Genomic DNA, 461373 nt, shown 5'->3' with positions numbered 1-461373 from the left:
ATTTATTGAAACATCAGGATAAGTACGAAATAAAACCAAAGTTCTACGTCATCAACTTTGACGATCCACGCAAGAGCCATCGTTGCAATCCGCTCAATCCAGATTTTATGACTGACATATCCGATGCTTACGAAGCCGCTTACACGATTATGTTGAACCTCAACAGAAGCTGGATACAAAAACAAGGAGATTTCTTTGTCGAATCTCCAATTATTCTTTTAGCGGCTATCATCTGGTTTTTAAAAATTTACGAGAATGGTAAGTATTGCACCTTTCCACACGCCATTGAATTGCTGAATAAAAAGTATTCGGATGTATTTACCATTTTAACTTCGTATCCTGATTTGGAAAACTATCTTTCACCATTTATGGATGCTTGGCAAGGCGGAGCACAAGACCAGTTGCAGGGACAAATTGCATCGGCTAAAATCCCTTTGTCACGAATGATATCACCGCAGTTGTATTGGGTAATGACAGGCGATGATTTTTCATTGGACATCAACAACCCCAAAGAACCTAAGATACTTTGTGTAGGTAATAACCCCGACAGACAAAATATTTACTCCGCAGCTTTAGGACTCTACAATTCGAGAATTGTCAAACTCATTAATAAGAAAGGGCAGTTAAAGAGTTCGGTTATCATAGACGAATTGCCGACGATATATTTCAGGGGCTTGGACAACCTGATAGCCACTGCCCGTAGTAATAAGGTTGCTGTGTGTTTGGGCTTTCAGGATTTTTCGCAATTAACCCGAGATTATGGCGATAAGGAAAGCAAAGTAATTCAAAATACGGTAGGTAATATTTTCAGCGGTCAGGTGGTTGGCGAAACAGCAAAAAGCCTTTCGGAACGCTTCGGAAAAGTATTGCAGAAACGCCAGAGCATGACCATCAACCGTAACGATAAATCGACCTCTATATCCACACAATTAGACAGCCTTATCCCTGCTTCCAAAATTTCAACGCTTACACAGGGTCTGTTTGTCGGCTCTGTATCTGACAACTTCGATGAGCGCATCGAACAAAAGATATTTCACGCTGAAATTGTTGTAGATAATGAAAAGGTAGCTGCCGAAACCAAAGCGTATCAGAAGATACCGAACATCTTATCTTTTATTGATGAAAATGGAATGGATAATATGAAACGGGATATTGAGCGTAATTACCGTCAGATAAAATCAGACATTGTTCATATTATAAACAGGGAAACGGAGCGGATTAACAATGATCCTGAATTACAGCATTTGCATGAAAAAAAAGAATAGTTTCTTTTATATCCTACACGCTAAAATTTAAATTGAAGTATATTCTATTAATTCATCGCGAACAGCAGATGATACTAATTTCAATATGGTACAGTAATAAATGCCTGAACTAAAGCAAAAATAATTCGAATTATACCATTATCTTTGTAACGTATTTTGATTTTTGTATGTTAAAAAGGATTAACATTTTAATGATTATATGCGTATTTGGGTTATTCTTAATCCCAGCGCAGTCATATGCCTGTAATTCTCATTCCAAAGAAATTGTCACCAGGAATAAATCATATTGTAGTGACAAAAAGCAAGATCATTCAGAAGATCATTGCGAGAAAGACTGCTGTAAATCTAAAGACGCCACAAGCAATGAATGTTCCGGAAATTGTGGGCCTACGTCGTGCCACAGCTCTCCTAATAGTTTTTCTGCAACACCCCAGATTTCTAAATATGTTCAAAATACTTTAATTTTTGAAAGTAAGAAATCTTATCCTCTATACCAGCAACGCGCTTATTCTTCAAGGGAATCTTCCATTTGGCAACCGCCTAAAATAGCTTAAATTAATACTGTATAGCCATAGATGTGCAAAGTCGGTTGATTTACCGCCTATTCACAATACACGTTTTATAAAGCCAGGTCTGGCTTTTATAGAATCCTTATTAATACTTTTTAAGTTTCCAAATGAAATCAATATCAAAAATTTTGATGGCAATCGCCATATTACTATCAACTGAAAACATATTTGCACAAAACAAAATTTCGGGTACGATCAAAGCCAAAGACATAAATCATAGCTTAGCAGGAGTATCGATTTATATTGCCGACCTTAAAACAGGAACATCAACCAACACAGACGGTAATTATGAAATCAGAAATCTCAAACGGGGAATTTATCTTTTAGAAGTAAGCATTATAGGATATCAGTCGATAATCGAAAAAATAACCATTGAAAAAGATACGGTTATGGACTTTCTGTTAAGCCCAGCTGTTACAGAGCTGAACGAATTGATTATTACAGGTGTAGCCCGCTCAACAGAGCTAAAGCTAAGCCCTGTTATTGTTAAAGCGGTGGACGGTCATACCTTGAAACAGAATACTGCCACCAATTTGATAGACGGCTTGCGGAACATACCCGGCGTAAACCAGATAACTACCGGTGCAGGAATTTCAAAGCCGACCATTCGGGGTTTGGGATTTAACAGAGTAATCACATTGAACAATGGTATTCGGCAAGAAGGACAGCAATGGGGCGATGAACACGGTATCGAGATAGACGAGAATGCGGTGGACAGGGTGGAAGTTGTCAAAGGTCCCGGAAGCCTGATGTACGGTTCGGACGGTATTGCGGGAGTACTTAATTTCCTTGCTCCGAAAGCTTTGCCGTTGGGACAGGTAAAAACACAGGTTTCTACCAATTACCAAAGTAATAACAACCTCATAGGCTACTCCGTTTCCAATGCGGGGAATAAAGACGGCTTCCAATGGCTCGGCAGGTTCAGCAACAAATTTGCGGGCAATTATCAGAACGCCTATGACGGTAAAGTGTTTAATTCGGGCTTTAAGGAACTCAACGGCAGCTTGTTTTTGGGAATAAACAAAAGCTGGGGACACTCGCACCTGACCGTAAGCTCTTATAACAACACCCTTAACCTTGTAGAGGGAGAAAGAGATGAATTAGGAAGATTTATCTACGAAAATGCCAATGGTGATGAAATGGTTGCAACGGACGAAGATTTGAAAGGGTATAAAACAGGTTTTCCGCATCAGAAGATAAATCATATTGGAGTAGCTTCAAACAGTTATTTCATATTGGATAAAGGAACACTTAATGCCGACTTCGGTTTTCAAAATAACAAGCGAAGAGAGCACGAAGACCCTTCCGCTCCCGACCAACCGGCTTTGTTCTTTGACTTGAACACGCTGAATTATAATGTGCGATATAATTTTGAAAAGTCAAACGATTGGGAAACTTCGGTCGGTATCGGTGGTATGTGGCAGTCCAATACCAACAAAGGGGAGGAATTTATGATACCTGCCTATTATCTGTTTGATGCAGGTGGATTTGTTTTCACACAGAAAACTTTTTTTGACAGGCTCACTTTAGCCGGAGGCATCAGGTTCGACAACAGGTATATGAACTCCCAAGAACTTTACCTCGATGAAGACGACAATCCTGTTTCCGGTACAAATTCCGATGCGAGCTTGAAATTTACTGCCTTTGATAAGAACTACAATGGCATTTCGGGGAGTTTGGGATTATCGTACAAAGCGGATAAAAATTCCACATTCAAATTCAACGTATCAAGAGGTTTCAGAGCACCGAACAGCACAGAGCTTTCTGCCAACGGAAGACACGAGGGAACATTTCGGTATATCATCGGAAGACCTGATTTAAAATCAGAAATCAGCCATCAGGTGGATGTTGCATATTTCCTTAATTCCAAACATATCACGTTAGAGTTTACCCCATTTGTAAACTTCATTCAAAACTATATCTATTTGGAAAAAATGGCGGCGAATGATGGTTCAGAGATATTTCCTGACCCCACAGACCCGGCTCCTGGGTTTCATTATACTTCAGGAAATGCCACCTTGCTTGGCGGCGAAATTTATCTGGATATACATCCCCATCCGATGGATTGGCTGCATTTGGAAAACTCATTTTCTTATGTTCAGGCTACCCAAAGCAACCAGCCCGAAAGCTCAAAGTATTTGCCGTTTATTCCTGCCCCACGATACAGGGGAGAAATCAAAGCTGAATTAAAGGAGGTTAATCATACGTTTTCTAACGCCTATATCAAATTCGGTCTTGACCGTTTCTTTAAGCAGGATAAATTTTTCAGTGCTTACGGAACGGAAACCGCAACACCAGCTTACACGCTTTTAAGTGCAGGAATTGGGACAAATATAAAGGCATTCAACCGAAGCGACTTTATGTCTTTGTACATCAGTGGCGAAAACCTTGCTGATATAGCTTATCAGAACCATTTAAGTAGGTTGAAGTATGCTTCTGAAAACCCCGTAACCGGGCGTATGGGTGTATTCAATATGGGACGAAATATCAGTGTTAAATTAATAATGAATTTCTGATTCGATATTATTGAGTGAAAGATTTAAAAGAACGCTAGCAGGAAATGTAACTGACACTATAATGCTCATGGAATAAAAGTAAATGGCGGATAAGAGAAACTTATCTGCCATTTATTTCAAAAAAAACGAACCGGTTTGAAAAATACCATTATCTTTGCAATAGTTTTTTTGTTTTTTACATGTTAAAAAGGATAAACATATTAATGATTATATGCTTATTGGGCTTTTTTATAATCCCAATGCAATCCTATGCGTGTAAATCGCATTCCAAAGAAATTGTTATCAAGGAGAAGTCATGTTGCAGTGCCAACAAGCAGCATCATTCAGAAGATCAATGTGAGAAAGACTGCTGTAAGTCTAAGGATGACACGAGCAATGAATGCTCTGGAAATTGTGGACCTACGTCCTGCCACAGCTCTTCTAATAGTTTTTCTGCAACACCCCCATTTTTTAGGAACGCTCAAAATCCTGTTTTTTCTAAAAGTAAAAAATCATACCCTTTATACAAAGAACCCTTTTATTCTACAGGGGAATCTTCCATTTGGCAACCGCCTAAAATAAGTTAAATTAGTACTGTATAGCCATAGGTGTGCGAAATCGGTTGATTTTGCACCTATCCGCAATACATGTTTTATTAAAAGCCAGATCTGGCTTTTGATTATTTACCATTTTTAATACTTAATAAGGTTCCAAATGAAATCAATATCAAAAATATTGATGGTAATCACCGTATTACTATCCGCAGCAAACAGCTTTGCGCAAAACCAGAACGAGCAACATCACAACCATGGTGGAACAGCTCAAGCAAAGAATATTCCATCACAAAATTTATCACAATTACATGCCGTATTTGACAAGTATTTTTCCATAAAAGATGCTTTGGTAAACGCAGATGTAAATATAGCATCTTCAAATGCTACTGAATTAGCCACAGTTATTAAAACAGTGGATATGGGTGAACTTTCTCCCAAAGAGCATACCGTATGGATGAAGGTCATGAAGGAACTGTCTTTAAACACAGAAAACATCTCGAAATCGAAAGACGTCGTAAAGCAACGGAGGGCATTTGCCCTACTTTCTAAGAATGTCAATGAATTGGCAAACGCATCAAAGCAAAAAACAACTATGTACTACCAAAACTGCCCGATGTACAACGATGGCAAAGGTGCAACTTGGTTAAGTAAAAGTACGGATATCAAAAACCCGTATTACGGTTCAAAAATGCTGACCTGCGGTAGTACTATTGAAAAATTAAATTAGTCAGCCATTATGAGATGTCTATTGATTGGGATCGTTACTTCTATTGTAGTCATATTTAGTTCATGCAACAATAACCCTACACTAAAGGTGCAAGACAATACATATACTTCAAAAAGCTCAAATACAAATACCCGTGACCACAATGCCTTTGAAATGGGCGATGTAGTTCCGTCGGAAGAGGTATGCATGGTCAACAATGAATACATGGGCAAAAAGCAATTTGAGGTAAATTTTGAAGGAAAAATATATTACGGATGTTGCCAGATGTGTAAAGAACGTATTCCAAAAGATCCTTCTACACGCGTTGCCATAGATCCATTTTCCAAAAAGCAGATAGATAAAGCGACTGCTATAATAGCAATTACGGGCAACAACGGGGAAGTATCATATTTTGAAAATAATACTACATATACAAATTACATAAATCAATTTTAATTATTAAAAACAGAAATCATGACAATGAAACATTTATTTGTAGGCTTACTAGCCTCATCCTTATTGACCTTGGCAGCATGCAATGGCGCTTCTGAAAAAAAATCAGAAAGCGACGTCCATACTGAAACAACGGTATCCAACGAAAGCAACGCTGCAAGCGACCAGGGAACTTTTTCGGAACTTTTTTCCCATTACCAGCACCTGACTTTTGCTTTGTCTTCCGATAATGATAAAGAAGCCGCAAATGCAGCTAAAGGCATGCTGGAAGCACTCCCCAAGATTAATACCGAGGGCTTTAGTGCAGAACAGAAAAGCACCTTCGATGACATCGCTGCTGATATTCAGGAACATTCGGAGCACATAGGTGATAACATAGGCAATATCGCTCATCAAAGAGAACATTTAGTGATCTTGAGCAAGGATTTTTATGATATAACAAAAGAATTCGGCACCGAAAAGCCCATGTACAAGATTTTTTGCTCGATGTACGATGACAACAAAGGAGCATATTGGTTAAGCGATAGCAAAGAGGTCAAAAACCCTTACTATGGTGAAGATATGCTAACATGTGGTGAAGTTCAGGAAGAACTGAAGTAAAAACGCTGATTAAGATTTGAAATTCAAATATCAGGTACCGGTCGATTTCTGTAGGCTGGTATCTGATATTAAAATGTAAACAATGTATATGTTATGCTTAAAAAAATTATCAAATATTTTTTGGAGAACCGAGTAATAACACTGTTATTACTTGTGGTTGTCCTTATATGGGGGCTGATTACAGCGCCCTTTAATTGGCATCAAAATGCGTTGCCGAGCGATCCTGTGCCGGTCGATGCGATTCCGAACATTGGGGAGAACCAGCAAATTGTTGCGACCGAATGGATGGGGAGGTCTCCCAAAGATATACAGGAGCAGATTACCTATCCACTCACGACCTCCTTACTGGGCATCCCCGGCGTAAAAACAATCCGGAGCAGTTCGATGTTCGGCATGTCCTTCCTCTATGTCATTTTTGAAGAGGATGTTGAGTTTTATTGGAGCCGTTCCCGTATTCTGGAAAAACTGAATTCATTGCCTGCCGGCACATTACCATCCGATGTAACGCCCACGCTCGGGCCGGATGCCACTGCTTTGGGGCAGGTCTTTTGGTATACACTGGAGGGACGCAATCCCGAAACCGGAAAACCTACAGGAGGCTGGGACCCCGATGAGCTGCGCACGATTCAGGATTTCTATGCCAAATATAATTTGGCAGCATCGGAAGGGGTTTCCGAAGTGGCTTCCATCGGAGGTTTCGTAAAAGAATACCAAGTCGATATCAATCCAGATGCGATGCGCGCATACAATGTATCCGTAATGGATATCATGTCGGCTATCCAAAACAGCAACCTGGATATCGGTGCAGAGACGATCGAAATAAACAAAGCGGAATATCTGGTGCGTGGATTGGGCTACCTTAAAAGTGTCCAGGATCTTGAAGATGCCGTAGTGGCTGTGCGCAATAATGTTCCCGTAAAGATAAAAGACGTTGGGTTTGTCAATTTGGGACCCTCCACACGACGCGGTGGATTGGATAAGGAAGGCGTGGAAGCAGTTGGCGGTGTAGTAGTTGCCCGGCATGGAACCAACCCCATGGAAGTCATCAATAATGTCAAGGCGAAGATCAAAGAAATGGAGGCAGGTTTCCCTCAAAAAACATTAGAGGATGGGACTATTTCAAAAGTCACCGTCGTTCCGTTTTATGACCGCTCGGGTTTAATCCAGGAAACCATCGGGACGCTGGAAAATGCTTTAGCACACGAAATCCTGATCTGTATTATCGTTGTGATCGTGCTGGTGATCAACCTGCGAGCATCGATTCTTATATCCAGTATCTTGCCCATTGGCGTACTGGCGACCTTCATAATCATGAAACAAATGGGGGTCGAGGCGAATATCGTTGCCCTTTCGGGAATCGCCATTGCCATTGGGGTCATGGTGGATGTGGGGATTGTCTTTATCGAAAGCATACTACGCCATATGGATGAAGAAAAAGCCAAGGGTGTTGAGAGTCGGGGGAAAGCCTTTGTAAACTTGATTTCCACCGCTGTTGCGGAAGTGTCGGGTGCTTTGTCAACGGCGATGCTCACCACGATCATCAGCTTTTTACCTGTTTTTATGATGGAAGCACAAGAAGGTAAGTTGTTCGGTCCCTTGGCATACACCAAAACCTTTGCTTTGGTTTCAGCCTTTGTGTTAGGCATTATTATCTTGCCAACACTGGCTTATTATATATTTTCAATCCGTATCAATGGGAGTAAAGTTCGCCGGATAGCCAACTACGTTTTGGTAGTTGCCGGTATCGCTCTTTGGATCTATACAGGTGTTTTTGTCGCGTTCGCATTGACTTTGATCGGAGTCAACAACCTGTTTACACCAAGAAGGAAAGGAGAAAAAATTGCCAACTACGTTAATGTAGCTATCACACTTTTTGTAGCGATGTATTACCTGACGGTTGAGTGGCTGCCACTCGGCACGCAGGCAAGCACCACACTTAACTTTGTGTTCGTATTCTTTGCCATTGGTTCCATCCTGGGAATGTTATGGGCATTGGTGATCTATTATGAACAGATTCTTCGATGGTCACTTTCCAACCGGTGGAAATTCATGGCCATCCCTATCATTACTTTATTATTCGGAATGTTAGCATGGATGGGCGTAGAGAAGAGTTTTGGTTTTGTTGCAAATGGCTTCGAAAAGACAGGTTGGAAATCATTTCGGGAGACTGCCTTCTGGCAAAAATCCACCGAAACATTTCCCGGTATCGGGGAGGAATTTATGCCAAGCCTCAATGAAGGTTCTTTCCTTTTGATGCCCACCAGTATGCCGCATACTGGGATTGAACAAAACCTGCAATTGATCAGAACACTTGATAAACGTATTCAAAACATACCGGAAGTCGAACTTATCGTAGGAAAATGGGGCCGTGTGAATTCTGCACTTGATCCGGCTCCTACACAGATGTTTGAAAATACGATCAATTATATCCCGGAATTTTATCTGGATGAAGACGGGCATCGTGAAAGGTTCAAGGTAAACAGTTCCGGAGAATTCGTGTTGAAAGGTGACAAGACCTATGCTGTTTCCGATGGTTTCCGTTCCATACCACGGGACAGTCTGATTGAAGATAAAAGCGGAAAATTTTTCCGCAGATGGCGTCCTGAAATTAAAAAGGCCGACGATATATGGCAAGAGATCGTCAATGTTTCCCATCTGCCCGGATTGACTTCCGCTCCTAAGTTGCAACCGATAGAAGCGAGAATGGTAATGCTTTCTACGGGAATGAGGGCTCCGATGGGGCTAAAGGTTTCGGGTCCGGATCTGGAGTCGATTGAAATCGGTGGCAAGGCCTTGGAAGCAGCCTTAAAGGATGTTCCATCTGTTATGCCATCGACCGTTTTCTACGACAGGGCTGTTGGCGCACCCTATATCGAAATCCATCTGAACCGGGATAGAATGGCCAGATACGGTATTACCGTTGCCGAGCTTCAGGAAGTAATCAGTGCGGCAGTCGGCGGTATGACGTTGACCACTACAGTCGAAGGCCGGGAACGGTTTCCCGTTCGCCTGCGCTACCCACGAGAATTACGGGATGACCCGGATGCGTTGCGAAAAATAATCATTCCGACAGCTACAGGAGCTCAGATTCCATTGGGGGATGTGGTGGATGTTGAATATGCCAAGGGCGCTCAGATGATCCAAAGTGAAAATACCTTTTTGTTGGGTTATGTAATCTTTGATAAAAAAAGTGGCATAGCGGAAGTCGACGTAGTATACGAAGCGGATCAACTCCTAAAGGAAAAAATAGCGTCTGGAGAACTGGATTTACCCAACGGGGTGACGTATAAGTTTGCCGGAAATTATGAACAGCAAGAACGTGCCGCAAAAAGGCTAATGCTTATTATACCACTGAGTTTGTTAGCCATTTTAGTAATTCTCTACTTTCAGTTCCGAACGGTTACAGCATCGTTAATTCATTTTTCCGGTGTTTTTGTAGCTCTTGCAGGAGGTTTTATTTTGTTGTGGCTTTACGGACAGCCTTGGTTTATGGATTTCTCTGTCGGAGGGACAAATATGAGGGATCTGTTCCAGATGCACAGCATCAATCTCAGCATTGCCGTTTGGGTAGGATTTATCGCCCTGTTCGGACTGGCGACGAGTGATGGTGTATTAATGGGAACATACATCCACGATACATTTGAAGCACGGAACCCCAGAACAAAAGATGAAATACGGGAAGCAGTCATATACGCAGGCTTAAAGCGTGTCAGACCGGCAGCGATGACCACTGCTACAGCACTGATCGCCTTACTGCCTGTCCTGACCTCTACCGGTAAAGGTGCGGAAATCATGGTACCAATGGCCATCCCGACTTTCGGCGGCATGCTGATCCAATCCATGACCATGTTTGTGGTTCCAGTATTCCAGTGCTGGTGGAGGGAATCTGCCACTAAAAAAGAAAATAGAAAAAATAATAAAAATATAGCGAATGAAAACGAATAAGATAAATCGGTATATAACCGTGGCTGTATTAACAAGCTTAAGCATTTTTTCGCAAGCTTTAGCCCAAGACTACCCCACCGATTCGCTGTCCTATTATATACAAGTCGCAATCGAAAATAATCCGGGTGTAAAATCACAAAAGTATGCGCATGAGGCATACCTTGAAAAAATTCCGCAAGCCGGAGCATACCAAGACCCCGAATTGTCCATGGAAGCATATACGATGCCTATGGAAATTATAGGAGGGCGTTCTATTGGAAATGTGAGCTTGATGCAAATGTTTCCATGGTTCGGCACGAGAAAAGCAGCTCGCACAGAGGCTACACATATGGCCAATATGCAAGATCAACAGTATCGGGAAGCCATAAATAATCTGATCCTTCAGGTCAGCACACAGTGGTACACGATGCAAAAATTGAACGAGCAACTCAAGAATAATCAGGAAAACCAAGTGTTTCTAAAACAATTGGAACAATTGGCAATACGGAAATTCTCTGCGCCCTCAAGCACCTCACAATCAAGTGTAGCACCCGTCGTAAGCAGTAATACGCCTTCCTCACCAACCAGATCTAGTGCTTCATCGGGTATGGGAGGGATGAGTATGGGAGGAGGCAATTCAGCTCCTGCTACTAATCAGAATATGAGTATGCCGTCCGGTGGTGGCATGGGAGCAATGGAAGGTGGCTCCGGATCGGGTATGTCAGAGGTGCTTCGTATCCAATTGGAAATTGTCGAAATTGAAAATAACATTGAAAGTTTACATGCTCAGATTAAAGCCGAAAAAGCAAAATTCAATGCATTGTTGAATCGGGAAGCAACTGAAAAGGTCATGCTGGGACAAGAGATCCACAAGCTGAATTTTTTATATAGCGAGGAAGAGGCACTAAGGGTTATTGAGGCAAACAACCCCATGCTTGAAATGATTGCCGAAGAAGGCTTGGCATTTAAGGCAAAAGCGGAAATGGATCGGAAAATGAGTTATCCCATGATTGGTATCGGTGTGGAATACATGGTTGTGGGAAGGACGAATAATTCAATGCTGGCCATGGACGGGATGAACGGTAAGGATATGGTCATGCCTATGGTTTCAGTGAGCCTGCCACTCTTCCGTAAAAAATACAATGCCCAGCAAAACGAAAGCAGGCTATGGCGAAAATCAAGCGAAGAGAACTTTAAAAACACCTTCAACACTTTGAAAAGCGAGTTTTACAGTCTCAAAAGCCAACTGGATGATGCTCAGCGTGCCATCGAGCTGTACGAAAAACAAACTACGCTCGCCCAAACGACATATAACCTGATCGTAAAAGAGTTCGTTACAGGCAAAAGTGACTTGACCAACGTTATTCAGGTGCAGCGGCAATTATTGGATTATCAGCTTAGGAAAGCTGAGGCCCTTGCCAACTATAATACGATGGTTGTGTCAATAAAAAAATTATTAGCAGACCATAAATAATGCAATTATTTTGAAATTCTTAGCAATGAATAAACTGAAAAATATTTTTAGAAATAAGGCGGTAACTTACGGGGTTATATTATTGTCCGGACTACTGCTTGGCTGGGCGATATTTGGCGGGAATTCGTCCCATGATCACAGCCATGACCTTGAAATGGAAGTGACCGAGGACGGGGAAACAGTATGGACTTGCTCCATGCACCCCCAGATCAGAATGGATAAACCGGGGAAATGCCCGATATGTGCAATGGATCTAATTCCCTTGAAATCATCCGGGGGAGGTGATGATGTAATTGACGATGACGCCATCCAGATGTCAGAAGAAGCCATAGCATTGGCGAATATCCAGACTTCGATTGTCGGCCACCAAGACGCTGTTAAAGATGTCCAACTGTATGGGACTATTCAGGTGGACGAACGTTTACAACAATCCCAAACATCGCATGTCAATGGCCGTATTGAAAATCTTTACGTAACCTTTACTGGCGAGTCGGTAAGAGAAGGACAACTGATAGCCAAAATCTATTCGCCTGATTTATTGACGGCGCAGCAAGAATTGCTCGAAGCTGCAAAATTGCAGGATATGCAGCCCCTCCTATTGGATGCCGCGAAAGAGAAGCTGAGTTTATGGAAGGTGTCAGAGGATCAGATAAGCAAAATATTGACATCCAACGAAGTTTCACCCTACGTCAATATATATGCGAATACAAGTGGTGTTGTCATAGCAAAAAATGTAAACCCGGGCGATTATATCGGCCAAGGGAGCGTCTTGTACACCATTTCAAACCTTTCCAAGTTATGGGCGGTTTTTGATGCGTATGAAACAGATCTGCCATTTCTAAAGGTGGGAGATCAGCTGGAATATACATTACGGAGTTTGCCCGGAAAAGTCTATAATGGGCGGATTGCCTTTATTAACCCTATCCTTGATGCCAATTCAAGAACGGCAAAAATCAGGGTCGAAGCCGATAACCGGGATCGCAATCTCAAACCTGAAATGTATGCAACAGCAAGGATCACTGCTCCTTTAAAGGGCTACAACGATGAGTTGGTCATTCCCAAGTCGGCGGTTTTATGGACAGGGAAGCGCTCCATAGTTTACGTAAAACAGCCAAATACATCCACGCCTGCTTTTAAACTTCGGGAGATCGTCTTGGGCCCCTCATTGGGCGACCAATATGTTGTTATGTCGGGGCTGGAAAATGGCGAGGAAATCGTGACCAAGGGAGCTTTCACCGTTGATGCAAGTGCCCAGCTGGAAGGTAAAATCAGTATGATGAATAACGATGGCGCAGCATCGGCTGCCGGACATCAGCATGGCGATGCTCAAACCAATGTCAATAAGACCCATGATATGTTGAAAGTATCAGGAAATTGTGAAATGTGCAAAAGCCGGATTGAGAAAGCGGCCAAAAGTGTCAAGGGGGTGATTTCCGCAAACTGGGATGTTAATGCCAAAGTTATCCATTTGGATTTCGATTCAAAAGTAACCTCAAAAAGTGCCATAAGCAAAGCTATTGCTAATGTTGGTCACGATACAGAGCTGGACAAGGCTCCCAAGGCGGTTTATGACGACTTACCGAGTTGCTGTCTCTATGACCGGGGATAATGGTACTTGATTAATATTAGATCATGAAAAAAAACGGAAAACGAACGAAAGCATACAAAGTAATTTTAACAGTTCTGTTAAGTGTGTTTGTGTTAATGCAATTTATAACCCCCCAAAGGAACCTATCCCCGGTTCCTGCGGGCCAGGTTTTTGTTGATTCATTTAAGGTCGATGCAAAAGTTAATGCAATCCTGTCGGTATCATGCTATGACTGCCATAGCAATAATACCCAATACCCTTGGTACACTAATGTTCAGCCTTTGGGTTGGTTCATGGCAGATCATATAACCGAAGGAAAAGAGAAATTGAACTTTGATGATTTGCCAAATTACAGCCCGAGAAGGATAAACTCAAAGTTTAGCCAGATTATTGAGCAAATCGAGAAAGGTAAAATGCCGTTGAGTTCATATACGTGGATGCATGGGGGTGCTCGTCTAAGCATGGAAGATAAGAAGCTGTTAGTTGAATACTTTAACTCGTTGATGGATAATGAATAAGTTTAGAGTGTTAATAGTACAGACGGTTCCTTCGGAAATAGACTCAAAACGTAAATTTTAATAACAGGAAAAGTGGAAAACCAATCTAATATCTTAAAATACAAACATCTCGGAATCTACACTCAAAACGAGAATGTAGTATATATGCATGAAAACTGCCACGTTTGTGCTTCAGAAGGCTTTGAGGCACTTACCCGAATTAGAATATCCACTGCAACGGACTCAATCGTAGCAAGTCTTAATGTAATTTCATCCAATCTTCTATTGACTGATGAAATTGGGTTATCGGACGCCGCAGCAAAAAAACTGAATGTTTCCCCAAATGAAACTTTGTATGTTTCACATTTGGAACCTATTAAATCTTTAAGCCACGTACGGGCAAAAATCTACAATCAGAAACTGGATTACTTGGCGTACAATGAAATCATTACGGATATAGTTCAGGGCAATTATTCCAATATCGACCTCACAGCATTTATCACCGCCTGTGCCGGAAATAGAATGGATCTTGATGAAATCACCTATCTTACAAAAGCCATGATTGCTTCTGGTATGCAATTGCACTGGAACAAGGAGATTGTTGTTGATAAGCATTGCATCGGAGGGTTACCAGGCAATAGAACAACACCGTTGGTAGTTGCCATTGTTACTGCCTTTGGCCTTACAATGCCCAAAACGTCTTCCCGTGCCATTACCTCGCCTGCCGGTACTGCAGATACCATGGAAGTATTTACCAATGTAACGCTTTCCCCTGAAAAAATAAAAGAAGTGGTTCATAAGGAAGGGGGGTGTATCGTTTGGGGTGGAACAGCCCAGTTAAGCCCGGCAGATGATCTGCTGATAAAAATCGAAAAAGCCCTCGATATAGATAGCGAGGGACAGCTAATTGCTTCGGTACTCTCAAAAAAAGCAGCGGCGGGTTCCACGCACGTTGTTATAGATATTCCTGTAGGTGAAACTGCAAAAATGAGAAGTACAAAAATGGCGCAGGAATTACAGGATCATATGGAAGCAATAGGCAAAGAAGTGGGATTGAATGTAAAAGTAATAATTACAGACGGTTCCCAACCTGTGGGGAGGGGAATTGGCCCAGCGCTTGAAGCCATTGATATATTGAAAGTGCTGAAAAATGAAGCCGATGCCCCTAAAGACTTGACAGAAAGATCATTGCTTTTAGCTGGAGAACTATTGGAGCTTTCGGGAAAAGTCGATTCGGGAACCGGATACCAAACAGCGAAGCAAGTGTTAGAATCGGGTAAAGCTTATAAAAAATTTATTTCCATCTGCAAAGCCCAAGGTCGCTTCTCACAACCTGTTTTAGCACACTATAAAAATGAAGTTAGAGCCGAAAAGCCGGGAGTTCTGCAAGTAATTGATAACAGAAAAATTGCAAAACTCGCCAAACTTTCGGGTGCACCTCAATCTAAATCCGCAGGGATTCATTTAAATGTCCGTCTGGGAGAAAATATTGAAAAGGGCCAGCTACTATATACTATTTATGCAGAATCCAAAGGCGAGCTTAATTATGCTTTGGAATATAAAAACCATCACGACAATATTATAACCTTAATTTAAAGAACATACTATGAACACGATATTATTTAGTCTTCCGGGAAATGAAGAACTCACAGCGCTTTTGGCAAAAAAAATGAATGCGGAAATTGGCAATGTGACGTTTCGCAAATTTCCAGACGGAGAAACCTATACCCGTATCTTATCTGATGTTAAAGACAAACGTGTGGTACTAATCTGTACTTTACATGAACCTGATGAAAAATTGTTGCCACTTTACTTTTTAAGCCATACGGCAAAGTCGCTAGGTGCGAAATGTACCTGTTTGGTAGTTCCATACCTCGCATATATGCGACAGGACAAAGTTTTTAATGAGGGTGAAGGAGTAACCTCTGGTTTTTTTGGAAAATTAGTTTCTGGTTTTGCCGATAGCATTATCACAGTTGATCCCCACTTGCATCGAATAAGTTCTTTGGAAGAAGTTTATGACATTCCAAATAAAGTCGTCCGTGCAGCAGATGCTATTTCAGAATGGATAATTGAAAACATCGAAAACCCTGTCCTTATAGGTCCAGATTCTGAAAGCGAGCAATGGGTTTCAGAAGTTGCGAAGAATGCGGGAGCACCATTTACGGTACTGCAAAAGGTGCGTCATGGAGACCGTGAAGTGGAGGTTTCTGTCCCCGAGGTGGGTAGATACAAAGATCATACCCCTGTTTTAGTGGATGACATAATCTCAACTGCACGCACAATGATTGAAACTGTGGAACATTTGAAAATTGCTGGAATGAAACCACCGATATGTATAGGCATACACGCTGTTTTTTCGGGTAATGCCTATCAGGAATTAATGGATACCGGAGTGAACAACATAGTAACCTGTAACACCATTCCACACCCTTCAAATGCTATTGATTTGAGTAATGTATTGGCAAAAGAGGTAAAACAAATAATGGACCAGATATGATTAAGTAGAACTTCAGAAAAAAACATTTTAAAGAAAGTAAATCAGTAAAAGTTATAACAAAAGCAAGAAAAAATGTAATAGCTCACTGTAAATGATTCAATATCTTTATATTAATAAACAGAAAAGAGAAATTCTAACTCTAAACTAAAAATCATGAAACACCTATGGATGATTATTGGATGTATCCTTCCACTATTATTGATTTTTTTAGCTCCCGCATTAGGGCTGAGCTCACAAGTTTCAATGTTTATTTTCATTGTATTCATGTTTGCCTGCCATTTATTAATGCCGATGCTTCATGGCAGTCACGATCACAAGCAACAAAATTCAGAAACTACTAAATCAGAAAAAAAACATGGACACCATTAATGTTAAAAGGTTCGGCCTTGCAACAGGGCTTACTGCAACACTGCTTTATGTTGGTTGTATTTTGGTAATGGCCACCGTGGGTCATAGTGGCACAGTTTCATTTTTCAACGGTATTCTTCATGGTATAGACACAACGTCAATTATCCGGACGGATGTTTCTTTTTGGGAAGTATGTATGGGTATTGTTGAAATTTTTATTATCGGTTGGCTGGTGGGTTCGTGTATTGCAGCTATTTATAATATCAGTTCAAAAACCAAATTGTAGTTATGAAAAAGATCAAAGTAGCCATCAATGGGTATGGCGTAATAGGGAAACGGGTAGCAGATGCTGTCAGCCTTCAGGATGACATGGAATTAATCGGTGTGTGTGATGTTGTTACAGATTGGCGCATCAAAATGGCAGTAAGTAAAAGTTACCTTGTTTACGGTTTTGACCAAGCAGTCAGTAATCAAATGAAGGAAGTCGGGATTCCGGTAGTAGGCAGTTTGGATGATATGTTGCAGGCAGCCGATATTGTAATTGATTGTACACCAAAAAAGATAGCGTCCCAAAACCTTCCAAAATATAGGCTAATGGGTATAAAATTTATTGTACACGGAGGAGAAAAACATGAAACCACGGGGCACTCTTTTAGCGCGGAAAACAATTATGAAACTGCCATCGGACGTGAAAGCACTCGCGTTGTATCTTGCAATACAACTTCTATTGTGCGTACGCTTACGGCATTAAAAAATGCCGGACTGCTAAAGAAAGCAAGAGGCACATTGCTTCGAAGAGCAACCGACCCATGGGAAAGTCATTTAAATGGTATAATGAATACCCTCGTTCCTGAAAAAGATATACCCAGCCACCAGGGGCCGGATGCACAAACGATTGATCCTTCTTTGGATGTAATTACTACCGCTATTAAAGTGCCGCAAACCCTAAGCCACCTTCATTACTGGAATGTGCAGCTTTCCCGGCAGGCGGCAAAAGATGAAGTATTGCAGGCATTCGCCAATTCCACCAGAATAGCTATGATTAATTACAGCGATGGGCTGCCAGCCAACAATACGGTGAAAGAACTGATGCTTGAAATGGGTCGTCCGTATGGCGATATGTATGAAGTAGCTGTATGGAAAGATATGCTGAAAGTACAGGGCGATGAATTGTTTTATGCTTACATAGTGGACAATCAGGCCATCGTAATCCCCGAAACCATAGATGCTATCCGTGCATTGACTGGAATAGAACCTAATGCTGAAAAGTCAATTATAAAGACGAACGCGAGCCTTGGCATAAAGCAAAGTTTTTATTAGTCGGAAAACAAAAGAAATAAGCAATCATATAATTAAAACGGAATAGTATGAAAAAGAAATGGGCTTTGTATCTCGGAAATATTTTAGGCATAAAGGTGTTTATTCATTGGACGTTTGTGATACTTCTGGCTTGGGTATTCCTGATGCACACACAAATGGGTCATGGCTTTTCGGAAGCAATATGGGGAGTAGTTTTTATCCTTGCTTTGTTTGTTTGTGTGATATTTCATGAATTTGGACACGCTCTTACAGCTAAGCGGTACAATATTCAGACTAAAGATGTTACGGTTTACCCTATTGGTGGTGTCGCTACTCTTGAAAGCATGCCGAGAAAACCAAAACAGGAATTGATGGTGGCATTTGCAGGTCCCGCCGTTAATTTCGTTATTGCTGCTGGTCTGTGGATATATATGCAGCTTTCTGCTACGATGCCTGATTGGACTGTGCTAAAAAACGTGGATCACATGCAAACCGAGTCTTTTGTTTTCAATCTCTTTGTAGCAAATATCATTTTGGCAGTATTTAACCTTATACCGGCTTTTCCAATGGACGGTGGCAGGGTATTGCGAGCGCTTCTTGCTTTCAAAATGGATAGATCCAAGGCCACACGAATTGCTGCCGAAGTAGGTCAATTTCTAGCAATTTTGTTAGTTTTCCTGGGCTTTTTCTTTAATTTCTGGCTTGTTTTTATCGGATTGTTTATATACCTAGGAGCCAGTAGCGAAGCTACTTATGAAGCTACACACAGCATACTGGAAGGCTATGATGTTCGAAAAGTGTTGATGACACGGTTTACTACCCTGCTTCCAAACGACAGCCTTGAAAAAGCAGTTCAGATACTGCTCGACGGGAAGGAGCAGGATTTTCTTGTCGCTACAGATGGCAAAGTTCAGGGCGTGCTTTCGCGGAAAGAACTGATACAGGGGTTGTCTGCTTTCGGAAAATCGTCTCCTGTAAGGAACAGCATGCGGACGGACTTCACAATACTTTCACCGGAGATGAGCCTGCAGGACGTTTTCTCAAACATGACAACAAAGGGTTATAAGGTTTATCCAGTACAGGATAAAGGCGTACTGGTTGGCATGGTAGATAAAGAAAATATAAGTGAATTGATTTTGGTGCAACAAGCCTTATCAGGAAAGAAAAGTTAACTAAGCCTATCAATCTGGCTTAAAGAAAAAAAACGAGATATGAATAAATCAATTTATAGCATATTATTTTTCACTCTGTTCCTATTTCCTTTTGCGACATTGAAAGCTCAGGACAATGCAATGTTGATTGAGCAAATAGAAGGCAAAAAGATAACAAGAGAAAGTTTTGACAAAAAGGGAAAACTTACAGGGAAGCAAATATTTACTGCCGGAAAAATGGCCCGAAGGGGCGGGACTTTCTTTATAAACATCAAAACTGAACTTTATGACGAAGCACAGAAGTTAGAGTCAACCTACACGACCAATTATGAGTGCCGTCCCGAAGACGCTGACGTGCTTTTATCGGTCTTTGCAATCAATCCCAAAAAGAGGAAGGTCAGGGTGTCCGTGAAATCCGGGGATTTTAAAAAACTTTATGCTTTAGCGGCTGATGAAATGATACGCAGTATGAGTTTGACGATGTATGTGGAAACAGGCATTCTCAATTTCCTTGGGTCAAAAAACAATGTAGATGTCACCAATCGTGTGATCATTAAAGAAAATAACAACCTGAAGATTACAGAAAAAATTTCCATTAAAGCTTATCTAATGGGCATACAGGTAAGAACAATTAATTATGACGTAACGGAATATTTAACGCTTTCGGGTTTATTGCAGAAGCAGGAATTTAAACAAGCGAACGGTGGTTATTTTACTGTTAGCTATAAATAAAATCAACTTGGAATGGCACATAAAAACAAGAAGCAGTTAAGTTCTTGAGCAAAAGGATTTTGAGAGCAACGGGTTGGTCTAGTTATGCACTTTCCGGAATTGAAACCGATACGGCAACGTCCTTTTCCAAAACAAATAGAAGTTTATGAATTAAGTAAAGTTAAAAAAATGAAAATAAGCGAAAATATTGCAGAGCTATTAGGGAAAAAGGCATCCTTCTATTTGGATCACGTTTGTGAAAAAATAACGAAGGATGAATTACAAACCCCCGGTAAGGATGGTCTTGACCAGGTATTTGGAAATAGCAATAGAAATCCACAAGTACTGCGAAGTCTTTCCCAGTTGTACAAACACGGGAATCTGGGAAGCACAGGCTACTTAAGCATCCTGCCTATCGATCAAGGTATTGAGCATAGTGCCGCTTTTTCGTTCTATAAAAACCGTGACTATTTTGACCCCGAGAATATAATAAAACTAGCCATTGAAGCTGGTTGCAATGCTGTGGCATCTACGTTTGGCGTACTGGGATTGAACGCCCGAAAATATGCCCACAAAATCCCATTTATTGTAAAAATTAATCACAATGAACTGCTTACCTATCCAAATTCCTATGACCAAACACTATTTGGAAAGGTTAAATCGGCTTGGGATATGGGAGCTGTTGCTGTGGGTGCTACCATTTATTTTGGTTCAAAAGAAAGTAACAGACAGCTTAAAGAAATAGCCGAAGCCTTCGAAGAAGCACATAGTTTGGGAATGGCAACCATTTTATGGTGCTATACCCGTAATGATGCTTTTAAAACCGAAACTGAAGATTATCACACGTCTGCAGATTTAACGGGACAAGCCAATCATTTGGGTGTGACCATTCAGGCTGATATAATCAAACAAAAACTTCCGACCAACAATTTTGGATTTAGAGAAATAGGATTTGGAAAGTATGACGATGCTATGTATAAAGCGCTTACCACAGACCATCCTATTGACTTATGCAGATTGCAGGCGGCCAATTGCTATATGGGCAAAATAGGATTGATCAATTCAGGAGGCGGATCCAAAGGTGAGTCTGATTTCGTTGAAGCAGTTATAACGGCCGTAGTCAATAAACGAGCAGGAGGAACTGGATTGATTATGGGAAGAAAGGCATTTCAAAAACCATTCGCTGAAGGGATAGAATTAATCAATGCGGTCCAAAGTGTTTATTTGAACGGTAAAATTACAATAGCGTGAAGTATTTGGTTAAAACATCAGTCCTTTAGGATTTCTAAGCTTATTTTAAAAAATCATTGCCGAGGTCATAACCAATTCATTCAGCATTACCAGTAATGACAATACATATAAAAAAATGAAACACCCAATCAACATAGTGAAGTATTCTGGCGACGTGGTAGCTTTTAATGTAGACAAGCTTATTAATTCCTTAAGGCGTTCCCAAGCAAGTGAAGAATTGATTCAACATATAGTAGCGCAAGTGGAAAACCAATTATATGATGGTATTTCCACCAAAAAAATTTATCAAATGGCGTTCAAGATGCTGAAGGATAAATCAAGGGTTAGTGCTTCAAAGTACAAGCTCAAAAAAGCCTTGATGGAATTGGGGCCATCCGGCTTTCCGTTTGAAAAATTGGTAGGTAAATTGTTGGCCCACGAAGGGTTTGATGCAAAAGTTGGTGTGATTGTAAAAGGTAATTGTGTACAACACGAAGTGGATGTGGTAGCACAAAAGGATAATGATCATTATATGATAGAATGTAAATACCACAGTGACCAGGGACGTTTTTGCAATGTGAAGATTCCCTTATATATCCATTCAAGATTTTTGGATGTAGAAAAACAATGGCTACAATTAAAAGGCCACGAGGCTAAATTTCATAAAGGAGGTTTGTACACCAATACCCGATTTACAAGTGATGCCATACAATATGGAAATTGTGTTGGATTATTATTGACAGGTTGGGATTACCCAAGAGGAAATGGTTTAAAGGATAGAATAGATAAATCCGGGCTACATCCGTTAACCGCTTTAACAACACTCACAAAAGCTGAAAAAACAAAGTTATTGGATGAAGGTATTGTGCTTTGCAAAGAAGTTTACGGAAACCCAGGTTTATTAGAGAAAATAGGGATACCGAAAGCAAGACATAAAAATATTCTCGAAGATTCAGAAGAATTATGCGCCACTCATATATGAAGTCACAAATAAACAATTATTAATTTAAATACAAAAAAGATGAAAATTGGAGAATCGCTTACACACCTTTCTGGTGGTGGACACTATAAAATACCGGACAAATGAAAAACAATAAAATAAATATCCATTTTTTGGGTGCGGCAAGTACCGTAACCGGCTCAAAATATTTAGTGGACACGGGAGATCGTAAAATTCTAATAGACTGCGGTCTTTTTCAAGGGTTGAAAGAATTGCGCCTTAAAAACTGGGAGTATCTGCCTGTAGAAGTTTCAAAAATAGATGTGGTACTGCTTACCCACGGCCATTTAGACCATACAGGTTATCTCCCTCGATTGGTAAAACAAGGGTATAATGGGCCTATCTATGGCACCAATCCAACATTGGATATTGCCAAAATCATACTGAACGACAGTGCAAAAATACAGGAACAGGAAGCCGCGCGTGCCAATAAGGAAGGTTATTCCAAACACAGTCCCGCCGTACCACTTTACGATTTAAAGGATGTAGAAAAAACCATTTCACATTTTAAGGGTGTTCCACAATCACAATGGATTCCATTGTTTGATGGTATCAGAGCCCGATTTAAGTATAATGGACATATTTTGGGTGCTACTTTCATAGAGCTGGATGTACACGGAAAACGCTTTGTTTTTTCGGGCGATATTGGAAGAACAAATGATTTACTATTGTACCCACCCTTGAAACCGAAAAAGGCCGATGTTCTTTTCATAGAATCGACCTATGGAGGAAGGTTTCATCCTGATGAAGTGGAAGCCATTCCACAGATTGAAAAATTAGTCAACGACACCATCAATAGAGGCGGCTGCTTATTTATCCCAAGTTTTTCTGTTGAACGGGCCCAACTGATGATGCTTGTTTTTTGGACATTGCTCAAGGAGAACAAAATACCAAAAGTACAAATGATAATGGACAGCCCAATGGGAGCCAATATATTGGAGCTGTTCCACCGCACAAGGGATTGGCATCGATTAAAAGACAATGAATGTGATGAAATGTGTTCGTATTTTACAGTGGTAAGCAGCTATCGTGAAACTATGGAATTACGAACTGACAATAAACCTAAAATAGTAATTGCAGGTAGTGGAATGATTACAGGTGGAAGAATGCTCAACTATCTCGAAACACAAGCGCAGAACCCCAAGAATACCTTGCTGTTTATAGGTTATCAGGCTGAAGGTACCCGTGGAAGAAAATTATTGGAAGGGGATAAGGAATTAAAAGTATACGGAAAATGGGTGCCTTTTAATATGGAGGTAGCTGAAATTAAAGGACTCTCGGCACATGCAGACCATGCAGAACTTATGGATTGGATGAGCAAATTAAACAATAAACCCGAGCGAATCTTTATTGTACACGGCGAAAAAGAAAGTGCGGAAGCCCTTCAAAAAGGGATAAAGGAAACACATGGATGGGATGCTGAAATCCCAGAACTCTACAGTATTGAAGAAATAGAATAGACTTTTAAACCACACTAAAAGGTTACCTTGTTAAAAATACATTATTCTTCACTATAGCTAATAAATTTAAAAAATCTTAAATCTTTTTTTATGAAAAAATACGTTTGTCCAATGCACCCCCAGATACTCAAAGATGAGCCGGGAAAGTGCCCATTGTGCGGGATGGCTTTAGTTCCTTTTGGGAAAACCGATAATCACGACCACAAACACCATGATCATGGGGAAGACCAGCATTCAGCACACCTACATGATAAACACGAAGGCCATCAGACACATGATTTCCTGAAAAGATTTTGGATCAGTTTAATTATTACTGTTCCTATTCTGGCTCTTTCACATATGATCCAAAACTGGCTTGGGTACAGTTTGGAATTTACCGGAGACAAATACGTGCTGCTCGCCCTTGGGACTTTAATTTACCTGTACGGAGGGATGCCTTTTTTAAAAGGAATGGTGGGGGAAATCAGAGCAAAAGCCATTGGGATGATGACGTTAGTTGCCATCGCTATTTCTGTAGCCTATTTTTATTCCACGGCAGTCGTATTTGGCCTTCAAGGAATGGATTTCTTTTGGGAATTGGCAACGCTGATCGTCATTATGTTGCTTGGTCACTGGTTGGAAATGCGTTCGCAAATGGCAGCCTCCAAGGCATTACAATCCCTTGTGGCTTTGTTGCCAAATGAAGTAACTGTTGAACGAAATGGTGAAGCTCTGAAAATAAAACTGGAAGAACTAAAAAACGGTGAGACCGTTATCATCAGGCCCGGTGAAAAAATCCCGGCTGATGGGGTAATTTCAGGAGGAAATTCATCTGTAAATGAAAGTATGCTGACAGGAGAAAGCGTTCCTGTAAAAAAGCAGGCAGGTGGAAAAGTGATTGCCGGATCTATTAATGGCGATGGCATGCTAAAAATAACCGCAACCGGTGTAGGGAAGGATAGTTATCTCAATAAAGTCATCAATCTTGTACAAGAGGCACAAGAGGCAAAGTCCAATACGCAAAACCTTGCTGATAAGGTAGCAAAGTGGCTCACATTCATCGCCATCGCAGTAGGTGTAGGCACCTTTATTTATTGGTTCAGCAGCAGCGGCGACCTTGCTTTTGCTCTGGAAAGAATGGTCACGGTTATGGTTACAGCCTGTCCGCACGCATTGGGTGTTGCTATACCATTAGTGGTCGCCATTTCGACCACCCTTTCAGCAACAAACGGTCTGCTGATCCGCAATCGAACCGCGTTTGAAACTACACGGAATTTGTCTACCATTATTTTTGATAAAACAGGAACGCTTACCCAAGGCTCTCACGCTGTGGAAAGGGTAATCCCGGTAACCGATGAATATACAGCTGACGACATCATCATGTATGCGGCGGCGGTTCAACAAAATTCCGAGCATCATATTGCCAAAGGCGTGATGACAACCTTGAAAGAAAGGAGCCTTGAATTATGGAACTCAGAAGATTTTCAATACATGCAGGGTATCGGTGTCCAAGGCGTCGTAAATAAGAAAAAAGTTGTGGCTGCCGGTCCCAACTATTTTAAAGCAAATAATTTATCAATGCCTGAAATTCCAACAGAGATCAATCAAGATGCTGAAACCGTGAATTTTGTTTTGATTAACGATAAGGTAATTGGAATAATCACCTTGGCGGACAGTATTCGTCAAGGATCTCAAGAGGCAATTGATGAATTAAGAAAGATGAACATCAAATCTTTCCTGCTCACGGGCGATAATGAACACATAGCCAAAGCGGTTTCCGATAAATTAGGGATGGATGGCTTTATGGCCAATGTTCTGCCCCACCAAAAACAGGAAAAGGTAAAAGAGTATCAGGCAGCCGGAGAAATTGTAGCAATGACCGGAGACGGCGTGAATGATGCGCCCGCTTTAGCACAGGCAGATGTCGGCATAGCAGTGGGTTCCGGAACAGATGTAGCGGCCGAAACTGCGGATATTATCTTAGTAAACAGTGATCCACGGGATGTAATGAAATTAGTGGATTTTGGAAAACGGACATACAAGAAAATGGTTCAAAATCTTATTTGGGCTGTAGGTTACAACGTGGTAGCCATTCCTTTAGCAGCAGGGATATTGTATCCAAATTTCGTACTCAGCCCTGCAATGGGTGCGGTGTTGATGAGCGTTAGTACCATTGTAGTAGCGATCAATGCGAGCCTCTTAAAATTAAAACCGCTAAAATGATGGTGGCAATCAATCCTTGTCGAACAGTAACAACAACAATATGTTATGAGATATAATTTAATACTGCTACTTATGCTTGTTACGATAAACAGTAGCGCTCAATCAACACACTCGTCTCATGAGCAAAAAATGGGTAACCCACAAATAAATGTAAATGAGGGCGAGACGGAACAACAAAAGGCATACACCTGTCCAATGCATCCAGAAATACTCTCCGATAAACCGGGAAACTGTCCCAAATGCGGGATGAAGCTTGTTCCTAAAAAGATGGAGGGTAACGAAAGCCACGGAGAGATGAATATGAACAAGCAAGCCCAAGAAAATGTCCCAATGCTTCCAGAGAAGATAATTGGTGGCGGAAAGGTTGTAAAATACCATCTGTATGTAAAAGACACCATTGTTACCTATGGCGGAAAATCCAAAAGAGCTATCGCAGTTAATGGACAGATACCGATGCCCACATTGACATTTACGGAAGGGGACACGGCAGAGATCATGGTACACAACCTTATGGACGAAGCCACATCCCTGCATTGGCATGGTGTAATGCTGCCCAACAAAGAAGATGGTGTTCCTTGGCTGACCCAAAAGCCCATTGAGCCAAATTCTACCTATACGTATCGCTTTCCGATAATCCAACATGGTACGCATTGGTACCATTCGCATTCCGGCATGCAGGAACAGATAGGTATGTATGGTTCTTTCATAATGAATAAACGTGAGGGTGATCCCACATTCAGGAAAGGTATTGATGATCTGCCTACAGTTCCTTTGATTTTAAGTGAATGGACAAATTTAAATCCAGACAATGTCCACCGGATGCTTCATAATGCCAATGACTGGTTTGCAATTAAGAAAGGGACGACCCAAAGTTATCTGGAAGCTATAAAAGAAGGACATTTTAAAACGAAAGTTACAAACGAGTGGAAACGTATGCTTGCGATGGATGTCAGTGATGTTTATTATGATAAATTTTTGATCAACGGCGCAGATGGGCAGCAACTCTCACAATTTAAGGCGGGAGACAAAGTTCGGTTGAGGATCGCTAATGGTGGTGCTTCATCCTATTTTTGGATCAATTACGCAGGTGGAAAGATTACCGTCGTTGCCAGTGACGGGAATGATGTCGAACCGGTTGAAGTGGATAGGCTGATCGTAGGGGGTTTCGGAAACTTACGATATCATCGTTACCATTCCTGAGCCAAATAATTCCTATGAGTTATTGGTTACCCCTGAGGATCGCACCGAATCTGCATCGATTTATATCGGCGAAGGAAGGAAAGTACCACATCCCCCACTTCCGAAACTTAAATACTTTGAGGGCATGAAGATGATGAACGATATGATGAAAATGAACGGGGACATGAAGGACATGGGGATGAAAATGAGTCTCCAAAAGATGGACATGAATTCGGTAATGTATCCCGAGATCACAGGTGATAAAAATGGTAATAAAGCGATGGGTAAAATGGATATGTACTCCTCAATGGATCACTCAGCCCATGATATGTCAAGTTATGACATCGTTACCTTAAATTACGACATGCTTAAATCACCGTACAATACCGAACTGTCAAAAGATCAACCGGTAAAAGAAGTGACCTTTACGCTCACAGGGAACATGAATAGGTATGTCTGGAGCATGGATAACAAGGTTCTTTCCGAAGTGGATAAGATTCCTGTCAAGAAAGGAGAAATTCTCAGGATTAAACTGTTCAACAACTCCATGATGCGGCATCCAATGCATCTCCACGGATTTGATTTCCGTGTCCTAAATAGTAATGGAATACAGTCCCCGCTAAAGAATGTCATTGACATCATGCCTATGGAGACGAATATCATTGAATTTGCCGCCAATACCGAGGGTGACTGGTTCTTCCATTGTCATATTATGTATCATATGATGGCAGGTATGAACCGGGTTTTTGCAGTAGGTGATTATCAAAACCCAAATCTGCCTAACAAAGAAAAAGCATATAAAAAACTGCAAAAAGAGAGCAATGGATGGCATTTTATGGCTGAGAACGACTTTGCTACAAATGGTAACGACGGGCAGGCAATGCTTCAAAATACACGCTGGAAACTTAGTACCGAATGGAGATTAGGTTATAATAATCGCCATGGATATGAAACTGAAACGCACTTCGGTCGATATATCGGAAAAATGCAGTGGTTTCTGCCTTTCGTAGGCTTCGATTGGAGATATCGGGAATTTGGCAGCCATGAGATCGAAAAGAATATGTTCGGGCAGAAAAACACGAAAAATAAAAGAGCCAAACTAAGTGCAGGTTTCGTTTACACTTTACCTATGCTGGTCGATTTTCAAGCTGAGGTATATTCAGACGGTATTGTCCGCCTCCAATTAGCAAGGGAGGATATCCCTTTGACTGCAAGATTGAGAGGGGCATTTATGGTAAATACAGACAAAGAGTATATGGGTGGTCTAAAATACATTTTGACCAGAAACATTGCCGCTACTACCCATTATGACAGCGATATGGGCTGGGGGTTCGGATTGAATTTGTCCTATTAAGTTTGACTTTCTATGAGGTCGGATTTAGAATCCGACCTCTTTTGATGAATTAAAAATGTTACTTAATGAGCAATTATTACGAGGAAATAATAAAGAAACTAGAAGATGAAATAAAAGAGGTGTCTCTTGAACTGGATGGTTCCATAGCTTTGTATGAAGTTATTATCGAGTTGATATTATCGAGACTTTCCGAAATAAAGGAATATACACTAAAAAATGGCTTTGATAGTATAAATGAAGAGATCCACTTTTTCAAATATCAAAAACCAGTCATTGTTGCAAAACTCATTTACTATAACGCTATCTATAAAATAGAGACAAAAAAACCTAATGATATAAAAGCTATTAGGAAATACATTAATGGTGAGCTAAGGAAACTCAAACGGTATTTTGAGAGTAACCTTGAATTCTATAAATATTACCGAACAGGCAGTTCATTTGTAGATGAAAAGTTATTTGTTCGGGGCAAACACGATATAAAGTTAAGTTTGGACACGGTTTATTTTGAAACCGACCACCGGTTTTCTACATCCCACGATTATAAGGCGGCAAAAATAATTGCCAATGACCTGATTCAAGTTTATCTTGAAGACCAACTTCACAACATAATCTATAAAGATAAATCAATAGACCTACCAACATTAAGTTGGACGGGAAGCAAAGCGGCTTTAACGGAATTGATTTACGGACTGCATTCTCAAGCCGTCTTCAATAATGGGAATACAGATATTATAACCATAGTCAGATTTTTTGAAAACAGTTTTAATGTTGATTTGGGCGATTTTTACCATACATTTTTGGAACTCAAAGCAAGAAAGCTGAACCGAACGAAATTCCTTGACAGCTTACGTGATGCTTTGATTAAAAAAATGGAAGAACAGGACGAAATATAAAATCAAAAGACGATTTTGTCGATCAGAGACTGTAAAATAAACTGTGTCAAGGATAATAAACAGAAGTATTATTTTTGACATAGTAATTATGAGTATTAAGGAAAGCGATTTTGATTTTGAGTCCATGAAGGACCTGGCCCTAGAACAGTTACGTAGTGGTGAATCACTTTATGGCAAGAACGGAGCTTTTGCTCCTTTAATGAAAAAGTTTTTAGAAGCAGCGCTAGAAGCTGAGATTGAGAGCCATCTGGATGAAGCTGAACGCTCTTGTGGTAATCGTCGTAACGGCAAGTCCAGCAAGCAGATTCGCACCTCAGATGGCACTATCGAGATCGATACTCCGCGTGACCGTCGGTCTAACTTCGAACCCCAGCTTATTAAGAAACGTGAGACGATTTTAGCTTTCTTCGATTACCGATAAGATCATTCCCCAGGTCAAGGAGTGGCAATCAAGAAGTCTAGACTCGCTTTATACGATTGTTTGGATGGACGCCATGCACTACAAAGTAAAAGAAGACCATCGGTTTGTTTCGCGGGCAGTATACAATATTCTTGGCATTGATCGAAATGGACATAAGCATCTGTTAGGGATGTATGTTTCGGAGAATGAGGGAGCTAACTTTTGGTTGAGCGTATTGACTGATTTACAAAATCGAGGCGTAGAGGATATCTTAATTGCTTGTATCGATAATTTAAAAGGGTTTTCCGAAGCGATACAGAGTGTTTTTCCCGACACCGAAGTACAGACCTGTGTAGTACATCAAATCCGAAACAGCCTAAAGTATGTAGCCAGTAAGGATCAAAAGGAGTTCATGAACGATCTAAAACCCGTATATAGGGCCGATACGTTGGATCTAGCCGAGCTTCGGATGGATGAACTTCAGGATAAATGGGGTGAAAAGTATCCTGTGGTCATTGAATCCTGGCGACGCAACTGGGATCGTCTGACCACCTATTTCCGATACGATAAATCCATCCGAAAGTTGATATACACGACTAACACGATCGAAGGATTTCATCGCCAAGTGCGTAAGGTCACCAAAACTAAAGGTGCATTCACCTCCGATATAGCGTTATTGAAATTGATTTATTTAGCACATAACAACATTAAGAAGAAATGGACGATGCCACTAGCCAATTGGGGAACAACAGCACAGAAATTAGCAATTTGGTTTCCGGGAAGAATGGTGTTAGATTTGCAATAAGAAAAATGGTTGAATTACCGCCCCGCGGGGCGGTAATTCAACCATTGACACAGTTTATTTTACACTCCCGTCGATCATTATTCGGCGAAGGAGCCAGTCCATTTTCCTCTTTCCCTAACTATCGTTTACAAATGGAAACGGTCCTGAAATTCTTTACCCAGTTTGAATTCATTGGAGGTTTTTAGACTTCTACCAATAATGAGATTATACCGCCGTTGCCATTTGCTCACAAGCTTCTGCGCATTTGTAGCAAGCATCCGCACACTCTTTGCAATGTTGCATATCATGCTTAGCACATTCATCTCCACACGCTCTACAAATCTCCGCACATAGCTTGCAAAGGTGACGGCTATATTGGCTTCCCAAACTCATGAGTTCGGCTGCGGCTCTACATATGGCTGCACATTCCAGATCAAGCTGGATACATCGAGCCATCATTTTTACATTGTCCTCTTGCAAGCAAGAAGCTGCACAATGGTTACAAGCTACAGCACAGGCGTAGCATTCGTCAATACATTTTTGAAATTGTTGATGTGACATAATTTTATTGTTTAAAGTGAGAAATTATTTATCTATTCTTATTAGCTAATAACCAGGTTTGAATCTCCGAGATTTCCTGATCCTGTTTTTCAATAATATTTTTTGCCATTGTCTGCATAGCACTTTCGTGTCCGTAAATAAGTTCCAATTTTGCGTTTCCAATTGCATTTTGATGATGCTGAATCATCAACATGGCAAAATCGTGATCCGTGTCTCCATTAATGATTTGGAGATCTGTCACTCTGCCTGAGCGTTCCATATTTTTCATCTGCTCTGTAACAAATTCGGGAACATTTAGATGCGGTACGTGACCATTGAGAAATGTGGTTAATTCTTGAATCTCAGCCTTCTGGTCTTTAATTATTTTCTGGGCCATCTCCCTCATTTGCGCATCATCGCCGGATTGCAGTTCCTTATTTGCCATGTCGATCGCTCCCTGATGATGCATTCGCATCATCAGAGCAAAAGCATTATCAGGGTCGGGGGGCATTTGCATGGCCATCATCTCATCCATCATGTTGTGCATGATAGTCATCATTTCATTGTCATCGTGATTCTGGATTTTGATTTTGTTGATATCGTCCTTATCGCACGCTTGGATAAATAACAGTATTCCTGCTATTGCCATTATTTTTATCGCTAATTTCATAGATGTATATTATTATTATCAATTTCCTTTTCTCTTTTAATAATGAAATGTTAAAGACTTTTTTTGATAGAACACATAGACAGAACAACATACAATTCAATTTGTTTGATTTTTTGGATTCAAAACGAGCTACAGATAAGATATGTGGGTGTAAGATTATTTCTGTAATGTAGTGGTTTATGCTACTATTTATTCATCAATTTTGAAATGAATCACAGTCCAGAAATAAATTGAACGAACCTGAGATGTTGTGATTAGGAAAATGTATGAATGGGTAAATGTTTTTACAATACTCCCCGTGACATATAAATACTTTTTGTCGGTACTACGCTTTCCATAGCCTTTGGATTTTCTTGCTGCTTTTCGACTTGTTCTGTAGACTTTTCTATTGGTTCCGGAGTGTTAGATAACTGTATTTTCCGCTCAATTGCCGCCAACTCCGTTTTGAGTTCGCTAAGTCGGTTTTCTTTTGTCCACGTACCATTGATTACTTGCTTAAGTATTGGAATGTTTTTTTGGAAATCTGCCATATTCTCCTGTTCTTTTCTGATATAGGTGGGCAGCTTTTCCAATGCTTTAATAAAATTTAGTGAAGCTGTTTCGGGATCTTTTGCCATTACACCATTGTTGAATGTATATTTGATAGTACCCTCACCTTGAATAAAAAAACGGTTTACACGAATATCCACCCCCTCTTTTTGTGACATTTCCGTTTTTACCAAAAGTTGAAAGCCATACAGATTACCGATTTCTTCATAATCCCCACCCGTTCGGGATTTGTCGGCAAGCTGATTGAGCTTTGCACCGATTTGTTTTATATCCGCATTGGTCGACAAAACGTCTAATTTAATAAGGTTGGCAACGGAACCGTCAGTGTTTTTTTGGATACGTCCCTGCAAATTATTCCAATCAAGGCTCATACGGTCATAGCGGGATTGGGCTTTTCCAAGTTCTGCCTCATAATCTTCCAGTTTGTACTTGGCACTTGATTTTGAACGATTGAACGATTGCCTTTCGCTTTCCAATCCGGCAATCTGTTTCTCTATTTTAGCTTTGTCCAAAAGGTCGGTATTGCCCATAAGGATAGCTACATATTCCGAGAAATTCATACCCGACTTTTCATCCATACCACCTTCGTCAATCGTCCGTTTACCAAGATTGTTGGATTTTAATTGGTCAATAAATAGCTGTTTGTTGTGCAGCAGGTTGAACTTATAACTATCCAGCGATTTTTCAACGGCATAGATGATTACATCCACTTTATTGTCGTTAAAATGCTTGGCAATCTCATTGCCTTTGCGGATAGCCCTACCGTCCCTTTGCGCAAGGTCGGACGGTCGCCACGGCGTATCTAAATGGTGTACGGCAACGGCTCTTTTCTGTGCGTTCACACCTGTACCGAGCATACTCGTAGAACCGAAAAGGACACGGATTTTGCCCTCGTTCATTCCTTTGATTAGCTCTTTTCGTTGCTTGTCATTCTTCGCTTCCTGTATAAAGCGGATTTCGTGTGCAGGTATGTCGTGGTCTTCCACGAGCTTACGTTTGATTTCGGAGTAGATATTCCACTGATTTGGCTTGTATGTTCCCAAATCCGAGAAGATGAACTGCGTGCCTTTCTGTGCATTGAATTTATTGTAATATTTAGCAATATTATCTGCACAATGGGAAGCTTTGTTATCGGCGTGGTCTTGGTAATGGGGGCTTACCATTCGCATATCCAAAGACATCTTTCGAGCGTAGTCCGTAGCGATAAGCATTTTTGCTTTTTCTTCTTTTTTAGATAGCGGTTTTCTGCCAAGTAATTCCCCTTTGCCTGATTTGGCAAACTCCATCAGCTTTTCAATAAACTTCTCCTGGTCTGGAGTTGGAGGTATGTTGTAAAATATCTCGTTCTTTTCGGGACGGTCTATTCCAATCATTTCGGCGGTACGGTAATCCGTGATTTCGGAGTAGAATTGAGCGAGTTCCGGCACTTTGATAAAGTAGCGGAAACGCTCTTTTGCCACGATATTATTGGCGACCGAAAACTCATAATCGGTTGTTTTCTTTGCGTAGATTGCCGCCCACGCATCAAACGAGTTAATGCCCTGTTTTGCCAAAGCCCTTGGTCGCAGGTATTTGAACAACAGGTACAATTCGGTCAGTGAATTGCTGATAGTCGTACCCGAAAGGAAAGTTGCCCCCATATCCGCATCGGTACGTTCCTGTATAGTCCGTATAGCAAACAAAAGATTCAGTGCCTTTAGGCTTCCCTGTTGATTGCCCAATCCTGCAACCCTTGAATGCCTTGTGTTGAAAATCAGGTTTTTGAATTGGTGGCTTTCGTCTACAAATAAATGGTCGATACCCATCATCTTGAAGTCCACAATATCATCTTTGCGGTTTTCAATGTCGTGTTGCAGGGTTTTCAGCTTGACTTCGAGGTTTTCTTTCTGTTTCTCTGCTCCGGCGAGCATACCCCGGGTTACTTCATCGCCCTGACTTCGCAAAACGTCAAGATTTTCCTCCACACTGTCCAGTTCGGATTGCAGGATTTCCTTTTGTATTTCGGGCGATTGGGGTATCATTCCGAACTGGTCGTGGGTCAATATCACACAATCCCACTCGTTGTTCTTAATATCTCCGAAAATCCGCAGTCGTTTTTGGGGCGTAAAATCATCAATGCCCGGATAGAGTATTTTAGCGTGCGGATAGGCGGTGCGGTAGGCTTCGGCAATTTCAGGTATATTCGCTTTCAACCCGATAATCATCGGTTTGTGAGCCAGTCCCAAACGCTTCATTTCCTGTGCACCCGTGCACATTATCAACGTCTTTCCGGCACCTACTTCATGGTCGCAGATAGCACCGTTATTGAGCTTTATTATCCAGACAGCATCCTTTTGGCTTGAATACAGGTCTTCAATACCCAATGCTTTTCGGTCCAATTCCGGAAACACCTGATGGGAACCGTCGTAGTGCGGTCGGACAAAACAGTTAAAGGTGTCGTTGTATTGGTCAGTCATCCTTATCTTGAACTCATCGTTTTGGGCGTGGAGCCAATCGTTAAAGGAGGTTCGGATTTCGTCAATCTTGGTATTCGCCATTTGTATGGCTTCCATATCCCGTACCTTGACATTCTTTCCGTCAACCTGTACCGTTTTGGAAATATCGGGTGTGGTATTGACAAGGGCGTGCTTGAGCAGGGCAATCCCGTCATACGTCCGGCTTTGGGCTTTGACCGCATATTTATCCCATATATGGACATTTTTCTGTTTGCAGGTGACGGAAAAATCATCGGCACTGTCCGAATAGTGGATTTTCACATCTGCGTCGAACAGATGCGATGCAAATCGGGCGTAGATGCCAGTGGGTATCCAGCGTTCGCCCAGATTAAAATCGAGTTCCTCAAATTCGATACGTCTTGGTCGGGCTTCTTCCAAAACGGTAAGGCTTTCTTTAGCTTGGGTATCATCGGGATTGCTTTCGAGGTAATCTCTTATTTCGTTGGCTTTCTCCACTACATTGCCCGCAACCCAGCGTTCGAATATTTCATATTCCTTTTGCAATGGATTGTAGTAGATGAGACCGTGTAAGGCTTCTTTCAAAGCATCAGCAGGCATACCGCTGATTTCGGACATAAAGTCCAAATCCACGCTTCCGTATTTGTTCAGCGAAGCCGATAACGCTTCTTCGGGATTGTCCGTTGCAATGGTTGCGGTAGAAAAACTTACAGGACGGCTGAATATATCTGCCTTATGGATTACACCACCAACGACACGCTCCAGATAGGGCATTTCTTTGCCTACACTGTCTGTTTTGATGAGCTTGATATTGTCCGCACTGTTGAGATTTCCGTACCTTTTGACAAAAGCATCGTATAAGCGGTTAAGGTTTTCCCTTTCTTCCTTGTGTTCTGAATGTTTCTCGGCTTCTTTTTGGTAGAGGTCGATATAGGTATCACGAACTTGGATATATGCTTCGGCTCTTGCTTTTTGCAAAGACGGTAACTGCAACGGGTGGAATATTGCCCTTGCATCACTTTTATCCACTTCCTGCAAATAGCCGACCCAACCGTTATCTACGACAAGGCAATCGTTACGGTGAAACTGTTGGAGTTCGTCACTGTACGGAGCAGGTTCGGGAACAGTAGCAGGTACGGTACCGGCTGACTTATCGGCTTGGCCATTACTGTTTGCCTGTGAAAATAAATCGCCGATTGTTTTCTGTTTTGTGCCATTGGTTTGTAAGGTTTTATTGACCGTGCCGTTTGATGCTGGAGATGTATAGGACTGTTGCATCGCTCCGCTAAAGAGGTCGGTTTGCCGACCTCTTGGGGTACGTTTTCTTTTTGTCGTTTGTCTTTTGGCTTGGGTGGTTTTCTTTGGCGGGGTAATAACCGCTACGGTTTCATTTACATTTTCAAACAGGTCGAAAATGCTTAGCTGTTTTAATTCCTGCTGGCTTTCCTGTACAATGGCTGGTGCAGTAAAACGCGGTCGTTCGGGTTGTATGATTTCGGGTTCAGTAGCCGGAGGTGCCGGCGTTGGCGTAATCGGAATTTGTACGATAGGTTCATCGTTGCTTTCGCCTTTGTACAAATCAAAATTCAGGTGCTTTCCAAAATCTTCGGAAAGCATTTGCTTCAAATCTTTGGCAATCCCCGCAACACCGTCTTTATGCGTATAGATAATTGCAGGTTTTCCGTATGGGTCGGTATCTATCTTACGGTCGGTATGTATGACCCTCGTACCGTCACGGAAAAAAGCATTGCTTGAAGTATCGTATTTGGTCTGCCTGCTTTGGCAAAACAGCTCTTCCAATTCGCTCAGAGGTTGTTTTGCCGTATTCTTTTGCAGGATAATCAGGTCGCTTCCGACTTCTGTACCTGCATATTCCGTGAACAGGTTGTTTGGCAATCGGACAACCGACACCAGATGGTTGCTTTTCATTAACGCCCTACGTATCGGCTCATTGTTGGGGCTGTTTAAAATTCCTTGCGAAGTAATAAATACCTGCAAACCACCCTCACGGAGCATATCGTTTCCTTTCAAAAAGAAATAATTGTGTATGCTACGGGCAGCCTGTATTTTTGCGGGGTCTTTGCTTCGGGAAAACGTAAGATCGAACACGGAAGTATCGCCAAACGGAATGTTGCTTGCAACAACATCATAGCTATTTTGTTCCTTTTCGGGGATTTCCTCAAAACCGCTCACACGGATATTGCTTTCGGGATAGAGGTGTTTTAGGATTTTGCCTGTCAGCAAATCTTTTTCATAGGCAGTTACTTTGGTTTGTTGGTTTTCGGAAAAGGATTGTATAAACGAGCCGATACCTGCGGAGGGTTCAAGGAATTTCTGAATATTTACATCGCTTTCCCGCAGGGTTTCGGAAATTGCATCAATTACCTGTGGAGGTGTATAAAAAGCCGTCAGCACGGAGCTTTTCATACTGTCCACGTATCGGCGGTATTGCTTATCGTCTTCGGACTTTTCTTTGAGCAGTTTGTGGAGTTCCAGCGTAATGGGGAATAAATCGTGTTCGGTTTTCCTCCAATGGTTGATATCTATTTCATTTGCTATGGGGTTCAATACGAATTTAAGACCGCCAAATCCGCTGTATTGTTTCATTGACAGTCTTTCACCCACGGTAGCGTTTCGTTGCTCTTTTTCCAATGTAAAGGCAATCCGCAGGGCTTCGATATTGTGCAAGAGATGCTGCCGTTTACTGAAGCCCATTTTCCTCAATCCATATTGCGATGGTTCCGGTTATCTCGGTATAGAGCAGGTCAAACTCATAACCGTAGGCAAAATCATCGGCTAGTTCATATTGGGCGAAAACATTCTCGCAAACAGGGAACATTTTCAGAGCGAACCGCCGCAGTTCCTCGTCTGCCATTAGGGTATCGAACTCATTGCATACTACCTGAAAAACCATATCAAACTTGGAGAAGTGCAAACCCTCAAAGAGTATGTAATTCGCTATCTCATTACATTGCTCAATGGCATTGCCGGAACGGAACGCATCCTCATAGGCATTGGCAGCCCACGAGGAACGCTGGTCAATAAATTTTTGGTTGCTGGCTTTTTCAGGGAAACTACTGTTCAGGAGTTCCTGTAGTCGTAAACGGAAATACGACAGGTCTTTTTGCTGTGTACTCATAATAAAATTTTGTTTAGAATTTTGCGTAAAATCTAAAATTAGAGCAGGGAGCAAGAGCCTTTGAAGAAGTGGCAGGGTTTGGCTTCGGGAGGCAGGATTTGGCAGAACAGTGTTTATTCAGATATCGTTATAGAGTTGTCCACCTCATTGACATATACGTCCGACCCATCAAAATCATCATCATCGTTTTGGGAACTTTGTCTTGTAAAAAGCTCCAGTCTGTCAACTTGCCCAAAAAGCCGAACAATACGCTTTCTGATTTTGTCAGGTTTTTCGGATTGTCTTCCACGGGGAGATATAAGCACCTGTGGAACATCTCTTGCATGTCTTTCAAGAGGTTTTCCCTTTGTGAACAGTAGGACGATTTCTGCATTTGCCCGTGTAATATATCCCATTCCAATAAAAACCCAATCATTGTTCCTGTTCGTTTTTTTTTCTTGCAACGGCTAAGGTATCAGCGAGAAGAAAAGGTCGACTGAAAGTGGCAGAGTTTGGCTTTGAGAGGTAGGGTTTTACCACACATAAGATTATTAAAAGAATTGATTGTTTTTTTACAAACCATATTATATCTAAATTTATTATCGTAATATTGCGATATATAAAAAACAAAGCATGGGACTTACTAAATCAGAAATATTCACGGACGAGCAAAACAGATTAGCTTCTCTATTTAAGGTTCTGGCACACCCTGCAAGGGTTGCCATACTTCAATATATCATTAACCAGAAAGCCTGTATCTGTAATGATCTGGTCGAGGAATTGGGATTGGCACAGGCTACGATTTCTCAGCATTTAAAGGAGTTAAAGAGTATCGGCATCATTCAAGGCACAATCGAGGGTAAATCTGTTTGTTATTGCATCGATAAAAATGTTTGGAAAAAAATCCAAGCAGATTTTAATTCATTCTTTGATCAGGAAGTAAAGGTAAACAAGTGCTGTTAGCCGTGTTTTTTTAATATTTAACATCGCTATATTACGATACAATATTTTAATAAATCATTTCAAAATTCAAAAACAATGAAACTATCAAACATCAAAGAAATCTTACCAACATTGGACAATGTTGAATTTCAATTAGCGGACGGAACATTTGTCCCCAAACATTTCCACGTTACGGAGGTAGGTATTGTTACAAAACATTTTATTGATTGTGGCGGAACGATCAGAAATGAAAAGGTCGTCAACTTCCAGTTGTGGAACGCCAACGATTTTGAACACAGGCTAAAGCCGACCAAACTATTGAACATCATCAAACTGTCCGAAGAAAAATTGGATATTCAAGATGCCGAAATAGAAGTGGAATACCAAAGCGAAACCATTGGCAAATACAATCTGGATTTTAACGGAAACCATTTTGTACTGAAAAACAAACAAACCGCTTGTTTGGCAAGTGATGCCTGCGGTATTCCTGCCGAAAAACAAAAAGTAGAATTATCAGAGCTGAACAGTGCTTGCTGTTCGCCTAATTCGGACTGTTGTTAAACCCTATAAACCAATCGTAATGTACAAGAATTTAGCTGAAACCATAAAGGGAATATCTGATGTTCAGACCGTAAGCGAAGAACGTAAAACCATATTGCAACCCTTGATAGACTTCGTACAACAAAAAGTAAGCAACGGACAGGTAATAAATCTCAATTTCATCTGTACACACAATTCACGAAGAAGCCATTTATCGCAGGTTTGGGCACAGGTGGCAAGTGTATATTACCATATCCCGAATGTATATTGCTATTCGGGCGGTACGGAAGAAACGGCATTATTTCCGAAAGTAGTGGAAACATTGAATGAACAGGGTTTTTCTGCTTTCAAAATTTCGGAAGCGGACAATCCTGTTTATGCTATTAAGTACAGTGAAAATGCTTTGCCGATTATCGGTTTTTCAAAAAAGTACGATAGCCCTTTCAATCCTGTATCGGCATTCACTGCCATTATGACCTGTTCACAGGCAGACGATGGCTGTCCTTTTATTGCAGGTGCAGAAAAGAGAATACCTATCACATTTGAAGACTCGAAGATTTCAGACGGCACAACAGAGCAGACAAAGATATATGCGGAAAGGAGTTTGGAGATAGCAACTGAAATGTTCTATGTTTTTTCAATGATTAAAAAATAACCAATGCAACCAAAACTAAAATTTCTTGACCGTTACCTTACCCTATGGATATTCCTTGCTATGGCATTTGGCGTAGGATTAGGATATTTCTTTCCCAACATTTCTAACGTAACAGACAGCTTGTCCGTAGGAACCATTAATATCCCGCTGGCAATAGGTTTGATACTGATGATGTACCCGCCATTGGCAAAGGTGGATTATACAGTATTGCCCAAAGCGTTTAAGGATAAAAAAGTAATTGGAATATCTTTATTCCTCAATTGGGTAATCGGTACGGTAATGATGTTCGGGTTAGCCGTTCTGTTTTTAAGGAATGAACCCGATTATATGACGGGATTGATTTTGATAGGATTGGCAAGATGTATCGCAATGGTAATTGTATGGAGCGACCTGGCAAAAGCCAACAGGGAATATACGGCACTATTGGTAGCGTTGAACAGTGTCTTTCAGATATTGAGTTACAGTTTTTTGGTTTGGCTTTTTATCAACGTATTGCCGAGTAAATTAGGATTAGCCAATTTCAATGTAAATGTATCAATGAAAGACGTTACCGAAAGCGTGTTGATATACTTGGGTATTCCTTTTTTTACAGGTTTCGTGAGCCGATATGTTCTTATAAAATCAAAAGGCATTGAATGGTACAATAGAAAATACATACCGGCAGTATCACCTATTACACTTTACGCATTATTGTTTACCATTGTACTGATGTTCAGTTTGAAAGGCGACAAGATATTGGAGTTGCCAGTGGACGTGATTAAGATAGCCATACCGCTAATCATCTATTTTGTATTGATGTTTTTCGTGAGCTTTTTTATAAGCAAATCCCTGAATGTTCCTTATGACAGGAACGCGTCCATAGCATTTACAGCCACCGGGAACAATTTTGAATTGGCCATAGCCGTAGCCATTGCGGTTTTTGGTATTCATTCTCCACAGGCATTTGTTGGCGTTATCGGACCATTGGTCGAAGTGCCTGTACTGATACTATTGGTAAGGGCAAGTTTATGGTTGAAGAAGAAACTATACTAAGTTGATGTAAATAACTTAGCGGGATTTTAGAATTGTCAAGAAACTAAAATTAAACCCTCTGAATCCGGAGCGTTTATTGTTTGTTCAAGATGTGAAGCATCCTGCCCACCTCAATATCCATTCGGGAAAATGCAAACCATTTTTTGCCCAGGTCTTTGAGCGAAGCCCCTATATGGTAAAGCTCCGCTTGGTCTATTATCAAAAATCGGTCGTGGGTATCGGAGAAAACCTTAATTTCAATCGGGAGGTATTGGCTGTTGTACCGTTTTATGTCCAATTGTAGCTGATTGCTGATTGCTTTGGTGTAGATTGTTGCGGTTACATTTTGTTTTCGCTTAACCAATATCGTTAGTGCCGTTGAGGAAATCCAACAGATAGTGGGCGAAAAAATAAAGCTGCCCGAAGATTACCACATTGAATACGGTGGGCAATTTGAAGCGGAGGCAGAAGCATCGCAGACCTTGATTGCGACCTCCCTGCTTTCCATTCTGATTATTTTCCTGATACTGTTCCGGGAGTTCAAAACGGTAAAGTTAGCCGCCATCATTTTAATCAACCTGTCTTTGGCATTGATTGGCGGTGTGTTCAGCATCTATTTTACCAGTGGCATTTTGAGCATTCCTGCCATTATCGGTTTTATCACCTTGTTTGGTGTGGCTACCCGTAACGGCATCCTGCTCGTATCGCATTACAATACATTGTGTGATGAGGGGTTGGATTTGTACGATACGGTTATACAAGGCTCAAAGAACAGGTTAAGCCCCATCCTGATGACGGCACTTACCGCAGGGCTGGCATTGATACCGCTTGCTATTGCGGGCGATTTGCCCGGCAACGAGATACAAAGTCCTATGGCAAAAGTGATATTGGGCGGCTTGCTTACTTCTACATTGCTCAACATTTTTATTGTTCCGGCGGTGTACTATTTATCTAACAAAAAAGCAGCTAAAGCATGAACATAAAATTTTTAACGGCAATCTGTATGTGCGTTTTTACCATACAATTGCAGGCACAGTCAGGATTGGAAACCGTCTTGTCTGATGTTGCCAAGAACAATAAAACGCTGCAAACCCAAAGCAAATATTGGGATGAGCAGAAGTTATTGTACCATACGGGCAATACGCTGTACGACCCTGTGGCCAGCTACGATTTTATGCGTGGCTCACCCTATGCCATTGCGGGCAACCAAACGGACATTAACGTCTTGCAGCGTTTCGACTTTCCCACGGTTTACAGTAAAAAGAAAGCATTGGCTGGCGAGCAGAGTAAGCAGGTAGATTTTTCGCTAACAGCCAACAGGCAGGAAATATTATTGGGAGCGAAAAAGATTTGCATTGAACTGATATACCGCAATAAACTTCAGGAAAGAATTATAGAACGGAAAACAAAAACCGAAAAGTTCCTGACCGACTTTCAGACCAAACTGGATAAGGGCGAAGGTAATGTGCTGGACGTGAATAAGGCTAAACTTCAATTGATTGAGATTAATAAAGATTATCAGTTGAACATTTCCGCTATCAACCAACTTCATCAAAAACTGACGGAACTTAACGGCGGTATAGAGATAGTCTTTAACGATACCATATACCCTGAATATAAGCCCGTTCCTGCATTTGAAGAATTGGAAGAAACAATTGAATACAAAGACCCGGTAAGAAAATATTTGACACAACAGACCGTAGTAGCCCAAAAGGATATTGAAGTTACTAAGGCATTGACCCTGCCAAAATTTGAAGTGGGTTTTCATTATCAGGGTATTTTAGGGCAGCAGTTTTACGGTGCAAAAGTAGGCGTGAGCATTCCTTTGTGGGAAAACAAAAATCGGGTGAAGCAAAAGCAGGCTGAATTATCGGTGGCAGAAGTACAGGTAGCACGGCACAAGAACGAACATTATTATCATTTGAAGCAACTGTATGAAAAGTATATCAACCTGCAAAAGACGGTAGCAGAATATGAGAAAGTATTAAGCAGTATCAACAGTATTAAACTATTGGATAAAGCGTTATCATTCGGAGAGATAACCACTATCCAATATTTTTTGGAGGCAAGTTACTTTTATACCGCTACCAATAATTATTTGCAGGCGGAGAAAGAGTACAACGATGCAATAGCCGAACTGTACCAGTATTTGCTATAATTTAATATTGTAGGGTGAATGCAGGCCATTAGCAAAGGCAGATGTATCACTGTTTTAAAACCTTGCGGAATACAACTTTCGCAAGGTTTCAATTAACTAAATTAGAAGCCTGGGCCGAGGCTTCAGGTTAACAAAAACCCAAATTATAAGCGCCTATGCAGACAATGCAATCAGATAACTTGATTTAGACAGGAAGCAACGAGCGTAGTTCGACTTAAATCGTAAATTTGTTTATTGTGCTTAATATAGCAGTTAGTAAGATATGAATACACTCTTTATTAAAAATATGGTATGCGACCGCTGTATTATGGTGGTGCAAAACGAATTGGATAAACTTGGTTTAGATGCTAAAAATGTAAAGCTGGGCGAAGTTACCCTTACCAAAGAAATTACACCTACGGAGAAAGAGGCTTTGGTCAAGACTTTAGAGCCATTGGGGTTTGAAGTAATTGATGATAAAAAAGGCAGGATAATAGAAAAGATAAAGAACATTATCATTGACCTGGTACATCATCAGGATAGTGATGTAAAAACCAACCTTTCCGATGTATTGAGCGATAAACTGCACCACGATTACAATTACTTGTCCAATCTGTTTTCAGAAGTAGAGGGTACAACTATTGAAAAATACTTTATCGCCCAAAAGGTGGAAAAGGTAAAAGAACTGCTGGTGTATGATGAACTGTCGTTAAGTGAGATTGCCATGCGCCTCAACTATTCAAGCGTAGCCTATTTGAGCAACCAGTTCAAGAAAGTAACGGGGCTTACCCCGAGCTATTTCAAACAAGTCCGGGAAGATAAGAGAAAGCCGTTGGATAAAGTATAGGAACGGCTACGCTATTCAGGAACACTGCGGGCAAAGCCCTGACACCGTAAAATTGACTTCACTTATTTTATATCCTTTAGGCAACTTAAATAACGGTTGCACATCCTCTATACAAGTTACCGATTTACATTTTTGACAACTGAAATGCAAGTGGTTATGATTGTGGACTACTTCACAGTTATGGCAACTTGCATATCCTACACCCCCGTCAACGTTTACCACTTTGTGGACTAAATCTTCTTCCATTAACCTATCCAGTACCCTGTAAATCGTCACCCTGTCGCACAGACCATCCAACGCCAACTGGATTTCAGCGTGCGACAATGCCAAATCCGACTTGTGGAGCAGGTTCAAAATCGCTGTTTTGGCGACTGTGTTTCGTACTTGTTTCATTTTTATTATATAATAATTGCAATGTTGTTGCGTTTTCAAAGATAATAATTTATTTTTGCAACAACATTGCATTAATGCGATTGTCGTTTTCTATGAATAAAGTTGTTTTACTTTTTATCCTATTAGTCGCAAACATCCATACCAGCTATGCCCAAAAATGCAACTATACCATATCCGGTCAGGTGGGAAGCTCTGACAAGGGCAGCCCGTTGAGCGGGGTATATATCAACCTGAACAACGGCCAATATGTGGCGGTTTCCGATAGTTCGGGAAATTTTAAGTTTGAAAAACTATGCAAAGGGAACTATCTCATAAAGGCCAGCTATATGGGACATGAGGCGGAGCCGCAAAACATTTCTTTGGAAGCGTCTCGTCACATTGAAATCTTTGTAGAGGAAAACTCCACGATGCTTGACCCGGTGGTCATTACCACCACGGTCAATAAGGCGCAGAATACCGGGCTTCTAAGAGAATTAAGACAGGGGGAACTAAGCAAGAGCAGCGGTCTCCCGCTGGCGGATATGCTTGGCCAGCTTCCCGGGATCAACGTCATGCAGACCGGAACGACCATATCCAAACCTATCTTTCACGGCCTGCACAGCAACAGGTTATTGACCATAAACAACGGTGTGAGGCAGGAGGGGCAGCAATGGGGCAACGAACACGCTCCCGAAATAGACCCCTTCATTGCAGACAATATTGCTGTCATCAAAGGTGTGGATGAACTGAAATACGGTTCGGATGCCATCGGCGGTGTTGTCCTTGTCAACCCCAAACCACTGCGGTACAGCGGATTTTCGGGAGAACTGAATACGGGCTACTTTACCAATAACAATCAGTTTGTGGTATCTGCAATGGCAGAGCAGCAACTCAAAAGCATACCCCAACTAAGTTTCCGTGTACAGGGAACTTTTAAGCAGGGCGGCAATATCCAAACGCCGGACTACATACTGAACAACACCTCCCTGAACGAATACAATTTTTCATTCACGATCGGGTACAAGACCGACAAGTATTCCATTGAAGCCTTTTACAGCCACTTTCAGACCAAGGTAGGCATATTTCAGGGTTCACACATGGGGAACTTGGCAGACTTACAGACTGCGATTGATGCGGACAGACCCAACGACATCTTTTTGGGCTATAAAGGCTTTCAGATTGGCAGACCTTACCAAAGGGTGACACACGATTTGCTAAAGGTAAAATCGGAGATATTTGCCGGAGAGAAAGCCGGGAAACTGAACATACAGATTGCCGCACAATTCAACAACAGGGAAGAATTTGATATAGTCAGGAACAGCGAAATTACAACGCCTCAAATGACTTTGAATGTCAGCACGATTTCCGAAGAAATTTCTTGGGAGCATCCCACATTCAAAAACTTTAACGGAAGTATCGGCATATCCGCTATGCAGCAGGACAATACCTACAAAGGTCGGTATCTCATCCCTGCCTACAATTCCCAAACATACGGTGCATACTGGATTGAAAAATGGAAGAAGAACAAATGGGAGCTTCAGGGCGGTATCAGGTATGATTTTAAGCAAATCAGTACGGTACAATACCCTTACAATAACCAGCCTGTGGAGCATGACTTTGATTTTTCAACAATCGGGGCATCATTCAATACCATCTACCATCTTTCAGACCATATCAGGATAAACGGAATGGTCAGCCTTGCCAATAGGGCTCCCCACGTTAACGAACTGCTCATTGACGGCATACATCAAGGTACTGCCACCTATGAACTTGGGGACGTAAACCTGAAAATAGAGCAGGCTGTAAACACGGTCTTGGGGCTTTCATATAGCAATGAAGAAAAATCGGTAAATATAGACTGGTCTGTATTCTACAATTCCATCAACAACTTTATCTATTTACAGCCCCGCCCGGGAGAGCCTGTATTGACCATTGCAGGTGCATTTCCCAAATTCGTCTATCAACAGGCTGATGCCTATCTCACGGGAACGGATTTATTAATCAATTACAAGCCTGTACAGAAACTGGACATCATAGGAAAGGCATCTTTGCTAAGGGCGTACAATAAAACGATAAACGACTGGCTGATTTCCATGCCATCGGACAGGTTTTCATTGGGGTTCAATTACGAACTGCCCGATATAAGGTCTTTCCAAAAATCCTATATCGGGATGGAAATTCCGCTGGTCTTAAAACAGACAAGAGTACCTGATGAAAACATACACGGCCAGCAGGATTATAAGCTGCCCCCTGATGGTTATCTCCTGACAAATATATCCGCTGGTACAGTGGTCAGTGTCTTGGGCAGGTCACTGAACATCAATCTTGCAGTGAGCAACCTGTTCAATACCCGGTACAGAAACTACCTGAACAGCTTCAGGTATTTTACGGACGAAATGGGCAGAAACATCTCCGTTAGATTAAAGTACGTTTTCTGACAAACACGTTTTTCAACAATTAAATTTATATAACAATGACACAGAAATTCAAACATTTTTCTTCGATTGCCGTAGCGGCAATCGTACTATTCGCAACCTCATGCAGCAAAGACGATGACCCTATCCCCGAAGAAAACGACAACGAGGTAATCACTACGGTACAGCTACGTTTTAAGGAACAGGGAACCACGAACGAACTTCTTTATGCTTGGAAAGATGCTGACGGAGCCGGAGGAAACGCCCCGGTCATAGACCAGATTGCACTGCAACCGGGTAAGTCCTATGATGTCAGCGTATCCTTTCTTGACGAGGTAAATGGTGAAGACATTACCGAAGAAGTAAGTGAGGAAAATATAGACCACCGTATTTATTACGTGCCATCTTCCACATCAAATATACAAATCACAAATTTGGATAAGGATGACAACAACGTTACGTTAGGGCTGGAAAGCGTTTGGACAACCACGACCGCTTCCACTGGTACGGTCAGGGTTGTGCTGCGCCATTATCCACAGGGAGGAAAGATTGAAACGGACTTGATTAATGACCCTAAGTCATCAACTGACGTAGATATTCAATTTAATTCTAAAGTTGAATAAACCCCGCACCAAGAAGAAGACCGGGCATCCGTCAGTATTTTAAGACCACAGCTTTTTAAGCAAACAATAAAGCATTGCGATTATCTTTCGCAATGCTTTGTGGTTTTAAAGACCATCTAAAACTGGCTTTATGGCGATAACCATCTGATGAAGTGGCTCACCTATACAGGATTTCAATAAATCTTACAAATCAAATCCAAAATTTCACAACAGTACCCATAATTATAATAGCCAATTTTGCATTGTAAATTAAAGCAGGCAAATATGGCGACAAACAGAGAAAATATATACATACCGTTGGAGGATGTAGAAAGCGAACACTGTGCATTAATCGTTGAAAAGGGATTGGCACAGGTAAAAGGCGTAGAAACCCATAAAGTAGAGCTGAACAACCGCAGGGCAGCGATTACAGTAGATAGCAATGAAACCGTAGGCGAAGCTGTTAAGGCAATTAAAGATTTAGGTTACGGAGTTCCTACGGTTAAAAGTGCTTTTCCGGTATTGGGCATGACCTGTGCATCCTGTGCGGGCAGTGCCGAAAGCATTGTTAAATACCAACCGGGAGTAGTTAATGCTTCCGTGAACTTTGCAACGGGCAATCTTACCGTGGAATATCTGCCCAATATGACCGATGCCTCCACCCTGCAAAAAGCGGTTCAGGGAGTAGGTTACGACCTATTGATTGAAGACAAAACCAAGCAGCAGGAAACGCTCGAAGCCATCCACGAAAAGAAATTCCGAACCTTGAAAAACAAGACCATTTGGGCAATTATCCTTTCCCTGCCCGTGGTAATCATAGGAATGTTCTTTATGGATATGCCCTATGCAGACCCGATAATGTGGCTCTTTTCCACGCCCGTTGTAATATGGTTGGGCAGGGATTTTTTTGTAAACGCTTGGAAGCAGGCAAAGCACCGTTCCGCCAATATGGATACGCTGGTGGCATTGAGTACAGGTATTGCCTACCTGTTCAGTGTTTTCAATATGCTGTTTGCCGACTTTTGGCATCAACGGGGACTGCATGCTCACGTATATTTTGAAGCGGCTGCCGTTATTATCGCATTCATCCTCTTGGGAAAACTGCTGGAAGAAAGAGCCAAAGGCAACACCTCTTCAGCCATTAAGAAGCTGATGGGCTTGCAGCCAAAAACGGTCATCGTGGTACAGGCGGACGGAACGGAAAAGCAGACCGCTATCGAAGACGTAAGCGCAGGCGATGTGATACTCGTAAAGCCCGGTGAAAAGATTGCGGTAGACGGCATGGTCATATCGGGCAATTCGTATGTGGACGAAAGCATGTTAAGCGGTGAGCCTGTACCTGTATTGAAAAAAGAAAAAGAAAAAGTATTTGCAGGAACGATTAACCAAAAAGGCAGCTTCCGGTTCAGGGCGGTAAAAGTGGGCAAAGAAACCATGCTTGCCCACATCATCAAAATGGTGCAGGATGCACAGGGAAGCAAAGCACCCGTACAGAAACTGGTCGATAGGATTGCGGGCATCTTTGTTCCCACAGTGATAGGTATTGCCATCCTGACATTTACGCTATGGTTGATTTTGGGAGGCGAAAACGGGGTTGTTCAAGGTCTGTTGGCAGCCGTTACGGTATTGGTCATTGCCTGCCCCTGTGCTTTAGGCTTAGCGACACCCACCGCTATTATGGTAGGCGTTGGTAAAGGTGCTGAAAATGGCATTTTGATAAAGGATGCCGAAAGTTTGGAACTGGCCAAAAAAGTAAATGCCATCGTTTTGGACAAAACCGGAACCATCACCGAGGGAAGACCACAGGTAACGGGCATTAAATGGCTGAACAATGAGGACACTGCAAAAGAAATCCTTTTGAGCATCGAAAAGCAATCCGAGCATCCATTGGCAGAAGCCGTAGTGAAGCATCTTGGCGATGTAGCGACCACCTCTTTATCCATGTTCGACAGCATTACGGGCAAAGGCGCAAAAGCAGACCATGACAACGAAACCTATTATGTAGGCAACAAAAAGCTATTGGCAGAAAACAACATTGCCATTGCCGGCGAATTACAAGACCAGGCCGAAGAATGGGGCAAACAGTCTAAAACCGTTATCTGGTTTGCAAACAGCAAAAAGGCTCTTGCTGTAATCGCTATCGCCGATAAGATTAAGGAAACATCGGTGCGGGCTATCCGGGAAATGCAGGAAATGGGCATTGACCTGTATATGCTGACCGGAGATAATGAAGCTACTGCAAAAGCCATTGCGGAGCAGACAGGCATCAAGCATTACAAAGCCGAAGTTTTGCCACAGCACAAAGCCGACTTTGTGAAAGAACTGCAAAGTAAAGGAAAGGTAGTGGCAATGGTGGGCGATGGTATCAACGACAGCACCGCATTGGCAACAGCCGATGTAAGTATCGCAATGGGCAAAGGCAGCGACATCGCAATGGACGTAGCCAAGATGACCATCATTTCGTCCGACCTGACCAAGATACCGCAGGCAATACGCTTGTCCAAACAGACCGTAGCCACCATCAAGCAAAACCTGTTCTGGGCGTTTATCTACAACGTAATCGGCATTCCGGTAGCGGCAGGCATCCTTTACCCTGTTAACGGCTTCCTGCTCAACCCGATGATTGCGGGTGCGGCAATGGCATTGAGCAGCGTGAGCGTGGTCAGTAACAGCCTGCGGTTGAAGTGGAAGAAATAAAACAGTAAATCTCACAAATCAAACAAGAAATTACACAACAATAACTAACTGAATAGTACGGAAATTTGCATTATCAGATAACTCTAAAATTTGTAAACAATGGAAAATAAACAATTTCAATTCAAGACGAACATCAATTGCGGCGGCTGTATCGCATCTGTAAAGCCGCACTTGGACAAGGCAGAGGGCATCTGCCATTGGGAAGTGGACACGGCCAACAAGGACAAAGTACTTACCGTGAAGTCCGAGGGCATTACCGAGCATGAAGTAATATCGACCGTGCAAAAGGCAGGCTTCAAAATAGAACCTTTGGATGCCTAAGCCAGCAACTTTTTGAAATGCCCTTTTTCCGACCGAATTTCCATGAGGTTGGGTTGATGAAAAAGGGCATTTTATCAATTCTGAAAAAAGGCGATAGGTTATTGCGTATATGGCATTATTTTTCCATATAGCAAAAAAAACGTAAAACGATATAAAAAACCAATCTAATTTGTAACTTTGTTGCGTTGAAAAATTATAGAATACATATAGGCATTTTGACATTGTTCTGTTTGGTTTTCTTTATGATGCCAAGTCAGAGCTATGCCTGTTCCAAAAATTCAACAAAGACCGAGCAGTCTTCCTGCTCAAAGGAGAAATCCAAAAAATCAGAACATACAAAAGGTTGCAAGAGCAAATCCTGTAAAAAATGCAAAAGTGACAAATGCGGGGGCGGTTGTTCCCACAGCTCTTGCAGGTGCGGTGCTTCAACCACTTCCCTAAATGTCCCAACCGTAATCGAATTAAAGGCAAAAGATCACTTAGCAGCAGCTAAAAAGCAAAAATTCGCTTTCAAAGAAGCCTATTATTCTTCGGGCTTTTTTTCCATTTGGCTACCGCCTAAAATAAGCTAAATTTATGGCCTGCCAGCCATAGGTATGTCCTGTCAGAAGCCGCTTCGGCTTTTTGCAAATCCCTTATTTGTATCATTTATTTAAAGTTTAAAACAGAAATGGGCTTTCAATACTTCATTTCTAAAAAGTAATTATTATGAAATCATTATCAAAAATAGTGATGGTAATCGCCGTATTACTATCCTCAATGAATGGTTTCGCACAAATCAAAAATGCGAAAACAGAAACCGTAAAGATTTACGGCAATTGTGGTATGTGTAAAACCACCATCGAAAAAGCAGGTAACATAAAAAAGGTAGCCAACGTGGACTGGAACAAAGATACCAAGATGGCTACGCTCACGTATGACAGCGAGAAAACAAATCAGGATGAAATCCTGAAACGTATCGCTTTGGCGGGTTATGATAGTGAGAAGTTCCGTGCGCCGGATGACGTATATGCGAAACTGGCTGAATGCTGCCAGTACGATAGACCTTTGAAGACAATTGCCCAAAACAAAGGGGCGGCAATGGACATGAAAGTCGGACATGGCAATCACAACCACGGTGAAATGGCAGCACCCGCTAACAAGGATGCAGCTCAAAATCAATCACAGCTAAAAGCTGTGTTTGACAACTACTTTTCAGTGAAAGATGCTTTGATAAAAACCGATGCGGCAACTGCATCTGCCAAAGCCGCTGAATTGGCTGCATCCCTTAAAGCAGTCGATATGAACAAGCTTTCGGCAGAGGAACATACGGCTTGGATGAAAGTAATGCAGGACTTGACAGCTAATGCGGAAAGCATTTCAAAATCAAAAGACGTTGCAAAACAAAGAAGTGCTTTTGCGGCACTTTCGGGAAGCATCTACATACTGGCTAAAGTGTCTAAACAGGATACACCAGTTTATTACCAGCACTGTCCTATGTACAATGGAGGTAAGGGGGCCAATTGGCTAAGTAAAGAGAATGCCATTAAAAACCCATATTACGGCTCACAGATGCTTACCTGCGGCAGTACGGTCGAAACCATTAAATAACAGGTCGGAAAGCTATGGAACAGTATAGTGATATGGTGCAGGCTCTTAAAGACCTAAGACAACGTGGGTACAGTATTGATTTTAGTCTGTTGCCGGACTGCCTTTACTGTGCGTCAAAGAGCCTGAAACTAAAACCGGAGGATTTTACGGTTACGGAAACTCATAGGTTTGAAAGCCTCGACAGCAGTCCTGATAACAATGCCGTGATTTATGCCATATCGTCCAATGACGGTAAGAGCAAAGGGGTACTTGTTGATGCCTATGGTACTTATGCTGAAGAAATGACCCATGAGATGGTAAAAAAATTAAATGCAACATAACTTTTAAAATCCCTTGTTATGAAAAAATACACGTGTCCCATGCACCCGCAGGTGCTAAAAGACGAACCGGGCAAATGCCCTCTTTGTGGCATGGCATTGGTTCCCGTTGGCGGTACGTCAGCTTCTCATGAACACACGCCAGAACATGAGCATTCCGGGCATTCTCAACATGGCCATGATGACGAAAACTTTGATAAACATGAGGGGCATAATACAGGCGATTTCCTCACACGTTTTTGGATAAGCCTTGTCATTACAATCCCTATCCTGCTCCTGTCGCACATGATACAGCAATGGTTGGGTTTCTCCCTTGCTTTCAATGGCGATAAATATGTGCTGTTGGCATTGGGTACGGTGATTTATTGCTATGGAGGCTTACCGTTCCTAAAGGGAATGATTGGCGAGGTGAAAGCCAAAGCCATAGGGATGATGACACTTGTTGCCATTGCCATATCCGTAGCCTATGTTTATTCCGTAGCCGTTGTATTTGGCTTGCAGGGTATGGACTTCTTTTGGGAACTGGCAACCCTAATTGACATCATGCTGTTAGGGCATTGGCTGGAAATGCGTTCCCAAATGGCTGCTTCACGGGCATTACAGTCATTGGTGGCTTTGCTGCCCAACGATGTTACCGTGGAACGTGGCGGAGAAGCTGTAAAGATAAAGCTCGAAGACCTGCAAAGCGGTGAAACGGCTATCATAAAACCGGGAGAAAAAATTCCAGCCGATGGATTGGTACTGGAGGGGCTTTCGTATATCAACGAGAGTATGCTTACCGGGGAAAGTGTTCCCGTAAAAAAGGAAAAGGACGGAAAGGTCATCGCAGGCTCTATCAATGGCGATGGTGCGCTGAAAGTTAAGGTAACAGCCGTGGGAAAAGACAGCTACCTGAACAGGGTTATCAATCTTGTGCAGGAAGCGCAGGCTACTAAGTCTAATACACAGAACCTTGCGGACAAAGTTGCCAAATGGCTCACCTTTATTGCCATTGCCGTGGGCATAGGCACATTTGCCTATTGGTATGCAAGCAGTGGAGATATTGCCTTTGCGCTTGAAAGAATGGTGACGGTAATGGTAACGGCCTGCCCGCACGCATTGGGCGTGGCTATCCCGTTGGTGGTCGCCATTTCCACAACGCTTTCGGCGACCAATGGCCTGCTCATCCGCAACCGTACGGCATTTGAAACCACCCGAAAACTTTCCACCGTCATTTTTGATAAGACCGGAACGCTCACCAAAGGTTCCCATGCCGTAGAAAAGGTTATACCGTTAACAGACGAATATAATGCCGATGAGGTTATCCAGTATGCTGCCGCAGTACAGCAAAATTCGGAACACCATATCGCCAAAGGCATTATGGCTACATTGAAAGAAAAGAGCCTTGCCTTATGGAAGTCTGAAAACTTCAGCTATATGCAGGGCATAGGTGTTAAAGGTGTTGTGAACGGGAAAAATGTCGTAGCTGGCGGCCCGAATTATTTCACCGAAAACCACCTTTCCCTGCCGGAAATACCAAGCGAAATCAATCAGGAAGCCGAAACGGTCAACTTTGTCCTCATTGATGACCGGGTAATCGGCATCATTACTTTGGCAGACAGCATCCGTGAGGGGTCGGCACAGGCGATTGAGGAACTCAAAAAAATGGGCATCAAGTCCTTTCTGCTCACCGGGGACAACGACAGGATTGCTGCTGCCGTAGCCGGAAAATTGGGTATGGACGGGTATTTGGCTAATGTGCTTCCGCACAACAAGCAGGAGAAAGTAAAGGAGTTTCAGGCAAAAGGCGAAATCGTAGCAATGACTGGTGATGGTGTAAATGATGCACCTGCACTGGCACAGGCAGATGTGGGCATTGCCGTGGGTTCCGGTACGGACGTGGCTGCCGAAACAGCGGATATCATATTGGTAGACAGCGACCCGAGGGATGTGGTCAAACTGATTGACTTCGGCAAACTTACCTACAAAAAGATGGTACAGAACCTGATATGGGCGGTTGGCTACAACGTGGTGGCAATACCCCTTGCGGCAGGCGTACTCTATCCGAATTTTGTTTTAAGTCCCGCTATGGGTGCTGTGCTGATGAGTGTAAGCACCATTGTAGTGGCTATTAACGCAAGTTTTTTAAAAATCAAAAAATAAATAAAAATGAAAAATCTAACATTATCAATCATTGCTGTTATCATGGCATTTGTAACAGTATCATGCAATCAGGCATCCAACAAAAACGAGCAGTCTTCAAGTGATACTGCTGTTGTATCACAAGAACAGTCAGCTTCCCAACCAAAAGAGGATGATACGGTAGCTGCGCCCGTTGTGAGTGAAACTCCGAGCGGTCAGGAAGCAAAAGCAACAGGAAAAGAAGAAGCAAAAAACTTTTCTATTGCGCCCATAGTTACCGATTATCTGTCCTTAAAGAACGCCCTTGTTTCGGACGATGACAAAGCTGCCGCCAGTTCAGGGAAAAAGCTGTTAGCTACCCTGAATAAAGTGGACATGAAAGCCGTTCCTGCCGATAAGCACAAAAAGTACATGGACATAGCGGACGATGCTAAAGAACACGCAGAACATATCGGGGAAAATGTCGGCAACATCCACCACCAGCGGGAACATTTGGCCTCGCTTGGCGAAGATTTGAAAGACCTGATTGATTTGTTCGGTACATCGCAAACATTGTATCAGGACCATTGCCCGATGTTCAATGATGGTAAGGGTGCTGTTTGGTTCAGCGAAAACAAGGAAATCAAAAACCCTTACTACGGTTCTAAAATGCTGACCTGCGGTAAGGTGGAAAAAACAATTAACAGCAAATAAAATTCAGGGTTATGGAAAATATGCAAAACAGTCACCATGCGGGTCATTCCTCGGAGCATGGCACGCACAATACAAAACATGCTTCGGCCATGTACAAACGCTTTGCGGTGATGGCTGTAGCCATGTTCGCAGTGATGTATTTTATCATGTACGCCATGATTGACGGGTGGCAGAACCTGATACCCAATATCAACAATTTGTACATGACCCTGCTGATGACCTCGGCAATGCTGCTTATCGAATTAGCGATAATGAAAGTAATGTACCCCAACAGGAAGATGAATTGGGCGATAGCCATCATCTCGGTTGCTGTTGGCATCTTTTCATGGTTTGGTATCAGGGAACAAATCAATGTCGGGGACAAGCAGTTTGCAAAGGGTATGATACCCCATCACGCAGCAGCCATATTGATGTCCGAAAAGGCACACCTGACCGACCCGGAACTGATAGAGCTGCAAAAAAATATACTTAAAACCCAAGCGGAAGAAATTGAACTAATGAAGCGCAAGCTAAAAGAGTTTGAAGAAAGTAAATAATAAAATTTAAAAAAACAAGTTTGGACATGAACAAAATAATAATTGGCTTTATTTCCTTATTAACCCTGCTATTCACCGCTTGCGGTCAGGCGGGGTCAAATAAGGATGAAGCGGAACAGCAGCATTCGCAGGCAACTCCGGAAAGCAACGGACATACTACCCAAATAGGTGAATTGGTTCCATCGGATGAAGTCTGCATGGTCAACGATGCCTATATGGGCAAAAGGCAGTTTGACGTAAAATTTGATGGTAAAACCTATTACGGATGTTGCGAAATGTGTAAGGAACGTATTCCAAAAGATGCGACCGTGCGGATGGCGATAGACCCCTATTCCCATAAGCAGGTAGACAAAGCTAATGCGGTGATTGCTGTGACAGGAAATAACGGTGAAGTTTCTTATTTTGAAAACAAGGAGAATTATGCCAAGTATGTGAAAAAACAGTAGACACAAAAAGATGAAGCCACAATAAAATAATTATGACCATAAAGAAGAAAATCATATTGGGGCTGGCTGTCGTCCTGATTGCCATACAGTTCTTTCAGCCCTTACGGAACCAGGCGGTTGAAGTGCCAGCCACCCATATCGAAAGGGTGTACACCGTACCCCAAAATGTAAAGGCTATCCTTGTTCAGTCCTGTTATGACTGCCATAGCAACAATACCCATTATCCGTGGTACAGCCGTATCCAGCCCGGCGCATGGTACATGGCAGAGCATATAAAAAAGGGGAAAGAGGAACTCAACTTTAGCGAATTTGGCGACTATTCTGTCCGCAGGCAGCGAAACAAGTTCAGGGCTATGGCCGGGCAGGTTAAGGACGGGGAAATGCCATTGTCGTCATATACGCTAATTCATCGTAATGCAGTATTGTCACCGGAGGATAAGCAGGTTTTGATAGCGTGGTTTGGCACAATGGAAGACAGCATTAAATAAAATTTTTCAACGAATGAACAGATATAAAAAAATACCCATAAGAATATTGCAAACAGTGCTGATGCTGCTTTGCACGCAAACGCTGTTTGCACAGAGAGTAGTGCATTACGAGCTGTATGTAAAAGATACACTTGTCAACTATGCAGGTAAGCAAAAAAGGGCGATTGCCGTAAACGGGCAAATCCCCATGCCCACCCTTACCTTTACCGAGGGCGACACTGCCGAAATAGTGGTGCACAACCAATTGAAAGAAAGCACATCACTGCACTGGCATGGTGTGTTCCTGCCCAATAAAGAAGACGGTGTGCCCTGGCTTACGCAAAAGCCCATCGCACCGGGTACAACCTACACCTACCGTTTTCCGATTATCCAGCATGGCACGCACTGGTATCATTCGCACTCAGGCTTGCAGGAGCAGATAGGCATGTACGGTAGTTTTATCATGAAAAAAAGAGGCGACGATAAAACCTTTAGAAAAGGAATTGACGATTTGCCGACCGTCCCGATTATATTAAGTGAGTGGACAAATCTTAACCCGGATAACATCAACCGTATGCTACACAATGCAAATGATTGGGCGGCCATTAAGAAAGGTGCTACGCAATCGTACGTTGAAGCTATTAAGGAGGGAAAATTAGGCGTAAAGGTAAAAAATGAGTGGAAACGGATGCTGGCGATGGATGTCAGTGATGTTTACTATGATAAAATCCTAATAAATGGTAGCCATAGCACCGATTTGAAAACAATTGGTGGTAAAAAGCTAAAAGCAGGTGACAAAGTCAGATTACGCGTTTCCAATGGCGGGGCGTCTTCGTATTTCTGGCTAAGATATGCTGGAGGGAAAATTACAGTAGTAGCGAATGATGGAAATGATGTTGAGCCTGTAGAAGTGGATAGATTAATCATTGCAGTTTCTGAAACTTACGATATTGTAGTGACTATCCCTCAAGATGGGTTAGCATATGAGTTTTTAGCAACAACCGAGGACAGAACACAATCAGCAAGCTACTTTATAGGTGATGGGGTCAAACAGCTTATTTCCCCGCTCCCACGATTGAAGTATTTCGAGGGGATGAAGATGATGAACGATATGATGAAAATGAATGGCGATTTGGACGATATGGGCATGAAGATGAGCCTGAACCAAATGGACATGAATGTAGTGATGTATCCCGAAATTACCGGAGATGCAGCAAAGAAATCAGACCACAGCAAGCATGAAGGTATGAACATGGATGACGACCCTAACCGTTACAACGCTAATGCCTTGGGAGACATCAAAACATTAAATTATGCTATGTTGCAATCGCCTTACAACACCTCCCTTCCAAAAGATGCGCCTGTAAAAGAGTTGAAGTTCACACTTACTGGCAACATGAACCGCTATGTATGGAGCATGGATAATAAAATACTTTCGGAAACGGACAAAATACCTGTAAAAAAAGGAGAAATCCTACGGATTACCATTTATAATAATTCGATGATGCGGCATCCTATGCATCTTCACGGATTTGATTTTAGGGTGATAAACGGAAAAGGCGAAAAATCGCCGCTTAAAAATGTGTTGGATATCATGCCTATGGAAACGGATACCATTGAGTTTTTAGCAAATGAGGAAGGTGATTGGTTCTTTCATTGCCATATATTATATCACATGATGGCGGGAATGAACAGGGTGTTTGAAGTTGGAGACTACAATAACCCCTATTTACCTGACAAGGCAAAAGCCTATAAAGAATTGCAAAGAGAAAGTAATATGCCCCATTTTATGGCACAAAACGATTTTGCAACCAATGGTAATGATGGAGAAGCTATGCTAATGAATGCACGCTATCAATTAGGAACAGAATGGCGCTTAGGCTATAATAGTATGCACGGGTATGAAGTAGAAACTCACTTAGGTAGATACATTGGAAAGATGCAATGGTTCATGCCCTTTGTAGGTTTTGATTTTCGTTACCGGAAAATGGGAGAAGATGAGCACGAAAAGAACATATTTGGACAAACCAACAAGAAAGACACCCGCAGGGCGTTCAGTTTAGGGTTTATGTATACGTTACCTATGCTGGTCAATTTCCAGGCAGAAGTATATCACGATGGAATTGTAAGATTGCAGTTAATGCGCGAAGATATTCCAATTTCAAAAAGATTAAGAGGTGGCTTCATGGTAAATACCGACTTAGAATATATGGGGGAGCTTAGGTATATCATCAATAAAAATATAGGTATACGTACCCACTATGATAGTGATATGGGATTTGGTGTAGGGCTTGCATTGACATATTAAAATAAAATACCGGATGGTTGTAAACTGCAAACCGTAAAATTACGGCAAAATACAGTGGGTGATGCGGGGTATAATTCGTTTGGATTAACCTGCATCATACTACAACCCATCAGACAATACAACAGTTCCACCACCAGCATCATACTGGTTATTCTTTCATGTAGTTGCATGGGCTAATACGAGCAGTATTAGCATTTCTATATTAATCAGTATCATATTTATCAAAATGAAACGAATGGATAAATTTTACAATGAAACATATCTTAAATTGGAAACAGAAATCCAAGAACTGGAGATTGAAAACGATAACCCGGTACAACGGACAGAAGCCATTATATACCGGATTGTGGAATGTCTGTCCGAAATTAAAGATTATGTTTTGAAACGAGGATTTACAAATGTTGATGAAGAAATCCGATTTTTTAAATATCAAAAGCCAGTCATTGTTTCAAAATTGATTTATTATAATGCCATTTACAAAATCGAGACGAGGAAGCCCTACGGGGCTAAGCGCATTAGAAAATATCTTAAAAAAGAATTGAAGAAGCTAAAAAGGTTTTTCGACAATAACATTGATTTTTATAAATATTACCGAAGCAACAACTCGTTTCTTGACGAGAAAATGTTTGTTCGGGGCAAGCACGATATAAAACTGTGGCTGGATACCTATTATTTTCAGTCCGACCAATCTTTTTCTACTTCCCACGATTATAAGGTAGCCAAGATAATGGCGAATGATTTGATACAGGTGTATCTCGAAGACCAGCTTTACTGCACCTACAAGCGTTTGTTTATAAAACGCACTGCTATTTCGGGGCTGAACTGGACAGGTAGTAAAGCTGCTTTGACAGAACTCATTTACTCCCTATACTACCAAAGCGTTCTCGATAATGGCAATACGGATATTAGGTTGATAGCGGAATATTTTGAAAATGCCTTTAATATTGATTTGGGAAACTTTTACCATACCTATCTCGAAATACGCAACCGGAAACGAAACCGTACCAAATTCCTTGATGCACTGCGGGATAACCTTATTAAGAAAATGGATGAGCAGGAGGAAAAATAATGACAGCGATAGAAAGAGAAACGGCGGACTTGCAGATCCGCCGTTTCTTTTAAAATTCTTCGCTTCTTGGTTACGAGGGAAGCCTGAATCTATCGTTATGCTTTAAAAGATACTTTAGTTATTTCTTATCTTTTGCTTTCTGAAAATGTTCCCGTTCCATTCTCAATAATTCTTCAAACAGCTTGGTTGCCTGCTCAATTGAAAACTGATGATTATTTTCAATTCTTACTGTACCAACCATAGCACCATTTGTCGGTTCAACCTTTTCGTAAAAATTATTAGTATGGTAAAGAACCTGCCCCACATCAAATTTCTTCAAACCCTCTACGCTTACGCCAAGCGCAATAGCTACTTTTTCCAATCGTTCGTCATCCACGTTCTCGGTTTGTTCCAATTTAGATACAGCTTGCTTGGTCACACCCATACGCTCTGCCAAATCCTTTTGCGTAATACCTACCAATCGCCTTGCACTGCCAATTTTTATACCCATGTGGTTTTTCCCCTCCAAATACACGGTTTCTTTTTCTTTTTCCATTGTTATTTTACGAATGATTTTTTTGGTTTATAAATAATTCCAGTTTCTCCCGCTCACTTTGCAACAACCGTTCGTATAACTCGACTACTTTATCTAACGGATTAATATTCTGCGTACTATTCTCACCATGTTGAACAGTACTATCTTTATAACTGTTGATATTATAAATAGCTCGTTCCACATCAAATTTCTTAATGAGGTCAGGGGTTACGCCTAATGCAAAAGCAAATCGTTCCAACATTTCCGGCTCTAAAACAGCTTCCCGTTCTATGGCAGAAATTTGTGGCTGGCTCATACCCAATTCATTAGCAAGCACTTCTTGCTTAATGCCCAAGTAAATACGGATACGCTGCGCATTTCTGCCCTGATGGTTTTCTTCCAGCGTTTCCAAAACGTGTACTTTGTCTTCCTCTTGCATATTTCATTGTCATTTGATAGCGTAAATATAATAAAAGACAACCAAAAAAGCATAATAGACAACCAAAATTACTTCAAAAAAATCTCCATTTCAACGTTATTTGGAACAAATAACTAATAGTGAGAAGATTGACAAACAATTATAAACAATATTACTTCCTTTCCCCAACGGGAGGGATAAAAAGCGATGTTTTGTTCTTCTCAAAGAAATTCAGCCTCCGCTGCATCATCAAAAGCCCGGATTAGCACGTCCTGCAACCATACTCGGAGCAATTAATCATTTCCCAATAACCATAATTTATAAACCCAATGGCGAATAAACTTATTCGTAATAGGATAACGATTTTTATAGCCTGCCATAACCCGGAACTGGTAACGGGCGGCAGGCACTTCCTAATTCTAATTTGTTTCATGTTGTTTGGTGTCGGCATAGCCCGTCCGCAGTCCCGAGAAGTCGGGACTGCAAACAACCAAAACATCACCGCTTTAAACATCGGCGACCAAATCCCTGATGCTCTTTGGAACACACCTTTGCAGGTGGTGAACCACCCGCAGGACAAAAAAAACATCACCCTTGCCGATTACAAAGGCAAGCTGATAATATTGGATTTTTGGAGTACGTGGTGCGGTACTTGTGTAGCTGCATTGCCAAGACTTCACGAACTGGAAAAGGAGTTTAAAGACGATGTTATCATTTTACCGATGACAGACCAGAAAGCCAACGAAATAAAAGCATTCTTAAAGAAGAATCGAGTACTTTCCCGATTAAACTTGTTTTCAGTTACCGATGACAATACATATAAATTCCATTTCCCTTACACCATGTTGCCGCATGAGGTATGGATTAGCAAATCCGGCGAAGTACAAGCTATTACACACTCATCTGATGTAACAAAGGAAAATATTACTTCGGCATTGAAAGGCAATGCAAATAGCATTGCACAGAAAAAGGACAACCTTACCTATGATGACACACGTCCATTACTGCTTAATAATAATGGTGCTGACGGGGATTTTTTTGTTAGCAGAAGTATTATTACGTTAGCCATAGAAGGCATTCCTCGTTCAAATGCTCTACCAAAAGTGAACGAAAAAGATAGCACCTTTCGGGTACTATCTACCAATGCTGACATCCGCCGTATGTACGAACTTGCATTTAGAGAATTGCTAACAATGCCACCTAACCGGACAAAGCTGGAGTTGAAGGAACCATTTTCCGTTTCGGAGAAAAGGTTTTTACAGGATAAGTATTGCTACGAATGGATTGCCCCATTGTCAGTATTGAAGCACTTTCCCCAAAAAGTACAGGCTGACCTCAATTATCACTTTGGCATAAATGGGCGTATGGAAAAACGTAATACAAAATGCTATACCATTAAGATTATAGGGAAAACGACAATAATCCCCAATAAACCCGAAGACCGCTTACAATACCTTTCGGCTTGGGTAAACAAGACCAATAAAGATATACAGCATATTCCTGTTGTAAATGATTTTACTGACCAAAAAATAGCCATCCCAAAAATAGCACATGCTATTGAGGATGTGGAAGCTGTTAACAGGCAACTTAAACCATTCGGTATTGCCATCGTGGAAGATGAAAGAGTGCTGGATTTTTTTGTCATTTCTGAACTATAAACCAAACTACTCAATGAAACGAACAATTACTTTTTTACTCATACTTTTTTCAGTTACCAATACCATTGCCCAAAACATATCCAACATTCGGGGTAAGGTAGTCAATAATGAAAATGGTCAGCCCGTAGCAGGTGCTACGGTCAAATTGTTGAACCGCAGTCAGAATAACACCGTACAAACTGATGAAGACGGAAATTTTGAATTTACAAATAAAGCATTCCCTTTAGCAGTTAGTGTTAGTTACATTGGATTAGCAGATACGACATTTGTCCTTTCTGCTGCTCCACAAAACCCATTGACGGTGCACCTAAATCCGGCAAGCAATACTTTAAGCGAAGTAGTGGTATCCACGGGTATTCAAAAAATACCCAAAGAAAGAGCCACAGGGTCATTTGACCATATCGACAACGAATTGTTTAATCGTCAAATCTCTACCGATGTATTGAGCAGGTTGGACGGTATTGCCAGTTCAGCAATGTTTGATAACAGACCCGGTGTAGGCAGTAACAATTTGAGCATACGAGGTCTAAGCACTATTTTTTCCAATACGAAACCATTAATCATACTGAATAATTTTCCCTACGAGGGCAATATAAATGATATTAACCCGAACGATGTGGAAGATATTACCATTCTAAAGGATGCAACCGCAGCCTCTATATGGGGCGTAAGAGCCGGAAACGGTGTAATCGTTATAACGACCAAGAAAGCCAAACGGAACCAGCCGCCTGCCATATCGTTTAACAGCAATATGACTCTTATTCAAAAGCCGGATATGATGCAACTGCCTTATATGTCTTCTGCGGATTATATAGGTGTCGAAAAAATGCTTTTTGACAATAACTTTTACGATGCCAATGAGCAGTTAGGCTACGTGCCATTATCCCCCGCAGTGGAATTAATGTATAAAAATAAACACGGGTTACTAACCGATGCCGCATTGCAACAAGGGCTGAACGAATTAGCGCAATACGATATACGTCGGGAATTGAATAAATACGTTTACAGGAAAGGGCTAAACCAGCAATATTCCCTAAACGTGAGTGGGCAGAGCGAAAATGTAAGCTATTATCTTTCTGGTGGCTATGATGACAATACCAGCACCACCGATGAAGGTTATAAACGGTATAATCTACGTTCTGACAATACGTTTCGACTTTCCAAAAAATTGAGTTTGGATGCCGCCTTGTTTTTTACCCATACCTTCACAAACGCAGGAAGACCTACCAATTTTTCTTCGTTACCTTATGCCCGTATTGCGGACGAAAATGGAAACGCTTTACCAATAGACCGATATTATCGGTCAAACTATATTCAGGAAACAAAACAAAATGGATTATTAGATTGGACGTATCGTCCATTGGACGAAATAAACCTCATCAACAATAAACAGAAAACAAACAGCCTGATATTGAATACAGGGCTGAATTATGACATTGGCAAAGGGCTGATTGTAGAAATCAAATACCAATATGAAAACGCACAGGGAGCAGGAAAAGATATACGGAGCATGGCATCCTATTATACCCGTGATAGGATAAATACCTATACACAGGTTGGTACGGATGGAGCGTTATTCCGCCCAATACCTTTGGGCGATATCTTAAATGAATCAACAAACAGCTTCACGTCGCAATCTCTCCGTTTACAACTGAATTACTCCAAAACTTGGGATAAACACCAGCTAACAGGTCTTGCTGGAGCAGAGGCTCGTCAGGCAAACACCACTCTAACACAGTCTACACAATATGGTTATAATCCCCATATTTTGACGACTATCGCAGTTAATTACGATACTGATTATACTTTGTACAGTCCCACAGGTGGAATTGCAAAAATTCCAAATCCATATTTTACATCCGAAACTAACGATAGGTTTATATCCTTTTTTACCAATTGGGCTTATACGTTTGATAACCGCTATAATCTTAACATTAGTGCAAGACAAGATGGCTCAAATCTGTTTGGAGTAAGGAGCAATCAACGGTTTACCCCACTTTGGTCGGTTGGTGGTAGCTGGCATCTGACGAATGAACGGTTTATCAATATTACATGGCTTGACCTGTTGAAGCTAAGGACGACTTTCGGTTATAGCGGTAACCTCAATCGCAATGTTTCGGCTCTGCCCACAATGCGTTATTACAATGGTGGAAATTTAATAAATACGCCTTATGGTATATTAGTTAATCCACCGAACGAAAATCTTCGTTGGGAAAAGAACGGGCAGTTCAATGTAGGGTTTGACTTTGCTGTTTTAAAACAACGTTTAAGCGGTACATTTGAATACTATCACAAGAAAAATACCGACCTTATTGGTTATATGCCTATCGACCAAACCACAGGTGCAATAGGTTCCTTAAGTAGCCGAGGGTTCACTTATCTTGGAAATTCGGCTTCCATGACCGGAAACGGAATAGATATACAATTGCATATTGTCAATATCCGTAAAGCATTTGAATGGCGGACAGACTTGCTGTACAGTACCGTAAAAACTAAAATAACGGAATATCTTGCCGAGACAAGAGACCTCAATAATTATCTTAATAGCGGATTGGTTATTTCGCCCATCATTGGAAAACCCGCCTATTCTATTTTTGCATTTCGATGGGCTGGTCTTGACCCCGAAACAGGCGACCCTATGGGCTACCTTCATGGCGAAGTAAGCAAAGATTATGCAGCCATCCGCAACGAAACCACACCAGAAGAACTGATTTATTATGGCTCCGCCACTCCTACACATTTCGGTGCTTTAAGAAATACGTTCTCATGGAAAGGGTTAAGTCTTTCATTCAATATCAGCTATAAATTAGGGTTCTATTTCAGGAGAAACAGCGTGTACTATAACGCAATATTCAATGGCACAGGTTCGCATTCGGATTTTAGTCTAAGATGGCAAAAGCCGGGTGATGAAGTCACCACACAGATTCCGTCAATGGTCTATCCGAATAATAACAATCGGGATGGCTATTTTTATCCACGTGCCGAAGTGCTGATTTCAAAGGGAGACAATATACGCTTACAGGACATCAACCTTAGTTACCAAATTAAATCATTGGAAAACAAATGGAAACTGAAAAGATTGGAGGTATTGATGTACGCTACCAATTTAGGGACGATATGGAAAGCGGATAAACATAACGTCGACCCGGAATTTGGAGATTTATCACCACTAAGAACTTTTTCATTTGGTTTAAGAGCAGGCTTTTAAAATTTAGAAACTATGAAACGATATATAATAATATTACTGATTACAATAATCACATTTTCAGGATGTGAAAAATATTTGGACGTTAAACCGGATAAATCGCTTGTCGTACCGACCACGGTTGCAGACCTTAGAGCATTATTGTATAACACATCGAGAATGAATAGCTGGTATCCCTCAATTCAGGATGGTGCTACGGATAATCAATTTGTACAAACAGAAAATTTGAATAGATTCACTTCATTAACAGCAAAAAACATCTATACATGGAATGATGATGTATTTAACGATGATGAAACCAACGAATGGTCGATGATGTATGCAGCAATCTACTCATGCAATTTGATTTTGGAGCAGTTGGAGAAAATTGAACCTGTTCCGGTAGAAAAAAACCAAATTGAGGGAGAGGCTTTGTTTTTCCGCTCCTTTGCATTTTACAATGTTGCCCAGCTTTGGGCAAAACCTTATGAGAAAAATACGGCACAAACAGACTTAGGTATTCCACTAAGGTTAAAATCTGATATTGGTGAGAAATCTATAAGGTCATCGGTTGAAGAAACTTATACTAAAATTACCAATGACTTGAACAGGGCTGTTATACTTTTATCCGTCAATAGCCCATATAAAACAACACCAACGAAGCAGGCTGTCTATGGACTGTTAGCCCGCATATACTTATCAATGGAAGACTATGATAAAGCACTATCTTACGCAGACACTTGTTTAAGCTATTCAGATGCTTTACTTGATTACAATACATTAACAATGGGGTCGGCAACCTCATTCCCGATACCTCGCTATAATGAAGAAATAATTTTTCATGCTAACGATTTTGGGCGTATGGTGATGAGCATTACCTATGGAAGAATTGATAGCAACCTATATAAGTCTTATGAATCGAACGATATTAGAAAAACAGCTTTCTTTAGAAACAGAGCGGGCTATTATTCCTTTAGGGGAAATTACGATGGCAATTCAGGAATGTGGTTTGCCGGAATTTCTACCAACGAAATCTATCTGATAAAAGCTGAATGTGAAGCAAGAGCAGGAAATATTACCACAGCTTTACAGACCGTAAACGAACTATTAAAAAATCGCTATAACAGTACATTTATTCCATTCAGTTCGGACAATGATGAAACTGTATTAAGGTTTATCTTGGATGAGCGAAGAAAGGAATTAATATGGCGGGGATTACGGTGGTCGGATTTAAGACGATTGAACAAGGACAGCCGTTTTTCAAAAACGATAACAAGAAATATTGATGGAAAGATTTATACATTAGAGCCAAACAGTCCAAAGTATGTCTTGCCCATACCCAATAGTGTGATACTTAACAACGGTATGCAACAAAACGAGCGGTAACAAGGTTCAGCATAATACCGCAAATAATTATTATTCTATCCTTGTATATATAGACGAAATAACTGTATTCATATCAGGGTGTTCAGTATCTCCAATGAGTGGTTTTGCCTTAATAGCACACAATATATCATTTCCCGTTATACACGGAGGTGCTGTACTACCATTTTCATTAACAAGTGCGAAATTTTCTGGGTTGGAGATGTTACCATCTCCCGTTTCATCTGTATAGGCAAACCATTTTTCTCCAGCAAGACTGGCGTTTTTCATTACCGAAAAGGACATTGTTACAGATGCAATGGTTACCGCTGCCAGTGCAAATAGGTTATTTTTTATTTTTTTCATCATTTTAAAATTTTGAGGTTGAAGAAATGGTCTTTTCCTTTGGATGATTAAATCTAATTAACGAAAGTATTCTCTAAATAGAGTGTGAACATGGGATAATCCTTGTTCACACTCTTTCAAATTATTTACTGAAAAAGCTATTGCAGCTTTCTTTCTCTGTCGTCAATAACAGTACCTAAATTGGGATGTTCTTCACCACCAATCATCACAGGTTGAGCCTTAACCGCACAGATTTCGTCACTTCCTTCAGGACACGTAGGCGGATTAGCGCCATCACTTGGCGTGAGTATATAATTTTCAGGATTGTTGGGATTTCCATCTCCGGTTTCATCAGTGTACTCAAACCATTTTTCTCCTGCAAAACTGGCGTTTTTCATCACGGTAAACGACATGGTTACAGCTGCAATGGCTATTGCTACTACAGCAAATAGGTTCATTTTTAATTTTTTCATCGCTTTAAAATTTTGATGTTAAAAAATACTTTTTTATATGTCTTTTGGCAGACGCGCCCTCGGTAGCTTCGCCTCCGGCGTTGCTACCTCGTAATTTATGCCATAAGTAAAGCCCCAAAATGCTTAGGGAAAGGAAAAAGAGATTAAAGAAAAAATGCTGTGTCCAGTTCATACCACTTATCACCGAACCACACCCGCATGGTAATTTTTCCCATGCACCCATAAGAGCCACAGCGATATATGCTGTAAAAGCGGTCATTAATACGGTAGATAGTATTAGACCTGCTTTGCGATACTTTTCCATTACCAATGCCAGCACTGTTATTAACTCCAATGCCGGGAGCGAGTATATTAGGATATATCCTATGCTATCTGAAAAAGGTTGGCGGAGAATGCCTCCTTTAAACGCTGTAAAGTCTGTTATTTTATCGATGCCTACGGGTATCCAAAGAAGCAGCAAAAGAATAATAACGACATTGAGTGTTATCCGTTTTCTTTTGATTTGGTTTTGATATGTAGCTGCTGTTTCCATTGTCTTTGTATCTTAATGATGGTTATCACCATCCTTTGATACAAAGTTCATCAAAGCCGTAAGCGTGTGAAAGACAAAATCGGTAAATATTGAGCAACTTTGTGTAAGAAATTTTCCGATTTTATCAATTTCGGGGAAATTCCGTTACCTGCGTTTCAGGTATTGCTCTAAAGCAGTACGAAATGGACGTTCATTGGTGTAGCCAACTTCCATATATACGTCTTTTATAGCTTTCCCTTGTTTTTCGATGAGGAACAAGGCGTGAGAAATGCGCAATTCGGTAATAAAATCCTGTACGCTTATGTGGTACTGGCGTTTGAAGATATTGAGCAAAGTACGTTCCGTAACGAAAAAGTATTCTGAAAGGAATTTTATGGTAAGCGCATTATCACAATAATGTTCCTGGATATAGGCTTTGATTTTATAAGCAAGGTCGGCTTTTTGGTCTTCTAACATTGTGTCGTAATGCTCCAGAAGGTAGCTGATATACTTGCGGAGATTGCCATCCAATGCCCCGATATTGGTCTGTGAATAACTGTATATTTTATACAGCCATCGGTGTATCTTCCTGTCCATCCTGCATTGGTACATGGTGTCGTAGGTGCGGTTATCGTGTTTAAAACGATGCAGGACGTTTTGGATATTAGGGTAGTTATGGTGCATGCTTTCTATCCATTCAGGCAAAATACTTACCACGAGACAGATATGCATGCCTTTTTGGGCATAGGCGAAATACCTGCCCGAATCGTAATAGGACATGAGGAAGCTGTTAGGCTGCGTTTTTATAATCGGCTTACGGCTTTCAGTCATATACAACAATGTGCCTTTGAGCATAAAATAAAGGTACAGTTGCCGCTCTTGAATGTCGAAAGGAATATAAACAGGGTTGCTTACATTAAGCTGCACTAAATCTATAAAAAAAGGACTGTTTTTAATTTGCTGGCTCAATAGTTCATAATACGGCAGCGTAAAGCCCTGCCTTTGGACAGCGAAAGGTAATGGGTATTTGCTCCACTCCGGGAGGTCGTTGGGATTGGCTATCCACCTTTTAAATTCGCTTTCTATTTTTAGGATATAAGGTATTTCCATAGGCGGTAATTTATTCTCCTATCGGATGCCTTAATAAATTCCGCCCTCTTACTTCAATTCCACTTTTACGGTAAGGGGTTCCTGTAATCAAACGGATGGAATTTGATATAGGCTATACAAATCTGAACCATTCAAATGAATAAAAAACCCAAGTTGGGTAGAACTTGGGTAAAATTTTTTTTCAAACAATTGAAGCAAGTGGGAAAGAAAGTGTACCGGGGCGTGCCACCGTCTGCATTTAACCACCGCACAGAGGACGACCCAAAAATGCAACCGGGTCGGGCTATCCGCTATATCTTTTGCGGATCTTAAAGGACCACAAAAGGATGTCGCTGCTATCCCTCACACAATATGCCATTTAGTAAACTAATCATCTTACTTGCCTCTGCGCTCATTTTGGAAAAGGCAAACCATTTCCTACCCAAATCCTTTAGTGATGCGCCGATGTGGTATAGTTCCGTACCGTCAATAATGAGGAAACGGTCATGGGCATGGGCAAATGCGTGTACATTGATAGCCGGATATTGACTGTTGTAGCGTTGTAAATCGAGTTGTAATTGATTACTGATATTTTTGGTGTAAATAGTGGCAGATACGGATTGCCCACGCTTTCCGAGTAGCGTTAGCACCGTATCATCCACATAGTTGTCTATAAGGATAATTGACCTTTGTGCGCTCCGTATAATATCGGCGACAAAGGTATAGGCATCAAATATCTGCCCGTCATAGAAAATACCTTTATCACTGTGCAGCTTCCCGCTTTCCAAAGCCTTAAAGATTTCCTCAAATTTGCCGTCCGCTTCAATCTGTTTGAGTTCGATTTTATCCATCCGGGAGAACAATGCGGCATTTCCGATTAACAATCTGCGCATTTCCACAAAGGCATTCATAATCTCGATGCTGACCTTTACAGCTATCTCGCTGCGCAAAACGGCGGACAGCATGGCGACCCCTTGCTCGCCAAAAACATAGGGCAGGTAACGCCTGCCGCCGTAATTTAAACTTGAGGTTCCAATTTGGAACCTCAAGTTTTCAGCTTCTTCTTCTGTTAATTGAAAGCAGAATGATTGGGGAAACCGCTCTATGTTTCTTTTTACGGCTTTGTTAAGGTTTTTTGTTTCGACCTGGTACAACTTGGCAAGGTCGCTGTCCAACATAACCTGTTTGCCCCGTATTGTGTAGATAAGGTTTTCTATTTCCTTTCGGCTTATGATTGCGTTGCTGTTCATCTCTTTTTATATGTGCTGTTGTCAAATTCAAACGATGTTTCATAGGTATCTTTCAGTACGATACGGGCATCAAACTTTTTGCCTGCTTTGCTTTTCATCCCTTTGATAAGGCTGGTCGTTCCTTTGTTTACGAGGTTCTCCACTTCGTTAAGGCTCAACCGTACCCCGCAGATATTGCGGAACAAAAGCCAGTTGCACGCTTCATCGGGACATTTGACCACCTTATCCCTGATGAGCAGTTTATGGGCTTTGCACTTTTGGCAGGTCAGTTCGTGCTGCTTTTCGCCCGCAATGCTGATGCTCAACAGTTCCTGCGTAACGGCCGAGGCGTAGGCTTCCATGGATTGGTGAAAATCCATAGCATCTGCCTCGTTGTTTTCAATCTTCTGCAAAGCCATTTCCCATTCGGCGGTCATAGCTACATCGGCAATTCTTTTGTCCTTTACAGCATCATAAACCTGCAATCCTTTTTCGGTAGGAACAAGGGATTTCTTTTCACGCTTGATATAATCCCGCTTAAAAAGCGTTTCGATTATTGCCGCTCTTGTAGCGGGTGTTCCAATGCCAATGCCTTGCAAGGCTTTACGCTCATCTTCATTCGCTATTTCCTTTCCGGCATTTTCCATTGCCGACAATAGTCCGGCTTCGGTAAACAGCACAGGTGGTTTTGTTTTCTTTTCCAAACAGGAGGCTTCTTTGATTTTCAATTCACCGCCTTTTTTCAGTTCGGGCAAATCCTGTATCGGTTCGGTATCTTCGTCCGAAAATGTTCCTTTGATCGAACGCCAGCCCGCTTCCAAAACTTTACAGCCTTTTAGCATAAAATCGTAGTGTGATACTTCCAATGCTATATCCGTTATTTCTTTAATGCAAGGCTGAGAGATAGCTTCGAGCAGTCGAAAGGCAATCATATCATAAACCTTTGTTTCGTCGGCATTGAGTGCAGACGGCACTTTGTCCGTGATGAGTATTCCGTGGTGGTCTGTTACACGCAGGTCATTCACGACACGTTTATTGAAGCGACCCCATTTTAATTTAGAAATAGCTTGCTTAAAGTTATCATTGTCCTGTAACGCTCTTACAAGATTAGGTATCTCACTCCACATATCTTCGGGTATATATTTGCTTCCGGTACGTGGATAGGTAATAAATTTCTTTTCATAAAGGTTCTGGGCAATATTGAGTGTTTGCTCTGCCGACAGGTTCAGCTTTTTATTGGCTTCTTTTTGCAAGCCTGTGAGATCAAAAAGCAAGGGGGGGTGCTCCGTGGTGTTTTTGTTTTCCACAGATATGACCGTTGCGGTTCCGTGTCTTTGGACCAGTCGTAATGTATCTTCCGCAAGCTTTTGTTCGTTCCATTTGGTTTTTGAGATACTCTTAAAATCAATATCCTCTTTGCGGTGCAATAGCTGAATTTGCCAATACTTTTTAATAGCGAAATTTTTATTTTCCAGATAGCGTTTACAAATCAAAGCCAATGTAGGTGTTTGCACCCTGCCCAGCGAATAAATGCCGTTGCCAGCGGCTATACTCAATGCCTGTGTCGCATTGATGCCGATCAGCCAATCGGCACGGCTTCTGCCTTGTGCAGCCTGAAATAAGCCGTCAAATTCTTTACCGTCTTTCAGGCTGTCAAACCCTTGCTTGATTGCTTTTTCAGTAAGCGAGCTTATCCAAAGCCGCTGAAAGGGCTTACGGCATTTCAGATATTCATAAATGTACCGAAAGATAAGTTCACCCTCACGACCTGCATCGGTAGCTACGATAATACTGTTGCTTTTATGGAATAGCTCCTTGATGACTTTCAGTTGCTTTAATGCTCCAGTATCGACTGTATAACCTTTGTCTTTTTTGACCTTACGAACAGTCAAAATAAACGGATTCGGGAGTATCGGCAAGGAAGCCTTGTCAAATCCCGAAATCCCATAATCTTCGGGCATTCCCAAACCGATAAGGTGTCCGAATGCCCACGTAACGAAATAGCCATTGCCCGTTAGATAACCGTCCTTTTTTTCGGAAACACCCAACAAGCCGGCTATTTCCCTTGCTACGCTTGGTTTTTCTGCGATAATTGTTTTCATACCTAACTAACTTTCCTACCCTTTGATTTTGCAGGTGCATTGGGTTTGTTCTGTTGCTCCTGTTGCTTTTCGTTTTTCGGTCTTTGCTGCCCTTTCTGTAGAGGCTCTTTGATATTCTTGGTCGCTTCGTTGGTCTTGCCCTCGGAATTGACGGCAATCTGCGTTTTATGGGCTTCTGTAGGTTTTATCCGTTCCTTGTATTGGTTGGGAAACTCAAAGTTGGTTTTTCCTGTTTCCTTGTTGAATGTGATATAGCCGTTATAAGTTTGCCCTTTCTTATCGACCAAATTCGGAATGTAAACTGTTTGACCGTCTTTGAACTTGTTGTATTGTTCATCCTCCAGTTCCTTTCCCCTAAAGGTTTTCGGGGCTTCCTGCGACCTGCTTTGCTGATTGTCCTGTTGGCTGTTTTGGGTTTGCCTGTTATTGTTGCTTCGGTCAAACAGAAATTCCACATACCGTTTATCCGCATTGAACTGTACGTTTGCATCAAAGGGAGTACCTTTTGTAGAAATCATTCCCTCAATGAACAGGGGTTTGCCCTCCACTAAGGTTTGTTTTTGTTCGTCATTTAGTTTTATACCTTTAACCTCATCGGGGATTTTGATGAAATCTGTTTTCAAAGCAATCAGCTCATTGGTAAGCCGGTCCACACTAATGATGGACGGCATCAATTCGCCTGTTTTGGAGTTTATCAGATCGACCACACGCCCCATATTGCCTGTTTGACGTAAGTTCTGTTCGTCCTCGTCTGAGAACTTGTGTCCGAAAAACTCAAAGTTTAAGTTGGGTTCACGCCTGATACCGTGTACCGCTGCCACAACGTCCCCCTCCGGGGTGGACTGTAAAGACAAGCGGGCATCTGTACGGACGACCGCACCGCCAAGATTAACGCTTATAGGTACAAGCTCATTGGTCTTGTAACCCCTCAATAGTGGGTCAAGGAGGTTCTTTTTCTCAAGGTATTCCTTGCTTAATCCGAGATTGTTCATTGTTTCCCAATCAATCTGTTCCGGCTGGAAGCGGTACTCGCTTGTTTCCGGGGTTGTCTCTGTTTTTGTCATATCATTTTTATTTTCTTGTTTTTGCTCTTGTTCGGGTTCATTTTTCACTTCATGCTTTTCCATTTTCTTTTTGCCTTCGGCAGTTGGATTGTTTATCTGATTCTGAAATTCTTTTGCTTTCTCTACGGCTTCGTCAGCCGAAACTTTGAAAAGAGCAAATTTGGTAGGGTCTTTTAACTGCCTCCAAAAATTGGAAAGGAAATTGGTCACGAAATCACCGTGTTTATCCACCCGCATGAACTCGCTTTGGTTCTTCTTCGTAGGGTCAACCGTTTCCATTTTTCCGCTTTTGTCAATACTTTTTACATCTTGGATTTTCATTTTTTCTTTATCCAGCACTAAAAGTATATCCGATAACTGTTCGGAAGCAACCTGTTGGTTTTCTGTTTCTTTTTCTTCACTCATAATCTGAAAAGTTTAAAGTTTTATTGCCGAAAGTAAATGAAGCAGTTACTGCATCGCCCGAAGTGGCAGTCAAAGGCAGTATTTGGCACGCATTGGCGTTTTACTTGTTAAAACTCTCCCTGATAAACTGGTGCACATCGGATAGCTTGTAATACAGTTTTCCGCTAATGGTATAGTAAGGTAGTTTACCTATGGAGCGGTAGCGTTGCAGGGAACGGTTACTGATTTTCAACATTTGCAGCAGGTCCTGGTTATCGAGCAGTTCTTCTCCGTCTATGCTATTGCGTTTCTTTTTTAAATCGTCAATATTGTCGCCCAACATATCAAACCTGTCCATGATGCGTTCCATCCACGCTATAAATTCCATTCTGTCAATATTCATAGTCGATAAGTTTTAATGTTCACCATGCAAAATTGGGAAGCGTGGCAGTGTTTATCAGCCAAGCCCTGCCAATTGGTTTGGCTGTTTTTTGAAAATTTTTGCAATTGGGAGAAACCCTTGTTTGGTAGGGCTTAAAAAGAATTTCGAGTATTTAGGAGATGGTTTATACCATCATTTGCCAATTGACATACATTGGCTTATGGTATAAACAAAAAAGCAGTACACAACAATGCACTGCCCTGAACAAAAGACCTGCATTGGGTTAAAGGTCTTTATCCATATATTCTTCCAATGAAGTTTTAAGCTGGTCCAAGAATGCCGTTCGGGAACCGCTTCGGGTTTTCATTCTGTGGAATGCGTGGTGCAGGTCACCGAGCGTAATGCCAAAAAGTATCTGGAACATCAAACTGATTTTTCGGACACCGGTTTTACCGTGCGAAACTGCTGCCGAAGCATACAGGGCATATATCAATTCGACAAGTGCGTTTTTGCTTTCTGTCCAAAAAATATCTTTGGCGTTTTCCGGCTTTTGTAAAATAGCATCGGGATTTTCATCTGGATTGATTTTCGTCAGCAGATAGGTATAAAGCAATTCGTTGGCGATAATCCTTGCGGTCTTGTAATCGTAGAAAGTAGAAAATTCGGGATCAATTTCAAAGACGATACTGTTCAGACCGTCGTGGTAATTTATGTTGCCTCTTTTGAAATAGGTGTCGTCACGGTCCGTACGCCCCGAACGATAGTACCTATAAAAATCTGAATTGCAGATATGCTCAATGTACTCTCTTTTAAGATTGGCTAATTGAGTCGAAAAGTAACTGTAATACATTTTGCCGTTGCTGACCGGACAGGTCGTTTCAATCCGGTAAATTTTATTGTAGTAGATGAGTTTTCCAAGTATTTGGGGTTTGATGGTTCGGAAGAATTTTATTTCTTCCCCATCATTTTGAAAGCCCTTTTTAGCAATATATTTCTTGACCTCAAATAACAGGTCTTGTAGATACAAGGTCATTTCATAAGCCTCATCAATCAACCTTTTGCTCTGTGATAAAATCTTATCTTCCTTATTATGTATCTCTAAAATAATGGTGTGTAAAGAATGCTGCATAGCCCATAATTTTTGTGATCAATACCGAATTTCAAATTCAGTTTATCCCTAATTAATACACAAACATCATTATATTAAGTGATACCTTTACCCAAGTTCACCCCACCTGTGGGAAGATTTTTGCCATAAATCTCACCCAACTGTGGAGATTATTTTATAAATATTCAGTATGAAATGACTTTGAAAAGCCCCTTTAGTAAACGCAAATTTAACGGATATAAAGAGACTTTAAGTCTGATTGCTTTATTATATAACTTTGAACCTTGTTAATCTTTTTATTTGAAAAAATGAGCCAGAAAAATCGCTTTAGTGATTTTGAGGTTTAAATCAAAAATCACCAAATTGTATTGCTCAATCAAATTAAATGATTAAATTTGCAACATCGAATCACAAATTATATGTGAGTTAAACGGTGAGTAGTTCTTTTTAAAGAAAGTCAACATATTGACATATAGATATTTGAGTGTGCGCAGATTCGTCCTGCCACCCCGACTGAAAAGCTCTGACGAAAGTCAGGGCTTTTTTTGTTTTCGGCGGGATGAGAACCGTTGGTTCGATCCGCAGGAGACTCAGGGATTGCGTTTGGGGCGAGAGGGGCTGAGCCAATCCTGCCGCCCAGACTGAAAAGGCCAGAATATAATCTATTCTGGCTTTTTGTTTTTTCGGACATATTTTAAACAAAATTGTTCTTTTCAAAGATAGAATTAAGATAGGGAAGTTTAGCTACAGCTTTTCTATGTATGTTTTTTATCCCACCCTCAATGGACTAAGTATTCGTTTTTCGTAAATATCTGTGACATCATTGCTGTTTTGTTTTAAGATTAATTCACGAAGGCGTACTCCATAGCTATATATTATTATATCATTGTCAGTATTATATTAAAGTAATCTGATATACTTCGTTGTCTTCAAATATTGAATAAAATAGAGATATGCTAAAATGAAGGATTTGTGAGACTTTTTGATAAAAAATAATTTATTACATCTATAAATATTTTGTTGATATTAAAATCAATAGATCTCGTTATACAAATGTAGTTAAAGATGAAATACAACTACTAATAATGAATAAATTGATGAACATTTTGTATATTAGTTTTTTTAGACAATAGCTCCTGCGATTGTAATAAGACCCTAAATTATTATTATAGACAATAACAATGGCAACGTATAATAAATATTCAAGAGGTTCAGAATGGAGAATTTGACATTTGCACATTCATACTGCAGGGAAAAAAAGAACGACCAGTTTACAGGAACAACTCTTGATGAAAAATGGCAAAATTATGTTGAAAATATCAATAGTTTAAAAGAAGAATTTCTGTAATTGGAATAACTGACTATTTCAGTATCGAGAATTACTTTAAGTTTAAACATCTGGTTGCATACGGAGAAATAACGAAGAATTTCGACCTTATTATTCCGAACACTGAATTAAGAGTACTACTAGTGATTGGCTCAGCTACTCGAGTAAATCTTCATTGTCTATTCAACCCAGATATTGATAAAGAAATAGAGGCAAGATTTTTGGTAAAAATTTCAGTTTAACTACTCAGGGAGCAACTACTTCGATACAAAATCTGAATTGGTTCGTTTGGTAAAAGACCATTTAAACAATTAAGCCTTCAAACTTGAAGTAGGTTTTCAGGAATATGTTGACCTACATAGAGAATTTTTACTTAGTAAAGGGTGTACATCCGGAACATATAAATGAGTAACTTGGAGAAGTTAAAAATGTTTACCGATATTTCACAGAAGTGAAAATAAATGTTGAAAAATTCCTGCCAGAGAGAGCGTTCGCTAATAATGTTATGCAATGTTTTCAAGAAGTTACTTCCGACTTTATGGATGATTTCAAATATGAAGTATATTCTATTTAATATTAATAGCAGCAGTTAAATTAACATGAATTTCCGTAGTTTTAGAAAACCCTAATTAATAAACATGAATGATTTTATTGAAGAATATGATTTTAGGTACTTGGACATCAAGTGTGATAAGGTTATAGCATATATTAAAAAATTTGAAAGATATAGTGTAAGGGTTATTGATAATATTGATGACCAAACTTTTTCGGAATGGAAGTATCGATACTACGTCGCCGGGAAGTACATTCTGGCAACCACAACGTTGGTCAATTCGTTCCGGTATGCGAAAAAGCAAAATTTGGGAATTGTACTACCTTATTTAGGATACTATAGTTTGTTTACTTCCGCTCGCGTACTACTTTTGGTCAACCCGAAAAATGAATGGAAAGCGGGGAAGTTGATAAAACATAATCACGCTAAGATTGCGAATCTAGTGTGCGATGAAATTGAAAGGATTGACAAAACTATAGGTGAAAAATACAAGCAGATATTTGCACGTTACAAGGATTACCGCGAGCTGTTCAGTTACAATTTTGCGCTTGGGGGATTCGGTACGGTAGCCTTAGAGTCTATCTTTAATGAGGAGGAATTAATTGAAAATGTTAGCTATATTCTTGAAGTCGCGCAGTTGCAATCCTGCTTGTTTGCGCAAAGATATCAAGCTAAATTCCCGACGTATCATAAGCTTCTCATCGAGTCCTTTGAAAAGGGGATTACCCACCAGATTGGTGATATATCGGCCTTTGATGAGCAAGATGCTTTCCGGATCGGTAAAGAATTTAGAAAACCCAGCTCATTATATCCACTTTCATATGCGGTCTCTGTTGGCGTACTGGAAGACTTTGCTGAAGGCTTAATGCTAGTCGATCAAATGGTAGATGGTCAGTTTGACCCGGACGCAGACTTAGATATTATATTTTCATTTGACTAATATGCTCAATCGTCGATGGTGCGTTGTCAAAGGCAAAATATAATTTCTTCTCTGTCCGGGATATCCTACTACTGTTTTTTAGAGTCATTATTAACAAAGGATATTTGGATCTTGTTGAGATTTCATTTGCTGGAAATTCGCAAATATGGATGATTGATGATAGAAATATAAAATTATATTGGAACGGTAATATAAATAGAAAAAAATAGAATTCAAAGATCAAGGAGAATTAAAACTCTCCTTGATCTTTGAATGAATAATAACTATTCGAGGTCAATACTATGTGGTCTAGCAGCTGAATATCTAAGACTTTTCCAGCTTCAATGATTTTGTTAGTTAATGCGTGATCTGCTAAGCTTGGAGTCATCGTTCCAGAAGGATGATTGTGCGCCACTACAATCCTTGTTGCATTACACAAAAGGGCTAATGACATAATCAATCTCATGTCGACCATTACAGCATCCAGTCCTCCATCTGTAATTTTTCGGTATCCAATAACATCAAGCTTTGTGTTGAAATATAAAGCATAAAGCTTTCTCTAATTTCAAATTCTTCCATATCCCAGATCACACGGAATGTTTTATCCATTAATTTTGAATTGTTGATGTATTTGAAATCATCACAGGATAATTTAGGGTTGCTGTGGTAGCCTACTTTAAGTTCATTAGCGATAAAGTTCTTTTTCATGTTTGTAAATTTTAATGAATTGAAAATTGAATTAACGCTGAATGGCTTACGAGTCTAAGGCTGACTAAGCAAAAGAAAACAGGATAAAAATGACGAAGTGAAGGAGGTTCCATTCCTCAAGAATGGATACCCATTTTTTGAACTGTTTTATTGTGTGAGGTGGGATTTGAAGGATGGGGACATGTCAGCTTACATTGGCGAAGCCGAATTAATTGTGAATCGCTTGTTTCAACAAATCGCAGATAAAGATTTTTGGAATGAAGCTATCTTTTTTAGCAGTAAAGACAAATACCTGAATAAAGCCAGTATAAAATATCTGGAAAACCGCTTGCACGAATTAGCACTGAAAGCTGGCCGTTACTCTATCAATCAAAATACGACTACCCTTTCTGAATTATCCGAAGCCGAGCAAGCTGAGTTGGAAGAATTTCTTTCCCATGCAAAAGTCCTTACAGCTACTTTAGGGCATAAGTTGTTTGAAGCATTGGAAGAAACCATTGAAGACAATGAACTGCAAAACCAGTTATTCTATTGTAAAAATGGAGCCGGAGCCAACAGCAAGGGCAGCCCGTCAACAGAGGGCTTTATTGTATATAAAGACTCTTTATTTATAATTCCGGAGCAGCCTTCTTTAGCTGACGGTATTCGCCTTGAAAGGCAAAAAATGCTGAATGATGGAACTTTGAAAATTGAAGGTGCTTTTTACCAGCTTACTAAAGATTATGTATTTACCTCGCCATCTCGTGCAGCAGCAGCAACACTTGCCAGATCTGCAAGTGGGCCTTTTGGAATGGAAAACAGCAGCAGGAATTCAGTTGAAGTCTTTTGAAGTTTAAAAATTTCATTGACTGAAATGTAAACTGAATGGGATTCAAAATTAGAACCGGAATGGAATAACCTATAGCCAAGCTAAACTTTTTGTATATTAGTTTTGTAAAACAACTGTTAACAGAAAGCTTGTTATAAACCGTATAAAAATCAACTTATGAGCTCCATAATCCTCAATGAACAGAAAATCCTAGATATTGAAAATCAACTTCGCGAAGCGATGCAGAAAAGCGATGTCGGGATTCTGGATCAATTGCTTCATGATGATTTGCTTTTTGTTCTTTCAGACGGTGAAGTCATTACAAAGGAAATGGATCTGGAAACGCACAGATCCGGAAACCTTGTTTTAGAAGAAATCACCTCATCCATCGATTCTATAAAGCAAATTGGTGAAGACGTAGTGGTTACTTTGTCTTCAAATATTAAAGGAAAAATGCTGGAGCAAAATTTTGAAGGTAACCTTCGCTATCTGCGGGTCTGGAAAATGTTTGACGGTCAATTAAAAGTGATAGCCGGAAGTTGTGTTGCGATATAAGGGAAGCTGTTGATAAGATATTGCCAAAAGCTACGTTGAAAAGCTTTCGTTCTTCAATTGAACTTTTATTCTAAAGATTGGTACCCTTCATCGGCAAGTTTGCCAACAATCAAATCGATAAAAGAAAATTTTAAATTTTTAAACTAAGATAATTGACTTATGAGTATGATAGCAAATTTGCTTCGAGTGACCACGTCTGAACTTGAAGCGTATTTGAAAGATAGTTCATTATTAGAAGAAAGCATTTATAATGATGAAGCAGACGCCGAAAATCTGATTGACATTGACAAGTCCTGGGATGGAATTATATTTTTACTAACCGGACAAGGTCTGGCCACTGCGAAACACAATCTGGTAAGAATTTTATTCAGCGGACAAATTATTGACGAAGAGCAGGATTTAGGTTATGGTCCCGCTCATTATTTGACAGCAGAGCAGGTTGCTGAATTAAATGGAGAAATTTCGGCAATTACAATTGCTGATTTAAAACAAAGGTTCAACCCTGAAAGAATGAATGAATTAGAAATTTATCCGATCATTTGGGACGAAGGAGATGATGCTTTTGATTATCTGGCTGATGGATTTTTGACATTACAAAATGTTTTTGCAGACGCTACAAAAAATGAAGAAGCAATCATTACATTTCTAAATTAGACGATAAAAAAGTGCGGGCTTCACCACCTGCTTCGGGTCGACTTATTCCGAAGTTCCGGACATCAGGCTGCGGACTGTTTTGAGACAGGTGAAAATAATCATACCAGAAGTAATCAGATAACACTTAATCTAATGGACTCAAAACAATTATTCAGATTTTTTCATAGTAAATTTTACCTCAGCAACTGGCTTAATGAAGATGGTGATTTAGCCCAAAGTGAGGTAGAGGTAAAATGGCATTATTGCGGGGTTAACGAAGATTTCAGGACTCAATTTGTTAGTCAAACGATAGATGACACCTTTACGGATGATGAAATCTATCTCTGTATTTCTTCCGGTAACAGTTCATTAATGCATAAGTCAGCTGTTGTCGACCAAATCTGGAAGATGCTGCACAAGAAAGAAATCGGGATCATGGATCAGTCATTTACAAAAATGATCTTTTTCAATTCCTACAGCACATTTAAAATTGGAATAATAAGAGATTTTCCGGAAAGTCGTCCAAAGCCTGCTGGCAGCCTTTTAAAAGTGGCATTTCATGCAAATAGTGTAGATCAAAGTACTTATCATGTTTCAGAAGCTGTAACGAAACATTTTGAATCATTTGAAAAAGCCTTGCACAAAGATTACGGAGGTAATATGGAGCAGCTTTGGATAGATTTAGAGCTTGTAGAAAGTCACAAGTCTTATCCATTGCGCTTTCAGAAAAGAATTGGAAATCCTTCCTCATATACCGAGTTTTATTCTTACAATGTGGGCCATTACAGTGTCCGGCCGGATTTCGAAAAGTTAAGGACACTTGTCTCAGAGGAAGAGATATGTTCCTATGTATTTGAATTGCTGTATCAGTCAACCCAGATTTTGCTGGATAAGCAGAAAAAATTAGATGGATTCGATGCTTCAAAATTTCGGTTAGATTTTCAGAATGCTTTAAAAAAAACTGGATACGTTTAATGGAATAAAGTCTGCCTTTGGTCAGGGTTTTGTCTTTTGGTGTCAGGCAGGCTGATTCCGATGCGTTGAGACAAGTTGTAATTCTTTTTCTATTCTTTCGCTATTATCCCTGAAGGGCTATTCTTTATTACCTGACCTTGTTAAGTTTCAGATCCCCTGAAACTTCCGGTATCTTCAGTATAAACTTTTGTTTACTCCTTTCTCTTTCTTCCTAAACTATTCCGGTTTTATCTCAAGTTCGGAATAGAAAAATCTTGTGCATTTTCCCGCTGCCTTTATTTAGATATGCACACTTTGGTGCGGAGACCTGCATGAAATCTTTGCTTAAAATCAGCATTCCTCTTTGCTATTGCTCCGGCTGTGTCATTAAGTCTTATGTTAAGAGTTAGTGAATTATCCTGTTAAAAAACGTTAAATCCTTATATTATAATAATATGCTGTTAACCTTAAGCAAACAGTACATCCCTAATATTGCCCCTGAAAAAGAACATTTACTCAACCTAAACTATTTATGTAATGAACTGCTACTTATTAACCGCTTGTTCTTTCGTCGTTGCCCTGTTTTTCAGCAGCTGTGAAAGTAAAAGTGAGCTTGAGCAAAAAGCTTATGACCCGAATAAACCTGTTGTCCTGACAAGTTTTTATCCGATGGAGGGTGGGGCAAAGGACAAAATTCTATTGGATGGTCAAAACTTCGGATCCGACCCGGGGAAGATCAAAGTGTATTTCAATAATGCGCAGGCCTCTGTCATTTCCTCCAGTGGAGAGCGTATATACGCTATCGTACCCCGTCTTCCGGGCGATGACCCAAAGATTTCTGTTGTTATCGGGAAAGATTCAGTCGTTTACAACAATTCATTTACCTATCATATTCAGGCGCAGGTCAGCACAGTCACCGGGACAGGTGACAAGAACTTTTTAGCCGGTCCGCTTGATCAGGCACATGTATACGGCAAGTATCTGGATATGGATGCGCAGGGCAATTTATTTATGACCTGGCGTGACGGAGGTTCATTTGGTATTGCACGTATTAATGAGAAGGAAAATATCGTGACTCCTTTATACTCGGCAGCCTCATCACCGAATCCGTATGCCAATGGGGTTACTGTAGATCGTGCAACAGGTATTATGACCGTATCACACGAATCTGTGGCTGAAGTATTCTTCTCGTTCGATCCCAGAGAAGCCTGGATATTGCGTCAGCGTAATGCTCAATTCTCTGCTGCTGATTACGGTTCTATCGTGCAGGCCGACCGCTATGCTAACTTCGTTACTTTCTGTCCTTATGACGGACATCTGTATACCCGTTTTCGTGACGGAAAAGTAGCAAAAATAAATCCGGTTACCTATGCAGCTACTATCGTACATCAGGGACCTTACGGCTCCCAGTACGGACAGGCGATCAATCCGGCTAAACCATGGGAGCTCTATATCACCCTGCATTCCAACGCCAGTCCGAATACTTTTGCCCAGGGGATTTCAGTTTTAGACCTTCGTGATCCCAACGGTACCGGAGGATTTAAACGTATCAATGCACCGGGAGGTTCAGGATTCCGGGACGGACCGGTAGCAGATGCGGTATTCAATTTCCCGAAAGATATCAAGTTTGACAGAGCCGGAAATATGTTTATCGCAGATTACGGCAATCATTGTATCCGTATGTTGTCTGCTGATGGTATCGTCTCTACAGTTGCCGGGCAACCTACGAAAGCCGGTTATAAAGACGGAGGACCAGTCGAATCCCAGTTCAACCAACCCTGGGGAGTGGCCGTCAATGATCAGGGAGATATCTATATCGCCGATTGGAATAATGCACGCATCCGTAAACTAGTTATCGAATAATTAACCTATTACAATATCATGAAGATCATTCATTTTTTGTGTATGCTACCGCTATACCTGTGTTTTTCGGTTACGTATGCACAACAAACACAAGAACAAGAACAGCTAACGGTTGCGGGGAGTGTCGTTGATGATAAGGGGCAGCCGGTATCCAGTGTGTCGATTTATGTCAAGGATAAACCTACCGGGACTACTTCGACAGACGCAAAGGGTAAATTTAATATTAAAGCTATATACGGGGACAGATTAGTATTTACGAGTGTAGGATACGAAACGACAGAACATTTGGTGGTAGAATCTACCGCAAATCTGACTATAACATTACTGGAAAAAAGTACGAATATAGAGGAGGTTGTAGTCGTTGGTCTGGGAGCCCAGCAGCGGAAAATCAGTTCCGTAGGTGCTATTACGACTGTAGATGTAAAGCAACTGCAAAGTCCTGCTCCTTCTATCGCCAACTTATTAGGCGGACGTGCAGCGGGTGTTATTTCGATGCAGACTTCGGGTGAACCCGGAGCGAATATCGCTGACTTCTGGATACGTGGTATCGGTACCTTTGGTGCCAATGCCAAAGCACTAGTCCTTATCGACGGTCTTGAAGGCGATCTGAATACCATTGACCCGGCAGATGTGGAGAGCTTTTCTATTCTGAAGGATGCATCGGCTACTGCGGTATACGGTGTAAGGGGTGCCAACGGGGTCGTTTTAGTAACGACCAAGCGTGGTACTGTAGACCGTATTCAGATAACCGGACGTGTCAATTCGACTATGTCCCGTCTCAGTCGCCTGCCTGAATATCTTCGCGCTTACGACTATGCCTTGCTGGCTAATGAGGCTTCCGCTGTGCGTGGCAGTGAACCTTTATTCAACGATACGGAATTAGGGATTATAAAGTATAACCTGGATCCGGATATGTATCCGGATATCAGCTGGCAGGATGAAATCCTCAATAAAAACTTCTGGCGTCAGAGTTATTATACTTCTGGTCGCGGAGGATCAGAGGTTGCCCGTTATTTCCTGAGTCTGGGGGGGAACACCGAAACTGCGGCATACAAAGTGGACAAAAATTCTATTTACAGTTCCAATGTAGGCTATAATACCTACAATTACCGGGTGAATCTGGATATCAACCTGACCAAGACAACCAAAGTATTTTTAGGATCAGATGGATTTCTGTCGGACAAGAAAGAGCCTGGTATAGCCGATACGGACTTTATCTGGAAAACGCAGTCTACACTAACTCCTGTGTCTATTCCGATTCAATATTCCAACGGACTGTTACCGGGTGTAGGTAGCGGAGAACGTTCCTCTCCTTATGTCATGATCAACCGTACCGGTAGCTACAATCAGCAGATTTACAAGGGAAAAGTTACGCTGGCACTTGATCAGGATCTGAAAAGCTTGCTTGACGGATTGAAAATCCGTGCACAGGGAGCTTATGACCTTCACAGCTATTTTGCAGAGCGCAGGTGGATACAGCCGGCACTGTATGAAGCAACCGGTCGTAATCTGGACGGATCATTGATTATGGCTCAGAAAGTACAGGAAAGACCGGCAGCATATGTTAAAAACTTAAGACAATATCGTAAGTATCATTTTGAGTCTACACTAAATTATGATAAGAAATTTGGTGATGACCACCGTACCTCGGCATTGCTTTATTATTACCTCAGTGATGCCAAAGATACCGATGATGCAACAAATAATCTTACCGCTATTCCGGTACGTTATCAGGGGGTGTCAAGCAGGTTTACCTATGGTTTCAGAGATACTTATTTATTGGATGTCAACTTTGGTTATACAGGTTCAGAAAACTTCCAGCCAGGACGTCAATATGGTTTCTTTCCGTCCATAGCATTGGGTTGGGTACCTACCGGATACAAATTTGTACATGAAGCAGCTCCCTGGTTAGACTACTTTAAAATCAGAGCTTCTTATGGTACGGTAGGTAACGACCGAATTTCTAACGCCGTTCGCTTTCCTTATCTGACAAAGGCAGATATCTACGAAAGTAATGTGTGGGGAGTAGGAGGTATTGAAACCATTACAGAAACCCGTATAGGGGCAGATAATCTGGCCTGGGAACGCGCGATCAAATCCAACGTGGGTATAGAAGGAAAACTGTTCAATAATAAGATCGACTTTGTGATTGATTTTTTCCAGGATCAGCGTAATGGTATTTTCCAGCCACGCGTGCAGGTTCCGGATTATGTAGGGGTAATTTCCAATCCTTATGCCAATGTCGGCCGCATGAAAAGTTCCGGTGCTGACGGAAATATTACATATACGACCAAGATCAATAACGATATGACATTGACATTGCGTGGTAATTTTACGTATTCTAAAAATGTGGTGCAAAACTGGGAGCAGGCTTATCTGGAGTATTCGTATCTGGAGTATAACGGCTATCCGTACAATTCTATCCGCGGATACCAGTCTCTGGGCTTGTTCAAAGATGAGGATGATATCAAGTATAGTCCTACGCAGAGTTTTGGAGCAGTATTACCGGGAGATATCAAGTATAAGGATGTGAATGGTGACGGTGTGATCAATACTTTGGACAAAGTGCCGTTGACACACAGTAACTACCCGTTGACGATGTACGGCTTTGGTGGAGAATTCCGTTACAAAAACCTTTCTCTTGGTGTGCTTTTCAAAGGAACGGGTAAAACTTCTTTCTTCTATGTGGGTCAACCGATGAATTATAAAGGGGTAGTTGAAAATACAGGTATGGGTTATATGCCTTTCTTCGGAGGAACGGACGGCAACCTGATCTCTCTGGTCAATGATCCTGCTAACCGATGGATTCCGAGAGATTATGCTTTAGAGCAGGGCATTGATTTATCTCTGGCAGAAAATCCAAATGCCCGTTTTCCACGTATGCAATACGGCAATAACAGCAACAACAGCCAGTTGTCTACCTTCTGGCAGGGAGACGCACGTTATATCCGTTTACAGGAGGTTACACTGAGTTATAATGTGAGTCCGAAATTCCTTAAGCGTGTAGGTGTTAAATCCATGGATCTTCAGTTTGTAGGTAACAACCTGTATATCTGGGATAATGTCAAAATATTTGATCCGGAACAGGCTGCCTGGGGCGGACGTAAATATCCTATACCATCGACCTATTCGGTACAGGCCTATATTAATTTTTAGTAGTACAGATATAAATTAAAGACATGAAAACGTCAGTAATCATAAAAAGAATAATACAAGTCGCACTGGCTTTGCCGCTGTTGTTTATGGCAACATCCTGTAAAGATTATCTTAATATCGACAATTATTTTGATGACGAATTTAATATTGATTCGGCATTTACAAATACCCGGTATATGGAAGCTTACATGTGGGGAGCAGCAGCAATGTTTCCGGATGAATCCAATACCATCCGTAGTAATTATACACCGGGACCAATGGCAACCGACGAGGCTATAAACGGATTGACCGGAACGGGAACTACCAATATTTACTATGGGATGGACTTTGTTACCGGAAATATCACACCTGATTTTTACGGGGGACTTAATCAGTGGGGGAAATACTATAAGATTATCCGTAAAGCGAATACGATATTGAAGAATCTTGATTTGCCCAGGGATATGACTTATGCGGATCGTAACCGGATTGAAGGCTATACCCGTTTTATACGTGCCTATGCATACTACAATCTGATTATAGATTTCGGCCCTCCGATATTGTTGGGGGATGATATCGTCAGTACCAATGAGACGATCGAATATTATGATCGTCCGAGAGCAACATATGATGAAGCGATGGAATATATCTGCAGCGAATTTGAAAAGGCTGCTGTACAGTTGCCTCTTGATGTCAGTTTACTGGATTTTGGTAAGCCGACCAAAGGAGCCGCATTTGCTTTAATCGCCCGTTTGCGGTTGATCCACGCTAGTCCGTTGTTTAATGGCGGTGCAGCAGCCAACTCCTATTATGGTAGCTGGGTACGTAAGACAGATGGTGTACACTATGTATCTCAGCAGTATAATGAAAGACGCTGGGCAGTGGCTGCTGCCGCAGCAAAGCGGGTGATGGATATGGGAAGGTACAAATTGTATACAGTGCCGGCCGACGAAAGAACACCAGCACTCCCTGCCGGAGTTACCTCTGATCCCAGCTTCTATGGAGCCTATCCTAACGGCGCTAAGGGAATTGATGCATTCAGATCGTATTCTGATGTATTTACCGGAGAAGCCGTAGCTTCTATTAACCCGGAATATATCTGGGGAAGAAATACCGCATACCTTAATACCAATTTAAACCAGGGTGCACTTCCTCCGACTTTGGGTGGCTGGGGACGTTTTTCCGTGACACAAAAAGTGGTAGATGCCTACCTGATGGATGACGGTCGTACCAGAGAAGAGGCCCGGGGTGATACTTATTTTGAATCAGTTGCTGACCTGCCTGCGGGCGGAACATTTGCCGATCTCTTTACTACACAGTCACGCAATTTTTCCGGGTATCCAATGAATGCGGGTATATTCAAGATGTATGCCAACCGGGAGATGCGTTTCTATGCTTCGGTGGGTTTCAATGGTGCTGTATGGCAAGCTTTATCCAGTACTACACTGAATAACCATACTGCCAAATATTTCTATCAGGAATCCGATGGCCGTGGCGGGGTATCGGCATCTTCACCTAACTATCCGCTTACCGGCTATGTGATCAAAAAATGGAACCATGCCTTTGACGCACTTACGGGTACAGGTGCCCGGATGATGCCTAAGGCATATCCGATTATCCGATACGCTGAAATGTTATTGTCTTATGCGGAAGCCATGAATAACCTGACCGGAAGTCATACCGTACAGGTCGGGGATCAGAGCTATACGCTTGGCCGTGATGAGAATGAGATCAAAACCTCTTTTAATATGGTGCGTTACCGCGCAGGCTTACCCGGCTTATCATCTGCTCAGCTTTCCAGTAAAGCAGAGGTGCAAAAGCAGATTGAGCGCGAGCGTATGGTTGAATTCTTATGGGAGAACAGACGTTTCTATGATGTACGTCGCTGGGGTATGTATGAAGAGACGGAACGTGAACCTATCCGCGGCATGAATCCGGATGGTGCAACGCGTGAGTCATTCTACAGAAGAGTTTCACCGGGTACTTCCTCCTTCCTGACACGTCAGGTAGACAAGAAGTTGATCTGGGTACCTATACCACGTGCTGAGATGCGAAGATTACCTTCACTGGATCAGAACCCGGGATATAATTAGGAATAAGCAACAGAAGAAGATAATATACAGGTCTTCCGCTGTCCGTACGGCTGACGGAAGACCATAACGAAATATTTATGAAACAAAGTTTGATAGCAATACTTGCAATTTCGACCTTATTTGCTTCCTGTAAGGACAATGAAGTGTTCGAAAAGGAAATGTACAAAAATGAGGTAGCGTTAATCAGTTCTGATTATCACAATACCTTTAAAGAAGTTGTCCAGCTGACGGGTGAAGAGGTTACAGGATATGTAGCGGCATCTTCAGGAGGTACTCACGCACCGACACAAGATCTGATTATCGGATTGGAAGAAGATTCGGCTCCTCTGGCAAAATATAACTTTGCAGTGTATGATAATGCAGAAGATCTGTATGCCAAATTACTGCCTAAAGGAAAATATGATATCATGGATGATAAGATCGTGATCAAGGCAGGTGAACTGACCGGACGCACGATGATTAAATTACGTCCGGACGGATTATCTCCGGACTCGACCTACTTTATCGGACTAAAAGCAACTAATGCTTCCGGTGTGGAAATTAAGCCTACTAAAAGTACCATGTTGTATCAGGTGATTATTGAGAATGAGTTTGCATCGCAGGCGAAAAATTCAATGTATGCTATGGTCGGTTTTGCCAATGGTCTTGCCACAGCTGCAAATAAACAGTTGTTTCCATTGACTACCAATAGTGTACGCATGGTGGCGGGAAGTGAAACTTTTGTCTCCAAGGTTCCTAATATTGAGAAAAATTGTCTTATTCTGGAAATGGACGAATTTAACAATGTGACCATTAAGCCGTATAAGGACATCAAGATTGTGCAGTTGAATAATGACCCGGCTTATCCCAATAAATTCAAAGTAGAGGAGACTTTCGGTATGCGAACCAATGTGTTCCTGTTGTCTTACCAATATACAATAGGGAATGTCACGACCGTGATGAAAGAACGTGTAGAGATGCAGGTAAAATAGAAATATGAAACTCATGAAAACGACCAATTATTACAGTCTGAAGGCTCTGCCAAAAGCTATAATGGCCTTTTGTCTTAGCTTAACTATACTTTTTTCGTCCTGTAAAGATGAAAATGAAATAAACAACTTTTTAACACTGAAAGATAATCCTTCAAAGATGGAAGTCGCTGCAAACGGCTCATCTGCGACCTTTACCGTGCAGTCGGGAGGCAACTGGAAAGTTCAGCCCTTGCGTAAAGAACATTGGTTTAAGATAGATCCGGCAGAAGGTAGCGGAGATGGTACTTTTACTGTGACGGTAACCAAAAACAAGGATCAGGAGGTTCGTACGATGACTTTATTTTTTACGGTCAACGGACAGTTGCAAAGCAATGTGCTCAAAATTGAGCAGGCTGCAGCTACAACCGGAGAACAGCAAAAAGATCCTTACCTGAAAATTGATGGTATTTCGGAGAAGTTAGATGTTCCTGAAGCTGGACTTACGGGTAACTATATTCTTCGTTCCACAGGCAAATGGAGAATAGCGCCTGAAGAGGGAGCGGAGTGGCTGGAAATCTCTCCGGCAGAAGGTTCGGGTGATACACCTGTAACCATCCGGGTCAATAAAAATACGGATATTGAACGTACCGCAAATCTACTCTTGTTTCTGGATGATGTACAGCAAGCTACTCCGCTGACGGTTTATCAAAAGGGAGTGAAGTTGCAGGTCGAGGGAGATGTTGTGTTAAATGAGAACTTCAACTGGTTAACGTATGGAAGTGAAATTTTTAGTGTAACCACCGGTGAAACAAGGATCGGCTCCTGGACTTCGGCCGAAGTTGCAAAAGGCTGGACAAGTACTGTCAACACGACTGAAGGAGGAGGAAGTTATGCTTCTATCTATGCACGTCCGGGGTTTATAAAATTGGGCCGGACGAACTACGGAGGGGATCTCATCTCTCCGAAACTTGCCAATGTACAACGCACGAAGAACCTGCTGGTGACCTTTAAAGCTGTGCGCTATGCCAGCGGTGATCATAATGTCCTTACTGTAGGTGTCAAAGGACCGGGAAAAGTGAGTGTAAGTGAGTTTAAAATCAACAATATACCTGCTACCAACTCCAATCTGGAATCCAGCCGGGCTTCCTGGAAAGCCCCGGAAGCAACATATTCTTTTGTGATTACAGGAGCTACTTCCGAAACCCAGTTCTGGCTCTTGGGCGGCGCTTTTGACCAGCGTTCCGGTAACTGGCCATCTACCGTAAACCGTATTTTTATTGATGATATCGTGGTTACAGTTACGAAATAAACAAGGCAAACACATGTCTGATACGTTTTCAAAGCGTGAGATATGATTGAAAAGCTCTGACGAAGGTCAGAGCTTTTTATCTTTGGTTGGATGAGAGGGTAAATCTTGTCTGTCGCAAGCATCCGTTTGTGACACAATGATATAAAGCACAAGCACCGCTACGCTAATGTTTGAGTTATAAGGGGCGTTAAGGGGTAGGATAGGTGGGGTGTAGTTCTTTCATTACTTTTAGTAAAAAATAAGTGAAAATTAAATTCATGTATAGAAATAGCATTGCGGAAAATCTATATATTAGTTTCGTGTAAATAATTAGTGTTGTCAATTCTGGTAACGTAAAAATCATTTTATTATGACACATCAGGAACTATTAAAAAAAGTCGAATGGAAAGACTTGAAAAAGTTAACATGGAGAGAAATGTTAATCGAAAATAATTTAACAATTCCTTGGTTTGTGATCTCAATTGCACTCGCTTATTCTGGTAGTTACATTTTAGCTCTCCCTTTTTCAGCCTTTTTCTTTTTAACAGGATTAAGACAAGTTCATAATGGATTTCATAACTCACTCGGTACAAACAAATTTCTGACCTGGTTATCTCTCTATATAAACAGTGTTTTAATGTTAGTGTCTATTCATGCAGTAAAATTTAATCATATAAGACATCATAAATATTGCTTATCTGAAGATGATTATGAAGGCAAGTCTGCAAATATGACCTGGTACGGAGCCATTTTATACGGACCGGTTCATATGTTTTTGATTCATAAAGTAACCTGGCAGTTAGGAAACAAAAGTTACCGAAGAAATATGGCTTTAGAACTTATTTCCATTGCTGTTTTCGTTTCCCTTGTTTTTTATTTCAAGATAGATTTTTTAATTTATCATATTATTGTGATGCTTACAGGGGAATTTTTAATGGCTTTTTTTGCTGTTTGGACTGTGCATCATGATACCCATGAAAGCCCGGAATATGCAAGAACTCAAAGAAGTTGGTGGAAAAATAAGCTCACATTCAGTATGTTTTATCATTTGGAACATCATCTCTTTCCTGCGGTTCCAACGATTAAACTTCCCGAACTGGCTAAAAGAATTGATGAAGCATTACCTGAAATTGAAAAGAAAAATACGTTTTAAAAACTGTCTTTCAGATAAGTTAAGCGAAATGGTGGACTATAGTATTAAATAGTAAACTATGCTTCTATTCTGTAATCATTGGTCGTAGCACAAGCACAACCGAAGTACTGCAAACAAAGTAAGAGTACAACATTCATAATATTTTGTAAAGACTCTTTTGAACTTCTCTATCAAGCGTCCGCCTGTGGCATAAAAGCATATGCGTCGCTAAACTATTGTTTCCACGATAAGGGATAATACAAGTCAAATATTACGTGTTATCATCCACAGAAACAGAAATTTTGGGCATTTTTTGTAATTTAGCAGACCTATAGAGGGTTTGCCTTAATGCTATCCAACAAACATATTAATGAAGAGAAAAATTAAAGATTATAGTATTCCGTTTATTAAAGAGATCATCCCGGTAATTGCAGGTATTCTGATCGCTCTTTTTATTGATAACTGGAATTCCGAACGAAAAGATAAAGCCTATATTAACCAGATATTTTCAACTATCCGGAGTGAACTTGTAGAATCTAAAGAAGATATTAAAGCGATTATTCCTAAGCAAAGATCATTAATCGATTCACTGGACTTTTATGCGGATAACAAGGATGTTGCTGTTTTAGATATTGTGATGCGATCCAAAGGAATATATATTCCAAAAGTTAAAATCAATGCATGGAAATCTGTTTCTAACACCAAAATTGATCTAATCGATTATAAAAAAATAGCTACACTCTCTAATATCGAAGAATTAAAACAAACATTGAATGATAAGAGTGATTTTTTAATGGGTTTTCTGTATTCAAATATAAATCAGACAGATAAAAACACAAAACAGACATTTAAAATGATCATTATGGATATTATTCAAACCGAAAAAACGATACAGGATCATATTGAAGTATTTGAAAAGGAATAAGGATTTGTTGTAGCAGGATTTATTGCTCATCCATTTTGTCCTGCAGTTTTTTTACAGCACCTGTTTCATGTTCGACAAGCGGTATCAGTTCTGCTTCTGACAAAGAGGACGGAGCGGGCATAAACAGGACTTTGGCCCCATCAATAAACCGTCTGTATAGTATTCCGGCTCTTTGCATATGAAAGTCTGAGGTTATCACAATCAGAATATCTGGATTCAATTGCGAAATTAGTTCTTTGGACAATTTAAAATCCTCTACAGTGTTTGTAGAAAGAGGCCCGTCTAAGATTGCAGTGTCAGGTATTCCTTTATCAATCAGATACTTCCTTGAATAGAAATAATGTGGTTTTTCAGTGTTATTGAAATGTGCTCCGAAACCTCCGGTACATACCATCCTTACATCAGGGTTAGCCTGATAAAAATTACAGGCATGATCCAGTCTGTCTTTCGCAATCTGTGATAAATTGCCCATTGCATCGTTCGGCGCTCCAAGTATCAGAACAATAGTATTCATGCCGTAATTTACCGGAAATCCTGTTATTCCTCTAACAATTTTCTGAAATAATTTCGTTCTTTGGCGCAAGCATCCGCTTGTGCTTCCAAATAAAAGCACAAGTATGCTAAAAGAGGTTATTTTAATATTTAAAATGTAATAAAATATCGCTATATTCGGGTTTGTTGATTTTTATTTTTGATTATGGCTTTGGAATATCTGTTTAATTGTAGAAGATTGTTATTATACTATGTTGCTGTTGTTTTTTTATTTCTTTCAGGCTGTTCTAAAGATACAGTAAAGCCAGAAACTGATAATAAGGATACAGATATTCATAAATATGAAATTCAGAAACTCACCTATTTCCTCTCAGAAAACGATAAAATAGATACTGTAAAAGTTGGCTTTGCTGCTGAAGAGTTTAGTAATCCGTCTGCTATACTTATAAATGTCCAGCACAAAGAAGTATTTGAGGATCTTGTCAAGACTTCTGTTTTTCAATTTGATAAAAATGGAAAAGAACTTCCCAAGGATTTTGATAAAGCATACTTTGAGGTTAGTGTACCCGAAATCTACTATGGTGACGGTAGATTTAGTTACTATACAGATCGGTTTTCACTGACGGATAGTTTACTAACAAAACCATACAACCACCAGATGTCATTCTCCATGGAACTTAATATCCCAGCAAAATCAAAGCTAATTCTTGAAAAAACCATTGATAGGTATAATATTACCTGCTCCTTTGAATTAATCGTGAGAAATAAAAAATCAGGCGAGCTATTTACTTTAAACGGAAAATGGAAAGGAGTTTTGCGTTATACCAATGAAAGTTTTAAAGTCAGTCAGAAAGATTTAGATTAATAAGAAGATCCTCCTTTTGTCACTGTTTTACGCTACCTTCCGCTTTTGAATAAAAGTAAAACAGGATTAAAAACTAATTTACATACTGAATGACATTGCTTTCGCTCCAGATATTATTCTTTTGTCTAATCCCGATAGGAGTTTTTATTTTAATCCGGGGCATACAACTAATCCGTAAAACCTTTAATGGTAAGATTGTACTGGAAATTCCGTACGTACAAAAAGTCGGAACCTTTGCAGTTACAAAAGCAGGAAACTTTTCTGTTTGGCAAAAAGGAGAAATGTTTAAAAGAACACCCGTTGACAAATTCAGACTGCACATCTGTGAAAAATCAGAAAATCAGGAAATAAAATTAAATCCTTCATTACTGAGACCGCAAACAAATGATTTTTCGACCGGAAGAATGGAACTGTACCGATTTTACGCTCCGGTTGGGAGCTACAGGGTAGAATTGAACGAGGGCAACACTGTATCCAACTTTGAAAGTGCGGTAACAAATGCGATCCCTCTTCCATCTGCTGACTTGTCAAAGTATTCTATTCAAATAAGAGAATCACAATCTCTGATAACCACTATTGTCGCTATTCCCATGATATTACTCGGTATATTTGGAACCGTTGGCGGACTTGTGTTAGGATTATTAGCAGATCAGATACTAAAATAGCGTCACAGATTTTAGATGACAGAAGATATCACGTTAAAAATCAGTGTTTTCAAATGCTGATTCACAATAATCCCGATCTCTATTGACGAAAGAAAAGGGACAGCATAAAAATAAAGAGCTTTTCCCTTATTTTCGCTGCTAAATGCCGTAGTAAATCTCTTTTTTATTTAATTTAGCAGAAGTACTCAGCACGTATATGCTCATACCAAGACAAAAATACCTGAAATAAAAAATGAAATTCAAATCGCTCTCACAGACTAAGTATGTATGGATCATAATAATCCTGCTCTCCATCGTTGCCATTATATTTAAATCCAGTTACAGACAATATATCTACGCAAACCAGATCAATGATTTCGGAATTGCTGACGCTTCACCAAATTTTTTTGCAGGACTTATTCTGGTTATCTTCTATTTTACACAACACCAGAAAATAACCTTACAAAAGCACGCCATATTTACAGCAATAGGACTTATAGGATATGAGCTAATTCAGGGAACTATTTTCAAAAACAACTATTTTGATTATAAAGATATAATTGCTTCTATTCTGGGAGCTTTTGCCGGCTATCTTGTATGTTCAGGATTTAAGTCATTCCCGGAGAATGAAAAGTAATTTTTAACTCCGTCAGCCTGCAGCATCAGGAGTCTGTGAAAGGTCAACCCTCATTTGGAAAATTAATGTATCTTGCATATAAGAAATTCGGAGTATCAGTTCATTAACACTATTTGATCAAGATTTCACTACTTATGATAAGATCTTACTGCACAAAGTTAGCCTGGACTATTGTTTTTTTGTTATGGGTCTGGAGGGCAGAAGCGCAATCCGTATCACCCAATATTGTTGTCTTTTTTGTCGATGATCTGGGTTGGCAGGATATGTCTGAACCTTTCTATAAAGAGATCACTCCGATAAATAAAAAATTTCATACACCAAATCTGGAAATACTGGCCGGAGAGTCCATAAAATTTACGAATGCCTATGCTACTCCTGTGTGTACGCCGTCACGTGTCAGTTTTCTGACAGGATTGAATGCTGCCCGTCATCGGGTGACCAATTGGACACATCCTGTTGCCAATCGTCCGACAGATAATAAGGATGAAGTCTTGTCTCCGCCGGACTGGAATATCAATGGCTTAAGTCCTGTGCCAGATATTGAACATACCGTGTTTGCGACCCCATTACCGAAATTGTTACGTGATCAGGGCTATTTTACCATTCATGTAGGTAAAGCACATTGGGGATCAGCCGGTACTCCCGGTGCCAGCCCGTTGAATCTGGGATTTATGGTAAATATTGCAGGCCATGCAGCAGGCCACCCGCAAAGCTATTATGGTGAACAAAATTATGGTAACCTCCCGGGCAAAACGAGTTATCAGGCTGTTCCTGACCTCATGGAATATTATGGGACACCTACATTTCTCACAGAAGCACTTACCAGAGATGCACTAAAGTCGTTGGAAGAGCCTCTTAAAAGAAAGCAGCCTGTCTTTTTAAACTTTTCCAATTATGCTGTTCATGTTCCTATACAGGCAGATCCCCGTTTTGTACAACGCTATCTGGATGCAGGATTGGATAGTACGGAAGCGGCATATGCTTCTTTGGTAGAAGGGTACGATAAAAGTATAGGTGATATTGTCCGGTATTTAAAGGAACATGATGCCTATGATAATACCGTTATCTTATTTGTCAGTGATAATGGAGGATTAAGCCTTACACCTGCGCGTTCAGGTGAAATCCATACCCAGAATCTGCCTTTGAGGGCCGGGAAAGGATCGGTCTATGAGGGAGGTATCAGAGTACCCTTGCTGATCAAAAATGTAAAGAGTCGTAAACCGAAAGTGGAAGATACACCTGTCATCATGGAAGATCTGTTTCCGACAATACTGGAGATCGCAGGTGTACGAAACCGCAATATGGAACAAAAGCAGATCGACGGCCGGAGTGTGTGTACTTTGCTGGAAGGTAAGGCCGATGATTCGTGGAAAGACAGAAATCTGATCTGGCATGTACCTAATAAATGGATCAATACTGACGGACCCGGAATAAATTTTTTCTCTGCTATACGAAAAGGTGATTACAAACTGCTGTACAATATGAAAAGAGGGAAACTGGAACTCTATAATATAGCAGAAGATATAGGTGAAAAATACGATCTCAACTCAAAAATGAAATCCAAAACCGTTGAATTGAGTAAGTTACTATCGGATGAATTGCGAAATCGGGATGCGCAATTGCCGGTAGACAAACGGACTGGTCTTCCGGTAAAGTACCCGGATCAACTGTGATTTTATAATTCGTAATTTTCAAATAGTAAAAGGAGAGCAAATTATGCAAGAGTTTGAATTTATACAGAGAATAATAAAAACAGAACATGGATTTAAACCCTTTGAAGATGAAGCCAGAAACCTATTCGGATCTCACTCCTTGGCGGACTCAAAGAATATAGCTCTTGAACTTTTACATCATGATTTTTATCAGGTACGTTCCGTAGGAATCTTTATCCTTGGGTTTATCGCTGCTGAAGATAAGACTGTACTCGCTGTTTTAAAGGAAAGTGCCCGCAACGATGAAAGCTGGCAGGTTCAGGAGATCATTGCAAAAGCCTTTGATCAGTTCTGCAGGGACAATGGTTATGAACATTCATTACCTGAGATCAAAGAATGGTTAAGTGAAAAGCACCCGAATATTTGCAGAGCAGTTACAGAAGGATTGAGAATCTGGACAAGCCGTCCTTACTTTAAAGATCATCCGCAGGAAGCAATCCTATTTATCAGCCGGCATAAATCCAGTGATAGCGAATATCTTCGTAAATCGGTTGGGAATTCTCTACGGGATATCAGTAAAAAATATCCTGAACTTGTTGAAAAAGAGATTTCCAATTGGGATCTGTCAGATAGTAAAACAGCATTTACGCATAAGTATGTTCTGAAAAAACAATAGACACACAGCCGCGTATTCCCGTTAAATTGCTGTATTAATTTTCCTTTTTTGATCATTATCGCGTCATAATGAATGAAAAATTATTTCGTGTAAACTGATTAATAAAATTAAATTACAATATTTGTGGTTAGGAAATTTTTTCACCCGGAGAATCCTGCGACAACATTTTGTAAACAAGTTGTTTATTTAATACATAGCACACATAACTGTTATACTCCGGGCTTTCATTTTAACTTAAGAAGATTTGGAAATATTATTGGTAGAGGATGACAGCGCTGTAGTTTCGCTTATTCGTCGGGGACTGTCCGAATTGAATTTCAATATTTCTGTGGCACTTAACGGTCTTACGGGGCTGGAAATGGCTGTTTCGGGCAGTTATGATCTGATTATTCTTGATGTTATGCTTCCGGGAATGGACGGACTAAGAGTCTGTCGCAATATCCGCCAGCAGAAGAAAAATGTTCCTATTCTTATACTTTCTGCACTTGATCAGCCTGAAGATATTGTGGACGGATTCAAAAGCGATGCCGATGACTACCTCACCAAGCCCTTCAATATGGAAGAGCTGAAAGCCCGTGTCAGCAGATTCTCCAGAAAAATAGGCCAGACCAGCAAGGTCGAAGAAAATAGCAATTTAGAGTTTGCCGATCTTACCTTAGATTACAGCAGCAAGATTGCAAAACGTCAGGATGTAGATATTGCGCTGACGGCTACAGAATTTCGCCTGCTCGAATTTCTCATGAAAAACCAAAAGCGGGTCGTATCCAGAATAGATATTCTGGAAAGTGTATGGGGAATGGATTTCAATCTCAGTACCAATGTAGTAGATGTATACATCAATTACCTGCGCAATAAGATCGACAAAGGATACAATAAGAAATTATTACATACGGTAGTAGGGATGGGTTATGTTTTAAGAGATATTGATGAGATTAAGAACTAAAATAATCCTTCTTTTTAACCTGATCTGCTGGACACTCATTATTGGGTTTGCCCTCTATATTTCTTATTTCACACGCGATAGTCTACGGACCAAATTTTTTCACCGGCTGGAAGAGAATGCAAAAATTGTCGGAAAGCATACCGTTGAGAAAGCCGAGCATATTAATGAACTGTACTACGAAGTGATGCGTCCATATCTCCGTCAGCTGACAGAAGGAAAGGACTACATTATTCGCATAGCTAAGGGCGATAAGCAAGTCAATACGAAACCTGATTTACCTGTGCCTGCTGATTTTTATCAGGAAGTTATTTCATCAGGACAGGCACAGTATATGGATAGAGATACGGCATATTTTGCCCTCTATTTTCAGGGGCCTCCTGCCGAAAAAGACCTTATTATTATTTCTTCAGGACGGGATGATTACGGACTGGGAGAACAGGTCAGTCTGGACAGAACATTGATAAATGCAGGTCTGTTCAGTATAGTGATCGTAGCGCTTATTTCCTATCTTTTTGCCCGGCATATTATTAAACCTATTGCCACCATCAATAAAGAAATTGATAAAATCAGTATTTCCAACCTGAATCTGAGGCTCGAGAAACCCAATCAGGTCAATGATGAGGTATCCATGCTGGTCGACAGTTTTAACGATATGATCAGTCGTCTGGAGCTATCTGTCAAATCCCAGAAAAGTTTTATAGCTAATGCCTCTCATTCTTTTCGGACGCCGCTTACCATTATAAAGGGAGAGGCTGAACTTACTTTACGCGACAAAAGTCTGGGTGATGAATCTATAAAGTCTTTAAAAAATATAATTGCAGAGACAGATAGCATTATCAGTATGATCAATAATCTGCTGATGATAGCACGATCCGGTTTGGAGGACAGCAAAAAGGATTATCATGTCGTACGTATCGATGAAGTGTTGTTCAAGGTGATTAGCTCCGAAAGACAAGCCGAAGACTACCAGTCTATTCATCTGGATTTTGAAGCCATGCCCGAAGACAGCTCGCTCATGGAAGTGTACGGCAATTTTAACCTGCTGTTCATTGCACTTAGCAATATTGTATCCAATGCCTGCAAGTATGGCAAGGACCTTGATGTCCGTATATCCTTAAGCTCCGTCAGGAATAATGTGATCATCAATATACAGGATCAGGGAATCGGGATACCCGATCAGGAACAAAAGTTTGTGTACGATTCTTTTTACAGAGCATCCAATGTACAGAATATACACGGCACAGGTTTAGGATTGTTACTTGCTAAAAATATTATTGATCTTCACGACGGAGACCTGATACTCCATTCCAAAGAAGGTGAAGGAACACATGTGCGTGTGGTATTACCCGGAAATAAAACATTCTAAGACTATTCTAATCTCATTCTTATAAGTTTCTAAATCGGTAGAGGTATCCTTGTTACAATCAAGGTATCTCACTTCATTTATGAAACGTATAACATTTACAGTTCTTTTTACAGGATTAATTCATCTGGTTTGCGCACAGCAAAATCGTGCCTCTTTGTTAAACCCTGCGGGTCAGGCAGAAAGTAAAGACGATTCCCTGCAGACTGCAGAACCCGATCGTGCGCAACTTTTCAAATTTGATGTTCTGTTACGGACAGCTTTTGATGCTGACAATCCGGGAAAAGAAGAGGCCTTGAGCCGTTTCAATCTGGAGGAAGCCCGCCTTCTGCTGCATGGAGACTATAATGATCGCCTGTCTTATAAAGTAAGGTTCCGGCTCAACAGATCTTTTTCACCTTTAGGACTCGACAACTCTTCTCAGGCATTGGATTTTGCTTCGATAGAGTACAAATTCGGAAATAAACGTGACTGGTCAGTGACGCTTGGAAAACAGAGTGCTATGGTAGGATCCTATGAATTTGAAAACAATCCGATCTACGAATTTATGTTTACCGATTATGTAGACCGCATATTGAATCTCTTTGTGGTCGGAGGTAAACTTTCCTATAACCTGAATACGGACCACAGTTTCCACCTGCAGATGTACAATACAGTCAACAATACCTTTGATACCCATCTGGCCAATAATGGTTTTGTTATGGGTGATCTGAAGCGGGCCAAAGCTCCCGTAGGCGGATATCTCACCTGGGTGGGGTCTTTTGCAGATAAGCGTTTTCATACCAAATGGTCCTATAATCTGGCTCAGTTTGCCGAAGGGAGAGCCACACAGGCCATTTCACTGGCCAACAAATACAAGACAGATAATCAGATGATCTATCTGGATCTGCAATACTCACATATGGGTGCGGATCATGCATTTATTGCATCCAGAGCCATCAACGATTTCTATGCCCGGACAGGAGATCAGCGTCAGCTGGCTAAAAACGTGGTATACAAATCAGCGGTATTGCGTTATGATCAGTTTCTGAATGATAAATGGGAAGTTGCATTGAAGGGTGCCATAGAAACTGCCGGAAGTAAAGATGACGAGACTGTCGGTAATGATTTCAGAACAAACTATACCTATTTCGCCGCCTTACAACATAAGCCTTTCAAAAAACAGGATTTACGATTCTATGTAGGATACGTCGGCAATAGTGTGAGGTATGCCGACCGGATGGCTATGGACAAAACACAGTTCAACAGATTGACTGTCGGAGGATACTTTACCATTCCTGTTTATTAGGCAATCGACAACTAAAAGAAGGTCTTATTTTAATAATCAAAACAGCATGCATTTAACACCAAGAGAAACAGAAAAGTTAATGTTGCATCTAGCAGGAGAACTAGCAGCAAAGCGATTAAAACGAGGAGTGAAACTCAACTACCCGGAGAGTATTGCCTATATCAGTGCCGAACTAATGGAGAAAGCGCGGGATGGAAAAAGTGTTGCAGAACTGATGGAATGGGGCACTAAATTACTGAAAAGAAAACAGGTGATGGAAGGTGTTCCGGAGATGATACATGACGTACAGATCGAAGTTACATTCCCGGACGGAACCAAACTGGTGACCGTTCATAACCCTATCCGATAACATTAAAAACAGCAAATTATGGTACCTGGAGAATACTTTTTAAAAGCAGAAGATATTAAAGCGAATGCGGGCTACAAAACAACGCATGTGGTGGTAGCCAATACAGGCGACCGTCCTATACAAATCGGGTCGCATTATCATTTTTTTGAAGTGAACAAAGCTTTACAATTCGACCGCGAAAAAACGTTCGGTATGCGCCTGAATATTCCGGCAAGTACAGCGGTTCGGTTCGAACCCGGAGAAAAGAAAGAAGTCATTTTAGTAGAGATCGGTGGCGATAAAGAAATACATGGCTTCAATGGTCTGACCAATGGTAAATATACCAGTGAAAAGGTCAAATCTGCTGCAATTTCTAAAATGAAAAAACAACAGTTTAAATCATCTCAATAACTTTTTAAAAGAAACGTATTATGAGTGAATGGAATAGAAGAGACTGGATTAAGATCGTAGGTCTGGCTTCCGCAAGTATCGCAACGACTAAACTTAATGCCTTAGGTCTCGAAAAATTAGGACTTGATAAATCATCTATCCGTTATGATGAAGATGGTGCATTATACATACCCCGACATAAATATGCATCACTTTTCGGGCCGACTACAGGCGATAGAGTACGTCTGGCAGATACCGAGCTGATGATCGAAATCGAAAAAGACTACGCTGTATACGGAGAAGAGAACAAGTTTGGCGGAGGTAAGACCATCCGTGACGGAATGGGACAGTCTGCACGTGCTTTGCGGGATGAGGATGTCCTGGATTTCTGTATCAACAATGTCATTATTATTGACCATTGGGGTATTGTAAAAGCCGATGTAGGTATCAAAGACGGTAAGATTGTAGGTGTTGGTAAGGCCGGTAATCCGGATGTACAGGATGGAGTTACCAAAGGTATGATCATTGGTCCGTCTACTGAAGTACACGGAGGAGCCGGTATGATCATGACAGCAGGAGGTATCGATACCCATATTCACTTTATCAGTCCGACACAAATCGAAACTGCTCTTTACAGCGGTGTGACTACCTTTATCGGCGGAGGAACAGGACCTGCTGACGGTACCAATGCCACTACAGTAACTTCCGGAAAATGGTTTATCCATAAAATGCTGGAAGCATTCGAAAATCTTCCGATCAATGTAGGTTTTTTTGGTAAAGGGAATGTGTCTACGACCAGACCTATTGAAGAACAGATTGAAGCCGGCGCATTAGGTGTCAAGATACACGAAGATTGGGGCGCTACACCATCTACTATTGATGCTGCTCTGAAAGTAGCTGACAAGTATGATGTGCAGGTAGCTATCCATACCGATACCCTCAATGAGGCAGGTTTCCTTGAAGATACTGTAGCAGCTATCGATGGTCGTGTGATACACACCTTCCATACAGAAGGTGCCGGTGGAGGACATGCTCCGGATATTATCAAGATTGCGATGTATCCTAATATTCTTCCGGCTTCCACCAATCCGACAAAACCGTTTACAGTCAATACTGCAGAAGAACATCTGGACATGCTGATGGTATGTCACCATCTGGACAAGAATGTCAAAGAAGATCTTGCCTTTGCAGATTCACGTATCCGGCCGCAGACCATTGCTGCGGAGGATATTTTACAGGATATGGGCGTATTTTCTATTATGAGTTCTGACAGTCAGGCTATGGGACGTGTAGGTGAAGTAATCTCCCGTACATTCCAGACCGCTCATAAAATGAAAGTACAACGTGGTCCGCTGGACCGTGACAGTGGCACCGGCAATGACAACTTCCGTGTGAAAAGATACATTTCTAAATTTACCATCAATCCGGCCAAAGCACATGGTATCGATAAATATGTAGGTTCTATCGAACCCGGAAAATATGCAGATCTAATTCTCTGGAAACCTGAATTGTTTGGAGTCAAACCCGAAATGATTATCAAAGCAGGAATGGTTCTGGGTGCAAAAATGGGAGATGCCAATGCATCTATTCCTACACCTCAGCCGATCATATACCGTCAGATGTTCGGTAATTTCGGAAAGGCTGTGTCCAATATCTGTTTCAACTTTGTGTCCAAAGTATCTATTGAAAACGGAACGATCGATTCGCTCAAACTGGCCAGAAAAAGTCTGCCGGTCGAAGGATGTCGTAAAGTGATGAAAAAGGACATGGTACATAATGATGCTACTCCTAATATTGTGGTAGATCCCGAAACATACAATGTAACTGTAGATGGCGTATTAGCTACATGTGAGCCTATGGGCGAACTACCAATGGCACAACGCTACTTCCTGTTCTGATGATTCGTTCACATAACATAGCAGACAATATTTACCGTTCATCCGAATCGTTTAGAGGGCTGGAAACCGATTATCTCGAACTGGAATGGTATGAAGCTGAAAAAGGTATTTTACGTCGGTTTACAACCGGAGGACGTGAGATTGGCTTTCGCAATCAGACGGCTCAATCCCTGGAGAATGGTGATGTGATCTTCAGGGACACGTCCTTGTGTGTGGCGATCCGGATTTTGCCTTGTTTATGTTTAGTGATACATCCGGCAAATATGCTGGAAATGGCAAATGTTTGTTTCGAAATAGGAAACCGGCATTTGCCTGTTTCTATCCGCTCCTCATCCGAGGTAGTGATTGCTTATGAGGACCCTTTATACCGGTTACTTGTCAAGCAAGGCTATCAAACTGTAATTGAGGACCGGGTATTACAGCAGACACAGACATTGCGTATCCATGAATGGACGCAGAAAACAAAATTTAAAATAACATTAGCAAGTAAGATAAATGAATCCTTTGTTGACCCTGCTGCAGATCAATGATTCTGTATTTCCAATCGGGAGTTTTACACATTCCTATGGCTTGGAGACTTATATACACGAGCGTATCGTACACAACAGCGCCACGGCGCAGGAATATGCAGAATCTATGCTGAGACACAGTGTGTTTTATAATGATGCTGCATTTTTTCATCAGGCCTGGACCCTCTGTGAAGGTAAGTTTAGCAAAGTTGCATTGCTGAAGCTGGATAATCTGGTTACCTCTCTCAAATCCCCTGCTGAAATCAGGGAGGCAAGCCGTAAGCTGGCTATTCGTTTTCTAAAAGTAGTAGAGAGTTTCAAATCTGTAAAAAGATGCCGGACTTACCTGGAGGCGATACAATCAGGAGAAGCGGGAGGACATTATGCAATTGCACTGGCGATGTATGCACAGTCTCAGCAAATAACATATTCCGATGCGCTAAGTGCATTTTATTACAATACCCTCAATGGTATGGTCACCAATTGCGCCAAGCTCGTTCCTATCAGTCAGATGGACGGACAGAAAATGATGTTTAATCTTCAGGGATTGATACAGGAACTCGTCGGAAAACAAAAAGATATGGATCCCGATATGCTCGGCAACTGTTGCGTGGCACAGGATGTACGCTGTATGCAGCATGAGAAACTTTATACCAGGATTTACATTTCATAACAATAACAGATATGGATAGAAAATATGTGAAGATAGGAGTGGCCGGACCAGTAGGCTCAGGCAAGACCGCTCTGATAGAAAGACTGACCAGACAGATGGCAGCAGACTACAGCATCTGTGTAGTGACCAATGATATATACACGCGTGAAGACGCGCAGTTTCTGCAGAAAAACTCCACTCTTCCGGCAGAACGTATTTCAGGTGTAGAGACAGGAGGTTGTCCGCACACTGCAATACGTGAGGATGCTTCTATGAACATTGAAGCAGTAGAAGAGCTGGTTCAGCGTTTTCCCGATACGGAAATCGTATTTGTGGAAAGCGGGGGAGATAATCTTACCGCAACATTTAGTCCTGATCTGGCGGATATCACCATCTTCGTTATCGATGTGGCAGAGGGAGAAAAGATTCCCCGTAAAGGTGGCCCTGGGATTACCCGTTCGGATCTGCTGCTGATCAACAAGATAGATCTTGCTCCATATGTGCATGCTGATCTGTCTGTCATGGAACGTGATGCAAAGCGTATGCGTGGAGAAAGACCATTCATCTTTACCAATCTGATGACACTCGAAGGACTGGAAGATGTAAAAAGCTGGATAAAAAAATATGCACTGTTAGAAAACTAAACCCGGAATGGAAAGTAGTATTAAGATCAATGTCGAAAGAGAAGGTACCTATAGTGTGTTGAAGGAAAGTTATCATAATGCTCCTTACAAACTGACACATTATGGCGCCCCCCGGGCACAGGAGCATCTTGAGATGATCATTATGAGTGCCTCGCCCGGTATTATGGACGAAGATCACCTGACTATTGATATCCGCGTCAAGAAAGATGCCTGTTTCAAGTTGTTTACCCAGTCCTTCAATAAGCTGCATCCAATGAAAAAGGGAGCGACACAGGATACGATAATCAAACTGGAAGCAAACAGTATACTGCAATACGTCCCGCATCCTGTTACACCTTTCAAAGATGCCATCTTTCATGCAAGCAATCGAATTGATATGCATGAAACAGCTACGCTCATCTGGGGAGATATTATCAGCGCCGGCAGAATCTATATGAATGAAGCCTTCCAGTTTCAGAAAGTCCACAGCCGTACAACACTGTACAGAGACGGGAAACTGATCTATACAGACAATCAATGCCTGATGCCGCATGAGCATCCCGTACGCAAGTTGTTATTCTTCGAAGACTATACCCATCAGGCTGCTTTTATCTATTCAGGTCCGTTTGCCAGACAGATGAAAGAAGAATTTGATGAAATATTAGCCGGATCATATGAAAACATCACTTTCGGCTTTACATACTGTGCAGACAACAGTATTCTGCTGAGGGCACTCGGACACGATGGCGAATTGTTGTACAGCTTTCTGACTATGCTGTCACAAATGTGCTGGGAATTTACACAATATCAGCAGCAGTTGCTGATCAACGAAAGTGTAGTGCTGTCTCAAGAGACACAAGAGATCGGAGATAAGGAAATCCCGGAACCTAAAGCTCCGGCCAAAAAGAAAAGTAGAAAGAAAACAGCAGCCTGATATACTGCTGGCAAACATATAAGGTATGCACGAAACCGGAATAGTACAAGAAATATTTGATACGCTGCGGGAAGAATATCCCGACCGTTATCAGGAAATCGTGAAAATCAGACTCGAGGCAGGACTCTTAAGTAATATTCAGCCTATTCTGATACAAAATGCTTTTGAAGCCTATATTACGGGAGATGCCTGGTTCAGAAATACAGAACTGGAAGTGAAAGTTTTACCCATACTGGCCTTTTGTGAGAACTGTAAGAAATCTTTTGAGGTCGTTTTTCACCGGTTTGTCTGTAGCTGCGGTATCACATCCGACAAGGTAATTCAGGGAGAAGAATTAAGAATAACACAGGTAACATTTAAAAATAACGAACATGAGTAATACAGCAATACCTAAAAGCAATCAAATGCCGGTAGGATCGGTACAATGCGAGAATACATCATTAAATCTATTAAAGGCCAATGATTTTGTGGCCAAAGCTATCCGCGAGCGATTGGCAGATATTTGTATCATCAATATCTGTTCCTCTCCTGGTAGTGGTAAGACCACGTTAATGCAGGAAACCGGTAAGCGCCTCGGAAAACAGCTGAATATAGCTGTCCTTGTCGGCGATCCGGAAACCGAAAGAGATGCGGTACGTATGCGCGAAGTCGGAATTAATGCATTACAAATCGTAACAGGAGGGATGTGCCATATAGAAGCGCAGATGATTCTGCAGGCATTAGACCATATCAATCTGGACAATGTGGATTTACTGTTTATAGAGAATGTAGGCAATCTGGTATGTCCTGCAGCTTTTGATCTGGGAGAAGACTATCGTGTAACATTGCTCGCGGCCACCGAAGGAGACGACAAACCCAAGAAATATGCACGGATGTTTTTGACGAGCGAACTGATGGTCGTTTCAAAAGCAGATCTTTTGCCCTATGTGCCCTTTTCAATTGATGCTGTAACTAAAGATGCACAGGAAGTCAATCCAAAGCTGGAAGTCCTTATGATCAGTAGTCTCAATGGAGATGGTATGGATGAATGGTGTGCATGGCTAAACAGTAAAGTCGAAGAAAAGAAAGCATCCAAAATAAAGCAATAATCAGAATGCTTTATATTTCAGACAACAACTATACAGCTATACCGTCGGGTATAGCTGTAGAACTTGTATACATGGAATGGTATGAGGTACGGAAGACACTGCTGGAGCGGGAAACTTCCTCGGGAAGAATGATCCGTATACAGCGCGAATCCGGTGAATATCTCAATGAGGGGCAGGTCGTGCATCTGGACGACAATTATGCTATCAGACTGTATATCAAACCTTGTGATTGCATTATACTGCATGCAAAGGATGCGCAGATGGTAGGACAATTCTGTTTTGATGTCGGCAACCGGCACTTACCCGTTTTCTGTTTGAATGATGAATCATTTGCTGTGGCCTATGACGGTCGGTTGTATAGTGCACTATCCGCCAAATATGCCGGGTATATTCAGCTGACTGCAGCCCGGTTGTTGCCTGATCAGGCTCTGTATATGTTCCGGAAAAATAAAATTACAGTATGACAAATAGAAGAAAAACAGCCTGGCAATGGATCAGTAGCTTGATTCTCCTGACATTGATCATTGCCTGCAGCAATTCCGGCGAAAAGAAACAAACAGCAGAAAAAATTTCGGCAGTAGATGCACGTGGTAAAGAGATCACACTGGAAGCGTATGCACAACGTGTTGTTGTGCTCTTTGAGCCCTTTGTCGATCAGATATATATGCTTAATGCAGGAGACAGGCTGGTTGGTATTCCGCAACAGATTTATCAGAATCCTTCTACCTACCATTTTCTGTCTTTACTTGATAAGCGCATTGCACGTAAGCAGATTGTGACCCCTACTTTCGGAGGCCGGTCTACCCATGTAGAGACATTGGTAGCGTTAGAAGCAGACCTTGCCATCGTATACGAACATGATAAAGAGACGATCGCTCAACTCGAAGATCTACATATTCCGGTATATGTCGTATCCAGCAGAGATAAAGATCATATCTATAGTGAACTTGTCGGTGTAGGAACATTATTGGGTCAGGCACAGCGTGCTGAAGAAATTGTGGGTTATGTGGAAAAGGAAGTAGAGAAAATGAAACTTCACGAGGACATAAAACGTAAGAAGGTATATTATGCATGGTCTAAAGGGCGTGTATTTTCTACCTCCTGTAAGGGATCTCTTGTGGACTTGTCCATGCAGGTGTCTGGTGCCGAAAATGCCTGTCCGCTGACTCTGGAAGCACCGAATATCAGCGCTGAATCCCTTTATAAGTGGAATCCCGATCTTATTGTATTGTGGAATTCCAAATTACAGGATGTCTACAGTTTAAAGGAGCTTGAAGCTCTGCCGGCAGTAATCAATAAGCAGGTGTACAGCATGGAACCCACTTTTTATTACGATCCGCATACTGTCAAATTTCTTTTGTTTGCCAAACAGCTCCGGCAGTGGTGCTATCCAACTTATTCTGAACAACAATTTAAAACAGAACTGCAGCAGACTTTAGCGTTTCTGTACAGTAAAAAAATCTGGGAAGACGAAATATGAAATTTTGGAAATTAAGCTTACTCATTTGTCTGCCTTTATTAGTCCTGTTTTTCTCTCTGGCGTTGGGGAATACAGGATTTCTCCGTTTATCCGAACTAACGGATCTGGTATACGCCGGTCTCGCTTCTTCGTTCGGATGGGAGGTTGCGATGGTAGATTCCAGTATGGAAACCATTGTTTGGCAGGTCAGACTTCCGCGCGTGTTGCTGACCTTTAGTGTAGGCGCCTCACTTGCTGTGGCCGGGGGAGTACTGCAGGCGGTATTTCGTAATCCTATTGTGGATCCGTTTTCTTTGGGGATATCTTCGGGTGCTGCCTTTGGAGCTGCATTGTCGATGCTGGTATCTCTGATTCCGCTCAACCTCTCCGCTTTTTTATTTGGAGTGATGGCTGTCGCTATTACGTATTTTGTATCCTACAGCGGTGCAAAAGGATCATTAGTGACTATGGTACTTGCCGGAATGATTATCTCAGGAGTATTTACAGCGTTCCTTACTATTTTGCAGTATCTGAGTGATCCCTACAAGTTGCAGGCTATCGTTCAATGGACTATGGGAAATCTGCATACAGCTTCCTGGGCGAAATTAAAGGTCGCCATTCTGCCCATACTACTGGGGCTCGGAATAATCATTCTCTTCCGCTGGAAGCTGAACCTCCTCGCACTTGGTGATCAGGAAGCACTGGCGGTAGGAGTCAATCCCAAGATCATCAAACTTATTATGATAGGAGCTGCCACGATGATCACTGCTTCGGCAGTCGCTGCGGTTGGCATGATCAGTCTCTTCGGACTGATTGTACCCCATATCAGCCGGATGCTCTTCGGGCCGAGCAACAGTATAGGAGTATGGGCCAATATCAGTATCGGAGGTACTTTTCTATTGCTCATTGATGATTTTTCACGTACACTGTTACCCTTTGAAATTCCGGTAGGTGTATTTACTATGATGCTGGGCACTCCGCTATTTATTTACCTGATGCGTAAAAACGCTATAAACTGGAACGGATAATGGAAGCAATAGAAATCAGAAATTTAGCTTTTCACTACGGAAAACAAGCTGTGCTTGACGGACTCCGGGCCTCCTTCTGCAAAGGTGAGCTGTCCGTTATCCTGGGGCGCAACGGAAGCGGCAAATCTACCTTGTTTAATATTCTGGCCGGAGTACAACGCGAATATCAGGGACAGATACATATTAATGGGGTGGAACGACGTGCAATTAAAGTCGGTAATGCCAACGGTATCAGACTGGGTTTTATGACGCAATTTCACCAGACCAATTTCCCCTTTTCCGTATATGATGTGGTGATGACAGGCCGTGCCTCTTTTTCCCGTTTTTCACCAAAAGAGGAAGACAGAGAGCAGGTTCAAAACGTGTTAAAAAGATTTGACCTTTGGAAATACAAAGACAAACCGTATACACGACTTTCCGGAGGAGAAAGGCAATTGGTGCTTTTGTGCCGGGTATTAGTGCAGGATCCGGATATTATTCTACTGGACGAACCGACCAATCATCTGGATCTCCACTATCAGGTGGCGGTACTGGATAATCTTAAAAAACTGGTCGAAGAAGGTAAAACCGTGATTTGTATTATGCATGATCCCAATCTTGCGTTTCTCTACGGGGATCGTTTTTTTCTAATGCAACAGCAAGTCCTCACCAGTCTGGAAGGGAAAAATACAGCTAGTATTCATCATTTATTAGAGCAGGCTTATCAGGTGCGTTTAGAGCAGATTCCGCACCGTGGCAAAATAATAATTCTACCCAGTCCTCAGCATCATTATGAATAAAGATTTGATTATAAAGCGTGTTTCAGAACAGGATATAGATGAATTGATCACCTACATATCACAGGCTCGTAAGCTACTTTTTCCCATGTTAGACCATAGTAAAATGCCGCACGATCTGCAACATTTTGCACAGACCTATATTCATAATCCGATTGGTGCATTTCTGGAAGCACGCGACCGTTCAGGAGATCTGATCGCTGTGATCGGAATGATGGCTTATGATCAACGCTTTCCTTTTCTTCAGTTTGAGCATAAAAATACGGTAGAAGTGGTGCGCTTATATGTGAATCCGAAAGGACGAAGACAAGGTATTGCCACTGCTCTGTTTCAGGAATTAGTAGGAGTTGCAAAGACACAGGCAGTGTCAACTTTGTACCTGCATACCCATCCGTTTCTCACAGGCGCTTACGAATTTTGGTTACAATGCGGCTTTCAGACACTTGTCCGGAAAGATCATAGCGGTTTCGCTACTATCCATATGAAATGTGAGCTCTAATACTACACTATCAGACAATTGAAGTTCTAATACAGACAATTATGCATATATTAAAATATACTTTTTACACCGTCATCCTTTTATGCTGCACACTAAACGGACAGGTATTTGCACAGACAGAGCCCATTATATTCGGAAAAGTAACGGATACAGAAGGAAAGGGCCTTCGGGGAATTACTATTGCCCTCAAATCGAAAGAACTGCTTCAGACAAATAGCGATGGTACTTTCCGGCTTCCGGCCGCAGTGAAGTTGCCGGCAACACTCTATTTCAGGGCGGTAGGTTATAAGACCATTTCCGTATCCGTAGATCAGCTGAACTGGAATAACAAAAGCGGACTCGTTGTGCAATTGTTTCCGGTCAGTGTAGAGGTGGATGAAGTACTCGTCACTGGCAGACGTAACAATTCTTATCTTATTAATACAACCGAACTGGGAGGTAAATTTTCAGGATCCCTCAAAGACCTGCCACAATCCATATCACTGGTCAGTAAAGAATTTATAGAAGATAAGCAGGCTTTTGTGATTACGGATGTCGTACAGGATCTGGCAGGTGTCAATCAGGCTTCAGCCTATGACGATCTGACCATTCGCGGATTTAACAGCGGCTATACCAGCGGCATGCGGCTGGTCAATGGTATGCGTTCAGGATATGGTTACGGTACCAGTTTTTGGCGTACTCCGCTTACGGTCAATCTGGAGAGCATAGAGGTACTGAAAGGCCCCGGTGCATCCCTGTTCGGAGATATTACTCCCGGCGGAACCATTAATATGGTTACTAAGAAACCATTGGAAAAGAAACATACGAGCGTTAATTTTGCCATAGGAAGTTTCCAGACCTACCGGTCTACGCTGGATATCGGCGGACCACTGGATTCGGCTAAAAAAGTACTTTACAGATTGAATGTAGGTTATGAAAATTCCAGAACCTTCAGAGATGTTAATCAGCGAAAGAGTATACTTGTTGCGCCCTCTTTCAGTTTTCGTCCGGCAGAAGGAACCACGCTTGATGTTGATCTGACCTATGATAATTTTGATGGTTATCTGGATCGCGGATTAGGTATACGCAATAATGATTTCTATGCACAGTCCCGTTCGTTCAATGTGAGCCAGCCAACCGATTTCTTTAAAACAAATTTTCTTACGCTGTCTGCTCGACTCAATCAGCAGCTTACCGAAGATTTGTCTCTTCATATGAACTATATGAAGTCGATCTATAAAGAAAAATTAAATGAATTTCGTACACTGAATACCTACGCTAATCCGCCACAGAATACAGTGATGAACATGCGCTTCCAATCCAAGCAGATCACCGATTATACAGATAATCTGGTCAATTATCTGCGTTATACACTGGATCGGCCGGGACATCAGCATCAGTTGGTTCTCGGAGTAGATTATGCACAGTATCGGGGAGATAAAGACAATATCCTGCGTGAATCCCGTAGCCGGATGCTGAACGGCAAAGAGGTACCCCTTACCATAGATCTGGAGAATCCCAATCGGGAAGTCATAGATATCTCTTCCTATATCTGGCGTCCGCAGGCGGAATTCCCTTTCCTTAATCCTTATCAAAGTCTGGGATTCTATCTACAGGATCAGGTAACTGTGGGCGAACGCCTTCATGTGGTACTGGGGCTACGTCATGAATATTACCGTTCCAGCAGTGCGGATCTCAAAGAATCTTTCAAAACTAAACAGAATGCCTGGTTACCCCGGTTGGGAATGACCTATAAGATTAATGAGCAGGTTAACTATTTTGCCAGCTATTCGCAAGGCTATGTTCCGGTAGGGGCAGATTTTATTTATAATTATGAAAACTATGGAGCAGATCGTCCTTTCAATCCTGAACGTAGCTTTCAGATAGAGACAGGATTAAAGACCGGATTCTTTAAGAACAACCTCCAAACCGAACTGTCCGTATTTCACATTGGGAGAGAGAATATGCTTATTGCCACCGGAGGTATATCCGACAACGGACTTCCGATCTACCGTCAATCCGGACAAGTAATCTCCCGTGGAGTAGAACTCGATTTTCGGGGGCAGATCAGCAAGGAATTTCAGGTGATGGCCAACTATAGTTTTAACCATACGGAAGTGAAATCATCTTCATTAGCAGGTGAAGAAGGACTGCCCTTGAGTAATGCACCTAAAAATATGGCAGGTATGTGGCTGAAGTATATATTTTCCCGATATGCAGTTAAAGGTCTGGGGTTTGGAGCGGGTGTTTATTATGTAGATCAGCGTCGAATGGATAATGCAGCACGTAAAGGCGAAAACGGAAATGGCGTATGGGATATGTGGCCATCATATACCACAGTGAATACCGCGGTGTACTATCATCTGAGGGGAATGCGTTTTACAGCCAATATCAACAATGTCTTTGATAAATATTATTATCTGGGAGGATTCGATTATACCAGAGGATTTATAGGCACTCCGCGAAACTTTATGCTATCGGTAGGGTTTAATTTATAAAGTTTTATCGACATCAGGCTATCCCTCCCGACTGACGTGAGCGTCACGCTCGTGCCTGGATGAATTAATACAATGCGTCAGTTGGCGTCATATCATAGGAAGAGGTTTTATCGACATCAGGCTATCCCTCCCGACTGACGTGAGCGTCACGCTCGTGCCTGGATAAGATAATACAATGCGTCAGTTGGCGTCCCCGCCAACTGCTTAAAAAGGAGAGAATAGCAGTTCGCTAAAATTCTTTGGGAGAGATTCTGGATTTTTGATTTAAGAGGATGTTTGTATATTTAGGATACCGTGTTAATTCAATTGATTAACGATATAAGATCAAAACATAGAAAATGAAAATATATTACACTATACTATCCATTATACTGTTTACCATGTTTTCCATAAAGACATATGCGCAAGAAAAAAGAACCTACTGGAAACTCGTAAATGTAACAAAAGTCAATAATAAATCCATGTGGGGAATTACGCTGGCTTATATGGATATGATTGCAGAAATGCGGATACATCTTTCTGAAAGCAAAGATTCACTCTACTTTTCCTACCCTGATGAAAAGAAAATCAAGATATCTGATCTTCAGTCATTAACCGATTGCAGATTAAAAAATACAGGAGAATTGCTGGATAGTGTATATGAGGTTGCTATTGAAAAGGATACTTTAAAGATCAAATTTAATTATATCGGTACAGCTGAGAAGGATAATCGTTTTTCATTAAATATGATCCCTGTCAAAAAGGATGAATACATCAGCGAGGTAGAACGTCTGAAAAAACATAAGGAGGAGATCCTTTCAAAAATTAAAACAATTGATTTATCAGCTCTTAGTCTTGAGTGGATCTTGCCAGATTATTTCAAAGTAAAAGAACTGTCGGATTTAAATCCGGTTCAATTGGCGGAGGAGCTGGCAGAAGTAAGCAATGGATTTAAAATAACATCAAATAAAATAGAGTTGACAAAGGACAAAAACAAATACAACAGTTATGGTATTGAAAACATAAACCGAATAGGTTTACACGCGGCCCGTATTCATGCTGTAAATTTTGATAATATAGAACTTGTCAGTAATGTTGTCAATAGTAAAGTGGAAGCAATTATAGTTTCCCAAAATAATATGGATAAATCCGTAATCAGGAATCTATTTGATACTATTTCCGAAAAACTAACAGGAGATTCAGTAGCACAATTCGGTCTTCCCATGCTGTACGATGATAATACTTCCCTTGGCATACATAGTTTTTTTTCGGTCAGCTGGACAGGGAAGGATAAAATAGTGAGGCTAGCTATAGATAATGTGCCGGATGAATTGTTTGATAAGGAAATTGACAATGATATTGCGCTTCCCGAAACATATAGTGCTGCAGATATCGATAAGGTGCTTCGGCATTATCTCGATTTGATACCCACATCTCGTGTCAGGGTATTTATTGTATCAAAAGAATTTGATGAGATATTGCATTTAAAAGAAAACAGAATTGATGGATTAACCCACGGAAATATAAGAGATCATGTTTTCAAATGGAAGTATTACCATGAACTGTTGGATGATGATGAATAATTGTTTAGCAGCTTATAATAGTAAAATGAATAAAAAAATAACGACAAAGAGACGGTACCGCAATGGTAAAGTCTCTTTGTCGTTTATAACGTAAATCAGGGATGAGGAGTAATCTTCGAAAAGACATACAATATATCTGACGCTATCTTCAGACTACACTCTTCATATACTTCATCCTGTTGATCAGAGCTATCGGCCAGCTTCGGATCGTCATAGGGTAGAGGTATCCGTTTCTCAGCTCCTGCAATAAAAGGACAGCCACTATCTGCCTGTGAACAGGTCATTACCGCTGCAAATGCAGATGAAGGATTAAAAGGATTGTCATATGTTTTTGAAAAACCGATTACGGGCAGCGCGTTTGCATTATATTTTACAGCATATACCGGATTGTTTCCGTCAGTAATTTTATAAACCTGAAATCCCTGCTTACGCAGTATTGCTATTACCTTTGCATATAGCGCTGTTGTTTCTGTTCCTCCTGAATAGCAGCATACATTCTGAATCCTGTAATAAGCTGCTGCTGTCTGTGCCCAGATCTGTGCCAACTGACTTCTGCGCGAATTATGGGTGCAGATAAAATGGAGGTCGATCTGCTGTTGATGATTGACCTGCTGTTGAACATAATCTATTAATGTCTGTAAACGACTTTTTGCTGCATCTGTGATCAACAGGTTTTTTTCTACATGCTGAATAGTAGAATATAACTCCGGATACATATTCTGTATAAAGATTAGCAACAACCTGAATCCGGACTACATCCCGAATTGTTCAACTGCGATAGAGCAATCTTTGGTTTGCTGACAGGAATACCGCAGGCATCCTGAGCCAGGCAGGCTGTCGTTTTATTTCTTAAAACAAAGGTTTTCCCGTTAAAGTCCAGGTCATATTTGCCTATAGTTCCCGCCTGATATTCGACTTCTATTTCCGCATCTTCTATTCCCAGTTTCTCTTCGGAAAGCTGAATAATATGTAATAGCTTACCAGGTTTCAATCTGTGTTCGTAGTCATCGGCATTCCATAGCTGAAAACTTACCGTCTTTTCATTACGTTGCACACCACCGCAATCGATAAAGGTTTTAATAATTTGCCCTATTTCAGTTACATGAAAATGTTCAGGGACAAAAGTTCCGTCTTCCAATTGAAATTCAACGTTGTTCAGCGAAGGCAGAATTTCCTTAATGTTTGATAGTTTCATAAGAATCGTATTTTAAAATTAATTTTTTATTATTGTTATATCGCGATATTACGATGTGTTTGATTAAAAAAAATGCTTTTAACAGCATTGATTGACAGTTACGTCCTGATTGAAGAATATATTGAAATGCTGTTGGAAATGTTTCCATACTTTTTCTTCTATGCAGTAACACACGGATTTTCCTTCAATTGAACCTTTGATAATACCCATATTTTTCAATTCCTTGAGATGTTGAGAGATTGTAGCTTGTGCCAGTCCTAATTCATCAATAAGGTCATTACAGATACAGGTCTTTTGATCAATAATATATTGCAGGATAGCAATACGTGCAGGATGACCCAGTACTTTGAATAATGAAGCCATCTTATTCTGCTCGTCAGTAAATATTTCTGTCTTAGTGATACCCATATTGCCGGTTTTAATATCGCAATATTACGATATTAAAACTGGATAAACAAAACTATTCTGATTTTTTTAATGCGTATAATCCATCAATATTATAGGGGAATGACGAATAAGCTGCGTGGGATAATAATGTGTTTTATCTGTTAAAAATTGTTAATCAGTGTTTTGGGTGTTTTAAACCGTAATACGGGTAACTGCACAAAGCTCCTTTCACCCGATATTTGCAGACATGAAACAAACAGAAAAAATAAAACGAAATTCCATGAAAAAATACATGTTTATATTAGTTCTCTCAATCGGACTACTGGCTTTTACCACCGCACGCTTAACCTGTACAGCCTGTCCGGAATCTATTTCAATAACGCATACAGGACAACAGAAAATAGCAGAAGATAAAATAGCAGGAGAAGGAATAGTACAGAAATTAGGTGATAAATATAGTCATACAGATATGCGTGTCAGTAACATACGGCTGACAGCAAATAGTTATCTGCACTGGCATTCTTTACCCGGAGGACAGCTAATGATTGTAACAGAAGGCAAAGGATACTATCAGTCCAAAGGTAAGGAGGTGATAAAGATTCAGAAAGGAGATGTGATAGAGACAACTCCGGGACTCTACTACTGGCAGGGGGCGGCTCCGGATGCCGATCTGGAATTTATTTCCATCATTACTCAGAAGAGTGACAGTCTGATCAACTGGCATGAACAAGTCTCTGATAAGGAATATAAAGCGGCTATTGATGTGGCCGATAATTCCTAGGATACTTAGCATTTGATAATTTAAATCAGTATAAAAGCTCCCATGATTAGAGCTTTGTATCTGTATCCTATTCCTCAGTTTGACATTCTTCGGAGTAAGTTACTGGTGCAGAATCCGCTGTGGTAATATATGCTTATATGTTTTTCGGATAAGCGTTTGAAATCGTTTAATGACTGAGAATTGCGGACTTCCGACAACAAATATAATATGTGATAAGATTAGGGTATAGCAGGTAGCGTTTTTCGAAACGCTGCCTGTTTTTAAGGTTCTTCTTTAAAGAAGAAAGGCTATTCTTCGGGTTTTTCAAAGCCCTATATTTTCAAATTCATTATTTCGGGAACTTAAAGAAAAATCGGTATGAACAATTGTCAATATCTTTAAAGCCTAATCTCTTCAAGATAAGGTTTTTTTAAAGCTATAAACAAAATATATTATTTATTCATTATTAAGTTTTTATAGAATTAATCCAATCCTTGTTTATAATAAACAGCAATTTTATTTGTCATATTAATGTCATTATTTTTTTATAACAATTTTATTGATTATTCTCATTCCATCTGAATATAAGATTTGGTTAATGTATTTTTTTATAAATATTTTAATTTTAATAATATTTTAACTTTGCTTAAATAAATTCTGAGTTTTGTTTTCTTTTCAGTTTTATGCTATGTGTTACTTGTGTTAATTTGTATCTTTAAAGTAAAGTCATAATCGGTTTTTATTAATCTTAAATCATAGTCTGATGCCAATTGTAAATAAACTTATTTCCTTAAGTCAGTCTGACAATAATCTTTTAGATATCTGTGTATCTGTACTCGATCATTATAATGTGAAAAGAACCCGTATTCACTTAAATAATTTGATAAACAAGCATATAGATTATCCTGGGATATTAACACTGATCGACTGTCTTAATGTTTACGGAATAGAAAGTGCCGCTATCCGAAAGGGGGATTATGCATTCACAGACTTTGAGACTCCATTTGTTTGCCCTATTCAATTACCGGATTGGCCCCAACCTTATTTTGCATTAGTCCTTGATGTAAGTGAAAATAACATAAGTTATCTGGATCCGGTTAAAAATGTTTATCGCACAGTTAAAGTCGAAGAATTTAATAAACTGGAAAAGGGTATAGTCTTATTACTTGATGGTGATAATAAGAAAGATGAGGTAAATTTTGAGGTTAATAAGAAGCAAGAGAGACAGCATGTAATTATGAATTCTTTTCCCCTGTTTATGATTACCATCGCTTTAATTTTTTCGGGCACTTATTCTTATTTATCTCTGCAGATTAGTTTATCAGGGATAATATTACTATTGCTTAATGTTGTTGGAACTTTAGCCAGTATTTTATTAGTCTGGTTTGATATTGATGCCCATAACCCCTTTTTAAAGGATGTGTGTGGCTCCGGGCAGGGCAAGGTGAGTTGTAATGCTGTATTAAGTTCAGATGGAGCCTCTGTCTTTGGATTCAGCTGGTCTGTAGTCGGGCTTAGTTATTTTGTCACGTTATTCTTATCCCAACTCTTGTTCGGGCCTGGAAATAGTTATTATTTTCCAATTTGGACCTCCGTTTCCCTGCTTACAGTATTCTATATCTTGTATTCGGTTTATTATCAATGGAGAGTAGTTCACCAGTGGTGTCCGCTATGTTTGGCCGTACAGGCGGTATTGTTATTGTCCGGCATACTTTCATTGTTCTACGTCATTCAGACCGGTATTATTACACCTGAACCTTATCACGTATTCGCTTTATTGTTTATCGGGCTGTCTGTGTTGATATTGGTTCATAGGGCTGTCCCTCTTTTAAAAACAGCGGGAGAGAGCAAGGCGTATGAAAGAAAATGGAAACGGTTAAGATATAATCCGGATGTATTTAATATGCTGCTCCGCAAGGAAACACAAATCGACCATCCGACGCAAGGGTTGGGTATTGTGATAGGAGATCTTAATGCGAAACATGAGATTATCAAAGTCTGTAATCCTTATTGTGGCCCCTGTTCTAACGCCCACCCGGAGTTGGAAGTATTACTACACTCGAATCCCAATGTAAAAGTCAGGGTCATCTTTACAGCTACCGGAGATCAGGGGGATATCCGAACTGCTCTTGTGCAGCATTTATTGGCTATAGAAGAACAATATGGGCCTGATGTGGTTCGTAAAGCACTGGATGACTGGTATGGTACAGAGACGAAAGATTATACTGTCTTTGCTTCTAAATACCCGATGAATGGAGAACTCTTATTGCAAAAACATAAAATAGACAATATGAAGAATTGGTGTGACCATATGAAGATCAGGGCGACCCCTACATTCTTCATAAATGGCTATGAGCTTCCGGACTCTTATCGCATCAGTGAACTTAAAGATATACTTTAAGATACTACGTAGAAAAGAGACCCGGGCAGATTGCAAGCAGACCCGGGTCACAGAAGGTTCCCTGAAAAAGGCCCTCCGATCGATATCCCGGAGTGAAGGGACATCATAAACTTAAAAAAATAAAAATATGAAAAAGATTAGTTTAAAATCAATTAAAACGGAAGAACTTCTTTCACGTGATGAGCTAAAGCAGATTATGGGAGGATTTAGTGATAATGGTGGTAGTGGTAGTAAGTGTAATTGTAATACATCTGCTGATTGTAACAGCAGTAAAGATGGTAAAGTTTGCCGCAATTGTAACGGTCCTTCAGGAGGCTATTATGGATACTGTACACAATAGTTTTAGAAATTGGAGAGAGTTTTCTTTCCAATTTGTTGATTTTTAATTTGTTTTGGCTGTTAAGGAAATATGATTGTAATACTTCGATTATTTTTATTTACATTAATCTGTTTTGGATTATTCCCTGTTTTGGATTATTCTCAAGAGTATAATAAATTTACTATAAAAGGAATTGTAGATACTGTTCCGTTCGCATCCTATTTTATTTCCTATTATAAAAATGGAGTTGAAATAAAAGATACAATTACATTAGATGTAAATAGAAAATTTAAATTTACAGGAAATATTACAGAACCTAGTCTTCTTTTCATGAGTATTGAAAATAAGTATGATTCTACAATAGTCGGCCCTTTTACATGTTACACTTTATGGGTAGAACCTCGTAAAACAATTTTGTTTAAAGGTAAAACAGGATGGTTAGTTAAGGGAAAAAGCGGACTTACCCTTAGCTCTGTTGATAAACAATCCGATGTAATAAATTCGGAGACTGAGATTCTGGATAGAAGATACAATGATTATAGTGATAAGGCTCTGAAAGAATGGAAGAGTCGTACTAATGAATCGCTTACTGATTTTGTAGTATCCCAAATATATGATAGTGTAAGTAGTGATTTTATCAAAAAGAACAAAAATTTGTATTATTCTCTGCATCTCTTGTATACTAAATCCCGTAAAACAAATCCGGATCATCGATTTATAAATGAGCAACTGGCTAATTTTGATGATTCTCTGTTGAATACATATACTGGCAGGGAAATAAGAAAGCGTTTAGAATCAGTGAAAAATCTCAGCCTGGGGCAGGTATTTCCTTCTTTTGAGCAGCAGGATACTTCTGGTAATATTATATCTCTGACAGATTACAGGGGTAAATATGTACTGGTCGAATTTTGGGCAAGCTGGTGCGGTCCGTGTAGAAAAGAATATCCTTCACTTAAAGCGTCCTATCAAAAATATAAAGACCTGGGTTTTGAAATTATCGGAGTATCGTTGGATCATTCCCGGGAAGCCTGGTTAAAAGCTATCCGGGAAGATAAACTGGATTGGATTCATGTATCTGATCTGAAAGGATTGCGGAATGCAGTGGCTAAACAATATTTTGTTGAATCTATTCCTGATAGTTTTCTGATAGATCCGGAAGGAAAGATTATAGCCAGAGAATTGACAGGAGAACAATTGCAGAAAAAGCTTAAGGATATTTTTTACACAGAAAATAAGTATAAAGAATAACATACTACGTAGAAAAGAGACCCGGGCAGATTGCAAGCAGATCCGGGTCACAGAAGGTTCCCTGAAAAAGGCCCTCCGATCGATATCCCGGAGTGAAGGGACATCATAAACTTAAAAAAATAAAAATATGAAAAAGATTAGTTTAAAATCAATTAAAACGGAAGAACTTCTTTCACGTGATGAGCTAAAACAGATTATGGGTGGATTTCGTGATAATGGTGGTAGTGGAGGATGTCCTGTCCCATGTAGGGGAGGGGGACAAGTATATTGTGTAACTACGGATTGCAGACCCGGAACCTGTGGATATTACCATGGAATATACGGTTGCATGTAATAAATTTTGGATACTTTCAGCTTATTGCACATATTTTTATGTGCAATAAGCTTCTTACTAACGTGCTAAGTGAAATTTTTATGAATAAATATATCGTTCTACTAATTCTTGTTTACGGGTCAATTTTTCAGTTAGATGCGCAGGAAAGCTATTTTACAAAAAGTGGATACACTTTTTTAACGATAAAGTTATCCGGGACTTATCCGGACTCAGTTGATATTTCAACTCCGTACATATCTAACCCACTATCACAGGCAAAGCCAGAAAAATTTCAGACCATTAATGATTCAACTTTTTTATTGTCATGTTATACTTTTGGACCAACTATTATTTATTTCAATATTAATGGTCGGTATATAAGTTCTGTTTTATTGCCAAATCAATCAGATATTTTAAGCATATTTTTTAAGAATTATATTGATTTTGAAATGAAATATGAAGGTTGTTTCAAAGAGTTTTTTGATAATTCATATCTGTTGCCCGCATTAATCAAGAATTCTTTTGAATATCGATATAAATCTATGTTAAAAGTAAAAGGCGTAGAAGCCGCTTTTAAAACGGCAAATGATTTTAGAGATTTCCGACTTAAGAATGTTGATGAGATGATAGAAAAATTAAGTGTAAATGTCAAATCTGATCAACTTAAAATGCAATATAAAAGGGGTATAAAGGACTTTTATATATATTCTTTGATAAAGGATTATAGTGATTTAGTTAAGCTTCATAATATGACTATTGGTTTAGATTCATTAGACATCCTTAAGTATATTCCTCCTCGCGATCAAAGCTATTATGATGCTATAATAGATAGTCGATATCAAGACACAATTTCGCTTATTTCATCAGATTCTTATTTTAATCTTTTGAGTAGTATCCGACAAGATTCTTTGCTTAAACTACCATTGATTAGTACAGTAGGAATTAAGGTGTACAAGAATTTATTGAAGAATATTTTTGGGCGTTATTTTTCTCAGGATGAAAATTTATTCTTAGATATGATGGTCGCAAATGCCTATATAGGACAAATAAATAATGGTTTATCATTATCTGATGAAGATAAATTTAATATTATATCTTTTTTAGAAAACAGAGATCTTGTTAACTATATCCTGTATCAGAATGATATTAATGTTCAGAACTATAATACTGTAAATTCTAAGAAATCGGGTAAATACTATTTTGCTTTTGAAAAAAGCAAAATACTGGTTATGAATGACATTATAGCAAAATATAAAGATAAGGTTATTATTGTGGATTTTTGGGCTACTTGGTGTGGACCATGTATTGAAGCATTTGATAAAATCAAGGGAGTAAAGAAGAGATTCGCTGATCGTGATGATGTAATTTTTGTTTACCTGACCGATGAAACCTCTGATTATACCGGATGGAATAATTATGTCAATCTTTTCGAAGGAGAACATTATTATCTTTACAATAACCAATTGTCCTTAATATCAGACACATACGGTGTAAAATATATTCCGAGCTATTTGATTTTTAACAAAAGGGGCGAATTGTCTCAAAAAAGTCTTGGTGGTTATATGGGAAATGAAAAAGCAATTGAGTGGATTGAAAATGCGCTAAAGGAATAAATTATATTAAATCTATGCATGACTTTAAAATACCTGTATACATTATCAATCTAAAAGAAAGGATCGACAGACAAACGCATATCCTTAATGAATTTAAAGATAAGCCTGAATTTGAGATATTTTTATTTGAAGCTATCCGGGATGCTATAGGTGCAGTAGGGCTTTGGAAAAGTATAACAGCGGTTGTAAAACTGGCTAAGGAAAAGGGTGAAGATCTGATAATAATTTGTGAAGATGATCATCAGTTTACAGAGAACTATAATTACAATCAGTTGCTAAAGAATATAGAAAGGGGTGAAAGATTTGGAGCCAATATTCTACTGGGGGGGATAAGTTGGTTTGACTATATGACGCAGGTTCACCCAAATCTTTTCTGGATTAATAGTTTTAATGCGACACAGTTTGTAATTATGTACAGTTCTTTTTTCGATTGCATATTGAATGCAACCTTTGATGCGCACGAAAATGCCGATTTTAAGATTGCAGAGCTTACAGAGAGTAAGTATGTTATGTTCCCCTTTGTTTCTGTACAGCGGGAATTTGGTTATTCTGATGTCACCTCCAGAAATTCAGAAGAAGGTTATGTAAACGAATTGTTTATCCATAGCGAGCTTAAATTGGATCACATGGATACTGTCCGTAAATTTTATAATCTTAAATTTTGAGTTATGTATGAAGAATTAGTAATCCCTGTATATCTTATCAATCTTCCTGAAAGAAAGGATAGATTAAAACATAGTATGACTCAGTTCAAAGATAAGTCCGAATTTTATATTACAATTATTGAAGCTTGTAAGCATGAAAGGGGAAATTATGGGCTTTGGATGAGTATTGTTAAGGCTGTGAAAATGGCAAAAGATAATGATGATGATGTAATGATACTGTGTGAAGACGATCATAAGTTTACCTCAGATTACACGAAGGAAATACTCTTTCGTAATATTATTGAATCCAATGAAGAAGGAGCTAAGATTTTATTAGGAGGAGTAAGCAATTTTAATCAGGCTATTCCACTGAGCACAAACCGATGTTGGGTAGATTTTTTTCAATACACACAATTTACTATTATTTTCAAAAGTTTTTTTGATGAAATACTTTCGGAACCTTTCGGAGCTGAGGATGCAGCCGATCTAAAATTCTCGCATATGACTAGTCATAAAATGATATTTTATCCTTTTATCTCTGTTCATAAAGATTTTGGATATTCAGATATACCTGTACCTGGATTGGATACGGCGCGGTATAGTTTGCTCTTTGAAAACAGTATGAAAAAACTGGATAAGATCTATCAGATAAAGGAGAAATTAAAGGCTTGTACTATTCAAGGCGATGAGTAACGAACCAACTTATAGTAATACATCTGTATAATAAAACCCGAAGAATCCTAAAAATTGAAAAAGCGATTTCCACATTACACACAAATGGATCAGATGGACTGTGGTGCCACCTGTCTGCGGATTATTTTCAAATTTTATGGACGGGCTGTATCTATTCATAAAATCAGGAAATTGTGTTATACGACAAAAGACGGAGTCAATCTTTTGGGAATATCTGAGGCAGCTGAGAAGTCGGGTTTTCGTACATATGGGGTACGTCTGAATCTGGATCAACTTAAAGAAATAGAATTACCCTGTATCCTGCACTGGAACCAAAATCACTTTGTCGTACTTTATCGGATTACGAATAAAAAATATTATCTGTCAGATCCCGGAGCCGGGTTAATCAGTTATGATGAAAAGGAATTCGCAGCCAATTGGTTTTCCTCAAAAGAACTGCATGCTGGGCTATCGCTGGTGTTGAGTCCGGGGCCTGAATTTTATAGCCTTGAAGAAGAAGATTCCACTAACAATATGCAGTGGGAGAGAATAATAACCTATTTTTTTAAATATAAAAAACTGTTCTTCCAGCTCCTATTAGGAATGTTATTAGGGACGCTCCTGCAGCTTATTACTCCCTTTCTGACCCAATCCGTAGTAGATATTGGTATCAATACCAGGAATATCAGCTTTATCAATATGATACTGATTGCCCAACTGATGCTGTTTGTAGGGAGTACTTCTGTATCCTTTATTCGTTCCTGGATAATGCTTCATGTCAGTACCAGAGTCAATATTTCTATTCTGACGGATCTGCTGATCAGGATTATGAAATTGCCGATGAGTTTTTTTGATATCAAGACACATGGGGATATAATGCAACGAATGAGTGATCAACAGCGTATAGAAACTTTTCTAACGGGCAGTACATTAAATACGCTGTTTTCACTGGTCAATATGTTAGTCTTTGGTACCATACTGATTATCTATGATCAGCTCATTTTTGTAGTTTTCTTTGTCTCTACGCTATTGTATACGCTTTGGATACTCTTTTTTATGCGCTATAGACGAGAACTGGATAACAAAAGGTTTAAGATCTCTTCAGAAAATCAAACCTATATGGTGGAGATGATTCAAAGTATCAAGGATATCAAACTGAATAATTCGGAAAAACAAAAACGATGGGGCTGGGAGGCTCTTCAGGCCAGACTTTTTAAGTTTAAAGTCAGGAGTCTGGCTATTTCCCAATATCAGTCTATAGGGTCCATGGCTATCAATCAGATTAAGGGAATTCTGATAACCTATATCAGCGCCAAATCAGCTATTGATGGCGATATTACGCTTGGGGGGATGATGGCTATTCAGTACATCGTAGGTATGGTGAGTAATCCTGTGGAGCAGTTGCTTGGATTTATGGAATCTTATCAGGATGCGAAGATGAGTCTGGAAAGACTAAACGAAATATATGAAAGTGAAGCTGAGGAAAATCCGGCCAATGATTATATCACAACGCTTCCTGAGGACAAGACCATAGTGATCAAAAATCTGACTTTCCGATATTACGGAGCCGGAAATGAACCTGTATTCAACAGTCTTAATCTCACTTTTCCATCCGGTAAGACAACGGCGATTGTCGGAATGAGCGGAAGTGGCAAGACTACTATACTGAAGCTTCTGATGCGTTTCTATCAGTATGAGAAAGGGGAGGTAACAGTAGGCGGTAAAAACCTGCAACACATATCTCATTACATCTGGAGAAACTCTTGTGGAAGTGTGCTTCAGGATAATGTGATTTTCTCAGATACGATAGCGAATAATATAGCATTGGGTGACGAGCTTGTGAATGAGCATTTATTACGTAAAGCGATTACAGTGGCTAATCTCGAGGACTTTATTGCGGAGCAACCTTTTGGTTTAGCAACAAAAATAGGTGCAGCCGGCAAAGGAATCAGTCAGGGCCAGAAACAACGTTTACTAATCGCCAGAGCTGTATACAAACAACCGGATTATATTTTTCTGGACGAGGCTACTAATTCACTGGACGCCAATAACGAAAGAGTCATCATCGAGAATCTGAAGAGTTTCTTTGAAAATCGGACAGTAATCATTGTCGCACACAGGTTGAGTACAGTTAAAAATGCGGATAATATTATTGTACTGGATCGAGGATCAATTGTAGAACAGGGAAACCATAATGAACTGACTGCCCTTAAAGGGCAATATTATGAACTGGTTAAAAATCAACTGGAACTGGGTAATTAAAATAGCTGATTATGATTAAGCAAAGTTTTGGCGACACGGATATTCATAGTGAGGATATGCAGGATATTATTGCACGTCCCCCCTCCTGGTTATTGAAAAGAGGGATTTCCTTTATATTTCTGACATTGCTGATGCTTTTTGGCATGACCGCTTTTATACGGTATCCGCAAATGATCACTGCGACGATGAAAATTACGACAGATAATGCTCCCAAGTCCGTCGTAAATAAGATAGCAGGAAGTATAGTTCAGCTTTTGGTAAAAGATGGGGAATGGGTTAACCAATTTGAGACGCTGGCATACATGGAAAGTACAGGAAATCATGACCAGATACTAAATCTTCTTGAAAAATTGAAAAGAGTTCAGAAGTCTGAGGATAATCAGAATCTGGAGTTAAAGAATATAACTTCTCCTGTTGATCTGGAGCTGGGAGAAGTTCAGAGTGCATATCAAAATTTTTATCAGGCTTACCTGAATTATCTGGCAGCCAGAGATGATGGAATCTATTTCCGGAAGCGGAGTATACTGCGCAAAGAAATGGATAACATTGGCGAACAAAATAAGCGTATACAGGATTCGTATGCGCTTCAGAAGAGAGAAATCAATCTGGCAGAAAAGGAATATGAAAAATATAAAATACTTGCAGAAAAAAAAGTGATCAGTCCGATGGAACTTCAGAAGCAGGAGGCTTTACTTATTTCTAAAAAACAGGGTATTCCTCTGGCAGAGAATAACCTGTTGAATAATCAGTCCGCTTCCTTAGCCAGAATAAAAGAACTATCCGATTTAGATAGTAAAATATCCGATGAGAAGAAAAAAATCTATCAGTCACTGAATAGTCTGATCAGTGAAATCGAAAACTGGAAAAAGCAGTATGTCCTTGTCGCCCCAAGTTCCGGGTATGTAATATATGGTAGCGCTATTCAGGAAAATCAGTTTTTGCCTATATCCAGCGATGTATTTTACATAAATTCCAAAAATGAGAGGTATTATGGAGAGATGCAACTACCACAATTGGAATTTGGAAAAATAAAGATAGGGCAGGAAGTGATGATCAAGGTTAGAGGTTTTCAGTATCAGGAATATGGATATCTGAAAGGTAGAATCCGATCGATAAGCGATATTCCGATAAAAGACAGCCTCTTTCTTTCTATGGTCAGTATTGAGCGTAAACCTCAGGATTCACTGATCAGACTCCGCCCCAGACTGCTTGCAGATGTGGAGATTATTACAGAAGAAGAGTCGATACTAAAAAGAATCTGGAGAAATCTGACAAAAAACTTTTATAAATATTAATATTCAATTTTTATTATTTACACATATATGGACTCAAATAAAATTATTCAAGGGCTTTGGATCGGCGAATATCTTTCAAAAATGGAGTGTCTTTGTATGACTTCATACTTATCTAAAGGTCATGTATTTCACCTGTATTCCTATAATACGTTTAGCAATCTTCCTAAAGGAGTAATATTAATGAATGCCAATGACATTATTCCAAAAAATAAGCTGTTTAGAGACAGCAGTGGTGGGTGGAGTTCTTTTTCAGATTGGTTCAGATATATGTTGTTATATAAAAAAGGCGGTTGGTGGGTAGATATGGACAGTGTCTGTCTGAAATATTTTGATTTTGAAGAAGAATATTGTTTCTCATTAGAGTCTGATGATATAGTAAATAATGGGTTTATAAAAGCGCCTAAAAAAGCTGAATTTTTGAAGGACTGTATACATTACATTGATACTAAAGGTTTAGACAACGTGATGTGGCTAAATTTTGGACCATTTTTATTCACAAATGTCCTGAAACAATATGATTCTTCTGCTTTTATAAAAAGCAAGGACTATTTTTGCCCTGTAAATTGGCAGGATACAGATAAGCTCATTCAGCCCCCTCTTATCTCAATTAGTGAAGAAAGTTATTCTATACACCTTTGGCACGAAATGTGGCGTCAGAAAGGATTAGATAAAGATGCTACATTTCATCCGGACTGTTTGTATGAGAAGTTGAAAAAGGAAAACGGTTTAACCTGATAATTTCTTTTGAATAGATAGTCTTATGACATCATTTTAATGATCCATCTTTTACTCCTGTCCGATAAAAATAAAATGTGGATTAGTGATGTTATTTAAGTCGCTTATAATGAAACTGTAATATATTTTGTTTGCAGTTTTGAGATCATGTTTAAAACTGAATGAGAAAAATAATAAATGTTGAAAAGTTGAAAAAACTTTCATTAGCAAGCGGATGTTTCATTAATTTTTTTTGATAGTAATAATAGCGACAGTTGGTAACATTAACAACTGCAAGGCTATTTATGAACATCGGTTACCGTGGTAATGTCATCGATCAGATAAACTAAACATTTGGATATCTAATGAAAATAGTCATGAAGATCGACGAAGGGAACAAGGAATTTACGCCTTTCAGCAAACGACAGTCGAAGAAAGAACATATTAATGCTTCATAATGATCCAAGGCTTTGTAGGCTCGAAGTCGGTATTAGCAAATATATTACAAAAGTTTCTGGAATGTTCTCCCCCTGCAAAATCAAACCTTTGTATATATTGTAATTACCATGTCTTTAACTAGGATGATTCAATAAAATATAGCGCAACTCTGTTAATTATATAAAATTTTACGAAAATTATATAAAGCATATTTTGATTTTTATAATAATATTTGCTTTATGATGAAGAGGTTAATATTGATTCTTATGACTGTTTTCTATCTGGCAAGTGCCAGTGGGGCAGGAGTACATCTTCATTATTGTATGGGGCAGTTGGTAGACTGGACTTTCGTTAAAGACAAAACCGACGATTGCGGTTTCTGTGGAATGGAGAAAAAACAACCTCTGGAAAACGACTGTTGTAAGGATGTAGATTACAAGGCAAATCTGGATAAGGCTTATAAAATAAATAACCAAAATTATAAATTTGAACAGGTAGTCTTTATTATACCACAATTCAAGCCACTGGAAACTTCGCTGTTTACTCCTGTGCGTGTGCTGCTTTTATCACATGTAATGAGCAAAGCACCTCCTTTGGGAGAGTACCCTCCAATATTCCTAAAAAATTGTACCTTCAGGATATAGTTTCCTTTTAAGTTTTTTAAGGTATCTTTTACAATTATCTCTTGAAAAAGAATAAAAGGCTTTATAATAGTCTGTTTTTTCCTTCAGATAGTTGAATCTGGCTGCTCAATAAAAACAATCCTTTTCCTTACGGTTCATTCCGTTTCAAATTTACATGTCTTTTTTTTATTAATCCGTTGTCTCTTAGCGCTTGCATAAGTTTTGAGGACAACAACAAAATCAAATCTTTATGAAATCATTAAAAATGATTGCCATAGTGGCCTTGACCATGTTTGGTACTGCGGCTCTGGCACAAAGCAAAACTGAAAAAATCAAAGTGTTGGGGAATTGCGGTATGTGTAAAAAACGCATAGAAGCTTCCTTAAAAGATGAGGCTATTACCAATGCTGACTGGGATAAAAACAGTAAAATGCTGACCGTCACTTACAACAGTAATAAAATCAACAGTCAGACTATCCAACAAAAGATAGCTAGCGCAGGTCATGATACCCCGCAGGTAAAAGCCAAAAACGAGATTTATGACAAGTTGCCGGGTTGCTGCCAGTACGATCGTACAGGTAAACCTTCAAAGGCGCACTAATATTTTCATGCCGTTCAAAATGAGAGAAGCTGGGAGGTAACTGGCCAAGCCTGTTCCTCCTTAGCTCTTCTTCGTGATAATCCGGGATGAATATATAACAGGATATGGAACCAAATTAAGGAAAAGGATAATTTAAATGGTACATCAAATTATAGAATGGTCCATGCGCAACAGATTTATCGTGTTGGTGCTGGCTATTGGGATATTTGTCTGGGGTGTATTTGCGGTTAAGAAAAATCCGATAGACGCGATCCCCGACTTGTCCGAAAATCAGGTAATCGTATTTACAGAGTGGATGGGCCGGTCTCCGCAACTGATAGAAGATCAGGTGACTTATCCCCTGGTTACGAATTTACAAGGAATTCCTAAGATCAAATATGTGCGAGGTTCGTCTATGTTTGGCATGAGCTTTATCTATGTCATTTTTGAAGATGATGTGGATGTTTACTGGGCCAGGGAACGGGTTATGGAGCGTATCAGTACGATCTCCAGTACATTACCTCAGGGAGCAACTCCTCAACTGGGGCCGGATGGTACGGGGGTCGGCCATGTGTTATGGTATACGCTGGATGCTCCCGATACGGATCTGGGTGAGCAGCGTGCCATACAGGATTGGTACGTGAAGTTTGCTTTGCAAAATGTACCGGGAGTGAGTGAAATTGCTTCTTTTGGAGGTTTTCAAAAGCAGTATCAGATCGCTATCGATCCCAACAAGCTATTGTATTATAAACTCACCGTTCCGCAGGTTATTGCCGCTGTCCGCAGTAACAACAACGAAGCTGGCGGGCGTAAATTCGAGATGAGTGATATCGGTTACATCATCAAGACTTCGGGTTATCTGAAATCTATAGATGAAATCGCGAATATTCAACTCAAAAGCCAAAATGGCACACCAATCCGGATATCTGATATTGCTGTTGTCCAGATGACAGGAGAAACAAGACTGGGGATATTTGATCAGGATGGTGCTGGCGAACGTGTAGGAGGGATAGTCGTGATGCGTTATGGCGAAAATGCTGCTGAGGTAATAGATAACGTAAAAGCCAAGATGACAGAGGTAGCCAGAGGCTTGCCAAAGGGAATGAAATTCGACATTGTCTACGACCGGGGAGAGCTTATAAAAGAATCAGTAGATTCGATCACACACACACTCATTGAAGAAATGATTGTCGTATCGTTAATTGTGATCATTTTTCTTTTTCACTGGCGTAGTGCAGTCAGTATTGTTCTGCAGATACCTATAACCATTGCAGCTAGTTTTATTCTTTTAAATGCTTTTGGGATATCATCCAATATCATGTCATTAACGGGTATCGCGCTCGCGATCGGGGTAATAGTGGATAACGGTATTATAATGAGCGAAAATGCATACAAACACCTGGCGGAGCGATATGCTGAGGTTATCGGGGCTAACGGCTCTAAAGTAAATAGTTCTGACAGTTGACAGACCTGGTAAGTATGAAGTTAATACACAACGTTAGTTTATACGAGATGAGGGAGTTGAATCCCAGTCCCGGGAAGTATTTGAATAAAAATCAAAATTAAGATGATGCCATGAAAAATTGGTTTAAAAATAAGTTTCGCAAAACACCTGGTTGGATTAGCGAAGAAGAGCGACTGGCCATTATTACCAAGTCAAGCAAGCAGGTATCCAGAGGTGTATTTTTCGCTACAGTAATTATTATTACCTCATTTTTGCCGGTATTTATGCTGACCGGACAAGAAGGTAAATTGTTTCACCCTCTGGCTTATACGAAAACGTTTATCATGATCGTTGACGCTCTTTTGGTGATTACACTTGCACCTGTACTTATATCTTTCTTCATGAAAGGAAAGTTTAAGCCGGACAGTGCCAATCCGGTAAACAGATTTTTGGAGAAGGTCTATGAACCTATAATCAGGCTGGTGTTAAAGTGGCGGAAAACGACTATTGCGATTAATGTGATCGCCTTACTGATCACGATTCCGTTACTGAAAAAACTTGGTACTGAATTTATACCGCCACTGGATGAACAGAGTATTTTATTTATGCCAGTCACTTTGCCGGATGTATCAAATGCTGAAATAAAAAGGATCTTACAGGTACAGGATAAGATTATCAAAACGGTTCCTGAAGTGGATAAAGTATTGGGGAAAGCCGGCCGTGCCAATACAGCTACAGACAATTCGCCTATCAGCATGATAGAAACTATTATTACACTGAAGCCTAAAAATCAGTGGAGAGAAGGCATTACTAAGAAAGATATTGTGACCGAACTGGATGCCAAATTGCAGATACCCGGAGTGGTAAACGGATGGACGCAACCTATTATTAATCGCATCAATATGTTGGCTACAGGAATTCGTACTGACGTAGGGATAAAGGTGTTTGGACAAGATCTGGACACGATTGCAGCAGTTTCAGAAAAAGTAAAAGCGGCTTTGGAAGGAACTCCAGGTGTGAGTGATTTGTTTGTCGAACCCATTACCGGAGGTAAATATTTGTCTATCGATATCCGAAGAGAGGATTTGTCACGTTACGGGCTCAATGTAGATGATGTAAATCAGGTGGTGGAAACGGCTTTAGGTGGAGCCAGCATAGGCAATACCATAGAAGGCCGGCAACGATTTTCCATCAGTGTACGTCTGGCACAGGACTATCGTAACAGTCTGGCACAGATAGAACGTATCCCGTTGCAGTCACAGAGTTTTGGTGAAATTCCCTTATCGGCGGTAGCCAATGTAAAGTTTGAGGATGGTCCGCCGATGATCAGTTCGGATAACGCCATTTTGCGTGGAGCAGTAATGTTTAATGTGAGGGACAGAGATCTTGGAAGTACGGTGAAGGATGCCATGGAACAACTGAATAAGCAGGATGGAATATTGCCGGAAGGATACTTTTTGGAGTGGAGCGGACAGTACGAAAATCTGATCAGAGGTCAGCAAACTTTGATGTGGATTGCACCGGTAGTTCTGGTCATTATTTTCTTCTCTTTATATTTTGCCTTTCATTCTGTAAGAGAAGCTTTTCTAAGCCTTATCACCGTTCCCTTTGCCCTGATCGGAGGAGCTTATATGATTTATTTTTGGGGTGTCAATCTCTCTGTAGGTGTTGCTGTTGGTTTTATTGCTTTGTTTGGTATAGCCGTAGAGACTGGTATCGTAATGGTCATCTACCTTAATGATGCTATGCAGCAGCTTGTCAAACTTAGAGGTAATTCAAGCGAAACGATCAGTAAAGAAGAATTAAGAGAATATGTTATTCATGGGGCTGCCAAGCGTCTTAGGCCAAAGTTAATGACTGTCTGTGTGTCTTTATTTGGTTTGATTCCTGTATTATGGGCAACCGGCGTGGGAGTGGATGTTATGCAGCCTATTGTTTTGCCAATGATAGGAGGGGTACTGACATCGTCAACACATATCTTACTGGTCACACCGCTTATCTTTCTAATGTCAAAAGAATACGAATTAAGAAAATACGGAAAATTGGAGGTGCACAATGTACAGCATTAAAACTCCCGGATTTTATTCTCCGGATGCTACTTTCCGGTCAATAAAAAAGAATAATGGTTGTGATTCAGATTGCGTCAGGATGATAAAATCGGATGTAATAACTGAGTTTTCAGTTTTGAAAGGTCTTACAGCCTTTACTACAGATTACTTATCTGTTTATTTAAAAATACTTTTTTTTGTTCCCCTGAATGCTGTTTTGAGGATTGCGACAAACCTGTTTATTCTGTTGTTTATGTGCTTCTCCGTAGCTGATGCTCAGGAGAGACAAGTGTTGTCTCTTGAGACTATTTTACAACAGATAGATCAGCACAATCTGTTACTGAAAACATATGGGTTAAAAGCAGAAAGTTATCTGCAAAATGCAGAAGCAGCTACTGCCTGGATGGCTCCAATGGTTGGAGTTGGTACGTTTATGACACCCTATCCGGGACAGATGATAATGGATGGGCGTGACAGAGGTTCTCTGATGCTGCAACTGGAACAGGATATACCAAATTTTGCAAAGTTGAATGCAGATAGAAAATATATCCGTTCACAAGCTAACGTCGAACGGGCAACCCGCGATATTACACTGAACGATCTGCGAACAACTGCGAAGAAGCTCTATTACACCTGGCTGGTGGCTAAAATGAAACTTTCTGTATTGGACAAAAGTACGCAGATCATGCAGACCATGCGTAAATTGGAAGAGGTAAGATACCCTTTTAATCAATCCAGACTTGGAGCTGTTTACCAGACTTCGGCCAAACTTGAAGAAACGGAAAATATGAAACGGATGCAGGAAGGCGAAATCGGCCGGGCTATGGCCGCTCTCAATGGTATGATGAACCGATCAGGCAATACTGCCTTTACAATTGATACTACGTTCGTACCTCAGTTTACAGTTGCAGGATCACTGGATACGGCAAGTCTGGCTGCAGCAAGAAAAGATATTGCAAAAATGGATTACAATATCCAGTCTATGCATTTAAATATCTATGCGATGAAAAAACAGAGTAGCCCCGAATTTCGGTTTAGATTTGATCATATGTCACCTTTTGGAAGTGGTATGCCCAAGGCTTATAGTGTAATGGGGATGGTGAGTATTCCTATCGCACCCTGGTCGTCTAAAATGTACAAATCAGAAATAAAAGGTATGCAATACGAAGTGGAAGCTATGCAGATGGAAAAAGCGGCAATGTTGCAGGAAACACAGGGCATGCTTTACGGTATGCAATATCAGATCAAAACTATGGAACAGCAGATTCTGGCGATGGAGAAAAAGATTATACCGACACTGGAAAAAACATTGGAAGTAAGTGTGCTGAGTTATCGTGAAAATAAAATGCAGTTGCCCGAAGTGATTACAGCCTGGGAAGCATATAATATGATGCAGAGCAATGTGCTGGATGAAAAACTGAAACTATACTTAATGATTGCAGATTATGAAAAGGAATTATATCGTTAAGCTGCTACAAGACAGAACTACCGGGAAGACCTCTGCAACGTGTGGAGGAGACAAAACGGAAACGAAATTAAGGAAGTTCCAGGTTGCTTTTACTTTTCCGGCGCTGATAATATTATTGTTGACTACTGTCTTTGTTTCCTGCAAACAGGGATCTAAGAAAGAACATCATGATGTTGGAAAAATCACGATTGACAGTAGCCTGAGTACTCTGTTACAGCCTTCCAACAAGCAAGTGGTCGGTAATATGGCTGTTGTCAAAGCGAGTTATCAATCCGAAATTATGCTGGCTGAAGTACAGGGTATTGTAAATTATGATAACAGAGCTGAGACCGGAGTGGCAAGCAGGGTAGGAGGTCGTCTGGAAAAGATTAATGTAAAATACAACTACCAACCCGTTCGTAAAGGGCAGTTGCTTTTCGAGATTTATGCACCGGATCTGGCAGCAGCACAGCAGGAACTACTCTATCTGGCTCAAAGTGGTGAAGAGCCTCTGCTTTCCCAGGCCCGACAACGTTTGATGTTGCTTGGTATGACTGCTGAGGACATCCAAAAGGTGTTGCAAATCAAAAAAGTTAATTACCGTATTCCCGTTTATAGTCCTTCCGATGGTTTTATATTAGAAAAATCCGTAGCAAACGCTATTTCAACTCCTGCTCCTCCGGTGGCTTCTGGCGGAGGTGGAGATGGGATGGCGGGTATGAATGGAAGTAATGAAACTGCTTCCACTGCAGCTCCGGCAACTACCATGCAAAACGCATCCGTCATGTTAAGAGAGGGGCAATATGTAAGCGCGGGACAGAGTTTGTTCACAATCTATAAGTCTGACCAGTTGTTGGCAGAATTTGCTTTAAAGCCTGCATTGGCTGCTTATGTAAATAAGGGAACCAAGCTAGGTTTTTATAAAACCACTGACAGGGAAGGGACTTTTCAAACTTCCACTATAGGACTTATACAGCCCATGATAAAATCCGGAGAGAATTTTACTCTGGCTAGAGTCTATCTGACGAAAGGACGATTCAAGGCTGGTGAAATTCTGACGGCTAAAATACCCGTATATATCAAAGGTAGTTACTGGCTGCCAGCATCTGCTATACTGAGCGCAGGCGCACAACGAATTGTATTCAAAAAAGAAAATAATGTTTTTAAACCCGTCAATGTAAAAACAGGCTTAAGAATAAATGGCATGGTGCAGATCAATCAGGATATTTCTCCATGGGAATTTGCCAAAGATGCTGCTTATCTGGTGGATAGCGAGAGCTTTATAAAAGCAGAGAATGAAAATTGAGAAGTATCGGGGGGAGTTGCTGGATATAATCTCATGTAGTTAACAAAATAAGGACTGTAAAATGAAAAGTTCAGTAATAAAAATAGGGATACTCCTTAGTATAGTGACCATACTTTGGAGTTGCACTGGTACTCCGGAAAAGAAAGATGAGTCAACAACCGGAGAAACCAAACAAACGTATACGTGTCCTATGCATCCGCAGGTAATTAAGCACGAAATGAGTACATGTCCTATATGCGGTATGGATCTGGTGCCTTTTGAGAAAAACAGTGCTGATAAGAGTGTCAGGTTAGATGAGCAACGCCAGCTACTTGCCAATATAGCGACCAGACGCGTCGGCAATGAAGGCATTGTATTGCCGCAAAAAATATTGAACGGCAGATTGGTACTGAATCCGGAACATAGTAATTACATATCTGCAAAAATTGCCGGCAGGGTTGAACAGTTGTATATCCGAGAAACCGGGGCTATAATAAAAAAAGGACAACCTTTATATGTACTTTATTCTGAAGAACTGGCCACGTTGCAACAGGAATACCTGATGGCTGTGGCTCAGAAGCAGCAGTTTGACAGAGATAAACTGGAACAGCAATTGCTGGCATCGGCAAAGCAAAAACTAGTGTTATATGGTCAGACAGAACAACAAATACAACAACTTGCCAAAACCGGGCAAAAGAGCCCGCTTGTGACAGTACTCGCAACCCAAAGCGGAACAGTGGCTGAACTAAGTATTACTCAGGGACAATATGTAGCAGAGGGAGGACCGATAATGCGTCTGGAAAACTACGGACAATTGTGGGTAGAAGCTGATCTGTATCCTAATGAGGCAAAGCAAATCACGCAAGGTCAAAGATTAAAGGTAATCGTAGTCGGATGGGAAGATCAGGAGCAATGGATGAAGGTTGATTTTATAAACCCTTCATTGCAAAGTGGTACGCAGCTCACGCAAATCAGGGGGAGTATAGTCAATGCTAAACAGCAATGGCAACCAGGGCTGCAGGTACAGGTGTTGTTAAGCAATATCTCAAAAAGTGCTGATGGTATAGTTTTACCGGTTGATGCTGTAATAAATGACGGCAAAGGGCAACATGTGTGGATAAAAACAGGTGCGGATAGTTTTGAACCAAAATCTGTGATCACTGGAATTACCAATCAGGATCAGGTGAGCATTATCTCAGGGCTGGAAGAAGGAGAAGAAGTGGTTATCACGGGAGCCTATCTGCTATACAGTGAGTACGTACTCAAGAGAGGTATACATCCTTTGGGTTAGTACAACATAGAATATGTAAATAAAGAAAATAAAATATATGAAAACAGGAATTTTTAATGGCTGTATCATATGGATATCGGCCTTACTTTTGATGGGTTGCAACAGTGCAACCAAGCCTTCGGATACAAGTATTACCCAGCAGGAAAAGACGACGGAGGTGAAACAGAATGTAGTTGGCATAAAAGATGACGCGCTTAATACCGTTTATCAGCAATATTTGCTCCTTAGTGATGCACTGATCAATTCGGATATGGCTGCTGCAAAAGAAGCTGGTCTGGCGCTGGAATTGGCTGCAAAAGCGCTGGATAACAGGGGTCAATTAGTTAAGCTTGCTTCCACTATTACAGCAGTCTCTGATATCGAAAAGCAAAGAGCAGTCTTTTCAGACCTTAGTAATGAGATGATGAGCAGAATAAAGACTGTAGGATTAAAAGAAGGAGAAGTTTATCTGGACTATTGTCCTATGGCACTGGACGACCAGGGCGCTGTCTGGCTAAGTAATGAAAAGAGTATACGAAATCCGTACTATGGTGAAAAGATGATGGAGTGTGGGGAAGTAAAAGAAACACTGAAGTAGAAGGCTGTCTTCATAGCGTTTGTATTTTCTTTCTGTTAGCAGATTCATAAATTAGAATCTGCGTCAGGCTGTTCGGCTATGACATATGGGAAAGTAAATTTTCAATCTGCATTGTTACGTATTATATTCTATACGTTTCTTCCTTGTCCGTTTATTGTCCGCCTCCATAACGTAATAATTACTCCTGTTTATAGGATCTTTATTTAAGATCAAAACTAGAAAAAATGGAAAGATTAACACAAACATGGATGAGTCAGCTTGATGATAATAAGAGGTTGTCAGAAATAACTATACCAGGCACGCATGACTCGGGAACTTACACACTTGGAGACGGACCTATAGACAGTGCTGCAAAATGTCAGACGCAGAGTATTACGGAGCAACTTAATAACGGCATCCGGTATCTGGATATACGATTGGCAAGAGGGACAGATAATGATGGCGTCCTGTGGCTTTATCACGGAAAAGAGCGTGCGATTGCTGTATCCCTGGATCTGACCTTTGAACAAGTCATCAATGATTGTCTTCGTTTTTTGGATAAGAATCCTCAGGAAACGATTATTATGTCGGTCAAAAAAGAATTTGGTAACGAGATTCACGAATGGGTAAAGAATACAATAGAAAAACGGAGTGACTGGAAAAAAAGATGGTGGCTGGCTAATGATAAGAACCCTTTGCTGAAAGAAGTACGCGGTAAGATTGTATTGTTCCGAAGATTTGATATGGCAGATTTTGGTTTGGATACTCAGGGAGGCTGGCCAAACGATAGTGAGGGGCCTTTAAGTCATCATAATATTAATTTCTATGTTCAGGATGTGTATAACTCATGGTCAGATGATGATGACCGTAAAGACAAGTTTAATGTATATGTTAAAAATTGTCTGATCAGAGCTTCAACAGATAGTAAAGAGAAATTTTATATCAATTTTGCAAGTGCTACAGGTTTCCTTGGTGGATTGTTACCACTTACTACTAATCCCAGAAACATGGCGGATACTGTGCTTCCGCTTTTCCACCAATACTTGTCCGAATCTGCCCCTGCACGCTATGGTATTATCCCGATGGATTTTCCTGAAATCGGCTCCAATCTTACGAAGCTACTGATCAACTGCAATAAAGCGAATGTACATGCACCTGCGATTGGTTCAGTTGTAGAGATATGTACCACATTGGGACTTTTTCAGGATGGATATGATTTCTGTATGGATGTAAAAGGCGGGGACAGTCAGGATGGTGCTCCTGTTATTGTGTATGAAGCCAAACGGTCAAACAACCAAAAATGGAAGCTGACAGATGCCGGAGATGGATTTTACTATCTGGAGCCACAGCATACGACAGGTAAAGTGCTGGACGCAGCGTACAGGACTGGAAATGAAACAAAAGTTGCTATACAAGGAAAAAGTGGAAGCGACAGTCAGAAGTGGAGAATTACGACCACAGGTAATTATCCTGTTCTGTATACGATCTCTCCAAAAAGTACACAGGGATCCTGTCTGGATGTAAAGGGAGGAATATGTAAAAATGGTTCAGAAATTATTTTGTTTCCGAAGCATGGAGGAGACAATCAACTCTGGTATATTAATAAGATTGGCTAATCCGTATTCTCTTTTTGGAATAGCGTACAAAGGCTGTAATATGGAAGTATTCTGTTATATTTAGGTATTAAAAAATCGGATATCCATGTTTACAATAGAACAAATCAAACAGGCACATGCCAAAGTTAAATCCGGAGCAGATTTTCCATCCTATATGCGGGAGATCAAAGCATTTGGCGTATTGGGGTACAATGCTTATGTAACAGACGGACGCATAGATTATTTTGGTGCGGAAGGATATACCACATCAGCTCCGGCCAAATATGACAGACTGGAAATTGCCAGCCAAAGTGATATAGTACAGTTTAGGAAAGATCTTAAAGATCATCAGCAAGGTCTGACCGATTACCTTACCTTTTGCCGGGATTGTGCGCGATCGGGAGTAGAAAAATGGATTATTGATATGGACCGGATGACCTGTGCTTATTATGATAAAGCCGGAAATGAACTTCTCATCGAGAATATCCCACAGTAATCCGTCAGCTATTTAACAAATAACTTAATAAGCAGTCCTATCGGGCTGCTTATTTTGATTGGAGCTGTAAATGTAATATGGGATAAGGTTTGCCGGAGCCGTCTGTAGCCGATCGTCTGGTCTGTTCAAATCCCATCCTGAAGTAGAATCCTGCAGCCTGTTCATTCTGTTCGTTTACGTCCACATAGCGAATGCCTAATTGCTCAACAGCATAGTTCAACAGCATCTTACCATATCCTTTTCCCCGGGAGTCAGCATCTACAAACAGCATTTCAAGGTGTTGCTCTGCCACTGCTATATAACCCATTGCCTGTTCCTGATCATACAGGATATAGGCTGTAAGCTGCGGCAGATAATCTCTGGGGATAGCTTCTTTGAAAAACAAAAAATCCTCTTCCGTGAGAAAATCATGAGTCGCACGTACAGCAGATTCCCATATCTGCATGATCGTCTTATAATCTTCTGGTGTTGTCCGGCGTATATGCATTGTTTACCATCTTTTCAGATTAATGTAGCATTCTTGTCAGCTGCATTCCCCTGTTTATTTTAAAAAGCATAAAGATAAGATATTCCTTTATATGTGGTCTAAATAGATTTAGGTGGCTCTTGTGTAAATATAGTTATTAATTTTTTTTAATAAATGATTATTATTTATTAAAATTTATTTTATATTTGAGTTCTTAAAATGATAAACCTGTGAAAATTTACTTCTTTCTTCTTTTGTTTTTACTATCCGGACTATGTTTCGCACAGGAGACAGTATTGATTAATTCTCAAAGTCTGCAGACTACAGATTCCGTATATGTATATAAGCCTAAGGGATATTCAAGGAAGGAACAATATCCTGTTGTTTATCTGCTGCATAGTCATGGAGCTAACTATCGTACATTTTCTAAGATATTGGATCTGCAACGGCTGTCGGACACCTATGGATTTCTGATTGTATGTCCGGATGGACTGAAAAGCAGCTGGTTTATAAATTCACCATTGAAGTCAGGTGTTCAATACGAAGATTTCTTTATCCGGGAACTTATGCCGTATATCAATAAGTACTTCGGGGGGCGTTCGGATGCTTCTTTTGTCACCGGAGCCAGTATGGGTGGTCATGGCGCATTGTGGCTGTTTGTAAATTATCCGGCTTCTTTTTTAAGTGCTGGCAGCAGCTCCGGTGTAGTTAACCTGCGGCACTCCGGGTTTAAGAAAACGACCCTGGCAGAACATCTCGGAGAATACAGTGAAACAAATGAAAACTTTGACCACTATTCGGTGGTCACGAGCATAAAGCGGTTAAAAGGGCTTTCCAAAACCTTCATTTTCGATTGTGGTACGGAAGATTACCTGTACAAAGCAAACAAAAGTTTGAGGGACAGCTGTGATCAATGGAAGATCAAAGCTACCTATATCGCACGACCCGGGGCACATACCGGTACTTATTGGTCTGAGAGTCTGCCGGTACACTTTGAATATTTCAACACCTTACTAAAAACCAAATTATAACATGAATACTACACTGAAGAAAAAGGGGCTGTCCGTAACATTGGGGCTGCTTTTTGTATCTGCTTTGTATGCACAGCAGGTTCCGCAGCATATTGCAGCGCAATTAAAAAATACAAAGCAGGGAGAGATTGTACGTCTGGATAACTTTCTGACGGAGAGCTTTACCAAAATAAATTACGATAGAGTGATCTGGCCGGGACCGCAATATATGATTTCAGATGATCCTGAATATATTCGTATTCCGGAAGGGATCGCGCTGAAGGAAAAAGTAGAACCAGGTACAGTCCGCTTGTATGTGTATAATGTCAACGGTGTCAAAGAACCAAAAACAGACCGAAAGATCACAGCTGTAATCAAGAATACCGGTAAAGGTAATATGCGCATGAAAATGCTTAAATATTCTTCACAAAAGCCAAGCACCAACTATTTTAAAGTTGGAAAGGAAGGGTTATACGACTACTTCAATTCGCAGGGACTGGCCAAGGAACGTGCTATAAAACCCGGTCAGACAGTTGCGATCGATGAGGTACTGGAGCGCAATGTGGTCAGGTATGATGAACTGGTACATGGCATATATGAATTTCTGATCGATGAACCGGGAGAAGTAGCCGTATTGCAGACTGCTCCGGGTACAAGCGGGCCTAAGGCATATGAAACCATCGGTTCTGTAATCCCGACCAATAAGAAAAATGCAGGGAGAGGAATGTTCGGAGTGAGCAACTATAAAGTTTTTAATGAAGCTGTGCTGGAGACAGATAAAGGAGTCACGCAGCTCGTAGTTGCAGATGGTAAAGATGATGCATGGGTTAAAGGTATAGAAGGAGAAAGCAATACCGTATCCACACTGGCTGGCAATTACGGAGTGATGTATAATATTGAGCTCAAATGGAAAAGTAATGATGGTAAGGGACTGGCTCTGCTGACCTGGAATTCCAGGTCGGACAATCAATGGTGCAGCGCTATGGCCGCCAGTGTAGTGGTGAGTGATGGCGTATATAAAGGTGGAGTGGTGCAGTTACCTGCTGAGCGTCTCAATACGAAAGGAAATCCCGAAGCTGTGCTGATTCAGATCTTTAAACCGGAGCAGATCGGTAAGGAGCAGATCCTCAAGTTGACATATTCGCCTCCCGGAGCGTCTTGTTTGCCAACACCACTGGTATTAGTACCCATAGATCTTAATTAACGATCAGGAGGATAGCTATGTATAAATATATTTTAACCGGAATCGGAATCTTAGTACTGGCAGGTTGTGCGTCACTTAAAAAGGATGCTAAACCTTTGGAAAATAGGGGTATTACTTCTTCTGATGTGCGATTTTTTAAAGGTGAGATCAGGCCGGAGCAATCAAAAGTCTGTTTTGAAGGTGCTTATTACAGAAAATTAGTCTCCAGTGAAGATAATTGGGTAGGCATAGAAGGAAAGGTACTCTTACCTCAGATAGAATTTGATAAAACCCGTATCAATCCTAAAAAATCAAAGCAATATCTGGATAATCCTTCTGTCTATCTTGGCGGTTGTATGGATGGTCAGGAGACGGATATCGGCCTGAGCTGGGAAGTGATTAAAGACGAACGGGGAGTGGTTAGCGAAGAACGTAAAGCTTTCCGTCCTTTTATGCGTCGTACCGGTCATGGTACGGAGCAGGCCGCTGTATTCGTCAATGCTCCTGCTATCAAAGATTACTACTGGTATCCCGGTGAAGAAGTGCATATGTCCGTTGTATTGATACGTGACGGGTTGCTTCGCTTTGTCGTGGAAGGAGCCGGCAAAAAGTTTGAATATGACTTTGAATGTGCAGGATATGCGTTTGGCCGCAAAGGCGAATTTAAGCGGGTGAATGCAATCGATCAGATGTCTAATGAGGGAAAACCTGCACAGGCTACAACGACAAAAGTAAAAGGCTCCCGATGGTTTTATACCAATCTGATCCGTCATGAAAAGGGAGCATTAGTAGCGGTTCCTTTTCATGAAGAACGTTATACTGAAATGGCTTGTCCCAAAGCAGAATACTTTGATATTGTATCTGCTAAAGACTGGACCGCAAAGGGTGGAGAAGAGATTTCTATAAGCGGTGCGGCTTATTGATAATCCTTGTTCAGGAGTCTGTTTCTAACCAGAAAACAGGCTCCTAATACTCCCGCTTTCTCACCCAGTACAGCCGAAATAATCTTTGTGTCATTATTGACCAGACTCAGTGAAAATTTGTTGATCGCACTCTTAATCGGGAGTGTGATATATTCTCCTGTCTCCGATAATATTCCGCCCAGGATGACCAGTTCGGGATTAAAGACATTGATAAGCAATGCAATTGCCCTTCCTATTTTTTCGCCGACTTCAGCGATCAGTTCTATGGCAAGTACATCATCTGCTTTTGCAGCAGCAATAATATCTTTTAATTTGATATCTGCTATTGTTTTGGGCGAAGTTTTGACCGGATGAGAGAGGATAATAGATGAAGAACCTTCCTGTAGTTTTTCCTGAAATAAGCGAGTCAGTGCCCATCCTGAAGCTTCCGTTTCCAGACATCCTTTTTTACCACAGTTACAGATGATCTCATTGTTGAAAATAGGAATATGACCAAATTCTCCAGCAAATCCGGATTTACCATAGTATAATGAACTGTTGATCATGACGCCCATCCCGAGACCATAGTCCAGATTAAGAAAAATCACATTTTTCTCCGTTTTGATCGCTTCAGAGTTGAACTCACCATAAGCCATAGCCCGGGAGTCATTCTCCAGAAATGTCTTTATTCCCAGTTCATTCTCCAGAATTTTAGCTAACGGCTCTTCATGAAAATGAAAAAAACTATAGCTGTAACCTGTAGAGTAGTTGATCCGGCCGGAAAGATTAATACCCATACCCAGAATCTTTTCCTTGGGAATATTGAATGTTTTTAGCGAACTGTGAATCAGTTGTATCAATTCTTCCAGAGAGGCGGTGCTATTGCTCAGCGTAAACGGAAGATGTTCTTTTATATAGACCAGTTCATTTTGAAGGTTAGTAATTCCGATATTAATATGGTTCTGTTTGACGTCTACACCCAAAAAAAATACAGAATCAGCGATCAGTCCATATAAGTTAGGCCTTCTTCCACCGTTTGTATTGATTTTTCCCAGATCCTGTACCAGTTCCTCCTGAATAAGTTCGTTAATCAGGTTGGTCACTTTGGGAACGCTGAGGTTTAATTCCTTGCATAGATCAGCAATTGTAGCGCTGCTGTGCGTACAAAAGAAAGAGATGATGTTTTTCTTTAACTGTATGTTCTTGTAGGCAACACCCGAAAAATTATCGCCATTAAGCTCTTCAAGGAATGTCATTGTTATATGATTTTTTTTAAAATCAAATGTATGAAATATATTGATAAATACTAAATGCTTTTAAATGGTACTCAATTAATAAAAAAAATTAATAATTGTTGTGTTTATTTTAAATATATTATATATTAGTGGTCTGTAAACCATATTATGATAAAATGAAAATCTACCTTGTATTTATAAGCTTATTCTTTACCTGTTTAATTCATGCTGAGGGCGCTTCTCCTGTCCGTGTCGATGTGCTGATCGTCGGTGGAGGGGCCAGTGGTACCACGGCAGCTATACAAGCCTCCCGTCTTGGGGTGAAGACACTGGTTATTGAAGAAACACAATGGCTGGGTGGAATGCTTACGGCTGCCGGGGTTTCTGCTATAGATGGCAATCATCAGATGCCGGCAGGACTGTGGGGCGAATTCAGAAGTCATTTATATAAGTATTACGGAGGCCCTGCCGCTGTAGAGACAGGATGGGTAAGCAATACGCTGTTTGAACCTTCCGTAGGGAATAAAATTCTGAAAAGCATGATTGCTGCAGAAAAGAACGTGGAAGTGTGGTATTCTGCACAATGGAAGAAAATAACTAAAACGGCACAGGGCTGGGAAGTCGAGGTCGATAAGAAAGGGAAGAAAATACAGGTGTCGGCCAGAGTTGTAATCGATGCAACCGAACTTGGAGACCTGCTGCCTGCAGTGGGAGCATCTTATAAGATCGGTATGGATAGCCGTCAGGATACAAAAGAGGAATATGCTCCCGAAAAAGCAAACGATATTATCCAAGACCTGACTTATGTAGCGGTGCTGAAAGATTACGGACCGGGGGCAGACAAGACGATCAGGAAACCAAAGGGGTATGATCCAAAGGTATTTGAACATGCCTGTGATGTCGCAGATCCCGCTTCACATGATAATACCCCTAAGATTGACTGTTCACAAATGATCACGTACGGAAAACTTCCGAACGGGAAATACATGATCAACTGGCCAAAGGACGGTAATGATATTTATCTGAATATAATCGAGAAATCTCCGGAAGAACGTAAGAAGGCTTTGCAGGAAGCAAAGGACCATACCTTGCGTTTTATATACCACCTGCAGACTGTACTTGGATTTAAACATCTGGGACTGGCAGATGATGAGTTTGATACAGCGGATAAGCTGCCTTTCATTCCATATCATCGGGAATCCAGAAGGGTAGCAGGAATTGCAGCGTTGACACTGCCTTATGTACAGAAGCCCTATGAACAGGAAATACCATTATACAGAACAGGCGGTATTGTAGGTGACTATACCATAGATCACCACCATCTGAAAAATCCGGAGGCTCCGAAAATAGATTTTGTAAAAATCAAAGTACCTTCTTACAATGTGCCTCTGGGCGCTCTTATTCCTGCAGGTGTAGATAATTTTATTGTTGCAGAGAAGAGTATCAGTGTAAGTAATATCGTCGCGGGAGCTACACGTCTTCAACCGGTGGTATTGGGTATAGGGCAGGCGGCCGGTGCTCTGGCAGCTCTTGCAGTAAAAGAAGACCGCAGTCCTCAGAATCTGGAGGTAAGAACCGTTCAGCAGACTTTGCTTGATCATGACGCTTATCTGCTGCCTTTTATAGATGTCAAGCCACAGGATAGCTATTTTGAAGCGGTGCAGCGTATAGGCGCAACCGGCATACTTAAGGGAAAAGGAATCGCCTATAAGTGGGCCAACCAGACCTGGTTTTATCCGGAACACCGTATCAGTGAATATGATCTGACCGAAGGATTAAGAACCTATTATCCACAGCTGCGGGATGTACAGGCTTCCGGTAAAGATCTGGAAATTGATTTTTTGGCTACACTGATTCAGCGTGTTGATCCGAAAAAGGAGAAAGAAGAAATTATAAAAGCATACAAAGGCAACAGGTATCTGACGCGTGCCGAGGTGGCGGTACTTATCGATCAGTATCTGAATCCATTTGTACAAAATATTGACTTTCAGGGCCGGCTGAAATAAAAATTGCGGTCAACCTAAAGTGTAAAAGAGATTTTACCCAATGAAAACAATTGAGCTCCACTATGGAGGAGCTATCGAATAAACCGAGTAACCAACATTTTATAAACAACCTAAATAATGCTATGAACAACATGAATGAGATTAGTAGATGGAAGGGAAGTCCTGTGTGGCGTATCCTTACATTAATGATTCTGTTGATTTTTTCATCACACACGGCCAGTAGTCAAACCCGGCAGGTACAGGGAACCGTCCGTGATCAGGACGGGAAACCTTTGGCAGGTGTGTCTGTGAGCGTGGTAGAATCTCAGAAACAAACGTTTTCCGATGGAAAAGGTAATTTTAGTATTGCTGTGAAACCCTCGGACAAATCCCTGACATTTAGTTATGTGGGCTATGAAGGCAAGATCGTCGCTCTGGGTGATCGTACACAGCTGCAGGTATCCCTTGCAGTAGCGACCTCACAGATGGATGAAGTAGTCATCATCGGATATGGTACTGCTCAACGGAAGGACCTGACCGGATCTGTAGGGTCGGTAAAGATCGAAGATCTGCAGAAAGCGCCGGTCAAAACATTTGATGAAGCACTTGCCGGACGTGTGGCGGGAGTGCAGGTAAGTTCAGCAGAAGGACAGCCGGGATCGAGTATTGACATTACTATTCGTGGAAATAACTCGATCACACAAAGTAACTTTCCCCTGTTCGTAATAGATGGTTTTCCATTTGAAAGTGCAGGAGACCAGTCTATCAACCCCATAAATACCATTGATCCGGGAGATATCGAATCTATCGATGTGCTGAAAGATGCTTCGGCTACTGCTATCTACGGAGCACGAGGAGCCAATGGAGTTATTATTGTTACGACCAAAAGAGGGAAGGTAGGAAAACCTGTATTGACATTTAATACATACTACGGGCTGCAGGAAAATAATAAAAGACTACAATCCCTGGACCCTTACGAGTTTGTGCGTCTGCAAAATGAGATTGACTCTGTTCGTACCAGAACTTTGTATTTTCAGGATGGCCGCAACCTTGATTATTACCGTACAGTAAAGGGAATCAACTGGGAAGATGAGATTACTCGCGTCGCACCGATGCAGAATCACTATTTTAACATAGCAGGAGGAACCGACAAAACCAAGTATTCTACTACATTGTCGTACACCGGACAGGATGGTGTACTCATCAATTCGGGTTTCAAACGCATACTGGGTAAGATGGTGCTGGATCAGCAGGTCAACGACAAGCTGAAAGTGGGCATGAATGCCAGTTATTCTTACATCAAAACCTTCGGTACACCGACTTCAGCATCCGGTTATGTCAATGAGACGAATATGCTTTTCAGTGTATGGTCATTCAGACCGTTGTCTATTGATCCCACATTAGACCTGATCAATGAGCCGGTAGATCCTGAAGTTGAGCAGGGAAATAATAATACCTTCAATCCTATACTGACAGCCCGGAATGAGCTGCGGGAAAACTATGGGGGTAGTCTGAATACAAATGCTTACCTGGAATACGAAATCAATAAATATCTGAAACTTCGTCTGGCTGGTGGTTACAATCAGGGTCAGCGTGAATATGATGTCTTCAACGGACGGTTTTCAAGATCCGGTTTTATTTCCAACTTTGCGGTCAGCGGTTCCAAATCTATCTTTATGAGTTCAGGCTGGCAAAATGCCAATACCCTGACCTATGCACGGAGATTAAATAAGAATCATTACTTCGATCTGATGGTCGGTTTCTCTGCCGAATCCGGCAAAAGCAGACTGTTCAATGGAAGTGCTATTCTTCTGCCAAATGAAAGTCTGGGCCTGAATGGTCTGGGAGAAGGAATCCCTAATGCGGTAGGAGCAGGCTCTTCTGAATGGGCATTAGCTTCCTTTATGGGAAGATTAAACTATAAGCTGCTGGATCGTTTTATTTTTACGACTACCTTACGTGTGGACGGTTCTTCCCGTTTCCTTGGAGACAATATCTGGGGTTATTTTCCTTCAGCGGCAGCGGCATGGCAGATGGATAAAGAGGAGTGGCTTAAATCTGTTCCGGCAATTTCAACCTCCAAACTTCGCGTGTCATGGGGAGTGACCGGTAACAATGCTGTCAGCAATTTTGCTGCTTACCCGGCTATGGCTGCTGTCAATACAGATGCCGGTAATTTCTACAATAATTTTCCGGGATATACATTTGGCGGAGGTTACTCCAATGGACTGGCAAATATAAGTATCGGAAATCCGAATCTGAAATGGGAGTCAACCAGTCAGATTGATATCGGATATAATCTGGGATTGTTCAAAGATAAGCTTTCCGTAGAAGTAGATGTATATGATAAGAAAACATCCAATCTGTTGCTGAATGCCGATATGTCTCCGAATACCGGATATTACAGATCTATCAAGAATATCGGTAAAGTGGGTAACAGAGGACTGGAAATAACCCTTAGCTATTCACCTGTTGTCAAAAAGGACTTTAGCTGGAATACGTCCTTTAATATTGCTTTTAACAGAAATAAAGTATTGTCGCTGGCTGAAAATCAGAACTATTTGCTGACCAGTCAGGGATGGGGTGATGACTGGAAAAATATTCCGGGATATGTGGCCAAGATAGGAGAGCCTATCGGTATGTTCTACGGGTATATCTATGAGGGAGTATATAAGTATGATGATTTTAATAAAGTAGGTGATAACTATGTCCTGAAAGACAATGTCACCTCTAATAATGCTTCAGGTACTTCTGTTCAGCCGGGAGACATCAAATACCGTGATCTGAACGGGGATTATATTATCAACGAAGCAGATAAGACAGTGATCGGTAATCCTAATCCAATCCACATCGGAGGTTTCTCCAATAACTTTTCATATAAAGGTTTTGACCTGAATGTCTTCTTGCAATGGTCATACGGCAATGATATTCTGAATGCCAATCGTATTGTCTTTGAGTCAGCCTATAAGTATGGTTATAACCAATGGGCTACCTATGCGGACCGATGGACTCCGGAAAATCCGGATTCAGATATCCCAGGTGTGGCAGCGATCAAAGGAAATGCTTCCAAAGCATATTCAACACGGGTGGTGGAAGACGGTTCATTTCTGAGGCTGAAGACACTAGCGCTGGGTTATAATTTCAAAAAGGAGTTTTTGCAGGGAATCAAACTGAAGACACTGCGGATATATGCTTCTGCACAGAATCTCGTGACATGGACTAAATATTCAGGATATGATCCGGAAGTCTCCGTGAGAAGATCAGCCCTGACTCCGGGGTTTGACTTCTCTGCTTACCCTAGAGCCAGAACGATAACTGTGGGATTGAATACAACATTTTAAAAGGATTATAACAGCATATAATTATGAAAAAAATACTGATATCTTTAGTCATTGGAGCAGCTGCATTGACATCCTGCAACAAATTTCTGGAAATATTGCCGACCAGTACTGTTGCTCCTCAGAATTTCTTCCGGAATGAGGCCGAGGCAGAAATGGCACTGACGGGAGTATATGATATTCTCGCCAAATCCGGAACATACGGTCGTACAATCTATTTTGAACTTGATATCGCTGACGATAGTTTTGTCGCACTTTCTTCCTGGACACAGGATCTTGCCTTATTTAATTACAACCCTTCCGATACAAAAGTTACAGACCTGTGGAATTATCTCTATACGGGAATCAACAGGGCTAATACCTTACTTGATAATATTGACCGCGTAGATATGGATGCTACCAAAAGAAAAGCAATTGAAGGGCAGGCTTTATTCTTAAGAGCATACTACTACTTTATATTGACCAACTATTGGGGTAATATCCCTGTACGTACTACCGCAACCTCTTCAGTGACGGATAATGACCTGGAGTTTACACCCTACAGCGAGGTGTATAAGATGATTGTTGCAGATATGGAAAAGGCGGCAGATATGGTCAATCCTGCCTCTGCTTACGGACATGCAGGACGGGTTACCAAACAAACGGTATGGGGTATTCTTGCACGTGTCAATCTCAAAATGGGCGGAGCCCCTTTGCATGATCAGTCCCGCTATGCGGAAGCAAAAAAATGGGCGGAAAAAGTAATCCTCGGAGGAGGAAATGCATTGAACCCGGATTTTAGAGAGGTTTTCAAGAACATGAGTAAAGGAACTTATGATGTGAAGGAATCCATGTGGGAAGTTGAATTTAACCGGTACAATGGTACACAGAATGAAGAGGGTTCACTTGGTTCCATCAATGGTATAGCTGCTTCTGCTACCACACCATGGGGATTCAGCTATGGTGCAAAGCATGCGATTCCGTATTACTTTAATATGTTTGAAAATTATCCGATGACGATCAATGGGGTAAGTCAGATCCTTTCTCCCGATATGCGGAGAGACTGGACAATCGGATCGTATTACTACTCCGGTAATCTGAAAGCCGGCTACAACGGCACACAGATATACAACCGGATGGATGCAAAGTGGAGAAGAGAATATGAACCTACTGATCCTAAATTTAACGGTACCACTACCATCAACTTTCCTTTATTAAGATATTCTGATGTCCTGCTGATGTATGCCGAAGCTGATAATGAGATCAATGGGCCACAAAGTCAGGCTGTTGAATATGTGAATCAGGTAAGACGAAGAGCATATGGTAAAACTTTGGGCAATGGCGTGTACTATGTGACTGTCGATAACGGCGGAACAGGATATACACAGGAGCCACAGGTCAATATTGTGGGTGGCGGAGGTTACGATGCAGAGGCGAGAGCTGTAATATCTGCAGGGAAAGTGACAAGTATAATGCTTCTCAATCCCGGGCAGGGATTCACTTCTGTACCGAATGTAATCATTGCCGGAAACGGAACAGGAGCGACTGCCACAGCTACCTTAGATCCGCGCGCGACAGTCAATGCGGATCTGAAAACCAATGAAACTCTTGATAAAGTAGCGTTTCGTCTGGCTGTACGGAGAGAACGTGCATTAGAGCTGGGCTATGAAGGCTTGAGAAGATTTGATCTGGTACGCTGGGGGGATTACATCAGCACCATGAAAAATGTTGCTGTTCATATCAAGAGTACTGCAACAGGTACATCTGCTACTTATGCATATGCCTCCCGTCACGGAGATAATATCTCGCCGCGGGATACATTGCTGGCTGTTCCGTCACGGGAGATCCAGATGAACAAAAAGGCTAAACAAAATAATGGTTGGTAAGTAATGATAACGACAATGAAAAAGATTTGGATCAATACAATAGCTATACTTAGCATTTTTTATATGAATTCCTGTCAGAAAGATATTCCTCAAAAAGTATCTTTCGAGGCTAATCCTGACCGTATGGAAATAGGTCTGCAGGATTCGGTGACCTTTACCTATACCGGATATGCAGATGTGATATCTTTCTATTCGGGAGAAAAGGGACGTGAATACCAGTACCGGGATCGTACCGAAATGGAGGGATTGAGCATGGAACTCTCCATAGCCTCACGTGTATTATACGGTTCGCAGGAGAAGAATGTGAAACTGATGTATTCGACAGCATTCTCCGGAAATTATTCGGCAGCAGGGATCAAGGAGGAAGAGTGGACAGATATCAGTGATAAATTTACCTGGTCTACAGCAGCTGTTCCTAACGGTATCGCTGCCACGACTACAGCATCCGGTCCTGCAGACCTTTCTTCTTTACTGGTACCGGGTAAGCCTATCTATTTTGCTTACCGGTATGAAAGTCAGGCGGCTACCTCTGCCGCTACGGGCGGAAGATCATGGAGACTGCCTGTATTTGATCTGGCCACTAGGACACCGGAGGGCACACGTGCTGTACTGGCCACTGTGCGCACAGCAGGATGGAAGATTGTCCCTGTGCTGACAGGTGTCAACAAGGCCAGCTACTGGACCATCAGCTCTTCAGATCCGTATCTGTTCTTTACACCCAACAGTACACTGGAACCGCATATTCATTGGGTGATCACGGCTCCGTTTGCACCAACGAGTGTCAAACCGGATAAACCATTGGTTCAGAAAGCTATGATAGATCCGATGCCGCAACGCCTGACCTACAAATTCACAGCTCCGGGTACATATAAAGTAACATTCGTTGCGCAGAATGTGAATTACAAAGGAGAAGAGACGGCTGTAAAACAATTTGATATTAAAGTGAATCCATAACATGCAGGTCAAAAGAAATAATAGTCTGGATACCTTACGTGGAATTGCTATTCTTCTGATGGTCCTGTCCGCGAGCATTGCCTTTGGAGTCATGCCGGGCTGGATGTATCATGCACAGGTGCCGCCACCCGATCATCAGTTTAATCCGGCAATTGCTGGTATTACCTGGGTGGATCTGGTATTTCCTTTCTTCCTGTTTTCAATGGGAGCAGCGATTCCGCTGTCTATGCAGAATAAGTTGACCAGGTTATCCTCATGGCAGATTTTGCTCTCCATAGCTAAGCGGTTTATACTGTTAGTGTTCTTTGCTTTATTCACGATGCATGCAAGGGCATGGGTGCTTAGCGACAGCCCCGGCATAAAGGAATATGTACTGTCAATATTGTCATTTGCTCTCTTGTTTCTGATCTATGTTGATCTGGAACAGAAGATTGGAAAACGCAATGACTGGATAGTAAAAATTATATCTTATCTGGCCTGTGCAGCAATCGTATTTTGGGGTAAGGATCAGGACAAATCATTCAATATCCACAATCCGGATATTATTATTCTGGTACTGGCCAACATGGCCCTTTTCGGGACATTAATATGGTGGCTGACTGCGAAAAATATCTGGATCAGGATGGGAGTTCTCCCGTTGATAATGGCTGTATTCCTGGCATCTAAAAACGAAGGATCTATCAATTATTACCTCTACAACTGGACTCCGGCCGACTGGTTGTATAAGTTTTACTACCTCAAATATCTGTTTATTATTCTGCCGGCTACACTGGTTGGGGAATGGATCATTGCAGAACAGAAGTCACCGTCGGATTGGAAAACCTGCAAATCTTCTTATCTGATGGTAGGAATGATAGGGTTTCTGTTATTGTTGGGCAATGTAATTCTTCTGTACAGCAGGGAGCTGGTTCTCAACTTTTTCTTGTCTGTGGTATTGATGTTCACAGCCGTATATCTGATCCGCAAGATCGGAACGGTCAATATTATATCCAGACTTGTGTATACTGGAAGTTATCTGCTGTTGCTGGGTCTGTTGCTGGAGTCGTATGAAGGAGGGATCAAGAAAGATTTTTCCACATACAGTTATTACTTCGTGTGTTCTGGACTAGCCTTTTTCACAATGTCCTCCCTGTATGTACTGGAAGTCTACGGATTATTCAGCAGGATCACCCGGATACTGGCTTCAGTCGGTAAAAATCCAATGGTAGCCTACACTGCGGGCAACTTACTGCTGATTCCGGTATTGCGTCTTTCCGGACTGGAGGAATACCTCAACCGGTTGAATCACGGATTGGGAGACGGTACATTGAGAGGCGTTATTTTTACAGGTATTGTCGCATTATTTACCATCTGGACCACAGAAAAAAAGTGGTTCTGGAAATCATAGTTTATCAAATTTTATAATCATATCGTTTAATCAATGAGTCTAAGTTTAGTCGATATAAGCATCATATTTGTTTATATCATTGGTATAATAGGATTGGGATTTTATATCTCTACAAAAGCATCTAAAGATCTGCAATCTTATTTTTTAGGGGGCAATACGATGAAATGGTATTACCTGGGGCTGAGTAACGCGTCCGGAATGTTTGATACATCCGGTACGATGTGGACCGTCAGTATACTTTTCATTTACGGACTCAAGAGTGCCTGGATTCCCTGGCTGTGGCCGGTCTGGAATCAGGTTTTTGTCTTTGTTTATCTGGCCATATGGATGCGCCGGTCGGGGGTAATGACAGGGGCACAATGGATTACTTTTCGTTTTGGTGACGGCAAAGGTTCCAAGTTGTCACATATTATCATTGTGGCATTTGCGGTGATCAGTGTGATCGGTTTTATCGCCTATTTCTTTGAGGGCATCGGTAAATTTTGTACTTCTATTCTTCCATGGGATCTGAGTGTGGATATACTCGGCTATCATCTGTCATCGGCCCGGTCATATGCATTGATTATCTGTGCGCTGACAACCTTATATACAGTCAAGGGTGGTATGTACAGTGTCGTAGCGACGGAGGTACTGCAGTTTTTTATTATGACGCTGGCTTGTTTTGCCATAGGGTATATTGCATATAATGCTGTGACTGCTGAGCAGATCCGTGCAGCCATACCGGACGGATGGCTTGATATGTCATTTGGCTGGACACTTGATCTGGACTGGAGCAAGACACAGGTCCCCAATGCAAATGATAAAATACTATCCGACGGATTCGGGATGTTTGGAGCTTTGTTTATGATGATGGTATTCAAGGGAATATTTGCCTCGATTGCAGGACCTGTACCGAGCTACGATATGCAGCGTGTATTGTCTTCACGTACCCCATCCGATGCAGCAAAGATGAGTGTGAGTTCCATCTTTGTGATGTATATACCCCGTTATCTGATGGTGGCATCATTCGCCGTGTTGGGACTGGTATATCTTGGGCCGGAAATGGGGCAGATGGGAGCCAATATTGATTTCGAAAAAGTGCTTCCCGAAGCCGTCAACCGCTTTGTACCGATAGGGCTTAAAGGATTGATCCTTGCCGGATTCCTTTCCGCTTTCATGGGGACGTTCTCCGCATTTGTCAATGCTGCCCCGGCATACATTGTCAACGATATCTATAAAAAGTATGTAAATCCCAATGCCTCCAATGCAAAGTATATACGCCTGAGTATTATATCCTCAGTGTTGCTGGTTATTATCGGTATTATATTTGGTTTCAATGCAGCTTCACTCAATAAGATTACACTCTGGATTACTTCTGCATTATATGGAGGTTATGTGGCTGCGAACGTGCTGAAATGGGTTTGGTGGCGTTTCTCCGGAGACGGTTATTTCTGGGGTATGCTTTTCGGCCTTATAGCTTCTACGCTCAAATTATTTCTGTTTCCGGAGATTGTCGATATTTATATCTTCCCGATTATTTTCCTTTTCTCCCTTCTGGGATGTATTATCGGGACTTACCTCAAGCCTCTGGAAAATCGTGAAACAGTCAAAGAATTCTATAAGAAAACAAAGCCCTGGGGTTTTTGGGGTCCTATAAAGAAAGAGGTCGAAATGGAAGATCCTTCTTTTGTCTCCAACAGCGGATTCAAGAGAGATATGTTCAATGTTGTGATCGGTATTGTATGGCAGATGGCACAGGTCGTTATCCCGATATACTTTATGGTAAGAGAAAATACCAAGATGGTGATCTGGTGTGCGGTGCTGATTCTTACCAGTATTCTGTTGAAAAAATTCTGGTGGAATAAACTCCCTGAAGCAGATAAATAGCATATGGAGAAGAAGCGTATTTATATGATCCTGATCCTGTGTCTGCAGATGATAACAGGATTATTTGCACAGGAAGCAGTAATAGACAGTAGCTATGCAAACAGTTATTATCAGAAGCGCCAGGACTATTACGATCAGTTGCCTAAAGTGAAGAATGCTATTGTCTTTCTGGGGAACAGTATCACAGAAGCAGGTCAATGGTATGAAATCGCACAGGTACCTCATATTATCAACAGAGGTATCAGCGGAGATGTGACGTACGGTATATTGAACAGGTTGTCTTCTGTTACTGCTCTTCACCCGAAAAAAATCTTTATGACAGTAGGAATTAACGATGTTAAAAGAGGTATTCCTCCGGAATATACAGTAAAGAATATAGAAAGGATTATTAAAAGAGTGCGTAAAGAATCCCCGAAAACAAAATTGCTGATTCAGAGTGTACTGCCGGTTCGCGAATCTATGTTTACAGATGGTTACCAGCGTGTGACCAATCAAAAGGTAGTACTGCTCAACGAAAAGATCAAAATGCTGTGTCAGCAATATAAGGTTCCGTTTATAGATGTCCATCAGGCTATATTCAGCGACAAGGAGGGACGCCTGAAACAAGAGCTGACAACAGATGGGATACATCTCCGGGCAGAAGCTTATATACAATGGATCGACTACCTGAAAACCAAGAAATATTTATAACCATGCATAAGAATTTAATCGCATTGATAGCTGTGCTGTGCAGCATACATGTACAGGCACAAAAAATTGACTCCAGTTATAACAACACGTATTATCAGGGACGAATGGAATTATTCAATTCTCTTCAGATTCCGCATTCAGCAATTGTCTTTCTGGGTAACAGTATTACCGAGAGAGGAATGTGGCATGAACTACTGAGTGGAAAACCCGTTGTCAACAGAGGTATCGGGGGAGATAATACGTTTGGAGTATTAGCCAGAATACAGCCTGTCATAGATGCCAAACCTAAGAAAGTATTCTTGTTGATCGGTGTCAACGACATCTCACGCAATCTGCCTGTAGACGTGACGGCAGCCAATTATGAAAAGATTATTCAGCGCTTCAAAAAGGGAAGTCCTAAAACTATACTGTATGTACAGAGTGTATTGCCTGTAAATGATGCAATACTGAAAGCAGATTACATCAAAAACAAAGGTCATCTCATTATCGAATTGAACAAGCGGATCAAAGCATTGGCTGCACAGTACAATGTGCCGTTTATTGAATTGTATTCTTTATTCAATGATGGTCAGGGCAATTTGTTGCCTGAGTTCACCAACGATGGCATACATCTGAAACCTGCGGCCTATGTGAAATGGGTTGATTTTCTGAAGCGTAACAAGTATTTATAATATTAGCTAACCTTACTATAAAAAAACAGAATCAAGTGAAGATTACAGGGACATTTATCGACGAAATATCGCATGATATTCCGCATCAGAACTGGGGTGCGGAAGAATGGGACAGGGATTTTGCATATATGAAAGCCGTAGGTATTGATACGGTGATTATGATCCGCAGCGGATACCGTAATTTTATTACTTATCCGTCAGAATACCTGATGAGCAAGCACGGTTGTTATCGTCCTTCTATGGACCTGGTAGAGCTGTATCTTACTCTCGCTGACAAGTATGAAATGAAATTTTACTTCGGGCTCTATGACAGCGGTGTGTATTGGGATACCGGAAATCTGCAGTTTGAAATCGATGCCAACAGGTTTGTGATTGATGAAGTATGGCAGAAGTACGGGCATTATAAAAGTTTTGGCGGATGGTATATCAGTACAGAGATAAGCCGAAGAACAAAAGGTGCCACAGAGGCTTTCTATACTCTGGGAAAACAGTGTAAAGATGTAAGCAATGGTCTGCCGACATTTATTTCTCCCTGGATAGATGGCAAAAAAGCAGTCATGGCTTCCAGCGCATCCCTTAGTAAAGAAGATGCTGTGTCTGTCAAGGAACATGAGCAGGAGTGGGGTGAAATCTTTGATGGAATCTCCGGAGCGATAGATGCAGTCGCTTTTCAGGATGGACATATTGATTATCATGAGCTCCCGGCATTCTTTGAGATCAATAAGAAACTTGCTGATCGCTACGGACTGGAGTGCTGGACCAATGCTGAATCCTTTGACCGGGATATGCCGATCAAATTTCTGCCGATCAAGTTTGATAAGCTGAGATTAAAGCTCGAAGCTGCTCATGCTGCTGGCTACGATAAAGCAATAACATTTGAATTTTCACATTTTATGAGTCCACAGTCGGCTTATCTGCAGGCAGGACATTTATACAACAGATATAAGGAATACATCAATACATTAGGATTTTAAGCAGATACAATATATTATGAAGATATACAGTGATATATATAAGAATGAATTATTAGAACAGGTGATTCCGTTTTGGGAAAAATATTCCATAGACCGGGAGTGCGGAGGGTATTTCACATGTCTGGATCGGCAGGGTAACGTCTTTGATCAGGACAAATTTATGTGGTTGCAGGGACGTCAGGTGTGGATGTTTTCATTCCTTTACCAGCATTGTGAACAAAAACAGGAATGGCTGGATATTGCTCTTCACGGTGCTGCATTTATGGAACAATATGGAAGAGACGTAGAAGGGAACTGGTATTTTTCACTCAATAGAGAAGGGAAACCACTCGTGCAACCTTATAATATCTTTTCGGATTGTTTTGCAACGATGGGATTCAGCGCACTGCATAAGGCTACCGGAAATACGACATACAGTGCTATCGCCAAACAGACATTTGAGCAGATACTGAAGAGGAGATCCGATACCAAAGGCGTATACAATAAAATATATCCTGGAACACGGGACTTGCGTAACTTTTCCCTTCCCATGATCCTGAGTAATCTGGCTTTGGAAATGGAAGAGTTGTTAGATAAGCAAGTCGTGGAACAATTGCTGGATGAGATCATTCATGAGGTAATGGAAGTGTTTTATAATGAAGAGCGGGGCATTATTTTTGAAAATGTCAATCCGGACGGTAGCTTCAGCAATAGTTTTGAAGGCCGGTTGCTCAATCCCGGACATACATTAGAAGCCATGTGGTTTATTATGGATCTGGCCGTTCGGAAAGGAGATCGTTCCCTTATCAATAAAGCATTGGAAATTGCGCTGAAAGCATTGGAATATGGCTGGGATAAAGAGTATGAAGGCATATTTTATTTTCTGGATAGTGAGGGACATCCTCCACAGCAATTGGAATGGGATCAAAAACTCTGGTGGGTACATCTGGAAGCTCTGGTATGTATGGCCAAAGCCTGGAAGCTGACCGGAGACGAGCGTGCGAAAGCCTGGTTTGTGAAATTACATGATTACAGCTGGGAGAAATTCAGAGATGCCGAATACGGGGAATGGTACGGCTATCTCAACAGAAGAGGAGAAGTCCTGCTTCCTCTAAAAGGGGGGAAATGGAAAGGGTGCTTCCATGCTCCGCGTGCACTCTGGCAGATTCATCAAACTTTAGTTTAAGTATATAACCAATTATAAAGCCTTTATTATGAATGTAATGAGTAGTCCATCCGCTACTGTGGATAATCCAAAAATACTTAACGCTGCTGTGATTGTGGCAGCGTTGGGTTATTTTGTAGATATATATGACCTGCTGCTTTTCAGCATTGTCCGTGTTCCCAGCCTGCAGGCATTAGGGTATAGCGGAGAACAACTGACCAGTCATGGAATATTTCTTTTAAATATACAGATGGTGGGTATGTTGGTAGGTGGTATTTTCTGGGGTATTCTGGGTGATAAGAAGGGCCGCCTGTCTGTATTATTTGGGTCAATCTGTCTGTACTCCATCGCAAATATTGCCAATGGTTTTGTAACGACAATTGAAGGGTACAGTTTGTGGCGTTTAGTTGCAGGAATAGGTCTGGCCGGCGAATTAGGAGCGGGTATTACCCTTGTCACGGAAATTATGCCTAAAGAAAAAAGAGGGCTGGCGACCACAATTGTTGCTTCGGTCGGAGTCAGCGGAGCGGTAGTTGCGTATTTTGTAGCACAGTTCTTCTCCTGGGAAGTATGTTATTTTATCGGTGGAGGATTGGGACTTTCTTTACTGGCACTGCGCATAGGTGTCAGAGAATCTGCAATGTTTGCCAAGACACTCCATCAGAAACACGCTTCGAGAGGTGATTTTTTGTCTCTGTTTAAAGATGCCGGACGCTTTTTGAAGTATCTGAAATGTATAATTATAGGCGTCCCGTTATGGTTTGTGGTAGGGATTCTGATTACCTTATCACCAGAGTTTGGTAAAGTGCTTGGCGTACAGGGAGAGGTAAGTGCAGGTGCTGCTGTAGCCTGTTGTTACGGAGGGTTGGTAGTAGGTGATATCCTGAGCGGATTTCTCAGCCAGATACTCAAAAGCCGTAAAAAAGTCGTGTATGTATTCCTTTCGTTGGCAGTTATAAGTGTTTCAGCTTATTTCTCGCTGACAGGATTGTCTGTGACAGCATTCTACTTTATTTGCTTTTTCCTTGGGCTTTCGGTAGGCTATTGGGTAATCTTTATGACCATTGCAGCAGAGCAATTCGGTACCAATATCCGCGCCACAGTTACGACTACAGTGCCTAACTTTGTGAGAGGGGCGGTTGTACCTCTGACGATATTGTTTCAGTTTCTCTATACTTCATTTGACAATCTGATCTATGCCGGTATCTGTGTGGGCTTGTTGTGTCTGCTGTTAGCTTTTTGGGCAATCAGAGGCATGCAGGAGACTTTTTCAAAAGATCTCAATTACCTGGAAGAAGAAGGGAAATAACGGAAGGTTTTTTTATTTTAAAGTTTTCAGGAAAAAGCCTTTTCGGTTGAATACAAGGCTCTTATGTGGGTTATCAAAGATAGTCAAGTAACGATTTGGTAACGGTGCTTATTGCTTTGCTTTTCAACACGTTTCCGTTAGCTCACAGCAAATATACAAAATTTATTATTCTCAAAACCATACAAAGGATTTTAATATCCGATTATTACACTTGGTAAAACAGGACAAGAAAAAAGGGCTTTTATTAAACCCTTTTTACGCTGTACAGATATAGCAAACCCTACCTACCGTCCTGCTCGTCCATTTTTTTGATAAGGCTTTCTTTAAGGCTGTCAAGGAATTTAGTTCTGTTCATTTTTCGGGATTTGAGTTCTAAAAACGTGTGATAGAAATCTCCCAAATCAACATTAAAAGTGCTTTCAAAGACTTTGACGATAGGTTTAATATCTGCATTGGCGTTATTGAATATGCCTTGTGAATGTAGTGCATAAATCAATTCGGTTAAAGCGGTCTTGCTACCTGTCCAATGCAGGGTTGTCGGTTTGTCGCTTGTGGCTGTTTTTGATAGTTGGTCTTCGAGGTAGTCCTGTATCAAATCATTGGCAATAATTTTTGCTACTTTGTAATCGTGGGAAGTGGAAAAGCGATGGTCAGCCTCAAAATAGTAGGTGTCTAAACTTAGTTTTATATCGTACTTGTCCCTTACAAATAGCTTGTCATCAATAAAAGAGTTATTTGTCCGATAGTATTTATAAAATTCAAGGTTGTTGTCAAAGAACCTTTTGAGCTTGTTCAATTCTTCATCAAGGAATTTTCTAATAGGTTTTGCTCCATAGGGCTTTTTCGTTTCAATTTTATAAATGGCATTATAATAAATGAGCTTTGCAACGATAATAGGTTTCTGACATTTAAAAAATAGGATTTCTTCATCAATATTCTTAAATCCCTTTTTTAAGACGAACTCCTTTAACTTAGACAAAGAATTTACAATAAGAACTATTACAGCCTCTATTCTTTGGATTGGATATTCGGTTTCAATTTCTAATTCGTGGATTGTTGTTTCCAGCTCATACAGTGTTTTCTTATAAAATTTATCCATACAGTAAGTCTGTTTTATCTTTGCTTACGAAGAAGAGCATTCGTAGCTAAATATCAAATATTGAACAAACGACTATTCATAAAAGAATAGTCGTTTGTTCAGAAAACTGAACGCTTTTTAGTATTTGATGATTATTAATCATAAATGTATATAGTAATTTATTTCATATAGTTCCTAATTCTCTATTCTAAATCTTACTCCAATATACATTTCCCGACCTCTTGTTGGACCCCAAACGGAAGATGTGTCAAAGTATGGACTGAACGGATTTTGCCAACTTATTATCGGTTGGTTTTGTCGGAAGTCAAAAATATTCTCACAACCTGCGTACACTTCAAATTTCTTGAAGTTGTAGGTAAACTGCGCATTTACGATTGTGTATGGTTCTGAAAAATCAGGTCGCTGAAATTCTACTGGATTTGTTTTGGTATCAGGTAAACGTTGTTTGCCAAACCAATGTACATTCATATCAAAATGAAACTTATTTGACATAGGCTTATAGCTAAATGTTGTAATTACCTTATGCTTTGGATTGAAAGGCAAAAGCTGTTTTGCTTTTCCAACTTCGCGGTAAACATCTAAGTAATTATATCCTGTTTTAAATTCAAACCTCTTCCATATTTTTAAATATAACTCCGCCTGGAACCCGTTACTAACACTTGTTCCGGTAAAGTTTTTAATGATTGCTTTTGTAGGATCAGTATCATAATCAGGGAAGATTTGATTTTGAAAATTGGTTCTGTAATAATCGGCACTAAAATAACCGGATAAATCTCCGTCTTTCAAATCAAACTTTTGAGTAAGATTAAGTCCAAGATTTACAGCTTTTTCCGGTTGTAGTTGTTCTGCAAAAATGATATCCCTTGAACTTACAAGTAATCCGATGTTTTCGCTAAACAAGTTTACTGTTCGCCAACCAGTACCAACATTTGCTCGAATAATGGTTTTTGGTGTTATGTCATACTTTACAAGTGTTCGTGGCGTAAACTGAAAGCCAAACTGGTTGTGATGGTCGCTACGAACTCCTGCAATCCAAGTTAGCTTGTCATCAAAAAACCTCATTGTATTTTCAACAAACAGTCCGGGAATATTTTCTAATCTCTGATATTTTCCGGCATAAGTTCGATGTAAAAAAGTATCGGTAAAGCCTATGTCTTCATTCAAATTCAAATGACGATAACTAATACCTGCTTTTAAATCATTTCGGTCGTAATTTAACTCATACTGAATATTACCATAAAAATTGGTTTGTTGAGCGTTGTATTTTACCGTTCCGAAATACGAATTTTGTCCCTGATGAAATGCCGAAGCAAAAAATACAATATTGTGTTTATCGTTAAAGCGATATCCTGTTTTAGTCCAAATTTCAGGCTGGTTGATATTTACTGATTGACCATAAACATTAGTGCTTCCTTTGTCACTTTTTGCATTGAAAGAGGTTTGTCCGCCAATTCGTTGTTCATTAAAGAAGCGTAAACCAATTCTACTGTTCCAACCCCAATCTTTTTCATTACCATACTTCCATTTGTTAAAAATCATATAGCGAGTGAGCAATGGTAAATCTAAAAAACCATCTTTATCCCTGTCAATTTTATTAGCGGGTTGTACTGTATGAAAAGCTGTAAGATTGCTCCACTTGCCTTGTTTGAAAGCATAGTTGGCGTTTAAATGCTTTTCCATAAAATTATTCATATACAGGTTGAGCAACAATTTGTCTGTATTATCAGGGTCTTTTGTTTCTACATTAATTTGTCCGCTTATGCTTTCATAACCCTGAATAACGCTGTTTGCTCCTTTGGAAACATAAATATTATCAACCAATGTACCCGGAATACTGCTTATACCATAAGTATATGCCAAACCTTGTATCATCGGAAAACCGTCAATCAAAACTTGGTTGTAAACGCCCGACAAACCCAAAATGCGAAGCTCTTTTGAGTTTGTTATTACATTAGTTGTTTGCGGTTGTACGGTTGTTTGTGTTTCAAAGCAACCTGCTAAATCGCAACAAGCGGCTTTTGCAAGTTCCGTTTGAGTAATCTGTTCAGTTTTAATCGGCTTAATATTCGAAATAATTACTCCGTCACGTTGTCGTGAAATTATGATTTCATCAAGAGTGTGGGCTTCCTCTAATATGAACTCAACAAATGTTTGATTGTTAATCTCAATCGTGTCGGCCGAATATCCCACATAACTTGCAATCAGTTTCTTATCAGAAATGTCTTCGAGTGATATTTCAAATTCCCCTTTGTCGCTCGTTAATGTGCCTTTGGTTGTGCCTAGCCAATAAACATTAGCACCAGACAGCGGATTATTATTGTTATCAGTTACCTTGCCTTTTATGGTTTGAGCCGATAAAGCACACGGAAATAAAAAAACAAGGAATATAATTAGCTTATTCATATTTAATATTATTTGATTTTGGGGTGGTTATTTGTCGGTACGCTTGGATGATTTCTGCTTCATCGCCAGGATTAAATCCTATTTTTTGCCACAGAATATGCCCCGTACTATCAACTATAATTGTATGTGGGATGTCCTGTATCTTAAAATGCTGAGACAGACTTTTTTGGCTGTCTATATAAATTTCGTATGGCCATTTACGCTTTTGAACAAACCTTCTAACAAATCCATCTTTAGGTTCACGGTCAGTAGAAACCGCGATCAGTTTTACTCCTGTTTCTTTCTGCCATTGGCTGTATATAGGGGAGATTGTATTTAATTCCGAAAGGCAGAATTTACACCATGTAGCCCAAAAGCTTATGATAAAGGGTTTGTCATGATTGCCCAATTCCGAAGCATAAATCTTACTTCCATCAAGCTTTCTTAATAAAACATTGGACAAGCTGCTATTTTGAGCCTGAACTTGAACGGAAAACAGCAACAGGCACATGAAAATAATTAACTTTTTCATCTGAAATGGTTTTAAACAGGCTTTCAGGTGCAGGTATGAAAACCTGCACCTCTGCCACATTGTTAATAATTAATTTTTAGATTTCACCTTGTAGGGCCGCTTATCAGGGTAATCGCAGCTTGGAGTAGCTTCAACTGCTTTCACCAGGCTTGAATAAGTAGTTTTTGATGGATCGTATATGATCTCAAAACTACTTGCCGTGGAAGCTTTACCAACTTGTTTACAGCTTGTGACACCATTTAGCTTTTTAACATGGTCGGCAATCATGGCAAGATCTCCATTACAAGTAATACCTGTTACCTTAACAGTTACCGTTGTATCTTTAAGCGATGATGTTTGTTCTTGTGAACCTGGGGTTTGAGAATATCCTGTTATGCTTACAGCAAAGAATGTAACGCATGCACATAGCATGGCTTTGAAATATTTTGATTTCATTTTGAATAAATTTAAATTAATGAATAACCGATCACCGAAGCATTAGACTCCGGGAATAATAAAAAGTGCGAATGCACATTAAACAGTATATATTAACTTAATCTTGGCGGTTGCCAGAAATCAAAAGAAAAATTGGAAGAGAATTTGTCTTGCACTATACCCAAAGGCTTATCAGCGTAAAACGGAGGAGGAATAGATATGCTAACTGGGGAAAGGTTAACTGTGTACCCAATGCAACCATTACAAGCTTCAAATGGGTTGCAATTATCAGATGATGTATTATTTTCAGAAGAACTTTTTTCTTTCTGAGAAGAACCCTCTTCTTTATGGGAGCTACAGTTATTGCAACAATCCACCTTTTGCTCTTGTTTACTTAATCCTGCGTACATAGCTTTTACCCCCGGAGCCGTAATCAGGAAAAAGATGTATAAAGAAAATATGTAAGCAGTGAATTTCATAAAATGGTAAATATACGATTCTTAACAAGAAAAGTGAAATGGGATTAAGTTAATGTGCAACATCTTAATTATCAATATTTTTACTTCTCAATACCGGATTAAGCTTAAACAGATACTTATGAACTTCTTTCAAGCTCATGTTAGCAAACTGCTTTTTGAGTACTTCAATGTTATCGCAATTTGGACATTCGCCGGGACAATCATTAACTGCTTTTACAAGAACCTCTGCAAACTTTTTTCGCAACAACTCATCCATTACACCGTATATTGCTTTCTGAATAATGCCTTCCACAGCTTTACATTGAATAAATATTTCTTCTACATCCCGGTCTTTTTCAACCATTTTCTCAATGGCTTTCAATTGCCCTTGTATGGCATTTAGCTGTTTTTTCAAGACACTTTTCTCTTTACGTGATAACATACTATTAAATTTTAATTCTGTACAACCGCAATCCGTTAGCTATAACAATTAAGGCACTCAATTCATTTAATACAATACCTGAATAAAGATTTATGTAGCCAGCTATAGCCCCGATAATTAAAAACACTACAACAACCAATGAGGCTATAATATTTTGCTTTACATTACTGATAGTCTTTCTCCCCAATAAAATGGCAGAGGGTAGTTTTTTAAGACCGTCGCCCATTAAAACAATATCTCCAGTTTCCAAAGCTACATCAGTGCCGATACCTCCCATAGCAATCCCTGCATCAGCTAACGCTAATGACGGAGCATCGTTTACACCATCGCCTACCATTGCCACTTTCCCATACTTCCGTTGCAGTTCCTGAATTGATGTAACCTTATCATCGGGCAATAATTCAGCCTGAAATTCTTTCAGTCCTATTTCTTTAGAAATTGCTTTAGCAGTCCGGTGATTATCACCCGTAAGCATGATCAAGTGTCTTACACCCAGCTTTTCAAGTCTGTTAAGGGTCTCACGAGCCTCTGGTCTTACCTTATCAGCTACGGCTATCAGCCCAATTACTTCATGCTCGCTGCTAATCAGCATAACTGTATTACCTGAATTTTGAAGGTTACTTACTGTATCTGATACAGAAGTAATATCAAGATTGATGTTCCTGAATAATCCGGGGCTACCAATGTAATAGGTTTTATTATCAAAAGCAGCTTTAGCGCCTAAGCCCGTTAACGCTTCAAAGTCAGAAACTGGTTGTGGCATAATTCCCCTTTCACTTGTATAAGTAAGAATAGCTGTAGCCAATGGATGTTCTGACTTGGCTTCAATAGATGCTATAATCTGAAGCAATTCCATTTCTGGCATCACAGCTAATGTTTGAATATGAGTAATTACAGGTTTACCCTGTGTTAACGTTCCGGTTTTATCAAAGGCAATCGCTTGTATGCGACTTATTGCTTCCAGATAAATGCCGCCTTTAACCAAAATTCCATTCTTTGAAGCGTTTCCAATTGCAGCAATAACAGTAACCGGGACAGACAAGACTAATCCACATGAGCAGGAAACTACTAATAAGATTAAGCCTTTATACAACCACTCCCTGAAAGGTTCATCAAAGAATATAGGTGGAATTACAACTACTAATATGGCTAAAGCAAACATCAATGGGGTAAATACACGACCAAATCTTTCGCCAAAATTCTGGTAAGAAGATTTCTTATTCTGTGCTTCTTCTACAGAATGAATAATTTTAGCGATGGTCGTATCCGAAGAAAGTTTTGTTACTCTTATTTCCAATGCCCCTCTTTGATTAAAAGTTCCGGCAAATATGCTGTCTCCAACAGATTTAGCTACCGGAATTGCTTCGCCAGTTATTGAAGATTGATCAACTGCTGATGTGCCCGATACAACCTCGCCATCCATTGGGATTTTATCGCCGGGCTTTATCAAAATAATATCTCCAATCTTCAACTGTTCTACTGGTACTTCGCGTGTTTCTAAACCACTAACTAACATTGCTACGGGAGGGGTTAAGTCCATAAGCGCTCTAATCGAGCCACGAGCTTTATCAACTGCTATTGCTTCTAAAACTTCTCCTAAAGAAAATATCGCTACAAGGACTGCTGCTTCTTCCCATAGATTTAAAAAGATAGCACCGAGAGCAGCTACAACAAGAAGTGTATTGATGTTAAGCGTGAACGACCAAAAAGCAATTAGGGCATTCCTTGCCGGATAATAACCCCCGATTAATATGGCTAAAGCGTAAAGCGTCTTCGCTATAACTTCATTATGAAAGCCTTTCTCAAAAGCGAAGCCTAAAGCAGCAAGGGTAATATTTATAAACAGGAATATACTCCGCTTCTGCTTGTACCAGGGTTTTTCCTTATCTGAGGATGCAGCGATAACAGACATTCCAGTTGAAGCAACATTTGATATGATCTGTTTCTCATTCAAAAAGCTTGGATCGTACGCAACTGAAATAGATTGTGAGGCAATATTTACCTTAAAATCCTTAATGCCTTTCAAGGTAATAAAGCGGTTCTTTAACAACCGCTCTTCATCGGCACAATCCAAACCTTTAACTTTATATGTTTTAGAGACGATACCCATTCTATCCGTTTTTAATTAACCTAACCATTGTTCCACACGCTTCAGCACATTCCTTACAAGCAGTTATGCAGGCATGGCATTCAGTGCTGCAACCAGCTTCCACAGAACATGATCTATTACAAATTTCCGAGCATTTCTTACAAACCTTTTCGCAAACCGCTATTAGGTCTTTAGCATATACTGATCCTCGCTGTATTAATGACACGGTAAAAGCGCATATATCAGCACAATCTCTACACGAGCTTATACAATCTTGGGCATATTGAGTTTTATTATTTTCTAGACAAGTTTTGTAACACTGATTACATTGAAATGCACATTTTAAACAGGCATCCATGCATAATTTCAAATTCGCTTCCATGATGATAGATTTTTTGTGTAGCAAAGGTACAATCGGGGGGGGGGGCTGCCAAATATTTATTGAAAATTTATCAATGTTAGTAAATTTGCTTTGCCCTGTAATGTTTACTGTTTTACTTTATATGGTTTTTCTTTGGGGTTTTCACAACTTCCTGTGCTTTCAATGACTGCAAAAATTTCTTTTTCAGTTACCAATGCAGGATTGAATTTCACATCAAAAGTTGTTGTTGTTCCTTGTTTTCCCGATTTACAACTGCTAACTCCATTTAACTTTTCTACGTTGGAAGAAATCATTTTCACGTCCATTGAACAGGTAACACCCTTAACTTTAACAGAGGCAGTTTTTATACTATCGGTTGAACAGGTTGTTGTACACTGACTTTTATTATCAGAGTCTTTGCAACAAGATGTTTGTGCAAACGCAATTTGCGTTGTGGCTGTTAATAGCAATGCCACAACGAATAATTTTATGAAATTCATTTTTTTTGATTTTAAGTTTATTTAACAAATACGAATAAGTTCCAAATAGCTTGGAACATTATTATTGTAAAGGAACGCTAAATAAACTTTGGCGGTTGCCAAAAATCAGAAGAAAACTGTGAAGAGAATACAGATTTATAAAAGAAATATTGTTTTGTTGATATTTCGGGCTTAGACAATATTTTAAAAAAAGGAACTGAAGCGACTTGTAAAAGACAAGAGCTACAGACTTGAAAAGGATTACAGCTTTTCTCGCTGTTTTCTTTCTTTTGATTATGGTCGCTTGATTTAACTGGGGAACATTCTCCACCACAACAACCTTGTTCTGTCCCTGTCTTCAATGAGATAGCTTCTATTCCCGGCTTAATTGCAAGGAATAAAATATATGTTGCTAATATGTATACCAAAAATTTCATTGCCTTGCAAAAATACACTTTATTTTGGATAATCTTTTCCTATCGAGTTATAAAACGTTATAATCTAATTTGTGATAAATATCTCATCTTCCTGAAGTTTGTCTATAATTTTTAACTTATTATGTTTGTTTTTATTACTAATGCTTCAATTTTATTGCCACCTAAACAAATTTCATGCGTTGTATGCGTACAGCGTTTAAAATTGCCAATAATGCAACACCCACATCAGCGAAAACGGCTTCCCACATTGTAGCCAAACCACCTGCTCCCAGAACTAGTACAATTCCTTTTACCGCAAATGCCAACGTAATATTCTGCCAAACAATTTTCTTAGTTTGCTTACCGATTTTGATTGCCATCGGTATTTTGCTCGGTTTATCATCCTGAATAACTACATCGGCTGTTTCAATAGTAGCATCGCTACCCAAACCGCCCATTGCGATACCTACGTCGCTCAATGCCACAACAGGAGCATCGTTTACACCATCGCCCACAAAAGCAACGCTTTCGCCTTTGGCTTTGATGTCTTTAACTCTGTTTACTTTGTCTTCGGGCAATAAATCTCCAAAGGCATTGTCTATCCCCAACTGCTCCGCTACATATTTCACAACGGTACTTTTATCTCCGCTAAGCATCGTTGCTTTAACATTGAGCTTATGCAATAGGGTTATGGTTTCTTGTGCATCTTCTTTGATACTGTCGGCAATCGTGATGTAACCAACAAATTTGCTGTCGTATGCAACGGCAATAGTTGTATAAACGATGCTGTTCGGGTCTAAGTCGTATGATATGCCGAACTTACCCATCAGTTTGAAATTCCCGACCAATAAATCCTTACCGTTTACCGTTGATTTCAAACCGTGTCCGGCGATTTCCTCCGTATTTTCCAATCGAATTTCATTATTCGGTCTCCCCACGTATTCGTGAATAGCGGTTGCTACGGGGTGTGTGCTATGGCTTTCCAAAATGTTGACTAATTCCAGAATTTCAGCTTTATCAAATTCGGGATTGAAGTTGATATCCTGAACCTTAAAAACGCCCTCTGTCATTGTACCTGTCTTATCCATCACTACGTTTTGAATATCGGAAAGAGCATCTAAAAAGTTACTTCCTTTGAACAGTATTCCATTTTTGCTCGCAGCACCAATACCACCGAAATAACCTAAGGGAATGGAAATAACCAACGCACAAGGGCAGGAAATAACCAGGAATACCAAAGCCCTGTACAGCCAATCTCTAAACTCATAATTTTCCACAAAGAAATAAGGCAGTAGGCAAATGGCTATGGCTAACAGCACTACAATAGGCGTATAGATTTTTGCAAATTTCCGGATAAATAATTCCGTTGGTGCTTTTTGTGCAGTGGCGTTTTGCACCAATTCTAAAATCTTGCTCAACTTACTGTCGGTGTATGCGGTCGTAACTTTTACCTGCGATACGGTGTTGAGATTTATCATCCCTGCCAAAACGGTTTCGCCTTTGTTTTTTGTATCTGGTTTGCTTTCGCCTGTTAAAGCCGATGTATTGAAAGATGCCGTTTCGGACAACAGTTCTCCGTCTAAGCCTAATTTTTCTCCCGGTTTAAGCTGTATAATTTCGCCAACGGCAACAGTTTCTGCCTTTACGGTTTGCGGTTCATTGTTTTTTAAAACGGTTACTTCATCGGGTCTTTGGTCAAGCAAAGATTTGATGTTTGATTTTGCCCTCGAAACAGCCATTGTCTGAAAAACTTCGCCAACGGCATAGAACAACATTACCGCAACGCCCTCGGGATATTCGCCAATGGCAAATGCCCCGATAGTTGCAATGCCCATCAAAAAGAACTCCGAGAAAATCTCGCCTTTGCGAATACTCTCAACGGCTTCTTTGAGTACGGGCAGTCCAACAGGAGCATAAGCCACCACGTACCAAATAATCCGTACCCAATCGGTAAACCACGTCTGCGGAAACCAATTATCCATTGCAATACCTGCAAGCAACAGCGCAAGGGAAATAATGGCGGGAAGAAACATCTTGAAAACATTGTCAGTATCTCCTGAATGCGAATGGTCGTGTCCGTCATCATCACTGTGGTCGTGATTATGCCCGTCATTTTTGTGATGCCCTTTTACCAATTCCTTAGCACCTGCTTTGGTGTAGATTTTTTCTTCCTGTGTGCAACAAGTCATTTTGCCTTGTGCATCGTAAGTATGCTTGTGATTTTTGTCTGTATTTATCATAGCCTTTAATTTTTTAGGTTCGTTACACTTTTTTATTTCTTATTCTTTCTACATTATTATTCATTATATGCCTCACGATATGCTGAAAAATAAACTTCTTGAAAGCGTTCAGTTCTTGTTGATGTTTTGCATAAAACGCATCGGGTGTATCAAAAACGCCAAAGTCCCGATTGATGCCTTTATCCTGAATAAATGTATTATTGAGGTTCCATTCAATCGGCGGGTTCTCAAAATTATCGGTATAAACCCCGAAACCGCAAAAAGTGGTCTTGCAATCACTGTTCTGTTCCTGTAATTTAGTGAGGTACGGTTTATCCAAAATCACGCCCTCCAAAAAATACCATTGCTCGTTTACCCAAACTTCAACCCAGCTATGCAAGATATTCTTAGGCGATAGTCTGTACCAAATACCTGTAATAGCTCCTTTCTGCAATGCCTTGTCAATGGTAAAGCCGTGAATACGGTTAGGTACATCTGTTGCTCTTAACAAAGCCATTAATAAAGTGGCTTTTGTGTTGCATTGTCCGTACCCGTCATTCAGCACCTGCGATGCGGAAATATAATCAGAAACATTATAGCCAAACTTTATTTCGTCCCGTACAAAATTGTAAATGGCTTGAACTTTGGCAACGGTGTCCAAGTTTTCCCACCCTCTCTGCTCCAATAGCTTTTGTATGGAAGCATTGGAGTAGTCAAGGATTTTTGTTTCTTTAAGATAGGTGTCCATAACACATTTATATTTATAACAAAGTTACACAGGGAGAGCCTGCAATGCTATTGCAAACTCTCCTTTAAACAGTTTTCACAAATTCCCTTACCAAATAATTTTAGTTCGTCGATACGGTAATTCTGACTTCCATTCTGCGGTATTATAAAATCCTCCTTACAGGTTGTCTGCTTACAAATCTTACAATAGAAATGTAAGTGCCAATCCTTGTGTGTATTTTCATCACACCCATCGTGGCACAGAATATACTTGACCGTAGTGTTCTCCTGAATACTGTGTACAATGCCTTTTTCCTCAAAAGTTTTCAAAGTCCTGTAAATCGTAACCCTGTCTGCTTTATAAAAATGGCTTTCGATTTCAGATAAGGACATCGCTGTCTGCTGTTGCTCCAAGAAATCATACACCAATATCCGCATACTGGTCGGATTGGTGTTCTTTGACAACAGCATCTGTTCAATGTTTTTTTTCATTATCCAATGTTTTTTAGTGAGCGTGGGCGTGTTCTCCCGAATCATCCATTTTTGCATTCACAAAAAACGCGCCTTTTACCACGATATGCGCACCGTGCGGAATTTCACTTACAGGTGTAATTGCCGTATAACCCAATTGCGTAGCACCTTTAACGACTTCCATTCTTACAAATTGAGTTCCTTTTTCAGAACCGTGGTTATGGTCGTGAGCTTCGCCCTCTTTATGGTCGTGAGCTTCTTCTTCCCGCTCCTTGACCAAAAAGATGTAATACTTTCCGTCTGCATTGACAATAGCATCGTTGGGTACAGCCGTACTTAATACATCATCTAAACTTACCATTCCGGTTATACTCATTCCGTCAATCAATCCTGCTTTATCTCCTGTAATCTTGCTGTGAACAGCAATAGTTTTACTCTCTCCGCTAAAGGATGAGCCGATACTATAAACTTCGGCAGAATAAGTCTTATTGGGATTGTTGGTTACGACAAAATCTATTTTCTGACCTATTTTGATTAAAGGAATATCCTTTTCATACACCTGTAAGTCCAAGTGCAGGGCTGTGTTTTCTATGATTTCAGCAATAGGCGATGACACATCTACATAGCTTCCGATTTTGGCAAAAACATTGCTGATAGTACCGCTTATCGGACTTGTAACGACCAATGAGGATTTAAGGCTCGAATTTGACAAGGAAGCCGGATTAATCCCCATCATTTGGATTTGCTGGTTCAAAGAAGACTTCCGTGTTCTCAATGTGTTCAGTTCAGTAGTGGCACTTTGCAAGTTTTTCTTTGCTCCGACATTTCCGTCGTTCAGCTCTCTTTGTCTTACAAGTTCCTGTTCTGCAAATTCTATCCGGCTATTGATGCTTAGGTATTCTTCCTGCAACTGTATGAATTGCGGATTGGAAATAGTAGCGATGACCTGACCTTTCCTTACGAAATCGCCTATCTCCACATTAAGGGATTTGATAACACCGCCAAACAACGAGGTTGCATTCGCCTTGTTGCTGTTGGGAACTCTTAATGCTCCATTAGCTTTCAATGTTGCGGATAATTGCTTCTGTTCAATTGAACCGATTTCAATACCTACGGCTTTCATCTGCTCATCGGTCAGCACTGCAACATTTTCTTCTTCTTCGTGTTCGTCCGTTGTTGTTTCTGCTTCCGTTCCGTGATTATGCCCGTCGCCCTCTTTATGATTATTTGTACAGGCGTTGAAAGCAAAGAATGCTACGAGGACAAGAACGCTGAAAACTATATTATTTATGATACGTTTCATATTGTATTATTTACTGATTAATGAATGGATAAGCGTTACAGCCTCATTGATTTGCTGAATGCTATTTAAATAATTAAGCTGAATGTCTGCTGTTGTCTGCAAGGCAAATAGGTACTCCACATAAGAAATATCTCCGGTACTGTACCCCAGCTTTGCAGCATTGATAATCTCATCAGCATTGGGAAGTGCCTGCTCCTTGAAATAGGTAAACTGCGCTACATATTGTTCGTATTGTTTCAAGGCGTTTGCCAATTCCGTTTTAAGCTGTTGTTCCTGCCATTGCGCATTTAATTCCAATGATTGTTTCTTGTAATCAAGCGAGCGAATTTTTGCTTTGGTGGTTGTAAAAATGGGGATTGTAATACCTACATCAACAAAACTAAACCGCTGTCCTCTGCCATAAAATTGCTCTACACCATTTTTACTGTGCATTCCTATCAGCGATATGTTATTATAGCCGAACGTAAAATCAGGCAGGCTGTTTGCCCGTTCCAATTTCTTGTTCTGTTCGGCAATTTTCGCCTCTTGGTACAATAGCTGGATGCTCGGATGATTTGCAACAGCCGAACTGTCAATGAAAGAACTTAACAGCAATGGTGTATAATCCGGTTGAGGTTCTATTAAGAAATCTTCCTGTGTCTGCATCAGATTTTTAAGGCTTTGATAGGCGTTCTGCCTTAAAACCTCGTTCTGTTGATACAAAAGACTTATTTCCCCTTTCTTGGTAGTTGCAGTATTAACGTCTAATTTACCTATATCTCCCGTTTTATACCGGAGTTCCGCAACACGGATAAAGTCTACATAAATACTATCAAGATACTTTAAAACCGAAGCATTATGCTCCAAATATTCCAACTGATAATAATAGGTTCTTACCTGTTTTTTCAGTTCGTTTTCTGTCAGAGCCTTCGCCCACTGCTGACCTTTTACCTGCTCTTTGACAAGATTTTTCTTTGCCCCAAAGAGTGTCGGAAAGGGAATGGTCTGTGAAATTTGGAAACCGTCATTATATTCAAATCCCTCATTATTCCCGTATTGGAAGTTTACATCGGTCTTCGGTAGTTCATACGCCGTCTTGCTAAGGCTTTGGGCAGATTGAATATCCATATTTTTGGAACGTAGCTGAGGGTTGTTCTCCACAGCTACTTCAATAGCTCTATCTACACTCATCGGAGTTTGTGCCTTACCGTTTTGAGAAAAACCCAAGAACACAAACAGCAACAGCACGGGTGCTATGGCTTTCGTTTTACTATTTTTCGGAGGTTTTTGGTTTCTCATAAATACGAGGTACAGCAATGGCAGGACGAACAATGTCAGGGCAGTTGCCGAAATCAGTCCACCGATAACCACGGTTGCCAACGGTTTTTGTACTTCTGCACCTGCACTTGTACTCAACGCCATTGGTAAAAAACCTAAACTTGCCACAGATGCCGTCATCAATACAGGTCTAAGCCTTGTTTTAGCTCCCTCGATAATTCTCGGAATAATCTCATTCCAACCCTCTTTTTCCAGTCTATTGAACGTGGCAATCAGTACAATCCCATTCAGAACAGCAACACCAAACAGGGCGATAAATCCGACACCTGCTGATATGCTGAATGGCATATCCCGCAATAACAGGGCAAATACGCCTCCAATGGCACTCATCGGGATAGCTGTATATACCAAAACGGCTTCCTTAAACGAATGGAATGTGAAATACAACAGGATAAAAATCAAAAGCAATGCGATAGGTACAGCAATCAGCAATCTGTCGGTAGCTTTTTGGAGGTTCTCAAACTGACCACCATAAGTAAAATAATAACCTGTCGGTAGCTTAATCTGTTCAGCCAATTTATCCTGAATTTCATTGACAACGCTGGCTACATCCCGCCCCTGTACGTTGAAGCCGACATATATCCTGCGTTTACCGCCTTCACGGCTGATTTGTGCGGGCCCTAATTTGTAATCAATGTTTGCAACCTGTGAAAGCGGTATTTGGTCGCCGTTTGGTAGTGGGATAAACAGATTGCTCACATCCTCAATGGAACTGCGGTGGGCTTCATCAAGCCGTACCACCAAATCAAATCTTCGTTCGTTTTCATAAATCACACCTGCTGATTTACCTGCGAATGCCGTACTTACAATATCGTTTATTTCCTGTACATTCAAGCCGTAATTGGCTATTCGGGTACGGTCATATTCGATATTGATTTGGGGAAGACCTGCTACCCGTTCTACCTGCGGAGCAGTCGCACCTTCTACTGTTTGAATAATAGCATTCGCTTTATTGGCATAAACCAACAAACTGTCGAGGTCTTCTCCGAATATCTTAACGGCTACATCCTGCCTGATACCTGTCATCAGTTCATTAAACCGCATCTGTATCGGCTGATTGGCTTCAAAGAATACACCGGGAATAACTTCAAGTTTCTCCATCATTTCATTGGAAAGCTCGTCATAGGATTTTTTTGTTTTCCATTCGTCCTGTGGTTTCAGGATAATCATCAGGTCGGTAGCTTCCGGAGGCATCGGGTCTGTCGGTATTTCTCCTGCACCTGTCTTACCTACGACCATTTTTACTTCGTCGAACTCTTTGATTATCTTGGATGCCTGCATAGAGGTTTCCAGACTTTGGCTTAACGATGTTCCTTGCGGCAGGATACAATGGAAAGCAAAATCGCCCTCGCCCAATTTTGGTAGGAACTCTCCGCCCATTCGTGAAAAAAGGAATATGCTGATTGTAAAAAGACCAACGGCAACCGCTATCACAACATATTTTATCCGAATGGCTTTTTCTAACAAAGGCTTATAAATGCCTTGCAGATAATCCATCATTTTGTCTGAAAAATTCTTTTTGGTAATCGGCTTTTTCGACAAAAACAAAGCACTCATCATCGGGATATAGGTAAAGGATAAAATCAATGCTCCCAAAATGGCAAAACCTACGGTCTGTGCCATCGGTGTGAACATTTTACCCTCGATACCTACCAAAGTAAGGATAGGGATATAAACGATAAGGATAATGATTTCTCCAAATGCCGCACTTGTACGGATTTTTCTTGCCGAGTCAAAAACCTCGTCATCCATTTCGTTTTGGGTAAGCCTATGCGTGGTTTTCCGCAATCCCAAATGGTGCATTGTCGCTTCGACGACAATCAGGGAACCATCTATTACCAATCCGAAATCAATAGCCCCCATACTCATCAGGTTGGCACTTACACCAAACAGCCGCATCATTCCCAACGCAAAAAGCATAGATAGCGGTATGGCTGAGGCTACAATCAGTCCTGCTCTGAAATTCCCCAGGAATAGAATTAATACAAAAATAACAATCAGTGCGCCCTCAATGAGGTTCTTTTGAACCGTACTTATCGCTCTATCAACCAAATCCATTCTGTCTCCTATGTTTGTGTCAAGCAAATGTAGGAGACATTTTTTGTTTTATAGATTTGCTGTATTTAGTGAAAAGAGGGAGAGCCTAGGGCTGTCTTAGTAGCTTTTTTAGCATACTGATTTTTAGAGATGGCCTTCCTCTTTTTCGCTTCCTAAGACAGAACAGAATGTAAGGCGGAATTACAGTCCAGCTTGAATATCCATCAGGAGACAAGTCCAAGGGAAGTTTCACTATTGATTTTTCAGTTTCACATCAAAAAATTAACATGAAAACACTCAAGCAGGTCGTTGGCATTGACGTCGGTAGTAAGGAACTGGTCGTATGCTTTGGCAAGATCTTTTCCAATCTGGATAAAAAGCTGTGCCAATATGGTAATTTCCGAAACTCGGATAAAGGTTTGATAAAGCTTTACGAATGGGTACAGACCCATACCTGTGAGGATAGTCCTCTTCATTTTGTCATGGAGGCTACAGGCGTTTATCACGAAAAGCTAGCCTATTTTCTGGAAAGCAAGGGGTGCAATATCAGTATTGTCCTGCCAAACAAGATCAGCAACTATTTCCGTACCTTAGAGATCAAGACGATAACGGATAGTACCTGCTCGGAAGCTATCACCTTATTTGGCCTGGAGCGCAACCTGGAGTTGTGGCGCAAGCCAGACCCCACCTATAAGCGTTTGAAGCAGCTGACCCGGGAGAGAGACCAATTGGTACAGGAACGTACTGCTGTCAAGAACCAGCTACATGCAGAACAGGCAGAGGCAGAACCCAATGAAAACTCTATAGGACGGATAAAGGAACGCATAGCAGTACTGCAAAGACAGGAAAAGGAAATAATGACCGAGTTAAAGCTCATTGTTAAGGAGAGTTCCTTACTCAAAAAACAAACAGATAACCTGACCACAATCCCTGGAATTGGACTGCTGACAGCAGTAACAGTATTGGCAGAAACGAATGGATTTGAGATGATCCGAAATAAAAAGCAACTGGTAAGCTATGCCGGCCTGGACATAAAGGAAAAACAGTCCGGAACATCGATCCAGAGCAAACCTACCATATCCAAACGGGGCAACAGATACCTGAGAAAATCCCTTCATTTACCTGCATTGGCCGCCATAAGGCATGATGAACATTATTCTAATACATTTACAAGGCTTGTTTCAAGAAATGGCATCAAAATGAAAGCAGCAGTAGCTGTGCAAAGGAAACTTCTAGAGCTGATGTTTATAATTTATAAAAACGAACAGCGGTATGATCCACAATACCATCTCCAAAAGTATCAGAACGAAAAAGTAGATACAAATTAGGGCGGCCAAAAACGGCTACCCTAAACAGGCTGGCAATAGACCGCCTAAAACCCGAAATTACAAAAAAAAGATAAAATTGACTTGTATATTAACACAGAATCTAAAAATGGTTCTATGACCACGTCTTCGGGTAGAGATTGTTGGATAACCGGTATTTTTTCTTTGATACTTTTTACAACTTCAGAGGTGTTTTCTCCCTTCAACATCATTACAATCCCACCCACAGCATCTACTTCGCCATTATAGGTCAATGCTCCGTACCGGGTTGCGTGACCAAATTGTACTTCTGCCACATCTTTGATAAATACCGGAACGCTACCTGTATTTTTAACGACGATATTTCCTACATCTTCCAATGAAGTAACCAGACCAATCCCGCGAATAAAGTAAGCATTGGGCTTCTTATCGATATATGCACCTCCGGTATTTTGGTTGTTGTTTTCGAGGGCGGTAAAAATATCGGAAATACTAACGTCCATTGCCTTGATGCGGTTTGGGTCGATAGAAACTTCGTACTGTTTAAGCAAACCACCGAAACTATTGACTTCTGCAATTCCCGGAGTACCGTAAAGTTGTCTGGCAACAATCCAGTCCTGCATTGTCCGCAAATCCATTGCGGAATATTTGTCTTCACTGCCTTCTTTGGGATGAAGAATATATTGGTACACTTCGCCAAGACCTGTACTGACAGGAGCAAGTTCAGGTGTTCCAATCCCGTCAGGTATCTGGTCTTGTGCTTCTTTCAGCTGTTGGCTTACTAACTGTCGTGCAAAATAAATATCGACATTATCTTGAAAGACAACGGTTACAACAGATAATCCAAATCTTGAAACACTTCTTATCTCTTCTACTTTTGGAAGATTAACGATACTTTGCTCTACGGGAAATGTTACTAATTGTTCTACTTCTTGTCCTGCCAATGTAGGCGACAGGGTAATAATCTGAACCTGATTGTTTGTAATGTCAGGTTGGGCATCAATAGGGATTTTGGTGGCACTCCATACCCCCCAAATGATAAGTAACAAGGTCATCAATCCTATGATGAACTTATTCTTTATGGAGAATTTTATAATATTATCTAACACTTCTATTGTGATTAATGATGAATAATTAATGATAAATTGCAATGATTATGAATACGAGAAATACGAAGTATGACCCAAAACATTCAGCTTGTTGCTGTACGCAAAAAGCTATAATCATTAAAACATTAAAAATTATGCATTAATCTTTGGCGGTTGCCAAATTCCCCCCAGATAGTGGGATATAAAGGTACATTTATAATAAACTTTAGGCTTAGAAAGGTCAAAAGTCTTCGCCTTAACTAAGCTGTATACATTCCATTGAAGCACTATACCTGAAACTATTCCACAACAACCGCATAAACAAAATGGACTGCACATATCAGTTGTTTCCTGATGGTCGTGGCTTCCTTGATGGGTTAATTCTTCCGAATGGTTATGGTTTTGAAAGTTGTCCTTTTCATACATATCGGTACACGGCATTAAAAATACCGTCATCATATAAATTGCCAATATGGAGTAAAAGACTTTCATATTCTTTTGCAAAGTTAGTAAAAAAGTAATGCAATGGCATTGCATTGTTTATTGCAATCGTCTCTTTTTCTTCTTCATCCGTTTAGCAAATGTTTCTTCTTTATAATCCACGCCTTGTGCATCAGGTAAAAGGCTGAATAATCCTATATCGAAATTCTGAGAATGTTCCTGTGGGATAAACTCAAAAAGGTCTTTCGTTGGTTGGTTGTCTATTGTATTCGTTTTGGAAAGAGGGTTATCCTGTGTTTTCAGTTCGGGTTTGTTGCCGTTGTTCCACCAATCGTTAAAAACATTTGCAGACAGGTTTCTGTCTAACTGTGAACCATTCCATACACTACGGCTCTCGTGGTCAATGAAAGTTACTCCGTAAATCCGTCCGTTGTCGTTTCTGCGAACAATCGTATTAATACCGTGTTCGGTCAATTGTTTTCTAAATTCTATTTCGTTGCTTGTCGTGTGCATAGCCAATTCAACAGTATTCTTTAAAACTGACCTTACAGGATTGGTTTTCATTTTCTCTTTTGACTGTTCAAAATGCTTTTGTAGTTGTGCAACTCCTGCGTCTTTTCCGAAAAGCGATGCCTTAAACGGATTGCTTGCCTTGTTTCCGTTTTCGTCCACTGCCACATAGACCAATCCGTTTACCGGCTGACCGTTCCGCTCGCCTTTGACTTCTTCCGCTGTGATGTTGAACAGCGACAATAAAGCATTATAGCTTCCCATAGTCGGAAAGCTGTAATACTTCGGCAAATGCCGTACTACCGAAGCAATCTGACTTTTGATGTCGCCTTTGTGGTAATCCACAGGTTTGAAAACTTTGTTGGCTTGTTTCTGCTCCTGCTCGGTTGCTTTGTGCAGGTTGTATTTCGTTTCAAAATCCCGACAGATTGCCATTGAACGTGGGTGGTCGTAATCATCGGGGATTTTCTTACCGTCAATGCCTACACAGGTCGAAACGATATGGATATGCATTCGGTCAATGTCCGTATGTTTGAAAACAATATAAGGCTGATTTCCGTAGCCCATACGTTCCATATATTCCTGTGCCATTTCCGTAAACTGCTCATCGCTTACCTCGTCTTTCGGGTCTGGGTTCAATGAAATATGCCGTACCGTTTTTTCTGTTTTGATGTTTGCAGACAAATACGGCTCAAAACATTTATTGAAATACGCTACGGAATACCTGCCGTCCATTGTGTCGGGTATTTTGTTCAGCAACAAAACCGCTCCGTTTTCCCTGTCCACTTTCTGCTGATTGTACAAAATCGCTCCGTACATATTGCTTCCCTTTCCGATTTTTGCAATCATAATTTTACTCTTTATGTAGATATTGCTTTTCAAATCTGTCGGTAAGAATTAAAACCTTTAGCAACAGTTCTTTCATTTTTGCGGTCTGTTTTTCCAATTTATAGAGATATGCAGATGCTTTTTTCTCCGAAAAATTGGCGTTCAATAGCCTTACAATCTGATTGTAATTGGTTGCTATTCCTCGAAACTGACTGAAAAATTTGGTCAGTCCTGCGTGGTATTCTACCGCATTCATATCAATTTTTACGGTCTTTACGGTCTTTTGAAAGATGCAAGCCGTAATGAAATGTGCCTTTACACTTATCCCCGATTGGTCAAAGAGGGCAAGGAACTTGGCGTTTTCCTCTGCATTCAGGTTAATAGAATACCGATGTACGGCAGGGTCATTCTTCGGTTTTCTCCCTGTTTTCCTAATTTGTTTACTGTTCTTTTCTTCCATAATAAATCCATTTCTAATGTTAAACAAAACTGCGACTTCGGAGCGGTTTTCAGCTCCCTGCAAGGGCAAGTGCTTTTGAGTGCCGAAATTCATTTCGAGTACCTCAAAAGATAACTTGCTCTGAACAGGAGTTCAGAAAAATCCGTTTTGCAAACGGATTGGAGTTAGCCGAAAAAATCAACTGCCCCGATTACAAAGTTCGATAAGACTATTTGAAAAACAGCTATTTACCATAACGACAATGAACGCCAAATGCTACCTTTGAGTGCCATATCAACATAGACTGGGACTGCTTTTGCTTTCTTTGTATATGGTTAGCTGGCTGATTGTTTATATCCTTAACTATGTAACCAATCAGCATAAATCCTGACAGCAAATCTGCGTGATTGAATGCAGACGAATTACAGATTTTTGAGTTAATGAACTAACCAATTAGGGGTATGCAGGTGCTTAGGTAGATAGGTAGATAGATGCAACAGTATGTACAGCTGATTGCTTAGTTAACCAAACAGCTAATTGGATATAATATTAAAAACAAGAGATATGGTACACGAAGAAAACAAAAATCAGCAACCCGAAAAAGAAGATTTCTCTATTGAAAATTTCCTAACTGATGAAAAGAAACAACCTTTGATGAAACAACAAGGAATAACACATCGGGAAGACTTTGCAAAACCCGAAGTTGACGAGGAAGCTATTATGCGTGTAATGGCAGGAGAAGAACCCGAGGAAATAGCAACAGAAACGGAACATTCAAAGCCATTGGTCAACAATTCTAAAAAAGGCACTTCTAAAACCAAAAAACTGACCAAAGAGGATTACTGCGGACAGTTCTTTAAAATTCCGAACAGTACTGCAAGTAGGGGTAAATCAGTCTATGTACGGCAGGAACACCACGAAACATTTAACAGGCTTACCAACATTATAGGAATTGACAAACTGACGATTTATGCGTATCTGGACAACATTATCGAGTACCACTTTCAGGAGTTCGGAGAACTGATTAAGGAAATCTATAACGATAAGCACAAGCCATTGTTTTGATAACTGCCCATTGATAAGGATGCGTAATTCCCTCTCAAAAATTATTTTCAAAACAAAAAAACAGAAAAAAAAGAAAGCCATTTTAACAAGGCGGACAGGGGAAAAACCAAAAGGAAACGGAATAAGTCCCGAAGGGTGGCAGGGCAATCACACAACAACTCTGCGAAGCCACCTTTTGCCCTGCCATTATGCCGTAAGCTTTTGGTTGGGTGGTGCGGTGGCTGTCCGCTTTATCTTTGCGACCTTTTTATTCTTTTTTAATCCATTCCAATCAAAGAAAGGGTACAAAAAACACGTAAGGGGTAAGGATAGGATGTTTTTGGTATGCTTTCCTTTATCCGTAGAAAACTCTTTAAATCCGTGAGGGCTTTGCGAGGAAAAGTTAAAGTGTTTTAAGGATTACTTTCCATTCCTATTGTGCCAATATAAGCCAAATACTGCCACAAAAAGCCAAATGAAAATAATACATTCTCTTGTGTTCTATATTGGGAAAAATTTTGAACCTATGGCACAAAAAGTAAATACCAACAAAGAGCGTAAAGAAAACGAGCTATCCGAGAAAAAAAAGAATGCTCCTTTTATGCAGGTCGATAAGCATAGCGACCCGATTTCCAATTTTATTACCAACTTTAAACGTCAATTCAAAGATACAAAGGGTTTAGGTCTGGGCAGGTTGTTCGGTGGCAAGCGTGTTGAACAACAAAAACAGACTACCGAACCTGAAAGCGTAATAGGTGCAACAAAAACGGTTATGCGTTCGGATTTCAAAAACGATGGAAAAAGTCAGACTGTACAAACCAACAAAAAACCAGCTTTGAGAATGGACAATACAATCAAATCACAACAAACTCGTCCGAAAAATAATAAACCAAAATTGGGAATGTAATACCGTATTTGGCAACTGTACGCCAAACGCTACCTCTGACTGCAACATTGAGAAATCTTATATGAATTGCTTTTATTTTCGAGGTATAAATGACATGATATGGAAATAACGGTTTTGGACATTCAGATTTTAAAGGCATTGCATAGGGAAGTAAAGGAAGTTTCCAATTTGATAGCGGAAATGACTGCACCCTACAAAGCACTGCAACAGGCAACAAAATGGCTCGACCAACAGGAAGCCTGCCAACTGCTCAACATCAGTAAACGAACTTTGCAGACGTACAGGGCAAAAGGTATTCTTGGGGCAACGCAAATCAATCGGAAAACATATTTCAGATTATCCGAAGTGGAATTACTGCTGCAGGGAGAGCGACCATTAAAAAAGCAAAAGAAATGAAACAGATTGGAAATTCAAACGAAGATATGATTGCCTTGCTCGAAGCTGTAGTAGGCATCAAAAATGAACTGCTGTATATCAGGGAATATTTTCATCCACTCTTAAAAGGAGAAATCTACCTGTCAGGCGAACAGGTTTGCGAGATGTTACATATCAGCAAACGGACATTGCAACAGTACAGGGATGACGGACTGATACCTTTTATCAAGCTCGAACGAAAAATATTGTTTCGTGAAAGCGATATTATCAAGGTATTGGAAGACAACTATCAGCGTTAACCAACTATCTGAAACTGTAACCGGGAGGTCAATTAAAGAAACAGCCACTGCTTTAAGCGGCGGGCTGTTTCTTGCCTAATACCCTGTAGTTGTGGGTATTTTTTCAAAATAACGAATTGGATTTGCCATTCCTCTAATTTTAGGAACTTCTTTATTCATATATATATCAAGAATTTCTTTTGAAGTAACTTCTGAACCTTCAAATCCCCATCTTTTGACACCTCTATTTTCAATATCTTGAACCCATTTTTCAGGCTTAAATATCGCTCTTATTACACCTTTATATTCAGCTAAAACGAAATCTGAATTTTCTGCTCTGTCTTTGTCTAATACCCACCAACCTCTGGTTGCTTCATAAATATTTGGTCTGTCATAAATAGGGTTCTCACTTTTCTTTTTTCGTTTATTATCGTATGTTTTGTTTATATTGATTACTAAAACGTTATGTTTAATATCTTCTTTTTTCAATACTTCACAATTGTAAAGTATTTCACACTCATTAACAGTTTTAATCCCTTGATTAAATGAATAATGTCCTGCAACTATATTTGAAATTTTCGCAACCTCTATAAAATCCTTAAAAGTTAAAAAATCAATTAAAACAGCTTCAACTATTAGTGCTTCATTTTCTTCTAATCCGTGTCGCACTATAAAATGTTTTACTTTTAGATCTTCTTGTTTTATGGCTCTTATAATCTCTAATTTTTCAGTTCCGACTGGGTTGAATATCGCTTCATTAATATGTGAAAAAACACGATTTCCATACCCTTTTCCAACATAGAATATTTTATTATCTCTTGGGTCTATTAAAATATAAACATAAGATTTTAATTCTTCTTGTGTCTTTTGTGAAAATTGTTCAATCATAATTTGTTGTTTTATTGACTTCAAAAATACAAAAAGCCAATGCAAAAAACTGCATTGGCTTTCTTTAATCGCTTTACAGGTTTTAGAATTGAGCCACAAAAAACTGCTCCATACCTTTGAATTTATGTGATACTTTTTGCATATCCTTACCAACTTTCTCGTTAAGTATCTTGGCATAAATCTGTGTTGTGGCAATGTTTTTATGCCCTAACATTTTGCTCAAACTTTCGAGCGGAACGCCCTCACTCAAAAACAATGTGGCAAATGTATGACGTGCCAAATGAAAGGTTACTTTCTTTTCTTTCAGGCAGTCAATAAGTTGTGATATTCTCTTTAGGCTGTCATTACAGATTGTATTTGAAGGTACAGGAAATACCTTTCCGTCCTTTGCAAATCCTGCATACTTTTCGATAATCATTTTCGGTATATCCAAAAGCATCACGTTTGACGATGTAGCCGTTTTCTTTCTGCGTACGATAATCCATTGATTGTCATCAAAGAAATCCTGAATATTACTGTTTCTAAGCCCTTTCATATCCGAATAAGACAATCCTGTAAAGCAACTGAACACAAACAAATCTTTAACCAATTCGTCTTTCTTTTTCTCGCAGTTGAATGTTACAAGCTGTTCCAACTCGTTCCGTAGCAGATAACCTCTGTCTTTGTCCTTTTTAGTGTTCTTGTACTCGCTGAACGGATTGAAAGCAAGATGCTTTCTGCTCATTGCTAATCGACAAAGCGTGGTAAAGCCAATCATATACAGCCAAATGGTGTTGTGCGCCAAGCTTTGGGCGTCACGCAGGTAGTAATCAAATTCCTGTACAAAATCAGGAGTAAGGTCGTTAAAAGACACATCGGAATAACCATATTTTGTAAGTGCAAAATTTCGAAGATGTTTCAAAAGTATTTTGTATTTACTGCGTGTGCCATTTACCCGAAGTCCACTATTAACCTTTTTCTCATAGTCGGACAGGAACTGTTCATAGAATTTGAAAAAGGTTATTTCTCCACTTTCCATACCGAGAAAGGTGTTTTTAAGTTTAGCACTGTTTACAGCCCCCTCATTCTTCAGAATTTTGGAATAGCATTCCTCAATACCCGAACGAATTTTGTCAAGTTTCCTGTTTGTGTCTTGTGCTTCTCGGCTTTTACCTAAAACCCTACCGTACTTCAAATCCCAATTTGTTGCGGAAATATCCAGCTTTGTACTGAATGCAGACTGTTTGCCGTTTACGGTAATTCTGCACATAACCGTAACTTTTCCGTTTTTCTTTGGAGCGTTCTTTTTAAGATAGAACAATACCTTAAACGTTGATTTTTTTGTCGTTTCCATACTCACAATTCTTAATGATAAAATTAAACCTATGTGAGCTACTGAACAATATGAAAAACTATGCAGAAAGCTGAAATACAGTATTTTAAAACGATTGTTTCTAATATTTAAAAGTAACGTTTTAGTAACCTTACTTTTGCCAAACCTCGCTTTTTCCTGCTTTTTACCTCATTACCAAAAAATCACAAAACGGCTGTAAAGCCCTTATTTACAACCGTTTTGCCTGTTATTAATCTTTAATGTATTTTTACTGAAACTTTATTTTATAAAACACAGATGCCTCCTGAACTTGGTTCAGGAGGCATCTGTGTTTTCTTTTGAACAGTTCACTCCTTATTTCAATTCCTTCAGCCATTTCTGCTCCTCCGGAGTCAAATTCTTAGGTTCAGGTATATATTTCGGATCCGCTTCATACCAGTCTATATTACTGTAATAATCCCGTAAGTCTTTGGACTTAAAAACATATCCCCGTCTTGCAAACGGAAGATTACGTAATATTTTTTTGCTTGTTTCATCCTTTGCCTTTAGAATACGGTCCTGTGCATATACCGCAAAGGGAAGGACATCTGTTTTGGAATCAAAAGATTCTCCCGGAGGAAAGTAGTTTTCAGCAGAGAGATAAAGCTCACCAGCAGGAGCAAAATTAGTCTTATGAAAAACCAGTGTACCCTGACGGATAGTAAACCGGATCTGATCCGACTCATGTACAGAAGATGGAAGTGCTTCTACCTCTTTAGTTTTTCCCCAGCCTTTGACCTGCCAGTCTTCCTTTTTGTCAAAAAATGTCTTATGGATATTGAATTCCGTTACATCTCCCATATCTACAATCAGCGTGAAGTCGTCGATCTGCTTATTTGCCCATCGCTTGGCTGCTGTCAGCACATATTCCAGATAGTACTGATAATCTATAGAACCGGAAATGTCATAGGTGTAGGTATGCTGGATACTGTTTTTACCTTTTCTGAAGGGAGCATCAAAGTAGTACACATAGTTAAAGCCAACCTCATTAACATTATCAATCTCCTTCTTGATTTTATCCAACGGTTCGGATACAATTTTGCCGTTATTGACGTAGAGCGAGTCATATACGTAGGCAACTTTATACGGAAGATTCTGATTGTTCAGTTTGACTGTAAAATCTCTCATATAGGGATGGAAACCATATTTTGGCGTACCGTCTACATCTCCGGATGGAGACATCGCTTCAAATCCGACCGTAATTCTTTTATCCTGAACAGGATTTTCAAATTCATAATATACGGTGATATGTACCTGTCGGTCTCCTGCCTTCCTGATCGTCAGGATTTCCTTTCTGACACTGATGTCCGTTTCGTTGATCGGTACAAGTTGATTTCCTCTTGCAAAGAATGCCCCGTCATTAGCATGGCTGTAAGCTGTGAAGCACAGTAAAATCGATAATATCAATAGGAAATTTTTCATCAGTATAGCATATTTTACAATCATAAATATACACATCCCCTGCAATATATGAATTGCCGGATTATTTAATTTGGTATTGCGTATATTTGTTCTAAAGCAAATACAATCACTCCATGTCTTCAATACTTATCAAATCTGCTCATATTGTCAATGAAGGGATAACCACAGTAGCAGATGTTTATATCCGTAACGGACGAATCGAAAAAATAGGAAGCGAACTTCAGGTCAAAGCAGATAAAGAAATAGATGCGACCGGGCTGCATCTTCTTCCGGGACTGATCGATGATCAGGTTCATTTCCGTGAACCCGGTCTGACACACAAAGCCGATATCTGGCATGAAAGCCGTGCAGCCGTAGCGGGAGGAACTACCTCTTTTATGGAAATGCCCAATACAGTTCCCAATACATTGACACAGGAACTGTTGCAGGATAAATATGATATTGCAGCTAAAAATGCCCTGGCGAATTATTCCTTTTTCATGGGAGCTGCCAATGATAATCTGGAGGAAGTCCTCAGGACAGATCCTCGAAAAGTCTGCGGAATCAAGGTTTTTATGGGATCTTCAACAGGAAATATGCTGGTCGATAATGAAAAAGCCCTGGAAGGAATCTTTGCCAACGCTCCTACATTAGTAGCTACGCATTGTGAAGATGAAGCAACAATAAAAGCGAATCTTGCGATTTTCAAAGAACAATATGGCGAGGAAGGATTGACTATACAGATGCATCCGCTTATCCGTTCGGAAGAAGCCTGCTATCTGTCTTCTTCAAAAGCAGTTGAACTGGCTAAGAAAAATAATACCCGTTTGCATATTCTGCACATTTCCACAGGAAAAGAAACAGCACTGTTTCGTAATGATATCCCTTTGGAACAAAAGCGTATCACTGCAGAAGCCTGTATCCACCATATGTGGTTTTCTGATCAGGACTATGCTGCCAAAGGTAATTTTATCAAATGGAATCCGGCAGTCAAGACCGCTTCCGATAGAGATCAGATCGTTAAGGCTTTGTTAGACGGGCATATCGATGTGATCGCTACAGATCATGCCCCGCATACGATCGAAGAAAAATCACAGCCTTATCATACCGCTCCGTCAGGAGGACCTTTAGTGCAGCATGCACTGCAGGCTCTGCTGGATATGGTCAGCCAGGGAAGAATGACGCTGGAACAACTGGTACAGAAATCTGCACATAATACGGCGATCTGTTTTCAGATCGAAGACCGTGGATTTATCCGTGAAGGATACTGGGCCGATCTGGTACTGGTAGATCTCCATAAACCGTATACCGTTTCAAAATCCAATATCCTGTCTAAATGTGGCTGGTCACCGTTTGAAGGACATACTTTTACCTCTACTATCGAACATACGATTGTCTCCGGACAATTGGCTTATACAGGTGGTTCACTTATTGAATACGGAGCAGGACAACGCTTGCTGTTCAGTCGCTAAGTCTTACCTAAATCTACCTATACGATGAACAAAAGAGATTTTATCAAATCGATTACATGGGCTGCTGCGGCAGTTCCTCTTACTGGATTCGCGCGCGACAGCGAGAAGGCAGCAGTCTGGGTCAAACAAGGGCAACTGTTAGCTCAGAAGTTAAAAAAAGGAGATACAATCGGCCTGATAGCTCCTGCAGGTGTTCTGGACGATGAAGAATCGATCAGTATAGCCAGAGAAATCTTTCAGACACTGGGTTTCAACGTAAAGGAAGGTGCACACATTCGTAGCCGATACGGACAATTGGCCGGTACAGATGAAGAACGCATAGCCGATATTCATACCATGTTTGGAGACCGGCAGGTAAAAGCAATTGTCTGCGTGCGGGGTGGCACAGGTACATCACGGCTTCTGGACCGTCTGGATTATAAGCTGATTGGCCATAATCCTAAGATATTACTAGGTTACAGCGATATTACAGCTTTACTGCTTGCGCTTTACAGCAAGACCGGAATGATCGGTTTCCACGGAGCGGTGGGGATCAGCACCTGGACCAACAAAGTCGCACGGGCATTTGAAAGTCAGTTCCTGGAGAATAAGCTTCCCTTGTTTACCAATCCTACTGATAAGGGCGATCACATCGTTCAGTATAAAGAGCGGATCACGACACTTCATCCGGGGAAAGCAGAAGGCATACTGCTGGGCGGAAATATGACAGTACTTACAGGACTTTGTGGAACACCCTATCTGCCGGACTTTAAAGACGCTATTTTGTTTCTGGAAGAGGTAGATGAAAAAGTAGAACGTGTAGACCGGATGTTCTGTCAGCTGAAACTGTCCGGAATATTAGCTGTAATCAAAGGTTTTGTGTTTGGTAAGTGTACCGGCTGCGGCCCTTCCGGAGGCTATGGTTCACTCACACTGCAACAGGTTATGAACGATTATATCAAGCCCCTGGGGATACCGGCATACAGCGGTGCCATGATCGGTCACATTGCGGATCAGTATATACTGCCTGTCGGGGCAGCAGTCCGGATAGATGCGGATAAAGGCACTATAGAATTAATACAACCTGCTTTGAAAGATTAAATGAATAAGCTCTTAATTATCTGTTTACTTATGCTTATTGGAAAAGATTCGTTTTCTCAGTCACTGGTATTGAGCAAAACGCAATTAGATAAGGCTCACATGGCCTATAAAGAATCTGCTCTTAAACATCGCCGCTTCAAGCATGCCGATGTACAACAACTCATCCTGCGTCATCAGCAGCAACATGCACTGGATGTGCAGCAGATCGGATCATCAGTAGAGCAGCGTAGTATCTATGAACTTCGCTACGGAACCGGTAAAAAGGTCGTGATGCTGTGGTCACAGATGCATGGAGATGAGCCTACGGCGACCATGGCGCTGTTTGATCTTTTTAATTTTCTGGAAGGGAAAGAAGATGATTTTGAAGGAGTGCGGACACTACTACGGGAGCATCTTTCTATTCACTTTATTCCTATGCTCAATCCGGACGGAGCAGAACGTTATACCCGACGCAATGCGCAGAAGATAGACCTCAACCGCGATGCCCGCAATACTGCGACACCGGAAGGAAAGTTGTTGCGTGCACGTGCAGAAAGCCTGAAACCACAATATGGTTTCAATCTGCATGATCAGAATATTTATTATAATGTTCCGGGTACGCAGACACCTGTGACCATTTCTTTACTGGCTCCGGCCTATAATATGGAACGCGATATCAATGAGGTGAGAGGCAATGCAATGAAAATTATTGTTGGGATGGAGAAACTGCTCCAGAACTATATTCCCGGAGCAGTAGCTAAATATGATGATGAACATTCGCCCAGAGCTTTTGGCGATAATTTTCAAAAATGGGGAGCCAGTACAGTCCTGATTGAGTCCGGAGCCTTTAAAGGTGATCCCGAAAAACAGGAAATCCGTAAGCTGAATTTTGCAATTATACTGAATGCCTTGGTGCAGATCGCACAGGGATCTTATGAACAATACGACATAAAAGATTATGAACGTATTCCATTTAATGCGTCACAACTGCACGATGTCGTGCTCCGAAATGTAAGTACAGTGTCAGCTGGATTGCCCCTGCAGGTAGATATTGCAATCCGTCGTGACGAGATTACCTCAGGAGATGATTATTACAGCAAAGGATATATTGAAGATCTGGGTGACCTGAAAGAATTCTACGGATATGACGATCTGGATGCCACGGGGCTGACGCTTTCTTATGGACAGATCTATCCTACAACATTCCGCCACTACAGCGAACTTACAGCTGATGTGATTTTTGGTCTGCTAAAGCAAGGGTATTCCACTGTAATTGTAAGGGAGCAGGAGCAGCAAAAAGCAATTCGGCTGCCGGTCAGAATAGTACATCAGCCTACAGAGCAACGTCATGCAACAGGACTGTCACTCGGTCAGGAAGCTACATTTTTTCTGAAGAAAGATAATGAATTGAAATATGCTATTGTCAACGGATATCTGATTGACCTCAGCCGGAATCTTCCGGATGCTTTTAACGGAATAAAATAGATCAGATTTATTTTATTCTGTTGAAGACAGCAGAAGGTAGGGTAGCAGAGGTTTCGTGTATAAATGCTGTTACTCAAAGGTTTGCGTAATCTATATTATTGCTTCAGCATACGTGTTGAAAAGAAACAATACTTTAATTTGTAGAGCAATAATAACACTACAGATGATTAAACCAATTACATTCCTCAGCAGCTTGTGTATGCTGACGGCATTACATGTATATGCCCAGCATGAATATCCTCCACAAAAACCATTGTGGAATGCGGACGAACTCGGTACACAACGAGCAGTATTGCGTGTAGAATCCGTATCAAAGCAGGTCACAGTGAGTATTCCTTGGCGTAATCGTAATGTACGCTCAGACCAGAAAATAATCCTTGTAGACAGTGCGACACAACAAGTCTTTTCGCCTTCCCATTACGGTAATATATCCGCTGTTTCCGGAGAATTTCAATTTGAACCCCGTTCAGGTAAAGGAATTTACTATGTCTACTTTTTACCTTATAAATTGGTCGGGAGAAGTGAAAACTATCCGGATGTAGCCTATTTGAAGCAGGAGAAAGGAACAAACACATTGGATAAAACAGTAAAGGCATATGCAAAACTGGTTCGTCTCGAGGCCGTAGATACGTTCAATCAGAATGATGCCATGGATGTGATCTCTACACCGCAGGAACAAACCGCATTTCTCAAAAAACACCGCAAATCCAGTTACTTTGTTTTTCCGGAAGACCGGAATCATGAGATCAAAATGTCTGATAATCTTCCTCAGCGATGGACAACCGGCAATGTGGAAGGACAAACGCTCCGCATCAGCTCAGATAAAGGGGAATTGCTGGCTTTCCAGTTGGGACTCTATTCTGATAAGCAGGATTTGCAGGATATCAAAATTTCATTTTCAGACTTAAAGAGTAAAAACGGAAATACAATAGCTTCCGGGCGTATCAATTGTATCAACACAGATGGGGTAAGTTATACCGGACAACATGTTAAGTTTAATATAACTGTTCCAAAGCAAAAAGTACAGGCGCTGTGGTGCGGGATTGACGTTCCTAAAGAGACGGTAAGTGCTGTATACGAAGGTATAATCACCATCAAACCGGTTAATGCCGCGGCAAGGGATATTCCTGTCCGTCTGGAGGTGTCGGATCACTCTGCTGTCAATCAGGGATATGACGAGCCGTGGAAGCTGACACGTCTCAACTGGCTGAATTCGACCTTAGCGCAGGAAAGTACTGTGATTGCTCCTTATATCCCATTACAGATAGAAGGTAATGAGATCAGTCTGCTGGGAAGATCTATTTCACTGGATAAAAATGGATTTCCGGCGCAGATCCGTACATTTTTTACACAGGATATGTTGAGTATAGGAAAGCAGGGCAATGATCTGTTAACAGAAGCTATACATTTTCATTTCCGGAAGAATGCGAATCAGGATATCGTTTTTGAATATAGTCCTGTCAAATTTAACCGTAAGGAACAAGGCTTAGTCAGTTGGTCCACAACAGGAAGCTCCCCGGATCTGATTTTAAATATTAAAGGATCTCTGGAGTTTGATGGTTTTGTAGACTATACCGTACAGCTTATTGCCACGAAGGATATACATCTTTCGGATGTGCAGTTTCACATTCCGTTACAGGCGCAGTATGCTAAATATTTTATGGGGCTCGGTGAAAAGGGAGGATATCGTAAAGATGCCATCGACTGGAAGTGGGATGTGGCAAATAAAAATCAGGATGGCGGATGGATTGGAAATGTAAATGCAGGACTGCAGTTTGCCTTCAGAGACCAGCATTATTCCAGACCGCTGAATACTAACTTTTATCTTCAGAAACCACTTGTATTGCCTGCGTCATGGGGCAACGAAAATAAAGGCGGTATACAGATCGGACAAAAAGGTAAGTCTATATTAGTAGACAGTTACAGCGGAGAGCGGAATATGAAAGCCGGAGATACCCTGTATTATAATTTTCACCTGATGATTACACCATTCCATACCATTAATACCGACTGGCAATGGGACAATCGCTTCTTTCATGCTTACAAACCCATAGAAGAAGTGAAGACAAGTGGTGCGAATGTAATCAATATACACCATGGAAATAATCTGAACCCTTATATCAATTATCCTTTTGTGGCGACAAAGGAAATGAAAAGCTATATAGATTCGGCACATCATGAAGGATTAAAAGTCAAGATATACAACACCGTAAGAGAAGTATCTAATCGTATGTATGAAATCTACCCTTTGCGAAGTCTGGGACATGAAGTGTTTTCTTCCGGCAAGGGTGGAGGCTATTCCTGGTTACAGGAACATCTGAATAACGATTATATCGGTGCATGGTACGTACCCCGGTTCCAGGATGCAGCTATTATCAACAGTGGAATGAACCGCTGGCACAATTACTATGTGGAAGGGATGAACTGGCTGGTGGATCATATGGGAATAGATGGTATTTATCTGGACGATGTGGCTTTCGATCGTGTTACGATGAAGCGAATCAAACGGGTAATGACCAAAAATAATCATCCGGGGATTATCGATCTGCATTCGGCCAATCAGTTTAACAAGAGTGATGGATTTAATAACAGTGCCAATCTATACATGGAGAACTTTCCATATATCAATCGTCTTTGGTTTGGCGAGTATTTTGACTACGAAAAAAATGATCCGGATTTCTTCTTGACTGAAGTAAGCGGGATTCCATTCGGATTAATGGGCGAAATGCTGCAGGATGGAGGTAACCCCTGGAGAGGGATGATCTATGGGATGACTAACCGATATCCCTGGGAGAAAGCTAAAGATACCCGTGATATCTGGCGGATATGGGACGAATTTGGTATCCGGCAATCGCGTATGATCGGCTATTGGGTAGATAATAATCCGGTGAAAACAGATAATAATAAAATCCTGACAACCGTATATCAAAAGGAGGGTAGTACGCTGATCGCCCTGGCAAGTTGGGCAGCAACAGATACAAATGTAAACCTGCTGATCGATTGGAAAGCATTAGGGCTGGATGCGGCAAAGGTACATGTCACGGCTCCGGCGATTAAGAATGTGCAGGAAGCACGGGTATTCAAACCGGGAGAACAGATTCCGGTAGAAAAGGGGAAAGGGTGGTTACTCCTTGTGAAGTAGACCAAAACGGTGTTAAATAAAAAAGAAGCAATCTATTTTAGCAGATTGCTTCTTTTTGTTATTCAGGAAATCTTAATATCCCGGGTTTTGCTGGCCCTGAATATCCGGATTCGCATTGATCTCATCCTGTGATATCGGCAATATAGTTCTGTAGAATGAACGGTTTATAGAAGACGTACGGGTAGGTACACTTATTCCTGCAAATGCATCATCAAAATTGATGGTCTTATTCAGTCTCAACATATCAAAATAGCGAATGCCTTCCCCGAAGAACTCTTTGCTTTTCTCGGCTAATATCAGATCTTCCGTTACATTGGCTGCCGTAGCAGGGGTTAATGCCGGAGCACGTTTGCGTATAGCCTGCAGATATTCAGCAGCTTTTGTAGGATTAGGAACAGTGGATTTTAAAGATGCTTCTGCAGCTGTAAGATACATTTCGGATAGGCGTATTACTTTGATGTTTACCGCCGTAAAATTAGAGGATCCTTTATCACCGCTGAAGGTTACCGAACCGGAATATTTATAGCAGGAACCTAATCGTGTGGTCGATGACTCATCACGTGCCATGACACCCTTCCTTACATCATTCGGATCTGCATTTAGAGACGTCAGGAATGGTGTGCTGGCAAGAAAATTACCTAATGCACCTGTCTGATGATTTCTTCTCATTAAATAGAAGGCAAGAGAAGTTCGCGCAAGGTCTCCCTGGTTAGGCTCGATCACAAATTCAAGAATAGATTCTGAGCCAAACTGATTGGACCAGGACGGTACCCATTGCGCATTGGTATACAGGCTGTATACACCCGAATTGATAACTTCCTCTGAGGCTTTCAGCGCATTGTCATAATCCCCCATCGTCAGGTAGACTCTCGCCTGAATCGCCTTATTGGCATAATAGTTTACATAACCGTCTCTTTTAGTCTTCGGAAGACCTGCTTCCGCATCCTTGAGATCCTTAATAATCTGCGTGTAGTTTTCTGCTACAGTAGATCTTGCCGGCTGACTGTCGTACAATAATGTTTTGGTAATATTAGGTACACCCCAGGCATTCTTATCATCGGTATATGATTTTCCATATAATCTCACAAGATCAAAATACGCTAATGCTCTGATCGTAAGTGCATCGGATTTGGCCAGTGCAAAATTTTCCAGTGTACCCTGGCTTTGTAGCTTTTCAATATTTTCCAGCAGGTTATTAGACTGATAAATAATATTGTATATCGAAGTCCAGAAGCTGGAATAGCTATTGGCCTGCGCACTGTGATTAAACGTATAGAAAGGGTCTAATCCCCTTCCCTGAGAAAAGAGCGTGAAATCTCCTCCTTTGGCGTCTCCGTAAATAATAAAATTACGTCCATAGTAATTGGAAGAAGTCATCTGACGAAGAATTCCGTTGACCACAATCTGTGCATCATTGGCTGTACGGATGGCTTTGTCATAGTCTACGGCATTGCTGGGTTCGACTTCCAGAAAGTCTTTACACGAATATGCCGTACTAAGTACAGATGCTGCGAGTAATATTTTTATATATTTTTTCATGTCAATATCAATAAAAATTAGAAACTGAATTCTACACCGAAAGTATACGTTTTACCATATGGCGTTTCCCAGCCACGTGTTGAATACTGGTTGACTTCCGGATCCGCAATTTTATATTTGGAGAAGGTCAGCAGATTTGTTCCGTTAAAAAACACACGGGCATTGGAAATTTTAGCTTTGCTCAACCATGCTGCCGGCAATCTGTAAGCCAGATTGATATTTTTCAAACGGAGGAATGAAGCATCATACAGATGACGACTGCTGTACTGAATAGCATCTGTCAGATCATTACCGTCAATCTTTGGCTGGCTACCCTCCATATTGTCAGGAGACCACATGTTTTCGTAATAATAGGCTGATCGGATTCGTTCCCAGTAATAGCCGTCATCCATCACATCTTTCTCTGCACCATCGTATAATTTACCCCCTATTTTATAACTGAAATTAAATCCCAGAGAGATGTTTTTGTATTCAAGGTCCGTATTAATCCCTCCAAAGACATCCGCTACCCCGGAGCCGATAATTTTACGGTTTGCATTTCCAAAATTGTAGGTCGCCGAGCGTCCGTTATACTCAAAATCTGATTTATCGTTGTTCGTATACCATACATTCTTACCATTGTTCTTGTCTACACCAGCCCACTCATAACCATAAAAAGACAATACAGACTCTCCTTCACGGTAGATGAATTGAGCCCGGGCATCTCCTCCTGTAGGATCATTCCAGATAATATCTTTTCCACCGTTTAATCTTTTGACTTTTGAATCCAGGAAGGAAGCATTCACACGTGCTGTCCAGCGGAAATTATCATTTTTGATGATATCGCCGCCCAGATCGATTTCTAATCCGCTGTTGTTGATCACGCCTACATTCCTCAGGATTGTCGTAAAACCTGTTGTTCCGGAGGTTGGTACATCCTGTAACAGATCTTTGGAATCTCTGTTGAAATACTCCACAGATCCTGTCAGTCTGTTATTAAATAATCCAAATTCTAAAGCCAGATCATAGGTCTTGTTTTCTTCCCAACCCAGATTGAGATTTCCAAGCCCTCTGTCGATCAGTCCCGTAGAACCGTCACTAACGATACCACCGGGATTACCTTTGTAGTTGTATTTGTAATACATTAGCGTTCGCCATGCAAAATCATTGGTTGGCAATGTTCCGTTTACACCGTACGAGCCTCTTAGTCTCAGGGTCGAAAGGGTTTCATTATTCTTCAGGAAATCTTCTTTGTGCAGACTCCAGGCTCCTGAAACCGACCAGAATGTACCCCAACGATTTTCAGGACTTAATCTGGATGAGCCATCTCTACGGATGGAAGCACCGGCGAAGTATTTTTCGTTATAATTGTAGTCGATCCGGGATAGATATGACATCAGGTTATTCCCCCAGGTATAGCTGTCTGCTTTAAAATTGGCACCTGTTCCTATAGATGTCAATGCGCTGGAACCAAGGTTGATAGAATTACTGTACTGATAATCCGTTTTATTCTTTTCCGCTTCAAAACCGCCCAGGATATTCAGATTGTGCAGTCCGAAACTTTTAGCATACGTCAGCGTGTTAGACGAAACATATTTTCGGATATTCGTTGCCCATTTGCTGGAACTTCCTTTATCTGTCAGACCGTTAAAATGCAAAGCTGAGTAGAACAGATCATCTTTTACTTCTGTATTATCAAATGAGAAAATAGTCTTTGCGGTCAGGTTGGGGATGATTTCCCAGGAAAGGGATTGTACAGCTCCAAGTTTCAATGTATTTGTATTGTTGTCCCACTCCTTATTGTAATAGTCCGAATTGTAAGCTAAACTACCATACTGTGCAGTCCAGGGATTTCCCGTTTTGTAATCCGTAGGCCAGTAGAATGGAAACAGCAAGTTGCGGGCCTGGAAGAAATAATTCGAACCTGTACTTCTGGTGTCATTAAACCCGGTTTTAGCTGTGCTGGCAACATTCAGATTGACATTATACTCTACATTATTAAATACTTTCTGAGAAAGGTTTATCCTTCCTGAAATACGGTCATACTCATTGATAATAGCTCTGCCTTTATCTTTTGTATACGATAGGGATGAATAGTATTTCGTCGTTCCCGTACCACCGCTTAAAGACAGATCATTTGTCTGAAATACACCCGTTCTGAACAGGTAATCTTCCCAGTCGAAAAATTTTCCTTCCCTGTTTTCGACACCGTCAGTCATCCCCAGAATTTTGACATTCGTCATTCTCGATGGGTTATCCACTTCAAATTTGTAACCATGGATATTAAAACGACGATTGATCTGTCCCAGTGCATACGTACTTGCTTCCTGATCAGTATAGTTGACACCTGTAGCACTGTTTTTATTGGATGTGCGGTAATCATGGAAGATCTGATACTCCATATTGATCTGAGCCTGAGGGTCAGCAATTTCATAATTATCTGTTGCCCATGAAGGCGTGAGACCGATTGAAGTTCGGAAGTTAAGAGTAGGTTTGCCCGTTTTACCGCGTTTGGTCGTAATGACCACTACACCGTTGGCGGCTCTCGAACCATAGAGTGAAGATGCTGCAGCATCTTTCAGGATAGTAATGGATTCAATATCAGCAGGATTTAGCGTGCTCATCACATTGGATGTTGAATAAAGCTGTCCGCTGATCTGCCCCACATTGCCGGATACTACAGGTACACCATCGATGACAAATAACGGATCATTAGACGCATTCATCGATCCGATACCCCGAATACGTATGCTCGATGTGGACCCAGCCTGACCGGAAGCCGAATTGATCTGTACACCTGCCACCCGGCCGCTTAGTGCATTTTCAAATGAAGTAGTAGGTACATCTGCAATTTCCTTGGGACTCACGGTTGCTGCAGACCCGGTATAGGTGCTTTTTTTTGCTGTACCGTAAGCTACGACCATGACCTCTTCCAAAGCCTGATCACTTGCCGTCAGACTGATCGTCAGAGAAGACCGGTTACCGACTTCCATTTCCGCAGTCTGATAACCTAAAGAGGAAAAGATCAAGGTATTGGAAGATGTGACTTCAATAAGCGAAAAAGAGCCTTTTTCATCTGTAGAAGTACTTCTGCTGCTGCCCTTAATGGTGATCGTGACACCAGGAATAGGTTTGCCTGTTGCGGCGTCTGTCACTTTACCGGTAACAGTACTTTGTTGTGCATGAGCATGAGATACCGCAAAGCAAAACATACAGCACAAGCATGCAAGTAAAAGTTGTTTCATAGTTAAGGGTTAGTTAATTTGTTTAAAAAAATATGGTTAGTATTCTGTCTTTGATTAAAAATAAAGCTAAATTTTTAGTATTCCAATTCCCGGTCTTTCCGGCAGGATGCATTTCCCCTCTACAACCTGCATACCATCATAAATATCATTTGCGATCAATAGTGCTCCATCCAGATCCGCCCAGTCCACTAAAGGAGCTAACTGTGCTGCGGCTGAGATAGCACAGGACGTTTCTGTCATACAACCGATCATGACTTTCATTTCCAGAGCTCTTGCTAATTCAGCCATTTTTTTTGCTTCCCGCATTCCGGTACATTTCATGAGTTTGATATTGATACCGGTGTATACATCTTTCAAAGCCGGCACATCAGCCAGCCGCTGGCAGGCCTCATCTGCGATCGTCGGGATCGGACTGTGTTCCGTAAGCCAGGCATTGTCATCTATCTGTTCCTTAGGCATAGGCTGTTCCAGAAAAACCACATTGCGCTCCGCCAGCCAATGAGCCATTTCTAATGCCTGTTCTCTGGATTTCCACCCCTGGTTGACATCTGCACATAGCGGGCGGTCAGTCACTTTACGAATAGTATCGATAATCATTTTATCCGTATCCAGTCCGAGTTTTACTTTCAGGATCTTAAACTGATCCGATTCAGCTACTTTCTGCCGGATCATTTCTTCCGTATCGATACCGATGGTATAGGATGTAGGAGGGATAAGTGCCGCATCTAATCCCCATATTTTATAAAAGGGCTGTTGCAGGATTTTTCCCAGCAAATCATGCAGTGCAATATCTATCGCCGCTTTGGCAGCCGTGTTTTTGAGCATGGTCTGATCCACATAGTGCAGGATTTCTTCGGTCTGGAAAGGGGAGTTGAAGCTGCTCAGATCAATCTGATTCAGAAAATTGATCACGCTTTCCTGCGATTCACCGAGATAAGGAGGCATACTGGCTTCTCCATATCCGATAATACCGTCATATTCCAGTTCTGTGAGGACTACGGGGGTCGTGCTGCGACTGAAAGATGCAACAGTAAATACATGACGTAGTTCTAACGTATAGGGACGGTAACGCAATTTGAATGCTCCGAAGTCTTTAGCTATCCAATCAGCTGTTGTACTCATAATAGGTCTTTTTGTGGTATTAAAATTACTTGATATATTTTATTTTTCAGACACTTTCCGCCGTTACTTTCCGGCATTGTAATAGGTGCTGTTCTCTACTTTTTGCAGGTTACTTTCATGTTCTCCAAGATAACGTCTTGCAGCGACTACAGTTCTGGTCTGGAAGTCATCATAATCAGGCGAATCTTTAAGCATACTGTTGATACGTACTGATCCTGCGGAATGAATAAATGTACCGTTGCCTATATAAAGGGCCACATGTGTTACACGGGCATCGGGATTGCTGCTTTTGCCTGCTGCAAAAAACAACAGGTCGGCAGGTTTTAGATTTTTTAAAGCTTTTTCAGGATCAAAATGACCGTCCTTGTCCAGAATGTCAATTTTCTGGCCTGTGAGAACCTGTTGTGAAGCATCCCGAGGAATAATATAACCGTTCATAAAATAAGCCGTTTTGGTAAAACCGCTGCAATCCACTCCTTTGGTAGAAGTACCTCCCCACAGATAAGGCAGACCCAGCATGGTCCTCGCGCTGCTGATAATATTCTCAGAGGTTGGCTTGCGTGATGTTAACCATTTGTCGTAGGTCATCGCCTGTTCTTTGCGCACATAGGCTTTTCTTTTATCCGGGTACGTTACCGCATAAAAATTGCCGCTTTCGCCATTCAGGATCAGCATATCCCCGTATACCAGGTCAGAGACCTGTTGTCCCTGCGTATTTGCAGTAGCATAGGACTTGCCGTATTCATCAGTAAAGATAATTTTCTTCGCTTTTTTCCAATCGTTCAACTCTTCATTTGTTACAGCGACAACAGAGGATGTCGGAACCCACGCAATATATCCCTCAGCTGTACGCACACGATAGTCGCCTTTTATCTTTTGCAGTATATCTACCTGAGCGCCCAATAATACCTGACTTGCCATCTCTGCAGAATGTTCGGGTTTGGTGCGCAGATTGGCAACGGATAGATTGACCACTCCTGCGGGCTTGTCCGCTACAGAAGCATCGGGAAGTAAGGTGACCGATACCTGAGCATTGATTCCTTTTAATTGTTGTTCAAGTCTGTCTTTTGCTGTTTTTTCGGTCGTCTGGATAACATAGACGTTTTTGGGAATATCAACAGATAAAAACTCTATAATCTTTAATCTTTTGTCCGGAGCAATTTCCGTTTTTACGGTTTCTTGCAGTTCTTTGATCTTGAGGTAGGTAGTAGAGTCAATAACTTGCGCATTTACATGATTTATACTTGTAAATAAGGTAAATGCAAGAAATGAGTAAGTAATAAAAGTCTTCATGTTGGATAGTTTAAGTCTAAGTTACCATTAAAAATATGATAAATCTATAATTATATTGTATGTTTTTGATTATTTGAACAAAAAAGTTGCACAAAAACGAATAGCGTTGGTCTTAAAATAACAGGTAAGGGTACCAATTGCATAAAAACAGAAGTGCTTCTGCTGTAATATGCAGTAAAACAGTTGACAGGCATGCCCACTGAGCCTTTCAGCATCGGATGTGTTATGATTTTACAGAAAAGTAACTAGCATACCGCTTGTTTTGGGGGATCTGCCTGTACACGAATCATAAAGCTTTTTCGTAATATTGTGCTACAAATATTATTCGTATGCATTCAAGACGTAAATTTATAAAACAAGGAATCGTTGGTGCGGCTGCTTTAGGAAGTATAAGTACACTTAGCGGTTTTGCTGAAGACAAAATACTGAAACCGGGCAAACCTATTGTAATCTCAACCTGGGATTTTGGGATAGCTGCAAACCAGGCTGCCTGGGAGGTGTTAAGTAAAAAAGGGAAAGCTATAGATGCTGTAGAGCAGGGAGTACGTGTGCCGGAGGCAGATCTGAAAAATATGACTGTAGGTAAGGGCGGATATCCGGACAGAGACGGCAATGTAACCCTGGATGCCTGTATCATGGATTCAGAAGGTAACTGTGGCTCAGTCGCCGCATTGGAGCATATTGCACATCCGATATCTGTGGCAAGGTTAGTAATGGAAAAGACACCTCATGTGATGCTGGTAGGTGAAGGAGCCTTGCAATTTGCTTTAGAGCAGGGGTTTGAGAAGGAAAACCTGCTTACCCCTGAAGGGGAAAAAGCATGGAAAGAATGGTTGAAGGAGAAGAAGTATAAACCTGTCATGAATATTGAGAACAAGGGGTTTGCGGCAGAGCGTCTGCCCGGCAATCAATATAATCATGATACCATCGGAATGCTGGCTTTAGACAGCGACGGCAATCTTGCCGGAGCGTGTACGACAAGCGGCATGGCATTCAAAATGCACGGTAGGGTAGGTGACAGCCCGATTATCGGAGCAGGCCTATATGTGGATAATGAAATAGGAGGAGCTACTTCGACCGGTGTAGGAGAAGAAGTGATCCGTACAGTAGGAAGTTTTCTGGTAGTAGAACTTATGCGACAAGGTTATTCCCCTGAAGCAGCATGTAAAGAAGCTGTAGAACGCATTATTAAAAAGAAACCACAGACAGCTAAAGAAATACAGGTTGGATTTCTTGCACTTAATAAAAAGGGAGAATATGGCTCGTATGCATTGCAGAATGGATTTTCTTATGCTGTATGTACGGAAGAAAAGCAGGATCTGCTGATCAAGGGCAAACATATTTTTAAATAACAGTTTTCATTCCTGTATTTAACCACTGGCATGCTGTGGGGATGTGTATAATAAGAGCGTTGTTTTTTTGACGCTGTCGTTATAGACCTCAGGTGACAAGTGGTTTATTATTGTTTAAATTTGAGTTTTTAATTTTATAATCATGCTAGTAACATTTGGAGGGGGATGCTTTTGGTGTACCGAAGTAATCTTTCAGAATACTGACGGAGTAAAATCAGTTTTACCGGGATATATGGGAGGAAAGAATGACCATCCCACTTATGAACAGGTATGTACAGGTACTACAGACCATGTAGAAGTCGTTCAATTGGATATTGATGAATCAAAAGTAAGTTTTGAGGATCTGCTTAAAATCTTTTTTAAGACTCATAATCCTACTACACTCAATAGACAAGGCAACGATGTCGGTACGCAATACCGTTCGGTAGTATTCTATCACAATGAAGAACAAAAGGAGAAAGCTGAACGCTTTATTCAGCAGCTGGACGCAGAGCATGTATATGCTGATCCTGTTGTAACTGCTGTAGAGCCGGCAAGTACATTCTGGGAAGCTGAAGATTATCACCATAATTATTTTAATTCGCATCCTGAGAATCCATTCTGTTCTGTCGTAATAGCACCAAAACTGCAGAAATTTCTAAAAGAATTTAAAGCATAAAAAAAGTGGAGATGGTAAAACATCTCCACTTTTTTTGAAATATCAGACCTTACCTTCTGTATTTATCCTATCAGCAAAATCTCCCTTTTGCTGCTTCTGTTTCTTCACTTCCAATACGAATATTAAAGAGAAAAAAAACATTGTTTTCAAAACAATGCTATACGTTGTTTCAGTTTGTTTCAAAAATGTTTTCTTTAAAATATTGAATTGCAATATTTGTATTTTGTTGCTATCTTTGTGTTTAATTTTTTTTCTTTAAATTTTCACTAACTAAAATGTTTCTGTATCTGAATGCCATTCCATCGAATGGAACGGTAGAATATAGATTGAACATAAAAAAGCCTAAAGATGGACTTAAATTTCAGGGAGATGGTAAAAAACAGGTTTAGATTGATGCTACTAACTTTTATAATTTGTACTGCTTGCAGTATTCAGGGATGCTCCGGATCCAAGGACTTATGCTCTGCCTATGATAGTCACAAGTCACCCAGAAAATCAAAGACTTCTATGGGTATGCATAGCGGTAAGAAGCAAAAGTGGCAAAATGGGAAATAAGTATTTATAGATAACTCGTATATTTAATTATCATGAATACAAAACTAAAAATAGCCATCGGTTTAATACTCTTAATCTGCTGTAGTAATACATTATTTGCGCAAACATCCTCAAGAGATATTATGATTGATATTCTAAGACTAAGAGAATACAGTATAAACTATGATGCTTACAAAGACTTAAAAGATCCTGATGCTGCAGATAAGAAGAATCAATATACCAAAAAGTATTTTGACCAGATTAATAAAATAAAAAACGGCCCAAACAGGGCATTATATATTCAATTCCTAAATGATGCTACTGGGATAGATTCTTTAAAGTCTAAAGGTGTTGTTGGCTATAATTATACTTATCATAATGGCTTGCTTGCCACCCCTGAATTTAAAAAAATGCCAACCCGTCTTGAATATTTTAAAGTGGTAAAATACTCTTTATTTACAATGAATAAAGATGAACTTATACAACCAAAGGATGTGCCTTTTTTAAGACCGGAAAGCAAATAAGTTTTCAATATCATGTATTGATTTCTTTTAAATTGGATGCGTACAATTTAATGCATTATGAAAATATATATTAATATATTATGCCTTGCATTGATACTCTTTATAAACGTTCATGAAGGTAAGTCTCAATCTGCTATTTTGAAAAATGGCAATATAATATCAAATCAAATTAGATATGATGTAAGAATTATGCCTAATCACAACTATATATTTATAAGTGATTTGTCTGTTTATGATAAAGAAGCTCTTTTGATTAATAGTGATAAGGATGCTATGTTTTTTCCGGAGGGTTTGATTAAAATTAACAAAGCAAAACTTCTAAACATAAAAAGAATGTTGTATAATTCGGATAAAGAAGTTACAATCGGCATGAGTATCAATGTAAATGAAAGTAAACTTATAGGGTTAAAATATACTTTTCCTAAATCACCTTCAATAACAGAAACTCAATTCAGAGCTTTTGATGCTGATATTAGAGAACACCTTGTAATTGAGCTGTTATCAATGACTATATTAAAAGACAGAAACTCAACGGCTGGGTTAACACTTCTGTTATTTTAAAATAAATTCTTGTATAAGATATAAACTCAGCGAATGGTAGACTTTTTTCGACATAAATTATTAATCATTTAATGGAAGTATTTGAAATGAAAGCTATGTAAATAAGAATGGAGGGAGAGCAAAACTAGAAGCCTCTATCTCGCAACATCCTGACAGGAAAACGCTAAAAGGCGTAATAGATGGTAAAAAAACAATATCTTATTTAAATAGCAATTGTTAATAAAGTTATTATGAAAAAAACAATCATTTATTTAGGATTTATATTAGGATGTTTTCATCTGCTAAGGTGGATAATTGATTTAGGCGCTTTGACTTACATCTTGAGATTAGGCTATTTCTATGATTTTTATACAGATATGACTAACTATGGTGCCCCCAGAATAGAAAATCTTGGTTTAAGTAGAACACCTGCAATTATTTTAAACTATTTTTTCACATATTTATATATTATTATTCTTATAACTTTTTTGTATTCAACGAGTTGTATTTTTATAAAAAGAAGAAAATTAAAAAATTATTCTATTTATTTTAATATCTCTTTTTTAACGTCATTGTTGCTAATTTTATTCCAGATAGTAGTCTATTTAATCTAAAACGGACTCTCATAAGTAAAAGGATGAATTTGAATAGTTGATCTTATTTTATAATTTTTTTACTAATACAGCTTATCATATGTTTTTATTTATTATTAAAGGAATAGTAATAGGACTCATCGGTTTAATATTCTTAATCTGCTGTAGTAATGCTTCTTTTGCACAACCTTCATCAAGAGATATTATGATTGATATTTTAAGATTAAGAGAATATAGTATAAACTATGATGCTTATAAAGACTTAAAAGATCCTGACGCTGCAATTAAAAAAAATGAATATACTAAAAAGTATTTTGACCAGATTAATAAAATAAAAAACGGCCCAAACAGGGAATTATATATTCAATTCCTAAATGAAGCTACGGGAATAGATTCTTTAAAGTCTAAAAATGATATTGGTTATAATTATACTTATTACGTTGGTATTCTTACGCATAGAAGAATTAAAATGCCGACCCGTCTTGAATATTTTAAAGTGGTAAAATATTCTTTATTTACGATGAATAAAGATGAACTTATACAACCGAAGGATGTGCCTTTTTTAAGACCGGAAAGTAAATAGGTTTAATTATACAGCGAGTCAATTAGCTTCATTAATGTTTTCATGTTCTATACCAAGTTGTTTAGATATGAATAAGACCTGATATTATAATGAACAAACTCGAAAAGTTTTAGGAGTGTACATTCCAGTATATAAGTGAGTTTTTAAATAATATTAAACTTTTCAAGGTTCATAATACGAATATGATTACTTTTAACATTTTCCTGATCATTATAAAAAAACAGGTTACTGTTAAAGTATAATTGTCCACGGAGAATAGCTGCAACTGTACGAATCATATATGAACAATAAACTGACCTACAGACTTCTTTGGGAACGGATGCGGAATGGAGATGAAGATGCTTTCTTTGATCTCTATAAAGCACTGTTTTATGAATTGGTCAATTTTGGTATACGTACAAGTGGAGATGCAGAGCTGTCCAGTGAGGCTACGGATCAGGTATTTGTGACATTATGGGAGAAAAGAGATAAACTTGAAAGAGTAGAGAATGTCCAGGCTTACCTCATTACCTTTCTCAAACGTAAATTGCTCAGACTGCTGGAAAAGCAGAATAAAATAAATAAAGCATTACAAAATGTGAAGGCTGAGGACGACTGGTTTGAAATGCCATATGATGAGTTTATTATAAAAGTACAGACCAATGAATGGATCCAGTACCGGTTAAAAGAAGCCCTCGAAAAACTTACCTTCAGACAAAAACAGCTCATCCATTTGAAGTTTTTTGAAGGACTTACCTATGAACAGATAGCCGCTCAAACCCAACAAACGATCAAGACTGCTTATAATACCGTATATGATGCCCTGAAAATATTACGGCAGGAGTTAAAAGATTTTTAATTTTTTATTACTGATAATCAGTTATTTGCGATTTTGTTGTTTTTTTTCTTAGGCAATTCTTCCCATATAGGACACTATAAGGGAAAGAGGACCAAATGATAAACACCAGATACGAAAATGTTGAAGATTTTCTGATTGACGATACGTTTCAACAGTATTGTTCGGGAGAAAACCAGCAATGTATTCAATATTGGGAAACCTATTTACGCCATCATCCCGAACAACGTGAAAAGATACTGCAAGCGAAAAAGCTTTATATTATCCTGGTAGGAAATAAGAAGCCGCTGAATGTGCAGGTCAACAAACTGAAGGCTGATATTGAAGTAAATTCCCCTCCGGCTGAAAATAAAATAGTACGATTTTCATTGTGGCTCAAAATAGCCGCTGCAGTAATAGTGTTTGCAGGTGGACTATTCTGGGGCATACAGCGTTGGAATGTACAGGAAGAGCCTTCTTCTGCTTCCCGCATCAGCTATGTAACGGCCAATGGAGAGAAAAAAACAATTGAGCTTTCAGACGGAACCAAGGTCACGTTAAATGCCGGAAGTCAGCTTTTTGTGGACAACAGCTTCAATAAGAATGAACGAAATGTTACACTCATAGGAGAGGCTTTTTTTGACGTCAGTAAAAATAAAGACAAACCCTTTGTCCTTCATACACAGGATTTCGACATCCGCGTGCTGGGTACTGCTTTCAATGTAAAAGCCTATCCGGATGAAAAGACTTCGGAAGCTGTACTGATCCACGGACTTATCGAAATGAGAAGTAAAAGAGGAAATGAGAACTCGCTGATATTAAAGCCAAATCAGAAAGTAATTATTTCCAAAACAGATAAAAAGGAAGAAACTCTTCCGGAAACAGCAAAGAAAACCAAAAAACTACCTCTGCAGGAAATCACGATTCAGGATCTGCAGCCCGTCACCGCAGAGTTACCTTTGGCAGATATCGCATGGAAAGAAGGCCGTCTGGAAATCGTAGATCAGGACTTCTCCTCTCTGGAACATATACTGGAACGCTGGTACGATGTGGATATCGAACTGGAAGGTCAGCAGTTGAATAATTTTAGATTTACAGCCACCTTTAGTAAAGAAGATATTGAGCAGGTGCTCAGTTCATTACAAAAAGTAAACCCTTTTAAATATAAAATATATGGAAAAAAAATAACGATTTATGAATAACGAAAAAGGATGGTGAGCCAACACCATCCTCCTAAAAATGATTAGTAAACCGGCAGCATAACTAAGCCAAAAAGTGCGCTGCCAAGTTTTAACTTTAACCAAGTACCAAAGTATGATTAAAAATTGCTTATTGCAAGTGCATAAGGTATGTTTTATGCGCTTTAGATTCATTATCTGGATGAAACTAACTTTGATTATGATGTTAATCGCCTGCCTCCACGTGTCAGCAGGTGTCTATTCTCAGCAAAAAGTTACCTTAGATGTTAACAAAACCAAACTGAGTAAAGTATTGAAGATTATAGAACAGAATAGTGATTACTACTTTGTCTATAACTCGACAAACCAATTATTGAATAAAGAAATATCCTTATCTGTAAAAGAGACAAAGGTCGTCGATGTATTGGATAGACTTTTCAAAAGATCTGATCTTCAGTATTCTGTTTCGGGAGACGGACTCGTAGTGATTACACCCAGACAACAATTAAAAGTGAGAGGGATAGTAACGGATGCACAGGGAGTAGCCCTGTCCGGAGCTACTGTACGCCTCAAAGGAACTGCTATAGGTAAAGCTACAGACCTGAATGGCCGCTTTGAATTAGATGTAAATTCAGGAAGTGTGCTGTTGATCTCTTTTGCCGGATACCTGTCGCAGGAAGTCACCGTGCAAAATAATAATGAGATCAAAATAGCGTTGCAGGAAGACAATCAGCTTTTGAATGAAGTCGTTGTTACAGCTCTGGGTGTGACCCGTGAGAAGCGTACATTAGGTTATTCCGTAACTCAGATCAATGGAGAGACACTGACGCAGGCCCGTGAAAACAATATCGCCAACTCTCTTGTCGGTAAAGTGGCCGGTCTTGATGTGAGTGCCACTTCCGGAGGTGTCGGATCAGCTACCAGTGTAGTGATCAGAGGAGCATCCAGTCTGAGCCAGACCAACCAGCCGCTCTACGTCATCAATGGCGTGCCGATGGAAAATGCGCCGGTGGGATTCGGAAATACCAATCCTAACGGAAACAAAGGTAGTCAGTGGGACAATGCACCGGATATGGGAGATGCTATCGGTAACCTGAATCCGGATGATATCGAAAGTATATCTGTGCTGAAAGGTGCTGCCGCGTCGGCGCTCTATGGTTCACGTGCCAAAGCAGGGGTCATCCTGATCACCACCAAATCGGGTAAAGGATCAGGTATTGATTTCAGCAGTAACTATGTCGTAGAACAGGTAATGGACCGTACCGACTGGCAGTATGTATATGGTCAGGGAACGAATGGTGAAAAACCGGTAAGCGCTGCTGCAGCTGCTCAGGTAGGCGGATCCAGCTGGGGAGCAAAATTAGACGGTAGCAGTGTGCCTCAGTTTGACGGTGTTTCAAGACCTTATGTTGCGCAGCAGAATAATATTAAAAATTTCTACAAAGACGGACATACCTGGACCAATTCATTAGCCCTGAATAAATCATTCGACGGAGGTGCACTTCGCTTTTCTGTCAGTGATGTTTCGAATAAATCCATCATGCCTAATTCGGGCTTAGACAGACAATCCTTTAATCTGACAGGTACATTTGAACCTGTCAAGAGACTGGCTATTGATGCGCGTGCCAATTATATCATCGAAAAAGCAAAGAATCGTCCTATGCTTTCGGATGGAGCAGGGAGTGCCAATTACAATGCTGTATTTCTGCCAACAAGTCTGGATATCAGAGATCTGAAACCCTGGAAAACAGATAAGGGAGCAGAAATACCTTACAATACCGGAAATACATGGGATACCAATCCCTGGTTTGCGGCTTATGAAATCCAGAATAATACAGACAGAAACCGGTTGATCAGTTCCATTTCTGCACGTTATACATTTGATAACGGACTGTTTATACAAGGACGTGCAGGACAGGATTTTTACACCAATAGTTACCTGAGTGTACTCCCTCCGGGGCTTGCATATGTACCGCCTAATAATTTAGTGTCACAGAAAATGCGTTTTTCAGATATAAATGCAGACGTGCTAGTAGGCAAATCCTTTAAAGTGAATGATGATATTTCCCTGACTCCTAATGTAGGTGCGAGTTATCGTAATACAAAGACAGATCTGACTATCAATCAGGGATCGGGAGTTCTGGTTCCGGGAGTATACAATATTGCGGGATTAAAGAACAAATCTGTAGCTTATGCAGAGACAGAGCAGGAGACACAGTCCGTATACGGAACAATGGAGTTTGCCTACAGAGATATTTTATACCTGACAGGTAGTGCGCGCTCAGACTGGTTCTCTACATTAGCGGCACCGGGTAAGGATAATAAACTGAATGTGGTCTATCCTTCTATCAGTGGTTCCTTTGTCTTTACCGAATTTCTTAACTCTTCCGCTATCAACTTTGGTAAGTTAAGAGCTGGCTATGCTGTTGTCGGTCAGGCTACACGACCTTATCAGACAGCTTTGACCTATAGAGTAATGAGTGAATCCTTAAATGGAGCCTCATTAGGACAGATTAATAATCTGGAGATTCCGAATTCCGGATTAAAAGCATCTAAAGCCTCCGAGTTGGAGATCGGTACTGATTTACGCTTCTTCAATAACCGTTTGAATGTCGATCTGACCTGGTATAAAAAACGTTCGGACGATGAGATTACTGCAGTGACTACTTCAAGCACAGTAGGATATGACGGTGCAATCCTGAATTCAGGATCGATTGAGAATAAAGGGGTAGAAGCATTGATTACCGGAGTGATTATTAAAAAAGAAGACTTCAACTGGACTTCTTCCATTAATATGACTTACAATAAGAATACAGTTATATCTCTTGCAGATGGTGTTCCAGAGCAACTGATTGCTACTTCACGGTCAGGAGTAGGTTTTCTGAAGAATATTCCGGGAAAAGCTTTAGGGCAGATTGTCGCATATGATTATAAGTATGATGCAAACGGAGAGATTGTAAGACTGGCAGACGGTTCTCCGGATCGCGGCGAATTGAAAGACTATGGCTCTGCCTATAACAAATGGTTTGCCGGCTGGAACAACGACTTTACATACAAGAGATTCAACTTCGGATTCCTGATCGATGGTAAATTCGGAGGTAAACTGTTCTCCGGAACAGACTATCTGGGTTACATCAAAGGCTTGCACAAAGAGACGCTGGAAAATCGTGAGACATTAGGGAATACCGCACCCAAATTTTATGAAAATACAGCCAATAATACCTCATTCCGTTTTGTGAATGATGCCAGTTTTATCAAATTCAGACAGCTGACCTTCGGTTACAGTTTCCCTGCGAAGATGTTTAATAATAAGATCAATAGTTTAAATGTCAGCCTGGTAGCCCGTAATCTGTTTATCCTGATGAAGAAAACAGATAATATAGATCCTGAATCAAGCTACAATGCTACATTTCCGGGTCTCGAACTGGGAGGTATGCCGCCGGCCAGAACTTTTGGGGTAAACTTAAATGTTAAATTTTAATCAAGAAGAACAGTATGAAAAAGAACACAATAAAAATATATGGTCTTTTGGTTGTAGCCGGACTTTTGGGAATGACAGCCTGTACCAAAGATTTTGTGGATATTAATACGGATCCTGTTAATAGTGGTCCGACAACTTTTAATCCTAATTTCAATTTCACCACTTCGCAACTGACCTATACAGGAAGTACAGACTTTGCTTATGAGACCTGGCGTGGCAATCTAATTTACTCAGGTACCATGATACAGGGTCTTTCATCAGTGGTCAGCTATTGGGCCGGAGATAAATACATGCTCACCCCCTGGTATACTTCGGCGTACTGGGAAAGGGCTTATGCTGAACAGGTAAAACCTATAGTGGATGTAATCGAACTGACTCGTGATAAACCACAGTATAAGAATCTGCATAACGTAGCACGTATCTGGAAATCCCTTATTTTTGCCCGGATCACAGATCTGTATGGAGATGTTCCTTATTCTGAAGCCGGTAAGGGTTACTATCAGAATAATCTGTCTGCCAAATACGATAAGCAGCAGGAGATATATATGAGTATGCTGAAAGAGGTGGAGGAAGCTATGGCTGCATTAGATGCTAATGCGGATCAGGTAACAGGTGATGTGATCTATAAAAGTGACCTTGAAAAGTGGAAACGCTTTGGAAACTCCTTGATTTTACGATTAGCTATGCGTCTGACCAAAGTAGATGAGACAACTGCCAAAGCTTATGCCGAGAAAGTGGTTGGAAAAACTCTTCAAAGCAATGCAGACAATGCTTTTCTGAAGCATGATGTCAGTGGTGCGCGTGTGACTCAGAATCGTAATGCTCAGGTATTATTAGGGGATGGCGGACAGGAACATTACTATGTGAAATGGTCTGACACCTTTATCAATGCATTGAAAAATACAAATGACCCGCGTATAAAGGTAGCCGTCACTAAATTTTTCCTTACTCCAAATGAACTGGATGATAATGGAAATAAAAAGCAAAATCCAAATTACGTAACCGATCCTGCGGTTCAGAAAGGGATGCCTAACGGGAAAGATCTGAATAGCAATCCTTTGTATGCAATCAGTTCGCACCCTTCCTATACCAGTTTTCCGGAATACTCGTCGCCACATCCGGGAATGATTAAAAGAGATGGGATTACATTTATTCTCACCTATGCAGAGAGTGAGTTGCTGTTAGCTGAGGCTGCACAGCGATGGGGGATAGGAGGTTCGGCTGCTACTCATTATAAAAATGCCATAAAAGCTGGTATAACATTCTTAGGTCAGTATGATGCGGCATTAACAATAAGTGATGCCGATGCCGAGACTTATGCTACTTCACACCCACTCACAGGAGGATTGGCTCAGATTGGCCAGCAATACTGGATTCATCAGAATACAGCACTGAATTTTTATGAATCATGGTCCAACTGGAGAAGAACAGGGTATCCGAATCTGACACCGGTTGTGTATCCGGGAAATGCAACAGGCGGTACAATACCACGTCGTTTTCCTTATCCGGTAGCGGAAGAAGCGGGATCTAACAGTGCTTACTATAAAGCTGCTTCTGCTGCTGTTCCGGGAGGAGATAATCTATCCGGACGTGTATGGTGGGATAAGCAATAAGGTGTAAATCATGTGAAATGATAAAACGGGCTATCTTTTTAAGAATAGCCCGTTTTACTTTTTTTATCTCGTTTTAGAAAAGCTGTACAGATTAAAATAATCCCATCTGTCCCTTATCATCTATCTGTATATCATCCGGATTCGTAATCTCCAGTTTGATTCCGGAATCTGCAGACCTTCCTTTATCGTCTGATGCCTCAACATTTCCGGATTCATCTGATTTTATACCTTCTTCCGTTGTTTCCGAAACAGACTCGTTTGCTGCTTTTTCTTTTATTAAAGTCAGATCCTCTTCCGGTGTAATCAGCTCAATTTTTCTGATGTTGTGGAAGGACAATCTGTTGCCCTGAGCTTTGATACCTTTTACATCGATAATCTCGGTAAGAGATTGTTCCAGTACTTCTTCTGTCTGCGATTTTCCTTTGAGGAGCTCCAGTTTGACAACCGGTACAGCAGCATTGGTCAATACGATCAGTTTAGATCCCGGCTCGTCATTGATCAGCGTCATGCGTTTGCCTACCGGAAGGTCATCGAATGTAAAACGTTTTACATAAGTAGTTCCACTTTTGCCGTCCTGATGAATCGCAGAATACACATGATCCGGATAAAATTTCTCAATACGGATCATCTTCTCATCAAAGTGATTACTCAGATCAAAGTTTGACAGTTCATATGAACCGTCTGAAAGTATAATCAGTATTTTGTCATCTCCGTCAAACTCACCCAGATATTTACCTCTTTCATCTACATTCAGACGTTTAAGGATTTCATCATACCAGATTTTACGTCCTGCCAGTGTAGATACACCCGCGCTTTTGAAGGTAATCTTTTTGACCGGATATTTTGATACAATATTTCCCTGAGATGCTCTTCCTTTGATGGCAATTTCGGCAAGATCCAGATCAAATGTCAGCTTACGAAGCTTGGAGTGTGGTTTTAACTGTACATTGATCACTTCAGCTTCCCCGTTTGGATTGGCAGTGAAATATAATATTTTTGATCCTTTCGATCCCTTAGATACATCATATTCCTTGTCACGTGTCACGCCCACTACTGCAAATCGTTTGACATAGCTGGTACCTGTGCCACCTTCTTTGTATACCGCATTATAGATCGTGCGTTCATCTCCTTTTTTGAAGACCGCCACGTGAATAATATCTTTACCGACAAAAACCTTGTCCTGAATTTTGGTGACAACATATTTGCCATCTCCCCGGAATACGATGATATCATCTATATCGGAACAGTCACTTACGAATTCATCTTTTTTCATGCCTGTACCGATAAATCCTTCTTCACGGTTGACGTACAATTTAGCATTTGCCAATGCTACCTGTGTCGCTTCTACTTTATCAAAAGCACGGAGTTCGGTACGGCGCTCACGCCCCTTACCATATTTATCACGCAGTCTTTCGAACCAGGCTATGGCATATTCTGTCAGTTGTCGAAGATTCCGTTTTACATTCTTGATTTCTTCTTCCAGCGCTGCCATCTGTTCGTCCGCTTTTTTCACATCAAATCGGGTGATGCTACTCATAGGTTTATCGATCAGACGCTTATAATCTTCCGGTTCTATAGGACGGTAGAAGAGTTCAAAAAATGGAGTAAACAGTTCATTCAATACCTGAACAACGGTGTCAAAGTCACCGGAGTTTTCGTAATCAGGATGCTTGTACATGCCCTCCTGAATAAATATTTTCAATAAGGTGCTGAAGAAAATCTTTTCATGCAGATCATGCAGCTTAATCTCCAGCTCCTGTTTCAACAGGTTTTTTGTGTTTTTTGTGTTTTCAATGAGTACATCGTTGACACTCATAAAATGAGGTCTGTCGTTTTTGATGACACATGTGTTGGGAGAGATCGAAACTTCGCAGGCTGTAAAGGCATATAGTGCGTCTATGGTCACGTCCGGAGAGATTCCGGGAGCAAGGTGAACAATGATCTCTACATTTTCGGCTGTATTATCTTCGATTTTTTTAATCTTGATCTTTCCTTTGTCATTGGCGGCTACCACACTTTCAATAAGTCCTCCGGTAGTCGTCCCAAACGGGATCTCCGTGATAGCAAGAGTTTTTTTGTCACGTTCCTCAATTTTGGCACGTACACGTATTTTACCTCCACGCATTCCCTCATTATAAGCCGAACAATCTGCCATACCTCCAGTAAGGAAATCCGGTAATATATTAGGGCGTTCCCCGTTGAGTACCTGAATAGAACCATCGATCAGCTCGTTGAAGTTGTGCGGCATGATCTTGGTTGCCAGACCTACAGCAATACCTTCGGCTCCCTGTGCCAGCAGCAATGGAAATTTGACCGGTAATGTGACCGGTTCTTTGTTACGACCGTCATAGCTGAGCTGCCATTCCGTAGTTTCAGGATTGAAGGCGACTTCAAGCGCAAATTTCGATAACCTTCCTTCGATATAACGCGGAGCGGCTGCCGAATCGCCTGTAGTCGGATCACCCCAGTTACCCTGACAGTCGATCAGCAAATTTTTCTGACCCAGTTGCACCATAGCATCACCGATAGAAGCATCACCGTGAGGGTGGTACTTCATCGTATTACCTATGACATTCGCCGCCTTATTATACCGTCCGTCATCCATCTCTTTCAGCGAGTGAAGGATTCGTCGCTGTACAGGCTTGAAGCCGTCATTAATATGGGGAACCGCACGATCCAGGATCACATAAGAAGCATAATCCAAAAACCAGTTTTCATATAAACCGGTAATAGGAATCGTATTACTCGTCTGTTCGTTTTCTTGGGGTGTAAGTTCTTCCGGATTATCGTTGTTGTAATTCGTTTCGTCGCTCATTTACGGTACACTAATATCGTTAGACTTATTTGTATGGGTCTGATTTCTCAATCCCGGTAAAAATACAAAACGATTTTGGATTCTCCCAACGCTTCGTGCCACTAGCCGTACAAAATAAAAATGACGGGTCTGGAAAGCCCTTCCTGATTCAGAAATCAATGTATTCGTTTCAGATACGATTTTCTACGGTTCAGTAATTTACTCCATTTATTATAGGTCTTAACTCCGGTTCTTTGTGATTGAAAAATTTTAATGATATCACAATGGTAAAGCAGGAATTTATTTTCAGAAGCACTTTTAATCGTTTGATCCCGATCGTTGCTCTTGTTTTTTTATTAGGCTCTTGTACAGGTAATCAGCAGGAGGGAAATTATAGCGAGCAAGCTGTAGATGCAGATTTTATCACATTAGAAACAGGAACGACAAACCTTATAAAGACCTATCCCGGCACTATTGAAGGAACTGTTAATGTGGATGTGAGAGCACAGGTTTCCGGTTATCTGGAAACTATTTTTGTGCAGGAAGGAGACTATGTCAATAAAGGACAGGCTTTATTCAAAATAAAAGGCGATGTATTCATTGAGCAGGTCAATAACAGTGAGGCATCCCTGAAGGCAGCCATCGCTGCACAGGCGAATGCCCGGATCGAACTCGATAAAATCAGACCTCTGGTACAGGGAAAAGTTGTTTCCGAATTACAGCTTCAGACCGTACAGGCGCAGTATGATGCCGCGACTGCGCAGGTCGCACAGGCCAGATCGGCATTGGGATCATCCCGTATAAATGCTGACTTTGCAGTTATCAAAGCACCCGTGAGTGGCTATATCGGAAGAATTCCAAACAGAGTCGGTAATCTGGTGACACCTGCAGATGCTTCTCCGTTGACGACCTTGTCTGAAATCAATAATGTATTTGTATACTTCTCATTGAGTGAAGCCGAATTTATTGATTTTACCAAAGCCAGAAAGAAGGACGAAGGCATGAATACCGTGGAAATCGTCATGGCCGACGGTACAGTATACGGACACAAAGGCAGAGTAGAGGTGGCCAGTGGTAATATAGATCGTGCTACAGGCTCCATTGCGCTGAAAGCCGTATTCCCCAATCCGGACAGAGTGTTGCGTTCGGGTGGAGCAGGAAGAATCATTCTTACCCGAAAGATAGACGAAGCGATAAGTATACCTATGGCAAGTGTAAAAGATATACAGGATAGATTTTTTGTGTTTGCACTTACAGATAGCAGTAAAGTAGCTATGAGACCTATTGAGATTTCCGGTCGTTCAGGACAAAATTATATTGTCAGATCCGGAGTAAAACCTGGTGATAAAATAGCGGTCAATCGTATAGATATGCTTGCCGAAGGAGTTAAAGTAGCTCCTGTTACTGTTGCAGCAGACTCGTTGGCTCATTAATATTTATTTCAAAAAGTAATCATGTTAAAAAAGATCATAGACAGGCCGGTAATGGCCACCGTCATTTCCGTGGTACTATTGATACTCGGTATTATAGGTTTATTAAGACTGCCCGTTACCCGTTTTCCGGATATTTCTCCACCTACCGTTATGGTGTCGGGAAGCTATCCAGGCGGAAACAGTGAGGCTGTGATCCGTTCGGTAGTGACTCCATTGGAAGAACAGATCAATGGAGTTGAGAATATGGAATACATTAAGTCCAGTGCCAGTAATGACGGATCATTTTCCATTTCTATTATTTTCAAACAAGGTGTTAATGCTGACCAGGCAGCGGTGAATGTACAGAACAGGGTACAGCAGGCTACCCCTATACTTCCTGAAGAAGTGATCCGTATGGGACTGACCACTTCCAAACAGCAAAACAGTATGATCATGATCTTCAACGTATATACTGAAGATAACAGTAAATACGATGAACTCTTTTTGCAAAATTATGTCAATATCAACGTCCTTCCGCAGATCAAGCGGGTACCGGGGGTAGGACAGGCACAGGTATTTGGAATCAAGGACTATTCTATGCGAGTATGGCTGAATCCGCAAAAAATGGCGACTTACGCATTGATCCCTGCGGATATCAATCAGGCGATTTCCAGCCAGAGTATAGAAGCTGCTCCCGGAAAATTGGGGGAAGAGTCAGATGCTGCCTTGGAATATGTAATGCGCTACAAAGGTAAAAAGAACCAGACGGAAGAATACGAGAATATTATTGTCAAAAGAAACGGGACAGAGCTTGTGAGGCTCAGAGATGTGGCACGTATAGAATTCGGGTCGATCAATTACAGCGGAAATTCCACGTCTAATGGCAAGAATGCTGTGACGGTAGCTATTCTGCAGACGACCGGATCCAATGCCAATGATATAGAAATAGGGGTAAGAGATGTGCTTACCGACGCTTCGAAAACATTTCCTCCGGGAGTGAAATATGTCAATCTGATGAGTACCAAAGAACGGCTGGATGAAGCTACAGGACAGGTCAAGTCAACACTGATCGAAGCTTTTATATTGGTATTTATTGTCGTATTTCTCTTTCTTCAGGACTTCAGATCTACTATTATTCCGGCTATTGCCGTACCGGTCGCCATTGTAGGTACATTCTTTTTCCTTCTTGTATTTGGTTTTACGATCAATGTACTGACCCTCTTTGCTCTGGTGCTCGCTATTGGTATCGTTGTCGATGATGCGATTGTGGTGGTCGAAGCAGTACACAGTAAGATGGAAGGAACTAATCTGACCGGTAAAGAGGCTACACACAGTGCAATGGGTGAGATTACAGGTGCTGTTATCTCGATTACACTTGTCATGTCTGCGGTTTTTATTCCGATTGGATTTATGACCGGTTCATCCGGGATATTTTATAAGCAGTTTGCATATACATTAGCAATCGCAATTATTATTTCAGCAGTCAATGCATTGACACTGACACCAGCCTTATGTGCCTTATTATTGAAAAATAATCATGCCGCAGGGCATACGGGGCCAGCTGCAAAAGCAGGATTCAAAAAAAGATTCTTTACAGCATTTAATGCCGGATTTGACAACCTTACCGGGAAATATATAAAAGGTCTGAAATTCCTGACCGCAAAAAAATGGATAGGTGCAGGGTTTATTTTGCTTATCACCGGGGTAGCAGGATGGTTAATGATGAGTACACCCAAAAGTTTTGTGCCGATGGAAGACGATGGATTTATCATCTACAATTTAAGTATGCCTCCCGGAACCGCTTTGGACAGAACCACAGCGACAGCTGAAAGAATAGATGCCATTCTGGAAAAAACAGAATCTGTCGAGACAAGTTCGACGATTACCGGATTTAATATTCTGTCCAACAGTGCCAGTCCCGCATATGCCATGGGATTTATCAAACTGAAGCCCAAGAAAGAACGGGGTAAAGTACAGGATATAGATGAAATCATGGGAATCCTGTCAGGACAATTTGCCGCCATCAAAGAAGGTACAGTAATGGCTTTCAGAAGTCCGCCGGTTGACGGTTACGGTGTTACCGGAGGTGCAGAAATTGTTTTGCAGGACAAAGCCGGTAAATCTCCGGAAGCCCTCAAGAAGATGGCCGATCAGGTGATGGGAGAGATTATGCAACAACCCGGTATTCAGTATGCTTACACTACATTCAGAGCTGATTTTCCACAATTGGAAATAGAAGTTGATGAAGATAAGGCACAACAGATGGGCGTACAGATCAATAGTATGATGAGTACGATACAATCTTATTTTGCTGGCGATCAATCCCTGAATTTTACAAGATTCGGTAAATTCTATAGAGTCAATGTAAAAGCAGATGGCATATTCAGAATGGACGAAGATGCCTTCAATGAAATATTTGTACGTAATGACCAGAATCAGATGGTTCCGGTGAAAGCGATGGTCGCACTCAAAAAAGTATATGGCCCGGAATCTTTATCCAGATATAATCTATTTAATGCACTGACCATTAGTGTCGTTCCTGTACCGGGAGTGAGTAGCGGACAAGTAATGGACAATCTGGAAAAGAATGTACTCGGTAAGCTGCCTTCTGACTATGGATATGAGTGGACAGGTCTGAGTCTGGAAGAGAAATCTGCAGGCAATCAAACTGTCATTATCCTGACCCTCTGTCTGCTGTTTGTATATTTCCTGTTGGCTGCACAATATGAAAGTTATCTTTTGCCATTGTCTGTGCTGCTATCCATACCTACAGGTATTATAGGTGCATTTGCTTCCATAAAGGCTATCGGACTGGATAACAATATCTATGTACAGGTGGGGCTGATTATGTTAGTCGGACTTCTTGCCAAGAATGCTATTCTTATCGTCGAATTTGCTGTACAAAGGAGAGCTGCGGGATCTTCTATCAAAGACTCTGCTATAGACGGAGCGCGATCCAGGTTGAGACCTATTATCATGACATCGCTGGCCTTTATCGTGGGAATGATTCCGCTGATGGTAGCCACCGGAGGTTCGGCAATGGGTAACCGATCCATCAGTACAGGTGCAGCTATAGGAATGCTGACAGGAGTTATTTTCGGAGTATTCGTGATACCCTTATTGTATATGCTGTTTCAATATCTGCAGGAAAAAGTTTCAGGAAAAAATAAAACACATCAACAAGTACAAAATATAGAGTAATGAGATCAATCATCAATCATATTGCCATGTGCATAGGAACAGCAGTATTGCTGTCTTCCTGTGCGGTTGGCAAACCATACAGTCGTCCGGATCTGGCTACACCGGAAAATTACAGAGAGCAGGTACAGGTGACCGGAGATACTGTGCTGTTGCCGTGGAAGACTTTTTTTAAAGATCCTGATCTGGTCATATTGATAGAGCAGGCATTGGAAAAGAATAAAGATATTTCAGTTGCAATGCTTAATCTGCAGCAGCTGGATTTATCCTATAAGCAGGCTAAACGGGGATTATTGCCAACACTTAATCTTGCCGTAGGAGCATCCCGCGTCTATCAGTCCAGGAATTCCCTGAACGGATCTTTGAGCGAACAGTTTACAGGAGAAAAATACATGGATGATTTTTCTGCAACACTTACGGCATCATGGGAAGCAGATATCTGGGGCAAAGTACGTATGCAGAAAGAAGCTGCCAGAGCAAATTATCTTATGCAGCAGGAAAACCTGACTGCACTGAAAACCCGTATTATCGTGCAAGTCGCACAAGCTTACTACAATCTGATCACTTTAGATGAGCAGTTGAAAATTGCGGCAAATAATATTAAGCTCAGTGATGAGACGTTGCAGATGATCAGACTTCAGTTTCAGTCCGCACAGGTCAATTCTTTAGGAGTAGAACAGGCCGAGGCACAGAAAAAGACTGCCGAGTTACTGGTGCCATTAGCCAAACAGAATATCGCCATACAGGAAAATGCGCTGAGTATTCTGTGCGGAGCATATCCGGACCGGATTGGTCGTTCAGCAGGTTTGGAAACATACAGCTTCGAAGAGAATTTCCCGGTAGGAGTGCCTGCACTGCTGTTAAGCAGAAGACCTGATCTGAAAGTAGCTGAATATGCCGTCGTAGTCGCAAATGCCAATGTCGGACTGAGCAAAGTGGCGATGTATCCCTCCATCAGCCTCACACCTTCTGTCGGAGCCAACTCATTCAAGTTTAATAACTGGTTTGATCTTCCCGGATCATTAGTGAAAAACATTGCCGGAAATATTACGCAGCCTATATTTCAGAAAAAAGAACTCCAGACAAACTACGAACAGGCAAAAATAGAACAGCAGAAAACAGCCGAACAATTTCGCCAGTCCGTCATGAATGCTGTGGCTGAAGTATCAGATGCTATGGCCAAAACGCAGTACACAAGCGAACGTATCGGTCTGGTGAAACAACGGAAAGCCTCGCTGGAAAAGGCTGTAAACGATGCAATGCTGCTATATAAAAGTGGTATGGCAACCTACCTGGAAGTCATTACAGCACAGAATAATTCCTTGGAGAATGATCTGGAAGCAATCAATATACAGAAAGAGAAATATGACGCCGTGACAGAGCTTTACAGAGCGCTCGGTGGCGGTACAAAATAAATTTAGTGGGTGTTTATATTAGTGATCGGCTCTTTTTCGGAGCCGGTCTTATTTATATAGCGCTCAATGCCTTAAGGAATGCATAGGTGTTGTGCAGGCAATCTCCTGAGCGCAATACAAAGAAACAATCCTCATTTTTCGGGACATTTCCGCGATTAAGAATCAAGCCATTCTTTGAGTACAATAGCCTTTTCCCTGCTCACGATGATCTGTAGATCGATACCGTTTAATATCACTTTAAGTTTACCGTTGAAGTAATTGACCACTTGCTGTACGGCATCAATATGGATAATAAACTGACGGTTAGCTCTGAAAAATATGCGGGGATCAAGCTGTTGTTCCAGTTCTTCCATACTCTGTGAGAGTAAGATATCTGTTCCGTTCTTGAGACGGGCCTTGATCGCTTTCAGTTCTACATAGATACATTTGACTTCACTCACCAGGACTGTTTTGTAACCGTCTCTGAAGGGAAGTAAAAACCTTGTTCGGTATTCTTTTGGCTGGATATAATGCAATAAGCGCTCTATCGAACGATGGTTGGTATTGATGGAATTATACATTTCTGCTTTTCTGAAGGCTACTTCGAGTTCCTCCTGTTCGATTGGTTTGAGCAGGTAATCTACGCTGTTATATTTGAAAGCCTGAACAGCATATTCGTCATAAGCTGTAGTAAAAATAATGAAGCAATCGATCTTCACTTGTTCGAAAATATCAAAGCTCACGCCGTCAGACAGCCGGATATCCATCATCACCAGATCCGGCATTCCGTTTTTAGAAAACCAGACTACTGCATCACTGACACTGTCCAATACAGCCAATACGCAGGCATTGGGCCGTATGGTGTGGATCAAACGCTTAAGGCGATCTGCATTGAGCTTTTCGTCTTCGACTATTACTATCTTATCGGTCATATTCCATCAAATGAATAATTACTTTAAATGAGTCCGTACTCGTCACAATTTCGGGAGGCTGTTTGGACAGAAGATTAAAACGGCTGATAATATTAGTCAGTCCGATACCTGTAGAATAACCTTCAGGTTTCTCTATCAGTGATAAAGTGTTTTCTACTGTTAAAATATGCTGTGTACTGGTACGGATTGTTATTCTGAGCGGATTTTTCCGATCCGTTTTATTATGCTTGAGTGCATTTTCTATAAGCAACTGGAGGGTCAGCGGAGGGATATACATATTTTTACTCTCTTCCTGTACATCGATTTCAAAATGCACGCCTTGTCCGATCCGGTGTTTAATCAGAAAAATATAAGAGTTCAGGAATTTCAGCTCTTCTTCCAGAAGGATCATATTCTTTTTGGAATTGACCAGCAGGAAGCGATATACCTTGGAAAAACTCTCTGAATAAGCATAGCCGAGTTGCTGATCTTCGAGGATAAGTTCAGAGAGTACGCTCAGATTATTGAAGATAAAATGCGGATTTAGTTGTAGTTTCAGGGCATTAAGTTCAGCCTCTACAGAGGCCTGTTTCCATTCTGCTGTACGCAATTTATGATTTGCGACCTGTGTCTCTGTATTTACCCAGTTATTGATCAGGTAACTTCCCGTATTGATCGAGATAATCATAAATGAAATAATCATACTGACAATAATAAACTGCAGCAGGTTGCGGATTTCCTCTATAGACGGTTCGGACTGAGAGTAGGCCGGGTCATCATAGATCAGATAATAACATACAGAATTCAGAACAATGAGGATCAGTACGACAAAAAAATTGAGACTGAGTTCCAGTACCAGTCTTTTTATTTTATTTTTTGTCCAGGGGACATATTTGTTCAGACGGGAATGAATAAATATGCTGGATTCCGAGATCAGAAAGCAAAAGATAAAGGAAATAACTAACTCTTCAATGATTTCAAATATACCCCGTTGAAAATATTCCTGCCAGAATTCGCCGTAGGGATCTATAAGGAAAGAAACCAGATAAAACAAGAGGAAGGCAAAGACCACTAATAAGATTCTTTTGACCTTATTTGTAGAAAGTTTTTTTTCTGTAATGATCACCTCTTTATTGTATTCCATCAAACTTGAAAAGATTATTGTATGGTCAATACTGTGTATATATTGTAAAATACAAAATTGAGGTTTATTCTTTGAATAGCACATGTTTTTTAACTAAACCCTCAAAAATCATTTCTGAAAAGGAATAAACAGCCGATGAAACGGAGTATAATCTTTTGACCGGTTTGAACAATTAAATGCTTAATTCGATTAAAAATCTAAAAATATTAGTTTTTATACTAAAAATATTAGTAATTTTGATTGTTTTTGAAACTACTTATGATTTGGCAGGGAGATAAGCGTTTTGTGGCGCATCTTGATCTGGATACATTTTTTGTGAGTGTAGAACGGTTGAAGAATACGCAATTTGTGGGCAAACCCTTGATTGTCGGGGGAATGAGTGATCGTGCTGTCGTATCAGCATGCAGTTATGAGACGCGGTTATACGGTGTTCACAGTGCTATGCCTATGAAACTTGCCCTGCGCCTCTGTCCCCAGGCCATTGTGATCCGTGGAGATATGGACAGTTACAGCTATTATTCCAGGATGGTGACCGATGTCGTACGTGAGTATGTACCGGTTATGGAAAAGGCCAGCATAGACGAATTTTATGCAGATCTCACCGGAGTAGATCGTTTTTTTGGTTGCAGTCAGTTTATGGCAGAGCTCAAACAGAAGGTGCGAAAAGAAGTCGGTCTGCCAATCAGTTATGCTTTAGCTTCCAATAAGCTCATTTCCAAGGTCGCAACGGAAGATGCCAAACCTGACGGAAAGCGGGAAGTAGAACATGGACTTGAAAAAGATTACCTCGCCCCGCTTCGGATAGAACGAATGCCCGGTATAGGTAACAAAACTTCCGGATTATTGCATCAGATGGGCGTTCGTACCATCAAGGTATTGAGTGAAATTCCTGTTCCCATGATGCAGAATCTTCTGGGTAAGAATGGTGTCGATCTCTCCCGTAAAGCTAATGGAATAGATTTTACGCCCATAGTCCCTTATTCTGAACAAAAAAGTATAGGGACCGAAGAGACTTTTGAACAGGATACCATTGATATTTATTATCTGAAGAGCGAACTCATCCGTATGACCGAAAGAATGACCTTTCAGTTGCGACAGCATCGCCGTCTTACGGGTTGCATTACCATTAAACTGCGTTACTCCAATTTTGACACAGTGAGTAAACAAATGGTTATTCCATATACTGCTTCGGATGCCGTATTGCTATCCAAGGCCAAAGAACTTTTTGCGAAACTGTACGACAAGCGGCTATTGGTGCGGCTGCTTGGCGTACGTTTCAGCCATCTGGTACAGGGACAGTATCAGATTGATTTGTTTGAAGATACGGTAGAGAGTGTGCGGCTTTATCAGGCGATGGATTATATCCGGCAACGTTACGGAGATGCAGTTGTCAAAAGGGCAATATCAGTTCCCAAACCACCGGAAAAAGAAAGAAATTAATGTATTTAAATTGTAAAACCTGGTTTAGCTACCATTACGGTACTTTTTCTTCCAAACAACTGGTAGAAGATGCCAAGGCACTGGATATACACACACTTGCACTGACGAATATCAATAACACAGCAGATAGCTGGGATTTTGTGTTAAAATGCAGAGAGCAGGGAATCAAGCCGATTCTGGGGACAGAAATCCGCAACGACCATGTGTTCTGTTATATCCTATTAGCGCGCAATGAAACAGGTTTTTTCCAGATCAACGAGTTTTTGTCTGCATACAATCAGCGTAAGGAAAACTTCCCGGCAGAACCCGAACTGTCAACCGAACATCTCTGGATTATTTACCGGTACGGACAGAAATCTGTCAGTGCACTCCGGGAAGGGGAGTTGATTGGCCTGCGTCCGCAGGATCTGAACCGGCTGGAACTGCAGCAGGAGCTTGCTGCAGACCGTTTCGTGATGCTGAGCCCGGTAACATTCCAGGACAGAACTTACTTTAACTTACATCGCCTGTTGCGTGCAATAGCCCGCAACACGCTGCTCTCCAAGCTTCTTCCTGAAGATATCGCAGGAAGCGATGAAATGCTACTGTCTGAAGTAGAATTGGTTCGTCAGTTTGCCCGCTTTCCAACAGTGATTTCGCGAACCATACAGGTCGCAGATAGCTGTCATATCAGCATGGAGCTGAAAACCGATAAGAACCGTAAATATTTTACAACTACCGAAGAAGACGATCGTCATCTGCTGCGCAAGCTGGCGATGGAAGGCTGTGTCATGCGCTATGGGACAGAGCATAAGGAGGCTTTCGAACGTGTAGAAAAAGAACTAAAGATGATCGGTAAACAGGGGTTTAATGCCTATTTTCTGATCATATGGGATATACTGCGGTATGCACACGAGCGTGGATTTTATCATGTAGGAAGAGGAAGTGGAGCCAATTCTATTGTCGCTTATTGCCTTCGGATCACAGATGTAGATCCGATCAAACTGGATCTGTATTTTGAGCGCTTTCTCAATCCCGACCGGAGCTCACCTCCGGATTTTGATATTGACTTCAGCTGGAAAGACCGGGATGCGATCTTTGATTATATGTTCAAAAGATACGGACGGCAGCACGTATCGCTACTGGGGATGTACAGTACCTTTAAACGACGTGCTATTATCCGGGAACTGGGCAAAGTATTCGGATTGCCAAAGGCAGAGATCGATCAGCTCGTTGCACAGCGCGAATGGCGTACAGAAGATAAGATACAGGGCTGGATACATAAGTACGGACAGTTGCTCGAACACTTTCCCAACCACCTGAGTGTACATGCCGGTGGAGTACTCATCAGCGAAAAACCCATCTGCCACTATGCGGCTGTAGAACTTCCGCCCAAAGATTTTCAGACTATCCATATGGATATGTTCGAAGCTGAACGTGTCGGATTGTTCAAGTTCGATATATTAAGCCAGAGAGGATTGGGACATATCAAAGATGCCTTGCAACTGATAGAAGAAAATACCGGAAAACATATTGATATTCATCAGGTGGAACGCTTTTTTGAGGATCCTTTGCTGGCAGAGAAGATCCGTTCAGGAGATACAATAGGCTGTTTTTATATCGAAAGTCCGGCAATGAGGCAGCTATTGGGCAAGCTGCAATGCTCCGATTACCTTACACTCGTTGCAGCCAGTTCCATTATCAGGCCGGGAGTAGCGCAGTCCGGAATGATGAAACAGTATATAGAACGTTATCATGACCGGGATAAGGTGCTGTATCTCCATCCGAAGATGAAAGAACTGCTGGCAGAGACTTTCGGCGTAATGGTTTACCAGGAAGATGTGATCAAAGTCGCACACCATTTTGCGGGTATTTCTCTGGATCAGGCCGATATTCTGCGCAGAGCAATGAGCGGGAAATACCGTTCTGAAAATAAATTCGAGAAACTGCGGCAGACCTTTTTTGATAATTGCCGCGAAAGAGGATATGAAGAGCAGGTGACAAGAGAGGTGTGGCGGCAGATGGAAAGCTTCGGCGGATATTCTTTTGCCAAAGGACATAGTGCATCTTTTGCTGTGGAAAGTTATCAAAGTCTCTTTCTGAAGACCTATTATCCGCGTGAGTTTTATGTAGCCGTGATCAATAACTTCGGCGGATTTTACCGTACTGAATTTTATTTTCAGGAACTTTTCAAGACGGGTGCTCATGTACAGCTCCCTTGTATCAATCACAGTCAATACTATACCAACATTGTTAACGATACCGTATACGTAGGATTGATCCATTTACAGGGATTGGAAGAAAAATTCGCGCATAACATTATTACCGAACGCAGAAAAAACGGTATATACCGGGATCTGAATGATTTTATTGCCCGGTTGTCGCCGGGTATGGAACAGTTGAATCTGCTGATCCGTATTGATGCGTTACGCTTTACCGGGAAAAATAAAAAAGCCCTTTTGTGGGAAGCTAATTTTATGACTACCCGGCAGCAAATTCTGGAAGTATCCCTTTTTGAAACTCCTGTGCTTGATTTTCAGTTGCCCGAATTCGAAGAAGAGCCTATGGAAGATTATAAAGATCAACTGGAATTAATGGGATTTATCGTCGGCGATTTTTTCGATCTGCTGGATCCGAAATACCTGGCCAATACAGTCAATGTAGGTGATCTGGTTCATTTGTTAGGTAAAGAAGTCAGCATGATAGGCCGCCTTGTAACAATCAAGGAAACATGGACGATCCGCAAGGAGCGGATGGTTTTCGGAACTTTTCTGGATTGTAATGCCGATTGGCTGGATACTGTACATTTTCCGGTCACACTGCAGTATTATCCTTTTCTGGGTAACGGATTCTATCAATTGACCGGTAAGGTTGTTGAAGAGTTTGGGGTGTATTCGCTGGAAGTAAGCCGGATGAAAAAAATAGGCTATCGTTTTTAAATTGCATGGGGCCTGAGCCCCATGCAATTTAAACTATAAATTCTCAGTATTCTTATCGTCTTTAGGTTTCGGAGTTTCCGCAACCTTTTTCTTTTTCAGTCTTGCCGGACGTACGATACCCCACTTAGTAAGCAATTCCTGTGTTGAGTTGCGTTTGAGATGTCCTTTGTCCGGTTCTCCGATAAGGAAACCGATCGCCTGCATAGAAGGGATTGCATCGAATATTACTTTCAGTGCAGCGGTCATCGGTAATGCCAGGATCAGACCTGCCAATCCGAAGATCATACCTCCGATAAGAATAGCAATAATGGCCATCAACGGATTGATACTCACTTTTCCTCCTACAATATTTGGTGTGATAATATTTCCTTCCAGAAACTGTACCACCTGAAACCACGCAATAACGCCTATTGCATACCAGGCGCTGTCTTTTGTTGCCAATGCGAACAGAGCAGGCAGAATAGATCCGATAGCGATGCCAATATAAGGCAGCAACATCAGAAACGAAGCTAAGGATCCGAAAAACCAGGCGTATTCTATTCCCATAATCATTAATCCTGCAGTATTCAGCACCGCCACTATACCCATTACAGTGACCAATCCTAAAAAGTAGCTTTGAATCACTTCGTAAATCCTGTTGAGTACCCCATGTACTTTCTGATTTTCTGTGTTTGGAAAGGCTTTAAAGAAAAATTCCTTAAAGAAATCGCGGTAATACAACAGGAAAAAGATAAAAATGGGTACCAGAACCATTCCTGCAAGTGTACTGCCGATAGAACCAAATGCTGTAGATAAGTAACCTCCGACATTGTTGAGCATTTTGTTACTCTGTTCCTGAAACTGAGCGGCCATCTCACTGCGTTGTACACCAAAGCGGCCCTCAACCCAGGACTGGAAACTCTCGACTACGGACATGACTTTTTTCGTAATATCGGTAGCATCCTTTCCGATAATAATACTTTCATGAACAATAAACCAAATCAGACCTCCGATGATCAGTATCGCTATAATAACGGAAACAATAGCCGCAAGAGAACGTACAAAATGAAGCTTTCTCTCTAAAAAGTTAGCAATCGGAAAAAGGGTAATGGAAATAATAATAGAAAATAAAAGCGGAACCAATACGCTTTGAGTGACATACATGAGTGCAATAATGAGCACCAGTGCAAAGAGACTTGACGACAGACCCAGTGCGTAAGGTTGTGAGGTTTTTTTTTCTTCCATATAGATGAGTATGATTTGTGATTTTGTTATCTAATAACATTATATATGGACTGTAGGTTTTATCTTTTTTGATTTTTCCCACCAAAACATATACGCCAGCGCTACAAATAAGATGCCTGAATTGACCAGCATGATCTGCGGAATTCTGGAGATGATATCCTGATAGAAAAATCCGGCACATAATGCACCTAATCCGATCCCTGCCTCCAGTGCAATATACATGGTCGCAACAGCACGTCCCCGTTGTTGCGGATGACTCAGATCAATGGTCCAGGCGTTTACTGCCGGAGATAAGATACCGGTACCGATACCATATACACTCGCCCCAAGCATAAGCCGGAAGAAGGAGTCTCCCTCGCTGATCAGATAGAGCGATAGTGCTACAATGACCAGACCGACCATAATAACTTTAGTCCGTCCGTATCTGTCGGAGACTTTTCCCGAAACAAAGCGGATCAGAATAGAGGTAATCGTATAGGCAGTAAAGAAAACACCTTTATTGCTCAGACCCAGATGTTCACTCCAGTCAGGAATAAGGGTCAGAATCACACCATAGGCAGAATAAGACAGAAAAGTAACGATACCTGCCGGTAAAGCACCGATATCAATAATATCCGAACGGGATATTTTGAACATAGAAATATGCAGTTTTTCTTTTGTCTTCAGCGTCTCCTTCATATTGATCACAATGACAATGGATAACAACGCAAATACAGAAGAGCTATAAAACATGGTATTGATGCCATAAGATTGAAATATAGCACTCCCTATTGCAGGACCAACGGCACCCCCAATACTGAAACAAAGTCCGTGTAATCCTAAAGCTTCACCCCAACGTTCACGCGGAATAATATCAGCTACATAGGCCGAAGTCGCTGTAGGTTTGAATCCTGTGGAAAATCCATGGATGAGCCGTAACATCAAAAATCCGGAAACAGAGGTAAGTACGGGATACAGAAAACCACAGAAAAAACAAACCACAGATCCGACAGCCATAATGGGCACCCGTCCCCAGCGATCGGTGAGTTTTCCGCTAAACGGTCTGGAGATACCCGCCGTAAGTGTAAATAATGCAATAATAAGCCCCTTATATTCTGCTCCGCCCATATTGCTCAGGTAATTCGGCAATTCGGGGATAATCATATTAAAACTCGACGAAAAGAGCAGAGAACTAAGGCATAGAAGAGCAAATTGCAGGGTGTAGATCGATTTTTGAGGAGACTCCGTCATTATATAAAATTCATTCTCGCAATTTCATTGCAAAATATAGTGGTTGCAACAGCTACATTGAGCGATTCAGCCTGTCCTGTACGGGGTATAGTGACAGCATGGTCTATAAGATCTAATAGTTTTTCACTAATGCCGTTACCTTCATTTCCCATAAGAATCAGCCCCTCTTTGCCCCAGCGCGTCTCATAGATCGACGTACCATCCAGTAATGCTCCAAAAACAGGTAAACGGACTGTACGGATGAAAGACTCCAGATCGGTGTAATGAATCTGTGTACGGGATAGCGAGCCCATAGTCGCTTGTACTACCTTAGGATTATAGGCATCTACTGTTCCTGCCGAACAGACAATATGCTTAAATCCAAACCATTCAGCAGTACGGATAATGGTGCCTAGATTACCCGGATCCTGTACATCATCCAATACAAGTGTAAACTGATTGGCAAAATCCAGCTGCTCAGGAGTTTTTTCCTCCGGCAACCTGACCAGTGCTAATATCCCCTGAGGTGATTTGAGTTGGCTGATTTTTGAGAATTCGTTATCAGTCAGTTCATAAGATTTTATATTGTGCGGTATTTTAACCACTTTTGTAGTCACATTTGCTGTGTAAAACAGTGCATGCACGTCATATGCTGAAGATAAAAACTCGGTTACGGATTTTATTCCTTCTACGACAAAAAGGCTATGTTGCTTACGAAACTTTTTGTGCTGTAGAGATGTAATAAGACTGATTTGCGCTTTTGATAACATTTTTAATGATTAAACAAACGACCCTTTTCGCATTTGCAAGTATAACGCTTTTGTTGTTAATTTTTACATCCTGTCGTTCAACAAAATACCTGGAAGACGATCATGCTTTGGTGACAAATGTGAGTGTTTCCGGTGTAAATGCCAGTCTGAAGGAACAGTCCTCACTTTATATTTCAAGTGAACTAAGACCAAATTCCAGAGTCAACCTGTTTATCTATAATGTATTCAATACCAAAGACGGCAGATACAAGAAAGCCGACATAAAAAATGTAGGAGAGGCTCCCAGTATTCTGGATTCGGCTCTGGTAGAACTTTCGGGACAGCAGATACAACGCTTCCTGCAGACTAAAGGATACTTTAATGCAAAGGTACAACCAGAAGTGAAGATTGCAAGAAAGAGAGCACATATAGATTTCAAAGTAGAGCCCGGTACGCCATATAAAATCAGAACCAAGACCTATACCTTTGAAGATCCACAGATAAAAGAACTCTACGAATCCAGACTGAGCAGCAGTTCTCCTGTCAAAGAAGGAGATATCTACGATGCAGGAAAACTATTGACAGAACGGGAGCAGTTGTTTCTCCTGATGAAAAATCAGGGTTATTATGACTACCTCCGTCAATATATGCGGGTGGGCGTTGATTCCGGTCTGCGCAATTACCAGACAGATCTCAAGATTACGATCGAAAATCCTCCGCAACTACAGGAACATCCGGTTTATGAAATTAATAAGACCTCATTGAAGATCCGGAATCTGAACAATATATCAGGAAGAAGAGCCAAAAACTATGTGGATACAAGTTTGAATATCCATTATGAGGATCAGACAGGCAATTTCAGACTCAAGCCTATTGTGCGCTATATGTTTGTCCGCTCAGGAGAAAAATATGATTTGAGTAAAGAGAATCTGTCCTACGACAGATTGTATGAGATGAATGGATTCAGAAGTGTCAAGATACAGTATGAAAAGGTAGACTCTAATAAACTGAATGTAAGTTACGAACTCATTCCCCGTCCGATCATGGGAAATCAGATCGAGGGCGAATATACGTTTGGATCCGGTATGAGCGGATTTAATATTGCCAATACTTTCTCGCACCGGAATATTTTCGGCGGAGCCGAACAGCTTGAAGTAAAATTACGTTATGGTGTATTGTTTGACCCCCGTATCAAAGGAGGATTAGCCAATAAAATATTCAATAATGACTTTCAGATTGGTGCTAATCTGTCCTTTCCGCGTCTGATGGTGCCATTCGGCATTTTCAACAGTATAGGAAAATATGGATTACCCCGAACGACATTCTCTTCCAATCTGCAGATCTTTAATCAGGATAATACCTATTCCAACCGCTATCTGACCAATACGTTGAACTACACCTGGTTTGAAACCGCTAATAAACAACATAGTTTTACGCCTGTTGTATTGGAATATCGTGTAGGACGCCTCAATGAAGCTTTCAAACAGCAACTGATAGATGAAGGTTTTTTGTTGTATGTACAAAGTAATGATCGTCAGTACTTTGGTTTAGGGTCTCAGTATTCCTATACCCTGAATGCCCCAAAACTACTTAAGCTCGAGAATTTCAGTTATTTCCGCGGAGCCTTAGACCTGAGTGGCAATATCCTGGGGTTAGCCAGCAAATTGTTTAGCTTTCCGGAGAATGACGGACAGCGTACACTTTTCAAAGTACCGTATCTGCAATATGCCAAAATAGAGCTTGATTACCGTCTTTACAGACATCTGGGTGGTAACCGGCAATTTATATTCCGTATTAATCCGGGAATAGCTGTTCCTTATGGCAACAATTCCAGCTTGCTGATTTTCGAAAAGAGCTTTTATAGCGGAGGAATGAATGGTATACGGGCATGGCAGGCACGTACACTCGGACCGGGTAATTACAATAGGGAAGGACTGACAGAAGACCTGCGGTTGAGATTGCGTAATCTGGATCAGCTGGGGGAGATAAAACTTGAAGGAAATGCTGAATATAGATTCAGAATATTGAACAAACTTTTGGGAGCAAAGCTGAATGGGGCAACATTTGTGGATTTCGGGAATATATGGAGATTGAAAGAGAACGAACAAAATCCGGGTGGCGAATTCAGATTTAATAAATTCTTAGGTCAGATGGCCATCGGTTCAGGCTTCGGATTACGTTTTGACTCCGACTACTTTGTCATCCGGATCGATGCAGGTGTCAAAGTCAAGGATCCGCAGTTTCAGGGCAGCGAGCAATGGGTTATCCAGCATCTGTTTAATCAAAAAGAATTCAAAGATGCGTTCAATTCCACACATGCACCCGACCGTTATAATTTTGTGCAATATAATTTCGGGATAGGTTTCCCTTTTTAGAAGAAGCTCTTAATCCCCATAAATATACTCTCCAAAAGATTGGAAATGCTAAGACCCTGAGAATAGTTGAAGAACACATATACCAGAGCCAGAATAACAGCTGTCACCAGAAAACGGCGAAAAGTATAAGCGATCAGTAAGATGACACACGGTACAACAAGCAGAATCAGCCCTCTTATCTTAATCGGATTCAGCCCTTTGTCTGATTTGAAAATATAATATAGCTTGCCCAGCGAATGTTCCTGATTTTTATGTTTGAAGAATACAAAAGTTGAAGATTCAATTGTATTGGTCGCTACAGCTACACCATTATGAAAAATAAGGTCCTGTTTAAGTCCGTTTAAGCTAAAAGCATATGTACCGTTGATACGCTCGTTAGCATGTTCGGCTGTATCCAGAGCCACTATAGCCAGTTTTCCATTCTGTGTCAGATTTTCTTTTATCGTAAAGTTTTCGATAGTATTTTGTTGTGCTACAGCAAGAAACGGTAACACGAATAATAGACAAATGATCAGGTACCTCTGCATAATACTTTGATTTCTCTGCAATAATAGATAAAATCATTCATTTTTGTAAATCATATTCAGGAAGCGCATAAAATGCTGACTATTTTGGAAATAAATTTTTTGTTTACTGCTATACTTTGTACATTTGTCCCGTAACATTCATTCAAATACAAACATGGAAAATACAGCAGCGCAAAGACAGCCAAAAAAGACAGATAATAACGCTAACCGTACAGAATATTATGTAACGTTAACAGTTGCTATTGTTATTGGTCTTGCAGGAGTATTTGTAAGATTTATTCAGGATTCATTTCTTTTTTCAGCTATCGCAAACATTTTGTTGATCATTGCGTCTGTTATCGCTTTCAAAACTGTTTTTTCAATCTTAGGATTCGGAAGTAAGAAATAAGTAAAAAAGAAACTTTAAATATAAAAATCCTGTCGCTCAGCCGACAGGATTTTTTTGTGCCTGTATTTTTTTAGCAACACGAAAACAGAATGTGTACATATTCCCATTTGTCAGATTAATGTTCACAGGCCGGTCACATTCTTTCTGCACAGTGTTTCATTCCCGGCTTCATATGATATCCTTATATATTCGGTAGCATTTACCTCAAACAGAATATACGCAAGTCAGTAGGAAACACCGGGGCAGTTGGTGCATTACGTCCAAACAATATATCAAGTAGGTCTGTGTTCATGCATCCTAGTTATACAGCATACATAAGCAGGTCGGTAAGTTGTAGCATCAGTAAGAGACAAGCACAGCGTCAGTTGGTATCCCCACTATACAGCATACATAAGAAAGTCCGCAGGTTGTAGCATTAGTAAGAAACAAACATAGCGTCATTTTTGGTTTTCTATGCAAACAACATATAAAGCAGGTCTTCAGGTGTAGCATCTGTGAACAACAAACACAGCGTCAGTTGGCGTCCCCGCCAACTGTATCTCTGATCAAAATAATAAGGCCTGCATATGAAAATATGCAGGCCTCACTCATATATATGGAATATACAGGACTAAACGAAAAATGACCATGTAGACCATGGAATACGTGCCAGAATAAAGATAAGACCTAAGATAAAGAAGATCAATACCGTTTGATTTGCTTTTTTAGCATCTGTAATTTTTTTAGCTTTTGAATATCCGATAGTGATCAATACAATAGCGATGATCATAGTCAAAGGGTGTTCGATAATCTTGAATCTCAAAGTAGGGTCTTTCATCACGCTTCCGGAGATCATAGAAGGGTATTTTAAGACGAAGAATAGTACTAGACCTACAACTAATTGTAAGTGAGCAGAAATTAGTCCTATCAGCGCAATTTTACGATTGTAAGGCTTGTTGCCGGCAAAGTTGGCCAACGTAATGATTATCGATACCACCAATGCAAGTAGTAGGACAATCGCTAATGTTGAATGTAAGTGTAGCATATGAGTTCTCTTTTTTAATGTTCGGTCACAAACTTAGATAAATTTGCCTTTATGTGCAATTTAATTGACTGCATATAAAGGTAAATTGTTGATTATTGTGCTATCTCTTAGCCCCGATATTTTTAAATTCGGATGTTTCTTTCCATTTCGGGAAGTAGTTTTCCAGACTCATGGTATAGCCGATGTCAAAAAATAATCGGATATCTGCCAGTATACCTCCGAAATCCCAGTTTTCATCCACCTGGTCAGTTACATTATGATAACGGCCTGCCAAAGCTTTTGTACGTTTGAGGATCAGTGCAGAATCTGTTTCCAGATATTGCTTTCCACTTCCCATAAATATGGCCGGTACACCTTTTTTGACAAAACTAAAATGATCCGAACGGAAAAATCCTCCAGAAGAAGGGTTGCCGGAATCATGTACTTCACGGCCGAACTTTGCAGCAGAACGAACCGCATAGTCTTCTACTTCTGATTGACCCATGCCCACAATAGATACATCTTTTGTTGCACCCATTGGACTAAAAGCATCCATATTGAGATTTGCTACAGTTTTTTTGAAGGGGTAGACCGGATGGGAAGCATAGTAGGCCGAGCCCAGCAGACCTTGCTCTTCTCCGGTCAGTGCCATAAATACAATCGTACGCTCAGGTTTAATCTTTGCGGCTTTGAATGCCTTTGCAATTTCAAAAAGAGCGGATACACCTGCAGCATTATCAATCGCGCCGTTATAAATAGAGTCTCCGGCTATGGCTTCCCCAATGCCAAGATGATCCCAGTGAGCGGAATAAATAATGACTTCGTCCTTTCGTGAAGTTCCTTCTAATCGGGCAATCACATTATTGGATGCAGATTTTCTGAATTTGTTTTTAAGTGTCAGACTTGTGGTCAGACCCAGATCAACAGGCTTGAATCCCGGTTTCTTAGCTTTTTCTAATACAGCTTGTCCTGATCCTGAAAGAGCAAGCAGCTTTTGAGTTGTCGCGGCAGAGATCCATCCTTCAAATAAACAGTGAGATGCTCCGTTATCTTTAGATACCAGATCCAGTTGGGATCCGCTCCAGCTTGATTTGACAACGTCCCAGTCATAGCTTGCTGCGGCTTTATCATGTATCAGCAACACACCGGCAGCACCCTGACGGGCGGCTTCCTCATATTTGTATGTCCAGCGACCGTAGTAAGTCATGGTGTCACCTTTAAATAAAGTCTTGTTATAGTGCCCGGGATCATTGACCATGACGATAACTGTTTTACCTTTTACATCCAGACCTGCATAGTCGTTCCAATCGTATTCGGGTGCAATAATTCCGAATCCTGCAAAGACCAGTCTGGATTGATCAAGTTGTATTTGTTCCTGCAACTGTCGGCTGCCTATAACATAGTCCTCCAGATCTTTTACAGTCACGCTGCCTTTTGCTCCTGTAAAAGTCATTTGCGCAGGAGCAGTGCTGTTGATTTCTACCATCGGGACTTCCTGAAAATAGCTGTCTCCGTTTCCCGGAGCCAGACCAAGCTGTTCAAATTGTTCGCGGATATAGTTTACAGCCAGTGTGTCACCTTTGGTAAATGGTTTTCGGCCCATAAAACGATCGGAGGAAAGTTCCTCCACATATTTTTTGTAGCTACTCTCTGAAATAGCATTCAGTGCAACAGAATCAAGTCCTGAGGTATCATGTACAGATTTGTTTTCTGACTCTTTATTTTTACAGGAAAACAATAGCACAGCAGAAAATAATAAAAGGAAACCGGTTCTTTTCATAAATAGTAGTTTGAAGAATAAAAATACAAGAAATATCTGATTAAAGAGACGGATCAGGGATTGGATATATCTCTGCGACAGGATGAAAGAGATAGATACGGTTGGTAGAGACTTCCACGCACCTGTACCGCTTGCGGATTCGTTCTTTTCGTTGAAATACACGCCCGTTTTTCATTGAAAACAGATCATCCTGATTGAGCATCTCTACCGTTATGACGGGAGACTGTGTACTGTCATATTCTTTTAATGTCCTGAACAGATGCAGGTCGGTACAGCTGGAAGCTGCAGGATTATTGAGGTACTTGATAACGGCATGCAGTATTTTTTCAGGGAAAATATGCAGCTTCAGAAAGGGTTCCATCAGAAATTTGAAATTGTCCTTCCATTCTGTTCCGTGTGGTTTGACCTTATTCTTATGTTGTTGCCAGGTTCGGAGGTGCGCAAATTCGTGAATTGTGGTAATCAGAAAAGAATAAGGATTTAGATTGTTGTTAACGGAGATCTTATGGGATTCTCCGCGGTATGGAGCCTGATAATCGCCCAATTTCGTTGCACGTGCCCGGCTTATCTTAAAGGAACATTTAGAGTCAATGATCCATTGAGAGATAATGGGAGCAGCCAGTTCCGGCATGTATTTTTGCAATTGTTTGGTATAGTCAGGCATTAGGACAAAAATAAGCAATTCAGTCTGAAAAGAGAAGCCCCTGTGTGGCGGATTAAGTTGAGCACAGGTATATAGAAAACCTGTAAAATAATCCTATATTTGACTAAACGCTTTACTTATTAATCATATGTATAAAATAGTCTGTATTCTTTTGTTGAGCATGCTGATAACACGAAGTTTCGCACAGGAGCTCAATATTCGTGTAGAAGTACAGTCTCCACAGGTACAGAATACAAATAAACGTGCTCTGGAAGTCCTGCAGAAAGCAATTTCAGACTTCTTAAACAACAGAGCCTGGACTGCAAATAAAGTGCAGAACGAAGAACGTATAGACGGTGCACTGGTCATCACGATTACTTCCTGGGATGGTTCCAAAGAATTCAAAGGAACGGCGCAGGTTTTTTCCTCAAGACCTGTATATGGTACGAATTACAACAGTCCCATACTGGCATTTAATGACAAGTATTTTAATTTCTCATATATAGAAGGGGATATTCTGGATTATAATGAGAATCAATATATGAGTAATCTGGCTTCTTTGCTGGGATTTTATGCCAATGTTATTATCGGAATGGACGCCGATTCTTTCAAGTTATACGGCGGTAATACTTATTTCTCTGTCGCGAGAGATATTGTCAATTACTCCCAAAACGGAGATTATGTAGGTTGGCGCTCTATGGATGCTTTTGATAACCGGTACTGGCTGATCACCAATCTGACCGATCGCCGCTATGTGGCATATCGTGATTTTGCCTATAATTACCATATAAACGGATTGGACAAAATGGCTGAAAATGAACCACAGGCACGGACAGAAATGGGAGCACTTCTTCCTAAGCTTAAAGAAGTAGACCGGAATAATAGCGGTAATATTCTGACATCTGCATTTTATAGTGCCAAATCTAATGAGTTTGTAGGGATATTCAGTCGTATGCCCGGTAATGAAGGCGTAAAAGCTTACAACCTGCTGGTGGAGCTGGATCCGGCAAATTCGACTAAGTACGAAGAAATCCGCAAATAGTCAGATGATCTCCGGATATCAGACAACTAATTTGCTGTACTATCGTCAAAATATTAATTTTTTACTTTTGAATCTAGACTTATATATATGCTGAGCCGTCTTTATATTCGAAATTATGCGCTGATCGATACGCTGGATATTTCCTTTGATAAAGGGTTAAATATCATCACCGGAGAAACGGGTGCCGGTAAGTCCATTATTATGGGAGCACTTTCCCTTATATTGGGAAGCCGTATCGAAGGTAAATACTTTTTCAATCAGGATCAAAAATGTATTATCGAAGGATATTTCAATATAGGTGCATATCATCTGCAATCTTTTTTTGATGAACATGATATGGACTATGAAACCGAAACTATCATTCGTAGAGAAATCAGCGTAGATGGTAAATCACGGGCTTTTATCAATGATTCACCTGTCAACCTGGCTATATTGAAAAGCCTGGGAGAACAATTGATCGATGTGCATTCTCAGCATGCCACATTACAGATCAATACTGAAGCTTTCCAGCTGTTAGTAATTGACAGTATTGCCGGCAATGCCGAATTAAAGCTAGCTTTTGAAAAGACATTTAAGGAATACCGGTCTACAAAGAAAAAGCTGGAGGAACTTAAAGGAGCTATCAAAAATGCAAATGCGGAACTGGACTATCACCAATTCTTGTTTGATGAACTGGAACAGGCCAATCTGCAGGATGGAGAGCAGACCAGACTTGAAGAAGAACAACAGCAGCTGGAGAATGCAGAAGAAATAAAAAGAGGATTGCTGAGCGCAGTTAACTATCTGACCGAACAGGAGGCTAATGCTGTGTCATTGATTAAAGATGCATTGGGACAGCTGCAACATATTGAAAAATATATGCCGGCTTCAGAAGATCTTTTCACCAGACTACAAAGTACGCATATTGAACTCAAGGATATCGTTAATGAAATCGAAGGACTGGAACAGACAGTTGTATTGGATGAGTCCCGTTTGGATTCGGTTAATGATCGGTTGAATATCATTTACACACTCCAAAAGAAACATCGTGTGGAGCAGGTCGGAGAACTTATAGCCTTGCGTAATGATTTGGAAAGTAAAATTATATCGGCTTCCTCACAGGAAGAATTGTTGATTACGCTGGAAAAGCAACTTACATCTGTTCTGCAGGCATTAAAAGATCTTGCCGGTCAACTCTCATCATCTAGGAAAGATGTATTACCCCAGATTCAGGATCATGTAGCTTCTGTCCTTGCGGAAGTAGGCATGCCGCATGCGAGATTGCATATTGAGCTGCAATCCCTCGATGAGACGCAATTTAAGGAATCCGGACAGGATAGCGTACAGTTTCTTTTTTCAGCTAATAAAGGACAGGAATTACAACCTATACATAAGGTCGCATCCGGAGGAGAACTCTCACGGGTAATGCTTGCCATCAAATCATTAATTGCCCGGTCTACAGCTCTGCCAACCATTATCTTTGATGAGATCGATACCGGTATATCAGGAGAAGTTGCGCTAAAAGTAGGAGAGATTATGCAACGTCTGGCCTCACATATGCAGGTACTGGCCATTACTCACTTGCCGCAGATAGCTTCAAAAGGAAAGAGTCATTTTAAAGTATATAAGGAAGATAGCGGCGATAAGACACAGTCAAATATTGTACTGCTAAATCAGCAGGAACGCGTTCTTGAAGTGGCTCAAATGCTGAGCGGAGCAAATCCGGGAGAAGCTGCAATCAAACATGCAACGGAATTGATTGAGGGGTGAGGAAATATTCATTGAAAATAATCGTCATAAAAAAATGCCTGCAATATTATATTGCAGGCATTTTTTTATGGATTCTTCAGTAATTCTTAGTTACCGATTTCAGCATCCGTCAAAACAATTTTTACAAGCATGTCGCCTGGAGGAACAATAGTTGGATTAGTTCCAACTTCTGTCGCTTCAATTTCAACACTACCTACACGGTAACTTGCTTCATAGCTATAATTGCGAATTACAGCAGGAATAAGTTTATATGCGGTTTTGTCGTTATCGTAAGATATAGCTACACTCACATCGCCATCTTCAAAATATCTTGAATCTAACTGAGGCATAGAGATAGTAGTTTTATATCTGTCTGTTCCGCTTTGTAACTGCCAATCTCCTTGTTTAACAGCTAAAACATAACTCACTCCTGGCAGAGAGTTGGTAATATATTCTTTTGTACAGCTGGACAAACCAATTGTCGTGCCGATCACTAATAGGGCTAATAGAATTCTTTTCATGTTATGTGAGTTTTAAAATTAATATTTGTTATCTATGTTACTAAGACAATGAAATGTTAAAAAAGTTTAAAGTGTTTAAGCAAAAATTTGGCCACAATAGAAAAGCACCGCGTATTTCGGTGCTTTTCTAATTATTTAGTGATAATCTTAATTATCTTTTGATACATCAGATTCTTTTGGCTTGTCTTTGCCTCCTTTCGGAGATTCGCCTTTAACTGTAATTTCACTTTTCTCCTTGTCCAGATCAACCGTTAAGGTGGCTCCGCTCTGAAGTTCTCCTTTCAGGATTTCTTCAGCAATCGGATCTTCCAGATATTTCTGAATAGCGCGTTTCAGCGGACGAGCTCCAAAATTGGTGTCGTAGCCTTTCTCCGCAATGAACTCTTTAGCTGTATCCGTCAATTGAATTTTATAACCCAATCCTTCTATACGTGTAAACAGCGATCTCAATTCAATATCAATAATTTTGAAGATGTTTTCTTTTGTTAACGAATTGAAAACAATGACATCATCGATACGGTTTAAGAATTCAGGCGCGAATGCACGTTTTAAGGCTGTCTCGATCACACCTCTTGAATGTGAATCTGCCTGATTGCTTTTCGCAGCAGTAGTAAAACCTACTCCCTGACCAAATTCTTTCAACTGACGGGCTCCGATATTGGAAGTCATAATAATAATCGTATTACGGAAATCTACACGACGTCCCAGACTATCTGTCAACTGACCTTCATCCAATACCTGTAACAATAAGTTGAATACATCCGGGTGAGCTTTTTCAATCTCATCGAGTAAGACTACAGCATAAGGTTTACGACGTACTTTTTCAGTAAGCTGACCACCTTCTTCATACCCTACATATCCCGGAGGCGCTCCCACTAAACGGGATACCGCAAATTTCTCCATATACTCACTCATGTCGATCTGGATCAGTGAATCTTCAGAATCAAACATAAATCGTGCAAGTTCTTTTGCCAGCTCTGTCTTACCGACACCTGTTGGACCCAGGAATATAAAGGAACCGATAGGTTTCTTAGGATCTTTCAGCCCGGCACGTGTGCGTTGGATCGCTTTAACCAGTTTCTGTACAGCATCATCCTGTCCGATGATACGGCCTTTCATCGATTCACCCATATTTAATAGCTTCTGGCTATCTGTCTGGCTTACCCGTTGTACAGGAATACCAGTCATCATGGATACGACTTCAGCTACATTATCTTCCGTAACGACGTAGCGTTTCGTTTTGGTTTCTGCCTCCCAGGCGGTTTTCTCACGTTCTAACTCTTCGAGTAATTTTTTCTCTGAATCACGAAGTTTTGCAGCCTCTTCGTATTTCTGACTGCGTACGACTTTGTTTTTCTCGATCTTCACTTCTTCAATCTTCTGTTCGATATCAATAATGGATTGCGGAACATGGATATTGTTTAAGTGGACACGTGATCCTGCTTCATCCAGTGCATCGATCGCTTTATCCGGTAGGAAACGATCTGTGATATATCTGGTTGTCAGAGACACACAGGCCTCGATCGCTTCAGGAGTATAGTTTACATTGTGATGTTCTTCGTATTTTTCTTTGATACGGTTCAGAATCTCCACAGTCTCATCATGAGTTGCAGGTTCGATGGTGACACGTTGAAAACGACGGTCTAAAGCACCATCCTTCTCGATGTATTGACGATACTCATCAAGAGTAGTAGCACCGATACATTGAATCTCACCTCTTGCCAGGGCTGGTTTAAACATGTTGGATGCATCCAGTGAACCGGACGCTCCTCCGGCACCGACTATAGTGTGGATCTCATCTATAAATAAGATCACATCAGGTGATTTTTCCAGCTCATTCATGACCGCTTTCATACGCTCTTCAAACTGTCCGCGATATTTAGTGCCGGCTACCAATGATGCCAGATCTAAAGTAACGACACGTTTGTTGAATAGTACACGGGATACTTTACGTTGAATAATACGAAGTGCCAGACCTTCTGCAATCGCGGATTTACCGACACCCGGCTCACCGATCAACAGCGGATTGTTCTTTTTACGGCGTGATAAAATCTGCGACACGCGTTCGATTTCTTTTTCACGACCTACAATCGGATCCAGACGACCTTCTTCTGCAGCTTTTGTAAGGTCACGGCCGAAATTGTCCAGTACCGGAGTTTTGGATTTGATGTCGGATACCTTCTTAGGCTGATTGAATTGTTCCTCTTCAGGATATTCATCCTCCCCGCCGGCAGATGATCCCGGAGCCTCATCCGTGATGGTGGTTTTGTTCTGTTCCACTTCACTTTTGAAGACATCGTACGATATCTGATATTGCTGAAGGATCTGTGAAGCGATATTCTCATCATCACGCAGGATCGCCAGCATCAGATGCTCAGTTCCGATGATATCACTTTTAAATATTTTTGCTTCTAAGTATGTGATTTTTAGTACTTTTTCTGCTTGTTTTGTTAATGGCATATTGCCAATGGGTGCACGCGACACCGAAGAACCCTTTACTGCATCCTCAATAGACTGACGCAAGGCTGCAGTATCGATACCGATATTTTTCAAAATCTTAATCGCCACTCCATCTCCCTCACGAATCAGACCAAGCAAAAGATGCTCCGTGCCAATATAATCATGACGAAGGCGTAATGCTTCTTCTCGACTGTAGGAAATCACATCCTTTACGCGTGGTGAAAATTTTGCTTCCATGTAGTTTTACCTTTCTGTTTTGGGGTTAGAATTAAGGATATTATAAATGTAGAAATATATATCCAAAAATCTTACGCTAATTTTAATATTCTTATCAACAATTACGCCATATGCCTAAATGTAGCAAAATGTCAGTTTATCGGCCGGATTATTTATCTTTGTTTACAAAACAGTTACAAAAATCAATATGTCTGACGAAAAAATTATCTTTTCGATGGCTGGTGTAAACAAGATTTACCCACCTCAAAAACAAGTTTTAAAAAATATATACTTATCCTTCTTTTACGGTGCCAAAATCGGCGTTATAGGTCTCAATGGATCCGGAAAATCTTCTCTCTTAAAAATCATTGCCGGTCTTGACAAATCCTTTCAGGGTGAGGTGGTTTTCTCTCCGGGTTATTCTGTAGGCTATCTTGCTCAGGAACCCGAATTGGATACAGAAAAGACTGTCCGTGAAATCGTTGAAGAAGGCGTAGCCGAGATCACAGCCATATTAAAGGAATACGAAGAAATCAATGACAAATTTGGTCTGCCTGAGGTATATGAAAATGCAGATGAAATGGATAAGCTGCTGGCGAGACAAGGAGAATTGCAGGATAAAATCGATGCTACAAATGCCTGGGAGTTAGATTCCAAACTGGAGCGTGCCATGGATGCACTTCGTTGTCCGGAGCCGGAAGCTAAAATTGCCAATTTGTCAGGAGGAGAGCGCAGAAGAGTGGCACTATGTCGCTTATTACTGCAGGAACCTGATGTATTATTACTGGATGAGCCTACCAACCACCTCGATGCAGAGTCTATTGACTGGTTAGAACAGCACTTACAGCAATATAAAGGTACTGTCATTGCCGTGACGCACGACCGTTACTTCCTGGATAACGTTGCAGGATGGATTCTTGAGCTGGATCGTGGCGAAGGTATTCCCTGGAAAGGAAACTATTCTTCATGGCTGGATCAGAAAGCTAAACGTCTGGCACAGGAAGAAAAAACAGAATCTAAACGTCAGAAAACATTGGAGCGTGAACTGGAATGGGTGCGTATGGCTCCTAAAGCCCGTCATGCCAAATCTAAGGCCCGCCTTCATAATTATGAGAAACTGGCTTCCGAAGAAACAAAAGAACGTGAAGAAAAACTGGAGCTTTTTATCCCTCCGGGACCGCGTCTTGGAAATGTCGTTATAGAAGCAAACAATATCTCTAAATCTTACGGAGACCGTATCTTATTTGAAAATCTGAGTTTCTCCTTGCCTCCTGCAGGTATTGTGGGTATTATCGGGCCAAACGGGGTCGGTAAAACTACCTTATTCAGATTGATCACAGGGCAGGAGAGCCCCGATACAGGTACATTCAAAGTAGGAGAGACAGTTGTATTAGGTTATGTGGATCAGATGCACAATGATCTGGATCCTAATAAATCAGTGTGGGAAAATATCACGGATGGCAATGACAATATTTTATTGGGCAATCGTCCGGTAAACTCACGTGCCTACGTTTCCAAATTCAATTTTAACGGTGCTGATCAGCAAAAAAATGTTGGTGTACTTTCCGGAGGTGAGCGTAACCGCGTGCATCTGGCTATAACATTAAAGAAAAGTTCTAACGTACTGTTGCTCGATGAGCCTACCAATGATATCGATGTCAATACACTGCGTGCACTGGAAGAAGGATTGGAGAATTTTGGTGGATGTGCCGTTGTAATTTCCCACGACAGATGGTTCTTGGATCGTATTTGTACACATATTCTCGCTTTTGAAGGAGACTCTCAAGCCTATTTCTTTGAGGGTAACTACAGCGAATACGAAGAGAATCGCAAGAAGAGACTGGGAGATATTGCACCGAAACGCGTGAAGTATAAAAAGTTGGTAAAATAATAAAAAGTGGAAGCAGCAAAATTATTAAAAGCAATCATTGATCATGCCATTGATGGTATTATTACGATTGATAATAAAGGAATAGTAGAGAGTATTAATCCTGCAGCTTCCAGTCTATTTGGTTATTCACCGGAAGAGGTGATCGGTCATAATATTTCCATATTGATGCCTGAGCCCGACCGCAGTAACCATGATAGTTATATTCATAATTATAAGGAGACTGGTCAAAAGAAAATCATCGGAATCGGAAGAGAAGTACTGGGCCGACGTAAGGACGGCAGTACCTTTCCCTTCCGGTTAGCTGTAAGCGAAGTGTTCTACGAACATAAGAATGTCTTTACAGGATTTATACATGACCTTTCTAAAGAAAAGGCTGCAGAAGATAAACTCCTGAAGCATGCTCTTGAACTGGAACAGCGAATACGTGAACGGACCAAAGATCTGATAAAGACGGTTTCTGAGCTTGAAAAAGCAAAAGCTGAGGTGAGTAACTCGCTGGAAAAGGAAAAAGAACTGGGACAGATGAAGTCACGCTTTGTGTCTATGGCTTCCCATGAGTTCCGAACACCTTTGAGTTCGATCCAACTGTCAGCTTCTCTTATTGAAAAGTATATAGAGAAACCGGATTTTCTGAATGTACGTAAGCATACGTCACGTATCAAAGGATCCGTTCAGCTGCTGACCAATATTCTGAATGATTTCCTTTCGCTGGAAAAACTGGAAGCAGGTGTGGTGGCTGTACAGAAAGAACGCATCAATCTGGTCACGCTTGCAGAAGAAATCACAGAAGAGATGCAGATGATCTGTAAGAAAAATCAGCATATCGTATACGAGCATACCGGTACGGAAGCAGAGTTTATGATGGATGCACATCTATGGAAAAGTATAGCGATCAATCTTATCTCCAATGCCGTGAAATATTCTGGTGAAGATACGTTTATTGAATTCAGTACAAGGATTGAAGGAAATATCTGTACGGTAAGTATCAAAGATAACGGTATCGGTATCCCGGAGGAAGATCAGGTCAATCTTTTTGAGCCATTTTTCCGGGCACATAATACCGGCAATATACCGGGCACGGGATTGGGACTGAATATCGTGAGACGATATGTCGAATTGCTGGGCGGACATCTGGTGTACAGATCTGTTATAAATGAAGGAACATCTTTTTTACTCACTTTTGAACAATAATTAATAAAATGGATAAGAAAAATATCTTAATTATTGAAGATAACTTTGAAATTCGGGAAGGTACAGCTGAAATACTCGAATTGACAGGGAACTATAATATCATCACTGCCGAAAATGGTAAGATCGGTGTTGACCTTGCTATCAAACATTTGCCGGATTTGATACTTTGTGATATCATGATGCCCGAACTGGATGGCTATGGTGTCCTTTACATGTTGAGTAAACATGAAGAAACAGCTACCATTCCTTTCGTTTTTCTAACCGCCAAAAGCGAGCGTGTAGATATGCGCAAGGCTATGGAAATGGGGGCTGATGATTATCTCACCAAGCCATTTGATGATCTGGAACTGTTAAATGCTATCGAAAGCCGGCTGCGTAAAAGAGGGCAACTGGTTGCTAAGAGTGCACCCGGACCTGATGGGTTGCAGTTGAGTGATGAAGAACAACAGATACTCTTAAAGGATCTTATCGAATCCTCCAGAGTAAAACTCTTTAAAAAGAAGCAGGCTATCTATGAATCAGGAGACAATCCTATTTTTGTCTACTATCTTATTAAAGGTAGAATAAGAAGTTTTTTGTACTATATGGATGGGCGTGAACTTTCTACCGATATACATGTAGATCGCAGTTTCTTTGGATATGAGTCTGTATTGTTGAACGAAAAGTACAGTGATAATGCATCTGCACTGGAAGATTCTGAAGTAGCATTGATTGCAAAGGATGATTTCTTTGAACTGCTGTATCGAAAACCTGCTGTTACTGGTAAGTTTATCAAACTGTTGTCGGGAAATATCAGAGAAAAAGAAGAGAAACTTCTGGAACTGGCTTACGATTCTGTTCGTAAACGTGTGGCGAATGCTTTGGTAGATGTAGCCGAAAAATCTGAAGCTGAACATGAAGATGAGTATCTTATCCGTATCTCAAGAGACGATCTTGCCGCATTGGCAGGTACTGCCAACGAAACCATCAGCAGGATGCTTGCTGATTTTAAAGATGAAAAACTAATCAAAAAAGAGGGCAATGCAATCCGGATCTTTTCTGTAGAAAAATTAAGAAAGATTAAACAGTAATAAGACATCTGCATATGAAAAGGGAGAGGTTTTCGGATAGAAAATCTCTCCTTTTTTTGTGGAATGCAGAATAAGGATGAAGACAATGTACTCACACAAAGTCTTCATGTAGCAGACAGATTCTTCCTTTATCCGGATTTTCTTTTCTGAATTTTTATGATATAGTGATGAATATCACTTCTTTACTTGATAGCCTTCACGAACGAGGGTATGTATAAAACTTAAATTTGTTTTGCGTTATCGAATAAATGGAGAAGATATTACATGAAAGTCGTTGCCTATAATATTAAGCCTGAAGAGAAAGAGATATTGGTTCTTGCCAATGGAAAGTTGCACGATCTGACTTTGATATGCAATGAGTTGAATTACAGCACTGTACATTATGCTATCGGAAAAAAAGCGATCATTGTGTCGGACGACGATATTCTTGATAAAAATATTTTGCGTGAACTCAAAGCGCTTGGCGTGCAATATTTAATTACCAGATCTATCGGGACTTTGCATATTGATACTGAAGAAGCCAGTCTTCTCAATATAAAAATAGCCAATACACCTTACGAGAATCAAACCATTGAAGGTGTTGCGAGGCAGACAATCCGCAACCTTAATCTATGGGAAAATGGCAAATGTGTCGGACGGGCTTGTTGCTGTGCCAATGACTGTGCTGCCCTGGAAGATAAATCTAAACATCTGAAAGATGGAGAATAACAATATAGAACAACTGATCCGTAAATATAATGTGGCAGCACCCCGCTACACAAGTTACCCTACAGTTCCGTTTTGGGAGAATGACAGATTTAATACGCCCGAATGGGAAGAACGGGTAAAACAAACCTATGCAAGTTCAACGGCTAATGGAGTCAGTATCTATATTCATCTGCCCTTTTGTGAAGATTTATGCACCTATTGCGGCTGTAATACCCGTATTACTAAAAATCATAAAGTCGAAGATCCTTACATTACCGCTGTACTGAAGGAGTGGGCTATGTACAAACAGATCCTAGGAGATACTGCTGTAAAGATCAGTGAAATACATCTGGGAGGAGGAACTCCAACTTTTTTTCAGCCGGCCAATCTGGAACGGTTGATAACAGGTATTCTGGATGGTAATACTTGTGCTGAAGATGCTTCTTTTTCTTTTGAAGCACATCCTGCGAATACAACAGACAGCCATCTGGAGACACTTTACAATCTTGGATTTAGACGGTTAAGTCTTGGAATACAGGATTTTGATGCTAAAGTGCAGTTCGTGATCAACAGGTTGCAAACAGTTGAGGATGTTGAACGTGTGGTTGCGCAGGCACGAGCGATTGGGTATACTTCCATCAACTTTGATCTGATCTATGGTCTTCCGTTTCAGACCGAAAGTACGATTACAGAGACCATAGATAAAGCATTGGAAATGCGGCCTGATCGTATATCCTTTTATAGTTATGCTCATGTGCCTTGGATCAAACCCGGTCAGCGCAGGTTTACGGAAATGGATTTGCCTGAGGGTGAAAATAAACTCAGCTTGTATAAGCTGGGTAAACAGATGATTGGACAAGAGGGGTATGAAGATGTGGGGATGGATCATTTTGCAAGACCTGATGATGAATTGTTTCTGGCCTCCCGTGCGGGTAGATTACACCGTAATTTTATGGGATATGCCGATCGCTATACCCCGTTGATGATTGGATTAGGGGTGTCTTCGATTAGTGATGCCTGGACAGGATTTGCTCAGAATGTCAAGACCGTAGAAGAATATCACCGATTAATCACAGAAGGAAAATTGCCTGTTGTAAAAGGACATTTGTTGACCGAAGAGGATGAGATATTGAGAAGATATATCTTACATATGATGTGTAGAGGAGAAATGGAGTTTGAAAGGGGCTTTAGACTTAATGCAAAGATCAAAGAGCGCCTGGAGCCTATGTTTCTGGATGGTTTACTGACTATGGGTGCAGATAATGTATGTATCACAGAAACCGGAAAATCTTTTTTACGTAATATCTGTATGGCTTTTGATGAGCGTCTGCAACAGACAAAAGAACAAACCCGATTATTCAGTCAGGCAATATAGTAATGGAAACGAAGTATAATATCGGCGTAAAGGAAACGTGTTTTCATTGTGGCGATCAGGTCGAAGTGGCTGGATTTCATTTGGATGATCATGATTTTTGCTGTCTGGGTTGTCAGACCGTTTATCAGATATTAAGTTCAAATAATCTGGAAAGTTACTACCGTTATAATGCACATCCCGGCAAGGTAAATAAAACAAAGCGGGTGGATCTCAGCTATCTGGATGAAGAAGGGATCGCTGCAAAACTGCTGGATTATAAAGATGATGAACTTGCAATCATCACTGTATATATTCCGGTAATTCACTGTAGTTCCTGTATCTGGTTACTCGAACATCTGTATAAACTTAATCCTGCAATTGTTTCTTCACAGGTAGATTTTATGAAGAAGCAGGCGACGATCAAATTCAAACATCAGGAGATATCACTTCGGGCAATGGTGACATTGCTGACAGATATCGGATACGAACCGAAGATCACGCTTCAGGATGTGGTAAAAGAAGGACAGAAACTTAATCAGGATAATCTGGTTCGGAAAATAGCAGTTGCCGGCTTTTGCTTTGGCAATTCCATGATGCTTAGTTTCCCGGAGTATTTTGGAATGGCTTCTTTTGAGAAGAGTTATTCTGCTTTTTTCGGATATATGAACCTTATGTTTACACTTCCGGTATTGTTGTATAGTGCATCCGATTACTTTCGCTCAGCCTGGTTAAGTCTGAAACAAAAGCGGCTGAATCTGGATGTCCCGCTGGCTCTGGGTATTTTTGTGTTGTTTTTGCGTACAGCTATTGAAGTGTTGACGATTTCGGGACCGGGGTTTGGAGATACCTTATGTAGTTTAGTGTTTTTTATTCTGATCGGAAAGTGGGTACAGCAAAGGACCTACTATCATATATCATTCGAACGGGATTACCGTTCCTATTTTCCGGTAGCAGTGACAGTAATTTCCAATGATGGAGATAAACCCACACCTATCGGTGATCTGAAATTGGGAGATCGTATTTTGGTTCGTAATAATGAAATTATCCCTGCAGATGCGATCCTGCTGAAAGGACAGGCTTCTGTGGATTTTAGTTTTGTAACAGGTGAATCCAAGGAAGTGAGCAAAGTGTTGGGAGAAGTTGTCTATGCAGGAGGGCGACAAATGGCGGAAGCAATTGAACTGGAGGTGGTGAAACCCGTATCTCAGAGTTATCTGACGAAACTGTGGAATAATGAAAGTTTTAAAGCATACGACAAGCAGTTTGATACATTTATTGGGTTTATCAGCAAATATTTCACTTTAGGTCTATTATTAATAGCACTGGTGTCTTCAGTCATATGGCTGACAGGTGGAGAGGCCACTCGTGCATGGGGTGCATTTACCGCTGTGCTTATTATTGCATGTCCGTGTGCATTGGCTTTAAGCTCACCTTTTACACTTTCGGCCGCCCTGAGTATATTTGACAAAAACAAGTTTTATATTAAGAATACCGGAGCTATTGAGCAGATGGCAGCTGTAGATACAGTTGTATTTGACAAAACAGGTACCATCTCTTCCCCTACAAAGTCTTCTCTTTTTTACGAAGGATCATTAAGTAAAGATGAACAGGTGATGCTGTCATCTGTCTGTCGTAATTCCAGTCATCCCCTTAGCCGTGAAATCGTTCGCTGGTTGGGTGTCAGTAGTTTTGTTCCGTTAGATTATTACGCAGAAATCCCCGGAAAAGGTATACAGGCAGTTGTAGGTGAATTTGCCTTTATGGTGGGAAGTGCATCTTTTCTGGAAATCAGACATCGAGAAGAAAAAGGATCAGCTGTGTATGTAATGGTCAACGGAGTAGTCAAAGGCTGCTTTACATTGGAACAATCCTGGAGGCCCGGATTGACTACATTGGTAAATACATTAGAGCAAAACTATGAACTACATCTGTTATCCGGAGACAATGACAGGCGTTCAGACAGTCTGAAGCTTATCTTTCCTGTACGATCGACATTGTTGTTCAATCAGAGCCCCGTGGATAAACTCTCTGCTATAGAAAAATGGCAGCATCAGGGAAAATCAGTATGTATGTTAGGAGACGGGCTTAACGATGCCGGCGCATTAAGAAAAGCTAATCTTGGGATTGCAGTAAGTGATGATATCAATAATTTTTCTCCGGGTTGTGATGCGATATTAGATGGAGAAGCATTTGAAAAATTACCAAAATTCTTCTCCTTTGCAAAAGACGCAGTTAAAGTCATTCATATGAGTTTTGTGATTTCTTTGACATATAATATAATAGGGCTGAGTTTTGCAGTACAAGGCACGATGTCACCTCTCTTCGCTGCTATTTTGATGCCTATAAGTACAGTGACTATTATTTCATTTACGAGTCTGATGACACGTTATTACGCCAAACGCAAGAAGCTACTTTAGCATTTTGTCAATTGCTGGTGGGGACACCAGCAAACGCAAGGGAATTAAGTCGCTGTAGGGCAGATAGGTTTCTAAGAAGTTGAAAAGGTTAAGAGGGTTAATATAGTTGATAAAGGTACACTGCGTGCTGTTATTACTGATTCTCTCCTTTTTAAGGAGAGATGCCTGAAGGGCAGAGAGGTTTTTAAAAACACAGATATGAGTATAATATTTTTTCTGATCGGATGCAGCATTTTTGTGGCATTGATCTTTCTGGGAGCTTTTTTTTGGGCACACAAGACAGGGCAGAATGAGGATACATACACCCCTTCGGTTCGTATCTTATTTGACGATGAAGTCAGAGAGATACCTGCCGAAAAGCATAAATAATCCTCTTTCTGCCAGTTGCCTTATTGTATAGGAAACGTTTTTCCATTATCGTAGATGCTGAGCCGGATATCCTCCCAGATAATCCTGCCTTCCTTATTGACTTCAAGTTTGACCGGATTGCTGGCCACTACAACCTGAAACTGACCTACGACTTTTGCTTTTTTATTGTGAATGAGAATCGCTGTACTCTCATCTATACCGATACATACCTTATCCGGATGTTCGGCTAAAGCTGAAAATAACCTGTTGTAACGACTTCTCTTAATAAAATGCTGATCGATAATCGCTGTGCGGATGAGGCCCATACCTTTTGCAGTGACTAAATTATCTTTGTTCAACCGGTTAAAGGTAGCCCGATAAGTAGAATCCTGTGCTTGCTCACCGGTAATCATCTGATCACTCATGATTGCTGCTCCCGCACTTGTGCCTGCAATACAGGCTCCTTGCTGATAGGCGCTGTGAATAGCATCAAATAAAGGAGAGTGCTCGACTACGGCCATGAATCTGTTCTGATCACCTCCGGTTATATAGATTAGTTTTGCTTTTCTGACTGAATCTACCAGTCTGAGATCTGATGCATCCGCTTTAGAAAAATTTATAGCTGTTATTTTATGATCAGTTATTTCCTGCAACTGTTCTTTTATATCGGCTACAGAAGCATCTGCTACAGTACTAGCCATAGGAAGTATCATAATATAATCACTGGCAGATAATGCTGCTGCATCTACCATGCTGCGGATCAGTTGCTGGTCTTTAGCACCACCTCCGATAATAAACAGAGAGCCTTTGGGCTCTTTCATTTCTTTTGCAAAAGAGGATAAGGATAAGCACCCCAGACCAATGATCAGGAGTGCCTTGGTAAATTTTAATTTCATAGTTACTTATAAATATATATTTCTATCTGACCATCTGCAGTGACCATACCACGGTACATACCTTCTGTATTAAAAGGCATAGCAAGATTGCCCGATTTGTCTAATGCGATCAGGCCGCCGTCGCCTCCCATTTTCCCAATATTATCGATGACTGTCTGACTTGCAATTTTGACCGGTTCCTGTTTATACTCCATCAAAGCTGATACTGTATAGGCAGCTACATTACGAATATAATATTCGCCCCATCCGGTGCAGGAAACGGCTACAGTCGCATTGTTGGCATAAGTTCCGGCTCCAATGATCGGAGAATCTCCCACACGGCCAAACTTCTTATTGGTCATTCCACCCGTAGAAGTCCCGGCTGCCAGATTTCCGTTTTTATCGAGCGCCACACAGCCGACAGTCCCAAATTTGGAATCTTTGTTAACTATACCCAGACGTTGGCTCTGTTTCTGATCATGATCCAGCTGTACCTTAGTGCTGTCCTCTTTTTTGATTTTTTGCAGGGCATCCCATCTCATTTTTGTCCAGAAATAAGAAGGGTCTACGATTTCAATGCCAGCTTGTTTGGCAAATAGTTCTGCACCTTTTCCTACCATCATGACATGTTCGGATTTTTCCATGACTGCACGGGCAGCACTGATGGGATTTTTGATAGTTGTCACTCCGGCTACGGCCCCGGCTTCCAGTGTTTTTCCATTCATAATGGAGGCATCGAGTTCGTTTTTGCCGTCATTGGTAAATACAGCCCCTTTCCCTGCATTAAATAAGGGAGAGTCTTCCATAACATGAATAGCCTGTTCTACTGCATCAAGACTTGATTTTCCATTTTTGATCTGCTCGTATCCTTTCTGTAAGGCCAGGGTCAGTGCATCTTTGTATGCTTTTTCCATCTCCGGAGTCATATTGGATCGCAGAATAGTTCCTGCACCGCCGTGGATAGCCAAAACATAAGTTTTATCAGCGTTTGATGTTCGGAGAGGTGGATCCGGCGCATTTTTAAATGCAACCAAAGTAGTACCAATCGCCATTAGGATCATTATTGTTCTTTTCATGTTATATAAGTTGAGCTGCTAATTTGAATAATTCGGATTTTGAATCATATTTTTGTTGACCGACATTTCTGTTGCCGGGATCGGGAAGTTGTACTGAGCTTTACCGGACTCTAGTGTTAATGCTCCGGATGTATTAACTGCATCCTGTGCTGAACGCTGTACAGGCAGATTTCTGCGCTTCAGGTCAAAGAAGCGGTGTCCTTCGTAAGCCAGTTCTTTGTAGCGTTCCGTATAGATCTCACGTATCAGTGTTTCTTTATCTGCAAATGTCTGGTCGGTATAACCGGTAATTCTGGATTTGCGAAGCTGATTCAAATCTGCAGTACCTGACAATTGGTTTGGTGTTTCGGCATATGCCTCTGCGCGTATCAGGTACATTTCGCCTGTTCGGAAAAGTTTGATATTAGTCAGTCCCGGAGCATCAGAACTACGACCAACATATTTTTTGATTAAATACGGAGATTTTCCTGCACCTCTGTCAGGATCGTATGTGATATAACTCGAATAACGGATATCATTGTCCTTGTCAAATAAATTTAACAGTTTACTGGAAGGTGCAAATAAAGCAATCCCACCGTCTTCTCTGAACAGAAAACTTCCGATTCTGGAGTCACTGGCTTCAGACTTCTTTAAAGACCAGATAACTTCATCTTCTGACTGATCGGTCCATATCCTGGCAAAGTTTTGTTGAGAAGCCAAAGGCTTGGCATTGATTGCCGATGTAGATGCGGATATCGCTAAAGGCCAGTCTTTGCTGTATAAGGCAGTACGGGCCAGAATTGCATAGACCGCAGGTTTGGATATCCGGCTTACAGATGCTTCATCTCCGATCAGACTGAGTGCTTCATTTAAATCGGTTTTTACAAAATTGACTACTTCCTGTACCGTATTACGTGTAGGATAGCTGATTTTGGATTCCAGCATATAAGGAATCGCCAGATTAGCGGGTTCATATCCGCCAGAAAAAGCTCTTAACAGTTCCAGATGTGCATAAGCCCGGATAGCCAGTAACTCACCTCTATAGTGCCTTTTTTTAGTTTCATCTACATTCGTAAGTTTTTCTAATCCGGTCAAAACACGGTTCGTTCTGTCAATGACAATATAGTATTCCCTAAAAGCACTTGTTACAGAACTACTGCTGGCAGTATATAGCCATCGATAGGCATTGGTATTACTAACCACGTTTTCCGCTGGCATAATGGCTTCATCAGAGACGGTAACATTATTTTCTATTAAAGTATAATCTATGGCAGCATAGGCACCTTTTATACCCATGTCTATATCTTCCAGATTGCGAAATGCCTTGTCCGGATCTATGCCGTCTGTTGGTTTGATATCCAGTTCGTTACAGGCCTGAAAAGAAAGTAAACTTACCGGAAGGATGATTGTCCAAACTATTTTTTTGAATAACATTATATTTCTTTTCATGATATTAGAATTTAACATTTAAACCAGCAGTATATGTTCTTGGTGCAGGATATTGGAAGCGGCCTCTGGCTTCACTGTTCTCAGGATCCAGACCTCTCCATGAAGTCCAGGTAAGTAGATTTTGTCCCTGAAAAAATATGCGTACCCCTTTTACAAAACCGATTTTAGACAAGGCTGACTGTGGCAGGTTGTAACTCAGATTGACATTACGAAGACGCAGAAAGGATGCATCCTGTATATCCTTGGATGTATATTGTCTCGGGATATCTATACGTTGTAAGATGGCCTGATCTCCGGCTTTTTTCCAGCGGTTTTCCAGCATGCGTATAGATTGATTACTGGTCATATAATCTGCGTTTTCATTGTAGAAATCTTCATTATTCCAACGTTGTACATTCGTCACAAAAGAGAATAAGGCATCCAATGTCAGGTCTTTCCAACGTAATCCGGTGGTAAATCCTCCGATAAATGAAGGGTATAACGTGCCGGACTTAGTGACACTTTGCGACGATTCATCATAAGTAGTTGTAATAGAACCGTCCCGATTGTAATATTGTGGTTCTCCTGTATCCGGATTGACACCCGCCCATTCAGGAGCATAATATGTACCATATGGCATGCCTACTTTTAAGATACGGGTATCTCCGTCAAGCATTTCATCCGTTACATCAGATATAAACAAAATTTTATTTTTATTATAAGCTCCGTTTACACCCAGGGTAAAACCGAAGTCATCTTTATTGATGACATCTCCCTGAACACTGAACTCCACCCCACGATTTCTCATCTTTCCGGAACTAAGTGAGAGGATATCAAACCCAGATGTTAAAGAAGGTGGCTGGTCAATAAACATGTTTCTGGTGAGCTTATTATAATAGTCAGCAGAAATTCTCAGCCTTTTCTTTGGAAACAGCTCCAGATCAAATCCGGCATTGAATTCATCTACGTACTCCCAGTCAAATTGAGGATTTCCGGCTGTGGCAGGACGGATAGCGGTTTCTCCTCCATAAGAAATATCCGTCAGATAGGTCGCCAGATATAAGAAATCACTTGCAAACTGACTGGCTGTAGTACCATAACTAGCCCGTATATTCAGTCCTTGTATAAGCGTACTACCCTGTAAAAAATCTTCTCCTTTTACATTCCAGTTGGCTCCAACCGAATAGAATCCATGCCAGCGGTTTTCTCTTGCTACTTTTGTAGATCCGTCATAACGGTAACTGGCGGTCAGTGAATATTTATTAGCGTACGAGTATCTTCCAGCACCTAAAAAGGACGTTAATGCACTTCTGGTACGTCCTCCGTTTATTCCCGGAAGAAAGACAGCGCTGACGTTGACTCCTGCAGGAGTTTCGGGTTGCCGCCCATCTATCCCATATCCCTGATAACCAAATGCGCGATAGCGATCATACAAATATTCGAAATATCCGGAAAATTCTACATTATGCTCGTCTGCAAACGTATTTTGATAAGTCAGTCCGGATGTGGAAATAAGACTGGTAGTTCGGGCATATCCTTCTCCGAACAAGCCTTTCCCACCAATGGTAGGTGCACGGTTACGTGACCCGTAGTATGAATCCGGATTAATATAATCTTGTGTTACTGTATTTTTATAGTCGATTCCCAGACGGGTATGGGCTCTTAGTTGCGGTGTAATCTGATACGCCAGATTCATCCCTATATTGGTGCTGAACAGTTCACTTTTGCTGCTTGAATTGAGCAAACGTTCCAGACCGGCACTTCCTTCTCGCTGATCAAGAATATTATAGTCATCTTCATTTCCAAAGTGAATCAATGTCCCGTCGGGAGCGTAAGGGTATTCATAAGGCAATGCATAAAATACGGAAGCCATAGAGGATCCGACTCTGCTTTCGCCCACACCTTCCGTAAAGCTGGAGTTGGAATAGCCAATAGTTACATTTACACCTCCGGAAAATTTGTTCATATTAAAATCTACATTACTGCGAAGGGTATACCTTTCCAGGCCAGAGCGTACGGCTACACCATCCTGTTTATAATATCCCACACTATTAAAGAAACGTACATTTTCATTTCCGCCACTCAGACTCGCCTGTTGTTCCATGAATTTTCCAGTCTGAAAGAAATAATCTCTCCAGTCTACATTCAGTCCGCGGAGACTATCCAGAATACGGCCGGCATTGGCTGCTTCGGCAGGTGTCCAGTTGGCATTAGCCGGATTTTTGGATGAATATGTCCAGCCCGGGCCGATATCATCATCCATCTCAAGCCCCACCTCTTCCTCAAATCGCAGACGCTGTTCGCTGTTCATCATCTGGAATTTTGGGCGTGTTAGTTTGGAGAATCCGTACTGGGAAGTATAATTGACGGATAATCCGCCTGCTTTTCCTTTCTTGGTCGTAATAACGATAACTCCGTTAGATCCCCTTGATCCGTAAAGGGACTTGGCAGAAGCATCACGTAAAACCGTTACGTTCTCAAAATCATTGGAATTATAGTTTTTGAGCTCCGATGCGGAAATTGGAATACCATCCACTACATACAAAGGGGTTGTTACTCCGTTGATACTCCCTACACCACGGATAATCACACTGGCATTGGCTCCGGGCTGTCCCGAACTGGCCAGTACACTCATGCCCGGTACACGGCCCTGTAATACCTGATCCAGAGATGCCATAGGCACCTGTTCAATGGCTTTAGCCTGAATGGTCGTGGCCACATTACTGGAAAGCTTTTTTGCATAGCTTGTATAACCTGTAATGGTAATGTCTTCCAGTACTACGCTGGAATTGGACAATGTGATGGTCATAGGAGCAGTATCTGATACCGTATACTGGAGAGCATCATATCCTACGTAGGTAAAGGCCAGTTTATCGGATACTTTTCCCTGAATGCTGAATGTACCGTCAGCTGAAGATTGTACCGTATGATTGGCACTCAGGTTTTTGATCGTAACTCCGGCAATCCCTTCTCCTTTTTCGTTGACAACCTTTCCTCTTAAGGTAGTCTGATAAACAGACAAAACAGGAGGAGAGGACTTTATAGCTGCACTTTCTTTTGCAAAAGAATCTAACGGATGCTGGAGTTGAAAGGATAACCCCAGAATCAAAAGTGCATGCATATGCATTTTTACTTTCATAAATGTAGTTTTAAGGTTAGTAGTTGAAGAAAAGGTGATAATTAATTAAACGTTATTTTGATAGTCTAATGTAATTATTAATCTATTCAAAAGCAAAATATTAAAAGATTAAAGAAGGTTTGGTGTTATTTCTTTACTTAAATAGGTTTTATCACAAAATTAAAGTGTTGTATAATTTTAGTTGCATATTTTCAGGTTTGTTAAAAATATCCTATTTTCAGAACTATTTATCATATAACCTGACAAGCATATTATAGACCTTCATGAAACGTTATTTAATTCCCTTTTTCTTTTTGATTTTATACAGCACAGTGTTAAGGGCTCAGGATAAGAAAACGCTTTCTTTCGGGACAGAGATTCCATTGAGTACCTTGAATGGTAATACGAATATAAAAGCAAAACCTATTCAATGGATAGATGTGAATACCAGTCCGGAAACATGGTATAAGCAAAAAGATCTGTTGATTTGCAAAGGACTTCCGATAGGAGTGATGCGATCGGAAAAGATGTATGAAAATTTTATCCTGCATGTAGAGTGGAAGCATATGGAAGCGGGGGGTAATTCAGGTGTGTTTATCTGGTGCGATGCCGTTCCGCAGGAAGGTACACGTCTGCCGGCGGGCGTAGAGGTGCAAATGCTGGAACTGGATTGGGTAAATCAGCATATCAGAGATGGAGTCAAACCACCAATCGCATACGTACACGGAGAGCTGTTTGGTGCAGGAGGAGTGACGACCATCCCGGATAATCCCAGGGGAGAGCGCAGCAAGTCAATAGAGAACCGGGCAAAAGGAAAAGGAGAATGGAATACCTATGAGGTCGTCTGTGTGGACGGTACAGTCAAACTTTCGGTTAACGGCAAGTTTGTAAACGGAGTTCGTCAATCCTCTTCCCGTAAAGGATATCTGTGTCTTGAGTCAGAAGGAGCCGAAATACATTTTCGTAATTTCAGGATTATAGAGCTGCCATAATCCTGTAATTTATTATTTAATAATGGATGATCTGGTCTGCCTTCAGTATTTCAAATAACTTAATGACGCCGGGTACCTGAATAGCTTCATCTCGGTAGGTAGCATAATCAAAGTAAGCTACCTGTTCAATCTCCTGACTTGCTGTAGGATGTATATCAGTATGATATGTAAAACATTCCTGCTCCATCATCAGTTGATCCTCTCCGTAAGCCGGAGCCTGAATGTGTTTGTAATATTGAATATAAGCGGGATCTAATCTGACATTCAATTCTTCTTCTATTTCTCTTATCAAGGCCTGTTGTGCGGTTTCTCCCTGATCAATTTTGCCACCCGGCAGATACCAGGCTTTCTTGTTTTTGCTGAAAGCCAGTAGTATGCTATTTTCTTTTACAATAACCAATCCTGCCGTATCTAATTTTTTCATCTGTATCTAATTTGTTTTTAAAAGTAGGTATCTTTAAGGATACTTAAAAATAAAGAAGATGGCTTATTTGGCAAGTGTTCTAAAGCAATTTGAATATTATAAAAATCTTGCGGATTCTACCTTTGTGCAATTGAATGATCAGCAACTTTTCTGGTTGTCTCATGAAGACAGTAACAGTATTGCGCTTATTATACAGCATCTGGCCGGAAATATGCTGTCGAGATGGACAAACTTTCTGACAGAAGACGGGGAGAAATCCTGGCGAAACAGAGATGAGGAATTTGAACTGCATTATACTAACAGGACCGAATTGCTGGCGTATTGGGAATCAGGCTGGGATTGTCTGTTTGGAGCGCTTCACGGACTGAAGGAATCCGATCTTGAGCGTATCATCTATATTCGAAATCAGGGACATACCGTACTGGAAGCTATTAATCGTCAGTTGGCACACTATCCGTATCATGTAGGGCAGATTGTGGTATTAGGCAAGATACAGGCTGGATCCAACTGGAAGAGCCTGTCCATACCTAAAGGAAAATCCCAGACATATAATCAGGAAAAGTTTGCTCAGGAACCGCATAGAGAACATTTTACCGATGAAGTGCTAAAACCGAAATCCTGAAGGTTGTAAATGTGGCCTGATTGTTGAACCTCTGCGGTATAGTAATTTTAAGTTAGAGAGAGATGAAAAAAACTATTTTATACCTTGCCGCTTTGGTTTTTGTATTAGGAACACTTGGTTCTTGTGCTACACATCACAGTCATGGTCGCGGAAATGGAGGAATGCCTCCGGGGCAGGCAAAAAAAGTCTATGGAAAAAAGTCTGCAAAAGAATTTGCTCCGGGTCAACAAAAAAAGAAACACCGATAACATCATTACATCGCAGGAGTAATGGCTGTACAGCACTATATTCTTTAGAGTCAATGTATATTGAATGTCTGAGTCTGTAAGAAGAGGCGATCGTGTAAGTAGATGAGTCAGATAGAATCGATGATTTTGAAGCGGTTGAGCCATTGCTTAAGGATTGCCGCCACCTCGTATTTTTCTTCATTCACGTAGGCAAACATAAGTTCTTCAATATTATTGACCATTAAGGAATATTCCGGAAAATATCCGTCCAGATCACGGTAGTCGGAGATAATGTCCAGTAAAAAATTGTGGATATCATATTCCAGATATTTGCGATGGTGATTGTCGGATTCCTGTATCCATACTTGTTCCTTTTGAAAACCTGATTCTATGTGGTGAAGACAGGCATCTTCATACCGCTCTCGTAAGACACTTAATTCATTACGCAATTGTTCTTTCGTTGATTTTAAAGCGTCATAGACACTACTCAAACGTTCCTGAATCTCTGTTTCTTTTGATATAATAGACATGACTCTTGAAGTATTTAAGTGTTATTCAATATGTTAGTTTATAGTTATGTTATTAGTAGCTAACAGATTGTGTTATATTTTGTTTGGTTTTTTTGAATTTTTTAACATTACCCGTCTGCTGTGGAAAAGATAGACAGATTGGATATTTGGGAGAGCCCTGCGAATGTTAAAACTACGTTAAAGGTTGGTAGATATTTGGTGGAGGACCGGATCATCCTTACCTTTACAGCTCATAATTTAGGTTAATAATTGGTTAGTTAAGGTCTTCAATCTCCCCGATTGAAGACCTTTTTTGTTAAAATACCTGATTTATTTTTACCTTCTCCATATTTCTTTTTGTAAGCTCCCTGTACTATTTTGAGGGTCGTTGTGGTATTACAACTGATACAATTCAATCGGTAAACCATCCGGATCTGCAAAAAATACAAATTCTTTATTTGTCAGTTCGTCAGTTCTGATCTGTTCATGAGGGATACCGGCCTTATCCAGTTTGGCAACTTCTTCCTTGATATTCTCCACCAAAAAGGACAGGTGCCTCAGTCCGCAGGCCTCCGGATGTGTTGGTCGTGGCGGAGGATTAGGAAAGGAGAATAGTTCAATAATATACTCTGAACCAATAGCCAGATCCAATTTGTAGGAATCACGTTCTTTGCGGTATGTCTCCTGAATAATATGCATACCCAGTATTTCGGTATAGAATTTTTTGGATACCTGATAATCGCTGCATATTACAGCGACATGATGTATTTTTACTAATGACAGATGCATTATTCAGAAAGATTAAGGTTCGTCACAATCAAGTGTATCGACTTTTATAAACAATTTGTGATAGTTTTCGCTAAATCTGGCATCATATGTAGGGCGTGGAATAAAATGATTGACACAATTCCACCAGCCATAGATAATAACTTCATTAAACGCCGCTTCATACTTTTGGCTGCTTTGTATGTTACTGAGATATTTGTCATACAGGCGCTGCGGGTCTCCATTGTTTTTCATTTGGTATTTTGTCAATACTTCATAAGCTTTCAGTAAAGCCTCACCTCCTTCGACCAGAGGTTTGGTGTAGTTGATGGCACAACTGTCAGGCGCCTTATATTCCAACAGAGCCTTCGGGTCTTTCAATGCTTTTACCAAAGCTGATTTGGCTAGATATTCCTGATCCATCGACAGAACCAGAGAGTCGCGGAAGGATATAAATACGGGATTTTTGACAAGTTGAAAGCCTTTTAATTTAGCTCTTTTAGTCTGGTATTCAGTTTTCAGTTCGGTTAATACCTGCTCTGTTGGTTTGCTCCTGTGTCTGTAATCAGCAGCAGAAAGTAACCAGCTTTCTCCATAATAAAGGTTGTAGGTGTCTTTGAGTTGTTGCTCAGTATACTTTTTACTGTCATACGTTCCTTCATATTCACAGAGTTCATCTATGAACTTAAATTTTTTATGCTGCGCAAAAGCTGTACTGAAGACTAAGCACAGGAAGAGTGATAAAAATAGTTTGAATTTCATAGTAATAAATTTTTCAATCTTCTTAAAGCTAATCAATTTTGGTATTTTCACGCAAAAAAAAGTATGATTGGAAAAGAAAAAGATCTGAACGGGTATAGATTGGAGATATGTGCCAATTCAATTACCTCTGCTGTTGCGGCAGAAGAAGGAGGCGCAAGCCGGGTTGAGTTGTGCCAGAATCTCGAAAATGGTGGAACTACGCCGTCCTACGGGCAGATCCGAATCACAAGGGAAAGGCTTTCTATCGGTATTCATGTGCTGATCCGGCCGCGAGGCGGAGATTTTCTGTATTCGGATGATGAGTTTAATGAGATATTAGCCGATGTGTCCTATTGTAAAGAGATTAAATGCGATGGGATAGTAGTGGGTATTCTGGATAATGAAGGAAATGTAGACATACCACGCATGCAAGAGGTAATAGAAACCGCAAGGCCATTGAAAGTGGTCTTTCACCGTGCATTTGACAAATGCAGGGATCCCTATAGTAGTCTGGAGGATATTATTTCACTTGGCTGTGATCGCATTCTGACCTCAGGACAAGCGAATACAGCATGGGAGGGCAGAGAATTGTTACGTGAATTGATTGGTAAGGCAGAGGGACGGATAGAGATTATGCCGGGTGGGGGAGTGAATGAAAATAATATTGCTGAATTGCTGTCTTATACACATGCTTTATCAGTGCATAGTTCTGCAAAAGAAGATGTAGGGAGTGGGATGTTGTATAAAGATAATAAAGTGACGGGGATGGACGAAGGGACGGTATTGTCTTCTACGAAAAAAGTCCGCCTAATGGCAGACATCTTAAAAAAACCTTTAAAGTTGCGTTAAGCAACTTTAAAGGAAAAAATAAAAAAATCTTTAGTTATTTCGCTTTTGAAGCTAACTGATCTAAGATAGCGTTGTTTTTAGTGATCTGACTATCTTTAGGCATCTGTGATTTAGAACCTAATTCGATATTACGACCTAATTTCAAGAACTGTACTTCAACACGTGATACAGTTTTGTTTCTTCTATCTTTTCTTTTTAAACGTGTAACTCCCATTTTGTTAAATCTTTTTTCTGTCAATAAAACGAGGTCGGAAGCGGATTCGAACCGCTGTGGGAGGTTTTGCAGACCTCTGCCTAGCCACTCGGCCATCCGACCATATTAATTACTTATCCCCTGAAGGGAATGCAAAATTAAAATTATTATTTGATATAAAAAAGGGATTGGACAAACAAATTTTTAAAATGTGTGGTATAGCAGAATATGGAAGATTAAAAAAATGTTATTACGAGTCCGGATATTAAGAGTGAAAAATTTAACATTATTTGAATGTACTTGTTTTCAGGTAATTATGCCGTTGAATTTGTTTGGTTTTCTTTTTGGTCTCAAACTTGCTATATGACTAGTGTCTATAAAGGGACATTAAAAAATTAAAGAAAATTGTTATGAAAAAGATTTTACTTTCATTAGGAGCAGCATTTCTTTTAGCTGCAGGAGCTCAGGCTCAGGTAAGTTATGGTATTAAAGCAGGTCTGAACTTGCCGAAAATAGCGTTTTCAGATAATAATGGATCAACAAGTACTTCCACTAATTTCTATCTGACTGGATACGCAGATCTTCCTGTAGCACCTAGTTTCTCTATTCAGCCGGGATTATCATTACAAGGTAAAGGTGGTAAATGGGGTGAAGTGAATAATACGGATGTAACGACTAACTTAATGTATCTGGAAGTGCCGGTTAATGCGGTTTACTATATTCCCGCAGGAGCAGGTAATGTATTTATTGGAGCTGGACCGTATGCCGCTTATGGTATTTCAGGTAAAACTAAAGCAGGAGATATTAAAGAAGATGTTAAATGGGGAGATAATGGATATAAACGCTTTGATGCAGGTATCAATACAATGCTTGGTTACAAATTATCAAACGGATTTTTAATAAATGGAGGATATAGCTTTGGTCTGACTGATATGTCAGGATCCGGTAATGGATCTGCTAAAAACCGTGTACTATCATTTGGAGTTGGTTTCCAATTCTAATCTGTTAGTAATTGAATAGTATATAGAGGTTGTCTGTCAGGCAACCTCTATTTTTTTGTATTATTATCCCGAAAACATTATTAACTTAGGTTTGTTATCCAAGAAATCTGATCATATGCAAAAATTTATATCCCTGCCTTTTTATATAAAATTGGCTTGTATCCTTATTAGTATTGTTATCCTGGGGTATCTGGCCAGGATAGGAGATACTATTATTGTACCGCTTATACTGGGGATATTGTTTGCTATGCTGTTGACTCCGTTGAGTACACTGTTAGAAAAGAAATTACGTTTTCCGCGTACGCTGGCCGGTATTGTATGTATTGTTTTGTTTTTTGGAGGATTAGCAACCGGACTATATCTGCTGGCGTCTCAGCTTTCTATGTTGCAGGAAGACTGGCCCGCATTCAAGCATCAGATACTGGATGGGGTAGAGGTCGTGCAGGACTGGGTAAATCATCAGTTCGGAATTCAGTATAATGAACAAATGAATCTTCTGAATAAGACAGCATCTAAATCGGTAGATTCAGGTACGTTAATCCTGGGTACAGCACTGATGTCGTTGTCATCTATTGCCATTTTTCTGGTTTTTACATTTTTATATACCTTTTTTATTCTTATCTACAGAGGGCATATTGTACGGTTCCTGCTGTATCTCAATGCCAAGGAAGATCATCCTGTCGTGTTAGAAATCGTTGCTGAAGTGCAATACGTAGTCAAAAGATACCTGATAGGGCTATTGCTGCAAATGCTGATTGTGACGACCCTGGTGTATATTGCTTTGGCCATTATTGGTGTCAAATACAGTCTGTTGCTGGCTATTATTACCGGTGTATTTAATGTGCTGCCGTACATAGGCATTTTCTCTTCTATGTTTATTGTAGCGCTGATTACCTTCGCCACATCTACCTTCTCTCATGTCTTATTTGTGTTTGTTGCGATGAGCATTATCCATATGATAGATAGCAATGTCATTGTACCGAAAGTCGTGGGATCCAAAGTAAAGATAAATTCACTTTTCGCGATGATGGCTATTGTATGCGGGGAGCTGATCTGGGGTATTTCGGGTATGTTTTTAGCTATTCCTCTGCTTGCAATTGTAAAAATTGTTATGGATAGAGTAGATGAACTAAAGCCATGGGGATTTTTATTAGGCGAAGAAAAAGTTGAGAAATAAGCTGAATATGAGAGGCTTATGTGGTTAACTAGATTATCGTTAGTTTTTCTGTAGTATATAATACTTATTTTCAGGATTAATTAATGACAGTAAAATGTTTTGTTTTTGTGTTTTGAAGCACTACCTTTGCGCCATCATAAAACAAAAATTCATACAGATATGAAGAAAATTTTACTTACAATCGCTGCAGTTGCAGGCTTAACATTCGCTTCTCAGGCACAGGAATTTGGTTTCAAAAAAACTGATTTCATCGTTGAAGGTTACTTCCAGTCATCTAACAAAAATGACAAATCAAAAGATGAGAAAGTTTCTAACTTCAATTTCAACCCAAAATTCGGTTACTTCGTAACAGATAAAATCGCTGTAGGTCTTGAGTTAGGCGTTGGTAACTCTAAAACTACAAAAACTACAAACGATGTAGAAAGCTACACTAAGAACAATGCTTTTGGTATTGGTGCTTTTGGTCGTTACTACTTTCTGGAAGTAGGTTCACGTTTCAAAACTTACGCTGAATTAGGTGCTGGTTACAGCCAGATCGGTGGTGAATCAAACAACGGTACAACTACAACTAAATTCGACAAAACTAAAGGTTTCGGAATCAATGCAGGTGTAGGTGCTAACTACTTCCTGACAAACAGTATCGCTGTTAGTTTTGCTTTTGCTGACGTAGTATCATTCAACTCATCTAAAGTAGATGTGGATGGTGCTAAATCTACTACTAACTTCAATACAAATATCAACGTGTTTGATAACTTCTTCAACACAGCTAAATTTGGTTTGACTTACAAATTCTAATTTAACTATTCGTCTCGTACGAATGTTTATTATAAGCGTAGATGAAATTTTCATCTACGCTTTTTTGTTATAAAAGAAAATACTATATTACAAACTTAATTAATTGTATTTTATATGAAAAAACTATTACTTACGATTACTGCAATCGCAGGTTTTTCTTTTATGACTCAGGCACAGGAATTCGGATACAAAAAGACCGATTTTATTGCGGAAGGATTTTATCAATCTTCTAATAAGAATGATAAAACCGCAGACAGTAAAAAGTCTAATCTTCTGTTCAATCCAAAATTCGGATACTTTGTAACCGATAAAATCGCAGTAGGAGCAGGGTTAGGTTTCAGTAACAAGAAAGAGGTTACGCAATTGTCACTAGGCAAAGCTGAAGCAAAAATTAATGTTTTCAGTGCTGCTGTATTCGGACGGTATTACTTTCTGGAAATTGGGACACGTTTCAAAACATACGCTGAATTAGCGGGTAGTTATGCCAGTATCAGTACGGAAAAAACAATTAACTCTAATCCGACTAAAGAGCCTAAGGCGAATCGTTTTGCTGTTGATGCCGGAATTGGTGCTAACTACTTTCTGACACAGCATATTGCCGTTGGTTTTGTGTTTTCAAATGTGGCTTCTTTTTCTTCCACCAAACAAGATACAGACGGAGCAAAAGCGTATACAGAGTTTAATACCAATGTAAATGTATTTGATAATTTTTTCAATACAGCCCAATTTGGGTTGACGTATAAATTCTAATTATTCTGTTGAAAACGGAAATACTTAACATAATAATCCTAAAATTTTGCTTAAGAAAATACTACTTTTAGTTGCTGTAATAGTAGGGATTACTTTTACAGCTACTGCTCAGGAATTCAGTTTTAAAAAGAATGATATTATTATCGAAGGAGGTTTAATTTATAGTGTAAAAGATAATAAAGACAATGTTGCCAAAGATTATTTTGTAAGTTTTATACCTGTTATAGGTTATTTTGTCTCTGACAAAATAGTTGTTGGATTGAGTGGAGGTATAACTAATTCCAAATTAACACTAACGGTGGGACCGGAAAATGATCTCAAAGAGCTCGTATCCAGTAATAAACAGTTTATTTTTTCTACTTTCGGCCGTTATTATTTTCTGGAGCTGGGTTCGAGATTTAAAACATATGCAGGGCTAAACCTGAATTATTTTAATGCAAAGCCGAAATCTATCATAGATAATAATGTTGTCAATATTCCAAAAATTGAAGGATATGGGGCAAGCGCCAGTTTAGGAATGAATTATTTTCTGACGAAGCGATTTGCTGTTAATTTTAATCTTGGTGAAATTGTTGGCTTTAGAAGTGTTAAATCTGGAGAGGAAAGCGCTACCCTCTATCAAGAGCTTTCCAGTAATATAAATGTATTTGGAAACTTTTTTGAACAGTCTACATTTCCCTATAAGTTCTAAATAAGGTTATACTTATCTTATCAGAATGCACGAAGATATCTTCGTGCTTTTTTTGACGGCTTGCAAAGGATTCAGATGATGCATCGCTGAAAAATCGTGTAATCTCTGTAGGAATAGGCTATCAGTTTTAGTACTTTTTGTTATACAGACATCAATAAAAAAGGCTTCTAATTTTTGATTAGAAGCCTTTCTTGTTTTTTCAGTGACTGAAATCTATCACACTTTGATTTCTACTTCAACACCTGAAGGTAATTCAAGTTTCATCAACGCGTCAACAGTTTTAGAGTTAGATGAATAGATATCTAACAATCTTTTGTAAGCACACAATTGGAATTGCTCACGTGCTTTTTTGTTAACGTGTGGTGAACGTAATACCGTATAGATTTTTTTCTCAGTAGGCAATGGAATAGGTCCACTAACAACTGCACCTGTAGGTTTTACAGTTTTTACGATTTTCTCAGCTGATTTGTCAACTAAATTGTAATCGTAAGATTTCAATTTGATTCTGATTCTTTGGCTCATTTTATATTTGTTTAAAATGACCTCCTATTAGAGCGATTAGCAATAGGAGGTCGGTTTATTTTTAGTAAGGATTATTCTACTGATCCTTTAACTCTACCTTTTGATTTAGCGATAACCTCATCAGAAACGTTGCGTGGTGCTTCTGAGTAGTGATCGAATTCCATTGTAGAAGTCGCACGGCCTGAAGTGATAGTACGTAACTGTGTTACATAACCAAACATCTCAGAAAGTGGAACTAATGCTTTGATAACCTGTGCTCCGTTACGTGAGTCCAAACCTTGCATTTGACCACGACGACGGTTTAAGTCACCCATTACATCACCCATGTTTTCTTCTGGTGTAAGGACCTCCACTTTCATGATAGGCTCCATCAATACAGGAGAACATTTAGGTAATGCTTCACGGTAAGCCATACGTGCTGCCAATTCAAATGATAGTGAATCCGAATCGACTGCGTGGAATGAACCGTCGATCAAACGAACTTTCATTCCGGATAATGGATAGCCCGCCAATACACCATTGTTCAATGAGCTTTCGAAACCTTTTTGAACAGAAGGAATGTATTCTTTAGGGATAGCACCACCCACAATCTCGTTTACGAATTGAAGCGCAGATTTTGAAGTGTCATAATCCTCATCAATAGGAGAGATAATAACTTTGATATCCGCGAACTTACCACGACCACCTGATTGTTTTTTGTATACTTCACGGTGCTCAGTAGTACCGTTGATAGACTCTTTGTATGCTACCTGAGGTGCACCCTGGTTTACCTCTACTTTGAATTCACGTTTCAGACGATCGATAAGGATTTCAAGGTGAAGCTCACCCATACCGGAGATAACTGTCTGACCAGTTTCTTCATCAGATTTTACTACGAATGTAGGATCCTCTTCTGCCAGTTTACCAAGACCAATACCTAATTTGTCAACGTCAGCCTGAGTTTTAGGCTCAATCGCCAAACCGATAACCGGCTCAGGGAAAGTCATTGATTCCAGAACGATAGGTGCTTTCTCATCACAAAGTGTATCACCTGTTTTGATGTCTTTGAAACCAACTACCGCACCGATATCACCCGCCTCGATAAATGGAATAGGGTTTTGTTTGTTCGCGTGCATCTGGAAGATACGGGAGATACGCTCTTTGTTTCCTGAACGGGTGTTCAGTACATAAGAACCTGCATCTAACTTACCTGAGTATGCACGGATAAAACATAGACGACCTACAAACGGGTCAGTCGCAATTTTGAAACCTAAAGCTGCGAATGGCTCATTTACAGATGGTTTGCGCTCAATTTCTTCACCAGTATCCGGGTTAGTACCTTTTACAGCCTCTACATCAAGAGGAGAAGGCAATAATTCCATTACCAGATCCAGCATTGTCTGAACACCTTTGTTTTTGAAAGATGAACCACATACCATAGGAACGATGGCGTTATCCAGTACAGCTTTACGTAAAGCATCCAGAATTTCACGCTCAGTCAATGAGTTAGGATCATCAAAGAATTTCTCCATTAATGACTCATCGTATCCTGCTACTGCTTCCAGTAATTTCTCTCGGTATTCCGCTACTTCATCAACCATATCATCTGGAATAGGCACTTCGGTAAAGGTCATACCTTTATCATGCTCATTCCATACGATACCACGGTTGTTGATCAGGTCAACTACACCTGTGAACGTATCTTCTGCTCCGATAGGTAATTGTAACGCTACAGCGTCAGAACCTAACATTTGCTTAACTTGTTTTACAACTTTCAGGAAGTCAGCTCCGGAACGGTCCATTTTATTAACGAATCCGATACGAGGCACTTTGTAGTTATCTGCTAATCTCCAGTTTGTCTCAGACTGAGGCTCAACACCATCAACTGCAGAAAATAAGAATACCAATCCATCCAATACACGTAATGAACGGTTTACTTCAACCGTGAAATCCACGTGTCCGGGAGTATCGATAACGTTTACCTGATATTTTTGGTTACGGTAGTTCCAGAATACTGTTGTAGCAGCAGAAGTGATCGTGATACCACGCTCAGCCTCTTGCTCCATCCAGTCCATCGTAGATGCACCTTCGTGTACCTCTCCAATTTTGTGGTTAACTCCAGAGTAGTAAAGAATACGCTCTGTAGTTGTAGTTTTACCAGCATCGATGTGAGCAGCGATACCGATATTTCTAGTGAATTTTAAGTCTCTTGCCATATAAGTTTTGTATGCGCTTAGTTCGCTATGAACTTTGTGTTTTGCTTTTAAATAAGTACACCGACTCTAAATACAGCGTAAGCTATACTGTGGAATCGGTGTATCCATATTTTTTTGAATTCTTCAAAATTAAAATCTGAAGTGTGAGAACGCTTTGTTAGCTTCCGCCATTTTGTGCGTATCCTCTTTTTTCTTAACAGCAGCACCTTCACCTTTAGAAGCTGAAATGATCTCTCCTGCTAATTTTTCGAACATCGTCTTTTCACCACGTTTGCGTGAGTACGAAATTAACCATTTCATACCTAAAGCAATCTTACGCTCAGGACGTACTTCCATAGGAACCTGGAAGTTAGCACCACCTACACGACGAGATTTAACCTCTACGGCTGGCATAACGTTGTTTAGAGCTTTTTTCCAAGTCTCTAAACCACTTTCGCTAGTTTTTTGTTCTACTAATTCTACTGCTTTGTAAAAGATGTCATAGGCGATAGATTTTTTACCGTCATACATCATGTTGTTTACAAAACGTGTTACCTGAACGTCATTAAACTTTGGATCAGGTAGAATGATTCTCTTTTTTGGTTTTGATTTTCTCATTTCTCTTTCCTCCGTTTAATTATTTCTTTTTACCTTTTGCAGGAGCTGCAGCTGCTTGTCCTGGTTTAGGGCGTTTAGTTCCGTATTTAGAACGACGTTGGTTACGACCTGCTACACCTGAAGTATCTAATGCACCACGGATAATGTGGTAACGTACACCTGGTAAATCTTTTACACGACCACCACGGATCAATACGATCGAGTGCTCTTGTAAGTTGTGACCTTCTCCGGGGATGTAAGCGTTGACCTCTTTACCGTTTGTTAAACGTACACGAGCTACTTTACGCATTGCTGAGTTTGGTTTTTTAGGGGTAGTAGTGTATACACGTGTACACACACCTCTTCGCTGTGGACAGCTGTCCAACGCTGGAGACTTACTCTTGTCTACCAGAGCTACTCTACCTTTTCTAACTAATTGTTGAATAGTAGGCATTTACCTGTTTTTGATTATAAAATTTATTAAAAATAATTTTTTAAAGTCCGCAAAGATAGCGATTCTGTTTTGAATATTAAATAGTTAGCCAATAAATTTTAATTGTTTTTTTTGATGTGTTGTTTTTAGTACAGGAGTGAAGATGTGGTTTTTCAATACCTGAAAATCGTGTACCTGTTTACGGGTAATTTTCATTTTTATGAGTTTACAATGCGGTTTTGATCTTCTTTTGGCCATAGATTTGCAAGGCTGAGCATGAAAAACTAAAATTTATTTACAAAAAACAATTGATATTATGAAAATGAAAGCGATGTATTCAATGGTAGTAGCCTTAGTAATGGTAGCATTTGTAGGATGTTCTGATAAAGATGATCCTGCACCAAGCGGAGGCAGTATAGATGCGGTATTAGGAAACTACAAAGGTACGATCAAAATTATCGGTGGCGCAGAAGTATTTGATCAAACATTAGTCATTACAAAAGTGAATGATAAAAAGGTTAAAGTAACAGCGCAGAATACTTCCCTGAATCTGCCTGTAAGAGAACTTGAAGTAATAAATAATATGAATATCTCTATTCAGGCTGTTGCTACAGAACCTCAGGGATCTCTTATTTATACTTTCGAGAATAAAGGATTGATGTTTGTAGCAGAAAGAACTTCTGAAGGACAATTGGAATATTCATTTAACGGTACTAAGCAATAATTCAATATAGAAATTGAATAAATTAAAGGAGGATATGAAAATATCCTCCTTTTTTTATTTCACCTACTTCTAAGGTAATCAAAAAGTTGCATAGGGCTCTCTGTGAAATTCCGTATGTTAGGGTTATCAATTAAGAAAACTTATCCATGAAAAAGACTGCCTTTATTTGTTTCGGTTTGCTGTTGTTGTCTCGTATGGAGGTAATGGCACAAAGTAACCTTTTGTATACAGATGCTTATTATTCCAGGGTTGACGGTAAAGACTGGCTGATCAATGCGGAAGAGTATAAAGCTGAAATATACGAAACTAAGGATCGGACTGATGTGATACTGGATAATGGTCTTGTACGTCGCTCATTTCGGTTAGCTCCGGATCTGGTGTGCTATGATTACAGTAATCTGCGTACCGGTCAGCAACTGATTCGTGCGGTAGAGCCGGAAGCATGGGTGAATATTAATGGTACAGATTATTCTGTGGGAGGCCTGGACGGCCAGAAGGAGAAAGCGTATTTACTCACCGAATGGCTCCCGTCATTTAAAAAGAAAAAGGATGGTTTTTATTATGTGTCGCATGAGATGGTTCCCCTGAGTGCTCCTATAAAGGCAAATCATGTCTTCTGGAGTAGCAACAGCAGCATCCCAAAAGGAAAGGCTATTGTATTTCGCTATCAGCATCCGAAATTGCCGGGTGTCACAGTGCAGGTGCATTACGAGATTTATGATAAGCTACCTGTGATTCGCAAGTGGGTGACAATAAAAAATCAATCCGGAAAATCTTTAACGGTGAACAGAGTCGTTCATGAAGTGCTGAGTCTGGTGGAGGAAGAATCTGCTGTAGTCGGGGAAACCGATCAGATGCTAAAGCAAAGCGGGATATATTTTGAAACCAATTATGCATACAATAATGCTATGCAATACCGCCTTTCGGACCAGACAACACATTGGGAAACGGACTCTGCCTATACTTCTCAGGTCAATTATGATCTGAAGACTCCGGTTAGGGTTAAGATCTATCCTGCTAAGGTTTCTGATATTGCTCTTGCAGATGATAAAGTGTTTGAGTCGGTCAAGACATATGAGTTGTTACACGATAGCTATGACCGGGAGCGCAGAGGACTTGCTGTTGGGCGCATGTACCGTCTGTTGTCTCCATGGGTGACTGCAAATCCGATCTTTATGCACTTGGTAAGTAAAAATGATGATGATGTGCGGGCGGCTATTGATCAGGCTGCAGCAGTAGGTTACGAAGCGGTGATATTGAGTTTCGGAAGTCATCTTAATATGGAAGATAGTTCTGCAGCTAACCATGCTAAATGGAAGAAACTGGCAATATATGCCAAAAGTAAAGGCGTAAGGATTGGAGGATATACGCTGTTCAGTTCCCGTAAAATCTCTGCAGAAACAGATGTTATAGATCCGAAGACAGGAAAGCCCGGGGGAGCATTTTTTGGAAATGCGCCATGTATGGCCAGTGAATGGGGGTTGAAATATGCTGAAGCAATTGTTGATTTTTTTAAACAGACGGGATTTGATATTCTGGAAATGGATGGTCCCTACCCCGGAGATGTATGTGCTTCACATAATCATCCCGGCCATAAAGGCCTGGAGGATTCACAATGGGCGCAAATGAATATTCAAAAAAAGATCTTCCATGAGCTAAATGCTATGGATGTCTATATAAATGCGCCGGATTGGTATTTTCTGGATGGTACGAATAAAATCGGACTGGGATACAGAGAAGTGAATTTTGCATTATCACGCGCACAACAAAAAATATTGAACCGTCAGAATATATATGATGGTACCTGGGAGCGAACGCCGTCTATGAGTTGGGGTTTTGTTCCGCTGACGGCTTACCATGGCGGTGGAGCAGATGCTGTTATTGAACCTTTGGATGAGCATCTTGAAGATTACAAGCAACTGATGGTACAGTACTATGCGGCCGGTGTGCAGGCCTGTTATCGTGGTCCCAGACTTTATGATACAGACCGAACGAAGCGGATGGTAATGGATGTGGTGGATTGGTATAAAAAGTACCGTACTATCCTTAATGCGGATGTGGTGCATTTGAGAAGACCTGACGGAAGGGACTGGGATGGTATTCTGCATGTAGATCCGCAAGGGAAAGAGAAGGGATTGGCTGTATTGTACAACCCGACTAAAAGTGCGATTACCCGTACAGTACGCTTGCCGGTTTATTATACCGGATTGAGTAAGACTGTCACGCTAAGTGAGCAGGAGGGAAAAGCTAGGCAATTAAATGTAGACGCACAGGGGATGGTCGCGTATACTGTCGCCATTCCTGCAGAAAGCTATACCTGGCTGATGATTCGTTAGGGTATAAGTACTCTGATCTGCCAGCCGGCAGATCAGAGTACTTATATATTTTCAGGATAACTTTTTTTCGGAATATGCGACTTCTTAATTTTATCCAAGCAGGGTGAAGTCAATCTGTCTTTTGTCCAGATCTACCTTTTTTACTTTGATCTGTACCTCATCCCCCAGTTGGTATTTCTTTTTCTTACGCTGACCGATTATGGCGTAATTCTTTTCGTCAAGTACATAGAAATCATCCGTGATATCGCGGAGACGGACCATACCTTCGCATTTGTTGGATTCGATCTCTACATACATGCCCCATTCGGTTACACCTGATACGATACCGGTATATTCTGTTCCGATCTGATCCTGCAGGAATTCTGCCTGTTTGTATTTGATCGATGCGCGTTCCGCTTCGGCTGCTTTCTTTTCCATTTGTGAAGAGTGTTCACTCATCTTCTCATAATGCTCCGCATTTACTTTTTGACCTCCATCCAGATAGAACTGAAGCAATCTGTGCACCATTACATCGGGGTAACGGCGGATAGGTGAAGTGAAATGGGTGTAATAATCAAAAGCAAGACCGTAGTGACTTGTGTTTTTTGTAGTGTATACGGCTTTGGCCATAGAGCGCACTGCCAGAGAAGTCAGCAGGTTTTGTTCTTTGCTGCCCTCTATTTTGGTCATTAAGGCATTCAGCGATTTAGCTGTTTCTTTATCTGAACGTATGGTCAGCTTATGTCCGAAACGGGATGCGAACTGCGAAAAGGTTGTTAAGGTCTCCGGGTTCGGAAGGTCGTGGAAGCGGTATACAAATGTTAGCTTGTTTTTACCTTTTCCCTGCTTACCGATGTATTCGGCAACTTTGCGGTTGGCCAGCAGCATAAAGTCTTCGATCAGCTTATGTGCATCTTTTCTGACTTTGGTATATACTCCTGTAGGCTTCCCGTTTTCATCCAGTGTGAATTTGACTTCTTCGCTTTCGAAACTGATCGCGCCGTTTTTAAATTTTTTCTCGCGAAGGATATAGGCCAGTTCGTTTAGTTTGAGTATTTCAGTTGTAAAATCGCCGGCTTTGTTTTCAATGACTTCCTGTGCTTCTTCATAGGAGAAGCGGCGGTCTGAATGGATAACGGTTCTTCCAAACCACTGGTCGTGTATATTCGCCTTGTCATCGAGTTCGAATACTGCAGAGAAACAAAGTCTGTCTTCGTTTGGACGGAGTGAACACAGGTCATTGGAAAGCCGCTCAGGAAGCATCGGGATCACGCGGTCCACCAGATAGACGGATGTTGCGCGCTCGAATGCTTCTTTGTCCAGTGCAGTATCCGGTTTTACAAAATGGGATACATCTGCGATGTGTACACCTATCTCATAATGACCATTCGGCAATTGCTGAAAGGAGATCGCATCATCAAAATCTTTGGCGTCGGCAGGGTCGATTGTAAAGGTTGGGATCGTGCGGAAATCACGACGCTTCAGGATCTCTGTATTGTCAATGACAGCGGAGAAACTGTTGGCTTCTTTTTCTACTTCCGGAGGGAAGGAAAGCGGAAATCCGTAGTCTGCCAATATGGCATTCATTTCGGTATTGTTCTCTCCTTTTTTTCCTAATACATCTTTCACCCGCCCCACCGGATTCTTACTTCCTTTTGGCCATTCGGTGATCGACACTACTACCTTTTCGCCATCTTTTGCACCGTTGAGATTGTCCAGCGGAATGAAAATGTCGTGAAGCATTTTACGGTCATCCGCAATGAAGAATGCAAAGCTTTTGGAAAGGTTGATAATACCTGTGAAATCGGTCTTCGCTCTTTGCAAAATCTCCACCACTTCACCTTCCTTTTTGCGGCCTTTGCGCTTCTCGTACGTGTGTACTTTGACGATGTCTCCATGCAGAGCCTGACGCAACTTCCGGGGTGCGATAAAGATGTCATTTTCCAGTTCATCTTCGGGTATTACATAGGCCGAACCATCGGCCGTCATATCAACTTTTCCGGTAACATATACCTTTATCTGACGGAGCTGAAACTTGCCTCTTTCGCTTTCGATAAAGGGGCTGTTCTTGGGGTCTATGGTCAGCACTTCAGCTATTGCTGCTTTACTGTCCGAGTCGGATACATTTAGTTTCGCCGCGACCTGTTTGTAGTTAAGGGGTTTGTTTCCGGATTTTTCGAAAATGTCAACGATCATCTGTGTCAACACTTCTTTATAAGGATTGTCTTTTTTTGTTCTCATGTAATAAATTTTACAGTTATGTCTCCGGTTCTTTCCTCCTGAGCAGAGGAGGAGGGAAGTAAGATGGAGAGCTGTTCTTCATGTGAGGATTGACTCACAGTAGAAATTTCTATGTACTCCGAATGTACGTAAAATTTTGCGGAGATGGGTTATGATTAGGTAAGTTTTTATGGAAATATTCTAATGTGTATTTTATATTTATTTTAGCTTATATTTTATTTTGATTTACAGTTTTATATGTCTGTTTTTGCTAAAATTATAAAAACACGTATCTGCGTTTAATTGAAATGAGAGTATTATTATTGTAAAATCATCTTTTTTACATGTTTTTGCTAAAATAAAAATATGAATTAATTGGTTATTTTAACTTTTATAATTATTTTAAATACAATGTCTTATGAATTGTGTTTATTTTATTTAGCAACATATAAAAGTTTGTTTTTAGCTTGAATTTTTTTGCGTAATGTAGCAAATGCAGATTAAAAAACTACATTATTAAAAGGAGGATACAGAGGTGTAGCTGATGAATATTATTCTTCTAATGACTGGCAATTGTCGCAAAGACCTACGGCATTTACTGCTATCGAATGTAGTTTGAAATTCTTGGGAAGATTGATTTTAGGAAGTGAAATTTCTTCCAGACAAAAGATGCTGTTGCAGACCGCACAGATAAAATGTACATGCTGATCGTGATGATCATGTGCCGAACATTGGGTAGAGCAGATGGCGTATGTGGCAGTTCCGTTAAGGTCAAAGATCTTGTGGAGAATTCCTTTTTCTTCAAAATTTGCCAGTATCCTGTACAGGGTCACACGGTCTATTTCCGTACCCAGAATTTTCTCTAAGTCGGGTTGGGATATCGCAGAATTCTTGGCCGACACAATCTCCAGAACACGCAGTCTCGGCTGTGTTACTTTCAACTTGTTTGAACGTAATAAGCTTGTGAAATGTGCTTCCTGTGCAGCTTTATTTTCCGGATTTTCAATCGACTTCATAATACAAATTTACATAAACTTTCAGGTATAAAAAAACCGAAAACAGTCACGGTACAAGCCGGTCTTGTTTTCGGTTTTCTTATGACTTTCGTCTTACTTTTTATTTCCCTGCAGCTTTAGCGTGATCCGCCAGAAACTGTGCAAGACCACTGTCTGTTAACGGGTGTTTTAGCAGGGATACGATCGCTGATAAAGGACCTGTCATAACATCTGCACCGATCTTCGCACAACCCAAAATATGAGCACTGTGACGTACGGAAGCAGCGAGGATTTGTGTTTTGAAACCATAGTTGTCGTAGATCAGACGAATGTCTTCGATCAGGGCTAATCCGTCTGTCGAAATGTCATCTAATCTTCCGATAAAAGGAGATACATAAGTCGCTCCGGCTTTGGCAGCCAACAAGGCCTGACCTGCTGAGAACACCAAAGTACAGTTGGTTTTGATACCTTTTTTACTGAAATATTTGATTGCTTTGATACCATCTTTGATCATAGGTACCTTTACCACAATCTTGTCATCCAGCGCCGCTAATGCTTCTCCTTCTTTGATCATGTTTTCATAATCGGTAGAGATTACTTCAGCACTTACATCGCCTTCAACAATAGCACAGATAGCTTTGTAATGGTTGATTACGTTTTCGTCACCACTGATGCCTTCTTTAGCCATCAGACTAGGGTTAGTCGTTACGCCGTCTAATACGCCTAGGTCCTGTGCTTCTTTTATCTGATCTAAGTTAGCGGTATCAATAAAAAATTTCATGATGTATTGGATTGATTGTTAATTGTTTGAAAAAATAAATTTTGCGTAAAGATAATTATTTCCCTTGATACTCCCCGTGTAAATTAAATATTGCAGATTTTTCAAACTTTTATGCTTCTTTTCTGTATAGAATGTAACAATGTACCCTTAATGCCGCTATTCTGCTAAGATAAGTGGTACTTTTATCCCGAAATTACATGCATGCAGCTTTTTAGATCCTTATCATATCCCAATTTCAGACTCCACGTAACAGGCCAGGCTATCTCTCTACTGGGTACATGGATGCAGCGTGTCGCGATCAGCTGGCTGGTCTACCGTCTTACTGATTCTGTATTTTATCTGGGTCTGGTCACATTTATTTCCTTATCACCTTCCCTGTTTTTCTCTCCTTTTATCGGCAGTTTTGTAGATAAGCACAAAAAATACAGACTTGTTTTTCTGACGCAGATCGGCTTAATGATCCAGGCAGGTTTACTGACTTTGCTGGTGTACATGAAATGGGAGACTGTATTCTGGCTTAGCGTCCTGGGATTTGTACAGGGCGTGATCAATGCTTATGATGTTCTTGGCCGCCAATCGTTAATGGTGTTGTTGGTCGATAATAAAAAGGATCTGCCTAACGCTATCGCGCTTAATTCATCCGTTTTCAATGCCGCACGAATGGTAGGACCCGCAATAGGAGGCTTTTTACTCAGTAAATATGGAGAATTGGTATGTTTTGGTCTTAATTTTATCAGTTTTATCCCTGTTATTGCCATGCTGATGCTGATGAATGTTAAGGAATCTGTATCGCTTAATCATAAAGAGAGTACCTGGAGAGGACTCGTAGAAGGCTTTAATTATCTTCGGCATTCTCCTCATATTTCTTCGCTGATCGTGTTGCTGGCGCTGTCGAGTATGTTTGTTATTCCTTTCACCTCGTTATTGCCCGCTGTAGCAAAAGATATGTTTTCGGGTAATGCCGATACGTTTTCATGGTTTGAGAGTGCTGCCGGGCTCGGAGCGATGCTTGGAGCCTTTAATATGGCCAGGCTTAAGTCAGGAAGCAATCTTCGTTATGGTGTTTTATTTTCAGCACTTGCGATGGGAGTCGGGCTGGTCTTTCTCGCCGGATCTAAGATGCTGGCTTTTGCTTTAATCTATATAGCTGTTATTTCTTTTGCTATGATGGTTCAGAATTCGAGTATCAATACCTATATACAGACGCATGCTATACCGGCTTACCGTGCACGGGCTATCAGCTATTATGTAATGGCTTTTCAGGGTGTATTTCCGTTGGGTAGTTTACTGGTAGGTGTTATCGCCGAATACTGCGGACTGCGCAATACCTTGTATATAATGGGGGGAGTAGGAGTGCTGATTTCTGTAGCTTATTATACTTATCTGCGCTTGCATATTCACAGAAGGCTGTTCAAATTCAGCTTTTACGAACGGGGCGACTCCTGAGTCTGACCGTATGTTTGTTGTAATCTATTACCGCACCGTAGCGGGTTAGAATATCACCACCTAATACGCCTATTACCGGTTCAATGCCCATTTGTTCGTATGCATAGTTGATCGAACTCAGATCTAATACCGCTACATCTACCTTTTTAATTTCCCATTCCCTGATTTGTATTTTAGGCAGGTGGAGGATAAAACTTTCCATGGAATTGGTTCCAAGTCCGGTAGAGAGAATATCAGTGCTTTGCAGATCCTGTTCAGCCAGACCGGATGAGATCACTGTAGTCTTGTCCAATACGGTTTTGGAAGCACCTGTATCCAAAACCATATTGAATGATCTGTCAAATATTTCGACTTCAAGGACAATATGGTAGCCATCACCTTGAAGATTCAGTAGCGTGAAAGGAATAATAGTCATTTGAGCCTGAAAAGAGCGCTATATGGGGTGAAAAAATAGTTTATAGCGCATTAATCTCTTTCAGCACATTGTTCATATTGCGTACAGCTTCTGCACTTGCATTGAATTTTTGAGATTCTTCATCAGAAAGTTCCAAAGGAACGATACGATCCCAGCCATTTTTGTTGATAATTACCGGAACACCCAGATTGATATCTTCCTGTCCGAATTCTCCTTCCAGGTAGACAGAAGCTGTGAAAAGTTTATTTTGATCCCGAACGATACTTTCTACTACAGCAGCAGATGCCGCTCCCGGAGCATACCAGGCAGATGTACCGATCAAAGCTGTCAGAGTAGCACCGCCGACCATTGTTTTTTGTACAATATCGTCCTGTTCTTCTTTTGTTAAAAAGGTAGATACGGGGATACTGTTCCACGTGGCATGTTGAATCAGCGGGATCATGGTTGTGTCACCATGTCCGCCTATTACAATAGCATTCAGGTCTGCTGGAGAGGCATTTAGCTTCTCGCTTAACTGATATTTGAAGCGGGCTGAATCTAATGTTCCGCCCATTCCGATAATACGGTTTTTAGGAAGTCCGCTGGATTTAAGAGCCAGATAAGTCATAGTATCCATGGGATTGGAAACAATAACAATGATAATGTCCGGAGAATGTTTTACCAGATTTTCTACAACAGATTTTACAATGTTTGCATTGGTTCCGATGAGTTCTTCGCGGGTCATTCCCGGTTTACGGGGTATACCCGAAGTGATAACAGCTACTGCAGAACCTGCTGTCTGCGCGTAATCGTTGGTGACACCTTTTATTTTTGCGTCAAAACCCAGAAGAGCTGCAGTCTGCGAGATGTCCTGAGCTTTACCTTCTGCAAAACCTTCTTTTATGTCCAGAAGGATGATTTCTTCTGCTACACTTTTTCTGACCAGATTGTCTGCTGTGGTTGCACCAACAGCTCCTGCACCAACTACTGTTACTTTCATAAACCTTGAATTTAACTTGTTTTACACTTATTCGGTATATGGTAAATATAATGAATAAATAACGAACTCCTGTAGATTATAAAAATAAAATCCGGAAAAAAGAGTTCTCCGGATCCTGTATTAAAATGGATATCCGATAGCCAGATTGAATACCAGATTGTTACTTCTCCAGGTTTTACTTCCGAAATCTATATCCTTGAATACCCATCTGTCTCCTTTTGGTAGATATGGTACTCGCAAGGGAATTGCAAAATCCGTACGCAAGATCAGGAAGGTAAAGTCAAAGCGCAGACCTGCACCTGCACCTACCGCCAGTTCACTGATAAAGTCTTTTGAAAACTTACCTCCCGGTTTGTCCGGATCTTCATTTTGTAACCACACATTTCCGGCGTCGATAAAAGCTGCCCAATGAACAATACTGGCTAATTTAGCTCTATACTCTGTGTTTAATTCTAATTTTAAATCACCCGTCTGATCTGCAAAAAAATTGTTTTGTCCCACATTCTGCGGTGCGTTACTACCCGGGCCGATAGCTCTTGCTCTGAACGCTCTTAAGCTGTTGGGACCTCCTACAAAATACTGTTTGAGGTAGGGCAGGGAATTGGAGTTACCATAGGAATAACTATAGCCGATCGCAACACGGGAAGCGATCTGAGAAGTTTCAGACAATTTAAAGTAATGTCTGGCATCCGCCTGTAGCTTGATATATTGAGCATAGTATGCATTGAAGATCTTGTGACGCTTGCCTTCTGCATAATTGGCTCCCTGAATCAATCCCAGAATATTACCCGACAAATCCACCCCTCCTTTGAAATAGAATGTGTTTTTCAAGGCCGTATTCATGGTATTGGTGTAGGTATAGTTATAGTTGGGGCCGAATGAAAACTGCGGATCTATAATATGTCTCAGTGAAGGCACGGTATCCATCTGCGCGCGATAATCGTCAGATACATTTCGTGGTTGTACATATATGACCTCCAGTACGCTCAGATCATGTTGTTTCTCATCAGTTTCCTTCCAGGCATATCCATAGTCAAATTTGATGGAATTGAGCTGGTAAGCTGCTTTTCTGTTAAGAAATTCAAATCCTGTTTTGAAATATGTTTTAGGAATGTACTTGCGTGTTCCTGACCATTTAAACGGGGTCAGCAGGCGGGGCAATGAATAAGTCAGTTCGGCTCCGTAGCGGTAGTAACTGGAATTCAGATTGACGCTTCCGCCGGTCTGTGTTTCATACCCACCGAATACATTCAGTGATAATTGTTCAGCTCCTCTGAAGGCATTACGCATGCTCCAGGTTACGTTTAGTTCGGAACCGTTATATACGGATGCCATTTTTCCGAGTAGTTCCAGACGAAGCGACTTTTTCGGAAGCGGTGTCAGGTAATAATACACATCTAGCGTATTCGTCGAATCTTTGGAGTCTACAAAGTTGTTCTTCACAAATTTGAAACTGTTGAGATTGACCAGATGGTTGATTGTCAGGTTGTGATTGTGACGGTTATACGTGTCTCCGCGTTTAAAGAAGATGTGATTCGCAATAACGGGTTTACGAAAGGTATTCTTTCGGTCGATGATATAATAATTGTCTCTGAAGAGTTCAGCATTTCTGGGGTTAGACAACTGATATCCGCTGTTAGAAAGCTGGTAATTAGGATATATGTAGATGTTGCCTATCTTTTGAGGATGTTTAGCCTGTTCAGGTGTTTCTTTTTTCAACACCACATACATATCTACCTTATGATTTCCGATGCTGCTGTCTACCTGAACAAGAAGGTTTTCGGGATTGAAATAGTAATATCCTTTATTTTTAAGTTCGTTGTCTATACGGTCACGCTCGTTGAGAATAACATCCAGACTGTAATTCTGGCCTACGACCAGCAGTGATCTGTCTTTCGATTCCAGAATATCCTTACCAATCTGGGAGGTGCTGTCTATATCAAATTTTACGGACTTGATCCTGTAGATCAGATTAGGAGTTGCTGTATAAGTTACTGTAGCTTCTTTATTATTAATGGTGGTATCCGACGTCACTTCTGCATTGAAGAAACCTATATTCTCCAGTTTATTGCGGACCAGATTTTCATTATATTCCCGGTTTACATCACTCAGAAAAACAGGTTTTGCACCCAGACCTTTAATCCATTTGCGTACAATATTATTGGTAACAGAATCTCCGCCTCCCATATAATAAAGTCCGCTTTTAATCCGTAAGCCTAAGAGTTTTTTGTTAGGCTTAGGCATCAGAAGTCCTTCCAGATGTTCAGATAACAGCTTCTTTTTATCAGCGGGGATCGTATCCGAATTAATGACTACCTCGCCATTATCGTATAATGATTCCCCCTCCGGCAAATGCTTTTTCGTGCTACATGCCGAAGAGAGCAGCAGCAGAACAGTAATAAATCCCAGCGCCTGCAGTTTACCCTTTTGCATTTTGTCTCCTTTCCTCTTCTTCATTACGAATAGCTGATTTTAAAGTATCTGTCTTTTTGTGGTTTGTATCATTTTTACCGGATTTGTCCAGTGAATCTTTCTTAAGCTGCTGCTGCTCCTGAAGTTTTTTCTCCTGACGTTTACGGTACTCGGGGCTGTTTTGCATCAGACTATCCCGTATTACTGCTCTTACGCTATCCCTGTATACCGAATCCTTATCCATACGCTCTACATCAAATCTTCTTCTGAATCCTTTACTTTCGGTGTCGTAATAATTCTGCAGTTGCTTGGTATTCATAAATATCTCTCTGAACTTATTATAGTCCATATTGATAATGAAACCAATCCCTGTCTCTACAAATTGTCCCTGCAGCGTTGCCTGATACTGATTTTTGCGGTATACACGTGCAAAATATCTTCCGTCCTGTGAAAGCTGATAATCCAAAGAAATATCACCTGCAATATTGTTGGCCTGTTCTCCCGGTCTGGAACTTCCTTCGACCTCAAAGTTAGAACCGATTGTAATTTTCAGACGATCGTCAAACAGCATTTTAGATACACCGATATTGAGGTCAGTACGCGTATTGCCGGATCCGGTCAGATAATCTTGTGACGATTCCAGACCAAAATCAAGTTCTACACCTTTTATAAGGTCGGAAGCCAGTGCATTTAACTGCCCGCTCAGGAAGGAGCTCATGGTATTACGGGCAGTACCCTCTACACCACCACCTCCGGACAAACTTTCAAATGGATTGGAAGCCATAAAGCGACCTAGTATAATTAGGGAGAAGACCTGCTTGTTCAATTCAGACTGATCTTCACGAAGAGCCGTCAGTGCAATGTTGACTTTACTCACCACATCCTGCGAAACGATAGCATTTTTCTCATCGAGATCAATGTCAAAGTTAATGTTCGGTTTGAACAACTCACCGGTCAGTAACAGTTTTACAGCAAATGGAATCCGTTGTTTGTATAAGTTGGCGCTTTCGGTACCGATCTGATTCTGTACAAGTTCCAGTGTCGGAAATTTATTTGTATAAAGAGCTGTAATGGCCAGTTGTGCATCCAGCGGATCGCCGTTCCAGGTAATGGTACTGCCTTTTTCAAAACCAAATTCTTTGCTGAGCGGACCGAAGCTGAAGGAATAATCTCCTTTTTCTACGGTGAAGGTACCTGACATCGTGATTTTCTCGCTGGCATCAATTCCCATGTTCAATTCGGCTGTTCCCTGTATATTCAGCGCATCTTTGGAACCTTCATCCATGATGATCTTGAATTTAGCCTCTTTATCCGTTTGCAGATTCAGGGTAAGATCTATTCCTGAAAGGTGTGATGTAGTGGTCATGGAATCGAGCTTTGCAAATATATTGGCTGCTGAAGTATCACTTTTATTTACAAATTCGACTACCCCATCCCGCTGTACCATTCCCGGATTATCATTAGGAACGATAAATACGAAATCAGTTTTGTCATTTGCTTTGATATTACCGTCCACCACAGGTTTGTGCATATCCCCTCTGATGCGAAGATTGGAAGTCACAAATAGTTTACCGTAGAACAGATCGTTATCCTCGCGGGTAGAGTTGACTACAGTAAAATCATTTGTATTCAGATTGAGATTGAAATCAAAGTCTGTGTAATCTTTTGTCAGGATAGAACCGTTGATTCTGGCTGTATTTCCTCTCTTATCTTTAATATTAAATTCTTTGAATGCAAGACCCTGATCATTGAATGAAATGGTCTGGTCGTCCATATAAAAGTCGGCATTAAGCATGGTGATGTTCAGCCGTGCATCCTGGAATACCAGATCACCTTTTATACTCGGATCGGCTGTAGTGCCACTGATATTAAGTGTTCCTTCGAGATTCCCTTCTGTATTTTGAAGGTAGCCCAGACTGAATGCCTCGACCGTTTTCATTTTTAGTGGTTTGAGGTCCAGAGTTGCCTGAAAAGTGGACTTGCCATCCGGAGGACTTATATATTCTCCAAGAAGACGTACATTATTGCCATTTTCTGTGATGCTCACATCCGCTGCATAAGTGTTCTCTTTTTCGTTATTAACCTTAATGGCAATATTTCCAACTGTATCTTTCCCGAAATAGAATTTATCTATTGTCAGATCAGAAACAAAAACAGGCTTACTTTCAAGACGGGATATTGTAGCACTTCCGTTTATTCCCCCGCCCAGATTCAGTGCTTCAGATTCCAGCATTTGGGAGAATGTTTCGATTCTGAAATTGTTGAAACTTAAGTTGATCGGAGAGTTAAGAGATGAATCCTGAGAAACAATCTTCAGTTCCTGTCCTTTATTGGTCAGAATAAAATCCTGTGCCCGGATACCGGCTTTACCAAAGGAAAGACTGTTATTCTGGTTGATGTTCCACGTTTCGTAGTTCAGCATCAGACCATTCTCGAGTAGACTGAGGATATAATTATCATCATTGACTTTCATTTGCGCCCCGAGGTAGTATTGCTCTTTCTCCTGTTTATCTTTTATCCAGAGACCAAAGTCCAGATTGTTTTTTATTACCTTTCCACTCAATACGGTATTGATCAATTCAACATTACTGATCGCAATTTTATTGATAAGCGTAGAATAGTACATCGTACTGTCTACGGTATTGATATCGAGTGAAACATTTTCAATTTTTGTGCCTCCGTAGATGACTTTTGGCGCAACGAGTTTTGCCAGGATAGATTTGGTCTGACTATCAAATGTACCATCCAGTGTTACGGGTCTCAGTTCTTCCAGATCAGGAAAGAAGTCACGAATAAATCGCGAATTGTTCAGTTGCGCACTAAACTCAAAGTTTTGAGGTGAATACGGAGGTATTTTTGTAGGGTTGGCATTCGGCTGATAATATACCCGCAGAATATCCTGCATTGCACTTCCGAGTTCGGTAAGCTGATATTTACCCACGAGGTGAGCTTTCAGGAATTCAGATTGCAAGGTCAGCATATTACGGCTGGTGTCTGCTTTAGCAATCATAGAAACACTATCCAGCACAAAACGATCATTGTTATAGGCGATAGACGAATTGACAATGTCAATACGGCCGTTTAAGAAATTAAGGTCTGCAGTTTCAAAATCAGCAACGATCTTACCATGATAACGCAGATCCTCTGTCATGAGTTTGAGGTTTTTGAAATTGATGCTGTCGATCATCATTTCCATATTTACCTTTGGATATTTTCCGCGCATATCTGCATTAGCATTCATATGAAGATCCAGATTTGGATCGCTACTGCTGATTGTGGCGCCGATATCTCCTTTGTTGGCCAGTAAATCAAGGTCAATATTCTGATAGCGGTATCCCATAGCGTCCAGGCGCAGGAGTTTTCCTTTTACATCGGCCTGCATAGTTTTAGGATTGAGGCCATGTCCTTTCACATCAGCATCAAAGGCAAGTATACCCAGTGTGGAATCCATCTTTAACAGATGCCCTAGGTTGAAATCCTCGATACGTACCCGTGCATCATAGGAGGTGTCACGTCCTGCCATATTGAGTTTGCCGTCAAACGAGGCATTTCCCTGCTCTGTCTTCAGTTTCAGATCTGCATCAAACCCTTTCATTCCTCCTTTGAATGTACCTGTCAGTCCGATCGAATTGGGCAATTGTATACTGTCCGGAAGCATAGATTTTGCAATCAGTTGCTCCAGATCACGGCGTCCTGTAGTTAATTTTTTCAGGCGCAGATCAATGTTCATTTTTTCCGGGTCAGGTAAACCTGTAATATGCGCACTGGCAATAATATGCGTGCGGTTGAGTGTTTTGAATTCCAGCGTTGGGATCTGCAGGTCATTCATCCGGCCTTTGACACGCCCGTCAATAAAGAAGGTTTTGGTCATCAGTGGTTTCATGACTTGCATGGTATCCAGAAAGGGAGCAAAATAGCGGATATCTTTCATACCTACGCGACTCTTGCGGATATTCGCTTCCAATGTCAGTTTCTCAGGCTGTGTACTGATGATATCCAGAGAAGGGTAGGAGATTTTAATATAATCTCTTAATAAGGTATTGGGTGTTTCTGCGTACAGATTTTTGATTATCGCACCGGTATTGGTGTATACAAAATCACCGGATAGTTGTTTAATCTCAAATCCGGAGTGATCTTTAGCTTTTAGCATGGATAAGGATCCGGACAGAGAATCTGCAGAGTAGAACAGATCTTTAAGATCTCCGGACAGGCCCTGAATTTTTATATTGCCATAATCGAAACCTTTCATACGGGCCTGATTATCATCTTTAAACAGGAAATTGGTCTTATTGATGACAATTTCATTTGCAGATACAATCCAGTTATTCGAAGAAGTCGCAGCAGTAGAATCTTTTGTCGTTTTTACTTCAGGCTTTTTGTTGATCTTTCCAAACAAAACTTTTGAATCCGAGCCATCCAGTTTTATATTATCTAACGTGACAATTTCCTTATTAAGATCAATTTCATGTATACTTGCTACAAGGTCATTGATATTAAAGCGGGTATCCATTGCGGATGATGAATCACTGTAGCGTACATCAATATTCTTTAGATTGGCGGTTTTGATGCCTACATTGGGTAGGAGAGAGGCTTCTTTCACAGAAGGATCTGTTATTCCGAAATCTTCGGCCTTGGGGCGATTGGTGTCGGTCATAGGCGACCATTGATTTACAATTGCTGTCAGTCCGTCAATATTGACGACCGGCATATCAAAAGTCATATTTTTGGTCAGGTCAAAGGTCTTGATACGGGTGTCGAAGTGACCGAGATTAATTTCAGCTCTTGTACCGATGACATCATCTTTGTAAATAAACCGGATTTTATCAAAATTTACTTTTTCAATATTAAATACCATAGCAGATGTGGTGTCTGCTGTAGCGGTACTTTCTTTCTCCGATGAAAATGCTTTTACAATGTAGTCAAAATTAAACGCACTGTCTGGCAGACTGCGGCTTATTTTTGCGGTAGCTCCTTTTAAAGATATTTCCTGAATTTCGACGGTGTTTTTGAGTAATTTGAACATGTCGATATCTACTTTGAGCTCTTCTGCAGATACCAGTGTATCTTTGGTCTGATCAGCTAAATAGACATTCTCCAGCACCAGATCCTTAGGAAATCCTATTTTAATATACCCTATACGTACAGGTGTGCCGATTTTGCCTTCGACATAATTCGTCACTTTGCCCACCACAAAGTTTTGAACTGCAGGGAGCCGGATCAGAAAAACAATAAGTAAAAGTAAGGCTATAATAGAGCCGACAATCCATAAGAATGTCTTTAATGCAATGCGTCCTAATTTATTCAAAATTTGAAAAATCTATATATAAGCGTCAAAAGTTCTATTAAACAACGTAAAAAGACCGGATATGTTTACGAAAAAAATGATTTTCATATTATATGCCTTGAGGGCAAAGATAATATAACAGCAGTAATTAATTGTATTTTTGCCTGTTAAGGATTTATTTTTTGTCAATAAAAACGTGTTTATTCGCTTTAAAGACAGATTCTTATACAGCACAATTGACAAGTATTTATTAAGTGAAGCAGATATCCGAATAAAAAACATAATTAAGGTCATTACTCCACTCCTTATTCCAAAACTTTTTGATATTTAATACTATGATAGTTTTCTTCATATTCAAAAAGAGTGCCGCTGTTCTCAGATAGTTTTCGTATTTTTACAGACTATTTTTCTAACTACAAAAATTACAGATTATTTTGGATTATCTAGCAGGATTAAATCCGACCCAACGTGCGGCTGTTGAACAGACAGAAGGACCGGTAATGATTGTCGCCGGAGCCGGATCGGGTAAAACACGTGTAATCACGTACCGTGTGGCCCACCTTATACGTAAAGGTGTGGATCCCTTTAATATATTAGTGTTGACTTTTACAAATAAGGCTGCAAAGGAGATGCGTGAGCGTATCATGAAGGTCGTAGGAGGAGAAGCTAAGAATATCTGGATGGGTACTTTTCACTCGGTTTTTGCCAGGATATTACGCGTAGAGGCTGAATTGATCGGATATCCGCGCAATTTTACAATCTACGATACAGACGATACCAAGAGTTTGCTCCGTTCTATCCTCAAGGAGATGAACCTGGATGATAAGTTGTATAATGTAAACCACGTATACGGTCGTATCTCACAGGCGAAAAACAACCTCATCTCTCCACAGGAATATAATAAGAATGAAGCCATCAAAGCGGAAGATCATTCAAATGGCAGGGGACAGATGGGGCAGATCTATATGACCTATGCACAACGCTGTTATCGTGCCGGAGCGATGGATTTTGACGATTTGTTATTCAAGACCAATGTGCTTCTGAATAAGCATCCGGATGTCTTACATAAGTATCAGCATCAGTTTAAATACCTCATGGTGGATGAGTATCAGGATACTAACTTTTCCCAGTATCTGATTGTCAAGCGTCTGGCTGCGGTGAATGAGAATATTTGTGTTGTAGGGGATGATGCACAGAGTATCTATGCCTTTCGCGGTGCGAATATCCAAAATATCCTGAATTTCCAGAAAGATTATCCGGATGTAAAGGTGTTCAAACTGGAGCAAAACTACCGTTCGACCAAGATGATCGTGAATGCCGCCAACAGTATTATTGCGAACAACAAGAATCAACTGGAGAAGAACGTTTTTTCGGATAATGAAGACGGTGAAAAGATAAAGGTTAACAGGGCCTTCTCTGATAATGAAGAAGGAAAGATTGTAGCCGATATTATTGCTCAGGAAAAAGCCCTTAAAGGATTAAACTTTAAAGATTTTGCGATTTTGTATCGTACGAATGCACAGTCCCGATCGATGGAGGAGGCGCTTCGCAAGATCAATATTCCTTATAAGATATACGGAGGAACCTCCTTTTATCAACGTAAGGAGATAAAGGATCTGATTGCGTACTTCAGACTGACCTTCAACCCTAATGATGAGGAAGCGCTGAAGCGTGTTATTAATTACCCGCGTCGTGGAATAGGGGATACAACTATCGAACGCATTATGATCGCTGCAGATCAGCAGCAGATCAGGTTGTGGGACGTTGTTGCCAATGCGCAGATGTTTCTGGATGGAAGAAGTGCCGGCTCGGTGAGTGGTTTTGCTACGATGGTGCAGAGTTTTCAGGCGATGGCCAATAACCATTCGGCATTTGATACAGCGATGCATATCGCACAACATTCAGGAGTGCTGAAGGATCTCTATGAAGATAAATCAGTAGAAGGGCTGAGCAGATACGAAAATATTCAGGAGCTCTTAAATGGTATCAAGGAGTTTTCGGAGAGAGAAGATATAGAAGATCGCGGACTGGATGTATTTATGCAGGATATTGCCCTTCTCACCAACGATGATAACGATAAGAATCCGAATGCGGATACGGTATCCCTGATGACGATTCACTCTTCAAAAGGATTGGAATTTCCGATTGTCTTTATAGTCGGACTGGAAGAAAATCTGTTTCCTTCACAGTTGTCTCTCAACTCCAGGTCCGAACTGGAAGAGGAAAGGCGATTATTCTACGTAGCGGTAACACGTGCGGAGAAAAAATTACACTTGTCGTATGCTACCTCCCGATACAGATGGGGTTCACTGAATAATTGTGAACCGAGCAGGTTTCTGGACGAACTGAATCCGGCATGTCTTGATCTTGATTTCAAACCCAGAGGTATGCCTTCATCAGCAGGCGATGGTTTTCAGAGAGAGCGCATGACCTGGCAGCAGAAAGATCAGGATACATTCTCAAAACCGAAGCCCAAAGTAGTGAAGACGACTTCCATATTGCCAAAAGCGCATACGCCTACGGAAGGCTTTGCTCCGTCGGATACCAGCGGACTTCAGGTAGGGATGGAAGTAGAGCATGAAAGATTTGGATTTGGTAAGGTTATCAATCTGGAAGGCAATAAACCGGACCTCAAAGCAACTATTTTCTTTAAAGAGTTGGGACAAAAGCAATTGTTGCTTAAATTTGCCAAACTTAGGATTGTACAATAGCATTTATTATATTTACAAAATAACGGCGCATATCTTACGTTATTAAAGCGTCATCATCCACAATTTATGAATTTTGATTATAACAGCACAAGACCAAAACTTATTTTAGCCGAATATGGTCGTAATGTGCAAAATATGGTAGATTATATCAGTTCACTACCAACAAAAGAAGAACGTAACCGTCATGCTCAGGTCGTTATCGATATGATGGGTGTTCTTAATCCGCATTTACGTGATGTGGCCGATTTCAAGCACAAGCTTTGGGATCACCTGCAGATTATCTCTGATTTTAAAATTGATGTAGATTCTCCGTATCCTATTCAGAGCAGAGAAAATGTAAAACATCAGCCGGAGATGCTAGGTTATCCTCAACATAATATCCGTTTCAAACATTATGGTCATACTGTAGAAACAATGGTAAGTAAGGCCAGATTGATCACGGATGAAGCCAAAAGAAATCAGATGATCCTGTCGATTGCTAATTTTATGAAAATGGCCTATCTGACATGGAACAAAGACTCTGTATCGGATGAGCAGATTTTACAGGATCTGAAAGAACTGTCAAAAGGGGAACTTTTCTTACCTGAAGGTACAGTGCTTACCAAACTTGATTTCAAAACACCTCCTCCGGGAAGCCGTGTAAAAAGCCAGACCCCTTCTTCAGGTGGTAGCAACAATAACAATAATAATAAAGGAAGCTATCAGCAGAAATCGAATAACAATAACAACAACAAGAAACCGGGTGGTTTTGTAAAAAGAAACAATAACAACAATAATAACGGCGGCCCTAAAAAGAGCTACCATAATAATAACAACAATAATAACAACCATTCAAATAATTATAAGAGAGGATAATCTTTTAAATTGGATAAATGGTACAGAGCAATTGAAATGTCAATCATATTCCAATTGCTTTTTTTTTTGAAATATAATAGTTAGGGTATACATGAACGCATTTGAAATACATGGTGGGAAGCCATTAAAAGGTGAGATTATTCCTCAGGGCGCAAAAAATGAGGCATTGCAGATTATTTCTGCGGTTCTATTAACAGAAGAACCAATGACAATAGCTAATGTGCCTGATATTAAAGATGTCAATAAGCTGATTGAGCTGTTACAGGCATTGGGTGTAAAGGTGAACCGTGTAGATCAGGATACCTATGTCTTTGAAGCGAAAGATATTAATATTGATTATTTCCAGTCGGAAGAATTTAAAGTAAAAGGGGGAGGTCTTCGCGGATCTATTATGATCGTGGGCCCTTTACTTGCCAGATTCGGTAAAGCTGCTATCCCTAAACCGGGAGGTGATAAAATCGGCAGACGTCGTCTGGATACTCACTTTCTTGGATTCGAAAAATTAGGAGCCAAATTTGTTTACGATGCAGACAACAATTTTTTTAATGTCGATGCAAGCGAATTAAGAGGAACGTATATCTTACTGGATGAGGCTTCAGTAACAGGTACGGCTAATATTGTAATGGCTGCTGTACTGGCTAAAGGTACGACCACAATTTATAATGCTGCATGTGAGCCTTATCTGCAACAACTGTGTAAGATGCTGAACAGAATGGGGGCTAATATCTCGGGTATAGGTTCTAATCTGTTGACTATAGAAGGTGTAGAACGTCTTGGCGGAACAAGTCATAAAATGTTGCCGGATATGATCGAGATCGGATCTTTTATCGGGCTTGCCGCAATGACTGGTTCTGAAATTACGATTAAAGATGTGTGCTATCCGGAGTTAGGAATTATTCCTACCATCTTCAGCCGTCTGGGAATTAAGATGGAACTCAGAGGGGATGATATTTTTATTCCTGCTCAGGAACATTATGAGATAGAAACGTTTATCGATGGTTCTATTCTTACGGTATCTGATGCTCCATGGCCGGGATTTACACCGGATTTGTTGAGTATCGTGCTGGTAACAGCTATACAGGCAAAAGGAAATGTGCTGATCCATCAGAAAATGTTTGAAAGCCGTCTGTTCTTTGTAGATAAGCTGATCGATATGGGCGCGCAGATTATTTTATGTGATCCGCACCGGGCTACTGTTATCGGACTGGATAAAGCTTTCAAGCTAAGAGGAATAGAAATGACGTCTCCGGATATTCGGGCAGGTGTATCTTTACTGATAGCAGCATTGTCTGCACAAGGCAAATCCAAAATCTATAACATCGAGCAGATTGAAAGAGGCTATCAGCATATTGAAGAACGTTTAAAAGCGTTGGGAGCGGATATTCGTCGTATAGATGAGACACCGGCAGGTCATTAGATTTGTCTTATTAATGTCTTTTCTCCTGTAAATTGTTACAATAAAGGATAAAATAAATATCTTTGTTTAGAATTAATGTTTAAACACACAATTTAATGTCATCATGAAAAAAATTATTTTATTCTCTGCCTTTGCGGCTCTGGTATTATCTTCATGCGCAGGTAACCCTGAAGGTAAAAAAGCTGAAACTTCTGATTCTACAGCTATTGTTGAAAATACGGTTTCAGGTAATTCTTTTGCAGTAGATACTACGCAGTCTAAAGTAGTATGGACAGGTACAAAAGTAACAGGTCAGCACACAGGTACTGTTGTTGTTAAATCAGGTTCTATTCAGATCGATAACAACGCTCTTGTAGGTGGTACATTTACACTGGATATGAACTCAATCAGTTCTACAGATCTGGAAGGAGAATATAAAGATAAATTAGACGGACATTTGAAAGCAGCTGACTTTTTTGATACAGCACAATTCCCTGAAGCTACTTTTGTGATTTCAAAAGTTGAGGCAGGAGCTACTGCATCTGATGTAAAAGTAACAGGTAATCTGACTATCAAAGGTATCACAAAGAGTATTTCATTTGATACAAAAGTATTGGAATCAACAGACAGTGTAATCAAAACGCATGCAGATTTCAATATCGAACGTGCGGATTGGGGAGTGAACTACGCAGGTAAGGAAGATGATTTGATTTCTAAACAGATCAATTTCAAAATCGATATCGTTGCGAACAAGAAATAAATAAAATCAATAGTATGAGTAAAGCCCGAATGAAACATTCGGGCTTTACTTTTTTAAGAGGTTAGGCTAGAATTTATAGGTTATACCTGCACCCAGAATTTGTTTGACCTGTAATGCAGGCCTTTCTGACCCCGGAGCTCCGTTATCTTTTGGAATAAGGGTATTATCATCATAGATCAGTTGTACCCCGGCATTGACTGTGATCCATTGGTTGACCTTCATCACCAGATTGGCGGTATAATCGACATCTACATTCTGCGGATCTTCCAGATAATTGGAGTAGAGCTTAAGAATATTTTCAAAGGTTATATTTTCCATGATCTCCTTCTTGTAATATGCATCCAGAGAAGCACCAAATTCAAAACGTGATTTTTTACCCGGATCTACTCCGAAAGCACCAACATTGGAAAGAGAATCATTGGTCACAAATACGAAACGTGCTGCGGCAGGAGACAGGTTGACTTTGAAGTTGTCTGATGCCTTGTAAGCCATACCGGGACCAAAACTCAGATAAGCGGGAGCAAAGGCTGTTGATAATAATGTCCTGGCATTGTTGCTGTCATATTTATATCCATTGGCAAACTGTGTGTTGAAATTCATAAAGAAAGTATAGAGCCACCTTTCCTTTGCCTGATAACCAAGTAAACTGCTGATCGCAAATCGGTCATCATTCTTTCTCCAGTCTGTTTCTTTCTGGAAAGTCTGTCCGTAAGCAGCTAATACTTTGTTGTCCCAGCTCCATCTGTCTTTTTTGTAGTTGAAGTCGTAATTAAAGATCAGATTTCCGGCAAAAGAATTGACGCCACCTGCAGCCCAATTCGAGAAAGAACTCTGATTAATCAGAAAAGTGTTTTCTCCTTTGATGGTCCATAACCGGGTTGAATCTGCCGCTTCCTGTTGTGCATAAGCTGCGATGGAGAAAGCTGACAAAAGCAGCATAAGTGTAAGTTTTAATTTCTTCATATTGCAAGATTAATTTCTTAATAACTTAATTAAGAATAAAGATAGTGATTTGATTCACTTTTATGTAATGAAAAAAACGCTGCACTGTGTATCTTTGGCAACAGGAAGTACAGTGAATTATTTATTGAAATCTCCTGCTGAGATGAATCTTTGACATCTCCTTTTAAAACAAATTAAATACGGATGAAAATTACATTGATCTGTGTCGGTAAGACAGATGAAAAATATCTGAATGAGGGTATTGAGAAGTATACAGGCCGGTTAAAGCATTATATTACTTTTGGAATGGTGATTATCCCGGATCTCAAAAACAGTAAGAATATGAGTCAGGCACAGCAGAAGGAAAAAGAAGCTGCTCTGATTCTGAAGCATATCAGTCCGCAGGATACTGTCGTACTTCTGGATGAGTATGGAAAGGAATACCGCTCAGTGGACTTCTCCCGTTATCTCGAGAAGAATATGCTCAACAGTACCCAGCACCTGGTTTTTGTGATAGGAGGGCCATACGGATTTGATCAGACCATATACGACCGGTCAGTACAGAAGATTTCGTTGTCCAAGATGACTTTCTCTCATCAGATGATCCGGTTGTTTTTTGTAGAGCAGGTATATCGTGCTTTTTCCATTTTGAAAGGCGAACCCTATCATCATGAATAGTCGTAAAAATTATGTAAATTGTAGTGAATTTGCATCTAAATAATAAAGGAGGAAATATGAGAATGCAAAAAAGAGATTATCACTTCAAAAGTGATTCGGCGTATAATGAAGGTAAAAAAGCAAAGATTATGATTGCTATAGGAATGGCGTTAGTAATTGCTTTATACTTTATATTCAAATAGAGAAAAAGTGAATTAAAAATAGATAAGGCGATACGGGGAGTATCGCCTTAAAATCACACTAACTATTAAAAAACCTATAGGACTAGGAATTTTCTATACCAAAAATACTGATTTTTATTCAAAATCAAATTATAATTGAAAAAAGAGTCCATAGTATTATTTAATGTGTGTATTTTATTTTGTGCTTGTACATTTAAGGATTTGATTTTTAAATATTTGTATATTTTTGTATGTTAACATATAATAAAATATATACAGTATTAAATTATCTGAATCTTTTTTTTATTAAAAAACCCGGCTTTTGAGGTATTCTTCCCATGCTACCTGATCTGTTTTGAATGTAAGTTCAGTTAATTTTACCTGATCTACAGGTACAAGTCTGAATGCCTGAAGTTTTTCTCCAGTCTCATCTTTATCAAAATCAAAAAGTTTTTCCTTTATCGTGACATTAAGCGGCTGATTGGCCTTAACCAAATAATAGATACTAATAATCTGACTGTCATTAAAACTGGATTTCTCCCAAAAATCTGTTGTATAAATATGCTTTACAACATCCACAGAGAGTGCACACTCTTCCTCATATTCTCTTTTGAGTGCGTCTATCAGTCCTTCTCCATACTCTAATCCTCCGCCCGGAAATTTGGTGAAAGACACACTTTCAGTTTTTTCATCACTGATCAATACTTCATCATGCTCATTGATAAGTATTCCGTACACGCGCACATTAAAAGGATACATGTATTCTGTTTGTTAGGGGTTTTTCTACAAAGGCTGGAAGCCATTCTCTATACTCATCTCGTCCAGACCCATAAAGGAATAATGACGGGGAAGAAACCATACTATTGTTGTCATTATCGCTTCAAACTCTTTCTCGGTAGCGAATTGTTTAGGAATAATGTTAAATACCAAATCCTGTTTTACCGTTTCGTCATTTTTGTAATCACGGGCTATTAAAGCGATTTTAGGATTCTTTATTCCGTTGTACACCAGATATTCGCGGATATTGGCACGAAGCTGAGCCGGGAGTATGCTTTCTGAAGGCTGACCTACAAGTATCTCTTCGTCTTTGCCAATGACAGCACTTCCGTTTTGCGGAGAAAAGATACTTTCATCGGTATAGAATTCTCCGTTGAGTTTCAGATTGGTCAGATCGCCATAAGAAAATATCCAGTCCGATTGTTCGGCTCCGGCATTAATAGCGACACCAAACCCCTGACCTAAGATGTAATCAAGTTGATTTGCGATGACGAAAGCTTTAAAATCCTGATTGGATTCAATAGTCCGCAGATTGAAATAAGGAAATCCGTCAGACCCCATCATGACCTCAGGTTCGCTCAGTGTGAGATTGGCTTCAGCAACATTCGTAACAAAAGCTTCTACCCATGCGCCGTCACGCTGTGCGATAGGAGTCTGCATCAGTGAATTAATAATGACGGTTTTTTCTAAATCGCCCAGATTATTGCCGTTCGGCTGATTCTTATGATCATTAAATAAATGAATGGTACTCATTCTATGAATATTATTACAATTATATAAAGGTCTAAAAGTAAGGAATATTGTGCTATTCTATGAAAATAGGGGACTGCAATCTCACTTTATTTTTTTCGCTTGCTGCCCTTTCTTTTTGAATTCGATTTTAATTCCTTGTGTGCTAGCATTTTTTGCCAGCTCAGGACATAAGGATGTTCGGATAAGATAGGGATGTTTTTTTTGAGCGCAATCTGAAGTTTGATCAGATTAGGATTGTCTTCGGCATCACAAAAGGTATAGGTATATCCGTCTCTGATCCCTCTCGCTGTACGACCAATGCGGTGCATATACTGCTCTGATGTGTCGGGAATCTCATAATTAATGACATGATCAAGATCATCCAGATGAAGACCCCGTGAGGCAATATCCGTAGCAACGAGAAAGTTGAAATTTCTGTTTTTAAAATCTTCTACTGTTGCTGTTCGAACGGCCTGCGATTTGTCTCCGTACAATCCTTGTGCAGTGAGCCCGTGTTTTTGGAGATCACTTACAATACGATCTACACCATGTGTGGTACGCGTAAAAATTAGTGCGGTATCTATTTTATAATGATCGATCAGGTACTTTATCAGATTTTTTTTATCGTTTTTATCTACAAACAACAAATACTGATGGATCTGGCTCTGCTGTGGTTCCCGGTTCTGTACTTCGAACCGAAACGGTTGATGCAGTACTTTCGGAACAAGTTCTTCCAATTCCTTTGGAAAAGTGGCGGAAAAGAGAAGAGTCTGCTTGTCCGAAGGAAGATAACCCAGTATACGGAACAATGCGGCCATAAATCCCAGTTGCAACAGTTCATCCGCTTCATCTATTACGACCTTTTTAAAGGCAGAAAGATCAATGAGTTTCTGATCCATCAGATCCAGCAATCTGCCTGGAGTAGCGACTACTATAGCCGGATCAGTCGAAAGTTCTGCTGCCTGCTTTTCATACGACTGTCCTCCGAAGATGGATATGGTGCTTATATTTACCTCAGATGGTGTACAATTTAGGATTCGCAGATAAGTCTGCTGTGCCAGTTCTCTGGTGGGACTTAGAACCAGTGTTTTATGTTCAGATTGTTTACTTTCTGTCAAAAGATACAAAACAGGTAGTGCAAAGGCTTCCGTTTTTCCCGTCCCTGTGGGGGATATAGCGAGGACATCTTTCCCTTTCAAGATGTTCGGAATCACAGCTTTCTGTATTCCTGTAGGTTCTGTGATCTGAAGGGTGTTGAGCTTTTCGACCAGCAGCTTTGAAAGATTTAATTCTTGAAAATTCAACTTTTTTTGTATTTTGAGATAAAACGAACAAAGATACCAAAAGAAAAATAACCACTTACTTTAAACCTGACGAATTAAAACATAAGGATTTGTCATTTATTTGGCGTACACAGGTTTTTACCATATAATTTAGGGGTGTGTTGATGGATTAAAGAATTTATTTTTAGTATTTTTGTTAAAACTGAAGAACAAAAGATGTCAGGAACCATATTACAGCATATGCAAACATACGAACCTTCTAAGCTAAGTTTTGATGATTTTAGGAAAATCATTATTGCCGACTACCGTCTGGCGGTAGAAAGCAGGTTTGTAAGTTTGTTGGGAAGAAAAGAAGTATTGACCGGAAAAGCTAAGTTTGGAATTTTCGGAGACGGTAAAGAACTTGCGCAGATTGCTTTAGCAAAAGTTTTTCGGGAAGGTGACTGGAGGTCAGGATATTATCGTGATCAGACCTTTGTATTTGCTTCCGGTATTTCTACTGTTTATCATTTCTTTTCTCAGTTGTATGCGCATCCTGATCTGGAGGCAGATCCTTCATCCGGCGGAAGACAAATGAATTGTCATTTTTCTACCCGTCAGATTGATGAAGACGGAAACTGGTTTAACCAGATGCAGCAAAAAAATTCGGCATCGGATATCTCTACTACCGGAGGGCAGATGTCCCGTATTATGGGATTGGGCCTAGCATCAAAATTGTATCGTCATAATCCGGATCTGAACCATCTCTCTTATTTTTCGGATAAAGGGAATGAAGTGGTATTCTGTTCTGTAGGAAATGCTTCTACTTCGGAAGGGGTTTTCCTGGAAACAATAAATGCTGCTGGAGTCAACCAGATCCCTGTTGTGATCTCTGTATGGGACGATGGCTATGGTATATCGGTTCCCAATGAAGTACAGACTACAAAAGGGGATATTTCGGAAGTACTCAAAGGATTCCAACGTCAGGAGGGGGACACAACTGGTTTTGAAATCTTTAAAGTGAACGGATGGGATTATGCAGGTCTGGTCGAGACTTACGAGCAGGCTGTCCGTTTCGCGCGGGAAGAACATGTTCCTTGTCTGGTCCATGTTACAGAATTGACACAGCCTCAGGGACACTCTACCAGTGGATCTCATGAACGCTATAAATCTGCTGAACGGTTAGAGTGGGAGCATGAATTTGACTGTAATGTAAAAATGAGACAATGGATTCTGGAGTCTGATATGGCTACAGAAGAAGAGCTGAACCAGATTGAAGCGGAAGCTAAAGAATATGTCCGTACGGAACAGCGAAGAGCGTGGACAGATTATCATAAAACTATTAACGGAGACCTTGAACAGGCAATAAGTCTGTTGGAACAGATAGAGTCTCCTTTGGTAGAAATGCCTTTAAAAACATTAAAATCATTGCCTGAACCTTCTTTTAAAGAAGTTTATGTCAATGTACGAAGAGCAATCCGTGAACTCAGAGGCGTACAGGTTAAAGGTAAGCAGGACTTGATGAACTGGTATCATGCACAGCAACGCGTGAATGAAAACCGGTTTAACGATTTTCTGTTTACGGATACTCCTGATTCTCCGTTAAATGTAAAAGTTATTCCTGCAGAATATGATGAAGAAACACGGATTGTGGACGGCAGGGAAGTACTGAATGCTTGTTTTGATGCTAATTTCTCCAGGGATGAGCGATTGGTTGCATTTGGCGAAGATGTCGGAAAGATCGGAGATGTAAATCAGGGATTTGCGGGGCTTCAGCAAAAATTCGGTGAACTGCGAATTTTTGATACGGGTATCCGTGAATCTGCTATCATTGGCAAAGGACTTGGGCTATCGCTGAGAGGGTTGCGACCTATTGCTGAAATTCAGTATCTGGATTACCTTATTTATGCGTTACCGATTCTGAGTGACGATCTGGCCAGTCTGAGTTACCGTACCAAAGCCGGGCAGAAAGCTCCGGTCATTGTGCGTACACGCGGACACAGGCTCGAAGGGATCTGGCATTCCGGTTCACCGATGACAGTATTACTGGGCGGTTTGAGAGGACTGCATATTTGTGTGCCAAGGAATATGACTCAGGCGGCAGGGATGTACAATACACTGCTGAGAGGGGACGAGCCGGCTGTGGTTGTGGAATGTCTCAACGGATACCGTCTGAAAGAAAAGATGCCAAAGAATATTGGCGAATTTACAGTTCCTTTAGGTATAGCTGAAGTGGTCAAAGAGGGAGCAGATCTCACTGTAGTTTCCTACGGATCGACACTGAGAGTTGTTCAGGAAGCTGCTATAGAACTTGAAAAACTGGGAATTAATATAGAAATTGTAGATATTCAATGCCTGTATCCGCTGGATCGGACGGAGATATGTAAATTATCCTTAGATAAGACCAATAGATTACTTGTCGTTGATGAGGATGTTCCGGGAGGTGCTTCGGCATATATTTTACAACATATACTGGAAAATCAAAAAGGTTATTATGTACTGGATGGCCAGCCTCGTACTCTGACTGCAAAGGCTCATCGTCCTCCGTACGGATCGGACGGGGATTACTTTACTAAGCCTTCTGCTGATGACGTGATTGAAATTGTCTATGAGATGATGAATGATGCTAATCCGGAAAAGTATCCTGCACTCTATTAAAGTAGTCAGCAGGATACCTTAATTTTTTTATCCTCTAAAAGATACTGGCAGCTCCTATAATAGCAGCTTTTTCATCCAGATTGCTTCTGCCAATGGTGTAGTGTCTGAATTCTTCGGTACGGTAAGATGTTATAATATCCAATGCCTTCGCAATATTTCCGCCTATTATATAATGTGTACAGTTATATTTTTCGCTGAAAAATTTCAAAAAGTCCAGTAACTGCGCACTGTATTCCTGAATAAGCGTAGAAAACTCTGCTTCGTCCTGATGTTGCTCCAGAATCTCTTTCAGACCTTCGGCCTTATTTCCGGTCAACTCTTCAAATCTTCTCGTGAACCAACGTGTTACCAGGTATTCTTCGAAAATAGAATCTCTGTATGCTGTGTTCCAGAGATCCGCATCAAACGCTTTATTGCCTTTACTCCATACGGCACTTCCTAATCCTGTACCCAGTGTAATACCCAGTATTTTTTCCTCATTATCAAGTTTGGAAGCAAATATTTCGCCTTGCAGAAATGCGGCTGCATCATTGATATATCTGATCTCGATGGAGGAGTTGCCCATAGCCTCACGAATACCTGCAGAAGTATCCAGCTGATATAAGCTGTCATATTTGTCCTGATTGTGCATCAGGGAAATTCCTTTTTCATAATCAAAGGGACCAGGCATAGCGATACCAAGTTGTGTGATTTTTTCCGGAGATTTTGTTATCGTCTCTTTAAGATTGGATGCCCAGCTTTGAAAAATCGATTTAGCATCCGAGGAAGAATCAACACGATTGCGTGTTACACTTTCAAATAGAATGGACCAGTCAGTCGTATCGACGATAGCTGAGGTAATATGAGAGCCTCCGATATCGGAGGCTAAAATGTATCGGTTAGAAACGGGCATTCGAATAACTTTTTTGTCTTAATAAATGGTCTGTAATCACGATTGCTGCCATAGCTTCTACTATAACTACTGCACGCGGTACTACACAAGGATCATGTCTTCCTTTGCCTGAAATACTTACAGACTCTCCTTCGGTATTAACCGTTTCCTGATCTCTCATAATAGTGGCAACGGGTTTAAATGCTGTACGGAATGTAATGTCCATTCCATTGGAGATACCTCCCTGAATACCACCTGAAAAATTTGTAATCGTATGTACATGCTCCAGATCCTGATCTTCGGTCAGAAAAATGTCGTTATGTTCAGATCCTATCATTTGTGATCCTTCAAATCCGGACCCATATTCAAATCCGTGTACAGCATTGATGCTCATCATCGCTTTGGCCAGATCAGCATGCAATTTGTCAAATACAGGCTCGCCTAATCCGGCAGGTACATTGCGGATGACTGTTGAGATTTTTCCTCCTACTGTATCCCCGGCTTTACGGATGCCGTCAATAAATGAAATCATTTCATTGGCTGTAGCGGGGTCTACACATCTTACAATATTATTTTCACGTTGTTCCAGCAGTGTAGACAGATCGCTGTGATCGAGATTAGGCGCATCAATCTTTCCTACTGAAGAGACGTGTGCAAATATCTCAATGCCAAGTTGTTTTAAGAATAATTTGGCTACAGCACCGGCTGCTACTCTTGCTGCAGTTTCCCGTGCGGATGAACGGCCACCTCCGCGATAATCACGATTACCGTATTTCATATGATACGTATAGTCGGCGTGAGAAGGTCTGAATTTATTCTGTATGTGAGAATAGTCTTTAGATCGCTGGTCTTCATTGGGAATGACCAGAGCAATTGGGGTACCGGTTGATTTTCCTTCAAATACACCTGAAAGAATTTTTGCAGTATCACTTTCTTTGCGTTGAGTTGTAATCTTGGATTGTCCGGGTTTTCTTTTATCCAATTCCGATTGGATGAAAGTCTCATCGATTTCGATATTTGACGGGCAACCGTCAATAATCACACCGATCGCTTCACCATGTGATTCCCCGAAAGTCGTAATCCTGAATACTTCTCCAAATGAATTTCCTGCCATAAAGTTTAATAATGTATTAGCAAAGCGTAAAGATATAGAATAAGACCATAATATTATGGTCTTATTCTATTTTATCTATGCAGTAATGGTAAAATTTTGATTTTTTAGGTGATCCCAGAATTCGGGATATGATTTTTCGACTACCATGTGGTCTTCTATATGAATCTGATCAAATACAAGGGCCAGCGGAGCGAATGCCATAGCCATACGATGATCTTCATATGTACTGATCGCTATGTTTTCAGGTTTGAAGACGTTGGAAGTCTTCAGATGATAAACTCCATTATCTTCTAAGAGCAATGCTCCGAATTTGCCAATCTCATTCTGAAGAGCAGCAATACGATCTGTTTCTTTGATTTTGAGTGTTTCCAGACCGGTAAATGAAATGTCGCGTTTCAATGCGGCTGCACATACAATGACTGTCTGTGCCAGGTCGGGACATTCTTTGAAGTCAAAAAGAGTCTGATCAGAGTCAACTGCTGACTTGCGAAGGTGGAGTCCGTCCTGTTCAAAAGAAGAACGTACGCCGAAGTGTGTCATTATATCTACTATTGCGCTGTCTCCCTGCAGGCTGTTCTGCTTCAATCCGGGAAGCACAATATGTCCGTCTTTGGATAGCGCCACTATTGCATACCAATAGGATGCAGCACTCCAGTCCGGTTCTATATATAAAGTAGCTTCTTTTGTTTCCTGAGGAGCTATCTCAATAGCATTTTCACTCCAAGTGTGAGATATACCCGCCTCTTTGAGCATATCTAATGTCATCGATACATAAGGTCTTGATGTCAGTTCTCCTTCAATATGAAGTGTAAGACCTTTTTTCAATGCCGCTGCGATCAGTAACAGTGAAGAAATATACTGACTGCTTATATTACCTTTTATGGAAACTTCATTTTTATTCTGAAACATTCCTCCTTCTATTTTCAAAGGGGGATATCCTGCTTTCTTCTCATAATGTATATCTGCACCTAATGTTTTTAATGCATCAACGAGAATACCTATAGGACGCTGTTGCATCCGCTCTGTACCTGTAAGGATAAAATTGCCTTTTACTAAGTTGAGGTAAGATGTCAAGAAACGCATTGCTGTACCTGCGGGTCCGATGTTGATTGTTTGGGTTTCGGATTGTGGCTCAGCAGCGATCTTTAAAGCACGTTGCATAATTACGGTGTCATCAGCATTCGAAAGATTTTCGATACGGACATTACCTTTACTCAGTGCCTGGATGATGAGGGCACGGTTGCTCTCAGATTTAGAACCTGTGAGCTGTACCGTACCTTTTATAGTTTTACCTGGATGGCTTAATGCGATGCTAGAATGCTCCATTACGCCTCCGTAGCTGGTGTGTTGTTCATTACTTCATTTTGTCTGCGGATAGACTCATTGTGTAACAGTTCTAAGAATTTTACTGTAAAATCCTGATCTAAGTTTAATGCATTGGCTAATTTTGCACGTTTTTGGACAATTTCATCCCAACGCGAAACCTGTAAGATAGTTACATTATTATCCCGTTTGTATTCTCCGATTTTCTCAGCAATTTTCATACGGTCTCCGATCTGCTGGATTATCCTGTCATCCAGTTTGTCGATTTCGGCACGTAGTTCAGAAAGTTTATCTTCGAAAGCAGGGTTATCGGATTCCGGACGACGTAAAGATAGGTGACCTACCAGTTCAGCCAAAGCTGCAGGAGTAAGCTGTTGTTTTGCGTCTGTCCATGCTACTGAAGGATCGATGTGTGATTCGATGATTAATCCCTGCATATCCATGTCCATTGCTTTTTGTGCTATGTACGGGATCAGTTCGCGATTTCCGCAGATATGACTTGGATCGTTGATAACCGGAAGATCAGGAATTAAGGTTTTCAGCTGAATAGCAAGATCCCACATCGGTTCATTTCTGAATGCTGTCTTCTCGTAGGAAGAGAATCCTCTGTGAATAGCGGCTAATTTTTTAATACCTGCACGGTTGATACGCTCTAATGCACCTACCCATAAAGACAGATCCGGATTCACAGGGTTTTTAACTAATACAGGTACATCAACACCTTGTAAAGCATCTGCTATTTCCTGTACAGTGAACGGGTTTGCTGTAGAGCGGGCACCAATCCAAAGGATATCTACTCCTGCAGCTAAAGCTTCTTCCACGTGTTTAGCGGTTGCAACTTCTGTTGCGGTCAATAATCCTGTTTCTTCTTTTGCTCTTTTTAACCACTCCAGGCCAATACTTCCTATACCTTCGAATTCTCCCGGACGGGTACGAGGTTTCCAGATTCCGGCACGTAATACATTTACTTTGCCGGTATTTGCCAAAAGGTGAGCTGTTGAAACCAGTTGTTCTTCAGTCTCTGCACTACAAGGGCCTCCGATGATCAATGGTCTGTCTCCGGTATCTAACCAGGATTTTAGCGGAAGGATGTCTAATGTGTGTTTCATTTTATTGCGTATTTTATATTTTCAGTTTATTAATTACAATTTCTCATTTTTAATGTATTCACCCATGATACTGAAGTTGACAGTATGCTTCAATACTTTGCGGATAGCCGCATCGTATTCGGATTGTTTTTTCCATTCGACATCTACATAAAAATCATAGTCATTACGACGTCCTACGACGGGCATAGACTGGATCTTTGTCAGATTGACATTTTGCTCTGCAAAACACTGAAGTACATTGGCCAGCGCGCCTACTGCATTACCGGTTTGGAAAGATAAAGATGCCTTATTCGCATTTTTCTGTTCCACAACTTCATCTGCAAGAATCAGAAAACGTGTTGCGTTCTTTTTGTTCGTTTCAATTCTGCGTTCAATAATTTCAAGACCGTAAAGTTTAGCGGCAAGTTCCCCCGCAATCGCTGCTGTGGTGGTCAGCTTTTCATCTGCTATCTTCTTTGCTGCAGCTGCTGTATCTGTGAACTCTTTCACCAGAAAATGAGGATGATCTTCCAGAAAGGCATCACACTGACGGATAGCAATGGGATGAGATTCTACAATCTTGATATCTGCTAATTTTACCCCCGGCAGCGCTAGCAAGTGCTGTTGGATGTGCAGATAGACTTCACCTACAATATGAAAGCGGTAGTCACGCAACAGATTGTAATTTTGAAGAATACTTCCGGCAATTGAATTCTCTATGGCCATGACCACATAATCTGCTTTTCTCTGTTTCAGAATATCACAGGTTTTTTTGAAAGAATCACATTCGACAATTTCTATATCATTGCCAAAATATTTGAAGGCTGCTTCTTCGTGAAAAGAGGCCTTTGCCCCCTGTATTGCAATTTTTAAGCTCATTTTTCTTGTTAACTTTCCAAAAAAAAAGGTCCCGAATATTTCCGGGACCCTCTATATATCTGTATAACTTATATCTATATACTAGTCCCTGCTCTTATTGCTAAAATAAAAGAAACCAAAAAATAGATATGTGTTATTATGTTTCATTTTCTGTGTCTCGTGTTTGACATTTCAAATGTACGGCAAAAAATTAAAAATCCAAATAAAATTTAAAATTTATTGTTTTTTTAGTCATTAAAGATGTGTTTTTTATGTTGATTTTTAGGTGTAAAAAATAGCTAATATTTGTGTTAATTTTGTGTGAATTTTATGTTAAAATTACTTCTTTTATTTTGTTTATATTTTAATAAAATATTTATATTAAACTATTTGTGTGTTTTATTTGCTTAAATTAATGCTTGTATATTTGGTTGTTTTTCTTGTGTTTTTTATGGCCTTTTTTATTAAAATTTCTTGTATTTTTTTTGTATTATTTTTATTTAAAATATGTGTTTTTTAGAAGGTTATTTTGTTTGGAATTATACTTTTCCTTTAATTATTTTGGTTTTACTAATTTTGCAGCTTCCCTTTTATAATTTATATGAAGATACTTTTGAGGTGTTTACCTCTGTTTTTTATTGCTTTTACTTCTTTTACAGATCAGTCTAAAAGATTAGAAACTGTGTCTGATCACAGTTATATAGTGCGCCGGGTGATTGATGGAGATACCTTTGTGATTGAGGACGGCTCTTCCAAAGGAACGAAAGTGAGGTTTATAGGTATAGATGCTCCTGAATCCCGAAATACAGGGCGAAAACTGATTGGCTATTTCGGAGCGGAATCCAAAAAATATTTAACAGAACGTTTAAAGAATAAGCATGTTAGTCTTACTTTTGATGTTGCAACGCGGGATCGGTATGGCCGCCTGCTGGCTTATGTGTATATCGATAGTGTATTGTTAAATGCAGAACTTGTAGAAAAGGGATATGCGGTAACAATGACTGTTCCTCCAAATGTGAAATATGCAGCGTATTTCAGAGAACTGGAGCGAAAAGCCCGATTGCATAAGGCCGGACTCTGGAAATAGAAGAATATGATATTTGTTTTTTTAAGTGTTATCTGTAGTGTATTAGTCGCCATTTGTATTAAATGGGCCAAAGGCAAAGGTATTAATCATTTACAGTTAGTGTTGTGGAATTATCCTGTAGCTTTGTTGATGACATGGGTATTTCTAAATCCCGGGCCTGTACGCTGGAATAATCCTATTCTTCCCTGGAATCTGTATTTGCCCTTAGGTATTCTCTTGCCTACATTATTTCTAATCATTGCGCTTTCTATAGAATACAGCGGTATTGTAAAGACAGAAGTTGCCCAAAGACTTTCCTTGTTTATTCCGCTTACTGCTGCTTTTCTGTTATTTGGAGAGCGTATTGAGTCCGGTAAAATAACAGGACTTGCAGTAGGAGTGATAGCTATCATCTGTTCGATCGGATGGAGTAAGGGTGGAGAGAAATCAGGAAAACAGACTTCTGCTATTATATATCCGGCTATCGTATTTATTGGGATGGGATGTATAGATGTGCTTTTCAAGCAGGTGGCACAGCATAAAGAGATTCTCTATACGGCTTCCATGCTGATCATTTTTGCACTGGCATTGTTGGTGGCATGTGGATGTTTGTTTTATCTGTTGTTTTGGAAAAAGCAAAAGTTTGATATACAGTCCATGTTTGGCGGGTTGGTTTTGGGTGTTTTCAATTTCGGAAATATTATGTTTTATATGAAAGCACATCGCGCTATTCCGGAGAATCCATCTATAGTATTTACTTCTATGAATATCGGGGTGATTGCTTTCGGAGCATTAGCCGGTATCTTTTTATTTAAAGAAAAATTGTCTATATTGAATAAGGCGGGACTTGGTCTGGCTGTAATTTCTGTTTTATTAATTGCTTATCTGTGAGTTTATTTGAAGATACTTATCGTACTATTGAAACACCCTCCGAAGGAATTTTTCGGGACAAAGGGAGTAAATTTATTGCTTATGCCTATCCGTTCAGAGATGAAGCTGCATTGAAAACTGTAATTCAGGAATTAAAGGACTTACATCCTAAAGCGAGGCATCACTGCTGGGCTTATCGTTTGACACCGGATCGTGCAGTATTCCGGGTAAATGATGACGGAGAACCTTCCGGTACGGCAGGCAGACCTATTCTCAATGTGTTGCTTTCTCAGGATGTGACAAATATCCTGATTGTAGTGGTACGTTATTTTGGAGGTACACTGTTAGGTGTTCCCGGATTGATTAATGCCTACAAGACAGCTGCACAGGAAGCACTGACAGGTTCTGTGATTGTAGAACGTACTGTGAATGATGTGTATAGTGTGTCCTTTGACTATCTGCAGATGAACGATGTAATGCGGGTAGTGAAAGAGGAAGAGTTGATCATGTTGAAGCAGGAGTTTGATAATAGCTGTTATATGGAGCTGGAAATCAGAAAAATGCAGGTCAATACGGTTGTGAAAAAAATGAATTCAATAGAAGGAGTAGGTCTTAATTACTTAAAAACAATATGATCCCAGCATCTGAACTTATTATAAATACAGATGGAAGTATTTACCATCTGAATATTATGCCGGAAGATCTGGCAAACACTGTCATAACAGTAGGTGACCCGGACAGAGTTGCAGAAGTGTCTAAATATTTTGACCATATAGAACTTAAGAAAGGTAAACGGGAATTTATCACGCATACAGGTACGGTTCGTGGGAAAAGAATTTCTGTCATCTCTACAGGTATTGGTACTGATAATATTGATATTGTACTGAATGAACTGGATGCATTGGTCAATATTGATTTTCAATCAAGAGCACCTAAGTCAGATCTGATCAGTCTGGATATCATTCGTGTAGGTACTTCCGGAGCTGTACAGGCAGATTTGCCTATGGGAACAATACTCGCTTCCGAGATCGGGATTGGTTTTGATGCTTTGATGCAATATTATAAGCGAGCGCTCTCTGCTTTGGAAACAGAGATTCAACAGGAAATCGGGCAACAGTTTCCGGACCTGCATTTTCAACCTTATGTGGCGCAGGCGAGTGATAAATTACTGAAACAGTTTGCATCTGAACTTCCGAAAGGAATGACTGCCACTGCTCCGGGATTTTACGGCCCTCAGGGAAGGGCATTGAGAACGCAGAATGTTTACCCTGATTTTATAAACAAGATTAACCGGTTCAGAGTCGGTGACAGAAGGATTACTAATCTGGAGATGGAAACAGCGGGAATATATGCAATGGCTGCGGCTTTGGGGCATCATGCATTGTCCATCAATGCCATATTAGCCAGTCGTGTGAGCGCTACATTTAGCCCGGAACCTCAAAAGATAGTGGAAAAAGCTATCCAATATGTTCTGGAAAGGATATCATATAGCTGATTTACTTCTTTTGAAACCAGTGCTTTTTCTTTCCAGGGAGAAAAAGGGAGGAGAGATGTGGCATTCTGATTTTACTGTTGAAAGGAGTCTGTTTTACAAATCCTTTCTGAAGGTATTAGGTTTGTCCGGAATTGATAACAGGTCATCTGTTGGCGTTTCCGCCAACAGTATATTCTACTTAAATCTTTAAATTAAGCTACACCTTTTCTGTTTGCATCAAATTTGAGCATGATAAACAGGAGTATGGTGAAGCTCCAAAGGGAGGATCCTCCGTAACTGATAAAAGGTAAGGGAATCCCGATAACAGGAACTATACCTATCGTCATGCCGATGTTGATAAAGACGTGAAAGAATAGGATAGACGCTACTCCATAGGCATAAATCCGTGCAAAGGCAGATCGCTGTCGTTCGGCTATATTGACGATACGAACCAATAAGGTCATATAGACAGCTATAAGAATCGTACTTCCGACAAATCCCCACTCTTCACCTATGGTACAGAAAATAAAATCGGTACTCTGTTCAGGAACAAAGTTATATTTAGTCTGCGTTCCCTGTAAATATCCTTTACCTAGTAACTGACCCGATCCTATGGCGATCATGGATTGATTGAGGTTGTAACCTTGACCTTTCGGGTCATCCATTTTACCTAAAATGATATCAATACGGTTACGTTGATGCTGTTGTAAAATATGCTCGTATGCAAAATCCACACATAGTATGTATGCTGTGGAGACGACAAAGAGTATAGAAATATTGATAAGGTATTTTCGTCTTTTTCGAAGGCTGAAAGCGAAGAATCCACAGATAGCCAGTAAAGAGCCTATCAGTATCCACTGATTTACCAATAGTGCAAGTACAAACAGTAAGATACACATACCAATAAACAGCAGGAAGCCGGTGTTGACATATCCTTCACGGTAGAAGACAAATATTAAAGAAAAGAAAGCTAACGCTGATCCTGTATCCGGCTGGAGCATAACTAACATAACCGGAAACAATACAATTCCTGCACCTATAGCCAGTGTTTTCATGGTAGGAGCTTTATTGCTCTGACTGCTGAGGTAATAGGCCAGCAACAGACAGGTCGCCAGTTTTCCGAACTCGGAGGGCTGCAGCCTGAAACTTCCAAGTGGTATCCAGGCCTGATTACCGCCCACATTTCGCCCAACGACCAGTACGGCTATAAGGAGGAGGGTAACGACTATGTAGATAACCGGAGCGGAAGAGCTGAAGAACTTAGCATCAATAATCAAAATACTGATCCCGATAATGATAGCAGAAAAGATATAAATGGACTGTTTACCGTAGTTTGTCTGCAGGTTGAACAATTCCGGATGTTCCGGATCAAAGACGGCAGCATGAATATTGAACCAGCCAATAAGACAGAGGGTTAGCCACAGCAAGATTGTTAACCAATCGATTCTCCCGAAGAAGGATTTTTGCTTAACATTATTCATATCTTTTCTTTATTTGGCTATGGTGAACTAATACTGATTTTCTGTCGTCTCTTATTGCTGCAGTCTGCTGAACTGTTTTTGCCTTTGTTTTTGTACTATCTTTTTTCACGTCCTCTTTCTTCGGTTTCGGAATTTCCTTTTTCGGCATGAAGCTCGCATTATAGATGCGATCCTGAATGTACTTAGGCATAGTGATGGTATCCTTGACATATTTTTCGACCATCATACTGGCAATAGGTCCTGCCCATACACCTCCGTAACCGGCATTTTCAACAAATACAGCAATTGCGATTTTTGGATTTTCACGTGGTGCAAAAGCAAAGAATACCGCATGGTTTTCACCGTGTGGATTTTGGGCAGTTCCTGTTTTTCCACACATTTCTATTCCATTAATTCTGTTGGAATATGCTGTACCTCCCGGTGAGTTCACGGCCTGACTTAAGCCTTCTATCACCATCTGGTAGTATTTCGCATCTACTCCGGCAGAAATTTTTTCTGTAAATTCTTCTTTCAGGATTTTTTTGTCACCTATTCCTTTGATCAGGTGAGGACGGTAATAAAACCCTCTGTTGGCAACTATGGCCATGATATTTGCCATCTGCAAAGGAGTAATACCCATTTCTCCTTGTCCGATGGATAAGGAAATATTGAATGAGGATCTCCATTTGTCATTACCATATCGTTTCGTATAAAAGTCTGAAGTAGGTAACAGACCTGGTTTTTCTCCCGGTAAATCGATTCCTAATTTATGACCTATACCAAATTTCATAGTAGCCTCTCTCCACAGATCATATGCCTTTGGTCCGGAAAGTCCTCTTGAGTCTATCATCCGGGCATAAGTGTATCCATAGTAAGTATTGCAGGAGCGTTGTATAGATTTGACGAGACTGGTCGGACCATCGACGTGTGTACAACGCATAAATCCGCGTCCGCCTCCGTAGCTGTATCCTCCGGGACAATTAAATACGGTGTGCGTATCTATCATACCAGCCTGTTGTGCTGTCAGGGCTGAGACGACCTTAAATACCGATCCCGGTGGATAAGAAGCCTGAATAGGCCGGTTAAACATGGGTTTGGTCGGATCATTCAGTAATTTCATATAATTGTTGCCTCTCTGTCTGCCCACCATCAGGTTGGGGTCATAACTCGGGCTACTTACATAAGCCAGTATTTCTCCGGTAGAAGGCTCGATTGCAACAATAGATCCGAGCTTATTCTTCATTAATTTTTCGCCGAGGATCTGCAGTTCTTTATCCAGCGAGGAGATCAATCCGTCTCCGGCTACGGCAAGTGTATCGTACTTCCCTTCCATGAAGACTCCTTTTGGTCTGTTGAGCGCATCGACCATAAGATTTTTAACCCCTCTTTTGCCGCGTAGAAGATCTTCATATGCCCGTTCTACTCCACTGGCACCAATATAATCCCCCGGTCTGTAAAAGCCATTGGATTTTTCAATGTCGCGATCTCTTACTTCCTCAATATAACCGAGGAACTGTGCTGCAAGACTGTCCGGATAACTACGTACCGTACGATTCTGTACATAGAATCCTCTGAATTTGTAGAGGTGTTCCTGAAGGCGTGCATAGGTCGTTGCCGAAAGTTGTTTTTCAAATTGAGAGGCTCTGAATGGAGAATGCGCACGTGCTTTGGCCATCCTGTTGTCAAATCCGGCTTTATCAATATCTATTAGTGAGCAGAGTAAAGCGGTGTCTATATCTTTCACTTCTTTTGGAGTGACCAACAGATCGTAGACGGGCTCATTCTGCACCATTACCTTACCGTTGCGGTCTAAGATGACCCCACGGGCAGGATATACAATGACTTTTCTCAGGACATTGTTATTAGCAGACAGAAGATAAGTATCGTCAATGATTTGAAGATAAAAAAGTCGAGCAATCAGTATAATGGCAACGGCAATAAATATCCCTTGAATGACGTATTTACGAGCAAAAAAACTGTTCATAAACCGGAGGTTTCCTTCGTTATTAGAAAAATGTACAGAATTGATTATGCATTATATCGGGTCTTCTTTCTAAAGAATAATAACCCGGATAATAGGATGATAATCAGTGTAAAGATACAACTTAATCCGATACTTAAGAGTGTATATTGAAATTGGTAAAATGAAAATACTTCTAATATATACAATACCGTATGGTGGACTAAGATGCCGAAAAATGTATAGGAAAGGAACCATTTAAATCCCATTTCTCCTAATGATGGGGTCAGGTAGGATTCTTTCATATCTACTTCCAGTGTGATGTTGTGGAAAAAGATCCTGTACCAGGCTAATGCTACACATGCTGCGGCATGGACGCCCAGTGAATCATAGAATACATCTACTGTCAGCCCGGTCAGAAATGCCAGTACGTACAGTAAAAGATTGGGAATACCTATAGGTAAGAGAAGAATAATAAGAATATAAGGGAAAGGGCTTGCGAGATTGTAATAACCAATATTCTTGAACAGGAAAACCTGTAAAAGAATAAGGACCACAAAACGTAAAAAATTAATTAAAACCGTTCTACCCATTGTCGTTATTCGTTTCTTCTAAAAGTCTTTTTTCTTCAGCCATTTTATCTTTAAGAATATATACATGCTGAAGATTTGAAAAATTGGTGGAAAGTAATAGTCTCAGATCCAGAAAACTTTCACCGGAGGTAATACCTGTCTCTACGATTCGGCCAACTTGTATTCCCTTCGGGAAAATTGAAAAACCGGAAGTGTATACCTGTTCTCCTTTGGCTACTTTAACATGATTAGGAATATCACGTACCATAGCATAACGTGAATCCCGGTTGTTTCCCCACATTAAAGATCCGAATACTTCTGATTTGCCCAGGGTGACGGAGATACGGGTGTCCGGATGCAATAGAGACTGTACTGTACAGAAGTCTTTTGAGACATTCAGCACAATACCCACAACACCATTGGATGTGATGACTCCCATGTCTTTTTCCACTCCGTCTTTAGAACCTTTATCCAGCGTTAGATAATTGCTTTTCTGATGAATACTATTGTTGGCTACATTGGCAACAATAAACTGATAACGTCCTTCTTCTATGCTGTCTACCAGACGTACGCTGTCGGAACTGTCTTTGACGGTATAGCGTTGCAGCTGGTTATGAAGGATCGCATTTTCCTTAACGAGCTGGTCATTGGCATCAGCCAGTGCAAGGTAGCTTTTCCAGGAGTTAACCTTAGCATACATACTACCGATCACGACATTGGAAGAATTAAAAGCTGATGCGCGTTGGAAGTTGTTGTTTTTGACAACAAGTATTACAGAAAAGACAAAAAACAGGACAAACCAAAAAAAGGCGTTATATCTAATTAAGAATAACCAAAGGTTTCTCATGTTATTGCTGGTGTTTTTTAACAACTACGCGATATAGCAGGGTATTCCTGTCTATATCGCGTAGCTGGAATTGATGTTCAAAGAATTACTGCATTAAAAACTTGAATTTACCAATATTTTTTAATGCTGTGCCTGTACCGCGTACAACAGCACGAAGAGGGTCTTCTGCTACGTGAACAGGAAGTTTTGTTTTAGCCTGAATACGTTTGTCCAAACCTCTCAGTAATGCTCCTCCTCCGGTCAGGTAGATACCGGTCTGATAGATATCTGCTGATAGTTCTGGTGGAGTTATTTCTAATGCTTTCAGGATAGCCTCTTCAATTTTAGAAATGGATTTATCCAGACAATGTGCAATCTCTGTATATGAAACGGTGATCTGTTTAGGAATACCTGTCATCAGGTCACGTCCCTGTACTGCAAAATCCTCAGGTGGCTCCTGCAACTCAGGAAGAGCAGCGCCAACTTCAATTTTGATTTTTTCTGCTGTACGGTCTCCGATCATGATATTATGTTGTCTTCTGATATATTGTACAATATCGGAGTCAAAATTATCTCCGGCAACACGTATAGACTGATCGCAAACGATTCCAGATAATGCGATGACAGCAATTTCTGTTGTACCACCACCGATATCGATGATCATATTACCAACCGGTTCTTCTACATCGATACCGATACCGACAGCTGCTGCCATAGGTTCGTGAATCAGGTATACTTCTTTTGCTCCTGCAATTTCTGCAGAATCTCTTACTGCGCGTTTCTCGACTTCTGTGATTCCGGAAGGGATACAAACGACCATTCTGAGCGATGGGAAAAACCAGCTTTTTCCGTTGTTTACTAATTTTACCATTCCTCTGATCAGATGCTCAGCGGCCGTAAAATCAGCGATAACACCGTCACGAAGAGGACGTACGGTTTTTATATTATCGTGAGTCTTACCTTCCATCTGCATAGCCTGACGGCCGATCGCAATTACTTTATTGGTAGTGCGGTCAAATGCAACGATAGAGGGTTCGTCTACTACTACTTTGTCATTGTGGATAATCAGGGTATTAGCTGTACCCAAATCGATCGCAACTTCTTGCGTAAACCAGTTAAATAACCCCATTTAGTGAATTTTAAACGATTTTTTATTAATATGCAAAACTACTGAAAAATTATCAATCTCTGTGTACAATGAAAAAAAATTATTTGGTTCAAAATGAACCGAAAAGAATCTTTTGATAGGTATTAAATCGTTAACGGAAAAGGAGGGATTATCGTATAATTTTACTGCTTTTTTTATTGTTAAAATTTAAAAATGCCCCATTATTTTAATATTAGTTGTTAAGTAAACTAATCGTTTACTCATAACCATTATTAGGAAGATTTATGCTGTTCCTTATGTTGAGTTTTGATTCTGTTTTTAAATAAATAGAGCTGCAATTTGCAGCTCTATTGGGTTTTATTTTGCACCCGGTGGGCAATAAGTTTTAAGGAATTTGGTAAACAAAGTTGACAAATGTTTTGTTGTTCCGGCTCCTTCGTTGATAGAATGGCTACGGTTTGGGTAGGACATCAGTTGAAATTGTTTATTATATTTTACCATTTCGTTGATATATACTTCTGTGTTTTGGTAGTGTACATTGTCATCGCCTGTCCCGTGTATGAGTAATAAGTTCCCTTTTAGGTTTTTGACGTAAGATACAGGAGATCCTTTTATAAAGTCTTCTTTATTTTCCTGCGGTAAGCCCATGTAGCGTTCCTGATAGATGTTGTCATAAAACAACTGGTTTGTCACAGGAGCAATGGATATTCCGGTTTTATAGATATCCGGATATTGTCCCAGGAGGTTAAGTGTGGAAGATCCGCCACCGCTCCATCCCCATACGGCTATTCGTTCGGGGTCTACAAAATTCCATTTCAGGATTTCTTTTGCTCCCATTGCCTGATCACGAATGTTGAGACGACCAATATTTCTGTAGATAGATTTGCGCCATACCCGGCCTTTCGGTGCTGGTGTACCACGGTTCTCCAAAGAAATATAGATGTATCCGTCATCTGCCATACTGCCTGTATATAATGGATTATATCCCGTGTAGGTGTCATCCGTTACGGTTTGTGCTGCAGGCTCTCCGTAAACATAGAATACAACCGGATATTTTTTAGCAGGATCGAAATTTTTTGGTTTTACCATCCATCCGTCCAATTCTATGCTATCCTGCGTTTTGATTTTGATGAATTCCACATGTTTCGCTAATCCTTCTTTAACGGAAGTTGGTTTTGCCATTTCTTTATGTTCCGGGAGGGTTACCACAGATCCAGTAGAGCTGAATGTCGTACTCTTGCTGTTGAAAATGGCAAGTTTACCATTGGAAGAGATTGTATAGGTATTTGTGCCTTTATACTGAGTCGGAGTTACGCGACTGGCCTGCCCACCATTCAGGCTGATTTTATACAAAAACTTTTGCGTTGCATTAGCAGGGGAAGCCGAGAAATAAATAAGATTGGCTTTCTGGTCAATATTATCTACTTGTATAACATCGTAGTTGTCTTTTGTAATCAGGCTTTCCTTACCCTGCATGTCAATTTTATAAATCTGTCTCCATCCGTTTTTTTCGGATAGCCAGATAAATTCTTTTCCCTCATTGATCCAGTCCCAACCGCTTGGGTCTCCGTTATTCCAGCGGGCTTTAATGTCTATCCATGCTTCATCGGTTTCCTGATGGATGGTTTTGGACGTCGCATTTATCGCATCACATACGATAATTTTGCTCACATTTTGTTTTCGGTTCAGCTGTTGGAGTATGATAGATCTGGAATCCAGCACCCATTCCATGCGCGGGACATAATGCTGAATATCGTCTCCTTCTATCCCGGCTTTTTGGGTGCTTCCGTCAGATACATTATAAAACCATATTGTACAAGAGGAGGGATTCATACCTACTTTCGGATATTCTACCGGAATAGTAAAAGAATACAGGCTATCTGTATTGTTGATCATCAGGAAATTACGGGTTTCTTTTGCATCTAATTTCCAATAGGCAATTTTTGTTCCGTCAGGTGACCATCGGAATCCGTCCTGACATCCGAACTCTTCTTCGTAAGCCCAGTCAAATGTACCGTTGATAATGCGATCTGTGCCGTCTTTGGTTATAGCCTTGAATGTATTCGAAGAGAGGTCTTCTATGTAAATATTATGTTTGGAAACATAAGCGACTTTTTTGCCATCAGGCGAAAACTTTGCAAACATCAGAGAGGATACTGGCAATCCTTTGCCCAGTTGAACAAGCTTTTTGGTTTTTTTATCAAAGATCCAGTAATCTCCTCTTGTATTATCACGCCATACCCGTTGCGTATTGGCAAAGAGTAAAAGACTATTTCCATCAGGAGATACCTGAAAACTCTGGACTTCCAGAGCTTGCGCAGAATCTTTAGGGATAAGTTCCTGTGTCGTCAGAAAAGGTTTGTTCTGATCAGAATGCAACAGATCCACAATGTCGATTCCTTTGGCAGAGAATGAATAATAGGCATTGCCATCTGCCGTCCATTGCATTTTTTGAGCGAAAGCATTACTTACTAATAAGATGCAAAATATGGATAGAAAATATGTGTTGAATTTTATCATAAAATAAAAATTATGCTGCTAATAGTTTGATCTGTAGTTCTCAATTTCTTCTGCGGTCTTCATGAGTTCCGGGCCTAATAACCGATAGCCATCTGCTGTGATCAGGAAATCATCTTCTATACGGACTCCGCCGAAATTGCGGTATTCATTTACTTTATCATAATTGATAAAGGCGCTGTTTTTGTTCTCTCCCTGCCAGATGTCAATCAGTTCAGGAATAAAGTATATCCCGGGCTCTACAGTGACCACATGGCCAGCTTTCAGTGGTTTGCCCAGACGAAGGGATTTCAGTCCGAATGTGCGGGTATCTTTTGGTTCGTCCGGAGTGTATCCCACATACTGTTCTCCGAGATCTTCCATATCATGCACGTCCAGTCCCATCATATGCCCGAGTCCGCATTGAAAAAACAGCGTATGGGCATGTGCTTTTACTGCTTCTTCAGCATCGCCTTTCATCAATCCAATGGATTTCAGCCCTTCGACAAGGGCAAGGCAGGCTTTAAGATGAATATCTTTAAAATTTATATCGGGCGAGAGCGCATTTCTTGCATTCGTAAAAGATTGCAGTACGATGTTGTAGATTTCTTTTTGTTTGGTGCTGAATTGCGGATCTGCCGGGAATGTACGGGTAAGATCTCCGGCATATCCCATTGCCGTCTCTGCACCGGAGTCATTTAAAAAAAGATCTCCGCTTTTAAGGGTATTCAGACGGTAGTGATTATGCAGTATACCACCGTTGATAGTTACAATAGGGGGATAAGCCATTTCACAACTCTGATCAGCAGCCAGATGCTGGATAGCATTTGCTATCTCAAATTCCCGGATCCCCGGTCTGACTAGTCGCATAGCGAGCAGATGCATTTCGGTAGAAACACGAATAGCTTCCTCTATTTCCCTGATCTCCTGATCTTCTTTGATCTCTCTTTGCTTTACGACAGCTGTTATAAAAGATACCGAGGACTGAATAGCAGATACAGAAATACTGAATAGTTGCGTCAGTAAGATCTTATTGGAAGGCTGATAAGGAGGGAGATAATGTACCATGCGATTCTTGTTGTTCTGCAGATAAGTTGCCAGAGCCGAGAAAGATCGTGTCTCGGTGACACCTGAACGTAAGCATTTCTCTTTTAATGTCTCCTGTTTACCCATCCAGACAATATCATCGATACTTAATTCATCGCCAAATACAATGGTTTTATCTTCATCGATATCGATAACTGCGGCCAGGCGGGGTTCCTGTATCCCGAAATAATATAAAAAAGTACTGTCCTGACGAAATCTGTATGGATTATGTTCAAAATTGACCGGATTTTCAATATTTCCCAAAAATAGGAGAATACCACGATCCATATTTTTCTTTAAGACATTTCTTCGTTCCTGATAGGAATGTGCTGTAAACATATAGTTGCTGTTTAATCTGTTAAAATTAAGGTATTTCGCTGTTGAAGACAGGATGATTATCTGTTTTTTACATTTTCACTTTGATATAATAGTTAAAGGTATCAATGTCAATGTTTTGTCTGTTCAATTGCTCTATAGGTACAGGCTTAAACTGCTGATCAAACGTGTATTGTTCTTTTGCTTCTCCTTTTTTACCAATAGCTATCGGCATTTTGAAATCTTTGACTTCACTGATCCATCGGGCTGCAGGCATACCTTTATTGTTCCAAACCACTTCCAGTGTAGGAATGTTGGTATGCTGTACATACTGCTCAAAAACTTTTGACAGATCTATACCCGATTCACGAGATACATAAGAGGTGATATCCTGATAATCCACAGTTTTATGATAGAATTTTTTGTTTAATCCCCGCAAGATTGCACGCCATTTTTCATCATTATTTATCATGGAGCGGATCATATTATGTAATACTCCGCCTTTGAGATACATATCACCGGATCCCTCTTTGTTTACATCATATGGGCCCTGCATAGGAGTGTCATTCAGGATACCCCGACGATTGCCGTTTACATATTCCTGACTGGCGTGTTTGCCATAATGATAGTCAATGTATAATGCTTCGGAATAGTTTGTGTAGCTCTCATGGATCCAGAGATCAGCGACATCTTTGGCCGTTATATTATTCCCGAACCATTCGTGGCCGGACTCGTGGATAATAATAAAATCCCATTTCATTCCCCATCCTGTACCGGAACTTTCTGTGCCCAGATAACCGTTTTTGTACTTATTACCATAAGCAATGGCACTCTGATGTTCCATACCCAGATGGGATGTTTCGACCAGTTTATATCCATCTTCATAAAAAGGATAGGGGCCAAACCAGTGTTCCAGGGCTTCAAGCATGGGTTTGACATTTTCACCAAAGTGCTTTTTAGCGATGGTTTCATTTCCGCGAAGGACATAATAATCAATGTCCAGTTTACCTTTTTCTCCCTGATAGGCATCCTGCATATGTACATAATCGCCTATATTCAGCGCCACATTGTAGTTGTTGATCGGATTAGAGACACTCCAGTGGTAAGTTGTATATCCGTCATTACCCTTTTCAACGCTTTTAAGCCGGCCATTAGAAATATTCATTAAAGAGGAGGGAACTGCAACTGAGATCAGCATACTGTCTACCTCGTCAGACAGATGATCTTTATTAGGCCACCATGCACTGGCACCCAGACCCTCACATGCTGTGGCTATCCAGGGATTTCCGTTTTTATCCTTTTTCCAATCGAATCCTCCGTCCCAGGGTGCACGTTGAGCCTCAACAGGATTGCCGGAATAATAAACCTCAAAGGATTCCTGATTTCCCTTTTTTATAGTTTGTGGAAATGATATAAAGACAGCGTTATATTCTCTTCTGAAAGGCAGGGTTTTGCCCTTATATACAACTTTATCAATAGTCAGGTTTTCAAAGAGGTCAAACTGTAATTCTTTGAAGTCCGTGACTGCCTCGAACCGGAAGAGGTTACGGCCTGAAATATACTTTTGCTCAGGGTTGACTTTTATGTTAAGATGATAAAATTGCACATCATAGCAGGTCCGCAGGGGAGTAAGCTTCCCGCGTAAGGAATCAGCCCGGGTAAAACTGTTTTTAGGGTGTAAGAGTTGCGAATAAGATTGTAAGGAGAACAACAATAACAGCAAAAGAATAGGGTAGCGCATAACCGATCACAAATTGATCTATAAAAATAGCAAAAGAACCCGAAAAGTAAAGGTCTTAAATTCCCTTTGCTGTTTTTCTGTTTGTAAAGAATTCGCTGATTTCTGTAACAGAATGTGCGTTAAGACAGTTTGCTGCAGATACTCCTCCTTTGCGTGCTACATAGACACCGTAGTGCATATCCAAAAGTCCTTCTGTACGGTGTGCATCCGGATTGATCGATAACAATACACCTTTTTCGATAGCGTATCTGTGCCATCTCCAGTCCAGATCGAGCCGCAGAGGATTGGCATTAATCTCGATAACGACCTGATTTGCGGCACAGGCATCTATTATTTTTTTGAAATCCAATGGATATCCCGAGCGGCTTAATAATAATCTTCCTGTTGGATGCCCCAGAATAGTAGTGTATGGATTTTCTATAGCTTTTATCAATCTGTCTGTCGCTTTCTCTTCATCCATTTTGAGATTGGAATGTACAGAGGCAACTACAAAATCAAATTTAGCGAGTATCTCATTCGGATAATCCAGAGATCCGTCCGAAAGAATATCAGATTCAATACCTTTGAAAATACGGAATGGCGCCATTTTTTCGTTCAGCGCATCTACTTCTTTCCATTGTTGTTCCAGACGATCTATAGACAGACCGTTTGCATAAACCGCCGTACGGGAGTGATCGCAAATACCAAAATATTCTAATTCCAGATCCTCTTTACTGTATCGCGCCATTTCAGTCAGACTATGGACGCCGTCACTATATGTAGAGTGGTTGTGAACTGTGCCTTTTAGTTCTTCAAAAGTGATCAGCTGCGGAAGTGTATCGGTCTTTGCTTTTTGGATTTCATCCAATCCTTCTCTAAGTTCGGGTTCGATATAGGCTAATCCGAGCAACTGATAGATTCCGGCTTCTGTAGAGGCTGACGGAAGCGGTTGTTGTATGGCTTCTAATTGTTGGATATGAAGTTCTGAACCTGTAGTTTCTAAAAGTGTGTGCGCAAAATTTTCCGGATCTGTAGTTAAAAAACGGAAGAGAAAGCCATTGCTGTCTTTTGCTTCGATCTGATCCGGGGCTTGCTCCTGAATCTGTATATCGGGAATCGTAGTTAATACCTTTTGCAGCTCTTCTGTTGGAGCGGATAGTAAAAAATCTACACGATCTAGTATTTCAACTTTTCTTCTGAATGCTCCGGTATAAGAAACTGCTGTATGTTCAGGTAAGGCCATACGCAGTTTATTGAGAATTGCTTCTGCAGAAGGTAAGACCTTCGCATATAGAAACCAGCCTTGATTGGCAATAGAAAATTCTATGTTTTTCTTTATATCTTCCTGCGTTTTGAGACCAAAGCCTTTAGCTTCTACCAGACGGTTTTCATTGCATGCATAATACAGTTCTCCCACAGATTCAATACCGAGTTCTTTCCATATAATCAGTATCTTTTTGGGTCCCAGACCTTTTATCTGAAGCATGTCCAATAGTCCGGGAGGCGTATTGGCGATCAGCTGATCCAGTTCTGTAAAGGATCCAGTCTGAATAATTTCCTGTATTTTTTCTGCCGTGCCTTTGCCGATTCCCTGTTGAGCACTGAGATCTTCAACAGTCGCTGTAGCTGCAGAAAAGGGCAATTTGTCAATTTTAAAAGATGCGGAGGCCATTGCTTTAGCCCTGAACGGATTTTCATTATGAAGTTCCATAAGCTGACTTCCCAGCTTAAATAGCTTAGCAATGACCTTGTTATCCATATCTTAAATGTTGTTTTATTCTGTAAGTGCCGGTTTTTTTTCTTCTGGTTTCGGCCGCTCATATTTATTGATGATCAGGCGGATTCCACCATTCATTGTAAAGAATTTGATCGACCAGTTGACGAAAGTAACCAATTTATTTCTAAATCCGAAGATCGACATCAAGTGAACAAACATCCATACAAACCAGGCAAAGAATCCCTGGAACCTGATTTTGCCCATATCTACGACAGCTCTGTTACGGCCTATTGTAGCCATAGATCCTTTGTCGAAATAGCTGAAATTTTCAAGAGGCTGATCATTAAGCAAGTGCATGATCTGATGTGCTACGAATTTACCTTGCTGTTGTGCAACAGGAGCGACACCTGGTAATCCTCTCGGAAGATCTTCTGTGATCATGGCGGAGACGTCTCCGATAGCGAATACATTTTCCAGACCTTCGACTCTGCAGGTTGCATCTGTTTTGATGCGGTTGCCACGCTGGATAATATCTTTTTCCAGACCCTCAGGGAATTGTCCCATGACACCTGCGCCCCAGATAACCGTTTTGGTATCTATGCTCTCTCCGTCGCTGAAAGTGATCGTATTACCATTGTAACCTGTCACCTGTTTATTTAATAATACTTTTACCCCTAATTCTTTCAGATATGTTTCTGCTTTTTCGGATGCCTGCGGAGATAGTGCGGCAAGGATCTTGTCCTGTCCTTCTATCAGGTAGACATTCATTTCCTGAGTGGATAATTCAGGGTAGTCTTTTCTAAGGATGTTGTTACGGATCTCAGCGATTGCTCCTGACAGCTCTACACCGGTTGGACCACCACCGACGACGACGAAGTTGAGGTAGGGAGCACGCTGTGTCGCGGTCTCTCTCAGGACTGCTGCTTCCAGATTTTGAAGAACATAACTTCTGATGTTGAGCGCTTCACGTATACTTTTCATCGGAAGCGAGTATTTGGCAACTTCCTGGTTTCCGAAGAAATTTGTGGTAGCACCTGTCGCAACAACCAGATAGTCGTAATCGAAATCTCCGACATCTGTTCTTACAATTTTAGTGTCGGTATCAATATGCGATACTTCTGCTATTCGGAATTTAAAATTTTCCTGCGATTTGAACATCTTCCGTAACGGGAAGGAGATGGCATCGGCTGCAAGTGTTCCTGTAGCGACCTGATAAAGCAGGGGCTGGAACGTGTGATAGTTATTGCGATCCAGAAGTAATACTTCTACATCTTTGTTTTTGAGGTGTTTAGCAACTTCCACTCCACCAAAGCCACCGCCTATGACGATAACTCTTGGAAAACTTCTCTCTGAACGACTGCTTAGCATATTAGTTGTTTTATCTTTATTCTATTAACTTTTGCAAGTTTTTGCAAATATCTTAAATTTTATTGCAGTAAACTAAATTATTTGCAACTAACCTTGTACACATGCGATAAAGAGATCTTTCAAGAAGGCAGATTAACAACGTGCGTTGACCGAAAAGACAGAAGCACTTTTTGCCTGTTTGTAGATAAGTCTTTTTCAATCAAGGGTATTCTTAGTGTACAAAGTACACAAATTTAAGAATAATAATTAAAAAGGCTTATTGTAAGGCCCCTTTTATTTTTATTCGTAGCCCGTCATTTTCATTGCCGAGTCTGATCTGACAGGCCAGTCTGCTCTCATCATCCGCATCCGGTAAAGTATCCAGCATATCCAGTTCCTGATCCTGTGGTTCGGATAGATTTTCTGCTCCTTCCAGTATCTGTACATGACAGGTCGCACATAACGCCATCCCTCCGCAGGTGGCCAGAATCTCGTATTCTGAAGCCTTCAGGATCTCCATGAGGCTCAGATTTATATCTGTCGGGATTTCTACATCTTTTACTGTTCCTTCCCGGTCTTCTACATGTATGGTGATTAAATTATCCATGTGATTTTATTAAAAAGCATTTACTCCGTTGACAGTTGTATATTTAAATGAAAGTTTCTGATCCGGATACACATATTTGAAAGCACTCTGTGCCATTAATGCTGCTTCATGATATCCGCAAAGAATAAGTTTCAATTTTCCCGGATAGGTATTGATGTCTCCGATGGCGAATATCCGCTCTACGTTAGTTGAATAATCAAAGGTGTCTACAACTATTGCATTCTTATCTATACTGAGTCCCCAGTCTGCTATAGGTCCCAGTTTGGGACTTAATCCATACAGCGGAATAAAATGTTCGGTATTAACAACTACTGCTTCTTTTTGCTTGTTTTGTAAATGTACTTCCTGAAGGGTACCGTTTCCCTGTAAGGCTACCAGATTGTGAGAAAGCAACAGATCGATTTTTCCTTCATTGGCCAGTTTGTATACTTTCTCTGCTGAGTCCGGAGCTCCGCGGAAACTGTCGCTACGGTGTACCAGTGTAATGCTTTTCGCCACATCGGCCAGAAAAATTGTCCAGTCCAGCGCAGAATCACCTCCACCGGCTATCAGGATATTTTTATCTCTGAATCGTTCCGGATCACGTACCATATAATGTACGGAGTTGTGTTCAAAAGTATCCAGATTCCGGATTTCAGGTTTACGGGGTTCAAAACAACCTAATCCGCCTGCGATCACGACAACCTGACAATGAATAACTGTTCCCTCAGAGCCGGTAACATAATAAGAACCGTCTTCCTGCTTCTGCAGTCCTTCAACCCGCTCACCTAAAGTAAAGGTAGGGTGGAAGGGGGCTATCTGCTCCATCTGATTGTTGATCAGTTCCTGTGCATTTATAGCAGGATAACCTGGGATATCGTAGATCGGTTTGTGCGGATAGATTTCAGAAAGCTGACCTCCTACCTGAGGAAGGACATCTATTAAATGGCATCTCATTTTTAATAAGCCAGCCTCAAAGACAGCAAATAGTCCCACCGGACCAGCTCCGATTATACAAATGTCAGTTGTTATCATAGCTTTCTATGTTTAAGTTATCGTGTATGGTATTAAGTATTCGGGTGAAATGTTTGAAATCCTCATCTGTGAGATTGTCCCAGGCTTTGGTCCGTATCTGTGTAATATGAGGCGTTAATGATTGGACTTTATTCAGGCCCAGATCTGTTAATTTAAGATAAAGTGAGCGTCTGTCTGTGGGATGATTGTGACGTTCGGCCAACCCTTTCTTGATCAGCAAATCCACAATCCGGGTCAGTGTAGGCTGATCTTTACCACACTTTTCAGCCAGCTCCTTTTGTAACAAATCCGGATGTTCAAAGAGTGTTTTTATGATTGTCCATTGATCCACTGTAATATCGAAGCCCATTTCCGTAAAGGAAGATTGTGCGTATTGCTTTACCTTTTTCGCAGTCCGGTCCAGGATAAATGAATACTCGTTGAATTTTTCGTTTTGCATAACAATATTTAGTACAACAAATATATGAAAGATTATATTAAGTTGAAACCGGTTTTGTTAGTCCATTGTCAATATTGATTATAAAAAAGAGGGCTTTCATCACTGATGAAAGCCCTCTGTATGGTATTAAGTTATGTGCTTGATTATGGTCTTGCAGGCTCAACCTTTTTAAGGTCTGCTTTTTCTGCCATGTGACGTCCTTTACGGAAGTCATATACAGAAGGTGCTGCAAGGAAAATTGAGGAGTATGTTCCTACTACGATACCGATAAGGATCGCAAAGGAGAATCCACGGATTACTTCACCTCCGAAGATAAACAATACCGCCAATACGAATATAATGGTCAGTGATGTAATGATCGTACGGCTTAAAGTTGTATTAATCGCATGATTCACAATATCACTCATTTTCTCGTTATGACTGTTTGGTTTGTTTACGTACTCTCTAAGTCTGTCAAATACAACTACCGTATCATTTACAGAGTAAGCGATTACAGTCAATATCGCTGCCACAAAGTGTTGGTCGATATCAAGAGAGAATGGAACGATGCCATCTAACAGCGAGAACAACCCTAATAAGATAACCGCATCGTGGATAGTTGCAATCGCAGCTCCGGCAGAATACTGCCATTTGCGGAAACGGATCAGAATGTATGTTGCAATGATAATAATCGAGAAGATAGCCGAATAGGTAGCTCTTGATTTGATATCATTTGCAATTGATGGTCCTACTTTTTGTTGTGAAAGGATTTCATGTTTATTTCCTCCAATCTTAGACAAACCAAGGTTCAGTTTATCCAATACTTCTTTATCTACGGCATCACTGGTCTCGTCAATCTTGTAAGTTGTCGTAACGCGTACCTGATTTTCACTTCCGAAAGTTTTTACCTCAGTTGTTTTCTGGAATACTTCATCCAGATTCTGGCGTACATTTTCCAGATTAACAGCTTTTTCAAAACGTACTGTATACGTACGCCCACCCTGGAAATCTACCCCAAGCGTGAATCCTTTCGTAAAGATAGATCCCAGACAGATAATGGCCGCAATAATCGATACGATATAGAATTTTTTACGGTTTTTGATAAAGTTGAAGTTTGCATTTCTCAAGGTATTGGCAGACCAAGGGTAAGATACAGAGATCTTCATGTCTTTGTCTAACATGAATTCGAAGATCAGACGGGAAATGAAAATTGCTGTAAACAATGATGTAACAATACCTACCATCATCGTTGTTGCAAAACCTAAGATTGGCCCGCTACCAAAGAAGAAGAGTACAATACCTACAAGGAAAGTCGTGATCTGTGAATCGAGAATAGACGGCATCGCATGTTTATAGCCATCCGCAATCGCCTGACGCATAGATTTACCCAGACCCAGCTCTTCCCGTATACGCTCATATATCAGTACATTGGCATCTACCGCCGTACCCATAGTCAATACGATACCTGCAATACCTGGTAAGGTAAGCACTGCATTTAAGGAGGCCAGTACACCTAATAAGAAAAATACGTTGACAATAACAGCAATGTTTGCTGCCCATCCTGCACGGTTATAATAAACAACCATGAAGATCAATACCACTACGAAAGCGATTATAGCAGAGTTGACCCCTGCATCGATTGCTGCCTGGCCTAATGAAGGACCTACGATAGCCTCTTCAACGATCTTAGCCGTTGTAGGAAGACGACCTGCTTTTAATACGTTTGCTAAATCTTTTGTGTCATCTGTTGTAAATGATCCGGAGATCTGTGAGCTTCCGTTTGGAATTTCTTCATTTACATTTGGAGCAGAGTACACAACATTATCTAATACAATAGCAATAGCCTCTTTATTTTGAGCTGCTTTTGCAGTGATTTTACGCCATTCACGTGCACCTTCATTATTCATCTGCATCGATACCACAGGTTGATTTGTCTGTGGAGCGATGTCATTTTTTGCATCTGTAATAACATCACCTGTCAATACCGCGCCATTATCAATACCTGAAGGTCTGATAGCATAAAGCGATAATGCATTAGGCGAATTTTGTTCAGGTTTTACAGCCCAAAGCAGTTTCAGGTTAGCAGGGATAATAGATTTTATCTCTGGTTTTGCTAATAAGGCGTTTACTTTTGCAGTATCTTTTAGTTGCGCAATACCGACCATAGGGCCTGGTACCAATTGCATCTGGTTGTTTGCTCCCATAGCAACTGAAGGTGTCAATACGGCAAATAGCGGGTTGTCTTCACCCAGTTTTGCATTTACAGCTGCAGAATCTGATTTTCCTTTACCGGCACCCAGATTGGCTAACAGATTCTCTTTTTTAGTTGTATCTGCTTTTGTAGTATCAGCGGAGGAAGTTTTTTGTGCTTTAAGCGTTGCCGCTAATGTTTTGTTTACATTTTCCAAAAGCGGATATACCTGGAAATTGCTATGTGTTTCATAGAATTCCAGTTTGGCAGATCCCTGAAGAAGTTTGCGTACACGTTGCTCATCATTGACACCCGGAAGCTCAATAAGAATACGGTTTGTTCCTTGTTGAATCTGGATATTCGGAGATGCTACTCCAAATTTGTCAATACGGGTACGAAGTACTTTATATGAATTCTGGATAGCATTATCGGCTTCTTTTTGCAGGAAATTAGCTACTTCTTTATCCGAACTTGTCGCCTTGATTAAAGAAGAGTTAGATTGTGTAGCAAAAAATGAAGCTAATGGAGTGCTTGCTCCACTGGATTTGTAGTCTTCGATAAATAAATCAACTAATGATTTATTGGAAGATCTGCTTTTCTTTACAGCATTTCCTAATGAAGTGTTGAATTTTTCATCTTTCGGATTGTTCGCCAAATTGGTGATCAATTCGTCTAATGAAATTTCCATTGTCACGTTCATACCGCCTTTTAGGTCAAGGCCTAAAGCCAGTTCATTAGCTTTTACTTCTCTGTACGTGTACTTCGCTATTCCCAGATTGTACACAACCTGTCCAGCCATCGAATCTAAATAAGCCTTTTCTTTCGTCATGTCACCTTTGGCGAATGCCTCAGCGTCTTTTTCTACTTTACGGCTCACAAAAGTGAATGATAGGGAATAGAGGCATGCTAACGATACCACTATCACCAAAAATTTAATCAGCCCTTTACCTTGCATTGTCTATTTTAGTGTATTAGTTTGATATATAGTATATTTATAATTTGCTCCGGTTGTATTACATTTTACCAAGAATGGCAAAGGTATAAAATTTTTGTATAATGAACCCGACATGATTAAAATAATTATCAAAAGCAAGAATTATCGACAATTTTGTTTGTAAAAGCTTCTCTATTTGTTGATAAACAGATATGTGGACTTGCAAGCCGGGAAATATGAAACAGGATTGTGGCTTTTGATTATACAGGAGGAGGGGTGAACAAAAAAAAGAGCCTGACGGATATCTGTCAGGCTCTGCTCAAAGATTTGATATTTTCTATCTCAATGTGTATTTGATACCTAATGAAAATTCAGATGCATCAAAGTCACTATTGTGATTTAACTGCCAGTAAGGTTTCCAATCTACGTGAAGACCGATAGGAGCACTAGGGATTTTGAACTCAAGACCTGCCTGAGGACGTAAAGCGATAGCTGTGAAATCATTGCTACCAGCGTCGATAAATGAGATTTGAGGACCAACACCTACATACCATCCCAGACCGTTAGTGCCACGGAAAGGTCTTGCATACTGATAATCTGCACCAATACCTACAACATTATCGCCGAATAATACTTGAACCTGACCTTGATTAGTTCCTCCAAAAGAAGTTTTGTATTGCACTCCAAATGCATCAAATGGTGAATCAAATACAACTCCTATAGCCGCTCTTTGCGGAGACTGTGCTTTTGCTTCTTGGGCACCTAATGCCAAAACAGCTGCTGCTGCAAATGAAAGTAATAATTTTTTCATAATAATGTTATGTTGTTTTTCTGTTAAATTACGATCAACACTTTGCAAATAGCTTGCCAAAAATCAAGATTGATATATTTTTTATGCAGAAATTATAATTAAACAATCATCATCTGGTTGTCAATTATAAAAAAACGTTTTATAATCCGATTATTATTTGTAATTTTGCCTGGCAAATAGAAACTCCAACACGTATTTGCCATGCAATTAGATCCACAAAAATTCGTAGCAGAAGGTCTTACCTACGACGATGTATTATTAATCCCAGCTTATTCAGAAATTTTGCCGCGCGATGTAGACACGAGCACATATTTGACTAAAAAAATCAAGTTGAATATTCCTTTGGTCTCTGCCGCAATGGATACCGTAACAGGTTCTGACTTAGCTATTGCTATCGCTCAGGCCGGAGGTATCGGTATGCTGCATAAGAATATGACGATTACAGAGCAGGCTGCTGAAGTCCGTAAAGTGAAGCGTTCGGAAAGTGGTATGATCCAGGATCCGGTAACACTGCTGGAAACGGCTACTGTAGGTGATGCATTCAAAATCATGAGTGAACATAAGATCGGAGGTATTCCTATTATAGACGGATCAGGTAAATTGGTCGGGATTGTTACAAACAGGGATCTGCGTTTTCAAAAAGACATGAAACGTCCGATCAGCGAATTAATGACCCGTGATAATCTGGTTGTAGCTCCTGAAGGAACGGATCTGGTGCAGGCTGAACTGATACTTCAGAACTATAAAATTGAAAAACTTCCTGTCGTAAATGACGAAGGACTTCTGAAAGGGTTGATCACCTTTAAGGATATACAGAAATATAAGCATTACCCCAATGCTGCAAAAGATTCACATGGACGTCTGCTGGTCGGAGCTGCAGTAGGAGTCACTCCTGATACATTAGATCGTGTAGACGCTTTGGTAAAGGCAGGTGTAGATGTCGTCACTATTGATACTGCACATGGTCATTCAAAAGGAGTAATAGATAAGCTTAAATTAGTAAAATCAACGTACCCTGATCTTCAGGTTATCGTCGGAAATATTGCTACGGGTGCAGCAGCAGCTGATCTGGCAGCAGCAGGCGCAGACGCTGTAAAAGTAGGAATCGGTCCCGGTTCTATCTGTACTACACGTATTATAGCTGGTGTGGGGGTACCGCAGTTGTATGCTGTATACGAAGTTGCCAAAGCACTTAAAGGTACAGGAGTTCCTTTGATCGCTGACGGTGGTATCAAGCAGACAGGTGATATTGCAAAAGCTATTGCAGCGGGTGCAAGTACTATTATGGCTGGATCACTATTTGCTGGTGTAGAAGAGGCTCCGGGAGAAACGATTATATATGAAGGACGTAAGTTTAAATCATATCGTGGTATGGGATCTATTGAGGCCATGGAAAAGGGGTCCAAAGATCGTTACTTCCAGGATGTGGAAGATGATATTAAAAAGCTGGTTCCGGAAGGAATTGTAGGTCGTGTTCCTTATAAAGGTACGCTCGCTGAAGTAGTATACCAATACATCGGTGGTCTTCGTGCTTCAATGGGATACTGTGGAGCCGCAACAATTTCAAGTCTTCAGGAGGCACAGTTTGTAAGAATTACAGGAGCAGGACTTCGCGAGTCGCATCCGCATAATATTTCAATTACAAAAGAAGCTCCAAACTACAATAGCAGAGGCTAATTTCGGATTGGAAAATATTAGAAACGGGCATTCAATTTTTTGGATGCCCGTTTTTATTAACCTTATTCTTTGTGATTTAGGATATAAATGGTTAAATTGTAAATCGTTAACTATTTTTATTACATCACTTAACAATATAATAATATGGGTAAAGGAGATAAAAAATCAAGAAAAGGGAAAATTATTATGGGTTCTTATGGTAAAAAACGCCCTCGTGGATTTCAAGCGAAAGCTGTTGTCCCGGAAGCTACAGATACCGGAAAAGCTGCAGTAAAGAAGAAAGGTAAGGAAACTGCCTGATACAGATTCCGGAATTTAACACCGGAGCAGGAGAGACCGGCAAACTTGAATAAGTATGCCGGTCTTTCTTTTTATCCTTCCATCACCTGATTTTCAAAAAATAATTGCTTCTCATTTTCCTGTTGACATACTGTTGTCATTCGTCCGGATTAACTTTGAATCATAATCAAAACAGGATAAATATGAAAACAAATGAAATTATCAGCAAGGCAGAATTATTGAAACACTGGCAGGGACACCGTAGCCTGACACGCCGGGTCATAGAAGCATTTCCGGAAAAAGATTTGTTTGAATTTAAAGTAGGCCCTATGCGCCCGTTTTCATTAATGGCACAGGAGCTGATCTCTATCGCAGGTCCCGGATTAAAAGGTATAGTGAATAGAGTAGAGGAACCTTACAGCGAAAAAATAGACCTTAAAACAAAACAGGAAATTCTTGACGAATGGGATAAAGTAACCAAAGATGTAGATATGTATTTTGATAAGATTAAGGAAGAAGATTTTCACGAAACCTTTAATCTTTTTGGTGAGTACAAATCACCTGTATATGAAAATCTTCTTTACTTTATTGATAATGAAATTCATCATCGTGGTCAGGGGTATGTGTATCTCCGGGCTTTAGGAATTCAGCCTCCGCCATTCTGGGAGCGATACTAGTCATTGTTTATATAAAGAAAGGGGTTCACTTGTGAACCCCTTTCTAACTTTAGGACTGATTTATATCAGCTTATCGCTGACAATCTGCTGTCCAGATTTTATTTTCCTTTGTGAATGCTATAGTCAGTTTTCCTGCGTCAATACGGATCAAAGCGCCTTCTGAAGAGTTTACATTAACCAGGGTGTTATCTCCTTTTTTCTCAAATTCTACTCCTTTAAGATCCGGAATATCGTTGTTAAAGTAAAAAGTATAGGAATTGCCTAATTTTTGTACGGTTACTGTTCCGTCTGCCAGCGGTTTGTTGTTCTGGCTGTTTCCAAGATCGGTATAGGAAATTTTACCATTGTACTTCCCTACGAAGATGTCATTGTCAGCAGGATCATCATCTTTACTACATGCTGAAAATATAACAACAGTGAACACTAACAGCCCCAAGATCTTAATCATTTTTTTCATAGTGGTAACGTTTTTATGTTTGTTAAAGATTCTGTTTATATGCAGAATAAAGACAAACCCGGTGCCAAAAACGTGTATCAGGTGGTAATGTTGCTGATTAACAGTATGATGCGATAAGAGTTATTTGATGAGTCCGGCGACTATGTTAATGGTCAGAGCGACTACAAAAGTATTCAATGCAAACGAAAGGAGTCCGTGAAACAGTGCCACATGTCTTATCTTTTTACTGGATATCTCTACATCCGAAACCTGAAAAGTACAGCCTAAAACAAAAGAAAAATAGGCAAAGTCAAGATAATCGGGTTTCTCTGATCCCGGAAAATCCAGACCTCCTGCTTTTTTGTCTTCATCATTATAATAAAGCCGTGCATAATGAAATGTATAAATCGTATGTACGAGCGCCCAGGAGGCAATCATGCTGGCTACAGCAATCCCTATATTGCTGATATTAAGAGAAGTATTGTCTGTAGGGGACTCGATTACAAATAATACTGCAAAAAGACAGGTGAAAGAAGCTAACAGGATAAATAAGGTGACAACAATCCGGCTTCCGTCCTCAATGGTGGCCAGTTTAATAATCTTTTGAATCGGCATAGTATAGAAGGTCGCCCAGGCTATCAACAGGTAAGTAAGCGAAAAGGCCAGCCAGCTATATAAGAGCTGAACCATGATGTTTTCATTTCTCGGAAATACGAAAAAGACAACTACAGCGAATACCAGTGCTATCAGTCCTCTGTGTATGGGTCTCAATCGATGGATAAATAATTCTTTAGGCTGCATATCCGATGAAATAAAGAGAGATATCCTATCCTCCTTGCCAGCAGTGCTGATTGGAGAGGATAGGAATATTAGTTATTTGGATCCTGTTCTTTTGATGATCATGATCGATTTGTACTTGTCCAGATCAAAATGTGGAGATTCCAGTTTCAATTCTGTAGGAAAAGGAAAATTCTTATCAAAGAAATAGATGGTCGTAGAGCTTCCGTAGTCATTGGTCGGGAATAAATCTGCAGCACCTTCATAATCTGCATTTGAAATATCACCTACTGAAATGGCATATATACGGATAATACCACCTTTATTTTGTTCATTACGCACGAAAGCGACTTCTTTAAAATCTCCTTTCAGATCTGCGATACTTTTTTGTGTCAGTGAGTCTTTAAAAATAAATCCTACGATCAGTATAATTGGGATGATCAGCAACCAGGCTTTTTTGTTTTTGCTCTTCATTAAAGCGAAATTTTAATATTCAGAAGTTTGAAAAATTCTTTTAAAATGGCCTGATGTCCCGGCCATGCAGGAGAGGTTACCAGATTGCCGTCCACTACGGCCTGATCTGCAGGTATATTTTTCCATGTTCCGCCGGCAAGTTCAATGTCCGGTCCTACAGCGACATAGGCGGTCAGGGTGCGTCCTGCCAGTACTTTTGCAGCAGTCAACACCTGTATGCCATGACAGATAGCAGCTACAGGTTTGTTTGCATTAAAGAAATGCTGCGTAATTTCCAATACACGCTTATTCAACCGGATATATTCTGCAGAACGCCCGCCTGCAATGTAAAGTCCGTCATATTCTTCGGGATTGACACTATCGAAATCCTTGTTGATGCCGAAATTATGCCCGCGTAATTCTTTGTATGTCTGATCTCCGGTGAAATCGTGTACTGCTGTGGGTACTACATCTCCTTTTTTTCGTTCAGGAGCAATGGCGTCTACATCAATTCCTATTGCACCCATTGCCTGAAAAGGTACCATTGCTTCATAATCTTCGACATAGTCGCCTACTAATAATAAGATTTTCTTTGCCATGATCGTCTAAATTTTTTATAGTGTTAAATATACAAGTAATTGCTTTGACCGGCAGATCTGTTTAGTAAAATATACGTCACGAATTGCCTTGAAGTTTTTCGGCCATTGTTCTTTTCGTTTTCCGGACTTTGGCCTCCAGCTGACTTCTCAGCAACATATTAACGACGCCTTTTCCTTCTTCAAAGTTGTCATTGAAGCTCGGGAGTGAAAAGGTGTCCAGGACATCTCCTCCGTCAAACGGCATTCGTGCTGTAGCGATACCTAATACGGACTGACCGCCTCTTGCGCCAGGGCTTGTAGCCATCAGAAAAATGGGTTTGTCGGCATATATCTTTCTTTTGGGAATACGGGAAATCCAATCGATCAGATTTTTGTAACCTACATTATAATTGCCGTTGTTCTCCGCTAATGAGATAAGAATAAGATCTGCCCAGTCGATCTTGCTGACGAAATTATGCACTTCCTGAGGTATTCCGATTTCTTCTTCAACCTGCTTGCTGAACAGAGGGATAGGAAAATCATTCAGATCGACAATCTCAATAATATCTTCGGCTTCTTTGTAATATCTGGATACAGATGATACCAGTTTTTTATTTATAGATACGGAACTGTTGCTTCCTGCAAAAGCTAATATTTTCATATCGTAAACTTAACTAAATTTTATATCTTCAGCCTAATTAAAACTATAACAATGAAATCTAAACCTTGTTTTTTACTTCTGTTTCTAATGGTTTGCTTTTTTAAGGGGTATGGTCAGACAGCTATTCACTGGTTAGATCCTTTAGCTGGAAATGCTGTATCAGGCAGGATCCCGGGATTAGCGCAGAGTCATGACTATGGCCGCCTTCCGGCTTCTTTAAAGGAACAGGTGCGGGAACCGGTATGGTCTTTAGGTACAAATTCAGCAGGTTTGTTTATAGATTTTCAGACAGATGCAGATTCTATTTTGGTCAGATATACACTGAAGGGCTCGTTTGCTATGCCACATATGCCCTCAACCGGTGTAAGTGGTCTTGATCTGTATGCTTTTGATCCGGTCAAAAATACCTGGAACTGGGCTGCAGGGAAATATGATTTTAGCGATACATCTTCATTTGTTTTTTCGAATATAGAATCTAATTCTGCTCTGCGGTATCGTTTATATCTGCCTTTGTATAACTCGGTTGGCTGGATGAATATCGGCGTGCCGGAAGGGAAAAAACTGGAGTTCTTGAAGAAGGAAATTAAGCCTGTAGTGGTATACGGTACTTCTATCGCTCAGGGAGCCTGTACTTCAAGGCCAGGATTGGCGTGGACTAATATTCTGGGGAGACATCTGCAGACGCCTGTGATTAATCTGGGTTTTTCCGGTAACGGACGATTAGAAGAACCGATCTTAAACCTGATGAATACTGTAGATGCCCGTGTATATGTGCTGGATTGTATTCCTAATCTGGGTATTACAAAAAATCTTTCCGAAAAACAATTGGATTCGTTGGTTAAGAATGCAGTAAGGATATTGCGTGTGAAACACCCAAAAACACCAATAATTATTACAGAGCATAGTTCCGGACTGGATCCGCAGGTGATGAATCTGGAGTCAAATGCAGCCTATACCCGTTCGACAATGATTGCAAGAAAGGCATTCCGGGATATGCAGCAATCCGGAATAAAAGATCTGTACCTGCTGTCGAATACAGATATAGGTCTGGATCTGGAGTCAACGGTGGATTATGCTCATCCGAATGATCTGGGTATGATGAAGATTGCCCGTGCCTATGAAAAACTGATTAAGAGCATACTACATTAAAAAAATATCCTCACCCGGATGAGCAGGTGAGGATAGTATAATATAGCTAAGAAACAGCCTAGAGTTTACTTTCTTTTTTCTTTTTGCGCACTTCGGGTTTTGAAACCTTTTTGAGTTCATACTGTCTTTCCAGATACATAATGATCTCACCTGCGATATCTTTTTTGGTCGCTTTTTCTATACCTTCCAGTCCGGGGCTTGAATTGACTTCCAGTACCAGCGGGCCTCTTTCTGATGGTATCATATCCACTCCGCAGACGGTCAGACCTAATTCAGCGGCAGCAGCTATGGCTGTGTCTTTTTCTTTTTTTGTCAGTTTGATAACTTCAGCACTTCCGCCTCTGTGGATATTCGACCGGAACTCACCCTCTTTGGCTGTTCTTTTCATGGCTCCGACAACTTTTCCTCCAACGACGAAGGCACGTATGTCAGTCCCCTTGGATTCTTTGATGAATTCCTGAACGAGAATATTATTTCCTAACCCATAGAATGCTTCAATTACAGATGAAGCCGCTTTTTTGGTTTCAGCAAGTACGACACCTATTCCTTGTGTTCCTTCAAGCAATTTGATGACAAGCGGCGCGCCACCGACCATGCTTATCAGGTCATCTACATCGGAGATCGTTCGTGCAAATCCTGTCACCGGAAGTCCGATACCGGCACCGGAAAGAATCTGCATACAACGCAGCTTGTCCCGGGAACGGGTAATAGCCTGACTTGGGTTGGCTGAAATAACACCCATTACCTCAAATTGACGTACAATAGCAGATCCATAAAAGGTAACAGAAGAACCTATCCGCGGAATAATCGCATCGATAGGGCCGATCTCCTGACCACGATAATGAATGCTTGGGCTGTCCTGGCGGATGCCTACGTAACATTTGCTGTGATCCATGACCACACACTCATGCCCTCTTTTCTCAGCAGCCTCCACGAGTCTTCGTGTGGAATACAAAGATTTATTAGTTGAAAGAATAGCGATTTTCACTGAACTGATAGTATTGTGTTGTTATAACAAATGATATGCTGCTTGGTTTTCCTTTTGCAAATTTATAAGGAAGAGCTTTCTGAGAGGTTGTATTTTGAAACGTCTACAAGGAATTTTTTGCTTATAAAATTTCGCCCAAGAAGCATTGGAAATTTCATCCCCGAACGATTACGGAATGAAAGTTTAATATTATATAGTTGATCGAAGAGTTTAATCTTAGTAAAGATCATATACCTGATCTCTGAATGTCCAAAAGAGCTTTTTACAACTCCCTGGCGTACTATCGGAAATCGGATGACACGCGTGCTCTCTGTCTCAAAATCGTCGATGATCGTGCATTGTATAAATTTGTGTCCGTTTTCTTCTTCAATATGATATTCTTCACAATGAAGAACAGAAGTACGGGCACCTGTATCGATTTTTGCCTTAAAATTGTACAAGCCAAGTTCCGGCAGATCTACCGTTTCATACCAACCTATGGTTCGCATTTCAGCCATATATCTACCGTTTATTCGTATTCAAATGTTCCGTAAGGAGAGTGGATCGTTACTTTTTTGCCTGAAGCCTCCTCTACATGGCCTACAATCTGCGCAGGGATACCAAATGATTCAGATATCGTAATAATATCCTGAGCAATGTCTTCAGAAACGTACAATTCCATGCGGTGTCCCATATTGAAAACCTTATACATCTCCTGCCAGTCTGTTTTTGATTCTTTCTGTATCAGATCAAACAGTGGTGGAATAGGGAACAGATTATCTTTGATAACATGCACATTATCCACAAAGTGTAATACTTTGGTTTGTGCACCGCCTGAGCAATGTACCATTCCATCGATTTGCGAACGATACTTATCTAAAATAGTCTTGATAACCGGAGCATATGTACGGGTCGGTGATAAAACCAGTTTACCGGCTGTGATGCTTTCTCCGTTGCCTATTTCAACAGGATCTGTTAATCCTTTACCACCGGCAAATACCAGATCATAAGGAACAGCAGGGTCAAAGCTTTCCGGATATTGTTCGGCAATTGCTTTATGAAATACATCATGACGGGCGGATGTCAGTCCATTGGAACCCATCCCGCCGTTATATTCTTTTTCGTAAGTTGCCTGTCCGTATGAAGCAAGTCCGACGATTACATTTCCAGATTTGATGTTATGATTAGAAATTACGTTATTACGAGGCATACGGCAAGTAACAGTACTGTCAACAATAATCGTACGCACAATATCGCCTACATCTGCAGTCTCTCCGCCTGTCGAGTAAATACCGATACCCATATTACGCAGTTCAGAAAGTATTTCTTCCGTTCCGTTGATGATTTCCGCAATCACTTCTCCCGGGATCAGGTTTTTATTTCTTCCGATAGTAGAAGACAACAGGATATTATCTGTTGCACCTACGCAGAGCAGGTCGTCAAGATTCATAATGATAGCATCCTGTGCAATACCTCTCCAAACAGAAGCATCTCCTGTTTGCTTCCAGTATACATACGCCAATGAAGATTTTGTACCTGCACCGTCTGCATGCATTATATTACACCATTCCTCATCACCAGCCAGAATATCAGGGATGATTTTACAAAAAGCTTTAGGAAATAATCCTTTATCAATGTTTTTGATTGCATTGTGTACATCCTCTTTACCTGCGGACACACCTCTTTGGTTGTATTTTAAATCTGACATCTTGGGGCAAAAATAGTCAATCATCCTGATATTTACAGGATAATTGGCGAATATTAAACGGATTTGAGTATTGACCAGGAGTCTACCAGTTTGTCAAAGGAGAACCTGGCATTTGCAGGGCTGGTACTGGGCAGGCTGTGATAAGATATCTGCGCAAGTCTCTTATGATATCTATCATACAATTGCTTTGCTTTATTACCGTTAAAAATAACATGTTGTATAGAAGGTACATGTTGTAAAAGACTGATAATATCGTTAGGGAGTTCTGAAAGTATAGCGGTATCCATACTTCCCGGACGTATTGCTGAAGCACAGGTGTCCCAGAGTGCAATATGATGATCTTCCAGAAACTGAATGCGTTTGGAATAATCAGATTCGTATTCTTTTTCCATAAGATGAAATAATAATTTCCAGAACCGGTTTTGCGGATGTGCGTAGTATTGCTGCTGCCCCAGGGATTTATCTCCGGGTAAAGAACCCAGAATTAAAAATTTTGGGGAAAGACCACAGACAGGAGGAAAAGATTCTTTTAGCATATCCTAAAATTACAAAAAACACCAAATTTATTAGTCATCTCAGTTTCAGATAGCAGATTTCAATGATGATGTTCGTGAGCTGTAGGTTCTGCTTTGATATTACACAGTACTGAGTTATCATGTTGGTTAGCGGATGTTTCCAACTGAATAGTTACATGATGAATGTTTAAGTGTTCCAAATCGTGTTCTATTTTACGAAGCATTTTTTCGCTTTCTTCAATTGTCATTTTTTCATTTACTACAGCGTGGCAGGTTAATGCGTTTAGACCGCTTGTGATTGTCCATATGTGCAGGTCATGTATATTGTCAATACCTTGAGTACTCAGCATTTTTTTTGTTACCTTTTCAACTTCAACATTATTCGGAGTGCCTTCCATAAGAACATGTATTGCTGATTTGGTAACTATGTAACCGCTTCGTAATACCAGTAGAGAAACGATAATACTTGCCAGCGGATCAGCCCATCCCCATCCAAAAAACATAATAAGTAATGCAGCAATGATAGCACCAACCGATCCCAGCATGTCACTTAGTACGTGCAGGTATGCTCCCCGCATATTGAGATTTTCCTTGACATCCGCACCACGCATCATTATCCACGCCACAAGTACATTTATCAATAAGCCTATAAATGCAATTATGAGCATTCCTCCTGAAGCAATCTCTGGCGGGTTTTGGAAGCGTTCAACAGCTTCATATATAATATAAGCTGAAATCAGAATTAAAGTTGCGCCATTGATGACTGCAGCCAATATTTCAAATCGTTTGTAGCCATATGTTTTTCCATAATCAGCTACTTTGTTGCTGAATGTAAAAGCCATCAGAGCAATGAATAGTGAAATGGCATCACTCAACATATGTCCTGCATCTGCTAATAAGGCAAGGCTATTTGTAATCAATCCACCAATAACCTCTATTGCCATATAACCTGTGATAATCACTAAGCTAATAGTTAGGGTCTTTTTATTCGCCGTATGTGATTGAGTATGTTCGTGATTACTTCCCATAGTTTATAGTTTTTTCAAATTTAAACGTAAGCTGTTGCCTGTTAATAGCTGTTGTCTCAGCCCTTTTATATTAACATCGTAAAATTGACAATTATATCGTGGGTATCCGTTATAGAATTTTGTGTTTAATTTGCAAGATTTGCAGATTGTCTATCCGATTCCTTCTGTTTTTCTAAAATAATCTGTTGAATAGAGAATCCTCGAATGAAAACCCCTGAGCTTTTGTACGACCCGTATACATAATATTTCATTATCTCTAATAAACACATCATTGTTGCTGAAAGAATCAATCCGATCTTTATTAACACTGTAAGAACAATTGATCCTGATAAAATTATTTGCCGGCAATAGCTTGTTAATATTCTTTAGATTGGTATACGTGATCAGCTTTTGGTTCTATTCGCTTCAACGTATAATCCTAGGTTTGCAAAAAACAACTTAAATTTATTAAGTTGTTTTTTGCGTTTAGCCTCATTTACTCCTCGATTCTTTCTTCGGAATTTTATTTTTAATAGTGCTTGTTTTTGAAATTAAAATGATATAGTTTTGATATCATATCAATAACATAAAAATTTGAATTATGGAAAAGTTAATCAAACCTATTTCGGGCTTTTTAGCATTATTAATTGCAGTAGCATGTTTCGCCCTTGCCATATATTGTATTGTTCTGGCCAAGGACAATCCGAGTTTTGGATTTCTAAGTGCATTGTTGTTTATCGTTTTTGCTTTTACGCTTAAAGGTCTGATGATTATCAGCCCTAATCACTCCCGTGTACTGAGTTTTTTTGGCAGATATGTAGGAACGGTAAAAGAAAATGGCTTGTTTTTTATTAATCCTTTGTATTCCAGTATCAAAGTGAGTCTTCGATCCGACAACTTGCAGGGGCAGACCCTGAAGGTTAATGATAAAATGGGCAATCCTATTGAGATCGGAGCTGTAATTGTGTGGCAGGTAGGAGATACCTATAAGGCTTCTTTTGATGTAACGAACTACACTTCATATGTTCGTACGCAGAGCGAAGCGGCTGTGCGTCATCTGGCCGGAAGTTTTCCGTATGATAATCTTGAAGATGAAGAGGCTTCCATTACACTTCGTGAAGGTGGGGATACGGTCAATCATATTTTAGAACAGGAATTGACCGATCGTCTGGCTCCTGCCGGGATTGTGATTAAAGAGGCCCGGATCAGTCACCTGGCCTATGCTTCAGAGATTGCGGGAGCAATGTTGCAACGTCAGCAGGCAACAGCTATCGTGGCGGCCAGAGCTAAGATTGTAGAAGGTGCTGTAGGTATGGTAGAAATGGCACTTCATAAGCTTTCGGAGAAGGATATTGTAGAGTTAGACAATGAGAAAAAAGCAGCGATGGTCAGTAATCTAATGGTGGTACTTTGCGGTGAAAAGGCAGCCTCTCCAATAGTCAACGCAGGTACTTTGTATCAATAAAATTGAAACAGTATGTCGGATAAAAAGAATTTTATGTTAAGGGTCGATGCCGAAATGTTTAAGGCATTGGAAAAGTGGGCAGCCGACGAATTCAGAAGTGTAAACGGGCAGATCGAGTATCTCCTGAATAAGGCGCTGAAAGATAACAAGCGTCTTAAAAGTAAAAATCCAGAGAATAAGTCCGAAAAATAGCGTATTATTTCGGTATCTGTCTGCTGATTATGCAAGAGTCTGTCTTTTAAAGATTAAGCTCTTGCATTTTTTTTATACCCCTATATATTTATTGAATTGATAAATTCATTTTTATAATAAGAATGTCGTTTGTTTGAAAAATTGGTTTGATTTTTTGTGATTATTTGTATTTAAATTATACATTTATTAAAATCGATAAAGATTTTGAATAATGTTTGATTCGGACATGGTGCCTAAAATGGAAAGAATGTCATTTTGATCAGGATGCAGGCAAATATTATTTGAAAGCTATACATTTGAAAATATTAAAGAAGTAATGTGATATGGAAATTGGAAAGAATATACGCCTGATGGTGATCAGCACAAGTACAGTATATGGAAGTGATTTTTTGGTTTATATACGCGATAGAATAGCGGATTTTATAGGAGAAAAGCAAATTTTGTTTATTCCATATGCCCGTCCGTCCGGAATTTCATATGATGATTATACTTCCAAGGTGAGTCAGGCTATGGCATCTTTAGGTATTGCTGTAAGAGGTATTCATGAGTTTGAAAATCCTGCACAAGCTATACGTGAGACTTCTTCCATTTTTACAGGTGGCGGGAATACGTTTTTATTACTGAAGACTTTGCAGGAAAAGGGATTACTGTCGGTATTGAAGGAAGAGATTGAAAAGGGGAAACCTTATGTCGGTACTTCTGCCGGATCTAATCTGACTGGATTAACCATCAGTACGACCAATGATATGCCGATTGTCTATCCGCTGGGATTCGATGCTTTGCAGATTCTGCCGTTTAATATCAATCCGCATTATCTGGATCCGGATCCGAACTCTACCCACAAAGGAGAAACCCGTGAGACCCGTATTCAGGAGTTTCATGTCTATAATGCACAACCTGTCCTAGGTATACGGGAAGGAAGCTGGCTGGAGGTGGAGAACGGACAAGTCATACTTGCCGGAAATCTGACAGCCAGACTTTTCAGACAGGGAGCAACGCCTGTGGAACTCTCTCCCGGACAGATTGATTTTTAGATTCTAAAAAAGAGCTTTCAGCTTGAAAGCCAAAATAAAAGGTTAGCTTTGCCGCGTTTTGTTCACCATAATAATGTAGTTCCGATGGATCAAAATAACCTACTTCATCCTGCAGATATTGCAGAACAACTGGCAGAGTTAACCGGAAGAGAACTGTATGAGGAGTTTTCAGTCTATCCTCTGGATATCCGGCTGGAAATTTTCTCTTTTTTCGATAGTGCTTCCCAATATGAGCTGATAAAACAATTATCAGAAAAAGAACTATCCGAATTTCTGAATAATCTAAAGCCGGATCTTCGTAATGAGCTGTTTTACCAGCTGCCCGATGAAATGATCAAGTATCTGATCAACCTCCTCAATGAGCGGGAAAAGCAGATGGCACTGGAGCTAATTGGTTATAAGGAAGATAGCATTGCGCGGCTTATGACGCCGATGTATGTACAGGTCAGGCTGCATTATACTGTAGCTGACGTATTCCGGCACATTAAACTTTTCGGCAGAAAAGCAGAAACACTGAATTTTGTATATGTAGTAGACGGGCAGAATGTGCTGATCGATGATCTCAAGATCGGTCAGTTGCTGCTGGCTGATGAAAATACAAAAATCTCCGAATTGGTAGACTACAACTTTGCTGCAATCCGGGCCTCGACACCCATGGAAGAAGCATTCGAGATTTTTCAAAAGTATGACCGGAGTGCACTGCCAATTATTACAGATAGTGGTGTATTGGTCGGTATTGTGACCTTTGATGATATGTTGGATCGTATAGAAGACCGTGATACGGAAGATATTCATCGCTTCGGAGGTATGGATGAACTGGATCTGGCCTATACTAAGACTCCTTTGCTGGAACTGGTGCGTAAGCGCGCAGGCTGGTTGATTATCCTTTTTCTGAGTGAAATGTTAACGGCTTCAGCCATGAGTTACTATGACGGAGAGATTGCGAAAGCTGTAGTGCTGGCATTATTTGTGCCGCTTATCATATCTTCCGGTGGAAATTCAGGGTCTCAGGCAGCATCACTCATTATACGTGCAATGGCACTTGGGGAACTGAAGCTGAAAGACTGGTGGTACGTCATGAAGAGAGAAATTTCGTCCGGTATTATTCTAGGCGCTATACTGGGTTCTATAGGATTTATCCGGATTTTACTCTGGCAGCAACTTGGTATATATGACTACGGTGAATACTGGTTTTATATCGGTTTGAGTGTATCCATATCTTTATTGTTTATTGTATTATGGGGTACATTGTCCGGATCTTTTATTCCATTTATCTTACGAAGACTCGGAATGGACCCGGCTACTGCTTCGGCTCCTTTTGTCGCTACATTAGTCGATGTATCCGGTCTTATCATCTATTTTTCTATTGCTGCATTCTTTCTCAGCGGCAAATTATTGTAAACATCCTGTTATTGTCAAACAGATAGGCTTTTTAACTGTTAAAGAGAAAGGAGGCATATGTAGGCTTCCTCTCTTTATTGTTAATATTAAAAACATATCTATATGGCAAAGATTGTAGCCGATCAATTAGTGGAGATGCTCGTGCAAGCGGGTGTAAAAAGAGTATATGCAGTTACGGGAGATAGTCTCAATTTTTTTAATGAGGCTATTCGTAAAGATGGACGTATCAAATGGATTCATGTACGACATGAAGAAGTAGGGGCGTATGCCGCTGCTGCTGAAGCAGAACTGGATGGCATTGCCTGCTGTGCGGGTAGCTGCGGTCCCGGACATGTGCACCTTATCAACGGAATGTATGATGCACATAAATCGCATGTTCCTATGCTGGTTATTGCCTCTACTATCAATACGCATGAGATGGGAATGGATTATTTTCAGGAAACAAATACCATTAAATTATTTGACGATTGCAGTTGCTATAATCAGCTTATCACAACTGCAGAACAGGCTCCACGAATTATCCAGACGGCTATTCAGCATGCGATCAGTAAAAAAGGAGTCGCTGTAATCGGTTTGCCGGGAGATGTCAGTGAACTGAAGGCCGTGGATACAGAGACATCCACACAGATTTTCCGTTGCAATCCAACTATCCGCCCTTCAGAAGATGAACTCTTAAAACTGGCTAATCTGATAAATTCAAGCAGATGTACTACTATTTACTGTGGTATTGGAGCAGAAGGCGCACATGAACAGGTTGTGCAGCTGTCTCATCACCTGAAAGCTCCTGTAGGGTATTCTTTCCGCGGGAAGATGGGTATACAACATCATAATCCGAATGAGATCGGTATGACGGGTCTGTTGGGGATGCCTTCCGCCTATCAGAGTATGCATGATTCCGATTTAGTGATTCTGCTAGGAACGGACTTTCCGTATGAAAATTTTATGCCTGTTGATAATAAAATCATTCAGATCGATACCAATGCAGAACGTCTCGGACGACGTGCAAAACTGGATTTGGGATTGATCGGTGATATCAAAGATACCATTGTGGCACTTCTGCCTTTACTGAATGAAAAGCTGGATGATAGTTTTTTGAAAAGTCAGCTTGATTTTTATGAAAAAGTAAAGGAGAATATGCATACATACATCAATGCAAAAGGAGACGAAGATACCATTCAACCGGAATATCTGGCGCATATCATTGATACAAAAGCTGATGAAGATGCTATTTTTACGGTAGATACGGGGATGACCTGTGTATGGGGAGCTCGCTTTATAACGGCTACAGGTAAACGCAAAATGCTGGGATCCTTTAATCACGGATCGATGGCCAATGCGATGCCTATGGCTATAGGAGCTGCTCTGGCTTATCCGGATCGTCAGGTAATTGCTATGTGCGGGGACGGAGGTTTATCTATGTTATTGGGAGATCTCGCTACTATACGGCAGTATAATATTCCGGTCAAGATTGTCGTCTTCAATAACAGATCTCTTGGTATGGTCAAACTGGAAATGCAGGTAACAGGTCTGATGGATAACGAAACCGATATGATCAATCCCGACTTTGCAATGATTGCAGAAGCGATGGGCTTCAGAGGGATAACAGTACGTAATCCTGATGAAGTGAGCGGAGCTATAGATGCCGCATTATTGCACCCCGGACCTGTATTGCTAAATGTATTTACCAATCCAAGTGCGCTGGCGATGCCTCCTAAGGTGAATCTGGATCAGATGTTTGGAATGGCAAAATCTATGACAAAACTGATGTTAGGAGGGAAGATGCAGGAGGTATTTGATACGATAAAATCTAACTATAAACATCTTAAGGAATTGTAGATAGATGTTGATTATAAGGTTGTTATAGAAATTGAAACTGTAACAGCTTTATTTTTTACTTGATTTTCGAGAATAAGGAGTTATGAGTGATTTTAAAACTTAATTTTTTTTAATTCTATATTGATCAGGATGTTATAATTTCTTGTTTAAGATTTTTGATTTTTTAGATAAAAAAAGGCGATTTCTCCTTATATTTGTCCTGCTGCCCAAGTGGCGAAATGGTATACGCACCGTCTTCAGGTGGCGGCGCCGCAAGGTTTGCTGGTTCGACTCCAGTCTTGGGCACAAAAAAGGTTTACATTGAAAAATGTAAACCTTTTTTTATTGGCATACACCGTGCTGAAACGAGTCCAATTAAAATTGACTCATTAAAGGAAATATCAAAACCCATTCTTTCACAGTTTCAAAGCGATTGCATTTATGTGTTGTTTGTACCATAAAAATTAAGTCGCTTTTTGTTTCAGAGGTTCGTTTGAGAGCGTAGTGTGCATCGGGTGTAAAAAATAATGAGGGGATTAATTTTTTTTAAATCTATTCTGTGTTTAGATCATTAAAATCTTATTTTTTTTCGTTTAATGTTGTTTTTAGTAGCCATATTGTTGTTTCTTGTTAATATTAAATATTTAAAGGTTTGATTTATTGGGAAAATAAAATTTTATATTTGTTTTTATTCGTTTAATTTAATTTAATTTCCTTAAATTATGCTTTTTGATATTTTGATGTTATTTACAGTAATGTGTTATGGATGTAAACCTGAGCAATAGTTTTGACCTGAAATCATCGTGGACAAAACGAATTGGAAAAATTTTACTTTTACTTCTATTTTTCTCCACCTTAAATCAGTGGTATTTTTTGCCATGGTCTTACCTGCAACTAGGCCAGCCAAATCTCTTATTTGGAACACTATTACTTGCGCTTTGTTTGTTCAGCAGTAAAGAGCTATCATTTAATCAACTTGATTTCTTTTTACTTGTTCTACTATGTATAACGATATTAAACCAAATTCAAAACCCGGATTTCTCTTACCAGGATGCCATTTCCGGAGTACAACTATATGTACTTTACTTCCTGATAAAACAAAATAGAGAGTGGCTAACGATGAAGGTAGTAGCCTGGATATTGTTGATTATAGATTGCTATATCCTAGTTCATCTTATTGTTACCGAGCGCATATTTTATCATTTATCTTATGAAACATTTGGTCTATTTGAGAATCACACTATTCTTGCAATTTTCCTGGCTGTATCACTTCCCTTTGTTGCGACTGTCTTTAATAGACCGTTTTGGAAATTTCTTGTATTAATAACAATTAATGCCATTGTACTTTCTTATTCAAGAACCGCTTTTGCTGCCTTGTTTATTTCATTTATTGGTTATCATATATTATGGAATTATAAGGCTAAGTTCAACTACATATTATTAATCCTGCTTGTCTTATGCATAATTCTATTATTTGCATATAATGTAGATTCCGTATATGGAAGACTTTTAATCTGGAAAATATGCATATCAGAGATTAATTACGGTTCACTAGTCCTTGGAAATGGTAGCGGTTTTTTACAAAATCATTACCTCGATTTACAAAGCTCCTATTTTTCTATACAAAGGCCACTAAACGAACAATTATTGGCTGGTCAGGTTCACAGTCCCTTTAATGAGGGTTTAAGAATTCTTATAGAGCACGGAATATTCGTTTTTGGATTAGTTTTGTATCTGATTGTTGCAATGTATCGTCAAATGTTCAGTAACCTATTTAGATACAGTACAACCTTCATTGGCTTTAGCACATTTGTAATAATTTCTGCTTTTTCATACCCGTTGTCTTCGTCTTCTGTACAGTTGATTTTGGTGATAACTTTAGCTTTCGTAAATCCAAGTATACATTCATCCTTTCGATTAGAACCTTTTAAATTTAAAGGAATTCTGAATATTTCCCTCCTTGTATTAGTGGGCTTTGTAGTCTATTATTCTGCTAATGAAATGAAATACTTAAGGAAGTGGGTTAAACTGAGAAATAGCAATTATCAAACTTATAATGAAAGTCTGTATCTGGAAACCGCAATTTCATTATATCCAAAGATTAAGGACTATCCCAAAATCGCCCATGAATATGCAAATACATTGTACCAAATAGGATTATATGCTGATGCACTTGAGGTTGCTAATGCCGCAAAAGAGCTTTATTCAAACCTTCAAATTACTATGCTGTTGGCGGTAATTCATGAAAAGCTGGGAAACCAACGGAAAGCTGAGGCTTACTTAAAGAGCTCTATTGCAATGGTTCCCAAGTTATATTATCCAAAGTACTTGCTTTTTAAATTCTATCAAAAAAATCATCAGCATATACAGGCTAAAGAATGGGCTACATTAATCAGCAAGTTTCCAATAAAGGTTGATAGCAAAGAAGTTCAACAGATGAAACAAGAAACAAAAGAATATTTATTAACTAAATCACATTAATCATGAAAAGTAAAAACTATCTAAAATTATTTTGCTGGATGCTATTATTCAGCTTTTTGTTCGCTTCCTGTCAAAAGGATATAATGGTTATTCAGGATGAAGCTCCACCTGATGGATATGTCGGTCTGGCCAAAAGCTGGTATGAAAAAAATAGTCGGTGGGGTAAGAAAATTAAATCAGAATTAGGACAATCTAACTTTACAATTGATTGGACAAAGTATAAAATTACCTCAAATGTTAACGGGGATTCTGTTATAACAGTTCCAATTAAATCTAAAAAAGATACGTTCTATCGTGAAATAGGACTAATGATGGGTAAGGATAACATTCCATATGGTATCATTAAAGAATATCTGGGAAATCCCTTTAAGGAAAGTACCATTTTGAATATTTATACAGGTACCGGAAGGCTTCTTGAAACAGCATGGTATGATCATGAAAAGAAAACCATGAAATATATAGAGATAAAAAGAGAAAAGAAGGGATTGCTGAATTGGGTTAAGAAGAAATTGGCTTGTACCGGCTGTGGTGGGAATATGAATGACGGCTTTACTATGGAGGAAGTCGAGATAAATGGATATAGGCCAAAAGAACCAGACGATCTATATGGAGGAAACCCAATCGACATACCTGGATATCCGGGAAATGAAGGAGATCCAAATGAGGGAGTTCAGTCTGGTGGCGGAGGAGGTTCTAACTCAGGTACTAACACAAACACTAACACCGTACAAGAAAATCCCGGGATAAAACCATGTAATTTTAATTTCCAGCTTGCTGAAGGTGTGAATTGGCAAGCAGCAGCTGTTATGGGTTACAAAGTGTATACGGTAAATTCAAGATATGGTCAACCAGAACTGCTAGTCAGTTTCAATATTGAAGTTGGAATGCCAACCTATTCAAAAGCATTAAAAAGAGAAATCTCTCGAACTGAAGCACAACAATTAAGTTCCCAAGCTTTTCAAAAGGCAATTGAGCAAGCTAATATTCAATATTCTTTGAATAAATTAAACTCTGCACAACTTCCAGTATTTGTTAAAACACAAATGGAGACGTATATTAATAGTATTTTAGGCGTTTATGGTTTAGCAAAAGTTTCAACCAGAGTAGGTACGAATCCTGGAGCTCCACGAACACCATGGGACCCAAATTGTAAATAAATTATGAAAGAAAAAATCTTAATTAGTCAATTGAAAGCTTTTTATCCGGTAGGAATATCTATTTCTGACGAAAAGAGCTACAATGAGAGTGTAGAAAATCAAAGAAAAGTAAAAGCAATAAATGATGGATTGAAAGATCGTACTCAATGGAACAAAACAAAACAATCTATAATGTTAAATCTAGGATTGGATGACGTTGCTGATTATTCGTTCGCTGCTGGATATCCGGTTTATTACGGTTCTTTTAGAATTTCAGAGGAGTCGCCATTCATGTACTCCTTATTCATAAGTGTGCTATTACCCTATTTCTGTATTCGTCTAATGGATACAGAACTATACATTAAACGTTTTAAACCTATAGGTGAATTGGAAGTTTCTGTATTTAAAAAAGTATCATCAATTATAACATCGTATTTCAAAGACTATGAATTAATTGATGATAAAGATCTTTTGGAGCATCAGGTTTTAAACATTGAGTTCGACTATGCAGATCCACCCACCATTGCTGATTTGTTGTTCACAACTATAGAAACATAGATAGCACATCTGAGGCATAATAATAAATAAATTGTTATGCCTCAGTAAGTAAAGTTCTCCTTGCTTCCGAAAGTAATAAGAGCATTTGAGCAATTTGCAAGAGGTACATTAAGTCTTCAAGGTGGTACATTAGTTAGGACAAGTCCACAAACGGATGCAAGAGTAATTATTTAAGAAGCTGATTACGATTTATTTTAGGATGAAAGAAGATAAAATATTTTTAGAAATTGCAAGACAATACTTTAATGATAAAGTATTGTATGAAGATACTATTGAGTATCAAAGACTATTAGAAAAAGTAGCTGAAGGAAGAGAAAATGTAACGTTACAGAAAAAGCTTTCCGAGCTAATATCTAGTATTATTAGTTCGTCAGAATTCATAATAGAGGACGTGACTCGTTTTGGTGGACTTGACAGAAGCTATGTTTACAGAATTGAGAATCTTTCATTGTCAACTAAGGAAAGGATATGTGACACCATCATTTGTGTAAGTTTCTTGGCGCCTTATTACTGTATTTATCAAAGAGAAACTATAATTTATTATGATAAAAATGGTGAAAGAGGACATCAAAGTTACAACTTGAATTTGGATGAATTTTCTTTTGTTTCCTCTGATTCATTAATAGAAATCAGGAAATTGCTGGATAATATGGAGTATACAGAAGTCAAAGGCGATCAAATTATTATGCCCTTGCCATATTTTTATACAGTTGGTATCCCCCATGAAGAATTCACGTTGTTTACAGCTTTGTTTAAAAATTTAATGGAAGTATGATATCATTGGGTGTTTTCGAATCTTGTAAACATTATGTAAATGTTTGTGATGATGTAAGACCCCAAATTGTAAATAAATATGGAAACAAAACTTTTAATTAATCAATTGACAGCTTTTTATCCGGTAGGAATATCTATTTCTGACGAAAAGAGCTACAATGAGAGTGTAGAAAATCAAAGAAAAGTAAAAGCAATAAATGACGCATTGAAAGATCGTGATCATTGGGAAAATACAAAACATTCAATTTTCTTACATTTAGGATTACAACGTATTTCTGATTATTCCTTTGCAGGAGGATATGCTACATATTATGCCTCCTTTAGAGCAGAACAGGGGTCTTCTTTAGTTTACTCCATATTGATAAGTGTTTTATTACCGTACTATTGTATACGTATAAGTAATACAGAAACAGAGACTAAGCGATATAGACCTTTAAATGAATCAGAAATATTAATTTTTGACAAAGTATCTTCTATTATAATATCGCAATTTAAAGACTACGAACTAATTGATGATAAGGAGCTATTGGAGCATCAAGTTTCAAATATTGAATTCGACTATACCGATCCACCCACCATTGCTGATTTGTTGTTCACAACTATAGAGGCATAAGATAGCTAATATGAGGTATGAGATTATTCTCATACCTCATTTGCATAATAACTGATATTTATGATAAATCCATATTTATAATATAGTATATCAAAAATTGTTTACGAGGACTCACTCGGATAAAATCCTGTTAAAGATTTTTTTCTTTAAGCCATGAAAACAGTATCTCATAAACTTTTGTCCTGACCTCTTTTGCGGAAAGAACAAGATCATGTACTCCATTTTCAACTGATATAATGGTAATATCACCCGTCAGCTTTTGGGCATATTTGTGAATATCTTTAACCTCAAGGACAAGATCACTGCTGTTGACATCCTTGTTCCATTCTTTCGGTTTCTTGCTTTGATGGGAATGCATAATGAGTGCAGGCATTGTAAGAGTTGCTCCGTTATGTATGGCTCTGTGCGCCAGATGTACGGCTCTTATAAATCCTGCATAAGAGTATGGGTAGTGTACAGGTTTCCAATTCAGATTAAAATCCCATTCTCCCGCAAGGTCCTTATGCAGACTTCTTGCGTAATAACGATTTAATCCGTTAGGAAGGCGAAGATGCGGGAATAATTTAGCCAGGCTGCTGGCAAAAGGAATTCCGATAAGTTTGGATAAAGCATCTACATTAAAGTGATAGAAGGGGCTATTCGTCCAGAGACCCTTGATTAAGGAATCAAGTGGATGACGAATCGCATAATAGGTCGCTGTGAGTCCCCCTGTAGAGTGCCCGCATAGAATAACAGAATGATGTCCTTCATCAGCAATTAATCTGAGAGTCAGATCGATTTCTTCATCATACTCACGCAGGTCTCTGACATTAAATAGTTTTTGGTGGGACAGATATGAACGACCGTATTTTCGCAAATCTAAGGCATAGAAGTCATATCCGTGAAGATTGAATTGTTCTGCCATTTCTGTCTGAAAGAAATAATCGATATAGCCATGTATATACAGTACTGCTTTTCGGGTGACAATTTCACTTTTTCTACGCACTACGGTTGCTACCGCTTTTCCTTCATAATCATCTTTGAGGATCAGCGTCCGTTGTTGATAAGGACTTCCCAGAATGTCAGCCTGATAAGGGGTTAATTGATCTTCCATATACCTGCGTTTATTCTAAATTATTGAATTGTAGCTTTAGGAGTGTATTTCATTTAACGGACTTCTACTCCGATTGTATTGTAGTGTTCTAACATGGTGCTATCCGGATCACATTCCGTTATCAGCATATGCAGAGATTTGGTCTTGGCCACATAATAATTATCTGTACTGTTGAGTTTATCTGATGTACAAAGACCGATCGTATTGGTGCTGTTTGCGATTATTTCCCGTTTCATTTCAGCGTCTTCCAGATCTTTACAATATAATTCTTCCGGAGTTATACTGGATACACCGAAGAAGTAATAATCTGCTCTGAACTTCTGAATATTCAGAAGCGTTTCGTTTCCATATGTCGCAAATGCCGTTTTAGAAAGACGGCCCCCAAGAAACAATAATTCGCATGTCGGGTGATCTTCAAGTACATTAGCAACCGGAAAACTATTTGTTATAATCGTCGCTCTGAGATCCTGTGGTAATATTTTGGCCAATTCCAAAGCGGATGTCCCTCCATCAAAGAAAAGGAGCTGATTGTGTTTGATCAGGGATAACGCTTTGCGGGCAATGATTTTCTTTTCCTCAATATCTCTTATTTCACGTTGTCTGTAATGATGCGGAATCTTCGACAGGGTTGTTGCACCTCCACGCACAGCTTTGAGTAGTCCCTGACTGTCGAGTTCTTTGATATCTCTTCTTACAGTGTCTTCAGATGCTGTTATAACAGCTGACAGTTCTGCATAAGAGACAACTCCTCTTTTATGAAGTTCATTTAATATGGTAGATAAGCGTTCCTGTTTTAGCATAAGCTAAAGTAGCATTTAAAATAATAAACAGCAAATATTTGCAATTTATTGCAAAATATTGCATATTGCAGCATGGTACAACAGAAAATAATTGCACTTGATATGGATGGTGTACTGGCCGATAACCAGCAGCATTATCTCACTTATTATTATAATGAAACAGGGATCCGGCTGGATCCTTCCACTATGTTAGGAAAGCCTGAGGATTTGGGTTTGCCTGATGAAACAGCGATATACCGCTATCTGCATACAGAAGGGTATTTCAGAACCTTACCGGTTGCTGAGGATGCCATAGAAGTTGTTCGGGAATTGCAGAGCAAGTATACAATTTATGTGGTATCTGCAGCAATGGAATTCCCACATTCACTTCGGGAAAAATTTGACTGGCTGGCGGAATATTTTCCTTTTATCTCCTGGAAAAATATTGTTTTCTGTGGCGATAAGAGCATCATTAAGACCGATTATCTTCTTGATGACCACATCAGTAATCTGCGTACTTTCCAGGGAAAGCCTTTACTTTTTAATTCCTTTCATAATGTACATGAACAAGACTATGAAAGGTTGATGAACTGGAAAGAAGTAGGGGAATACTTTTTGAAATAGGAAATATCCTGCTTGTAAGATCATATCTAAAACAGGAATTGCTGCACATAAAGTTTGTGTAGCAATTCCTGATACATGTCCGAAACCTTTTACTCATCAGGTAAAATCCTGTATGGGTTTTTCAGGACGGTTTAATTCTGTTTAAAGGCTTCCGTTACAGCTTTACCTCTCCATGCCTGAGGTTGTTCAAGCCCCAGTATCCATGCTAAGGTAGCACCTGTATCATACGTTATAATGGAGTTTTTGATTTCATGATTTACTTTTACACCCGGTCCGCTGATAATCCATGGGATCTCCACTTCGTCCAGTGATTTTCCGCCATGACCTTTGTCTATGCCTCCGTGATCTGATGTGATGAGTACAATAGTTTCGTTCGCAATACCTGCATCTTTTATTGCACTGAGTATCTTACCTATACGTGCATCTACTGTTTTCAGAATTTCATAATATTCCGCTGTACGGTGACCTTTAGCATGTCCTGTGTGATCCGGTTCATCAAAATGAATAAATGTAAACAGAGGTTTTTTGGTTTTTATGGTTTCTACAGCATCGTTCACACACTTTTCCTCATCATCATTTGCCGGCAATACATGCGTAATTGCATCTTTTTCGATCAGGTAGCCGATTCCGGGCCAGCTGTATACTGCTGCAGTAACAGCCTTTGGTTTCTGATCCCGGATTACACTGAAGATACTGGGGAACTGTTTATAGGCTGAAGTCGTGTAAGCAGATGGAATCTCCGGCTTCTGACTTCCCCATTCTGTAAAACCATGCTGCGTAGGACCTGCACCCATCAGCATCGATGCCCAGTTAACAGCACTGGAAGAGGGAAGGACCGAACGGGCATGCAGACTCCATGCACCGGATGCCATTACTGATTTGACATTTGGCATATCGGCTTTAGGAAGGGCATATGCACCCAATCCATCACAGCCTATTACTACAATATGCTTTGCTTTTTTGACCTGTGCCTGCAGTGTAATTACACCTAAACAGATCACTGCACATAGAAATAATTTTTTCATTGGTTATTCGATTTACAATTAATCAAATATATTCTTTTGATACGTAAGTCGCTATTTATGAAGTTTAAGCAATCGATTGTCCAACGGTTTTGTTATAAAAAAATAAGGCTGAGTTCTGTAGAGAACCCAGCCTTAATATTGTAATATGCTATATGGCTAATGCCTGTCTTCTTAGTGTTTGAAGTGGCGTACACCTGTTGTTACCATTGCAAGGCCTTTTTCATTTGCCATATCAATAGACAATTGGTCTTTGATCGATCCTCCCGGTTGTAATACCGCTGCAATACCCGCCTCTGCAGCCAGTTCCACGCAGTCAGGGAAAGGGAAAAATGCATCTGAAGCCATTGATGACCCGTTAAGGTTAAACCCGAAAGATTTAGCTTTCTCGATAGCTTGCTTCAGGGCATCTACGCGTGAAGTCTGTCCCACACCTGATGCTAACAGCTGACCGTCTTTTGCAAAAACAATAGTATTGGATTTGGTATGTTTCACAATTTTATTGGCAAAATACAGGTCTTCTAACTGCTCGGCAGTAGGTTTAACATTCGTAACAGAAGTCATCTGATCCGGATTTTCTACCGTATTGTCTTTATCCTGCTGAATTACTCCGTTCAATAATGTTTTGAATTGTTGCTGAGGCAATTTTACATCTTTACGAACCAGAATAATACGGTTTTTCTTTGCGGTCAGGATTGCTTTTGCTTCTTCAGAGTAAGAAGGGGCGATTAATACCTCGAAGAAAAGATTGTTAATTTCTGTAGCAGTTTCAGCATCTACTTCCCGATTTGTGATCAAAACACCTCCGAATGCGGAGACAGGATCACATGCCAGGGCATCTGTCCATGCTTGTTTTACCGTAGGACGTGAAGCCACACCACAAGCATTTGTATGTTTCAGGATCGCAAAGGTAGGTTCTTCAAATTCATCAATAATCGATACGGCAGCATCTACGTCTACCAAATTATTGTATGAAAGTTCTTTTCCGTTTAGTTTGTCAAACATAGCATCCAGGTTGCCATAGAAAACACCTTTCTGATGCGGGTTTTCTCCGTAACGCAATACCTGAGCAGTTTGTTCAGACTGTTTGAAAACATCAAGAGGATTCTCCTGATTGAAATAGTTAAAAATAGCAGTGTCGTAGTGAGACGATGTATTGAAAGCGCGTTTTGCAAATTCTTTACGTTGCTCAAGTGTCGTACTACCTTCCTGAGCTGCTAATATATTTTCAAGTTCCTGATAATCATTTTTAGAAGACAGAATAACAACATCATTGAAGTTTTTGGCAGCAGCACGAATCAATGAAATTCCACCAATATCAATTTTTTCAATAATATCCTGTTCCTGAGCTCCGGAAGCAACTGTTTCTTCAAACGGATAAAGATCTACAATAACCAAATCAATTTCCGGAATTTCATATTGTTCCAGTTGTTTCTGGTCATCTTCCAACGGTCTTCTTGCCAGAATACCTCCGAATACTTTAGGATGTAACGTTTTGACACGTCCGCCTAAGATAGAAGGGTAGCTGGTCAGATCTTCTACAGGTACCACACCGATACCTAAATCTTTGATAAATGCTTCGGTACCTCCGGTAGAGTAGAAGGTCACACCATGTTTGTGCAGCAGTTGAATGAGAGGCGCTAAATTGTCTTTGTAATATACAGACACTAAAGCATTTTTAATCTTTACAGGATGGCTCATTATTATTTTGTTTGGAAGCCGCAAAGATACAAAATAATACAGAATAGCCTATGGCGTATTTTAGTAAATTATCAATTGTACTTTTTTAACAGATTTTCAATCACTTTAGGGTAGTGAAGATGTTCCAGTTGCTGGCCTTTGAATTTGATAATTTCCAAAGTATCGCCGGATTCTACTTTAAATTTGGCCTGATAAATGACTTCGCCTTCATCAAAATGTTCATTTACAAAATGAATGGTTATCCCGTGCTCCGATTCTTTGGCCTCCAGTATCGCTTTATGAACGCGATCGCCGTACATTCCTTTGCCACCAAATTTAGGGAGCAAAGCCGGGTGGATATTGATGATTTTATTCGGAAAAGCTTTCAGTAAATTTTCCGGAACAAGCCAGAGAAAACCAGCCAGTACAATCAGATCAATATTCAGGTTTTTCAGTAGTTTAACAATATCATCTGTCTGAAAAAAATCATGTCTGTCAAATACGTGAGAAGGGATCTCAAAGTTATCAGCACGTTGCAGTACATATGACTCGGGATTATTACTTAAGATCAAAGCGACCTCAGCTGTATCTGAATATTTAAAATGCTCCATTATTTTCTGAGCATTAGAACCTGATCCTGAAGCAAAAATAGCGATACGTTTTTTCACAGACTTTCTTCCTTATTGATAACCATTAACTAAAACTAACCAAAAATACTTAAATTTTTCATTAAATTATTGTAAGATATGCGTTAAATGCAGAAATTGGTGCCAAATCTTACAATTAAATTGAACATTTATTCCATATGAGGAAACGAATACTGCTAAAGCTCTCTTGTGCAATCTATTTCATGAGCAGCGCATTCCAACAGACAACTCAGGCGCAGCTTGCAGCTTCCGGAATCAATCTCCGGTCATACATCATGAATATGGACATGCCCCGCCTCAATCTGCAGGTCAGCAGTACCAAAGTGGTCGCTCCTGCAATTGAAATTGCAGTAACAGCGGTCGGAAGAGCTTCAGCAGAGGGAAAGAACGACGGACAAAGATTGCCGCTGCTATACGACAGCTTTTGCCATCCCAGTGTTGTGTATGTGGATAACAAATGGAACGGATTCCGCTATTGGATGGCTATGTCTCCCTATTTCGGACAGACAAAATCTGACCCCGGTTTTGAAAATCCTACTGTAGTCTGCTCCAACGACGGTATACACTGGGAAGAACCTAAAGGTATCCGTAATCCTATTGATATTCCGCCTGCAAAACCTTCACATGCATACTGGAGTGATCCGAAATTGTATCTGGATGATAAAGGGCTTATGCATATATTCTATAGAGGGGATGCTATGCCAAACGGCAAGCTGGGTGTACGGTTTGGTGATCATGAACGTGCAATTGTACACCGGTCTTCCAGGGATGGTGCCGGCTGGTCTAAAGTATGGATGCTCTACTCTTCCGATTCTGAAGGCGTAGATGCCGCAAATCTGCTGTTGTCTCCGGCAATTTTTCAGGATCATACCGGTAGATATAACTGCTACGATGTGATCTACAGTTCGGCCAAACATCCTATTGGTCCTCAGGGGAATCAGACACACGCCTTTGTTCATAGACGAACTTCTGCACAGATCGACTCCTTTGGCAAATTCAGTACCACACAGCTGTGTAAATTTATCAACCGTCCCTGGGGCACGGGTATGGATCCCTGGCATCTGGATGCGTTTATGGTTGGACGCCTTTATTTTATGTTGATAGATGTAGGTCGGGTCAATAATTATTATGGCAATGAGCTGTATATTGCATACAGTCAGGATGGTATTAATTTTAAAGTCATTAATACCCCACTTTCTCCGAGCGGAGCCTATAAATCTGCCATGTATCCTATCAAAGCAGACGGCAATGAAATCCAGCTTGGGCTATACAGAGCGGATAATAAGACTGGGGTAATATCATATGAAATAGTATCTTTAATGCACAAGGACTAAATTTTTTATAATGAAAAAACTGATTGTTATTTTACTAAGCGTTTATTTTACAAGCCATGCTGCTGCACAAAAAGCACCGGTGACTATACCGGATTTCACCTTTTATTTATTACAGAATAATCAGCCATTCAAGCAGGATAAACTTCCTTCATCAGGATATATTATCTTCAATTACTATGATCCGGGCTGCGGACATTGCCAGAAAATGGCTGCCGGAATCGCTAAAAACATTGATAAATTTTCGAAAAGTCAGATTTATTTTGTGACCATTAATGATAAGCCTTATGTGGATGGCTTTATTGACATGTATATTCCGGCATTAAAAAACAGGAAAAATGTAGTGTTTTTGCATGACAAGGATATTGAATTTATCCCTAAATTTAATCCTACACAGTATCCGTCTGTTTACTTGTATGATGCAAAGACCAAGAAGCTTATCAGGCACTTTGACGGGGAAGAGGATGCCCGGAAACTGGTCACTTATCTGAAATAAGATTTATAATGATTGGTTTCATCACATCATGAAACCAATCATTTTTGACAGCTGACTGTTGTTAATTTTTCTGCGTCAGCAAATAATCTAAAATTTTCATAGCGTATTCATCTGTCTCCACAGCTGAATTGGATAATACAACTACTGCGGATTTTTCGTCCGGAGCGATTCCGATAAAAGAACGGCTTCCGTTGGTTCCGCCATTATGCCAGTAGAAGGTGATACCCTCCAGCATATTGATATGCCATGCCATTCCCAGATCTGTGTCAGGAGGCAGGAAATAGGTGAATTGCTTGGTTTCTGCCATAGCTTTTTCAATATCAGTCTCCGGCATCTTAAACTGAGCGCGTGCGAATTGAAGCAGATCCGTAACTGTAGATTTTAAGGCACCCGCACCTGCAAGCGCATTGAAATTCCAGACAGGTACCTGCTCCCCTTTACTGTTATAAACACTGACCAACTGATTGTTTTTTGGATCCACCTTATCTGCAGTAGCAGTCATACTTAGTGGTTTGGCAATGATATCTTGTATAAGTTGATTATATGTTTTTTTACTGATTACACTGATCAGGTCACCTAATAATCCAAATCCTAGATTGCTGTATTCAAATTTTTCGCCCGGAGCTTGTGTCGCCTTATAGTTTTTGAGATAAGCATAGAGTGATTTACGGTCATAGGCTTTATAAGGATCTGATTCGGTATAACCTTTCACTGTTTGCAGATTACTTGGTAATCTAGGCAAACCTGAAGTATGGTTGGCTAATGAGCGGAAGGTAATTTTCTGAAGATCAGTATTGGTTTTGAGGGAGTCCGGCAGGTATTTTGTAACCGCATCATCCAGAGAGATTGTATTTTTTAATACTAAATCCGCTAATAATGTCGCTGTAAATACCTTTGATATTGAACCTATTTCATACTGGGATATATCAGTTGGTAAAGTTGAATTGCCTTTGGTTGTTTCACCGAAAAAATAAGTCTTGACCTGATTATTTTTGATTACACCAATAGAAAGTGATGCCGTGTTCGGTTTTTTGAGATAGGCTTTCGCAATAGAATCCACATAAAAATCAAGAGGGGACTCTTTTACCGATTTATCGGTTAGTATCGTGTCCGTTTTTGTTTCTTCCTGTCTTTCAGCCTTTGGATATGGCTTTATCAGAAAAGTGTTGTAATGAAGGCTCTTGTCGATGACCAGTAAAAGCTGCATAGGGCCATCTGCATAGTCTAATCGATAAGCACCTATTCCGCTGTCAAAGCTTTCTAATGTGGCAGAGCGGATACGTCCTTTCGGGAATACATGCTGTGTCAATATGGACGCCAGTCTGCTTTTAGGAATGGCTTTTTGAAAACTCTCATCTGCCATATTATAAATGGAATCTACCTGCTGATTATTCAGGAAAAATTCAATTTTATTAAATACGGCTTTATTTTGCTGTTGTTGAGAACTTGTCTGTTGCGCTTTTAGTGAAAAAGCGATCAACAGACAAGACAGGGATATTATATATTTTGTCATTTCAGAGACAAAATTAAGCAATGAAATGCTACATACCAATTAATTGTTTTAATCTGGCATAGCCTGATTTGCTGACATTTATTTTATCTCCTGAGATGAGTGTGGCAATGTAATTTTCTTTTTCCAAAGGTTCTATTTTTGACAACTGATCGACTCTGATCATGAAAGAGCGATGTACACGGACAAAGTTTTTCGGATCCAGTTGTTTTTCAAAAGAAGACATTGTTTTGTTTTTCAGGAACATTCCTTCTTTAGTATGTATCTTCACATAGTCATCATAGGCTTCCAGGAAAGTAACCTGTTGTACCGGAATAATTTTGATCTGTGAACCATTTTTCACTACTATACGTTCCAGATTTTGTTCTTCTCCTTCCAGAGATTCATTGATCTTAACAGGTGTTGCTGCCAGGGTTGACTGTTTGAAGGCTGCATTGAATTTGCTGACTGCCTGGTCAAAACGTGACTGGCTTATCGGTTTAAGCAGGTAATCTATTGCATTTTTTTCAAAAGCCTTAATTGCAAATTCATCAAAAGCCGTTGTAAAAATCACCTGTGGCTGTTCATCAATAATTTCTAATAATTCAAAACCATTCAATTTGGGCATCTGTATATCCAGAAATATAAGGTCTGGTCTGTGCTGCTGAATCGCTTTTATCCCTTCAAAACCATCATTACATTCTGCAACAACCGTATAGTCCGGATGCTGTTGTAAATAGGCTGAAATAATACTTCTGGCAAGTGGTTCGTCATCTATAATAATGGTCTTAATCATATTGAGGTATTTTTAGGGTTGATATAAAGCTCTTATCTTTTGTTTCAGTAAATAAAAGGTCCGTGCGCCCGAAGATCAGGAACAGTCTGCGTTGTACACTGCTTAATCCGAAGCCTGTACCTTTGGTGTTTTCATACTGATCATTTTCAATAGGGTTGGTGATCCTGATCCAAAGAAGGTTGTCCGCATAGGAAACCTCGACTTTGATAAGTACATCTCCGGTAATGTTGTAGAGCCCGAATTTGATGGCATTTTCGAGCAAAGGCTGAATAATCATAGTGGGCAGCTTGGTTTCAGCCAGTTCTTCCGGGAAATGAACTTCTGTATTCAGACGATGTCCAAAGCGTACTTTTTCAATATCCAGATACAGCTGCAGATGAGACAGCTCATCTTTCAGTGAGATCAGACTGAGATTATCCTTTCTCATTGTTCCTCTCAGAAAGTCGGAAAGCTGAAAAGTCATTTCACGAGCTTTTTCGGGTTTAATACCGATCAGTGCTATAATGGAATTTAGACTGTTGAACAGAAAATGCGGCTGTAACTGTTGTCTGAGGTTGTATAATTCAGCATCTCTGACCATCTTTTCGGATTCTTCCTTCCTTTTTTTATTTTCTTCATATTCTTCCTGAATATTCCATACGATTTGCAAAATAGCAATGCAGAACAAAACCAGAAAGTTGAGAATAACCCGATAAGGGATACTGAAATCAAAATAACTGATGTCTATCAAGGAGAAGATCTGCAGCAGAATAATACGGCTCACATACAATCCCAGGGCTACGACAATAAGACCGATCGCGGATAAGCGAAGCATCTGACCTTTGCGCGGCAGGAAAAAATTAATGGTACTGGATAGAATGTAACAACACAGCGTGATGCTTAATGCATTAATCCCAGCGTCATACAGTGCGATTTCTTTGGTTGTGCCGCTCCATATCAACAGACCAAATACTACCAAAAAGTATAAAATACAGATTGTCCATGCCGAGACATGGATCAGGTAATTTTTATTTGCAGGTAACTTAAAAAATAGCATTGTCGTCTGTATTATGCGTTTTTAAGTGTGATACCACCAAATATTGTACTTCCGGTAATGTATATTTTCTTGTTAGGGTCAAGACCTATGCCTGATGGAAATCTGCGGTCATCCACATCACCCAATAAAGAGGAAATGTTGGAAGATGCCTGCCAGTGACTAGGAAGGATAATTTGTGTACTTCCGAATAACTGGAATACCTCAATAGCTACCGGTTGTTGCAGATCCGCCTGTAACAAATTGATTTCTACAGAACCGAATAAGTTGGAAACACGTCCTCCGAGAAACTTTTTGGATAATACCAGTTTTTTCATTGAACTGAATGCCGAATTTACATTCAGGATATCTTCAGATTGCGGATTGAACCTGTCATAAGAAGATTTCCCCGTACTTTGGTACGAGGATTGAAAATTAGGATCTGTATTTTCTGCTTTGTTTTCTGAAGAACCATCTGCAGCTGTTTCTTCAGAGGAATTAACCACTCGTTTGTCCCAGTCAAAATCATCCTGACCTGGTGGTACCGGCGGCACTGGAGGTATGTAGTTTGTGTTCTTTTTAGAGATCAGGTAGTATCCAAGTATAATGATACCCAGAGGAAGTATTACTCTGCCGAAAGAAAGGTCTGTAATTTCTCTGAAGAGAAAAAGTCCACCTATGATCAACAGGATAATAGAAGCTTTGCGTTCGAATTTAGAATTGACACCTATAATAAGACCAACTACCACCAATATCATTGGCCAGCTAAACAACCAGTCTGGAAACAGATCTCCGATGTTAAGGTTTTTTAATAGTAATGCTAATCCTGTTATAATAATGATTGCTCCTATTGTATTACGGTTGTCGTTCGGCATGCGCGGGATATTAGGAGGCGTCGAGTTATTATTTGTCGTTTTCATTGTTTTATTTGTTTTACTATGTTTTTGATAGTTCAAATGTAGAGCTAATATAAGGAGAGCAAAACACTATTTAGGTTATCTGAATCAAAAAGTCGGTGAATATCGCTTTTTTATCGGTAAAATGTTTTCCAGCCATTATTTGCCATAAAAAAAGGAATATTTTCCTATTTTGAGAAAAATAATATGTTTTTTATTATTAAAATTTGGAGAAAAGAATATAATTATTATATATTTATGACGGAAAATGGAACTTAAACTTAAATAGTTAATAATGGGAGATTTTGAAAACAAAGAGCGCGAAGAGGTATTTTCAAAAAAAGTGAGAGCTGGAAAACGTACTTATTTTTTTGATGTAAAGGCAACTCGTTCAGACGATTATTACATTACCATCACAGAAAGTAAAAAACGTTTTGAAGACGGACAGTTTATCAAACACAAGATTTTCTTGTATAAAGAGGATTTTGAAAAATTTGCTGAAGGATTAAAAGATGTTGTGGAATACATCAAGTCGAATCAGGATGTTGTTGAGAAACGTTACGAGCCTAATTTTGAAGATGCAGGTTATGCTGAGGGTAGCAAAATTGCTCAGAGAGACGACTTTTCATTCTAAGGTGTGTCTAGCCTAGAATAAGAGCCACTATTCCCATAGTGGCTTTTTTTATAAAGATGTTACATCTGTTTGCTGAAAAGCAGATGTAATATGCTTATTTTCGAAGAACTTAAAAAATAACTTCAAACTTAATATGAATAAATATGCTGCCGGTTTTTTCGGCTTGTTTGTACTGTTCTATCAGCACAGTGATGCACAGACAAAGCGTCTGAATTTTGAACAGTCATGGGGAAGACAACCTTCTGTTACCAAACCGATCACATCCTTTTCCGGATGGGCGGACGGTACACATTATCTGGAAGGTAATCCCAGAGATAAACAAATGTTTCAGGTAGATGTCAGTACGGGAGAACGAAAAAGCTATACTGTTCCGACAAAATCAGGTACTACAGTAGAAGTAAAAGAAAAAGATGTGCAGATTCGTTTTGCGGACGGTACCGTCAGAAAACTTACGAATTCACCGGATGTAGAGGAACAAAACCCAACTTTGTCTCCGGACGGGAATTATGTCGCTTTCACCAGAGCAAGCAATCTGTTTGCTGTACAGGTGTCATCCGGTAAGGAGATTCAGTATACTACAGACGGTACGGATGTGATCTATAACGGTTATTCTTCGTGGGTGTATTATGAGGAAATATTGGGCAGATCTACAAATTATAAAGCCTTCTGGTGGTCGCCGGACAGTAAAAAACTGGCGTTTATGCGGTTTGATGATACTGAGGTGCCTATGTTTCCTATCTATGTTTCAAAAGGGCAGCATGGGTATCTGGAAAAGACACGCTACCCGAAAGCCGGAGATAAAAATCCTTTGGTAAAGGTCGGTGTTGTAAATACCGACGGAGGTGCTGTGGTATGGGCAGATTTTAATGAGCAGGACGATCAGTATTTTGGCCAGCCTTACTGGGCATTTAACAGTGAGAATATTATGGTGCAGTGGATGAACCGCGAGCAGAATAATTTAAAATTCTATCAGGTTAATCCGCAGACAGGAGCGAAGAAAGAAATCTATGATGAGAAACAGTCTTCCTGGATCAATCTGGATCACGATGAGCGCATTACCTATTTATCGGACAATAAGCATTATATTCTAAAATCAGACAAGACGGGCTGGGCGCATTATTACCTGTATACATTAGATGGTAAGTTGATTAATGCTATTACTTCAGGAGACTGGCAGGTGACTTCTATTGCACACATTGATGAGAAAGCAAAGGTTCTGTATGTGAATGCACGAAAAGAAAATTCAGCAACAGTAGATCTATACCGGGTAGATTTTTCAGGCAAAAACTTTAAAAGACTTACTTTTGGGAACTATACACACAATGTGTCTGTATCTCCTGACGCTAAATATTTTATAACTAATTATTCCAATATCAATACACCCAATAAAGTAGCTTTATTGCGTACGGACGGGAAATTGATCCGGGAACTGGCAGACAGTAAAAGTGAAAGTTTTGCAGACTATAAAATCGGTAAGACAGAGTACCTGACTATACCTTCGGATGACGGCAAATATCAACTTCCGGTTATTATTACTTATCCTACTGATTTCGACGAGTCAAAATCTTATCCTGTCGTGATGAGTATCTACGGAGGGCCGGATGCCGGAACTGTCAAAAATACCTGGAAAGGGACTTCAAACCAGTATTGGGCTAATGAAGGTATTATCCAAATCGCTGCGGATCACCGGGCTTCCGGTCATTTTGGTAAACAGGGAGTGGCACTTATGCACAGAAACCTGGGACATTGGGAAATGATAGATTATAGCACAGTAGCGAAATGGCTGAAGGCAAAACCCTGGGTCAAAAAAGATAAGTTGCTGATCACAGGACATAGTTATGGGGGATATATGACATGTATGGCACTGACTAAAGGATCAGATTATTTTGATTACGGAATAGCTGGCGCTCCTGTGACCAGTTGGGAATTATACGATACACATTATACCGAGCGCTGGATGGATACTCCTCAGGATAATCCGGAAGGGTATAAGAGCGGATCTGTCCTGACTTACACTGATAAATATAAAGGTGGTCTGCGTATCATGCATGGTGATTTGGATGATAATGTGCATCTGCAGAACACGATTCAGCTGGTGGACAAACTTACAGACAGAGATAAAGCATTTGAACTGATGATCTATCCTGGAAGCCGGCATGGTTTTGAAGCATCCAAACGTAAATATGATTTTAATGAGCGTGTTCGTTTTTATTATCAGTATCTGCTGGAGAAGCCTGTTCCTCAGGATTTTAAATAGGTTTTTTTTACGCTTCAATATAGAAAAGAGGTTTTGCTGCTTGTCAGTTAAAACCTCTTTTCGTTTATTATTGTTAAAAACTGTTTTTTTTGGGTAAAAACGGACGGAAGGAGTTGATGCACACGAAAATAAATCACATCTTTGCGGTAATTCTATGAGTTCCATGATACAATACTTAAAGGAAAGCACGTTTGCTGTAAATGAGGTGTTTGCAAAATCTGTAAACATCCTGAAAAATCATTATTTTTCTGTGGCAGGACTATGTTTTTTACTGTTTGTCACTTCCAACTTGTCCAGTATGCTGGCCAGTTATATGAGTGAGTTCAATATTTTTTTAAGTGGTTTCATGGCTTTGGTTTTTATGATTTTTTATTTCGGGGTGAACCTTACCCTGTTTAAATACATCATGGAGATTATTGATAAAGAGGATGGCGCTAAATTGTCCGTGTCTATTCCGAGCACAAAAGAGCTTCTTTACTTTTTTACGGCTATGCTGATCATATTGGGTGTGTCTATGGTTATTCTGCTCATTATTTCTGTGGTTTGCTGGCCCTTAATCTATATCAAAAAAGAAGTCAGCACTATGGCCAGTGTATCTCTGATTGTTTCAGCTATACTTACCTTCCTGTTTATTATCCGGGTAGCTTTTTATCCGTTCTTTATTATGGACAAGCATGCGAGTTCATTCCGGGCTATCCGCTTGAGCTTTGCGTTGACAAAGGGCAATGTCACTAAATTATTGCTGATTCTATTTTGTTTTGCTATGCTCCATATTCTGCAGGTTTATTTCAATTTTGCAGGATATACTTTTTTTTCCATATTTTTAAGCATCATCAATTCGTTCCTGGTTGTACCTTTATCGAGTATTGTGATTACGGTTGCCTACAGGAATATGATGACTGCCTATGCAGGCGGAGAGAATCCGGAGATTTTAAAGAATATTATTTAAGAAATTTAACAACACTTGGAGTATAAAACAATAGCGGTACTGGGTTCGACAGGTAGTGTGGGCACACAGGCATTAGATGTGGTCGAATCTTTTCCCGAACGATTAAAGGTATCCGTCCTTACCGCAGGATCAAATGCGGATTTACTTATCAAGCAAGCCCTTCAGTTTCAACCCCGTGCTGTCGTTATTGTAGATGACAGTCAGTATCTTCGTGTGAAGGAGGCTCTTGCCGGGCATCCTATAGCCGTCAGGTCAGGAGAGGCTGCGTTGGAAGAGGTTGTGCAATATGAGGATATCGATATCGTATTGAATGCAATTGTCGGTTCTGCAGGACTTCGGTCTACTGTGCGTGCCATCCAGAGTGGAAAAGATATTGCTCTGGCCAATAAGGAGACGCTGGTGGTGGCAGGAGAGTTGGTCATGGGACTTGCCCGTAAGCATCAGGTGCGTATGCTGCCTGTGGATTCGGAGCATTCTGCGATTTTTCAGTGCCTTACAGGTGAAGAAGCCAATCCGATTGAAAAAATATATCTGACCGCTTCCGGAGGACCTTTCAGAGGTAAAGATCTGGATTTCCTGTCTTCCGTCACAAAGCAGCAGGCATTGAAGCATCCAAACTGGTCAATGGGCGCCAAGATTACCATTGATTCGGCTTCTCTTATGAATAAGGGACTGGAGGTAATAGAGGCAAAATGGCTGTTTGATCTTGATGTAAATCAGGTAGATGTGATTGTACACCCGCAATCTGTTATCCATTCACTGGTGCAGTTCAGAGACGGTTCTATGAAAGCGCAGATGGGATTGCCGGATATGAAGTTGCCTATTCAATATGCGCTGACTTATCCGTACCGATGGGAGAATACGTTTGAACGATTTGATTTTGCTAATTTTGCAAGTCTTACATTTGAACCTGCCGATACAAAAACATTTCGTAATTTGGCGATTGCTTATGAAGCACTGCGTCAGGGTGGGAATAGTGCTTGTATCATGAATGCTGCCAATGAGATTGTGGTAGATGCTTTTCTGAAAGAAAAAGTGTCATTTTTGGGTATGAGTGAAGTAATAGAAAAAACACTGGAACGTGTGCAGCATGTAGCAACTCCTACATTGGAAGACTATTTATATGCCGATCAGGAGAGCAGAAGGATTGCTCAGGAGTTGATTTAAGAATTAATGTAAAAGATTAAAAAGTTAAATGGGAGTTTTAATAATGGTTGGACAGGTCGTTTTAGGCCTGTCGATTTTGATTGTATTGCACGAATTGGGACATTTTTTAGCAGCACGTGCATTCGGTATTAAAGTAGAAAAATTTTATTTGTTTTTTGATGCCTGGGGTGTCAAATTGTTCAAATTCAATTATAAAGGTTGTGAGTACGGTATTGGATGGTTACCTCTTGGAGGATACGTGAAGATTGCCGGTATGATCGATGAGTCCATGGATACGGAGCAGCTGAAAGGTGAGCCTCAACCCTGGGAATTTCGTTCAAAACCAGCCTGGCAGCGTCTTATTGTAATGCTTGGCGGTATTATCGTAAATATTGTTGTAGGGGTAGTGGTATACTGGATGCTGGCATTCAGTCAGGGAGAATCTAATTTCGATAACCAAAAGCTTGTGAATGGGGTGGTACCCGGTATTATCGGTAAGCAGATCGGTATACAGACCGGAGACCGTATTGTTGCAATAGATGGTCAGAAGGTAGGTTTCTTCAAAGAACTTCTTAGCTCAAAGGTGCTGATGGGTAATACCAATCTGACAATTGAACGTAATGGAGAGACTAAAGAAATTCATGTTCCTGCGGATATTCTGAATGCTGTGGCGGATCATAAAGCCAATGAATTTGTGCAGATCCGTACCAGGATGACTGCTGTAGATAATGTGGTAAAAGGTTCGGAAGCGGCCAGGATGGGATTGGTAAAAGGAGATAGTATTATTGCTGTAAATGAAGTATCTGTTCGTTTCTTCGATGAGTTTAAGTCCATTTTGGAAAAAGATGCAGGTAAGCCTGTCATGTTGACTTTAGTAAGAAAGGGACAGACGATCACAGTGAAAGGACAGGTTGATAAAGACGGGACTTTAGGATTCAACCGTAACTACGATTACTCTCTTCCATTGGTCATCACAGAATATAGTCTGGCGGAAGCATTTCCGGTAGGAGCGAAGCAGGCTTTTTCAGTTATCACAGATAATATAAAAGGATTCGGTAAGATTTTCAGAGGAGAAATCAGAGCAGATAAGGCGCTTTCAGGTCCTGTGGGTATCGCTACGCTATTTGGAACAGAAGTCGATTGGGTTCGTTTCTGGAGTCTTGTAGGGATGCTGTCCATGGCATTAGCCTTTATGAATTTACTTCCTATTCCTGCACTGGACGGGGGACATGTGATCTTTTTACTTGTTGAAATGATTCAGGGTAAACCTTTGAGCGAAAAATTCCTTGAAAAAGCGCAAATGGTAGGGTTCTTTATCCTGTTAGCATTAATGATATTTGTGTTTGGAAATGATATTTTCAAACTCTTTAAATAAGGATTTTTAATAGATAAGCAGAAGGTCTTTCATTTGAAGGACCTTCTTGTTTTTGTTTAAAATAGATAAAGTATGGACGGAACGAACAGAGCAGATATAAAACCAGGAATACTGGTAAATATTATTTTGAAAAAAGATCAACGTACGGGCGCATTAACAGAGGGGATAGTAAAGGATATCCTGACATCTTCATCATACCATTCCAGAGGCATCAAAGTGCGTCTTACAGATGGTCAGGTAGGTCGTGTGGCTGAGATTATAGATGAAGATTAGCGTGCGCCGGAATAAAAGTGTTGAAAACTTCTTAAAATAATTATACTATTTTAATGAATAATATGTACCTTTGTCCCTCGTGAAAATTGAAGTAAATCTTTTCAAGGTGAGCGCAAAATTTATCAGTGTATTCATTGATCAATATGTCGATTAATTGCTATTTAGCCCGTTGAGGGCTTTTTTTGTGCCCTTGATTGATGAGAAGAAAGAGAAGCTTAAACATAAAAAAATAATAAACGTTAATAATGACCAACTACAGCAAATTGCCTGCAATTTTAGTTTTAGAAGACGGTACCGTGTATCATGGTAAAGCTGCTGGGAAAATTGGAACAACTACAGGAGAGATCTGTTTCAATACCGGCACTACTGGTTATCAGGAGATTTTTACCGATCCTTCTTATTTTGGACAGATTATGGTAACGACCAATGCTCATATCGGGAATTACGGTATTGCCAATGAAGAATCTGAATCTAATCAAATCCAAATCGCAGGATTGGTGTGTAAGAACTATAATATCAACTATAGTCGCAAGATGGCCGATACATCCATCCAGAACTACTTTGAGGAGGAGAATCTGGTGGGTATTTCAGATATCGATACGCGTTCATTAGTCCGTCATATTCGCAGCAAAGGTGCAATGAATGCGATTATATCTTCAGAAAATCTGGATATAGAGTCTTTGAAAGCACAACTGGCACAGGTTCCTTCAATGGACGGTCTGGAGTTGTCTTCAAAAGTTTCGACCAAAGAACCTTATTTCTATGGGGATGAAGATGCTTCGACACGTATCGCTGTGCTGGATCTGGGTATTAAACGTAATATTTTGAGAAACTTTGACGCACGTCAGGTGTATGCGAAGGTTTTTCCTGCAAAAACAACATTTGCTGAAATGGAAGCATGGGGAGCTGATGGTTACTTTATCTCCAACGGCCCGGGCGATCCGTCTGCAATGCCTTATGCGATTGATACGGTTAAAGAAATCATTGCTGCTGAAAAACCTATGTTCGGAATTTGTTTAGGACATCAGATATTGGCTTTAGCAAATGGTATCCGGACCAGCAAAATGCACAATGGCCACAGAGGTATTAATCACCCTGTCAAAAATATTATTGCAAACAGATGTGAGATTACATCCCAGAACCATGGTTTTGGTGTGGTGGCTGAAGATATTGAAAAATCAGAACAGGTGGAGATAACGCATGTCAACCTGAATGACGGTTCTATAGAAGGTATCCGTGTCAAAGGTAAGAAAGCATTTTCGGTGCAGTATCACCCTGAGTCATCTCCGGGTCCTCACGATTCAAGATATTTATTTGACGATTTCGTCGCTTTGATTAAAAAATAAAATACTGGGTAACAGTCAGAAAGGGTTGAATTGAAAATATTCAACCCTTTTTTGTGTACAGGAATGTAGCGTAGGGCTGTTCAGTTCCGTTTGTAGTATACAATCATATTAGGTTTATGATTTGAATGGTAATCAATGTTTAGCAAGACAGCCCTCCTGTCTTGCTTTTTTTATTTAAAACTCTCCTAAATAATTTTCTAAGAAGCATATTTTAGTTATATTTGGTTGTATATAAATGTGAAAGCGTAAAAAGTGTACTTTATACACTTAGTGCTGTTTATTTGAAGATAATCATACAACCAGAAAAAAATAACAATGAGTTTAATTATTGATGTTAGAGCGCGTCAGATTTTGGATTCGCGCGGAAATCCTACAATTGAAGTAGATGTAACTACACAAAATGGTTTTACTGGTCGTGCTGCTGTACCTTCGGGTGCTTCTACCGGTGCGCATGAAGCTGTAGAATTGCGTGATGGCGATAAGAAAAAATACTTAGGTAAAGGTGTTCTTAAAGCTGTTGAAAACGTAAACACTAAGATTGCGAAAGCATTGGAAGGTGTGGATGTATTCGAGCAGAATGCAATCGACAAATTAATGATAGATCTTGACGGAACCGAGAATAAAGGTAAACTGGGAGCTAATGCTATCCTTGGCGTTTCTTTGGCTGTAGCTAAAGCTGCTGCACAGGAAAGCGGACAACCACTTTACCGTTACGTAGGTGGTGTTAATGCGAATACGTTACCTATCCCGATGATGAATATCATCAATGGTGGTTCTCACTCTGATGCTCCTATCGCTTTTCAGGAATTTATGATTATGCCGGTTGGTGCACCTTCATTCTCTGAAGCTTTGCGTTGGGGAACTGAGGTATTCCACAATCTGAAGAAAATTCTTCATGACAGAGGATTATCTACTGCTGTAGGTGATGAAGGTGGTTTTGCACCTACTTTTGAAGGGACTGAAGATGCTATCGAGACGGTATTGAAAGCTATCTCTGCTGCTGGCTACAAACCAGGTAAAGATATTTGTCTGGCTTTAGACTGTGCTTCTTCTGAGTTCTTCAAAAGTAACAAATACGATTATACAAAATTTGAAGGTGCTAAAGGTGCTGTCCGTACTATCGAACAACAGGTAGATTACCTTGCTGAATTAACAGAAAAATACCCTATTATCTCTATTGAAGATGGTATGGCGGAAGATGACTGGAAAGGATGGAAATTATTAACAGATAAAATCGGTGACCGTGTTCAGTTGGTTGGTGATGATTTGTTCGTAACCAATACGAAACGCCTTCAACAAGGTATCGATCAGCATACTGGTAATTCTATTCTTGTAAAAGTAAACCAGATCGGATCATTAACAGAGACTATTAATGCTGTATCTCTTGCTCAGACCAGCGGATATACTTCTGTAATGTCTCATCGTTCAGGAGAAACTGAAGATACAACTATTGCAGATTTAGCAGTTGCGTTAAATTGTGGCCAGATTAAAACAGGTTCAGCTTCACGTTCTGACAGGATCGCTAAATACAATCAATTGTTGCGTATAGAAGAAGAATTGGGTGCAAATGCCCGTTTCATCGGTAAAGATTTCAAATACGCAATTAAGAAAAAATAAGCATTAACAGCAATGTTAATACAGAAAGAGACTATTACGATAGTCTCTTTTTTATTTTCAGAAAATTACTTTAATTTTAGCTTGTTAGAAATTAATAGGTAATAGTTTGTACTTTTGGCATATGGAAAGATTTTTGTACGTTATCCGAAACAAATACCTGCTCGCAGGTGTAGCTTTTGTGGTATGGATGTTATTCTTTGACCGAAATGATTTCAGTACACAATACAGTTATCAGAAAGAGAAGTCTAATCTGGAAAAAGAAAAGACATACTATGAAAAGGAGATCGCAGGTATTCAGCAGACGATCAAGGATGTACAGAATAATCCCAGTGAGATTCAACGTATAGCGCGGGAACGCTATCAAATGAAAAAAGATAATGAAGATGTCTATGTTATCCTGGAAAAGGAAGCAGAGAAAAAATAATATAAAGAGAAAGGGTATCTGAAATCAGATACCCCTTCTTGTTGATAAAAGATATTTACTATCCCTCAGATATAGCATTGATAATATCATATTGCGTAATGATATTGATTCTTCCGTATTCATCCTCCACCAATACTGCCTGAGAATCCTTATTGATTAAGGCCGAAATCTTGTCTATAGAGGCATTAAGATCAACAAAAGGAAAAGGCTTTGTACTGATACTTTGCACGTTTGCGGATTTAGTGGATGGGTTTTCCAGGAGTGCCGACAGAATATCAGACTCTGTTATCTTTCCGACAACCATTCCTTGTTGTGTAACCGGTATCTGGGAAATATTCAGTGTTTTCATTGTGTTGAATGTTTCAATCACCGTCTGATCCACATCTGCTGTTACAATATCCTGGGTTTCCCGTTTTTTCAGAATAGTGAGTGCCGTTAATTTTTCATCTTTCAGGAATCCGCGTTCACGTAACCAGTCTTCATTGTACATCTTACCCATATAACGGGATCCGTGATCATGGAAGATCACGACGACTACATCTTCTTCCTTTAGAGATGCTCCCAGTTGCAGTAGTCCCGCAACAGCAGCCCCTGCCGAATTTCCGGCAAATATGCCTTCTTTTCGGGCCAGATCTCTGGTCAGAAGTGCAGCATCTTTGTCAGTTACTTTTTCAAACAGATCAATGACGCTGAAGTCCACATTTTCGGGAAGAAAATCCTCACCAATGCCTTCTGTGATATAAGGGTATATTTCGTTTTTATCAAATATGCCTGTTTCCTTGTATTTCTTAAAAACAGATCCATAGGTGTCGATTCCCCAGACTTTGATGTCCGGATTTTTCTCCCGCAGATATCTGGCTGTTCCTGATATAGTACCACCTGTTCCCACACCCACTATCAGGTGTGTGATCTTTCCTTCTGTCTGTTCCCATATTTCAGGGCCTGTCGTCTCATAGTGCGCCTGTGCATTGGAGGGATTATCATACTGATTGGCCTTCCAGGCATTTGGGACTTCTTTTTCTAGTCTGCTGGAGACGGAATAGTAGGAGCGGGGATCTTCAGGTTCAACGTTTGTAGGGCATACAATTACTTCGGCACCGAATGCACGCAGCGCATCGATTTTCTCTTTGGATTGTTTATCCGTAGTGGTAAAGATACAACGGTATCCTTTTACGACAGCCGCCATTGCAAGGCCCATTCCGGTATTTCCGGATGTGCCTTCGATGATGGTGCCGCCCGGTTTTAATAATCCTGCCTTTTCGGCATCTTCTATCATTTTGATTGCCATACGATCTTTGATAGAATTCCCCGGATTTGTTGTCTCTATTTTAGCCAGGATTGTCCCCTTGAGGTGCTTAGTGACTTTATTCAGTTTAACAAGAGGTGTATTTCCTATCGTTTCCAAAATATTGTTATACCACATACTGTTTTATTTGTTTATACAAAGATAACCTTTTCCGTTGAGGGGATTAAAACTGCAGGTGTTTCACTGTTAAACCATTATTGATGAGTTGTTTGAGGGAATCAATACCGATCAAAAGATGTGTCTGTACGTAGTTAGCGGTTACAGATACATCGCTTTCTTCGGTTTTTACTCCTTCAGGGATCATCGGTTGGTCAGATACCAATAAGAGTGCACCTGTCGGTATTTTGTTGGCAAAGCCTACACTAAAGATTGTAGCCGTCTCCATATCTACACACATAGCACGTATGGATTTGAGATATTTCTTAAATGATTTCTCATGTTCCCACACGCGTCTGTTGGTTGTATATACTGTTCCTGTCCAGTAGTCACGTGAATGATCCCTGATCGTAGTGGATATCGCTTTCTGTAAAGCAAATGCCGGCAGGGCAGGTACTTCAGGCGGGAAGTAATCATTTGACGTTCCTTCACCCCGTATTGCGGCAATAGGGAGTACAAGGTCACCGATCTTATTTTTCTTTTTCAATCCTCCGGCTTTTCCCAGAAACAGGACAGCCTTAGGGGCGATTGCTGACAACAGATCCATGATCGTCGCTGCCATAGGGCTACCCATTCCGAAATTGATGATTGTGATGCCTGCTGCAGTCACTGATTGCATAGGCTTATCTGTTCCGTATATCGGGGCATTATCATGCATTTCGGAGAAAATATGGAGATACTTTGAAAAATTGGTCAACAAAATATACTCTCCAAACTCATCCAGCGGTCTTCCTGTATAACGTGGAAGCCAGTTGTGTACGATATCTTCTTTTGATTTAAGTCCGGCTTTGACCGGGCTGTTTTCTTCTTTGTTTTTACTCATAACAATTTTTTTAATAGGTGTTACTTTATATATCTGAAAATCGGATACACGCTATCCTGCCGATTGGAGAAGAACGATCAGCAAGTATAAGCATATCCGTTTAACTTTCTGTTAAAGTGCTGTAAAAGAACTTTTGTATGCGACTGCATCTGCCCGGAATAGATCTGTGTAAGATCGTATTCATGAGCAATAGGTATAGCAGATAAGAAACCGTTGGGCTATGACCAATGTAGCGCCAGCATTGCGCTGATCTACTGTTGTCAGTATTGAGTAATAGCGGATTGGAACCGAATATAAACAAGGCTCTCCGTTGAGGAGAGCCTTATATTTTTTAGTTACGCGACATGCAGTTTTTTGATGTCTGACTTTTCAAATTTTTGTTTGGCGTAGTCCAGCGTAATGTGTAATGTGTTGTCGGTAATGTCTTCTCTTGAAGTCGGGATTTCGAACATTGCATCCAGCATGATTGCTTCGCAGATGGCTCTTAGTCCTCTGGCCCCTAATTTGAATTCATCTGCTTTGTCCACGATAAACTGATAGACATTTTTATCGAACTCTAACTCGATACCTTCATAGTTAAACAGTTTTTTATACTGTTTGATCAATGCATTTTTGGGCTCTGTCAGGATGCTTAACAGCGTTTCCTTATCTAATGGATTTAAATAGGTCAATACAGGAAGACGGCCGATCAGCTCAGGTATCAAACCAAAGGTTTTTAAATCCTGAGGAGTGATATACTTATAGAGATTGTTTAAGTCGATCTCCTGCTCATCTTCTCTCATCTTATAGCCTACTGTCTGCGTTCTCAAACGGTTAGCGATCTTTTTCTGGATACCGTCAAAAGCTCCGCCACAGATAAACAGGATATTACTGGTATTGACTGCAATCATTTTCTGATCCGGATGTTTACGTCCGCCCTGAGGAGGTACATTGACTACTGTTCCTTCTAATATTTTTAACAGCGCCTGTTGTACTCCTTCTCCGGATACGTCCCGGGTGATAGAAGGATTATCGCTTTTACGTGCTATCTTATCGATTTCATCGATGTAGATAATACCACGTTCTGCGGCAGCTACATCATAGTCTGCTGCTTGTAAAAGACGTGTCAGTATACTTTCCACATCTTCGCCCACATAACCCGCTTCTGTCAGTACTGTAGCATCTACAATGCTGAACGGTACATTCAAAATTTTAGCTACTGTCTTGGCCAGTAGTGTTTTTCCGGTTCCTGTTTCACCTACGATGATCAGGTTTGACTTTTCAATCTCAATATCGTCTTTATCTACCTTTTGATTCAGACGTTTATAGTGATTGTATACCGCTACCGAAATTACTTTTTTAGCATCATCCTGACCGATAACGTATTGATCAAGATGCTGTTTGATTTCCAGCGGACGGATTAGTTTTAAAGCAGTCTGTAAAGATTTGCTCTTACGTTGCTTCAGCTCTTCGGCCAATATTTCATTGGCCTGCATGACACAGCGGTCACAGATGTGAGCGCCGTCTCCGGCAATCAGCATTTGCGCATCATTTTTACTGATGCCGCAAAACGAACAGCGAATATCTTTTGTGTTATTTTTGCTCATTTATTTGATTTCTTTTTTGGAAGACAATACTTCGTCTACCATTCCAAATTCTTTTGCTTCTGCAGCTCTCATCCAGTAGTCACGGTCAGAAGATTTTTCTACCCATTCGTACGATTGACCTGAATGCTCCGCTATGATAGTGTACAGTTCTTCTTTCAGCTTAAGCATCTCACGAAGATTGATTTCCATATCTGCAGCAACTCCCTGAGCACCACCTGATGGCTGGTGGATCATGACACGTGAATGTTTCAATGCTGTGCGTTTACCTTTGGCTCCGGCTACTAATAATACGGCTCCCATAGAAGCAGCCATACCTGTACAGATCGTAGCTACATCAGGAGAGATGTATTGCATAGTGTCGTATATTCCTAATCCGGCGTATACACTACCTCCCGGTGAATTGATATAGATCTGTATATCACGTTGTGCATCCGTAGACTGAAGAAATAATAATTGTGCCTGAATAATATTTGCAACCTGATCCGTCACGGCATCTCCTAAAAAGATGATGCGGTCCATCATTAATCTGGAGAATACGTCCATTTGTGCCACATTTAGCTGACGCTCTTCAACAATGTAAGGTGTCAGGTTAGTTGGCATATTTTGTTGAACACGTGAAATGAAGCTGTCCACATGTTGGCTTCCGATACGGTGATGCTTGATAGCATATTTTCTGAATTCGTTTTTATCTATGTTCATAATATTAATTTTCCTTTTATTAAGACGAATATAAAACTATATTTTAAAAGTTGTATATGTTGAACTATATGTTTTACATCCAGCCAACAATTAAGTCAGATGACGAAATAGTCAGGCAAATCCTTTAAAAATTCGTAAGATTTTGTCTCAAAACTGATCTTACAATAGAAATGATCCAATCCATTACTTACTAACAATAACGGGATTTGATGTACCGTATTGTAATTTGCAATCTGCTCAAATACAGATTGTGTAATCTTTACATGAGGAGCTTTGAATTCTGCGAGTAATATCTTTTCTCCCTTATTGTTATAGATAAGCAAATCACTTCTCTTCTGAAGGGTATTTAACTTTAGCCCTCCTTCTGTTTTCATCAGGGATTTTGGATATTTCTTTTCCTGATGTAAATAATTGATCCAATGTTGTCTTACCCATTCTTCCGGTGTCAGCACCAGCTTTTTTTTACGTAACTCATCATAGATGAATATGATATCGTTTTCCCTCGATAGTTTAGCTGAAAAAGGTGGTAAATTTAAGGGAATGGGCGTAAACATGTGCAAAGATACGAAATCTGTTGTAAATCGTAAATCCTTCAAATTCTTAAAAGTTTCAACAGAGGGAAGGGGAATTAATTTGTATTTTTGTTGGGTATGAATGTCAGTCCTATTCTTTCGGATATCAAAAATAAAAAACTCAAACCTGTTTATCTTTTACACGGGGAGGAACCCTACTTTATTGATCTGATCAGTGATACTATTGAAAGTTCGGTGCTGGATGATGCACAGAAGGGATTTGATCAGACCATCTTATATGGTAAGGACACCGACTTTATTACGATCGTGAATGCAGCAAAGCGCTATCCTATGTTGAGTGACCATCAGGTTATCCTGATTAAAGAAGCACAGGATCTGAAGTGGAAACAGGGGGAGGAACTCCTGTTAAACTATGTGGAGCATCTTACACCCAGTACAGTGCTGGTCTTCAACTATAAGTACGGTAAATTTGATAAGCGTAAAAAACTTTACAAGGCTATAGAAAAAGCAGGTGAAGTCGTAGAGTCTAACAAGCTATATGAGGATAAGGTGGCTGGCTGGATTACTTCTTATGTGAAGGATCGTGGCTGGTCCATTCATCCGCAGGCTGCAGCTATGATGGCAGAGTATTTGGGGACGGACCTTTCCAAGGTATCCAATGAGCTCGATAAACTGATGTTGAATGTGCCAAAATCTACGGAAATAGGAGCAGGGGATATAGAGCGAAATATCGGGATATCCAAAGACTTTAATGTATTTGAACTGAATACGGCTCTGGCCAAGCGGAATGCCCTGAAAGCGTACCAGATTGTCGATTATTTTGCTGCAAACCCTAAGAATAATCCGTTAGTAGTCGTGTTGGGAGCAATGGGAGGTTACTTTACAAAAGTATTAAAGTATCATTACCTTCCCGATAAATCTGCTGCTGCCAAGGAACTGGGGGTTCATCCTTTTTTTATAAAAGAATATGAGATCGCAGCACGGAATTATAACCGTCGTAAGACTTTTGATATTATAAATCATTTGAAAGAAGCAGATCTCAAATCAAAGGGAATGAATGTAGGCAGCAATACCGGTACGGATGATATTTTAAGAGAGATGATCTTTAATATATTAAATTAAAAGCAGGCTGAGGTGTCAGTTGATGCCGTCAGATATACTCATTGACTGCTTTAATTACTTTTTCTACCGCTATTTTAGATTTGTTGCTGTCCCAAGTGACAAAATTAAGTTAGTTCTTTAGCGTGAACGTTTTTAATTTTATCTTCTTTTTACTTATATATATTGCGGATTTCCTTTTCTGCACCCTGATGGCTAACTGGCTGTCTGACTTCCCCTAAAATCATTTTTATTATGTTAATATGTTGTTGTAAAGGTGTTTACGATATTTTTTAATGTCTTCTTTTTCATTTCAATGTCATCTATGCAAAAAATATAAATTAAACATTTGTTTAAATTAAACGTTTGTTTAATTTTGGCCCATCAAAAATAAATGTCTTATCATGGAGATAAACGAAAAGCAACTGGAAATACTGAATGTCGCCGAGAATCTTTTTTCGATAAAGGGGTTTGACGGAACTTCTGTTCGGGATATTGCCAGCGAAGCCAACGTAAATGTGGCTATGATCAATTATTACTTCGGATCGAAAGAGGGGCTGCTGGATACATTGATCAATGTACGCGTGGAGAATTTTAAAATGAATGGTGAAAGTTTGAAGGATATTTCATCTCCGATGGAAAAAGTGGATAAGATGATTGAGTTATACGTCAAATCGATGAATTGTAACCGTGGATTATATCAGGTCATAGCTGTCGAATCGACTATTAAGCGTAAGCTGCTGCTTTCGGAGTCATTTCAGGAGCTTAAATACCACAATCTACGTGTAATTGAAGAAGTTGTTCAGGATGGAGTGGATAAAGGAGTTTTTCAGCCTGGAAATAGCTATATACATATTCATGCTACGCTGATGGGTACATTTATGAATTTTCAAATGAACTATTTATTTCTCAAATCAGCATTGAATATGGATTCGGAAGAAGCGTATTCCAATTACATTGAAACAGAACTGGTTCATTATTTACAAAAGAATATTAAAGCACTACTCACATATGAAAATTAAATTATTGGGATTGGGTGCACTTTTAGTGTTTGCTCATCTGGATGGGTTTTCTCAGGAAAAACGTAAGATGACTCTGGCTGAAATTATACAATTAGCCAGTACACAAAGCACAGAAGCCCACTTGTCCGATACCAAAATCGAAAGCCGCAGGTTAGAAGTACAATCTGCAAAAAACAGTCAGCTACCGGAAGCACAATTAAGCGGCCAGTATATGTTGATGACCACTCCGGATATCAATTTCCATATACCACTCGGGGGAGAGGGAGGTGCACCTGATATCAAAGCTAATCAGCTTATGCTGGGAAGAGCTACGATCAATATGCCGATCTATACCGGTGGTAAGATCACGGAAAGTATCCACGCTTCTGAAAATGCATTGAAAGCTGAACAATGGTCAGCACTGGCGACAAAAGACCAGCTCGCTAAGCGGGCATTGTCCTTATATCTGAATCTGTATAAGGCACAGCAGACAAATCTGCTGATTGAAGAAAATATCAAACGTGCCAGACAACGTGTTGAGGATTTTAAAGCTATGGAAACAAATGGAGTGATTGCCCGTAACGATCTGTTGAAGGCAGAATTGCAATTGTCTAATTATCTGGTGGCGCAACAGGAAGCGCAGAAGAATGTGAAAGTGATGAATTATCAACTGGCGAATTTTCTGAAACTGGATGAACAGACTGAATTTGCACAGATAGATCTGGAAACAGTGAATGTTCCGAATCTGCACGCTTCTATGGAGACAGCTGTGGCTCATCGTTCGGATCTGAAAGCTGCGGAGGCACAGCATGATGTAGCCCTGAACCAGGTGAAAATTGCTAAAGCCGCTAACTATCCCACTTTGTTTGCTACAGGTGGCTATACGGCAATGGATGTAAAGAATGTCATCACCGTAAAGAATGCTATGAATGTGGGTGTAGGAGTGTCATATGATATCAGTTCAGTGTATAAGAATAAAAAGAATGTAAATGTTGCCCGCAATAAAGTTCGTGAGGTAGAGGATAATATGAGTCTGCTGAATGATCAGATCAAAGTTCAGGTACAGCAAGCTAATGAAAACTATGAACTGGCAAAAGCACAGGACAGGGTATATGTACAGGCGGTAGATCAGGCCAATGAAAACTTCCGAATCGTAAAAGATAAGTATGATAACGGTGTGGCAGATACTGACGATCTGCTGGAAGCTGACGTACAACAACTGCAAAGCAGGATCAATCTGGCTATCGGGAAAGCAAATACAGTAGAGAAGTATTATGATCTACTATTGACTAATGGAGAAATCAATCAGAAATAATCGTTATGGAAACTAATAATAAAGAAGGTAAAAAATCAAATAAAAAATTTGTCATCATCCTGGTGGTTCTGGTACTGCTGGGAGGTGGATACGGTACATATAAATATTTACATGGTCAGGCTCATGAGACGACAGATGATGCACAGGTAGACAAGAATATGAGTCCTATTATCCCTCGTGTAGGCGGATATGTATCTAAAGTATTTGTAAAGGATAATGATATCGTAAAAAAAGGGGATACGCTGTTCACAATTGAACCTCAGGATTATCTGGTAAAAGTACAGGAGGCTCAGGCTGCTTTACTGGCTGCGAAGAGTTCTCTGGAGGTATCAAAAGCAGATGTTTTTGCATCTTCGGCCAATGTAGCGATCTCTGACGCAAGCATCAAATCTAATGTAGGTAGTGTGGATGCTGCCAAAATACGTGCTGAACAGGCTAATAACGATTATGTACGGTATTCAAATCTGTATAACAATCATTCTATCACCAAACAACAATACGAGCAGGCTTTAACAGCCAAGCTGGAAGCGGAGAAACAGGTAGAGATTCTGCAGCAACAACGTAATGCAAGTGCATCTCAGCGTAATGCGGTTGTGAGTAAGACTACGGTTGCTTCTAAGCAAACTTCAGTTGCACAGGCAAATATTGAACGTGCAAAAGCGGTTCTTGATGCGGCCAATCTCAGTCTTTCTTATACTACTGTGTTAGCTTCTGTAGATGGTCAGGTCTCGAATATCAAAATCCAGCCGGGTCAGATGATTAATCCCGGACAATCGTTGTTTTATATTGTTGACAACAGTGAAACCTGGGTTGTAGCCAATTTTAAGGAAACGCAGCTGAATAAAATGCGTCCGGGTCAGAAAGTAACTATTAAAGTAGATGCTTTCCCGGATACAGAATTTGAAGGTGAGATTAATTCTTTCTCTCCTGCTACAGGATCCCGTTTCTCTTTATTACCTCCGGATAATGCGACCGGTAACTTTGTGAAGACGGTACAACGTCTTCCTGTAAAAATCAGATTGACAGATAAAAATACAACTGACAAAATCGCATTATTGCGTCCGGGAATGAATGCGGACGTTGACGTTCATGTAAAATAGATATGGAAACATTACAACAGGATAGTCTGGTTGAATATGGTTTCCGTCGTGTAGTCATCACGATTACGGCTGTATTATGTGCCTTACTGGAAATTGTGGATACGACTATTGTCAATGTAGCCTTGAATGACATGAAGGGCTCTCTGGGCGCTACATTGACAGATGTGGCATGGGTGATCACAGCCTATGCTATTGCCAATGTAATCGTTATCCCGATGACCAGCTGGCTTTCACAACAGTTTGGACGACGGAACTATTTCGCAGCTTCCATTATAATTTTTACGGTTGCATCCTTTTTATGTGGTAATGCAACCAATATCTGGGAACTTGTTTTCTTCAGGTTTATTCAGGGTATGGGCGGAGGTGCGCTTCTGGTAACAGCACAGACGATTATCACAGAGAGTTATCCTCCTGAAAAAAGAAGTATGGCACAGGCTATCTACGGTATGGGTGTCATTGTGGGACCTACCTTAGGTCCTCCGTTGGGTGGATATATCGTAGATGAATATTCGTGGCCGTATATATTTTATATAAATGTGCCTTTGGGTATTATCGCGACACTTTTAACCTTATCTTTCGTCAGAAGTCCGAAATATGGTAAGAAACAGTCTGCCAGTGAAGTGGATTGGTGGGGTGTGGTCTTTCTGATTATGTTTATCGGATCGCTGCAGTATGTGCTTGAACACGGACAGCAGGACGACTGGTTTGAGAACCGTACGATTGTCACGCTGTCGATCTTATCTTTCTTTGGGTTGTTTTTCTTTATCTGGCGCGAATTGACATACAAGAATCCGATTGTCAATCTTCGGGTGCTGAAAGATAAAAACCTGCAGGTAGGAACTATTATGAGTTTTATTCTGGGATTCGGTTTGTTTGGTTCCACCTTTATTATTCCGATCTACACGCAGTCCATTCTGGGCTGGTCTGCTACGGATGCAGGATTGTTGCTTATCCCGAGTTCGATTATGACCGGATTGATGATGCCGTTTATAGGGAAAATGATTCAGGCTGGCTTACCACAAAAATATATGGTCGCAGTAGGCTTGTGTATATTTTTCGGCTTCTCATTTTTTATGTATGGTATCCTGACGAATGATACAGGATCGGAGCATATGTTCTGGCCGCTGATTATCCGGGGGGTAGGTCTGGGACTGTTATTTGTACCGGTGATGACTTTATCTCTCTCTACTTTACAGGGAAAAGCAATCGGAGAGGGTGCCGCATTTACAGGGATGATGCGTCAGCTTGGCGGATCCTTCGGTATAGCTTTGATCACAACTTTTATATCCAGAGATTCACAAAAGCATCGGGTAGATCTGGTGTCACATCTGGACTCCAGCAGTTTTGAAGTGCAGCAGCGTATACAGCAAATGCAGGCTAATTTTATGTCTAAGGGATTCAGTTCAAATGAAGCACTGGCTAAAGCGCATCAGCTGCTGGATCTTTCTGTCACCAAACAAGCCGCAGTGCTTTCTTATATGGATGTATTTCTGTATCTGGGAATTGTTTTTCTGATTTGTGTGCCTTTTGTACTGACGATCAAACAAGGTAAAAATAAAGTGGATATGTCCAGTGTCCATTAATAACATAAAGGTCTTTCCCCGGGGAGGGGAAAGCCTTTCTTTGAATAAACCAATTATGAGGAGATCATTAAGTGCTATAAAATATTGTCAAAAGTAATAGCCGTATAATATAAGGCTCCGAGTGTCGGACCTCCGGCATACTGAATATAGTGCTTGTTAAAGATGTTACTTCCACCTGCTTTTATGGTTGCTTTTCCGACTCTGTAGCTTACCTGCGCATCGATATTGCTGTATGCATTTACCCTTGCATTGACGAGCGGACTCTCCCAGTCAAAGGCATCCTGCCATTTCCACACAATATTGAATCCGAAGTTTGGCAGTATTTCTCTGTTGCCAAAAGAAAGATTAGTCGCCCATTTAGGTGTGTTAAATCCGGTGACGAAGATATCTTTCTCTTTATTTTCAGTGATGGCACTGTAATTAATATTTCCGGAAAGGGTATATTTTTCGTAAAAATTGTAGGTCAGTCCCAATGAACTACCATAGTTATTATAACTGTTTTTAGCATTGGTATATACTCTGTATCGGGTTTGTTTAGTACGATTTGCAGCCAGCATATCGATTACAGAAGCATCTGTAGTGATGCGGTCTGTAGAGGGGACTGCTACCTCTACCTGTCCTAAGAAACCGTGATATACATTGCTGTAGATATCCCAGTCAATAGCCAGTTTGTTATCCAGAATCACACTCTTGTAGCCGATTTCGAAAGAAGTAATACGTTCGGGGTCGGTGGCTTTCAGATCGGTGACGGTCAGAAGTCCTTTGTTTTTTAATGCAGCATCATTTGCTGTTAATCCTCCTGCTACATCTTTATTCACTGCTGCATTAAAATTGTTGACAGAGGCCAGTGTGTATGAATTGTCCAGATAGCCTAAGCCTTCATTTATATAGGAAAGTCCTCCTACACGACGTACATTCCCATTGTTGACAAAAGAAAGGGCCTCAAAGAGTGCCGGGAAACGGAAGCCGTTCTGGAAAGAAGCTCTGAAATTATGTTTTTCAGCTAGTGTATATACGGCAGCAAACCTAGGATTAAATTTGGCTTTGAATTCGGGATTATAATCTACACGAAGGGAAGCAAAAAGCTTTAACTTTTCTTCCAGCAGAGATTTGGTTACCTGAGTGAATCCTCCGAATTTTTTATAGTATACATTTTCTCCGAAAGAGCCATTTTCCAAAGGGATATTACGCTCGGCAACAGGTCTTTTGAAATCTACAAAATTGTTTCCGTCCGGTATAACTTCATAAATAGTCGCATCTGCACCTAACAGTATGTCTACCACTTCTACATGACGGGAAAGATCCCATTGTCCGTTTGCATGATAGGTACGGCTCATTTGTTTGAGTTTTGCACCTCCGGTACTTGTTCCGGTAGATACGCCTGCATTGGTATGATCCCAGTTGTTGATCCCGATAATTGTGTTTTTGAGTTCATCAAAAGCCTTTGTTCCGGCTTCTACACGCCCCAGATCCGCATCGGCACGTGCTTGTCGGGCTGCATCAGCCAGAGCAACTCCGTTGTTGAGCTGTGTTTGCAGAGAGGATTTGAATTTATCTCTCCAGGCATTATTGGATAAATGGGTAAGATCCAGATTGTCTGCCAGTGGCTTGATGTTGTATGAATCGCCGGTATTCTCAGAAGAAATATAGGTGCGGATGTTGTAATCGCTTCCTTTTAACTCTAACTTATGATTCTGTACTCTTACATTGTCAAGTTGAATTTTGTTACCTCTTTGAAATACACCATCCATACGTCCAAAACGGTAGCTATAGGATAGTTCCGCATTTTCGCTTAGCCGGTAATGCAGTGCAGCATCAAATTTGAGATTCTCAACAGTAGGTTTCGATAAATCCTGTTCTTTGTAACCCGTTCTTCTGACGATTAATGATTGATTAGACTTGCCGTTATATGTTAATCCTGATACCGTCACAGCATTATTATTTTCATCTCCGTAGATGTTCCACCCGTCATATGCAATATTGTTGATGCCGTCTAATTCAGGGTAGGAAGGATTGGCTGTTACAAGGTTGTTCGGATTCTGGTCCTGATATGAATTAGATAGCCAGTCTGTTCCTCTCAGATAGCTTAGATTGACTTTGAATGCAAATTTGTTGTTAAATGCTTTAGCATAGCGGATCGCATTTTCAGTCAGATTGCTAAGTTCGCGTCCTGTACCTCCTGTATGATTAAGTCCGTTTTTGCTATATACACTGAGTCCCTGATACAAAAAAGGATTTTTTGTAAGCAGATTGGCCATACCGTTAATGGCATTCATGCCATATAATGCGGATGAAGCTCCGGGAGTGATCTCTATACTGGCAATATCCAGTTCGGTAGGTCCAATTGCATTTCCAAGCGGAACGCCAAGAGTGGCAGCCTGCATGTCTACACCATCAGCCAGTTGTACGAAACGAAAATTATTAGGGATATTAAATCCTCTTGTATTTGGGATTTTAAAGGTAATACTGGAAGTCGTCATCTGAACACCTTTTACATTTTCCAGGGCATCGTAAAAACTGGGAGCAGGAGACTGACGAATGGCTCGTATATCAAGTTTTTCAATCGCTACCGGAGATTTAAGAATATTTTCCTCTACTCTGGAAGCAGTGACTACTACTTCTTTTCCCAATATAGTCTGCGTGAGCAGTTCCAGATTTAAATTGGATTCAGGGCCGGTGATCTCATAGGTTCGTGCTGCGAATCCTACTGCTGATACTTTTAGTTTGAACGGGTATTTTGCTCTTGTGGTCAATTTGAAATCTCCCTTATCATTGGTCGATGTACCGTTGACTGTTCCTTCGACGAGTACGGTTACTCCCGAGATAGGTTGTTTTGACTCCTGGTCAATAATGTGGCCGGATAATTCAATAAGATTATTGCCTTGACTATGTGCGTATTGCACTGTAAAGAGGAATAAAATAAAAAGGATAGGTCGAAGTTTTGTCATTTAATTTTATAAAGTCTATAGAATAAGTAGACAAATATATTTTGATGAATGTTATTTTACAAATTATTTTGCTTTTATGTGTGTAATGTATTGTTTTTCAGTATTTTATTTTTTTTATTAAAGAAAGAATTTTGTTAAAGAATTCCCTCTCCTTTCTAAGGAGAGGGTTAGGGTGAGGTTCTTTATTCTGCTGGTGAGTGGAGCAGTAAACGCATTTGGTTATTTAACCTCTCTCCTGATAAATCGGGATCTCTCCTTGAAAAGGAGAGAAGGGGTATCGTTAAAAAATTCCCTCTCCTTTCTAAGGAGAGGGTTAGGGTGAGGTTTTTTTATTCCACTGACGAGAATTCCATTAAACGCATCTGGCCAAAAAGAAAAACACCTTACTTAATTCACTTAAGTAAGGTGTTTTTAATAAATGGTATACTATGTTTTAGCTGTACATCTCTGCTCTTTGTGCCTGAACGGCTTCGCTATTGATGTATTCATCGTAAGTCATCAGTTTATCAATGATTCCTTTAGGAGTCAGCTCTATAATACGATTTGCTACTGTTTCTGTCAACTCGTGGTCACGGGAGGTAAACAGCATAGATCCTTTGAAATCTTTCAAGCCGTTGTTTAAAGCGGTGATTGATTCCAGATCCAGGTGATTGGTTGGTTCGTCAAAAATAAGGAAGTTGGCTCCCTGAAGCATCATTCTGGAGAACATACAACGCATTTTTTCACCTCCGGACAAAACAGATGCTTTTTTAAGAACTTCTTCTCCAGAGAAGAGCATTTTGCCTAAGAATCCGCGTAGGAACTGTTCGTCAGCTTCCGGATTAGTCGTGTATTCTCTCAACCAATCGATCAGGTTGTCATTTTTACCCTCAAAGAATTCGGCATTCTCTATAGGCATATCGGCAGGGGTAATGGTAATTCCCCATTTGAATTCACCCTGGAAATCTTTATCACGACCGGTAATAATATCGTAAAATGCAGAGGTAATAAGTGAATTGCGTCCCAGAACTGCAATCTTATCTCCTTTGTTGATCATGAAGTTAATGTCTTTGAAGAATACTTCTCCACTGACTGTTTTGCCAAGGCCTTCTACTGATAAAGTTTGATCACCCGGTTCGCGGTTCATCTGATTGAACATGATCGCCGGATATTTACGATTTGAAGGTTTAATCTCTTCTATATTGATCTTATCAAGGGCTTTCTTACGGGAAGTTGCCTGTTTGGATTTGGAAGCATTGGCCGAGAAACGACGGATAAATTCCTGTAATTCCTTGACTTTATCTTCCATCTTTTTATTCTGATCCGTACGTTGTTTCAGGACCAGTTGAGAAGACTCATACCAGAATGAATAGTTACCGGTATAGATAGTCATTTTACTAAAGTCAATATCTACGATATGCGTACATACGGCATCCAGAAAGTGACGGTCGTGAGAAACGACCAGTACGATTGCTTCATAAGTCGCCAGGAAATCTTCTAACCATGCAATAGTATTGATATCCAGGTCATTTGTAGGCTCATCCAGAATCAGGATGTCCGGTTTTCCGAATAAAGCCTGCGCCAAAAGCACACGTACTTTCTGATTACCATCCAGTTCTTCTAACAATTTATAATGCAGATCTTCCGAAATTCCCAGGTTACTCAATAAAGTCGCTGCGTTGCTTTCGGCATTCCATCCGTCCATTTCCGCAAAAAGACTTTCCAGTTCACCGGCACGTTCACCATCTGCATCTGTGAAATCTTCTTTTAAGTAAATGGCATCTTTTTCCTTCATGATCTTGTAGAGCTCCTGATTACCGATCAGAATAGTCTCAATTACGGAAAACTTATCAAACTCATAGTGATTCTGTTTTAATACAGACATTCTTTCTCCGGGTGTGAAAGCTACAGATCCTGTTGAAGGATCGATCTCTCCGGAGACAATCTTTAAGAAAGTGGATTTTCCGGCACCATTTGCACCGATGATACCGTAGCAGTTTCCAGCAGTAAATTTAAGGTTGACATCTTCGAACAGCACACGTTTGCCGAAACGAAGAGAAAGATTGGACACATTAATCATGGCGCAAAGATACGGTTTATTTCCAGAAAAAAAGGCAATAAAAAAGAGGATAAACCGGTGTGGAATATCCTCTTAAACATATTAGGTGTAGCGTTATTTATTCCACCATATTTTATTGGTGATGACGTCGTCGCCCTGTGATTTTAAAGCATCCTGATAGTTGGCTTTATTGGTGTTCTGCTCAATGATCGGATATACCAATCGGTTTGGAATAGTCTGACCTACTTCAGGTGTAAAGTAGTAGGTTTTTGTGACTCCTCCTACAAGACCCGTCCATAGCAGATCTCCGCTTTTGATCAGGAATAAGGGATATCCTGTCCGGCGTATCTCTGACCAGGATTCTATCCCCTGATTGTAAAGGGCAAGGTATTTTTGAGTCAGTACATTTTGTTTGCTGGCTGCCGGTAATGCGGACAGGTATGCAGCTGCATCTGTCTCATTTACACCCCATTTTGTTAATGAAGCTTTTACTCCATTGGCATACGCTGTCTGATCCCAGTTTTTATATTCGGAAATCAGGAACTGAACTTCAGCGTATTCCTGTAATACTTCGGCATAGTTTGCTGCATTAATGATTGTTCCCGGCAATGAGATGGTGCTTTCGGGAAATAGTTGTCCTGCTTCGAGCGGCAACCCGTAGATCTGCCCGTTATATACACCGCTTGCATTTGGATTGGCATACTTAGCCAGTCTCGGATCCGGAGTTGTAAATGGTCCGCGAATTCCTTTCAGGGCATCGATAATGACATTTGAAACGGCAAAATCCTTTCTGTTTGCAATTACTGTAGCACGGTATAAGGGCGCTTCATTTGGAGATGCTGATGAATATTTGAAGGCTGCATTGTCATCATTTGATGTGAATACACCCTGTGCCAGCGCACTTTCGATATGTGTACGGGATAATGCGGCATCTTTGAGTGCTATACGTGTTGCCAGACGCAGGCGCAAAGAGTTTGCAAATTTATACCATTTTTGATTGCTTCCTTTGTAGATATTATCTGATGTGCCAAAGGTGTTGGCAGAGCTGTATTTGAATAAGGTGTCTGCGGCCTGTTTCAGTTCATTGAGAATATCTTTGTAGATCTTTTCCTGTGTGGCATATTTTGGAGTCAGATTGTCCGGGCTTTGTTGTAAAGCCTGAAAATCAGGATCCTTATTGCCGTATGATTCGTAAGGGATATCTCCGAATACATCTGTCAGGGAATGAAAAAGGTATGACTTCAATACTCGTGCTATAGCAATCTGGTTTGTATTCGTTCCTGCATTATTTGCCGTCACTCCGATGCGTGTAGCTTCATCTGTATTGAGTTTGATGATCTCATTCAGATTGTTGAGGGCTTTATACGATTTGATCCAGAAATTATCCGAATAACTTGTCGGTATCTGATAACGGGACGGATCGGTATAAATATTCTGACTGAAATACTGCGCAAATAATTGTGCCCCTCTGTAGTTGATCTCTTCACTGCGGATAGCGTCCATAGTTTGTTTCTGAGCAGATATCAGCAGACTTGTCGTCGATACTTTAGACGGAAGATTAGGATTTGTATTTATCTCTGTAAATTTCTCATCTGAGCATGAAGCCAGTGTCAATAAGGATAGACCTAGTAAACCTGTATATGTGAATTTGAGTAATTTCATGTAAAATTAGAATTTAAGATTAACATTAAAACCATAAGTTACCGGGGTAGGAATGTTTCCTCCTTCTATACCTTGTACATTGCCTCCGCTATTGGTAAATTCAGGATCGATATACTTGCTTTTAGTATAGATATTCCAAAGGTTACGGCCATAGACTGAAACACCAAGATTTTTAACGAATGTATTGTTCTTTAGCTTGAATGTATAGCCGACTGTTACTTCACGCAGCTTGATAAAGGTTCCGTCAAAGATGGAGAACGTAGTCGGACCGTTGTACTCGTTACGAGCCCATTGCTGAGCTGTAATGCGGGTGTCATTTTCTGAGATATTGGATACGGTATAAGAACCATCCGGATTGAAAACGACATTACCTTTGACACCATCTAATACGACGCCTGTTTCACGGATATTATTTTCTGCGGTACGATCTAATATACCTGCATACATACCTACTTTGTACGTTTGAGAGAAGAAGCTTCCGCCTACACGTCCATCGATCAAAAATCCTAAACTTAAGTTTTTGTAGCGGAACTGGTTTTGAAAGCCAAATATATAGTCAGGGAGTACAGATCCCAATGGTACGAGTTGTGATGTTCTCATATACGTACCATCTGCCTGAACAACTCTTCTGCCATCATCTGTTTTTACAAAATCATACCCTAACAATTGTCCGTATTGCTCACCTTCTCTGGCAACCAGACTGACCAGTGAATTGCTCAGTGTATACGTATTGGCATCATCGGATAGCTTGATTACTTTATTTCTATTGCGGGACCAGTTTAATGTACTGTTCCACTCCAGATTTTGAGATTTAACAGGTGTGCCGTTCAGCGTTATTTCTATACCTTTATTATTAATCTTTCCGGCATTGATAATTTTGTATTCATATCCGAAAGCCGGAGAGACTGGTAAAGGAATGATCTGGTTTCGGGAGCTGTTGTTATAGTACGTTACATCAATTCCGACTCTGTTTTTAAGAAATTGCAGATTCAGACCGGTTTCCCATGAAGTCGTAATCTCCGGTTTCAGCAACGGATTGTTCAGCTGATTCTGTAAACTTGTGGAAGGGAGTCCGTCAAATGACAGATCTACGCCATACACTTTGTATAATTGGTAAGGATCTGTATCATTTCCGACCTGTGCCCATCCCAGACGTAATTTACCGAAGGAAAGCCAATCCAGATTTTTAATACCTTCTAACTGACTGAAGATAAAACTTCCTGTGAATGATGGGTAGATAAATGAATTATCATCGACTGGTAGAGTAGAGGACCAGTCGTTGCGCACCGTACCATCAATATATAGTAAATCATTGTATCCTAAAGAGAAGCTACCGTATAGGGAAGATACTCTTTTGTGAAAGCGGTTATTATCCACTTTGACACTGGATGCATTTTTCAAGTTATAATACTCAGGTACTATCAGCCCGCCCTGTGTGATGGCATAATCTACTTTCCGTTGCTGATCGCGTAAGTTTGCGCCGATGTTAGCTACTAAAGAGAATTTATCCCAGTTCTTTTTGGCTGTAGCGAGGAATTCGTAGTTGTATTCATTCAGCTTATTACTGGATTCTTCGTATTGGGAAGCGGAGCGGGAGTATACTGCTATGCGATCCTGATAATTAAAGCTGTAGATATCACCATGTACTTTTGCGCCTACGGTCAACCAGTTATTGATATCATATTGTAATCCGAAATTACCGTAAAAGCGATCCCGGCTCTCTTCCATATAGCTTTCATATGCAGACCAGTACGGATTGTCAATAAATCTGGTTGCTTCTGCAGCCGGGGTATTTTGCCAGCCTGTACGGTTCCATGCCAGCGGAGTACCATCTGCACGTTTATAGTTTTCTAATATTTTGTAGTCCACCTGCACTGCTCCCCACTGGAAGGCTTCCAGCATAATATTACGGTTAGAAGCTCCGCTCCAGGGTTTACCGAGAGAGGAATTTTTGATATAGTTGAGTGTCGAAGTGATCTTCAGATTGCCTAATTGTGTTCCTCCTGAAAAATTCAATGTATTGCGATCCAGGCTGGAATTAGGGATTGTACCGGATACATTCTTGTTGGTATACGAAAATCTGTAGTTTGTACTTCCACTTGTTCCTGCTATAGACAGGTTATTCGTATTGGAAATACCCGTTTTGAAGAAATAATTTACATCATTCTTAGGGTAGGACCATGGAGTCGGTTTGAGGTAATTTGCTTCATCTTCCGGATTCAGGCTATACCATTGTAATACCGGTGTTCCATCCAGGCGAGGACCCCAGCTTTCATCAGATGCATAATCTACAATTTTGTATTCTGTACCGTTGATAGTCGCTGTCGGGAATGTAGTAGCATATCCCTGACCATATAATTTCTGTCTTTTAGGAAGTCGTACGATATTTTCAAAATCTACTCCTGTATTGAGGCTGATATCTACACGTTCACCTTTAGCGGCTCTTTTTGTGGTGATCAGGATCACCCCGTTAGCTGCTCTGGATCCGTAAAGTGCTGCTGCGGAAGGTCCTTTTAGTACCGAGATATTCTCGATATCATCCGGATTAAGATCCTGGATCATATTTCCGACATCTTTTCCTGCGCTTCCATTTATAGTCGCGCTGCTGTTAAGGTCGCTGTTGTCCATTGGCGTACCATCTACGACATAGAGAGGTTGATTGTTCCCGGCAATAGAGTTGATACCTCGCAGCAATACGCGGGTAGAACCGCCTATGTTACCTCCTGATGAAACAACCTGTAGGCCGGCAACTTTTCCTGAAATAGCGCTTAGTGCATTTGTTGGACGGGTTTGCAGTTCCGTAGATTTGACTTCCTGTACCGCATACCCCAATGCTTTTTTCTCACGGGATATACCGAGTGCAGTTACTACTACTTCTGTAAGTTGTGTGTTTTCACTTTTCAGACTGATCGCCAGTTGCTGTCCGCTTTTGACTGTCTGTGTCTGAGACTCATATCCTACAAAAGTGATGCGTAATTTTGCTTCTGCAGAGGAGATCTGAAGCGAAAAAGCTCCGTTCTGATCCGTCTGTGTCGTATGTGTACCGGCTATTTCAGTGATGGTCACTCCGGATAGAGGTTGATTTTGTTCGTCTGTTACTTTTCCGGATACTGTGATATTCTGCGCATGCAGGTAAGACGGAATCAGTATCCCGACGATAAGAATAAGGAAGTGATGAATCTTTAAATTCATGAATGTAAAAGTTTAGTTCATAAAATATTATTAATATAAAAACAGGATAGAGGTAGGAAAACAATGATCAGCATTATCTTCCTGAGAGCATTCGAAAACAGTAAAGTTTGTGTGTATTGGTATTCATTGCAAATTATTATTTTGCAAATATATAAAATCTATATGAATGGTAGACTATATAGATTAAAAAAAATTGTTTTATACTGTAAATCAGTAATAAATGTTTTGAGGACTAACCTGATTTCAGGACTTATCCGGCACTATTTGTTTTCTGGAAGTTGATGTAAAAGGGGAAGAGATGCGCTGTCGGGTAAGACGGTACCAGATGATGCTTTGCTACGCAACATGGCGCATATACGGAATAATGTGTTTTAAAGGAGCCATTACGGAGATATTATATAACGCTCGAGCATGTTGTCGCAAAGACCAATATGAGGGCTACGACCAATAAAATTGCAAAAGTTGTAAACGGAGTTCTTTTCATTTTAGTTCAGTATTGAATAGTTAAATCAGGTACTCGCAAATATCGTACCTAATATAAATTTATCATCCTGAACTGTCGTCTGTTTTTCAGAGTTTATCGAGTAAATAGAAATAGGATTTGAAGCTATGATGCATAAAGGGTTGTTTTATGTCATCAGGAAAAGAGCTTGTGTAGCTGCTATCTGGCTTTAAGACAATATGTTGTCCTGCCCGCATATAATTGGATGACGGAAAGTATTTTGGTTCTACTAAATGGGGGTATTTTTTTTTGAGAAAAGTGAAAACTTTATGTCCCAGCAATTTTTCTATATTTTTCTGACTTTTTTCTGTAGGTTTTTTTATCCTATTAAGATAATGTTTTATAACAATCTTTTTGCCAAAGGATTGCTTTTGTATTGCTTTCTCCAATTGTGGAAAAGGATTAATCTCATTAAAATCATCTAATTTTTGTACGGAGAACGGTGTTTCCGGAACCCAATCCATTGTATTGATTACATTGAAAGCCCATCCGATCTGTGTATCAGCTTCATATTGATAGGCATAGTACAGATTGCCCACTTTTGGAGCTGCAGAGCTGTATGTTTTGAACTGTATATCTGCCGGTAATTGTCCCTGCTGTTGCAGATGACGAAGATGGGAAGTCAAGAGGTAGCTGATGGCTCCACCCTGACTATGGCCGGTAATATAGATGTCTTTTATGCCTGCTTTATAACAGGAATCCAGATGGGGTAAAATATCTGCAGAGAGAAAACCCGTGCTGAATGTCCATCCTACATGAACTGCTGCTTTGGGATCTTGTGAAAAATTATATTCAAATATTCGGGAATCATCTAACTGTAACTGACCTTTGGCAGGAATCATAGCGGCATAGAAGTTAGCCAGCCAGCTTTCTGAACTTGAAACTGTTCCTCTTATCCCTATTACGGCCTGCTTATGTTCATCACTGGTCCACAGCCACCATCTGTTTTCCAGTCCCATTACTGGTGATGTGTATCTCAGAGTAAAATCCTGATATACGGGATGTTCTTTGACCTGACTCATTAAGGTGAGCATGGTTCTGTATTCCTCTTTCTCAAAACCGGGTTTCAGGGATTGTGCATATGTAAATGAAGTAAAGAGACCAATGACAACTAACAGAATCGGGTATTTCATATGGAGGAGTTCATGTTTTTATTCTATCGTTTACAATAATAAGGTCTTTTGATCTGAAATACAATCTGCGATTTTAAGATTAACATTAAATTAACCCCTTGTGTTCCCTTTTCGTGTTAGTCAGGAACTCATTTTAACTATACTTCCTCTTTCCAAATCTTTGATAACTGTTACGGACATGGGAATACGTTCTTTCAATTCTTCCACATGCGAAATGATACCTACTATTCTGTTTTCCTTATTGAGATATTGTAATGTTTCGAATACGGTATTCATACTTTCTGCATCCTGTGTGCCGAAACCTTCATCTATAAAAAAGAAATTTTTATCTGCCTTATTGAGCGACTGTATATTTTCGGCTAATGCTAATGCCAGGCAAAGGGAGGCCTGAAATCCCTGCCCTCCTGAAAGTGTTTTTACAGAACGGTGATAGCCATTGTTGAGGTAGTCGATGACCTCAAATTCGTTGGCTTCATTGATAATCAGGCTGAGCTGATTTTTGGTCAGCCGGTGGAAACGCTGATTTGCAATATCACATAAGCGTTGTAAATGTATACTCGACACGTAATTGACAAATCCCGAGCCTTTAAACATGTTGTCAAGTGTGCGCAGATTATCTTTGCGATGGCTCAGCTTCTCAAATGCTGTCAGCAGTTTTCCCTTTTTCTCAAACTCATCTTCCAAACGTTGCAATTCGCGTTCTAATGCTCCTGTATGTGCGATCTGCAACTCATGTGCTGATTTCTTTTCTTCTAATTCGATTTTGGTACGTTCGAACAGTGCTTCATCAAAATCCTGAACGGCACTGCTTTGCATAAGTTCAGTAATTTGTTTTTGAAGTGTTTCATAGGCAACTTTATAATCGTGTATACGTTTTCTGTTTTCTATGACGGGCAGATTTTTTTGCAATACAAGCTGAATGGCTCTGATACCTGGTAAATGTTGCTGCTCGATGTGGGTAAGTATTTCCTGATTAAGCTTGTCGATCTTTTGTACTGTATTCTGGTAGTTCTCCAGTGCTTCTGTATGTTTTCCTTGTACAGATGCGACTATCGTGTGGAGTTGATTGATTGCAGCCTGCAGGGTTTTATGTTGTTCTTCCGTGCGAATTATCAGCTCTTCTGCATTTTGTATTTCTGCTAAGAGATCCTGATCGTTATTGTGGTTGTAATCTTCAATCTGAATAGCTTGTATCTGCATCTTATGCTGAGTGATCAGGCCATCTATGACGGCAATCTGTTGAGTGAACTCATTTAATGAGCGCTCGAATTTTGCTGCTTTACTCTGAGTCTCTGCCAGCTGTACACGCAATGATTTTAGCAGGAGCTCTGCTTCTTTTATCTGTATTTCACTTTGTCTTAAAGCTGTTTTTTGTTCTTCAAATAACGTGCGATCGTCCCAACGGAAATTTTCCCAGCTGAATCGGGTACGTAGTTCTGTGAGTTGTTCATCTGCCTGTTGCAATTCTTTTGCCGCTGCTTCCAGTTGTATTTTTTTGTCCTGATAGGATGTACTCCATCTGGTCATCTGACTGAGAAGTGATTGCAGTTGCTGCTGTCTTTCTGTTATCTCCGTTTGTTTTGCTTTTAATTCTCCTAACTGTATGCTGACATCGTGTATCTGCATAGGATTCGGATGATCCAAAGATCCGCAGAGAGGGCAGGCTTCTTCATGATGAAGGTCGTCTGCAAACCGACCGAGTTCTTTTTGTACCTGTAAATCAGTCTCCTGTTTAGTTAACGCTCTGATATCGGCAGTAATCTGCTGGAGCTGATGGGTGATTTCAGATTCCCAGTTGTCTACTGTATACCCGTTAGCAGTAAATGAACCTGTTAATTCTTCCTGCTGCAATTTCAGCAGATCAATCTTTTCGATCAGAGCAGATTTGTTTTTCAGGAGCAGATCATGACGCTGGTACCAGTTGTCTATTTCCATCAGTTCGGAAGTTTCGATCTTGACAGATTTTAACTGTTCAAGGGTTGTTTCCTGAAGATTTATATCCGCTATAAAGACCTGTTCTTCTTTGCGAGTCTGTTCCAGTATAGGTGTTCCTTTGGCTAAACGGCTTTGCAGATTACTCTTTTCAGACTGTTGGGTTCGTATCTGAATCAGATTTTTGAGATCACTGATTTTTATTTTGAGCTCTTCTATTTTCCGGAAATCTTTTTCAACCTTCTGAAAGGATAGCTCTTTTTCTTTCAGTGTCAGTGAAGTTTGTTGTTTCTCCTGTAGCAGATTCTGGATTTTTATTTCCAGCTGATCCTGATCCCGTTGTAAAGATTGGATTCTGTCCAGAGGTTCACGAAACAGTGATACCAGTTTCTCGTATTCATCCAGTTCTTTTTCCAGATGTAGGATTTCGGGCTGTTTTAGCTTTAACTGTGCAAATTGTTCTTCCTTTTCCTTCAGGTTTTCACGATTTGCTTTCGCTTCAGACAGTACTTTGTAACTGTTTTCGGTTTGTTGATATGCTGATCTTAATTGGTCCAGCAATACTTTAGCTTCACCTAAACCATTTTTCTTCAGTTCAATAGTTCCTGAATTTATGTCTTCAAATCCGGACAATGCGCCCTGCAGATGTTCGATCTTTCTGTTGTTTTCGATTTGAAGCAAGGATACTTTTGGCCCCAGATCGTATTTATCGAGGTTAAAGATTTCCTTCATCATATCCGAACGGTCTTTACCTTTGAGGTCAAGAAATTCCTTAAACTGTCCCTGAGGAATGATGATAGTTCTTTTAAAATTCTGGTAGGTCAGGTTGGTGATATGGGTTGCATCTGCAGATTCCATCGGAACCCAATTATGCTGCAGCCATTCATAAGCGACTCTTTCTATTGTGGAGGTTTGATCAAATTTCTTTTTTCTTTTCCAGTGCACTGCAAACCTGAACCTTCGGTTTTCAAAATTGATAAAATCAAAGATGATAGTCGCTGCTGCAGATTTGAGATTGAGCATATTATAGCTTCTGTTCTCTTTGGAATTGAGACGTTCGGTGTTACCATACAGAGCAAAACTAATCGCTTCGAGAATAGAGGATTTTCCGGAGCCTACATTTCCGAATATACCGAATAATCCCGCTTCAGTAAGTTTGGTGAAATCTATTTCTTGTTTTTCCTGATAAGAATATAAGCCTTCTATACTTAAATATATGGGTAGCATCTGTTAGTCTTCTGTATCGTTGGTACTGTTCAAAACTTCGTTAAATAAAGAGATCAGTTCATCATTGACCTCTTGTCCGTATCTGGATTTAAAATAATCTTTGAAAAGATCCTGTATATCCTGTTCGAGATTGATATGCGCTGCAGCAGACAGTTGTTGTTCCTGTTGTCTGACCACCGGTATGATATGGATAATTCCGTCATGTGCTGCATGTATGCGTTTCAGATCCTGTGATGTTGCAAATGTTTCGCTTACCAGTGTCAGTTCGACCAATGCATTGGGATGCGTCTGCAACCACGATACTGCTTCGTCTGTATCTTCAAAGCGTTTGCGGTAAAGTCTGCGTCCGGATTGGAGATTGCGTGTCTTTATCTGTACCTGCCTGTTTGCTTCTGCTTCTATAATCACCACTTTCTTTTCCTGTCCTGCTTCTGAAAATGAATAGGCGAGCGGACTGCCGCTGTAGACTACTGGGGCGAGGTGTCCGCCTATATTCTGATAGCGATGGAGATGCCCAAGAGCGGTGTATTGTATTTGTAAAGGTATGCCATCAGAATATACGATATCTGCATTTCCTATTTTGATAGGCTTCTCTCCATCCGGTTCTTCGAGTATTTCGCCTCCTCGCTTGAGCATGTAGAGATGGGTAACCAGGATATTGACACCATATTTATCCGCATAGCTATCAGCCAGTTGTCGCCATGTATTTTTGAGTACCTCATTCAGATTCTCTGCTTTATCAGTAATCCCGAGGTATTGTTTGAGACGAATTTCATTTGCAAAGGGAGTGGAGAGTATGCGCAAGGGAGAAGAATGCTTTGGCAACTGCAGTTCTATAAAGCCAAGGTCAGATCGTGTAATCGTAAATCCGTTTTCTATTTGTATAGGCTTGATCGTGGTGTCAGGATATCCCATGAATATAATTCCGCATTCACGAGCCAGAGCATCCGGCGCATTTATACGGTCCGGACTATCGTGATTGCCAGCTATAGCCAATACAGGTCTCGTTCCGTTGTTCGCAAGTCTCTTAAGGGTCTTGTATAACAGGTCTACGGCTTCGACCGGAGGATTGAAAGTATCAAAAAGATCACCTGCGACAATCACTGCATCTACCTGCTCTTCATCCGCAATGTTACATATTTCTTCGAGCACGACACGTTGTTCTTCTATTCTTGTGAAGAAGTCCAGTTTTTTACCTAGATGCCAATCGCCCGTATGCAGTATCTTCATGCTTTTTAATTGTTATGCTAATATACCTTTAATCTGTAAAAGCCCGAAATACCTTTTGGGGTCTTGTAGGTTTGCAAGGCTGATGTAATCATACAGACGGATGTGTTTGCTGTATCTATCCGTCTGATTTTCTGTCAGAATGCCCGAGATCTTTATCTGTGGCAACGATATCACGAACCAATTGTTTTAATTCTTTTATTTCAGGAAAACGTCCCATGCGTTTACGGTCAAAAATCTCCGTTTTATCTACAGTGATAAGGTAGCGCCCGCTTAGTTCGCTGGGTTTCAGAGTTACACCGTTCAGTTCTTCGGTAAAGGTAGTCAGGAGCTCCTGCGCCATGTATGCTGCACGTAACATCCATCCGCATTTGGGGCAGTATTCTATTGTAATGTTTGGCTTCATCTCAAAAATAGTATCATTATCCTTGACTAATTTATGGATTTGTATACGCAATCCGGGTATATTTTGCTATTTTAGATATCTCATTTCTTTACATAATCCCATTTACTATGAAACACTCTACACTTCTTGCTGTTTTTATTTTGCTTTTTCAGGGTATACTTTTAGCGCAATACGACCTGAAAAAAGATGTTACTTATTATCCGGAGACAAAGAGTAAAACGGCAGAATATGAAAGATGTAAACTTGATTTTTATTACCCTGTAGATAAGAAAGATTTTGCTACTATCCTCTGGTTTCACGGAGGAGGACTGACAGGAGGTCAGAAAGAAATTCCGGAATATTTGAAAAACCGCGGAATGGCAGTAGTGGGGATAGGGTACCGTCTTTCCCCTCAGGCTCATGTCGAAGGTATTATTGAAGATGCTGCTGCAGCAATTGCATGGGTATTCAACCATATTGAGGAGTATGGTGGTTCCAGACGACTTGTTTTTGTATCGGGACATTCAGCAGGCGGATATCTGGGTATGATGACGACTTTAGATAAACAGTATCTGAAGAAGTATAATATAGATGCGGATCAGATAGCCGGATTAATACCTTTCAGCGGACAGGCGATTACACATTTCACGAGTCGTCAGGAGCAGGGTATAGGAGAGAAACAACCTACTATAGATCGTTTTGCACCCTTATTTCATGTTCGTCAGGATGCGCCTCCGATATTATTAATAACAGGTGACAGAGAACTTGAGATGTTGGGCAGATATGAAGAGAATGCCTACCTGCAGCGTATGTTGAAAATATCAGGACATAAAGATGTCCGCCTGTTAGAACTTCAGGGATTCGGGCATAATATGCAGTATCCTGCTTATCCGCTGTTAATAAAGGAAGTGGAGGAAAGAACAAAAAAGATTTTACAGAAATAAGGATAGATTCCACGGTTGTCGGACAGACAACAAGAACACTGATAGTTTGTACAAAACGAAAAATGGAGCATTAGCTCCATTTTTCGTTTTATTTATAAGGACACCACTTCAGGGTGTTTTTTACCATTATGGCATGTCATACAACTTATCTGGGCTATTGTTCCTGATTTTTCGTCTTTATGTGTGAAGTACTTTTTATTGATCTTCTGCGTCATCTTCATCATACTTCTGGCAATTTCCTTATGTGGATTTTCATCGCTTGCAAAGTCCATTTTCTGAGGGTCAGTACTACTTTTAGCATGACAGAAATTGCACTTTACGCCCAGGGCTACCTTAAAGTCATCCATAACTTTGTCCAGCTCCTCGTTACTTATATTTTTGGGAAGTACTTTCAGGTTTTTTGCTTTTTTTTCCTGCGCAGGCTGAGGAGCCGGAATGAATGCACTCAAGGCAATAATGGCAGAGAAAATAACAGATATTATGGCTATTTTTTGGAGTCTCATAATGTGATGTGTTTATATGGATTGTAATGTTAATGTAAAATTAGGATATACATGTCAAATATCGGTATACAATATTCTATTTAGAATTTGTATCAATAATCCGTTAAGAGTTTGTATTTTAGTAACCCGAATATTAAATTTTTGACCCTATGTATATGTATATCAAGTCTGTAGTAAGTTTTTTAATATTTTTAACTCTCTTTATTCAGACTACTGTTGCGCAGCCAAGTCCGGTAAAAGGAGAGACTGCATACCCTTTTATGATTCAGCTACCTAAAGCTGAAATTCTTGAAAATAAGCCTCCTATATTGGTATTTCTTCATGGCAGAAGTCTTTCCGGAACAAATCTGAACCGTGTAACCCGCTACGGAGTACTCTATGCGATGGCTAAGGGCCAGGAAGTACCGGCTATTGTCGTCGCTCCGCAATCAAGAGGCGGATGGGATCCGGATAAAGTAATGGAAGTAGTAGATTATACAATCAAAAAATATAATGCCGACAGTTCCAGAATATATGTAGCAGGAATGAGTATGGGTGGATATGGTACGATGGATGTAGCGGGGAAATACCCTGACAGGATAGCTGCAGCAGTCGCCATTTGCGGAGGAGGAACATTGAGCTATGCACAAAATCTGGCTAAAGTACCTCTTTGGGTACAACATGGAAATAAGGATTATATCGTACCGATGTCTGAATCCAAGAAAATTGTGAATGCTATTAAAAAAGTAGATGCTGATGCTGATGTAACGTTAACCATTATTCCGGGAGGAAATCACGGTAGCGTGGAGCGTCTTTTTCATCAGGATGATATCTATGACTGGATGTTCAAGCATGTAAAAAATTAAATCTTCCACACTCAAAAAAATGCTAATATTTTTAGTATTTTTGAGTATGGAAGAGTCGAATTACTTTAAAGGAAGAGGTGCACAGGTCAATCCTAATAATAAATTTTTTGTATCTCAATATGTACAGGAGCATATTGAAGGGTTAGACGAGCCCTTTCTGGAGCATGTCCCCACTCAGTTAATTCCTACTCATCCCAAAAAAATCATTTCCGTTTCAGATAGTCCTGATCTTCATTTTACGCAATCTATTAACCCTTATCAGGGATGTGAGCATGGCTGTATTTATTGCTATGCCCGCAATGCGCATGAGTACTGGGGATTCAGTGCCGGATTGGATTTTGAACGCAAGATACTGGTCAAGTATGATGCTGCCCGGCTATTGGAAAAACAATTTAATAATGTAAACTATCAACCCTCTGCTATTATGCTTTCCGGCAATACAGACTGCTATCAACCTATAGAACGCAAACTAAAAATCACAAGATCTATTCTGGAAATCATGTTGAGATACAGACATCCGGTCTCTATCATCAGTAAAAATTCGCTGATGTTGCGGGATCTGGATATAATAGAAGAGCTGGCCAAGTTGCAATTGATCTCTGTAGCGGTTACGATCAATTCCCTGAGTGAAGAGGTAAGGCAGAAGATGGAGCCACGTACAGTGACTGCTTCAGCAAGACTGAAACTGATTGAAAAGCTGGCTGGTAAGGGAGTACCTGTAATGCTTATGGTTGCGCCTATAGTACCCGGAATCAACAGCGATGAGATGCCGTTACTGATCAAAAGTGCTGCAGCAGCCGGAGCACGGTCTGCCAGCTATACTATTGTCCGGTTGAATGGTGCTATAGCAGACATTTTTAAAGACTGGTTGTATAAAAATTATCCTGATCGTGCAGACAAGGTATTGCATGGGATAGCGGATTGCCACAATGGAAAACTGAATGACAGTGAATTCGGAAGAAGGATAAGAGGGGAAGGAAATCTTGCTGAAAGTATACGTGATCTGTTTCGCTTATCAGTGAAACAACACATGGGCAAAAATGATCATCCGACAATACGAACAGATCTTTTTCAGGTCCCTAATCGCGGGCGGCAGCTGGGGCTTTTCTGATCATTGCTGTTCAATAGAATTGAAAAGCTCAGAAATAATTGTTTCTGAGCTTTCTTACTTATGGAGCGGGTGGCGTTGTTGTTTGTCTTAATTTGTTTTATATGCATAGGGTTTTCTTTTATTATTTTTTAGGATAGGAGGTAACAACCTGACTTACTTTCCATACTTCACCATCGCTGCAGACAGTTACATATTCTACTTTTGTGAAGTTCTGGTAGGTCAATGTGATTTTAGCAATTGCGCAGTTGTCATTGCGTTCGATAATGGTATGACTTGTCTGACAGTTCTGTACATATCCTTTCTGGCTTTTTACATAGTCTATAAATGGCTTTTTTGAATGGGTTATTACTTTTGCAGGAGTAGATACGGTCTGAAAGAAATTATCGGTAAACAGATTCTCTACATTTTCGGGATTTCCCATGGTAGTCGTTTCAATATAATTGCTGATCACAGCATCTGCTGAATAATTTTTGCCGGGATTATAGATTCCTGAAGCAAAAGAGCTTGATGTTATTGCAATGAATAATACAACAGCTACAGTTTTGATTAGATTTTTCATGATGTTTTTTTTGTTGTTTTTAATTTTTTAATGGTTCTTGTTAATTGTTTGATCCAAAGGTATAAGCAATAACAAACCCTGTCCATAGCTAATTGGCGAGTCCAGTCAAAAAATCGGTAAACGGAGTAAACTGATCGGTGAAAAAGTTGCAGCAGATCTGCTGTCGGTGAAAATTCAGGTGTAAAACCGGAGAAAGCTGTAATTTAGGTTTTTACATTCTCCTCCGGTAAGGCTGTGATAACAGATTAATCGAATTGATTAAGAATATCTTTCATACGGTCTGCGTACTTCTGGTATGTAGACTTAGCCGAATATTCTGCAATTGTAAACAGGAATACAAGCGTACTGATCGTGAGTGCTATATAAGCAGTAGTTCCGGGTATTAAGGATTCGATCTTATGCACAAAGGGATCGAAGTTGAATTTTGTGATGTACAGACAGGTTATCCCATATGCAAGAGCTGTTATAATCATTATAAAATTGAAATTGGTGTAGATGTTTACATTTAATTTCAATTCATGGTAGAACCAGGTCAGATCTTTGGTGTTTTCCAGATCAATGGATAAGGTTGACTTGTAAAAGTTGTAAAATTTGTAGAGGTAATAGCCGGAGAATGATAGTGTCAACGCATAGAATACCATGTACACTGAAGTCATCGCCTGATTGAAATTAAAGTAGTATGGTACAAATAACAGCGCGATCAAACCTGTGACCTGACCAAAAAATTCAATTCTCATTTGTTTTCTTACCGGCTCTGCAATAGTTGTGTTTAAATTTTTCGTTTCCATAATTTCTGAATATTAGATTTTAAAGAGTTAGTAAGGATATGGAAGGAAACGTTACAGAAGTTGATAAGAAATTATTGCAGCATGGTTTTTCAGACGTTGTTTAAAAGTATAGAAAGGAGTACTCAGAAAGACATATTTCATTGATTCTTAGCAACATGAAAAAAAGGCTTTACAGACAAATCTGTAAAGCCTTTTTTTACATATTAAAGATTTGATTATACCAAAGGAGCCGGAGCTTCTTCATCAAATATTGGTAATTCTTTAATAATGTTATACCAGGAAATTATTTTCTTGATATCTGAAGTATATACACGGGACTCATCATGTCCTGGTGCTACTTCACGGAAAAAATCACGTAATGCATCTCCGCTCGCTTTCACATCAGGTGTTTCCAGTCCTTTTGTTTTGATGGTTTCGAATACATCCAGTAATTTGATTTCTTCTTCTTCTCCGTAGATGGTAATATCTTCCAGAGTTGCCATCTTCGTTGTAGACAGGTTTACTACTGATTTGATTTTAGCTTTATCTAATGTTTCCAGGATAAAACCGCCTTTATTTTGTCCGATCAATTTAAATAATCCCGGTTTGCCGGTTACGGATACTAATGCTCTTAAATTCATTTTAATAGTTTTCGGTAGGGGGATTAATCTTCAATTACTTCAATTGTCAAAATACGATCACCCTGACGGATATCATCCACTACATCTACATTTTCAACAACTTTACCAAAACAGGTATGGTTGCGGTCCAGGTGAGCAGTATTGTTGCGGCTATGGCAGATAAAAAACTGAGAACCTCCGGTATTACGGCCTGCATGTGCCATAGAAAGTACACCACGGTCATGGTATTGGTTTTCTCCTGTCAGTTCACAATCTATTTTGTAACCCGGACCACCTGTTCCCGGTACACCTGCTGCGCCTTCTTTAGAATTAGGACAACCTCCTTGAATAACGAAATCATGGATAACACGGTGAAATGCTAATCCGTCATAATATCCTGATTTAGCCAGTTTGATAAAGTTATCTACGGTATTTGGAGCATCGGCTGTGTAAAATTCCACAGTCATGTCGCCTTTTTCTGTTTTAATAATCGCTTTGCTCATATCAATATTTTTTTGGATTACAAAGATAAGATTTACAACTGACTTGGGAAAACGTAAAGTGAGTGATTTTATATAATTAACGAAATAAATTTTTGGTGAAATAACTTTTCTTTGAGCGATATTGTTATCTTTAGAGTGAATTATATGTTTTTTCATTATGAGTAAGTTGGCGATAAATAAATGGGCAGAAACGGACCGGCCAAGAGAAAAGCTGGAAAGTCGCGGGAGAAGGGTGTTGAGTAATGCAGAATTACTGGCTATTCTTATTGGCTCGGGATCCTTTGGGGAAGATGCAGTCGGACTGGCACGCCGTATACTTTCCGATCATCAGCACAATCTGGATTTCTTATCTCAGCTGGATGTGGATGACCTTAAGAAGTATAAAGGCATAGGTAGTGCTAAGGCTATTACTATTATAGCGGCTTTGGAACTGGGCAGAAGGCGAAAGGAGAGTACGGAAAAGGAAGCTGTTGTCCTCAATTGTAGTAAGAAAGTCTTTGAGTACTTCAAATTCCAGTTACAGGATCTTCTGCATGAAGAGTTCTGGGTATTGTACCTCAACAGGGCATCCGTTATTCTGAGTCAGCAACTGATCGGGAGAGGGGGAAATGATTTTACACCGGTAGATGTACGCATTATTCTCAAACATGCATTGAACTGTCAGGCCAGTTCTATGATACTGGTACACAACCATCCGTCAGGTTCTTTGAAACCGAGTAATCAGGATCTGCAATTGACAAAAAAAATTGTAGATGCTTCAAAAATAATGGATATTAGAGTAATGGATCATGTGATATTTACAAACAGCAAATATTTTAGTTTTCAGGATGAGGGGTTGATGGATTAAATCGGATTGCTTGATGCCATTAAAATAAATCATTTACAGATGAAAAAGAACGTTGACAGATTTACAGACCGGGTGGTTGATTATGAAAAATACAGACCCAGTTACCCCAATCAGATTCTTTCCCTGCTGACCCGGGAAATCGGTTTTAACAAGGATTGGCTGGTCGCGGATATTGGCAGTGGAACGGGTATATCGACCAAACTGTTTGTGGATAACGGTAACAATACTTTTGGAGTAGAACCTAATCAGGCCATGCGTGAAGCATGTATACATCATTTCAAAAAGAACAGAAATTTTATAGCTGTAAATGCTACAGCTGAGGATACCAAAATCGATGATCATTGTATTGATCTGATCTTTGCGGGACAGTCTTTTCACTGGTTCGATAAAGTGAAGACTAAGGCTGAATTCCAGCGCATTCTGAAGCCTGAAGGACATATCGTACTGGTATGGAATCAACGGAGTCCGGAAGATGAATTTCAGCGTGCTTATGAAGAATTTCTGGTCAAACATATTCCGGAATATCAAACCGTTACTCAAAAGAATATCACAGATGAACATATTCATGAGTTCTTTGTACCAAAAGACATTCGTAAGTTTTCTCTTCCCAATCAGCAAACCTTTGATCTGAAGGCATTTTTTGGCCGTGTGAAATCTTCATCTTACTTTCCGAATGAAGAAAGCGAAAGTAAGAGGCTGTATGAGGGGCTTCGTGAGCTTTTTGATGAGTATGCTATCGACAAGCGTTTGGTGTTTAACTATCAGACGGATATTTACATCGCCTAGAGTTGGGCCCTGCGAAAAAAGGAGGGAGGTTAATAAAACTTTTTTAGTATATATTGCCCATATACGGTACCGCAGGCAGATTGCATAGCTAATGCATGCTGACGGCAGCATTATATATAACAAAGGCCTTTCCACACCGGAAAGGCCTTTGTTATAGAAAATACAATACTCCTTAATTTTGTAATTCAAATTTAGAAGTTAATACATCTCTGGAATTTGTTCCGACGTATACTTCAAATTCGCCTGGCTCAGTCACAAATTCTAATTTTTCATTATAGAATTTTAAATCCTCTTCTGTCAATTCGAATTCAACGGCTTTTGTTTCTCCAGCTTTGAAGGCTATTTTCTGAAATCCTTTCAATTCTTTCACAGGGCGTGTTACAGAACCCACCATGTCGCGGATATAGAGTTGTACGACTTCTTCTCCGTCATATTTTCCTGTATTCTTTACATCGACAGTAACCTTGATTTTACCTTGTTTCTGGAGCTTTGAAGTGCTTAAGCGAAGGTTATTATACTGAAAAGCAGAATAGCTCAATCCGTACCCAAACGGATAAAGCGGATCGTTGTCTACATCCAAATAATTGGATCTGAATTTTTGGAACCATTTACCCTGCTCCAAAGGTCTGCCTGTAGTTTTTGCATTATAATATAAAGGAATCTGACCTACATTCTTAGGGAAAGTAGCCGGTAGTTTTCCGGAAGGATTTACATCTCCGAACAACACATCTGCCACAGCTTTACCTGTCTCAGTACCACCAAACCATACATTCAGTATCGCCGGTACATGTTCATTTTCCCAGGTCAGTGTCAGTGGCCGTCCTGTAAACAGCACAAGTACTACCGGTTTTCCGGTTTTTAACAGTGCCTCTAGCAGACGTTGCTGATTTGAAGGTATTCCTATTTCTGTACGGCTGGAGCTTTCTCCGCTCATTTCAGAACTTTCTCCTAATGCTGCTACGATGGCATCTGCACCTTCCGATGCTTTGATTGCTTCAGCTATCAGTTCCTGCTCACTGCGGTTATCACGTGGAATTGTACGTCCAAACATAGTAGCACGCTCCTGATATGCAGGATCATCTAACAGATTTGTACCTAAGGCATACTGAATAGTTACCTTGTTACCCAATGCATCCTTCATGCCTTGCAAGAGTGATGGCGTATGTTCCAGATCAGCACTTACACTCCATGTGCCCGGCATATTTGCACCGGTATTAGCAAGGGGACCTACCAGCGCAATTTTTCCTTTTTTTGTAAAAGGGAGTGTTTGCTTATCATTTTTTAGTAATACAAATGATTTTGCAGCTACTTCACGTGACTTTGCAAGATGTGCTTTAGTCAGTATATTGTTTTTAGCACGGTTTACATCACAGTATTTGTATGGATCTTCAAATAGTCCGAGTTTATATTTGGCTTCCAAAACTAATCTGCAGGCTCTGTCGATATCAGCTTGTGAGACTTTACCTTCTTCCAGTGATTTTTTCAAGGTTCCAAGGTAACCTTCACCAACCATATCCATATCTACTCCGGCTTTCAGAGAGAGAGCGGATACCTGTTGCAGATCTCCCAGTCCGTGGTCAATTAGTTCGTTTATAGCGGTATAATCGGTTACGACCATACCCTGAAATCCCCATTGCTGGCGTAACAGATCCGTCATAAGCCATTTATTGGCTGTCGCAGGTACACCGTTAATATCATTGAATGAAGTCATGATACTTCCTGCTCCCGCATCGATTGCAGCTTTATAGGGTGGAAGATACTCGTTGTACATTCTGTGCAGACTCATGTCTGTAGTATTGTAGTCTCTTCCTGCTTCTGCTGCTCCATACAGTGCAAAATGCTTGACACATGCCATCAGTGTATTATTGGCGGCAAGGTCATTACCCTGATAGCCTTTTACCATTTCAACAGCGATTTTGGAACTGAGATAAGGATCTTCTCCGTTTCCTTCTGAGAACCTGCCCCAGCGTGGATCACGGGAGATGTCTACCATTGGCGAGAATGTCCAGTTGATTCCATCTGCCGTAGCTTCTGTTGCAGCGATCTGAGCGGTCTGTCTTACCAGATTCATATCCCAGGAGGAAGCTAATCCGATCGGAATCGGAAAAATCGTTTTATATCCGTGAATAACATCCATTCCAAAGATAAGAGGAATACCTAAACGGGATTGTTTCACTGCCAGGTCCTGTGCAGCGCGAATACGTTGTGGTGTACTCATGCTAAATATACCTCCGATAGCCCCGGATTTGATTTTTCCTTCCACTCCCGTACTGACCGTACTGCCTGTCGTTGCTTCTCCTCCTGTCACCAGATTAAGCTGTCCGATTTTTTCCTCTAATGTCATTTTTGACATCAGTGTATTAATAAAACTGTCCATCTTCTGGTTGTTCTGCTGTGCTGTAACAGTGCTGGTCACGTACAAAGTACATATGGACAGCACTAATCGACTGTATCTGCTTATATTCATATCTATTGTATTTAAAAAATTATTACTGAAGTACTAAAAGTGAGGACTGGTAAAACCAAGACCTTTCAATCCTTTTTGTACATCAGGTGCGCCCATAAAGAGTTTCCATAATAATCCTGTCCGGTAATTTTCGATCATGACAATAATAGGCCCCTGATCTATGGCAAGGTATCGCTGCGGAAACCAGTTATCCGTTTCGCTGTATGCATCATAGAAACCATACTGCCCCCAGACTTTTTGCCCCAGATGCTGATTCAGGTATCGGGCAAATGCAATACTTTCCTTTGGTGTGTACGGCATTGAAGAGAGGGCTGCTGTAGGACTGATGACGCCATGATCATTGTCCGGATGGTGTGCATCATATCCTTTTACAGAATAGCTGGCTGTGAGTCCCCATCCTTTATCTGCACCGTAGCCTTTATATTTATTTGGATTTTGTTCTGCGTGTGCAATGTTGATTTTGCTGTGATTGACGACGACATCCCAGTAATTGGCATATTGATCTTTCAGACCTTTGGGGTCTAATCCTAGATAGGAGTAATGTTCCCAGAAAAGCGGACCTACACCGCCGTTGGGAGCATTATGCTTGAGAATCATCGGGATATCGTATTTTTTAGCATCGGTTACGATTGCTCCGTCTCTTGCCCATCCTTTGTGATAGGTAGATGCCGGTATAGGATGTGTAGGGGAGGAGGCTGCCAGTATATATGTGATCAGACACTCATCATATCCTTGTATGGCATGATTCATACCCCATCCGTATGTGGGACTCCAGTGCCAGAAAAGGACATCCTTTCCGTTTCTGAAGAAATTCCATTCTATTCCTTTCCATAATGCATCTGCTTTGTTTGCAATTGCTTTTTCGGTTTCGGAACCGTTTTTATAATATTCGCGAACGACGATCAGAGCTTCTGCCATAAAAGCAGTTTCGACGATGTCTGCTCCATCATCCTGTTGGCTAAACGATTTAGCTTTTCCGGTTTCTCCGTAGTACCAATGTGACCATGCACCTTTGAACCGGTCTATCCGACCCAGATAATCCATGATATGATCCAATCGCTTAGCACCTTCTTCTTTGGAAATAAACTGCCGCTCAATACCTGTAATGATGGCCATGATGCCAAATCCGCTACCACCAATGGTAACAACATTCCGATCGTTCTCCGGATAGGCACCATCGATATGTATACGTTCACGGGCCATACCGGAAGTCGGTTCCGCACCGTCCCAGAAATACCGGAACGTTTGTTTCTGGATGAGCGTGAGAAGCGAGTCTGTAGACAAACTGTCTTTTAAGTTACTTTGGGAGTCTGTACGCTTCTGCTCCTGATTTGAAAAACAAGATTGTAATATGAGGAGCGGAATAAAAAAAGTATAAATAAGTGCTTTCAAGGCGGGAAGGTGTTTATTATTAATAATACAATGTTGTTAAATAAGAGCATAGACAGCTGCCTATGCTCTTATTATTCGCACTAGTAGTTAGGGTTCTGGATCAGAACACCACCTGAGCGGTCTATCTCATTTTGAGGGATAGGAAGGTATCTGTTTCTAAGCTGGTAATTTGTTTTGCCGGCATCTTTGAAAGTTTCAGCATCGATATTCCAACGTATCAGGTCAAAAAAACGTTCGTTTTCCATACCTAATTCGACTTGTCTCTCATGTCTGATAGCCAGTCTCAATTCCTGTTGGTTTGTTGTTGTTACTTTCGGAAGGATAGCATTGTTGCCACCTCTTGCGCGAACTCTTATCTGCTCTAAGTAAGTCAGTGCTGCTTCCTGTTCGCCAACTTCATTTGCAGCTTCAGCAGCCATCAGGACGACATCCGCATATCTGATTACACGGAAGTTGAACCATTCTCCGGCCTGGCTTCCTGTTGTCGTCCGGATTTTAGGATCGGTATATACTTTTTTGTTCCAATATGCTCTTGGTACTGTTGCGGTCGCAGCAGGAATAAGTTCTCCGTAAGGAGTATTTACCTGGCCTGCATACAGAAGAGTTTCATCTTTTCTTGGATCTCCTTGTTCAAATGCTTTTGCAAGTCTTTCATTAGGTACATTCCATCCCCATCCCAGGTTCATAGCTCCGGATCCGCGTACACCCTGTCTGCCGGCATATGTAATTCCCAGATTTGTCTGTCCCTGTGCATAGTATGCTTGTATTTCAAATACGGATTCCTTGCTGTTTTCAGAACTTTCTCTAAAGATCTGATTGTAAGCTACCCCCAGATTATACTGTCCTGAGTTGATGACCATACGGCTCGCTGCAAGAGCTTTGCTATACTGTTGTCTGGCCAGGAATGTTTTGGCCTGTACGGCAAATGCTGCTCCTTGTGTGATACGGCCTATAAATCTCGATTCCCAGTTCAGAGGGAGGTGCTGTGTTGCATATTCCAGATCGGCATCTATTAAAGCATAGATATCCGCAATAGGGGACTTAGGAAGGATACTTTCTTTCTGATCACGAACGCGAAAATCAATTTTTGGTACTTCACCAAATGCACGTACTAAATTGAAGTAAGCCCATGCTCTAAAAAATTTTGCTTCTGCTAATCCTCTGGCTACTTCCGGACTCTGATTGCCCAATGAGTCCGCTGTCTCTATTGCTGTATTCGTCAATGCGATCAGCTTATAATGGTCTGTCCAGTAGTTACCCCACAACCAAAAGTTGGTGGTATATTGAAAATCATCAGTATTGGGAGCCGATCCTGCTTCATCACCTACACTTGATCCGATTTCGGCATCATCCGATCGCATATTGTGTACGCCTACATAAGGAAGGCCGCTTGTACCTTCGCTTCTTAATCCGGCATAGATAGCCAATACCTGACCTTCTAATGAACCTGCAGGTAAATCTTCTTCTGTCAATTGTCCTAACGGCTTACGATCCAAGAAATCTTTGGAACAACTGCTCAGCACCAAAAGTGCCAGAAGAGTTGCCGATATATATGTTGAAATATTTGTTTTCATCACTTTCTGATTTTTAAAAATTAACATTCACACCTACTGTATAGATTGCCGGGATTGGATATGTTCCGTTGTCTACACCCACAGCAATTGCACTTCCTCCGATTTCAGGTGTATATCCTGTGTTTTTGGAGAAGGTGAATGGATTCTGTGCATTCAGGAATAATCTTAATGACTTAAGTTTTATTTTTTCCAGCGCTTCTCTTTTGAAGTTGTATCCTAACTGGATATTACGAACACGGAAGAAACTGCCATCTTCGATAAAGTAAGAAGAGAATTCTCTGTTGTTTGTTCTTTTGGAATCCATGATTGGCTCGAAGTTAGATGTTCCTTCGCCTGTCCATCTTCCCAGTCTGTCTTCCAGAAAATTGAATGTGGAGTATTGGTTTCTGTTCCAGGTACGAATCAGTTCGTTTCCGGATACCCCCATAAATTCGGTTCCGAAATCAAAATTCTTATAGCTCAGATTTACAGAGAAACCATAGATAAAGTCAGGAGTAGGATTTCCGATAATGGTTCTGTCCTGTGTGTTGATCGTTCCATCGTTGTTGATATCTACATATTTGATATCTCCGGGTTTGAAAGCAGCACCTAAACCTGATTTTGGTCCTGCATCTACTTCAGCCTGATTCTGGTATACTCCATCAGTTCTCAAACCGTAAAAATATCCTACTGGTTGTCCGGACATAGTGCGTGATACACCATTACCTGCAAGTATAGCGAAATCATCATTTACAAGATTAAGAACCTTGTTTTTGAGTGTAGTCAAGTTTGCGTTTACACCCAGTTTCAGATCTTCAGTAAGCTGTTGGTTCCATCCTGCAGAAAACTCAAATCCTTTGTTCTGAATTTCTCCGGCATTTCTTAGAATAGGTAAGAAACCATTTACTCCCGGTACTTCTACCAATATATCTTTAGTTTTCTTGTCGTAATAAACGGCTTCCAGGCTCAATCTGTTTTTCAGCATCTTGGCTTCAAAACCTGCTTCCCACGAATGTACGGATTCCCAGCGTAAGTTAGGATCCGGGGAATACGCCGGAGATAATGCCGGATAGATATTGTCTCCAAATGAAGTTGAACTACCTGAAACCAGTGTCGGATATACCGGATATCGGTAGCCGTCTCCTGTGTTTTCATTTCCTAATACACCCCATGAACCTTTGATTTTTAAGTTATCAAAGAGTTGCTGTTCTTGCATAAATGATTCTTCAGATACAACCCATCCTGCACCGATAGCACCTGAATTTTGCCATCTGTTAGATCCAAGGAATGCCGAAGAACCATCTCTTCTGAAGGATCCGTTCAATAAGTATTTGCCTTTATAGTTGTATAGACCCCTTACCAAATAAGATAATGTAGCACGTTCCCATTGTGATCCGCCAATAGATCTGGTTGTCTGATCACCCATTGTAGTGTAGAAGAAGCGCGGATCATTAGGGATAGGATCTCCGCTGCCCTGACCTACATTGGTGATGATGCCTTCATATCCTCTGTAGTACGTTGTAAATCCGGCAGTAGCGGTCAGACTGTGGTCTCCCCAATTGTTTTTGTAAGTCAGGAGCCAGTCACTCTGTGCTTTTTTGTAAGTATTCTGTTCTTGTGATACGCTGGTGGTACGTACAAGTGTACTTGTCTTATCCGTACCTTGTATATTAGGATCATATACATTCACAATAGGTGTATAGCTTCTGATTCCGTTAAAACCATAATCATACAGGAAAGAGGCTTTGGCTGTGAAATGTTCAAGGAAAGTAAGTTCTGCAAATACACTTCCAACCGCTCTGTATTCATCACTGATACGTGTATTCTTTCTCAGTTCCAGGCCTACCATCGGTGAGTAGATCTGTGGTGTCTGGAAAGGAGGTGTATTATGATAAAGACCGTATTCATCATTAAAAATAGGAGTTACCGGAGATGCGATAATCGCTGTATTGATAAGGCCACTCTGAATCTGTGGTAAGCTTGCTTTATAACCGCTGAAGTTCATTCCTACTTTAAAATTGTCGGTAATTTTCAGCTCATCGTTGATGTTCAACGTTAGTTTTTTGTATTCCTCATGTTTGACTACACCCTCTTCGGTGGTATAACCCAGACCCATATAAAACTTATTTTTGTCTGTAGCGCCACTTACACTCAGGTTGTTGTAGTTCAGGATACCTCTCTGGAAGATCTGATCCTGCCAATCTGTATTTGCATTCCAGTTGGTATAGTCGAAAGGTGTTGCGCCTTCATTTTTAAGCTGCTCATTATACAGGGTTTTAAATCCTTCTGCATCCGTCATTTTCATACGGTGATTGACATCTTTAAAACCTAATGTAGAGTTGAAGTTGAAATTAAGATCACCTTGTTTTGCGGATTTGGTGGAGATAATAATTACCCCGTTGGCACCACGTACCCCGAAGATCGCTAAAGAAGAAGGATCTTTTAAGATTTCCATGGATTCGATATCCGATGGGTTTAAGAAATTAATATTATCATTCAGGATTCCATCTACTACATAAAGAGGGGAGGCACCGTTGATCGAGTTTGTACCTCTTATTTTTACGTTTGGCGCTCCTCCGGGTTCACCGCTGTTGGTGATTTGAACACCGGCTACTTTTCCCTGAATAGAAGAAATCGGATTAGGTGAAGGCTTGTCTGCAACATCTTTTCCGCTAACGGACGCTATCGAACCTGTCAGATCACGTTTAGCTGCTGTACCGTAACCAATAACTACGACCTCTTCCAAAGCTTCGCTATCGGAAACGAGAGCGATATTAAGAGTTGTCTGATTGTTTACCGGGACATCCTGCGTGACATAACCGATGTACCGTAACTGAAGGACATCCGTAGGTTTTGCCTGAATGGTGAAGAGACCTTCGTCATTACTCTGAACAGCGGTCGTTCCCCCTTTGATCGCAATTGTCACCCCCGCAATTCCGATTCCTGTCCCGCTGTCTTTGACGGTTCCGCTTATTGATATTTGCTGTCCAAACAGGGGTGTGGACAGAGCTAAACTAAATACCAGTAAGAAATAAGTAAAAAAGTTCCTCATTTTTTTGTTTAGTTAAATAATGAAATTGTTTTAAAATGTTTAGTTAGTCCGCTAACCTGATTAAGTTATGATTTCGAATTTTCCTCTTTATAACTGGTTGTTATATTATTCGGGGATGTAATAAACACCTCACAAATATGTGATGTATAGGTTGTAAAAGCAAAGATGCCTACCTCTACATTATTACATCGTCAGAAAATGAAATCATTTAATTTGTTTTTCATTTTGTTTAACTAATTAACAATTAAGGTGTTGCTTTTGTTTTTGCGCGTTGTCATAGAAGGGTGTAAGTGTATAATTTACACACAAGGGGGTGTGTGGTAATGATGTAGTCATTTAACACAATTTCACATAATATGAGAGGTGTTAGAGCTATCGTTTTTACACCTCCAACAGAAATTCTGACAGATTTTTTTCCGTTGGAATATTCAGCTTTTTACGCAATCTGTACCTTCTGATTTCAACTCCTCTGGTCGTAATATTCAGCAGGGAAGCAATCTCTTTACTGTTCATATTCATTCTCAGATATGCACAAAGTTTGAGATCATTCGGCACAAGTGCAGGGTAGTCTTTCTTTAGTTTCTTGAAGAAGTTTTCATGGGCTTCATTAAAACTTTTCTCAAACAAATTCCAGTCCCGTTCGTCGTTATAGGCTTCATTGATAATCTTGCTGATCTTTTTAACGTGTTCATTGGAAAGCTTTTTGCCATCATTGTCTTTCAGACTGATCAGCTCTTCATGTATGGTATTGAGCAGTTCATTTTTATAGACAATATTCATTGCCGAATTTGCCAGCTCTCTGTTCTTGCCCGCCAGTTCCTGCTCCAGTTGTTCATTTTTCAATTGAACCATCTGGCGCTCTCTTGCTTCCATTTCTTTTTTCAGCGTTTCTTCCTGCTGCCTGCTTAGTTTTTCTCTGAGTATTTTCCGGTGCTTTTCAAGTTTATGCTCATACCATTTTCTGCCGTAATGTATACAGACAGCAAATAATAAGAAGTAGATCAATAATGCCCACCAGGTCAGATACCAGGGTGGATTTACTGTGAATTCCAGGCTGGTGACATCTGTGATAGTTCCATCCGGCAGCTGCGCCCTGACTTTAAATGTATAATTTCTGTTTCGTAGGTTGGTGAAGTCCTTTTGATATTCTTCAGACCAGTCTGACCAGTCCTGTGAGTACCCCTCCAGAAAATATTGAAAGCGAACAGGTCTGGAGCTGTACCATGGAATTGCAAACCGGATACGGATGTTGTTGGAGCTATAAGGAATACTCAATTCTTCATCACTGTCTGTAAAAGCTTTGATTTCTTTGGTAATATTATATACACCCTGAATAATCGGTTTGGGTTTGTAAGAAGTCGCTTCAATCTTCGTTTCAGGATTGTACAGTGCAAAACCATTGTCTATACTGATGAGAAACAGATCTGGACTTATCTGGTTGATATTCTCATAATATTTCATCATTTGATTTTTCAAGGTTGCAAATCGGGAGGAATCGATCTGAAGTTCACCCTTAGGCATAAAGCTGGCATAGGCGATATGTCCCTTATTAATAAACCAGAATTGATTGGCCTGTGCCGGAATTATTTTATTGGAATAGGCAAAAGATCCCAATTTTTCATTTAAATAACGATATGGTGCAAATTTGTCAGAAATGTCGTCATACCTGTAAAACCCTGAGTCTGTAGAAAAGATAATGCTTCCGTTGAGATTTGTAGGATGATTGCCTGTACGGGAGGGTAATCCTTCTTTTGTGCCGAATTCTTTTGTCTGTATAATATTTCTGTATGCAGAATCTGTGCTGATCAGGTTAAGTCCCTGAGCATTGCTCACCCAAAACTGATTTTCGGACTTTTGCTCGATAGCACTGACAGGAAGATTGCGATTATTGATTTTGGTGTCGAGCGTCCAACCGTTATTTCCTTTGCGGAAGAGCGCCATTCCTGTATAATTTCCCTGAATCAGAAGATTGCTATGTCCCTTTATCTGTTTTATGACCCATCCGCCAGTCATATCTGAGATTTTGACAAACTGTTGTCCGGATACTTTAAATGTTCCGTCATTATGACCGCATATGAGTTCTCCGTCAATCACCGAAAGATCCCATACCTGTCCCTGTGATTGCGGGACTAAATTGAATTTCATTGGTTTTTGGGCTGTATTTGACGACCAGGGACTATAGAATAATCCCTGATTGGTACCCAGATAGAGATAACCGTTAAATATTCGTGCACTGTATACGGTACCTATACTTCCGCTGTTGTCTGCATAGAAATATAGCGGAGATTGTATATCGATACGGGCTATACCATTATCCAGTCCGGCCCATATCTGTTTCTGAAGATCAGTCGTAAGGGACAATACGGTGTTATTCTGCAAGCCATTTTGTTTGTTTATGTGCTGAATGAGTTGACCTTCTTTATTGATAATAAATATACCGTTCAGAATAGTCCCGTATGCATAGTAATCTTTAAATACCTGTATGCCGTTATTGAGTTGTGCATTTTTGAGCTGTTCATTGATTTCATTATTCCACGGACGAATACCATGCTCATCATCATAGCTGTATAGTCCGTTTTTGGCGGTGCCGATTAATACAGACTGACCTGATAAGGGCAGAATAGAAAGGATCAGCTGATTGCGTAAGACCTCATTGCCTTTGAGAGGTATGAGTGACTTGTTTTTAAGTTCAAAAAGTCCACCCGGTAATTTCTCTATAAAAATGCGGTTATTCGCTTTGAATGCAAATAAGAATGGCTGGTTGTTGCCGCTTACCAAATCTATTTTACCGTTTTCATAACAATACAGATTGGCAAATGACTGAAAGATAACTCGTTTTCCATCAATGATGATTTTCCAGATCTCATCTTTCAGTATTGTTTCTTTGCTGACCAGTTTGCTTATGCTGTGATAGGTCAGCTTTCCGATTTTTGATTTCTCCCAATATCCAAATTCGCCCATACCACCGGTATAGATGCGCTGTTGCGGACCTACAGTCACGGCTCTTACTGTAGATTTGTTAGGTAGCGTATGCAATGACCAGACCTGACCATCAAACTGCAGCAGTCCGTCGCCGTTGCCTACATAGATCACTCCGCTTGAGTCCGTTGCAACGGACCAGTTCTGATTTCCGGCATTATAATTGAATTTGGTATATTGCTGCACCCAGGGATGTCCGATCTTTGGGATTTCCTGCCCCAAAAGATTCTGGATGCAAAACAACGTAACAAAAAATACTAATATATTTGATTTAAAGAATGTCGACATATTACGTAATCGTTGCTCAAAGATACTGAATTAGAAGAAGGGGTTAAAATATTCAATTTACAGCACTTCTGTGAATATTTTTTGAGGATCAGTAAAATAAGTAGATTAAATAATAGATTTGTAGTAAATTATTGAGCATGTATGAATAGATATATTGCCTGTCTTGTTTGCCTCTTTGTCATTACATCCTGTGGGATTACCCATAATGTACCTTTAAATCAAACTCCTAATTCCTTTGAACAGCCCAATATCAGTAATTCCTTTGTTGATCAAAACGGTAATTTCTATCCGGACAATTGGAAAAAATCTTACGGAGCACCTCCCGAGAACGGGAAGAAAAATGATTATTCTCTTATGAAGATTGCTACAGAACGCGGAGAGGGTGACAAGTTGCGCAATTACGAGGCGCAGCAGTTGAAGCAGGTTGCCAAAAGACTGGCTAACAAGAAACGTGTGTTTATTTTTGTACATGGATTTAATTCAGATGTGCGGACGAGCAATCAGAGCTATGATTATATCCGCAAGCAGTTGAATATCAATACGAGTCAGGACGAAGTTATACGGTTTTACTGGGATGGACTGGTTACTGACAACCCGTTCAGTGGGGCAAAAATATGGTTTGCAGCTACTTCTTTTAGTCAGATGGCGGGTGAATTCGGACTCAGACGGTTACTGAATACCATGCACAATAAGAATATTTACATTATCTCCCACAGCCGGGGTGCGTCTGTCGTATTAAGTGCATTGAGTACACCGGTGTTTAAAGAGAAATTTATTGAAGAGGTAAAAGATATCCATCATGTGGATGTGGATGATGCGAGCACTTTAAAGGAAAATAAGAATAATATTACCTGTATTATGTTGGCTCCTGCAGTGGGACTGGCGGATTTCAGACCCAAAGATTTTCGGGAAGGAGACAGTACTTACTGTACATTTAGCGAACAGGTAAAAAGGATACATATTACAACAAATAATACAGATAAAATGCTTAAAAAAGTATTCGGATTTTTATCGGATAAACTGGAGCCTACAGATCTGGGATATAAAGAAGATGTATATAATGTGCTGTGTAAGCACTATCCGTTTTTTGAAATGACGGATTTCTCCGGTATGGATAGCCATGAATTCAAAAGATATATCCGCAATCCTAAGTTTAAGACTATATTAAAAGAGCATAAAATAGGCAAAAATTAAGTTTTCCGCTTACAGATAAAGTCTTCCGAGCCGGTTAAGTTTTTCTGATGCTGCCATACCGTTAGGATTACAACCTGGTTTTCCTTCGGGAACTTCCAGGTTTTGCTTTTTGTAAAAAGCTTTCCAGAAGTCATCTGTTTTTCCTGTTTCGGGATTGATAAAGGTCATAGGTGCTAAACTGAATATCTGATTCTTTTCAAAAGCGCGGTATATAAAATCAGAACAGTAATAACAACTGTCGTTCATGATATAGCTGCGGTTATAGGGTTTTCCAAGCATAGCCCCGGCACTTTTCAGTGCAGCAGGGATACTAGAAATAAAAGGATCTTTTAGTCTGTACAGGATAAGAGCATTACCTCCATCCTGTTGCTCTTCATAGAATTGACGAATTTCCTGACGTACAGATCCTTTTGTACTGCTGGCATGCAGTACAAAAACGGAGTCTTTTGCCATTTCTATTATGCCGATATGATCAAACGAGACGGACTGGCTTGTTTGTGTGACCCGGTTAATCGCTCCGGAAAGATCCTGCTGTTGAGCGCCTACAAATATCAAATCTCCGTTTTTGATATCTCCTATTCTTATCTTTTTATCGCTATTTTGTGCAAAGGATAATGTCAGCGTCAGGAATAAGCAGACTGTAGCCAATAGTTCTTTCATGCAACAAAGATAAGGAGCCTGAAAGAACTATTACTGCTTATTTCTCATTATCCGCTTTAAAGCTTTGAAGAAAAAATCAGGCATTCTCCAATGCCGCTATATCAATTTTTTTCATGCCCATCATCGCCTGCACTGCACGTTCTGCATTAGCAGATTGGAACAGTAGTTTTTCTATGTTTTCAGGGATAATCTGCCAGGAAAACCCATATTTATCTTTACACCATCCGCACATGCTTTCTTCACCTTCTTTGGTGATAGCTTCCCAATATTGATCTATCTCATCCTGAGAAGTACATTCAATGACCAGTGAAGAGGCCTGATTTGGATCAAAATCCGGCCGGCCGTTAAGCGCCATAAATTTTTGTCCTTTTATTTCTAAAAAAGTAACAAGGGAATTAGCAGACAGAATTCTGCTATCTCTGAAAATGGAGATGTAAAAATCTACAGCTTCTGTTGCATTGCCTGCAAACCAGAGGCAAGGGTACATCATTTGTTTCATACCATAAGGATTTATAAGTTCATTGACCTTGGAAGATAATATCAGATTGGTGATAAAAAAAGACATAATCTAATGTGATTCTTTTAAGATAAATACGTTTCCGATCGGGTCCTTGATCCAGTGCATATGCGCAGGAATCTGTTCCAGATCGTCTTCAAATGCAATATTTGCGCGTTGTAGATGTTCTTCGGTTTCTGCAAGATTGTCTGTCTGCAATTCAAACCAGGCTTCTGTACGTGAGACTTGTTCAGTAGCATCCAGCCACAATGTGTTATCTCCGAAGACTACTTTTGTACTTTTCTTTACAGTAGGATGGTCCGGAGTATGTATTTCTGATGCCTGCAGTCCCAGTGTACGGGTGTAAAAATCTACTGTTTCCCGATATTTTGAAACAGGTACTTTGATCGCAATATTTTTTCCTCCTGTTATTTTCATAGGGATGTAATTTGTTTTTAAGGGTTATCAGCCAGTTCGTGGATCTGAATTAAACAGTGCTGTAAGCGTTAGTCTTGCTTAAGACATTCCCGCACTTTCATTTACTTCAAAAATGCCAAATACATTGTTGTCAATATCCAGAAAATAGCCTTGCCAGCATCGACCCGGAATGGCAAATTTTGGCATTGCCACCTGTCCTCCGTTTTGTATTATCAGCGCAGCTATATTATCAAAATCATTCACTTCCATAGAGCAGGTAAATGCATTTGTTCCGCAATTGAGCGGAGGGGTGTCGGCAGGTCGCTGAAACAATCCGCCATGTATGCCTGCTGTCTCTATTCTGTAATAGGTAATGGGGAGGCTGTCTTCTTTTATAAACTTCCATCCAAAAATCTGCTCATAGAAATGAGCAGATTTTTCCGGATTCTGAGCTTGTATTTCAAAGTATACAACGCTGTTCATCAGGACATTTTTTTGTTTCCTTCAAAATGGATCATCCAGGAAATTCCGTATTTGTCCTGAAATGAAGAGTATAACTCTGCCCAAAACTGCTCACCCAAAGGCATTTCAATTGACTGCGCATCCGCACTCAGTCTGGAATACAATTGTTTGGCTTCTTCAGCTGTCTGTGTATCCAGCATCAGATAAGCATTTGTACCTGTTGTAGCGTTGTGTCCAAAGTTTTGGATACAATCTGATCCCATCAGCATGACAGACTCGTTGATTTTAATTGCTGTATGCATGATTTTGTTTTTGTCTTCCTCCTGAATAGGATACTGCGGATCAGCAGGCATATCGCCAAAACGGTATACTCCTAAAGATTCTGTACCGAAAACGCCTTTGTAGAATTCAAAAGCTTCTTCACAGTTCCCGTTAAAATTTAAATACGCGTGTAATAGTGCCATGTCTTTTAGTTTTTATGATTTATAATTCAAAATTAAACGTCGTATTGACAGCTGTTTGTCAGCAGTCAATTATTATTTGTTCATCTGATAGGAAATCAGTTTTTTTATTTTCAATCCCTCGAATTCAAAGACATCGCAGAATACTGCATCGAGTATATCTCCGGTTTTGAATCTGGCCTGAACAGCTCCTTCTGCAATGACAACAGTGCCTTCCTCAATCATGCGAAATACCTGAATGGAAGGAGAGCCTGTAAAGAGGTCGTTTTCGATTTCCTTATCAAAAGCTACTTTTCCCTGCAGATGAAAATATCCGGGCATATGCCATATCACATCTTCTGTCAGGCATTCCAAAACCTTGTCATGATCGCTTTCTCGAAATCCCTGCATATACTGCTCTATTACTTGCTTTGCTTTACTCATTGGTGATAAATTAGTTTTACACAGCTTTTTATCAGTTTTCACTGGCCGGCACATAACGGATAAGGCTTATTCAAATTTAAAGATGTCGGCTGCAAAACAACTTGCCCTATGGCAAGTTCTTATATTTTATTGTACGGCTTCTTTTCGGATGCGGCTAAGGGAAGTGTCTGTGACCCCCAGGTAAGATGCAATATGTTTGAGTGGTGCGAATTGGAAGATCTGTGGTTTGCTAACTATTAATTGATTATAGCGCTGCAAGGCAGACAGGGATACCATATCAATAGACCGCTTTTTCATAATATGCAGCGCATACGTCATCCAGGCACGTCCCCATTCATTGAACGCAGGTATGGTATGATACAGCATCTGGAACGTGTCATAGTCTAATTTCCAGGCTTTGCAGTCTGTCAGGCATTGTATATTTTCCTGAGAGGGAATTTTTAGAAAAAGGGAGGTCACATCAATAACGATCTCGTTGTCTCCAAAAAAATCTGTGGTAATCTCGTTGCCCTCGTAGTCGTGTACATATGAACGTACCAGACCGCTCTCCAACAGGTAGTATTCATGAGTAAGTTTTCCTTCTTTTAAGATCATATCCCCTTTGGAGAAGTGAATCAATTCGTGTCTGGAAGAGATGTTTTTCAGGTCTTTAGCCTCGATGGCAGAATTCCTGTATACTTTAAACGGATCTGAATTCATAATGGTTTACTTTACGATGAAGTTAGAAAAATCCGGATAAATAATCGGTAATTATTATAAAGATTTTAGCGAATTAAACTGCTTCACAAAAAACCGGGTGTTCCTACTTTTTGTGTCTCTTTATAGCTTTCAGTAGCTATTGCGTTGTCTTTATTTCTGTATAATAAGTCTTCAGGATGTGCTCCGAACAGACTGTTGTTAGTCCTGCTTTGTAACCTTGCATCTCTCTTCAGCCTGTAAATTCCAATAGTTGCCTTTTTTAAATTGATTTAATTTGTGTTTTATGGCTTTTTTATTGATTGTTTTTCATTTAAATATTTATAATATTGATATATTTTTAATAAAAATTGAAAAATGTTATGAAATTTGTTTTTTAATCCTTTACTTTGTGACACAGTATAAAATTAGATAGCAACTAAATCAAATAAGCATATGTGCGGAATTATTGGAGCATTCGACTTAAAAGATTCATCTGAGAAGCTAAGACCTCAGATTTTAGAAATGTCAAAACGTATTCGTCACCGTGGACCGGACTGGTCCGGTATTTTTACTTCCGGCAAAGCCATTCTCGCGCATGAGCGTCTGGCTATTGTGGATCCCAAATCAGGCAGTCAGCCCCTATACAGTCCTGACGGCCAGATCGTGCTGGCCGTGAACGGTGAGATCTATAACCATAAAGAATTGAGAGCAACCTTGCCGGATTATGAGTTTTCGACAAACAGCGATTCAGAAGTGGTATTGGCTCTTTATCAGGCCAAAGGACCTTCTTTTATAGAGGATTTGAACGGTATTTTTGCGTTTGCACTTTACGATGCCAGTAAAGATGTCTTTCTGGTAGCCCGTGATCATATGGGGATTATCCCCTTGTACTACGGTACGGATGAGCAGGGACAGTTTTTTGTGTCCTCTGAATTAAAGTCACTGGAAGGATTCTGTACACAGATGGATCAGTTTCCTCCGGGACATTATCTGTATAGTGCGAATGGTCTGTCTCCACAGCGCTGGTATCAGCGGGATTGGGATACTTACGATACGGTGAAAGATGCAGATACGGATATTGATAAATTGCGTACGGCTCTGGAAGATGCAGTACACCGTCAGCTGATGTCTGATGTCCCTTACGGTGTATTGCTTTCCGGAGGACTGGATTCTTCTGTAATAGCTGCTATTACCAAAAAATTTGCATCCAAACGTATTGAATCCGGGGATCAGGAAGAAGCGTGGTACCCGCAGTTGCACTCTTTTGCGGTAGGGCTTAAAGGTGCACCGGATCTTATTGCAGCACAAAGAGCGGCAGATCATATCGGCACGATTCATCACGAGATCAATTTTACGATTCAGGAAGGCCTGGATGCGATCAGGGATGTTATCTATCATCTGGAAACTTATGATGTGACGACTATCCGGGCGTCAACGCCTATGTATCTGCTGGCCAGAGTTATCAAATCCATGGGTATCAAAATGGTGCTGTCCGGAGAAGGTTCGGATGAATTGTTCGGAGGGTACCTGTACTTTCATAAAGCACCAAATGCACAGGAGTTTCATGAAGAAACGGTACGTAAACTAAAAAAACTATATCTGTACGATTGCCTGCGTGCTAATAAATCACTGGCTGCATGGGGTGTGGAAGGACGTGTGCCGTTTTTAGATAAAGAGTTTATAGATGTCGCTATGACGATCAATCCAAAGGATAAAATGATCAAAGATGGCCGTATGGAAAAATGGGTGATACGTAAGGCATTCGAAGATTATCTTCCGGAAAGTATAGCCTGGAGACAAAAAGAGCAGTTCTCAGATGGGGTAGGGTATAGCTGGATTGATACACTGAAGGCGCAGGCTGAAGAAAAAGTGTCTGATGCTGAATTTGCTACTGCTGCGGATCGTTTTCCGGTCAATACACCAAAAAATAAAGAAGAATTCCTGTATCGTACTATTTTTGAATCACATTTTCCATCGGAAGCTGCTTCAAAAACAGTTCCTTCGGTCAAGTCAGTTGCCTGCAGTACACCTGAAGCTCTGGCATGGGATGCCTCTTTCCAAAATCTGAATGATCCTTCCGGCAGAGCAGTTGCCGCCGTGCATAACGAAAGTTATGAAAAGGCCAAGACGGAAGTTGCCTTGTAGCTAATCAACCTTTATATCTGTTAAAGCCGGAAACATTCGTTTCTGGCTTTTTTTGTTTATCGTTTTTCTCTTTCTCAAAGCGTAATATATACAAAATCCGTTCTGTTTTCCTGACCTTTTCTAAATTTTTAGTAACTTCCGTATATTTTAAAATACTTAACATTACTTATGAAATTAACCTCTTATTCTACCTGGCTTTCTCCTGTGGCGGTCTCTTTAGCCCTTTTTGCCGGTACCGGTGTATTCGGTCAGGATAAAAAGCAGATGGTCAATGCTATTGTTCAGGAAGCAAATACAAATTCTAAACTGGAGGATTACGCCTTTGAACTTATTGATATGATCGGCCCTCGTCTGGTCGGTAGTCCGCAGATGCAAAAGGCACACGATTGGGTAGTTCAAAAATATACGGATATGGGTGCTGTAGCGCGTAACGAAGCTTACGGAGAATGGCGTTCCTGGGAGCGGGGACTTTCCAGTATTACAATGACATATCCGAGGATCAAAGCACTGGAAGGGACGCAACTATCCTTTAGTCCGTCTACAAAAAGTAAAGGGGTTGAAGCAGAGGTGATTGCGCTTCCTGTTTTTAAATCACGAACAGAATTCACAAACTGGTTGCCTTCTGTCAAAGGAAAGATCGTTATGATAGCCATGAATCAGCCTACAGGTCGTTCGGATGCGAACTGGAAAGAATCGGCTACAGCAGCAGCCTATGATAAGATGCAGGCACTTAAAAAAGAGCAGGCAAACCAATGGGCAGCAAGTCTGGAGGCAACAGGTAGTACGCGCAGGACACTGGCTATTGCTCTGGAAGAAGCGGGAGCTCTGGCTGTAGTGGATGCATACTGGACCGAACTACCGGGTGTGACCCGTATTTTTGATGCCAAAACCCGGAAAATACCGGTTGTGGATATTGCACAGGAGGATTACGGATTACTATATCGCATGGTGACCAGAGGTGTGAAGCCCAGGATATTGATACAGGCGGAGGCCAAGGAGCTCGGGATTGCAAAAACATATAACAGTATAGCCGAAATAAAAGGTAAAGAAAAACCGGATGAATACGTCGTGTTGTCTGCGCATCTGGATTCATGGGACGGTGCTTCAGGAGCAACAGATAATGGCACCGGTATCATCACGATGATGGAGGCTGTACGTATATTGAAAAAGGTATATCCGGACAACAAAAGAACAATTCTGGTGGGTAACTGGGGAAGTGAGGAACAGGGATTGAATGGCTCTTCTGCTTTTGTGGAGGATCATCCCGAATTGCATGATAAGATACAGGTGGTCTGGAATCAGGATAACGGTACAGGTAGGATTGCCCGGATTTCAGGAAATGGATTTGCGCAGTCCTATGCGTATATCGGCAGGTGGCTGCAGTATCTGCCGGAAGCTTTCCGCAATGAAATCCAGACAACCTTTCCGGGTCTGCCAGGAAGTGGCGGATCTGATCATGCTTCCTTTGTAAAGAAAGGGATTCCTGCTTTTATGTTAGGGTCTGCTTCATGGGATTATGGTAAGCTTACCTGGCATACCAATCGGGATACGTATGATAAAATCGTATTTGATGAAGTTAGGCAGAATGCTATTATAGTTGCTATACTGACTTATCTGGCATGTGAAGAACCGGAATTGGTATCCCGTGAAAAGATGATTATGCCTACAGATACAGATGGAAAGCAGATGCAGTGGCCGACCTTGTTAAATCCAAAACGGACGAGTGGAAATTAGATATTATGGATATAGATTTCTATCTAAGTAATGCTATATGAAGAGTATAAAATCCTGGCTGGTATGTCTGATCCTTCTTTTCTTATCACAGAAAGGGGAGGGGCAGACCTTTGACAATATCCGTAATTATAAGGTGGACTGGTCGTTGCTGGAAAAAAAGGATAGCCAGCTTATAGGTCTACGTAGTTTTACTGCCGATAGCAAAACCTATTTCCTGGCTGTCGACCCGGTTACACTGCAGACGTGTGTGATCCTGTCCGATAGATATAAACGAACCCGTTCAACATATGCAGATATCTGCAGCCGGTTTAATAAGACAGTTTATATCAGAGGCTTCGACCTGGTTCGCCGGACAGAGCAGAATCTTCAGAATGCAGGACTGGATCTTCGTATGCCGCAAGAGCAGGGGATCAATCTTACTATTGACCTGTGTCCTTCGCATAAACCATTTGATAGAGTAATTTTTCAATCATTATTCTCTGCTTTCAAAGGAAAATCGGGGCGTCTTCCTGTCGCTATTTCGGTTTCAGGAAAATGGATTCTGAAACATCAGGAGGATCTGAACTGGCTGAAAAATCTGGATAAAGACGGAGCATTACAGATCACCTGGGTTAATCATAGTTATTCACATGTGTATAACAATCAACCGCTGACTTCCAATTTTCTGTTGAGCAAGGGTACGAATATGGATGTGGAAGTTCTGGAAAATGAAAAGCTGATGCTCAGGAACGGGATCCTTCCGTCTGTATTTTTCAGATGTCCGGGATTGGTTTCGGATAAGGCCGTTATCGATAAATTATTGAGTTACGGTCTTATTGCGGTAGGTTCGGATGCCTGGCTGGCAAAGGGACAGCATCCCGGAGACGGCAGTATTGTGCTGATCCATGGTAATGGTAATGAAGAGCTCGGTGTCAAAGATTTCATTAAGCTATTGCAGCAGGAGAATACAGCTATCCGTTCCGGACACTGGACTTTGTATAATCTTAGTGAAGGTCTGGAGCATGATTAGTAGTAAATCACATAAAAATGGGGCTATCCAACCTTTTTGGACAGCCCCATAGTTTTTATCAGAAAGACTACGTTTTATTTTTTAAGATGCAGATCAAAGTACCTGGCAATTTTTTCGTACATATGGATACGGTCTTTGCCTGAAACATTGTGTTCGTGAGTCGGGTAAAGGAAATAATCCACCTGTTTCCCAGCTTTGATACATGCCTCTATAAACTGCATGCTGTTTTGCTGTACCACTACAGGATCCTGTGCGCCATGAATAATCAGCAGATCACCCTTTAATTGGTTTGCCTTATCAAGCAGAGAAGTTAATTTATAGCCTTCCGGATTTTCCTGAGGAGTATCCATATAGCGTTCTCCGTACATGACTTCATAATATTTCCAGTCTATTACCGGTCCTCCGGCAACTGCAGCTTTGAAGATGTCATTATGATGTACCATAAATGAAGTCGTCATAAAACCTCCGAAGCTCCATCCGAAAATTCCCATACGCTCCTGATCCACAAAAGGTTTTGATTTTAAAAATTCTATACCCTTCATCTGATCGGCCATCTCTGCCTGTCCCAGTTGACGGTGTGTGGCTGTGGAGAATGCCCTTCCGCGCGCATCAGTTCCGCGGTTGTCCATCGTAAATACAATATAGCCCTGTTGTGCCATATACATATCGAAGTAGCCTGCTCCACCCAGCCATTTGTTGCTGACCAGCTGAGAGTGAGAGCCTCCATACAGGTAGTACATGACAGGATATTTTTTTGCAGGATCAAAATTTTCAGGATAAATAATGCGACCTGTCAGTGGTGTACTGCCGTCTGCAGTCGTTAATTGTACAAACTCGATTTTCGGATTGTTGATTTTGCCTGTAAACGGATTTTCTGCCTTGATCAGATTGTTGCTTTTTCCTGATTTCACATCTTTGATCTGAATGATATTAGGCGTAGTCAGGTTGCTGTATTGATCAAGTACGTAGGTGCTGTTGCTGTTTGCCGAAGCGGTATGCGTACCTGATTCACTGGTGAGTTGTGTTGTTTTTCCGGATTTAAGTTCCACTTCGAACAGCTGTCTGTCCAGTCCGTTGTTGGTAACACCGGTATATGTAACCTTATCCGCTTTGGCAGAGAAACTAAGTAAATCTTTTACAATAATATCCTTATATCCCAGTTTGCGAACCAGCTTACCTTCGGTATCGTACAGATAAAGTTGGTTGTACCCTTCCTTGTCTGACTGGTAAAGAAATAGTTTGGGATTATCAGGAACAAAAGTCAGAGGTGTCTGTGGTTCTACCCATGTAGTGGTCGTCTCTTCAAACAGTGTTTTGACGAATGCCCCCGATTTTGCATTATACTTGTTGAATTTTAAATGATTTTGTCCGCGGTTCAATACCCCCACATATATATATTCATTGTTGGGATCCCATGTGACAGCCGTCAGATACTGTTCTTTAGGTTCTCCTGTTTGAAGGCTGGTACTGGTGCCGGTAGTGGTGTTGTAAATTACGAGTGTTACTTCTTCAGATTTCATGCCTGCCATCGGATAGCGTATTTCTTTAGCTTCTGCTATACGCGGACTCCATTGTACAAGCGGATATTGGCTGACCATCGTCTCATCTTTACGGTAATAAAGCAGGCTGGTGTTATCAGGACTCCACCACATTCCTTTGTTGATGCCAAATTCCTGGCGGTGGGTGTAGTCACTACCGTTTACAATCCCCTCATCCTTATCGCTGGTTACCTCGGTAATTTTGCCGGCAGCATCAGAGATCACAATATTGTTGTCTATCAGATAAGCGACTTTCGTACGATCCGCTGTGACTTCTTTATTATTCCCTTTCGAGTCACTTCCGATCAGCTTATCGATACTTCTGGATTTGATATTGTACGTCAGGCTGTATGATTTTTCTTTTCCGTCTACTTCCAGAGATAGTGTGTTTTCGTCCAGCCAGCTATAGTTATACGGAAACATTCGCAACGCAATTGTTTCATTAGGGAGCTTAATTTTAATCGCTTGCTCCAGATCCGATTTGGATAATAATACCTGTTCTTTCCAATTATCAGAAGCGCTTTTGCTCATCAGATTCTGGTAGGCAGGATCGAGGTAGGTAATGCTGTTTGTATTGGGAATCCAACGGGGACTTACTATAGATACCGGTGCATAGGTACGTGGGCCAAAAACCGTTTCTTCTAAGTTTAAATTCCTTTGGCCATATACCGCTGTACTGCCGGCCAAAAGAAATAATAATGCAATTCTTCTCATTGATATGTGTTATGGAAGTAAAATTATAGATTAAGGGACTAAAAACCTAAAGTTGTATAGAATTGTTGCAACAACTATTATAAGTTTCGTATCCATATATTGCGATAACTTACGAGATCGCCGTGATCCTGCAGGACGATGGGACCGGCTCCATGAGCTTTGAGTTTCGGAAGACCTATATATTCTGTTGTACCCTCTATTTCGGTGTTGTTTTGTACTAATATTCCGTTGTGAAGTACGGTTACCCGTGCTTTGCTGATCAGCATTCCGTCATTATTAAACCGTGGTGCAGTATAAATAATATCATAAGTATGCCACTGACCTGCGCTCACACGGGATTCTACAAGTGGAGGCCGTTGCTTATAAATACTGCCGGCTTGTCCGTTGACATATGTAGGATTATCATTGTTGTCCAATACCTGGATTTCGTACAGTCCCTGTAAGAAAATTCCGCTATTTCCTCTTCCCTGGCCTTTTCCTTTAACTGTAAGCGGGCTGCGCCATTCTATATGTAACTGAAAGTCATTGAACTTTTCTTTGGTCTGAATGTTTCCGGAGGACGGTTTTACAGTTAGTATATTATCCTCTACAGACCAGGTTGCGGTGCTTCCCGGTTTTCCCTCAGACTGCCATTGACTAAGGTCTTTACCATTGAACAAAATTACAGCGTCAGCAGGGATACCGTTTGAAGAAGTGACTATTCTAGGTTTAGGACTATAGTATTCGGTGTCTTCGGGTTTGAACTGCGTCTGTGAAAATGCAGAAGGTAAGGAGAGGGTTAAGCAACAGATGCTGAGAAGAACGGGATATTTTTTCATCAGTATATAATTTGTTTTTATAATTTTTGGTAGAGCAATGATAAAGATATTTTTTCAAACGGATAAATATTTTTAGGTTTGCCCTATGGCTACACGTATACAGACGATTGCGATAAATGATGCCCGGTTCTATGCTCCTGTTGGTTATTATGCGGAGGAAATTGTGACCGGAAATGAGTTTTTAGTCGATATTGAAGTGAGCTACCCCTATAAAGTCCATTCACAGGACGAGCTTACGAATACATTGAACTATGAACAATTGTATGCTATAGCTGCGGATGTGATGAAGCAAAAAAGAAAACTGATCGAATCCGCTGTGGAGGAAATACTCGAGACAATTGTTAATCAATTTGACTTTGCGGAGCAGGTGAACATCTCTATTACCAAGATCAACCCTCTCTTTGGCGGAGATCGTGCAAATTCCCGGATAGCGCTCTCTTACACTAAATAAAGCAATCCACCACGATCTGTAAGCAGGATGTCTGCAGGCAAAAGTTTAAGTAGCAGTTGGCGGGGACGCCAACTGACGCAAGTGAGAGGGGCTTAGCATAATTACCTTCTGGCGCGAGCTGTCGCTCGTTGCCTTCTAAGCAATCTAACTATAACTTATCAACTTTCTTCTCAACCTCTCTGCCCTTCGGGCATCTCTCCTTATAAAGGAGAGAATTGTGATAAATACTGTTATCCCTTATAACCGTTTAACTCTATCAATCTTACCTGGCGCGAGCGTATCGCTCGTGCCTTCTTAATATGGTTAGCAATAATAAAAAGCGATTTAGCGACAAAATGTCTTTAATTAAAAGTTTTTAATGACATTTTGTCTTCATTCTGATCGTTTTTTGAAATGGTACAGCATTTGAATAAGTTGTAGAAAAACAAATAAAAAAATTAAAAGGAGGACAATATTATGGCATTATTAAAATTCCCTACAAAAGCAGTAAATACAGATGCAGTTAATCCGTTTGTAAATTCAGTTTTCGATAATTTATTTAATGATTCATTTATTACGGATCGGTTAGTGACTCGCGTACCGGCAGTGAATATTGCAGAAGCAGAGGATTCTTTTCAGATCGAACTGGCTGCTCCGGGATTGCAGAAGTCAGATTTCAAGATCAATGTAGATAAAAATATGATGACTATCTCTGCTGAAAAAACTTCAGAGACAGAAGCAGAACAAAAATTATTCAGTAAAAGAGAATTTAACTATTCGTCCTTTACACGCTCATTTACATTACCTGATACTGTAGATTACAGCAATATTGAGGCTTCTTATGAAAATGGTATTTTGGTTGTAAAAGTGGGTAAGAAAGAAGAAGCAATTGTTGCTAAAAGATTGATTGAAGTCAAATAATAAGTTTAGTTTTTTTAGGTTATGTGAGTGCCGTCATGCAAATATTGCGTGGCGGCTTTTTTAATGAAAAAAGACGGTTCGTTTACTGAACCGTCTTTTTGATTTTCCGGATTGAAGTTATACTATCCACCCATTGCTGAACCTAAACCTCCTAATATCGCATAGATAATATTCAATACAATACTTACTACCACACCATAGATCGCAAATTTACAAGCTGATTTTGCCTGAACAGGGGCCTCATCCTTCTTTATAAAATAATAAATAGCACCAAACAAAGGAATACAAAAAGACAGAACTTTTAATCCTGTAGATAAGTCTTCCTGATTTTGTTGGTTAAAAGGATTGTTAAACTGGTTTGGGTTTTGACCTTGATTAGGGTCAAAATTTGGGGTGTTTTGATCTTCCATGGTTAATTATATTTAATGATTAATTTTATTCCTTCTAATATTAAATTTCCGATTGCTGTTCCGATAATAGCACAGATAGCCATTGTTCCTACTCCGGCCATAATGCCGGTTATAAACCGGAGGGTATTATTACTTTCTCTGTTGCAATAAGCCTGAGTCAAACCGTCAATAATTGTCGGTAACATGCACAATACCGCAACCCAAAAATTCATTGTGATCACTCCAAATAAAAATAAGAACGTGGACAAATAACCCAGATGAATTCCTGTACAACGCGCGCAAACAGGAAATTGCTTGCCTTTCCAAAAAAAAGATCGCTCAGGTTTGCGATGGCAAAAAGTAAATTCCAGTTTGGTTTTCATGTTCAGTTTAGTTGTAAGTGTATGTAGTGTGAATCAATTTTACAGTGAATTTAATGAATTAATTTTCTTTTTAAGCCTTAAAAATAAATTTTTTTGATAAATATAATATTATAATGCATCAAACTCCTCATAATCATCAGCTTTAGGAACATGTTGCATAAAAACGTACCATTCTTCAGGAATGTTGACCAATTTGCGGGCTTTTATATCTAACCATGCACCATCTACATTGACTGTAGCTGCTTTGACGTCATCTTCTTTGTAGACGTCGTGTCTGAAAGAGAATCTGGCATTTGCTAAATTAAATTTGGTCAAAACTATTTTTACAGAGACATATTCATCCAGTCTGACCTCTCTGTGATAGATCAGTTCTTCTCTGAACAGGATAGGTCCAATTCCCTGTGAAGCAAACTGATCCAGAGAGAGACCTATTTTTTTGAGCATATTACTACGTGCCTGAGCGCAAATATCAGCGTATGCCGAATGGCGCATATGTCTGTTCGCATCGATCTGTGCCCATATTACCTGACCTTCATAAAATGTGTTTTCCATGTTTACACTAACTTGAAAAATGGTTGTATTGTTTGTTAATTTCTGAAATTAAAGAAAAATAATCTTTTTTTTTAATTCTGTGTAACGTTTTTCAATTTGCGTTACTAATTGATTAAAATTGGCTAAGCGTTCAGTAAAGAATTAAAAGTATCCTAAAGTGAAAGAGAGAGAATCCGAATTTCTTACTTTGATTGAAAAGAACAAAGGTATCATCTATAAGGTGTCCAGAATGTATATGGATGATCCGGATGATAGAAATGATCTTTCACAGGAGATTATTTTTCAGCTTTGGAAGTCTTTTGATTCCTTCAAAAATGCCAGTCAGTTTTCTACTTGGATGTACAGAGTTGCGATCAATACCGCTTTGGTCTATTTCAAAAAGGATAAGCGTAAACAAGACCGGGTGCCTTTGGAGACTTACCATGATATAGCCGATGAGCAGGATGCTGATCAAAGGGAGGAACAGCTTGCTGTGTTTTATAAGGCTGTGCAGGAACTTAATCAGGTTGAAAAGGCATTGATCTTTCTCTTTCTGGAAGGGCAGAGCCACCGGGATATTGCAGACAACCTGGGGATATCGGAAGTCAATGCCCGGGTGAAATTGAATCGTACAAAAGAAAAAATACAGCAGATCATTAAAAAATACGAATATGAATTTTGATGAATTAAAAAAACAATGGGATGATCAGTCATCGGAGCAGGTGCAGATCAATCCTGATCTGGATCAGTATAAAGAGGTAGATAATGTGCTGGCTAAGCTTCGCAAGAATGTGAAGTACGAATTTATTACCTGGATTGTAGCCATGCTGTTTTTACTTGTGGTGCCTTTGATCGATCTTTATAAGATTGAAGGTTATGCACGCTTTGCGTATTATCTGATCTTTTTTCAGATGCTCTTATCCAGTATGGTGTACTATCGCCGTTTTTTTTATTTCTATAAAAGTGCCAGTCAGTCGGAAGTACTTAGCTCGCGTGAAAATCTCCTAAAGATGTATTATGATCTCAAGTTTGCGATCGATTCGTATAAGACGACTTCCTATGTCATGATACCGCAGGCACTTATCATGTATATGATTATGCTTTCCAACGGGAAATTTGAATCCTGGTTTAACAAATTATATCATATCGGCAGTACGTTTGCTCAGGATAGTAATTTTATTGTATGGTTTGTCCTTTCTGCCATTGTTAGTATTGCTTTAGTGATCTTTATTATCGAAATAATGAGCTATTCGTATTATGGTAAGCATCTGAAGGAGATCAGAAAAATACTGGATCAGCTGGAGGACTGAGTTCTCCGGTCTGAAATTTGATCGTACAGCTAAGGTTATAAAAAGTAAATGGCGGTTATCTTCCGAGATCTCCGCCATTATAGTTTTGCATAGGTTATTGTATTCAGATGTTATTCAAATATGATTTCAGCGATTTGTGCAGAATTTCATTCCAACCTTTTTCATAATTTTCAGGAAGAAATGCATCTCCGCCATCCGCAAGATTTTCAAGCCCCTCATGTGTTAGCGTCAATTGTGTGCCTGCTTCCAATTGTTCCAGCTCCCATGTCAATACGGAGATTCCTTTGCTGTGACTGGGCTGTGTCCAACTATGCTTTAGCTTTTTATAGGGTATGACTTGCTGTACTAAGGCAAAATGGTGATACTCATTTTTACCTCCCGGTTCATAAAAATCAAAAGAACGTCCTGTTTCCGCCTGAAAATCGGGAATGTCAAAATACCAGATTTTCATAGCTTCTTTATCTGTAATCGCTTTCCATACCTGTTCAACAGGTTGAGGGTAAACGATTTGTATAACTACTTGAGCTTTCATTTGTATCTAATACCTCCAAAATCATATTTTGTTTGAGTCAGATGAAAATAAATTAGAATTAAAGTTATTGTTTTTACATCTCACATAGCTTATGTCCAAATTTAAAAACTTCATTCCAGTCTGTATATTCTATGTCCGTTTTTGAACCGACCGGACCTTTTGTTATGAGCATAATTAACTTTATCATAAGGCGATCTCCGAAGGAGTACAACTTATAATTTAATCTTCCTGCAAAACACCGGTCAATTGTGGTTTCCATGTTATAGAATCAAAAAATTTGATCACATAAGGATTGGTATATACTGTGCTTTTCTCGGCTTTTCGCGCCACGAGATTTACAGAAATAAAAGCGGTTTTTTTATTATTCAACACCTGATTATTATCCTGTATAAAAGTTAGTATATGTTCATTATGTTTGCCATATCTTATACTGGAAGCGATCACGATTTTATCATAGAGTGTAATACTTTTGGCCATATCCTGGACATGAAACTGATCTACCAGATGACCCTCTGATACCAATATATCTTTTATCGCATGGCAGATCTTTTTGGTTTGTCCATCTACTGATGAATAAATAATTACTGTCTTTACTGACATTTTGATTTATCTGAAAAGGTTGTTAATAAACCACCATCTACGTTTTTTTTTATACTGAAAAAACTTTCCTGAATCTGTCATTTGAATAAGACTTGACTGTAAAGTATTCTGTGGAATCTAAGAAATAAATATACTAATTACTTTAAAACGTAAATTATCAGGAGTCTCTTTAATAAATAAAAGGAAGATAGTATGACAGGAATAAAGACCGGATCATTTTCTTCTTCTTTTACAATATTGAAAAGTTGTCTTTTCCAAAGCGTATAGCAATCCCCAGTTCATGTGTGCTGTTGGTGATATATCTGTTGAGGTCTTTGTTTTTGAGATTTTGCTGATAACTGTATCCTATACGCAACTTACCCAGATTAAATTCCGCCATACCCATCAGATCTCCGCGCTGGCGGTAACCTGCACCAATTCCGATCTTTGGATGGAGATAGAACATTGCTGAGGCATCAAAAAGTAATCCGGTAACTTCTCTGTAGCTTATCAGTAAATTGGGACGGAGCCGGAATCCGTCATTCAGCGGAATTATCAATCCTCCGGAAAGATAAAATGTGTTATCTTTTCCGAACTGACGTACATATTGCGAATCTTTGGCTCCAAATATTGCTTTTGGCATCGAAAATCCTACATAGTACCGGTTGGGCGATATTAATGTAGCCGAAAGACCATATAATAATGTTCCGTACTGTACATTCTGAAAAGCCGGGTCTCCGGGATCTAAAGGATTGAAGTCTCCCTGCTGATGCGTATAGCCGAGGTTGACGCCTAATCCGAGATACTCTGATTCGGAGATCTGTAAACGCTTGGTGAAACTGGCTGATATTTCGGTATTGCGTTCTACACCAATCCGAAATTGTTTTGCATTGATCCCCATGATTATGCCTGCATTTCCTACACCGATATTGCCACTGAACCAAAGGCTTTTGGGTGATCCTTCGAGACCGGCCCACTGGTAGCGGTATACCATCATAGCATCGCCTTCACCTTTATCTAATAGTAAATTGGCGGATGGACTGAGTACTTTTCCGAAACTTCCTGATAGCGCAGGATCAATATATTGTTGTCCAAAGGACAGATTACTAAACAGCATCAGTGCTGAAGCTGATAAGATATACTTTAATTTCATTTTTCTTTTTTTGAATTTATGTCCTGAGGTTTTAATGCTGAAAATCTCAGGACCGATGGGATAAGAAGCCGGAAGAACAGTGTATGCTCTTCCGGGATTTTAAATGCTAATACCGGACAACAAAGAATCCTTTTTCATGATGCCATTTGTCATCTATTTTGACCTCCAGAACATAGAAATATGTTCCTGAAGGCACTTTTCGGCTTGCCTTTATTCCGTTGAAACAATTGGTTTCATTGACATACCCGCGAATCTTCTGGATCAGATTGCCATTAGCATCGAAAATTACGATCTGGTTTTCGGGATATTCGTTGATTCCTTCGATACGCAGATATTCGTTGATCCCATCTCCGTTTGGAGAAACTGCTTTGTGTACACGTACAGGAAGTTTTGCTCCCGGTTCGTTGTGTACTCTCAGTTCACGGGTTACAGGATCTGCAGCGATATAGTTATCATCTCCCGGTTGCTCTGCTCTGATGAGGGACAGACCTACACCCCGAATGCTGACTTCCTGACTACCTGTTACTTCTGCAACCAAATTGTTGTCACTGAATATTTTTATCGGAAGCGGACTGTTGCTGCTGATATTCAGTTTCACTGTACCAGCATCCGGATACAGCGGTGCTATCTCTTTGAATGTGATAACCTGTTTTGCTTTATTGATCTTTAGTGTAGCCTGTAGCGAGAAACTGTTGTAGTTGCTGCCACCGTCTATATTAGCGGTTACAATATAGCTGCCTGCATTGGTTTGCCCGTTGCCGGTATAGCTAACGGTGACACCTGCCGGAAGATCTCCTGATATCAGTATTGATTTTGCTGTTCCGTCATAAATAAAGCTTGCATCATGCAGAGAAATGGTATACAGGGTTATTTTTGAAATCAAAAACTCTGCTTTAGTAAAGTCAACTATATAGTTTGCTCCTGCATCCAGCGTACCTTGCCCGATGTAATAGGTGCCTACGGCTTCTCCTGGCGCTCTGGATAAGGCTCCTTTAATAACAGATGGCTTGTCACCGTTTACCAATCCGGTTACATTGTACGTCAACACCGGATCGGCTGTGCCATAGAATTTTGTTTTGTCATCCGCAACGATTTTCAGCTTAGCTTTGGAAATGATAAAGGACGCTTCTGTATATTTAATAGTATACCCTTTTGCACTCAATGTTCCCTGTTTAATAGTATAATTTCCTGCCTGCTCTCCGGCTACTCTTGACAAAGTCCCTGTAATGATGCTTTGATCATCGCCATTTACAAAACCTGTAACTGTGTAAGTCAGTACAGGATCGATTGCTCCATATACTTTGGACTTGGGATTAGCATTAATGAGTAATATACCTCCTGTAATTGTAAAGTCAGCACCGGTGTAAACAATGTCATAATTGTTTCCTGCGTCCAGGGTGCCTTGGGTTATAGGATAGATACCGGCAGTTTCGCCTGCAGTTCTTTTTAAACCTCCTGTGATAATGGATTGATCGTCACCGTTTGCTAATCCGGTAACGGTGTAGGTCAACGCAGGGTCAACCGTTCCATATACTTTGGATTTGGCATCGGCTATGATGTTCAGGGTTGCTTTGGTGATGGTAAGATCTGCTCCGGTGTAAGTGATGTCGTAGTTGGCGGTTGTTGCCAAAGTGCCTTGCTCGATGGCATAGGTGCCGATGTTTTCGCCTGCTACTCTTGTCAATGTTCCGGTAAGGATGCTTTGATCATTTCCGTTTTCAAATCCGGTTACGGTATAGGTCAATGCCGGATCTGCTGAACCGTATACTTTGGATTTGGCATCTGCTCTAATAATTAAGGTCGCTTTAGTGATATTAAAATCCGCTGCGGTGTAGGTAATATCGTAGTTTGCCGTAGTTGCCAATGTTCCCTGCTCAATGGCATAGGTACCTACGGCTTCGCCTGCTACTCTGCTCAATGCTCCTGTGATCACCGTTTGATCATCGTTGTTTGCCAGTCCCGTTACGGTGTAGGTCAACGCAGGATCGGCTGTACCATATTGTTTGGTTTTTGCCTCTGCAACAATGTTCAGGGTTGCTTTGGTGATGGTAAGATCAGCACCCGTGTACACGATGTCGTAGTTTTCAGCGTCCAAAGTACCTTGCTCAATGGCATAGGTGCCTACGGCTTCGCCGGCAGTTCTGCTCAGTGTGCCTGTCAGTGCCGTCTGGTCATCGTTGTTTAGAAAACCTGTAGCGGTATAGGTAAGGGCAGGGTCTGCTGTTCCGTATTCTTTGGACAGGTCATTGGCCGTTACTGCCAATGTGGCTTTGTTTATGGTTAATTTGAGAATAACATCCGGTGCAGGATTGTAGGTTTCGTTGCCCGCCTGTTTTGCGGTAATATTAACTTGTCCTGCTTTTTTGATTTTGAGTTTCCACTTGTTGCCGTCGGCACTGTCCTGAAAGACTTCGGCTATGCTGTTGTCCGCAGATACATAGCTTACTTCCAGTCCTGAACTTGCGGTAGCAGTTGGTACAAATGGTATATCACCGTAGGTTTTGACCATATCACTCGCCATAATGGTTTGGTCCAGCCCGCAGCTTTGTCCACTCGGGCTATCTCCTGTAATGGTCCAGCCTTTGGCGTTGGTCAATGTTGTTCTTGCCTGCACGGCATTGGTGCCGTATTGTCGACCTGCGGCTCCGAGGCTGCGTCCTGAAGGGGGGCCTGGGTTAGCTGCCCATCCGTTAAGGGTAAACGAATAGTTCTGGCAATCCATTCCCGAATTGTCGAGCATATTGACCATATTTACAGCAGGGTTGAGCTTCCATTTGCCTATATTTTGGTTAAAGGCTTTAGCCCCGGAAAGCATAAATGCCATATTAGTTACATTGGCGGTATTCCAACTGTTTATATTTTGGTTAAAAGCAGTGGTATTTGAAAACATACCATTCATATTGGTTACCTGAGAGGTATTCCAATTACCAATGTTCTGATTAAATGCAACGGCATCTCTAAACATACCACCCATGTTGATTACATTTTGCGTATTCCAGCTGCCAATGTTCTGATTAAAAACTACAGCATTATAAAACATCAAAGACATATCGGTTACCTTTTGCGTATTCCAGCTGCCAATGTTCTGATTGAAGACACTGGCATCTCTGAACATACTATTCATAGTGACTACCTTTTGTGTATCCCAATTGTCTATGTTTTGGTTAAAAGCTTTGGCATTTGAAAACAAATTACTCATATTGGTTACCTGAGAGGTATTCCAATTACCAATGTTCTGATTAAAAACTAATGCATTATAAAACATAAAACTCATATTGGCTACTTTAACAGTATTCCAATTGCCGATAGGCTGATCAAAAACAGTAGCACCATAAAACATATAACTCATGTCCGTTACATTCTGCGTGTTCAAGCTGCCTATGTCCTGATTAAAAGCCGAAGCTCCAAAAAACATATAACCCATGTCTGTTACCTTTGCGGTATTCCAGTTGCCAACAGGCTGATTAAAGGCCGAAGCTTCATTAAACAGACCTCTCATGCTCGTTACCTTTGCGGTATTCCAGCTGTTAATATTGGCTGGTCCGGTAAGGATTGTACATCTATCAAACATAGATGACATGTCTGTCACCTTACTCAGGTCAGGCACATCAGTAGCGGTAATATTCAGGTTGCTACATCCGAGAAACATAGTCCCCATTGAAGTCCATTGTGCAGTACCCCATTGGAGAACGTCGGTCAATTTTAATCGCTCAGGGTTCTGCTGCAGGTCTCTGATTTTAATTGCTTTGAGATGCGTAGGTTTTAGGTTCAGGGTAATAATTTCGTTTGCAGGCAGGCCGGAAATATTAACTTCGTAAGTACCTGCTGCAATTGTTCCGTTACCTGTACTGCCTCCCGAGGCCATCCAGAAATAATTTACTGACTGACCAGGAGAAATGGTTGGATAAAATATGATCGTATTGCCGGAGTTTGGCTTGCTCATGTCCCATACCGTGACAAAATCTCCTGTTGCCGCCGTAATGCTAAAGTTGGCACCGGTGTAGGTAATAGTATAGTTTTCTGCATTTAAAGTTCCCTGTGCGATAGCATAGGTGCCTACGGCTTCGCCGGCAGTTCTGCTCAGTGTTCCTGTCAGTGCCGTCTGGTCATCATTATTTACAAAACCTGTAGCGGTATAGGTCAGGGCAGGATCTGCAGTGCCGTATTCTTTGGACAGGGCATTGGCAGTAATGGCCAATGCAGCTTTGTTGATGGTTAATTTGAAAATAACATCCGGTGCAGGATTGTAGGTTTCGTTGCCCGCCTGTTTTGCGGTAATATTAACTTGTCCTGCTTTTTTGATTTTGAGTTTCCACTTGTTGCCGTCGGCAATGTCCTGAAAGGTTTCGGCTATGCTGTTGTCGGCAGATACATAGCTTACTTCCAGTCCTGAACTTGCGGTAGCCACAGGTACAAAAGCTACATCGCCATAGGTTTTAACCATGTCGGTAGCCTTAATGGTTTGATCGAGCCCGCAGCTTTGTCCACTCGGGCTATCTTCTGTAATGGTCCAGCCTTTAGTGGTAGTCAATGTTGTTCTTGCCTGCACGGCATTGGTGCCGTATTGCAGACCTGCGGCTCCGGGGCTGCGTCCTGAAGGGGTGCCTGGGTTAGCTGCCCATCCGTTAAGGGTGAACGAATAGTTCTGGCAATCCATTCCCGAATTGTCGAGCATATTGACCATATTTACAGCAGGGTTGAACTGCCATTTGCCTATATTTTGGTTAAATGTTTGTGCATCATAAAACATGCCGGACATATCAGTGACCTTTTGCGTGTCCCAGTTACTTATATCCTTATTGAAGGTACGATTGCCTGAAAACATATAGCTCATGTTGACTACATTTGCGGTATTCCAGTTGCCAATAGGCTGATTAAATGCTTGGGCTCCACTAAACATGGAGTTCATATTGGTTACATTCGCAGTATTCCAGCTGCCAATAGGCTGATTAAATGCTTGGGCTCCACTAAACATGCCGAACATATGAGTGACCTTTTGCGTATCCCAGTTGCTGATGTTTTGATTAAAGGCATAAGCACTTGAAAACATTATACTCATGGACGTTACTGCGGCAGTATTCCAGCTGCCAATAGGCTGATTAAATGCTCGGGCATCCCTAAACATGGAGTTCATATTGGTTACATTCGATGTATTCCAGTTGCCAATAGGCTGATTAAATGCTCTAGCTTCACTAAACATGGAGGACATATCGGTTACACTCGCAGTATTCCAATTGCCAATAGGCTGATTAAATGTTCTGGCATCACTAAACATGGAGGACATATCGGTTACATTTTGTGTATTCCAGCTGCCAATATTTTGATCGAATAGTCTGGCTCCTTGAAACATACCTCCCATATTGGTTACATTTGATGTATTCCAGTCGCCTATATTTTGGTTAAAAATGCGTGTACCATAAAACAGATAGAACATATTGGTTACATTGGCTGTATTCCAGGTACCTATATTGGCGGGGCCATTGAGGGAGTAACATCCCTGAAACATACGGGACATATCGCCAACATTGCTCAAATCGGGTACATCAGTTGCGGTTATTTTTAGGTTATGACAGTCGATGAACGCATTTTTCATTGTACTCCATTGTGCCGTACCCCATTGTGTAACATCTGTCAATTTTAATCGCTCAGAGTTCAGCTGCAGGTCTCTGATTTTAATTGCTTTGAGATGCGTAGGTTTTAGGTTCAGGGTAATGATTTCGTTTGCAGGCAGGCCGGAGATATTAACTTCGTAAGTACCTGCTGCAATTGTTCCGTTACCTGTACTGCCTCCTGAGGCCATCCAGAAATACTCTACTGACTGACCCGGAGAAATGGTTGGATAAAATCTGATATTATTATTGATGATGACTCCCCATTCATCTGGCTTACTCATATCCCATACCGTGACAAAATCTCCTGTTGCTGCCGTAATGCTAAAGCTGGCTGCTGTGTAGTTGATGGTATAGTTTTCTGCATTTAAAGTTCCCTGTGCGACAGCATAGGTACCTACGGCTTCGCCGGCAGTTCTACTCAGTGTGCCTGTCAGCGCTGTCTGGTCATCATTATTTGCAAAACCTGTAGCGGTATAGGTCAGGGCAGGATCTGCAGTGCCGTATTCTTTGGACAGGGCATTGGCCGTTACTGCCAATGCAGCTTTGTTGATGGTTAATTTGAAAATAACATTCGTTGCAGGATTGTAGGTTTCGTTGCCCGCCTGTTTTGCGGTAATATTTACTTGTCCTGCTTTTTTGATTTTGAGTTTCCACTTGTTGCCGTCGGCACTGTCCTGAAAGGCTTCGGCTATGCTGTTGTCGGCAGATGTATAGCTTACTTCCAGATTGGAGCTTGCGGTAGCTGTTGGTACAAAAGCTACATCGCCATAGGTTTTGACCATGTCGGTAGTGGTAATGGTTTGGCTCAGTGCGCAGCGTTGTCCGCTTGGGCTGTCGCCTGTAATGGTCCAGCCTTTGGTGGTGGTCAATGCTGTTCTTGCGGTATGAGCATTGGTGCCGTATTGTCTGTCTAAAGCTCTTAAATTACGTCCTGAAGGGGTGTTTGGGTTATTTGCCCAGCCGTTAAGGGTAAGCGAATAGTTTGTACAATCCAGGCTTGAGTAAGACAACATGTTGGTCATGTTTACAGCAGGATTAAGCTGCCAGCTACCTATGTTTTGGTTAAATGTTTGTGCATCATAAAACATATATGACATATCGGTTACGTTTGCTGTATTCCAGTTGCCAATGTCTTTATTAAATGCCTGATTAGCTCGAAACATATATGCCATATCGGTTACGTTTGCTGTATCCCAGTTGCCAATATCTTTATTAAATGCACGATTATCTGCAAACATAAAGGACATACGGGTTACTTTCGATGTATTCCAGCTGCTGATGTCCTGATTAAATGCCCGGGCATTCCAAAACATTCCCCCCATATAGGTTACGTTTGAGGTATCCCAGTTACCTATGTTTTGATTGAAAGCTACTGTGGAATAAAACATTCCCCACATATTGGTTACATTTGCGGTATTCCAACTGCTGATATCGCCATTAAAAGCCCCGGTATATTGAAACATATATGACATATTGGTTACGTTTGACGTATTCCAACTGCCAATATTCTGATTGAAAACCAGAGCAGATGAAAATATTTTTGACATATTGGTCACATTTGCCGTGTTCCAGTTGCTGATGTCCTGGTTAAATACAGAAGCATTCTCAAACATGGCTTCCATATCGGTGACCTTTGAGGTATTCCAGTTGCCAATATTCTGATTGAAGGCACGTGCTTCTCTGAACATATACGCCATAGTGGTTACATTTTGCGTGTCCCAATTGCTGATGTCCTGATTGAAACGGGTTGCCCTGCTAAAGAGCGTGATCATATTGGTGACATTTGACGTGTTCCAGCTTCCTATGTTGGCCGGACCAGTGAGAGAGGAACAGTCCGCAAACATGCCGTTCATACTGGTTACCCTGCTCAGGTTCGGCATGTCTGTAGCCGTAACATTGAGGTTAGAACACTGTAAGAAGGCATTTTGCATAGTGCGCCATTCGGCGGTTCCCCATTGGGCGACATCGATAATACGGGGCTCATTAAGAATGATAACTGATGCCAGATTCTCAGGTTTTATGTGGAGTGTAATCGTTGGCTTGTTGGCAGGTATGGTAATTCGGAGGCTACCTGAAGTGGTAACGGTGCCACTACCGGTGCTGCCATCGGGAGCTGTCCAGAAGTATTTGACCTGATTGTTTGGGGATGGCAATGTAGTAATTTTGACGGATGATATTATTGTATGGGTAGTTACTTTGGTCATGTCCCATACGGTAATAAAATCTCCGGGCGCATTGGTGATGGTAAAATCTGCTCCGGTATAGCTGATGGTATAGTTAGCCGCTGCCAGGTTTCCCTGTGTAATAGGATAAGTGCCTACGGCTTCACCAATAGCTCTTTTCAAAGTACCAAAAATTACTGTCTGGGTATCGCCATTTACCAATCCATTGGTCGTGTAGGTCAGTACAGGGTCTGCCGCGCCGGATTCTTTTGATTTGGCATGGGCTGTGACGGTTAAGGGTGCTTTTTCTATGGTGAGCTTAAAGATGACATCCGTTGCCGGGTTATAGGTTGCGTTACCTGCCTGTTTTGCGGTAATAGTTACTGTTCCGGCTTTTTTTATTTTTAGTTTCCATTTGTTTCCGTCGGCTGTGTCCTGAAAGGCTTCGGCTATGCTGTTGTCCGCAGATACATAGTTTACTTCCAGTCCTGAACTTGCGGTAGCAGTTGGTACAAATGGTATATCTCCATATGTTTTGACCATATCGGTGGCCGTAATGGTTTGGGATATGAGGGTCATTTCAAATGCGCCGATGTCTATTTTTGTTCCCTGGAAACGTGCATTGCCTGCAAGGTCTTTGTCTGTACTAAGGTTGCCTCCTGTGTTGGTATACAGGATGTTGTCGCCTTTTTCGATAAGGGGACTGCCTGCTATTAAATTGAAATTGTCATCGGCTGTACCGAGGATGCCGTCTGCGCCATTCGGATTGTTGAAAAGCTGCGCTACATTGATGTTGGTAGCATCCAGATTGCCGTCTGCTGTACTGCTAACCCCTTGTACCAGGCTGTTTTTTATAATGAAGCCACCGGTGAGTTGCCCACCTTGATTACCCCAAATCACTGAATTGTAGATGTTGCAACCGGATGTACTATGTATGCCTCCTGCCCAGCTTGTGGTACCTCCTGTATTGCCGTACAGTATGCAGTTGGCGAGTGTAAAACCGTTTCCAGGACCGTTGTTGTTATGGTAGATAGCACCTGCTCCGGCTGTAAGTGCATTGTTTTTTACAAAGAGGGTGTTGTAGATTTTTGGTCCCGAGTCGCTGTTGAATAGGGCTCCTGCACGATTGGCCGTGTTGGCTCTAAAGATGCTGTTGGCAATTTTGGGATGGGATTGGTTGTTGTATATTGCGCCTCCTGAATTTAAAGCTGTATTAGCTGCAAATATACAATCGGTAATAATGGGTGCAGATGATTGGGAATTATATATGGCACCGCCTGATGTATTTGCTTTGTTGGAAGAAAGGGTGCTTGTGGTAATATTAGAATTCGATTGGAGGTTGTATATGGCACCGCCATAATCAGCCGCCAGGTTGCCTGTGAAATTGCAATTGCTGATCTGTATGAATGATGATCTGTTGTAAATTCCTGCACCGCTATCCTGTTCAATAGATAGTCCGTCCACGGTGATGGAGCTGGTGGTGTTGCTGGCATTTCCTCCGGTAATGGTGAAGCCGTTGAGTTCATCTGTATTGGTGTTTCTTACGCTGATGAGTACATGGCAGGCATCATTGCTACTGGCTGTGCCGTCATGGTCCAGATCGCCGCTTAATATGCTTTTGTTGGCCGAGATGCTCAGGTCTCGCTGGTCCGGACTGGTTTCAGTTCCGGCAAAACCACCGTAAAGTTTTACATTTTTTACCAGTAGAAAGGAGTTGTTTTGTGCATCCGGAGTTCCAAAATTGCTGTCGGCAGGGCTGTACATGGGGTTATAGGTGCCGCCTGCCACCCATATTTGTTTTACCTGCGGGTTGGTGGCCACTGCATTGTTACTTTTCGCAAACAGGAGTGCATCTGCCAGTTCGCCAATGGGATTGTTCCAGCTGTCGCCTGTACCGGTTGCTCCTTTTTTGACGTATAGTATGCCATTGGTATCTGCTGCGTAGTTGTTGGCTGCCCTAAGCGGTGCTTTTGCGGTAATACTGCTGGCTGTAGGGATGCTTGTGACAACAGCCGCCTGGGAATGTATGTTGTTTTTTCCGGCTGAAAGCTTTGTTAATGGATGTGTTGTGACTTTTGAGGAGCCTGAATGCTCTGCCGGCTCTTTATTGGCTGTAAGGGGGGTGCTTTCAGTACGTTTGTGTGTAGCCTGTTTGTCTCTGCTGATCAATGTGTGGGTTGCCCCTAAACTATTGAAACTGATCAGAAGGATTAGGAGGAGGGTTGTTTTGAGTGTGTTGAAAATAAGCATAACGTATATAAATCTCTTTGGCGGCATCCTATTGTAGCAGTTCAATTAAAAGGGATGAAGCGTATTGAATAATAATTATACCGACACAAAAACGGTGGCGATTGAAAGATGGTAGATGCAGAGTAATGATATGACTACGGTTTTTATTAAGTGAGTACGTGTTATTCGTATCGCTCCAAGTAATGATACTCCCTAAAATCGTTGCCATCATGTGCCTTTGCTGTATTATCAGATGCTTCACTTAAAGCGGTAATCATATTGAGCTGAATACAATTGTTTTCAGCAAAAAAAACTGTGTATACCAGGAAGAGTGTCCGATTCTCCCTTTGGAAAGCTGCAAATAATTATATGAGCCCAAAAAGGAGATAGAATAATTACCCTTATTCTAATGAAAGGTAGCAATCTGCTTTTAAGCTTCGTATGATTACATGAATCAACAATCTTTTATTATCAGATGTATACCTAACAATAAAAGATATATTTGGAGATATTTATATGTTGTCGAAGAAGATAATTTATATATACCTCAAATAGTTTTTTTTGTTTACAAAAATAATGTCATTAAATATTATAAAATATTCGAATCAATCATTTTAATGTTCTTTAAGTGCAAAACATAGAATAGCGTAACCTTAAAAGAAGTTCCGCATGATTCAGTCTGCTTATATGCATTGTTTAACCTTTGGATGTTAATTGAGTTTAGGAATGGGGTATAATAGTTGTATTATAAAGCCTAATAAGGCTTTATACTTGTCTGATGAAAATATTGATTTTTTTAGAAGCTTACGCACACATACTTGTCCGGATAAATGGCACTAACTGATTTTGAAAAATACGGAGAACTTTTTCTGGCCGAAAAGCGTATAGAAGATATTCTGTATTATGCTCCCGAAGAGAGATACTTGCGGTTGCTGAAAGAATCACCACTTTTATTTCAGCACATCCCCCAGAAGTTCATTTCAAGCTATCTGGGCGTGACACCGCAGTCGCTAAGCCGGATCCGAAGACGATTAATGAAGAAGTTACCTTAAGTTAATCGGGAATTACTTTTGGCTGTTTAATTTTATTTTGTCACAAATGAAATAAATAATATGGCAACAAAAGATTTAACCATTATTTTGGTACATGGTGCATGGGGAGACGGCTCACATTGGCGAGGAGTGATCCCTACTTTAACAGATGCAGGATATAAAGTCCGTAGCGTTCAGAATCCGTTGACTTCTTTAGAAGATGATATTGCTAAGACTACAGATATTATCAATGCGCAGGAAGGTAAGGTATTATTAGTCGGCCATTCGTATGGCGGGACTGTAATTTCAGGCGCGGGAAATCACGACAAAGTGGCTGGACTTGTATTTATAGCCGCTTTTGCTCCGGACAAAGGAGACAGCCTTGTAGGTTTACTTGGAAGACGTCCGTCTTCGGGAGGTACAAGCATCTATCCGGACGATAAAGGATTTTTATGGATCAAATATGATGAATTTCATCAAGCGTTCTGTCAGGATTACGATGAGAAAGAATCGTTAATTATGTCGCTTTCACAACGTCCTATCCATGGCCAGTGTTTCGGTGATATGGCCGGAGATCCTGCCTGGGCTGTAAAACCCAGCTGGTATCAGATATCGGATGCTGATCATATGATTCCTCCGGAAACACAGCGGGAAATGGCTGAAAGGATGCAGTCAAAAAAAACTATTCATCTGGATGCAGGACATGCTTCATTGGCTTCACATCCCTCAGAAGTTGCCACTTTGATATTACAAGCAGAGAAACAGTTTAATAATAGTAACGTATCGTTGTCAACCGGCAACGGTACGTTTTCATTATTGCTTGTTAGATAAGCTTCAGGTAATATTATTCCCCTGCAGCAGTCTGAAAATTATTATTCACAAATGTCGTGAATGAAACAGGTGGACGCCGCAGTACTTTTTCAATTCCATCGCCAATATTTGCATTTCTGCCATCGAGTATTTCCTCAAATGCTCCGATCATATGAGTGGCAAGGTCTTGAGGTAGACCATGTTTTACCAGAAGCTCATAATAATTGTCCGCATTTGCATGTATATAGCGAACCGGTTTTCCTTTAGCTGCGCCTATTATCTGTACCGCCTCCTCAAAACTATATAGTGTAGAACCTGTCACTTCGTAAATGTGATGGTCATGTTTGTCATCAATCAGACACTGAACAATTACGTCTGAGAGATCTTCCAGATCTACAAAAGGTTCTTTCACCTTGTCTGCCAGAAAAGTAAGTTCGCCATGCTGTATACCAGCTGCAAAATGACCTTCTGTAAAATTCTGATTGAACCACGCAGATCGGACTATTGTCCACTGTAATCCCGAATTTCTTATAACATCTTCACATTTTATAACAGATTGCTGCCCTCTTCCTGAAAGAAGAACCAGTCTGGTGATGCCCATTTCCACTGATTTCTCCGCTAACTCTTTGATCTCTGTATACGCTTCTGGCATGGAAGTATCCGGATGAACAATGTATATACTGTCAATATCTTTTAAAGCTGCCTCCCATGTTGAGGTATCTTTCCACTCAAATATGCGGACATCTGCCTGAGCTGTGTTCTCTTTGCGAACTGTAGAAAATGTAGGATAGTTCAGTCCCCTTAGTTTGCGGACTACACGGCTTCCGTTTTTACCCGACCCGCCGATAACTAAGATTGTCTTATTGTTTTTTGTGATTTCCATATTGATCATGATTTTTATTGCACCAAACAAAAATATAGTTTTAACTTGCTGATCAATCGGGTACTATAACAGAGTATAGTAATATGGAACACAGTCAAATTGAACATACGGATTGTCCTCTACAGTCATCGAGGACATTAATGCTTATAAAAGATGCATTGGATACTATTCAGGGAAAATGGAGGATACGTATAATAGCTGTCTTACTGGATGGTCCGAAGCGTTTTAGAGAACTTTCAACAGAACTTGAGACGATTACAGACAGAATGCTATCTCTGGAATTGAAAAATCTGGAAATAAATATGCTAATCTCAAAAAAAATAAAATCCAGATATCGTACGGAAATGGAATATGAGCTTACACGTCACGGGTATACACTTAAACCAGTGATCAGTGAACTGATTGCCTGGGGAGACTTGCATCGATCGAAAATAACCGAAAAGCTTATAAAATAATAAGGTTATAGTAAAGCTGGAGTATTATAGAGTTAATAAAGGTGCATCAAAGTAGCTTTAAAATAAAATTCTCTGCATTTTTTGAATTCAAAAAATGCAGAGAACTGTTCCTTAAGTAGTAGAAGAATTAATCTTTTGTTTTGAATTTTCCTCTTCGGAACGGTTTTTTACTTGCGCCCGATCTGGCTTTGCTTCTGTTTTTGTCCGTGCCAGGTTTCTTAGCCGCTTGTCCGGGTTTCTTCGGAGAGATATGTAAGCTGTAAGGTTGATCTTCTACTCTTGGTATTTCCATACGAATGGATTTTTCAATATCCAGCAGATAAGCGTATTCTTCATCATCACAGAATGAAATTGCTTTTCCGTCTTTTCCGGCACGTCCGGTACGACCTATACGGTGTACATAAGATTCCGGGATATTTGGAAGATCAAAGTTAATCACATAAGAAAGATCATCGATATCAATCCCTCTGGCTGCGATGTCTGTAGCTACCAATACACGAAGTTTGCGATCTTTGAAATTACTCAGTGCATTTTGTCTGGCCGATTGCGATTTGTTGCCATGGATAGCCGCAGCTTGTATACCCTGTTTTGCCAGATCTTTGGCTATACGATCAGCACCATGTTTCGTTCTGGAGAATACCAGTGTATGTTCAATATTTTCGGATTTGAGCAGATGCGTAAGCAGGTGACGTTTGTCTGATTTGCTGACAAAATAAACCGACTGTTGTATTTTTTCTGCGGTGGTAGATTCCGGCGTTACTTCTACTTTACTAGGCTCTTCGAGAATATGAGAGGCCAGTTTTTGAATCTCTGCCGGCATTGTTGCCGAAAACAACAAGGTCTGTCTTTTTTTCGGAATGATAGAGATCACCTTTTTCACGTCATGGATAAATCCCATGTCCAACATTCTGTCCGCTTCATCCAGTACGAAATACTCCAGTTGTTTGAGATCTATAAACCCTTGATTGTACAGGTCCAGTAAGCGTCCCGGAGTCGCAATCAGAATGTCGATTCCTTTTCTTAAGGCATCACGCTGCGGTTGCTGCCCCACACCACCGTATATGACCAGATTGCGGATAGGTAATTCTTTAGAGTATGCATCAAAATTTTCTTTGATCTGTATCGCTAATTCACGCGTAGGTGTCAGTACAAGCGTTCGTATTCTTTTTTGAGCCGTTTTTTCTTTGGAATAAGTCAGCATCTGCAGGATTGGGATGGCAAAAGCCGCTGTTTTTCCTGTTCCCGTCTGCGCGCAGGCCAGTAGATCTTTACGCTGAAAGATGATAGGGATTGCTTGTTCCTGAATAGGTGTGGGATTCTGATATCCTGAAGCTTCCAATGCCTTCAGGATGGGTGCTATAAGTTTTAAATCTTTGAATTGCAAATTGTTGAATTTTATAATGCTGACTTTTTTGTCAGTATCAATCAGCTGCAAAGGTAGTTAAAAGAATAACTGTTTTTTGTTTTAAATAAAAATGTAATTTTGGTTCAATTTTTTTGAGACTAATAATCAGCAACATTGCTGTATTTCGCCAGACGGTAATTATGAAACATTTTTTTAAAAATATAGCTATTCTTGTCCTTTTAGGGGGAATACTCTCCTGCCAGGAACAATCGCATATCGCACTTGTTGTGATCAATCCTCAGGATAGTACCACACATACCGTGGTCCGTTCGATGGC

385 protein-coding genes, 2 tRNA genes and 3 pseudogenes (2 of these 390 running past the window's edge) are annotated in these 461373 nt (G+C 40.4%); 222 read left to right on the top strand and 168 right to left on the bottom strand.

Features of this window, described 5'->3' with window-relative positions; translation table 11 throughout:
• The 22 genes and pseudogenes from mobC to I6J03_RS03925 all read left to right on the top strand — a co-directional run.
• Positions 1–1265 carry the 3' portion of a conjugal transfer protein MobC gene (mobC, locus tag I6J03_RS04030; RefSeq protein WP_002993205.1) on the top strand. It extends 739 nt beyond the left edge of the window, so 1265 of the gene's 2004 nt are visible here — the last part of the coding sequence; the start codon falls outside the window, past its left edge; the stop codon is at positions 1263–1265.
• Between the two features lie 676 nt (positions 1266–1941).
• Positions 1942–4350, top strand: a complete 2409-nt coding sequence (locus tag I6J03_RS04025; RefSeq protein ID WP_232279791.1) for a TonB-dependent receptor — start codon at positions 1942–1944, stop codon at positions 4348–4350.
• Positions 4351–5043: 693 nt separating this feature from the next.
• The gene (locus tag I6J03_RS04020) at positions 5044–5610 is read left to right on the top strand and encodes a DUF3347 domain-containing protein (protein ID WP_232279792.1); all 567 of its coding nucleotides are present in this window, start codon (positions 5044–5046) and stop codon (positions 5608–5610) included.
• A gap of 9 nt (positions 5611–5619) precedes the next feature.
• Entirely contained in the window at positions 5620–6045 is a 426-nt protein-coding gene (locus tag I6J03_RS04015; protein WP_002993214.1) for a hypothetical protein, read from the top strand.
• Between the two features lie 24 nt (positions 6046–6069).
• A complete protein-coding gene (locus tag I6J03_RS04010; RefSeq protein WP_232279793.1) occupies positions 6070–6642 on the top strand; it encodes a DUF3347 domain-containing protein in 573 nt (190 codons plus the stop codon).
• 93 nt (positions 6643–6735) lie between these two features.
• Complete coding sequence (locus I6J03_RS04005) at positions 6736–10587, top strand: efflux RND transporter permease subunit (protein WP_003010052.1); 3852 nt, start codon at positions 6736–6738, stop codon at positions 10585–10587.
• Positions 10574–12040, top strand: coding sequence for a TolC family protein (locus tag I6J03_RS04000; protein ID WP_002993217.1), 1467 nt, complete (start codon positions 10574–10576; stop codon positions 12038–12040). The genes I6J03_RS04005 and I6J03_RS04000 overlap by 14 nt, the downstream gene beginning before the upstream one ends.
• Positions 12041–12065: 25 nt before the next feature.
• On the top strand, positions 12066–13649 hold the full coding sequence (locus I6J03_RS03995; protein WP_002993218.1) for an efflux RND transporter periplasmic adaptor subunit: 1584 nt from the start codon (positions 12066–12068) through the stop codon (positions 13647–13649).
• Positions 13650–13672: 23 nt separating this feature from the next.
• Positions 13673–14146 (top strand): heme-binding domain-containing protein, encoded by a 474-nt coding sequence (locus I6J03_RS03990; protein ID WP_002993219.1) that lies wholly within the window; start codon positions 13673–13675, stop codon positions 14144–14146.
• Between the two features lie 72 nt (positions 14147–14218).
• Positions 14219–15721, top strand: coding sequence for a thymidine phosphorylase family protein (locus I6J03_RS03985; protein ID WP_115170702.1), 1503 nt, complete (start codon positions 14219–14221; stop codon positions 15719–15721).
• A 10-nt stretch (positions 15722–15731) separates the two neighbouring features.
• Complete coding sequence (locus I6J03_RS03980) at positions 15732–16625, top strand: ribose-phosphate pyrophosphokinase (RefSeq protein WP_003010063.1); 894 nt, start codon at positions 15732–15734, stop codon at positions 16623–16625.
• Positions 16626–16923: 298 nt separating this feature from the next.
• Positions 16924–17259 (top strand): DUF5676 family membrane protein, encoded by a 336-nt coding sequence (locus I6J03_RS03975; protein WP_236586216.1) that lies wholly within the window; start codon positions 16924–16926, stop codon positions 17257–17259.
• Between the two features lie 2 nt (positions 17260–17261).
• Positions 17262–18293 (top strand): type II glyceraldehyde-3-phosphate dehydrogenase, encoded by a 1032-nt coding sequence (locus I6J03_RS03970; RefSeq protein ID WP_003010067.1) that lies wholly within the window; start codon positions 17262–17264, stop codon positions 18291–18293.
• Between the two features lie 47 nt (positions 18294–18340).
• Positions 18341–19444 (top strand): site-2 protease family protein, encoded by a 1104-nt coding sequence (locus I6J03_RS03965; RefSeq protein WP_003010068.1) that lies wholly within the window; start codon positions 18341–18343, stop codon positions 19442–19444.
• Between the two features lie 39 nt (positions 19445–19483).
• Positions 19484–20155 carry a hypothetical protein gene (locus I6J03_RS03960; protein ID WP_003010070.1) on the top strand — a complete coding sequence of 224 codons (672 nt, stop codon included), beginning with the start codon at positions 19484–19486 and terminating at the stop codon, positions 20153–20155.
• A gap of 168 nt (positions 20156–20323) precedes the next feature.
• On the top strand, positions 20324–21385 hold the full coding sequence (locus I6J03_RS03955; RefSeq protein WP_039990349.1) for a class I fructose-bisphosphate aldolase: 1062 nt from the start codon (positions 20324–20326) through the stop codon (positions 21383–21385).
• 115 nt (positions 21386–21500) lie between these two features.
• Positions 21501–22346, top strand: coding sequence for an ATP cone domain-containing protein (locus I6J03_RS03950; RefSeq protein WP_003010073.1), 846 nt, complete (start codon positions 21501–21503; stop codon positions 22344–22346).
• Positions 22347–22447: 101 nt separating this feature from the next.
• Positions 22448–23824, top strand: coding sequence for an MBL fold metallo-hydrolase RNA specificity domain-containing protein (locus I6J03_RS03945; RefSeq protein ID WP_003010075.1), 1377 nt, complete (start codon positions 22448–22450; stop codon positions 23822–23824).
• 90 nt (positions 23825–23914) lie between these two features.
• Positions 23915–26026 carry a heavy metal translocating P-type ATPase gene (locus tag I6J03_RS03940; protein ID WP_003010077.1) on the top strand — a complete coding sequence of 704 codons (2112 nt, stop codon included), beginning with the start codon at positions 23915–23917 and terminating at the stop codon, positions 26024–26026.
• Between the two features lie 129 nt (positions 26027–26155).
• Positions 26156–28559, top strand: a pseudogene (locus I6J03_RS22880) (multicopper oxidase domain-containing protein).
• 65 nt (positions 28560–28624) lie between these two features.
• Positions 28625–29452, top strand: coding sequence for an RteC domain-containing protein (locus I6J03_RS03930; protein ID WP_002993221.1), 828 nt, complete (start codon positions 28625–28627; stop codon positions 29450–29452).
• An 88-nt stretch (positions 29453–29540) separates the two neighbouring features.
• Positions 29541–30657, top strand: a pseudogene (locus I6J03_RS03925) (IS256 family transposase).
• Positions 30658–30861: 204 nt separating this feature from the next.
• Here I6J03_RS03925 and I6J03_RS22700 read toward each other — a convergent pair.
• The 5 genes from I6J03_RS22700 to I6J03_RS03900 form a co-directional block, all read right to left on the bottom strand.
• Positions 30862–31029 (bottom strand): four-helix bundle copper-binding protein, encoded by a 168-nt coding sequence (locus I6J03_RS22700; protein WP_232047134.1) that lies wholly within the window; start codon positions 31027–31029, stop codon positions 30862–30864.
• Positions 31030–31225: 196 nt separating this feature from the next.
• Entirely contained in the window at positions 31226–31846 is a 621-nt protein-coding gene (locus I6J03_RS03915; RefSeq protein ID WP_002993226.1) for a DUF305 domain-containing protein, read from the bottom strand.
• Between the two features lie 284 nt (positions 31847–32130).
• A complete protein-coding gene (locus tag I6J03_RS03910; protein ID WP_003010086.1) occupies positions 32131–37563 on the bottom strand; it encodes an N-6 DNA methylase in 5433 nt (1810 codons plus the stop codon).
• Complete coding sequence (locus I6J03_RS03905) at positions 37550–37987, bottom strand: DUF1896 domain-containing protein (protein ID WP_002993229.1); 438 nt, start codon at positions 37985–37987, stop codon at positions 37550–37552. Before I6J03_RS03905 ends, I6J03_RS03910 begins: the two co-directional genes overlap by 14 nt.
• 113 nt (positions 37988–38100) lie before the next feature.
• Entirely contained in the window at positions 38101–38382 is a 282-nt protein-coding gene (locus I6J03_RS03900; RefSeq protein ID WP_052646364.1) for a methyltransferase-A70 family protein, read from the bottom strand.
• A gap of 217 nt (positions 38383–38599) precedes the next feature.
• On the opposite strand from I6J03_RS03900, the gene I6J03_RS03895 reads away from it, so the two are divergent.
• The 7 genes from I6J03_RS03895 (at position 38600) to I6J03_RS03865 (ending at position 44098) form a co-directional block, all read left to right on the top strand.
• Positions 38600–38929, top strand: coding sequence for an ArsR/SmtB family transcription factor (locus I6J03_RS03895; protein WP_003010092.1), 330 nt, complete (start codon positions 38600–38602; stop codon positions 38927–38929).
• Positions 38930–39004: 75 nt separating this feature from the next.
• Complete coding sequence (locus tag I6J03_RS03890) at positions 39005–39469, top strand: DUF6428 family protein (RefSeq protein ID WP_002993236.1); 465 nt, start codon at positions 39005–39007, stop codon at positions 39467–39469.
• Positions 39470–39488: 19 nt separating this feature from the next.
• Positions 39489–40103: a low molecular weight phosphatase family protein gene (locus tag I6J03_RS03885; RefSeq protein WP_003010094.1), complete on the top strand. Its 615-nt coding sequence runs from the start codon at positions 39489–39491 to the stop codon at positions 40101–40103.
• A 3-nt stretch (positions 40104–40106) separates the two neighbouring features.
• Positions 40107–41135 carry an ACR3 family arsenite efflux transporter gene (arsB, locus tag I6J03_RS03880; RefSeq protein WP_002993239.1) on the top strand — a complete coding sequence of 343 codons (1029 nt, stop codon included), beginning with the start codon at positions 40107–40109 and terminating at the stop codon, positions 41133–41135.
• A gap of 377 nt (positions 41136–41512) precedes the next feature.
• Positions 41513–42091 (top strand): efflux RND transporter permease subunit, encoded by a 579-nt coding sequence (locus tag I6J03_RS03875; RefSeq protein ID WP_002993243.1) that lies wholly within the window; start codon positions 41513–41515, stop codon positions 42089–42091.
• On the top strand, positions 42088–43272 hold the full coding sequence (locus I6J03_RS03870; protein WP_003010096.1) for a TolC family protein: 1185 nt from the start codon (positions 42088–42090) through the stop codon (positions 43270–43272). Before I6J03_RS03875 ends, I6J03_RS03870 begins: the two co-directional genes overlap by 4 nt.
• Positions 43273–43534: 262 nt before the next feature.
• Positions 43535–44098: a helix-turn-helix domain-containing protein gene (locus I6J03_RS03865; protein WP_002993247.1), complete on the top strand. Its 564-nt coding sequence runs from the start codon at positions 43535–43537 to the stop codon at positions 44096–44098.
• Between the two features lie 15 nt (positions 44099–44113).
• Here I6J03_RS03865 and I6J03_RS22875 read toward each other — a convergent pair whose 3' ends face one another.
• Positions 44114–44491 carry a Fur family transcriptional regulator gene (locus I6J03_RS22875; protein ID WP_003010101.1) on the bottom strand — a complete coding sequence of 126 codons (378 nt, stop codon included), beginning with the start codon at positions 44489–44491 and terminating at the stop codon, positions 44114–44116.
• A 92-nt stretch (positions 44492–44583) separates the two neighbouring features.
• On the opposite strand from I6J03_RS22875, the gene I6J03_RS03855 reads away from it, so the two are divergent.
• From I6J03_RS03855 to I6J03_RS03790, 14 genes are all read left to right on the top strand, one after another.
• Positions 44584–46908 (top strand): TonB-dependent receptor, encoded by a 2325-nt coding sequence (locus I6J03_RS03855; RefSeq protein ID WP_003010103.1) that lies wholly within the window; start codon positions 44584–44586, stop codon positions 46906–46908.
• A gap of 35 nt (positions 46909–46943) precedes the next feature.
• Entirely contained in the window at positions 46944–47507 is a 564-nt protein-coding gene (locus tag I6J03_RS03850) for a hypothetical protein (RefSeq protein WP_003010105.1), read from the top strand.
• A 264-nt stretch (positions 47508–47771) separates the two neighbouring features.
• A complete protein-coding gene (locus I6J03_RS03845; protein ID WP_003010106.1) occupies positions 47772–50183 on the top strand; it encodes a heavy metal translocating P-type ATPase in 2412 nt (803 codons plus the stop codon).
• 99 nt (positions 50184–50282) lie between these two features.
• Entirely contained in the window at positions 50283–50504 is a 222-nt protein-coding gene (locus I6J03_RS03840) for a heavy-metal-associated domain-containing protein (protein ID WP_002993257.1), read from the top strand.
• A gap of 261 nt (positions 50505–50765) precedes the next feature.
• Entirely contained in the window at positions 50766–50945 is a 180-nt protein-coding gene (locus tag I6J03_RS03835) for a hypothetical protein (protein ID WP_002993259.1), read from the top strand.
• A gap of 267 nt (positions 50946–51212) precedes the next feature.
• Positions 51213–52094, top strand: coding sequence for a DUF3347 domain-containing protein (locus I6J03_RS03830; protein ID WP_003010110.1), 882 nt, complete (start codon positions 51213–51215; stop codon positions 52092–52094).
• A 14-nt stretch (positions 52095–52108) separates the two neighbouring features.
• Positions 52109–52414 (top strand): hypothetical protein, encoded by a 306-nt coding sequence (locus tag I6J03_RS03825; RefSeq protein ID WP_002993263.1) that lies wholly within the window; start codon positions 52109–52111, stop codon positions 52412–52414.
• A gap of 18 nt (positions 52415–52432) precedes the next feature.
• On the top strand, positions 52433–54553 hold the full coding sequence (locus I6J03_RS03820) for a heavy metal translocating P-type ATPase (protein ID WP_039990262.1): 2121 nt from the start codon (positions 52433–52435) through the stop codon (positions 54551–54553).
• A gap of 6 nt (positions 54554–54559) precedes the next feature.
• Positions 54560–55225: a DUF3347 domain-containing protein gene (locus I6J03_RS03815; protein ID WP_002993266.1), complete on the top strand. Its 666-nt coding sequence runs from the start codon at positions 54560–54562 to the stop codon at positions 55223–55225.
• Positions 55226–55236: 11 nt separating this feature from the next.
• On the top strand, positions 55237–55761 hold the full coding sequence (locus I6J03_RS03810) for a DUF305 domain-containing protein (RefSeq protein WP_002993268.1): 525 nt from the start codon (positions 55237–55239) through the stop codon (positions 55759–55761).
• A 26-nt stretch (positions 55762–55787) separates the two neighbouring features.
• Positions 55788–56207 (top strand): hypothetical protein, encoded by a 420-nt coding sequence (locus I6J03_RS03805; protein ID WP_002993270.1) that lies wholly within the window; start codon positions 55788–55790, stop codon positions 56205–56207.
• 32 nt (positions 56208–56239) lie between these two features.
• The gene (locus I6J03_RS03800) at positions 56240–56695 is read left to right on the top strand and encodes a heme-binding domain-containing protein (RefSeq protein WP_002993272.1); all 456 of its coding nucleotides are present in this window, start codon (positions 56240–56242) and stop codon (positions 56693–56695) included.
• A gap of 13 nt (positions 56696–56708) precedes the next feature.
• Positions 56709–58982 carry a multicopper oxidase family protein gene (locus I6J03_RS03795; protein ID WP_039990265.1) on the top strand — a complete coding sequence of 758 codons (2274 nt, stop codon included), beginning with the start codon at positions 56709–56711 and terminating at the stop codon, positions 58980–58982.
• A 226-nt stretch (positions 58983–59208) separates the two neighbouring features.
• Entirely contained in the window at positions 59209–60051 is an 843-nt protein-coding gene (locus I6J03_RS03790) for an RteC domain-containing protein (RefSeq protein ID WP_002993275.1), read from the top strand.
• Positions 60052–60169: 118 nt separating this feature from the next.
• On the opposite strand, the gene I6J03_RS03785 is transcribed toward I6J03_RS03790, so the two are convergent.
• Together I6J03_RS03785 and I6J03_RS03780 are read right to left on the bottom strand one after the other, a co-directional pair.
• On the bottom strand, positions 60170–60586 hold the full coding sequence (locus I6J03_RS03785; RefSeq protein WP_002993276.1) for a helix-turn-helix domain-containing protein: 417 nt from the start codon (positions 60584–60586) through the stop codon (positions 60170–60172).
• A gap of 7 nt (positions 60587–60593) precedes the next feature.
• Positions 60594–61004, bottom strand: coding sequence for a helix-turn-helix domain-containing protein (locus tag I6J03_RS03780; RefSeq protein ID WP_002993277.1), 411 nt, complete (start codon positions 61002–61004; stop codon positions 60594–60596).
• 308 nt (positions 61005–61312) lie between these two features.
• Here I6J03_RS03780 and I6J03_RS03775 point away from each other — a divergent pair, with 308 nt between their 5' ends.
• From I6J03_RS03775 to I6J03_RS03765, 3 genes are read left to right on the top strand one after another with little or no spacing between them, the layout of a single operon-like run.
• Positions 61313–62641: a TlpA family protein disulfide reductase gene (locus I6J03_RS03775; RefSeq protein ID WP_003010117.1), complete on the top strand. Its 1329-nt coding sequence runs from the start codon at positions 61313–61315 to the stop codon at positions 62639–62641.
• Positions 62642–62654: 13 nt separating this feature from the next.
• Positions 62655–65849: a SusC/RagA family TonB-linked outer membrane protein gene (locus I6J03_RS03770; protein ID WP_232279795.1), complete on the top strand. Its 3195-nt coding sequence runs from the start codon at positions 62655–62657 to the stop codon at positions 65847–65849.
• 12 nt (positions 65850–65861) lie between these two features.
• Positions 65862–67211, top strand: a complete 1350-nt coding sequence (locus I6J03_RS03765) for a RagB/SusD family nutrient uptake outer membrane protein (RefSeq protein ID WP_003010120.1) — start codon at positions 65862–65864, stop codon at positions 67209–67211.
• Between the two features lie 30 nt (positions 67212–67241).
• Here the strand turns inward: I6J03_RS03765 and I6J03_RS03760 are convergent, their stop codons facing one another.
• The 9 genes from I6J03_RS03760 to I6J03_RS03720 all read right to left on the bottom strand — a co-directional run bounded on the left by I6J03_RS03760 (position 67242) and on the right by I6J03_RS03720 (position 75895).
• Complete coding sequence (locus I6J03_RS03760) at positions 67242–67553, bottom strand: peptide ABC transporter substrate-binding protein (protein WP_232279796.1); 312 nt, start codon at positions 67551–67553, stop codon at positions 67242–67244.
• A gap of 137 nt (positions 67554–67690) precedes the next feature.
• The gene (locus tag I6J03_RS03755) at positions 67691–67990 is read right to left on the bottom strand and encodes a peptide ABC transporter substrate-binding protein (protein WP_232279797.1); all 300 of its coding nucleotides are present in this window, start codon (positions 67988–67990) and stop codon (positions 67691–67693) included.
• 19 nt (positions 67991–68009) lie between these two features.
• Positions 68010–68537 carry a MauE/DoxX family redox-associated membrane protein gene (locus I6J03_RS03750; protein ID WP_002993285.1) on the bottom strand — a complete coding sequence of 176 codons (528 nt, stop codon included), beginning with the start codon at positions 68535–68537 and terminating at the stop codon, positions 68010–68012.
• Between the two features lie 144 nt (positions 68538–68681).
• A complete protein-coding gene (locus tag I6J03_RS03745) occupies positions 68682–69626 on the bottom strand; it encodes an AraC family transcriptional regulator (RefSeq protein ID WP_003010125.1) in 945 nt (314 codons plus the stop codon).
• 335 nt (positions 69627–69961) lie between these two features.
• A complete protein-coding gene (locus tag I6J03_RS03740) occupies positions 69962–70855 on the bottom strand; it encodes an ORF6N domain-containing protein (protein ID WP_003010126.1) in 894 nt (297 codons plus the stop codon).
• On the bottom strand, positions 70852–72936 hold the full coding sequence (locus tag I6J03_RS03735) for a type IA DNA topoisomerase (protein ID WP_003010128.1): 2085 nt from the start codon (positions 72934–72936) through the stop codon (positions 70852–70854). Before I6J03_RS03735 ends, I6J03_RS03740 begins: the two co-directional genes overlap by 4 nt.
• A 2-nt stretch (positions 72937–72938) precedes the next feature.
• Complete coding sequence (locus tag I6J03_RS03730; RefSeq protein ID WP_201694156.1) at positions 72939–74405, bottom strand: DUF3945 domain-containing protein; 1467 nt, start codon at positions 74403–74405, stop codon at positions 72939–72941.
• Positions 74406–74505: 100 nt separating this feature from the next.
• Positions 74506–74787: a helix-turn-helix domain-containing protein gene (locus I6J03_RS03725; protein WP_002993296.1), complete on the bottom strand. Its 282-nt coding sequence runs from the start codon at positions 74785–74787 to the stop codon at positions 74506–74508.
• 262 nt (positions 74788–75049) lie between these two features.
• A complete protein-coding gene (locus I6J03_RS03720) occupies positions 75050–75895 on the bottom strand; it encodes an RteC domain-containing protein (RefSeq protein WP_002993297.1) in 846 nt (281 codons plus the stop codon).
• Positions 75896–77090: 1195 nt separating this feature from the next.
• Here I6J03_RS03720 and I6J03_RS22780 point away from each other — a divergent pair.
• Positions 77091–77222, top strand: coding sequence for a hypothetical protein (locus tag I6J03_RS22780; protein ID WP_003010135.1), 132 nt, complete (start codon positions 77091–77093; stop codon positions 77220–77222).
• Positions 77223–77839: 617 nt separating this feature from the next.
• Positions 77840–78694, top strand: a complete 855-nt coding sequence (locus I6J03_RS03715) for a hypothetical protein (RefSeq protein ID WP_003010137.1) — start codon at positions 77840–77842, stop codon at positions 78692–78694.
• 229 nt (positions 78695–78923) lie between these two features.
• Here I6J03_RS03715 and I6J03_RS22870 read toward each other — a convergent pair whose 3' ends face one another.
• Entirely contained in the window at positions 78924–79175 is a 252-nt protein-coding gene (locus I6J03_RS22870; protein WP_394370161.1) for a JAB domain-containing protein, read from the bottom strand.
• Positions 79148–79381 carry a hypothetical protein gene (locus I6J03_RS03705; RefSeq protein ID WP_003010140.1) on the bottom strand — a complete coding sequence of 78 codons (234 nt, stop codon included), beginning with the start codon at positions 79379–79381 and terminating at the stop codon, positions 79148–79150. The genes I6J03_RS22870 and I6J03_RS03705 overlap by 28 nt, the downstream gene beginning before the upstream one ends.
• Positions 79382–79562: 181 nt before the next feature.
• Here I6J03_RS03705 and I6J03_RS03700 point away from each other — a divergent pair, with 181 nt between their 5' ends.
• The 11 genes from I6J03_RS03700 (at position 79563) to I6J03_RS03650 (ending at position 93717) form a co-directional block, all read left to right on the top strand.
• Positions 79563–80210 carry a GIY-YIG nuclease family protein gene (locus tag I6J03_RS03700; protein ID WP_157600549.1) on the top strand — a complete coding sequence of 216 codons (648 nt, stop codon included), beginning with the start codon at positions 79563–79565 and terminating at the stop codon, positions 80208–80210.
• Positions 80211–80366: 156 nt separating this feature from the next.
• Positions 80367–80744, top strand: a complete 378-nt coding sequence (locus I6J03_RS03695) for a nuclear transport factor 2 family protein (RefSeq protein WP_003010147.1) — start codon at positions 80367–80369, stop codon at positions 80742–80744.
• Between the two features lie 159 nt (positions 80745–80903).
• Positions 80904–81398, top strand: a complete 495-nt coding sequence (locus tag I6J03_RS03690) for a YfbM family protein (protein ID WP_232279798.1) — start codon at positions 80904–80906, stop codon at positions 81396–81398.
• Positions 81399–81530: 132 nt separating this feature from the next.
• Complete coding sequence (locus I6J03_RS03685) at positions 81531–82352, top strand: hypothetical protein (protein ID WP_003010154.1); 822 nt, start codon at positions 81531–81533, stop codon at positions 82350–82352.
• A 516-nt stretch (positions 82353–82868) separates the two neighbouring features.
• Positions 82869–84194: an IPT/TIG domain-containing protein gene (locus I6J03_RS03680; protein ID WP_003010157.1), complete on the top strand. Its 1326-nt coding sequence runs from the start codon at positions 82869–82871 to the stop codon at positions 84192–84194.
• 18 nt (positions 84195–84212) lie between these two features.
• The gene (locus I6J03_RS03675; RefSeq protein ID WP_039990275.1) at positions 84213–87350 is read left to right on the top strand and encodes a SusC/RagA family TonB-linked outer membrane protein; all 3138 of its coding nucleotides are present in this window, start codon (positions 84213–84215) and stop codon (positions 87348–87350) included.
• A 23-nt stretch (positions 87351–87373) separates the two neighbouring features.
• On the top strand, positions 87374–89422 hold the full coding sequence (locus tag I6J03_RS03670) for a RagB/SusD family nutrient uptake outer membrane protein (RefSeq protein WP_003010163.1): 2049 nt from the start codon (positions 87374–87376) through the stop codon (positions 89420–89422).
• A 77-nt stretch (positions 89423–89499) separates the two neighbouring features.
• Positions 89500–90393 carry a BT_3044 domain-containing protein gene (locus I6J03_RS03665; protein WP_003010165.1) on the top strand — a complete coding sequence of 298 codons (894 nt, stop codon included), beginning with the start codon at positions 89500–89502 and terminating at the stop codon, positions 90391–90393.
• Positions 90394–90397: 4 nt separating this feature from the next.
• Positions 90398–91681: a BACON domain-containing protein gene (locus tag I6J03_RS03660; protein ID WP_003010169.1), complete on the top strand. Its 1284-nt coding sequence runs from the start codon at positions 90398–90400 to the stop codon at positions 91679–91681.
• 349 nt (positions 91682–92030) lie between these two features.
• Positions 92031–92813: a fatty acid desaturase family protein gene (locus I6J03_RS03655; protein WP_003010171.1), complete on the top strand. Its 783-nt coding sequence runs from the start codon at positions 92031–92033 to the stop codon at positions 92811–92813.
• 349 nt (positions 92814–93162) lie between these two features.
• Positions 93163–93717 (top strand): hypothetical protein, encoded by a 555-nt coding sequence (locus I6J03_RS03650; protein WP_201694154.1) that lies wholly within the window; start codon positions 93163–93165, stop codon positions 93715–93717.
• Between the two features lie 19 nt (positions 93718–93736).
• On the opposite strand, the gene I6J03_RS03645 is transcribed toward I6J03_RS03650, so the two are convergent.
• Entirely contained in the window at positions 93737–94231 is a 495-nt protein-coding gene (locus I6J03_RS03645) for a YdcF family protein (RefSeq protein WP_039990277.1), read from the bottom strand.
• 183 nt (positions 94232–94414) lie between these two features.
• Here I6J03_RS03645 and I6J03_RS03640 point away from each other — a divergent pair, with 183 nt between their 5' ends.
• From I6J03_RS03640 to I6J03_RS03530, 24 genes are all read left to right on the top strand, one after another.
• On the top strand, positions 94415–95074 hold the full coding sequence (locus I6J03_RS03640) for a hypothetical protein (RefSeq protein WP_003010183.1): 660 nt from the start codon (positions 94415–94417) through the stop codon (positions 95072–95074).
• A 281-nt stretch (positions 95075–95355) separates the two neighbouring features.
• Positions 95356–95739 carry a hypothetical protein gene (locus I6J03_RS03635; RefSeq protein ID WP_232279799.1) on the top strand — a complete coding sequence of 128 codons (384 nt, stop codon included), beginning with the start codon at positions 95356–95358 and terminating at the stop codon, positions 95737–95739.
• 232 nt (positions 95740–95971) lie between these two features.
• The gene (locus tag I6J03_RS03630; protein ID WP_003010188.1) at positions 95972–96355 is read left to right on the top strand and encodes a hypothetical protein; all 384 of its coding nucleotides are present in this window, start codon (positions 95972–95974) and stop codon (positions 96353–96355) included.
• Positions 96356–96489: 134 nt separating this feature from the next.
• Positions 96490–98028, top strand: a complete 1539-nt coding sequence (locus I6J03_RS03625) for a sulfatase (protein WP_003010192.1) — start codon at positions 96490–96492, stop codon at positions 98026–98028.
• A 43-nt stretch (positions 98029–98071) separates the two neighbouring features.
• Positions 98072–98683, top strand: a complete 612-nt coding sequence (locus I6J03_RS03620) for a DNA alkylation repair protein (protein ID WP_003010195.1) — start codon at positions 98072–98074, stop codon at positions 98681–98683.
• A gap of 244 nt (positions 98684–98927) precedes the next feature.
• Positions 98928–99626 carry a response regulator transcription factor gene (locus tag I6J03_RS03615; RefSeq protein WP_003010196.1) on the top strand — a complete coding sequence of 233 codons (699 nt, stop codon included), beginning with the start codon at positions 98928–98930 and terminating at the stop codon, positions 99624–99626.
• Positions 99610–100992, top strand: a complete 1383-nt coding sequence (locus tag I6J03_RS03610; protein WP_003010198.1) for a HAMP domain-containing sensor histidine kinase — start codon at positions 99610–99612, stop codon at positions 100990–100992. The genes I6J03_RS03615 and I6J03_RS03610 overlap by 17 nt, the downstream gene beginning before the upstream one ends.
• A gap of 79 nt (positions 100993–101071) precedes the next feature.
• Entirely contained in the window at positions 101072–102277 is a 1206-nt protein-coding gene (locus I6J03_RS03605; protein ID WP_003010200.1) for a porin, read from the top strand.
• 46 nt (positions 102278–102323) lie between these two features.
• On the top strand, positions 102324–102626 hold the full coding sequence (gene ureA, locus I6J03_RS22690) for an urease subunit gamma (protein WP_003010203.1): 303 nt from the start codon (positions 102324–102326) through the stop codon (positions 102624–102626).
• Between the two features lie 18 nt (positions 102627–102644).
• Positions 102645–103016, top strand: coding sequence for an urease subunit beta (ureB, locus tag I6J03_RS22685; RefSeq protein ID WP_003010206.1), 372 nt, complete (start codon positions 102645–102647; stop codon positions 103014–103016).
• A gap of 20 nt (positions 103017–103036) precedes the next feature.
• Positions 103037–104893, top strand: a complete 1857-nt coding sequence (gene ureC, locus I6J03_RS03595) for an urease subunit alpha (protein WP_003010209.1) — start codon at positions 103037–103039, stop codon at positions 104891–104893.
• On the top strand, positions 104893–105423 hold the full coding sequence (locus I6J03_RS03590; protein WP_003010212.1) for an urease accessory protein UreE: 531 nt from the start codon (positions 104893–104895) through the stop codon (positions 105421–105423). Before ureC ends, I6J03_RS03590 begins: the two co-directional genes overlap by 1 nt.
• Positions 105389–106075 carry an urease accessory protein UreF gene (locus I6J03_RS03585; protein WP_003010214.1) on the top strand — a complete coding sequence of 229 codons (687 nt, stop codon included), beginning with the start codon at positions 105389–105391 and terminating at the stop codon, positions 106073–106075. The genes I6J03_RS03590 and I6J03_RS03585 overlap by 35 nt, the downstream gene beginning before the upstream one ends.
• An 11-nt stretch (positions 106076–106086) precedes the next feature.
• A complete protein-coding gene (gene ureG, locus I6J03_RS03580) occupies positions 106087–106698 on the top strand; it encodes an urease accessory protein UreG (protein WP_003010217.1) in 612 nt (203 codons plus the stop codon).
• 7 nt (positions 106699–106705) lie between these two features.
• Complete coding sequence (locus I6J03_RS03575; RefSeq protein ID WP_003010220.1) at positions 106706–107611, top strand: urease accessory protein UreD; 906 nt, start codon at positions 106706–106708, stop codon at positions 107609–107611.
• A 25-nt stretch (positions 107612–107636) separates the two neighbouring features.
• Positions 107637–107990, top strand: coding sequence for a hydrogenase maturation nickel metallochaperone HypA/HybF (locus I6J03_RS03570; protein WP_003010223.1), 354 nt, complete (start codon positions 107637–107639; stop codon positions 107988–107990).
• Entirely contained in the window at positions 107983–108699 is a 717-nt protein-coding gene (gene hypB / locus I6J03_RS03565; RefSeq protein WP_003010226.1) for a hydrogenase nickel incorporation protein HypB, read from the top strand. The genes I6J03_RS03570 and hypB overlap by 8 nt, the downstream gene beginning before the upstream one ends.
• 5 nt (positions 108700–108704) lie before the next feature.
• Positions 108705–109163 (top strand): urease accessory protein UreE, encoded by a 459-nt coding sequence (locus I6J03_RS03560; protein WP_003010229.1) that lies wholly within the window; start codon positions 108705–108707, stop codon positions 109161–109163.
• Positions 109160–110179, top strand: a complete 1020-nt coding sequence (locus I6J03_RS03555) for an ABC transporter substrate-binding protein (protein ID WP_201694152.1) — start codon at positions 109160–109162, stop codon at positions 110177–110179. Before I6J03_RS03560 ends, I6J03_RS03555 begins: the two co-directional genes overlap by 4 nt.
• Positions 110176–111186 carry a FecCD family ABC transporter permease gene (locus tag I6J03_RS03550; protein ID WP_003010237.1) on the top strand — a complete coding sequence of 337 codons (1011 nt, stop codon included), beginning with the start codon at positions 110176–110178 and terminating at the stop codon, positions 111184–111186. The genes I6J03_RS03555 and I6J03_RS03550 overlap by 4 nt, the downstream gene beginning before the upstream one ends.
• The gene (locus I6J03_RS03545) at positions 111186–111965 is read left to right on the top strand and encodes an ABC transporter ATP-binding protein (RefSeq protein WP_003010240.1); all 780 of its coding nucleotides are present in this window, start codon (positions 111186–111188) and stop codon (positions 111963–111965) included. The genes I6J03_RS03550 and I6J03_RS03545 overlap by 1 nt, the downstream gene beginning before the upstream one ends.
• The gene (locus tag I6J03_RS03540) at positions 111958–112461 is read left to right on the top strand and encodes a GNAT family N-acetyltransferase (RefSeq protein ID WP_003010243.1); all 504 of its coding nucleotides are present in this window, start codon (positions 111958–111960) and stop codon (positions 112459–112461) included. The genes I6J03_RS03545 and I6J03_RS03540 overlap by 8 nt, the downstream gene beginning before the upstream one ends.
• A gap of 41 nt (positions 112462–112502) precedes the next feature.
• The gene (locus I6J03_RS03535; protein ID WP_003010245.1) at positions 112503–114938 is read left to right on the top strand and encodes a TonB-dependent receptor; all 2436 of its coding nucleotides are present in this window, start codon (positions 112503–112505) and stop codon (positions 114936–114938) included.
• Positions 114939–115276: 338 nt separating this feature from the next.
• Positions 115277–116500: a hypothetical protein gene (locus I6J03_RS03530; protein WP_003010247.1), complete on the top strand. Its 1224-nt coding sequence runs from the start codon at positions 115277–115279 to the stop codon at positions 116498–116500.
• Between the two features lie 95 nt (positions 116501–116595).
• Here I6J03_RS03530 and I6J03_RS03525 read toward each other — a convergent pair whose 3' ends face one another.
• From I6J03_RS03525 to I6J03_RS03515, 3 genes are all read right to left on the bottom strand, one after another.
• Positions 116596–117216: an arsenate-mycothiol transferase ArsC gene (locus I6J03_RS03525; RefSeq protein WP_201694150.1), complete on the bottom strand. Its 621-nt coding sequence runs from the start codon at positions 117214–117216 to the stop codon at positions 116596–116598.
• 14 nt (positions 117217–117230) lie between these two features.
• On the bottom strand, positions 117231–117695 hold the full coding sequence (locus tag I6J03_RS03520; protein WP_003010257.1) for a DUF6428 family protein: 465 nt from the start codon (positions 117693–117695) through the stop codon (positions 117231–117233).
• A 78-nt stretch (positions 117696–117773) separates the two neighbouring features.
• Positions 117774–118103, bottom strand: coding sequence for an ArsR/SmtB family transcription factor (locus tag I6J03_RS03515; protein WP_003010260.1), 330 nt, complete (start codon positions 118101–118103; stop codon positions 117774–117776).
• 259 nt (positions 118104–118362) lie between these two features.
• Between I6J03_RS03515 and I6J03_RS03510 the strand changes: the two genes are divergently transcribed.
• From I6J03_RS03510 to I6J03_RS03415, 20 genes are all read left to right on the top strand, one after another.
• The gene (locus tag I6J03_RS03510; protein ID WP_201694148.1) at positions 118363–118863 is read left to right on the top strand and encodes a cupin domain-containing protein; all 501 of its coding nucleotides are present in this window, start codon (positions 118363–118365) and stop codon (positions 118861–118863) included.
• A gap of 742 nt (positions 118864–119605) precedes the next feature.
• The gene (locus I6J03_RS03505; RefSeq protein WP_003010267.1) at positions 119606–121243 is read left to right on the top strand and encodes a vitamin K epoxide reductase family protein; all 1638 of its coding nucleotides are present in this window, start codon (positions 119606–119608) and stop codon (positions 121241–121243) included.
• Between the two features lie 127 nt (positions 121244–121370).
• Positions 121371–121583: a hypothetical protein gene (locus tag I6J03_RS03500; protein ID WP_003010270.1), complete on the top strand. Its 213-nt coding sequence runs from the start codon at positions 121371–121373 to the stop codon at positions 121581–121583.
• 69 nt (positions 121584–121652) lie between these two features.
• Positions 121653–122810 (top strand): TlpA disulfide reductase family protein, encoded by a 1158-nt coding sequence (locus tag I6J03_RS03495; RefSeq protein ID WP_003010273.1) that lies wholly within the window; start codon positions 121653–121655, stop codon positions 122808–122810.
• A gap of 414 nt (positions 122811–123224) precedes the next feature.
• The gene (locus I6J03_RS03490) at positions 123225–124736 is read left to right on the top strand and encodes a TlpA family protein disulfide reductase (RefSeq protein WP_157600555.1); all 1512 of its coding nucleotides are present in this window, start codon (positions 123225–123227) and stop codon (positions 124734–124736) included.
• Between the two features lie 14 nt (positions 124737–124750).
• Positions 124751–125401 (top strand): glycosyltransferase family 25 protein, encoded by a 651-nt coding sequence (locus I6J03_RS03485; protein ID WP_003010282.1) that lies wholly within the window; start codon positions 124751–124753, stop codon positions 125399–125401.
• A gap of 3 nt (positions 125402–125404) precedes the next feature.
• A complete protein-coding gene (locus tag I6J03_RS03480; protein WP_003010286.1) occupies positions 125405–126073 on the top strand; it encodes a glycosyltransferase family 25 protein in 669 nt (222 codons plus the stop codon).
• A gap of 54 nt (positions 126074–126127) precedes the next feature.
• Positions 126128–128314 (top strand): peptidase domain-containing ABC transporter, encoded by a 2187-nt coding sequence (locus I6J03_RS03475; protein WP_081445159.1) that lies wholly within the window; start codon positions 126128–126130, stop codon positions 128312–128314.
• 11 nt (positions 128315–128325) lie between these two features.
• Complete coding sequence (locus tag I6J03_RS03470; protein WP_003010291.1) at positions 128326–129609, top strand: HlyD family secretion protein; 1284 nt, start codon at positions 128326–128328, stop codon at positions 129607–129609.
• Between the two features lie 27 nt (positions 129610–129636).
• On the top strand, positions 129637–130344 hold the full coding sequence (locus I6J03_RS03465; RefSeq protein ID WP_003010294.1) for a glycosyltransferase: 708 nt from the start codon (positions 129637–129639) through the stop codon (positions 130342–130344).
• A 656-nt stretch (positions 130345–131000) separates the two neighbouring features.
• On the top strand, positions 131001–131405 hold the full coding sequence (locus I6J03_RS03460; RefSeq protein WP_003010300.1) for an HYC_CC_PP family protein: 405 nt from the start codon (positions 131001–131003) through the stop codon (positions 131403–131405).
• 229 nt (positions 131406–131634) lie between these two features.
• Positions 131635–131985, top strand: a complete 351-nt coding sequence (locus I6J03_RS03455; RefSeq protein WP_003010302.1) for a heavy-metal-associated domain-containing protein — start codon at positions 131635–131637, stop codon at positions 131983–131985.
• 136 nt (positions 131986–132121) lie between these two features.
• Complete coding sequence (locus I6J03_RS03450) at positions 132122–133429, top strand: efflux RND transporter permease subunit (RefSeq protein WP_003010304.1); 1308 nt, start codon at positions 132122–132124, stop codon at positions 133427–133429.
• 110 nt (positions 133430–133539) lie between these two features.
• Positions 133540–135477 carry an efflux RND transporter permease subunit gene (locus tag I6J03_RS03445; RefSeq protein WP_003010306.1) on the top strand — a complete coding sequence of 646 codons (1938 nt, stop codon included), beginning with the start codon at positions 133540–133542 and terminating at the stop codon, positions 135475–135477.
• A gap of 232 nt (positions 135478–135709) precedes the next feature.
• Positions 135710–136924 carry a TolC family protein gene (locus I6J03_RS03440; protein WP_236586214.1) on the top strand — a complete coding sequence of 405 codons (1215 nt, stop codon included), beginning with the start codon at positions 135710–135712 and terminating at the stop codon, positions 136922–136924.
• The gene (locus tag I6J03_RS03435) at positions 136902–138209 is read left to right on the top strand and encodes an efflux RND transporter periplasmic adaptor subunit (protein WP_003010312.1); all 1308 of its coding nucleotides are present in this window, start codon (positions 136902–136904) and stop codon (positions 138207–138209) included. Before I6J03_RS03440 ends, I6J03_RS03435 begins: the two co-directional genes overlap by 23 nt.
• A 61-nt stretch (positions 138210–138270) precedes the next feature.
• Positions 138271–139479, top strand: coding sequence for an efflux RND transporter periplasmic adaptor subunit (locus tag I6J03_RS03430; protein ID WP_003010315.1), 1209 nt, complete (start codon positions 138271–138273; stop codon positions 139477–139479).
• A gap of 37 nt (positions 139480–139516) precedes the next feature.
• Entirely contained in the window at positions 139517–140056 is a 540-nt protein-coding gene (locus I6J03_RS03425) for a DUF3347 domain-containing protein (RefSeq protein WP_003010317.1), read from the top strand.
• Between the two features lie 224 nt (positions 140057–140280).
• Positions 140281–141651, top strand: a complete 1371-nt coding sequence (locus I6J03_RS03420; RefSeq protein ID WP_003010320.1) for a phosphatidylinositol-specific phospholipase C domain-containing protein — start codon at positions 140281–140283, stop codon at positions 141649–141651.
• 85 nt (positions 141652–141736) lie between these two features.
• On the top strand, positions 141737–142126 hold the full coding sequence (locus I6J03_RS03415; protein ID WP_003010323.1) for a DUF1398 domain-containing protein: 390 nt from the start codon (positions 141737–141739) through the stop codon (positions 142124–142126).
• Between the two features lie 49 nt (positions 142127–142175).
• On the opposite strand, the gene I6J03_RS03410 is transcribed toward I6J03_RS03415, so the two are convergent.
• Positions 142176–142613, bottom strand: coding sequence for an acetyltransferase (locus I6J03_RS03410; RefSeq protein WP_003010325.1), 438 nt, complete (start codon positions 142611–142613; stop codon positions 142176–142178).
• Between the two features lie 209 nt (positions 142614–142822).
• Between I6J03_RS03410 and I6J03_RS03405 the strand changes: the two genes are divergently transcribed.
• The 3 genes from I6J03_RS03405 to I6J03_RS03395 are packed head-to-tail and all read left to right on the top strand — an operon-like array spanning position 142823 to position 145708.
• Complete coding sequence (locus I6J03_RS03405) at positions 142823–143623, top strand: alpha/beta hydrolase (protein WP_003010329.1); 801 nt, start codon at positions 142823–142825, stop codon at positions 143621–143623.
• Between the two features lies 1 nt (position 143624).
• Positions 143625–144806 carry a copper amine oxidase gene (locus I6J03_RS03400; RefSeq protein WP_201694146.1) on the top strand — a complete coding sequence of 394 codons (1182 nt, stop codon included), beginning with the start codon at positions 143625–143627 and terminating at the stop codon, positions 144804–144806.
• A 17-nt stretch (positions 144807–144823) separates the two neighbouring features.
• On the top strand, positions 144824–145708 hold the full coding sequence (locus I6J03_RS03395) for a hypothetical protein (protein ID WP_201694145.1): 885 nt from the start codon (positions 144824–144826) through the stop codon (positions 145706–145708).
• Here the strand turns inward: I6J03_RS03395 and I6J03_RS03390 are convergent.
• Positions 145702–146943 (bottom strand): ROK family protein, encoded by a 1242-nt coding sequence (locus I6J03_RS03390; protein ID WP_003010340.1) that lies wholly within the window; start codon positions 146941–146943, stop codon positions 145702–145704. The genes I6J03_RS03395 and I6J03_RS03390 overlap by 7 nt on opposite strands.
• A 155-nt stretch (positions 146944–147098) precedes the next feature.
• Between I6J03_RS03390 and I6J03_RS03385 the strand changes: the two genes are divergently transcribed.
• From I6J03_RS03385 to I6J03_RS03335, 11 genes are all read left to right on the top strand, one after another.
• A complete protein-coding gene (locus I6J03_RS03385; protein ID WP_003010342.1) occupies positions 147099–148928 on the top strand; it encodes an FAD-dependent oxidoreductase in 1830 nt (609 codons plus the stop codon).
• A 131-nt stretch (positions 148929–149059) separates the two neighbouring features.
• The gene (locus I6J03_RS03380) at positions 149060–152248 is read left to right on the top strand and encodes a SusC/RagA family TonB-linked outer membrane protein (protein WP_232279801.1); all 3189 of its coding nucleotides are present in this window, start codon (positions 149060–149062) and stop codon (positions 152246–152248) included.
• Between the two features lie 23 nt (positions 152249–152271).
• Entirely contained in the window at positions 152272–154110 is a 1839-nt protein-coding gene (locus I6J03_RS03375; RefSeq protein WP_003010346.1) for a RagB/SusD family nutrient uptake outer membrane protein, read from the top strand.
• A gap of 15 nt (positions 154111–154125) precedes the next feature.
• A complete protein-coding gene (locus I6J03_RS03370) occupies positions 154126–155064 on the top strand; it encodes a DUF5017 domain-containing protein (protein ID WP_002993416.1) in 939 nt (312 codons plus the stop codon).
• A 1-nt stretch (position 155065) separates the two neighbouring features.
• Entirely contained in the window at positions 155066–156451 is a 1386-nt protein-coding gene (locus I6J03_RS03365) for a DUF5009 domain-containing protein (RefSeq protein ID WP_003010348.1), read from the top strand.
• A gap of 33 nt (positions 156452–156484) precedes the next feature.
• Positions 156485–158317, top strand: coding sequence for a sodium:solute symporter family protein (locus I6J03_RS03360; protein WP_003010350.1), 1833 nt, complete (start codon positions 156485–156487; stop codon positions 158315–158317).
• Between the two features lie 3 nt (positions 158318–158320).
• Positions 158321–159007 carry a GDSL-type esterase/lipase family protein gene (locus I6J03_RS03355; RefSeq protein WP_003010352.1) on the top strand — a complete coding sequence of 229 codons (687 nt, stop codon included), beginning with the start codon at positions 158321–158323 and terminating at the stop codon, positions 159005–159007.
• 2 nt (positions 159008–159009) lie between these two features.
• Positions 159010–159678, top strand: a complete 669-nt coding sequence (locus tag I6J03_RS03350) for a GDSL-type esterase/lipase family protein (protein WP_003010354.1) — start codon at positions 159010–159012, stop codon at positions 159676–159678.
• Between the two features lie 35 nt (positions 159679–159713).
• Positions 159714–160652, top strand: a complete 939-nt coding sequence (locus tag I6J03_RS03345; protein ID WP_201694144.1) for a DUF4434 domain-containing protein — start codon at positions 159714–159716, stop codon at positions 160650–160652.
• Positions 160653–160668: 16 nt separating this feature from the next.
• Positions 160669–161817, top strand: coding sequence for an AGE family epimerase/isomerase (locus tag I6J03_RS03340; protein ID WP_003010361.1), 1149 nt, complete (start codon positions 160669–160671; stop codon positions 161815–161817).
• Between the two features lie 28 nt (positions 161818–161845).
• On the top strand, positions 161846–163105 hold the full coding sequence (locus I6J03_RS03335) for an MFS transporter (RefSeq protein ID WP_003010363.1): 1260 nt from the start codon (positions 161846–161848) through the stop codon (positions 163103–163105).
• Between the two features lie 280 nt (positions 163106–163385).
• Here the strand turns inward: I6J03_RS03335 and I6J03_RS03330 are convergent, their stop codons facing one another.
• The 14 genes from I6J03_RS03330 to I6J03_RS03265 form a co-directional block, all read right to left on the bottom strand.
• Entirely contained in the window at positions 163386–164204 is an 819-nt protein-coding gene (locus I6J03_RS03330; protein WP_003010365.1) for an RteC domain-containing protein, read from the bottom strand.
• A gap of 174 nt (positions 164205–164378) precedes the next feature.
• Positions 164379–166607, bottom strand: a complete 2229-nt coding sequence (locus I6J03_RS03325) for a TonB-dependent receptor (protein ID WP_003010367.1) — start codon at positions 166605–166607, stop codon at positions 164379–164381.
• A complete protein-coding gene (locus tag I6J03_RS03320; protein ID WP_003010370.1) occupies positions 166600–167118 on the bottom strand; it encodes a TlpA family protein disulfide reductase in 519 nt (172 codons plus the stop codon). Before I6J03_RS03320 ends, I6J03_RS03325 begins: the two co-directional genes overlap by 8 nt.
• A gap of 69 nt (positions 167119–167187) precedes the next feature.
• Positions 167188–167553 carry a heavy-metal-associated domain-containing protein gene (locus tag I6J03_RS03315; protein WP_003010372.1) on the bottom strand — a complete coding sequence of 122 codons (366 nt, stop codon included), beginning with the start codon at positions 167551–167553 and terminating at the stop codon, positions 167188–167190.
• A gap of 92 nt (positions 167554–167645) precedes the next feature.
• Positions 167646–168011 carry a hypothetical protein gene (locus I6J03_RS03310; RefSeq protein ID WP_003010375.1) on the bottom strand — a complete coding sequence of 122 codons (366 nt, stop codon included), beginning with the start codon at positions 168009–168011 and terminating at the stop codon, positions 167646–167648.
• 64 nt (positions 168012–168075) lie between these two features.
• Positions 168076–168432, bottom strand: coding sequence for a metal-sensitive transcriptional regulator (locus I6J03_RS03305; RefSeq protein WP_003010376.1), 357 nt, complete (start codon positions 168430–168432; stop codon positions 168076–168078).
• Between the two features lie 4 nt (positions 168433–168436).
• The gene (locus I6J03_RS03300) at positions 168437–170542 is read right to left on the bottom strand and encodes a heavy metal translocating P-type ATPase (RefSeq protein WP_201694143.1); all 2106 of its coding nucleotides are present in this window, start codon (positions 170540–170542) and stop codon (positions 168437–168439) included.
• Positions 170543–171007: 465 nt separating this feature from the next.
• Positions 171008–171382 (bottom strand): hypothetical protein, encoded by a 375-nt coding sequence (locus I6J03_RS03295; RefSeq protein WP_003010382.1) that lies wholly within the window; start codon positions 171380–171382, stop codon positions 171008–171010.
• A 77-nt stretch (positions 171383–171459) separates the two neighbouring features.
• The gene (locus I6J03_RS03290; RefSeq protein WP_003010383.1) at positions 171460–171798 is read right to left on the bottom strand and encodes a hypothetical protein; all 339 of its coding nucleotides are present in this window, start codon (positions 171796–171798) and stop codon (positions 171460–171462) included.
• A 161-nt stretch (positions 171799–171959) separates the two neighbouring features.
• Positions 171960–174017 (bottom strand): heavy metal translocating P-type ATPase, encoded by a 2058-nt coding sequence (locus tag I6J03_RS03285; RefSeq protein WP_003010386.1) that lies wholly within the window; start codon positions 174015–174017, stop codon positions 171960–171962.
• Between the two features lie 22 nt (positions 174018–174039).
• Complete coding sequence (locus tag I6J03_RS03280) at positions 174040–174744, bottom strand: transglutaminase-like domain-containing protein (protein WP_003010388.1); 705 nt, start codon at positions 174742–174744, stop codon at positions 174040–174042.
• 47 nt (positions 174745–174791) lie between these two features.
• On the bottom strand, positions 174792–175214 hold the full coding sequence (locus I6J03_RS03275) for a Fur family transcriptional regulator (RefSeq protein WP_003010390.1): 423 nt from the start codon (positions 175212–175214) through the stop codon (positions 174792–174794).
• 13 nt (positions 175215–175227) lie between these two features.
• Positions 175228–176496: an efflux RND transporter periplasmic adaptor subunit gene (locus tag I6J03_RS03270; RefSeq protein ID WP_003010392.1), complete on the bottom strand. Its 1269-nt coding sequence runs from the start codon at positions 176494–176496 to the stop codon at positions 175228–175230.
• Between the two features lie 6 nt (positions 176497–176502).
• Positions 176503–179871: a CusA/CzcA family heavy metal efflux RND transporter gene (locus I6J03_RS03265; RefSeq protein WP_003010394.1), complete on the bottom strand. Its 3369-nt coding sequence runs from the start codon at positions 179869–179871 to the stop codon at positions 176503–176505.
• A gap of 266 nt (positions 179872–180137) precedes the next feature.
• Between I6J03_RS03265 and I6J03_RS03260 the strand changes: the two genes are divergently transcribed.
• Complete coding sequence (locus I6J03_RS03260; protein WP_003010395.1) at positions 180138–181178, top strand: IS110 family RNA-guided transposase; 1041 nt, start codon at positions 180138–180140, stop codon at positions 181176–181178.
• Between the two features lie 44 nt (positions 181179–181222).
• On the opposite strand, the gene I6J03_RS03255 is transcribed toward I6J03_RS03260, so the two are convergent.
• From I6J03_RS03255 to mobA, 4 genes are all read right to left on the bottom strand, one after another.
• Complete coding sequence (locus I6J03_RS03255) at positions 181223–182209, bottom strand: efflux RND transporter permease subunit (RefSeq protein WP_317192131.1); 987 nt, start codon at positions 182207–182209, stop codon at positions 181223–181225.
• Positions 182210–182395: 186 nt separating this feature from the next.
• On the bottom strand, positions 182396–182683 hold the full coding sequence (locus I6J03_RS22865; RefSeq protein WP_317039282.1) for a hypothetical protein: 288 nt from the start codon (positions 182681–182683) through the stop codon (positions 182396–182398).
• A gap of 99 nt (positions 182684–182782) precedes the next feature.
• Entirely contained in the window at positions 182783–184042 is a 1260-nt protein-coding gene (gene mobB / locus I6J03_RS03250) for a conjugal transfer protein MobB (RefSeq protein ID WP_003010403.1), read from the bottom strand.
• 4 nt (positions 184043–184046) lie between these two features.
• Positions 184047–184481 (bottom strand): conjugal transfer protein MobA, encoded by a 435-nt coding sequence (gene mobA, locus I6J03_RS03245; protein WP_013597184.1) that lies wholly within the window; start codon positions 184479–184481, stop codon positions 184047–184049.
• Between the two features lie 543 nt (positions 184482–185024).
• Between mobA and I6J03_RS03240 the strand changes: the two genes are divergently transcribed.
• The 4 genes from I6J03_RS03240 (at position 185025) to I6J03_RS03225 (ending at position 187085) form a co-directional block, all read left to right on the top strand.
• Positions 185025–185525, top strand: a complete 501-nt coding sequence (locus I6J03_RS03240; protein WP_003010407.1) for a DUF3408 domain-containing protein — start codon at positions 185025–185027, stop codon at positions 185523–185525.
• Between the two features lie 505 nt (positions 185526–186030).
• On the top strand, positions 186031–186411 hold the full coding sequence (locus tag I6J03_RS03235; RefSeq protein WP_232279802.1) for a hypothetical protein: 381 nt from the start codon (positions 186031–186033) through the stop codon (positions 186409–186411).
• A gap of 99 nt (positions 186412–186510) precedes the next feature.
• Positions 186511–186807, top strand: a complete 297-nt coding sequence (locus tag I6J03_RS03230) for a helix-turn-helix domain-containing protein (RefSeq protein ID WP_003010413.1) — start codon at positions 186511–186513, stop codon at positions 186805–186807.
• Positions 186804–187085, top strand: a complete 282-nt coding sequence (locus I6J03_RS03225; protein ID WP_003010415.1) for a helix-turn-helix domain-containing protein — start codon at positions 186804–186806, stop codon at positions 187083–187085. Before I6J03_RS03230 ends, I6J03_RS03225 begins: the two co-directional genes overlap by 4 nt.
• A 75-nt stretch (positions 187086–187160) precedes the next feature.
• Here I6J03_RS03225 and I6J03_RS03220 read toward each other — a convergent pair whose 3' ends face one another.
• From I6J03_RS03220 to I6J03_RS03210, 3 genes are all read right to left on the bottom strand, one after another.
• On the bottom strand, positions 187161–187952 hold the full coding sequence (locus I6J03_RS03220) for an LEM-3-like GIY-YIG domain-containing protein (RefSeq protein ID WP_013597186.1): 792 nt from the start codon (positions 187950–187952) through the stop codon (positions 187161–187163).
• 82 nt (positions 187953–188034) lie between these two features.
• Positions 188035–189285, bottom strand: coding sequence for a site-specific integrase (locus I6J03_RS03215; protein ID WP_003010419.1), 1251 nt, complete (start codon positions 189283–189285; stop codon positions 188035–188037).
• 333 nt (positions 189286–189618) lie between these two features.
• A complete protein-coding gene (locus I6J03_RS03210) occupies positions 189619–190725 on the bottom strand; it encodes a YARHG domain-containing protein (RefSeq protein ID WP_201694142.1) in 1107 nt (368 codons plus the stop codon).
• 113 nt (positions 190726–190838) lie between these two features.
• On the opposite strand from I6J03_RS03210, the gene I6J03_RS03205 reads away from it, so the two are divergent.
• From I6J03_RS03205 to I6J03_RS03190, 4 genes are all read left to right on the top strand, one after another.
• Entirely contained in the window at positions 190839–192176 is a 1338-nt protein-coding gene (locus tag I6J03_RS03205) for a dihydroorotase (RefSeq protein ID WP_003010426.1), read from the top strand.
• Positions 192177–192200: 24 nt separating this feature from the next.
• Positions 192201–193256, top strand: a complete 1056-nt coding sequence (locus I6J03_RS03200; RefSeq protein ID WP_003010428.1) for a S66 peptidase family protein — start codon at positions 192201–192203, stop codon at positions 193254–193256.
• Between the two features lie 30 nt (positions 193257–193286).
• Entirely contained in the window at positions 193287–194720 is a 1434-nt protein-coding gene (locus I6J03_RS03195; protein WP_232279803.1) for a M14 family zinc carboxypeptidase, read from the top strand.
• A 163-nt stretch (positions 194721–194883) separates the two neighbouring features.
• Positions 194884–197862 (top strand): glycoside hydrolase domain-containing protein, encoded by a 2979-nt coding sequence (locus tag I6J03_RS03190; RefSeq protein ID WP_050767805.1) that lies wholly within the window; start codon positions 194884–194886, stop codon positions 197860–197862.
• Between the two features lie 72 nt (positions 197863–197934).
• Here the strand turns inward: I6J03_RS03190 and I6J03_RS03185 are convergent, their stop codons facing one another.
• From I6J03_RS03185 to I6J03_RS03170, 4 genes are all read right to left on the bottom strand, one after another.
• Positions 197935–199401, bottom strand: coding sequence for a RagB/SusD family nutrient uptake outer membrane protein (locus I6J03_RS03185; protein ID WP_003010433.1), 1467 nt, complete (start codon positions 199399–199401; stop codon positions 197935–197937).
• A gap of 17 nt (positions 199402–199418) precedes the next feature.
• Entirely contained in the window at positions 199419–202625 is a 3207-nt protein-coding gene (locus tag I6J03_RS03180) for a SusC/RagA family TonB-linked outer membrane protein (protein WP_003010436.1), read from the bottom strand.
• 66 nt (positions 202626–202691) lie between these two features.
• Positions 202692–203747, bottom strand: coding sequence for a dipeptide epimerase (locus I6J03_RS03175; RefSeq protein WP_201694141.1), 1056 nt, complete (start codon positions 203745–203747; stop codon positions 202692–202694).
• A gap of 63 nt (positions 203748–203810) precedes the next feature.
• Positions 203811–205040: a C40 family peptidase gene (locus I6J03_RS03170; protein ID WP_003010440.1), complete on the bottom strand. Its 1230-nt coding sequence runs from the start codon at positions 205038–205040 to the stop codon at positions 203811–203813.
• A gap of 329 nt (positions 205041–205369) precedes the next feature.
• On the opposite strand from I6J03_RS03170, the gene I6J03_RS03165 reads away from it, so the two are divergent.
• From I6J03_RS03165 to I6J03_RS03125, 9 genes are all read left to right on the top strand, one after another.
• Positions 205370–206392 (top strand): N(4)-(beta-N-acetylglucosaminyl)-L-asparaginase, encoded by a 1023-nt coding sequence (locus tag I6J03_RS03165; protein WP_003010442.1) that lies wholly within the window; start codon positions 205370–205372, stop codon positions 206390–206392.
• 142 nt (positions 206393–206534) lie between these two features.
• Complete coding sequence (gene msrA, locus I6J03_RS03160; RefSeq protein ID WP_002993440.1) at positions 206535–207050, top strand: peptide-methionine (S)-S-oxide reductase MsrA; 516 nt, start codon at positions 206535–206537, stop codon at positions 207048–207050.
• Positions 207051–207637: 587 nt separating this feature from the next.
• Positions 207638–208108, top strand: a complete 471-nt coding sequence (locus tag I6J03_RS03155) for a hypothetical protein (protein ID WP_003010448.1) — start codon at positions 207638–207640, stop codon at positions 208106–208108.
• A gap of 57 nt (positions 208109–208165) precedes the next feature.
• The gene (locus tag I6J03_RS03150; RefSeq protein ID WP_003010450.1) at positions 208166–208669 is read left to right on the top strand and encodes a hypothetical protein; all 504 of its coding nucleotides are present in this window, start codon (positions 208166–208168) and stop codon (positions 208667–208669) included.
• 672 nt (positions 208670–209341) lie between these two features.
• Positions 209342–209824 (top strand): hypothetical protein, encoded by a 483-nt coding sequence (locus I6J03_RS03145; RefSeq protein ID WP_003010453.1) that lies wholly within the window; start codon positions 209342–209344, stop codon positions 209822–209824.
• Between the two features lie 280 nt (positions 209825–210104).
• Positions 210105–210662, top strand: a complete 558-nt coding sequence (locus I6J03_RS03140) for an RNA polymerase sigma factor (protein ID WP_002993447.1) — start codon at positions 210105–210107, stop codon at positions 210660–210662.
• Positions 210663–210757: 95 nt separating this feature from the next.
• Positions 210758–211840 carry a FecR family protein gene (locus tag I6J03_RS03135; protein WP_003010457.1) on the top strand — a complete coding sequence of 361 codons (1083 nt, stop codon included), beginning with the start codon at positions 210758–210760 and terminating at the stop codon, positions 211838–211840.
• 154 nt (positions 211841–211994) lie between these two features.
• Positions 211995–215297, top strand: coding sequence for a SusC/RagA family TonB-linked outer membrane protein (locus I6J03_RS03130; protein WP_003010460.1), 3303 nt, complete (start codon positions 211995–211997; stop codon positions 215295–215297).
• 14 nt (positions 215298–215311) lie between these two features.
• Positions 215312–216910, top strand: coding sequence for a SusD/RagB family nutrient-binding outer membrane lipoprotein (locus tag I6J03_RS03125; protein WP_003010464.1), 1599 nt, complete (start codon positions 215312–215314; stop codon positions 216908–216910).
• Positions 216911–217001: 91 nt separating this feature from the next.
• On the opposite strand, the gene I6J03_RS03120 is transcribed toward I6J03_RS03125, so the two are convergent.
• Positions 217002–219725 (bottom strand): DNA gyrase/topoisomerase IV subunit A, encoded by a 2724-nt coding sequence (locus I6J03_RS03120; protein WP_003010468.1) that lies wholly within the window; start codon positions 219723–219725, stop codon positions 217002–217004.
• A gap of 263 nt (positions 219726–219988) precedes the next feature.
• Between I6J03_RS03120 and I6J03_RS03115 the strand changes: the two genes are divergently transcribed.
• Genes I6J03_RS03115 through I6J03_RS03105 form a run of 3 tightly spaced genes read left to right on the top strand, consistent with a single transcriptional unit; the run spans position 219989 to position 225729 of the window.
• Positions 219989–221137, top strand: a complete 1149-nt coding sequence (locus tag I6J03_RS03115) for an efflux RND transporter periplasmic adaptor subunit (protein WP_003010471.1) — start codon at positions 219989–219991, stop codon at positions 221135–221137.
• A gap of 21 nt (positions 221138–221158) precedes the next feature.
• A complete protein-coding gene (locus I6J03_RS03110; protein WP_003010474.1) occupies positions 221159–224317 on the top strand; it encodes an efflux RND transporter permease subunit in 3159 nt (1052 codons plus the stop codon).
• Positions 224317–225729 carry an efflux transporter outer membrane subunit gene (locus tag I6J03_RS03105; RefSeq protein WP_003010476.1) on the top strand — a complete coding sequence of 471 codons (1413 nt, stop codon included), beginning with the start codon at positions 224317–224319 and terminating at the stop codon, positions 225727–225729. Before I6J03_RS03110 ends, I6J03_RS03105 begins: the two co-directional genes overlap by 1 nt.
• A gap of 155 nt (positions 225730–225884) precedes the next feature.
• Here the strand turns inward: I6J03_RS03105 and I6J03_RS03100 are convergent, their stop codons facing one another.
• Positions 225885–226640: a LytR/AlgR family response regulator transcription factor gene (locus tag I6J03_RS03100; protein WP_003010477.1), complete on the bottom strand. Its 756-nt coding sequence runs from the start codon at positions 226638–226640 to the stop codon at positions 225885–225887.
• Entirely contained in the window at positions 226630–227763 is a 1134-nt protein-coding gene (locus I6J03_RS03095) for a sensor histidine kinase (protein ID WP_003010478.1), read from the bottom strand. The genes I6J03_RS03100 and I6J03_RS03095 overlap by 11 nt, the downstream gene beginning before the upstream one ends.
• Before the next feature lie 258 nt (positions 227764–228021).
• Between I6J03_RS03095 and dinB the strand changes: the two genes are divergently transcribed.
• Together dinB and I6J03_RS03085 are read left to right on the top strand one after the other, a co-directional pair.
• The gene (dinB, locus tag I6J03_RS03090; RefSeq protein ID WP_003010479.1) at positions 228022–229203 is read left to right on the top strand and encodes a DNA polymerase IV; all 1182 of its coding nucleotides are present in this window, start codon (positions 228022–228024) and stop codon (positions 229201–229203) included.
• Positions 229203–232121, top strand: coding sequence for a DNA polymerase III subunit alpha (locus I6J03_RS03085; RefSeq protein ID WP_003010480.1), 2919 nt, complete (start codon positions 229203–229205; stop codon positions 232119–232121). The genes dinB and I6J03_RS03085 overlap by 1 nt, the downstream gene beginning before the upstream one ends.
• Positions 232122–232154: 33 nt before the next feature.
• On the opposite strand, the gene I6J03_RS03080 is transcribed toward I6J03_RS03085, so the two are convergent.
• From I6J03_RS03080 to I6J03_RS03070, 3 genes are read right to left on the bottom strand one after another with little or no spacing between them, the layout of a single operon-like run.
• On the bottom strand, positions 232155–233345 hold the full coding sequence (locus tag I6J03_RS03080; RefSeq protein ID WP_003010481.1) for an AI-2E family transporter: 1191 nt from the start codon (positions 233343–233345) through the stop codon (positions 232155–232157).
• 39 nt (positions 233346–233384) lie between these two features.
• Positions 233385–234575 carry an MFS transporter gene (locus I6J03_RS03075; RefSeq protein ID WP_003010482.1) on the bottom strand — a complete coding sequence of 397 codons (1191 nt, stop codon included), beginning with the start codon at positions 234573–234575 and terminating at the stop codon, positions 233385–233387.
• Positions 234575–235324, bottom strand: coding sequence for a TrmH family RNA methyltransferase (locus tag I6J03_RS03070; protein ID WP_003010483.1), 750 nt, complete (start codon positions 235322–235324; stop codon positions 234575–234577). Before I6J03_RS03070 ends, I6J03_RS03075 begins: the two co-directional genes overlap by 1 nt.
• A gap of 5 nt (positions 235325–235329) precedes the next feature.
• On the opposite strand from I6J03_RS03070, the gene tamL (I6J03_RS03065) reads away from it, so the two are divergent.
• Positions 235330–237678: a translocation and assembly module lipoprotein TamL gene (tamL, locus tag I6J03_RS03065; RefSeq protein ID WP_003010484.1), complete on the top strand. Its 2349-nt coding sequence runs from the start codon at positions 235330–235332 to the stop codon at positions 237676–237678.
• Here the strand turns inward: tamL (I6J03_RS03065) and I6J03_RS03060 are convergent.
• On the bottom strand, positions 237675–238172 hold the full coding sequence (locus I6J03_RS03060; protein ID WP_232279805.1) for a hypothetical protein: 498 nt from the start codon (positions 238170–238172) through the stop codon (positions 237675–237677). The two genes, tamL (I6J03_RS03065) and I6J03_RS03060, sit on opposite strands and share 4 nt — an antisense overlap.
• 187 nt (positions 238173–238359) lie before the next feature.
• Between I6J03_RS03060 and I6J03_RS03055 the strand changes: the two genes are divergently transcribed.
• Positions 238360–238593: a hypothetical protein gene (locus I6J03_RS03055; protein ID WP_002993473.1), complete on the top strand. Its 234-nt coding sequence runs from the start codon at positions 238360–238362 to the stop codon at positions 238591–238593.
• A 610-nt stretch (positions 238594–239203) separates the two neighbouring features.
• On the opposite strand, the gene I6J03_RS03050 is transcribed toward I6J03_RS03055, so the two are convergent.
• From I6J03_RS03050 to I6J03_RS03040, 3 genes are all read right to left on the bottom strand, one after another.
• Positions 239204–239617 carry a hypothetical protein gene (locus I6J03_RS03050; protein ID WP_002993476.1) on the bottom strand — a complete coding sequence of 138 codons (414 nt, stop codon included), beginning with the start codon at positions 239615–239617 and terminating at the stop codon, positions 239204–239206.
• A gap of 100 nt (positions 239618–239717) precedes the next feature.
• Positions 239718–241376: a M28 family metallopeptidase gene (locus tag I6J03_RS03045; protein ID WP_003010486.1), complete on the bottom strand. Its 1659-nt coding sequence runs from the start codon at positions 241374–241376 to the stop codon at positions 239718–239720.
• A 40-nt stretch (positions 241377–241416) separates the two neighbouring features.
• On the bottom strand, positions 241417–242040 hold the full coding sequence (locus tag I6J03_RS03040; protein WP_003010487.1) for a SprT-like domain-containing protein: 624 nt from the start codon (positions 242038–242040) through the stop codon (positions 241417–241419).
• A gap of 127 nt (positions 242041–242167) precedes the next feature.
• Here I6J03_RS03040 and porD point away from each other — a divergent pair, with 127 nt between their 5' ends.
• Both porD and recN read left to right on the top strand, forming a co-directional pair.
• The gene (porD, locus tag I6J03_RS03035; protein ID WP_039990301.1) at positions 242168–243061 is read left to right on the top strand and encodes a type IX secretion system protein PorD; all 894 of its coding nucleotides are present in this window, start codon (positions 242168–242170) and stop codon (positions 243059–243061) included.
• An 87-nt stretch (positions 243062–243148) separates the two neighbouring features.
• Positions 243149–244810 (top strand): DNA repair protein RecN, encoded by a 1662-nt coding sequence (gene recN, locus I6J03_RS03030; RefSeq protein WP_003010489.1) that lies wholly within the window; start codon positions 243149–243151, stop codon positions 244808–244810.
• An 86-nt stretch (positions 244811–244896) separates the two neighbouring features.
• Here recN and I6J03_RS03025 read toward each other — a convergent pair whose 3' ends face one another.
• On the bottom strand, positions 244897–245310 hold the full coding sequence (locus I6J03_RS03025) for a hypothetical protein (protein ID WP_002993481.1): 414 nt from the start codon (positions 245308–245310) through the stop codon (positions 244897–244899).
• Between the two features lie 147 nt (positions 245311–245457).
• Positions 245458–248007 carry an ATP-dependent Clp protease ATP-binding subunit gene (locus tag I6J03_RS03020; RefSeq protein ID WP_003010490.1) on the bottom strand — a complete coding sequence of 850 codons (2550 nt, stop codon included), beginning with the start codon at positions 248005–248007 and terminating at the stop codon, positions 245458–245460.
• Between the two features lie 187 nt (positions 248008–248194).
• Here I6J03_RS03020 and ettA point away from each other — a divergent pair, with 187 nt between their 5' ends.
• From ettA to ccoS, 7 genes are all read left to right on the top strand, one after another.
• Complete coding sequence (gene ettA / locus I6J03_RS03015; RefSeq protein WP_002993485.1) at positions 248195–249877, top strand: energy-dependent translational throttle protein EttA; 1683 nt, start codon at positions 248195–248197, stop codon at positions 249875–249877.
• A 6-nt stretch (positions 249878–249883) separates the two neighbouring features.
• Positions 249884–251068 (top strand): PAS domain-containing sensor histidine kinase, encoded by a 1185-nt coding sequence (locus tag I6J03_RS03010; protein ID WP_003010491.1) that lies wholly within the window; start codon positions 249884–249886, stop codon positions 251066–251068.
• An 8-nt stretch (positions 251069–251076) separates the two neighbouring features.
• Positions 251077–252138: a response regulator gene (locus I6J03_RS03005; RefSeq protein ID WP_003010492.1), complete on the top strand. Its 1062-nt coding sequence runs from the start codon at positions 251077–251079 to the stop codon at positions 252136–252138.
• A 264-nt stretch (positions 252139–252402) separates the two neighbouring features.
• Positions 252403–252846, top strand: a complete 444-nt coding sequence (locus tag I6J03_RS03000) for a Rossmann-fold NAD(P)-binding domain-containing protein (protein ID WP_003010494.1) — start codon at positions 252403–252405, stop codon at positions 252844–252846.
• Complete coding sequence (gene hemN, locus I6J03_RS02995) at positions 252836–254200, top strand: oxygen-independent coproporphyrinogen III oxidase (RefSeq protein WP_003010495.1); 1365 nt, start codon at positions 252836–252838, stop codon at positions 254198–254200. The genes I6J03_RS03000 and hemN overlap by 11 nt, the downstream gene beginning before the upstream one ends.
• 2 nt (positions 254201–254202) lie before the next feature.
• Entirely contained in the window at positions 254203–256596 is a 2394-nt protein-coding gene (locus I6J03_RS02990; protein WP_003010496.1) for a heavy metal translocating P-type ATPase, read from the top strand.
• A 198-nt stretch (positions 256597–256794) separates the two neighbouring features.
• Positions 256795–256965, top strand: coding sequence for a cbb3-type cytochrome oxidase assembly protein CcoS (gene ccoS / locus I6J03_RS02985; protein ID WP_039990364.1), 171 nt, complete (start codon positions 256795–256797; stop codon positions 256963–256965).
• Between the two features lie 20 nt (positions 256966–256985).
• Here the strand turns inward: ccoS and I6J03_RS02980 are convergent, their stop codons facing one another.
• The 4 genes from I6J03_RS02980 to I6J03_RS02965 are packed head-to-tail and all read right to left on the bottom strand — an operon-like array spanning position 256986 to position 263441.
• Complete coding sequence (locus I6J03_RS02980) at positions 256986–257840, bottom strand: cyanophycinase (RefSeq protein ID WP_003010498.1); 855 nt, start codon at positions 257838–257840, stop codon at positions 256986–256988.
• A 2-nt stretch (positions 257841–257842) separates the two neighbouring features.
• Positions 257843–258895, bottom strand: coding sequence for an isoaspartyl peptidase/L-asparaginase family protein (locus I6J03_RS02975; RefSeq protein WP_201694140.1), 1053 nt, complete (start codon positions 258893–258895; stop codon positions 257843–257845).
• Between the two features lie 18 nt (positions 258896–258913).
• Entirely contained in the window at positions 258914–260323 is a 1410-nt protein-coding gene (locus tag I6J03_RS02970) for a RagB/SusD family nutrient uptake outer membrane protein (RefSeq protein ID WP_232279806.1), read from the bottom strand.
• Positions 260324–260327: 4 nt separating this feature from the next.
• The gene (locus tag I6J03_RS02965; protein WP_003010501.1) at positions 260328–263441 is read right to left on the bottom strand and encodes a SusC/RagA family TonB-linked outer membrane protein; all 3114 of its coding nucleotides are present in this window, start codon (positions 263439–263441) and stop codon (positions 260328–260330) included.
• Between the two features lie 263 nt (positions 263442–263704).
• On the opposite strand from I6J03_RS02965, the gene I6J03_RS02960 reads away from it, so the two are divergent.
• On the top strand, positions 263705–264412 hold the full coding sequence (locus I6J03_RS02960; protein WP_003010502.1) for a 3-keto-disaccharide hydrolase: 708 nt from the start codon (positions 263705–263707) through the stop codon (positions 264410–264412).
• A gap of 16 nt (positions 264413–264428) precedes the next feature.
• On the opposite strand, the gene I6J03_RS02955 is transcribed toward I6J03_RS02960, so the two are convergent.
• Complete coding sequence (locus I6J03_RS02955) at positions 264429–264836, bottom strand: NUDIX hydrolase (RefSeq protein ID WP_003010503.1); 408 nt, start codon at positions 264834–264836, stop codon at positions 264429–264431.
• 58 nt (positions 264837–264894) lie between these two features.
• Between I6J03_RS02955 and I6J03_RS02950 the strand changes: the two genes are divergently transcribed.
• Together I6J03_RS02950 and I6J03_RS02945 are read left to right on the top strand one after the other, a co-directional pair.
• Entirely contained in the window at positions 264895–265458 is a 564-nt protein-coding gene (locus I6J03_RS02950) for a DUF1572 family protein (protein ID WP_003010504.1), read from the top strand.
• Between the two features lie 62 nt (positions 265459–265520).
• The gene (locus I6J03_RS02945) at positions 265521–265706 is read left to right on the top strand and encodes a hypothetical protein (protein ID WP_003010505.1); all 186 of its coding nucleotides are present in this window, start codon (positions 265521–265523) and stop codon (positions 265704–265706) included.
• A gap of 107 nt (positions 265707–265813) precedes the next feature.
• Here I6J03_RS02945 and I6J03_RS02940 read toward each other — a convergent pair whose 3' ends face one another.
• The 3 genes from I6J03_RS02940 to I6J03_RS02930 form a co-directional block, all read right to left on the bottom strand.
• The gene (locus tag I6J03_RS02940; protein ID WP_003010506.1) at positions 265814–266215 is read right to left on the bottom strand and encodes a hypothetical protein; all 402 of its coding nucleotides are present in this window, start codon (positions 266213–266215) and stop codon (positions 265814–265816) included.
• A gap of 375 nt (positions 266216–266590) precedes the next feature.
• Positions 266591–266983: an SMU1112c/YaeR family gloxylase I-like metalloprotein gene (gene gloA2, locus I6J03_RS02935; RefSeq protein ID WP_003010508.1), complete on the bottom strand. Its 393-nt coding sequence runs from the start codon at positions 266981–266983 to the stop codon at positions 266591–266593.
• A 12-nt stretch (positions 266984–266995) separates the two neighbouring features.
• Positions 266996–267721 (bottom strand): hypothetical protein, encoded by a 726-nt coding sequence (locus I6J03_RS02930; protein WP_232279807.1) that lies wholly within the window; start codon positions 267719–267721, stop codon positions 266996–266998.
• A gap of 63 nt (positions 267722–267784) precedes the next feature.
• Here I6J03_RS02930 and I6J03_RS02925 point away from each other — a divergent pair, with 63 nt between their 5' ends.
• Positions 267785–268549, top strand: coding sequence for a copper homeostasis protein CutC (locus I6J03_RS02925; RefSeq protein ID WP_003010510.1), 765 nt, complete (start codon positions 267785–267787; stop codon positions 268547–268549).
• Positions 268550–268583: 34 nt separating this feature from the next.
• Here I6J03_RS02925 and I6J03_RS02920 read toward each other — a convergent pair whose 3' ends face one another.
• The gene (locus I6J03_RS02920) at positions 268584–268763 is read right to left on the bottom strand and encodes a hypothetical protein (RefSeq protein ID WP_002993525.1); all 180 of its coding nucleotides are present in this window, start codon (positions 268761–268763) and stop codon (positions 268584–268586) included.
• Between the two features lie 31 nt (positions 268764–268794).
• Positions 268795–268865, bottom strand: a tRNA-Cys gene (locus I6J03_RS02915).
• 287 nt (positions 268866–269152) lie between these two features.
• On the opposite strand from I6J03_RS02915, the gene I6J03_RS02910 reads away from it, so the two are divergent.
• From I6J03_RS02910 to I6J03_RS02890, 5 genes are all read left to right on the top strand, one after another.
• On the top strand, positions 269153–269743 hold the full coding sequence (locus tag I6J03_RS02910) for a porin family protein (RefSeq protein WP_201694139.1): 591 nt from the start codon (positions 269153–269155) through the stop codon (positions 269741–269743).
• A gap of 115 nt (positions 269744–269858) precedes the next feature.
• A complete protein-coding gene (locus I6J03_RS02905) occupies positions 269859–270920 on the top strand; it encodes an AI-2E family transporter (RefSeq protein WP_003010512.1) in 1062 nt (353 codons plus the stop codon).
• Positions 270921–271079: 159 nt separating this feature from the next.
• A complete protein-coding gene (locus I6J03_RS02900) occupies positions 271080–271715 on the top strand; it encodes an outer membrane beta-barrel protein (protein WP_003010513.1) in 636 nt (211 codons plus the stop codon).
• A gap of 114 nt (positions 271716–271829) precedes the next feature.
• Complete coding sequence (locus I6J03_RS02895; protein WP_003010514.1) at positions 271830–272465, top strand: outer membrane beta-barrel protein; 636 nt, start codon at positions 271830–271832, stop codon at positions 272463–272465.
• 46 nt (positions 272466–272511) lie between these two features.
• Entirely contained in the window at positions 272512–273156 is a 645-nt protein-coding gene (locus I6J03_RS02890) for an OmpW family outer membrane protein (protein ID WP_003010517.1), read from the top strand.
• Between the two features lie 216 nt (positions 273157–273372).
• Here the strand turns inward: I6J03_RS02890 and rpsJ are convergent, their stop codons facing one another.
• The 4 genes from rpsJ to rpsL form a co-directional block, all read right to left on the bottom strand.
• Positions 273373–273678: a 30S ribosomal protein S10 gene (rpsJ, locus tag I6J03_RS02885; RefSeq protein ID WP_002993539.1), complete on the bottom strand. Its 306-nt coding sequence runs from the start codon at positions 273676–273678 to the stop codon at positions 273373–273375.
• A 71-nt stretch (positions 273679–273749) separates the two neighbouring features.
• Positions 273750–275873, bottom strand: a complete 2124-nt coding sequence (fusA, locus tag I6J03_RS02880; RefSeq protein WP_003010521.1) for an elongation factor G — start codon at positions 275871–275873, stop codon at positions 273750–273752.
• A 129-nt stretch (positions 275874–276002) separates the two neighbouring features.
• The gene (gene rpsG / locus I6J03_RS02875; protein ID WP_003010523.1) at positions 276003–276470 is read right to left on the bottom strand and encodes a 30S ribosomal protein S7; all 468 of its coding nucleotides are present in this window, start codon (positions 276468–276470) and stop codon (positions 276003–276005) included.
• A gap of 19 nt (positions 276471–276489) precedes the next feature.
• Positions 276490–276903 carry a 30S ribosomal protein S12 gene (gene rpsL / locus I6J03_RS02870; RefSeq protein WP_002993550.1) on the bottom strand — a complete coding sequence of 138 codons (414 nt, stop codon included), beginning with the start codon at positions 276901–276903 and terminating at the stop codon, positions 276490–276492.
• A gap of 295 nt (positions 276904–277198) precedes the next feature.
• On the opposite strand from rpsL, the gene I6J03_RS02865 reads away from it, so the two are divergent.
• Entirely contained in the window at positions 277199–277606 is a 408-nt protein-coding gene (locus I6J03_RS02865; protein ID WP_003010527.1) for a hypothetical protein, read from the top strand.
• 146 nt (positions 277607–277752) lie between these two features.
• Positions 277753–279942, top strand: coding sequence for a hypothetical protein (locus I6J03_RS02860; protein WP_003010528.1), 2190 nt, complete (start codon positions 277753–277755; stop codon positions 279940–279942).
• Positions 279943–280032: 90 nt separating this feature from the next.
• Here the strand turns inward: I6J03_RS02860 and rnr are convergent, their stop codons facing one another.
• The 3 genes from rnr to fsa form a co-directional block, all read right to left on the bottom strand.
• Positions 280033–282162 carry a ribonuclease R gene (gene rnr, locus I6J03_RS02855; RefSeq protein WP_003010530.1) on the bottom strand — a complete coding sequence of 710 codons (2130 nt, stop codon included), beginning with the start codon at positions 282160–282162 and terminating at the stop codon, positions 280033–280035.
• 530 nt (positions 282163–282692) lie between these two features.
• Positions 282693–283157, bottom strand: coding sequence for a Fur family transcriptional regulator (locus I6J03_RS02850; RefSeq protein ID WP_003010531.1), 465 nt, complete (start codon positions 283155–283157; stop codon positions 282693–282695).
• 100 nt (positions 283158–283257) lie between these two features.
• Complete coding sequence (gene fsa / locus I6J03_RS02845) at positions 283258–283917, bottom strand: fructose-6-phosphate aldolase (RefSeq protein ID WP_003010533.1); 660 nt, start codon at positions 283915–283917, stop codon at positions 283258–283260.
• Positions 283918–284118: 201 nt separating this feature from the next.
• Here fsa and I6J03_RS02840 point away from each other — a divergent pair, with 201 nt between their 5' ends.
• Complete coding sequence (locus I6J03_RS02840) at positions 284119–285363, top strand: MFS transporter (protein WP_003010535.1); 1245 nt, start codon at positions 284119–284121, stop codon at positions 285361–285363.
• Here the strand turns inward: I6J03_RS02840 and I6J03_RS02835 are convergent.
• The 4 genes from I6J03_RS02835 to I6J03_RS02820 form a co-directional block, all read right to left on the bottom strand.
• Positions 285335–285778 carry a retropepsin-like aspartic protease gene (locus I6J03_RS02835; RefSeq protein ID WP_003010537.1) on the bottom strand — a complete coding sequence of 148 codons (444 nt, stop codon included), beginning with the start codon at positions 285776–285778 and terminating at the stop codon, positions 285335–285337. The two genes, I6J03_RS02840 and I6J03_RS02835, sit on opposite strands and share 29 nt — an antisense overlap.
• 40 nt (positions 285779–285818) lie before the next feature.
• Positions 285819–286757: a malate dehydrogenase gene (locus I6J03_RS02830; protein ID WP_003010539.1), complete on the bottom strand. Its 939-nt coding sequence runs from the start codon at positions 286755–286757 to the stop codon at positions 285819–285821.
• Between the two features lie 120 nt (positions 286758–286877).
• Positions 286878–289214 (bottom strand): translocation and assembly module lipoprotein TamL, encoded by a 2337-nt coding sequence (gene tamL, locus I6J03_RS02825; protein ID WP_003010541.1) that lies wholly within the window; start codon positions 289212–289214, stop codon positions 286878–286880.
• Positions 289177–294474, bottom strand: coding sequence for a translocation/assembly module TamB domain-containing protein (locus I6J03_RS02820; RefSeq protein ID WP_003010543.1), 5298 nt, complete (start codon positions 294472–294474; stop codon positions 289177–289179). The genes tamL (I6J03_RS02825) and I6J03_RS02820 overlap by 38 nt, the downstream gene beginning before the upstream one ends.
• Before the next feature lie 413 nt (positions 294475–294887).
• Here I6J03_RS02820 and I6J03_RS02815 point away from each other — a divergent pair, with 413 nt between their 5' ends.
• The 4 genes from I6J03_RS02815 (at position 294888) to I6J03_RS02800 (ending at position 300175) form a co-directional block, all read left to right on the top strand.
• Positions 294888–297164, top strand: a complete 2277-nt coding sequence (locus tag I6J03_RS02815) for an ATP-dependent helicase (protein WP_003010547.1) — start codon at positions 294888–294890, stop codon at positions 297162–297164.
• A 66-nt stretch (positions 297165–297230) separates the two neighbouring features.
• The gene (locus I6J03_RS02810) at positions 297231–298019 is read left to right on the top strand and encodes a DUF4290 domain-containing protein (RefSeq protein WP_003010549.1); all 789 of its coding nucleotides are present in this window, start codon (positions 297231–297233) and stop codon (positions 298017–298019) included.
• A gap of 91 nt (positions 298020–298110) precedes the next feature.
• Positions 298111–299436 carry a UDP-N-acetylglucosamine 1-carboxyvinyltransferase gene (murA, locus tag I6J03_RS02805; RefSeq protein ID WP_002993581.1) on the top strand — a complete coding sequence of 442 codons (1326 nt, stop codon included), beginning with the start codon at positions 298111–298113 and terminating at the stop codon, positions 299434–299436.
• A 103-nt stretch (positions 299437–299539) separates the two neighbouring features.
• Complete coding sequence (locus I6J03_RS02800) at positions 299540–300175, top strand: YceI family protein (RefSeq protein ID WP_003010551.1); 636 nt, start codon at positions 299540–299542, stop codon at positions 300173–300175.
• Positions 300176–300241: 66 nt separating this feature from the next.
• Here I6J03_RS02800 and I6J03_RS02795 read toward each other — a convergent pair whose 3' ends face one another.
• Positions 300242–301138: a DUF3078 domain-containing protein gene (locus tag I6J03_RS02795; protein WP_003010553.1), complete on the bottom strand. Its 897-nt coding sequence runs from the start codon at positions 301136–301138 to the stop codon at positions 300242–300244.
• A gap of 183 nt (positions 301139–301321) precedes the next feature.
• On the opposite strand from I6J03_RS02795, the gene rlmH reads away from it, so the two are divergent.
• Positions 301322–301795, top strand: coding sequence for a 23S rRNA (pseudouridine(1915)-N(3))-methyltransferase RlmH (gene rlmH, locus I6J03_RS02790; RefSeq protein ID WP_003010554.1), 474 nt, complete (start codon positions 301322–301324; stop codon positions 301793–301795).
• 467 nt (positions 301796–302262) lie between these two features.
• Here rlmH and I6J03_RS02785 read toward each other — a convergent pair whose 3' ends face one another.
• From I6J03_RS02785 to I6J03_RS02775, 3 genes are all read right to left on the bottom strand, one after another.
• On the bottom strand, positions 302263–302715 hold the full coding sequence (locus I6J03_RS02785) for an NUDIX domain-containing protein (protein ID WP_003010559.1): 453 nt from the start codon (positions 302713–302715) through the stop codon (positions 302263–302265).
• Positions 302716–302739: 24 nt separating this feature from the next.
• Positions 302740–303486, bottom strand: a complete 747-nt coding sequence (locus I6J03_RS02780; protein ID WP_003010561.1) for a hypothetical protein — start codon at positions 303484–303486, stop codon at positions 302740–302742.
• Positions 303487–303572: 86 nt separating this feature from the next.
• On the bottom strand, positions 303573–304769 hold the full coding sequence (locus tag I6J03_RS02775; RefSeq protein WP_003010563.1) for a DEAD/DEAH box helicase: 1197 nt from the start codon (positions 304767–304769) through the stop codon (positions 303573–303575).
• Between the two features lie 195 nt (positions 304770–304964).
• Here I6J03_RS02775 and I6J03_RS02770 point away from each other — a divergent pair, with 195 nt between their 5' ends.
• Positions 304965–307385 carry an alpha-ketoacid dehydrogenase subunit alpha/beta gene (locus I6J03_RS02770; RefSeq protein WP_003010565.1) on the top strand — a complete coding sequence of 807 codons (2421 nt, stop codon included), beginning with the start codon at positions 304965–304967 and terminating at the stop codon, positions 307383–307385.
• A 34-nt stretch (positions 307386–307419) separates the two neighbouring features.
• On the opposite strand, the gene I6J03_RS02765 is transcribed toward I6J03_RS02770, so the two are convergent.
• The 5 genes from I6J03_RS02765 to I6J03_RS02745 form a co-directional block, all read right to left on the bottom strand.
• Positions 307420–308277, bottom strand: coding sequence for an ROK family protein (locus I6J03_RS02765; protein ID WP_003010566.1), 858 nt, complete (start codon positions 308275–308277; stop codon positions 307420–307422).
• The gene (aroC, locus tag I6J03_RS02760) at positions 308264–309370 is read right to left on the bottom strand and encodes a chorismate synthase (protein WP_003010568.1); all 1107 of its coding nucleotides are present in this window, start codon (positions 309368–309370) and stop codon (positions 308264–308266) included. The genes I6J03_RS02765 and aroC overlap by 14 nt, the downstream gene beginning before the upstream one ends.
• A gap of 75 nt (positions 309371–309445) precedes the next feature.
• The gene (gene aroA / locus I6J03_RS02755) at positions 309446–310696 is read right to left on the bottom strand and encodes a 3-phosphoshikimate 1-carboxyvinyltransferase (RefSeq protein ID WP_003010570.1); all 1251 of its coding nucleotides are present in this window, start codon (positions 310694–310696) and stop codon (positions 309446–309448) included.
• Positions 310696–311802 (bottom strand): chorismate mutase, encoded by a 1107-nt coding sequence (locus I6J03_RS02750; protein ID WP_002993601.1) that lies wholly within the window; start codon positions 311800–311802, stop codon positions 310696–310698. The genes aroA and I6J03_RS02750 overlap by 1 nt, the downstream gene beginning before the upstream one ends.
• A gap of 33 nt (positions 311803–311835) precedes the next feature.
• On the bottom strand, positions 311836–312660 hold the full coding sequence (locus I6J03_RS02745; RefSeq protein WP_003010574.1) for a prephenate dehydratase: 825 nt from the start codon (positions 312658–312660) through the stop codon (positions 311836–311838).
• A gap of 661 nt (positions 312661–313321) precedes the next feature.
• On the opposite strand from I6J03_RS02745, the gene I6J03_RS02740 reads away from it, so the two are divergent.
• The 4 genes from I6J03_RS02740 to I6J03_RS02725 are packed head-to-tail and all read left to right on the top strand — an operon-like array spanning position 313322 to position 316070.
• Complete coding sequence (locus I6J03_RS02740) at positions 313322–313726, top strand: thermonuclease family protein (RefSeq protein WP_232279808.1); 405 nt, start codon at positions 313322–313324, stop codon at positions 313724–313726.
• A 6-nt stretch (positions 313727–313732) separates the two neighbouring features.
• Positions 313733–314596: an EamA family transporter gene (locus I6J03_RS02735; RefSeq protein ID WP_003010582.1), complete on the top strand. Its 864-nt coding sequence runs from the start codon at positions 313733–313735 to the stop codon at positions 314594–314596.
• Positions 314593–315210, top strand: coding sequence for an IMPACT family protein (locus I6J03_RS02730; protein WP_003010586.1), 618 nt, complete (start codon positions 314593–314595; stop codon positions 315208–315210). The genes I6J03_RS02735 and I6J03_RS02730 overlap by 4 nt, the downstream gene beginning before the upstream one ends.
• Positions 315207–316070: a nucleoside phosphorylase gene (locus I6J03_RS02725; protein ID WP_201694137.1), complete on the top strand. Its 864-nt coding sequence runs from the start codon at positions 315207–315209 to the stop codon at positions 316068–316070. The genes I6J03_RS02730 and I6J03_RS02725 overlap by 4 nt, the downstream gene beginning before the upstream one ends.
• 191 nt (positions 316071–316261) lie before the next feature.
• Here I6J03_RS02725 and rodA read toward each other — a convergent pair whose 3' ends face one another.
• From rodA to I6J03_RS02650, 15 genes are all read right to left on the bottom strand, one after another.
• Positions 316262–317530, bottom strand: a complete 1269-nt coding sequence (rodA, locus tag I6J03_RS02720) for a rod shape-determining protein RodA (RefSeq protein ID WP_003010601.1) — start codon at positions 317528–317530, stop codon at positions 316262–316264.
• On the bottom strand, positions 317523–319493 hold the full coding sequence (mrdA, locus tag I6J03_RS02715; RefSeq protein WP_003010603.1) for a penicillin-binding protein 2: 1971 nt from the start codon (positions 319491–319493) through the stop codon (positions 317523–317525). The genes rodA and mrdA overlap by 8 nt, the downstream gene beginning before the upstream one ends.
• Before the next feature lie 44 nt (positions 319494–319537).
• Complete coding sequence (locus tag I6J03_RS02710; RefSeq protein WP_003010604.1) at positions 319538–320062, bottom strand: hypothetical protein; 525 nt, start codon at positions 320060–320062, stop codon at positions 319538–319540.
• Positions 320055–320888 (bottom strand): rod shape-determining protein MreC, encoded by an 834-nt coding sequence (mreC, locus tag I6J03_RS02705; RefSeq protein WP_003010605.1) that lies wholly within the window; start codon positions 320886–320888, stop codon positions 320055–320057. Before mreC ends, I6J03_RS02710 begins: the two co-directional genes overlap by 8 nt.
• Before the next feature lie 85 nt (positions 320889–320973).
• Entirely contained in the window at positions 320974–321996 is a 1023-nt protein-coding gene (locus I6J03_RS02700; protein WP_002993616.1) for a rod shape-determining protein, read from the bottom strand.
• A gap of 336 nt (positions 321997–322332) precedes the next feature.
• Entirely contained in the window at positions 322333–324495 is a 2163-nt protein-coding gene (locus I6J03_RS02695) for a S9 family peptidase (RefSeq protein ID WP_003010606.1), read from the bottom strand.
• Positions 324496–324513: 18 nt separating this feature from the next.
• On the bottom strand, positions 324514–325896 hold the full coding sequence (locus tag I6J03_RS02690; protein ID WP_003010607.1) for an aminopeptidase P family protein: 1383 nt from the start codon (positions 325894–325896) through the stop codon (positions 324514–324516).
• Positions 325897–325963: 67 nt separating this feature from the next.
• Positions 325964–327613, bottom strand: a complete 1650-nt coding sequence (locus tag I6J03_RS02685) for a M1 family metallopeptidase (RefSeq protein ID WP_003010608.1) — start codon at positions 327611–327613, stop codon at positions 325964–325966.
• Positions 327614–327668: 55 nt separating this feature from the next.
• Complete coding sequence (locus I6J03_RS02680) at positions 327669–329351, bottom strand: helix-hairpin-helix domain-containing protein (RefSeq protein WP_003010610.1); 1683 nt, start codon at positions 329349–329351, stop codon at positions 327669–327671.
• A gap of 15 nt (positions 329352–329366) precedes the next feature.
• A complete protein-coding gene (locus I6J03_RS02675; protein WP_003010612.1) occupies positions 329367–330677 on the bottom strand; it encodes an NAD(P)/FAD-dependent oxidoreductase in 1311 nt (436 codons plus the stop codon).
• Positions 330678–330933: 256 nt separating this feature from the next.
• Positions 330934–331263, bottom strand: a complete 330-nt coding sequence (locus I6J03_RS02670; protein ID WP_003010614.1) for a 2Fe-2S iron-sulfur cluster-binding protein — start codon at positions 331261–331263, stop codon at positions 330934–330936.
• Positions 331264–331272: 9 nt separating this feature from the next.
• Positions 331273–332277 (bottom strand): NAD(P)/FAD-dependent oxidoreductase, encoded by a 1005-nt coding sequence (locus I6J03_RS02665; protein WP_003010616.1) that lies wholly within the window; start codon positions 332275–332277, stop codon positions 331273–331275.
• Positions 332264–332716 (bottom strand): MarR family winged helix-turn-helix transcriptional regulator, encoded by a 453-nt coding sequence (locus I6J03_RS02660; protein ID WP_003010617.1) that lies wholly within the window; start codon positions 332714–332716, stop codon positions 332264–332266. The genes I6J03_RS02665 and I6J03_RS02660 overlap by 14 nt, the downstream gene beginning before the upstream one ends.
• Positions 332717–332859: 143 nt before the next feature.
• Positions 332860–335841, bottom strand: coding sequence for a protein translocase subunit SecDF (secDF, locus tag I6J03_RS02655; protein WP_201694135.1), 2982 nt, complete (start codon positions 335839–335841; stop codon positions 332860–332862).
• Between the two features lie 316 nt (positions 335842–336157).
• Positions 336158–336631 (bottom strand): hypothetical protein, encoded by a 474-nt coding sequence (locus tag I6J03_RS02650; protein WP_003010619.1) that lies wholly within the window; start codon positions 336629–336631, stop codon positions 336158–336160.
• Between the two features lie 201 nt (positions 336632–336832).
• On the opposite strand from I6J03_RS02650, the gene guaB reads away from it, so the two are divergent.
• The 3 genes from guaB to I6J03_RS02635 all read left to right on the top strand — a co-directional run bounded on the left by guaB (position 336833) and on the right by I6J03_RS02635 (position 339264).
• On the top strand, positions 336833–338308 hold the full coding sequence (gene guaB / locus I6J03_RS02645; RefSeq protein WP_003010620.1) for an IMP dehydrogenase: 1476 nt from the start codon (positions 336833–336835) through the stop codon (positions 338306–338308).
• Between the two features lie 144 nt (positions 338309–338452).
• The gene (locus tag I6J03_RS02640) at positions 338453–338608 is read left to right on the top strand and encodes a 30S ribosomal protein THX (RefSeq protein WP_002993631.1); all 156 of its coding nucleotides are present in this window, start codon (positions 338453–338455) and stop codon (positions 338606–338608) included.
• A 182-nt stretch (positions 338609–338790) separates the two neighbouring features.
• On the top strand, positions 338791–339264 hold the full coding sequence (locus tag I6J03_RS02635) for a DinB family protein (RefSeq protein ID WP_003010621.1): 474 nt from the start codon (positions 338791–338793) through the stop codon (positions 339262–339264).
• A gap of 70 nt (positions 339265–339334) precedes the next feature.
• Here I6J03_RS02635 and I6J03_RS02630 read toward each other — a convergent pair whose 3' ends face one another.
• From I6J03_RS02630 to I6J03_RS02610, 5 genes are all read right to left on the bottom strand, one after another.
• Positions 339335–339721: a hypothetical protein gene (locus tag I6J03_RS02630; protein ID WP_003010622.1), complete on the bottom strand. Its 387-nt coding sequence runs from the start codon at positions 339719–339721 to the stop codon at positions 339335–339337.
• A gap of 120 nt (positions 339722–339841) precedes the next feature.
• Positions 339842–340501, bottom strand: a complete 660-nt coding sequence (locus I6J03_RS02625; RefSeq protein WP_003010623.1) for a DUF1345 domain-containing protein — start codon at positions 340499–340501, stop codon at positions 339842–339844.
• Positions 340502–340573: 72 nt separating this feature from the next.
• The gene (locus I6J03_RS02620) at positions 340574–340951 is read right to left on the bottom strand and encodes a hypothetical protein (RefSeq protein ID WP_003010624.1); all 378 of its coding nucleotides are present in this window, start codon (positions 340949–340951) and stop codon (positions 340574–340576) included.
• Complete coding sequence (locus tag I6J03_RS02615) at positions 340951–341529, bottom strand: DJ-1/PfpI family protein (RefSeq protein ID WP_003010625.1); 579 nt, start codon at positions 341527–341529, stop codon at positions 340951–340953. The genes I6J03_RS02620 and I6J03_RS02615 overlap by 1 nt, the downstream gene beginning before the upstream one ends.
• 76 nt (positions 341530–341605) lie before the next feature.
• Positions 341606–342169: an NADPH-dependent FMN reductase gene (locus tag I6J03_RS02610; protein WP_003010626.1), complete on the bottom strand. Its 564-nt coding sequence runs from the start codon at positions 342167–342169 to the stop codon at positions 341606–341608.
• A 51-nt stretch (positions 342170–342220) separates the two neighbouring features.
• Here I6J03_RS02610 and I6J03_RS02605 point away from each other — a divergent pair, with 51 nt between their 5' ends.
• Positions 342221–343318, top strand: a complete 1098-nt coding sequence (locus tag I6J03_RS02605) for an SGNH/GDSL hydrolase family protein (protein WP_003010627.1) — start codon at positions 342221–342223, stop codon at positions 343316–343318.
• 58 nt (positions 343319–343376) lie between these two features.
• On the opposite strand, the gene rimK is transcribed toward I6J03_RS02605, so the two are convergent.
• The 6 genes from rimK to I6J03_RS22860 all read right to left on the bottom strand — a co-directional run bounded on the left by rimK (position 343377) and on the right by I6J03_RS22860 (position 347884).
• Complete coding sequence (gene rimK / locus I6J03_RS02600) at positions 343377–344306, bottom strand: 30S ribosomal protein S6--L-glutamate ligase (RefSeq protein WP_037459541.1); 930 nt, start codon at positions 344304–344306, stop codon at positions 343377–343379.
• 62 nt (positions 344307–344368) lie between these two features.
• Positions 344369–344803: an ATP-dependent zinc protease family protein gene (locus I6J03_RS02595; protein WP_002993647.1), complete on the bottom strand. Its 435-nt coding sequence runs from the start codon at positions 344801–344803 to the stop codon at positions 344369–344371.
• An 11-nt stretch (positions 344804–344814) separates the two neighbouring features.
• Complete coding sequence (locus I6J03_RS02590) at positions 344815–345993, bottom strand: AIR synthase related protein (RefSeq protein ID WP_039990314.1); 1179 nt, start codon at positions 345991–345993, stop codon at positions 344815–344817.
• 53 nt (positions 345994–346046) lie between these two features.
• Positions 346047–346529 (bottom strand): DNA-deoxyinosine glycosylase, encoded by a 483-nt coding sequence (locus I6J03_RS02585; protein WP_003010629.1) that lies wholly within the window; start codon positions 346527–346529, stop codon positions 346047–346049.
• 59 nt (positions 346530–346588) lie between these two features.
• Positions 346589–347452 carry a cation diffusion facilitator family transporter gene (locus I6J03_RS02580; protein ID WP_317192129.1) on the bottom strand — a complete coding sequence of 288 codons (864 nt, stop codon included), beginning with the start codon at positions 347450–347452 and terminating at the stop codon, positions 346589–346591.
• A gap of 234 nt (positions 347453–347686) precedes the next feature.
• Positions 347687–347884, bottom strand: coding sequence for a hypothetical protein (locus I6J03_RS22860; RefSeq protein ID WP_394370155.1), 198 nt, complete (start codon positions 347882–347884; stop codon positions 347687–347689).
• A 232-nt stretch (positions 347885–348116) separates the two neighbouring features.
• Between I6J03_RS22860 and I6J03_RS02570 the strand changes: the two genes are divergently transcribed.
• From I6J03_RS02570 to I6J03_RS02520, 11 genes are all read left to right on the top strand, one after another.
• On the top strand, positions 348117–348980 hold the full coding sequence (locus I6J03_RS02570) for an SPFH domain-containing protein (RefSeq protein ID WP_003010635.1): 864 nt from the start codon (positions 348117–348119) through the stop codon (positions 348978–348980).
• A gap of 12 nt (positions 348981–348992) precedes the next feature.
• Positions 348993–349172 (top strand): hypothetical protein, encoded by a 180-nt coding sequence (locus I6J03_RS02565; RefSeq protein ID WP_003010637.1) that lies wholly within the window; start codon positions 348993–348995, stop codon positions 349170–349172.
• 323 nt (positions 349173–349495) lie between these two features.
• Positions 349496–350206: a dipeptidase PepE gene (pepE, locus tag I6J03_RS02560; RefSeq protein WP_003010638.1), complete on the top strand. Its 711-nt coding sequence runs from the start codon at positions 349496–349498 to the stop codon at positions 350204–350206.
• Between the two features lie 84 nt (positions 350207–350290).
• The gene (mgtE, locus tag I6J03_RS02555) at positions 350291–351607 is read left to right on the top strand and encodes a magnesium transporter (protein WP_003010639.1); all 1317 of its coding nucleotides are present in this window, start codon (positions 350291–350293) and stop codon (positions 351605–351607) included.
• A 102-nt stretch (positions 351608–351709) separates the two neighbouring features.
• Positions 351710–353443: a ubiquinone-dependent pyruvate dehydrogenase gene (locus I6J03_RS02550; protein ID WP_003010640.1), complete on the top strand. Its 1734-nt coding sequence runs from the start codon at positions 351710–351712 to the stop codon at positions 353441–353443.
• 204 nt (positions 353444–353647) lie between these two features.
• Positions 353648–353728: transfer RNA gene (locus tag I6J03_RS02545), tRNA-Leu, on the top strand.
• A gap of 456 nt (positions 353729–354184) precedes the next feature.
• A complete protein-coding gene (locus I6J03_RS02540) occupies positions 354185–355903 on the top strand; it encodes a tetratricopeptide repeat protein (protein ID WP_003010641.1) in 1719 nt (572 codons plus the stop codon).
• 2 nt (positions 355904–355905) lie between these two features.
• Positions 355906–357060 carry a hypothetical protein gene (locus tag I6J03_RS02535; protein WP_003010642.1) on the top strand — a complete coding sequence of 385 codons (1155 nt, stop codon included), beginning with the start codon at positions 355906–355908 and terminating at the stop codon, positions 357058–357060.
• Positions 357061–357063: 3 nt separating this feature from the next.
• Entirely contained in the window at positions 357064–357597 is a 534-nt protein-coding gene (locus I6J03_RS02530; RefSeq protein ID WP_003010643.1) for a hypothetical protein, read from the top strand.
• A 199-nt stretch (positions 357598–357796) separates the two neighbouring features.
• The gene (locus I6J03_RS02525; protein ID WP_003010644.1) at positions 357797–358372 is read left to right on the top strand and encodes a hypothetical protein; all 576 of its coding nucleotides are present in this window, start codon (positions 357797–357799) and stop codon (positions 358370–358372) included.
• Between the two features lie 78 nt (positions 358373–358450).
• Positions 358451–358984: a hypothetical protein gene (locus I6J03_RS02520; RefSeq protein ID WP_003010646.1), complete on the top strand. Its 534-nt coding sequence runs from the start codon at positions 358451–358453 to the stop codon at positions 358982–358984.
• Positions 358985–359114: 130 nt separating this feature from the next.
• Here the strand turns inward: I6J03_RS02520 and I6J03_RS02515 are convergent, their stop codons facing one another.
• Positions 359115–360077 (bottom strand): alpha/beta hydrolase, encoded by a 963-nt coding sequence (locus I6J03_RS02515; RefSeq protein ID WP_003010647.1) that lies wholly within the window; start codon positions 360075–360077, stop codon positions 359115–359117.
• 53 nt (positions 360078–360130) lie between these two features.
• Positions 360131–360877 (bottom strand): DeoR/GlpR family DNA-binding transcription regulator, encoded by a 747-nt coding sequence (locus I6J03_RS02510; RefSeq protein WP_002993685.1) that lies wholly within the window; start codon positions 360875–360877, stop codon positions 360131–360133.
• A 72-nt stretch (positions 360878–360949) separates the two neighbouring features.
• Here I6J03_RS02510 and I6J03_RS02505 point away from each other — a divergent pair, with 72 nt between their 5' ends.
• Positions 360950–361480: a 5' nucleotidase, NT5C type gene (locus I6J03_RS02505; RefSeq protein ID WP_003010650.1), complete on the top strand. Its 531-nt coding sequence runs from the start codon at positions 360950–360952 to the stop codon at positions 361478–361480.
• Between the two features lie 131 nt (positions 361481–361611).
• Here I6J03_RS02505 and I6J03_RS02500 read toward each other — a convergent pair whose 3' ends face one another.
• The 3 genes from I6J03_RS02500 to purN form a co-directional block, all read right to left on the bottom strand.
• The gene (locus tag I6J03_RS02500) at positions 361612–362505 is read right to left on the bottom strand and encodes an alkaline phosphatase (RefSeq protein WP_003010651.1); all 894 of its coding nucleotides are present in this window, start codon (positions 362503–362505) and stop codon (positions 361612–361614) included.
• 171 nt (positions 362506–362676) lie between these two features.
• Positions 362677–364203 (bottom strand): bifunctional phosphoribosylaminoimidazolecarboxamide formyltransferase/IMP cyclohydrolase, encoded by a 1527-nt coding sequence (purH, locus tag I6J03_RS02495; protein ID WP_003010652.1) that lies wholly within the window; start codon positions 364201–364203, stop codon positions 362677–362679.
• A gap of 71 nt (positions 364204–364274) precedes the next feature.
• Complete coding sequence (purN, locus tag I6J03_RS02490; RefSeq protein ID WP_002993695.1) at positions 364275–364850, bottom strand: phosphoribosylglycinamide formyltransferase; 576 nt, start codon at positions 364848–364850, stop codon at positions 364275–364277.
• Positions 364851–365032: 182 nt separating this feature from the next.
• On the opposite strand from purN, the gene I6J03_RS02485 reads away from it, so the two are divergent.
• Both I6J03_RS02485 and I6J03_RS02480 read left to right on the top strand, forming a co-directional pair.
• Positions 365033–366163 (top strand): glycoside hydrolase family protein, encoded by a 1131-nt coding sequence (locus I6J03_RS02485; RefSeq protein ID WP_003010653.1) that lies wholly within the window; start codon positions 365033–365035, stop codon positions 366161–366163.
• Positions 366164–366173: 10 nt separating this feature from the next.
• Positions 366174–366656: a peroxiredoxin family protein gene (locus I6J03_RS02480; protein WP_003010656.1), complete on the top strand. Its 483-nt coding sequence runs from the start codon at positions 366174–366176 to the stop codon at positions 366654–366656.
• Positions 366657–366717: 61 nt separating this feature from the next.
• Here I6J03_RS02480 and I6J03_RS02475 read toward each other — a convergent pair whose 3' ends face one another.
• The 4 genes from I6J03_RS02475 to I6J03_RS02460 are packed head-to-tail and all read right to left on the bottom strand — an operon-like array spanning position 366718 to position 370873.
• Positions 366718–368169, bottom strand: coding sequence for a serine hydrolase (locus I6J03_RS02475; protein WP_201694133.1), 1452 nt, complete (start codon positions 368167–368169; stop codon positions 366718–366720).
• A 28-nt stretch (positions 368170–368197) separates the two neighbouring features.
• A complete protein-coding gene (locus tag I6J03_RS02470; protein WP_002993707.1) occupies positions 368198–368941 on the bottom strand; it encodes a LytR/AlgR family response regulator transcription factor in 744 nt (247 codons plus the stop codon).
• On the bottom strand, positions 368934–369977 hold the full coding sequence (locus I6J03_RS02465) for a sensor histidine kinase (protein WP_003010659.1): 1044 nt from the start codon (positions 369975–369977) through the stop codon (positions 368934–368936). Before I6J03_RS02465 ends, I6J03_RS02470 begins: the two co-directional genes overlap by 8 nt.
• A gap of 11 nt (positions 369978–369988) precedes the next feature.
• A complete protein-coding gene (locus I6J03_RS02460; protein WP_232279809.1) occupies positions 369989–370873 on the bottom strand; it encodes a LiaF transmembrane domain-containing protein in 885 nt (294 codons plus the stop codon).
• Positions 370874–371144: 271 nt separating this feature from the next.
• Here I6J03_RS02460 and I6J03_RS02455 point away from each other — a divergent pair, with 271 nt between their 5' ends.
• From I6J03_RS02455 to I6J03_RS02415, 9 genes are all read left to right on the top strand, one after another.
• Positions 371145–371483: a DUF3276 family protein gene (locus I6J03_RS02455; protein WP_002993713.1), complete on the top strand. Its 339-nt coding sequence runs from the start codon at positions 371145–371147 to the stop codon at positions 371481–371483.
• 133 nt (positions 371484–371616) lie between these two features.
• Positions 371617–373740, top strand: a complete 2124-nt coding sequence (locus I6J03_RS02450) for a S9 family peptidase (RefSeq protein ID WP_003010660.1) — start codon at positions 371617–371619, stop codon at positions 373738–373740.
• Positions 373741–373903: 163 nt separating this feature from the next.
• Complete coding sequence (locus I6J03_RS02445) at positions 373904–374689, top strand: hypothetical protein (RefSeq protein WP_003010661.1); 786 nt, start codon at positions 373904–373906, stop codon at positions 374687–374689.
• Positions 374690–374704: 15 nt separating this feature from the next.
• Positions 374705–375856 (top strand): 1-deoxy-D-xylulose-5-phosphate reductoisomerase, encoded by a 1152-nt coding sequence (locus I6J03_RS02440; protein ID WP_003010662.1) that lies wholly within the window; start codon positions 374705–374707, stop codon positions 375854–375856.
• Between the two features lie 28 nt (positions 375857–375884).
• Positions 375885–377210 carry an RIP metalloprotease RseP gene (gene rseP / locus I6J03_RS02435; RefSeq protein WP_003010663.1) on the top strand — a complete coding sequence of 442 codons (1326 nt, stop codon included), beginning with the start codon at positions 375885–375887 and terminating at the stop codon, positions 377208–377210.
• Positions 377211–377282: 72 nt separating this feature from the next.
• A complete protein-coding gene (locus I6J03_RS02430) occupies positions 377283–377483 on the top strand; it encodes a YwbE family protein (protein WP_002993725.1) in 201 nt (66 codons plus the stop codon).
• A gap of 245 nt (positions 377484–377728) precedes the next feature.
• Positions 377729–378829 carry a glutamine-hydrolyzing carbamoyl-phosphate synthase small subunit gene (gene carA, locus I6J03_RS02425; RefSeq protein ID WP_002993727.1) on the top strand — a complete coding sequence of 367 codons (1101 nt, stop codon included), beginning with the start codon at positions 377729–377731 and terminating at the stop codon, positions 378827–378829.
• A gap of 315 nt (positions 378830–379144) precedes the next feature.
• Positions 379145–380446, top strand: a complete 1302-nt coding sequence (gene eno, locus I6J03_RS02420) for a phosphopyruvate hydratase (RefSeq protein WP_003010667.1) — start codon at positions 379145–379147, stop codon at positions 380444–380446.
• A 121-nt stretch (positions 380447–380567) separates the two neighbouring features.
• The gene (locus tag I6J03_RS02415) at positions 380568–380870 is read left to right on the top strand and encodes an FtsB family cell division protein (protein ID WP_002993731.1); all 303 of its coding nucleotides are present in this window, start codon (positions 380568–380570) and stop codon (positions 380868–380870) included.
• A gap of 58 nt (positions 380871–380928) precedes the next feature.
• Here the strand turns inward: I6J03_RS02415 and I6J03_RS02410 are convergent, their stop codons facing one another.
• From I6J03_RS02410 to I6J03_RS02390, 5 genes are all read right to left on the bottom strand, one after another.
• Positions 380929–382293, bottom strand: a complete 1365-nt coding sequence (locus I6J03_RS02410; protein WP_003010668.1) for a pyridoxal-phosphate dependent enzyme — start codon at positions 382291–382293, stop codon at positions 380929–380931.
• Between the two features lie 46 nt (positions 382294–382339).
• Positions 382340–383155 carry an AMP nucleosidase gene (locus I6J03_RS02405; RefSeq protein WP_002993736.1) on the bottom strand — a complete coding sequence of 272 codons (816 nt, stop codon included), beginning with the start codon at positions 383153–383155 and terminating at the stop codon, positions 382340–382342.
• 335 nt (positions 383156–383490) lie between these two features.
• The gene (clpX, locus tag I6J03_RS02400) at positions 383491–384741 is read right to left on the bottom strand and encodes an ATP-dependent Clp protease ATP-binding subunit ClpX (protein WP_002993740.1); all 1251 of its coding nucleotides are present in this window, start codon (positions 384739–384741) and stop codon (positions 383491–383493) included.
• Positions 384742–385440 carry an ATP-dependent Clp endopeptidase proteolytic subunit ClpP gene (gene clpP, locus I6J03_RS02395; RefSeq protein ID WP_003010669.1) on the bottom strand — a complete coding sequence of 233 codons (699 nt, stop codon included), beginning with the start codon at positions 385438–385440 and terminating at the stop codon, positions 384742–384744. It abuts the gene before it with no gap.
• A 95-nt stretch (positions 385441–385535) separates the two neighbouring features.
• Positions 385536–385994 (bottom strand): type I restriction enzyme HsdR N-terminal domain-containing protein, encoded by a 459-nt coding sequence (locus tag I6J03_RS02390; protein ID WP_003010671.1) that lies wholly within the window; start codon positions 385992–385994, stop codon positions 385536–385538.
• Positions 385995–386090: 96 nt separating this feature from the next.
• Between I6J03_RS02390 and holA the strand changes: the two genes are divergently transcribed.
• The 5 genes from holA (at position 386091) to I6J03_RS02365 (ending at position 392070) form a co-directional block, all read left to right on the top strand.
• Positions 386091–387095 (top strand): DNA polymerase III subunit delta, encoded by a 1005-nt coding sequence (gene holA, locus I6J03_RS02385; protein ID WP_003010672.1) that lies wholly within the window; start codon positions 386091–386093, stop codon positions 387093–387095.
• 380 nt (positions 387096–387475) lie between these two features.
• Entirely contained in the window at positions 387476–388093 is a 618-nt protein-coding gene (locus I6J03_RS02380; protein ID WP_002993751.1) for a TetR family transcriptional regulator, read from the top strand.
• On the top strand, positions 388083–389387 hold the full coding sequence (locus I6J03_RS02375; protein WP_003010675.1) for a TolC family protein: 1305 nt from the start codon (positions 388083–388085) through the stop codon (positions 389385–389387). Before I6J03_RS02380 ends, I6J03_RS02375 begins: the two co-directional genes overlap by 11 nt.
• A gap of 5 nt (positions 389388–389392) precedes the next feature.
• On the top strand, positions 389393–390487 hold the full coding sequence (locus tag I6J03_RS02370) for an HlyD family secretion protein (protein WP_003010677.1): 1095 nt from the start codon (positions 389393–389395) through the stop codon (positions 390485–390487).
• Between the two features lie 2 nt (positions 390488–390489).
• Positions 390490–392070 carry an MDR family MFS transporter gene (locus tag I6J03_RS02365; protein WP_003010679.1) on the top strand — a complete coding sequence of 527 codons (1581 nt, stop codon included), beginning with the start codon at positions 390490–390492 and terminating at the stop codon, positions 392068–392070.
• Between the two features lie 74 nt (positions 392071–392144).
• On the opposite strand, the gene I6J03_RS02360 is transcribed toward I6J03_RS02365, so the two are convergent.
• The 8 genes from I6J03_RS02360 to I6J03_RS02325 all read right to left on the bottom strand — a co-directional run bounded on the left by I6J03_RS02360 (position 392145) and on the right by I6J03_RS02325 (position 408337).
• Positions 392145–395018 carry a TonB-dependent receptor gene (locus I6J03_RS02360; protein WP_003010681.1) on the bottom strand — a complete coding sequence of 958 codons (2874 nt, stop codon included), beginning with the start codon at positions 395016–395018 and terminating at the stop codon, positions 392145–392147.
• Between the two features lie 433 nt (positions 395019–395451).
• A complete protein-coding gene (locus I6J03_RS02355; RefSeq protein WP_003010683.1) occupies positions 395452–397077 on the bottom strand; it encodes an ABC-F family ATP-binding cassette domain-containing protein in 1626 nt (541 codons plus the stop codon).
• Positions 397078–397170: 93 nt separating this feature from the next.
• Positions 397171–398718 carry a SusD/RagB family nutrient-binding outer membrane lipoprotein gene (locus I6J03_RS02350; protein WP_003010685.1) on the bottom strand — a complete coding sequence of 516 codons (1548 nt, stop codon included), beginning with the start codon at positions 398716–398718 and terminating at the stop codon, positions 397171–397173.
• A 6-nt stretch (positions 398719–398724) separates the two neighbouring features.
• Positions 398725–401910 carry a SusC/RagA family TonB-linked outer membrane protein gene (locus I6J03_RS02345; RefSeq protein WP_201694131.1) on the bottom strand — a complete coding sequence of 1062 codons (3186 nt, stop codon included), beginning with the start codon at positions 401908–401910 and terminating at the stop codon, positions 398725–398727.
• A 570-nt stretch (positions 401911–402480) separates the two neighbouring features.
• On the bottom strand, positions 402481–403545 hold the full coding sequence (locus tag I6J03_RS02340; RefSeq protein WP_201694129.1) for a lipase family protein: 1065 nt from the start codon (positions 403543–403545) through the stop codon (positions 402481–402483).
• A gap of 120 nt (positions 403546–403665) precedes the next feature.
• Entirely contained in the window at positions 403666–406704 is a 3039-nt protein-coding gene (locus I6J03_RS02335) for an SbcC/MukB-like Walker B domain-containing protein (protein WP_201694127.1), read from the bottom strand.
• Positions 406705–406707: 3 nt separating this feature from the next.
• Entirely contained in the window at positions 406708–407934 is a 1227-nt protein-coding gene (locus I6J03_RS02330) for a metallophosphoesterase family protein (protein WP_003010696.1), read from the bottom strand.
• A 115-nt stretch (positions 407935–408049) separates the two neighbouring features.
• Positions 408050–408337, bottom strand: a complete 288-nt coding sequence (locus tag I6J03_RS02325; protein WP_198137134.1) for a SelT/SelW/SelH family protein — start codon at positions 408335–408337, stop codon at positions 408050–408052.
• A 107-nt stretch (positions 408338–408444) separates the two neighbouring features.
• Here I6J03_RS02325 and I6J03_RS02320 point away from each other — a divergent pair, with 107 nt between their 5' ends.
• Entirely contained in the window at positions 408445–409260 is an 816-nt protein-coding gene (locus I6J03_RS02320; RefSeq protein ID WP_003010699.1) for an alpha/beta hydrolase, read from the top strand.
• A gap of 92 nt (positions 409261–409352) precedes the next feature.
• Here the strand turns inward: I6J03_RS02320 and I6J03_RS02315 are convergent, their stop codons facing one another.
• The gene (locus tag I6J03_RS02315) at positions 409353–409763 is read right to left on the bottom strand and encodes a c-type cytochrome (RefSeq protein ID WP_201694125.1); all 411 of its coding nucleotides are present in this window, start codon (positions 409761–409763) and stop codon (positions 409353–409355) included.
• 155 nt (positions 409764–409918) lie between these two features.
• Here I6J03_RS02315 and I6J03_RS02310 point away from each other — a divergent pair, with 155 nt between their 5' ends.
• Positions 409919–410608, top strand: coding sequence for a carboxylesterase family protein (locus I6J03_RS02310; protein WP_003010703.1), 690 nt, complete (start codon positions 409919–409921; stop codon positions 410606–410608).
• Positions 410609–410627: 19 nt separating this feature from the next.
• The gene (locus I6J03_RS02305) at positions 410628–411719 is read left to right on the top strand and encodes a PA0069 family radical SAM protein (protein WP_003010705.1); all 1092 of its coding nucleotides are present in this window, start codon (positions 410628–410630) and stop codon (positions 411717–411719) included.
• A 121-nt stretch (positions 411720–411840) separates the two neighbouring features.
• Here I6J03_RS02305 and I6J03_RS02300 read toward each other — a convergent pair whose 3' ends face one another.
• From I6J03_RS02300 to I6J03_RS02285, 4 genes are all read right to left on the bottom strand, one after another.
• The gene (locus I6J03_RS02300) at positions 411841–412278 is read right to left on the bottom strand and encodes a nuclear transport factor 2 family protein (RefSeq protein WP_003010707.1); all 438 of its coding nucleotides are present in this window, start codon (positions 412276–412278) and stop codon (positions 411841–411843) included.
• A gap of 245 nt (positions 412279–412523) precedes the next feature.
• Complete coding sequence (locus I6J03_RS02295; RefSeq protein ID WP_003010708.1) at positions 412524–413066, bottom strand: hypothetical protein; 543 nt, start codon at positions 413064–413066, stop codon at positions 412524–412526.
• Between the two features lie 215 nt (positions 413067–413281).
• A complete protein-coding gene (locus I6J03_RS02290; protein WP_003010710.1) occupies positions 413282–413686 on the bottom strand; it encodes a DUF5606 family protein in 405 nt (134 codons plus the stop codon).
• A gap of 23 nt (positions 413687–413709) precedes the next feature.
• Positions 413710–414168, bottom strand: coding sequence for a peptidylprolyl isomerase (locus tag I6J03_RS02285; protein ID WP_039990367.1), 459 nt, complete (start codon positions 414166–414168; stop codon positions 413710–413712).
• A 157-nt stretch (positions 414169–414325) separates the two neighbouring features.
• On the opposite strand from I6J03_RS02285, the gene radC reads away from it, so the two are divergent.
• Entirely contained in the window at positions 414326–415015 is a 690-nt protein-coding gene (gene radC, locus I6J03_RS02280; protein ID WP_003010714.1) for a RadC family protein, read from the top strand.
• 39 nt (positions 415016–415054) lie between these two features.
• Positions 415055–415801 carry a class I SAM-dependent methyltransferase gene (locus tag I6J03_RS02275; RefSeq protein WP_201694123.1) on the top strand — a complete coding sequence of 249 codons (747 nt, stop codon included), beginning with the start codon at positions 415055–415057 and terminating at the stop codon, positions 415799–415801.
• 172 nt (positions 415802–415973) lie between these two features.
• Here the strand turns inward: I6J03_RS02275 and bglX are convergent, their stop codons facing one another.
• From bglX to I6J03_RS02250, 5 genes are all read right to left on the bottom strand, one after another.
• Positions 415974–418268, bottom strand: coding sequence for a beta-glucosidase BglX (bglX, locus tag I6J03_RS02270; protein ID WP_317192128.1), 2295 nt, complete (start codon positions 418266–418268; stop codon positions 415974–415976).
• A 33-nt stretch (positions 418269–418301) separates the two neighbouring features.
• Positions 418302–419660, bottom strand: coding sequence for a glucoamylase family protein (locus I6J03_RS02265; protein WP_003010728.1), 1359 nt, complete (start codon positions 419658–419660; stop codon positions 418302–418304).
• Between the two features lie 80 nt (positions 419661–419740).
• Complete coding sequence (locus tag I6J03_RS02260) at positions 419741–421234, bottom strand: RagB/SusD family nutrient uptake outer membrane protein (protein ID WP_039990369.1); 1494 nt, start codon at positions 421232–421234, stop codon at positions 419741–419743.
• A 13-nt stretch (positions 421235–421247) separates the two neighbouring features.
• Complete coding sequence (locus I6J03_RS02255; protein ID WP_003010732.1) at positions 421248–424265, bottom strand: SusC/RagA family TonB-linked outer membrane protein; 3018 nt, start codon at positions 424263–424265, stop codon at positions 421248–421250.
• Positions 424266–424646: 381 nt separating this feature from the next.
• Positions 424647–427532, bottom strand: coding sequence for a ligand-binding sensor domain-containing protein (locus tag I6J03_RS02250; protein WP_201694121.1), 2886 nt, complete (start codon positions 427530–427532; stop codon positions 424647–424649).
• Between the two features lie 141 nt (positions 427533–427673).
• On the opposite strand from I6J03_RS02250, the gene I6J03_RS02245 reads away from it, so the two are divergent.
• Positions 427674–428726 (top strand): alpha/beta hydrolase, encoded by a 1053-nt coding sequence (locus I6J03_RS02245; RefSeq protein ID WP_003010738.1) that lies wholly within the window; start codon positions 427674–427676, stop codon positions 428724–428726.
• A 9-nt stretch (positions 428727–428735) separates the two neighbouring features.
• Here I6J03_RS02245 and I6J03_RS02240 read toward each other — a convergent pair whose 3' ends face one another.
• From I6J03_RS02240 to I6J03_RS02210, 7 genes are all read right to left on the bottom strand, one after another.
• Positions 428736–429386, bottom strand: coding sequence for a YiiX/YebB-like N1pC/P60 family cysteine hydrolase (locus I6J03_RS02240; protein WP_003010739.1), 651 nt, complete (start codon positions 429384–429386; stop codon positions 428736–428738).
• A 76-nt stretch (positions 429387–429462) separates the two neighbouring features.
• Positions 429463–429951, bottom strand: coding sequence for a VOC family protein (locus I6J03_RS02235; RefSeq protein WP_003010741.1), 489 nt, complete (start codon positions 429949–429951; stop codon positions 429463–429465).
• A 3-nt stretch (positions 429952–429954) separates the two neighbouring features.
• The gene (locus I6J03_RS02230; protein ID WP_003010744.1) at positions 429955–430320 is read right to left on the bottom strand and encodes a VOC family protein; all 366 of its coding nucleotides are present in this window, start codon (positions 430318–430320) and stop codon (positions 429955–429957) included.
• 78 nt (positions 430321–430398) lie between these two features.
• Entirely contained in the window at positions 430399–430782 is a 384-nt protein-coding gene (locus I6J03_RS02225) for a VOC family protein (protein WP_003010747.1), read from the bottom strand.
• A complete protein-coding gene (locus I6J03_RS02220; protein ID WP_003010748.1) occupies positions 430782–431225 on the bottom strand; it encodes a VOC family protein in 444 nt (147 codons plus the stop codon). The genes I6J03_RS02225 and I6J03_RS02220 overlap by 1 nt, the downstream gene beginning before the upstream one ends.
• A 72-nt stretch (positions 431226–431297) precedes the next feature.
• On the bottom strand, positions 431298–431645 hold the full coding sequence (locus I6J03_RS02215; protein WP_039990319.1) for a nuclear transport factor 2 family protein: 348 nt from the start codon (positions 431643–431645) through the stop codon (positions 431298–431300).
• A gap of 126 nt (positions 431646–431771) precedes the next feature.
• Positions 431772–432344 carry a Crp/Fnr family transcriptional regulator gene (locus I6J03_RS02210; protein ID WP_201694120.1) on the bottom strand — a complete coding sequence of 191 codons (573 nt, stop codon included), beginning with the start codon at positions 432342–432344 and terminating at the stop codon, positions 431772–431774.
• 432 nt (positions 432345–432776) lie between these two features.
• Between I6J03_RS02210 and asnB the strand changes: the two genes are divergently transcribed.
• The 3 genes from asnB to I6J03_RS02195 all read left to right on the top strand — a co-directional run bounded on the left by asnB (position 432777) and on the right by I6J03_RS02195 (position 437211).
• The gene (gene asnB, locus I6J03_RS02205) at positions 432777–434468 is read left to right on the top strand and encodes an asparagine synthase B (protein ID WP_003010752.1); all 1692 of its coding nucleotides are present in this window, start codon (positions 432777–432779) and stop codon (positions 434466–434468) included.
• A 168-nt stretch (positions 434469–434636) separates the two neighbouring features.
• Positions 434637–436202 (top strand): M20/M25/M40 family metallo-hydrolase, encoded by a 1566-nt coding sequence (locus I6J03_RS02200; protein WP_003010755.1) that lies wholly within the window; start codon positions 434637–434639, stop codon positions 436200–436202.
• A gap of 37 nt (positions 436203–436239) precedes the next feature.
• Positions 436240–437211, top strand: a complete 972-nt coding sequence (locus I6J03_RS02195; protein ID WP_003010758.1) for a polysaccharide deacetylase family protein — start codon at positions 436240–436242, stop codon at positions 437209–437211.
• 74 nt (positions 437212–437285) lie between these two features.
• On the opposite strand, the gene I6J03_RS02190 is transcribed toward I6J03_RS02195, so the two are convergent.
• Positions 437286–439463: a S9 family peptidase gene (locus I6J03_RS02190; protein WP_201694119.1), complete on the bottom strand. Its 2178-nt coding sequence runs from the start codon at positions 439461–439463 to the stop codon at positions 437286–437288.
• 77 nt (positions 439464–439540) lie between these two features.
• Positions 439541–440281, bottom strand: coding sequence for a 3-keto-disaccharide hydrolase (locus I6J03_RS02185; RefSeq protein WP_003010761.1), 741 nt, complete (start codon positions 440279–440281; stop codon positions 439541–439543).
• An 85-nt stretch (positions 440282–440366) separates the two neighbouring features.
• On the opposite strand from I6J03_RS02185, the gene I6J03_RS02180 reads away from it, so the two are divergent.
• Complete coding sequence (locus I6J03_RS02180; RefSeq protein WP_003010762.1) at positions 440367–440732, top strand: dihydroneopterin aldolase; 366 nt, start codon at positions 440367–440369, stop codon at positions 440730–440732.
• 456 nt (positions 440733–441188) lie between these two features.
• Positions 441189–441632, top strand: coding sequence for an Hsp20/alpha crystallin family protein (locus I6J03_RS02175; protein ID WP_003010765.1), 444 nt, complete (start codon positions 441189–441191; stop codon positions 441630–441632).
• Between the two features lie 122 nt (positions 441633–441754).
• Here the strand turns inward: I6J03_RS02175 and I6J03_RS02170 are convergent, their stop codons facing one another.
• From I6J03_RS02170 to I6J03_RS02160, 3 genes are all read right to left on the bottom strand, one after another.
• Positions 441755–442042, bottom strand: coding sequence for a hypothetical protein (locus I6J03_RS02170; protein ID WP_003010766.1), 288 nt, complete (start codon positions 442040–442042; stop codon positions 441755–441757).
• A 2-nt stretch (positions 442043–442044) separates the two neighbouring features.
• Positions 442045–442404, bottom strand: a complete 360-nt coding sequence (locus I6J03_RS02165; protein ID WP_003010768.1) for a DUF2085 domain-containing protein — start codon at positions 442402–442404, stop codon at positions 442045–442047.
• A gap of 108 nt (positions 442405–442512) precedes the next feature.
• The gene (locus I6J03_RS02160; protein ID WP_201694118.1) at positions 442513–442956 is read right to left on the bottom strand and encodes an acyl-CoA thioesterase; all 444 of its coding nucleotides are present in this window, start codon (positions 442954–442956) and stop codon (positions 442513–442515) included.
• 157 nt (positions 442957–443113) lie between these two features.
• Here I6J03_RS02160 and I6J03_RS02155 point away from each other — a divergent pair, with 157 nt between their 5' ends.
• Positions 443114–443617: an RNA polymerase sigma factor gene (locus I6J03_RS02155; RefSeq protein WP_003010775.1), complete on the top strand. Its 504-nt coding sequence runs from the start codon at positions 443114–443116 to the stop codon at positions 443615–443617.
• Positions 443607–444245: a hypothetical protein gene (locus I6J03_RS02150; RefSeq protein ID WP_003010776.1), complete on the top strand. Its 639-nt coding sequence runs from the start codon at positions 443607–443609 to the stop codon at positions 444243–444245. The genes I6J03_RS02155 and I6J03_RS02150 overlap by 11 nt, the downstream gene beginning before the upstream one ends.
• Before the next feature lie 103 nt (positions 444246–444348).
• On the opposite strand, the gene I6J03_RS02145 is transcribed toward I6J03_RS02150, so the two are convergent.
• The 4 genes and pseudogenes from I6J03_RS02145 to I6J03_RS02130 form a co-directional block, all read right to left on the bottom strand.
• Positions 444349–444777 (bottom strand): SRPBCC family protein, encoded by a 429-nt coding sequence (locus I6J03_RS02145; protein WP_003010778.1) that lies wholly within the window; start codon positions 444775–444777, stop codon positions 444349–444351.
• 73 nt (positions 444778–444850) lie between these two features.
• Positions 444851–445377 (bottom strand): annotated as a pseudogene (gene hemG, locus I6J03_RS02140) (menaquinone-dependent protoporphyrinogen IX dehydrogenase).
• A gap of 229 nt (positions 445378–445606) precedes the next feature.
• The gene (locus I6J03_RS02135; protein WP_003010782.1) at positions 445607–446509 is read right to left on the bottom strand and encodes a PorP/SprF family type IX secretion system membrane protein; all 903 of its coding nucleotides are present in this window, start codon (positions 446507–446509) and stop codon (positions 445607–445609) included.
• A 106-nt stretch (positions 446510–446615) separates the two neighbouring features.
• Entirely contained in the window at positions 446616–456533 is a 9918-nt protein-coding gene (locus I6J03_RS02130; protein WP_201694117.1) for a BspA family leucine-rich repeat surface protein, read from the bottom strand.
• A gap of 809 nt (positions 456534–457342) precedes the next feature.
• Here I6J03_RS02130 and I6J03_RS02125 point away from each other — a divergent pair.
• Positions 457343–457564: a cyclic nucleotide-binding domain-containing protein gene (locus tag I6J03_RS02125; RefSeq protein ID WP_003010792.1), complete on the top strand. Its 222-nt coding sequence runs from the start codon at positions 457343–457345 to the stop codon at positions 457562–457564.
• Positions 457565–457624: 60 nt separating this feature from the next.
• Positions 457625–458374: an alpha/beta hydrolase gene (locus I6J03_RS02120; RefSeq protein ID WP_201694116.1), complete on the top strand. Its 750-nt coding sequence runs from the start codon at positions 457625–457627 to the stop codon at positions 458372–458374.
• Positions 458375–458387: 13 nt separating this feature from the next.
• Here the strand turns inward: I6J03_RS02120 and I6J03_RS02115 are convergent, their stop codons facing one another.
• A complete protein-coding gene (locus I6J03_RS02115; RefSeq protein ID WP_232279813.1) occupies positions 458388–459236 on the bottom strand; it encodes an NmrA family NAD(P)-binding protein in 849 nt (282 codons plus the stop codon).
• Positions 459237–459319: 83 nt separating this feature from the next.
• Between I6J03_RS02115 and I6J03_RS02110 the strand changes: the two genes are divergently transcribed.
• Positions 459320–459691: a winged helix-turn-helix transcriptional regulator gene (locus I6J03_RS02110; protein ID WP_201694115.1), complete on the top strand. Its 372-nt coding sequence runs from the start codon at positions 459320–459322 to the stop codon at positions 459689–459691.
• 127 nt (positions 459692–459818) lie between these two features.
• Here I6J03_RS02110 and I6J03_RS02105 read toward each other — a convergent pair whose 3' ends face one another.
• Positions 459819–461075, bottom strand: a complete 1257-nt coding sequence (locus I6J03_RS02105; protein ID WP_232279814.1) for a DEAD/DEAH box helicase — start codon at positions 461073–461075, stop codon at positions 459819–459821.
• A gap of 161 nt (positions 461076–461236) precedes the next feature.
• On the opposite strand from I6J03_RS02105, the gene I6J03_RS02100 reads away from it, so the two are divergent.
• On the top strand, positions 461237–461373 hold the 5' portion of the coding sequence (locus I6J03_RS02100) for a putative oxidoreductase C-terminal domain-containing protein (protein ID WP_003010800.1). The gene runs 1171 nt beyond the window's last position; only the first 137 of its 1308 coding nucleotides appear in the window; its start codon is at positions 461237–461239; the stop codon falls past the right edge of the window.

Origin of the sequence: Sphingobacterium spiritivorum (assembly GCF_016724845.1) — a bacterium.
GTDB lineage: Bacteria > Bacteroidota > Bacteroidia > Sphingobacteriales > Sphingobacteriaceae > Sphingobacterium > Sphingobacterium spiritivorum_A.
This window is presented reverse-complemented; position numbering and strand designations above follow the sequence as displayed.

Excerpts from the sequence above, each read along its gene's own strand:
- I6J03_RS02390 (WP_003010671.1), bottom strand. The coding sequence starts at position 385,994 with ATGTTTACGCCCATTCCCTTAAATTTACCACCTTTTTCAGCTAAACTA.
- pepE (WP_003010638.1), top strand. The coding sequence starts at position 349,496 with ATGGAAATTGGAAAGAATATACGCCTGATGGTGATCAGCACAAGTACA.
- I6J03_RS04000 (WP_002993217.1), top strand. The coding sequence starts at position 10,574 with ATGAAAACGAATAAGATAAATCGGTATATAACCGTGGCTGTATTAACA.
- I6J03_RS02160 (WP_201694118.1), bottom strand. The coding sequence starts at position 442,956 with ATGGAAAACACATTTTATGAAGGTCAGGTAATATGGGCACAGATCGAT.
- I6J03_RS03575 (WP_003010220.1), top strand. The coding sequence starts at position 106,706 with ATGGAAAGTAGTATTAAGATCAATGTCGAAAGAGAAGGTACCTATAGT.
- I6J03_RS02510 (WP_002993685.1), bottom strand. The coding sequence starts at position 360,877 with ATGCTAAAACAGGAACGCTTATCTACCATATTAAATGAACTTCATAAA.
- I6J03_RS02745 (WP_003010574.1), bottom strand. The coding sequence starts at position 312,660 with ATGAGCTTAAAAATTGCAATACAGGGGGCAAAGGCCTCTTTTCACGAA.
- I6J03_RS02275 (WP_201694123.1), top strand. The coding sequence starts at position 415,055 with ATGAAAAAGAACGTTGACAGATTTACAGACCGGGTGGTTGATTATGAA.
- I6J03_RS02940 (WP_003010506.1), bottom strand. The coding sequence starts at position 266,215 with ATGTCTATTATATCAAAAGAAACAGAGATTCAGGAACGTTTGAGTAGT.
- I6J03_RS03855 (WP_003010103.1), top strand. The coding sequence starts at position 44,584 with ATGAATAAAGTTGTTTTACTTTTTATCCTATTAGTCGCAAACATCCAT.
- I6J03_RS02330 (WP_003010696.1), bottom strand. The coding sequence starts at position 407,934 with ATGAAGATACTGCATACGGGCGATTGGCATCTAGGTAAAAAACTGGAC.
- I6J03_RS03930 (WP_002993221.1), top strand. The coding sequence starts at position 28,625 with ATGAGCAATTATTACGAGGAAATAATAAAGAAACTAGAAGATGAAATA.
- I6J03_RS02515 (WP_003010647.1), bottom strand. The coding sequence starts at position 360,077 with ATGGAAGATCAATTAACCCCTTATCAGGCTGACATTCTGGGAAGTCCT.
- fsa (WP_003010533.1), bottom strand. The coding sequence starts at position 283,917 with ATGAAATTTTTTATTGATACCGCTAACTTAGATCAGATAAAAGAAGCA.
- I6J03_RS03240 (WP_003010407.1), top strand. The coding sequence starts at position 185,025 with ATGGTACACGAAGAAAACAAAAATCAGCAACCCGAAAAAGAAGATTTC.
- I6J03_RS03285 (WP_003010386.1), bottom strand. The coding sequence starts at position 174,017 with ATGATAAATACAGACAAAAATCACAAGCATACTTACGATGCACAAGGC.
- I6J03_RS03590 (WP_003010212.1), top strand. The coding sequence starts at position 104,893 with ATGATTCGTTCACATAACATAGCAGACAATATTTACCGTTCATCCGAA.
- I6J03_RS03000 (WP_003010494.1), top strand. The coding sequence starts at position 252,403 with ATGAAAGTCGTTGCCTATAATATTAAGCCTGAAGAGAAAGAGATATTG.
- I6J03_RS02305 (WP_003010705.1), top strand. The coding sequence starts at position 410,628 with ATGCTAATATTTTTAGTATTTTTGAGTATGGAAGAGTCGAATTACTTT.
- I6J03_RS02670 (WP_003010614.1), bottom strand. The coding sequence starts at position 331,263 with ATGGATAATTTAATCACCATACATGTAGAAGACCGGGAAGGAACAGTA.
- I6J03_RS02620 (WP_003010624.1), bottom strand. The coding sequence starts at position 340,951 with ATGAAGAGCAAAAACAAAAAAGCCTGGTTGCTGATCATCCCAATTATA.
- I6J03_RS03620 (WP_003010195.1), top strand. The coding sequence starts at position 98,072 with ATGCAAGAGTTTGAATTTATACAGAGAATAATAAAAACAGAACATGGA.
- I6J03_RS02145 (WP_003010778.1), bottom strand. The coding sequence starts at position 444,777 with ATGAAAGCTCAAGTAGTTATACAAATCGTTTACCCTCAACCTGTTGAA.
- I6J03_RS03265 (WP_003010394.1), bottom strand. The coding sequence starts at position 179,871 with ATGGATTTGGTTGATAGAGCGATAAGTACGGTTCAAAAGAACCTCATT.
- I6J03_RS03955 (WP_039990349.1), top strand. The coding sequence starts at position 20,324 with ATGAAAATAAGCGAAAATATTGCAGAGCTATTAGGGAAAAAGGCATCC.
- I6J03_RS03535 (WP_003010245.1), top strand. The coding sequence starts at position 112,503 with ATGCATATATTAAAATATACTTTTTACACCGTCATCCTTTTATGCTGC.
- I6J03_RS02565 (WP_003010637.1), top strand. The coding sequence starts at position 348,993 with ATGTCGGATAAAAAGAATTTTATGTTAAGGGTCGATGCCGAAATGTTT.
- I6J03_RS03695 (WP_003010147.1), top strand. The coding sequence starts at position 80,367 with ATGAGCTCCATAATCCTCAATGAACAGAAAATCCTAGATATTGAAAAT.
- porD (WP_039990301.1), top strand. The coding sequence starts at position 242,168 with ATGTATAAAATAGTCTGTATTCTTTTGTTGAGCATGCTGATAACACGA.
- I6J03_RS03110 (WP_003010474.1), top strand. The coding sequence starts at position 221,159 with ATGTTAAAAAAGATCATAGACAGGCCGGTAATGGCCACCGTCATTTCC.
- I6J03_RS03945 (WP_003010075.1), top strand. The coding sequence starts at position 22,448 with ATGAAAAACAATAAAATAAATATCCATTTTTTGGGTGCGGCAAGTACC.
- I6J03_RS03780 (WP_002993277.1), bottom strand. The coding sequence starts at position 61,004 with ATGCAAGAGGAAGACAAAGTACACGTTTTGGAAACGCTGGAAGAAAAC.
- I6J03_RS02665 (WP_003010616.1), bottom strand. The coding sequence starts at position 332,277 with ATGATAACAACTGACATTTGTATAATCGGAGCTGGTCCGGTGGGACTA.
- I6J03_RS03135 (WP_003010457.1), top strand. The coding sequence starts at position 210,758 with ATGATAAACACCAGATACGAAAATGTTGAAGATTTTCTGATTGACGAT.
- I6J03_RS03175 (WP_201694141.1), bottom strand. The coding sequence starts at position 203,747 with ATGAGTACAACAGCTGATTGGATAGCTAAAGACTTCGGAGCATTCAAA.
- I6J03_RS03435 (WP_003010312.1), top strand. The coding sequence starts at position 136,902 with ATGAAAAGGAATTATATCGTTAAGCTGCTACAAGACAGAACTACCGGG.
- I6J03_RS03130 (WP_003010460.1), top strand. The coding sequence starts at position 211,995 with ATGCGCTTTAGATTCATTATCTGGATGAAACTAACTTTGATTATGATG.
- I6J03_RS03715 (WP_003010137.1), top strand. The coding sequence starts at position 77,840 with ATGAATGATTTTATTGAAGAATATGATTTTAGGTACTTGGACATCAAG.
- I6J03_RS03650 (WP_201694154.1), top strand. The coding sequence starts at position 93,163 with ATGAAGAGAAAAATTAAAGATTATAGTATTCCGTTTATTAAAGAGATC.
- I6J03_RS03820 (WP_039990262.1), top strand. The coding sequence starts at position 52,433 with ATGAAAAAATACACGTGTCCCATGCACCCGCAGGTGCTAAAAGACGAA.
- I6J03_RS02415 (WP_002993731.1), top strand. The coding sequence starts at position 380,568 with ATGGAAAGATTTTTGTACGTTATCCGAAACAAATACCTGCTCGCAGGT.
- I6J03_RS02230 (WP_003010744.1), bottom strand. The coding sequence starts at position 430,320 with ATGAAAATAACAGGAGGAAAAAATATTGCGATCAAAGTACCTGTTTCA.
- I6J03_RS03845 (WP_003010106.1), top strand. The coding sequence starts at position 47,772 with ATGGCGACAAACAGAGAAAATATATACATACCGTTGGAGGATGTAGAA.
- I6J03_RS03765 (WP_003010120.1), top strand. The coding sequence starts at position 65,862 with ATGAAACGATATATAATAATATTACTGATTACAATAATCACATTTTCA.
- murA (WP_002993581.1), top strand. The coding sequence starts at position 298,111 with ATGAACGCATTTGAAATACATGGTGGGAAGCCATTAAAAGGTGAGATT.
- I6J03_RS03500 (WP_003010270.1), top strand. The coding sequence starts at position 121,371 with ATGAAAAAGATTAGTTTAAAATCAATTAAAACGGAAGAACTTCTTTCA.
- I6J03_RS02235 (WP_003010741.1), bottom strand. The coding sequence starts at position 429,951 with ATGTCTTTTTTTATCACCAATCTGATATTATCTTCCAAGGTCAATGAA.
- I6J03_RS03085 (WP_003010480.1), top strand. The coding sequence starts at position 229,203 with ATGTATTTAAATTGTAAAACCTGGTTTAGCTACCATTACGGTACTTTT.
- I6J03_RS02910 (WP_201694139.1), top strand. The coding sequence starts at position 269,153 with ATGAAAAAGATTTTACTTTCATTAGGAGCAGCATTTCTTTTAGCTGCA.
- I6J03_RS22865 (WP_317039282.1), bottom strand. The coding sequence starts at position 182,683 with ATGCCGTGTACCGATATGTATGAAAAGGACAACTTTCAAAACCATAAC.
- I6J03_RS03055 (WP_002993473.1), top strand. The coding sequence starts at position 238,360 with ATGGAAAATACAGCAGCGCAAAGACAGCCAAAAAAGACAGATAATAAC.
- hemN (WP_003010495.1), top strand. The coding sequence starts at position 252,836 with ATGGAGAATAACAATATAGAACAACTGATCCGTAAATATAATGTGGCA.
- I6J03_RS03140 (WP_002993447.1), top strand. The coding sequence starts at position 210,105 with ATGAACAATAAACTGACCTACAGACTTCTTTGGGAACGGATGCGGAAT.
- I6J03_RS03785 (WP_002993276.1), bottom strand. The coding sequence starts at position 60,586 with ATGGAAAAAGAAAAAGAAACCGTGTATTTGGAGGGGAAAAACCACATG.
- I6J03_RS02675 (WP_003010612.1), bottom strand. The coding sequence starts at position 330,677 with ATGCTAAGCAGTCGTTCAGAGAGAAGTTTTCCAAGAGTTATCGTCATA.
- I6J03_RS03375 (WP_003010346.1), top strand. The coding sequence starts at position 152,272 with ATGAAAAAAATACTGATATCTTTAGTCATTGGAGCAGCTGCATTGACA.
- I6J03_RS04010 (WP_232279793.1), top strand. The coding sequence starts at position 6,070 with ATGAAACATTTATTTGTAGGCTTACTAGCCTCATCCTTATTGACCTTG.
- I6J03_RS03455 (WP_003010302.1), top strand. The coding sequence starts at position 131,635 with ATGAAATCATTAAAAATGATTGCCATAGTGGCCTTGACCATGTTTGGT.
- rpsL (WP_002993550.1), bottom strand. The coding sequence starts at position 276,903 with ATGCCTACTATTCAACAATTAGTTAGAAAAGGTAGAGTAGCTCTGGTA.
- ureC (WP_003010209.1), top strand. The coding sequence starts at position 103,037 with ATGAGTGAATGGAATAGAAGAGACTGGATTAAGATCGTAGGTCTGGCT.
- I6J03_RS03465 (WP_003010294.1), top strand. The coding sequence starts at position 129,637 with ATGGACTCAAATAAAATTATTCAAGGGCTTTGGATCGGCGAATATCTT.
- I6J03_RS02610 (WP_003010626.1), bottom strand. The coding sequence starts at position 342,169 with ATGAAAATATTAGCTTTTGCAGGAAGCAACAGTTCCGTATCTATAAAT.
- I6J03_RS03685 (WP_003010154.1), top strand. The coding sequence starts at position 81,531 with ATGGACTCAAAACAATTATTCAGATTTTTTCATAGTAAATTTTACCTC.
- I6J03_RS03895 (WP_003010092.1), top strand. The coding sequence starts at position 38,600 with ATGGGACTTACTAAATCAGAAATATTCACGGACGAGCAAAACAGATTA.
- I6J03_RS03805 (WP_002993270.1), top strand. The coding sequence starts at position 55,788 with ATGAACAAAATAATAATTGGCTTTATTTCCTTATTAACCCTGCTATTC.
- I6J03_RS02770 (WP_003010565.1), top strand. The coding sequence starts at position 304,965 with ATGTCAGGAACCATATTACAGCATATGCAAACATACGAACCTTCTAAG.
- I6J03_RS04005 (WP_003010052.1), top strand. The coding sequence starts at position 6,736 with ATGCTTAAAAAAATTATCAAATATTTTTTGGAGAACCGAGTAATAACA.
- I6J03_RS02615 (WP_003010625.1), bottom strand. The coding sequence starts at position 341,529 with ATGGCAAAGAAAATCTTATTATTAGTAGGCGACTATGTCGAAGATTAT.
- I6J03_RS03445 (WP_003010306.1), top strand. The coding sequence starts at position 133,540 with ATGAAAAATTGGTTTAAAAATAAGTTTCGCAAAACACCTGGTTGGATT.
- I6J03_RS04025 (WP_232279791.1), top strand. The coding sequence starts at position 1,942 with ATGAAATCAATATCAAAAATTTTGATGGCAATCGCCATATTACTATCA.
- I6J03_RS03560 (WP_003010229.1), top strand. The coding sequence starts at position 108,705 with ATGCTTTATATTTCAGACAACAACTATACAGCTATACCGTCGGGTATA.
- carA (WP_002993727.1), top strand. The coding sequence starts at position 377,729 with ATGACCAACTACAGCAAATTGCCTGCAATTTTAGTTTTAGAAGACGGT.
- I6J03_RS02500 (WP_003010651.1), bottom strand. The coding sequence starts at position 362,505 with ATGAAAAAATTATTTCTATGTGCAGTGATCTGTTTAGGTGTAATTACA.
- I6J03_RS02895 (WP_003010514.1), top strand. The coding sequence starts at position 271,830 with ATGAAAAAACTATTACTTACGATTACTGCAATCGCAGGTTTTTCTTTT.
- I6J03_RS03495 (WP_003010273.1), top strand. The coding sequence starts at position 121,653 with ATGATTGTAATACTTCGATTATTTTTATTTACATTAATCTGTTTTGGA.
- I6J03_RS03760 (WP_232279796.1), bottom strand. The coding sequence starts at position 67,553 with ATGAAAAAAATAAAAAATAACCTATTTGCACTGGCAGCGGTAACCATT.
- I6J03_RS02410 (WP_003010668.1), bottom strand. The coding sequence starts at position 382,293 with ATGTGGTATAACAATATTTTGGAAACGATAGGAAATACACCTCTTGTT.
- I6J03_RS03155 (WP_003010448.1), top strand. The coding sequence starts at position 207,638 with ATGAATACAAAACTAAAAATAGCCATCGGTTTAATACTCTTAATCTGC.
- I6J03_RS02625 (WP_003010623.1), bottom strand. The coding sequence starts at position 340,501 with ATGCAGCCTAAAGAATTATTTATCCATCGATTGAGACCCATACACAGA.
- aroC (WP_003010568.1), bottom strand. The coding sequence starts at position 309,370 with ATGGCAGGAAATTCATTTGGAGAAGTATTCAGGATTACGACTTTCGGG.
- I6J03_RS02225 (WP_003010747.1), bottom strand. The coding sequence starts at position 430,782 with ATGAACAGCGTTGTATACTTTGAAATACAAGCTCAGAATCCGGAAAAA.
- I6J03_RS02780 (WP_003010561.1), bottom strand. The coding sequence starts at position 303,486 with ATGAGTACCATTCATTTATTTAATGATCATAAGAATCAGCCGAACGGC.
- I6J03_RS02630 (WP_003010622.1), bottom strand. The coding sequence starts at position 339,721 with ATGAAAAAAATGATTAAGATCTTGGGGCTGTTAGTGTTCACTGTTGTT.
- I6J03_RS03525 (WP_201694150.1), bottom strand. The coding sequence starts at position 117,216 with ATGTATCCGGAGTTATATTCTACTATTCAGCATGTAGAAAAAAACCTG.
- I6J03_RS03950 (WP_003010073.1), top strand. The coding sequence starts at position 21,501 with ATGAAACACCCAATCAACATAGTGAAGTATTCTGGCGACGTGGTAGCT.
- I6J03_RS03415 (WP_003010323.1), top strand. The coding sequence starts at position 141,737 with ATGTTTACAATAGAACAAATCAAACAGGCACATGCCAAAGTTAAATCC.
- I6J03_RS02125 (WP_003010792.1), top strand. The coding sequence starts at position 457,343 with ATGGCACTAACTGATTTTGAAAAATACGGAGAACTTTTTCTGGCCGAA.
- I6J03_RS03915 (WP_002993226.1), bottom strand. The coding sequence starts at position 31,846 with ATGAAATTAGCGATAAAAATAATGGCAATAGCAGGAATACTGTTATTT.
- I6J03_RS03300 (WP_201694143.1), bottom strand. The coding sequence starts at position 170,542 with ATGGGTATCGTCTCTAAAACATATAAAGTTAAAGGTTTGGATTGTGCC.
- I6J03_RS03320 (WP_003010370.1), bottom strand. The coding sequence starts at position 167,118 with ATGAAAAAGTTAATTATTTTCATGTGCCTGTTGCTGTTTTCCGTTCAA.
- I6J03_RS02455 (WP_002993713.1), top strand. The coding sequence starts at position 371,145 with ATGGGAGATTTTGAAAACAAAGAGCGCGAAGAGGTATTTTCAAAAAAA.
- I6J03_RS02955 (WP_003010503.1), bottom strand. The coding sequence starts at position 264,836 with ATGAAAAAATTAGATACGGCAGGATTGGTTATTGTAAAAGAAAATAGC.
- I6J03_RS03755 (WP_232279797.1), bottom strand. The coding sequence starts at position 67,990 with ATGAACCTATTTGCTGTAGTAGCAATAGCCATTGCAGCTGTAACCATG.
- I6J03_RS02480 (WP_003010656.1), top strand. The coding sequence starts at position 366,174 with ATGAAAAAACTGATTGTTATTTTACTAAGCGTTTATTTTACAAGCCAT.
- I6J03_RS22875 (WP_003010101.1), bottom strand. The coding sequence starts at position 44,491 with ATGAAACAAGTACGAAACACAGTCGCCAAAACAGCGATTTTGAACCTG.
- I6J03_RS03840 (WP_002993257.1), top strand. The coding sequence starts at position 50,283 with ATGGAAAATAAACAATTTCAATTCAAGACGAACATCAATTGCGGCGGC.
- I6J03_RS02530 (WP_003010643.1), top strand. The coding sequence starts at position 357,064 with ATGAAAGAAAAAATCTTAATTAGTCAATTGAAAGCTTTTTATCCGGTA.
- I6J03_RS02580 (WP_317192129.1), bottom strand. The coding sequence starts at position 347,452 with ATGGCAATAGAGGTTATTGGTGGATTGATTACAAATAGCCTTGCCTTA.
- ureA (WP_003010203.1), top strand. The coding sequence starts at position 102,324 with ATGCATTTAACACCAAGAGAAACAGAAAAGTTAATGTTGCATCTAGCA.
- purH (WP_003010652.1), bottom strand. The coding sequence starts at position 364,203 with ATGAGCCATCCTGTAAAGATTAAAAATGCTTTAGTGTCTGTATATTAC.
- I6J03_RS02130 (WP_201694117.1), bottom strand. The coding sequence starts at position 456,533 with ATGCTTATTTTCAACACACTCAAAACAACCCTCCTCCTAATCCTTCTG.
- I6J03_RS02690 (WP_003010607.1), bottom strand. The coding sequence starts at position 325,896 with ATGTTTACAGCACATTCCTATCAGGAACGAAGAAATGTCTTAAAGAAA.
- I6J03_RS03115 (WP_003010471.1), top strand. The coding sequence starts at position 219,989 with ATGGTAAAGCAGGAATTTATTTTCAGAAGCACTTTTAATCGTTTGATC.
- I6J03_RS02685 (WP_003010608.1), bottom strand. The coding sequence starts at position 327,613 with ATGCGCTACCCTATTCTTTTGCTGTTATTGTTGTTCTCCTTACAATCT.
- I6J03_RS02250 (WP_201694121.1), bottom strand. The coding sequence starts at position 427,532 with ATGTCGACATTCTTTAAATCAAATATATTAGTATTTTTTGTTACGTTG.
- eno (WP_003010667.1), top strand. The coding sequence starts at position 379,145 with ATGAGTTTAATTATTGATGTTAGAGCGCGTCAGATTTTGGATTCGCGC.
- I6J03_RS02365 (WP_003010679.1), top strand. The coding sequence starts at position 390,490 with ATGGAAACATTACAACAGGATAGTCTGGTTGAATATGGTTTCCGTCGT.
- I6J03_RS03270 (WP_003010392.1), bottom strand. The coding sequence starts at position 176,496 with ATGAAACGTATCATAAATAATATAGTTTTCAGCGTTCTTGTCCTCGTA.
- I6J03_RS03040 (WP_003010487.1), bottom strand. The coding sequence starts at position 242,040 with ATGCCTGACTATACCAAACAATTGCAAAAATACATGCCGGAACTGGCT.
- mgtE (WP_003010639.1), top strand. The coding sequence starts at position 350,291 with ATGGATCAAAATAACCTACTTCATCCTGCAGATATTGCAGAACAACTG.
- I6J03_RS03830 (WP_003010110.1), top strand. The coding sequence starts at position 51,213 with ATGAAATCATTATCAAAAATAGTGATGGTAATCGCCGTATTACTATCC.
- I6J03_RS02195 (WP_003010758.1), top strand. The coding sequence starts at position 436,240 with ATGAAGAGTATAAAATCCTGGCTGGTATGTCTGATCCTTCTTTTCTTA.
- I6J03_RS02585 (WP_003010629.1), bottom strand. The coding sequence starts at position 346,529 with ATGCTAAAAGAATCTTTTCCTCCTGTCTGTGGTCTTTCCCCAAAATTT.
- I6J03_RS03585 (WP_003010214.1), top strand. The coding sequence starts at position 105,389 with ATGAATCCTTTGTTGACCCTGCTGCAGATCAATGATTCTGTATTTCCA.
- asnB (WP_003010752.1), top strand. The coding sequence starts at position 432,777 with ATGTGCGGAATTATTGGAGCATTCGACTTAAAAGATTCATCTGAGAAG.
- I6J03_RS03795 (WP_039990265.1), top strand. The coding sequence starts at position 56,709 with ATGAACAGATATAAAAAAATACCCATAAGAATATTGCAAACAGTGCTG.
- I6J03_RS02835 (WP_003010537.1), bottom strand. The coding sequence starts at position 285,778 with ATGACTATTATTCCTTTCACGCTACTGAATCTTCAAGGTGATGGCTAC.
- I6J03_RS02860 (WP_003010528.1), top strand. The coding sequence starts at position 277,753 with ATGAAAAAGACTGCCTTTATTTGTTTCGGTTTGCTGTTGTTGTCTCGT.
- I6J03_RS03335 (WP_003010363.1), top strand. The coding sequence starts at position 161,846 with ATGAATGTAATGAGTAGTCCATCCGCTACTGTGGATAATCCAAAAATA.
- I6J03_RS03865 (WP_002993247.1), top strand. The coding sequence starts at position 43,535 with ATGAATACACTCTTTATTAAAAATATGGTATGCGACCGCTGTATTATG.
- ureG (WP_003010217.1), top strand. The coding sequence starts at position 106,087 with ATGGATAGAAAATATGTGAAGATAGGAGTGGCCGGACCAGTAGGCTCA.
- I6J03_RS03750 (WP_002993285.1), bottom strand. The coding sequence starts at position 68,537 with ATGGAAACAGCAGCTACATATCAAAACCAAATCAAAAGAAAACGGATA.
- I6J03_RS02355 (WP_003010683.1), bottom strand. The coding sequence starts at position 397,077 with ATGATTAATGTGTCCAATCTTTCTCTTCGTTTCGGCAAACGTGTGCTG.
- guaB (WP_003010620.1), top strand. The coding sequence starts at position 336,833 with ATGCAATTAGATCCACAAAAATTCGTAGCAGAAGGTCTTACCTACGAC.
- I6J03_RS02550 (WP_003010640.1), top strand. The coding sequence starts at position 351,710 with ATGGCAAAGATTGTAGCCGATCAATTAGTGGAGATGCTCGTGCAAGCG.
- arsB (WP_002993239.1), top strand. The coding sequence starts at position 40,107 with ATGCAACCAAAACTAAAATTTCTTGACCGTTACCTTACCCTATGGATA.
- I6J03_RS03195 (WP_232279803.1), top strand. The coding sequence starts at position 193,287 with ATGCTTATTGGAAAAGATTCGTTTTCTCAGTCACTGGTATTGAGCAAA.
- I6J03_RS02735 (WP_003010582.1), top strand. The coding sequence starts at position 313,733 with ATGATATTTGTTTTTTTAAGTGTTATCTGTAGTGTATTAGTCGCCATT.
- I6J03_RS02450 (WP_003010660.1), top strand. The coding sequence starts at position 371,617 with ATGAATAAATATGCTGCCGGTTTTTTCGGCTTGTTTGTACTGTTCTAT.
- I6J03_RS03105 (WP_003010476.1), top strand. The coding sequence starts at position 224,317 with ATGAGATCAATCATCAATCATATTGCCATGTGCATAGGAACAGCAGTA.
- I6J03_RS02905 (WP_003010512.1), top strand. The coding sequence starts at position 269,859 with ATGCAAAAATTTATATCCCTGCCTTTTTATATAAAATTGGCTTGTATC.
- I6J03_RS03315 (WP_003010372.1), bottom strand. The coding sequence starts at position 167,553 with ATGAAATCAAAATATTTCAAAGCCATGCTATGTGCATGCGTTACATTC.
- I6J03_RS02380 (WP_002993751.1), top strand. The coding sequence starts at position 387,476 with ATGGAGATAAACGAAAAGCAACTGGAAATACTGAATGTCGCCGAGAAT.
- I6J03_RS03290 (WP_003010383.1), bottom strand. The coding sequence starts at position 171,798 with ATGAAATTTTTGGTATACATATTAGCAACATATATTTTATTCCTTGCA.
- I6J03_RS03690 (WP_232279798.1), top strand. The coding sequence starts at position 80,904 with ATGAGTATGATAGCAAATTTGCTTCGAGTGACCACGTCTGAACTTGAA.
- I6J03_RS03625 (WP_003010192.1), top strand. The coding sequence starts at position 96,490 with ATGATAAGATCTTACTGCACAAAGTTAGCCTGGACTATTGTTTTTTTG.
- I6J03_RS03965 (WP_003010068.1), top strand. The coding sequence starts at position 18,341 with ATGAAAAAGAAATGGGCTTTGTATCTCGGAAATATTTTAGGCATAAAG.
- I6J03_RS02965 (WP_003010501.1), bottom strand. The coding sequence starts at position 263,441 with ATGAAAGTAAAAATGCATATGCATGCACTTTTGATTCTGGGGTTATCC.
- I6J03_RS02970 (WP_232279806.1), bottom strand. The coding sequence starts at position 260,323 with ATGAAAAGAAATATAATGTTATTCAAAAAAATAGTTTGGACAATCATC.
- I6J03_RS03745 (WP_003010125.1), bottom strand. The coding sequence starts at position 69,626 with ATGGAAATACCTTATATCCTAAAAATAGAAAGCGAATTTAAAAGGTGG.
- I6J03_RS03545 (WP_003010240.1), top strand. The coding sequence starts at position 111,186 with ATGGAAGCAATAGAAATCAGAAATTTAGCTTTTCACTACGGAAAACAA.
- I6J03_RS03215 (WP_003010419.1), bottom strand. The coding sequence starts at position 189,285 with ATGGAAACGACAAAAAAATCAACGTTTAAGGTATTGTTCTATCTTAAA.
- I6J03_RS03205 (WP_003010426.1), top strand. The coding sequence starts at position 190,839 with ATGTCTTCAATACTTATCAAATCTGCTCATATTGTCAATGAAGGGATA.
- I6J03_RS02650 (WP_003010619.1), bottom strand. The coding sequence starts at position 336,631 with ATGAAAAAATTATTACTTTCATTTGCAGCAGCAGCTGTTTTGGCATTA.
- secDF (WP_201694135.1), bottom strand. The coding sequence starts at position 335,841 with ATGCAAGGTAAAGGGCTGATTAAATTTTTGGTGATAGTGGTATCGTTA.
- I6J03_RS03705 (WP_003010140.1), bottom strand. The coding sequence starts at position 79,381 with ATGAAAAAGAACTTTATCGCTAATGAACTTAAAGTAGGCTACCACAGC.
- I6J03_RS03510 (WP_201694148.1), top strand. The coding sequence starts at position 118,363 with ATGAAAAAATACATGTTTATATTAGTTCTCTCAATCGGACTACTGGCT.
- holA (WP_003010672.1), top strand. The coding sequence starts at position 386,091 with ATGAATGTCAGTCCTATTCTTTCGGATATCAAAAATAAAAAACTCAAA.
- I6J03_RS22780 (WP_003010135.1), top strand. The coding sequence starts at position 77,091 with ATGGAGAATTTGACATTTGCACATTCATACTGCAGGGAAAAAAAGAAC.
- I6J03_RS03275 (WP_003010390.1), bottom strand. The coding sequence starts at position 175,214 with ATGAAAAAAAACATTGAACAGATGCTGTTGTCAAAGAACACCAATCCG.
- I6J03_RS02260 (WP_039990369.1), bottom strand. The coding sequence starts at position 421,234 with ATGAAAACAAATATTTCAACATATATATCGGCAACTCTTCTGGCACTT.
- I6J03_RS03700 (WP_157600549.1), top strand. The coding sequence starts at position 79,563 with ATGTCAGCTTACATTGGCGAAGCCGAATTAATTGTGAATCGCTTGTTT.
- I6J03_RS03095 (WP_003010478.1), bottom strand. The coding sequence starts at position 227,763 with ATGGAATACAATAAAGAGGTGATCATTACAGAAAAAAAACTTTCTACA.
- I6J03_RS02900 (WP_003010513.1), top strand. The coding sequence starts at position 271,080 with ATGAAGAAAATTTTACTTACAATCGCTGCAGTTGCAGGCTTAACATTC.
- I6J03_RS03125 (WP_003010464.1), top strand. The coding sequence starts at position 215,312 with ATGAAAAAGAACACAATAAAAATATATGGTCTTTTGGTTGTAGCCGGA.
- dinB (WP_003010479.1), top strand. The coding sequence starts at position 228,022 with ATGATTTGGCAGGGAGATAAGCGTTTTGTGGCGCATCTTGATCTGGAT.
- I6J03_RS02525 (WP_003010644.1), top strand. The coding sequence starts at position 357,797 with ATGAAAGAAGATAAAATATTTTTAGAAATTGCAAGACAATACTTTAAT.
- I6J03_RS03680 (WP_003010157.1), top strand. The coding sequence starts at position 82,869 with ATGAACTGCTACTTATTAACCGCTTGTTCTTTCGTCGTTGCCCTGTTT.
- I6J03_RS02470 (WP_002993707.1), bottom strand. The coding sequence starts at position 368,941 with ATGATTAAGACCATTATTATAGATGACGAACCACTTGCCAGAAGTATT.
- I6J03_RS03665 (WP_003010165.1), top strand. The coding sequence starts at position 89,500 with ATGAAACAAAGTTTGATAGCAATACTTGCAATTTCGACCTTATTTGCT.
- mobB (WP_003010403.1), bottom strand. The coding sequence starts at position 184,042 with ATGATTGCAAAAATCGGAAAGGGAAGCAATATGTACGGAGCGATTTTG.
- I6J03_RS02175 (WP_003010765.1), top strand. The coding sequence starts at position 441,189 with ATGGCATTATTAAAATTCCCTACAAAAGCAGTAAATACAGATGCAGTT.
- I6J03_RS03520 (WP_003010257.1), bottom strand. The coding sequence starts at position 117,695 with ATGAAACTATCAAACATTAAGGAAATTCTGCCTTCGCTGAACAACGTT.
- I6J03_RS02595 (WP_002993647.1), bottom strand. The coding sequence starts at position 344,803 with ATGGCTGAAATGCGAACCATAGGTTGGTATGAAACGGTAGATCTGCCG.
- I6J03_RS02700 (WP_002993616.1), bottom strand. The coding sequence starts at position 321,996 with ATGGGGTTATTTAACTGGTTTACGCAAGAAGTTGCGATCGATTTGGGT.
- I6J03_RS02285 (WP_039990367.1), bottom strand. The coding sequence starts at position 414,168 with ATGAGCAAAGCGATTATTAAAACAGAAAAAGGCGACATGACTGTGGAA.
- I6J03_RS02350 (WP_003010685.1), bottom strand. The coding sequence starts at position 398,718 with ATGAAATTACTCAAATTCACATATACAGGTTTACTAGGTCTATCCTTA.
- I6J03_RS03400 (WP_201694146.1), top strand. The coding sequence starts at position 143,625 with ATGAATACTACACTGAAGAAAAAGGGGCTGTCCGTAACATTGGGGCTG.
- I6J03_RS03280 (WP_003010388.1), bottom strand. The coding sequence starts at position 174,744 with ATGGACACCTATCTTAAAGAAACAAAAATCCTTGACTACTCCAATGCT.
- I6J03_RS02505 (WP_003010650.1), top strand. The coding sequence starts at position 360,950 with ATGGTACAACAGAAAATAATTGCACTTGATATGGATGGTGTACTGGCC.
- I6J03_RS03070 (WP_003010483.1), bottom strand. The coding sequence starts at position 235,324 with ATGTTATCAAAAGCGCAAATCAGTCTTATTACATCTCTACAGCACAAA.
- I6J03_RS03970 (WP_003010067.1), top strand. The coding sequence starts at position 17,262 with ATGAAAAAGATCAAAGTAGCCATCAATGGGTATGGCGTAATAGGGAAA.
- I6J03_RS03735 (WP_003010128.1), bottom strand. The coding sequence starts at position 72,936 with ATGAAAACAATTATCGCAGAAAAACCAAGCGTAGCAAGGGAAATAGCC.
- I6J03_RS02535 (WP_003010642.1), top strand. The coding sequence starts at position 355,906 with ATGAAAAGTAAAAACTATCTAAAATTATTTTGCTGGATGCTATTATTC.
- I6J03_RS03990 (WP_002993219.1), top strand. The coding sequence starts at position 13,673 with ATGAAAAAAAACGGAAAACGAACGAAAGCATACAAAGTAATTTTAACA.
- I6J03_RS03340 (WP_003010361.1), top strand. The coding sequence starts at position 160,669 with ATGAAGATATACAGTGATATATATAAGAATGAATTATTAGAACAGGTG.
- I6J03_RS02255 (WP_003010732.1), bottom strand. The coding sequence starts at position 424,265 with ATGAGGAACTTTTTTACTTATTTCTTACTGGTATTTAGTTTAGCTCTG.
- I6J03_RS02840 (WP_003010535.1), top strand. The coding sequence starts at position 284,119 with ATGCAGCTTTTTAGATCCTTATCATATCCCAATTTCAGACTCCACGTA.
- I6J03_RS02370 (WP_003010677.1), top strand. The coding sequence starts at position 389,393 with ATGGAAACTAATAATAAAGAAGGTAAAAAATCAAATAAAAAATTTGTC.
- aroA (WP_003010570.1), bottom strand. The coding sequence starts at position 310,696 with ATGGAGCATTCTAGCATCGCATTAAGCCATCCAGGTAAAACTATAAAA.
- I6J03_RS03260 (WP_003010395.1), top strand. The coding sequence starts at position 180,138 with ATGAAAACACTCAAGCAGGTCGTTGGCATTGACGTCGGTAGTAAGGAA.
- rseP (WP_003010663.1), top strand. The coding sequence starts at position 375,885 with ATGGGAGTTTTAATAATGGTTGGACAGGTCGTTTTAGGCCTGTCGATT.
- I6J03_RS03180 (WP_003010436.1), bottom strand. The coding sequence starts at position 202,625 with ATGAAACAACTTTTACTTGCATGCTTGTGCTGTATGTTTTGCTTTGCG.
- I6J03_RS02660 (WP_003010617.1), bottom strand. The coding sequence starts at position 332,716 with ATGCAAAACGAAAAATTCAACGAGTATTCATTTATCCTGGACCGGACT.
- I6J03_RS02570 (WP_003010635.1), top strand. The coding sequence starts at position 348,117 with ATGGAAAAGTTAATCAAACCTATTTCGGGCTTTTTAGCATTATTAATT.
- I6J03_RS02245 (WP_003010738.1), top strand. The coding sequence starts at position 427,674 with ATGAATAGATATATTGCCTGTCTTGTTTGCCTCTTTGTCATTACATCC.
- I6J03_RS03230 (WP_003010413.1), top strand. The coding sequence starts at position 186,511 with ATGGAAATAACGGTTTTGGACATTCAGATTTTAAAGGCATTGCATAGG.
- I6J03_RS02430 (WP_002993725.1), top strand. The coding sequence starts at position 377,283 with ATGGACGGAACGAACAGAGCAGATATAAAACCAGGAATACTGGTAAAT.
- tamL (WP_003010484.1), top strand. The coding sequence starts at position 235,330 with ATGATTAAACAAACGACCCTTTTCGCATTTGCAAGTATAACGCTTTTG.
- I6J03_RS03815 (WP_002993266.1), top strand. The coding sequence starts at position 54,560 with ATGAAAAATCTAACATTATCAATCATTGCTGTTATCATGGCATTTGTA.
- I6J03_RS03515 (WP_003010260.1), bottom strand. The coding sequence starts at position 118,103 with ATGGGTATCACTAAGACAGAAATATTTACTGACGAGCAGAATAAGATG.
- I6J03_RS03190 (WP_050767805.1), top strand. The coding sequence starts at position 194,884 with ATGATTAAACCAATTACATTCCTCAGCAGCTTGTGTATGCTGACGGCA.
- I6J03_RS03870 (WP_003010096.1), top strand. The coding sequence starts at position 42,088 with ATGAACATAAAATTTTTAACGGCAATCTGTATGTGCGTTTTTACCATA.
- I6J03_RS03630 (WP_003010188.1), top strand. The coding sequence starts at position 95,972 with ATGAAATTCAAATCGCTCTCACAGACTAAGTATGTATGGATCATAATA.
- I6J03_RS03325 (WP_003010367.1), bottom strand. The coding sequence starts at position 166,607 with ATGAATAAGCTAATTATATTCCTTGTTTTTTTATTTCCGTGTGCTTTA.
- mobA (WP_013597184.1), bottom strand. The coding sequence starts at position 184,481 with ATGGAAGAAAAGAACAGTAAACAAATTAGGAAAACAGGGAGAAAACCG.
- I6J03_RS03390 (WP_003010340.1), bottom strand. The coding sequence starts at position 146,943 with ATGACATTCCTTGAAGAGCTTAATGGCGATAATTTTTCGGGTGTTGCC.
- I6J03_RS02335 (WP_201694127.1), bottom strand. The coding sequence starts at position 406,704 with ATGCTACCCATATATTTAAGTATAGAAGGCTTATATTCTTATCAGGAA.
- mrdA (WP_003010603.1), bottom strand. The coding sequence starts at position 319,493 with ATGAACAGTTTTTTTGCTCGTAAATACGTCATTCAAGGGATATTTATT.
- I6J03_RS03025 (WP_002993481.1), bottom strand. The coding sequence starts at position 245,310 with ATGAAAAGAATTCTATTAGCCCTATTAGTGATCGGCACGACAATTGGT.
- I6J03_RS02765 (WP_003010566.1), bottom strand. The coding sequence starts at position 308,277 with ATGCCCGTTTCTAACCGATACATTTTAGCCTCCGATATCGGAGGCTCT.
- I6J03_RS03675 (WP_039990275.1), top strand. The coding sequence starts at position 84,213 with ATGAAGATCATTCATTTTTTGTGTATGCTACCGCTATACCTGTGTTTT.
- I6J03_RS03385 (WP_003010342.1), top strand. The coding sequence starts at position 147,099 with ATGAAAATCTACCTTGTATTTATAAGCTTATTCTTTACCTGTTTAATT.
- I6J03_RS03890 (WP_002993236.1), top strand. The coding sequence starts at position 39,005 with ATGAAACTATCAAACATCAAAGAAATCTTACCAACATTGGACAATGTT.
- I6J03_RS03850 (WP_003010105.1), top strand. The coding sequence starts at position 46,944 with ATGACACAGAAATTCAAACATTTTTCTTCGATTGCCGTAGCGGCAATC.
- I6J03_RS03295 (WP_003010382.1), bottom strand. The coding sequence starts at position 171,382 with ATGAATTTCATAAAATTATTCGTTGTGGCATTGCTATTAACAGCCACA.
- clpX (WP_002993740.1), bottom strand. The coding sequence starts at position 384,741 with ATGAGCAAAAATAACACAAAAGATATTCGCTGTTCGTTTTGCGGCATC.
- I6J03_RS02300 (WP_003010707.1), bottom strand. The coding sequence starts at position 412,278 with ATGAAAAATCTAATCAAAACTGTAGCTGTTGTATTATTCATTGCAATA.
- I6J03_RS03330 (WP_003010365.1), bottom strand. The coding sequence starts at position 164,204 with ATGGATAAATTTTATAAGAAAACACTGTATGAGCTGGAAACAACAATC.
- I6J03_RS02710 (WP_003010604.1), bottom strand. The coding sequence starts at position 320,062 with ATGGGTAGAACGGTTTTAATTAATTTTTTACGTTTTGTGGTCCTTATT.
- I6J03_RS03425 (WP_003010317.1), top strand. The coding sequence starts at position 139,517 with ATGAAAACAGGAATTTTTAATGGCTGTATCATATGGATATCGGCCTTA.
- I6J03_RS03800 (WP_002993272.1), top strand. The coding sequence starts at position 56,240 with ATGACCATAAAGAAGAAAATCATATTGGGGCTGGCTGTCGTCCTGATT.
- I6J03_RS03885 (WP_003010094.1), top strand. The coding sequence starts at position 39,489 with ATGTACAAGAATTTAGCTGAAACCATAAAGGGAATATCTGATGTTCAG.
- recN (WP_003010489.1), top strand. The coding sequence starts at position 243,149 with ATGCTGAGCCGTCTTTATATTCGAAATTATGCGCTGATCGATACGCTG.
- I6J03_RS02290 (WP_003010710.1), bottom strand. The coding sequence starts at position 413,686 with ATGAATTTAAGAGCATTAGTATCCGTAACCGGCAAACCGGGATTATTT.
- I6J03_RS03225 (WP_003010415.1), top strand. The coding sequence starts at position 186,804 with ATGAAACAGATTGGAAATTCAAACGAAGATATGATTGCCTTGCTCGAA.
- I6J03_RS02800 (WP_003010551.1), top strand. The coding sequence starts at position 299,540 with ATGAAAAAAATTATTTTATTCTCTGCCTTTGCGGCTCTGGTATTATCT.
- I6J03_RS03660 (WP_003010169.1), top strand. The coding sequence starts at position 90,398 with ATGAAACTCATGAAAACGACCAATTATTACAGTCTGAAGGCTCTGCCA.
- I6J03_RS02975 (WP_201694140.1), bottom strand. The coding sequence starts at position 258,895 with ATGAAAAGAACAATAATGATCCTAATGGCGATTGGTACTACTTTGGTT.
- I6J03_RS02980 (WP_003010498.1), bottom strand. The coding sequence starts at position 257,840 with ATGAAATTAAAATTTACCAAGGCACTCCTGATCATTGGTCTGGGGTGC.
- I6J03_RS02170 (WP_003010766.1), bottom strand. The coding sequence starts at position 442,042 with ATGGAAGATCAAAACACCCCAAATTTTGACCCTAATCAAGGTCAAAAC.
- I6J03_RS02475 (WP_201694133.1), bottom strand. The coding sequence starts at position 368,169 with ATGACAAAATATATAATATCCCTGTCTTGTCTGTTGATCGCTTTTTCA.
- gloA2 (WP_003010508.1), bottom strand. The coding sequence starts at position 266,983 with ATGCATCTGTCATTAGTAAAAATACATCATGTCGCTGTAATATGCAGC.
- rodA (WP_003010601.1), bottom strand. The coding sequence starts at position 317,530 with ATGAATAATGTTAAGCAAAAATCCTTCTTCGGGAGAATCGATTGGTTA.
- I6J03_RS03635 (WP_232279799.1), top strand. The coding sequence starts at position 95,356 with ATGTTTAAAAGAACACCCGTTGACAAATTCAGACTGCACATCTGTGAA.
- I6J03_RS02695 (WP_003010606.1), bottom strand. The coding sequence starts at position 324,495 with ATGATAAAATTCAACACATATTTTCTATCCATATTTTGCATCTTATTA.
- I6J03_RS02680 (WP_003010610.1), bottom strand. The coding sequence starts at position 329,351 with ATGGATAACAAGGTCATTGCTAAGCTATTTAAGCTGGGAAGTCAGCTT.
- I6J03_RS02930 (WP_232279807.1), bottom strand. The coding sequence starts at position 267,721 with ATGAAATTCAAACTATTTTTATCACTCTTCCTGTGCTTAGTCTTCAGT.
- I6J03_RS02445 (WP_003010661.1), top strand. The coding sequence starts at position 373,904 with ATGATACAATACTTAAAGGAAAGCACGTTTGCTGTAAATGAGGTGTTT.
- I6J03_RS03080 (WP_003010481.1), bottom strand. The coding sequence starts at position 233,345 with ATGGAAGAAAAAAAAACCTCACAACCTTACGCACTGGGTCTGTCGTCA.
- I6J03_RS03020 (WP_003010490.1), bottom strand. The coding sequence starts at position 248,007 with ATGGAAGCAAAATTTTCACCACGCGTAAAGGATGTGATTTCCTACAGT.
- I6J03_RS03485 (WP_003010282.1), top strand. The coding sequence starts at position 124,751 with ATGCATGACTTTAAAATACCTGTATACATTATCAATCTAAAAGAAAGG.
- I6J03_RS02200 (WP_003010755.1), top strand. The coding sequence starts at position 434,637 with ATGAAATTAACCTCTTATTCTACCTGGCTTTCTCCTGTGGCGGTCTCT.
- I6J03_RS03185 (WP_003010433.1), bottom strand. The coding sequence starts at position 199,401 with ATGAAAAAATATATAAAAATATTACTCGCAGCATCTGTACTTAGTACG.
- I6J03_RS03610 (WP_003010198.1), top strand. The coding sequence starts at position 99,610 with ATGAGATTAAGAACTAAAATAATCCTTCTTTTTAACCTGATCTGCTGG.
- I6J03_RS03570 (WP_003010223.1), top strand. The coding sequence starts at position 107,637 with ATGCACGAAACCGGAATAGTACAAGAAATATTTGATACGCTGCGGGAA.
- I6J03_RS03450 (WP_003010304.1), top strand. The coding sequence starts at position 132,122 with ATGGTACATCAAATTATAGAATGGTCCATGCGCAACAGATTTATCGTG.
- I6J03_RS02925 (WP_003010510.1), top strand. The coding sequence starts at position 267,785 with ATGATTGGAAAAGAAAAAGATCTGAACGGGTATAGATTGGAGATATGT.
- ettA (WP_002993485.1), top strand. The coding sequence starts at position 248,195 with ATGTCTGACGAAAAAATTATCTTTTCGATGGCTGGTGTAAACAAGATT.
- I6J03_RS02810 (WP_003010549.1), top strand. The coding sequence starts at position 297,231 with ATGAATTTTGATTATAACAGCACAAGACCAAAACTTATTTTAGCCGAA.
- I6J03_RS03730 (WP_201694156.1), bottom strand. The coding sequence starts at position 74,405 with ATGAGTGAAGAAAAAGAAACAGAAAACCAACAGGTTGCTTCCGAACAG.
- I6J03_RS02540 (WP_003010641.1), top strand. The coding sequence starts at position 354,185 with ATGGATGTAAACCTGAGCAATAGTTTTGACCTGAAATCATCGTGGACA.
- I6J03_RS03410 (WP_003010325.1), bottom strand. The coding sequence starts at position 142,613 with ATGCATATACGCCGGACAACACCAGAAGATTATAAGACGATCATGCAG.
- I6J03_RS03770 (WP_232279795.1), top strand. The coding sequence starts at position 62,655 with ATGAAACGAACAATTACTTTTTTACTCATACTTTTTTCAGTTACCAAT.
- I6J03_RS03210 (WP_201694142.1), bottom strand. The coding sequence starts at position 190,725 with ATGAAAAATTTCCTATTGATATTATCGATTTTACTGTGCTTCACAGCT.
- clpP (WP_003010669.1), bottom strand. The coding sequence starts at position 385,440 with ATGAACATAGATAAAAACGAATTCAGAAAATATGCTATCAAGCATCAC.
- I6J03_RS03980 (WP_003010063.1), top strand. The coding sequence starts at position 15,732 with ATGAACACGATATTATTTAGTCTTCCGGGAAATGAAGAACTCACAGCG.
- I6J03_RS02990 (WP_003010496.1), top strand. The coding sequence starts at position 254,203 with ATGGAAACGAAGTATAATATCGGCGTAAAGGAAACGTGTTTTCATTGT.
- I6J03_RS03490 (WP_157600555.1), top strand. The coding sequence starts at position 123,225 with ATGAATAAATATATCGTTCTACTAATTCTTGTTTACGGGTCAATTTTT.
- I6J03_RS02115 (WP_232279813.1), bottom strand. The coding sequence starts at position 459,236 with ATGGAAATCACAAAAAACAATAAGACAATCTTAGTTATCGGCGGGTCG.
- rpsJ (WP_002993539.1), bottom strand. The coding sequence starts at position 273,678 with ATGAGCCAAAGAATCAGAATCAAATTGAAATCTTACGATTACAATTTA.
- I6J03_RS03075 (WP_003010482.1), bottom strand. The coding sequence starts at position 234,575 with ATGACGGAGTCTCCTCAAAAATCGATCTACACCCTGCAATTTGCTCTT.
- I6J03_RS03050 (WP_002993476.1), bottom strand. The coding sequence starts at position 239,617 with ATGCTACACTTACATTCAACATTAGCGATTGTCCTACTACTTGCATTG.
- I6J03_RS02310 (WP_003010703.1), top strand. The coding sequence starts at position 409,919 with ATGTATATCAAGTCTGTAGTAAGTTTTTTAATATTTTTAACTCTCTTT.
- I6J03_RS03810 (WP_002993268.1), top strand. The coding sequence starts at position 55,237 with ATGGAAAATATGCAAAACAGTCACCATGCGGGTCATTCCTCGGAGCAT.
- ureB (WP_003010206.1), top strand. The coding sequence starts at position 102,645 with ATGGTACCTGGAGAATACTTTTTAAAAGCAGAAGATATTAAAGCGAAT.
- I6J03_RS03305 (WP_003010376.1), bottom strand. The coding sequence starts at position 168,432 with ATGTTATCACGTAAAGAGAAAAGTGTCTTGAAAAAACAGCTAAATGCC.
- I6J03_RS03900 (WP_052646364.1), bottom strand. The coding sequence starts at position 38,382 with ATGGGATATATTACACGGGCAAATGCAGAAATCGTCCTACTGTTCACA.
- I6J03_RS02950 (WP_003010504.1), top strand. The coding sequence starts at position 264,895 with ATGGCTTATTTGGCAAGTGTTCTAAAGCAATTTGAATATTATAAAAAT.
- I6J03_RS02320 (WP_003010699.1), top strand. The coding sequence starts at position 408,445 with ATGAAACACTCTACACTTCTTGCTGTTTTTATTTTGCTTTTTCAGGGT.
- I6J03_RS02120 (WP_201694116.1), top strand. The coding sequence starts at position 457,625 with ATGGCAACAAAAGATTTAACCATTATTTTGGTACATGGTGCATGGGGA.
- I6J03_RS02865 (WP_003010527.1), top strand. The coding sequence starts at position 277,199 with ATGAAAATGAAAGCGATGTATTCAATGGTAGTAGCCTTAGTAATGGTA.
- I6J03_RS04020 (WP_232279792.1), top strand. The coding sequence starts at position 5,044 with ATGAAATCAATATCAAAAATATTGATGGTAATCACCGTATTACTATCC.
- I6J03_RS03100 (WP_003010477.1), bottom strand. The coding sequence starts at position 226,640 with ATGACCGATAAGATAGTAATAGTCGAAGACGAAAAGCTCAATGCAGAT.
- I6J03_RS03790 (WP_002993275.1), top strand. The coding sequence starts at position 59,209 with ATGAAACGAATGGATAAATTTTACAATGAAACATATCTTAAATTGGAA.
- I6J03_RS02345 (WP_201694131.1), bottom strand. The coding sequence starts at position 401,910 with ATGAATTTAAAGATTCATCACTTCCTTATTCTTATCGTCGGGATACTG.
- I6J03_RS03670 (WP_003010163.1), top strand. The coding sequence starts at position 87,374 with ATGAAAACGTCAGTAATCATAAAAAGAATAATACAAGTCGCACTGGCT.
- I6J03_RS02215 (WP_039990319.1), bottom strand. The coding sequence starts at position 431,645 with ATGAGTAAAGCAAAGCAAGTAATAGAGCAGTATATGCAGGGATTTCGA.
- I6J03_RS03835 (WP_002993259.1), top strand. The coding sequence starts at position 50,766 with ATGCCTGTTCCAAAAATTCAACAAAGACCGAGCAGTCTTCCTGCTCAA.
- I6J03_RS03645 (WP_039990277.1), bottom strand. The coding sequence starts at position 94,231 with ATGAATACTATTGTTCTGATACTTGGAGCGCCGAACGATGCAATGGGC.
- I6J03_RS03720 (WP_002993297.1), bottom strand. The coding sequence starts at position 75,895 with ATGCAGCATTCTTTACACACCATTATTTTAGAGATACATAATAAGGAA.
- I6J03_RS03200 (WP_003010428.1), top strand. The coding sequence starts at position 192,201 with ATGAACAAAAGAGATTTTATCAAATCGATTACATGGGCTGCTGCGGCA.
- I6J03_RS03360 (WP_003010350.1), top strand. The coding sequence starts at position 156,485 with ATGAGTCTAAGTTTAGTCGATATAAGCATCATATTTGTTTATATCATT.
- I6J03_RS02360 (WP_003010681.1), bottom strand. The coding sequence starts at position 395,018 with ATGACAAAACTTCGACCTATCCTTTTTATTTTATTCCTCTTTACAGTG.
- tamL (WP_003010541.1), bottom strand. The coding sequence starts at position 289,214 with ATGAAGAAGAGGAAAGGAGACAAAATGCAAAAGGGTAAACTGCAGGCG.
- I6J03_RS03420 (WP_003010320.1), top strand. The coding sequence starts at position 140,281 with ATGGAAAGATTAACACAAACATGGATGAGTCAGCTTGATGATAATAAG.
- I6J03_RS02635 (WP_003010621.1), top strand. The coding sequence starts at position 338,791 with ATGAAAACAAATGAAATTATCAGCAAGGCAGAATTATTGAAACACTGG.
- I6J03_RS02590 (WP_039990314.1), bottom strand. The coding sequence starts at position 345,993 with ATGTCAGATTTAAAATACAACCAAAGAGGTGTGTCCGCAGGTAAAGAG.
- fusA (WP_003010521.1), bottom strand. The coding sequence starts at position 275,873 with ATGGCAAGAGACTTAAAATTCACTAGAAATATCGGTATCGCTGCTCAC.
- I6J03_RS03005 (WP_003010492.1), top strand. The coding sequence starts at position 251,077 with ATGGATAAGAAAAATATCTTAATTATTGAAGATAACTTTGAAATTCGG.
- I6J03_RS03960 (WP_003010070.1), top strand. The coding sequence starts at position 19,484 with ATGAATAAATCAATTTATAGCATATTATTTTTCACTCTGTTCCTATTT.
- I6J03_RS03220 (WP_013597186.1), bottom strand. The coding sequence starts at position 187,952 with ATGATTGAACAATTTTCACAAAAGACACAAGAAGAATTAAAATCTTAT.
- I6J03_RS03370 (WP_002993416.1), top strand. The coding sequence starts at position 154,126 with ATGAAAAAGATTTGGATCAATACAATAGCTATACTTAGCATTTTTTAT.
- I6J03_RS03655 (WP_003010171.1), top strand. The coding sequence starts at position 92,031 with ATGACACATCAGGAACTATTAAAAAAAGTCGAATGGAAAGACTTGAAA.
- I6J03_RS03725 (WP_002993296.1), bottom strand. The coding sequence starts at position 74,787 with ATGAATATTGACAGAATGGAATTTATAGCGTGGATGGAACGCATCATG.
- I6J03_RS03395 (WP_201694145.1), top strand. The coding sequence starts at position 144,824 with ATGTATAAATATATTTTAACCGGAATCGGAATCTTAGTACTGGCAGGT.
- I6J03_RS03045 (WP_003010486.1), bottom strand. The coding sequence starts at position 241,376 with ATGAAAAGAACCGGTTTCCTTTTATTATTTTCTGCTGTGCTATTGTTT.
- I6J03_RS03540 (WP_003010243.1), top strand. The coding sequence starts at position 111,958 with ATGAATAAAGATTTGATTATAAAGCGTGTTTCAGAACAGGATATAGAT.
- I6J03_RS03910 (WP_003010086.1), bottom strand. The coding sequence starts at position 37,563 with ATGGGCTTCAGTAAACGGCAGCATCTCTTGCACAATATCGAAGCCCTG.
- I6J03_RS02210 (WP_201694120.1), bottom strand. The coding sequence starts at position 432,344 with ATGAATTCAGATCCGTTTAAAGTATACAGGAATTCTGCCATCGAGGCT.
- I6J03_RS04015 (WP_002993214.1), top strand. The coding sequence starts at position 5,620 with ATGAGATGTCTATTGATTGGGATCGTTACTTCTATTGTAGTCATATTT.
- hypB (WP_003010226.1), top strand. The coding sequence starts at position 107,983 with ATGAGTAATACAGCAATACCTAAAAGCAATCAAATGCCGGTAGGATCG.
- I6J03_RS03640 (WP_003010183.1), top strand. The coding sequence starts at position 94,415 with ATGGCTTTGGAATATCTGTTTAATTGTAGAAGATTGTTATTATACTAT.
- I6J03_RS03355 (WP_003010352.1), top strand. The coding sequence starts at position 158,321 with ATGGAGAAGAAGCGTATTTATATGATCCTGATCCTGTGTCTGCAGATG.
- I6J03_RS02315 (WP_201694125.1), bottom strand. The coding sequence starts at position 409,763 with ATGAGACTCCAAAAAATAGCCATAATATCTGTTATTTTCTCTGCCATT.
- I6J03_RS03605 (WP_003010200.1), top strand. The coding sequence starts at position 101,072 with ATGAAACGTATAACATTTACAGTTCTTTTTACAGGATTAATTCATCTG.
- I6J03_RS03165 (WP_003010442.1), top strand. The coding sequence starts at position 205,370 with ATGCATTCAAGACGTAAATTTATAAAACAAGGAATCGTTGGTGCGGCT.
- I6J03_RS03555 (WP_201694152.1), top strand. The coding sequence starts at position 109,160 with ATGACAAATAGAAGAAAAACAGCCTGGCAATGGATCAGTAGCTTGATT.
- I6J03_RS02135 (WP_003010782.1), bottom strand. The coding sequence starts at position 446,509 with ATGAAATTAAAGTATATCTTATCAGCTTCAGCACTGATGCTGTTTAGT.
- msrA (WP_002993440.1), top strand. The coding sequence starts at position 206,535 with ATGCTAGTAACATTTGGAGGGGGATGCTTTTGGTGTACCGAAGTAATC.
- I6J03_RS03365 (WP_003010348.1), top strand. The coding sequence starts at position 155,066 with ATGCAGGTCAAAAGAAATAATAGTCTGGATACCTTACGTGGAATTGCT.
- I6J03_RS02190 (WP_201694119.1), bottom strand. The coding sequence starts at position 439,463 with ATGAGAAGAATTGCATTATTATTTCTTTTGGCCGGCAGTACAGCGGTA.
- I6J03_RS03905 (WP_002993229.1), bottom strand. The coding sequence starts at position 37,987 with ATGAGTACACAGCAAAAAGACCTGTCGTATTTCCGTTTACGACTACAG.
- I6J03_RS03505 (WP_003010267.1), top strand. The coding sequence starts at position 119,606 with ATGCCAATTGTAAATAAACTTATTTCCTTAAGTCAGTCTGACAATAAT.
- I6J03_RS03170 (WP_003010440.1), bottom strand. The coding sequence starts at position 205,040 with ATGAAGACTTTTATTACTTACTCATTTCTTGCATTTACCTTATTTACA.
- I6J03_RS03470 (WP_003010291.1), top strand. The coding sequence starts at position 128,326 with ATGATTAAGCAAAGTTTTGGCGACACGGATATTCATAGTGAGGATATG.
- I6J03_RS22700 (WP_232047134.1), bottom strand. The coding sequence starts at position 31,029 with ATGAGTTTGGGAAGCCAATATAGCCGTCACCTTTGCAAGCTATGTGCG.
- I6J03_RS02640 (WP_002993631.1), top strand. The coding sequence starts at position 338,453 with ATGGGTAAAGGAGATAAAAAATCAAGAAAAGGGAAAATTATTATGGGT.
- radC (WP_003010714.1), top strand. The coding sequence starts at position 414,326 with ATGAGTAAGTTGGCGATAAATAAATGGGCAGAAACGGACCGGCCAAGA.
- bglX (WP_317192128.1), bottom strand. The coding sequence starts at position 418,268 with ATGAATATAAGCAGATACAGTCGATTAGTGCTGTCCATATGTACTTTG.
- I6J03_RS02150 (WP_003010776.1), top strand. The coding sequence starts at position 443,607 with ATGAATTTTGATGAATTAAAAAAACAATGGGATGATCAGTCATCGGAG.
- I6J03_RS02295 (WP_003010708.1), bottom strand. The coding sequence starts at position 413,066 with ATGGAAACGAAAAATTTAAACACAACTATTGCAGAGCCGGTAAGAAAA.
- I6J03_RS03975 (WP_236586216.1), top strand. The coding sequence starts at position 16,924 with ATGGCAGTCACGATCACAAGCAACAAAATTCAGAAACTACTAAATCAG.
- I6J03_RS03235 (WP_232279802.1), top strand. The coding sequence starts at position 186,031 with ATGGCACAAAAAGTAAATACCAACAAAGAGCGTAAAGAAAACGAGCTA.
- I6J03_RS03550 (WP_003010237.1), top strand. The coding sequence starts at position 110,176 with ATGAAATTTTGGAAATTAAGCTTACTCATTTGTCTGCCTTTATTAGTC.
- I6J03_RS03825 (WP_002993263.1), top strand. The coding sequence starts at position 52,109 with ATGGAACAGTATAGTGATATGGTGCAGGCTCTTAAAGACCTAAGACAA.
- I6J03_RS02325 (WP_198137134.1), bottom strand. The coding sequence starts at position 408,337 with ATGAAGCCAAACATTACAATAGAATACTGCCCCAAATGCGGATGGATG.
- I6J03_RS03380 (WP_232279801.1), top strand. The coding sequence starts at position 149,060 with ATGAATGAGATTAGTAGATGGAAGGGAAGTCCTGTGTGGCGTATCCTT.
- rnr (WP_003010530.1), bottom strand. The coding sequence starts at position 282,162 with ATGAGAACAAAAAAAGACAATCCTTATAAAGAAGTGTTGACACAGATG.
- I6J03_RS03440 (WP_236586214.1), top strand. The coding sequence starts at position 135,710 with ATGTGCTTCTCCGTAGCTGATGCTCAGGAGAGACAAGTGTTGTCTCTT.
- I6J03_RS02460 (WP_232279809.1), bottom strand. The coding sequence starts at position 370,873 with ATGAAAACGACAAATAATAACTCGACGCCTCCTAATATCCCGCGCATG.
- I6J03_RS03430 (WP_003010315.1), top strand. The coding sequence starts at position 138,271 with ATGAAAAGTTCAGTAATAAAAATAGGGATACTCCTTAGTATAGTGACC.
- I6J03_RS03740 (WP_003010126.1), bottom strand. The coding sequence starts at position 70,855 with ATGAACAGCAACGCAATCATAAGCCGAAAGGAAATAGAAAACCTTATC.
- I6J03_RS03530 (WP_003010247.1), top strand. The coding sequence starts at position 115,277 with ATGAAAATATATTACACTATACTATCCATTATACTGTTTACCATGTTT.
- I6J03_RS03995 (WP_002993218.1), top strand. The coding sequence starts at position 12,066 with ATGAATAAACTGAAAAATATTTTTAGAAATAAGGCGGTAACTTACGGG.
- I6J03_RS02485 (WP_003010653.1), top strand. The coding sequence starts at position 365,033 with ATGAGCAGCGCATTCCAACAGACAACTCAGGCGCAGCTTGCAGCTTCC.
- I6J03_RS02785 (WP_003010559.1), bottom strand. The coding sequence starts at position 302,715 with ATGTATCCTTTTAATGTGCGCGTGTACGGAATACTTATCAATGAGCAT.
- I6J03_RS02960 (WP_003010502.1), top strand. The coding sequence starts at position 263,705 with ATGAAACGTTATTTAATTCCCTTTTTCTTTTTGATTTTATACAGCACA.
- I6J03_RS02465 (WP_003010659.1), bottom strand. The coding sequence starts at position 369,977 with ATGCTATTTTTTAAGTTACCTGCAAATAAAAATTACCTGATCCATGTC.
- I6J03_RS02220 (WP_003010748.1), bottom strand. The coding sequence starts at position 431,225 with ATGGCACTATTACACGCGTATTTAAATTTTAACGGGAACTGTGAAGAA.
- ccoS (WP_039990364.1), top strand. The coding sequence starts at position 256,795 with ATGAGTATAATATTTTTTCTGATCGGATGCAGCATTTTTGTGGCATTG.
- I6J03_RS03940 (WP_003010077.1), top strand. The coding sequence starts at position 23,915 with ATGAAAAAATACGTTTGTCCAATGCACCCCCAGATACTCAAAGATGAG.
- mreC (WP_003010605.1), bottom strand. The coding sequence starts at position 320,888 with ATGAGAAACCTTTGGTTATTCTTAATTAGATATAACGCCTTTTTTTGG.
- I6J03_RS02750 (WP_002993601.1), bottom strand. The coding sequence starts at position 311,802 with ATGAAACACACATTAGACATCCTTCCGCTAAAATCCTGGTTAGATACC.
- I6J03_RS03460 (WP_003010300.1), top strand. The coding sequence starts at position 131,001 with ATGATGAAGAGGTTAATATTGATTCTTATGACTGTTTTCTATCTGGCA.
- I6J03_RS02945 (WP_003010505.1), top strand. The coding sequence starts at position 265,521 with ATGAAAAAAACTATTTTATACCTTGCCGCTTTGGTTTTTGTATTAGGA.
- I6J03_RS02110 (WP_201694115.1), top strand. The coding sequence starts at position 459,320 with ATGGAACACAGTCAAATTGAACATACGGATTGTCCTCTACAGTCATCG.
- I6J03_RS02830 (WP_003010539.1), bottom strand. The coding sequence starts at position 286,757 with ATGAAAGTAACAGTAGTTGGTGCAGGAGCTGTTGGTGCAACCACAGCA.
- I6J03_RS03120 (WP_003010468.1), bottom strand. The coding sequence starts at position 219,725 with ATGAGCGACGAAACGAATTACAACAACGATAATCCGGAAGAACTTACA.
- I6J03_RS03775 (WP_003010117.1), top strand. The coding sequence starts at position 61,313 with ATGGCGAATAAACTTATTCGTAATAGGATAACGATTTTTATAGCCTGC.
- I6J03_RS02375 (WP_003010675.1), top strand. The coding sequence starts at position 388,083 with ATGAAAATTAAATTATTGGGATTGGGTGCACTTTTAGTGTTTGCTCAT.
- I6J03_RS03150 (WP_003010450.1), top strand. The coding sequence starts at position 208,166 with ATGAAAATATATATTAATATATTATGCCTTGCATTGATACTCTTTATA.
- I6J03_RS02920 (WP_002993525.1), bottom strand. The coding sequence starts at position 268,763 with ATGGGAGTTACACGTTTAAAAAGAAAAGATAGAAGAAACAAAACTGTA.
- I6J03_RS02405 (WP_002993736.1), bottom strand. The coding sequence starts at position 383,155 with ATGAGTAAAAACAAAGAAGAAAACAGCCCGGTCAAAGCCGGACTTAAA.
- I6J03_RS03255 (WP_317192131.1), bottom strand. The coding sequence starts at position 182,209 with ATGACCTTGTTACTTATCATTTGGGGGGTATGGAGTGCCACCAAAATC.
- I6J03_RS03310 (WP_003010375.1), bottom strand. The coding sequence starts at position 168,011 with ATGAAATTCACTGCTTACATATTTTCTTTATACATCTTTTTCCTGATT.
- I6J03_RS02340 (WP_201694129.1), bottom strand. The coding sequence starts at position 403,545 with ATGAAATACCCGATTCTGTTAGTTGTCATTGGTCTCTTTACTTCATTT.
- I6J03_RS02520 (WP_003010646.1), top strand. The coding sequence starts at position 358,451 with ATGGAAACAAAACTTTTAATTAATCAATTGACAGCTTTTTATCCGGTA.
- I6J03_RS02725 (WP_201694137.1), top strand. The coding sequence starts at position 315,207 with ATGATCCCAGCATCTGAACTTATTATAAATACAGATGGAAGTATTTAC.
- I6J03_RS03350 (WP_003010354.1), top strand. The coding sequence starts at position 159,010 with ATGCATAAGAATTTAATCGCATTGATAGCTGTGCTGTGCAGCATACAT.
- I6J03_RS02850 (WP_003010531.1), bottom strand. The coding sequence starts at position 283,157 with ATGAAGTCGATTGAAAATCCGGAAAATAAAGCTGCACAGGAAGCACAT.
- I6J03_RS02165 (WP_003010768.1), bottom strand. The coding sequence starts at position 442,404 with ATGAAAACCAAACTGGAATTTACTTTTTGCCATCGCAAACCTGAGCGA.
- I6J03_RS02185 (WP_003010761.1), bottom strand. The coding sequence starts at position 440,281 with ATGAAAAAATATCCCGTTCTTCTCAGCATCTGTTGCTTAACCCTCTCC.
- I6J03_RS02240 (WP_003010739.1), bottom strand. The coding sequence starts at position 429,386 with ATGAAAGAACTATTGGCTACAGTCTGCTTATTCCTGACGCTGACATTA.
- I6J03_RS03145 (WP_003010453.1), top strand. The coding sequence starts at position 209,342 with ATGTTTTTATTTATTATTAAAGGAATAGTAATAGGACTCATCGGTTTA.
- I6J03_RS02795 (WP_003010553.1), bottom strand. The coding sequence starts at position 301,138 with ATGAAGAAATTAAAACTTACACTTATGCTGCTTTTGTCAGCTTTCTCC.
- rpsG (WP_003010523.1), bottom strand. The coding sequence starts at position 276,470 with ATGAGAAAATCAAAACCAAAAAAGAGAATCATTCTACCTGATCCAAAG.
- I6J03_RS03480 (WP_003010286.1), top strand. The coding sequence starts at position 125,405 with ATGTATGAAGAATTAGTAATCCCTGTATATCTTATCAATCTTCCTGAA.
- I6J03_RS02180 (WP_003010762.1), top strand. The coding sequence starts at position 440,367 with ATGGCTACACGTATACAGACGATTGCGATAAATGATGCCCGGTTCTAT.
- I6J03_RS02605 (WP_003010627.1), top strand. The coding sequence starts at position 342,221 with ATGAAATCTAAACCTTGTTTTTTACTTCTGTTTCTAATGGTTTGCTTT.
- rlmH (WP_003010554.1), top strand. The coding sequence starts at position 301,322 with ATGAAAATTACATTGATCTGTGTCGGTAAGACAGATGAAAAATATCTG.